Origin of the sequence: Roseibium aggregatum (genome assembly GCF_017309185.1) — a bacterium.
Taxonomy (GTDB): Bacteria; Pseudomonadota; Alphaproteobacteria; order Rhizobiales; family Stappiaceae; genus Roseibium; species Roseibium aggregatum_B.
In genome coordinates this window covers 1,148,321-1,609,693 of sequence record NZ_JAEKJZ010000001.1, presented here as the reverse complement: position 1 = coordinate 1,609,693, position 461,373 = coordinate 1,148,321, and the positions used below count along the sequence as shown (strand labels likewise).

The window sequence follows — 461,373 nt, the reverse complement described above, 5'->3', positions numbered from 1 at the left end:
GCCGTTCCAGGAACGGCCGCGGACGATCGCTTTTAAGAGACTTGCCCCTTCCCGAGAGAGAAGGATTGGTCATGAAATACCGATGGGCATTGAATGGCTCCTCATTCGCCCCCGGAGCAATCCGCTCATGGCTTCCGTCGGGGAGAATCCGCCAGCTCTGCTCATTGTCCTTCAGGTTGGCGACCATGATCTGGTCGAGAACCTGCTCGTGAACGGTCGACGTCAGCAGCGGTGTCAGAACCTCAACGCGCCGGTCGATGTTGCGCGGCATCAGATCGGCGGAACCGATGTAGACGTGGGCCTGTGGCGACGGCAGGCCGTGGCCGTTGCCGAAACAGTAGATCCTGGAATGCTCCAGGAACCGTCCGACGATGGACTTCACCCGGATATTCTCCGAAAGGCCCGGTATTCCGGGCCTCAGGCAGCAGATTCCCCGGATCACGAGATCGATCTGAACGCCTGCCTGGCTGGCGCGGTAAAGAGAGTCGATGATGGCCGGATCGACCAGGGAATTCATCTTCATCCAGATTTGCGCCGGCCGGCCTTCCCGGGCATGTTCGACCTCCGCCTCGGTCAGCTCCAGCATGCGTTTGCGCAAGTTCACCGGCGAGACCAGAAGATGGTTGAGTTCGGCCGGCTCCGCGTATCCGGTGATGTAATTGAACACGCGAGCTGCGTCCTCCGCGATACCGGGATCGTCGGTGAAAAAGGAAAGGTCCTCGTAGATCCGCGCCGTGATCGGGTGGTAGTTGCCCGTGCCGATATGACAGTAGGTCTTGAGCTGGCCGTGTTCGCGCTTGATCACCATGGACAGCTTGGAATGGGTCTTCAGTTCGATGAAGCCGAAGACGACCTGGACGCCGGCGCGTTCAAGATCGCGCGCCCATTTGATGTTCGCCTCCTCGTCGAAACGGGCCTTGAGTTCGACAAGCGCGGTTACCGACTTTCCCGCTTCCGCGGCTTCAGCCAGCGCCTTGACGATCGGCGAGTTGTTGGAGGTGCGGTAAAGCGTCTGCTTGATGGCGACCACGTCCGGATCCCGAGCCGCCTGACGCAGGTATTGCACGACCACGTCAAAGGACTCGTAAGGGTGGTGAACGACGATATCCTTCTGATGGATCGCCGCCAGGCAGTCGCCGCCATGCTCACGGATGCGCTCGGGAAATCTGGCGCTGTAGGGTTCGAACTTCAGGTCCGGCCGTTCCAGATCGACGATCTGCGACAGGTTGTTCAACGCCAGCAGACCGTTCGCCAGAAAAATTTCGCTTTCGCCCACATCCAGCGCATCCGCGACGAACTCCCGCAGTGCCGGTGGGGTGGTTTCCTGAATTTCGAGCCGGATGACCGACCCCCGCCGCCGGCGCCGGAGCGCGCTTTCGAACAGCCGGACCAGATCCTCGGCTTCCTCTTCGATCTCCAGATCGCTGTCCCGGATCACGCGGAAGGCACCCTTGCCGCGGATTTCGTAACCAGGAAACAGTCGTCCGATAAACAGGCTGACAACCTTCTCGATCGCTATGAACCTGGCCCCGCCGGCATCGCTGTCCGGCAGCTTCACGAAGCGCTCCACCTGATTCGGAATCCTGAGAAGGGCGATCATTCCGCTTCCGCCGGAGACGGGCGCAAGTTCAAAGACGATTGAAAAACCGAGGTTCGGAATAAACGGGAACGGATGCGCTGGGTCGATGGCGAGCGGTGTGAGAACGGGGAACACATAGGCCAGAAAATGGTCCTGAAGCCAGGCCCATTCGGCTTCGCTCAACATGTCGCCGTTCAGGATCTCAATTCCCTTTTCGGCGATTTCGCGGTGCAGTTCCCCCCAGATCTTCTGCTGCGAAGCCTGGAGTTTACGGACCGCGTCGCTGATCTTCTGCAGTTGCTCGGTCGGCGTCAGACCGTCGTCGGACAAGTTGGTGACTTCCGCCCGCTGCTGGCCTCTGAGGCCTGCGACGCGAACCATGAAGAACTCGTCGAGATTGTTGGCGGAAATCGACAGGAACCGGACACGTTCGAGCAGCGGATGGTTCTGGTTCAAGGCTTCTTCCAGAACCCGCAAATTGAACTGCAGCCAGGAGAGCTCCCGGTTCATGAAGCGCGCCGGACTATCGGTCAGCGCGCTTTCCGCAGCATTCCCGTCTCCGGACACCTGGACGTCCGGGACCGTTGGAGACGAAGGCAGAATGTCTGAAAGATCCGATGTTTCGTTCATGGCACCTTTCCTTTTCCGATGGACCGACCGGCTCCATCCCGCCAAACGCCGCCGTGACTAGCATGAAGTTCTGAGCGGGCAAATGACAGTTCTACGGCATAGTCCCCGATTACCGGCTTTTATGCACATTTTCCAGAACCCGTCCGGCAAGCGGTTTGGTGATCTTCCCACTGCCTGCCAGCGCTTCCCGGTCGATGGCCTCGACTGCCCGCATGGCAACCTCCAGCGACCGCTCCATACGTACCACGAGATAATCCACGACGCCCTGATCGACCGCAATCTGACGATCGGCGAAAAGCTTCACCAAGACCCGGCGCAATAGATCGTCGTCCGGCTCCAGGATCTCGACCGGCGTCGCGGCACGCAGGCGGGAGATCAGATCGGGCAACGCGATCTTCCAGGCGGCAGGCCAGGTCCGGCTGGTGACGAGAACCGTTTTTCCCGCCTGCCGGGACGCATTGAGCAGATGGAACAAGGCCGTATCGCTGACACCGAGATGGGCGTCTTCCACCGCGACCGCAGGGGCTGCGACGAGCGGTTCGACGGCGGTTTCCGTGAGGTCCGGCGCGGAAACCACTGCCGCGCCGGTTTCGTCCTGAAAGGCGCGGACCAGATGGGTCTTGCCAGAGCCGACCGGCCCCGCAAGGACGACAACGGGCGACGGCCAGTCCGGCCAGCGTTCCAAAAGCTCGAACGCCGCCTTGTTGGACCCGCCGACCAGATAGTCCTCACGGGTCAACGAAGCCTCGTGGGGAAGGTCGAACGGCAGTTGGCGCGGAGGTTCGGCCATGAATTCGCTACTCTGACAGTGTTTCTTCGCTCGCGGACACGGGACCGCGGGTCCCCTTGTAAACCGGACTTGCTAGGTACTGCCTCAGAGCGAAACGCGCAAGAACGCCGATCATGGCGGCCGCCGGAACCGCGACCAGCATACCCACAAATCCAAAGAGATATCCAAAGGCAAACAGCGCGAACATCAGCGTCACAGGATGCAGACCGGTGCTGTCGCCGACGAGCTTCGGCTGCAGGATATTGCCTTCCAGAAACTGCCCGACCGCAAAGATCGCCGCGACTGCCGCGATCCAGGGCCAGTCCGGCCAGAACTGCACAAGCGCCACTCCGACGGAGAGAACCAGCCCGAGACCGGCGCCGACAAAGGGGATAAAGCTGACGAGCCCCGCCGCCATTCCGATCAGAAGCCCGAAGTTGAGGCCGACGACGGCGAGCGAAACCGCATAAAAGGTTCCTAGGATCAGGCACACCGAAACCTGGCCACGGACAAACCCGGCCACGGCCTCGTCCATTTCGCTCGCAAGCGCGCGGATCTCGGCCAGATGGTCCCTGGGCAGCCAACTGTCGATACGCTCGACCATGTGGTCCCAGTCGAGCAACAGGTAGAACGCTACGACAGGCGTGATGACGAACAGCGATACGATCGACAGAAGCGCCTGTCCGCCGCTCCAGATCGACTGGGCCAGTTTGCCGACGAATGACGCGCCCTGCCCGATCAGATCGGCCATGGACGCCTGAAGGTCTTCCGGTGACACACCGGCGAATTTCGCCAGGCTGGCCGGCAAGTTGTCAGACAGGAGGCCCTGCAACTGACGTACGAGGTCCGGCAGCTTTTCCAGGAACAGAAGGAGCTGGTTTCCAAGCACCGGCAGCAGGAGAACGAAAATCAGGACCAGAACGAACAGGAACCCGAGAAGGATCGTGAGCGTCGCCCAAAGCCGGCCCATGCCAAGAGATTCGAGCCGGTCGCACACCGGATCCAGCAGATAAGCAACCGCCATGCCCGCAACAAATGGCAGCAGCACGCCCGAAAAGACGTAGAGAAAAGCACAGAATATGGCCAGGGAAATCAACCAGAACTGGACCTGACGGCGAAGGGTCATGAAATAATCTCTCTTTTGGGACACTTCCGAATTGCCCTGAAAGCCGTTTCACCATTACAGGGGGAGTACCCGCCGGGCCAGCCCAAACATTCGAATTCGTTGCGTCAATGGAGGCGACGGGCCGCCTCTCCTCTTGTCTTCCGCAGCGCCAGACTGTAAGCCGCGTTGGCATATTCTAAAGCACGACAGTTGCGGAGCGCCTCATGAGCCGAACCTCAGGATCCAACGGTCTGACCTACGCGCAAGCCGGCGTCGACATCGATGCCGGGAACGAGCTGGTCAATCGTATCAAGCCCCTGGTCAAGGCAACCTCGCGCCCGGGCGCCGACAGCGACATCGGCGGGTTCGGCGGACTGTTCGACCTCAAGGGTGCGGGCTTTTCCGATCCGGTCCTTGTCGCCGCCAATGACGGTGTCGGCACCAAGCTGAAAATCGCCATCGAAACCGGCCAGCACCGCACCGTCGGCATCGACCTCGTCGCGATGTGCGTCAACGACCTCGTCGTGCAAGGCGCCGAACCGCTGTTTTTCCTGGACTATTTCGCAACCGGCGCGCTGGAAGTCGACATGGCGACCGACGTCGTGGCCGGCATCGCCGACGGCTGCAAGCAAGCCGGCGCGGCGCTGATCGGCGGAGAAACGGCGGAGATGCCGGGCATGTACGCGGCCGGCGACTACGATCTTGCCGGTTTTTCCGTCGGTGCCGTGGAGCGCGGCGAAATCCTGCCGCGCAAGGATGTGACCGAAGGCGACGTGCTTCTGGGGCTCTCCTCCTCCGGCGTTCATTCCAACGGCTATTCCATGGTGCGCAAGATCATCGAGTTGGCAGGGCTCACCTGGTCCGATCCGGCTCCGTTCGCGGAAGGCAAGTCTCTCGGCGAAGCTCTGATGGAGCCGACGAGAATTTATGTGAAGCCTCTGCTCGCCGCGTTGAAGGAAACGTCCGGCATCAAGGCTCTTGCTCATATCACCGGTGGCGGGCTTCCGGAAAACCTGCCGCGCGTTCTGCCTGAAAACACTTCCGCCCGGATAGACCTGTCCCGCATCGCGGCACCGCCGGTCTTCCCCTGGCTCGCCAGGACAGGCGGCGTCGCGGAAAGCGAAATGCTGCGCACGTTCAACTGCGGTGTCGGCATGGTGATCGTCGCAGCCGCCGATGAAGCGGAGGCTGTCGCCCGTGTTCTTGGCGAAGCCGGAGAAACCGTCCACAGGATCGGGCGGATCGAAGCCGCGGGCGATGCCCCGGTCCTCTTTGACGGCACGCTGGGCCTGTCAGCATGAGCCGCAAGCGCACCGCCATCCTGATTTCGGGGCGCGGCTCAAACATGAGCGCATTGATCTCGGCCGCGATGGCTCCGGACTATCCGGCGCAGATCTCGCTCGTCCTGTCCAACCGTCCGGATGCCAAAGGCCTTGAGCGGGCAGCCGAGTTCGGCATTCCGACCGCCGTCGTGGACCACACGGGCTTTGCCGGCGACCGCAAGGCCTTTGAACAGGCCATCGACGCCGTTCTGAACGAGCACCGGATCGAACTGGTCGCCCTTGCCGGTTTCATGCGCATCCTGACGCCATTCCTGGTGAATGAGTGGGCGGGGCGCATGATCAACATCCACCCGGCCCTCCTGCCGGCCTTCAAGGGCCTTGCCACCCATGAACGGGCTTTGGCGGAAGGCGTCAAGCTACATGGCGCGACGGTGCATTACGTTTCTGCGGAAATGGACGACGGCCCGATCATCGTCCAGGGCGCCGTGCCGGTGCGCGACCAGGATACGCCGGATACCCTTGCTGCGCGCGTGCTTCAGGTGGAGCACAAGATATATCCGAAAGCCCTGGCGCTTGTCGCCAACGGAAAGGCCAAGATCAAGGGCACTCAGGTCATCAGCGGCGCGGATGCCGAGGAGACCCGGGAGCTGATCTGGCCCTGACCCGGTAACCTCAGTCCTCAGGCGGCCGAGCGGTCGATGATGATATGGCTCTCTCCGCGCGAGCATTGTTCGATCCGCGCATCCACCCGGTAGATCTCCCGCAGCATTTCCGGCGTGATGACCTGCCTTGAAGGCCCCGCCGACACGAGACGTCCCGAACTGATCACAACCGTGTTGTGACAAAAGCGCAGGGCATGGTTGAGATCGTGCAGCGCGATCAGGACCAGCGTTCCCCGCCTGCGGGCAAGCTCCTGCATGAACGCCAACACCTCGACCTGCCGATACAGGTCGAGCGCGGAAGTCGGTTCGTCCATCAGCAGGACTTCAGGCTTCCTGACGATGGCCTGCGCTATGGAGACCAGCTGCCGCTGGCCGCCGGAGAGTTCTCCCAGATTGCGAAAGGCCAGATCCGCGATCTGAAGCGCTTCCAGGATCTGATCGATTTCGGCCAGTTCCCGGTCGCTGACGCGCCAGCCATGCCCCTGTTTCACCGCGAGAAGCACCGACTCGTAAACCGTCAGAACGGCATTGGCATGGGTGTCCTGCGGCATGTAGCGCAGAGCGTCGCGCGGCTCGTTGCGCGCCCCTTCCAGAACGACCTCTCCCGGCCCCTTCAGAAGACCCGCGACACGTTTGAAGAGCGTTGACTTGCCGGCCGCGTTCGGACCGATCACGGCTGTCAGCTCACCGCCTTTGAAAACCGGCGTCGAAACGTCCTCGACGGCCAAACCGGATCCGTAGCGCGCGCCGAGCCCCTTGAGCTGGAGCGTTACCATACCTGTTTCCTGTCCGCGAAAATGAGAGCGAAGAAGAATGGCACGCCGACGAGCGCGGTAATGACGCCAATGGGTAGAATCGCGCCCGGCAGAATGATCTTGCAGATCACCGAGGTTGCCGAGAGCATAAGGGCGCCGCAAAGGACGGCGGCGGGCAGAAAGAACCGCTGATCCTCGCCAACCAGCATGCGGGCGATGTGCGGGCCGACCAGACCGACAAAACCGATCGTCCCGACAAAGGAGACCGGGATTGCCGCCAGAAGGCTTACTCCCAAGAGCGTTTTCAGCCGGAGGGAGCGAATATTGACGCCAAAACTGGCGGCCTTCACATCCCCCAGTCGCAATGCGGTCAAGGCCCAGGAATGGCGGGCAAAAAACGGAATGCAGACGATAAGAACCGCGAAGGTGATCCAGACCTTGCTCCAAGTCGCCTTTGTCAGGGACCCCATCGTCCAGAACACCACGGCGGCCAGCGCCTGTTCCGACGCAAGGTACTCAAGCAGGGAAAGCAGCGCGTTGAAGGTAAACACCAGCGCGATCCCCAAGAGAACGATTGTCTGAACGGTCACGCCGCGAACGGACGACAATCCATAAATGAACAGCGACGCCGCCATGGCCATGATGAATGCGTTGAACGGCACCATGTACTGGACGGCGGCCGGAAAGATGGCGACACCGGCAACCAGCCCGAGAGCCGCGCCGAAACTCGCTGCCGCAGAGATGCCCAGGGTAAACGGGCTCGCCAGGGGATTGGCCAGGATGGTCTGCATCTGAGCGCCCGCTAGGGACAGGCAGCCCCCCACCGAGATCGCCATCAGAGCGATCGGAAGGCGGATATCCCAGATCACGACCCGTGTCTGAAGATCCGCGCTGGAGGGAAACAGAAGCGCGGAGACGACGTTCGACACGGGGTATCGCGCCGGACCGAGAGCCAGATCGAAGGAAAACGTCGCCAAAAGCAGCAGCAGAAGACCACAGAGCAACAACAGGCGCCGAAAGGCAAGAGCGCGGTAAAGACCGCGCCCCGTCCCTTGCGGGATCACGTTGGAAAGCGTCACATCAGCCTTCCGTTTTCAACGACACGAAATACCCTGGACGATATTCGACGGGCAGGAAGCGGTCGTGCAGTTCCTTGAACGTTGCGTCCGGATCCAGGTCCTGGAACAGGTCCGGATGCAGCCATTTGGCGATCTGCTGGACGGCCACGAACTGGTAGGGACTGTTGTAGAACTGGTGCCAGATTGCATGGACGTTGCTGTCGGACACCGCCTTGATGCCGGTGAAGCCCGGCCGTTTCATCAGGTTGGCCAGTTTCTCCGACGAGACTTCCGGATCGGCGCCACTGCCGACGCCCACCCAGTTGCCACCGGGAACGTAGAGTTCCCAATTCGCACCGGTCACCAGGACATGAGCCGGGTCGGAAGCGATGATCTGTTCCGGGTTCACGGTCCCGAAAGTTCCCGGAATGATGTCGCTTGCCATGTTGATGCCACCGGCCATTTCGACCATCTTGCCGAAATTCTCGTTGCCGAACGACATGCAGCAGTCGTCGGAGTAGCCACCCGCGCGCTCGATGAACACAACGGGACGGGCGAGATCCGTCTCGGCTTTCAGGCGGTCCGTGACCTTGGCGATTTCACGCGCCCGGAACCCGATGAACTCCTCGGCCTTGTCTTCCTTGCCGTAAAGCTTGCCGATGAGCCGCATGGACGGTTCGGTGTTTTCCATCGGCTTTTCGCGAAAGTCGACATAAACAACGGGAATCCCGACCTTGTTCAGCTTTTCTATGTAGCCGCCGTCCTCGGTCGCCGTCTTGGCATCCAGATTGAGGATGATGACGTCCGGTTTCAGGGCAACCGCCTGTTCGATGTCGAACGTGCCGTTCTTCATGCCGCCGAAGGTCGGAAGATCGGCCATTCCCGGGTATTTTTCCAGATACTGGTGATAGCCGTCGTTATCGGCCTTCTCGAAATCGTCCCGCCAGCCGACAACACGCTGGAAAGGATCGTCGCCGTCAAGCGCAGCCGTAAAATAGATCTGGCGCCCTTCCCCGAGAATCACCTTTTCGACGGGAACCTCGACTTCGACGTCACGGCCGGTGATATCGGTGACGGTCACTTTTTCGCCTGCAAACGCCGCAGAGGAAATAAGGGCGCCCGTTAAAAGTGCCGCTGTTGCCAATTTCCGGATCATGTTCTCATTTCCCCCGAGTGTGACAGTGATTTAAAGTTGAGTTTTGAATTCTTGTTTTTACTATTTTTCTTGATATTTTCAGTCAAGTTTTATCTTTTGGAACGGTTCCAAACCGAGGAATGCCTGCCCCCATGACGCATGAACAATCATTGCCGAATTTCGAATTGCGGGACGAAATCAGGGAGTATTGGGGACGGCGCGCGGAAACCTTCGACAGTCAGCCCGGTCACGAAATTTTTTCAGAAGAGGAACGCCTGGCCTGGCTTCGCCTTTTTGAAAAACACCTGGAGTGCGGAAACCAACGCAAGGTTCTCGATCTGGCATCAGGCACCGGCGTGATTTCACACCTTCTGGACGACCTCGGTTTCGACGTGACCGGCATGGACTGGGCCGAACCGATGCTGGCGAAGGCGCGCGCAAAGGCAAAAGCGAGGGCACGGGCCATCCGCTTCCTCCTCGGCGACGCCGAACGCACGCTCGAACCTTCGGATCACTACGATGCAGTCACCTGCCGGCATCTGGTCTGGACGCTTGTGGATCCCGCCACTGCATTCTCCGAATGGCACAGAATTCTGAAACCCGGCGGCCGTCTGCTCATTGTCGACGGCGATTTCGTCAACATGGGACCGATTTCGAAAATCCTGTCGTTGTTTGCCGGATACCGCGGCTCAGACCGGTCAAAAGCACCAAGCGCCAAAGACCCCATGGCGGCAGACATGGCGGCGGTGCACCGGAGCATTCTTCAGAGGGTATATTTTTCGAACGGCGCGCGCGCCGACTCGGTCGCATCCCTGCTCCAGGCAGCCGGGTTTACCGACATCGCGATCGACAGCGACCTGAAATCCATAAACCGGGCTCAACGGCGCCACCTGCCTTTCTTCAAGGGGCTGGAGCGGGCGACGCAGCATCGCTATGCCATCTGTGCGGTCAAGTAACGGAAGCGGAAACGACCACCGGCAAAACCGGCAAGTCACGCTCCCGGGCAAACGCCCGGGAGCATATCTCGGGCTTGATCCTTAGCCGATCAGGCCGTTGTCCTGGTGCTTGATCGCGATCACGGAGGAGCGCGCCAGCGGACCGCCGTCCGGCCAGTTGCTGCCCGGATGCTGGATGCCGACAAACATGGTGCGGTTGTCGGCCGACCAGCACAGGCCGGTGACTTCGCAGCCGTTCGGACCTGTCATGAAGCGTGCGATTTCACCCGTGACGGGATCGCCGGCAAGCATCTGGTTGTTGCCCATGCCGGCAAAGTCGCCCTCGTTGCTGTCGTCACCGTCCGTCTGGATCCAGACGATACCACTGGAATCGAAGGCCATGCCGTCGGGTGAATTGAACAGGTTGCCCTCGTTGACATTTTCCGAACCGGCATAGGCATCCTTGTGAACGGTCGGGTTGCCAGCCATCACGTAGAGATCCCAGTCGAAGGTGGCGGAGGCGTGATCGTGGTCGCGCGGGAACCAGCGGACGATCTGGCCGTATTTGTTGGCTTCGCGCGGGTTCGGACCGCCGACCGGGGTTTCATCGCCGCCGGCATTGGTCTTGATGCCGCGGTTCTTGTTGTTGGTCAGGCAGCAGTAAGCTTCAACCGCATGCGGGTTGGTCGCGACCCATTCCGGGCGGTCCATCGTCGTCGCGCCGACCTTGGAGGCGGCCAAACGCGTGTAGATGAGGATTTCGGCGGGCGACATCTCGGTGGTTTCCGGCGTCAGAGCCAGCCATTCGCCGGTCTGATCGTCATTGAATTTCGCCACATAGAGCGTGCCGTCGTCGAGCAGACCGTCGGTCGGGCCACCGGGAACGTAGATGCTGTTGGAGACGAACTTGTAGAGATATTCGCCGCGCTCGTCGTCCCCGAGATAAACGACCACCCGGCCGTCGCGGGCGAGGACCACTTCGGCGTTCTCATGCTTGAACCGGCCGAGAGCCGTCCGTTTGACCGGCGTGCTTTCGGGATCGGTCGGGTCGATCTCGACGACCCAGCCGAAACGGTGCGGCTCGTTCGGGTTCTTGGAGAAATCGAAACGGGGGTCGAATTTCTCGTAACCGTAACGGCTTTCGTTGGAGATACCATAGCGGTCGTAACCGAAAGGACGCTCGATCGGCTTCTGGTCGACCGATGTTTCGGTCGTACCGAAATAGGTGTTGAAGTTTTCCTCGCAGGTCAGATAGGTGCCCCACGGTGTCTTGCCGGCGCCGCAGTTGTTCATGGTGCCGAGCGACCTGGTGCCGCTCGGATCGGCTTCGGTCTTCAACAGGTCATGACCGGCGGCTGGACCGGAAATCGCCATCGGCGTGTTGTGATGGATGCGGCGGTTGAACGGGCTGTCGAGAACAATGGACCAGCCGTCTTCGTTTTCGGCCACCTCGATGACCGACACGCCCTGAAGGTTCTGGAGTTTCAGGGCGTCTTCGGCGCTTTGGGTCTCGCCACCGGTCTGCGGCAGGTTGACCTTCGGATTGACGTATTCGTGGTTGATGGCCAGAAGCTGGCGCCCGTCGTAGACGAAGCTTTCCATTCCGTCGGTGTTTTCACCGAAAACCTTGTCGGAGGCTTCCAGCGTGACACCGGTCTCGGCATCGAACGCCTCGACACCGGTGAAATACGGATCGCCCCAGCGGGCGAGCAGCTTCCACTCATAACCTTCAGGAACATGGACGGTGCCGTCGGTCTGGGCGGCGATCGGCGTAAAGGCGAAACGCGAGATCTGCTGCGCCAGCGCGGTCGAGGCCTTCAGCAGGCCCGTGCCCATGGCCGCGGCGCCGGAACCGAAGACGAGGGCACCGCTCAAAAAGCCGCGGCGCGAGATAGCCCGCTCGACGACACGGTCGAATTCGTTGTCTTCAGCGCGGGGAAAATTGTGCTCGTCCAGCTCGTCGAACGACAGTTCGGAGAGATCCTTGTGGTGATTCTCGGTCATGGTGGCTCCTTTTGGCTTCCGGGAAAATCATCCATCGCCATGTTCGGACCTGCCAGCAGAGAGAGGGCGACACAGCGGCTCCTCCGAAGTAATGTTATTACACAACACTTCTGTGACTATCGCGGGCTATTTGTCGTTCCCGGTGAAAATGTAATTTTCAATGGCTGCCAAATGCACCCCCAAAAATGCGTTCAATGCTTGCGGATCAAACGACACTGTACATTCACATAGCTTTCCCCTTGCGAAGCCTGGATACCATCCGGGATCGACCAATCGACCGTAAGCGGCAAACATCTTCCGGCAATAACGGTTGCATCCCGTCGCGAATGACTGCATAGAAAAGACGTCGATGGTTCCCGATACGTATCAAGCGTGGTCGGGATAATAGGGAACACGGTGCGGTATCGTTCGAGATACTCATTCCGTGACTGCCCCCGCAACTGTAGGCGGAGAGCGAAGCCGGTATGCCACTGAGCCTGTGCTTGGGAAGGCCGGTCACGCTGAGACCCGCAAGTCAGGAGACCTGCCATCGTCCTACGCAACGCAACCCGGGCGGGGTGTCCCGGAAGGAGCCTAAGATGATGATACCGACAACAGACTTCCTGCGCGAAGTTTTCCTCTCTCGCACGTCAGTACCCCGGAGCAGCGGGTTGCTACCTGTCGTTATGCCAAGGACGCCGCTGTATCGTTCTCGGACAGACGGAAAACCGGCGCTGATCTAGCCGGGGTCCCTGCCCCGGACCGGTCCGTTCGCGCCATATCTGCAGTTCCCCATCCCTGACGGCTCACAACCGGATCTTGCCGCGCTGAGCGGCATTTACACAATCAAATGATATGTTATTACGTTACACATTGTTCCGGTGTGAACTTATGACCCTGACAACCTCATTCCGAGACGGAGTTTCCAGTTGAGCAAACCTATTTCAATGACCCTGGCCGTAGCGCTTACAGGTATCGGCGCCGCAGCACCATTCTTTCTGACCGCCGGTTTCACCTCGGCTTTGGCCGGTGAAAAGACGATGCATATCGCCATGCCATTCGGGCCCAACAGTCCTGTGCCGGACCCCCGAGCACGCCAAAACGGATGGCTCAGCAACCGGGCCGGCGTTTCCGAGACGCTGATCGGTCTAAGCTACGACATGGAACTCATTCCACGGTTGGCGCAGGCATACGAGAATATGTCGCCGACAGAATGGAAGCTCATCCTGCGCGACGGTGTAAAGTTTCACGACGGCACGCCGATGACCGCAGAAAGCGTCAAGGCGTCGTTCGAAAAGCTCGGCGAGGAAGGTCATCCGGCCCACAATCCCAGGCTTTTGAAACTGCTCGCCCTGGAAAGCGTGACGGTTGAAGATGCCCATACGCTCATTTTCAAGACCAGCAAGCCGAATTCCGCTTTCCTCTGGGCCTTGACCGAGCCCTCCGCGGCGGTTCTCAAGGAAGGCACCGACGACCTGCCCATCATTGGCACGGGGCCGTTTGCTTTCGTGTCCGCCGAAACGGAAAAGAAATACGAAACCCGTGGGTTCCAGGACTATTGGGGTGGCGAGCCGAAACTCGACCGTGTCGTCTTTAATGTCATTCCAGACGCCTCCGTCGCCGCCCTGGCGCTGCAGGCCAATGACGTCGACCTTGTCACCAACTATCCCGAACAGGATTTCGCAGCGCTGAAAGAAAAGGGAGAAGGTCAGCTCTTTTCTAATGAGACCGCGCGTCTGTTCTTCTATCAGCTTCGCACAAAGGATGGCCCGCTGGCCAACAAGGCCCTGAGGCAAGCCCTGTCTTTGGGCCTCGACCGGCAGCTTATCGTCGACGCCACCCTGGCTGGCGTCGGGGGCACCCCGGCGAACGGCATTTTCCCGGCCAATATGGCCTCCTGGTACAACACGGACCTGTCCCTGCCCTTCGATCCGGAAAAGGCGAAAACGCTGCTTGACGAGGCCGGCATTACGGATACCGACGGTAACGGCATTCGTGAAATCGACGGCAAGGATCTGACGGTCAGGATTAGAACCTACGAAGGCCGCGCGGCCCTGCGCCCAACCATGGAAATCACCCAGGAACTGCTCAAGCGGATCGGCATCGGCGTGGAAATCTCGATGGGCGAGTACGCCGCGAACAATGACGCGGTGAAGTCCGGTGAAATCCAGATGAATCTGCAGGCCTGGGGAACCGCCCCTCAGGGCGATCCGGATTACTTCCCGAGCACGCTGGTGAAATCCGGCGCAAGCTACAATATCTCAGGCTACGAGAACCCGGAACTCGACGCGCTTCTGGAAAAGGGCCGCTCGGAGTTCGACGACGAGGTGCGCAGACCTTTCTACGAAGAGATCCAGGCCATCATCAACGAAGACCTGCCTCTGATCCCCGTCTTTCACAAGACCCAGGTCTCGGTCGGAAACGGCAAGGTCACAGGCTATCGCATCCATCCGGCGGAAACCTATCTGGCCACCGTGGATCTGGACCTTGAGCAGTAACGGCCACGCGTTGCTGTCGCTTGACGGTTTGTCCGCCGAAATCGGCGGGCAAACCATATTGCGCGACGTAGACCTCGATATAGAGCGCGGGGAATGTGTCGCAGTGGTCGGCGGATCCGGAACGGGGAAGTCGACGCTGCTGCGCTGCCTCATGGGGCTTTACCGCCCGGCCCGGCCCAGTTCAGGCAGGTTGACCTTCGACGGCCGCACCTTCGATCTCACCAGCCGAAAGCGCCAGAAATCGCGGCACGAGGGCTTTGCCTTCGTTCCGCAAAACCCTCAGGTCGGCCTCGACCCGCTCAAGCGCCTGTCCTGGCAATGGTCACAGGCTCTTCGCTGCGCCAGGTTCGAGACGCCGGAGGCGGACGGTCGGGCCGGTGTTCTCAAGGCGCTACGGCTTGACGGGTTCGGCAAACGCTTTCCGCATCAGTGGAGCCAGGGCATGCAGCAACGGTTGTTGCTCGCCTTTGCGCTTATTTCCAAACCGAAGCTTCTGGTCCTGGACGAACCGACCTCCGCGCTGGACCCGATCGTTGCCGCGCGGGCGATCTCCGAAGTCATGACCTATGCCCGCCGGCATCAAGTGTCCGTCCTGATCGTCACCCACGACCTGGCTCTTGCCGCCAAATTCGCCCAGCGCACCGCAGTCATGACAGATGGCCAGGTCGCGGAGTTCGGACCGACGCAACGCCTGCTGGCCGCGCCGCGAACCAAAGCCGGACAATTGCTGGTCACGCACCGGCAGTGGCCTGCCCCGTCGACAGACGGCCCAGTGATATCGGCTGGTCAGAGCCATGTTGGGTAAAAAGGAAGAAACTGACGTGCTCGCCGTTCGCAATCTGGGGGTAGAAGTCGACAACGTGGTGCTCCTGCATGACGTGTCCTTCACCCTGAAAAAGGGCCGGACCCTGTGCGTCGTCGGAGAAAGCGGCTCCGGCAAGACGACCTTGCTGAAAGCGCTTCAAGGCCTCATGCCGATTTGCCGCGGCTCCGTTGAACACGGCTTGGACCGCCCCGGCGCAACGACGCGCCAGAAACCTGGGCCGAGGCCGATCGGTCTTCCGGACACCAAATGGGTCATGCAGAACCCGATCGCGGCCCTGAACCCGTTGCAGAAAGCGGGCGCGGCGATCACCGAAAGCCTCCATCACGCGAAGCTGGACCGGAACGCAAAGCAAGAGGCACTCCTGGCAGCGCTTGGCAATGTGGATCTACTTCCGGAAATGGCTCTGCGCTATCCGGCGCAGCTTTCCCTCGGCCAGGCACAGCGCGTCTGTATCGCGCGGGCACTTATTGCCAAGCCGGAACTGATCCTGTTCGACGAACCGCTCAGTGCGCTCGATGCGGTCGTGCAAAAACAAATCGGAAGGACCATGGAACGGATCAAGCAAACGCATGGTCTCAGTTACATCGTTGTGACCCACGATCTCGGCTATGCGCAGGCCTATGCCGACGACATCCTGCTGCTACGCAATGGTATCGTCGAGGCCTATCAGGCGTCTAACGCCTTCTTCCGGTCACCTGCGAGCGATTACGGCTCGGAGCTGATCGAGGCGGCCCGCGTTCTCGGTTGCCTTCCCGAGGAGGCCGCGGTTCAACCCATGACGTGTGGAGCTGCCCAGTGAACGGACGGAACCGGACCAGCGCTCTGACCGGCATACACGGTATCCTGATCAAACGGCTGGGTGCTCTCGCGGTGGTCCTTTTTGGCGTCAGCGTGCTCACCTTCAGCCTCTATTATCTCTCACCCGGAGACAAGGCGCTCGCCATCGCGCATGCCCGCTATATGGGTGAAGGCAACGCGCCCCCGGAAGTGGTGCAGGCCATCCGTGAAAAATATGCACTCAATGAGCCTTTCCTGACACAGTTCAAGCTTTGGGTCTCGGGCTACCTCAAAGGCGACTTCGGACAATCGCTTGTCTCCGGAGTGCCGGTCTGGGAGATCTTTCTGCCCAATTTGCGCGAAACCCTTGCCCTGGCCTGTTCCGCGCTCCTGATCGGTCTGCCACTCGCCTTTTTCCTCAGTCTGGTCAGCTTGTGGAGGCCCGGCAGTCTTTACGACCGGATCGCGGTCGCTGTCGCCTCCATTGGGGCGGCGGTACCGTCCTACTGGCTCGGCCTGATGCTGATCCTGGTGTTTGCCGCCTGGCTGAACTGGCTTCCGTCCTTCGGAACAGGAACGCCGGCGCACCTCATCCTCCCGGCCGCCACCCTGGCGGTCTGGATCACCGCCTCTCAGACCCGGCTGTTCCGCTCCTTTCTGCTGGAAGCCAGTTCGTCGCCGTTCCTGGAAGCTCTCCGGCTGCGAGGGGTCGGTGAAAAGGAAATTTTCTGGCGCCATATCCTTCGTCACGCCATGGTTCCCGCGATCACGATGATAGGACTGGATCTCGCATATCTCCTGGAAGGGGCGGTCATTGTCGAAGTGATCTTCGCGCGCGGCGGGATCGGGTCTCTCCTCGTCGGCTCGGTCATGTCGAGAGATTACCCGATTGTCCTGTTCCTAGTGATGTTCTCCGCCTTCAGCTACGTCGCCATAAACAGCCTGATCGAGGCGCTCCAGGACTGTCTGGACCCACGAAAGTCCCTGCCCGCGCCTTCTCTCCGAGCACAGCGCCCGATAACCACCGCCTCCGCCACGGACTCTCCCGACAACACTACCGGTGACCGATGACGCTCTCACCCGCCGACGCTCTCCCCGTTCAGACCAAAAACCGCCTGCGCCAGGCCATGGCTCAGGACCGGTTCGTCCAGTTTCTCCTGCTCTCACTCGCTGGCCTGGTCGCCCTCGCGGTCGCGGGGCTTCTCCTTACCCCTTACGACCCGACGGAGGCAGACTTTTTGGACAGACTGGCGCCTCCGTCTCTTTCCCATTGGTTCGGGACCGATCAGCTTGGCCGGGACATCGCCACGCGCATTCTCTACGGTTCCGGCTGGTCCATCGGGCTGGCTCTCATCGTTTCGACCGCCGGTGCGGTCATCGGAACGATTGTCGGATTGATGGCCGGTTACGTGGGCCGGTGGGCCGATCCTCTCCTGATGCGCGTCACCGACAGTTTCTTCGCCTTTCCAGAGCTTATCGCGGCAATCGCGATTTCCGGGATCATCGGGCCGAGCACGAACAACATGGTGATTGCGCTGGTCTCGGTGAGCTGGATGAAATTCGCCCGCCTCACCCGCACCCTGACGCTCTCCATCGGCCACAAGGACTTTGTGGTCCAGGCACGGCTGAACCGGCTGCCGCAATGGTTGATCCTGTGGCGGCATATTCTGCCCAATCTGCGCATGAGCATTCTGGTGCTCTGGACGAGTTCCTGGTCCAAGACCATCCTCGCTATCTCGGGCCTCAGCTTTCTCGGCTTCGGCGTTCAGCCGCCCCAGGCGGAATGGGGTGCGATGCTGCTTGATGGCAAGCCCTACATGCAGACCGCCCCCCATCTGATGATCTTCCCCGGACTGGCCATTCTGGTTACGGTTCTGGCCATCAATCTGACCGGCGACCAGTTGCGCGACCGCCTGCAAGACCCAACCTGATCCTTTTTTGGGCCTGATCCTTTTCGGCCCGTCCCTCTTTGGAAAGACCCCATGACATCCGACTTCACGGGCATATCGCTGCGCATCGGCGCGACCTTCTTCTTCACCGTCATGATCTTGATGATCAAATGGCTTGCGGAGGAAATGCCGGTTGGTCAGACCGTGTTCTTCCGCAGTGCCTTCGCGCTCATACCGCTGGTTCTGTTCCTGACCGTCACCCGGGAGTTTCCGGCGGGTCTGCGCACAAAAAGACCCGGCGCGCATGTCGCCCGCTGCCTGTTCGGCTGCGTTGCCATGTTCGCAAGCTTTGCCTCGCTCAGATACCTGCCGATCGCCCACGCCACGATTATCGGTTACATCGCCCCGATCCTGACGGTACTGCTGGCACGACTGATCCTGGGAGAACAGGTCTCCGGCGCGCGCTGGCTGGGCGTGGTCTTCGGGTTCGCCGGAATGCTGGTGCTGGTCCTGCCTGACCTGACCGGCTTCGAAGCGGACCGGTCCTATCTGATCGGCGTCGCCCTGGGCTTTACCATGGCCGTCTTCACCGCCGGTGCGAAAATCCAGATCCGGAGCCTGGCACAGACAGAAAACGCCGGAGCCATCGCCTTTTACTTCGCCCTGACCTGCGCCGTTGCCGGCCTCGCCACGGCGCCTTTCGGCTGGGCCACCCCGACCTCCTCGCAACTCGCCCTTCTGATCGGATCCGGGTTTGCCGGCGGCGCGGCGCATATCATGATGACGCTCAGCTACCAGTACAGCGAGGCCTCGAAACTGGCGACGTTCGAGTATCTGTCGCTCGCCTTCGCCGTGCTGTCCGACTTCCTCTTTTTCGGCATCGTTCCGGAAGCGAGCTTTTACGTCTCTGCATGCTTCATCGTGTGCGCAACCCTGATCGTGGCCTTCGGCGACAGGAAACCCAAGGCCCAGGCGGCGTGATAAAGGACGCCTGCCTACCTCCTTGCCGCCGTTTCTCTAATCTCCGGCGCCGGTCAAAATCCGCGCAAAGTCGTCCGTCATGGCCAGCGTGGACAGTGCGGTCCGGCCGAATTTGGAAGGTGTCGCCAGAAGCATGCTTTCGCGCGCTGCCGCCATGGCGGCCTTCTTGACGGCGATTTTCGACATGTCGAAATCCATCACGCGGCCGCGTTCATCGATTGCCGAACAGGCGATCAGGGCATAATCGAGCCGGAGACCGTTCAGCATCGCCACGATCTCCTCCCCCACAAGGGACCCGTCCTTGCCGGCCACCCGGCCGCCAAGCACGGTCACGTCGTGGCGTTTGGGGTCGAAGGACAGCGCCGTGCGGAGGCTGTTGGTGAAGACCTTGAGACCGCTGCGCGCGTTGAGCTGCCTCGCGGTGTATTCAATCGTCGTGCCGACATCGAGATAAAGGCTCGCTCCATCGGGGATGAGCGCGCCGGCCTCCCGCGCGACGGCGAGTTTGCCCTCGACCCCCAACCTCTCCTTCTGGCTGTGGTCCAGCCGAAGGGTTTCGGTGTCGCCAATCGCCCCGGCGCCACCGTGGAAACGCTGCAGGCGTCCGGCTTCAGCCAGCGCGATGATGTCCCGACGCACCGTCTGCGCCGAAACGCCGAATTCTTCCGCCAGCCGCTCAATGGTTACGAAACCCTGCTGCTCGGTCAGCGCGATGATCCGGGCCTGCCGGTCGGTGAAGGTCGATGTCGGGGCCAGATTGTTCATGATACTGTCAGATTTCGGTGCCAAGAATGTAAATTATCTTACACAAATTCGCGAAAGACGCAAATGGGCCAGTCAGAGTATTTTTTCCAGAACGGCAGCCTCTACAGTACAGGCGGACGGCTCAACCCGTGGACGTGGACCTGGGAACCAGGCCGCCCTCCGGTCAGCGCACCCCCCGTTCCCCCGCTCACCGCGCTTGAAAAGATCCAGGCCGCCGGAGGCGCCCGGCGGCTTCCCGTCGGCGTCATCGGTCCACGTGAGGCGACGCAGGACCAACTTTACGCCGCCGAGGCGGTCGGGGAGAGGCTCGGTCGTTTGGGTCTGACCATGATCTGTGGTGGAAAGACCGGCGTGATGCAAGCCGCGGCCAAGGGTTGCCACGAATCCGGCGGCCTGACCGTCGGCCTGGTTCCGGATCACGACTGGCGTCTGGCAAATCCCTTTATTGCGCTTCCGATCGCGACGGGACTGAGCGAGGCCCGCAACATGATCATCGCCAAGTCCTGCGAGGTACTCATCGCGGTCGGCGGCTCCTACGGCACCCTTTCGGAAATCGCCTATGGCCTGCACTTCTCCAAACCCGTGATCGGTTTGCTGGACGCGCCCCATGTCGACGGACTGGAACCGGCCGACAGCATCGACGACGCCATTGAAAAAATGGCCGGCCATCTGCTCGCCCGTATCGAACCGTCACAATAATTACATCAGCGGGCGATAAATGTAAGAATACTTACATCAACCGGTCTCTGCTTCATGAATTCCGAAACCGTATTGGAACTGCGGGAAGTCACGCGGCGTTTCGGCACCCAGACGGTGCTCGACGCGATCGATGTCGCGGTTCGCGAAGGCAGTTTCACCGCCCTCCTCGGCGCTTCGGGCTGCGGCAAGTCCACCACGCTCCGGATCATGGCGGGTCTGGACAGACCCACAAAGGGCAAGGTTCTCCTCAATGGAACGGATGTCGCCGATCGGACAGCCCATGAGCGCAATGTGGCCATGGTGTTCCAGTCCTACGCGCTTTATCCGCATCTGACGGTTTTCCAGAATATCGCCCTGCCGCTCACCATGCGGCACCTCGGCGCCTTCGGCCGTCTTCCCTTCGCCGGACGTCTGGCTCCGGGAACGACCGACGCGCGGGACCTCATCCGGCGGAAGGTCGCCGTGACGGCCGAAAGCCTTGGCCTTTCGGACCTCCTGCATCGGAAACCGAACAGCCTGTCAGGGGGCCAGAAACAGCGCGTTGCCCTGGGCCGGGCGCTGGTGCGCGATCCGGTCATGTTTCTGCTCGACGAGCCCTTGTCCAACCTGGACGCCCGGCTGCGCGTGAAGATGCGCGGCGAGCTCATCTCCCTGCACAAGCGCACGGGCCGTGCCTTCGTCTATGTCACCCACGATCAGGCCGAGGCCATGGCGATGGCCGACCAGATCATTGTCATGATCGCCGGCAAGGTGGCGCAGGCCGGCACGCCACGCGATCTCTACGACCGCCCGGCGAGCAGGGACGTTGCCGCGTTTGTCGGAACGAACGCGATCAACTTGATCGCTCCGGAAGACGGACCGTCCTTCTTTGAAGGAAACACCGGCGATGCCGTCATCGGCATTCGCCCGGAACATCTCAGTCCCGCCAATGACGGCGCGTTGGGAGCCCGTCTCGAAACCGCCGAGTTTCTCGGTTCCGAAACCATCCTGGGCCTGCGCACGGATCAAGGCAAGGAGATCGTGGCGATCGCGCCGGGTGACTACTCCGTTCCCGCACCGGGAAGCGAAATCCGTCTTGGTGTGGCCGCAGACCGGCTCCACTTCTTCGACCCGGCATCCGGAAAGCGGCTCGAACGGGAGCATGTGCGATGACGCGGTTTCCCCGTTCCGTTCGAGAAGGCCTGACCGATGCCTGGCTGGTGGGCCCGGCCACGCTCGCGTTGCTGACCTTTATCTTCCTGCCGGTGGTCATCGTCGCCGTGCTTTCGTTCACCGACTATCAGTTCGGCGCAAGGAGTTTCGGCTGGATCGGCCTCGAGAACTACGAAAAGCTGTTCGGCTCCACCCTTGGCCGGCGGGCCCTGAGCAACACGCTGCTTTACGTCGCCATCGTCATTCCCGCCTCCGTCGGTCTCGGCCTCGTGGTGGCAGCCGGTCTTCACCGCCTGGCGGACTGGGCGCCAGCGCTTTCGAACGTGCTGCGCGCGGTCTACTTTCTGCCCGTGGCCGCAACGCTGGTCGCCATGTCGGTCGCCTGGCAAATGATGCTGCATCCGACCCTTGGCGTCGTCAACCAGACGCTGGTTGCCCTTGGAGGCCAACCGCAAAACTGGCTGAGCGACCGGGGCATCGTGCTCTACACGCTGGCGGCGATCGGTATCTGGCAGACCGTCGGCTACAACATGGTGCTGTTTCTCGCCGGCCTCGCCGCGATCCCCGCCGACCTTTATGACGCGGCCGAAGTCGACGGCGCGGGAGGAAACTGGTCGCGTTTCTGGACCGTCACCTGGCCGATGCTCGGACCGACCACGCTGTTCGTTCTGGTGATCACGGCAACCAACGCCTTCCGGGTGTTCGAAACGGTGGCGACCCTGACCAAGGGGGGCCCGGCCTTTGCCTCCGACACCCTGGTCTACGCGCTTTACCGCGAGGGCTTCGTCTATTTCAAGGCCGGCTATGCCAGCGCCATCACCATGGTGTTCTTCGCGGTACTGCTCGCCCTCACCCTGATCCAGTTCCGGATCGTGGAACGAAGGGTGCATTACCGATGAGGCTCGGAACACTCCTCGGCAGATGCCTGTCGCTTGGGCTGCTCGTCCTTGGAGCGCTGGCTGTCCTGTTGCCGTTCCTCTGGATGATCTCGCTCGCTTTCAAGCCGCAGGACGAGATCTTCAGCGCCACGGTTCAGCTTCTCCCCTCCCGGATCGAGTGGGCCAACTTCGTCAAGGCACTGACGGAGACGGACGTGCCGCGTTACCTCTTCAACGGCGCGGTCGTCGTGCTCGGCATTCTGGTGTTCCAGATCCTGTTCGCCGTGCCCTGCGCCTACGCCCTCGCCCAGCGCCGTTTCAAGGGCCGCACGGTGATCTTCGCTCTGACGCTCGCCGCCCTGCTCGTCCCTTTTCACGTCACCGCCATCCCGATTTTCCTCGGCTTCGCGCAGGCCGGCATTCTGAACACCTATTGGGCTTTGATCCTGCCCTTCGTGCCGACCGCCTTCGGGATTTTCCTGTTCCGGCAGTTCCTGGCGCAGGTGCCGTCGGAACTGTTCGACGCCGCCCGGGTGGACGGTTTGAGCGAGACGGAAATCGTCTGGCGGATCGCCTTTCCGCTGGCACTACCCGCCGCCACCGCCTTCGCGATCTTCTCGATCACGGCTCACTGGAACGATCTGTTCTGGCCGCTGATCGCAACCACCGACCCAAATCTCGCGACGCCGCCGCGCGGGATCCTCTATTTCCGGGACGAGGAGTCCGGCGACGATGTCGGCCCGCTTATGGCCGCCGCCGCACTGATCACCGCGCCGCTGGTGATCGCCTTTCTTCTCGCCCAGCGCAAATTCACCCAGGGGCTCGCCACCGGAGGGCTCAAGGGATGACCGCCATAACGCATTCGAACGAGCGCGGAGACAACCGTGCCTGAGATCCGATCCAACCCGAGTTCCCGACGCTCGTTTGAGCGCCGGGAACTCTCAAACTTTAAGAACGATCAACTAATCCGCTTTCACGTGTCGCCACGTGAAAGCGGGTTGATCTTGGAGGTTTCAGAGAAATGAAATCGTTGTTTTACGCAGCCGCCTTTGCCTTCGCCGCGACCGCGGCCCAGGCGGAGCAGACCGAAATCCGCGTCCACTACGCCATTCCGACCATCTGGGCGGACACCCAGGACAAGCTGGCCGCCGCTTTCATGGAAAAGCACCCGGACGTCAAGGTCACCCTCGACGGCCCGGCAGAGACCTATGCCGACGGCGTCCAGCGCCTTCTGCGCGAGGCCGTTGCCGGAACCGCACCGGATGTCGCCTATGTCGGCCTGAACCGCTGGCGCATTCTGGAAGACCGGGGCCTGACGCAACCGCTCGACGCCTTCATCGGCGACAAGGCCGCCGAGATGGGCTTCACGCCGGCACTGCTTTCGCTGGGTTCCTTCGAAGGCAAGCAGCACGCACTCGGCACCTCCGCGTCGACCATGGTCATGTATGTCAATCCGGACCTCGTCGAGAAGGCCGGCGGGTCCATGGAGGACTTCCCGTCCGATTATGACGGCGTCATCGCCCTTGCCGCCGAGATCGACGCGCTCGGCGACACGATCGACGGTGTCTGGGTCGATCCTCACGACTGGCGTTTCCAGTCGCTTCTGGGCGCTCACGGCGGCCGTCCGATGACCGAGGACGAGAGCGACATCACCTTCGACAGTGAAGCCGGCATCGCGGCAGCAGGCCTCTACCAGCGGTTCGCCAAGGAAGCCGGCATGAAGCCCTATGGCTCCAATGAAGCCCGTCAGGCATTCCCGGCCGGCACGCTCGGCATCATGTTCGAAAGTTCCTCGTTGCAGAAACGTTTCGAGGAAGGCGCCGGCGAGACTTTCAAGGTCACCGTCAAGCCGACCCCGATCGTCGCTGAAGACATGGAAAAGGTCTACTTCCCGACCGGCGGCTCCGCCATCGTTCTCCTGAGCGACGACGAAGCCAAGAAGAAGGCCGCCTGGGAGTACATCTCCTTCGTAACCAGCCCGGAAGGCCAGAAGATCATCGTGGAGAACACCGGTTACGCCCCGGCCAACGCCAAGGTGATCGAGGACAAGGCCTATCTCGGCGCGTTCTACGAAGGAAACCCGAACGCGCTCGTCGCCCATACCCAGGTCGCCAATCATGCCGGTCCGTGGTTCGCCTATCCGGGTCCTGAAGGCGTCGCCGTCACCGACCAGATCGCAGCCGCCCTGGTCGAGATCAAGGACGGCGCCGAGCCGGCCTCGACGGTGAAGGACCTCGCCGAGACCCTGCGCGTCCAGCTCGGCATGAAGTAAGGGTTTCGTCCAATTGAAGAAAGACAGCCCCGCGCAAGCGGGGCTGTCCGGTGTTCGAGTACTGAAGAAAACCGCGTTCTTTCCGCCGGAAATTCTCAGGCCCTTTCAGGAACATCCATACCGAGCCATTCGGTGTAGAACGCGTCGATATCCGGTTCGAAATCGTGGATCACCGGATACCAGGGCGTCGGCGCCTCGACATCCAGAAGATCGCCCGACAGCGGGCAGAAATACTCGCGGATCACCTGCCAGTCGGTCGATGGGGCCATCAGGCGGGGGTACAGCTCCTCCATTTCCTCGGCGGTTTCCCGCACCCGGATCCGGGCGTGCAGCTTCCAGTTTTCCGTCCATTCGCAGAATTCGTGACCGGCATGGGATTTGACCACCCATTTCTTGTCGGTCTGCCGCTGGACGATATAGAGCTTCGGCCCCAGGGGAAGAATGATCCGGTCGTCCCAGGGGACCTCCTCCTGCAGAATTTCGAGATACTTCACGAAGCGGTCCGGGTCCTTGGGCGTGAACAGCATCGTGTGAAGGGTGTCGCGGTCGATCTTGCCGTCGACAAGGTCTTTGATCTTGGCTTTCGTGTAGGCCATTTTTGTCTCCTGATAGACTGGCAGGCACCGCCAACCGGCATCGATCGCGGTGCCCAATTTGACTCATTCCTCGACGAACTTGACGGTCTTGACGTCAGGCAGTTCGGAGAGATCCATCGAATACTCGCGGCCATAAGAGGGGATCGGCAGATCCGCCTCGTTGAGCTGCCAGTCGTCGGGGAGATCCCAGAACTCGCGGAAACCTTCGGCCCATTTCGGCCCCAGCTTGAAGCTGGAAGCGTACATCTGCTGTACCTGCAGGCCGGCGTCCTTTGCGAGAATGCGCTCGCGTTCCCTGGCCATCCAGTCCCTGGTCGGCTGAGACTTCGCAAGTCGCTCCTTGCGGATCCCGGCGCGACGCTGCGCGGTCCCGTCCAGGTCGGCCGTAAAGCAACCGTCTGCCTGCTTGTTGAGGACGACACCGTAGACAGAGGTGGCGAAACGCTCGAGCAGATAACCGCCGTTGACGTCCTCCGCCACGGCTCCCGGTTCCCGGTCCAGAGGATCGCCGAACCCCGGTCCGCCACGCATGTAGTTGAGGTAGAGATCGTGGTCCTTGAACATCTCCTCCGTCGTGATGGCCTGCTTGTCGCGCTTGATCCCTTCGGGGTTGACCATGGCGTCGAAGGTCGGGTTCTGCGGATCGGTGTCGCCGCCATGCGGGATCGGTCCACCATTCCTGATGGCCTCCTCAAGCCCCGTATCATGGGCCGCGAAACGATAGCCCGATGCCGCCGGATAGCCACCCATCAGCCCCCAGTCGGAGCTGATATGGCCATTGCCCATGAAAAACATGGTCCAATCCTTGGCATTCCAGACCATGCGCAGGGATTCAAAGCCGCAGCCGCCGCGGAATTTGCCCGCGCCGCCCGACGATGCCTTGATCTGGCGGCCGAGATAGACCAGCGGTTCCGCCAGTTCCCAGATCTCCATGTCGCCCATGTCGCCTTCCGGGTTCCAGATCGCGGCCGCATGGCTGATGCCGTCGGCGATGGCGCTTGCCCCGACGCCGTTGGCTGCGCATTCGAATGAGTTGACCGCATGGATCTCGTCATACTGGTTGAAGCCGCCGCCCTGCAGCCAATTCGAGGTATTGGCGTTGCCTGCGTTGACCTCTTCCAGATAGCCGCGCCCGAAATAGGACCGCGACAGTCCGCGCCACAACGCCGTCCACGAACTGACGAGGAAGTGCCAGCTGTAGGCAAAGGCCACGCGCCGGTCGTCAGGGTTCATCCACGTGCCTTTTGGCAGGCGGAATTCCGTGCCGTAGGCCGCGCCGTCGTTGATCATTTCTGTCGGGATCAGGGTCTGGGTCATCATCACCCAGATGCCCGAAGTGAAGCTGACGGCATGGGCATTGTAGGTGTGCCACCCCCACCTGGAAGATCCCTCGAAGTCCAGCCGCCATGTCCCGTCCGGACGAATGGTCATCTCCGACGGCGTGTGCATGATCGTGTCGACCTTGGCGAAATCGGACGGCACGCGGACATCCTCGTGGCTGTAGGGGACATCGACGAAGCCGACCTGGCGGTATTTACCCGGAATGGTCATCGCCTTGATGCGGTTCTGCAGCCCGATCCGGCCGTGCTCGACGGCTTCGTAGGCGAATTTCCAGTAGGCGTCGATGCCTTCTTCCGCGATCACCTCCTCGACCAGCTTGCGGATCATGTGGCAACCGGCCACCCTTGTACGCTCGTCGAGCATCCAGTAGCGGGTTGTCCGGACAGATCGCTGGGACTCATGCAGCCAGTCGCGGAAAAGCTCGTCGTTTTCTCCCACCTTGCGGCATGTGACGGAATAGCCGTCGCCGAAGCGCTGGACCTGACCGGTGGTCATCGAACCCGGCCCGACCGCGCCGGTGTCGATCACGTGGGTCACGCCCCCGACCCAGCCGATCAGCTCGCCTTCGTGGAAGATCGGCACGATCGTGTGAATGTCGCACGGGTGCACGTTTCCGATCAGCGAGTCGTTGTTGCAGAAGATATCCTTGTCCTTGATGCCGGGATTTCCCTCCCAGTCATTCTCGATCATGTATTTGATCGCCGCCCCCATGGTGCCCACGTGGATGATGATCCCCGTCGAGGTCAGGATGGAGTCGCCGGCCGCGTTGTAGAGGGTGAAGCAGAGTTCGCCCTCCTGCTCGACGATGGGCGAAGCCGCGATCTTCTTGGCGGTTTCCCTTGCGTCCACGACACCGGCCCTGAGGCGCGAGAACAACTTGTTATAGAGGATCGGGCTTTCCTCGTGCAGGCTCCTCCTTGTCAGACCCGCATAGTGGCCGGTCAGTCTTGTCTTATCGAGGACCTCGTCGCGGTGCTGTTTGAGCGTCTGGCCGCCACGGACGATTCCTTTGATTTCCGCATGAACATTCATGATGTTTCTCCTCCCTTGTCCGTTAAATTTCCCTCAGATGGAACAGCCGGTGGCCGTCAAGCCAGGTTTCGAACCCGCCCGGCACGACGAAGGTCGTGGCATCGGACTCGATGATGGCTGGGCCTGCGACCCGGTTGCCGGGAAGAAGGCTTTCCATCTGATAGAGCTGGGCATCGACCCATTTTCCCTTTCGGTAGAATTTCCGGGTGCCGAGTTTCGCCGTCTCGGGCGGGGTCGGGCTGCCTTCCTCTTCCTTGGGGATTTTCGGTTTCGGGATCGGCACGGTGCCACGCATGATCGCGCCGGTGACCGAATAGCCCAGTTCCGGCGAACGCGCGGCAGCCGCATAGACACGTCCGTAGGTCTGGTTGAAGGCCTCAACGAGCTGGTCCCAGTCCCCGGCGGTCTTCGCCACCTTGATCGGGCTCTCGATCTCCAGATCGTTAAGCTGGCCGCGATACTGCATCCGGTAGCCCGGTTGCAGCACGACCTGATCGCGCGCGTAACCGTTCAGCTCGAATTCCTCCAGCACGCGCTCTGCAAGTTCGTGCCAGGCCGCGTTGAGGATGTTCGCCTCGATTTCCTTGGCGTCGTCCGACGCATCCTCGGAAATGTTGACGTCAAGAGACTTGTCGTAGCGATACTCGAAATCCGCCGCGGCACAGCCGAAGGCACTGAAACCTGCCGCCCAGGCCGGCACGATGACATCCTCGAAGCCGAGCCCTTCGGTGTAGCCATAGGTGTGGACCGGACCTGCGCCGCCATAACTGAAGCAGGTGAAGGAGGACGGGCTGTATCCCTTGGAGGAGATCATCGAGCGCAAATAATCGCGCAGATCGCTATCGAGCAATTCGATCACCCCGGCCGCGGCTTCCTCGACCGTGAGGCCCAGCGGATCGGCGATCTGCTCCTTCATCGCGTCATAGGCGCGTTGCCGGTCGAGCTTCACCTGGCCGCCCAGAAAGTTATCCGGATTCAGATAGCCCAGGATGACGTGACAATCCGAAATGGTCACCGTTTCGATGCCACTCTCTGCCCAGCAAACCCCCACGCGGTAACCCGCAGAGTCCGGGCCGAGCTTGATGGCCTTGGTATAGGGATCGAGCCGAATGAAGGACCCTGCACCCGCGCCGACCGAATCCAGCCCGACCAGTGGCAGGGACAGCACCAGGCGTGCCATGTCCGGATCGTTCTGAATGGTCAGTTCGCCCTGGGTGATAAGGGCGACGTCGAAGGAAGTTCCACCGATATCGGAACAGGCGATGTTCTTGTAGCCCAGAACCTCGCCGAGATACTTTGCTCCGATCACACCGCCGATGGGGCCGGACACGATGGTGCGCGCCAGTTCCTTGGCCTTCCACGAGATGGTTCCTCCGTGGGTCGCCATTACCCGGAAATCGAACTTGGAGCCATTTTCCTTGAAGGCTGTCGAGATCTTTTTCAGTGTCTGGCGCGACGGTTCGGCGGCGAAGGCCTCAAGCACGGTCGTGTTGGTACGATGGGTTTCCTTGCGCACCGGGTAATAGTCGGTCGAGGCGAAAACCGGGATCTTCTTGCCCGCCTTTTCGATTTCCTCGATCACGATGTCGCGGACCCGGCGTTCGTGCCCGGGATTCTTGTAACTGTGCAGGAGAGAGATCACGATCCCTTCGACGTTCTTCCCGATCAACTCCCGCGCCGCCACACGCGCGGTCTCTTCGCGCAGCGGGATAACCACATCGCCGAACATGTCGACCCGTTCCATCACGCCGCGGGTCAGCTGACGTGGAACCAGCGGATCGTCGTAGTAATGGGTGTTGAGATGGATCCGGTCCTCATAGGCAAAACCCAGATAGGCCTGGATCGCGCGGCCCATTCGATGGAAATCCTCCATTCCCGCATTGACGATGAGCCCGGTCCTGAGCCCCTTGCGCTGAACCACCCGGTTCAGCATCGCCGTGCCCGAATAGACCCCGGTCTGGATCGACGACAGCGCGTCCTCCAGCTTCAGGCCCCAGTGTTCCAGGCCCTCACGGCTCGATTCGATCAATCCGAGCGCTTCGTTCACCGGCGTCGACTGCGCCTTGCCGACCACGAATTCCCCATCGGCGTCGACGAAGAATGTGTCGGTCATGGTTCCGCCGGCGTCGATGCCCAGCACCTGCACCGAGCGGCTGTTTTCCTTGTCCAATTGCACGAAAAGCTCCTCCCGTTTTCGCCGCCACTCCCGGAACTGGGAGTGGCTGAAACGAAAAGTAAATCCGGATTTCAGGGGGGAGTTGTCCGTTTATCGTTCAGGCTGACGGACATGTTGCGGACGCACATTCAGGAGTGGCGCGTGCGCGGAATTCCGTAACTGTCCAGTTTCAGATAAAGCGTCGAACGGGCAATACCGAGCCGTTGGGCAGCCTTGGAGAGGTTTCCGCCTTCCGCCTCTATGGCGCCAATGATCTCGACCCGCTCTCTGTCGCGGAGCGTTTCCCCTCGATCCGGCCCGGAGGCTTTCCTGAACTCCGGCGGAAGGGTCCGCTCGTCGATCAGTCCGGTAGGCGAAAGAGCGTCGAGCGCGGCAATCAGGTTGGCCATTTCGAGCAGATTGCCAGGCCAGTCGTAAGACCGCAAAGCCGCCATCGCACCGGATGTGAACTTCAGTTCGCGACCCTTCGTTTGTGTCGCATGGCGCAACATCAACTGACGCAAAAGAGGCTCGATCTCGTCCTGACGATCGCGCAAGGGGCGAATTTCGAGGCGGGCGCCGGCAATGCGGTAAAAAAGGTCACCCCGAAAGCCACCGCACTTCATTTCGTCATAGAGCGAGCGTGTGGAAAGCGCGATCACCCGCATTCCCTCGCAGGAAACGTCCTCGACGAGGTTCAAGAGCAGTTTCTGAACGTCGGGAGACGCTGCTCCCGGGTCGTTGAGGCATAGCACTCCGTTGGACGCCCCTATCTTCCGTTGCGCGACATCCTCCCTGAGCCGGATTGCCGACAGGCGAGAGCAGTCAATCATCTCGAACGGGCCGTCTGCCTGCGGACTGGCCCTGTGGACGGCTTGCGCGAGGTAGGTCTTGCCCGTGCCGGTCTCGCCTTCGATCAGCAAGGGAATATTGGTCTGCGCAAGCCGCTGTGCCTGAATGCTCAGGATCGAACTGGCGGACCCCACCGCGCCGATCTTCGCCAGTTGCGCTCCCGGCTCCACGCCACGCAAGCGCGTGCTCCGCAAAAAGATGACAACGCCGATCGCGTCGTCCTGTTCGGCGACGACTTCCATATCTGTCCCGGGAAGGCAGTCGGAGAGTGCTTCGGCGATCGTGTCGGGAGTCTGATCGATCAAATCGGGGATTCTTCCGCGAAGTTCGCTCAAGGCCCGGTCGTCGTCGCAAAAACGTGCAAAGTCCTCAGTCGCAAAAACATCCGCGCCGCTTCTGTCCACGATAAGCATCGGCTCGTTTCCGCGCCTCAAACGGCGAACGTGCAGGCGTTCCATGAGGGTTTCGCGTTCTCGGTCCAGAAGACGGGTCAGTTCGGTCTCGACCTGCATGGCAAGGGCGGCCGACAGAGCGGTCGCGTTGGCTTGCGCGATGCCGCTCGGCCAAGAGATGTCGACCACCCCGAGGAGCTGTCCCGTTGCAGGATCGGCGATCGGCGTAGCGGCGCAGTTCCAGCGCTGGATCTCCTCGCAGAAATGCTCTGCTTCATGCACTTCAACGGGCCGGCCGAGTTGGATCGCCGTTCCGATCGCATTGGTTCCGATCACGTCCTCGGTCCAATGCCCCCCCAGATGAAGATGGTTTTCCTGGCCGCGGGCGAGCGTTGCCTCGTCACCCACGGCGTCGAGAACCACACCGGTCCGGTCACACAAAAGCAGAATGTTGTCGGTTCCGCCGAGCAGCTTCCCTGCCCGGGACAGCGCCGTTCGCGCACCGTTGCGCAGCCGCCTTGCGAGCGCTCTCTGCGTCAGCAGCCCCTCTTCCGTCAAGAGCGGCGCCTGTTTGAGCTTCCCGATCTGCCGGTCCGCGGACCGCCGCCAACTCTGTAGTACTTCCTGGCGAATGTTGGGAGACACACGACCGAACGCCATGAACTCCTCCCAATCGCGCTTCGTAACAACCTGCGCCATATGCTCCTCCCGAACGAATGGCAACCGATATGCCGAACGCAGGGTGGCATCTTTGTTTTGCGACGCCTTGTTCGGCGATCTCGTAAATCGGGGATCGCCGATTGTTTGCCTGGCTGGCCGGAGGATCATAACAAAAGTCAAGTTCCCAGAACGTCCGATTTTCGGACATCTCAACCGGACTGTTTCACGAGTTGAACTCCTCCTCCGAACGCCTTGGTCCTGACGCCCCAAACGAAGCGGCGTTAACGCGGCCTTTCTCACCCAACGTCATGCAGAGACGTCATGGCAGAGCTTTTCCGGATGCCGGAATCCTTTCGCGCGTGTTCCGGGGTTCACCGCGGGCGTGCTTCCGCCGGACAGGCCCGCTCCCGTGAAACATCTCACGCGCGAAGAACGGAGATGAATCGCCGGCACAGGCGATTTCCGGGACGAAAACCTTGCATTCCCGGACCTGCGGTTCCAAAGTCGACCGCCGGGAACCGGGGGAAATTCGTTGAGCTTGAAACTCGAAGGCGCAACCGTTGCGGCGGTCTCCAACACGCTCGCCGTTGCCGTCGCGATCGCCGCCGTCACGCTGCCGCCTCTGGGCGGATTGAGCGCAGGCGCGCAAGCGGCGGCCGGTATCGGGGGTCTCATGGCGGTGCTCTGGGTAACGGAAACAATCCCGCTCGCGGTCACCGCACTCCTGCCCGTCGCCCTGTTTCCGCTCACGGGCGTCGCGTCGCTCGCCGATCTCTCGACATCCTATGCGAACCCGGTGATCTTCCTGTTTCTCGGCGGTTTCATGATCGCCAAAGCCATCGAGAAATGGGGTCTTCATCGGCGGCTGGCGTTTTCCATTCTCGCCCGGACGAAGGGCGAGCCGAAACAGGTGGTCCTGTCGGTGATGGCCGCCACCGCGTTCCTGAGCCTCTGGATAAGCAACACGGCCTCTACAATGGTCGCGGCTCCGATTGCCGCCTCCATAGCCGCGATGCGGACGGAAAAGGACGGCTTCGGAACAGCCTTGATGCTCGGGGTCGCCTATGCTGCGACAATCGGCGGAATGGGGTCCCTGATCGGCACGCCGCCGAACGCGCTCTTTGCCGCCTACATGCAGGACGCTTACGGCATCGTCATCGGTTTCGCGGAATGGATGCTTGTCGGCCTGCCCGTTGTCGTCATTTTGCTGCCCGTTACGTGGATTGTCCTGACGCGGTTCGCCTTCACCATCGGACCGGATCCCATCCATGTCGCCATACCGAAGTCGGAACCGATGTCATCGGGGGAAAAGCGCCTGGCGCTCGTTGCCTCCCTGACGGCCCTGGGATGGATTTTCAGACCGTTGATCTCAAAGGCCTTTCCCGGCCTTGCCCTGAGCGACGGCGGGATCGCCATGACCGGTGCCTTGGCTCTCTTCGTGATCGGCTCCGGAACCCCGTCCCGCGAACGGCTTCTCGACTGGAAAACCGCATCGAGCCTCAGATGGGACGTTCTGATCCTGTTCGGCGGCGGCCTTTCGCTCGCTTCCGCCATCGAGCGCACCGGCCTCGCCGGCTGGATCGGAGATCAGGCACAGGGACTTGAAGGGTTGCCGACGTTCTGGATCCTGCTTTCCATGGCGCTCATCATCGTCTACCTCGGCGAGCTTGCCTCCAACACGGCCATGGCGGCCATCTTCCTGCCCGTAGCCGGTGCCGCGGCGGTCGGTACCGGCGCCGAACCGCTGACCTTCACCCTGCCCGTGGCCATGGCCGCCTCCATCGGCTTCATGCTGCCGGTCGCCACGCCGCCCAACGCCATTGTCTTCTCCAATCCGCTGGTCGACCGCCGCGACATGCTTGTTGCCGGCGCTCCGCTGGATCTTGTCGGCATCGGGATCGCATTGCTGGCGGGTACCGTTTTCGGTCCCCTGGTGTTTTGATGAAGCCGGCAAAAGAATATTGCAGCGCAGCAACCCAGACGTTTAACTAACGCAAGGTCATTTTTTCTTCCGGAGCTCTGGAAAACCCGTTTCGATCATGCAACGATAAAGCGTTTTCACGCCCAGCGGGAGGCCGCAAAATGTCTTTTGTCAGGAATGTCTTAGTATTGGCGATGCTCGGTGTACCGAGCATGTCCTTCGCGCAATCCGAACCGGAAAAACCCAACATTCTCGTGATTTGGGGGGATGACGTCGGACAGTCCAACATCTCGGCCTACACGCTTGGGTTGATGGGGTACAAAACCCCGAACATCGACCGGATCGCCAATGAAGGCATGATGTTCACGGACTATTATGGCGAGCAGTCCTGCACCGCCGGGCGGTCGTCCTTCATCATGGGGCAGTCGGTGTTCCGCACCGGGTTGTCCAAGGTCGGCCTGCCCGGCGCCGAGGAAGGCATGCAGGTCGAGGATCCGACCATTGCCGGCCTGCTCAAGGCCGAAGGCTACGCCACCGGCCAGTTCGGCAAGAACCACTTGGGCGACCGCGACGAGCACCTGCCGACCAATCACGGCTTCGATGAGTTTTTCGGCAACCTATATCACCTGAACGCCGAGGAAGAGCCGGAAAACGAAGACTATCCGAAGTCGCCCGAGTTCCGGGAAAGGTTCGGTCCGCGCGGCGTGATCAAGTCGTCCGCGGACGGCCAGATCGAAGACACGGGACCGCTGACCAAAAAGCGCATGGAAACCGTCGACGACGAGACGGTCGCCGCCGCCATCGACTTCATCAAGCGCAAGGAAGCGGAGGGCGTTCCCTGGTTCGTCTGGTGGTCCGGCACAAGGATGCATTTCCGGACTCACGTCGGCGACGAAATGCGCCAACGGGCCAACGAAATCGCCGGCCGTCAGATGGACGAATATCAGGCGGGCATGATCGAGCACGACCTGCATATCGGAGAATTCCTTGCCGTGCTCGATGAACTCGGCATCGCGGACAAGACCATCGTGTTCTACTCGACGGACAACGGCCCGCACATGAACACATGGCCCGACGCGGCGATGACACCGTTCTGGGGCGAGAAGAACACCCAATGGGAAGGCGGCTGGCGCGTGCCCGCCATGGTCCGCTGGCCCGGGAAGATCGCGGAAGGCGCGGTCTCGAATGAAATCGTGCACCACATGGACTGGTTGCCGACCTTCCTGGCGGCCGCGGGCAATGAAACCGTCAAGGAAGACCTGCTCGACGGCGTCTCCGTTGCGGAAGTCGGCGGTGGCCGCGACTATCGTGTTCACCTGGACGGCTACAACATTCTGCCGCTCCTGACCGGCGAGGCGGAGGAAGGCCCGAGGAACGAGATCTTCTACTTCACCGATGACGGCGATCTTGCCGCGCTGCGTTACCGGGACTGGAAGATCACCTTCCTCGAGCAGAAGGCATGGGGCACCTTGCGCGCCTGGATGGAACCGTTGACACCTCTGCGGGTGCCCTTGGTCTTCAACCTGCGCCGAGACCCGTATGAACGGGCGTATCGGACATCGAACACCTATTACGACTGGATGATCGACCGCGCCTACATGCTGGTGCCCGCGCAGGCTTACGTGGCCCAGTTCCTTGAAACCTTCAAGGACTACCCGCCGCGTCAGGAAGCGGCTTCCTTCAGCCTGGACAAGGTGATGGAAAAACTGAGCGCGCCGGGAGGAGCCCAGTAAGGTCCATGCGGGAGGTGGCGCGGTTGCTCCACCTTCCCGTGTGCCACGCGATTTCCCACGAGGGTCGACCGGCCCATCCAATCCGAGAAGGACAGATATATGGGAGGTTCATAATGCCGAGCCGTTCTTTGACTGTTTTGACCGTTCTTTCGGTCATAACCGCCCACTCCTCCGGCGTCCTGGCTCAACCGGCCTCAGAACCTCCGCGTCTTGTCCTGCAAATTACTGTCGATCAGTTGCGCGGCGATCTGATAAACAGAAATGCCGATCATTTTGGTGAAGGCGGTTTCCGGTATCTTATCGACAACGGGTTGTACTTCACCGATGCCCATCACCGCCATGCCAACACGGAGACAATCGTCGGGCACACTACGCTTGCCACCGGAACCGATCCGGCCGTTCACGGCATGGTGGCCAATGTCTGGTTCGACCGGAAAACCGGACAGCCGAACTACAATGTCCAGGATCCGGAATATGCCCTTCTTGCCCAAAGCGGAATAGACCAGTCGACCGAAATCGATCCTACCCAGCGCGCGGCCACTACCGACGGTCGGTCACCGAGAGCTATCCTGACGTCGACCCTTTCCGACGAGATCGCTATCGGCATCGGCGGCGAACCGAAAATCTTCGGCGTCTCCGTCAAGGACCGGGGGGCTATTTCGATGGCTGGACACTCAGGAAGGGCCTACTGGTTCTCGAAAAGCGAGGGCCGCTTCGTTACGTCAAGCTATTACATGGACGCTTATCCAGATTGGGTGAACGTCTGGAACGGGTCCGGGCAAATCCAGGCCTTTGCAAATACCAACTGGACTCTTACGGATGCAAAGGACACCTATCGTTTCGGCGACGCGGACGACGCGGTTTGGGAGACCGATTTCCCCGGGTTCGGACGCACTTTCCCGCACCCCTATGGCAATGTCGACGGAAAGTACTACACGACCCTTTTGACGCTCAGTCCCGCCGGCGACGAGCTGACAGCAGGGTTTACCAAAACCCTGATCGACAATGAAAACATCGGCTCCGACGCAGCCACCGACTATCTAGCGGTCAGCTTTTCCTCGACGGACTATGTCGGTCACCTCTTCGGACCTTCGAGCCTCGAAGCGGAAGACAATCTGCGTCGGCTCGACCGCACGCTCGCGGACCTTCTTGCCCATGTCGACGAAAAGGTCGGCCTGGACAAGACGCTTATCGTCCTGTCAGCGGATCACGGTGCCGCGGAAGTTCCCGAGTATCTGAAGTCCCTCGGCATTCCGGCCGGATATTTCAGCTTCGACGACATTGACAAGAAAGACGCCTCAGATGCTCTGTTCCGCGAGTTCGGCGGTGCTCAGGAGCTGATCGAGACTTTCTCTCAACCGTATGTCTACCTGAACGATGCCTTTCTCAAGAAAAACGGACTGGACAAGGCTCTCGTCGCCCGCAGACTCGCCGAAGAGCTTCAGAAAATGCCAGGCGTTGCTCACGCAGTTTCAAGCGAGGATCTGCGAGCGGGTGCGGTAGCCAAAACCAATATCACCGATGCAGTCCTGGCCAATTTTCACACGGAACGATCCGGGGATGTCTATGTCGTTTTCGAGCCGCACTGGTTTGTGGGTGATTTCGACGGCCTCCATGTGGCTTCGCATCACGGGTCCCCTTGGAGCTACGACACATTTGTTCCTTTGATCTTTTCCGGTCCCGGAATCCAGCCGGCCAAAATAGGCCGGCGGGTGGAAACAGTCGATGTCGCCCCGACCGTCGCGGCTTATCTCGGCATCAAGCCTCCGAGCGGTTCGCGAGGTCAGGTGCTCACCGAAATCTTGCGCTAATTCCGCTTCCCGCGACTCGATCGGACCTTGCATGACAGATACGCTAGACAGGATTTCACAACTCAAGGCCCGAATGCGGCAGTCCATCATCGGACAGGAAGACGTGATCGACCGGTTGATCATCGGGCTCCTAGCCAATGGCAATCTTCTCGTTGAAGGCCTGCCCGGCCTTGCCAAGACCCGCGCGATCAAGGCCCTTGCCACGAACATGGAGGCGGAGTTCAGCCGCATCCAGTTCACGCCGGACCTGCTTCCCTCCGACGTGACCGGAACGGAAGTTTATTATCAGGCCGGGGAGAAGTCCGAATTCCGCTTCGAACCCGGACCGATCTTCGCCAACATCGTGCTTGCCGACGAGATCAACCGCGCGCCGGCCAAGGTCCAGGCCGCCCTTCTGGAAGCCATGGAGGAACGGCAGGTCACCGTCTCCGGCAAGACCCACACGATGCCACCGCTGTTCATGGTGATGGCGACCCAGAACCCTGTGGAGCAGGAAGGCACCTATCCTCTGCCGGAAGCACAGATGGACCGGTTTCTCATGCATGTCCTGATTTCCTACCCGCCGGTGGAGGACGAGGTCGCGGTAATCCGGCTGGTCAGGGGCGAGGAAAAAGCCGCGGTGGACGCCGCAACCAAGACAAGACATTCCGAAGCGACACTTGAGCCTGTGCCCCAGGATGCGGTTTTTGCAGCACGCCGGGACATCTCTTCCATCCACGTCTCGGAGGCGATGGAACGCTACATGGCGGACCTGGTCAACGCGACACGGCACCGCGAGGCCTATGGAGACAACCTGAAGCGCTGGATCGAGATCGGCGCCTCGCCGAGGGCCTCTCTGGCGCTGGACAAGTGCGGCCGCACCCATGCGTGGTTGGCCGGACGCGACTATGTCGATCCGGAAGACCTGCGCGCGATCGCTCCGGATGTGCTGCGCCACCGGCTCGGTCTGACTTTCGAGGCACAAGGCGAAGGCATCAGCCCAGACAAGGTGGTTGAAGAGTTGCTGACGATGGTCGCACTTCCCTGAGGAGGGTCCTGAATGCGCGACAGAGCCGCGCGAATTCGAGCAGGTTTGACTGGAACGGGGACCGAACCGGGGGTCGCGGATCCCCGCATCCGGGTCGACCTCGCGCATCTGCTGGCACTCGAGGGACAAGCAAAGCGCCTTTCCTTTCTTCCCCGCCAGCCGGCCCGCAGCATCCTGAACGGCCGCCATGCGTCCCGCCTGCGCGGCCGAGGCCTCGCTTTCGAAGAGCTGCGCAACTATCTGCCCTCGGACGATATCCGCACCATTGACTGGAAAGTCACGGCCCGCACGGGCACGCCTCATGTCCGGGTCTTTTCCGAGGAACGGGACAGGCCCGCGCTCATCGTCGTCGACCAGCGCATGTCGATGTTTTTCGGCTCGAGACGGAACATGAAATCGGTCACGGCGGCCGAATGCGCCGCGCTCGCGGCCTTCCGCATCTTCGATCAGGGCGACAGGGTCGGTGGCATTGTCCTTGGCGACGAAGCGATCGCGGAGATCAAGCCGAAGCGCAGCCGGACCGCTCTGACCGCCTTTCTGACGGCCCTGAGTGACGCCAACAGCCTGCTGAACGCCGATGCGCCAGCGGTTCCTGCCATGCCGCTGAACCGGGTGCTCGAAGCCGTTGCCCGGATCGCCCGGCGCGGCCATCTCGTGCTGGTGTTCAGCGATTTTGACGAGATTGACGACACGACGCATCGAATTGTCGCCAGCATTTCCAAACACAACGACCTGATGCTCGGACTGGTTTCGGATCCTTATACGGAAAGCATTCCTCAAGGTACCAGGATCGTTGTCTCCGACGGTGTCCTTCAGGCGGAAATCGACACGGGCGACAAGGGCGTGCACAGCAGGCTGCAGGACTTCGCTCAGGGCCGTCTCGCCGAAGTTCTCGACTGGCAAAGGCGTTACGGGTTTCCGGTGCTGCCGGTCTCCGCAGGCGAGGACAGCGTGACGCAGATGAGCCGCCTATTCGGTCTGCAGGGGCGCCGATGAGTGACAGCGAAACGACTCCCCAGAGTCTCGTCGGACTTCTGAACCGGCTGGCGGAACCCTCCGATCCGCCACCGGTCTCCATGATGCCGGAGACCTGGGGCTGGGCTGTCCTCGGCCTTGCTCTTCTCGCCATTACAGCTGCGGCTTGTCTTGTTCTTTTCCGTCGCTACCGCGCAAACGCCTACCGCCGCCAGGCGCTGCGGGAGCTGAACGAAAGAGCCTCCGACGCAACCGATGTCGCCCGGATCCTGCGCCGGACCGCCCTTGCGGCCTATCCGCGCCACCGGGTCGCGGGCCTGACCGGAGACCGCTGGATCGGTTTCCTGAACGAAACAGCAAACGCGCCTCTCTTCCGGGGCGCGGCGGCGGAAAGCCTCAAGACCTCGCCCTACCGCGATGCCGCTGTGCAAGACGACCTGATTGCAACGGCGCGGCGCTGGATAAGAACGCACCGGCGGGAGGTATCCCCGTCATGATCGCCCTCGCCTTTCCCTGGGTTTTCCTGGCCCTGCCGCTCCCATTTGCCGTCTATTTTCTCGTGCCCGCGCACCGGGAACGGGCACCGGCCCTGCGCTTTCCCTTCTTCCGGCGGATGGCCCATACGGCCGGCAGCAAAACCCACGCCGGGGCCGCGGTCCTGTCGCGCAGCCGGTTTCAGATGATCTCGGCCGTCCTGACCTGGTGCCTGCTCGTCGCCGCGCTTGCCCGGCCGGAATGGATCGGAGACGCCGTCGAAGTGTCTCGTTCGGCCCGGGACGTGGTGCTCGCCATCGACATCTCCGGTTCTATGGATACACGGGATTTCAAGGCGCCGGACGGAAGTCCGAAACAAAGGTTCGCGGCCGTGCGCGATGTCGTGGACGATTTCGTCACCGGCCGCGAAGGCGACCGCATGGCGCTGATCGTTTTCGGTTCCAGGGCCTATGTCCAGTCGCCGCTGACGGAAGATCTCGAAACGATCACCAGCCTGCTTGGCCAGACCGAAGTCGCCATGGCCGGACCTCACACCGCGATCGGCGACGCGATCGGCCTGGCGATCAGAACCTTCGAGGCGAGCGACATCGAGCAGCGCCTCCTGATCCTTCTGTCGGACGGGGCCGACACCAGCAGCCGGATGAGCCCGGTCAACGCCGCGGAGATCGCCGCAAGCAAAGGCATCGAGATCCACACCGTGGGTGTCGGCGATCCGGACGCATCCGGCGAGGACCGGGTCGATCTCGGCGCGCTCCAGGATATCGCCGGGCGCACGGGTGGCGCGTATTTCTTTGCCGAGGACGAGGCAGGGCTCCAGGACATCTACGAGCGGATCGACGCCCTCACCCCGAGGGAAACCGAAACCCTGTCCTACCGGCCCAAGACCAGCCTGGCGTTCCTGCCGCTCGGGGCAGCCGCACTCATTCCCTTCGCAGCCGTTTTGGTTTTGCTCTTCTCCTCCCGCCACCGGAGGGCCGTTGCATGAACGATCTGCTGTTTGCCCTGTCGGAGTTGCATTTCATCCGTCCGGTCTGGCTGGTCCTTCTTCCGGCTGTGGCCGCGCTCTGGTTTGCCGTGCGGCGCGGCGCGGCAGACACCGGACTTGTCGAGGCGGGAATCGCCGCGCATTTGCACGAAGCCCTGACGGTCGGGTCCGGAGGCAAACGGCGGCTCAAGGCGATAGACGGTGTCGCCCTCGGGATCAGCCTGGCGGCAATCGGTGCCGCCGGGCCGACATGGTCGCGCGTACCGGACCCGTTCGTCGCCCAGACCGTGCCGATGGTCGTGGTCCTGAAAGTCACCCCTTCGATGACGGCAAACGATGTCGCGCCGACGCGGCTTGAACGCGCCAAGCAGAAAATCAGCGACCTGCTTGCGCTTCGTGCCGGGGCGAGAACGGCGTTGGTCGCCTACGCCGGCTCGGCTCACCTTGCGGTGCCTTTGACCAACGATCCGACCGTCATGCAACCTTACCTCGAGGGCCTCGCCCCCGACGTGATGCCCAAAGAGGGCGCGAATGCCGCTCAGGCCCTTTCCAAGGCTCGAGAGATCCTGTCGGGGGACGCGGCGAACGGGGCCATCCTTTTCGTGCTCGACAGCCTGGACAGCACGGATCTTGAAGCGCTGAACGCTCCGGGAGACAGCGGCTCCGTACTTGGTACTCTCGTCATGCTTCCGGCCGAGGCCACCGATCCCGGCATCGACGGACTTGGCGCGCTGAAGGTGCGGGTCACGGCGGACAACAGCGATATCCGCAGCCTGGACCGGATGCTGAACGCGGATTACCGCCGCAACCTCAACGAAACCGGCACACAGCCCTGGGACGACCGGGGCTGGCTGCTTGCCTTCCCTGCAGCACTGCTGACCCTGATCTGGTTCCGCCGGGGCTGGACCATGCGGTGGGCGGCGGTGCTGATCGTGGCGGGCTGGTCCGTCTCGGTTCCGGCGCCTGCGGACGCCGGCGTCGCGGACTGGTTCTTCACGCCCGACCAGCAGGGCTGGCTCGCCTACCGCGACAAGAACTACAAGAAGGCTGCCGAACTCTTCACCGACCCCATGTGGAAGGCCCGCGCGCAATACCGGGACGGTCAATACGAGCAGGCCGCCCAGACCTATGACCGTCTCGACACGCCGGAAGCCGCCTTCGCCAAGGGCATGGCGCACATCCGCTCACGCGGGTACCGGGAAGCCATCGCCGCCTTCGAGGAAACCCTTGCGCTCGACCCCGAGTATCCCAATGCGGAGGACAATCTTGAGATCGCCCGGGAGATCCTCGACTATGTCGAAACCGCCCGGGAGCAATCGGACACGGGAGAGGATACCGGGATCGGAGCCGACGACGTCGTCTTCGACAACAAGGATGCCAGAGGCCAGGAAACAACCATCGAGCCCGAAACCGGGGGCGATCAGCTGCTGACCGCCGACCAGTGGATGAAGTTCGTCGATACGCGAACAAGCGACTTCTTGCGGCAACGCTTTGCGATCGAGGCGGCCCAGAAATGAGGACCATCCGCCGGATCCTGCTTGTCGTCCTTTCGGCCGTTTTTCCGGCGACCGCCCTCGCGCAAGACCCGGCACGTCCCATTGTCGAAGTCGAGTTTCCCGAAACCGAAACGATCCCGGGACAAGCGCTCACGCTCAGGCTGACAATCCTTGTGCCGACCTGGATGCCGAAACCGGCTGTGTTTCCATCGATGGACGTGCCGAACCTGCGTATCACCCTGCCAGAGCGCGCCACCTCGCCGACCAGCAAACGGGTCGACGGCGCCGACTGGTCCGGGGTCACGAGGCGCTACCTGATTTCCCCGATGGTTCCGGGCGGGTTCACGATCCCGGAACAGACCATCGAGGTGATCTTTGCCAGGCCGGACGCCCCTTCCGAGCAGGAAAAGGCGGCGGTGACCTTCGGTCCGCTGACGCTGCAAGGTCTTGTGCCGGAGGGGGCCGAAGGCCTCGACCCCTTCATCGCGGCAAGCGAACTGACCCTGACACAGGAGCTTCCGGAGAATACCGAAGGCCTGAGCCCCGGCGACGGTCTGAAGCGCACCGTCACCGCGAAAGTGACGGGGAGCTCCCCCATCATTCTGCCGCCGCTCATGGCGCCACCGAAGATAGAGGGATTTGCCGCCTATGCCGAGGAACCTCTGGTCGAGGAACACCAGAACCGTGGCGTGCTCTCCGGCACGCGCCGGGAGACGGTCACGCTGATGGCCCAGGGCAACGGCCGCGGCGAGCTGCCGGCCATCGAGATCAACTGGTACAATCTTGACAGCAAGGAGGTCGAAACCGCGTCTCTCGACGCCGTCCCCATTTCGGCCACCGGCGCCCCCGCTTCGCCAACGGACCTGCTGACGCCGGAGCGTCGTCGTTCAACCGTCATGGCGCTTGTCGCCCTGATGGCGCTCCTGCTTGCGGGATATCTTGCAGGCCCCACCCTGCAGTCGGCCTACCGGGTCCGTCGCGCCCGGTACCTCTCCAGCAAGGCCTTCGCCAGGAAGTCACTGTTGAAAGCCGTCCGCTCGAAAGATTATCCAGGTGCCGCGAGCGCGCTGCGGACCTGGCTTGACCGCCCCCCGGAAACACACCCGAAAGACAGGGTCTTTGTCGAGGAAACGTTCAGGCTCCTGAGCGCCAGCCGGTTCGGACAAGACACCCAGCCGGAGAACCCGGACCAATGGCAAGCTCTCGAGCAGGCGATCCGGCACTCCCGTGCCAGGAAACCTCAAACCGATCAGGCCCTTCCGGCGCTCAACCCCTGACGGCTGGTTCAACCAGCCCGTCCCAGCGCCTCGCTCAAGGTGGTTCCACCTTCCTGCTTCTTCCTCAGGTCCAGGCCGGAATGCAGGTCGATGATGTGGCTTTTCTGGATGCTTTCCGCAGCGTCCGCGTCCCGCGCCTGAAAGGCCTCCATAAGGGCGTGGTGGGAGTGGCTTTCGCAGGCCGTGTCGGAACGCTTCCAGTAAAGCGCGATGATCAGCGACGACCTTGAAATGAGCGAACGCACCATCCGCGCAAAGACCCGATGGTCGGCAATGTCGGCGATTTCGATGTGAAAGCCGCCGGAAAGCATCAGCGCCTTGCCCATGTCGCCATCTGCCAGCGCCGCGTGCTCGGCTTCCAGATGGGCCTCGAGCCGGGCCAGCTGCTCGTTCGTGATGGCTTCCGCCGCCAGACGCGCCACCGCGGGCTCGATCAGTGCCCGCGCCTGGAATACCTCGTGGGCCTCCCGGATGGTGGGCTTGGCGACAAAGGCGCCTCTGTTCTTCTCGATGGACACAAGACCGGAATGGGCAAGCGCCTGCAAGGCGGCGCGAACCACCGTTCGGCTTGCACCGTAGATTTCGCCAACCTCGTCTTCCACCAGCTTCAGACCCGGTGCCAGCCTGTGTTCCAGAATGGCCGTCTGCAGCCGCAGACAGATATCGAGCGCGCGTCCCGGGGGCAGCGCGAAGATATCGTGCAGACTGCTTTTCTGGCCAACAAGAGTGGCGGTGACTACAGGCTTTGTCATTTTGAACGCCAGCGAGGATTTTTCTTTCCTGCAATCCTACGCCCGGGAGACTGGACCCGGCAATCTCAGATCGTATACAATTTTTAGTCAGATCGTATTTAATTTGCCAATTTATTGTGCACTTTTCTCGAGGCCCGTGCATTGGATCTTTGCCGTCCGCACGCGATTTCCCGGATTTCCGCCGCTTTATCACCTTGGCACGGCGCTTGCTGGCTGGTGCCACGTGAATGGTTATCGGAAGGAGATGCCCTGGCCATGGCGAAGTCCCTGGACCTCGAGCTTGTCGCTGCCACCAAGATGTACGGCGAGACTGTCGCGGTGGATGCGATCGATCACAAATTTGCCGCCGGCTCCTATTCCTGCCTGCTCGGCCCGTCCGGTTGCGGCAAATCCTCAACGCTCAGAATGATCGCCGGTCACGAGAGCGTTTCCACGGGCGACATCCTTCTTGGCGGAACCAACATTACCGACCTGCCGCCCGCACGGCGCGGCACGGCGATGATGTTTCAAAACTACGCCCTCTTTCCGCATCTGAGCGTCATCGACAACGTTGCCTTTTCCCAAAAGATGAAAGGCGTCGAAAAACCGGTCCGTCTGAAAAAGGCCCATCAGCTTCTGGAACTGGTCGACATGGACGCCTACGCCCAGAGACTGCCCGCACAGCTTTCCGGCGGACAGCAGCAGCGCGTGGCCCTGGCCCGCGCGCTGATCACCGAACCATCAGTGCTGCTGCTCGACGAACCGCTCTCCGCGCTCGACCCGTTCCTGCGCATCAAGATGCGCCTTGAGTTGAAAAAGCTGCAGCGCGAACTCGGCATCTCCTTCATTCATGTGACCCACAGCCAGGACGAGGCGCTGGCGCTCGCCGACGACATCATCGTCATGAACGGCGGCAGGATCGAACAGGCGGGAACGCCTCGGGACGTTTTCAACGCACCGACGACGGAATTCGTCGCGCGGTTCATCGGCGGTCACAACGTGCTCAAGGATCAGGGTGCGCCGGTCGCGCTCAGGGCCGACCGGCTGGTCGTCAAGAAGACCGCCGGCGAGGACGGAGCGCATCTGACCGCCTATGTCCGCGACGTCGAATATCTCGGCTCCTCGGTGAACCTTGCCCTGGATGCCGGCGGTGCGGGGGATCTGACAGCAGCGCTTTCCGACGAAACTTTTTTTCAAGATCCGATCGAGATCGGCGCAACCGTCTTCCTGACCTGGAAGCCGGAGGATGCGCACAACCTGGCAGCCTGAGGGCCGCCGTTTAACAGGCCCTGTCGCGACAGGCCGGACAGAAACTCCACACGGGGAACAGGAGTAGATTTTCATGACACAGAAACTGGACAAGAAAGGCATCAGCCGCCGCAGCGTTCTGAAGGGCGGAGCCGCCATTGCGGGTGCAGCCGCCGGTTCCGGCGCGATCACCGGCTTTCCGACCATCTGGGCTCAGAACATCAAGGACGTGACGCTGCGCCAGTTCGGCACGGGCGTTTCCAACCTCAACGAGGTGGCCCAGAAGGTCAAGGAAGACCTCGGCTTCACCCTGGAAATGACCGCGCTCGATTCAGACGCCGTCACCCAGCGCGCCGCCACCCAGCCGGACAGCTTCGACATCGCCGACATCGAATACTGGATCTGCAAGAAGGTCTGGCCGACCGGCAACCTGCAGGCGATGGATACCTCCAAGATCAAGAATTACGACAAGATCGTCGGCATCTTCAAAAGCGGCAAGCTGACGCCTGAGTCCGTGATCGCACAGGGCACCGCGCCGCATACGGTCGGCTTTGTCGACGGGCCGGACGGCAAGACCTTCGCCACGGAAGAAACCGGCTGGATGACGCTGATCCCGACCATCTACAACGCCGACACGCTCGGCATTCGCCCCGACCTGATCGGCCGTCCGATCGGAACCTGGGCGGAGCTGCTCAACCCGGAATTCAAGGGCAAGGCCTCTATCCTGGATATTTCCTCCATCGGTATCATGGATGCGGCCATGGTGTGCGAATCCATGGGCGAGGTCCAGTATGGCGACAAGGGCAACATGACCAAGGAAGAGATCGACAAGACCATGGCGATCTTCACCGAGGCCAAGAAAAACGGCCAGTTCCGTGCCTTCTGGAAGACCTTCGACGAGAGCGTCAACCTGATGGCCTCGGGCGAAGTTGTCATCCAGTCCATGTGGTCGCCGGCGATCACCGCGGTCAAATCGCGCGGCATTCCGTGTGTCTACCAGCCGCTGAAGGAAGGCTACCGCTCCTGGGGCGGCGGCATCGGCCTGTCCAAGAGCCTCTCCGGCCTCGAGCTGGAAGCAGCTTATGAATACATCAACTGGTATCTCGACGGCTGGGTCGGCGGCTTCCTGATGCGCCAGGGGTATTACTCCGCCGTTCCGGAAACCTCCAAGAACTTCATGGACGAGAACGAGTGGGGCTACTGGTTCGAGGGCAAGGAAGCCACCGGCGACATCACCAACCCGTTCGGCGACGTCATGGCCAAGGCCGGCGAGACCCGCGACGGCGGCTCCTTCTACGACCGCATGGGCGCCGTTGCCTGCTGGAACGCCGTCATGGACGAGAACCAGTACATGGTCCGCAAGTGGAACGAGTTCATCGCCGCATAAGGCTGGACCGACAAATGCTCCGGGGGCGAGATCCCCCGGAGCACGAATGCCTTGATGGGGGAAATACCTGTGTTCGACGATGCCGCTCTTGCCCGGTGTGCAAGACTTTCCTGCGGAAGAGCTCTGCGGCCCCTTCCGGCTCGCGTTTCGCAGCAAGGAGCCTTGTCCCCCAGGGCGGGCAGCGCGAGACCCGGGACCTGCTCGTTTCCACAGAGCAGGGACGTCCGGCGAGCGTCTTCGACGAGGCAAGGTTTCTTTCGAAAAGATGCCCTGCGAGTGGGCTCCGGATCTGCGCTTCGCTTGTCCGGGGTGACACTGACAGAAAGCCTTCGCGCACAGCCACGAGAAGCCGCAGCCGCAGTTTCCAAACCTTTATTGCGAACCCAGACCACATGACGGACCAGACGCATCCCCTATCCAATGCGGAAACGACCCGACCGGTGCCGGAAAAGGCGCCCTTCTCGCTGAGCCGCCTGCCCGACGCGGTGACCGGCTGGCTGCTGTCGCTGCCGCTCGTCTTCGTGCTGGCCTTTTTCCTGATCCTGCCGATCATCATGATCGTGGTGGTCAGTTTCTGGGGCGCGACGGAATTCTCGATCTACCCGGCTTTCCAGTTCGACAACTACGAATTCCTGCTGACCTCGCCGGTCACCTATCAGGTGTTTCTCAACACCATCAAATACGCGGTGATCACCTGGGCCTTCACGCTTCTTATCGGCTTCACCATCGCCTATTTCCTGGCGTTCCATGTCAGGAGCCTGACCTGGCAGATCGTGCTGTTTCTGCTCTGCACGATCCCCTTCTGGACCTCCAACATCATCCGCATGATTTCCTGGATCCCGTTCCTGGGGCGCAACGGCATCGCCAACTCGACATTGATCTCCATGGGCGTCATCGACGAGCCGCTGGAATGGCTGCTCTTTTCCGATTTTTCCGTGATCCTGGCCTTCGTCCATCTCTACACGCTGTTCATGGTGGTGCCGATCTTCAACACCATGATGCGCATCGACAAGTCGCTGATCGAGGCGGCCTACGACAATGGCGCCAGCGGCTTCCAGACGCTGACAAACGTCATCATCCCGCTGACCAAGCCCGGCATCATGATCGGCTCGATCTTCGTGGTGACGCTTGTCATGGGAGACTTCATCACCGTGCGCTTCATGTCGGGCAGCCAGAAGGCCAATGTCGGGCGGCTGATCTCCAACGACATCGCACTCCTGCAATACCCGTCCGCGGCCGCGACCGCGGTGATCCTCCTGATCACCGTCCTGATCGTCATCTCGATCCTCCTGCGCTTCGTCGACATCCGGAAAGAGCTGTAGGGATGGCGTTTCCAGTCCGCACTACTCTGGCTCCCGTCTCCCCCCTTGAGGGGGAGATGTCCGCATCGCGGACAGAGGGGGGGGCAGCACCGCGGCAAACACGGCACGCGCGGTTCCTTGCAGACAGGCCGTCCCCCCCCTCTGTCTCCTTGCGGAGACATCTCCCCCTCAGGGGGGGAGAAGGGCGTGAGCCGGCAGCATTGTTGTTGAACGAAGGCTCTTGCAACCAGCAAGATTGCATCATCCGGAAGGAGCTCTAGACCCATGGAAAAACGCTCCCGGTCCTTCTATGTGCTCGCGGCCTTTTTCGCGCTGTTCCTGGTGTTTCTCTACGGCCCGACGATCACCATCGCGATCCTGTCCTTCCAGGGGCCGCAGGGCGGGCTGACCTTTCCCATGCGCGGCGTGTCGCTGCACTGGTTCCACGACCTCTTCCAGCAGCAGGCGGTTGGTGACATCTGGGGCAGTTTCGGCCGCTCTCTGGTGCTTGGTCTCATGGTGATGGCGACGACGGTGGTTGTCTCCGTCATGGGCGGGCTGGCCTTCCGCAAGCGCTTTCCCGGCTCCGGCGTCATCTTCTATCTGATCGTCACCTCGCTGGTGATCCCCTCGATCCTGATCTCGCTCGGGGTCGGGCTGATCTTCTCGCAGTCCGGTTTGACCGTGCACTGGTCGACATCCGGTTTCGGCTCCCAGCTTACCTGGACGCTGCCCTTCGGCTTGCTGATCATGTTCGCCGTCTTCAACCGCTTCGACAAATCCTATGAGGAAGCCGCCCGCGACCAGGGCGCCTCCGCCTGGCAGACGGTTCGCCATGTCGTGCTGCCGATCATCGCGCCGATGCTGATCGGCGTCGCCCTGTTCGGCTTCACCCTGTCCTACGACGAATTCGCCCGCACCCTTCTGACCGCCGGCAGCTACAACACGCTGCCGCTCGAAATCTACGGCATGACCACCAACGTGACCACGCCGGTGATCTTCGCGCTCGGCACGCTGACCACGGCCTTTTCCTTCCTGATCATCGCGATCTTTCTCGGCGTCGTTCTCGTCCTGCGCAAGCGCCAGGCGAAGCTCGGATCGGATGCCGGCCAGGGCATGATGTAGGAACAGGGTCATGCGGGAGTGCCATATCCTCGTCATCAACCCGAATTCAACGGCGTCGATGACGGACAAGATCGCGGCCGCAGCAAGAGCCGCGGCCGGTCCTTCCACCCGGATTACGGCCATCAATCCGAAGGAAGGACCGGCAGCCATTCAAGGGCCGGAAGACGGCGCGGCCGCCCTGCCCGGCCTGCTAAAGCTGTTCGACGAGTGTCTCGAATACGATCCCTCGATCAGCGCGGTGGTGATCGCCTGTTTCGACGATACCGGCCTCTGGGAGCTGAAGGCGAAAGCACGTGTACCCGTGATCGGCATCGGCGAGGCCGCCTATCACGTCGCCTCGGTGGCGGCGGAGAGGTTCTCCGTGGTCACCACGCTGCCCGTCTCCATTCCCGTTCTGGAGGAAAACCTCGTCCGGACGGGCCTTGCGTCCCGCTGCGCGAAAGTCCGCGCCTCGGAGGTGCCCGTTCTGGAGCTGGAAGACCCGGCAAGCGACGCAAGGCACCGGATCGAGGCGGAAATCGAAACGGCGCTGCGGGAAGACGCAATCGGCGCCATCGCACTCGGCTGCGCCGGCATGGCGGACCTGGCCCACGACCTGACAGCGCGGTTCAAGGTTCCAGTGGTCGACGGCGTGGCGTCGGCGGTCAGGCTGGCGGAAGCGATCGTCTAACGATCGCTCGAAGCCTGCGCAGGTGAGCCATAAAAATTCCCGCCGCTCTGCAGGGCGCTTCAAGGTCCACCTTTCCATGGCCCTTGTTTCTATCCTGAACGCCCCTCCCCCCCGCCTCTCAAACGCGCTATATGCTTCACAGGACCGACTGACCCGGATTCGGAGCTGACATGAGCGGATTGCTTGCCCTTCTCGATGACGTTGCCGCCATCGCCAAGATCGCCGCGGCCTCCGCCGACGACGTGATCGGACAGGCCACCAAGGCCGGGGCCAAGGCGGCCGGCGCGGTGATCGACGATGCCGCCGTGACGCCGAAATATGTGGCCGGCTTCTCGCCCGCCCGCGAACTTCCGATCGTGCGGCGCATCGCCTTCGGATCGATCAAGAACAAGCTGATCTTCCTGTTGCCGGCCGGACTTCTTCTGAACGAATTCCTTCCCGGAATTATCGTTCCGCTGTTGATGCTCGGCGGGGCCTATCTCTGTTTCGAGGGCGCGGAGAAGATCTACCACCTTTTTTCGCCCGGCCATCACGATGCCGACGAACCGGAGAACTTCGTCGCCGATCCGCTGCATCTTGAAGAGCAAAGGGTCGCCGGCGCGATCAAGACCGATTTCATCCTGTCGGCGGAAATCATGACCATCGCGCTTTCCGAAATCCCCGACAGCACGATCTGGATGGAGGCGATCACCCTCGCGATCGTGGCCATCGGCATCACCGTGATGGTCTACGGCTCGGTTGCCCTGATCGTGAAAGCTGACGACATCGGCCTTCACCTGTCGAAAGAAGGCAACCTCGGCTTGACCCGTGCGTTCGGCCGAGGCCTGGTGAAAGCCATGCCCGGCTTCATGAAGATTCTGATGACCGTCGGCACGGCAGCCATGCTGTGGGTCGGCGGCTCCATCGTGCTGCACGGTCTCGAGGTTCTCGGATACGGCGCCCCGTATCACTTCATCCATGACATCGCTCACGGCCTCGCGCATTCGGCGGGACCGATGGAGGGATTTGTTGCCTGGGCGGCGACAGCAACCATGGACGGTGTCTTCGGCCTGGCGCTTGGCATGATTCTGATCCCCGTAACCACGAAGATCCTTCTTCCGCTTTGGAAACTGGTGCGCGGGAAATCGGCGGAAGCCGAGGGGCACTAGTTCGTCGGAAAGGAAGTACGTCTGATCTTCACCGCAGCCTCAAGCTTCAGGCGACGAGCAGTCTGTTGCCTCAAGCCTGTGTTTGTCACCCCGGACCGAGCGCAAGCGGAGATTCGGCCTGCTCGCCTCTCCAACCGCTTCAGCAGCAACAGATTTTCTCAAGCTGTTTATCGATTGATTGTTCTGGAAATGATTAGGCACCGGATCGCGCTCCGCTTGCCCGGGATAGTACCGGATGCCAGCCGTAGTTTGTCTGCGACACTCCCCGCCCGCCCTCGCCTGTGATAGGCTTCCGCTACGGCAATGGGAGGACCGGCGATGGCAAATGGGGAGATCAGCCTGCTCATTGGCACCACCAAGGGCGCGTTCCTGATTTGTGGCGGGACGGACAGGACCGGTTGGACAGTGCGCGGACCCTTTTGCGACGGCTGGCCGATCAATCACGTCATCGGAGATGGCGACAGCGGCACGATCTGGGCCGGCGGCGGCGGCGACTGGAACGGGGCCGGCGTCTGGCGCTCCACCGACGGCGGTGAGACCTGGGAAGTCACCAGGCTGACGAAAGGCACGCTGGACGACTGGGCTGCGAACGATCCGGAAACGGCGAAATTTCTGAATTGGGAACCGCAAAACCCTCCCTTCGGTGACATGTTCACGCAGATCTGGTCGCTTGGCTTCGCCCATGGCACGCTCTACGCGGGCACGAAACCGGCGAAATTTCTCGCGAGCCAGGACCGCGGCGTGACTTTCGAACACCTGGACGGCCTCGCCAACCATCCCTCCTCCGACAGTTGGAATCCCGGTGCGGCCGGGCTGGTGCTCCACACCATCGTTTCCGATCCGCAAGACCCGCAAAAGCTCTGGATCGCGATCTCGGCGGCCGGGGTCTTCGCCAGCGAGGACGGCGGAAAAAGCTGGGAACGGCGAAACAGGCTTTCCAACGCGGCACAGTGCGAAGGCCACGATCACCCGGCAGCCCCGCGAGACGGCGAGACCGGACACTGCGTCCACAACATGATGCGCGCGCCGGGAGACGGCGACCTGCTTTATCAGCAGAACCACCACGGCGTGTTCCGTTCCGCCGATGGCGGCCGAAGCTGGGACGATATCACCGGCGGCCTGCCGTCCGCTTTCGGCTTTCCGCTCCGGGTGCATCCACGCCATGCAGAAACGCTCTGGACGGTGCCGCTCAACGGTGACACCAGGGGCCGCTACCCGCCGGACGCAGCCGCAGCCGTGTGGAAATCCAGCGACGGCGGGCGAACCTGGCAGGCCCGGCGGCATGGCCTGCCCCAGACCGCCTGTTTCTTTACCGTGCTGAGACAGGCCATGGCGGGAGACAGTCGCGACCCGGCAGGCTTGTACTTCGGCACCAACACCGGCTCGGTCTTCGCCAGTCTCGACGAAGGCGAGAGCTGGCAGGAAATCGCCCGGCATCTGCCGACAATTCTGTCGGTCGAGGCGATGGACCGGGTGTGAAGGCGGTCTCACGGGAAGTTGACTTTACGCCGGTCACAGTTCCGGTTCTTCCAGCCCGAGCCCCGTTTTTCCACGCAACGCCCGCAAAAGAGCGCCCCTGAAAGAAAAGGTCAATCGCGAACCGAAGGTTTTCTACGGTCGCGAAAAAGGGGGAAGGACAAATTCACGCATGTTCGAACCGGCAGGCGCGGGATATGCAGCCCGCTCCCAATGCATTCGGAAGGCATGATAATGAGCGATCCCCAGACCTGGCCCAAGCTTCCTCCGGTTCAGACCGGTATCAAGGGCCGCTGCCCGCGCTGCGGTGAGGGCAAGCTGTTCAAGGGGTTCCTGACCCTGCAGCCCAAATGCGACAAATGCGGTCTCGACTTCAGCTTCGCGGACCCGGCGGACGGACCGGCCTTCTTCGTCATCTGTTTCGGCTGTGTGCCCGCCGTCGGCTTCGCCATCTGGCTGGAAGTCGCATTTCAGGCGCCCTACTGGGTCCACCTGATTACTACCCTGCCTCTTATTCTCCTGACCTGCATCCCGATCCTCCGGCCCTTGAAGGGCTGGCTGGTGGCAAGCCAGTATTTCTACAAGGCGGAGGAAGGCCGGCTGGAGACCGGCGAGGCTCCAAACTAGCATCCTCTCGATTGATCTGGAGGCAGTAATTCGACTACTCGCCGTCCCGTCCGTGAGCCGATAAGCGCTGAATTTTACCCCTCGGCGTCCCGCCTCCCACGATAGTTTCTTCGGACGGAGCACAGTAGAAATCCAGGGCCGGCGAGCCGAGGTGTCGATCAGACAAGTAAAGTGTTCGCGGCTCTCCGATCCCGGCTCGCGCTTCGCTTGGCCGGGATGACGCCGAGAGGTGCAGGCTCCCGACACCCGGCGGGCAAGGTTCTTACCGGCGCATCCTAAACCGCCCGCAGCCAAACCGCCGTGTCGTGATAGGCGACGCCGCCGTAGGGAGCGACCGGGTCGGCGCCGGTCAGCGTGTTAATGCCCCTGCCGTCTTCGAAAGCCTCGTTCGGCCAGAGGCCTTCGGAGATGACCGTTCCAGGCGCGACCGTTGCGACCAGCCGTGCGTGGAGCGTGACCGCACCGCGCCGGTTGCCCATTCGGACCTTTGCTCCGTCCTCAATGCCGTAGCGCGCCGCCTCCTCGGGCCGCAGCCAGACCTCGGGCCGGCCTTCCTTTTTCCTGGATCCATCCGTCTCGTTGAAGGTCGAGTTCAGGAAAGACCGTGCCGGGGCCGTCACCAGACGGAAGGGGTGCTCCGCATCGGCGCTCTCGATGCTGTCCCACTGGTCCGGCAGTTCCGGCATAGTCCGGGACGAACCGAAGACCACACCGCCCTCCGGCTTGTTCGGCGACGGCGACCGGCCCCAATCCGGTCTGAACCGGAACTTGCCGTCGGCATGCGAGAAGCCGTTCAGGTAATGCGCGGTCTCGAAGTCCGGCTGCAGATCGATCCACTTGCCCGCCTCCAGATCAGCCAGCGTGCCATAGCCGGAGTTCGTCAGCATCCAGTCGATATGCTCGCGCGCGCTCATATCGAAACCAGGATGAGATTTCGCTTCAACTCTTTTCGCAATCTCATTGAGAACGAACAGGTTTTCTCTCGGACCTTCCGGCGGCTCAACCGCCTTGGGCCCCAGCATCAGATACTGATGGCCGCCGCCCTTGTAGATGTCGTCATGCTCCAGGAACTGGGTCGCCGGCAGCACGATATCGGCAAGGGCCGCGGTCTCGGTCATGAACTGCTCGTGCACCACCGTGAACAGATCCTCGCGCGCGAACCCCTGCTTGACCAGTTCCTGCTCCGGGGCGACCGAGGCAGGGTTGGTGTTCTGGATCAGCATGGCCTTGACCGGCGGCCCGCCCAAAAGCGCGGTCTCGTCTCCTTTCAGGATACGGCCGATCAGGCTCTGGTCGAGAATACGCACACCCGGGTCCCTCAAGGAGCCGGCCTCGATCATTTCCTTGTTGAGCTGGTAGATCGCGCCGTTGTTGTGAAAGGCGCCGCCACCTTCATATTGCCAGGCGCCGGTCACCGCCGCAATCGACGCGGCCGCATGCATCCCGACAGCCCCGTTACGCGAGCGGGTGAAACCGTAGCCGAGGCGGAAATAGGTTTTTTTGACCTCGCCGATCAGCCTGGCCAGCTCTTCGATCTGTGCTGCGTGAAGCCCCGTGATCTCAGCCGCCCACACCGGTGTCCTGGTCTTGAGATGCGCCTCAAGGTCCGCGGGACAGTCGGTGTATTTCTCCAGATACGCGCGGTCGGCATGCCCGTCGCGGAAGAGCACATGCATGATCGCACAGGCAAGGGCGGCGTCGGTGCCGGGTTTCAGCACCAGCCCGATATCGGCCTGTTTCATCGTCTCGGTCTCGTAGACATCGACAACGACAATCCTGGCGCCCCGCTTTTTGCGCGCGGCGATCGCGTGGGTCATGACGTTGACCTGTGTCGCGACCGGGTTGGTGCCCCAGATGACGACCTGGTCTGAAACCGCCATCTCGCGCGGATCGGGCCCGGCAAGTTTTCCGGTTCCCGCAACGTAGCCGGTCCAGGCCATGTTGGTGCAGAAGCTGTCGAACTGGCGCGAATACCCCTTGGCGTGGCGCAGGCGGTGAATGCTGTCGCGCTGCACAAGCCCCATTGTTCCCGCGTAATGATAAGGCCAGACGCTTTCGGCGCCGAATTCCGCCTCCGCCGCGAGGAATTTTTCAGCGATCAGGTCAAGCGCGGCCTCCCAGGAGATCTCCTCAAAGCGTCCCTCTCCCTTTTTGCCAGCGCGGCGCAGCGGGTTCAGCAGGCGATCCGGGTGATAAAGCCGCTCCGGATAGCGCGCCACCTTGGCGCAGATGACCCCCTGGGTATAGGCATTGTCCTTTGCCCCGTTTAGCCGGCGTATGTCTCCATGGGGATAGAAATGCACGTCCAGTGCGCAGGTCGAGGGACAGTCGTGCGGACAGGCGGTGAAGGTGCTTTTCGGCGGCTGCTGGGTCATTGGCATCCATCTGGTGGCGTTTGCTCAGATGACTTTAGAGCCTTGCTGCTTGAAAACAAAGAGAGGCGCCACCGGGCGCCTCCCAGCTTCCTGACAATCCTCACGTAGTCATTCCGGCCCGCGCGCCGCGAAGCGGTGTCGCGTGAGCCGGAATCCGGCTGACAAGCGCGAGCGGCAGCGAGCACCTTCTCTCATATCTATATGATGTAATTTGAGTATTGAGCGCCATTGGCGCAGAAGATTTCTGGTTTCCAGATCTGCGCGCAGCTTTGCTGTACTTGTCCGGAATGACCTTCCGAGGGTTTGTCAACAGTCTGAGAGGCGCCGCCGGGCGCCTCTCAATTTGCATGAGCTTGGTCAGGTTCGAGCCGGTCTCGATGGGGCCGGCCCCATCAGACATCGGCGCGGTCAATCAGCCGACGATTTCGGTGCCGGAGAACCAGAAAGCGATTTCTTCGGCCGCCGTTTCCGGTGCATCGGAACCGTGAACGGAGTTTTCGCCGATCGACAGGGCGAATTCCTTGCGGATGGTGCCTTCGGCGGCTTCGGCCGGGTTGGTCGCGCCCATCACTTCACGGTTCTTGACGACAGCGTTTTCGCCTTCGAGAACCTGAACGACGGTCGGGCCAGAGGACATGAATTCGGTCAGCTCGCCGAAAAACGGGCGTTCCTTGTGGACCGCATAAAAAGCTTCAGCTTCGCGCAGGGACATCCATACACGCTTGGAGGCGACCACGCGCAGGCCGGCTTCTTCCAGCTTGGCGGTGATGGCGCCGGTCAGGTTGCGTTTGGTTGCGTCCGGCTTGATCATCGAAAAGGTGCGTTCAATCGCCATGGGTTCGTCTTTCTCGTTTATGAGCGGACCGTTTTTCCGGTCCGGAATGTCGGAAATTTCGCGGCCTTAATAACCGGGGCACCCGCGCCCCGCAAGGGGGGACGGCGATGACAGTTTTATGTCGACGGCCTCAACGTCTTTCGCGATCCCGCTGGAAATACCGGGCTTCAAGGCATATCTTCCCGGCACAGCTTTCAGATCTCAGCCGCCAGCAGCAAAGGCCCGCGCCGGAATGATCCGCCTTTCCGTCTCCTTGAAGAGCCTGCCCGCCTTGCTTTTCTGGTCGTCTCTCGCGCTATGCCTCTGGCTGCCGATCTTTCCGTCGCCAAGCGCCGCCCAAGAAGCCGACGGCGGTTTCAAAGACCTCGAAACCGAGCTGAGCGAACTGGCGCCGCAAGACCTCGAAGAGCTTCTGGTGTTTGTCGCGGGCAATGCGCTGTTCACTGTCTACCATGAAGGCGGGCACATGCTGGTGTCCGAGCTGGAACTTCCCGTGCTCGCTCAGGAGGAAGACGCGGCGGACAACCTGGCGACCGTCTCCATGCTGGCGGACGATACCGGCAACACGGACCTTCTTCTCACCAACGCGATGATCGGCTGGTTTCTGTTCTCCGAGCACGACGACGACTTTCTGACCTTTTACGGCGACCACGACCTGGACAGGCAACGCGGCTACCGGATGCTTTGCCTCATGGTCGGTGCCGACGAAGACGCGTTTCTGGAACTCGCCCTGGATCTCGGATTGCCGCGGGAACGGATCGAGAGCTGCGCTTTCGACTACGAACAGGTGGCCGGCTCCTGGGACTACGCGACAGAGCCTTATCTGCGGCAGGAGGACACGCCTTCCGGAAAAATCACGGTCGCGCACGACCCGCCACCGGAGGGACTGGAGACACTGGCGGTGTTCTTGAAGGAAACCGGAATACTGGAACGGGTCGCCGGCGAGTTGGACACCTTGTACACCCTGCCCCACCCGGTCACCTTCCGGGCGGCGTCCTGTGGCGAGGCAAACGCGTTCTGGGATCCGGACAAGCGCGAAGCCGTTTTCTGCCACGAATTGCTGGCAGGCTTTGCGGCGCTTTATTTCGAAAGCGTTTTGCCGGACGAATGAGCCTGTTTTCGGTATTGCGCGGGCGCAACGCCGAACTGCTTCTGAAACTCCCTGTAAAAATTAGATCGGGTCAGGAAACCGGCCTTCTCCTGAATGGTGGAGACCGATTCGCTTGTCCGTGTGAGCAGTGACGCCGCTTCCTGCAAACGGATCGCGTTGACAAACTGGCTGACGTTGACCCCTTCCACCTGATTGATCGCGCGTGACAGGTCCCTGTCAGACACTCCGGTCCTGCGCGCAAGCCGGGTCAGGGTCAGGTCTGTATCGCGGAACAGTTCCTTGTCCAACAGCAGGCGCCGGGCCGCGCCGGCAATCCGCCTCCAATCGTCTTCCTCCTCTGTGGTCCGTTGACGGCTCTGTCCCGGTGCAGCGGACCGGAAACCGAGGATGGCAAGGGCCACAGCCCCCGCCACGAACGCGAGGCTCGCCGCGGAAATGGTGAACGCCGCCGCTTCTTCCTTCCGGAACGACAGAAAAACCGCGATCAGCGTATCGAGGACCAGAACCGCGAACAAGATCCCGATCGCCCCGGCCAGGACCCGGTGCAGCAGCGGGCCGAGATGGGTCGGCGCCGCGCCGAAGGCGTCCGGCCCGCGGCGCCATAACCGCAGGAGCAGGAACAAATAGACGGCAACGGTCGCTTCGATCAGGAGATCGACGTATCCGACGGACCGCACCGGAAGCAGCATCGCCAGACTGACGGCAAGAGCGGCCCCGGCATTCACCGCGATCCACCGGACGACCTTGCCGGCAGACGCCGTCAGCGCTGCAAAGGACAAAAACAGCAGAGGCGCGCTCCAGACCGGCAAGGTCCGCTGAATGGGCAGGAAGGCCTGCGTCGCCAGGACATAGCGAATGCCGACCAGGCTTGTCTCAAGCGCCAGAACCAGAAAGGTCGCAGCGAAGAGAGCGCGCGGCAGGGTCGGCAGCATGGGGCGGACCGCCATCGAGACGGCCAGTGCGAGGAAAACCACGGACACGAGGAAGGAAACGGGAATGCTGATCATGGCCGATCTGTCACCGGATACTCCTGCATGTCCTGTCCTCAATCGCGATCGAGGACAGGACAACGGCTGCCAGGCGATTGTCAAGTCCAGGTGACACGCCCCAAGTTCGGACGGTCAAAACTCATCCCCCGGAGATCCCATGCAGACATATTCCACAGCCGCCCGTTGCCGGGCCGGACTGGCCGCCGTCGCCCTTTTTCTGACGATCGGCTTGCCTCTCTTGAGCGCCGCGCATGCGCGAGCCGAAGAAGCGTCCCTTCCCTATGGCCCGGGGACCGCCAGGATCGAGATCGCCGACGCCCGGACAGACCGGCCACTGTCCGGCCGCGTCTGGTATCCGACAGCGACGCCGGAAGTCCATCAACCGCTCGGAACCAGCAAGGTCTGGCAAATGCCGGACGCGGACCCGGAAGCGGCTCCGGCCAAGGGTGTCTTTCCCCTGCTTGTCGTCTCGCACGGTACATACGGAAATACCCGCAACCAGGCCTGGCTCGGCTCCGCGCTGTCCCGGCGCGGCTTCATCGTCGCAATGGTCGATCATCCGGGCACCAGCACCTTCCTGCGCGATCCGGACCAGGCCCGGCAGCTTTGGGATCGGCCGGTTGATCTTTCGCGGCTGATAACCTGGCTGCTCGAGGCAAGCGAACTGGGCGACCGCATCGACCGAAAGCGCATTTATGCGGCTGGCCATTCGCTCGGCGGGTTCACGGTCGCGGTGCTTGGCGGCGCGAGATTCGACAGCCGGCGCTATCGCTCGATCTGTTCGGAGGCCGGGCTCAAGAAGGTTTGCGCGGTGTTTTCCGGATGGTCCGTGTCGGAAACCAAAGAGGACAGCGCGGCCATGGAGGTCTCCCGCAAGGATCCCCGGGTTACCCGAATCGTCAGCCTCGATTTGGGCGGCACCGAAGTGCTTTCGCCCAAAAGCCTAGAAGATTTCGATGTGCCCGTTCTGGTGTTCGGCGCCGAACGGGGCGACATGGTGGATCAGAACCTGGAATCGCGCGCGCTCGCGGCGGCACTTCCCGCGTCACGCGTGCGCCATGTCGAACTGGCCGACGGCGGCCACTTCGATTTCATGGGGCGCTGCAAGCCGGAGGGCTATGAGCTCTTGAAGGTTCACGAGCCGGGAGACGAAATGGTCTGCGTCAAGGGAACCGAGGAGCGCGAAGCGCAGCATCGCCGGATACTGGACGAGATGATCGACTTTCTGCAGGACTGATCACTCGTGCACAGGCGTCCGGCGGTAACCGACCGGACGCCTGCCGATGCCGAGCCACGGGACCGCAGAGGCCCTGGCGGCGGTATTATTCCGCGGCGGCTTTCAGGAACTCGGAGACCTTGAGGAGAACAATCTCGTTGTTATCGACCTTCACCGTATCGCGGCCTTTCGAGAACGGGAAGTTGTTGTCGTTGGCCACGATGATGTGATCCTCATCGACCCGGTCGACATTCTCGATCGTGACGAAGGGAAACGTGAACGTGTTGTCGTCACGCTTGCCGAGGCGGGCAATGCCGTCGAAGTCCTGCATTTTCATCAGGTCGATATAACCGATCTTCTTGACCGGCTGTCCGTCCTCCAAGCCTTTCATGTCGATCATGTAGACGCGTTTGAACAGTGCCGGGTTCTTGAAGCAGTTTTCGGTCTCACCGTCCTTGCAGGCCAGTTCCGCGTCGCCCTGACCGCCGTCGCGCTCGATCACGAGGCCACGGGTTTCGTCGATCATGTTGAAATCGCCGATGGCATGGTCGTCGGCTTCCAGACGGTAGAGCACCGACTTGCCGGTCCACGACTGGCTTGCGACATCCCACTCCAGCAGGCGCAGGGCGAAATTGCCGTCGACCCGTTCATAGTCGCCGGCGGCTTCATCCCAGACCGGGCCTTCCAGGAGTGGGTAAAGGGTTTTGCCGTCCATGGAAGCCGCGAAGCCCTCGTATCCGCGAGAGCGCTTGATGTTGGCGCCCGACGCCGGCTTGTCCGGGTTGCCGGCCTTGAGCGCGAAGTGATCGGGAGACATCAGCTTCTGGTCGCCCAGGAACGTTTCGTGAAAGGCTTCGACCACACCGGTCCCGGCGTCGGCAACGATCAGGAACGGGCCGAACTCGTCGCCGATGTAGATTTTGCCGTCGATCACCTGAAAGCCTTCGATGTCCAGGTCGGCACCTGTTAGGTAGCGCGTATCCGAGCCTTCCATGACGATGTTGAACGGAACGACCTTGTTCGGATCGCTCAGGAAGGTTGTCTTCTCAACCGTCACGCTGCCGCTCTTGAAATCCGGCTTGACGACATGGAAGAAAAGCATGGCGTCCGGAGAGTTGGATTTTGAACCGAAGCCGTTGTCGGTCAGGACGTAATAGCGTTCCGCGTCGATCCGGCTGATGCCGGAAAAGCCCTGGACAGGCTGACCGGCGAAAGGCAGCTCGGAACCGTCCTCGGAGGGTGCCGTTGTCAGGCGGGACGGGTTGCCTCTTTCGGTGAATTTACCCGATACCTTGAGGGCCTCAGGCGCATCGGCCGGGGCATCGATGAGCGTCTGCGCGGGCAGGATCGCATGACCGACGAGCTGCGCGGGGAATTCCCGAGCGTCCTGGGCGGAGGCAGCCGCCGTCAACGCCAGCAGACCGGCTGCGGCGAGTGAGATCTTTTTCATGGTGGACTCCAGCAAGCTTGCGCCAGGGGCTTCGGATGAGACCCCTGGTAGCGGTGGGGAAAGAACACGCAATCGATACGATCGGAGATTGACAGGCCGGTGACGACTGGATGGCGGTTTGATAACGATTGCCGGACGCCCTCCGCCTGTCTCGCTCCACAGCCGGCTTGCACGAATGCAACATGCTGCGGGTCGTAAGGGTTTCCGCCGCTCAAGACCCTTGCATCCTCGGCAAGCCTCCGCCAAACATCCGCCTCATGTTACAGATTTCGGACATCACCTACCGGATCGGGCACCGGCTCCTGATCGACAACGCCAGCGTGACGCTGCCTGGCCGGGCCAAGACCGGGCTGGTCGGCCGCAACGGCGCTGGCAAATCGACGCTTTTCAAGATCATCACCGGCGATCTCGGAACCGAAAGCGGGTCGGTGCAGATCCCCAAGCGCGCGCGCATCGGTCAGGTTGCCCAGGAAGCGCCCGGCACCGAAGAGACGCTCATGGAAGTCGTGCTTGCCGCCGACACGGAGCGCGGCCGCCTGCTTGAAGAGGCTGAAACGGAAACGGACCCCGACCGGATCGCCGAGATCCACACGCGGCTGGCCGACATTGGCGCGCATACGGCGGAAGCGCGCGCGGGCGCCATCCTGTCCGGGCTCGGTTTCGACGCGGCCGCCCAGCAGCGCCCCTGCTCGTCCTTTTCCGGCGGCTGGCGCATGCGCGTCGCCCTCGCGGCAGTGCTTTTTTCAGAACCCGACCTGCTGCTCCTCGACGAGCCGACCAACTATCTGGATCTGGAAGGCACGCTCTGGCTGGAAAACTATGTCGCGCGGTATCCCCACCAGGTGCTTCTGATCTCCCACGACCGGGACCTGCTCAACAAGGCGGTGGACAGCATCGTCCATCTGGATCGGGGCAAGCTGACCTACTATTCCGGCGGGTACGACAGTTTCGACCGCCAGCGGCGCGAAGCCATGATCCTCGCCGAAAAGGCGAAGGAAAAGCAGGACGCCCAGCGCAAGCACATGCAGGCCTTCGTCGACCGCTTCCGCTACAAGGCCAGCAAGGCCCGCCAGGCCCAGTCCCGTCTGAAGATGCTGGAAAAACTGCAACCGATCGCAGCGCTGACGGAGGAAAGCAGCCGGCCGATCCAGTTTCCGGATCCCGAAACCCAACTGGCACCTCCGATCCTGAAACTGGAAGGCGTTTCGACCGGTTACGGTGAGACAAAAATCCTGTCGCGGCTGACGCTCAACATCGACAATGACGACCGGATCGCCCTGCTCGGGGCCAACGGCAACGGCAAATCCACCTTCGCCAAACTGATCTCCGGCCGTTTGGGCGCCATGGACGGCGAGATCACCCGTTCGTCCAAACTCAAGATCGCCTTTTTCGCCCAGCATCAGCTTGACGAATTGCGCCCCGCCGAAAACGCCGTCGCTCATGTCAGGACCCTGATGCCCGGCGCGCCGGAGGCCAAGGTTCGGGCGCGTGTCGCCCGGTTCGGACTGCCGACCGACCGGATGGATACGCCAGCGAAGGATCTCTCCGGCGGCGAGAAGGCCCGCCTGCTTTTGGGACTTGCCACCTTCGACGGGCCTCACCTGCTCATCTTGGATGAACCGACAAACCACCTCGATATCGACAGCCGGGAAGCGCTGGTCATGGCGCTGAACGACTTCCAGGGCGCCGTGGTCCTGATCAGCCACGACCGGCATCTGGTCGAGGCCTGCGCGGACCGGTTGTGGCTGGTCGCCGGCGGCAAGGTCGAACCCTACGACGGCGACATGGAGGACTACCGCCGCCTGATCCTTCAGGGACCGGAAGCGGTGGAAAAGGCGCGCGCCAAGGCCGATGAGGAAGCGGAAAAGGCCTCATCCCAGGAAAAACGCCGGGAAGCGGCGCAAAAACGCGAACTCTTGAAACCGCTGAAACAGAAGATCGACGCTGCGGAAAAGGAAATGGCGCGGCTTCAGGAGAAGATCGGCAAACTGGACGAAGCGCTCGCCGATCCGGAGTTCTTCACGCGGGAACCGGAACGCGCGGCGAAATTCGCCAAGGAACGCGCCTATTGCGAGAAGAAGCTGGTCAAGACCGAAGAGGACTGGCTGGAGCTTTCCGCGGAATACGAAGAGGTGGGCTGAGCCTTATTTCTGCGGCATCTCCACCGGTCCGCCCTTCGTCACCCAGTCGCCGAAGCCGTGCGTCAGATGCGCGGCTTCGAACCCCATGTCCTGCAGAGTCGCGACCGTGAGCGCCGAGCGCCAGCCGGCGGCGCAGTGAAAGATGAAGCGTTTGTCCTCGCCGAAAATGTCCTTGAAATAGGGGCTCTCCGGATCGACCCAGAACTCGGCCATGCCGCGCGGACAGTGAAAGCTGCCGGGAATATACCCAGACCTCTGGCGCTCGCGCACATCGCGCAGGTCCACGAAGACAACGTCGGGATCACCAACCAGGGCGATCCCGTCTTCGGTTTCGATTTCCTCAATCCGGGCCTTGGCCGCCTTGATCAGATCTTCCGACGACAGTTTCAGTTTCTTCAAAGTTTCCCCTCCCCCAAAATCAGGCTTTTCTTTCCCAGCCACCGGTCTGCGTCTGCTGCCAGTAGGCAATGTCAAAGCCTTCGTCCTTGGCTTCCTTCCATCTTACGCGGGCTTCCTGGACGGCCTCCTGATCGTTGCCGTCGAACATATAAATCGCCCTCTTGTACTCCCCGAGCGGCGGCGGCGCGGCGCGGTCCACCAGAAAGCGGACATCGGCCGCGTTCGGGTTGTCCGGCTCGGCGGTCAGATAGATCGGTTGATGTTCGGCGAACCCGTCCGCCTTGGTTCCATGTGGAAGGAAGCTGTCATCCGCGAAGGTCCATAGATGAGCGTCGAGCGCGTTACAGCGCTCTTCGGTTCCCGTCTGCACCACGACTTTCCAGTCGCGTTCCAGACATTTCAGCAGCAGTTGCGGCAACGCCGTTTCCAGCGGCTTGTGCAGCAGGTGATAAAAGACAACCTCAACGCTCATTCGTGCCTCTGGCGCAACGCTTCGTTCTTCAAATTCTTTCCCTCGCTCGGCGGGCTTGTCCACCTCGCCACGGTGAAGTGATGCCGATGTGCCACAGCGCGCGTGCCAAATCACACACCGTCAAAACCAGACATAGACACGCCACAGGACTCGTATCATTAACCCTTCGCAAATGTCGATTGGCTAGGGTCCGTTCCCGGGACGATCGTAGGATCATTTTTGTTTGACCGGTGAACGGTTGCCCGAACCGGTCTACATGGGGGTTGATGTATGCTTGCACGTGTTTTTGTATTTTGTGCATTGGTTGCCGTTGTCGCGGGGGCCACTTTGGCAATGGGACTTCTGGTCGAGCCGGCAACCGCCTGCCAGACCTACAAGACCTGCTGAGCGAAACGCACAGAATTCAATAAAAAACCCGCCGGTCTGGCGGGTTTTTCGTTTCTGCGGTTTCGCAGGCTGGCACGAATTATTTCTCGTAATTGTCCGCAACGAGCTGATTCAGCAGACGAACGCCATAGCCCGAGGCCCAGCTCTGGCAGATATCGTCCTTCGGAGCGCCGAATGCGGTGCCCGCGATATCGAGATGCGCCCAGGGAATGTCGTTGCTGAAGCGTTGCAGGAACTGCGCGGCCGTGATCGACCCTGCCGAGCGGCCACCGGTGTTCTTGATGTCCGCGTTAGGCGTCTCGATGAGCTTGTCATATTCCTTGGACAGCGGCAGGCGCCACAGCGGTTCCCCGCTTGCCTTGCCGGCGGCGAGAAGCTTTTCGGCAAGCTCGTCGTCGTTGGCGTAAAGCCCCGCATTGAGGTTGCCGAGCGCGACGATAACGGCCCCTGTGAGTGTTGCCAGATCGATCATGATGGCGGGCTTGTAGGTTTCCTGCGTATACCAGAGCGCATCCGCCAGAACGAGACGGCCTTCCGCATCCGTGTTCAGAATCTCGATGGTGGTTCCCGACATCGCCTTGACGATGTCTCCCGGGCGCTGCGCGTTGCCGTCCGGCATGTTTTCCACAAGCCCGATCACGCCGACCACATTGGCCTTGGCCTTGCGGCCGGCAATTGCATGCATGGCCCCGACGACCGCGGCCGCGCCGCCCATGTCGCCCTTCATCTCCTCCATACCGCCTGCCGGCTTGATGGAAATACCGCCGGTGTCGAACACCACCCCCTTGCCCACAAGAGCGACGGGTGCGACGCCCTTCTTGCTGCCGTTCCAGCGCATGACCGCCAGACGCGGCGGCCGGACCGAGCCTTGAGCGACCCCGAGCAGCGCCGCCATCTTCAGCTTCTTCATTTCCTTTTCGGTGAGGATCTCGATTTCCACGCCAAGTTTTTCAAGCTCTTTCGCCTTTGCCGCGAATTCCACCGGGCCGAGCACGTTGGCCGGCTCGTTCACCAGATCGCGTGCCAGGATAACCCCGTCGGCGATCGCTTCGGCCGCGCTCCAGGCTTTTCTGGCGGCTTTCGGATCGGCAACCGCCAGGGCGAGTTTCAGGTCCTTGGCGTTGTCTTCATCCTTCTTCTTGCTCTTGTAGGCGTCAAACGCATAGGCGCGCAGCTTCGCGCCCATAGCCAACTCCGCAGCGGCTTCGCTCGCGACACCCGCTCCTTCCGGGGCGTCCAGAAGAACGGTTGCCGCCTCGGCCTTCGCTTTCTTGAGTTCCGCGAAGACCGCGCCGCCAAGCGCCCGCCAGTCGTCTTGCGTCAGGTCTTCCGCCTTGCCGATCCCGAAAACGATCAAACGGTCGAGACCGACACCCGCCGGTGCAACGAGATCGAGAGTTGTTTTCTTCTTGCCTGTGAAACCGGCTATCGCCGCTGCGCGCGCCAGTCCGCCGTCAAGCCCGGAAACGGCCTCTCCCGCAACCGGCCCAAGGCCGAGCCCCTCGCCGGCCAGGATCACCGCCAGACCTTTTTTGGGAGCTTCCAGTTTGGCAAAAGAGAGTTTCGCAAGTTTGGTCATTCAGTCGTCCTTATTGATTTTGGGATTGCGCCGAACCAGATGTCCGAGTCTCACGTCCCCTTCCCGAAGGGACGGTTTTCCGGCAAATGATGGCGTTTCAACAGCTTCTCGGCAAGAGTGATAAAAATTAATACAAATTAACCATTCTTCTTCATGGGCCGTTCACCACAATACGTGTTATTCGAAACGAGATAGAAACTTCGTGATTTACCCAAAGGACCCTTTCCGGCCGACATATGAAGACGCTTGAACGTTACATTATCCGCCGGACAGCGTATGCATTCACTCTCACGATTGCGGCGATGACGGGCGTCGTCTGGGCAACCCAGGCACTTCGACAGCTCGATCTGGTGACCTCAAAGGGTCAAACCATCGTGCAGTTCATCGGCATCACCATGCTTGCCCTGCCGTTTCTGATCGTGATCGTTGCTCCCTTCGCCCTGATGATCGCGCTTATTCTGGTGCTCAACGCTCTGTCCGGAGACAGCGAACTGATTGTGATCGACGCCTCCGGCGGCTCGCGCTTTCTCGTTTTGAAGCCGGTGATGATCTTCGCGACGGCCGTGATGCTGCTGACGGCAAGCATGTCTCTATATTTCGCGCCGATGGGGCTGGCGCAGCTGAGAACAGAAATTACCCGCGTGCGTGCCGACCTGGTCGCCAATATCGTCAAGCCGGGCCGGTTCATCACCGTCGAAAACGGGCTGACCTTTCATATCCGCAACCGGTCCGGAAACGGGACCCTGGACGGCCTTCTCCTGCACGACACCAGAGACCAGGATACGGCATTCACCTATCAGGCCGAAACCGGACAGATCGTCGAGACAGGAAACCGAACCCTGCTGGTCATGCAGAACGGGACGATCCAGCGGCGCCCGAAGGAGGAAGGCGATATTTCAATTGTCCGCTTTCAATCCTACGCCTTCGATCTTTCCAATCTGATCCCCGAGGCGGGCGAACCGGTCTTCAAGGCCAGCGAGCGCTCCACGCAGAACCTCATGGCCCCGGGCCGCAACGACGCCTATGCGCTCAAGAACCCGGAAAAACTCACGGCCGAACTGCATGAACGGTTTTCACAGCCGCTCTATTGCCTCTCGTTCGGGCTCATCGTCTTCGCCTTTCTCGGCAAGGCCCGCACCACCCGTCAGAGCCGCGGTCTCGCGGTCGTCGGCGCGATCAGCGCTTGCGTGCTGTTGAGAACGGGCGGCTTCGGCGTGACGGCCATCTCCGGCGGCGCACCGGTGCTCCTCGGCCTTCTTTATGTCGTGCCTGTGGCCGGAGCGGCGCTTGCGCTGATCTCGATCTTCAAGGGACAGGGCGGCGCCCAGGCCAAGTGGATCGGCGATCTTCATCTGGCCATCCAGGACCGTATCGAGGCGTTCAACAGGCGGCGCACCGGAGGCGCGGCATGATGCTGGGACGCACGCTTTCGATTTATTTCTCGAACCGGTTCCTGAAGGCGATTTTGGGCCTGTTCCTGTTTGCGGCCGTGCTGATCTTCCTCTTCGATGTTCTCGAACTGGTGCGCAGGGGTGGCGACCGCGAAGGCTTTTCCATGCTCAGGGTCGCCTTGATTTCCGCCTTGCGCGTGCCGCTTCTCCTCGAGCAGGTCATTCCCTTCACGGTGCTTTTCGGCTCGATTGCCGCCTTCGTGTCCCTGAGCCGCGCGCTGGAGCTGGTGGTCACGCGCGCATCGGGCATATCCGTCTGGCAGTTCTGCATGCCGGCCATTGCCGTCGGGCTTGCCCTCGGCATCTTTTCGATAACGGTCTACAATCCGGCGGCCGTCTGGTTTCAGCACAAGTCGGACGAAGCGGCGACCGGTCTTTTCGGGACCGAAGAGAGCTTTCTCTTGCAGTCCACCAACCGGATCTGGGTGCGGCAGGACGGCCTGGACGGCGAATCCGTCCTGCTTGCCCAAAAGCTGCTCGATGGCGGCACGCGCCTGCTCGGCGTGACGATTTTCACCTTCGACAAGGACGGAACCTTCCGCGAGCGGATCGAGGCGGCCGAAGCCCGGCTGGGCAACGAGATCTGGTATCTGGACGACGCCATCGTCTACACCACCGAACAGGATCCACAGCCTTACGGGCAATATCAGATCAGCACATTCCTGACCGCGACCGAGGTGCGCGAAAGCATCGGCTCCCCCGAATCGATCTCCTTCTGGAATTTGCCCCGCTTCATCGAATTGGCCAGAAATGCGGGATTACCCGCCTATCGCTACAATTTGCAGTATCAAACCCTGCTGGCGCGGCCCCTTCTTTTGGTCGCGATGATTTTGATTGCAGCCGCAGTTTCCCTTAAAGTTTCGAGGTTTGGCGGTTTGGGAAGCATGATTCTGGGTGGAATCCTGTCCGGGTTCGTGCTTTACGTTCTAACCGAGCTTGCCAAGGACTTCGGGGGCGCGGGAATTGTTCCACCTCTCGTCGCCGCGTGGGCGCCTGGAATATTTGGAGTACTTATGGGTTTGACAATTCTCTTGCATCAGGAAGACGGGTAAGGCGATGTCTTTTCCGGTTTTCTTGAATAAAGAGATATTGGCCAGAAAAGGCTGTTTGCTGGCGGCGGTAAGCGCGGTCGCCATAGCGGTCTCTTTGTGCCCGAAATCTGTTGCGCCCGCTTTCGCGCAGGAGGATCTGACGGCCGCCCTGAGCGGTCAGGTCGCTCCGGATGCCGACCTGCTTCTTGAAGCCACGGAAATTACCTATGACTTCGACCGCGACCTGATCGTCGCGACCGGCGACGTGCAGGTCTATTACGACGGAAATACCGTTCAGGCGCATCAGATCGTATTCGACCGCAAGAGCCAGCAACTGAAGGCGGTTGGCAACGTCATTTTCATCGAGAAGAACGGCAATGTCGTGCGAACCGAGGAAATGACCCTGTCGGAAGATTTTTCGGAAGGCTTTGCCCGGGCGCTCCAGATCGACACCACCAAGCGGACGCGTTTCCTGGCCGAAACCGCGCGGCGCGAAGGTGGAAACGTCACGACCATCGAGAACGGCGTCTACACGGTCTATACCAAACCGACCACTCCACCGAACAAGCCGCCGCTGTGGCGGGTCCGGGCTGAAAAAATTATCCACAATCAGCAGGAAAAGGTCATCCGGTTCGAAAACGCCGCCTTCGAGGTGTATGGCAAGCCGATCGCCTATCTGCCCTATTTGTCGATGCCAGATCCGTCGGTAACGCGAAAATCCGGGTTCCTGATGCCCGAAGGTATTGTCAACGACAAGCTCGGCTATGGCGTGACCGTTCCCTACTACTGGGCGCTGAGCCCCTACTACGACGTCACGACGCGGATCACACCCCTTACGAAACAGGGCGTCTTCACCGACCTGGAGTACCGGCACCGTTTCAGCGCCGGTCAGGTCAGTTTTTCAGGTGCGGGATTGCTTCAGGCCCAGCCCGGCGAGTTCTCGACGAACAGAGCGGACGACCGGCTGCGTGGCGCCGTCAATTCCACTGCCTCGTTCAATCTGAGCAAGAACTGGACCCTCGGCTGGGACGTGACCTACAAGAGCGACCGTGCCTTTTTCAAGGACTACTCGTTCACCAGTTTCGGCGGCGGCGACCCCTCGGAAATCTACCTGGAAGGCCGGACCGACCGGAATGCCTTGAGCATCAAGGGCTACGCCTTCCAGATTTCCCAATCGGACTATTCCGACAGCGAATTCAATGCCAACGGCTTCTCGCCGGTCGGCAGCTCGCTTCAGGACAAGCAGCCTTTAGTCCTCCCGGTCATCGACTACGACTATGTGTTCGCGGACCCCATACTGGCGGGCGAACTGTCCCTGACGGCCAATTTCACATCGCTGACCCGCGACGAGACCGACGCGTTTTCCATCAATGGCGGAACAACGGCGAAATTCCGGGGCGTCGACGGCACATTCTCCAGGTTCTCGGCGAAAAGCGAGTGGCGCAAGACATTCATCGATCCGCTCGGACAGTCCTTCACGCCGTTCGCCTATGTCCGTGGCGACCTGTTCTTCCTGGCGTCGCCGGATGCAGACGTCACGGCGCTCACGGGGGAAAGTTTCGTCGGCCGGGCGATGCCCGCGGCGGGGCTCGAGTACCGCTATCCTTTCATCGCAACGTTTGACGGCGGCAATCAGATTCTCGAACCGATCGCCCAGATCGTCGCCCGTCCGGACGAACAGCGGATCGGCGAACTGCCCAATGACGACGCGCAGAGCATCGTTTTCGACACCACCACCTTGTTCGATTACGACAAGTTTTCCGGCTTCGACCGCGCCGAGGGCGGCACGCGGCTGAATGTCGGCCTGAATTACAAGCTCCAGTTCGACAGCGGCTACTACCTCAGCGCCCTCTTCGGCCGATCCTACCATCTGGCCGGCGAGAACTCCTACGCGGTGCCGGACATTCTCGGCGCGACGGAGGATTCCGGTCTGGCCAGCGGGCTGTCCGATTACGTGGGCAGCCTCTACCTGGACACGCAATACGGTATAAAGCTGGGAGCCCAGGCGCGTTTCGACAAAGAGGATTTCGACGTCAACCGTCTTCAGGCACAGGCAAGCGGCATCTACGGGCCGGTGGTCACGTCCCTTGCCTATGCCTTCCTGGACGCGCAGCCGGATGTCGGCATCGACGAGCCGCGCGAAGAACTGCTCGGTTCGACAAGCCTCCGGCTTGAGGAAAACTGGCGGTTGTTCGGCTCGATGCGTTACGACCTTGAAAACAGCGTCGTCGTCCAGAACGGCGTCGGTGTCGGCTACGACGACGAAGGCTTCTCGCTGTCGGTCTCCTATGCTGAAGACCGGAGCCGAAACGATGGCGACGACGTGAACCGGACGCTCTATTTCCGGATCGGTCTGAGAACCATCGGCAATACCCAGGTGTCCAGCGGCGTCTTGAACTGAATTGATGAAATGGCGGAAAATTGAGGACCGCCGGCCATCATAAGGCCATTAAATCCGTCAACATGCGCGGACACTTTGAATTCATCGCCATGATATGCGAAACATTATGGCAATAACACAATTTACTTCGGATTGGCCTCCGGCCAGCACGGATGGTACCGCAATGCGACTTCGTTTCGTCCCGGTTTTTTTCGCCCTTGCCTTCGCACTGGCAATAACCGCCCAGACACCCGCTCATGCCGCGATCAAAGTGATCGTCAATGACGTTCCGATCACCGACTACGATATCAGCCAGCGTGCGCGTTTGATTACGCTGACCCAACGCAAGGGCGCTTCGGTCGCCAAGCGCATGGCGACGGAGCAACTGGTCGACGACCAGATCAAGCTCGGGGAAGCCGCGAGGGTCGGCGTCGAGATCAGCGACAGCCAGGTCACTAACGCGTTCAATCGAATTGCGCGCAACGTCAAGATGTCTCCTTCGCAGCTCTCCAAGGCGCTCAGCAGCGGCGGTGTGAAACCGGACACCTTGAAGAAACAGCTGAAGGTTCAGCTTGCCTGGAACGAAGTCCTGCAGCGCCGGTTCAGCGGCCGGATCGAGGTCGACGAGAGCGATATCATCGCCGCCCTGCAGAAAACGGATGAGGAAGAGCGTCAGAAGTCGATCGAATACGACCTCAAGCGCATCATCGTCGTCGTACCGAAAAATTCCTCCGGCGGCTTCAAGTCCAAGCGCAAAAACGAGAGCGAGAAGATCCGCGCCGCCTTCGACGGCTGCGACAACGCTGGCGCTATCCTCAAGCAGTACAGCGAAGTCGTCGTCCAGACGATCGGCCGCCGCCTGGAAACCGAGTTGCCGGAGAACAAGCGCGAGGAAATCAACGCGCTCAAACCGGGGAAACTGACGAAGGCCGACACAACTCCGGTCGGCTTCGAGATGATCGCGGTTTGCGGAAAGCGCGAGATCGCCTCCGACATCGCCGTGCGGACCGAACTTGAAAACGAACTGCGCGAGAAGGAAGGCGAGAGCCAGTCCCGGCGCTATCTCATGGACGTTCGCCGCCGCGCGACCATCATCTATCGCTGATCCGGCATGTCCGTGCCCGAAACTCCGATTGCCGTCAGCATGGGAGAGCCCGCCGGCATCGGCCCGGATCTGGTGCTGCTGGCCTGGAAGAACCGGCGGGCGCTCGGTTTGCCCGGTTTTTATGTGCGCGGCGACGAAGCCCTGCTAGCGCAAAGAGCCGCGACGCTCGGTCTGAACGTTCCGATGGCGCGTGTTGCCCCCGAGATGGCGGCGTCCCGTTTCTCAAAATGCCTGCCCGTCGTGCAGACCGGCCCGGAGCTGTCCGACCAGCCCGGAGTGGAGCAACAGGAAACCGCGCCGACGGTCGTCGCCTCGATCGAAGGGTGCGTTCAGGATCTCGCGGACAGCCTGGCAAGCGCCCTGGTGACCCTCCCCATCAACAAGGCCGCGCTTTACAAAACCGGCTTTTCCTTCCCCGGCCACACGGAGTTTCTCGGTGCCCTTTCGGAAAAGCACTGGCCGGATCAGAGAGCGAAGCCGGTCATGATGATCGCCGGTCCGGAGTTGATGGTCGTTCCGGTCACGATCCACATTCCCCTGAAGGACGTACCCGAAGCGCTCACCGAGGACCTCATCGTCGAAACGGCGGAGATCACGGCCAACGACCTCAAAACACGTTTCGGCTTCGCAAATCCGCGCCTCGCGCTCTGCGGGCTGAACCCGCATGCAGGCGAAGACGGAGCCATGGGCACCGAGGACCGCGATGTGATCCGGCCCGCTATCGAACGGTTGAAAGCGATGGGGATCGCCGCCAGCGGCCCTTACCCGGCCGACACGCTGTTTCACCCGCCGGCCCGAGAGCACTATGACTGCGTGCTCGGCATGTATCACGATCAGGTCCTGATCCCGGCGAAAACCATTGGCTTCGACGACAGCGTGAATGTGACGCTCGGTCTTCCCTTTGTGCGAACCTCGCCCGATCACGGCACGGCCTACAGTCTGGCAGGCACGGGCGCGGCGCGCATCGACAGCTTCGCCGCCGCCCTGCGCATGGCCGCGGCGCTTGCCCATCCGGACCGAATTTAGGGCGCCGCCGAATGGCTCAGATCGACGACCTCCCCCCCTTGCGCGACGTGATCGCGGCGCATGGGCTCAACGCCAAGAAATCGCTCGGTCAGAACTTCCTGCTCGACCTCAACCTTACCTCCCGAATCGCCCGCTCCACCGGCAGTCTGGAGGACAGCACGGTGCTGGAGATCGGCCCCGGACCGGGTGGCCTGACCCGGGCACTGCTGGCAGCAGGCGCCAAACGCGTGGTGGCGATCGAAAAGGACAGCCGCTGCCTTCCCGCGCTGGCGGAGATCGCGGAACGTTACCCGGGCCGGCTCGAGGTTATCGAGGGCGACGCGCTGCAACTGGATCCGGTCGCCCTGACGGGCGACGGCAAGGTCCGGATAGCCGCCAATCTGCCTTACAATGTCGGCACCCAGCTTCTGATCAACTGGATCGCAACACCCAACTGGCCGCCCTTCTGGTCCTCGCTGACCCTGATGTTCCAGAAGGAAGTCGGCGAACGGATCGTCGCGGAGCCGGGAACCAAGGCCTATGGCCGTCTGGGGGTTCTTTGCGGATGGCGTTGCAAGGGGGGTATTCTGTTCGATATCAGTCCCAAGGCCTTCACGCCACCGCCGAAGGTAACATCGGCCGTGGTACATCTCACTCCGAATGAAGCCCCCCTGCCCTGCGATCTGAAGTCCCTTGAGAAAGTCACGGCTGCCGCCTTCGGTCAGCGCCGAAAAATGCTCCGGGCAAGCCTCAAGGCGCTCTCGCCCGAGGCGGAAACCCTTATCGAACGGGCCGGTCTCGACCCAACGGCGCGCGCCGAGGAAATCGATGTGGTCGGCTTTGTGGCGCTTGCGAACAGCTTTGACAGGCAGCCTTCGGGCGACTGACCGGTCGGCGCACATCGCCGATAACCACCCCGCCGATCCTCGAATGCGATCCCAGCGTAGCGTCCGTGCCCCGCAAATTCCCCCGTTGCGCGCAGGGAAATAATCGGGCTTGATTTTAAAAAGAATATACGTAGTTTTCTCGGTGGACGCTTATTCTTCCGGACCATTGCCGTTTGTAAGCACGGCGAAAAGGAGCCGGACAGACCGAATGATGTAAAAGTTGTCCAAGCCTTTCTCCTTTTATCCAGCCCCTGCCGGGAATGGCAAAGAATGCTGTCGCCTGAGAGAAAAACTCTCATGAGAGACACGCTCACCGATGTGTTCTTGAGCGAACGGCGTTCGTTGATCTGGAGGCTTCTGCAGATCGTTCGCGACCGTCAAACCGCGGAGGATCTCGCCCAGGAGACCTACCTGCGGACGAGCAGAGCTCTCGATACGGGCAAGATTTCCCATCTGGATGCTTTCCTTCATCAAACGGCGCGCAACCTTGCAATCGATTATCTGCGCCAGCGCAAGAACCGTGGTGAAGTGGTTACCGAGGGACTGGATGACACCACGCTCCAAAACGTCCCCAGCAATGCTCTTTCGGCAGAGGAAATCGCAATCGAAAGGGAGCGTTTCGCTGCATTCAGAGCCGCGTTGTCCAGTCTGCCGGAACGCGCGCAACAAGTTGTCGTTCTCAGCCGCATCGAAGGTTGGAGCCAGGCCCGGATCGCCGAGAGACTCGGCGTGACCGAGAGAACCGTCCATTCAGACCTGAAACTGGCGTTGACCCACTGCCGGGACATCCTGGAGAAACTGCAACCTTGACCGTCGCGATATTTGATAGTTCCCGACACTCTGCTAAGAACGTCGTCATCGAACCGGTCTCCTTCGCCATGAAGTGCTCACCGGACGGTTTTTCAAGTCTGCCCATCCCGGCCGCCGCAGTCGCGGCAGTCGGAAGCAACCTGATCTCGGACCTGGCTGGTGAACGAAGACAATTTCGAAACCAAGTTACCCGAAGCTGCAAATACGCCTGGCAACAAAGCGTTTTCGGAGGGTGCCGTGGCGGATGAGGCAATGGACTGGTTTTTACAGCTGCGCGACAAGGGCAATTCGGAGGAACTCCACCAGGGTTTTCGCCGTTGGGCCGACAGCGACAGCCGGCACCTGGAAGAGTACCGGAAGATCGAGCGTCTCTGGTCCTCGGACGCATTCGGCAATGCCGCCGCCAGCCTGCGGTCCGAGCCCGTTGCCTCTGAATCATCCGTAACGCGATTCAGACCCCGCGGCATACTCAGGCGCTCCAGCCGGAATGGCCGCATCGCGGCGGCGTTGGCCGCCGCCGTCCTGATCTTCGTTTCCTATCCCGGCTTTCTCAATCTGCTTCTCTATCTGAGATCGGACTACATGACTTCTGTCGGTGAATTGCTGGAAACGCCTCTCCCGGACGGTTCGCGAATGCTGCTCAACACCGCTTCCGCTGTTTCCATCGACTTCGACGGCGGTCGCCGAAAGGTGCGGATCCTTCAGGGTGAGGCCTATTTCGATGTCGTTCACGACCCTTCAAGGCCTTTCCACGTGGCTGCCGGATATTCCGATTCCGAGGTGAAAGGCACCGCCTTCGCCGTGAGGCGCAAGGCCGATGCCGATCTCGTGGTTCTGGAAAGAGGACGGTTGGAAGTCACCCTGGAAGAGGACCGGTCCGATGCATCGGCAATTCTCCTTCCCGACACCAAACTCCAGGCCCAGAGATCTCGATTGGGACAGGTCGAACCAGCAGACGTGAACGCGCTTCTGTCCTGGCGTTCGGGCCGCCTGAAATTCGAGAACGAGACCTTTGGAGCCATTCTCGAGGAGCTCGACCGGTATCACTCCGGAACGCTCCTTCTGGCGCGCAGGAGCGTCGGAGAGACACGGATTTCCGGGAATTACCAGGTCTCCGATCTGGACGCCGCGGTCCGTACCCTGGCTGACGTCGTCGGCCTCGATCTGGTTCATCTGCCGGGCGGAACAATTATCTTGTATTAAAAATTCAACTTTATTTTCCGGATTCACGCTTCGAGACCGTCCTGTCTAATGGGCCGGCAATTCCAACAACAAAGCAAGGCCCGACGAAATAACAGGGGTTTTGCGCATGTGTGCGTCGCACGTTGGGGTATCGGGGCTGAATACGGCAATTGGACAGGGCCGTCCTAAACACTCATTTCTGACCATTCTTCTCGCAAGCACATTCTTGTGCTGCGGCAGTCCAGGCGCGGTCAATACCGCCCTGGCGCAAGACCCGGCGTCGGCTGGGCAGCCGGAAAGAGTGGTCCGGTTCTCAATCTCCGCGAAGCCGCTCGCAAGCGCTATCGCGGACTTCATCCGCATCACCGGCTGGCAGATCAGCTTTTCCACCGAAGCCGTCCGTGGAAAGACGTCACAGGCCGTTCAGGGAAGCATGACACCGGAAAGCGCGTTGCGTGAACTTCTCAGCGGCACAGGAGTTGTGGCGGTCACCAGGGCTCCCGGCTCCGCTGCTCTGGTGAGCGCCTCGAGATCGGACATCGGCGGCCTGGACGCAGGCGCGGACGTTCTGGATACCGTTTATGTATCCGACGCAGGTGCGGAGGTCGGCTGGGACGGCAAGGAAGACAGCGTCTATAGCACTCCCGGCACGGTGGGCTATATCTCCAGAGAGACAATCGACCACTTCAGGGGCACCACCCCGGGAGACATTCTCGGAAGCGAGGCAGGCGTTTTTTCCGGTTCCAACCGGAACAGCGGCGGTCTCGACGTCAACATCCGCGGCTTGCAGGGCCAGGGCCGCGTGCCGGTCACCGTCGACGGAACGATCAACAGCACCTCGGTCTATCATGGCTATCAGGGCGTCGGGAACCGCAGCTTCATCGACCCGGATTTCATCGGTGGCATCGGCATCGAACAGGGACCGGTCACGGGCGCCGACGGTTCGGGAGCAATCGGCGGTATCGTCAGAATGCGCACGCTCCTGCCGGATGATATCGTCGAACCGGGCAAAAATTTCGGTGTCCGACTGAAGGCGGAACTGGGAACGAACACGACGCCGGTTGTCAGCGAAACCATGAGCAACCAGATTGGTACGGAGCAGCACAAGCGACCGGGTCTCTTCTCCCCCGCATCCGGCTCCGCAAGCGTTGTGCTCGCCACCAAGGGCGACCGGCTCGACCTGCTTGCCGGGTATGCCCGCCGCAAGACCGGAAACTACTTCGCCGGCACGAGCGGAGAGGATGACATGGTCCTGGCCTATGAACCGGGCAAGGAAGTCTACAACACCTCTCAGGACACGAAGTCCGGCCTCCTGAAAGGCATTATCCGGCTTGGCGCCGACGACGATCACAAACTCGAACTCACCTATTCCAAATATGTCAGCGAGTACGGAGAAAACTACCCCTCCACCGTCTACAATCCCGGCGGAAACCTCTATCAGGGCCTTCTGTCAACGTCGGACCTTGATCGCTACTCCGCCCGCTATGCCTGGACTCCAGACAACCCGCTGGTCAATTTCAAGGCGAATGTCTGGCAAACCTATCTGAAGGAAGTGGCGGCTTCGGGAAGTACATCCGTTGGCGACCAGAAGAATACCGACACATTCGGGCTCGACATTGCCAACACGTCCCGTTTCGACGGCGTGTTCGGCGCCTTCGCTGTCCAATATGGCGGCGCCGTCCTGTCCGAGCAGACCGGCCCGGACGAAAGCTGGTCGTCAATTCCTGGACGCCAGGGCAGCCGTTACGAGCAAAGCGTTTTCACACGCGCCGACTACGCGCCAACCGACTGGTTGTCGTTGAACGCCGGTATGCGGTACCAGAAGTTCAAGGTCAAAGGCGACCTCGGTTATCCGTATAATCTCTATTACCCGGCGACATCCAGCAAGATGGACGCCTTCGGCTATTCGGGAGGCCTCACGCTTGAACCGATAGAAGGGTTGCAGTTCTTCGGGTCGTACAAGAAGGCCGCACGCTTGCCATCGCTCATGGAAAGCTCGGCGGGTTTTCTCCTGGTGACCGATCCCGACCTCATGCCCGAGGTCGCCCACACCTGGGAAGCCGGCGTGAACTACGATCGACAGGGGCTGTTTAACACGTCCGACACCCTTGGCCTCAAGCTGAGCTACTTCAACAACCGGGTCTCGGATTACATTGCCAGAAGCTGGAGCACACCGGCCTATCCGTACCGCATGCTTATCCACAATATCGATGAAGCCACGTTCGAGGGCATCAACGCGTCGGCGCAGTATACGTCCGGAAGTTTCAAGGCCTCCCTGTCCGCCGCCTATTACACGCGAGTCGAATATTGCCGGACCTTCGACAACTGCAAGAACTCCTCGCTGGCAAACGACTATTCCACAAACCAGGTCCCTCCGAAGTTTTCCGCTTCTCTCACCCTCTCAAAGGGTTTCCTGAACGATAGGCTGACCCTGGGTGGGCGGCTGACCTATGTGGGAGAAAAAGCGGCCGAGGCGGAAATACCCGATTCAGGGGCCAATCCCTATATCGCGGAGGTTCCCTGGCGCCCTTACACGCTCATCGACGTGTTCAGCTCCTACAAGCTGAACGACTACACGACGCTGGACCTGCGGGTGGAAAATCTGACGGATCAGTACTACGTGGAGCCGCTAAGCCTCGGACTGATACCGGCGCCGGGACGTACAATCTGGTTCGGTCTCACGTCCACCTTCTCACCCGACGGCCCTGCAACGGACGGCGACCCGTCCGCGTTCCAGGACGGATCGCAGACCCGTGCCGGCTACGACTGGAGCGGCGCTCATCTGGGCCTGCACGCAAGCGCAATGGCGGGAACCTCCGGTCTTTACGACCGGATTCTCTCCCAGAACGGCACTCCGGTCGCTTCCAATGATGTCAATCTGGGGACCTTTGACGGCCGCATGGCCGGCGTCCGGGCCGGGTACAATTTCCAATTTAACAATCATCTGGTTGTCGGGGTGGAAGCGGACTACAATTTCACCGACGCCAACTTCAGGTCCAAGCTGTTTACCGGCGATTCCAGCAAGAGCGAGAGCAGTTTGAACTGGCTTGCGACCGCGCGCCTCAAAGCCGGCGTATCTTTCGGGCGTTTTCTGGCGTATGGGACTGGCGGTGTGGCGTATGGGTCGGTGGATCACTCGTTCTCCTACGACAACGCCCCCACCAACTATTCTTTCAAGGACACCGCCGACGCTCCGGGGTTCGTGATCGGTGGCGGCCTGGAGTGGGCATTGACCGACCGGTTCTCCGTGAACGCCGAATATCTCAGCGCCTCCCTGGAATCGCAGCTCCTACGCCCCGCTCAGACTCGCAGCAACGGAAACACATTTGACTTCGAAACCCGCATGGACATGGATCTGGACATCTTGCGGGTTGGACTGAACTTCAACTTCTAGGCTTTCCCCTCCCCGCACCGAACGCGCGGACGAGGGCAACCCCAAGACTTCCTGGAATCGCACAATGACTGAAACAACAATGGCCCTCGATCCGGTTGAACAGCCGGGACGCTCCCGCTCAGAAAGACTGAAGGACGAGACCCGGGAGGTGCACGGACTTTTGGACCGCCGCATCAGCGACGCCGGGGCGTTCGATACGCTGGAGGGATACAAACTCTTTCTGGACATGCAGCACCGGGTTCATCAGGCCGTGGACCCGTATTATCTGGACGATGATCTTGAAGAGCTGATCCCCGGGCTGAAGCAGCGGCGGCGGCTGGAACTCATCGAACGGGATATGGCCGACCTCGACATGAATGCGCCGGCGTCCCTGTCTCCGCTCGTCATGCCTTCGCCGGATCCGGCTTCGGCGTTCGGCTGGCTCTATGTCGTCGAGGGCTCAACCCTCGGCGCGGCAGTCCTTTTGAAGCGTGTCAAACTGCTTGGGCTGAGCGCAGACCGCGGAGCGGCTCATCTGGAGGGACATCCCGACGGCCGCGGCCTGCACTGGCGCCGGTTCAAGTCGGCGCTGGATGCCGCCCCTTTTCAGCGCGAGGACGAAAAGCGGCTGACCGAGGCGGCCTGCACGGCTTTCAAATTCGTTCGCGGCCTGGCCGACGATATTTTTGGCTGAAAGGTCTTCCGACTTTCCGGAAAACAGCTGGTTCGACACCATTCGAAAACAACGGGAACGGGCCTGATGCCTCAGACCTGCTTCAGGTCCTGTCCCCAAGCTCTTTTTCAAGATCTTCGACCATTCCCTGGATAAGCGGGCCGATCTTCGGCGACCGGAACTGCTTCAACCGTTCCGCCCTCAGGATCGCGCGAACATTTTCAAAGGCGCGTTCCAGATCGTCGTTGACGACGACGTAGTCGTATTCCGACCAATGGCGCATTTCGCTCACCGCCGTCTTCATGCGCTTGGCGATCACGTCGTCGGTATCCTCCGCCCGCCGGTGCAGGCGCGATTTCATCTCCGCGATGGAGGGCGGCAGAATGAAGACGGAGACCACATCCGCGCGCATCTTCTCGTAGAGCTGGAACGTGCCCTGGATGTCAATGTCGAATAGGATGTCGCGGCCGTTTTCGATTGCCTCCTCGACCGGACCGCGCGGCGTCGCGTAATAGTTGCCGTGGACTTCCGCCCACTCCAGCAACTCGTCGTGATCGCGCATCTGCTCGAACCGTTTCGGGTCGATGAAATGATAGTGCACACCGTCGACCTCGCTTGACCGGCGCGGCCGGCTGGTCACGGATATCGAGAGTTCGAGATTGTCTTCCTTTTCCAGCAACAGCCGGGCGATGGTCGACTTTCCCGCGCCGGACGGGGAAGAAAGCACCAGCATCAGGCCGCGCCGCTGCTGTTCGGCTTGATCCGCACTGACGGTGGTTCCTACAGGCGCGACGGTCATCGGCTCACTCCAGGTTTTGAATTTGCTCACGCATCTGATCGATGACGGACTTCAGGTCCAGTCCGATGGCCGTGAGATCCACGTCGTTCGATTTCGAGCAGAGGGTATTGGCTTCCCGGTTAAATTCCTGTGCAAGAAAATCGAGCCTGCGGCCAATCGCGCCTCCGGTATCGAGCAGCTCGCGCACGGCGGCAACATGGGCATGCAGGCGGTCTAATTCCTCGCGGATGTCGGCTTTCGTTGCCAGCAGAACGGCTTCCTGATGGAGGCGTTGCGCATCGAACTGACCGTCGCCGGCTTCCAGGAGTTCGGAGATCTGCTTCTTCAACCGGGCTTTTATGGCAGCCGGTTGTCGCGCGGGCAGTGTTTCCGCGGCCTGGGTGAGCTCCGCGATCCGCTCGATCTGATCGTAGATGACCGCACCGATTGCCCTGCCCTCACGATGACGCATGTCAACCAGATCTATCAACGCCGCATCGAGCGTCGTCAGAAGCGCATTGTGGAGCGCATCTTGCTGCTCCGCGTCCTCTTCAGGCTCCTTCAACTCGAAAACGCCCTTTTGAGACAGGATGGCGTCAAGGGAGGGCGGCGCCAGGTCGGGAACACGGTCCTTCAACAGCGCGATGGTGGCAAGCACCGCGTCAAGCGCCGTTTCATTGACCTGAAGCTGCTGTTCCGACTGATCCCGTTGCATGGCAAGACCGATCGTCACGTTGCCCCGCCGCAGCACCCGGCCGCACCGTTCCCGGATCTTGGGCTCGAGGGTCTCAAGGCCGGCGGGTATCCGTATGCGCAAATCCAGCGACTTGCCGTTGACGGACCTGAGTTCCCACGTCCAGCGCAGCGCTTCCGTCTCTCCCAACGCCCGTGCAAAACCCGTCATGCTGGCGAGTGCCATGTGCCCCTCCCGAATTGCTCCGACCTGTCTTCCCGCCGCTCAAGAGCCGAACGGGTTAATTCGATGTCGCCGGTTCTTCCGCCTGATCCTGTTCGGCCTCTGCCTGACGGCGGTCCCGTTCGATCCGGCGCCACTTGCGGACGTTTTCCTGATGCTGCTCGTAGGTTTCCGCGAAGACATGGCCACCCGTGCCGTCGGCAACGAAGTACAGGTCCTGCGTACGCGAGGGGTTGGCGACCGCTTCCATGGCCGCCCGGCCGGGGTTGCCGATCGGTCCCGGCGGGAGACCGTCGATCTGGTAGGTGTTGTATTCGTTCTCCGCCTTCAGCTCGGACTGCTTGATCGCGGAACGGTCCTTCAGCCAGGCTTCGCCGCCGTAGAGACCGTAAAGAATGGTCGGATCGGACTGCAGGCGCATCTTCTTGTTCAACCGGTTCACGAACACACCGGCAACACGGGGACGCTCGTCGGCAAGGGCCGTTTCCTTTTCAACGATGGATGCCAGAATTACCAATTCCTCGGGCGTGCTGACCGGAAGGCCGTCCGTGCGCCGTTCCCAGATCTCGGACAGCAGCTTTTCCTGCCCGGCCTTCATCTGATCGATGATATCCTGCCGCGCCGTGCCGCGGGCGAACGTATAGGTTTGCGGCAGCAATTCGCCCTCTGCGGGGATTTCGCTGATTTCTCCGGTCAGAGTCGGATGTTCGCGCACCCGTTCAATGATCTGGGCGGTTGTCCAGCCTTCGGGGATCGTGACCGAATGTGTCACGGCGTTGCCTTCCACAAGGTCTGTCATGACCTCATGCATCGACGCCCCCGGCGCGAAGGCATATTCACCGGCTTTCAGCTTGGTCGCGTTCTTGTAAAACCGAATTCCCAGATTGAAGATCCACTCGTCGAACAGGCTGTCTTCAATCACGCCCTTGCCGGCCAGGCTATCGGTGATGCCCGACAATCCCGCGCCGGAAGAGATGACCACGGTGGCTTCTTCGGTCAGCGGACCCGCCTGCTCGAATTTCTGTTTGCCGAAATAAAGCGCGCCGCCGATGCCGGCCAGGCCGAAAACCGCCAGGGTAATGACAAGGTTGATCAGGATGACAAGTGGATTGCGCACATGCCGGGAACGTTGCGGAGGAGCCGGAGCGGGCTCCGGCTGCAAGGCTTCACGCGGGCTTTTCGGCTTAATGCGCATTGTGTGTCGCATCCTTAAAAGTGACCCCGAACCAGGGGTCAGGCTCAGGCAAACCAGTTGTCTCAATCGTCATCTCGATGCCGGTTCCTCAAGAATCGGATCCGGCACGAGACATTGAAATGGTTATGCGGCAACTTTGCGGAAGACGAGCGAGGCATTTGTCCCGCCAAAGCCGAAGGAATTCGACAAGGCGACATTGATCTCCATCTTCTTCGCCTCATGAGGTACCAGGTCGATCACGGTTTCGACAGACGGATTGTCGAGGTTAATCGTCGGCGGCGCCATGCCGTCCCGGATCGCCAGTACGGAGAAGATCGCCTCGACCGCGCCGGCTGCCCCGAGCAGGTGGCCAATCGAGGACTTGGTCGACGACATGGTCAGGTTGGCCGCGGAGTCTCCGGCGAGCCGGGTCACCGCTCCCAGCTCGATTTCATCGCCCAGAGGCGTCGACGTGCCGTGCGCGTTGACATAGTCCACATCCGCCGCTGTGATGCCCGCCCGGTTCAAGGCGGCCTCCATGCAACGATAGGCTCCGTCACCGTCGGACGAGGGCGCGGTTATGTGATAGGCATCGCCGGAAAGACCATAGCCGATCACCTCGGCATAGATCGTGGCGCCGCGGCGAACCGCGTGCTCGTATTCCTCGAGAACGACAACCCCGGCCCCCTCGCCCATCACGAAGCCGTCACGGGCGACATCATAGGGACGCGATCCCTTTTCCGGAGCATCGTTGAAGCCGGTCGACAGCGCCCTGCAGGCCGCGAAACCCGCCAGGGCAAGACGGCAGACGGGCGATTCCGCACCGCCGGCAACCATCACATCCGCATCGCCGAAGGCGATCAGACGGGACGCGTCGCCAATCGCATGCGCGCCCGTGGAACAGGCCGTTACCACCGCGTGGTTCGGACCCTTGAGGCCGTGGCGAATGGAGACATAGCCTCCCGCCAGATTGATCAGCCGGCCTGGAATGAAGAAGGGGCTGACGCGACGCGGACCTTTTTCGGCAAGGAGATGCGCGCCCTGCTCGATCCCCTGAAGTCCGCCGATACCCGACCCGATGAGGACGCCGGAACGGACCTGCTGGTCATAGGTTTCCGCCTTGTAGCCGGAATCCGCGATCGCCTGATCGGCGGCAGCCATGGCATAGACGATGAAGTCGTCGACCTTGCGCTGCTCCTTGGGGTCCATCCAATCGTCGGGATTGAAGCCCCCTTCGCCGGAACCCAGCGGAATTTGACAGGCTATTTGGCAAGCCAGATCGTCAACCTTGAAATTCGAGACCTTGTTGGCCCCGCTCTTTCCTTCAAGGATCTTTTTCCAAGTGACATCGACACCGCCACCCAGCGGCGTCACCATGCCCAACCCAGTTACGACAACTCGCCTCATAAACCCGCACTTACGTTTGAAGGGCCGGGCGGAGACCGTTCCCCGCCAGCCCGATATTCATTACGAAATCCAGAAGGCTGTCGCCTTACTTGTTGGCTTCCAGAAACTTGACTGCGTCGCCGACGGTCAGGATGGTTTCTGCAGCGGTATCCGGGATTTCGACGCCGAACTCTTCTTCAAATGCCATGACAAGCTCAACAGTGTCGAGGCTGTCCGCACCCAGATCGTCGATGAAGCTTGCACCTTCCACAACCTTCTCAGCATCGACACCGAGGTGTTCAACGACGATTTTCTTTACCCGATCCGCGATATCGCTCATTTTTCACTTCCTTAGTTTCTTCAACTCATCTTTCGCGAAGGTGCCCGTGCCGGTTTCCGTCCGGAAATACGGCGGTGCGAATTCGCGGTTTCCAAGATGTCAGCGCGCAGACCCGCTGAACATTCAAGCTTGACTGCGCAATTTAGAACAATCGGCGGGTTGGTAACACACTTTGTTGCCCTTTACCAGCCGGTCCGGAGCACCCCTCGAGCGCTCTGGTTTCTTTTCGCCCGAAAGGCGAAATGTCTTTTAAATCATAGCCATGCCGCCATTGACATGCAGCGTCTGCCCGGTGACGTAAGCGGCTTCGTCACTGGCGAGATAAAGAGCCGCCGCAGCAATCTCGCCGGACGTGCCGAGGCGGCCCGCCGGGACGTTTGCCAAAATCGATTCCTTTTGTTTCTCGTTCAGCGCATCCGTCATCGAGGTTTCGATGAAACCCGGAGCAATCGCGTTGACGGTTATGCTGCGACTGGCGACTTCGCGCGCCAGAGACTTGTACATGCCGATCATGCCGGCCTTGGCCGCCGCGTAATTGACCTGTCCCGGGTTCCCGGTCACGCCGACGACCGACGTGATGCCGATAATGCGTCCGGAGCGGCGCTTCATCATACCCTTGATCGCCGCCCGGCAGATGCGGAAACCGGAGGTCAGGTTGACTTCCAGAACCTGATCCCACTCCTCGTCCTTCATCCGCATGAAGATATTGTCGCGGGTGATGCCCGCGTTGTTCACGAGAATATCCACCGAACCCAGCTTTTCTTCCGCCGCCGGCACCAATGCGTCGACCGCATCCCGGTCGGACAGGTTCGCAGGTGCCACGACGGCCCTCTCCCCGAGGTCTGCGGCAAGGGCTTCCAGTTTTTCCACGCGGGTACCGGAGAGTGCCACCGCCGCGCCTTGCGCATGCAGCGCCCTGGCAATCGCTTCGCCGATCCCGCCGGTCGCGCCGGTCACCAGTGCATTCTTGCCTTCCAAACTGAACATCTGGGATCCTTCCCTTGCATTTACTCGGCCCGCTGCGGGCTCTAGCGGTGTTTCTCGAAGCTCAGTTCGCTGGAACGGTTGACCCGAAACTTGCCTGACACGCGCCGCTCCCCTAAAAAACGGGTTTCCGGCTCACCAAACAAAACAGGCTTTCCGTTCGCACTTCTTGAAACCACCTTTACGATACGCGCCTGACGCGCGAGGCCGCGAACGACAGAATTTACCGGTCAGCCGGAGATTTTCGCCATTAGAGTGTCGATGTCGTCCGGCCCGTTCACGGCGATGCCGGTAGACTCCCTGGAGATGCGCTTCACCATTCCAGTAAGGACCTTGCCGGTACCGATCTCGACGAAAGTGTCCACGCCGTTATCCGCAAGCCAGCCAATGCTTTCGCGCCAGCGAACAGTTCCGGTCACCTGCTCGACCAGCCGGACCCGGATGTCTGCCGGGTCGCTGACCGGCGCGGCCAGAACATTGGCGACCAGGGGAACGGCGGGCGTCCCGATTTCCGCATTCGCCAGCGCCTGTTCCATCGCCTCGGCGGCCGGCGCCATCAAGGCGCAGTGAAACGGAGCGCTCACGGGAAGCATTACCGCCCGGCGCGCGCCCTTGGCCTTGGCGATCTCCACGGCCCGCTCAACCGCCGCCAAATGCCCGGAAACGACAACCTGGCCGGGCGCATTGTCGTTTGCGGCCTGACAGACCTCGCCCTGCGCCGCATCCCGGGCGATCTCGACGGCAGCATCGAAATCCAGCCCGAGCAGCGCGGCCATGGCTCCCTGTCCGACCGGCACCGCCGTCTGCATGGCCTCGCCGCGCACGCGCAAGAGCCGCGCAGCCGTGGCAACATCCAGGCTTCCGGCCGCGGCGAGCGCCGAGTATTCGCCGAGCGAATGGCCCGCGACATAGGCAACGGAGGCTTTCAGATCGAGACCCCTGGCCTCCAACACTCGCATGGTGGCAAGGCTGACGGCCATCAGCGCAGGCTGGGCGTTCGCGGTCAGCGTAAGACCGTCTTCAGGGCCGCTCCACATGACGTCCGACAGTTTCTGTCCAAGCGCCTCGTCGACTTCTTCAAAGACGGCCCTTGCTTCCGGATAGGTGTCCGCGAGCGCTTTCCCCATTCCAACAGTCTGACTGCCCTGACCGGGAAATGTAAATGCGATGGTCATCGGGAAAAACGCCTCCATGACGCCTGGAACCTGGATCAGGCTTATCGTTTTCGACTGGCTCTTTGATGTTTTTCTTTTTTCGCTTCTACCCGCGGTGGGTGAGCGGCATGGGGCGAGGCTATGATACGCTCCAGGGCCAACTGTCAAGGCCCTGCGGTCAATGAATTCATAAAAACGTCACCATTTCCCGCAATATCCGCACCGCGATACCCGGCTGCAAAGAGGGAACCCATCTGGCCGGAACTGGGTATGGACTATTCGCCCGGCCTCTTTTCCGGCGCCGCCGATCGCGGCGGCTGCGACGGCAGAAAGTCCGGAGACCGCCACCGCAAGGCGGAAAGCATGGCGCACGCGGATCAGTTTGCACTTGCATTTTCTCCAGATCAGGCTATAGAGCGCGCTTCATCCGGGGTTTGGCCGGGGGCTGAACGGAAGGGCTTATGCCAGGATCCATCAAACGATCCGACTTCCCGTGTTCCCGCTCTCGTTAGAATTCTCGTGCCTTTCCGGGGCTACGAGGAGGCTTTGCGCCAGCCCTGCGTTGTCAACACAAGGAAAGGCTTTTCCATGCCTCTTTACGAGCACGTATTCCTGGCGCGCCAGGACGTTTCGGCCCAGCAGGTCGAACAACTCGTCGAACAGTACAAGGGCCTCATCGAGGGCGCTGGCGGGACTGTCGGCAAGGTGGAAAACTGGGGTCTGCGTTCCCTCGCATACCGTATCAAAAAGAACCGCAAGGCGCATTACACGCTGATGAACCTCGACGCACCGCATGCGGCCGTCGCCGAGATGGAGCGTCAGATGGGCCTGAGCGAAGATATTCTGCGTTTCATGACCTTCAAGGTCGACCAGCTGGAAGAAGAACCGTCCGCGATGATGCAGAAGCGTGATCGCGACGACCGTCGCGGCGGTGGCCGTGGCGACCGTCCCGGTGGCGACCGGGGTGACCGGGGTGACCGTTCTGGCGGCGATCGCCGTCCGCGTCGTGGCGAAGAGGAGTAAGATAAATGGTAGATGTTGCACAGCTCCCGAGCCGCCGTCCGTTCTTCCGCCGCAGGAAGACCTGCCCGTTCTCCGGCTCCAATGCGCCGAAGATCGACTACAAGGACATCCGTCTTTTGCAGCGTTACATTTCGGAACGCGGCAAGATCGTTCCGAGCCGCATCACCGCGGTCTCCGCGAAGAAGCAGCGTGAACTGGCCCGCGCCATCAAGCGCGCGCGCCTGCTCGGCCTGCTGCCCTTCGTCATCAGCTAAGCCTTTCCGCATTCTTGAGGAAAGGCGTTTCTTCCGGTGTTTCCGGAAGACCCGAATTGGGGCCGCGGGCAAACGGCCTCTAACCACCTGAGGGTGGGACAGTAGGAGAAAATTATGCAAATCATTCTTCTTGAGCGCATCGCCAAACTCGGCCAGATGGGCGACACCGTGCGCGTACGCGACGGTTACGCCCGCAACTACCTGCTGCCGCAAGGCAAGGCATTGCGCGCCAACAAGGCGAACCTCGAGCGTTTCGAACGCGAACGCGCTCAGCTCGAAGCCCGCAACCTGGAACGCAAGTCGGAAGCGGAAGCCGTTGCCTCCAAACTCGACGGCGAAACACTTGTGATGATCCGTTCGGCCGGCGAGACCGGTCAGCTTTACGGTTCGGTGTCCACGCGTGACATTGCCGACGGTCTGACCGCTGCCGGCTTCACCGTCGCACGTAACCAGGTTGAGCTGCGCAGCCCGATCAAGACGATCGGCATTCACACGGTTCAGATCCAGCTTCACCCCGAAGTGGAAGTGTCCGTTGCCGTGAACGTCGCGCGTTCCGAAGACGAAGCAACCCGCCAGGCGGCCGGTGAGGATCTCACCACGCCCGAACAGGACGTCTTCGAATTCGAGGAAGACGAAGAAGAGGTCGAAGGCGCCGAAGAGGGCACCGAGGCCGCTGAAGACGCACCGGTGGAAGACGAAGCCTGAGGGCTTTCGCTTAATTCACCGACTAAAGATAAACGGCGCTGTCAGCAGCGCCGTTTTTATTTTGCCGGCAAGCTTTCGGCGCCGATTCCGCACAGGCTTAACCTGCTGATTTCAGAGTTCGACGCAAACTCTTGAAACCTCGACCAGATTCATTTCCGGCTTATTAACCTTTTAAAAAACGTCTTGTTTTCAATGACTAAGAGCTATGCCTCTGAGTCTTCAACAAGCTTTCGAGTCAAGCGGGATTCGATTCTATCCCCGCTGATTTGTGGAAGCCGGTGGGAATCAAAAAGTAACGTTTTTTCAACCTTGAGCAGTTTTCGATCTGCGAGTATTCCGGGTGCACTTTGGTCATCGGGGGACGATATGAAGGGTACGTTACAGAAGGTCGAAACGGAAGAGTCCGTGCAGCGCCTTGCTCCGCACAATGCTGAAGCGGAACGCCAGTTGCTCGGCGCCATTCTGGTTAACAACGAAACCTTCTACAGGGTCTCGGATTTCCTGGAGCCGCATCACTTTTTTGTGCCGTCCCACCAGGACATCTACGAAAAGATCGGACATCTCATCCGGGCCGGCAAGACGGCCTCGCCGATCACGCTGAAGACCTTCTATCCGGCGGATGCGAAAATCGCCGACCTCTCCGCGACCCAATTCCTCCTCAGGCTCGCCGGCGACGCCGCCTCGATCATCAACGCCGAGGATTACGGCCGAACCATCTATGATCTGGCCATCCGCCGCAACCTGATCCGGATCGGCGAGGACATGGTCAATATCGCTTTCGACGCGCCCATCGACGTGCCGCCGGAGCAGCAGATCGACGATGCGGAGCGGCGGCTTTTCGAACTGGCGGAGGTCGGGCGAAGCGAAGGCGGCTTCGTCTCCTTCGGCGACGCGCTGACCGAAACCATTGAAATGGCCCATGCCGCCTATAACCGGGAAGGCGCACTGTCCGGCATTTCCACGGGGCTCAGGGAACTCGACCGGTTGATGGGCGGCCTTCAGCATTCCGACCTGATCGTGCTCGCCGGTCGCCCGGCCATGGGCAAAACCTCGCTCGCCACCAACATCGCCTATAATATCGCTCAGTCCTACAAGTCCGAGGAACTGCAGGACGGAACACTGAAGACCGTCAACGGCGGCGTGGTCGGCTTCTTCTCGCTCGAAATGTCCGCGGAGCAGCTCGCCACCCGTATCATTTCCGAACAGGCTGAGATTTCCTCATCCAAGATCCGGCGCGGGGACATAACCGAAGCCGAATTCGAAAAACTCGCGGCGTGCGCTCAGACGATGCAAAGCGTCCCTTTGCACGTGGACCAGACCGGCGGCATCTCGATCGCCTCGCTCGTGGCCAAGGCCCGGCGCCTGAAGCGTCAGCGCGGACTGGACCTCCTGGTCGTCGACTATATTCAGCTCTTGAGCGGTTCCGCCAAGAACTCCGGAAACCGCGTTCAGGAAATCACCGAAATCACCACGGGCCTGAAGGCGCTGGCCAAGGAGCTTCACGTTCCGATCATCGCCCTCTCCCAGCTCTCACGCCAGGTGGAATCGAGAGACGACAAGCGGCCGATGATGTCGGACCTGCGCGAATCCGGTTCCATCGAGCAGGACGCCGATGTGATCCTGTTCGTTTACCGCGAGGAATACTATCTTTCGAAAACCGAGCCGGAAATCGGTTCGCCGGAGTATGCCGCCTGGGAGGCCAAGCACGAGGCAGCCAAGGGCAAAGCGGAAGTCATAATCGCCAAGCAACGTCACGGTCCGACCGGCACCGCCAACCTGCACTTCCAGGGCGAATTCACCCGCTTTTCGGATCTCGCCGAGGACGATCATCTTCCGGAACGGTACGAATAAAGAAACCAGAGCGCCATACCGGGTCCTTTTCTTGAAATCCAAGGCCGTTGCACCACAGCGCAGCGGCCGATTTTCACAAGGCAGAGAATAAATACAGAAGACCTCTTGCCTTAGGCGCTTTTCTTTATGAAAATTTACTTTATCTGAAAATCTTTCCTTTGGAAAATCAACAACATACCAAACTCCCCTCCCCTTCGGGAAAGAAACTCCGAAGAACGCGATTTTAAACCTTGGTTAATGCATGCATTGTAGTTTTACAGATGCATTTCAACGCATTCACTCAGGATTTTTGACAATGGTGCTTGCGCACAAGCTCCTGGAAGAAGCACGGGACTTTCCGCGGAAACACTGCAGCTGGCCAGGTGTCCTGAAACACGAAGGCGTACATCGACCCTGTGTCGTCGAGGATATCAGTGCCGGGGGCTGCCGCGTCGCCGTCAAGTCCAAGGGCCTGACCTTCAACGACAAGGTCGTCATCGAAGTCGAAAGCCGCAAGTTGCGCTTTCACGGGGAAATCCGCTGGATCCGCCTCGACGAGGCCGGCGTCGAATTCCTTTTCATGGACTGACGCCCGACAAGACAGCGGCAGTCCGGAACGCGATCGAAGCTTCAAACTCACGCTCAAGACACTCAGGTCTTTGCTTCTGGCGCATCCGCGTTGCAATGCGGTAAGGTGTCCGTCGAATCTTCGTTTTGCGTAGCTCTAACAAAAGAACTCTCCAGACCGTGGCGACGTCTACACCTTCCATTCTTTCCTCTGACCTGTTCGGCGGCCGACTGACCATCGATCTCGATGCAATCGCGGCGAACTGGACTTTTTTGAACGGCAAGCTTTCAGGGGCGGCCGAATGTGCCGCCGCGATCAAGGGCGATGGCTACGGCACCGGACAGGACAAGGCCGGTCCCGCTCTTTATGCCGCCGGCTGCAAAACCTTTTTCACGGCGGTTCCAGCCGAGGCGGTCGCCTTGCGGGAGCTGCTGCCGGACGCCGTCATCTATGTTCTCGACGGTCTGTTCCCCGGCGCTGCGGAGTTTTTTCCGCACCACGATCTCCGGCCGGTGCTGGCATCTGTCGAGGAACTGAAGGACTGGTCCGCCTTGTGCAAATCCGCCGGCAGATCCTTCAAGGCGGCTGTTCATGTGGATACGGGAATCAACAGGCTCGGACTGCCGCCGGGAGACTTGTCGGCCGCCCTGGGCGATCCGGATCTCTGCGGTCCCTTCACCCCTTCCTTGATCATCAGCCATCTGGCGTGCGGCTCAACACCCGCGCACGAGATGAACCAACGGCAGCTGAAGCTCTTCCGCGAAGTGACGGAGCCCTTCAGCCATATCCCCAGATCCCTGGCGAATTCGGCGGGCGTTCTCATGGGACCCGAGTTTCATTTCGATCTGGTTCGGCCCGGAATTGCCCTTTACGGCGGACAGGCGATCGACACGGAACCGAACCCGATGAAACCGGTTGCGAAGGTCGAAGCCCGGATCATGCTCGTGCGGGACGTGGCGGAGGGCGACACCATCGGCTATGGCGCGAAGCAAACGGCCAGACGCCCCCTGAAGAACGCGGTCGTGGCGGCCGGCTATGCGGACGGCATGCTGCGTCGGGCAGGGTCCACCGACGAACGTCCCGGCGGCTTCGCCATGATCGGCGGCTTCAAGGCTCCGATCCTCGGGCGGATTTCGATGGACATGATCACCCTGGACGTCACCGACGTCCCCGATCATCTCGTTCAGCGCGGCGCCTTTGTGGAAATGCTCGGACCATCTGTTGCGGCGGCGGAACTTGCCGCTTATGCCGAGACAATCGACTACGAATACCTGACAAGCCTGGGACGGCGGTTCGAGCGCGTCTACGCCCCCCTCACCTGACACGAAGGAAAACCTTCCATGGCCCGCAGGTCCACATCCTTCGTCTGCCAGTCCTGCGGCGCGGTGACCGCGAAATGGGTTGGGCGCTGTGAATCCTGCGGCGAGTGGAACACCATCGTCGAGGAGCAGACCGGCGGAGGCATCGGCGGAGGCCCCGCAAGGGCGAGCCGGAGCAAAGGCCGCGTGGTTCCTCTGGTCGGGCTTTCCGGTGACACCAAGGAAGCGCCACGCATCCAGACCAAGGTTGCGGAACTCGACCGGGTCACGGGTGGCGGGTTCGTGCGCGGCTCCGCGCTGCTTGTCGGCGGCGATCCCGGCATCGGCAAGTCGACGCTCCTGATCCAGGCTGCTGCCCAACTTGCCCGTCTCGGCCACAAGACGGTCTATATTTCCGGTGAGGAGGCCATCGGCCAGGTGCGTCTCAGGGCGGAAAGGCTCGGGCTGTCCGAGGCCCCGGTGGCGCTTGCCGCGGAGACCAGCGTTGAAGACATTCTGGCGACGCTGGAGTCCGACACGCCTCCGGCCCTTCTGATCCTGGATTCGGTCCAGACCCTGTGGACGGATCAGGTCGAGTCGCCACCGGGCACGGTCACCCAGGTGCGCGCGTCCGCCCAGGCCATGGTGCGCTACGCCAAGAAAAACGGGACGACGCTGGTCCTAGTCGGCCACGTCACCAAGGATGGCCAGATCGCCGGACCGCGGGTGGTCGAGCACATGGTCGATGCCGTCCTTTACTTCGAGGGCGACGGCGCGCATCAGTACCGCATTCTGCGTTCGGTCAAGAACAGGTTCGGGGCTACGGACGAAATCGGCGTGTTCGAAATGACCGGCAAGGGCCTCACCGAGGTTTCCAACCCCTCCGCGCTGTTTCTCGGCGACCGGACGACAACCGCTCCAGGAGCCGCGGTCTTCGCCGGCCTGGAAGGCTCCCGGCCCCTGCTGATCGAAATTCAGGCCCTGGTCGCCCAATCGTCGCTCGGGACCCCGAGGCGGGCCGTCATCGGCTGGGACAGCGCCCGGCTTTCCATGATCCTCGCCGTTCTGGAGGCTCGCTGCGGGGTGCGCTTTTCGCAGCACGACGTCTATCTCAATGTCGCGGGCGGCCTGAAAATCAACGAACCCGGCGCGGACCTTGCGGTCGCCGCGGCGCTCATCTCTTCGCTCAGCGGGCTTGCCCTTCCAGCCAATTGCGTCTATTTCGGCGAAGTCAGCCTGTCCGGGGCCGTGCGGCCGGTCGCCCAGGCCCAATCCAGGCTGAAGGAAGCGGAAAAACTCGGCTTCGATCAGGCTTACTGTCCGGAGGGTAATCTCAAGGACAGCACCATGTCCGCCCTGAAGGCGACTGGCGTGCCGGAACTTGGGGACTTTGTTGCCAAACTCTCGGCGGAGGCTAGTGTTTTAAAGGGCGCGGAAGCATGATGAGCGCGGGTACCAACTGAAGTTTGCGGGCTCGTTTTCAGCCCTACAGGTAAGGGATATTTCAGGAAGATGCCGATTACGCTGCTGGACGGACTGCTTTTGGCCATCATGTTCATTTCCGCCGTCCTTGCGATGATCCGCGGCTTTGTCCGGGAAGTTCTCTCGATCGTCTCTTGGGTCGCGGCTGCCGCGGCGGCTTTTCTGCTCTACGAGCGCGTGCTGCCTTACGCCAAACAGTATATCTCGCACGATCTCGTCGCCATTGGCGTCTCCGCCGCCGCCGTCTTTCTGGTCACGCTCATCATCGTGAGCTACATCACGATGCGAATTTCCGATTTCGTTCTCGACAGCCGGATCGGCGCGCTCGACAGAACGCTCGGTTTCGTCTTCGGCGCCGTGCGCGGTCTGCTTCTTCTGGTGGTCGCGATGATGTTCTTCAACTGGTTCGTCCAGCCGGATCAGCAGCCGCAATGGGTTCTGAACGCCAAGTCGCGTCCGATCCTGATATCCATCGGCGAGCGCCTGGTGTCGATCCTGCCGGAAGATCCGGAAAAGGCGATCCTGGAAAAAATCCGCGAAAACAACCTGACGGGCGGCACCAGCAGCGCTCCCGCCGAGGAACCGGCCTACAGCGACTCCGAACGCCAGGGGCTCGATCAACTGACGACGGACAGCAACTGAGCGGACCGCAAACGGTCCATCAGCAACAAGACGGCGGTCCGCTGCCGGCGCGACAAAGTCCCGCGTTCAATTCGACGCGGGCACGACATATATCGACGAGTCTCGCTCGACATTTTGGTTTCCTTCATCATTTAAGGAAAGCATGTCGGGGAAACGATAAAGGCCGGGCTTCCTGCCTCCGGCCAGTTTGAAGGAGTGTTCGCCATGGCTGGCGGGACCGAAACGCACGAGAGCTTGGACATGAACGCGGACACGCTGCGCGAGGAATGCGGCGTATTCGGGATCCTGGGGCACGAGGACGCAAGCGCCCTGACCGCCCTTGGCCTTCACGCGCTGCAGCACCGTGGCCAGGAAGCGGCCGGGATCGTGACCTACGACAAGGACCAATTCCGTTCCGAACGGCATCTCGGACTGGTCGGCGATCATTTTTCCGACGCGGACACCATCGGCAGGCTGACCGGCAAGGCGGCGATCGGCCACGTGCGCTATTCCACGACCGGCGAGACGATCCTGCGCAACGTGCAGCCTCTGTTCGCCGAGCTCGACGGCGGCGGCATCGCCATCTGCCACAACGGCAACTTCACCAACGCGCTGACCCTGCGCCAGCAACTGATCCGGGACGGCGCCATCTGCCAGTCAACGTCGGACTCCGAGGTGGTGCTTCAGCTCGTCGCCCGCTCGCGCAAGGGCAAGATCGTCGAGCGTTTCATCGAGGCCATCACGCAGATGGAAGGCGCATATTCCCTGGTTGCGCTGACGGCCAAGAAACTGATCGGCGCGCGCGACCCGCTCGGTATCCGGCCACTTGTCCTGGGCGATCTCAACGGCGCCCCCATCCTTGCTTCCGAGACCTGTGCGCTTGACATCATCGGTGCAAAGTTCATCCGCGAGGTCGAGAACGGCGAGGTCATCGTTTGCTCGCCGACCGGCATCCAGTCCTTCTTCCCATTCGGCAAGCAGCCGGCCAGGCCCTGCATTTTCGAGTATATATACTTCTCCCGCCCGGACTCGATTGTGGGCGGCCGCAGCGTCTACGACGTGCGGCGGGAAATGGGCAAGCAGCTTGCCCGCGAGACGAATGTCGAGGCCGATGTCATCGTGCCGGTTCCCGACAGCGGCGTTCCGGCGGCAATCGGCTACAGCCAGGAAAGCGGCATTCCGTTTGAGCTCGGCATCATCCGCAACCACTACGTGGGCCGGACCTTCATCGAGCCGACCCAGCACATCCGCGCCCTCGGCGTGAAGATGAAGCACTCGGCCAATCGGTCGCAAATCGAAGGCAAGCGGGTCGTTCTGGTTGACGACAGTCTCGTGCGCGGCACGACTTCCGTCAAGATCGTGCAGATGATCCGAGACGCGGGCGCCAGGGAAGTCCATTTCCGCCTCGCGAGCCCGCCGATCAAATACTCCGACTACTACGGCATCGACACGCCGGTCCGGGAAAAACTTCTGGCCGCCAAATACAGCCTCGAGGAAATGCGGGCCTATATCGGCGCAGACAGCCTCGCCTTCCTCACAGTCGACGGCATCTACCGGGCCATGGGTTTCGACGGTCGCGACAACGACAACCCGCAATTCACAGACCATTGCTTCACCGGCGACTATCCGACCCCCCTGACCGATCTTTCCGAGGACCAGGACCTCGTAAGCCTGCCCCGTCTCGTGGAGGTTGGTTGACCGCGAGATGGAACGGGACTTCGAAGGACGGATCGCGCTGGTAACCGGGGCGTCCCGGGGAATCGGCTATCAATTGGCCAGGCAGCTCGGTCAACGCGGCGCACATGTGATCGCGCTTGCCCGGACGGTCGGCGGACTGGAGGATCTCGACGACGAGATCAAGGCGGCGGGCGGACAAACCACGCTCGTTCCACTCGACCTGACCGACTTCGAGGCGCTCGACAGGCTCGGCGCGGCTATTTACGAGCGCTGGAAGAAGCTCGACATATTTGTCGGCAACGCCGGCATGCTCGGGGTGCTTTCGCCCATCGGTCATATCGGTCCCAAAGACTTCGAAACCGTGATGGCGGTCAATGTGACGGCGAACTGGCGGTTGATCCGGTCTCTCGATCCCCTGCTGCGCCAATCCGACGCTGGGCGGGCCCTGCTCCTCACATCCATTCAGGCCCGGACCTGTTCTGCCTTTTGGGGGTTGCAGTCGATCAGCAAGGCTGCCGTCGAGGCCATGGCGCGAACCTGGGCCAACGAGAGCCTTCAGACAGCCATGAAGATCAATCTGGCGGATCCAGGTCCCACGCGCACGGGCTTGCGCGCCAAGGCAATGCCGGGCGAGGCCCCCGAGAGTCTGCCGTCACCCGCCGAGGTGGCCGAAGACCTGCTGGAGCTCGTCAAGCCGGACGTTCCGGAAACGGGCAGACTCTATGACCGCGTCAGCCGGGAATGGACTCAGCCGTGAAACACGCGTCCCCTCTGCCCTGAATTCCAGAAGACAGCAAACAATCCGGAGCCTCGCATGCACGATGACATCAAGGCGGTTGCGTGGGACTTTGACGGCGTCCTCAACAAGAACGTCGTCGACGGTCGATTTATCTGGGCCGACAGTCTCGAGGCGGATCTGGGCATTCCTGTCGAAACCTTCCAGAAAGGCATTTTCGATGACCTCTTCCCCGAGGTGATTTCCGGCAGGCGGGATCTGGAAGTCCATGTGCGGACCTGGCTCGAGCTGAGCGGACACGAAATCGATGCGAGCTCCCTGCTTGACTACTGGTTCGTCAAGGACGATCTGAAGGATCCCTTCACTTCGGAGCTGCTCGACCGCCTGGCGGAGCGAGATTTCCTTCAAGTCATCGCGACAAACAATGAAAACCGGCGCGCGGCCTATATCGAACGGCAGGCCGGATTCGGAAGCCGTGTCAGTCACATTTTTTCCTCAGGGCGCATCGGGCACGCCAAACCCGCCGAGGGGTTCTTCGCCCATGTCACAGAGACGCTCGGCCTGCTCCCCCGGGAAATCCTTCTGATTGACGACAGTGCCGCCAATGTGCGGGCCGCCGAGGCCCTTGGCTGGAAGGGCTTCCATTTCACGGAAGAAACACGCTCGCGGCTCCCGGCCTATCTCGGCCTCCAGGGTACGGGCTGCCAGCCGTAGTATGTCCCGCCACAAGAGCCGCGCACGGCGTAAGCTGTAAAAGAAAACCCGCCGCCACTCAGCTGATGGACAGCCTCTCGCTGTCAGGCCGCCTGAAGCGGCCCGAAAGAGCTTTCTGCGATTTCCTTCAGGTCCTGGAAGACTCCCGGCGCGCCGACCACGACGCGGGCACCGTGGTGCAGGGCGTGGTTGATGTCCTGCTCCATGACCTCACCGCCCGCTTCGCGGGTCAACAGCATGCCAGCCAGGCAATCCCAGGCGTTCATGTGGGACTCCACGTAACCGATCAGCCGTCCGGAGGCCGCATAGGCGAGCATGAGTCCGCCGGAGGCGTTGCGAAAGAACACGCCGCCCTTGGACACGACAGCACCGACCACATTGACCGCGTCGGTTACGGCGGTGCGGCCGTTGAAGCCGACGCCGACCGATCCGTCGGACAGGCTCTGGCTTTCGGAGGCCCTGATCGGCTTGCCGTTCAAAAAGGCACCTTGCCCCGTCGCGGCCTGAAAGGTCTCCCTGCTGACCGGATCGTGGATGACACCGATAATGACATCACCCTGAAAGACACAGGCAAGGATGACGCACCACTGCGGGATACCGGCGACGAAATTAGCCGTGCCGTCGATCGGATCGATCACCCAGGTGTAACCGGAGGTCCCCTCCTCAACACCGTGTTCCTCGCCGAGGATGCCGTCGTCGGGAAAAACAGCCGCGAGTTCCTCGCGGACGAGCGTTTCGACGTTCCGGTCCGCTTCGGAGACAAGGTCCTGGTGCCCTTTCTTGGTGACCGTCAGCGTTTCCAGTTTCCGGAAATAATCGAGACCGAGTTCTCCTGCCTTTTCAGCCAGGGCGACGGCGAATTCCAGCCTGTCGGTGGTCATGAAACAACTCCTTTTCAAAATACGTCAGCAGCGCGGCAGCGCTTGCGCCAGCCGTGCGGATGTTCTTCCGGTGGAAACGGTGTCAGCCCCGTTTTTTCTTCGGTGCGTAAGGATTATCGCCCTTGCGATATGACAAACGGATGGGCGTGCCTTGAATATTGAAAGTTTCCCGCAGGGAATTCACAAGATAGCGGGTATAGCTTTCCGGCAGTTGCTCTGGGCGCGAGCAAAACACCACGAAATGAGGCGGGCGCGTCTTGGGCTGCGTCATGTAGCGCAAACGCACGCGCCGGCCCGCGACCGCGGGCGGCGGATGATTGGCGGTGACCCGGTCGAGCCAGCGGTTGAGCTTGGAAGTGGAGACACGGGCGTTCCAGGCCTCGTAGGCGGAAAAGACGCTTTCGATCAACCGGTCGATGCCCTGTCCCTGCTGACCCGAAAGCGTTGCGATCTGAACGCCGCGGATCTGGTTGAAATAGCGTTCGTTGGCGTCGCGGATCTTCTTCCATGCGGCCTCACGGTCGTCGATCAGGTCCCATTTGTTGATCGCGATCACCAGCGCCCTGCCTTCGCGGGCGACAAGGTCGATAATCTGAAGGTCCTGCTTTTCAAACGACATGGTGGCGTCAAGTGTCACCACCACCACCTCGGCGAACTTGATGGCGCGCAACGCATCGGCGACCGACAGCTTTTCCAGCTTTTCCTGAACGCGCGCCTTGCGGCGGATACCCGCGGTGTCGAACAGCTTGATGTGCCGGTCGCGCCAGAGCCAGTCCACGGATATGGAGTCGCGCGTGATACCGGCTTCCGGACCGGTCAGCATGCGGTCCTCGCCAAGCATCCTGTTGATCAGCGTGGATTTGCCCGCATTCGGGCGGCCGACGATGGCCACGCGCAACGGCCGTTCGCGGGTGCCGACGGGATCCTCTTCCTCGACGAATTCGCCGTCCTCGTCGACATCGACGTTGGTAACGGCTTCCTCGCGCCTGGCCTCTTCCTCTTCGGTAATCCGGTCGACATGCGGCTTGAGGGCATCGTAGAGGTCGGCCAGCCCCTCTCCGTGTTCGGCGGAGATCGCGATCGGTTCCCCGAGGCCGAGCGAATAGGATTCGTAAAGACCGCTTTCGCCGGCCTTACCTTCCGCCTTGTTGGCAAGAAGGATCACGGGACGTGTCGTCTTGCGGGCGACTTCGGCGAAATGGGCGTCAAGCGGCGTCACGCCGGCGCGGGCATCGATGAGAAACAGAACCGCGTCCGCCTGATCGATCGCTTCCTCGGTCTGGCGGCGCATCCTTCCTTCAAGGGAGTTCCTGTCCGCGTCCTCAAGCCCCGCCGTGTCGACGATGGTAAAGCGCAGGTCGCCGAGACGGGCGTCGCCCGGCCGCCGGTCGCGCGTGACGCCGGGCGTGTCGTCGACCAGCGCCAGACGCTTGCCGACCAGACGGTTGAACAGGGTGGACTTGCCGACATTCGGCCGTCCGATAATCGCGACGGTAGCGCCCACAGCACTTAACTCCTGACAGAAGGGCGCCTTTTTCCGCGCCCTCCCTGAATGTCCGCTTCTACGCGCGGATTGTTTTCCATGCGTCTTTTAGTTGAAGGCGGCGACGCCGTCACTGCCTTCCAGAACAACAATCCGCCCGCCGGCAACGATCGGGGTCACATAGACATCCACATTCGTCCGCTGCGTATTCATGATCTTGCCAGAGGCGGCATCCACCATGGCGATCTGGCCGTCGCTGGAAAACGCGACCAGGGCACCGTTCGCCAGGATCGGGCCGGCCCAGTTGCGGCGGCGCTTCTTCTTCTGAGGACGCGGCAGGGAAGTCGCCCACAGCGTTTCACCGCTCTTCAGGCTGAGCGCCACCATGCGGTCGTCCAGATCGACCATGAAGAGCGCGCTGCCGGAGACGACCGGCGTATGCACGCTGCCCAGGTCCTGCTCCCAGCGGCGTTGACCGGTCTTCGCATCCACAGCCACGGTCCGGCCGGCGACACCTGTCGCATAGACAGAATTGCCGGTGACCACCGGGCTCGCGGAGACATCGGCAAGACCTGAGAGCGCAAGCGTGCGGAAACCACGCGAGACGCCGTCGATCCATGCCGGTTCGCCCGACTTGATGTCAATCGCCATGAGTTCGCCGGAGGAAAACGGAACAATGACCCGGTTGCCGTTGATCGCCGGGTTGGCGGCCGAAAGCAGACCCGCCGTTTCCTCGATACCGGAGTACGTCCAGGCAAGGGTCCCGTCGGACTGCGACAGGGCATAAACGTCGTTAGACTGGGACACGACGAAAACATGTCCGGCGCCCGCCACCGGTGCGCCGCGCGGCGGCGTGTCGACGGACACCCTCCAGATGACGCGGCCGGAGCCGGCCTCGAGCGCCACGACTTCCCGGTAAGTGGTCGCGGCATAGACAACTCCGTCGGCGACGGCTACCCCGCCGCCGGGACCAATATCACGCTCGCCTTCCGGCCTGAGGTTCTGGGTCCAGACCCGTCCACCGGCCGTCGACAGGGCAACAACTTCGCCGTTCGGCTTGTAGACATAGATCCGGCTGCCGTCGCTGACAGGCCGGGCCGAGACCCTGAGCGACGCGGAGGTCAAACCGCGGCCGGACGCCCCGACCTGCGTTCGCCAGGCTCTGCCGCCGGATATCGAAACCGCCACATTGCCCGGATCGTTGGTCAATCCACCACCCGCCGTGGTCCAGACCTGCCCCCCGGTTGCCGGTCCGATCGAGGCTGTTTCCCCAAGGGCCGCGGCTGCCGGATCGGCGCCGTCGAAGACCGGTTCGCGCTCACCCTGGAGGGGTTTTTCTCCTCCGAACGGGTTCAGGTTCCCGGCAAAGTCGGTCACCGAGCCGCATCCCGTCAGCATGAAAGACAGGATGACAGCGCCGACAAGGCCGCGCTTGCTTGTTGAAACGGTCGAAAAATTCACTGATTGTTTCCTTGGCTTTCAGCGTCGGCATTGCCGTTCTGTGCGCGGATGACATCGGCCAGAAGCCCTATCCGGGTGCTTACCTCTCTCGGCGTGGCAGGATCGTCTTCCAACGCGGAAATCCATGCTCTGGCGGCATCTATATCGCCGTTTTTCCATGCACTTAGCGCCAATATCTCACGTGCCCCCGAACGAAAGGACCCGGTGTCTCCGGTCAAAGGCTCCAGGCGATCGGCGACGGCCGTGTAATCTTCCGTGTCCACGGCAAGATAACCGGCCCGCAATGCCGCAACCTCACGCAGGGCCGGCCTGAGGCCGGTGTCTTTGGACAAAGCGTCAAATTGCGCGAGCGCCTCGGCGGTTTGTCCGGCGTTTGCCAGATCGGCCGCGCGGCGGAAACGCGCCAGCGCCGGATAGCCGCCGAGCGCCTCCTCCAATTCGCCGTAAAGTGCCGCGGCCTCTTCGAAATTCTCGGCATCGGAGAGCTTGACCGCTTCAAAGAACGTGTCGCCCGCTTTCTGGGACTGGGCGTCCTGCCAGTAGAGCCAGCCACGATACCCACCGGTAACGACAACGATCAGAACCGCAACGCCAATGATCCAAAGACCGAAGCGGTCCCAAAGCCGACGGTATTTTTCCTGGCGGATATCTTCATCGACTTCCCGAAAAATGTCTGACATGCGTGTCTTGTTCCTGCGTTCACTCTACCGGTCCGGCACATACGCCGGATCGTCGCCCCTGTCGAGTGGCGCACATTATCCATTTGATACGTTTGGGGCAATTCCCCGATGCGGCATTGAAGCATCGGACCCTAAAACCGCTTTCGTGGCGCAAGTGGGGCAAGTTGGGACGAATTGGCAAAAATAAGGGTTTCCAGCCGCAATTTGTGCGGCAGATCAGGCCACCGGCACGCCGATCAGGAGCAGGTGCAGCTTCCAGACGAACAATCCGTAGATGACGAGACCGGCCAGAATCACGACGGCATCGGAATAGCGGCGGCCCTGCTTTGCGATCACCGGCCCCTGTCCGGCGCCCGGACCGCGTCGTTTCACGGAAATGCGGTCGGCAACCGCCCAGACGAAAAAACCGCCGAACAACAGGACCGAGGCCAGATCGCCATTGGCCAGAAGATGGGAAAACGCCCACAGCTTGACCGCTATCAGCATTGGATGCTTCAGAACCGTCTTGATCTTGCAGGGGACGTAAGCCGCAACGAGAAAGATGAAAACCGGCACCATGAACAGCATGGTCACGTGGCGCAGCCAGAACGGAGGATCGTAGACCAGGACAGGTCCTTCGGAACGGGCAACGCCATAGCCGTAAACCGTCAGGATCAGACCGACGACGGAGACCAGCGTAAAAACGCCCTTGTATCCGTTTTCGCCGAATTTCGATGTGATCCGCGCGCGCAGGGCGGGAAACATCGGCAGGACATGGCTCCCAAGGAACAACACCAGACCGGCAATCAAAACAGCCATGCGCGCGCTCCCTCAATCCGCTCACCAGCGGATGGACCATAAGCGGGAGCGCCGCGCGCCGCAACACTCTTGGCTGCTGCGATTACCCTGCCGTCAGGCAGTCTTTGCACTTGCCGCGCAGCTCGATCGTCATCCCGGACAGCTGAAACCCCTGTTTTCCGGTCCAGTCCTTGAGGTGGCCGATGGCTTCCTGCGGCGAGAACTCGATCACATTGCCGCAAGCCTCGCAGATGGCGAATGCCGCCGTTCCGTGATCTCCACAGTCCTTGTGGCTGCAGGCTACAAAGGCGTTGAGGCTTTCCAGCCGGTGAACCATGCCGTATTCGACCAGCTTCTCCAGAGCCCTGTAAACCTGAAGCGGTGCGCGCAGACCGTTGTCCCGCAGCAGATCGAGAATCGCGTAGGCCGTCAGCGGCCCGTCCGCGTCGGACAGGGATCCGAACACCAGAGCCTGGTTTTTCGTCAATTCGGGGTGGACATGCGCGCTCACGGGCGACCTCCTTGGGCTTTTGCCCTTATCCTTCTCACAAGTCGTCCCCCCGGGACAAGGCTTACGCCGAAGAGCACCATGGCTGCGACGACAATCGACGGTCCGGACGGCGTGTCGTAAAAGAGCGAGGCGTACAGCCCGCCGACCACGGACGCCGCCCCGGCCACGGCCGCAAACACCGCCATTTGCTCCGGCGTGGAGGACAGCCGCCGGGCTGCGGCAGCGGGTATGATCAAAAGGGCGGTGATCAACAACGCGCCAATGATTTTCAAGGAAATCGCGATGACGGTCGCCGTCAGGAGCATGAAAACCAGTTCCGCCCTTTCGGGCCTCAGGCCCTCGGCGGCCGCAAGGTCCGGATTGACGGTGGTCGCGAACAGGGGGCGCCAGATCAGGATCAGGCCCCCCAGAACCAGAGCGCCGCCTCCGTAGATCATGGCTATGTCCAACGCGGTGACCGCAAGGATATCTCCAAACAGCAGACCAAGCAGATCCACCCGGACCCAGGTCATGAAGGCGAGACATACCAAGCCAAGAGCGAGCGCGGAATGTGACAGCAGCCCCAGGATCGCATCGGAGGACAGGGAATTCCCCCGCCTCAATCCGAGAAGCAAAAGGGCCAGCACGACCGACGTGATCCCGACGGCGACGATCGTGTTGATGTCCAGGAGAAGCGAGAGCGCGACCCCCAGCAAGGCGGCATGGGACAGCGTGTCTCCGAAATAGGCCATGCGCCGCCAGACGATGAAACAGCCCAGCGGACCGGACACGACTGCGACACCGACCCCGGCGATGAGCGCGCGTGTGAAAAAATCATCCAGCATTGGTCAGACCACCGGTCTCGTGATGCTGATGGCCGTCGTGGCCGTGATGCTCTCCCGGAAAATCCGTGCAAAGCGATCCGTCCATATGGCGGACCCGCCCGTCGGGCAGATGAACATGATCGTGATGATGTTCGTAGACGGCCAGGGCAGTCCCTGTCCGCGCACCGAACAATGCGCGGTAATTGTCGTCCCGGCTGACGTCGGACGGCGTCCCGCGGCAACAGACATGGCCGTTCAGGCAGATCACCTGATCCGACGCGGCCATCACCACGTGCAGATCGTGGGAAATCAGCAAAACGCCGCAGCCGAGAGACGAGCGGATGCTGGAAATCAGGTCGTAGATCGCAATTTCCCCTGCGTAGTCCACCCCTTGCACGGGTTCGTCCAGAACCAGGAGATCGGGATGGCGCGCGATCGCGCGCGCCAGCATGACACGCTGCGTTTCGCCCCCGGAAAGGCTGCGCATGTCGGCATCGATCAGCCGGCCCGCCCCCGTTTCCTCCAGCGCGCCGAGGCATTCATCGTCAGACAGCGGGTTCGTCAGACGCAGGAACCGGCGCACGCTTAACGGCAATGTCCAGTCGATCGCCAATTTCTGCGGGACGTAACCGACCTTCAGCCCCCGCCTGCGCTCGGCGCGGCCTTCAGTCGGCCTCAAGATCCCCAACGACATTTTGGCGGTGGTCGATTTTCCGGACCCGTTCGGGCCGATCAATGTTACGATTTCGCCGGCTGCAACGGATAGGTCCACGCCCCGGACGAGCCACTGCCCGTCCTTGCGCGCACCGGCGCCTTGCAGTTGAACCAATGGGGTTTCGTTTGTTTTCATGCTACTGCAGATCAACTCCACTCGTCACGGCACCGGATTCGGCGTTACAGTGTAACTCAGGTCTGCGTCAAGTTTGCCATTTGCAACTCAAAACGCCGTGTTTAACATTTTCCGGTATTCGCTCGGCCGATCATCGTTGCATGCCTTACCACAGGAACACTACTCAATGATATTTCCCTGTATTTTATCCGGCGGCGTCGGGTCCAGGCTGTGGCCTTTGTCACGCAAGGACCGCCCAAAGCAATTTCTGCCGCTGTTCGGTGGTGAAAGCCTGTTTCAGAAGACGTGCCGCCGTGTCAATCAGCCCGGCTTTGCCGCTCCGATCGTCATCGGCAACAACGACCACCGGTTTCTCATCGGCGAACAGCTTTCGGAACTGGATCTCGAAGCCAACTCGATCCTGCTGGAGCCGGTCGGCCGGAATACGGCTCCTCCCGCCCTGATGGCGGCGATGATCGCGAATGAAGCAAACCCGGACGCGCTGGTGCTTCTGCTGCCGTCCGACCACCTGATCCAGAAAGAAGACCTGTTTCTGGACGCGGTTCAAGCGGCCGAACCGGCCGCCCGCGCCGGGGACATCGTCACCTTCGGCATCACGCCGAGCGAGCCGAACACCGGATACGGCTACATCAAGGTTGCCACCGGCAGCGAGCCGGTCCGGCCGGTCGAGGCTTTTGTCGAGAAGCCGGACCTGGAGCGTGCGGAGACCTTCTTGAAGAATGGCGGCTACGTCTGGAATGCAGGCATTTTCCTTTATTCCTGCAAGACGATGATCGAGGCCTTCAAAACCCATCAACCGGAGCTCTACGAAGACATTGCCGCCGTCATGCGCACCCGGCGCGGCGACCTGGATTTCGTCCGTTTCGATGAGGAAAGCTTCGAAAAACTCGACGATATCTCCATCGATTACGCCATCATGGAAAAAGCGCGCAATGTGGTCTGCGCCCCCGTTTCTCCCGGCTGGGACGATCTCGGGTCCTGGTCGGCCATCTGGAACGTCCTCGAAAAAGACGACAACGGCAACTCCGGTCTCGGAGACGCCCGGTTTCTCGACAGCCGGGACTGCCTGGCCTATGCGGACCGCGGCCTGGTCTCCGTCATCGGGCTTGACGATGTCATGGTGATCGCGACCACCGACAGCGTTCTGGTCGCGCACAAGGACAAGGCCCAGGACGTCAAGAAAGTGGTCGATCAGCTCAAGGCGGAAGGGCGGGACGAGGTCGACAGTCACCCGCGTGTCTACAAGCCCTGGGGCTATACGGAACGCATCAGCGCTGGCGACCGGTTCGCGGTCCAGTCCATGATGATCAAGCCCGGGCGGCGCCTCAGCCATCAAAGCCACCTCCACAGGGCCGAGCACTGGATCGTCGTCTCCGGAACGGTCGAAATCACCATCAACGGGGAAACCCGGCTTCTAACGGAAAACCAGTCGGCCTATGTTCCCTTGGGGGCCCGGCATACCCTGCAGAACCCCGGCAAGATCCCGGTGCGGATGATCGAGGTCCAGTCCGGAACTTATCTGAACGAAGACGATATCGTCCGCCACGCTGACACAGGGTCGCTCTGACGCCGCTTTGCGATCTGTGATTTCGACAGCTTCCGCTCAACCTCTTCGAGACGCTCCGACAGCCGCTCGAACAGGTTTGTGGGCATGCGGAGCGTGGCGACGTAAAGCGATACGGCTTCGTCGACACTCTGCTGCCAGCTGATCCGGTCGATTTCATTGTAAACGGCCTGGCCAAGGTCCTGCAGCTCCACGGCATCCTCGACAAGCGGCCGGATCATGCGGGCCGTTTGTTCAGGCCGTTCCGCAACCCAGACCGCGGCGGCAATGGAAAAACCGGCAAACAAAAAAATATGCAAATTTCGAAAAAGATAACGCATTACAGCCCCTTAGAAACGATTAACAAATCGTTAAACTACCTAAGGTCGTAACGCGAAAGGTGCCTCACCACAATCCGATCGTGCAGTTTTAAGTTGTATTTTAGAGGTTAACGTTAATTCGGAACCCGGCGCGGTACGTATAAAGAACTGTACCGCGGCAAGGCAGTCCCCTCAGGCTGCTGACAAACCCTCAGACGGTCATTCCGGACAAGTGCAGAGAAGTTGCGCGCGGATCCGGATACCAGAAATCTTCTGCGCCAATGGCGCTCAATACTCAAATTACATCAGACAGATATGAGGCTGAAGTTCGCCCTTGTCAGCTGGATTTCGTCTCACGCGACACCGCTTCGCGGCGCGCTGGCCGGAATGCCCTCGTGAGGTTTGCCAGTAATCTGAGGGTACCGCCAGTATGGCAGTACCTTCTTGTTCTATTCGTATCGGAGTGATGTCAGCTTCTTGTGTGATGGGCGTGCCAGTGCCAGGCGATGTCGATGCGCCGGGCCACCCAGACCTCGTCGTGACCGGCGACATAGTCGAGGAACCGGGCCAGTGACGCCGCCCGGCCCGGACGTCCGACCAGCCGGCAGTGCAGACCGAAGTTGAGCATTTTCGGCGCTCCCGCCTGCCCTTCGGCATAGAGGGTGTCGAAGGCGTCTTTCAGATAGGTGAAAAACTGGTCGCCGGAGTTGAACCCCTGCGGGGAGGCGAAGCGCATGTCGTTGGTGTCCAGCGTATAGGGGATCACCAGATGATCGCCGTGAGGACCGTCGACCCAATACGGCAGATCGTCCGCGTAGCTGTCTGAATCGTAGAGGAACCCGCCCTCCTCCATGACCAGTTTCTGCGTCTGCATCGAGCAGCGCCCGGTGTACCAGCCGAGCGGCCGCGCACCCGTGACTTCCTCGTGAAGCCGGACCGCTTTCCGGATCTGCTCTCGTTCCTCCTCTTCCGGCATGTCGGCGTGCTCGATCCACTTGAGGCCGTGCGAAGCGATTTCCCAGTCCGCCTCCTTCATGGCCGCGACCGCTTCCGGATTGCGCATCAGCGCTGTCGCGACACCGTAAACCGTCACCGGCAGTCCGCGCTGGGTGAACATGCGCCACAGGCGCCAGAAGCCTGCCCGGGAACCGTATTCGTAGATGGACTCCATGTTCCAGTGACGTTTTCCGGGCCAGGGCTGCGCGCCGACGATTTCCGACAGGAAGGCCTCGGAGGCCGGGTCGCCGTGGAGTATGTTGTTTTCGCCGCCCTCCTCGTAGTTCAGCACGAACTGAACCGCGATCTTCGCTCCTCCGGGCCACTGAGGATCCGGCGGCGTCCGGCCGTATCCGATCATGTCGCGGGGATAGGAATCGCTCATTTCTGTGTCTCCGGGGTTCGCTGTTCGCCTGCCAAGAGAGCGCATCACAGGGAGCAGTGCAAGCAGGTGACCGGAACTATTGGCCTTTTCGCTTCTTCAGGAGGCCTGTTGAAACACCTCTCATGCCGCACGGCGCGAGACAGACAGGCCTCACCCCGAAACCTTCCCTAGCGGAATGATAAAATTTTAACGGCAAAGTTACACCGCCCTTAGAGGATTCTACTCTAGGTTATATTCGCTGGCAGGGCGTCATGAAGGAAGGAGGCGAAACGATGAAGCTTTCATCGATCGGCTTGCTGTTTCTGCTGGTTGCCGCAGTCATGACCCAGTTCATTGACCGGGCCGCGGAGCCGACCCGGATCGCAGAGGCCGACATCTATCGCAGCCACGGAGCTTATTGACCGCAGGTACCGTCAAAGGACCGGAAAGGGTCCGGTCAGCGATGCAGGTGTTTCAAATGGCCGGCCGTAGCCACGGCGGGCACCGGGCGAAGAGCCGGATTGTTCATCAGCATCTTCTTTCCACCGCGCCTCTTGCCACCGTCCCGGTCGTCTTCGCCGACCAGCATAATGGCGGAGCCCATCACCACCGACCCGAGCGTAATAACCAGACCGAAGGCCAGCATGATCACCGGGAGGATCGGGTTTTCCGCAGACATTACCAGAACCCTGAGGTTACCGATATTGGCCAGGAAAATGCCCCCGAGCACGAGCGCCGCGATGAAGACCCCGGCAACGCCGTTGATCAGGAGCAGACGAAACAGGGGATCCCGAGGCAGTTTCACCGGGCCGATTGACTTGCGCGTCGATGGCATTTACGGGCTCCATTGTTGCGGGTGCGAAGGGTGCCTTGAAGGATATCGCCAGATGTTTGCCGATGGCAAGCTGTCAAAATGCAGCAGGGTGTCCGCGCGCATCCGACTGGCCTGACGGTCCAGTCTTTCGCGCAGCAATTTTTCTGCAACGCACCCTTGATAACTGACCTAACGACATATATTTATCCGATATATCGATCCGGTATATGTGGTTTTACCGATCAACCGGCCCCGAAGCTTCGCCGATCCAGCGGTCGGACAAACAGCCTGAACGGAAAGGCGCTGCCGGACAAGGAGACTTTGATGAGCGTGCGCAATCTGTGCCTTGCAATCCTGTCGTTCGGGGACGCGACCGGATACGAGATCCGCAAGGAATCGACCGAGGGGCGTTTCAGTTATTTCGACGATGCGAGCTTCGGATCCATCTACCCTGCCCTTGCGCGTCTGGAATCCGAGGGGCTCGTTACCGTGCGCGAAGAACCGCAGGCGGGAAAGCCGGCCCGGAAAGTCTACTCAATTACCGACGGCGGCCGCGACGAACTCATCCGCTCCTTGTGCGAGCCGGCCGCTCCGGACAATTTCAAATCCCCCTTTCTTCTGGTTGCCCTCAACGCGGCCCGGTTGCCGCCGGACGTGATCCGGCGCGCGCTCGACCGGCGCAAGGCTCAGGTTCACGAGGAACTCAGGTTGCTGATGGACAACGAGAAGGACAAGGAATGCGGACATACCGGGTCCAAGTGGATCCGGGACTACGGCATTGCCTGCATGAATTCCACCCTCGCCTATCTGGACGAACACGGCGAGGCCCTGATCAAGATTGCCGAAGACGCCGCCAAGCCCGTTGCGGCGGCGGCCGAATAAGCTGAGTTTCGGAGTTTCAAGATGCGCGTGAAGTTTTCCTACATTCTGGCCGCCGGGCTCGCAGCCGGCATTGGCGCGTGGATGTATGGCGGTACGACGGTGATCGGCGGGGTCGGCGACGGTGACGACGCCGCGCCCTCTCCCGCGGAACGGGTCAGCCAGCAAACCAGCGACGTTTTTCGTGTTCAGGTTCAGCGGCTGGTCGCACAGGACCGCAATGCCGTTCTGGAAGTGCGTGGACGCACCGAGGCGGAAGCGAAGGTCGAGGTCCGTTCGGCCACATCCGACAATATCGTCGAGCGTCCGGCGCGCGAAGGCGCCCATGTCAAGGCAGGCGACGTCCTTTGCATTCTGGACAAGGGAACCCGCGAAGCAAGCGTTCTGGAGGCCAAGGCGACCCTCGCCCAGGCCGAACTCGATCACTCCGCCGCCACAAAGTTGAGCACCAAGGGCTTTACCGCACAAACAAGCGTTGCCGCCGCGCAAGCCCAGCTTGACGCCGCGAAGGCTCGGCTGGAAGAGGCTGAGCGCGAATTGCAGCGCACGGTCATCAAGGCACCGATCGGTGGAGTCATCGAGAGCCCGATGGCGGATATCGGAACCCGGATCGAGACCGGAGGCACCTGCGCCACCGTGGTGAATTCCGACCCGATGATCGCGATCGGCCAGGTTTCCGAGCTCAGCATCAACCAGATTTCGCTGGATATGCCTGCGGAGGTCCGGCTTGTGACCGGGGAAACGCTCGACGGCAAGGTGCGCTACATTTCTCCGTCGGCCGACCCGGATACCCGCACATTCCGCATCGAGGTGGAAATGCCCAACCCGGACGGCAAGGCCCGTGACGGCGTAACGGCGGTCACACGGCTGACCCTGCCCGCCCAGAAGGCCCACAAGATCACCCCGGCCATCCTGACTTTGAACGATGTGGGCCAGGTGGGGATCCGCGCCGTCGACGAAAACAACAAGACCGTTTTCCATCCGGTCAAGGTCCTGGGCGGCGAAGAAGACGGCATGTGGATCGGCGGGCTTCCGGAGGAAGTCGTCGCAATCACCGTCGGACAGGAATATGTCGCCGACGGCGAAGTCGTGGAACCGGTCTTTGAAACGGAGACGGCAGAGGTGAGCCAATGATCGATATGCTCGAAGGCGTCCTCCGGCGTCCCAAGACGGTTTTCGTCATGATGCTGGCGCTGCTTGCCGCCGGGGTGGTGACCTATATCTCGATTCCGAAGGAAGCCAGCCCGGACATCGATCTGCCGATCTTTTACATCTCGATTACCCAGCAAGGCATTTCGCCGGAAGACGCCGAGCGGCTTCTGGTTCGACCTATGGAGACCGAGCTGCGCGGTCTCGACGGACTGAAGGAACTGACCGCGGTCGCGGCGGAAAGTCACGCAAGTATCGTTCTGGAATTCGATATTTCGTTCAACAAGGACGAAGCGCTTGCCGACGTGCGCGACAAGGTGGACCAGGCGAAGGCCAATCTGCCCGAAGAAGCCGAGGAGCCGACGATCCACGAGATCAACTTCGCCCTCGAGCCGACCATGGTCATCGCGCTGTCCGGCAATGTTCCCGAACGCACGCTCTATCAGCATGCGCGACGCCTGAAGGACGAGGTCGAGGCGATCGACACGGTGCGATCCGCCGACCTAACGGGCCACAGGGAGGAGTTGCTCGAAGTCCTGATCGACGCGCAGAAGCTGGAATCCTATTCGATCACCCAGCAGGAACTCCTCACCGCGCTGACGCAGAACAACCAGCTCGTCCCGGCCGGCTTCATCGACAGCGGCAAGGGCCGCTTCAACGTCAAGGTGCCCGGCCTCGTCGAGACGGCAAAGGACGTCTACTCGCTGCCTCTGAAGCAGAGCGGCGAAGGGGTCGTGACCCTTGCGGATGTCGCGGAAATCCGCCGAACCTTCAAGGACGCCAGCGGCTATACGCGCGTCAACGGCAGCCCCGCCATATCGCTGAAGGTGGTCAAGCGTATCGGCACCAACATCATCGAGAACAACGCCGCCGTCCGCAAGGTGGTGGAGGAAGCCTCCAAGGACTGGCCGGACACGATCCATGTGGACCTGATGCTGGACCAGTCCTCGAACATTTTCGAGGTTCTGGGCTCGTTGCAATCCTCGATCCTGACGGCGATCTTCCTGGTGATGATCCTGGTGCTCGCGGCCCTCGGTCTTCGCTCCGCGCTGCTCGTCGGCCTGGCGATCCCGACCTCGTTCATGGTCGGCTTCCTGATTCTCGGCGGCGTCGGCTACACGGTCAACAACATGGTCATGTTCGGCCTCGTTCTGACCGTCGGACTGCTCGTCGACGGCGCAATTGTCATGACCGAGTACGCGGACCGCAAAATCCACGAGGGCATGGAGGACCGGGAGGCCTATATCCGAGCGGCGAAGCTGATGTTCTGGCCGATCGTCTCCTCCACGGCAACGACCCTGGTGGCCTTTCTGCCGATGCTTCTGTGGCCCGGCGTGGCGGGCGAGTTTATGAGCTACCTGCCGATCATGGTGATCATCGTCCTGACGGCCTCGCTCTTCACGGCGATGATCTTCCTGCCGGTCACGGGCGGGATCTTCGCGCAGGTGTCGCACTGGATCAGCCGGCACGCCACACTGCTGTTGGCGGGAACGCTCGCGCTTGTCTCCTCCGTAGCGGTCGAGACGGGACCGTTCGTTCCGCTTGTCCTCTCCGGATTGCTGCCGGAGGCCGCGATTTCTCTCGTGACTATCCTGCTGGCCGTCGTCGCTTTCGTTGCCGTAGGCCTCCTGTCCTACAAGGTACTGAGGCCCTTCGTTCGCTGGTCGCAGGCGCGGGCGGAAAAGAGAGCTGAGATGGACCGGGCGGAAGCGGCGATGCTCTCGGGGATGCAGAAGGATGCAGAAGAAACAACAGAAAGCACAGCGAAATACTTCAAATCTCCGACCTTCCTCGTTTTTTTGAGTGAAGTTGTTTCTCTTGCGCTCGGGATTTGGATTGGCGTACTGGTTTATTCAACTTCTCCGGACTGGTTTTTATTTCTCGTAGCAGTTCTCATGATGCCATTCACGTTTTTCGCGGGGCTGATTGGGTCACCACTACCAGAGTTATTGACAACCGTTATTTACGTCTCTCTGCTTTTTGTTCTGGCAATTGGCACAATGATTTGCGCACATGTTCTTCTCAAGCCAGTAGCGTCTATCATCGACCGCCTCCTCGCATGGACCGGACGTAAGATCGCTGTCTTTTTCCGGAAGCTCTTCAAGCTGGCCCCGGATGCTGGCCAAAAAGCCAAAGCAAACGCTTTTGAAGTTGAAAAGGTTCCAGGTGTTACAGGCTTCTACTTGCGTCGCCTGAAACTGTTCGCCGGTAATCCGATCGGAAACATCGCCGCCATCGTGCTGCTGATCGGGAGCTGCTTTGCGATTGTCAGCGCCTTCAGCGCCAATCCGACCGGTGTCGAGTTCTTCATCGAAGAAGAACCGGAACAGGCCGTCGTTCTGGTCTCCGGCCGGGGAAACATGTCCTCCGCCGAAGCGCGGGATCTGGTGGTCAAGGTCGAGAACGAGATCATGAAGATCCGCGGCATCGACAATGTCATCACCAACGCCTTCACGCCGGGCGGCTCCTCCGGAGACACCGGCACGGGAGGCGTGCAGGACAAGCCGGCCGACGTCATGGGCGAGATCAATATCGAGTTCGCCGATTTCTGCTGCAGGCGGGTCGCCAAGGAGATCTTCGCCGATATCCGCGAGGCGACGTCCGATATTCCGGGCATCAAGGTGGAAACCCGCAAGATCGAGGGCGGACCGCCGACCGGCAAGGACGTGCAACTCGAGGTCAAGTCGACCGACTATGACGCCATGGTTGCCGCTGTCGCGCGGATCCGGGATCATATCGACAATGACGAGAACCTGATCGACCAGGAAGACGACCGGCCGCTGCCCGGCATCGAATGGCAGATCTCCATCGACCGGGAACAGGCAGGCCGCTACCAGGCAGGCATCGCCTCCGTCGGCAACATGGTCCAGCTCGTCACCAACGGTGTCCTGATCGGGACCTACCGGCCTGGTGACAGCGAGGACGAGGTCGATATCCGGGTCCGGCTGCCGGAAGCGGAACGCACCATCGACCGGTTCGACCAGTTGCGCCTGCAGACCGACCTCGGGCTCGTTCCCCTGGCCAATTTCGTCAGCCGCGAACCGGCACCGAAAGTCTCCGAGATCACGCGCCGCGACGGGCTCTATTCCATGATGGTCAAGGCAACCGTCAACCCCGCGTCCGGTTCGACGCCGGTGGAACAGGTCGCAGCCCTTCAGACGTGGCTGGACAGCCAGGAATGGCCTTCCAACGTATTCCTGAAGTTCCGCGGCGCCGACGAGGACCAGCAGGAATCCCAGGAGTTTCTCATGAAGGCGATGATTGCGTCGCTGTTCCTGATGTTCCTGATCCTGCTGACCCAGTTCAACTCGTTCTATCAGACGTTCCTGACGCTCTCGACGGTGGTGCTGTCCGTCTTCGGCGTGCTTCTCGGCATGCTGATCACCCAGCAGCCGTTTTCGATCATCATGACGGGAACGGGGGTGGTGGCGCTTGCCGGGATCGTGGTGAACAACGCCATCGTTCTGATCGATACCTATAACCGGTTCCTGCACGACGGGCTGCCGCCGCTGGACGCCATCCTGAAGACGTCCGCGCAGCGTATCCGCCCGATCCTCCTGACCACGATCACAACCATCGCCGGCCTGATACCGATGGCCACCATGATCAATTTCGATTTCTTCAATCAGGTGATCAGCTACGGTGGCATCACGGCGGTCTGGTGGGTGCAGCTGGCGACGGCGGTGATCTCGGGCCTCGCCTTCTCGACGATCCTGACCCTGTTGATGATCCCGGTCATGATCGCGCTGCCGAGCGTGTGGATGGGATCCTTCAACCGTCTGGTGGAGCGGTACAGGAACCGGAAACCGGCGCGGACGGAAGAACCGGCACCGGAAGATGTCGACCAGGAGGCTCAGCGGCCCGCCGCTCAGGTGGTTGCCATGCCCAAGCCGAAGGCACCGGACGTGCCCCAACCCAAGGACCTGCCGCACGCCGCGGAGTAATCTTGCATCGATGAACTGGCACGTGCTCCGGACATCCGGAGCACAGCGGGACCGTAATCCGGCTTGAGCCGGGGGAGGCATGGAACAGCCGGGAAACCGCAGACCGGTTTTCCGGCGTTTCCCCCCTTGTGAGGACGATCCGCCGCTCATATAGTTGCTTTATACAACTACATAGGCCTTACCATGACCGTTCCCTCTTCCGATCTCATCGCCGACGTTCGCGCCGCCTCCCGGCAAATGGTGCGCGAATTCGGTTTTCTCGACAAGACCATCGCCGGCACGGACCTGTCCGCGTCAGCCGCACATGCCGTCCTGGAAATCGGCCTGACCCCCGGAGTGACGGCAAAGGAGCTTGCGGCAAAGCTGAAACTCGAAAAGTCGACGGTCAGCCGCCTGCTCAAATCGCTCCAGGTGCGCGGGGAGATCACCCAGACACGTTCGGAAACCGATGCACGCATGTTCGGCCTTCAGCTGACGGGCTCGGGCTGGAAAACATTCGAAAAAATAGACGGTTTCGGCAACGACCAGGCCATGCGCGCGTTGACCAATATCCAGGGCGGCAATGCGCGGGTCATCGCGGAATCGCTGACGGCTTACGCACGAGCGCTCGCCTCCCCTGCGGAGAAGGCCGCGCAGCAGGCCCCGGTCTTCGACATTGTCGAAGGATATCAGACCGGCATGATCGGTGACGTCGCGGCCATGCATGCCCGTACCCACGGGGTCATCGTCGGAATGGGCCCGGCTTTCGAAAGCGTCGTTTCGAAAGCCATGGCCGAATTCATGCAGCGCATTGCCAACCCGGTCAACAACAGCTGGAGTGTCGTGGAAAACGGCGCCGTGATCGGCTCAATCAGCATTGACGGGGAAGATCTCGGTAACGGACTGGCGCACCTGCGCTGGTTCATCCTGTCTGAGAAGTTACGCGGCAAAGGCCTTGGAAAAAAACTGATTTCCAAGGCTCTTGAGCACTGCGACAACCACGGGTTCGACGAGATCCACCTTTGGACCCTGAAAGGCCTCGACGCAGCCCGGGCACTTTACGAAAGAAACGGCTTCCAACTCGTCGATGAATATATCGGCGATCAATGGGGCAAGGCGGTCACGGAACAGAAATTCGTCTGGAAGAGGCCCTGACCTAAGCGGACCAGAGGGCACGGTCCTGCCAGGGAGACGGAACCCGCAAGGTGCCGCTCTCCTGCGCGGTCCCGGAAGCAAGCTCGAGATATTGCCATGCCGCGGCCCATTCCTTCGGAAGGTCATATGGCGGTGTGATCCTGCTGCCGGGGAGAAAGCCGAAACGGCCGTAATACTTCGGGTCGCCCAGCACCAGAACCTGCGCGGCCTCCCAAGCCCTGACCGCTTCAAGGCCAGCGCGTACCAGGCGGCTGCCGACACCCTGCTTCTGGAAAGCAGGCGCCGCGCAAAGCGGGCCGAGGAGCGCGACCGTGGTCCTACCCGGCTCAACCGCGCATTTCGTGAAGATCACATGGCCGACAGGCTCGTTTTTCGAAACGGCGACAAGGGAAAGAACCCCGTCCGTCTCCTCCAGCAGATGCCTGAGGAGCGGAACGAGATCCTCTTCCGGGAATGCGGCCGCATAGAGTTTTTCCAGGGACGGAAGATCCTCAGCCACGCTTGGGCGCAGGTCCATATCAACAGGCATTGGAGACCCTCCATTCGTTTCAGCCTTTCCTCTATCGCCCCGGCAATACAGCAACGCAAGCCAATTCGCGGCAAACTTTCTATGCCTTGGCGATTGAATTCCCGCCGTCGCAGAGCATGGCCGAGCCGGTGACAAAGGACCCGGCATCGGACAGGAGAAACAGAGCGGCCCGGGCAATCTCCTCGGGTTCCGCCATGCGTTTCAGTGCGTGCAACCCCGCGACATACTGGTGAAACGCGGCATCGTCCCCGGCCATTTCGGTTTTCGTCCCACCCGGCAACAGCGCATTGACCCGGATCCGGTCCGGTCCGTGTTCCACGGCAAGAACCTGGGCAAGCCCGATCAGACCGGCCTTGGAGGCCGCGTAGGCCGCCATGCCCGGAAGGCCGATGGTGTGGCCGACAAAGGATGACGTGAACACGATCGAGCCGCCGCCCGACGCCTTCAAGGCCGGCACCTGATACCTGGCGGCAAGAAAAGCGCTGGTCAGGTTTGTGGCCACAACCGCGTTCCAGTTATCAAGGCTCATTGCAGGAACCGGCCCCATTTCACCGAGTATCCCGGCATTGTTGAACGCCCCGTCCAGGCGTCCGAAGCGTTCCAGAGCCGCGCTGACGGCGGCTTCCGAGAAATCCGGATCGGACACATCTCCCTGAAACAGCGAGATCCTGGCGGAAGCGTCCGGCAGACCCGCCTTGACCTCTTCCAGTTTCTCCAGGCGCCTCGCCGCCAGCAAAAGATTTGCGCCGGCGGCCGCGCACAACTTGGCAGCGCTGGCACCGATCCCGCTGCTCGCACCTGTGATCAAGATCGTCTTTTCAGTCAACATGTCGGGCTCCTCAGATGATTGAGAAGACCTCCTTGAACCGGAAAACAACTTGGGGAAACCCGATTAGCGAGCCGGCCCCAGCACACGGGCTTTAACCGCCGCAGATTGCCTAAAAACCGCAGGGCCGTCATTCCGGACAAGTGCAGCAAAGCTGCGCGCAGATCCGGAATCTAGACATCTTTTGCGCCGCAGGCGCTCAATAATAAAATTACATGAGATAAATTTGAAAAAATGAACTCGCCCAGGCTCGCGCTGTCAGCTGGTTTCCGGCTCACGCGATGCCGCTTCGCGACACGCTGTCCGGAATGACTCTTTTTGGGTGTGTCGGCAATCCGAGGCGGTACCTAACCGCCGTGATCCTTGTCCCGGTCGGCGAGCTTGTCGAGGTCGATGTCGCAGTCGTCGCCGTCGTCGTCCAGCCCGAGCGAGGCATCGGAGAGCACCAGCTTGCGGTGCGCGCGCCAGGAGAACGGGATCGTCAGCAGGTAGAGGACCGTGCCTCCCGCGAGCATGCGGAACGGATAGCTCACGGTCAGGGCGACGATCAGAACCGCGACGACGAACAGCGGCAGCACGTAGTCCCGGCGGACCCGGGTGCCCAGCGTCTTGCCGGAAAAGGTCGGCAGCCGGCTGATCAGGAGAAAGCCGATTGCGACCGTGTAGGCAGCGACGAAAGCCGCATCGGCGAACCAGTGCGGGAAGAGGCCCAGAAAATCCAGATAAAGCGGCAGCAGGACCACCAGCGCGCCGGCGGGGGCCGGCACACCGGTAAAGAACCTGGACGCCCATGCGGGTTTGTCGGGATCGTCCAGGGCGACATTGAAGCGCGCCAGGCGGAGAGCCGCGGAAATAGCGAACACGAGACCCGCGATCCAGCCGAGGTTTCCGGCGCCGTGCAGGATCCAGAGATAGAGCATCAGCGCCGGCGCCACGCCGAAATTGACGAAATCGGAAAGGGAATCCAGTTCCGCGCCGAAGCGCGAGGTGCCTTTCATCAGGCGGGCGACACGGCCGTCGAGCCCATCCAGCACCGCAGCGATCAGAATCGCCCCGACGGCGAACTCCCAGCGTGCCTCGAACGCCATGCGAACGGCCGTCAGTCCGGAACAGAGCGCCAGCAGCGTCACCATGTTGGGCACGATAAGGCGCAGCGGCACCTTGCGGAACCTTGGCGGCCGCTTTGTGTCCTCCACGTTTTTCCGCACAATCCGGGTCACGGAGGCCTCAGCTTACACGGGTCACAGGGTGCGCGGCGGCCTTCGGCGCTTTCAGATCGGCCAGCACGGTTTCGCCTGCGATCATGGTCTGTCCGATTGCGACCTTGGAAGCCGTCTCCGCGGGCAGATAAACGTCAAGACGCGAGCCGAACCGGATCAGCCCGAAACGCTCACCCGCCGGGACGGTTTCGCCCTCGCGCACGAAACAGACGATCCGCCTCGCCACGAGCCCGGCGATCTGCACGACGCCGACCCGCGTTTCGCCCGTGTCGATCACCAGCCCGTTGCGCTCGTTGTCGTCGCTCGCCTTGTCCAGCTCCGCATTCAGAAACTTGCCGGCCCGATAGGCAACCCGCAGGACCTTGCCGCTGACGGGCGCCCGGTTCACGTGGCAATTGAACACGTTCATGAAGATCGATACCCGCATCAGCGGTTCGTCTCCGAGTTCCAGCTCGGCCGGTGGGCGCGCCGGTCCGACCTGACTGACAATGCCGTCCGCCGGCGAGATCACAAGCCCGTCGCCGACCGGTGTCACCCGCTTGGGATCGCGGAAGAAATAGCAGATCCAGCCGGTAAGGAAGAGCCCGATCCAGAACAGTGGATCGATGAACCAGCCGACAACCAGTGTCGCCACGAGGGCAATCGCGATGAAGGGCCACCCCTCCCGGTGGACGGGAACCATGGCCTTGGTGACGGAATCGACTATCGACATTTAATCAACCGCTCTTTGAACCGGCGCTGTGTTTTTAACGGCAGGACGACCCTGAGACCGATATGCACCAGTTGCGCTTCCTCGATCACGCTTCTAGAGGCTTTTGGAGCCGATGAGAACCGGTTTTGAGACAAAGCCGGTCTTTTCGCCCTACTCTCAACAGCTAAGCCGGAGCAACACCGGGGTCCGGCAGCAAGATACTCTTTGCGATACGGTGGGCCTGACAGGGAAACATCCAAGTGTGACCCCTGGCACGGACTGCCTGGCGGACCTCGACTACGGTACGGACCATGAAAAAGGACACCGGTTCTTCAGAAGCTCCCCTGTTTCACCCTTTCAATCCGTCTCCACCGGACGGCCAGACCTGCCTTGAGCAGATCTACGACGCTTTTTCGCAGTATCCTTTCGGTTCCGGCTGGTGCGAGCAGTGTTTCACACCGGAGCAGGAAAACGCGGCGCGCGGACAAGACGTCCGGACCGCCGCTGCGGAAACCTTCGACATGATCTATTTCGAGCATCCGCTGTGTTCGGGAGGGAGCGATACGTTTCTGCACTTCCTGCCGCGCGGCCTGGAACTCTCCTTTTTCGATCTCAGGTTCTACTCCGGTTTTTCCGACTACCTTTTGCGTCTGGGCATTCTTTCCTGGCCGAAGCATGAGCAGTCCGTTTTACGGGACCTCTTTTGCCGGGTCGCCACAAGCTGGTTCGCGGAGGGCCATACGGGCCCGCTGGAAGGACCGACCGACAAGCACAGTTCCTGGATCCTTCAAAGCGACGTTCCGGACCTGATCGTGCAAGCGCTCCTGGTGCTGCGGGTCGAACCGGCCTCCGTCGCGGCCTGGCTTCTGAAAACCGATACCCGCGCCGCCTGGTACGGTATTGCGAAGGCGCTCAAGAACGACCTGATCGTGGAGGCACCTGTCTATTTCGTACTGAACGACGATGTGCCGGAAGAAGACCAACGGGCGGCCTGCGAGGCACTGAACAGACTGAGCCTGGACGGCTTCGGCAAGGCGGTAACCAGCGCAAGGCTCGTAGAGAAGTGGATGGAAACCGCCGAGAGCGATCCGAAGCTCGCCGAGGAGATCGGCCAGGCCGAGCTCTATTTGAACGCACGCCGCACCTTGAGCCCGCAACAGCGGCTGGACAATGAGCGCGCGCTTTGGAACGTCTTGCACGTCACTGCGCGGGAACCTTCGTGACGGCCTGGCGATAGTCGCTTTCCCAGTAGGCGGGCCGGCCGATTTTCGAGATCAGGAAGTCGATGAAGGTCGTCACCTTGGGCGGTGTGTACCGGCTGGGTGGATAGACGGCATATATGTTGCCGGTACGCGCGATGGGATAGTCTTCCAGAACCGCGACCAGCCGCCCATCCCTGAGATCTTCCCACACATGCGCCAGGGATTTCACCGTCAGGCCGAGACCGTAGAGCGCGGCGTCGTAGGCGAAATCGCCGTTGTCGCCGGAGACCACCGGATCCTCGATATGCCAGGCGATTTCCCCGTCGGGGCCGCTGAAATACCAGACCGGCATCGGATCGTAGCCGATGCAGTCGTGATTTCTCAGGTCTTCGGGGGTTTGGGGCGTCCCTTTTTTCACCAGATAGGACGGGCTGGCGCACAAAACCCTGGGATTGCCTCCGAGCTTGCGGGCGATCAGGCTCGAATCCGGCAAGGGCCCGCCTCGGATTCCGATGTCGTAGCCCTCTTCCACGAGGTTGACCATGCGGTCGGTCATGTCGACCTCGATCTTGAGTTCCGGGTAGAGTTCCCGGTACTCCGCCAGATGCGGCAGGACATGCTTCCGGCCGAAAAAGACATTGGTGGAGATCCGCAAGGTTCCGCGCGGTTTGTCCTCCGCGGCCTCGATCAGTTCCTGTGCCCGCTGCAATTCGCTCAACGCGATCGCCGCGTGGCGCAGGTAGAGCTGCCCGGCTTCCGTAAGCGCCGTGCGCCGCGTCGTGCGCGAGACGAGCTGGGTGCCCAGTTCCTTTTCCAGGTTGGTCAGCCGGCTGCTGGAAGCGGACGGAGACAGGCCGAATTCCCGGCCGGCCGCCGACAGGCTGCCAAGCTCCGCCACCCGTTTGAAGAATTTGAGGTCATCCAGACGCATTATGCCAAACTTTCGAAAGATCTGTTCAAGCGTAGCCTAATTCTTCGAAAAAATGAAATGTGGGATAGATCCTCCAGTCAACTCAGGAGGTCACGATGACGCACACAGGCGACGATTACGAACGGCGTGCACGCGCCGCCCGGCACGCGGAATTGCGGGCGCTGATCAAAGCATTTTCAACGTTGCTGGTTTTCGGTGCACGACCACGCAAAACGAAAGCCGCCCCCCAGGCACCCGAACCGGTCTGTGCCAACGACCGAAGCGCGCCTTCCAAGCACGCTGCGTAAGGGGAGCCGCATCAGTCCCGGCCTTGCGCCGGGACGCCGCCCCTATTTCGGCGGCACGTAATCCGCCGGCTGGCCGCGCACGACGACACCGAGTTCGTCGGCTTCCCGGGCGGCGCGCAAACGCTCTTCTGCCTCGTCCGCCTCGCGCTGGCGGGCCCACATGGAGGCATAGAGCCCACCGCCCTCCAGAAGCTCAGAATGCGTTCCCCGTTCGACGATCCTGCCGGCTTCCAGCACGATGATCTGGTCCGCGTTGACCACCGTCGACAGACGGTGGGCGATGACCAGTGTGGTGCGGTTCCTCGACACCTGGTCGAGGGCCGACTGGATTTCCCGCTCCGTGTGCGTGTCGAGCGCGGAGGTGGCCTCGTCCAGGATCAGGATCGGCGGCGCCTTAAGAATCGTGCGGGCAATCGCCACGCGCTGTTTTTCACCACCCGACAGTTTCAGCCCGCGCTCGCCCACTTCCGTTGCGTAGCCCTGGGGCAGCCTTTCGATGAAGTGGTCGATCTGCGCCATGCGGGCCGCTTCCCTCACCTCTTCGTCAGTCGCGTCCGGGCGTCCGTAGCGGATGTTGTAGGCAATGGTGTCGTTGAAGAGCACGGTATCCTGGGGAACCATGCCGATGGCGTGGCGCACGCTCTCCTGGGTCGCCCCGCGCACATCCTGGCCGTCGATCTCGACCGCCCCTCCGGTCACGTCGTAAAAACGGAACAGCAGCCGGGAAATCGTCGACTTGCCCGCGCCTGACGGCCCGACGATCGCAATCGTCCTGCCTGCGGGCACCTCGAAATCGATGCCCTTCAGGATCGGCCTGTCCGGGTCGTAGTGGAAGTGCACGTCCTTGAAGGCGATCTTGCCCTCCACCGCGTGGAACGGTTTCGCGTCGGGCCGGTCCTCGATCTCCGCCGGCACCAGCAAAAGATCGAACATGGCCTCTATGTCGGCGAGGCCCTGGCGGATTTCCCGATAGAGAAAGCCGATGAAGTTCAGCGGAATGGAAATCTGCATCAGGAGCGCGTTGATCAGGACGAAATCGCCGATGTTCTGCTCACCCGCAAGGACGGCACGGGCGGACAGCGCCATGCAGGCGGCCATGCCGAACCCGAGAATGACCGCCTGGCCGAGATTGAGCCAGGCAAGCGACGTCCATGTCCTGGTCGCGGCGGATTCGTACTTGGCCATGGAGACATCGAAGCGATCGGATTCCATCTTTTCGTTGCCGAAATACTTGACGGTTTCGAAGTTCAAAAGACTGTCGATGGCCTTCGAATTGGCCTCGGTATCGCTGTCGTTCATTTCACGGCGGATGTCGATCCGCCAGTTCGAGGTCTTGATCGTGAACCAGACATAGGCCGCGATCATCACGGCGACGATCACGACGTACCAGAACCCGAACTGGTACCAGATCACCGCCGCCATGATGGCGAATTCCAGGATGGTCGGAATGCCGTTCAGGATCGTGAAGCGGACGATGGCCTCGATCCCCTTCACCCCGCGTTCGATCACCCGGCTCAGGCCGCCGGTTCTGCGCGCCAGATGAAAGCGCAAGGACAGCCGGTGCAGATGCTGGAAGGTCAGATTGGCGAGCTGGCGCACGGCATGCTGCCCGACCCGGGCAAACAGCGCATCGCGCAACTGGTTGAAGGCGACCGCCAGGACGCGGGCGGCGTTATAGGCCAGGACGAGCATGACCGGCGCGGCTATAAAAGCCGGAAGATATCCCCCTTCCCCGGTCAAGGCATCGGTCGACCATGCGAAGAAGTAAGGGGACAGCACGGTCACGAACTTGGCGATCACCAGGGCGATGATCGCCAATATCACGCGTTTTTTCAGATCCGGCCTGTCCGAGGGCCAGATGTAGGGCCACAGATTGGCAAGGGTGGTCAGGGTGCTGCCTTCATCGGCGCTGACCGCCTTTCGGAATTGCGGTGGTGTTTGTTGGCTGCCGGCGGCCGCGGGCGATTGCGCGCGCGGCGGGGTAGCTGATCGATGGGGCACGCTTGGTTCTCCGGGCCGCGCAAAGCGGTCGCATTATTATTCAGTCTGTTTCCGGCACGCTGATCCGGTTCGCGCCGGCCGCCTCGCTCCGGACGGAATTGAGCCGGTCCCAGAACTCGCGCGAACACGTTTCCGCCCGCGCAAGTTTTTCCCAGTTCAACAGGTAGTGGCAGTTCCGCCCGCGTTGGTCACACGTCAGGATTTCCGCGTCCTTCAGAACCTGAAGGTGCTGGGACACGGTGGATTGCGCCAAAGGCAGGCGATTGACGATTTCGCCGCAGCAGGCCTCGCGTCGAGAGGCGAGCTGCTTGACGATCGCCAGACGCGCGGGATGCCCGAGCGCCCGGAAGATCGCCGCAAGCTCCTCGCAGCTTTCCAGGCATTCACCGGAAACCGCGCATGTCTCGGCCGGCGGTTTTCCCGTCCCGCTCATGTCGTCCAAACCTCCACACGCAACTGCATCTTATCGGTGATATACGATGGATGCACAAAAAAACAAGAGCAAACCGCAAAAAGCCCGCAGCAACAGGCGTTTCTCCATTGACTTCATGAAAGCAAGCGCCCTAAGTATTCGCGGGGCCTAAGAAGAGATTCTTGAACCGATTTCAATGTATTCTTATCAAGTATTTCTTTTTTCAGAGGCATTTAACAGGGGGTATTTCCGTTGCGTAAATTTTCACTACTCTCCAATACCATTCTCGCGGCCTCAATTTCTTTCCCGAGCGTTGCACATGCCGTTTCAAGCAACTTCACGGTCAATTCTGGCGACGTGACCGTTCAATCGGTCGATCTTTCTTTGATGACCAGTGGCTGGGCACTCGCAGGCACCCCAGGAAGCTACACGTACAGCTACGTCGCCATCAATTTCATGGCGGATACGACAGGCAGCTATACGTTCGGCCAAAGTTCAGCCCCAATCGATACCATCATGGCGGTCTATCTGAACGGGTCCTTCGATATCGATGCCCTGATCAACCCGGACGCTTACAATGACGATTCCAATAGCAGCAATATTTGCTACGGCATCGGCCGATGCCCCGAGGTCACGTCCACGCTGACGGCTGGGCAATCCAATACGCTTATTATCTCCACCTATTCTTCCAGCTCCACTGTATCCCTGCCTCTTGGCTTTTTCGCCAATGGCGTCGGTACGATCAGCTTCACGGTAGCTCCCGTCGCCGGTACCACAACCTTCGAGCCCGTGTCGCAACCAGGCATTTCCAAGGAAATGGCTGCGGTCATGGACACGCTCAACGGCGGCGGTGGAAGCGTATCGACAAGCCTTGGCAACGCTCTGACCTCTTTGGCCGCCATGCCGGACAGCGAGAGAGCGGCAGCACTCTCGCGCATCTCGCCGAATGCCAGCATCGCCTTCTCACAGGCAACATCGCGCAGCCTTCAGCGCAACACCCTGCGGATCGGTGATCGTCTGGTGGCGGTGCGCGGCACTCCTACGGTCAATCAGGTCAGCGCAACAGGATACCAATCGGCGTCGAGCGAGACGTCGCGACGTGTCGCTCAGAGCTTCAACGCCCTTACCGGCAACTCGGAGAACGAGGACGTCGCCGTCGCCACCCATGGCGAGACCGCCGGTGTTGCCACCGGCCTCCGGCCAAACAGTCTCTGGGGCCAGTTTTACGGCTTCAAGACGACCCAGGAGATGGAAGACGGCTATGCCGGCTATGACAGTTTCGGGCACAGCTATCTGGTCGGCTTCGATGTCGTTCCCATGCCGGACCTGATCGTTGGCGTCGCCGGCGGTTATACCAAGACCTATGTCGACATGGCCGATTACCGGGACGGCGACAAATCCATTGTGGACAGTTATCAGGCCTCCCTCTACGGCTCGTACGAGTTTGCCAACAACTGGATCGCGGATGCCATCGTCTCTTACGTCCGGCACCAGTATGACTCGAACCGGGGCACCACGCTCGACACGGCGCACGCGGATTTCAGCGCCAATCAGGTCGGAGCCCGCCTCGACGTCACCAAGGTGCTGGAGACGGGCAATGAAATCGTGTTCAGACCCAAGGCCGGGATCGCCTGGTCCGGCCTTTACCAGGACGGGTATCAGGAAACGGACAGCGCGCTCGCGCAGTATGTCGACTCCAACACGACCTACCGTTTCCAGACCAACGTCTCTCTTGAAGCCAGCAAGCAATTCGCCGTGTCCGAACGGTTTTCCGTCACACCCAGCCTCAGTGCCGGCTGGACGCACGATTTCCTGACCGACGGAACCGATGTTACCGCCCGTTTTGTCGGTGGCGGCGACAGCTTCACCTCAACCGGCCAGGCGCTGGCCGCGGACACGTTCCAGGTGCGTAGCGCACTCGAACTCGTTCGCGACGAGCAACTTCATGTGGATCTCGGCGCCACCGGCGAGTTCGCGACCGGCTATCAGGACTATGGCGGCCAGGTGCGGGTTTCCTGGAAATTCTGATCCCCGGCAGCGGCGACGTTCAATGACTGAGAGACCGCCGAACGGCGGTCCCAGACTGCAGACAAATCTCGCCTAGCATTGCTGCCTGCGCGCCGCGAAGCGGTGTCGCGTGAGCCGGAACCCGGCTGACAAGCGCGAGCGGCAGCGAGCACCTTCTCTCATATCTATCTGATGTAGTTTGAATATTGAGCGCCTTTGGCGCAGAAGATTTCCAGGTTCAGGATCATCTGCGCGCAGCTCCGCTGCACTATTTGTCCGGAATAACCGTCCGAGGGCTTGTCAGCAGCCTGAGACCGCCGAAAGGCGGACCTCCTCGGTGACAATCCCCCTCACCGCCGTGCGACGGTCCAGGTTCTGGACAGCATGGCCCGGTCGGCTGTTTTCTCAACCCGGCTCGTTGGCCTGCGGCTTCCAGTTCAGGTCGCCCTCCGGCGTCAGGAAGACCTGGCCCGGATAGATCAGGTCCGGGTTGCGGATCTGGTCCTGATTGGCCTGGTAGATCGTGGTGTAACGGACACCGTCGCCATAAAGCCGGCGCGAAATACGCCACAGATTGTCGCCCTTGCGGATGATCACAACCGGCAGCGACTTCTTGACCTCGGCTCCCTGAGCATCCTTGCCGGTGCCGGTCCCCGTCGCGACCACCTTCGTGAGAACAACCTGCTTGTCCCGTGCCTTTTCGAAGGTCACCGCCGCGCGCGCGTCCACGGTGTTGCCGTCTTCGCCGATCTGGTCGGCGCGGACTTCCACGTTGCCTTCCGACACGGTCTTGGTGCCCTGGACCAGCCATTTGCCGCTGGCATTGACCTTGGCCTCGCCCTGGAAATCATCGCCGACGTAAACCCTGACCGACGTTCCCGGCGTTCCAGTGCCCGCCACATAGACCTTGTCCGGCTCGGATTCCACCGCTTCGACGGTCACGGAAGGCGCAGGTTCGGCCCCAGACGCGTTTTCGGTCCCGGGCGCCGCGGCCGTTTCGCGACCATTCGTTCCTTGCGGAGCTTCGGTGCTCAAAGCCTCGGCGGTCCCGGCATTGTCCGAAGCCGGCTTTTCATCGGAACCAGCAGCGGCGCCTGCCGCGGCACTGCCTTCACCAGCGGCAAGCGCATCCGCATCCGCATCCGCCGGCGTCTCTTCTTCCGTCAAAGCGGCGATGCGAGTTTCCCCGGCCTCGCCGGAGGACGTGCTGTCCGCGGTCCCGTGAGCCGAGGCGGACCCGCTGGCGGTGGTCTCGTTCCCCGCGGTCTCGTCCAGTTGCGCAACCTGGGTAGACTGTCCCTCCGGGGCCTTGTCCCCGGAAGACGTTTCCGGTGCGGTGGCGGTATCAGCACCTTCCGGAGCCGAAGCGCTCGCGACTTGCGTGCTTTCCTCAGGTTTCTGGAGAACGTTGGACGGCCCGTCCGGCGAATTCAAGACGACAAGCGGCTGCTGCTTGCCGTCTTCAGGCACGGACACGGCCAGGCGCTGTTCAGACTGTTCGATCGATGAGCCGCTTTCGTCGTGGACTTCGAGGCCCACGTCATAATCTCCGGGCTTGAGCGGCTCGTCGAGAATAATGGTCCACTCACCCGCCTGATTGGCGATACTCTTGCCGACCACGTCCCCGTTCGCGGTCAGTGCGACAATGGCTCCGGCTTTGGAACGGCCCGCAACAACGGTTTCACCGGTCGGCTCAACGCCGACGACATCGAAACTCGGACCTTTGAGCGATGTCGCTTCCGCCGTTTTCGCGTCGGGTTCGTCTCCGGCCGCGACCTGTTCTTCAGACGCGGTCTCGCCAGCGGTATTTCCCGCGTTACCCGTCGAGGCCGTTTGCTCCGGCGCCTTGGCGGGAGACGCATCCTGCGCGGTGCCGGTTTCAGCCACGTCCCGGGAGGGCTGAGAGCCGGTATCCCGATAGACATAGCCGGTTACCAGGGCCGCCACTGCGACCGGGACGGCCACGACCATTGTCCAGATCAGTGTCTTCTTGTTCATTGTTTTAATCTGTCAGGTGCGTCAATCCGGTTTCCGGGACGCTCCCGATTCAGTCCTCTGCTGTGTCCTGCGGCGATCGCGATTGTCACAATTCCTTAATCCCGCCATGAATAGCCCGCTTTTGGGGGCGCGGCAAGGAATCGTGCCTGCCCGACAAGGTCCTGCAAACAGAACGCTTGACCTCGTGCCGATCTCAATGCCACATCTTTTCGTCATGAACACCGTTACTCAAAACGAACTCAAGAGCGTCTGCGTCTACTGCGGATCGAATTTCGGCTCCGATTCGTCGCACGAGGCCGCCGCCACCCGCCTCGGCCAGCTGATCGCCGAAGCGGGGCTGCGCCTCGTCTATGGCGGCGGCTCCGTCGGGCTCATGGGGACAGTCGCCAATTCCGCCCTGGAATCCGGAGGCCAGGTCACCGGCATCATCCCGCATTTCCTGGAAAAGCGGGAAGTCATGCTGGAAACGCTCGACGATCTGATCGTCACCCGGGACATGCACGAGCGCAAACTTCTCATGTTCGAGAAATCCGATGCGTTCATCGCGCTGCCGGGCGGTATCGGCACACTTGAGGAAGCGGTCGAAATGATGACCTGGGCACAGCTCGGCCAGCACCGCAAACCCGTCCTCCTGGCCGACATCAACGGCTTCTGGTCGCCTCTCATAGAGTTGTTCGACCATATGCGGGCCCAAGGCTATATTCGTCCGGACAGCGAAGTCCCCTATCTGATCGCCAAGTCGATCGACGAAATTCTGCCGATGCTGCAACACGCCATTTCCGGGGGCACCCTGAAAAGCAATGGCGATCTGGCGTCGGTCAAAGAGCTTTAGGGTACGGTCCCAGACCCCTTGCCCTGGCTCACCGGCGCCGCGGGACGGTAACGGCGCCAGCTGTCGTAGGTGAAAATCACCAGCGCACCCCAGATCATGGCGAAGGTCAGCAGTTTGGTCTGATCCAGCGCCTCGTCCCAGACGAAAACCGCCAGCAGGAAATGCAGGGACGGCGCCAGATATTGCATCAGTCCAAGCATGAACAGCGGCACGCGGCGGGCGGCTGACGAGAACAGGACAAGCGGCAAGGCCGTGACAATGCCCGATCCCGCCAGCGCCGCGAGAACGGGCAGGTCGTTCAGCGAGAGCGCGTCCGCCCCCCAGCTCAGGCTCAACAGCACATAGGCGGCCGCCAGGGGAAACAGGAGCACGGTTTCGACAAAAAGTCCCGGCGTGGCCTTCACCGGGATCACCTTGCGCATGTAGCCGTAGCCGGCGAAGCTGAAGGCCAGAACGAGGGATACCCAGGGCAGACCGCCGGCCAAAACCGCCTGCAGGACGACGGCCGCAGCCGCGATCGCAACCGCGATCCCCTGCCCCTTGGACATGCGCTCGCGCAGGACCGCAAGGCCGACCAGGATGCTCACCAGCGGATTGATGAAGTAGCCGAGCGAAATATCGAGAACGTGATCGCTGGCGATTGCCCACACGAAAACGAGCCAGTTTACCCCGATGAACGACGCGGAAGCACATAGTCCCAAGACCACCTTGGGCTGGGCGAAGACCTCGCGCACTTCCGGCCAGCGGCCCTTCAGATACAGGAACAGGCCGACGAACAGAACCGACCAGAGTATCCTGTGGCTGACGACGAGATCCGCCGGAACCGTGTCGGTGAGTTTGTAATAGGCGGGAAAAAAGCCCCACATGCCATAGGCGCTGAGACCATAGACAAGGCCCTGGCGGAGCTCGGCATTCGCCTCCGCATGAGGCGCCGCTTGCGACATGAAATGTGCCTTTCAGGTTCTCTCGGAAAGACTTCCTGGAGAACGAAATCGCCGGGTCAGGCGAGATTTGCCTTGAGCAGAGCGAAAGTGATGGAATCGACCAAGGCCTGGAAAGAGGCGTCGACGATATTGGAGGAAACACCGATGGTGAACCAGCGCCGGTGTGTCTTGGTATCGTGGCTTTCTATGAGCACCCGCGTGACGGCGCCGGTGCCACCGTTCAGGATGCGCACCTTGTAGTCGATAAGCTCCAGGCCCTCAATGGCCGACTGGTATTTGCCCAGATCCTTGCGCAAGGCCATGTCGAGCGCATTGACCGGCCCGTTGCCTTCCGCCACGGACATGCGGGTCTCGCCATCGATGTCGATCTTGACGACGGCTTCGGAGACCGTGATCAGGTCGCCGATCGCATTGAACCGGCGCTCGACCATGACCTTGAAGGAGTTGACGTCGAAAAAGCGCGGCACTTCGCCGAGCTCCCGCCGGGCGAGCAGCTCGAAGGAGGCGCCAGCCGCCTCGTAGGCGTAACCCTGCGCCTCCCGGTCCTTGACCCGCGCCAGCAGGAAATCGAGACGCGGATCGGCCTTGTCGACCTCGATCCCGACCCGCGCGAGTTCGCCAAGCAGATTGCTTTTACCGGCCTGGTCGGAGACCAGCACCCGGCGAAAGTTCCCGACGCTTTCCGGCGGCACGTGTTCGTAGGTCTGCGGGTCCTTCAGGATCGCGGAAGCGTGAATACCCGCCTTGGTGGCGAAGGCGGTCTCGCCGACATAGGGCGCGTGCCGGTCGGAAGAGCGGTTCAGGATCTCGTCGAATGCATGGGAGATCGCCGTGATGTCCTTGAGCTGGTTGTCGCTGACACCGGTCTCGAACCGGTTCGCGAAGGCCGGCTTCAGCTTCAAGGTCGGAATAAGCGTGATCAGATTGGCGTTGCCGCAGCGCTCGCCCAGACCGTTCAGCGTTCCCTGGATCTGACGCACGCCCGCATCGACGGCGGCCAGCGAATTGGCCACGGCGTGGCCTGTGTCGTCATGAGTATGAATGCCCAGATGCGAGCCCGGCACGACGCTCTGCACCTTGGTGACGATCTCGTAGACCTCGTCGGGCAGCGTTCCGCCGTTGGTGTCGCACAGAACGATCCAGCGGGCTCCGGCCAGATAGGCGACCCGGGCACAGTCGAGCGCATAGTCCGGATTGGCCTTGAAGCCGTCGAAAAAATGCTCGCAGTCGATCATGGCCTCCTTGCCGGCCTCGACCGCCGCGGTCACCGTGTCATGGATACAGTCCAGGTTCTCCTCGTTCGTGCAGCCGAGCGCGACCTTCACATGATAGTCCCAGGCCTTGGCGACGAAGCAGCAGGCATCCGAATGCGCCGACAAGATCTGCTGCAGACCGGGATCGTTGGACGCGGACCGTCCCGCCCTCTTGGTCATGCCGAAAGCGGTAAAAACCGCCTCGCCGGTACGTTTTTCGCTGAAAAACGCCGTATCCGTCGGGTTCGCCCCCGGATAGCCGCCCTCGACGTAGTCGACCCCCAGGCGTTCCAGGAGTTCGGTGACGACGATCTTTTCGTTGACGGAGAAGTCGACGCCGCTGGTCTGCGCACCGTCGCGCAAGGTTGTGTCGAAGAGGTAGAGGCGTTCCTTGGTCATTTTCGGTCCCCACCCGGCCATGCGCCGGTTTTTATTCGTTGTTCGTTTCGCCGGCCCTGCCCGCCGGCCAGTCATCCGTGTCGTGGTCCGGGTGCTGATAGGAGACGATCGACGCCAGGAAGGCCTGGGCCTCGAAGTCTTCTTCCGTCTTGCGCGCGGGGATTTCGGCCATGTGATCGGTGTAGGGCAACTTGCCTTCCACGCCATACTGGATCACCGGCGCAATCGCGCCCGGGTCATCGAAGGCTCCAATCGCAATGCCAACGCCGTCCGGCGCCTCATAGGTCAGCGGTGTCCCGCAACCGGCGCAAAAGCCGCGCTTAACATAATTGGAACTCTGGAACCGTTTCGGCTCCCCCCGCGTCCAGCTCAGATCGCGATCGTTCTCAAGGCCGACGAGCGGCGCGTAGAACCCGCCAAACGCCTTCTGGCACATGCGGCAATGGCAGATCGACGCCTTGCCGAGCTGTCCCTCGACGCGGAACCTGACGGCGCCGCACTGACAGCCGCCGGCGAAAACCGCAGCTTTTTCCGTCATCAGAAGTGCTCCTTGCCGCAGATGTGAAGGATCTTTCGGCAGACACCGTCGAGACCCGTCAACACATCGGTGTTCCAAAAGCGCAGAACCGTCCAGCCGTGGCGTCCCTGGGCCCCGTCGCGCTTCTCGTCGCGCCGCAGCCCTTCGGTCTCTCCATGCTGGGAGCCATCAAGTTCGACGATCAGACGATGAGCGGGCGCGGCGAAATCGACGATGTACCCTGCAATCGGCATCTGCCGCCGAAACGAAATCCCTTCAAGTCGGTGCGCCCTTAGAACCTGCCAAAGCCTCCTCTCCGCTTCGGTCATCTCCGAGCGGAGTTTCCTGGCGTTTTTCCTGAGGTTATCGGGAACTTTCTGGTGGGGCATTGCGCGACCTCTTGCGGGAGGCCGAACCTCAGCATGTGTCGCACTGGTTGTATACCCCCCTCTGTCCCCATCGGGGACATCTCCCCCGCAAGGGGGGAGAAGGGAGTATGCCTCGCAGCCACGACAACCGTGCGGCGCACAGCGGGGGATCCTTGATGCGACCATCGTCGTCTTGTTCAGACGGTGGAAAGGAAGGCGCGAAAGTTCTGTGTTCGCCTTTCTCCCCCCTTGCGGGGGAGATGTCCGCGCGAGCGGACAGAGGGGGGTACCTAGCCTATCCGCCGCGACAAGAGTCACCGCTTGACCTCCCACGACGTCACCCGTTGGCCGGTTTCCGAGTCCTTTGAATCCTTTAGAAGGATTCCCTGAGACGTCAGTTCATCCCGGATCCGGTCCGCCTCGGCCCAGTTCCTGGCGTTCAGGGCCTCGAGCCGGCTGTTGACGGCGACGCGGATGGCGTCCTCGTCGATGCCCGACAGATCGGCCTGCACCGGGTGGACGCCGAGCAATGCGGCGGCGGCCGAATAGGCTCCCAGTTTCGACGGATCCTTGGCCGCCTCGGTCGCCAGGGCGTGCAGGCTTTGAATGGCGGCGGAGGTGTTCAGATCGTCGCAGAGTGCCTCGAGCACCTCCGCAGCCGGCGCCTCATCCGTTTCCACCGGGTCCGGCCATTTGGAAAGCAGGTTTTCCGCCTCTTCCAGCTTGCGCACGGAAAAGTCGATCGGCTCGCGGTAGTTGGTCATGAGCATGGCGAGACGCAGCACCTCGCCCGGCCATTTGCGGCCGCCGAAACCGTCGCCTTCCAGGAGTTCCTTGATGGTGAAGAAGTTCCCCTCGGACTTGGACATCTTCCGGCCTTCCACCTGAAGAAACCCGTTGTGAAGCCAGTAATGCGCCATCGTCCTGGTGCCGTGGGCGCAGCAGGACTGGGCGATCTCGTTTTCATGGTGCGGGAAGATCAGATCGAGGCCGCCGCCGTGAATGTCGAACACCTTGCCGAGATGATGCTCGGACATGACCGAGCACTCCAGGTGCCAGCCCGGACGGCCCCGCCCCCAGGGGCTGTCCCACCCCGGCTCCTCCTCGGAGGACAGTTTCCAGAGAACGAAATCGCCCGGGTTCTTCTTGTGCGCGTCCACGGCAATGCGCGCGCCCGCCTTCTGCTCGTCCAGCTTGCGCCTGGACAGGCCGCCGTAGTCCGGCATGGAGGCCGTGTCGAACAGCACCTCCCCGCCCGCTTCGTAGGCATGCCCCTTTGCGATCAAGGTCGCGACCATCTCGATCATGCCTTCGATGTGCCGGGTCGCGCGCGGTTCGAAGGTCGGCTCCAGGACACCGAGCGCGGCGACGTCCTTGTGGAACTGGTCCGCCGTCTTGCTCGTGACCCTGGCGATGGCCTCGTTCAGGGGAAGCTCCGGATAGTCGCGCAACGCCCGGGCGTTGATCTTGTCGTCAACGTCGGTGATGTTGCGCGCGTAGGTTACGTGATCCGCGCCGTAAAGATGGCGCAGCAGCCGGAACAGCACGTCGAACACGATCACCGGGCGCGCGTTGCCGATATGAGCGAAATCGTAGACGGTCGGACCGCAGACATAAAGGCGCACGTTTCCGTCGTCGATCGCCCGAAACTCCTCCTTGGAGCGGGTCAACGTATTGGTGAGCCTCAAGCCCCGGAACGTACCGGATTTCCCTGTCTCAACGGCGCTCATGTCAAACGGTCTCCTGGCCGGCTGGCCGGGCGGTCCGTCTCAGAGGATTTTTTGCCAAGAGGGAACGGCCACAGCCAGCGGTGTCGCTAGCTGCAAATGGTGATAATCGAAATGATGTTCCGTGTGGCCGTCATCATGGGCCGCTTTATGGACCGGAAAACCGAGCCCGGTCAAGACTGCAATTGCAGCGGGAGCCGCGGCCGCCAAGCACGACATTGGCGCGTGGCGGGAGTTGGACTAAGCTCAATCGACCGGGAATCAATGGGGGAAATTCGAATTGGCACCGTTTCGATCTCGTCAGTTGTCTGCCGCGCGCCTGGTTCTCTGGTGCCTTCTGACGCTGCCCTTTGCGTCAGGCCCTGGCCACGCGCAGCAAACGGAGGCCCCCACGCCAGCCGAGGCTGTGACTGTCTCCCCCGCCCCCGTCATTCTGGAACCGGAAACCCCGATTGCGCAGGCGATACAGGCGGCGATCGCCACCGATATTCCCGACGGGCTTGTGCTTTACTACGGTGAGCGCGCCTTCGCGCCCGTGTGGTTCGACCGCAACGGCCTGACCGAGAACGCTCATCTTGTCATCGCGGCCATGGCGGACGCGAACGCCCACGCGCTCAATCCGAACAACTACGGCCCGCTTGAATTCGCCAAAAGGTCTGAAACGGCGCAAACGCCCGAGGAGTGGGCCCGCTTCGAGCTGGACCTGTCCCTTCAGTTTCTGCGCTACGCGACCCATCTGTCGTCCGGACGGGTTCAACCCAACAAGGTCAACAAGTCGCTCAATCTCTTCCCGCACCGGCCCGATCCGAAGCAACTCTTCGAAAACGCGGAAAGAGCCGTCGAGTTCAGCGCGTTTCTGGACAGTCTGGCGCCCCACTCGGCCAATTACGCGCGCCTGAAGCGCCGTCTTGCCCAATATCGGGAAAAGGCTGCGAATGGCGGGTTCACGGCTGTGCCGGAAGGCGAGGTTCTGAAACCCGGCATGAGCGATCCGCGCGTGGACGCCTTGCGCGCCAGGCTGATCGAGGAGGACATTCCCGGCGCAGCGGATCACACGGGCGAGGTTTACGATGGGGCGCTTGTCGAAGCGGTCGAAGCGTTTCAAGGCTATCACGGCCTTGCGACGGACGGCGTTATCGGCAAGGAAACGCTGGCGCGGCTCAACATTCCCATCAAGGACAAACTCATCCAGATGGAACTCAACATGGAGCGCCGCCGCTGGATGCGCGACGATCTGGGCGACTTTTATGTCTTCACCAATCTGGCGGATCAGAACCTGAAAGTGGTCCGCGACGGCAAGACCGTCCACACCGCGCGGGTGGTTGTCGGCAAACCCTATCACGCGACCCCGGTCTTTTCCGACACGCTGGAATATGTGGAGATCAATCCCTACTGGAACGTGCCCTACTCCATCGCCACCAAGGAATATCTGCCGCAACTGAAGCGGAACCCCACGGCACTGACCAGCAAGAACATCCGCGTCTTCCGGGACGGTGGCGAGGTCGCGCCGACGCAGGTGGCGTGGAACAGCTATTCGGGCGGCAATTTCCCCTTCAGGCTGCGTCAGGACCCCGGGGCCGGCAATGCTCTTGGCCGAATCAAGTTCATGTTCCCCAACCCGTACAGCATCTATATCCACGACACGCCGTCGAAGTCGCTGTTCGATCGCGCGGAACGTGCCTTCAGCCACGGCTGTATCCGAGTCTCCGATCCGTTCACCCTGGCGGATGTTCTTCTTGCCGATACGACGACCGAGACCGGACACTGGGAGAGGGTCAGGGATCAGGGCGACCGCAAGATCGTCAAGCCGGATGTTCCGATCGAAGTCCACATAACCTACCTGACCGCCTGGATGAACAAGGACGGCTCGACCCATTTCCGGAAGGATATCTACGGGCGGGACGAGGTGCTTCTGAAAGCCTTGCGCACGGCGATGACGCAAAACCTCTAGATGATAACTCATTGATTTTTATATTTTTTACAAAACGTTCAGATATCTGAACCGAGGCTGAACGGCACGCTCAGCGCCGGTTCAAAGGCTGTTTCCTATCCTGCAGGCAATCGAGACGGAGTGTCTTCAGGAGGCCCCAATGCTGAACCGGCTTTTCATCATCGTGTTTCTGGCCATTTTCCTGGCCGGTCCGTTCGCGGCCCTCATTGCCATCAGTGGCGGCACCAAGGCGTTCGGCCAAGAGCTGCAGCAAAAAAGCATGTGTTTTCTCTCCGGAACCGGATGTGGCAACGGCAACATTGTGATTACACTTGCATCCCGGATATGATAGCGATCCACACTGAAAATTAAGCTGAAACATATACTCCAGCTTGCAGTTGTCCCGGATGTTTGACAGAGTTGTTCCATGAACTATGAAGCGCTTGAAGACAAAGCGGAATCCGCTGCAGAATTTTTAAAGCTGATGGCCTCCGCGCCACGCCTGCTGTTGATGTGCCTCGTGCTGGAAGAGGAACGCTGCGTCAGCGAACTCGCGGAAAAGACCGGACTGCGCATGCCCACCGTTTCCCAGCAGCTGGCCCTGCTCCGGGCCCAGGGCCTGGTGTCCACTCGCCGCGAGGGAACGACGATCTACTACCGGCTCGCCAGTGAACCGGTCAAAGACATCATGGCGATGCTTTACAAGCACTTCTGCGCCGGCTCCGAACTTCCCGTCGCCAAGCATCTCGAGACGCTGGAAGCGGAGTAGTCCGCGCGGACACCGGTCCGTCCCCTTATCCCTTCACAAAATCCCCACATCGCGGTGGCGGCTGGTCGCCCCAGGGCATCAGCGGAACGGTCGAAGTCGAGTTCTTGGGACTGCCTTCGATGAGCTTGTCGGAATAGACCAGATAGACGAGCACGTTACGCTTTGCGTCGCAGCCTCTTACAATGCGCATCTTCTTGAACATGAAAGAACGCCGCTGACGGAACATTTCCTCGCCCTGTTCGAAGTTCTCCTTGATCGTGACAGGCCCGACCTGGCGACAGGCAAGGGAGACATCAGAAACCTCCTCGGCCACACCGAGCCAGCCTGACACCCCACCCTTTTCCGGAACTGTGAAGTGACACGCCACCCCGTCGACGATCGGGTCGTCGATCGCGTAGGTCGCCAATTTGTGGTCCGGGGTCAGAAACTTCCAGACGGTCGATTTCTTGAAGATGAGATCGGGTTCATCCGCCGAAACCGCAGCCCCCGCTCCTTGAAGCAATAGTCCCACGGCGAGGGCGGCGGCGGTGATGAATCGCATCTGTGTTTCTCCAGTGACTTGAAAAGCGACCTGAAAATCAGGCGGCACCCGCGTCGCTTCAGCTTCCTTGAACGGCCAGAAACGCACAGGTGGCAGCTGCTCGACATGTGGGTATCACGTCCGCGCGATCAAGCAAGGCCTGAAAAAAGAAGCGCGCGCCAAGTCGGCGCGCGCTTCTTTTCCTGGGATGAAACAGGAGCGTCAGGCCCTCGCGTCCGCGAACGCCTTTTCCCTGTCTTCGGCATCTTCCGCCACAGCTTCCTCCTCCGGGACGATATCGTCCGCCGAAAGGTCCAGCGCCTCTTCCTCGGATCCCAGCGCAAGCGAAGCGGCGAAATCGCTGTCGGACACGAGATCGCGCTCATCCGAACCGTCATCCGGCAGGGCATCGGTTTCACCGTCCGTTTCCGGCTGCGCGGCCATCGGGTCTTCCTCCTGAGCGAAGCTCCCGGCGGGCAGCTCCTCGATGGCAACGGATATCGCGTCCTGCAGATCGGCACTGCGCTCAAGGGTCCAGAGCTGGGGCTGATCCAGCCCCAGGGCTTCGTCATAGGCGCGCGCAACGTTGAACGGCAGATGCTCCGCAAACGCTTTTTTTGTCCCGAATTGGGGTTCAAGCGCGTCCTTCACCGCCAGGAAGGTGTCTCTCAGACCCAGGCCCTGATCGACGCAGGCGGCGGCTCCATCGCGCAGGGTCGTGACGAAATCGCGGGTCGTCTCGATCGCGGTGGCGACCGCCGACGAGCCGATGGCAGAGCGCCCCCTCCCCGGCATGAGGGCACTGGGCCGAAACGCCGTTATACGGTCGAGCGCACGCGGCCAGTCCGCCAGATGCGCGTCGCCGCAATAGGGAGCGGCGGACAACTGGACAAGGTCTCCCGCGAAGATGACGCCGTTCGAGGGAACCCAGGCAACAAGATCGCCCATGGTATGCCCACGGCCCAAATGCATGAGCCGAACCTCCAGACCGCCGAGATCGATCGACATGGACGAGGCGATGGTCATCGTCGGAGAAGTAACGACGGTGTTTCCGGGAAGCCCGGCAAACAGATCGGGAAACCGGTTCGAGGCGAGACGGAACTCGTCGTGCCCGCGCGTGTCAATCATGCGCCGTGTCAGGTCGGAGGCAATCACTTCCCCCGGGTCGAAAGCGGATGCTCCGAGCGTACTGTCAGCGTGAAAATGGGTCAGGGCGAGCACCTTGACCGGTTTGTCGGTTTTTTCCCGGATTTTTTCCAGAACGTTTTCCGCCTGCGCGGGCGTTGCCTGCGCATCGACGATCAGCACTCCGCGCTCTCCGACGATCACCCCGGTGTTTGAACATCCGTCAGCGCTATAGGCGTAACAGCCGCGACCGAGCTCCTCAAACCGCGGGTTATCTCCCGGCGCGGTCGAAGAGTTGTTGGAATTGTCTGCCATTGCGGCCTCACTTTCCTGCCAGCTTGTGCTTGCGCTGCGCGGCCCATACCGGTCCGTTTCGCACAATTTTTCCTGTTGACTGTAGCGTCTCAGTTCCGACGGCTGATTCGCAAATTATCGCTCACCAATTCCTTAACTATTCCTTTCTTATCAACAGATAGCTGGTTCATTTGGCATCTCTTTGTCTTCCTGGCAGCAAGCACTCAATCTGCCTTGCTTTCTCGAATGTCACTTTTTCCAAGCAGCAAGGATTAAATTCCGCCGCGTCTTCGACGGCCTATACTTGCTAATAAGAGAAAGTGGCCGCATCGCGGCATTTTTTCCGATCGTCCGGCAGAGGCTCGATCCGAACAGCCGGGTCATTTTCACGAGCCATCCACAAACCGTCTCGTCATTAACCGAACATGAGCGCTTATGTTGTTACGTTTCGGCGTTACGGCGATAGTGAAGCCGGCAGCAAATTACGCTGCGGCGGGATGAAAGCGCTGTGGGGGATGGGTATGCGGCCTTGGAAAAGCGCCAGATCTGTCGGGAGTCTCGTCTTGCTCTGCCTGTTGGCGGCGACGGCTTCGCCGTGGAACGCCGCGCAGGCGGCGAGCTGCTCCAGCTTGAATGCGGAGCTGCGGCGTCTGGAGTCCGCCTCTGCCAGCCCCTCAAAAGCCTCGAACAAATGGTCGACCGCCAGGCGCCAGCAGCAAAAGGCCATCGCGGCGGCGGAGCGTGACGCCAACTATTTCGGCTGTCCGGCGTCCGGTGCGCCGAAATGCAAGGTGCTTTCCGGCAAGATCAAACGCATGAAGGCCAACCTGAGAGCCATCGACCGTCAGCTCCGGAAAACCGGTGGCGGCGGCGGCTCGCGCGACACCAGACGCATCCGGCAGATCCGGACGTCGCTCGAGCGGCAGAACTGCAACGGGCCGGCGAAGGTCCGGGAAGCCCGGACGGAAAACCGGCCGGCCGGTGAGAAACCCCGCAATCTGTTTCAACGCCTGTTCAATCCGGGCGCGATGCTCGAAGCCGAAGCCCCAGACCGGCGCGAGCGGGAAATCGTCCGGGTTCGTTCGCACCAGAAGTCCGAAACCCCGCGTCGGTTGCGCCTGCCGTCCGGCGGTCTGTTCCGGACTTTGTGCGTGCGCACCTGCGACGGATATTTCTTTCCCGTGAGCTATTCGACCGACAAGGGCCAGTTCATCAACGACGCGGCGCGGTGCTCCGAGATCTGTCCGGCATCGGAAACGGAACTTTATGTCTACCGCAATCCCGGCGGCGACCAGTCCGAAATGATGTCGCTCGCCGGAACGCTTTATTCCGATCAGCCCTTCGCCTACCGCTACAGGGACAAACTCGTCAAAAACTGCAGTTGCCGCGCTGCCGGACAATCGAAGACGCGGTCCGCCTGGAGAGAGTTAAACGTCTCCCCCTCCAAACGGGTGTATTTCTCCGACATCAGCGCAGGCGTCCCCGGCTCCTCCCGGCCCTCCGGCCGGAACGGTGCATTCGCGGGAACCGGCGCCGCGAGCTCGCCCCTCTCCCGGACACCGCTGCAAAAGGCGCGGCTGCCGCTTTTTCAGGATCCGGATACGCTGTTCAATCTGGAAAAGGGGTTTGATGTCAGCGCGGATCTGGACCGAGCGGACACCCTGCGCCGGGACGAGAACACGCTGGCCGTGTCCGGCGGGAAGCCCGGCAGCGCGCTGCCTCTGCTTTCGATCCGCGCCCGGACGGACACCGAGGGGGACGACATCGCCACGGTCTCTCCGGTCTTCCGGAACGACGACGACGGTTTTCGCGCCGCCCCGGAAGAAAAGCGTAGCGTCAGGGTAGTCGGTCCAGAATATTTTGTCGCCCAATGAGCGGCAGCATATCCTTCATGTCCGGACCGTGATCCAGCCCGGTCAGCACCCGGCGCAGCGGCATGAACAGGGCCCGCCCCTTGCGGCCGGTTTCGGCTTTCAGCGCGTTTGTCCAGGCCGGCCAGCTTTCCACTGTGATGTCGCCTTCCGGCAGCAGGTCGCGGGCTTTTGACAGGAACTCCCTGTCTTCATCCTCGATCTTCCCCTCGATTGATCCGTCGACGATCTGCCAATAGGCCGCGGCCGCGCAAACGGTCTCACAATTGCCGCGTACCGTGTTCCAGAACGTTTCCGTCGGATCGATCCCGAGACTGGCCAGCCGATCCCTGACCGCTTCGAAAGGCAGGTCGTGAACGAGGCGGGCATTCAGGCTTTTCAGCTCTTCCGGATCGAATTTGGCCGACGATCTTGAAACGTTCGACAGGTCGAATTTCTCGACCAGTTGCTCCATGGCCGGCACGGGCTCGACCGCCTGGCTCGTTCCCGTCAGGACCGCCAGCGACGCGACCGCCATCGGTTCAAGCCCGGCTTCGCGCAGCGAGCCGATGGACAGCGCCCCCTTGCGTTTCGAAAGCCCCTCGCCGTCCCGCGTCGTCAGCAGATTATGGTGGCCGAATACGGGGGCCTTCGCGTCAAGCGCTTCGAAAATCGCGATCTGCACACCGGTGTTGGCCACATGATCCTCGCCCCGGATCACATGGGTCACGCCCATGTCGATGTCGTCGACGATGGATGGCAAGGTGTAAAGGTAGGTTCCGTCCGCGCGGATCAGGACCGGATCGGACAACGAGGCCAGATCGACGGCCTGCTCTCCCCGGCAGAGATCGGTCCAGCTCACGTCGGTCCGCCGCGTCTGAAACGGGTCGCCATCGTGATTGGGCAGCACGAACCGCCAGTGCGGTTTGCGGCCCTCGGCCTCGAAGGCCGCCCGCTCCTCGTCGCTCTGCTTCAGTCCTGCCCGGTCGTAAACAGGCGGTCGGCCGAGCGCGCGCTGGCGCGAGCGGCGGCGTTCCAGTTCGTCCGGGGTCTCGTAGCAGGGATAAAGCAGACCGGCATCCTTGAGTTTTTGCGCGGCCGCGTCGTAGCTTGCGACCCGCTCCGACTGGCGCTCGATCCGGTCCGGCTGAATGCCCAGCCAGCGCAGATCCGTTTCGATCGACTCGGCATATTCGGCCTTGGAGCGCTCGAGATCGGTGTCGTCGAAGCGCAGAATGAACGCTCCCCCGTTCTTCCTTGCGAAGAGCCAGTTGAAGAGCGCGGGACGGCTGTTGCCGATGTGGATGTGGCCGGTCGGAGACGGCGCGAAACGAACGGTAACGGTCATGGCGCCTGAGTTAGCCCGCGCCGCGCCTTGCGGCAAGCCCCAAACTGACCTTGATCTCACGAATATTCAATCGGTCGATAAGCCCGTGCCGCAGCCGCGAGGACGGCGCAAAAGAGAACGCAGTAAAGGCCCATGCCGAAGATCTGGAGATCGAAGGCAACGCCCAGATCGATCAGCCAGCCGACAAGACCCGGCCCCGCAGCCGAGGCGAACACCATGATCGCGAAGGCGACAGAGCGGATCGCGCCCATGTGCCGCGTGCCGTAGACCTCCGGCCACAGGGCGCCGACCATCGTGCTGTTGAAGCCGTTGGAAATCCCGACCAGCGCCATGAAGATGAAGGCTGCCGCGGGAGCGTGAACCAGCCCAAGCACAAAACAGCCGAGCGAGAGCGGCACCAGCGTGAAGGGAAGAAGCTGGCGGGCGGAAAAGCGGTCGATCAGGGGGCCGACCGTCAGCGACGCGACCACGACACCCGCCGCCATGACGAGAAAGGCGCTCGCGAACAGTTCAAGCGTCCAGCCGCGTAACTCGACCAGATAGACCTGATGAAAGAAGATCGCCGTTCCGATGAAGGCCGGCGCGTTCACCCCGCAGGAGACCACCCAGAAACGCGGATCGCGCAGCGCTTCCCGACGGGTCCACTGGCGTCCCTCCGGTCTGGCCGTCGCCACTTCCGCAACACTCGGCACCCTGTCGCGCGCGAGAAGCGTCAAAAGCACGGGCATGGCGAGCAGGAACAGCACGCAGGCGGAGACCGTCCAGGCGCCACGCCAGCCGAACTGGTTGTTCAAGACGACGAAACACAGGGGAAACAGGGCTTCGGCGGTTGGAAACCCCAGCACCGCGATCGAAAGCGCCCGGCCCCGCTGCGCCGAAAACCAACGCCCTGCGGCGGTGAGCGACGTATGGGTCATCATGCCCTGCCCGCACAGGCGCAGACCGTAGAAGGCCAGGGCCACCGACCAGACCGAGAAGCTCGCCGCCATCGCCAGACAGCACAGCGCCAGGCCGGTCATCACCACCGCGGCGATCCTTCGGACGGGAAAGTGGTCCAGGCTCCGGCCGACATAGGGCAGCGTCAACGCGCTGGCGAGCGTCGCCAGCATGTAAAGCAGGCCCAGTTCGCCATGGCTCAGACCGAATTCGGCGCGAATGTCGCCGCCGGACAGAGAAATGAAGAAGGTCTGACCGAAACCGGAAAACACGGCCAGCAGATAGCTCGCCGACAGCCAGCGGGCATTCTCGCGCAAAAAAGCGAGATATCGCCCGTTTCCACTCCCCGTACCGGTTGGAGAGACCTGCCCGGACAAGCTTACGAGCGGTCCCGGAACCGGTTGGTGATCGGGTAGCGCCGGTCCTTGCCGAAATTGCGTTCCGTGATCTTCACGCCGGGAGGCGCCTGCCGGCGCTTGTATTCGGCGATATACAGCAGGTGCTCGATGCGGTGGATCAGCGCCCTGTCGTGGCCGCGTTTTTCGATATCGCCGACGGACATCTCATCCTCGACCAGGCATTCCAGAATGTCGTCGAGCACGTCGTAGGGCGGCAGCGAATCCTGATCCGTCTGGTTTTCCCTGAGTTCCGCCGTCGGCACCTTGTCGATGATGTTGCGCGGGATCACCTCGCCCGCCGGGCCCAGAAGCCCTGCCGGCCTGATCTCGTTGCGCCACGCGGCCAGATGATAGACCTGCGTCTTGTAAAGGTCCTTGATCGGGTTGTAGCCGCCGTTCATGTCGCCGTAGAGGGTCGCGTAGCCGACGGACATTTCCGACTTGTTGCCCGTGGTCATGACCATGTGGCCGAACTTGTTGGAGACCGCCATCAGGATCACGCCACGCGCGCGCGACTGGATGTTTTCCTCGGTGGTGTCCTCTTTCGTGCCCTCAAACAGGCCGCTCAAGGTGGACAGGAAGCCTTCCACCGGTTCGGCGATCGGCACCGTGTCATACCGGATCCCGAGTGCCGCCGCGCACTCCGCGGCATCCTTGATGCTTTCCCCGGAGGTGTAGCGGTAGGGCAGCATGATCGCGTGAACCCGGTCCGCTCCAAGCGCATCGACGGCCATGGCCGCGCAAATGGCGGAATCGATGCCCCCCGACAGGCCGAGCACAACGCCGGGAAAACCGTTCTTGTCGACATAGTCGCCAAGCCCCATGACGCAGGCGCGCCAGTTGGCCTCGTCAAGGTCCGGCAACTTTGCGATCTCGCCGCTCTCGCAGATCCAGCTGTCCCCGTCCCGCTTCCAGTCGCTGATCCCGATTGCCGTCTTAAACTGCGGCATCTGGAACGCCAGCTTGCGGTCGCCCTGAAGCGCGAACGAGCCGCCGTCGAACACCAGTTCGTCCTGACCGCCGAGCTGGTTGCAGTAGACAAGCGGCAGGCCAGTCTGCACGACCCTGGAAACAACGACCTGCAGCCGGTGCTCCGCCCGATTTTCCCAGTAGGGCGAGCCGTTGGGAACGAGAAGCAGCTCGGCCCCCGTTTCCTCGAGGCACTCGCAGACCTCGTCATTCCAGATATCCTCGCAGACAGGCAGGCCAATCCGCACGCCGCGAAAATCGACCGGGCCGGGCAAGGGGCCGGCGGCAAAGACACGTTTTTCGTCGAAGACGCTGTAGTTCGGCAGATCGTATTTGTAGCGGACCGCCTTGACCTCTCCCCGGTCGAGCAGAAGCGCTGCGTTATAGACCTTGCCGTCCTCGCCGCGCCACGGCGAACCGACGACGAGACCGGGGCCGCCGTCCGCCGTCTCCCTTGCCAGCGTTTCGACCGCCTCCATGCAGCTGCTCACAAAGGCTGGTTTCAGCACCAGATCTTCCGGCAGGTAGCCGGCCAGCACAAGCTCGGAGGTCAGGACGAGGTCCGCGCCTTTTTCAGCCGCCTCGCGCCGCGCTTCGCGGACAAGGCCGGTATTGCCGGCAACATCGCCAACAGTGGGGTTCAGTTGCGCTACGGCCAGTCTAAATCGATCGGAAATCATGGAAACGGAGCCAGGAGATGTCATCGTCTCCTGATGTAACGGCAAGTCTTGAGGGTTGCAATCGCCCTGTTCGACAAAGCCGGGCGGTTTGCCGCCTCAACCCCCGTTGTTTAAAGAAGCGCCAATCCGTCCGGTTCGTTCGCCATTGCTCCACCCGACAGGTCGTCCGGGTCGGCGGGTATGTTCAGGCTGCGGGTCCGTTTCGACGATCCGGGCGCCGGAATACCCTTGTTGCGGCCGTGAAGGTATTGCCGGTCGAGGATTTCGCCAATGTGCTGGTAAAGGATCGCGGGTGCGATCGGTTTGGCGACAAAACCGTGCACGCCGATATTGATCGCCTCCAGGATCGTGGCGCGTTTCGCATGAGCGGTCACGACCAGAACCGGAGTGGTGCTGATCACCAGGTCGCGATCCCGCCTGAGAATGCGCAGGAACTCATCGCCGCCGAAGGGGTTCATGACCCAGTCACACAGAACGATGTCAGGTCTTCTGTCCACCAGGAGTTCCAGGGCTTCGGCCCCGTCGCTCGCCTCAAAGACGGAGCGAATGCCGAAACCGGACAGCACCGAGCGCAGGATCGCCCGCATATGCGGGTTGTCTTCCGCAATCAGGCACGAGACCTTGGTCAGATCCCAGTTTTCCCGCAAGGCCTTTCTCCTCGTTCAGCCGTTTCCCTTGAGGAACGTATGCATTATCCGCGTTAAACGAGGCTTACCGATCCTGTTATTTTTCAGGAAATTTTTCAAAAAACAAAAGGGGCGGCCAGAGCCGCCCCTTCGCATATCAAATTCCGGCGCCGTCAGGCGCTTGCGGCCAGGGGCTCGGCCCGGCGGCCGTCGCGTTCCTTCTTGAGGTTTTCCGCGATCAGGAAAGCAAGCTCCAGTGCCTGGTCCGCGTTGAGGCGCGGATCGCAATAGGTGTGGTAACGGTCGCCGAGCTGGTCTTCGCTCAACGCCCGTGCGCCGCCGGTGCACTCGGTCACGTTCTTGCCCGTCATTTCGACGTGAACGCCGCCGGCATGGGTGCCTTCGGCCCGGTGAACGGCAAAGAAGGCTTCCACCTCCTTCAGGATGCGGTCGAACGGACGGGTCTTGTAACCGCCGGCCGTGATCGTGTTGCCGTGCATCGGATCGCAGGACCAGACGACGGACTTGCCCTCGCGTTCCACCGCCCGCACCAGCTGCGGCAGGTGATCGAAGACCTTGTCCGCACCGAACCGGGCAATCAGGGTGAGCCGGCCCGGTTCGTTGTCCGGGTTCAAAATGTCGATCAGCTCAAGGAGCCCGTCCGGGGTCTGCGAGGGACCGCACTTCAGACCGATCGGGTTCTTGATCCCCCGGAAGAATTCCACATGGGCATGGTCGGGCTGCCGTGTGCGGTCGCCGATCCACAGCATGTGGCCCGAAGTTGCGTACCATTCTCCGGAGGTGGAATCGATGCGGGTCAGGGCCTCTTCATAGCCGAGAAGCAATGCCTCGTGACTGGTGAAGAAATCCGTCGAGCGAAGCTGGGGAACGCTGTCGGAATTGACGCCGCAGGCCCGCATGAAGTCGAGCGACTCGGTAATGCGGTCGGCCAGCTCCTTGTAGCGATGCCCCTGGGGACTGTCGGAAATGAAGCCGAGCATCCACTGGTGCACCTGATCCAGGTTTGCGTACCCGCCCTGGGCAAAGGCGCGCAACAGGTTCAGCGTTGCCGCAGACTGGCGGTATCCCATGGCCATTCTGTTGGGGTCCGGGATCCGGCTTTCCGGCGTGAAGTCGATGTCGTTGATGATATCGCCACGATAGCTCGGCAATTCGACATCGCCTTTCTTCTCCACGCTGGAGGAGCGCGGCTTGGCGAATTGGCCGGCGATACGGCCGACCTTGACGACCGGCTGGCTCGCCGCATAGGTCAGAACCACCGCCATCTGCAGGAAGACGCGGAAGAAGTCCCGGATATGATCCGCCTGGTGCTCGGCAAAGCTCTCCGCGCAGTCCCCGCCCTGAAGCAGGAAGCCGTTGCCGGCCGCGACATCCGCGAGCTGGTTTTTCAGCGCGCGCGCTTCACCGGCAAAAACCAGCGGGGGATATGTCGACAGGCGCTGCTCAACCTCCGCCAAAGCCTCTTTATCGGGATAATCCGGCACCTGCACGATCGGTTTAGATCTCCAGCTGTCCGGGCTCCACTTCTCCGCCATTTCCTCAACTCCTGCTGGACCCAAAGGTCTTCGACCCCTTTATCGCTACGCGGTCCTTGATATTTTCATTCGTTTTTGCCTGCCTCATTGAAGCAAACGTGCGGCCTTATACACTCCCCGGGCAACCAATGCCACCGGCCAATCGGCCAAAAAGGTCCCGCTTTTTAGCCGGAAACCGCCGGTCGGGCCTGCGAGGATCTTTTTGACCCGGATCATGGCGTCCGGAGCCCCCCTGGCGCATGATGCCGAAACAAGATGGGAGCCAGCATGTCCAACACAGGTTTGGAACACAGCCACCAACGTAAGGAGATCGCTGACCGGCTCGCGCTCGGGCCCAGCGTCAGCTATCTGCGAGACTGGGTTTACGGAGGGATCGACGGCGCGGTGACGACATTCGCGGTCGTCGCGGGGTCCGTCGGCGCATCGCTTTCCACCAACGTTATCCTGATCCTGGGCATCGCCAATCTGCTTGCCGACGGGTTTTCGATGGCCGCCGCGAATTACACCGGATCGAAATCCGAAAACGAGGACTACGCGCGCCTCAAGGCAGTCGAGGAAAAGCATATCGCCGTGGAACCCGACGGCGAGCGCGAGGAAATCCGTCAGATCTTCAGGAGCAAAGGCTATGAGGGTGAAGACCTGGAAGAGATTGTCCGCCTCGTGACGTCCAACAAGGCGACCTGGATCGAAACCATGATGCAGGGCGAATACGGCCTGTCGGATGCCAGCCGCGCGCCTCTCAAAGCCGCGCTTTATACCTTCGCGGCCTTTGTCCTGTTCGGATCGATCCCGCTGCTTCCTTTCGTTCTGTCCCTTCCCTCCGGGTCGCTCGTTGCCTGCGCCCTCACGGCCAGCGCCTTCTTCGTCATAGGTTCTCTCAGGGCGCGCTGGTCGCAGAGAAGCTGGCTGGCCTGCGGCGTGGAAACCACGGCGATCGGCATGCTCGCCGCCGGGATCGCCTATCTGGCAGGTCACGGCCTGCAGAGCCTCTTTGGCGGCTGACAGCAAAGCACGGCAGATCGAACAATCCGAGGCCGGGCGGGTTCCAGTTTGTTGAGCCCGGTGTCATCCGCCGGGCTGAAGATAGCGCACGCCGAGAGCGGTCAGCTTCTCGTCGAACAGGGCGGCAAGGTCACTGTCGAGGACGATCTTTCTGGGATAGTGCGGCGCCTCCCTGTCCGGAAGCACCGGAACGTGCCAGCCGTCCGTGGTCCGAAGGAAGTGATCGACCCCCTCCTCTCCCCAGACCTTGAAGTAACCGGACAGCACGCAATCCAGATAACTCTGCAAGACCGGATGTTTCTCGCAGCCCCACCGGTAATGGTCCGGCGACGCCCTGAAGAGAAAGAGGTCGGCGGGTCCCGGCCTATCGGCCGCGTCGCATCTGAAGGCCGTTCCGACCCGGCCGACCTTGTCGTAACGCTTCTCGCGTTTTTCCAGCGCATCCAACCGGTGCCACGGCTCCCGTGCCATGACACCCCATATTTCCGTTTCCGCGTGCTGTCGCACCGTCAAGGCGCAACGGCCAACACCGTTCTCGCCGGTACCGCAGACCTTCCATTCCCGGATCCAGCCGCGCAGCTTGCCGGGGGTCACCTCGGTGCCGGAAGGAACAGTGTCAGCATTGACGAGAGAACCATATCCAAAATAAGTGATCGTCATGGGTTTTAAGTTTCAAGCCCCTGGATTTCAGTCGGTCGGGAACGCGGGAGACTACAATGATTGTTCCATCTCTTTCTCAACAGGATGTCGAACTGCTGAGAAAAGATACGCCCGGCGTCTGGCAGTTGATCCATTTCAACAATGCCGGAACCGGTCTTGCGCTGTCGCCCGTCGTGAACGCGGTCAAACAGCATCTCGATCTCGAAGCGCAACTGGGGGGCTACGAGGCGGCAGCGGCGGCTCAGGCCGGGATGGACACTTTTTATACCAGCCTTGCGGCGCTGATCGGCAGCAAACCGCACGAAATCGCCTATATCGAAAACGCAACCCGTGCCTGGGACATGGCCTTTTACGGGATAGATTTCAAGACGGGCGACCGGATCGTAACCGGACGGTCCGAATATGTTTCCAACTACGTCGCCTTTTTGCAGATGAAACGCCGCAAGGGAGTTGAGATCGACATCGTCGAGGACGACGAGACCGGGCAAATCGATCTCAAGGCGCTCAGGGCGGCCATCGGCCCAAGAACCCGTCTGGTGGCTCTGACGCATATTCCGACCTTTTCCGGACTGATCAATCCGGCGGAAGAGGTCGGCGAAATCGCCAGGTCCGCGAACGTCCTCTACCTGCTGGACGCCTGCCAGTCGGCCGGCCATGTGCCTCTCAACGTCAAGGAAATCGGTTGTCACATGCTGTCGGGAACAGGCCGCAAATACCTGCGCGGCCCGCGCGGCACCGGCTTCCTTTACGTCAGCGACAGCGTTCTCGATCAGCTGGAGCCGCCCTTCATCGACCTGCAATCCGCCAACTGGATCGACGAAACATCGTATGAACTGGTTCCCCATGCCCGGCGTTTCGAGACGTGGGAGCGCTATGTGGCCGGGCAGATCGGTCTGGGCGTCGCCGCCAGTTACGCCATAGGCTTCGGAATCGAGCGGCTCAGCAACCGGATTTGCGCGCTTGGTGCCCAACTCAGATCCGAGCTTTCTGGCCTGGCCGACGTCACGCTGCACGACAAGGGCGCCAGAAAGGGCGGCATCGTCACTTTCACGAAGGAAGGCGAAACGCCGGCTGAAATCAAGGAACGGCTTTCGAACGCCCATATCAACGTTTCGGTGAGCCGTGCCAGTTCGGCGCGGATAGACCTTCCGGAACGCGGGCTGGAGGCCGTCGTCCGGGCATCTCTGCATGCCTTCAACACCGAAGATGAAATAGATCGTTTTGTTAAGGCGCTCGGCCGTTTCGATGAGGCGTGAGACCTCAAGCAGACCGCGCTCGAGGAGACCCCATTTGATCGCTCCCGTTTGTTGAACCTGACAGGAGTGCCGAGATGGCCGGAACCCCGCCCGCCCCTGGCAGCTTCATCTCCACCGGATCCTCTTTGTCTGCGGCCGCGCCGCGAATGTCTCGACATTCGACTTCTCGCTCATCGATAGTCTTCCAGCTCACCTGAGCACCTTGCGCCCCTGCCCGGCGACAGGCCTTGCAGACAATCGTCTTTGAATTATTGACGGGTTCGTCTGCTCCAATTTTCAACGTTGCTTAAGATGCGTAATACTTCATTGTGAAAATTGTCATTTACATTTCCTTAAAATATAAACATGTAACTAATCTCCATAATATTGAACTGAAGCCATATATTATTAATATCATCCAGCTAACTTCCCGAACGACAACAGTCATAATTAAACCAGAAGTTTGCAAATACTTGCAGGATTGCAACTTGAACGAAGTCCGGCAAAGATACAGTGACGCTTCCTCGTTTGGTCCGCGGCATCACATTTCGCGGCTCGCATTCCTTCTGGCTGGCGTGCTGATCGCGCTGACATCCGCGTCGCTGGCGTTTGTCGGTTTCGTTTCTTCTCAAGCTTCGGTCCGGCAAGCGATCGCTCACGAGGAGCATCTTTTCAAGAACACGCTTGACCATCGGCTTCGCTCGATTGTCCAGGAACTCGTCAAGGTCGCGACATCGGATCAATCCGTCGCCAGGCTGGTGCGCGACTTCGATCCGGGCTATGTGCGCCAGAGCTTCAACACGCTCTGGGACGACTATGCCCACAGCAAGGTCATGCTTATCTCCGGCGAAGGCCAGGTACTCGCGGAGTCCTTCGGCGACTACACGCATATCGTCCGTCACGAACTGGACAAGGCTTCTGAACTTCTGGCCATCATCGAAATTCTCGGAGAACTCTTTGTCCGCAACCGGGTCCGCGTTCCCGGAGGCTACGGCCACCGCTCCATCAAGGGGGTCGATCCCGCGCAATACGCCTACATGGGTTTCATCCGCATCGACGGGAAACCCGCGCTGGTCGGCGCCATGCCGATCATGCCCGACGATTTCAAGGAGACCCTACCGGACGACCAGCCGACGTTCATCCTGTCGGCCACCTATATCGACGATGCGTTGCTGCGCCAGCTCAGCGATCGGGTCAACTTTCCGTCTCTCCGTTTCGCCGAGGGGCCAACCTCTCCGGAATACGGTCCCTTGCTTTCCATTACCGATACGCTCGGATCGCCTGTGGGAACCTTCAGATGGGACTGGAAAACCGCAGGTGCTTCCATTTGGCCGACGGTCATTCCGGTGATCGCCGTTATCAGCGCGGCCCTTGGCGCCGTGGCCTTTGGCATCGCCTGGCGGATCGGCAAGCTTACCGCGTCCCTGCAGGCCAGCGAAGAGCAGAACCGACGTCTTGCGTTGCACGACACATTGTCCGGTCTGGCAAACCGGCTGCAATTCAACCGCGCGATTGAAAGCGCCGTCCACTCGCTGCCAGATCACCCTCTTGCCGTCATCCACTGCGACCTCGACCAGTTCAAGGAAGTGAACGACACCTTCGGACATTCCGCAGGTGATATTGTCATCAAGACCATGGCCGACCGTCTCGACGCGATTGTCGGCGGCAACGGGCTGGTATGCCGCGTCGGGGGCGATGAATTCGTCGTGATCTATCACGGATCGACCGCGCGGGCTCACCTGCGTCTGCTTAGCGAAGCCTTGCTTGAGTGCGCGCGCACGCCCGTTCCGGTTGGAAACGACCGTTCAGCACAAATCGGCCTCAGCATCGGAATTGCGGTTGCGCCCCTCGACGGCGCGACCGCCGGAGCGCTGGTCGCCGCATCCGACCTGGCGCTTTACCACTCCAAGAAATCGGGTCGAAGCCGCTTCACCTTCTACAGCGAGATCGGGAACGACGGCATCGCCCCCTCCCCGGTCCCGGAATTCAAGGCCACAGCCCGGCGCGCTTAGGGGACGGCCCCCAAGCATTCGGTCTCGCGAAGCGAGTCTCGGACGAAGGCGTATTAGCCGCGAAGCCGTTCCGTCGGCTCTCGCATGGTCACCAGTTCTTCCGCCGCAGTCGGGTGGACGGCGATCGTCCGGTCGAAATCCGCTTTGGTCGCCCCCATTTGCAGCGTGACACCGAGGACCTGCGCCAGTTCGCCCGCGTCCGGTCCAAGAACGTGAACCCCCAGGACCTTCTGCGTGTCGGCGTCGACGATCATCTTCATCAGCATCTTCTCATCCCGTCCGGAGAGCGTGTGCTTCATCGGCCGGAAACTCGACTTGTAGATGTCCAGGTTCGGAGTGCGCTCGTGGGCTTCTTCCTGGGTCAGGCCGACCGTTCCAAGTTCAGGCTGGGAAAAGACGGCAGTGGCAATCAGGCTGTGATCGACGGTCCAGGGATTGTTGCCGAATATCGTGTCGGCAAAGGCGTGGCCTTCGCGGATGGCGACAGGTGTCAGGTTCGCCCGGTTGGTCACATCACCGACAGCGTAGATCGACTCGACCGTTGTGCTTGAATCCGGATTGACCTTGATGGCCCCGATCCTGTCCATTTCGACACCGACCTTCTCGAGCCCCAGATCCCTGGTGTGCGGATTGCGGCCGATCGCGAACATGATCTTGTCGGCCTGCAGTATCTGACCACCTTGCGTGTGTGCCGCTGCTGTACCGTCCGGCAGCCTTTCAATTTTCTCGAAGGAGTCGTTCAGGACGAATTTGACGCCCTTCTTCTCCATTTCCTCCCGGACAGCGGATCTGAAATCGTTGTCGAAGCCGCGCAGGATTTCGTCTCCGCGGTAGATCAGCGTGGTTTCAACCCCGAGCCCGTTGAAAATACCGGCGAATTCAACACCGATGTATCCTCCGCCCGCAATCAGGATCCTGGAGGGCAACTCGGTCAGATGGAACGCCTCGTTGGAGGTGATCGCATGCTCGATACCCGGCAGGCTGTTGTCGAGGTTCGGCGATGCCCCGACTGCGACCAGGATGTACCTGGCCGTCACCTTCGTGCCCGTCGACATGAGGCGAACGGTTTGAGGCCCTTCGATCACCGCGCGGCTGTCATGTATTTCCACATTCGCCCGGTCAAGATTGCGCCGGTAAATGTTTTCAAGTCTCGCGATTTCCTGATCCTTGGCGGCGACCAGCTTTTCCCAGGAAAAACTGCGTTCCCCGACCGACCAGCCGAACCCTTCGGCGTCTTCGAACTCTTCGGCGAACTTGGAGGCATAGACGAACAGTTTTTTCGGCACGCACCCCCTGATCACACAGGTTCCGCCGTAGCGGTGCTCCTCGGCGATTGCGACACGCGCGCCGTGTGTGGCCGCGATCCTTGCCGCGCGGACGCCGCCGGACCCGCCTCCAATAACAAAGAGATCGTAGTCGTAGTCGGTCATATGCGCCTCTTTTCTCTCAAATCGTCTCATTGCCCGGCGGTAACCGGACCTACCTCAGATAAGACCAAGTATTGGAAATCCAACCGGTTCGAACCGACCGATCGAAAAAAGAAACGGGTCGCTCAAACGGCCCGCAGGCCGGACAAAACGCCGGCCTCCGATTGACGTGATGGACGGGACGTAGCGTCCCCCGGGGATTACTGAGCCGCTTCGTTGCGCCGCTTCAGTTCTTCCTGGATCATTGTCACCATTTCCGTGGAGATCTTGTCTTGCCACTCACGCGAAGCCCGAACGGAAAAAGCGGAAATTTTCGGGATGTTTTCGGTGAGCTTCTGGCCCAGATCGGTGCTGTAGAAATCCGCAAGCTGGTTCAGTTCTTCCTCGGTGAAGAGTTGCGCCCAGGCTTGATAAACCACATCGTTCAACTCCGCGCGCTTCGGAGCCAGCTTCAAAGCGACTTCCTGTGTCACTTCGACGATCTCCTCGGCCCGTGCCGGGGTGGCCTGAATGAACGCCGTGCGGGACTGATCCACCATCAGCGGCAGAATTTCGTCGAACGGCTCCAGGGATTTGGTGGTTATCGCAACTTTCTTGGCCGCGGCCAGATGGCTTTCGGAAAAACTCGGTTTCGCGGGAGCCTGCGCGGCGGCGCCGGTTTCCTGCGCGATTGCCCCGGCCGAAAATATGCCTGTGGCAAACAAAGCTGTGCCCAGTGCAGCGGCCCGCGTGAATTTATTGACACGTTTCATATTTTTACTCCTAGGCGGCTTCCATCCATGGCCTGAAAAGAATAACCAACACCAATCAGAGGGGAAAGACGGTCTTTACCCCATCTTCCGCCGCCACGTAAGCCTTTGTTGCAAGTTGAATGAACAGCCCATGGTCGACGACGCCTGGAATCGCGACCAGACGATCCGCGAGGGCTTTCACGTTTTTGATTTCCTGAAGATGCGCATCCAGAATGAAATGGCCGCCATCCGTTTCAAAAGGCTGCGCCGCTCCTCCGCGTAACGTCAGCGTTTGTGGCAGATCCAGGCCGGCGAGGACATTCAGGATCGCAAGCCTGGTCGATTCCAGACCGAACGGTACGACTTCGATCGGCAGCGGAAACCGGCCAAGGACCGGGACCTGCTTGCTGGCGTCCGCGATGACAATCATCTGGCCGGAGGCCGATGCCACGATTTTTTCCCGAAGCAAGGCACCGCCACCGCCTTTTACGAGGGCGAGGTTCGGATCGAGTTCGTCCGCGCCGTCGACCGTCACATCAAGCTGCGGCATCTCATCGAGCGTCGACAGCCGGATACCGAGTTCCATAGCCAGTTTCCGGGTTCGTTCCGATGTCGGCACACCGACGATGTCGAGCCCTTCCCGGACACGCCGGGCAAGCGCCTTTACGAAAAACTCCGCCGTTGAACCGGTGCCGATTCCAAGCCGCATGCCGGATTCGATATCATCCACGGCGCGTTCCGCAGCTTGCCGTTTAAGTTCGTCGCTCATTCTCACTACCTTCAGCCACGCTCCGTCGGGCAGACCGCAGCCAGTCAACTCCCCCTGGCCGCCGGGTGCTTAGCATGGCCGACATCCGCCGGTCCAGTGACATTCCCCATTTCAACAAGGAACGACCAGCAGTCTTTTTCTGATCGCGCTTTCAGAGTCTGCCAGCCCGGGTCGCGTCCCATGCGACCGTCTTTCCAAGGCGTTTTTGCCAGAGGGCGGATCGAAGGTGCCTCGGGGTATTGTCCATGTCACGCACCGCTGCGTCGAACGGCCGAAAGACCGGCTGGATGGGACCCAGTCAACGCGCCTTGGTATTAACAATGATTTTAGATTACACGCCGATACTGTTTCAAATTTTCCTAGAGTTCTGGACAACCATAACGCGATGAACCTCTTTAAACTTAGGACTCGTCAAACTAACAAGAGCGCCTTTCACGAGGTAAATCCTCCTGACCTTGCGGCATCACCTGAAACGGGGTCTGTTGAACCCTCTAAGGAAAACCCACACGATCAAGTGGCGTTTGTTCTGGACAGCCTTGAAGACGACCTGCAAGTCGCGGCCAAGACGATCGACGCGGCGGCGGAAAAGGTTCAGGAACGGCTTGTCAGTCAAATGGGCAAGCTTGAAACCATCCGCGACGACAGCAAGTCGCTGGTGGACCAATCTGCTCTCGCCGGCGAAAACGCCAACGGACTCGCCGCATCCATTCAGGACCTGACCACCTCAAGCAGCGAAATCGGGTCTCAGGTTGCCCTCTCCGGCCAGCTTGCCGGCGAAGCGCGCGATGTCGCCGACCAGGTCAATCAGGGTGTGCTGGAACTGAAAAGAGCCATCGACGATATCGCGAATGTGGTTGGCCTGATCTCGGACATCGCGAAACAGACCAACCTTCTTGCTCTCAACGCGACGATCGAGGCGGCCAGGGCAGGCGAAGCCGGCAAGGGTTTTTCCGTCGTTGCAAGCGAGGTCAAGGCGCTCTCCGTGGAGACCCAATCCGCAACCGAACAGATTGTCGCCAATATCGACCGGCTCAACCAGTCGGCGGAGCACAATCTCGGTTCGGTCAACCGGATCATCGAAGTGATCGGCAGGATCCGGCCGAGCTTCGCCGCGGTCGAGGACGCGGTACAGTCCCAGGTCGAAACCACCGGCAAGATCGGCGAGCAGGCCAACCAGACCGCCGAATTCGTGCAGGAGGTGGTCCGCCGCGTCGAGGGGATCACGGCGTCCGCCCAGGCGGCGGAGGAAGGTGGAATGCTTGCCCGCGAGTCAGGAGCCGAAATGAGCGCGGCCACCAAGGCGCTGCGGGCCCGGTTCTCGATGATGATCCGGCAGACGGAAGCCGGCGACAGGCGTCAGCACGACCGGCTGCCCGTCAAGCTCTCCGGAACGATGACAAACGGATCCATCTCCGCGCCGATCGAGACACATGACCTCTCCGATGGCGGCCTCCTGTTCGTGGTCAAGAACGGCACACCGCCGCGTCCCGGGAGCAGGATCGGTCTCAATATTTCCGGCCTGGGACAGGTGGAAGCACAGGTCACAGCACTTTCCGAACAAGGCTGCCACGGCCGCTTCGTCAACCCGGATGGGTCGTTCCGGAATGCGCTCGACCGGGAAATCGCCGCGACCCACGACAGCTATGCGAAGGAAGTCGAAATCGCGCAGTCTGGCGCAGCCCGCATCACCGAGGCGATGGAAAAGCTGCTTGAAGAAGGCAAATTGACGACCGACGACCTGTTCGACACCAACTACCTGCCGGTCGCGGGAACCGATCCGCAGCAGGTCACGACCCGTGCCCTTGGACAACTGGAAAACATACTTCCGGAAATCCAGGAAGACATTCTGGGCAAGAACCAGGGCATGGCCTTTTGCGCCACCGTCGACCGCAACGGCTATCTGCCGGTGCACAACCTGATCTACTCCAAGCCGCAAAAACCCGGAGATCCCGTCTGGAATGCGGCCAACTGCCGGAACAAGCGGATCTTTGACGACCGGGCAGGCCTGAGCGCGGCGCGCAATACGCGGCCGTTCCTGATCCAGACCTATGCCCGCGATATGGGCGGCGGCAACATTGTCTGGATGAAGGAGATCGACGCCCCGATCGTCGTCCAGGGCCGCCACTGGGGCGGGTTCCGCAGCGCCTACAAATTATAGAAGGGCGTTCCCGGCAAGGTGTGGCTTGCGGACGGGACGATCACCGGCTAGGCAGAGCCGGCAGTTTCAGTTCCGGGGATCACATGTCTGTTCTGGTTTTCGATCTGGATGGCACGCTCGTGTCGTCCATGGAGGATCTCGTCGCCACGCTGAACGCGGTCATGACCGCCGCCGGCCACGCCGCGATACCTCAGGAAGAGGTCGCGCATATGGTGGGTCTGGGCGCGAAGGTCCTGCTCCAACGCGGTCTGGAGTTCAACGGCATCTCCTGGACCGATGAGACCGTCGCTCCGCTCTACCGCCACTTCCTCGAGCATTACGCCGACAATATCGCCGTTCATACCAGACCGTTCGAAGGCGTGGTTGCGGCGTTGGAAACGTTCCGCGGCGATGGCTGGAAACTGGCTGTATGCACCAACAAGGCGGAGCGGCTGACCCTGCCCCTGCTTGCGGAACTGGACCTTGCGAGACATTTCGATGCGGTTGTCGGCGGCGACACGTTTTCCGTTGCCAAGCCTCACCCCGAGCCTGTTCTCGGTGCCATCGAACGCGCCGGGGGCCAGGTCGCGGGCTCGATCATGATCGGCGACAGCGGCACGGATATCTCCGCCGCGCGCAACGCCGGCATTCCCGTCGTCGCCGTCGACTTCGGCTACACGCCGGTCCCTGTCAGCGAACTCAATCCCGACAGGGTGATCTCCCACTTCAATGAACTTGAGGCGGCGGTTGACAGCCTTTCAAGCCGGACCGTCTAGGACGAAAACCCAATGCAGATCGCGTTGCGTCGTCATTGCTTTTCGCAGTCTGAAATCGATGATTTCAGCTAAAAGCGATGCAGCAAAATCCGGTTGAACACGTCGCGCCCTAAAATGCCCGGATCGCGTCTCCAAGGGTCTGGCGTATTTCTGCCTGCCGCGTCTTCAGATCCGAGATATCCGTATCGATCGCCTCGATCCGCGTTTCCGATTCAGACAGTTTGAGAGCGGCGCGCTTGTAAAGATCCGCGCCCGGCTGAAGAGCGGCCAGATTGGCGCGATGCCGCTGCTGGTCGGCCATCTCCTCGTCCTTTCCGGCCTGCAACTGCCGGATCCGCCGCTCGACCCGGGCGATTTCCGATTGCAGTCCGGCCAGTTCCTTCAGTTTTTCCGCTACCTCGGGCTCCGGTGTCCGCGTCGACAGGCTGAGAAGTTCTTCCGCACCGGTCGAAACGAGCCTGTAGGTCTCGTTCAACGTACGTTCTGACAGGGCCGTGACCGTCTCCGTCGCGCCTTCGGCAACCTCGATTTTCAAGCGGTGATGGGTTGCCGTGTCGTCGAGATGCTGCGGCGAGGAAAACTCCCATCCCGGCCGTTTGGGATGTTCGACAACAACGGTTCGGTCGGCGTCCGGCGCGCCCTGGATGACATAGGCAACGGACGCCCGCTGGCGGATGGTGGCGGTCAGAACGCCGTCGGCCACCTTGACCTCGCTGATCCGGTTGTCGGGAAACGCGGTCTGCTTGACGCGAACCTTCTTGTCGGTGGCAAAGCTCGCCAGCCGGCTCTCGCCAGACGGCATGCCGTTGATCTGAGCGTCGCCGACATAGCCTTCCCTTTCATCGTAAACGGTCAGGATGCCCTTGGGCAGGCTGGTGTCCGTCTCGTTCTTGATCAGGATCGCGGCGATCGGATGCTCAAGTCCGCTTTCCGGCTGAAATACGGATACGGTTTCGGCGGAGACGACCCGGTCGACAATCGGTGCGGAGAGCGTTTGACCGCGTTCCAGATCGACAGGCCAGGGCAGCGTGAAGGAAGCGGTCACCGCGCCTTCGCTTGCCTCGCCCACGTTTGCGGACGCGACATTGTAGGCCATGGGAGCCGGCGCGGCTTCGGCCACCGGCGCGGCAAGCCGGGCAAGCCCGGTCGCCCGGTTGCGAACTTCCTCAATGCCGAAGCCGTCCAGGGACGCCTGGGCACCTGAGTCCGCGCGCGGAACGTAACCGGCCGACACATCCACGGGCACCTCCCGCCGCTCCCGCCAGTAAAGATCGTGCAGCCGCTGTTTCAGCGTGACCGGCGCGCCGGAGGAGAGCGTCACGGTGACGTTTTCCCAGTCCTCTCCGCTGGCGTTTTCCAGAACCGCCCAGGCCTGAAGCCTTGCCGTGTCATCGGCCATGGTCACGACCCGGTAGGCGGTTTTCCAGATCGGTGTCGGTACCACATAGGAGACGGCAACCTCGCGCGCACCCTCGCCCGCGACCTTCAGCGCAACATTGCGGGCACCGTCGGCCTTGCCGTTGCCAACCGCCGACAGGGCCTTGGCCACCTGGTTCTGGATATCGGCGTCGAGAAAGGTGATTTCCGTATCGGGCTCCAGTTCGACTCCGACGATCCGTCCCTGGCTCAGGACCGAAACCACGGCAACCTGTCCCTGGTCTCCCCGGTCGCGGACGGAGACGCCCAGCACCAGCCCCTCCACGTCGGACCCTGCCCGGTCCAGCCGGACACCGGTACCCTGGAGCTTCGACAGCAGTTGCGCCGGCGACTGCAGATCCTCCTTGGAAAATGGCAGGTTCTTGAAGGTTTCGGCAAGCGGGCTCGGTCCGGGCAACGTGATGCCTTCCACCACGCCCGCCTCGTCGAAGACGACGATGCTCTTCAGAACGTCGTTCACCTGATCCAGCGGCACCGTCATGTTGATCAGTCCCGAACTGTCGATATCCGCCTTGCGGACGACCTCGGCCAGGCCGCCGGAAGACAACGTGATGCTGGTAATCGGGCCATTTTCTGCGGCAAGGGCGGCAAGCGAGGTTGAAAACAAAAGAAGAGCGGTAGAAGAAACGCGAAAAATCATAAGAAATACTCCGAAAAACGACGGGCATTCAGATGGTTATGCGCCGAATAAGGCGTTTTCGCGGAGGAAGCGGGGATTGAAGTGCCAAAAGAGGGTGGCGAGACCGGCGCTAACGCGAACTCAACCGTCTTGTTCACGATGCCATGCCGCCCCTGGAAAAACCCGCCACTCCGCAGAGTGACGGGCAAGTTCTTTGTAAGCTCGGACTCAGCCGCGGCGGATCTTCAGCTTCATGTCATCGCTGAGAAAGTACCCGCGATCCGGCAGCCAGCTGATTTCGATCCCGTGCGGCTTGAGTTTACGCCGCAAAAGACAGACATGCACAGGGACGTTTCTCACGTCCGGCCCGCCGTCGTCCCTGTCCCAATAGAGTGCCGCGTGCAAACTCTCTTTTTTGCCGGGACGCTTCAGTAGAAAGCGCAGCATTTCCGACTGAATTTGCGACAGGTCCCATTCCTGGGGGAAGCTGACGACCCGATCGGAGACGAGCCCCTCAAGTTCCGCAATTCGAGCGTCCTTGACGTCGAGCAGGTCCCGGAGCCGGGCGTTTTCCTGGTTTAGATCCATCGGACTGCCTACCCGTGCCGACGTTGAACCGCGCGGGTCGGCTTAACGGCCGCTTCAACGGCTTCTGCTTCCGGCCGGTGTGCCGGTATTTTCAGATGAAGAGTGTCGTACATGTTTTCCTTGCTACTGAGCTTGGTGAAAGCCGCTGGGAGAACGAAAGACGACCCAGCGAAACAATACACCTCGGGCGCATTGATCGTTGTTGATTCTGCATTGCCAGCACGTAGGCTTCGTCGCACAACAAGTACACAATCATATGCGTACTTTTATTACTGTTATTTTTTACCCGCTCTACGCCGCATTACCATGACGCCCTGCTCCTTGACGGAAACACACTCACAAACAAGGCTTCGAATGCTTGATTCTCGCGTAGCGGTTGCTGTACCTGGAGTCCTGTAATCGCTGTCACCAAGCTCAACAACATCATTATCGGATTTAGTCACAGAGTTCGCGGTTTGTGGATTAAGGCCCGTGGATTGAGGACCATGAACAGATGCGCAGGTCCAACCTTCGTATTGCTTTTGTGGCCCTCAACCGGCTCGAAAACAGTCATCTTCGTTAAAGGCGTCATCGTCCGGTCAGACGCTTTTTTTAAGTGGTCTCAAAGAGGAACCCCGCATAAAAAGGGCCTTGCCTCGGTGGACGAATTAACGTAGACACCCGCAATCCACGAGCATCAAGGGCGATTAGCTCAGCGGGAGAGCATTCCGTTCACACCGGAAAGGTCACTGGTTCAATCCCAGTATCGCCCACCATTTTTTCAATAACCTAGCGGTATTTTGCGGACTTCTCTTCGGTTCCCGCGAACGATCCTGCGTCCAATTCATCGACCGGCCAGAGCGCTGCGTTGGCCGAAACTAAAGGCCGGATCGCAGAAATCGTGGTGAAGCCTCACCGCATTCAGCAGACATGCGAAACGCTCGCGGTCAAAACCCTGTTCAGACGCTTTTTCGCAAAGAAGGTTTCGGGGCAGGTTCGCAAAAACTTGGCTGAAGACCGCTTGCCCGTATCATCGTTTTCCCACCAACCGACAATACGAGTGTCGGAGCCGAAAACCAGTGACCGAAAACGCGGGAAAGCTGACTAGTTTCGGTCCAGCCCTTCAATAGCGGAGGCAAGCTGCATGAAGTCTGCGGCGTAAAAGCCAGCGGCATTGATGCAGTTCGTTTCAAGGAGTTTCAGGCCCTCCTCGGTTCGGCACACGTCGATAACGTAGGCCGGTGAGTACCCGGGATTGACCTCCACCATGCGACGGGCAAATTCCAACGCATCGTCGTCAATCTCGTGCCGGTAGACAACGCGCCTCCCCTCTTTGTAAAGCGACCACGTGACCACCTGCCCCTCAACGATCCAGAGACGCCATTCCTTGAGGATGTGAACGGGTTTAGTGAGCATGAGCCGCGTGTCATGTCGCAAGGAGCCATTCGGAATTTCAGCTTCGTCCAGCAGAAGCACCTGTTCAGCCAGACGGATTAACTCCGCGCTTGTCTTGACGTTTCCAGGCTCTTCCTTGCTGTCATCGACAGGGCGCACGAACCACTCCCGTTCATCGCCCGCGAGCCTCTCAGGCGCCTCCTGGAGAGTTAGAAAAAGCGCATCCGCCCCGTTGAGAAGGAAAGGATGCCATGCCTGTTCGTGAACGAAGGGACGAAGCCTGAACACGCCCGGATAGTACCCCTTGGAGCCAGCGTATCTCCACAGGGTATATGACCCGAACAAGATCACCTGATCAGGGTTGTCAACGACCGGTTCAGGAACAAGCTCTCCAACGAAGGGGACAACCTTGTTGCCATGAGTACGCAATGCCAAGCCGGTCAAGGGCTTCAGCCAGCTTTCCGGTGTCTTCGAACTTCTGTAGTATCCACTGCATTGGGTCACAAACCAACTTCTCTGAACCACAGAAGAGCAGCTCACCTCATAGGAACGCAGAGACGACCGTCTATCCGTCAGATCAAGGGACGCTCTCCTTGGTGATCCCATCACTACACCAGATTGCGCCGGGTTACATATTCACCTTTGCCAGATCGTCCAAGCTGCATCCACCCCACCTTTCCATACCACGCCGGCGAACATGGGAAATCATGCTTCGACCACAAGCGCGTACAGACCTCTGGCCAGACTGCCGATTGTGACTGAAAAGTTGCCAGACCGCGCTTCCGAACGGACGAATGTTTCGCGTCCTGCTGCTGCAAGTAATTTCAGGGCGTTGCGGTCACTGATTCAATCTCCGTATCGCCCACCACTTCTCCCGGCGTGGTACCCGCCGCGTTTTGATCGAGCGCATTTACAACAACGATAGGATGCGCAAGATAACGGGCACATGGGGTGCGTTCATTTGAAGACCGACTGTCGGGATGCAATCTGCCTTGCGACAGTCACACCGTGTTCCCAGTCACCGGAACGGACAGCATGCAGACCGATCAACGCGAAGCGGACGATGCGCGCAAGGCTGATGCGCCCCCTGCGAAAACCGCTTTGTCGGCGCGCGGACTGACAAAGGTTTACGGCACGGGCGAGCTGGCCGTCTGGGCTCTGCGCGGCGTAGATCTGGATTTACGCGAAGGCGAACTTGTTGTCTTGCTCGGCGCGTCGGGCAGCGGAAAATCGACGCTCTTGAACATAGTGGGCGGGCTCGACCGGCCGACGGAAGGGTCCGTCCATTTCGACGGAGCGGAAATCACACGCTTCAACGATGCCCGGCTGACCCGTTACCGCCGAGATCACGTCGGCTTCGTGTTCCAGTTCTACAATCTCGTGCCGAGCCTGACGGCGGAGGAAAACGTCGCGCTGGTGACCGAAATCGCACCCAATCCGATGAAACCGTCCGAAGCCCTCGGTCTGATCGGTCTCGGCGACCGCCAGACGCATTTTCCGGCCCAGTTGTCCGGCGGCGAACAGCAGCGGGTGGCGATCGCCCGCGCAATCGCGAAGCGGCCGCGCATCCTGTTGTGCGACGAACCGACCGGCGCGCTGGACAGCCAGACCGGGGTCGTGGTGCTGGAAGCGATCGAACGGATCAACAGGGAACTCGGCACCACCACCGCGCTGATCACTCACAATGCCGGGATCTCGGCCATGGCGGACCGGGTGATCCGGCTCGCCGACGGCGCGATCCAGGATGTCAGCATCAACGGGCACAAGATCGCCGCCTCCGAGCTGAGTTGGTAGCCATGCACCCGCTCGACCGCAAACTCTTCCGCGACCTCTGGCACATCAAGGGCCAGGTGCTGGCGATTGCGCTTGTGATCGCCACCGGTGTCGGCGTCATGGTGCAGTCCCTCGGCGCGATCCAGTCGCTGCAGGCGACCGCGGACGCCTATTACGAGCGCTACCACTTCGCCGACGTTTTCGCCCATGTGAAGCGGGCGCCCAAGTCCCTGGCACGCCGGATCGCCGATATCCCCGGCGTGCAGAGCGTGGAGCCGCGAATTGTCGATTACGCGACCCTGGACATCGAAGGCTTCAACGAGCCCGCGACCACGTATCTCTCTTCCCTGCCGGACCTGGGACAGCCGCTGCTCAACCGGCTCGCTCTCGTCAGCGGCCGCTTCGTCGACCATTCCAATCCGGACGAGGTGATCGTCAACAAGCGCTTCGCCGAAGCGCACGGGCTGACAATCGGGGGCACGCTGACAGCGGTCATCAATACCACCAAGCGAAGCCTGCGGATCGTCGGGATCGCCTTGTCGCCGGAACATGTCTATGCGATCGGCCCGGGCGCGCTGATGCCTGACGACAAGCGCTACGCGGTGCTCTGGATGGGCGAAGCCGCCCTTGCCGGTGCGTTCGATCTCGACGGCGCCTTCAACGACGTCACGCTGACGTTGCTGCCGGGCACGGACCCTGAAGGCGTGGTGCAGCGTCTGGACACCTTGCTTGCCCGCTACGGCGGCACCGGAGCCTATGCGCGCAAGGACCAGATTTCGAACTGGTTCCTTATGAGCGAGATCGATCAGCTCAAGACCATGGCCCGTCTGCTTCCGACGATCTTTCTCGCCGTCGCCGCCTTCCTGACCAACATGGTGGTCGATCGGCTGATCGCGACGGAGCGCGGCGTCATCGGCCTCTTCAAGGCCTTCGGCTATTCCGATCTGGAAGTCGGCTGGCACTACATGAAGCTCGTCATGGTCATCTCCCTGATCGGCATTGCCCTGGGCGCGCTTCTGGGAGCCGCGCTCGGCCATTTGACCACGTCCCTCTATGCGGAAATGTACGCCTTTCCGTTTCTCCTGTTCCGGCCGCACCCCGCGAGTTTCGTTGCCGCAGGCGCCTTGAGCCTCGCCGCCGCAACACTCGGCACCGCGACAGCGGTCCGCCGGGCGGTGCGCCTTGCCCCGGCCGAAGCCATGCGACCGCCGGCACCGCAGTCCTTTTCCCGTTCGTTCCTGTCCAGCGGGCGTCTTTCCGGATTTTTCGATCAGCCGACGCGGATGATCTTCCGTCAGGTGTTCCGCTGGCCCGTGCGCTCCGGCCTGACCGTTCTCGGCATCGCCATGTCGGTCGCGGTCCTGATCATGGCGCTCCAGTGGCTCGATTCCATCAATCGGCTCATCGACGTCTATTTCGTCGCCGCCCAGCGCCAGGACGTCACCGTCGGACTGACCGAGGTCCGCCCTCCCTCAGTCCAGGAAGCCTTTAAGAACCTTCCCGGCGTCCAGGCGGTGGAAGGCGAGCGGGACGTGGACGTGCGCGCCCGTTTCGGATCGCGCTCCAAGCGCCTGTCGCTTGCCGGCATGACCGAACGGCAGGGACTTTTCATCGTCTATGACGACGCGGGCGGCGCCATCGACCTGCCGCCCGGCGGACTGGTGATCTCCTCAAAGCTCGCCGAAATCCTCGGCGCTGAACTGGGAAGCCGGATCACGCTGGACGTGCTGGAGGGCCAAAGGCCGGTCGTCGACGTGCCGGTGGTGCGCATCTTCGACACCTATATCGGCTATCCCGCCTACATGCGGCTGGAAGCGGTCAACCGGATGATGCGCGAAACCGAAGTTGTCAACCGGGTCCATCTGCGTGTCGATCCGCGAGAACAGGACGCCTTGTTCCGCAAACTGAAAGACACGCCTTACGTTGCAGCCGTCACCCTGCGACAGGCCTCGATCGATATGTTCAACGAGACCATGGCCCGGACCCTCCTGGTTTTCGTCGGCATCTTTGCTGGTTTCGCCGCCGCCCTTGCCGTCGGCGTCGTCTATAATTCCGCGCGCATCGCGCTGTCGGAACGGGGCCGGGAACTGGCGACGCTGCGGGTAATCGGCTTCACCCGCTTCGAGATATCCTACATTCTGCTGGGCCAGAGCCTGCTGTTGACAGTGCTCGCGCTGCCTGTCGGCTGCTTCATCGGCAACCGGCTTGCGCTTGGCATGGCAAGCTCCTTCAATACCGAACTCTATCGGATCCCGGCTGTGATCGAGCCCTCGTCCTACGGCTATGCGATGCTGCTCACCCTCGGGGCCGCCGTCCTGTCCGCGCTTCTGGTGCGCCGCCGCCTCGACCGTCTCGATCTGATCGCCGTTTTGAAGACACGGGAGTGAGAAAACCAAAATGAGCATACCGCTTCGCCGCCTGACGATCTGGGGCCTTGTGCTGTCGGCCGTGTCGCTCGCCATCGTCTATGCGCTCTGGCCGCGCCCGGTCGCCGTCGATCTGGCGACCGTGGAACGAGGCTCGCTGACCGTGACGATCGACGAGGAAGGAGAAACCCGGATCAAGGACATTTACGAAGTCAGCACACCTCTGACCGGGCGCGTGTTGAGGGTCGAGCGCGAAGTGGGCGACGCAGTCGTGCGCGATCAGACCATCATCGCCCAGTTGCAACCGATCGATCCGGAATTCCTCGATCAGCGGACCGAGGCCGAAATGCGCGCAGCCCTTCAGGCGGCAAAGGCGGCGAAGGACCTTGCGGAAGCGACCGTGCGCCGGGCCAAGGCGGAGCTTTCCTTCGCGGAGCGCGATCGTGCCCGTGTCCGGCAGCTCGCCGACAGGCAAACGGTTTCGGCGAAAACGCTCGACGAGGCCGAACTGGCCTATGACACTCAAAAGGCGGAACTGGCGACGGCGGAGGCGACCCTCGAAATGAAGGTCCATGAACTGGAGCGAGCGCAATCCCAGCTCCTGTCCCCCGCCGAACTGATCGCGAAACGCGATTCCTGCGTCTGTATCCCCATCTACGCACCCGCGGACGGCAAGGTCCTGGAAGTCCAGAAGGAAAGCGAGGGCGTCTTGACTGCCGGCACGGTCATCGCGTCCGTGGGCGACCCGCGCGACCTTGAGATCGTCGCCGACCTCCTGTCGGCCGACGCAGTCAAGGTCAGGCCCGGCATGCGCGTGATCTTGAGCGACTGGGGCGGCGACAACGTCCTGCACGGCAAGGTGGAGCGTATCGAACCGTTCGGTTTCACCAAGGTTTCGGCGCTCGGTATCGAGGAGCAGCGCGTCAATGTGGTGATCGAACTGACCGATTCCCCCGAGACCTATGAGAAACTTGCCCATGGCTTCCGGGTCGAGGCGGGTATCGTCCTGTGGGAGGGAACCGACGTTCTGATCCTGCCCCTGACCGCCATGTTCCGCTCCGGAGGAGACTGGGCGGTCTACGCCGTCCGGAACGGAAGAGTGGAAACCCGCAAGATCGATATCGGCCACGCGAACGGTCTTCAGGTTGAAGTCACGGGCGGGCTGGAAGACGGCGAAACCGTCGTCCTGCATCCCGGAAATCAGGTTCGCGACGGCATTGCGGTTGAGCCGCGTTAGCGAGAGAGCCCAACGCCCGGCGATCCGGGCAATCTCCTTAAAAGACAATTAAACAACCCTCACACCTCATTAACTTTTGTTAACAGCTTATTGCTAGCGTCAGGCATCGGGCTGTCGAATCGTTGGAAATTCCTTTGATCCACGCGGCCGGGAACGCAATCAGTGCCTACAAGCGACGGGAAAGTTTCACCAAATGACGATCATGGCTTTCAAAACCGGACCCGCGCTTGTTGTTGCATCTTTCCTGAGCATGTTCGTCGGAGCGTCTGCAATGGCGGAAGCAGGACCGGAGTTCACCGGCTCCGCCTCCACCTCCCGTCTCCTGGAAGACCTTGAGAAACAGAGGCTGCGCCTTGAACAGGATATCGTGAGGCTCGAGCTCATCCGCCGGGAGAAGTTGCGCTCCCTACAGCGCATGAACCGTCAGCTGGCGGTGGAAGGACAAGGCGGCGAGCGATACACGAGATCGCAATACACACCCGAGCAATACGCGCCGCAGACCCATCAAAGGCAGCAGTACAAGGCTCAGCAATATCAGGGCCAGACTTACAAGCGGCAATAGTGGCCAAGCGTTATCGGCTTCCCTCCCTGAAAGGGTCATGTAACAAAACCAGGCAATCCCCAGGGGATTTGGTCAAAACAGGCCGCAAACCTTCGTTTTGACCGTGTGCCTGCTATTGTTCTCGCAGGTGATTCCCTTCAGGCAGAGACGACATGGCCACACAAACCGCTTTGAAACCCGCGCAAGATCCGATCCGGGAAAAGCTGATCAAGGGCTTGTCCTATCAACAGGCTGGCGAGATCGAAAGAGCGAAGCGGCTCTACAAGCAAGTCCTGAAGAAAGCCCCGAAGAACGCCGACGCGCTTCATCTGCTCGGGGTGAGCTACCGGCAGCAGGGCTATCCGAAGCGCGCGCTGGAATATATCGGCAAGGCCATCGCGGTCGATCCCAACCAGTCTCCCTTTTACGCCAACCTCGCCCGGACCATGCTGGATCTGGGAACGGACGCCGACAGTCTTCTGGCCGTCGTCAACAAGGCTCTGACCCTCAATCCGAAGGAACGCGAGGCGCGCAACATCAAGGGTATTGCGCTGACCAGGAAACAGGAATTCGCGGAGGCGGAATATATCTTCCAGAGCCTTGTCGTCGAATACCCCGATTTCGCGGACGCCTATCAGAATTTCGGCACTCTGCTGATGGATGCGAAGCAGGAAGAGCATGCGATCAACTTCTTCACCAAGGTGCTGATGCTCGATCCCGACAACGTGGACGCCTATATTCAGCGCGCCCGCTGCCGAATGAAGCTCAAGCAATACGAGCCTTCGCAATACGAGCTCTCGGAAGCCCTGGAAAAATTCCCCGGAAACAGCGATATCGAACATGAGGCCGCCCGGCTGCTGTTTTCCATGAACGAAACCAGAAAAGGCGTTGAATACGCGCGCAAATCACTGGCCTCCGATCCGGAGAACTACCACAAGGCAATCACGCTCGGCGTCTGCCTCCTGATGTATGGCGCCGTGGAAGAAGCTCTGGAAACGGTTCTGTTGGCACAGAAGCTCTCACCGCCGGACAATACGACGGTCAAATGGAACCTGTCGCTGGTCTATCTCGCCAACGGGGACCTGAAGAACGGCTGGGCCTATCACAGGGCCCGCTTCGAAGACCCCGCGACCAACGTTCACAAGCGGAAATTCGAGGTTCCCGAATGGCAGGGAGAGGACATCTCCGACAAGACGGTCCTGGTGTGGACCGATCAGGGGCTCGGGGACGCGCTGAAATCGGGCACCATGCTTCCCGAACTGATTTCCAGGGCGGGCAAGGTCATTGTCGAACTGTCCGAAAAGGGCGCCAAGTTCATGCAGTATTCGTTTCCCGAAGCCGTGTTCCGCCGCAGTGCCATGAACGAAGACATGACGGCCAAGAACTCGGACTACGACCTGCACGTCAACATCGGCGATATGGTGGACTTTTTCCGGCAGGACCTCGACGCCTTCAAGAACGCCCCCTGCCCTGTCTACACTTTCGAAAAGGATCGGGCGCGCGCGTATCTGAACCGCCTTCCCGGGCATGAGGCCAAACCGGTGATCGGTTTCTCCTGGCGCTCGAAGAACCTCGCCGCCAACCGGGCGCGGTACTATCTGTCAGCCCCCGGGATTGCCCCCGTTCTGGAATCCCGTGACGCGATTTTCGTGAACCTGCAATATTCGGCGCTCGACAAGGAACTCGATTTCTTCAAGGCGCAGTTCCCGGAAAGGTTCAACGTTCTGGAGGACGTGGATCTCTTCGACGATCTTCTCGGTGCCGCCGCGCTGACGGCCTGTTGCGATTTCGTCGTTTCCGCCAACACCAGCGTTGCGGACATGGCGGGCATCCTCGACGTACCGGCCATTCGTTTCGGCCAGCAGGAACCGGCATTGCTTCTGGGCCAGAAAAACCCGCCCTGGTATCCGTCGATGACCTACATGCACCCGTACGTGGACCGGCCCTGCTCGGACTTCGTTCCCGAGATCATCGCGGAACTGGACAGGCATCTGGAAGACTGGACGCCCGAGCGCCGGAACAAACGCCTGGGGATTTGACCTGTCAGGCAGGATTGCGCGCGATCGCGACCAGCGTATCCGTTGCATCGATCCTGTTGAGAGCCGCTTCATAGGCGTTCGTCAGATCGGCAGTATCCAGCGCGGCAAGCGCGGATTTGTGGCCTCCGGGCCTGGCTGAGGAAAGCCAGGTCAGGTGATTGGACAGCGGATAGCGCTGCACACCTTCAATGGCGATCGCCTCAAACCCGGCAGCGGCCAGAAGACGCCGCAGACTGTCTCGGGTATGCAGAACCAGGTGCTGGCTCCACAGGGTGAAGCCCTTGAAGGCTTCGCAGCTCAAGTCCCGCAGCAGAAAATCGTTGGCGTGCGGCACTTCGATCACCGCTGTGCCTCCGGGCTTCAGGACACGCCGCAAGGCACCGAGTACCGGCAAGGGTTCCGGCAGGTGTTCCAGAACGTGAAAGCTGACCGCCGTGTCCAGGCTCCCATTCTCCAGTGCCTCAAGCGACGTGTGGCAGCGAATGCCATCCCTGTTCAAGGCTTCGACATAGTCCCTCTGAAGTTCCACACCGCACAGGGACAGGGTTTCGTCCTGTACTTTCCTCAGAAAACTGCCGTCTCCACAGCCGAAATCGACGATGGTCCGACCACAGACGAAAGGCCTGTAGGCGGTGGCACGCCGCTCCGCGTCGCGGGCAATTTCGTAATCGCGCGACCCGGATTTCGCCAGGTTTTTCTCGCGGTATCCGCCTTCCTCGTAAACCTCGTCTCCGCCGTAAAACCCGTCGATATAGATCACGCCCGAGCGGCGGTCCCGGTAAACGGTGACATCGTCCCGGTCGCGCGTGCCCTCGGAGTAGACTTCCCTGTCCTCCTCGCGCGCGGCGCCGATCTCATGAAGGGTTTCAAAAATGGTCGTCATGACGGCCTGCCTCGTGTTTCAGTTTGAACCGCCTAGCGGGACACGCCCGGAGGCCTTGGCAAAGGCTTCAAGCGCAATCCAGTCCCGCGGCGTATCGAGATCGATCTCCGTCGCGTCCGCGAGAACGACCGGCACGCTCTTGCCGAAGAAGCGCTGGCCCGCCGCGCGAAAGCCGTCCTTCCGGAGCGCATAGATCGCCCCGGTCTCGCGAAACTGCTCCGGCCGGTCCTGACGGCGCTGGCGTGGCCTGGTCGCGTCGTGGTTGACCCCTACGCCCGTACCGTCGGCGGCGATTTCCCACAGGAAGGCATGAACCTCAACGACCGAAAAGGCGGTATCCGCCTCCAGGTGCTCCCGGGCACGCACCACAAGATCGATTTCGTCCGAGGTCGTCAGGGGCGATGTGCATTGCAGGAAGACGATGGTGTCCGCCGCCCTGCACGCCTCACTGGTTTCGATGGTGTGCAGCAGCGCGGATTCCGAAGACGCCGTGTCACCCGATATCTCCGCCGGCCGCAGCACAGGAATAGCGCCTGCCTGTTCCGCCACGGCGAGGATCTTGGGGTCATCGCTGGTCACGATCACATCGTTTACGCTCTCCGCGGCGAGCGCGGCGCGGATCGTGTGGACGACGAGAGGCTCTCCCAGGAAAGGCTTGATGTTCTTCCCCGGAATGCCCTTGGACCCACCCCGGGCGGGAATGATCGCAACACTGCGTTTCATGAGGCTCTGCCCGGCACCTTCCTAAAGTCCCGGCATGGCGAGCGCCGCCTTCTTGAGATCGTAGATGGCCATCCGGCGCGCGATCTCCGGAGCCAGGACTTCCGGCTTCCAGCCGAGCAACTCCTGCGCCTTGGTGTTGTCGCCACGCAGATAGACCACGTCGGAGGCCCGGAAGTAACGCGGGTCCACATAGGCGACCAGTTTGCCGGTCTTGCGGTCGTAGCACTTTTCCTCGATGCCCTCGCCTTCCGAGACGAGATCGAAGCCGACTTCCGCCGCCGCCATGAACAGGAACTCACGCACGGTATGCTCGGTGTTTGTCGAGATGACGAAGTCATCCGGCTTGTCGTGATCGAGCATGCGGATCATCATGTCCGTGTATTCCGGCGCATAGCCCCAGTCGCGCACGCTGGAGAGATTGCCGAGCGGCATGGCGTCCGCGTCCTGCAGCTTGATGCGCGCCAGCCAGCTGGTGATTTTGCGCGTAACGAACTCATAGCCGCGCAATTCCGATTCATGATTGAAGAGAATGCCGGAGGTGGCAAACATGTCGTACGCCTGACGATAGTTCACCACGATCGAATGCGCCGCCAGCTTGGACACCGCGTAGGGGCTGAGCGGGTTGAACGGTGTCTTTTCCGATTGCGGCTTCTCCAGAACGTCGCCGTACATTTCGGAGGTCGAGGCCTGATAGAGCCTGGCGTCCAGTTTCAAGAGGCGCATGGCCTCCAGAATGTTCAGGACACCCATGTAGTTTACGTCCGAGGTGTAGTGGGGAAACTGGAAGCTGTCGGCCACGAAGCTCTGGGCCGCCAGGTTGAAGATCAGATCCGGGCGGATCTCGTTCAGAACGTTCTGCACATTGGCGAATTCCGTGACTTCCAGGGTACAGAACTTCATCTTCTCCCGGATGCCGAGTTCCTTCAGGCGGCCTGTCTTGGAGGTGCTGCCCCGGCGCATGGCCCCGTAGACCTCGTCGCCGCGCTCAATCAGGGAACGCGCCAGAAATGCCCCATCCTGACCGGAGATCCCCGTAATCAGTACCTTAGCCATTGTTCTCTCCTAATTGCAGGATCGCGTTTTCAAATCCGTCACCCTCGGACAGGTGACCTTGCCAGACTTCCAGAACCTTCCGTCCGGGAGCTTCGATGTAGATGCCCGGGTTTCCGAGATCGCCCTTGCCGAACTCAATGCCCTCGCCGTCGATGCCGGTCGCGTCGGCAATGTGGATGTGGCGCGCCAGCGGCATGAGCCGGTCGCACCAGCCGCGCCAGTCCTGCTTGGCATAATTGGCCGACAGGATCAGATGGGACAGGTCCAGGCAGAGTTCCATGCCGATCTCGTTGACGATGTCGATGTCGTCGGCGCCGCAGAACATGTCGAGCACGTCGGCGCCGCCGAAGTACCAGGCGATCCGCGGCAGCCATTGCGGATAGATCGGGATGCCGCGCTTGTGCCCAGCCTCCTCCAGGACGAACTTGAGGCGTTCGTACGTCTCCCGCTTTCCCTCCGGCAGCAATCTGGAAAAGCTGCCGACGACCGGGACCGCCGCTCCGGTTCTCGCCTGCAGTTCGAGAGCCAGATCCACACAGGTCGCTATCACCAGATCGCTTCCCTCCCGGACCCTGTCGTCGTCCGAAAGCGGATCGATCAGGGTCTTGCTGTCGATATAGTCGGGAATGTGGATGGAGTAGTGACGCGCAAGATCGAGCAGCGAAAGCCCCGCGGCCATGTTGCTCCGGAAGGAAGCCACTTCCTGAAAGGACAGATGCAGTTCGAAATTCCGGATGGGAAAACGCGTCTGCAAGGTCCTGGCATCGTGCAGACGGATCGGGATGGAAAGCTGCTTGTCGTCGCAAAACGACACGAGCTCCGCGCTCAACGGCGGCTTGGGCTCGGTGAAATAGAACTCGGAAATCGCGGTTCCCGCCGCGACCGGGCGCTTGAGCGTTTCAAGCCCGCGCCGTTTGACCTGCGCCCAGGTCAGCCCCTTGCGCGGTGCCTTGACCACCGTGTTGTCTTCGGTGAGCGCTTCGCCGGGTGATATCGCCCGGCTGGCGTAGAGCGACGAACCGAGGTTCTGCATGTTGATCCGTTCGCCCTGGTTCACCTCGCGCCGCCCGTCGCCCTGCACGGCATCATAGGCATTGAGGAGCTTGCACAGGCGCTTGAACTCTTCCGGGTCCGAGCTGGAACTGTCGTCGATCCCCTTGCCGAACTTGTCCATTGTCAGATGCCGCTCGAAAACGGTAGCGCCATTGGCCGCCGCGACCAGGCAGACCTCCCAGTCCTGATCGTGACTGGAATAGCCGACCGGCGATCCGGTTTTTTCCGCCAGCGTCCGGATAAAGCCCATCTGCTGGTTGCCGAGCAGAACCGGGTAGTTGGAGATACAATGAAGGTAGATCACATCCGATAGAGAGCGGGTGGCCTCCACCGCCTGGAAAATCTCCTCCTCGCTATGCCCCCCGGTGCTCAGGATCAGGGGTTTCCCGAGACCGGCCATGGAGACGATCAGTTCCTCGTTGAGCAGTTCCGCCGATGGCACCTTGAAGAAATCGAATTCCGCGATGCGATCACCGAAGTCGGCGGCATCGGCGAACTTGAAGAAGCTGATCCCGGCGGCCATTCCCCTGCCCTTGATCTCTGCGGTCAGCTTGAGAATATCTTCAGAAGAAATGTAACAGTCGTCGATCTCGCGGGAGAGGATTTCATCGCCGATTTCGTGGGTCGCCTGATAGAAACCGTCTTTCGCCCGATACTGAAACTTCGCCCCCCAGGCTCCGGCTTCCGAAGCAACGTCGATCAGCTTTCCGGCGACCTCCAGCGATCCCCGGTGATTGATGCCAAGCTCGGCAATAATTTTCATCTTTTGCAACCCAAACCAAACACGTTCCAAAGAGGTCGGATCCATGCCGTCAACGCCGTTTCGTCAAAGACTATTGCATGCGTTGCGCCGTTGATATCGATCGAACCTTTCGTGTGGCCGACTTCCACAGTTTAGCGATGGAAATTGTCAGCCGGACAGCCAGAAAGTCTTTGCGGCCAGAGGGCCGGCGCAATCCGGGTGTCGACAGCCCGGGTTTGAAAGGCGGGACTGCGCAAAAACAAAAGGCCGGAACGATCCGGCCTTTCGTGATTCTATCGATTTGTCGGAACGTTAACCGACGAACGCGCGCTCAACCACGAATTCGGCGGGCTTGTTGTTTGCCCCCTCGGTGAGGCCAGCCTCTTCCAGAAGCGCCTTCGTGTCGCGAAGCATTTCCATGGAGCCGCAGATCATGCCGCGATCGACGGCGGGATCTAGCGGCGGCACGCCGAGATCCTCGAACAGTTTTCCGGACGTGATCAGATCGGTAATCCTGCCTTTGCGGGGAAACTCCTCACGGGTCACGGAGGTGTAATGGACCAGCTTGTCCTTTGCGAGTTCGCCGATCAGCGGATCGTTGATCGTTTCCTCAACCAGATCCTCGCCGTATTTCAGTTCCGCGACCTGCCGGCAGGTGTGGGTCAGGATGACCTGATCGAATTTCTCATAGGTGTCCGGATCGCGGATCAGGCTGGCGAAAGGCGCAATGCCCGTGCCGGTGGAGAACATGTAGACCCTTTTTCCGGGAACAAGCGCGTCGTTGACCAGGGTACCGGTCGGTTTTTTCTTCATGAGAACCGCGTCCCCCGGCTGGACCTTCTGCAGGTGTGACGTCAGCGGACCGTCGGGCACCTTGATGGAAAAGAACTCCAGCTCCTCATCCCAGGCCGGACTGGCAATGGAATAAGCCCGGTAAAGCGGCTTGCCGTCGATCATCAGACCGATCATGACGAATTCGCCAGACCGAAACCGGAAACTCGCCGGACGGGTCATTCGGAAACGGAAGAGCCGGTCCGTGTAGTGCTGGACGGTCTTGACTTCTTCGACAAAAACACCGGCCGGCGCAACGGCTTCAAGTTCGGAAGGTTTCGCGAGTACGTTCATGTTTGCTTCGGTCCGTCCTGATATCGAATGTGAGATTAGTCTTCATCTACCACCACTCGAGCATTGACTTGAAGCAACTTGGATCCACGAAACCGTCTTTAGACTGAAAAATCGTTCTCAATTCCGGCCCGCCGGCAAAGCGGGGAAGACCTTTTCGGCAATTCAGATCACCCCGATGCCGACCGGTAAGACGGTTCAGCGCCGGAACAACAAGCAAGTCACGGCCTTCAAGTCGCGTCCTTTCACCCCTGCGCGTCCGACGGTTCAGCGTTCTTGGCTGTTCAAAAAGTGTTCGTTCGAACAAGCGCGTTCGAACGCGGTCATCCCCTCCGTTCGATCGGCTGTTTTTTTACTGCCCGCACCGCTACGGCACGCCCGCATAGCGTCGGTTAAAAAGAGGGCATTCCCTCGATGAAAAGTTCTGCAACCGGATGACGGGTTAGGCATGACATCCGCTCAATTGTGTCAATTTAACGAAACCGCTAACAAACCGCGTTTTTTATTTGACAGACAAAGATAATTTGCAAAATCTGTTACTCAATCAAGACAACGCATAATAATTTCTTCCGAAGAGGCCAAGTAAATGTCCGGACGCGCGCACGAAGAAATAGGCCAATCCATAGCATTTGTGCTCCTGGATCGGTTTTCAATGAACGCATTCGCAAGCGTCATTGAACCGTTGCGAATAGCAAATCGCCTGCTGGGCAAGGCTTACTACGAATGGACGACTTATTCCCTTGACGGGAATTCAGTCACTGCGAGCAACGGATGCGAGGTTTCTGTAAAAAAACCTTTACGCGACCTGCTGGACGCCGATGTAACACTGCTGTGTACTGGCATTGACGTAGAGCGGCTGCCCCTGGATCCGGAGCTTGGAAACAAACTGCGCCGCTTGAACGCCATGGGCCGGACGTTCGGGGCGATCTGCACCGGAGCGTATCTGCTTGCGCGTTACAACCTGCTCGACGGACGCCGCTGCACCATTCATTGGGAAAATCTGCGGTCCCTTCGCGAAGAATTCCCGGACGTCGAAGTGACCTCGGACATTTTCGCGATCGACCGCAACTGCATCACCTGCGCCGGCGGCATGGCTTCGCTGGACATGATGCTGCGCCTGATCGCGATCCAGCATGGCGCCTATCTGGCGCATGAAGTCGCCGAGGTGGCCCTTTATCAGAACATGCGTTCCGGAGAATCCGCGCAGCGCCACGATATCGAGGCCCGGACCGGTATCTCCAACGCCAAGATCCTGGATGCGATCCGCATCATGGACCTGCATATCGAGGACCCGTTGAGCTGTCAGCAGCTCGCGATGACGGTCAACCTGTCGCCGCGGCAGCTCGAACGCCTGTTCCGCCGGCATTTCAACTGCACTCCCGGCCAGTACTATCTGCGCCTGCGCCTTGAAACCGCGCGCGATCTCCTGCGGCGCACAAGCCGGCCGGTGCTGGATGTCGCGCTCGCCTGCGGCTTCGCGTCGACGTCGCATTTCACCAAATGTTATCGCGAGCGTTTTCTGTGCACGCCGACAGAGGAGCGCCAGTCCTACCAGTGGGCCAACACCAAACCGGCTTCGGGCGTCGGCACGGCGACCCCGATGCGACTTGTCGCCAAGTAAGGCTACCCTTGAACCTTCGAAGCGAATACGCCGCAGAGATGCGGCGTTTTTCGTTTCAGGCGGAGGAGCTTCAATGCATCAGCCGCCAGAGACCAAGCGGTATGAGGTAGAACCCAAGCGCCAGAATGGATGCCAGGATCAGCCGCCGAAAGGCCGCTTCGGAAACCTGCCGCCGCGTTCTCTGCCCGAACCAGACACCCGACAAGGCAGGCGCCACCAGCAACAGCGAGGCCAGCGTTTCCTGCCAGCCCATCATGCCGAAACCGCTCAAGGATACTGCAAGCGCGATCGTGGAGAGCAGGAAGAGCAGACCCATCGCCTGAATAAGTTCGTCACGCTTCAACCCCAAGGCCTGGAGATACATCACGCCCGGAACCGTGTAGGACCCTGTCAGTCCCGAAAAGATCCCGTTGACCAGGCCGGCGGCAATCCCGGCGAAGGTGCGCGACCTCTCCGGTATCAGAAACTTTACGCCCGCGAGAGAAGGAATGGCATAGCCTGCCATGAGCATGCCGAGCAAAAGGTCGGCCGCCCCTTCGGGCAAGCGTGTCAGAATGAACGTGCCGGCCGCGAGCATGCTGACGGCGGCGACAAGGAACGGCCAGAGCTTCTCTACAAGCACCTTGAAGTGGCCGCCGGAAACACCCTGCCAGAGATTCGTCAGAAAGGCCGGCCAGAGGATCAAGACCATGGCTTTTTCCACGCCCACGAACACCGTCATCAGCCCGAGACTGATGGTTGGCAATCCAAGGCCGACAAGACCTTTGACAAAGCCGGCGCATAAGAACACCAGGACCGAAATCACAATCAGTTCCGGCCTGCTCCAAACCTGTTCCGCCAAGTGTCCCGTTATCCTCAATGTGCCGGCTGACAGGACCGATGTTCAGGTCAGCGATTGATCGCGCGGCCGCACACCGATCCCAATCAGGGCACGGTGTTCAGACCAACCGCAATCCACAGGATCCCGTCTGTCCTGAGCGCCATGAGTTGCTGTCGGCGGCATGTCTTACCTGGCCAGCTTTTTCACCGTATACGCCTCAAGCAAACTTTCGGCCTGTCCCGCGGAAATCAGTTGATCCAGTGTCTCGTTAAAGTCATCCAGGAGTTGAATGCAAGGCGACGCTCTGGAAAACATGAAATGCAAGGTGTTGACAGCCGCCGGCCAGGAAAGAGCTTCCACATGGTCCTGCGCATCCATTGCCTCGATGGTTTCCTGGCCATACCGGCGAGGCATCACCAGATAGTCTGCCTTTCCGTCAATCAGCAATCCCATGTAGGTCTCGAAATCGTCAAAGGGAGGCGCTTCGATTGAAAGGAATTCTGCCGCCAACCTGTCGAACTCCGCGCCATAGGACGCTCCGAAGGGCTTGATTCCGTTCAAACCGGCCAGGTCGGTCAGCGATCCGGGTTTGGCAGTCATGGCCCTTGGAATGAACACCGCGATTTCTTCCGTCATGACGGGAAGACTGAAACCATATTTTTCCTTGCGTTCCTCCGTATGGAACGCGCCTGCAATGACGTCCAACTGCCCATTGTCCATCATGACAAACAAGCGCTTCCAGGGAAACGCCGGACCGACCTCCACCGAAATATCAAAGGCCTTGAAAATCCGCTTTCCCAAGTCGGGAAGCACCCCTTCAAGCCGGCCTGTCTCATCGGCGCGCATGGAAACAGGAAACCAAACGCTGGCACCGTTCATTTTTACAGACGTACAACTACCGCTTTCGGCAATTGCCTGCCGCCCTACGGTCAGGCAAAAGCCAACCGCCAAAAAAAGCGCTAGGTATTTTTTACCATAAGTCTTCATGATTAGCTTTGATGAACCTTGGCAGGAACCGCGTTAACCATCCGAAACAAGTCAATCCATATTTTACCTTAGCGTCAACCAGTAACTTCCGGCTGCACTGCGCAGGCAAACGCAAAACTGAAGGTGAAATCACGCTACGACAATTTTACAATATCAGGTTGCAGAGCGGTTGCATAGCGATTTGCTTCAGGTTTCAACAATGCTAACGTAGGCGGATGAATTCATCTGCCTGTACCAGGGTGCCGAACGCTCAGGCCCGGCGCCTGTTTCTCCAAAAACATGGTCTTTGCGCGGCACCAAAAGGTCCGGGAAAGGGCGAAGACCTGTCCTCCGTCATCGACGGCCTCGGCTTTGTGCAAGTGGACAGCATCAACACGGTCGCCCGCGCTCATCATATGATCCTCGCGGCCCGCCGCCCGGCCTACAAAGAGAAGTTTCTCAAGCATCAGCTGGAACGGGACCGTCTTCTTTTTGAGCACTGGACCCACGACGCATCGGTTGTTCCAATGGCGTTCTTCCCCCATTGGCGGTTGCGGTTCAAGCGTGACCGGGATTGGCTGATCGGGCGCTGGCGCAACTGGCGCCGCAACGGTTTTGAAGAAAAGTTCGAGGCGGTTCGAAAAAAGATCGAGCAGCATGGCCCCGTGACCTCGGCAACGGTCGGCGAGGAGGAGCAGCGCAGCAGTGGGGGCTGGTGGGACTGGCACCCCTCCAAGACCGCGCTGGAGTTCCTCTGGCGCACGGGCGAGCTTGCCGTTTGCGGGCGCAACGGTTTTCAGAAAGTCTACGACCTGACCGAACGGGTCATACCGGCAAGCCATCTCGACGTCCGGTTCGATGCGGAGGAGACGATCGACTGGGCAGCCCGTTCCGCGCTTGAGCGCCTCGGTTTCGCGACATCCGGCGAAATTGCCGCTTTCTGGGATCTCATCACGCCCCAGGAAGCCAAATCCTGGTGCCAGGCCGCGCTTGCGCGCGCGGAGATTGCCGAAGCGGAGATCGAATGCGATGACGGCTCTTTGCGCAAGGTTTTCGCGTTTCCCGCTTCCCTGGAGACGCTGGACACGCTCCCCGATCCTCCAGCCAGGGTCCGGATCCTGTCACCTTTCGACCCGGCCCTGCGAGACCGCAAACGCACGGAACGGCTGTTCGGCTTTTCCTACCGGATCGAGATCTTCGTGCCCGAAGCCAAGCGCCAGTATGGCTACTACGTTTTTCCCGTTCTGGAGAAAGACAGGCTGATCGGCAGGATCGACATGAAGGCTTTGAGGGCGGAGGACCGGCTGCAGGTCCGGGCGTTCTGGCCGGAAAAAGGCGTTCGCATGAGCAAGGGACGGCTCGCGCGTCTGGAGGCTGAACTCGGCCGCATGGCCAGGTTCGCCGGCTGCTCCGATATCGGATACGATGCGGGCTGGCTGCGGGACAAGTGAAAATGCCGCAGCCGGGAAGCCTTCGGCCACGGGAATTTTACTGGCATTCCATGACGAAAAGTCTCATATATTCGCAATCTTGAAACTTATTATCCAGGAGTGTTTCATGACTGTGGAAAGAGCTATTTTGCTTGTGGTCGGCGCCGTTGTTCTCGCGTCGGTTCTGCTGGCCGTTTACGTCAATATCAACTGGCTCTGGCTGACGGGCATCCTCGGGGCACATCTCGTACAGGCGTCTTTCACAGGCCTGTGCCCGGTGGTGATGATCCTGAAAAAGCTGGGTCTGCCGCAGAAATCGGGTTTCGCCTGACCCTCGCCGGTGTCGCGGTGGGGCGGACCTTTCCGCCCTGACGCTCATGACGTCCAGTTCAGGACAACCTTGCCGGCCTCGCCCGACTTCATGGCCGCGAATCCGGCCTGAAAATCGTCAACATCGAAGCGGTGGGTGATAACGTTGCGCACGTCCAGACCGTTTTGCAGCATGGCGATCATCTTGTACCAGGTCTCGAAGATCTCGCGGCCGTAGACACCCTTGATGGTGATCGCCTTGAAGACGATGCGCGACCAGTCGACCGGCGATTTGCCGGGCGGAATGCCGAGGAGCGCGATGCGCCCGCCCATGACCAGATTTTCAACCATCTGATCGAGAGCCACCTGGCTTCCGGACATTTCCAGCCCGACATCGAAGCCTTCCTTCATGCCGAGCCTCTTCTCGATCCCCTTGAGATCCTCCCTGGCGACATTGACCGGAACCACGTCCGCAACCCGTGTCGCCAGATCGAGCCTTGCCTGGTTGATGTCCGTGATCACCACGTTGCGCGCGCCGACGTGACGGGCAACGGCGGCGGCCATGATCCCGATGGGCCCGGCGCCGGTAATCAACACATCCTCGCCGATCAGGTCGAAACTGAGCGCGGTGTGAACCGCGTTTCCGAGAGGATCCAGGATAGCGCCGATTTCGTCGTCGATCTCATCCGGCAGCGGAACGACGTTAAAGGCCGGCAGACACAGATATTCCGCGAAGGCGCCCTGCTCGTTGACGCCGATCCCCCTGGTTTCCGGATCTAGGTGAAACTTGCCCGCCCGCGACTGGCGGGAGTGCTTGCCGATCAGATGCCCCTCGCCCGAGCAGCGCTGGCCGATTTCAAGGTCGGTGACGTTCCTGCCGATCTCGACAATCTCTCCGGCGAATTCGTGTCCCGTGATCAGCGGCACGGGCACCGTTCGGGACGCCCAGTCGTCCCAGTTCCAGATGTGGATATCGGTACCGCAGATCCCGGTCTTGTTGATCCTGATCAGGACGTCGTCCGGACCGATTTCCGGCACCGGGGCACGCACCATCCAGAGGCCTTCCCTGGGCTCCGACTTGCACAGAGCCTTCATCCGGTTGCTGGTCATGTCAGAACTCCCGTCGCCTTGCCGGCCTTTTCAAACGCGGCCAGCGCCCGGTCCAGCTCCGCTCTCGTCAACGCCGCGTTCATCTGGGTGCGGATACGCGCCTCGCCGCGCGGCACGACGGGGAAGAAGAAGCCTGAGACATAAACCCCCTCCTCGAAGAGTTTCGAAGCCATCGCCTGGGCCAGCGTCGCTTCACCCAGCATGACCGGGACGATCGGATGTTCACCGGGCAACAACGTGAAACCGAGTTTCTCAAGACCGGCGCGCCAGTACCGTGTGTTCTCGAACAGGGACCCGCGCAGATCGTCGCCCTCCTCCACCAGCCGGATCGCCTCAAGGCCGCTCATGACCACCGCCGGTGGCAGGGAATTGGAAAAGAGATACGGCCGTGCCCGCTGGCGCAGAAGGTCGATGACCGGCTGAGGCCCCGCGATGTAGCCGCCTATGCCGCCGCCCAGCGCCTTGCCGAGCGTGCCGGTCAGAATATCGACCTCGACCCCGAAATGGGCCGGTGTTCCCTCTCCCTTCGGCCCCATGAAGCCGGTCGCGTGGCAATCGTCGACCATGACCACCGCATCGTATTGCCTGGCCAGGACGGTGATCTCGGGAAGCTTCGCCAGATAGCCGTCCATGGAAAACACGCCGTCGGTCGCGATCATGATGTGACGGGATCCGTCAGCGCGGGCCTGCTTCAGCTTTGCTTCCAGGTCCGCCATGTCGGAGTTGGCGTAGCGGTAGCGCTTCGCCTTGCACAGGCGGATGCCGTCGATGATCGAGGCGTGATTAAGCGCGTCCGATACAATCGCGTCTTCCGGCCCGAGCAGCGGTTCGAACAGGCCGCCATTGGCGTCGAAACAGGCAGCGAAGAGAATGGAATCGTCCTTGCCGAGAAATTTCGCCAGACGCTGCTCCAGCTCCCGGTGAATGTCCTGGGTGCCGCAGATGAAGCGCACGGAGGCCATACCGTAGCCTTTGGGCTTCAGGGCCTTCATGGCCGCCTCTTCCAGCGCCGGATGGTCGGCAAGGCCGAGATAATTGTTGGCGCAGAGATTGATCACCTCCCGGCCGCCGACGGTGATATGCCCGCCTTGCGGCGAGGTGATCAGCCGCTCGCGCTTGTAAAGCCCCTCGGCCTCGATCTCCTTCAGGGTTTCGGCAATATGCGACAGAAAGGCGTCGGCCACGTCGGCTCCTCCGGTTCCATGGATATTTTTCCATTATACCGGAATTTCATTCGAAATAAAAGAAATCGCTGACCCATGACCGAAACGTGATCCTTGAGGCCGCAAACCATGGGGCATTCCCAGGTTAAAACTTGACCACCATCAAGATGGCCCTTGCGGGCCCGTCCAGCGCCTCGATGCAATGCGGCACATCCGCGGCGTAGCGGGCCGTGCCGCCCTTTGAGATTGTTCCCTTGGCGACGCCGGAGGTCACTTCCAGCGCGCCCTCTTCGGCAATCAGCTGTTCGCGCGTGCCGCGCTCGTGCGGCTTGCTTTCCAGCCTGCCACCATCCGCGAAAATCAGTTCGTAGACCTCGAAGCGCCCCGTGTCCTGGGGCGGTGAAAGAATGCGGATCCTGCAGCCGTCGCCAGCCCGGTCCAGTGCCGGGGTCTGGTCCTCGTGCACGATTTCCACGCGGTCTTCGGCTGTCTCTTCCCCCAGGAGGCCGGCGAAATCCACCTTCAGCGCGCGGGTCAGATTGAACAGCGTCGCCACCGTCGGATTGGATTCGCCGCGTTCGATCTGGCTGACCATGGAACGCGACACGCCGGAGAGCCTCTCGACCGCTTCGAGGGAAAGCCCCTGCGCGCGACGCGCCTTTTTCAGCCGCTCTGGAAGGCGGGCTAGAATATCTGCATCTGTCATGACGGAACTAAAATCCGTTCAGACAGATATTGCAACTCCTGTTTCGGCGAACCCGTTCTCCAGCGCTGAACAAACTAGGCCTGCCGGCTGTTGCCGGGCGGTTCGAGCTCAATCCGCGAACGGTACGTGGCTCTTCACGATTTCGGACGGTCCGAGGATGCTCGGCTCCTGATCGAAGCCGAGATCGGCCAGTTCCTTTCGTGTTTCAACGACAAGATCCTCGAAGGAAATCCTCTTTCTTTCGCGAAGGATCTTGGCAATGTTGAACGTGAAGGCGCCGTGACTGGTGACGCCGTGCCTGTATTCGTAGGAGTATTGCTCCGCCCTGCAAGCTTCGATGATGACGGGCAGATAGGCCCCTTCGGCGGCCTCCACGTCCTTCTTTTTCAACGCATCATACTGCTTTTCCGTAAGGCCGCGTATCATGGAGGCGCGTCCGATCCGTTCGGTCGCGCCCTGCGGCCCGAAGTATTTGCCGGCGATTTCCGTGTTCGATGTAAAGTCCTTGTTGATCCGGGTGAACGAGCGCTGCACCCAGGTGTTCGTTTTCATGTCCCATTTCAGTTCACGGTGCCGGATATCGTCCGGCGGGGTAATGCCTTTGATCGCGGGCTTGCCGTTCTTGTGAATGCCGCCCGAGTTGCAGCAATCGAAGATCATGACCAGGCGGCAGTCGTAGGGAAGCTGGCTGTACAAGTCGTAGATCTGCCTGTCGGCGATTGACGTTTCCTCGCTCCAGTCGAAGTCCCACGGCACCAGCGTTTCCACGTAGCGATCAGGCTCCCCGTCCGGCCCGTACTCCGGATATCTCGCGCCATGCCCGCTGTAATAGAAGACCAGTTCGTCGCCGGGGCCCGGATCGTCCAGCAACCAGGCCATGCGCTCCAGAATACCCTTCGCGGTCGCCCTGCTGTCGAGACAGGTTCGGATCGACGAGGCCGGCATGCCCCCACGTTGCAGAACCTCGCTCATGGTGAAAACGTCGTTGACGCATCCGTCCAGCCGGTCGCCTTCATTGGGATAGTCGTTGATCCCGACCAGAAGAGCCTTTTGCACCTTCTGACGCTTTCTGGTCATGCCGCGCACCGACTTCACGGTTCGCCTGTTCGCGCCGAGAAGAGCGGCATAAGGCATCCAGACATCGGCGACGGTCTGCTGATGGCCGAGATATTCGGTGGCGTCGTGGTCGGCGATCCCCTCGATGTCGAACGGCGTCAGCGTCTGGCGGAAATTGTTCGCGCCGGTGTTGACGATCGGCCGGGTAAAGACATCGTCATGCCGATTGAAGAGATGATGCCAGAACTCGACACCGAGTTCGCCGATACGGCCGTTTGTCAGGTTTTTCAGCACGAACGGGTTGTTGAGCTGGGACCCGAACGTCACGTAAACGGCTTTCCTGAGCACCTTCCTGATCGCGTCCGCTTCCGCGTCCTTATGCGCGAAGGCATCATAGGTGAGCAGCGAGCCGAGGCTGTGCGCCAGAATGATATCCGGCTTCTTGTCGGCCACTTCCGAAAGAATAAACTCCCTCGACCGCTTCTTGAAATCGTCATCGGCACACCAGGCGACGACATAACCTGCGGTCCAGCGAATGCGGTCCGTAATACCGGACAACAGGCCGCGCTTTGGCCGGAAAACCGAGGTCAGGCCGCTCCAACCGAGTTTGACCGCGGCCTCCATCGTTTCGAAAAACGACAGATCAACGTCCAGAAAAATATGATCATAATTCAGAAACTCGAACTTGAGCTCATGATCCTCCGGGAGGTGAAACGCCTGCCTGACTGCGATTTCCCAACGCCCTTCCCAGGTTCCATCCGTATGATTGCCCAAGCCGTGGACGCATAGGATTTTAATTTGCTTGACCATCACAACCTCCCCTTACGGAAGATGTAATCATGGATTGTTTTTTAAGACCTAGCAACCCGGCTGAAAGATCGTTCACTTTGACCTCGTCTCTCGACAGGAATACACATCGGTCGGTTACTTTCACCTGCAGGTCGCATTCGCGACATTTGCTGCACCGCCCCCTCCCCTAGCGTCAAAGCATCGACGCCGAACGATCGCGGGAAAACCGTGACATCAAGGGAAACGCTCCGGAGAAACCCAAATGGCCAGTGACATCGAAATTGCCCGTGCCGCCCGTATGAAGCCGATCTCGGAGATCGGTGCGCGGCTGGACATTCCCGAAGGCGCGCTTTTGCCCTACGGCCGCACCAAGGCGAAAATCTCCGCCGATTTCATCGCGCGCCTGAACGGACGCAAGGACGGCAAGCTGATCCTGGTCACCGCGATCAATCCGACACCGGCGGGCGAAGGCAAGACAACCACGACAGTGGGCCTGGGCGACGGGCTCAACCGGATCGGCCGGAATGCCATGATCTGTCTGCGGGAACCTTCCCTCGGCCCCTGTTTCGGCATGAAGGGCGGCGCGGCCGGTGGCGGCCATGCGCAGGTCGTGCCCATGGAAGACATCAACCTGCATTTCACCGGCGACTTCCACGCCATCACGTCCGCCCACAACCTGCTGGCCGCCCTGATCGAAAACCATATCTACTGGGGCAACGACCTCGGCATCGACCAGCGCCGGGTCACCTGGCGGCGCGTCCTCGACATGAACGACCGGGCGCTCCGCTCGATCGTCTGTTCGCTGGGCGGCGTGGCCAACGGCTTTCCGCGCGAGGCCGGTTTCGACATCACGGTCGCCTCGGAAATCATGGCGATCCTCTGCCTTGCCGACAGCCTCGAAGACCTGCAGCAGCGGCTCGGCAATATCATCGTTGCCTATCGCCGCGATCACAGCGCGATCACCGCCCGGGATCTTGAGGCAGACGGCGCCATGACCGTACTGCTGAAGGAGGCCATGCAGCCGAACCTGGTGCAGACGCTGGAAAACAATCCGGCCTTCGTTCATGGCGGCCCTTTCGCCAACATCGCGCACGGCTGCAATTCGGTCATAGCCACCAAGACCGCGCTGAAACTGACCGACTATGTGGTCACGGAGGCCGGTTTCGGGGCGGATCTCGGGGCTGAAAAATTCTTCGACATCAAATGCCGCAAGGCCGGCTTGCATCCGGACGCGGTCGTCATCGTCGCCACAATCCGGGCGTTGAAGATGAATGGTGGTGTCGCCAAGGACGATCTCGGGACAGAAAACGTCGACGCGGTTACCAAGGGCTGCGCCAATCTCGGCAGGCACATCGAGAACGTCAAGCAATTCGGCGTTCCGGCCGTTGTCGCGATCAACCACTTCACGAGCGATACGGAAGCGGAAGTCCGCGCCGTCCAGGCCTATTGCGCGGAGTTGGGCGTCGATGCGATCCTGGCGACCCACTGGGCGGACGGCTCCAAGGGGACGGAGACCCTGGCCATCCGCGTGGCGGAGCTCGCCGACAGCGGTGTTTCTCAATTCGCGCCGCTCTACGAGGACGGCCTGCCGCTGTTTGAAAAGATCGAAACCGTCGCCAAGCGGATCTACCGGGCCAACGAAGTGCTCGCCGACAAGTCCGTGCGCGATCAACTCAGGCGCTGGGAGGCCGACGGCTTCGGCAATCTGCCCGTCTGCATGGCCAAGACCCAGTATTCCTTTTCCACCGACCCGAACCTGCGCGGCGCCCCGACCGGACATAGCGTTCCGGTCCGCGAGGTTCGCCTGTCCGCCGGCGCCGGCTTCGTCGTCGCCATCTGCGGCGAGATCATGACCATGCCCGGCCTGCCCCGCGTGCCCTCCGCCAATCACATAAGGCTGGATGAAAGCGGGCAGATCGAAGGGCTGTTTTGAACATTTCCCGGCCGACGGCTCGAAGCCGGCACCACGTAAACCGCCCAGCCGCTCACTCAGGCCAAGAGGGAAAGAACCTTACCGCGTCCTGAGCCAGCGGCTCTCGATGCGCGGCTCGCCCGACACGCAGGCAATTTGCCCCGAAGGGGCTTGTCTCCTGGTGCTCTTGTAGGCAAGCGCATCTTGTTCCGACGTGCAGACCGGGCGGAAGATAACCGTGTAGCCCTTGCGGGAAAGGCACCGGTTGAATTCCCTGGCTCTCAGGGCGTCGTTCGGATCGTAACTTGTGATCTGGCGCGGATAGGCGTAGCCGCCATAGCCGTAGCAGCCCGGACCGGAACAGAAGCCCGGACCGAAACCACCGTAGTAGCCACCGAACGACCGGATCTTGTAGGATGGCGGCACTTTTTCAAGCGCCGAAACCTGACAGGCATCGATGGCATTGCGACGCTGCTCGGCCGTGGATCCAGTCTTGTGCACCATATGGACCGAGCCGCCAAGCGTCTGGCAGGCGGTCAGGACAAGGGCGGCGGTGAGGAACAGGTGAGCCAGCCGGAAGCTTGCCATTTGAGAAATCCAGTCGTTACGAACGCCCCGATCTAAATGCAGTGTCTTTGCAAATGCAATGGATAGAACCGGAGACGGCCGGTAAGCACTCCCCCCACCCTGTCGCGAAAACGACTTGCCATGTCGTATTGAGACTATCGGCAAAATCAGCTTGAGGCATAAGCTTTTACACTGAAGTGTTGCTTTTCCTGCGCGCCCTGGAGCTGCCATGTCCGACGAAGACGATATCGACCTCGCCTCGCTGTCCGACGACGAACTCGTCGAGCAGATGCATGACGACCTCTATGACGGTCTGCAGGATGAAATTACCGAAGCCGTCAACATCCTCCTGGAACGCGGCTGGGCACCCTATGACATCCTGACCAAGGCACTTGTCGAAGGCATGCGCATCGTCGGCGTCGACTTCCGCGACGGTATCCTGTTCGTGCCGGAAGTGCTGCTATCGGCCAACGCCATGAAGGCGGGAATGGGCATCCTGCGCCCGCTTCTTGCCGAGACCGGCGCGCCGAAGGTCGGCAAGATGGTGATCGGTACCGTCAAGGGCGACATTCACGACATCGGCAAGAACCTCGTCTCCATGATGATGGAAGGCGCCGGGTTCGAGGTGATCGACATCGGCATCAACAACCCGGTCGAAAACTATCTGGCCGCCATCGAGGAACACAAGCCGGACATTCTCGGCATGTCCGCCCTCCTGACCACCACCATGCCCTACATGAAGGTCGTCATCGACGAGATGAAGGAAAAGGGCATCCGGGACGATTATATCGTGCTCGTCGGCGGCGCGCCGCTCAACGAGGAATTCGGCGAGGCCGTGGGGGCGGACGGCTATTGCCGGGATGCGGCGGTCGCCGTCGAAATGGCGAAGGACCTGATCGCCCGGCGCCACAACATGCTCGCCGGAAAAGGCTAGGCCGGTGTTCGAGGAGGCTGCCGACATGCAGGCGGGCGAGCCTCTTTTCCCCATCGAACCGGACGAAAGCACGCAGGCCAAGGTCGGCCGCGTGCTCGTGATCGCCTGTGGCGCGCTCGCCCGCGAAATCGTCGCCCTGCGCGACAAGAACGGCCTCGATCACATCGACCTTACCTGCCTGCCGGCGCAGTTGCACAACACGCCGGACAAGATCCCCGACGCTGTCCGCAAAGCGATCCTCCTGAACAGGGACGTCTATTCCGAAATTCTGGTCGCCTATGGCGACTGCGGCACGGGCGGGCTTCTGGACAAGGTGCTGGAAGAGACCGGAACACGCCGGATCGAAGGGGCACACTGTTACGCGTTCTTCACCGGGCTGGACGCTTTTGACGAGATGGAAGAAGACCAGCTCGGCTCCTTCTATCTGACCGATTTCCTTGCCCGGCACTTCCAGACCATGGTGATCGAACCGCTCGGCCTCGACTGGCACCCGCACCTGAGGGACATGTATTTCGCCCATTACACGCGGGTTCTCTACCTGGCGCAAACCGACGACCCTTCGCTTGAAGACGCCGCGCGGCTGGCGGCGAAACGGCTCGACCTTCCGCTGGAAATCCGGCGGACCGGCTATGGCCTGTTGGCCCCATTTCTGGGGGGCGGCTCCCAAACGTAAGCGCGCGGAAAAACGACTGCGCACAAGTCGGATTTTCACGTTCCCGTGCCGCTATCGAGCGGCCTGAAAAGGCAAGCTTCCGACAATCATGATGTTCAGTGGAAGAGACGCAAATGGCACAGAAGATCATCGTTTACTGGCGGGACATCCCGGCGCAGATCCTGGTGAAGAAAGGGCGGACATCCGCCCGCAGGGAACTGCCGTCCGTGTTCATGGAAGCGATTGACGCCTGCGCCATGCGGGTCGGGGCGAAAGACAGCGACGCCTACATGGCGGAGTGGCGCCGCGCCGACCCGGTTGACGTCTCCGACGACCTGGAAACGGAAGCCGACGCGGCCCTGGACGACCTGGTCGCCGCCTATCCGAGAGAGAGACTGAAAACCCTGCTTGAGAATGGAGGGACGGAATGACCGATCAGCGCCTTCTGGCCAATGGGCGACTTGCCGCCTCGACTGAAATGTCCCCCCGCCAGGTGGTCGAAAAGACCGAGCTTCTGGCCAGCATCCCAGCCGGGACCCAGGTCTATGTCACGGATCTGGGAAATGCGCCGGAAGACATGATCGTCAGCGCCTGCCGCCTCCTGAAGGACAACGGTCTGGTCGCCGTACCACATATGGCTGCGCGCCGCTATCCGTCGGTCGAGGCGTTCGAGCGCCGCATCAGGCGCCTGACCGGCGAAGCCGGTGCGACCGAGGTTCTGGCGATAGCCGGTGAAGCGGAAAAGCCCGGCCCCCTCACCTGCTCGGTCAAGATGATCGAGACGGGCCTGTTCGACAGTCTCGGGATCGCCAGGATCGCGGTGGCCGGTCATCCGGAAGGCGCGCCCGACATCAAGCCGGAAACGATCAGGTCCTTTCTGATGCGCAAGCATGAGCTGGCGGCAAACAGCGATGCGGAGTTCCGGATCGTGACCCAGTTCGGCTTCGATCCGCACCGGGTCAGCCTGTGGCTCGACGAGTTGCGCGCATGGGGCAACGAATTTCCGGTCCATGTCGGCGTTGCCGGCCCGGCCAAGATGACCACGCTCCTGAAATACGCGGCCTTCGCCGGGGTCGAAAACTCGCTCAACTTTTTGAAGAAGCGCGGCGGGGCGGTGGTCTCCATGCTGGCGGGCTACGATCCCGAGACAACGGTCGAGCCGCTTGAAACCCGCGTCACCAGCCAGCCGGCGTCCCAGCTTGCCCAGATCCATGTCTACCCGTTCGGCGGTGTCCAGAAGACAGCCGACTGGCTGCACGGACGCGGGAGCTGGTCCTTTCAAAACCTGACCTCCACCCTGACCGCTAACGAGAGCGCCTAAATGACCCGTACTGTCGTCGCCTCCGCCACCAAGGAAATCATCATCGGATTCGACCAGCCGTTCTGCGTGATCGGCGAGCGGATCAACCCGACCGGCCGCAAGAAGCTGGCGGCCGAGATGGTCGAGGGCAACTTCGAGACCGTGAAGGCCGACGCCCTCGCCCAGGTCGCGGCGGGCGCAACCATGCTCGACGTCAACGCGGGCGTGACCGCGGTCAACCCGAACGAGACAGAGCCCCCGTTGCTCGTCAAGACAATCGAAATTGTTCAAGGACTTACGGACGTTCCTTTATCGATCGATTCATCTGTTACGGCGGCGATCCAGGCAGGTCTGGAAGTCGCCAAGGGCCGGCCGCTGGTCAATTCGGTGACCGGCGAAGAGGAAAAGCTGGAAGCGATCCTGCCCCTGATCAAGAAATACGATGTGCCTGTGGTCGCCATCTCCAACGACGAGACCGGCATATCCGAGGATCCGGACGTGCGCTTCGCGGTCGCCAAGAAGATCGTCGAGCGCGCCGCCGACTACGGCATCCCCGCGCACGATATTGTCGTGGACCCGCTTGTCATGCCCATCGGAGCCATGGGCACCGCGGGCCAGCAAGTGTTCAGGCTGCTGCGCCGTCTGCGCGAGGAACTGAAGGTCAACACCACCTGCGGCCTGTCCAACATCTCCTTCGGCCTGCCCCATCGCCACGGCATCAATGCCGGGTTCATCCCGATGGTGATCGGCGCCGGCATGACATCCGCGATCATGAACCCCTGCCGGCCGCAGGAAATGGAAGCCGTGCGCGCGGCCAACGTTCTCAACGGAACCGATCCGAATTGCCAGAACTGGATCATGACCTATCGGGATCATCAGCCGGCGGCCGCGGGCGCCGCTCCCGCTTCCGGCGAAGCCGCGGCACCTTCCGGCGGCCGCCGCCGGGGCGGACGCGCCGCACGGCGCGGCGCCGTCTGAATGCGGCTGGCGGCCAGGTCGTCATAAAGCGCCAGCACTTCGCCCCCTTGTGCGCAGGGCAATCGCACTTGGCACGGCCAAGCTCCCTCTCTCCTTGGGCGAGGTTCCCTGGAGCAAGTGTCCGCTATTATTGATATTGGGGGTAAAACCCGTCGCCCAAGATGAGTTGAAAGACGCAAACCGCCGAACGCATGACAGAAACCGCCAAACTCGCCAAAGTCGTTTTCCAGCCCAGTGGCCGCCGTGGGACTTTCCCTGTCGGAACGCCGCTGCTCGACGCGGCGCGTTCACTCGGGGTCTATGTGGAATCGGTTTGCGGCGGACGCGGCATCTGTGGGCGCTGCCAGGTGGCTGTCTCCGAAGGCACCTTCGCCAAGGAGAACCTGACCAGTTCCAAGGACCACCTCGACGCGGCGACGGAAGCGGAGGCCCGCTACGCCACGTTGCGCAGCCTGCCCGCCGACCGGCGTCTTTCGTGCCAGGCGAAGATCCTGGGCGACCTGGTGATCGACATTCCGACCGATGCCCAGACCAACCGGCAGGTGGTGCGCAAGCGCGCCGAGGCCCGGCAGATCGACCCGGACAGCGCCATTTCCCTGGTGACGGTGACCATCGCCGAACCGGACATGGAAACCCCGCGCGGCGACATCGACCGGCTCAGAGAAGCCCTGGTCGAAAAAACCGGACTTGCGGACCTGACGACGGACCCGATCCTGCTGCCGCGTGTCCAGACCGTTTTGCGCAAGGGCAACTGGACCGTGACAGCGGCGATCCACCAGGACCGGGAGGCGCCGCCCTCGCTGACCGCCTTGTGGCCGGGCGAGAAAGAGGCCGTTTACGGTCTGGCCGTCGATATCGGCTCCACGACCATCGCGGCCCACCTCTGCAACCTTCAAAACGGCCGCACCGTCTCCTCCGCCGGCACCTCAAATCCGCAGATCCGCTTCGGCGAGGATCTGATGTCGCGGGTCTCCTATGTGCAGATGAACCCGTCGAAGCTGCCTGAGCTGACAAAGGCTGTCCGCGACGCGATCAATTCTCTGATCGGCAAGCTCGTGGGCGATGTCGGCGCCGAGCGCTCTGATGTGCTCGACGCCACCTTCGTCGGCAACCCGGTGATGCATCATCTGTTCCTGGGCATCGATCCGGTGGAACTCGGCGGCGCTCCCTTCGCCCTGGCCGTCTCCGACGCGATGGTGCTGAACGCCCGGGATCTGGACCTCGAGCTGAACCCCGGTGCCCGCGTCTATATGCTGCCCTGCATCGCCGGCCATGTGGGCGCCGATGCCGCCGCGGCGACGCTCGCGGAAAGTCCCTACAAGCTCGACGAGATCACCCTTCTGGTCGATGTCGGCACCAACGCGGAGATCGTGCTCGGCAACAGGGACCGGCTTCTGGCGGCCTCCTCCCCCACCGGCCCGGCCTTCGAGGGTGCTGAAATCTCCTCCGGCCAGCGCGCGGCCCCCGGCGCCATCGAACGGATCCGCATCGACAAGGAGACGCTGGAACCGCGCTTCAAGGTGATCGGTGTCGACGAATGGTCGGACGAGGACGGCTTTGGCGAAAAAATCGACAGCGTCGGCGTCACCGGCATCTGCGGCTCGGGCATCATCGAAGCGGTGGCCGAGATGTATCTGGCCGGCTTGATCACCGAGGATGGCGTTGTCGACGGGGCCATGGCCGCCCGCACACCGCGCATCCGCTCCGAGGGCCGGACGTTTTCCTATCTGATCGCCGACGCGGATGTGGAGATATCCATCCTGCAGACCGATATCCGCGCGATCCAGCTCGCCAAGGGCGCGCTTTATGCGGGCGTCAAGCTTCTGCAGGACAAGCTTGGCACGTCCCGGCTTGACCGCATCCGTCTGGCCGGTGCCTTCGGCAGCTATATCGACCCGAAATACGCGATGGTCCTGGGGCTTCTCCCTGATTGCCCGCTGGAAGGCGTTTCAGGTGTCGGCAACGCCGCCGGCACCGGCGCGCGCATGGCGCTTCTCAACCGGGGCTACCGGCGGGAGATCGAGCAAACCGTTCGGGATATCGAGAAGATCGAAACCGCGCTGGAGCCGAAGTTCCAGGAGCATTTCGTCAACGCCATGGCGCTGCCGAACAAGGTCGATCCCTTCCCGAACCTGAGAGCCGCCGTCGACCTGCCGGAGCGCAAAGACCCGCAGACCGCAATCGGAGACGGCGGCGAAAGGCCCCGGCGCCGGCGCCGGCGAAATTAGGCTACATTGGCTTCAACTGTGGCCGGAGCTGCGGATGGGGGCTTGACGGTATCGAGCGCTCGCAGGCGTCCGCCTACGTTCTCGCCCAGCGCCACACCGTTCCGGCCCACAACGGCGCTCAGGTGGTTGCCCTTGATGTCGACCCATTCAGCGTTCGGCAGATAACGCGGCCAGACGCGTTTCGGATCGCAGTCGATCGGAGAACCGCCCAACGCCCTGTAGAAGACGACCTTGCCGTCATACCGCTTCGGTCTAAAAAGCCCCTTCATCCGCAGGAGTTGCCTGCCGGCACGCGCGTAGTCCGGCGTGTAGTTCCCGACCCATTCAGGAGCGAGTTCGGGATAGATCTTGAAGTCCGGCCTCAGGAACCGGAACACCAGAGGTTTCAGGCGATGGAGAAAGGTTTTCTGTACGTCTCCGCTCCAGACGCCGTCGACCGGTATGCTCTGAGACCCCTGTGATGACCTTCTGGCGGTCAGACGTTTCAACTTGCGGCGTATCCGCTTCGCGACGAAGCCAAGCCAGACCGGTAAAGGCCAGGCATGTTCGTTCTGAGGGGTGTCGATGAGGCCGACGAAACCGACATCGCGACCGGTTTCCCGCAGTTTTCGGGCCAGTTCGAGCGCAAACACTCCACCGAAAGAATAACCGAGAAGATTGACCTGACCGGTAACGCCCCGTCTAGCCAATTCATCGAGGCTCGCCTCGACTTCATCGGCAACGCTTGCAGGCTCGCCGTGCGGACGGTCGAAATCCGTCAGGCACATCCCGTAGATAACCCCGTCGTAGTCAATGCCTTCCAGAACACTTTTGATTTCCAGGAAACAATTGACGCCTCCGGCGTAGACGACGAGCGCCTTCGCAGGATCGCCTTCCTTCAACGTGAGCAGCTTCGGGATTTCCAGCGCGCGGTTTCTTTCGACTGCCTTGGCAAGAGAATGAATGGTCTGCCAGATGTAAAAACTGTTCACGTCGAGCTCGACGCCGACATCGTCATAGAAATACCGGATGAGCAGCAGGAGCTTGTTGACGTTCAAACTGTCCTTTAGGACCTCGCGATCGCCGATCTCTCGGCTTGAACATCTCGATGCATGGGTCAGCAAGCTCTGTTTGGCATCAGGCTTCATGCAATCTCCCTGAAAAAACACGTCTGGCGTCCTTCAGCGCGTCGATACGCAAGGGTACGGACCCAAAGGCACTCTCCTTTGGACCTAGTTTTACAGGTAAATTGTATTTAATTTCTTTCGCCGAATACTTTTCCTCGGCCGAAACTTCCCGGACGATCAGTCGTAATCAGACGCGCTTTCAAATCGGGCCGCTGCGTTTGCCGGCCCCCTCACCTCGGCGTGATCCTTTCGCCGGTCATTGGTTCCAGAAATTCTGCTCCCGCAGTCTCTGCCAGATCTTCTCTCCGACGAGGCAGTCGTAGGGCTCCTCGAAGGTGAACTGTGCCGGAACGAGCTTCGGTTCTTGAGGCGACCAGCCGCCGATTTCGAGGATCAGCTTGCGCCGGACCGCGTCGGGGAACTGCTCCCAGTCGACGACCGGCAGCACGAAGCTTGCCGGGCCGCCGGTCACGCAACGCCGGTAATAGACGTCCAGATCCGGGATATTGAACTGAAATCCGATGCCACCGGTCGTCATCAGCGGCAGACCGTTGATGACAATCCCGCTTTGAAGGGCTGCGTCGCGCGCTTCGGTGACGGGAAGCCCCTGATTGTTCGGCCCGTCGCCGGAGACGTCGATCACCCGCCGGTCGGCCTGAAAGGGAACGTCTTCCAGAAAACCGGTCGCATGCCGTATCGCGCCGGAAATGGAGGTCCGACGCTGACCGAACGTCGTGTCCGACAGGATTTTTTCAGCGAACCCCTCCGCATCGGCCTTGCTCTCGATGATCGTCCATCCGGCGATCTCGCGGGCGTGGCTGTCGTTGGCCCATTCGAACATCATCAAAGCGATGCGGCCATGAACGCCCATGCCGATCGCATTGACCACCTCGGGGCTGGAAACGGCTGCCGCGTAGCCCTTGCGCTGGATCTGGAGTTCTTCGGGAGACATGGACCGCGACACGTCCACCGCCAGGACAAGCGCGACATCGACGGGTTGCGCCGCCTCCGCGCCGACCGGAGGAAGAAGACAAGCCAGCAAGACGGCGGTCCGGAAAGTGAAACGAAACGGCATCCACATGGCAAGAGGATATCCGATCCCGGGCGTTCCGCCAGCCGGATGACAGAAGAAGCGGATAAACGATCCGTGATCGCAGGGCGTGCGACTTCAGTCCGCCTATCGCAGTCAGGCCCGTTTCCGGTATAAGGCACGGAAAACCAGACGAAGAGGACGCGCCACATGTCAGAGACCGCCGCCGTTGACGCCGCCCCGAAACCGATGCTCGCAACCTTTCTGCACGAAGGGGTCTACCGGATCGTGATGCAGCGCCCGGAGCGCATGAACGCCCTGTCCCGGGACATGATGGCCGCCCTTTCCGCCGAGCTCAGGAAAGCCGAAGACGATCCGGACATCCGCGTCGTTCTCCTCGGCGCCGAGGGCAAGGTATTCTGCGCGGGCCACGACCTGAAGGAACTCACGGCCGCGCGCGCGGAAGAAGACGGCGGCAGGGCCACCTACGAAGCGATCATGCACCAATGCTCGAACCTGATGCAGCAGATCGTCCGCCTGCCGAAACCGGTGATTGCCGTCGTGACCGGCGTGGCCACGGCCGCGGGCTGCCAGCTCGTCGCCTCCTGCGACCTGGCGATCGCAACCGATACGGCAACCTTCTGCACTCCCGGCGTGAACATCGGCCTGTTCTGTTCCACGCCCATGGTCGCCCTGTCGCGCAATGTCGCGCCGAAACAGGCGATGGAAATGCTTCTGACCGGCGAGAGCATCGACGCCTCCACTGCCAAGGAGTTCGGACTGATCAACCGGATCGTGCCTGGCGACTATCTGGAACAGGTCGTCCAGAAATATGCCGCTACCATCGCCTCTAAATCCTCCAAGACGGTCAAGATGGGCAAGGAGGCTTTCTACCGCCAGCTTGAGATGCCGCTCTCCGAGGCTTACGACTTCGCTGCCCAGACGATGGTGGAAAACATGATGGCCCGGGACGCGGAGGAAGGCATTTCCGCCTTCCTGCAAAAGCGCAAGCCGGAATGGACCGATAGCTGACCCTACTTTTCGTCAACTTGAAGCAACCGGCTCCCCGGGGGATCTTTCGCGCATGAATCACGACACCTATTCGGACAGATACATCAAGGACATCCTCGACGAGGTCAAAACCGTTGCGATGGTCGGCGCAAGCTCGAACACCGTCCGCCCGTCCTATTTCGTGCTGAAATATCTGTTGTCCAAGGGATACGACGTCTGGCCGATCAACCCGGGCCAGGCGGGCAAGGAGATCCTCGGACAAACCGTTCATGCCTCCCTCGACGCGCTTGCCGAAGTTCCCGACATGATCGACATTTTCCGCAACTCGGAAGCCGCCGGCCAGATCGTCGAGCAGGTGCTGACAAGCGGTCGGCTGCCCAAGGTCATCTGGATGCAGCTCACAGTGCGCCACGACGACGCCGCGAAAAAGGCCGAAGACGCCGGTATCAAGGTCGTCATGGACCGCTGCCCGAAGATCGAATACGGCCGTCTTTCCGGCGAGATCGGCTGGGCCGGCGTCAATTCCAGAACGCTCTCCTCCAAACGTCCTTCGCTGAAATCCGGTTTCCAGCACCGGGGCCTTGCCGGAGACGGCAAGAAATAACAGCAAAGTCCTTTTAAACCGGCCTTGCCACCAGCTTCGCGCAACCCTCGCTTTATACCCGTTAACCGTTTTCAGGAACGGCCGGCGTCCGCCGGAAGTCGCGAGCGAGGGACATGACCCAGGACCCTGTCTTATTCACCAGTTTCGAATGGGTGCTTATGGCGATGGCCGGGCTCGTCTGCCTGCTGCTCTTCGCCCTCGTTCAGCGGGATGAGGCGGACCTGCCCTTTGCCGAACGCGACGAGCGCCGGTCCCGGGACGAACATGCCCCGATCAAGCTGTCGCCCGAGCGCGAGGGAAAAGCCTCGCATCATTAACCCCTTGAGAAATTTATTTTTTCCATTCCCCGGCAATTGCCGAAAAAGCTTCTTTGACCTGCCCCTTCGCATCGGTCACACTGGCCGCCATTTGTAAAAATAGGGAGGCTTCCATATGAGCGAAATTATTCCGGGTTTTTCCACTCTTGCCATTCATGCCGGTGCGGCACCCGATCCGTCAACGGGCGCCAGGGCAACCCCCATCTACCAGACCACGTCCTTCGTGTTCGACGATGTGGATCACGCCGCCTCCCTGTTCGGCCTGCAGGCCTTCGGCAACATCTATACCCGCATCACCAATCCGACGACCGCCGTCCTGGAAGAGCGTGTCGCGGCGCTGGAAGGCGGAACGGCCGCCCTTGCCACGGCCTCCGGCCACTCCGCGCAGCTTCTGTGCTTTCACACCTTGATGCAGCCGGGTGACAACATCGTCGCCGCCAACAAGCTCTACGGCGGGTCGATCAATCAGCTCAATCATTCCTTCAAAAGCTTCGGCTGGGGTGTGAAATGGGCCGACCCGGCCGATCTCGGCTCCTTCGAGGCCGCCATAGACGACAGAACGCGGGCGATCTTCATCGAAAGCCTGGCCAATCCCGGCGGCATCGTCACCGACATGGAAGGCATCGCGGCCATTGCAAAGGCGAAAGGCATCCCGCTCGTGGTCGACAACACCATGGCAACGCCCTACCTGTGCCGCCCGATCGAGCACGGCGCCGACATCGTTCTGCATTCGCTGACCAAATTCATGGGCGGCCATGGCAACTCCATGGGTGGCATCATCGTCGACGGCGGCAGTTTCGACTGGTCGGCCAGCGGCAACTACCCGCTTCTGTCCCAGCCGCGCCCGGAATATCAGGGCATCGTGCTCCACGAGACCTTCGGCAATTTCGCTTTCGCCATCGCCTGCCGGGTGCTCGGTCTGCGCGACCTGGGACCGGCGATCTCCCCGTTCAACTCCTTCATGATCCTGACCGGCATCGAGACCCTGCCCCTGCGCATGCAGCGGCATTCGGACAATGCCAAGAAGGTCGCCCTGCATCTGTCCGGCCACGACAAGGTCAAGTGGGTATCCTACGCGGCCCTTCCGGAAGACCCGCATCACGCGCTGCAACAGAAGTACATGCCCAAGGGCGCGGGGGCGGTGTTCACCTTCGGCGTCGACGGCGGCTACGATGCGGGCGTCGCGCTTGTCTCCAAGGTCGAGCTGTTCTCACACCTTGCCAATATCGGCGACACCCGCAGCCTGATCATTCATCCGGCGTCCACCACCCACCGCCAGCTCACCGACGAGCAGAAAACCGCGGCAGGCGCTGGACCGGATGTGGTGCGCGTATCCGTCGGTATTGAGGATGTGGACGACATCATCGCCGATCTCGACCAGGCGCTTTCCGGGTGAGAAACGTTTGAAAGCCACTCCCAAAACCGATTTACACCGGTAGCTCGGGATTTTCTCCCCGCCGTCCCGGCCTTGAGCCGGGACCTCCTCCACGCATCAAAGGAGCGGCCCCGGATGAAGTCCCATAGCGCTGACTTTGACCCGTTGGATGCCCTCTCCACAGCCTCCCGGACGGAGCGCAGCGGAGATCCGGGGCTGGGGAGCCTGCCATTATTTTCGGTGTCATCCCGGCCGAGCAGAGCGAGAGCCGGGACCCACTCGCCTATCGTTGTGGCAGGGCTTTTTTTGAATTGTTTGGATCTGGAAATGAGTGGGCCTCGGTTCTCCGCTTGGCTCCGTCCGGGGTGACCGCCAAGGGGGAATGCCTTGCCAAAAGGCAAGAGTTTGCGCCTGTTGGACCAAGTCCGGAACGGCACGGAGGAATAAAGGAGGCGACTACCCGCGCACCGGGAAGCTTCCCTTCAGCACCGCCAGATGATCCACGCAGGCCGCAAGGACGACGACCGCGAAGCCCTGGTGAAGGAGAGCGACCGACAGGGGCACGTGCATGACCAGGGTCGCGATGCCGAAAATCGCCTGAAGAACGATGAAGCCGCCGACATGAGCCCCGGCGCGGCGCACTTCTCCCCTCTTGCTCACCCGGAAGGTGGCAAAGGTCAGCACCAGACCGGCGACGACCAGAAGATAGGCGGTCATCCGGTGCTGGAACTGAACGGTCATGACGTTTTCGAAAAAGTTCAGCCACACCGGCTGCATGACCAAAAGTCCGTTCGGGACCAGCCTGCCGTCCATCAACGGCCAGGTGTTGAAGGTCAGGCCCGCGTTCAGCCCGGCGACGAGCCCGCCAAGAAACATCTGGAGGAAGGCCAGGGCCAGAACCAGCCTGCTCAGGCCGCCCAACCGCTTCCGCTCGTGCGCATCGGTGTCCGACAGTGGGGTAAGCCTGCGGGCGATCCAGAAGAGATAGGCGAAAATGAACAGGGCCAGGGTCAGGTGGGTCGCGAGCCGGTACTGGCTCACGTCAACCCGCTCAACCAGGCCCGAAGCGACCATCCACCAGCCGACGAAGCCCTGCAATCCGCCCAGGGCCAGCCCGACGACCAGGCGCGGCTTCAGCCAGGGTTCAATACGCCCGGCTGCCCAGAAAACAACCATGGGCACGAAAAAGGCCACGCCGATGAAGCGGCCGAGAAGCCGATGCGCCCATTCCCACCAGAAGATGAACTTGAACTCGTCCAGGCTCATGCCCTTGTTGATCAGCTGATATTCCGGGATCTGCCGGTATTTTTCGAGCTCTTCTTCCCACTCCGCTTCGCTCAGGGGAGGAATGACGCCATGGATCGGCTTCCACTCGGTGATGGACAGACCGGATTCCGTCAGGCGCGTCGCACCGCCGACAACAACCATGGCCAGGATCAGTGCGCACACGCCGTAAAGCCACCAGCGGATGAGCGTCCTGTTTCTGCGGATCCTTTCCAGTCTGGCCGGGAGTATGGCTCCCTGCCCTTCTTGAACGCCGTATGCGGATATTGACATGAACCGTTTCCAGGTGATTCTCGAAAGCAGGTTTGACCTTTGGCTTGGGGAGATATAGGTGCAAAGAACGAACGGCAAGCGGGGAAGAGCTCTTTGCGGCCCACTTTCGGCTCAAAATCAGCAAATAGGCTCCCGTTAAAGCCTATCCTCAGACAAGGTCAACGGACGCGCCCTGAAAATGGTTCCATCGTTTCGCAAATTTGTCGGCATGGTACTGCTGGTGGTCTTCGTGGTGGTTTACGCGCTCACCGCCATGGTCATCGGCGACATGACATTGCAGCAGTCCTCCCACACGGTCCGCTTCGTCTATTTCGCGATTGCCGGGCTCGTCTGGGTACTGCCGGCCGGGGCAATCATCTGGTGGATGGAAAGAGGCGGGAAACCCCGGCCCTGACACCAAAGCCCGACGTTGCCCAGCGGGCCATGCGATAGAGCGCGAAGGGCGCGCCTGTCAGATATTGATCCACAACCGCGGGATCCTGGAACAGGCCGTTCAGGGAAACCCGTGGCAGCATCATCGGATCGCGTGCGTTGACCGACTGCAGGACGCCCGGCATCGTCGTCACCGAAGAGGCAAAGCCGATGTCCCGGAGGAGGTTCGCATCGCGCAGGCTCACCGCGTGAGACTTGCCATAGGGATAGGCGAAATGCTTCGGACGCCTTCCGAGTTCCCTTTCCAGAAGCTCCATGCCTCTCAGCACATCCTTGCGGGCGGCGCACGACTCAAGCCGGGCCATGGCGAAATGATCGTGCGTATGCGCACCGATCGTCACCAGAGGATCGGACGAGAGCCGCCGGACTTCGTCCCAGCTCATCATAAGTTCGTCCGCCAAGGCCGCCAGATCGAGACCGTAATCTTCCGCCAGCGCGCGAATAACCTTGCGCTGGTCCAACTCGCCCATTTCGAGCGTCAGGTAGTCCGCCAGCTTTTCAAAACAAGCGTATTTCTCCGCAGTGGACCGGCAGGGAATGGCGTCGGGCGCAACCGTCCTTGAAAAGGCAATCTCGTCATTTTCCGCGATGATGCGTTCGAGCGCGACCCACCAGATTTCGCTCTGTCGCTCGACGAGGCCTGTTGCCACGAAGACGGTAAAGGGTGCATCCATCTCCTTCAGGATCGGATAGGCGATTTCCAGATTGTCCCGGTATCCGTCGTCGAAGGTCAGAACCGCGTAGCGATGGTGTCCGTACCCGGACTTGAGTAGATCCACCGCCTTGTCGAGAGAAATGATCTCGTAGCCGTTGGCCCTGATCCTCTCGACGGCCTGACGCAGAAATTCCGGCGTGATTTCCAGATGACCGTTGGGCTGGAACTCGGCGGTCCGGGCCGGACCGACACGATGCAACATGAAAATCGCGCCGCAGCCCCGCGTGAAGGGCGCGAGCACCTTGCCCAGCCCTGTTCCTTGCAAAATCGAGAACGCACGAGAAAACGCTTTTTGCCGCATACCCATCTGGCTCAAATGCTCATTTTTTTACCGGACTGCCAGTAACGCACGGTTTGTTTAACAATTATTGCTAGTTCTAACGAGCGTTCACACGCTTTGTCCGCTCGTTCCCACGGTTGTCTGCCATGTTGATGCAAAATGGTTTATCCGATGTTCACAACACCGTTCAAAGTGTGGACCATCCGCGGCGCGACGGGATGACGGCGACACAGGACTCCTTTCTGGAGGTTATTCTGTGTTCGAGTTTCGACACCTGTTCCCCATTTGAACAAGAGCTTTCCAGCGCGCTTCCGGTCATTCCTTTCGGAACACCTCATTGGCTTGATTCCTGGAGCCGGACGCTCGGCAAGAAATACGGCCTCGACATCGTGATTGCGATCGGCAGCCTCGGTGACGCCACAGTCGTCATCCTGCCTCTTGCGCTGGAGCGGACAGCCGGTATCGCCAGGCTGTCCTTCCTGGGTCACCAGAACGGCAACCAGAACACCGGTGTCTGGGACGCCGAATTCTATGCAAGCGTCACTTCCACCCAGATCAACGCGTTCTTGTCGGAAATCTGCCGTCGCGCCGGCGCCGACCTCGTGACACTGCACAACGTTCCCGAAGTCTGGCAGGGGCGCCCGCACCCTCTGGTCCTCGAAACGGCGACACAGAGCCCAAGTCCGATCTTCGTCCGCTCACTGCCTTCGGACTTTGAGGAGCTGTTCCGCGAAACGCACGGTAAATCCTCGCGCAAGTCCCTCTTGCGCAAGCAGAGACACCTGCAGGCCTTTTCGGAGTACAAGGTGGTCAAGGCAAGCACGGCGGAAGAAATCCGCAACGGTCTTGCGGCCTTTCTGGATCAAAGAGCGAAACGGGCCGCGACCGTGGGCATACCGAACGCCTTCGGCGACCCGGAGGGACAGGAGTTTCTGGAACGCCTGCTCGGCCTGAGGTCGAGCGAGGCTGCGCCCGGGGACCATTCGCTCGACCTCTGGTACCTCGAGACAGGCGGGGCGATCCGTGCCACATACCTGTGCGCCGAACGTTCCGGAACGATCTACACCTATTCCAACAGCATCGCGCATGACGAACTCCTGCAGTACAGTCCGGGTATCGTCCTGGTAAAGGAAATCATCGCATACGCCTGCGCCGCGCCGCACCTCGACACGATCGACCTCGGTCTCGGCGAAGAACGCTACAAGACCGACTGGGCCGAAGCGGTCCGGCTCAATGACAGCCTGTTTGCCGCCACCTGGAAAGGCCGGCTTCTCGGAGACCTCGAGAAGACGAAGATCAGGACAAAGGCGGCGATCCGCAATTCCCAAACGCTCTGGCCTCTGGTCCGCCGCCTCCGGAAATGGCGCGCGGAGGCGGGAAAACGCGCGCAATAGCAGCGGCCCGCCCGGCAGATTTTCTAGGCCGCGTGACCGTCGCCGTTGCGGCGCGGGTCCGGCCCCTGTCCTCCGGAAATGACAACATCGACCCTGGCGCCGGTGTTATAGGAGAGCAGGTTCGCCGCGCTGTGAAGTTCATGGCTGCTGTCGGCGGAATTCGCCGCGATCAGCACCCGGTCGGCGAAGCTCAGCATGCGAGCGCTGGCCAGCGTGCCGTCAATGGCACCGAGATCGACCACGACGGTCTCATAGGTGGATTTGACCGCATCGAGCGCCAGTTTGAAGCGATCGGAATTGACCATCTCGTCCGTGATCGCCACGCGTCCTGCCTCAATGATATGGGCCTTGGAGCCCGCATCCCGGTAGACAACTTTCGCGAACGGAGCCCTGCCGGACACGATATCGGAGAATCCTTCCGCCGCCTTGGGGTTCGACTGTTCGGGAAAGACTTCCAGGATCAGGGCAGATTTGCCGGACCTGGCGGCCCTGCGCACCAGATCGAACGCTAGGTCATGGGAGAGGGCTTCGTCATCGACACTCAAAACGACGATGCGTCCTTCAGCCGCCACGGTATCGGCGCTTGCGGCCTGAAGGCCGGCTCCAGCCTCTTCGTCTTCCGGCTGCGTCTCGTCCGCGGCGGCAGCAGCGGGAGCGGGAACGGCTTCAAAAACCTCTTCGCCAGGTTCCTCCATCCGTGAACCGGCGGAGCCGCGCAGCCAGTCCGGCGCAAAATCGCGGTCGTACCGGGCGGCCCTGATCCTTCCGGCCATGTCTTCTCCATCGCGCGTGTCGCCGGCGTCTTCGGGGGCGAAACGTTCGGTTTGCGCAGGACCGCCGGCCATCGGACTTTCCGGCTCTCGCGGGGTTTCCGGCAGCCCGCCCGGGAAATCGTTTTCCGGTGCGGTCTCCATCCGGTAATTCGAGACGCTCTCGCCATAGCCTCCGCCCCAGCCGAAACTTGCCGAGGAGACCGGCGTTTGCGGGTGAAGCGTTTCTCCAATGCCAGATGGCGGAGCGGTCGGCCCTCGCACATGGTCCGGCGCGCCATAGGCGCGGATCTGCCCGTCTTCGGCAACGCCGGCGCCGTTCAGGCTGTAAAGCGCGTTTCCGGATAAAAACGCGCGCATCAAAACGAAGGTGCAGCCAAGAATAAAGGTTACAAGCCCTGCGATAATGGTGCTTGAGATGACTTTCGGCGCATAGGGCTCGGCCGGAACGCTGGCCTGGGATATGATCCTTGCATCGGCAGGCAGGATCTGCGCTCGCAGCCTTGTGTCCGCCTCCTGATAGCTCTGCAGAAGCTGGTCGAGCTGAACCGCCTTGGCGTTGGCTTCGCGTTCCAATTCGCTCAACCGCGCCTGGTCCGCGTTGGAGCGCGCAGCGGCGGTCTTGAGGTCCTCAAGGCGCTTTTCCAGGGCAAGCGCCTGCTGGTTCGCCACCTTGGCGTCATTTTCCAACCCCTGCAGAATGCGGCGGGCCTCGGTTCTGATCTGCCGGTCATAGTCCCTGAGCTGGGACTGCAGAGCCTTGAGTTGCGGATGGTTCGGCAACAGGGTGATGGACAATTCCGCAATGGTGGACTGAATCTCGACCTGCCGTTCCCGAAGCCGCTGGATCAGCGTCGAGTTCAAGACTTCGCTCGCCGTCTCCAGGGAACCGCCGGAGTTCAGCAATTCGCGGATCAGATCCGCCTTTGCCTGTGCTTCCGCCTTGTCGGCCTGGGCAGCGGAGTAGTCGCTGCTCGTCTCCGTCAGCTGTTGCTGGTTCAAGGTCGTGTTGCCCGAACCGATCAGGAGATCCGACCGGGCGCGGAAATCGGCGACCGCTTGCCTTGCGGCCTGGACTTCCTTGCGCAATTCGACGATCTGAGGCTGCAAGGCCGCGGAAGCCAATTCCGTCGATTGCCGTTTGGAGTCCGACTGCAGCGAGAGATACTCATCGACAATGGTATTGGCGACCTTTGCCGCCAGAACCGGATTTTCCGCCGAATAATCGATGGCAATGACCCTGGACCCCTCGAGACGATAGATGTCCAGGTTCTGGTAGTAGTGCTTGAGGACCCGGTCTTCCGCGCTGCCGCCTTCCGGTTCGCCGCCCAGCCCGACCATCGACAGCAGGCTTCCAAGCAGGGAGGCATCGTCCCTGGCGCCAAACTCGGGGATTGCGGCCAGGTCGAGTTTTCGGGCCACCCGGCGCGCGAGGTCGGAGGACATCAGCAATTGCGCCTGGCTTGCCACGCCCTCACTGTCGAGAAGCGCCCTCTCCTCCTCGACACCCCGGGCTTCACCCGGAAACTTGGTGTCCGTGCTCTGAATAAGGATGCGGGCTTCGCCCTTGTATTTGGGCGGAACGAATTGCAGGCCGATGAAAACGGCGCCCGCGACAAGAAGGGTCAGGGGCAAAAGCCAGGTCAAGGACCGGCCGATCGCCCGCAGCAGGCCGCCAAGGTCCAGCGCCATATCGTCTTCGGAAAGGGCTTGCCGGTCAGATTGCATCGTTTCGAAACTCCAGATTCCGACAAACTATGTCGAATTAGGGTAAGCGATCGGTTAAACTTCCCGAAATTGCGCGGCCCCGTCGATTAACCAAGACATTTCCCCGTTCACGGACCGGATGCCGCCGCGATTGCTCTCTTCACCCTCGATTAACCATAACACGCGATGCTGTCCTGCGAATTGTAGGAGAGTCGTCGATGCGAATGAGAGCACTTCTCGTTCTATGCCTGTGCCTTGGTCTTGCCGCCTGCAGCGGCTACCGGCAGCCCCCAACCGCGTTTCACGAAACGCTGACCCAGCCCTATCGTCTGGATTCCAGCGACAGGCTGCGGATTATCGTATTCGGGCAGGACGACCTATCGAACACCTATATCATTGATCAGGCTGGATATATTTCGTTCCCACTGGTCGGGAGCGTTGCCGCGCGCGGTAAAACGGAGCACGGTCTGGCGAAGGAAATCGCCGCCCGGCTGCGCCAGGGATACATCCGAGATCCGGACGTTTCGGTTGAAGTCGATACCTACCGGCCGATCTTCGTCATGGGTGAAGTGCAAAATGCGGGCCAATACAACTATGTCGCCGGCATGACCGTCCAGAACGCGATCGCGACCGCGGGAGGCTTCAGCTCCCGCGCCCAGCAGCAAACTGTCGACATCACCCGGCAGATCAACGGAGAAATTCTAAACGGCCGTGTTCCCATTTCGGACCCGATCCGCCCCGGTGACACGATTTACGTCCGGGAGCGCTATTTCTAGACCCTCCGTCAATTAACGGAGAACTCACCTCCCTTTGCTAGTGTGCGGTTCCAGTGCCCGACAGGTTCGGTTAAGAAACCTGGGGGCGGAAACAGGGAAACTGCACCATGACATCGACTCCCTTGCGGATCGTGCATTGCGTCCGCTCGCCTATAGGCGGGATCTTTCGCCACATCCGCGATTTGGCGACGTGCCAGGCAGAGGCAGGACACGAGGTCGGCCTTATCTGCGACAGCAGCACCGGCAGCGCATACGACAACCAGCACGTGGACGAGCTGCGTCCGGCCCTCTCGCTCGGCCTGGCGCGCTTTCCGATGCAGCGCCACCTGACCGTTCAGGACCTTTCGGCAACCCTTACCCTGTACCGCCACATCCGGGACCTGAAACCCGACATTCTCCATGGCCATGGCGCGAAAGGCGGCGCCTATGCCCGGCTGATCGGTTCGGCCCTGCGTTTCAGGGGGCAAAAGGTCGACCGTGTCTACTGCCCTCACGGCGGCAGCCTGCACTACGATCCGCACCGCTTCGAGGGCCGCGTCTACCACACCCTGGAAAACCTGCTCGGCAGGATCACGGACGGAATGATCTTCGTGTCCGACTACGAAGCTGCCGCCTATGAGAGCAAGGTCGGCCACCCGCATGCCCTGACCCGGATCGTCTACAACGGGCTGAGGCCGGAAGAGTTCCGCCCGGTGGATGTGGACAGCGACGCCGCGGACTTTCTTTACATCGGCATGCTGCGCGACCTGAAAGGCCCCGACCTGTTCATCGAGGCGCTTTACAATATTCGCCTCAAGACGGGCACCGCGCCCAAGGCCCATATTGTCGGCGAAGGACCGGACGAAGAGCGCTACCGCGCCATGGTCTCAAATCTGGGTCTCGACAGATCCGTCACCTTCCACGGCGCCATGCCTGCAAGAGAGGCCTTCAAGCTGGCGCGAACCGTCGTCGTGCCGTCCAGGGCCGAGGCCATGCCGTATATCATCCTGGAAACGGTTGCCGCGCAGCGCCCGCTGATCGCAACGCGCGTCGGCGGCATACCTGAAATTTTCGGCCGCTACGCGAACCGCTTGGTCGAACCGGGTCATATCGGCAAATTGACGCTTGCCATGGCGGACGCCCTCGACAAGCCCGAGAAAATGGAGGCGAACGCGAAGGAACTGAGCCACTGTCTGGCCGAAACGTTCTCCGTTGACCTTATGAGCGATCGCATAACGGCGCTTTACAAGGAATTGCGGGGCATTGACCCGCAGGACGATCTTGTCCCCTCAGCCTCGAACGGTCGCCAAGCCGCCTCCCGCATTCACACCGCTTACGCCAGATCGAGCAACCGCTAATGAGCACCCCCGCCTACAAGCCAACCGAACCGGCCGACCCGGCCGTCTTCGAGAGAACCGAGTCCGGTCTCGATCAGCGGCTCGCCATGCATCTGCGGCAGTCCGTCCACGGTATCGCCGGGACCCCCAATATCGAGACTTTGAACCAGGCCAATTCCAGCCTGTCCCCGGACGCCCTGGAAATCGCGCGCGGTCTGGGCGGCAAGGGTATTTCCCTGCCGGTTCTGACAGGTCTGGTCCGCCTCAGCGATGTTCTGATCATCGCGACGACCTCGCTCGCCGCCGCGCTCGCGGGTGCCGAGACGCCCGTTTTCAGCCTGATGCATCTCTTTGTCGTCGGCACCGCGATCCTGTTCGCGCTCGCATTCTTTCAGGCCGCCGACGTTTATCAGACGCCGGTCATGCGCCAGGGTCTTTCCCAGCTTGGCAGGGTGGCCGCCGGCTGGACGCTGGTGTTCGCCATGTTCGCTGTGCTCAGGTCGACCACCGGGGTCGGTGCCGGGTTCTCCGAATCCTGGATCGGATCCTGGTATGCCCTCAGTCTGACGGCTCTGTGCCTGTCCCGTCTTGTCCTGTGCGCCCTGGTGCGCGGCTGGATGACCTCCGGACGCCTCGAACGGCGTGCGGTGATCGTCGGCGGAGGCACGGCCGCGCAGGAACTGATCCACGACATTGAGGCCCAGCCCGGCAACGACATCCGGATCTGCGGAATTTTCGACGACCGCTCCAACGACCGGTCGCCGCCGGTTGTCGCCGGCTATCCCAAACTCGGCAATATCTCCGCGCTGGTCGAATTTGCGCGCCTCGCCCGGATCGACATGCTCATCGTCTGCATTCCGCTGCGCGCCGAGCAGCGGGTTCTCCAACTTCTGAAGAAGCTCTGGGTCCTGCCCGTGGATATCCGCCTGTCCGCCCATACCGACAAGGTCCGGTTCCGGGATCGCGGCACCACCTTCATCGGCACCGTGCCATTTGTCGACGTTGTCGAAAAACCCATCGCCGACTGGGACATGCTGGGCAAACGGATTTTCGATCTCGTGTTTGCGACACTCGCGATCGTCGCCCTGTTTCCGGTGATGGTTGCAACAGCGATCGCCATAAAGCTCGACAGCAAGGGGCCTGTTCTCTTCAAACAGAAGCGCTACGGCTTCAACAACGAGATCATCGACGTCCTGAAATTCCGCTCCATGTACACCGAGATGGCCGACCCGGATGCCAAGAAGGTCGTAACCAAGGGCGATCCGCGGGTGACAAGGGTCGGCCGCTTTATCCGCAAGACCTCGATCGACGAACTGCCGCAACTGTTCAACGTGCTTGCGGGGAGCCTGTCGCTGGTCGGACCCCGTCCGCATGCGGTCAACGCGCATACGAACGACCGGACCTGGGACGACGTCGTGGACGGCTATTTCGCCCGCCACAAGGTCAAGCCGGGCGTTACCGGCTGGGCGCAGATCAACGGCTGGCGCGGGGAAGTCGACACGCCGGAAAAGATCCAGAACCGCGTCGAATGCGATGTCTATTACATCGAGAACTGGTCGATCCTGTTCGATCTCAAGATCCTGTTCCTGACGCCGTTCCGGCTGCTCAACACGGAGAACGCCTATTGAACCAGCTGGCGGTCCCATTTGGCAGCGCGCCGATCGCGCGCGTGCCGTATGGCCTGCCGGTCAAACGCCTGGGCGACGGGGCCTTGTGGCTGGCCGCCTTTCTGTCCGGTTTCGTGATCAGAGAGCCGGCGCCCTACGAGCTCTATATGGCCGGACTTTCGGTGGTCTGGCTCGCGTGCGGCCTGAAGCTCCGCCGGGAGTTCGGCCCGCTGATCGTCTGCCTCATGCTCTATATCGCGGGCGGCATCGCCTCGATCCCCATGGCCGAGGTCCAGGGCGACGCGATCATGTATATCGCCGTTTCCGGTTTCCTGGCGATCACGGCCATATTCTACGCCGCGATCCTGGCCGACGATCCGGACCGTTTTCGCATCATCCAGAGCGGCTACACCATCAGCTCGATTTTTGTCGCCGCCATCGGCATTGCCGGCTATTTCCACCTCTTTCCGGGGGCCGACTACTTCACGCTCTACGACCGCGCACGCGGCACGTTTCAGGATCCGAATGTCTTCGGCCCGTTTCTCGTGCTGCCGACGCTGCTCCTGATCCAAACGCTTCTGCGCAACTCGGTACTGAAAAATCTCCATCTGCTGCCACCGATCGCGGTCCTGCTCCTCGCCATTTTCCTGAGTTTCTCGCGCGGAGCGTGGTTCGTTCTCTTCGCCGGAGTGCTTATCGTCTATTTTCTTGCCCTGGTGACGGAGCCGAGCCCCCGCCGCCGCGGGCGGCTGATCCTGCTCGGGATCGGCGGCGTCCTGGCGGCCGCCGGCCTTCTCGCCGCAGCCCTTTCCATCGACTCCGTCGCGGATATGTTCGCGCAGCGCGCCCGGCTGGTTCAGGAGTACGACGGCTCACGACTTGGCCGCTTCGCCCGCTACTCACTCGGCTTTCAGATGGTGATGGACTACCCGCTGGGCCTCGGCGCGCTTGAGTTCAACAAGCATTTTCCGGAAGACGAGCACAACGTCTACCTGAAGGGTTTCACCACATACGGCTGGCTGGGCGGCACCGTCTACATCGGGCTTGCGCTCTGGACGCTGACCGCGCTTGTCCCGCTTCTGTTCAAGTCGCGCCCCTGGACGGCTTTCACTCAGAGCCTCTTCGCCGTCTTCGCCGCGCATCTGATCCTGTCGGTCATCATCGACACGGACCACTGGCGCCACATGTACATGTTCTACGGCCTGGCCTGGGGCCTGATCGCGACCGACAAGATCGAGCGGAAGCGCCTTTTGGCCCGGCGGTTCGCCCTTGGCCTCCCGTCGACCCGTAAGGCGGGACAAAACCACATTGCCCCGCCACAAGCCGCTTGCGCTTGGAATGCGAACACGATAGGTAGGTCCCGTTCGGGCAGTAGCGCAGCCTGGTAGCGCACTTCACTGGGGGTGAAGGGGTCGTCGGTTCAAATCCGGCCTGCCCGACCATTTTCCTGACATTTCGGTTCGATTCCACCCTGTTTCGCATGGCGTTTCAACGGCAAGACTTCGACGTCTCCCGTTGCAACGTGTACCGGGGCATGAGGTCCATGGGACTTCAGGAGATCAGGCAGCTTGCTGGAACCGATCGGAAACATCCCTCCGGCTGAAGCGGAGGAACAATACTACACCATGCTGCATCAAACGGCCGTGGCCGCATAAGTTAAAACAAATGGCCTCCGGCAAATCCGGCGCGGTTCAGTCCGAATGGATCCGCCTTCCCAACACCCTCAGCCGCGGTACCGCAGCGCCTCGATGACCAAACTGAAAGCCTTCGAGTGCTGCCGGCGGCTGGGATAGTAAAGATGGAATCCTGGAAAGAAGTTGCACCAGTCCTCGAGAACGGGAACGACGCGGCCTGCGTCGATCCTATCGCGGACTGTGTCCTCCAGAACCCAGGCCAGACCCAGCCCTCGTTCGACCGCGTCAAGCTGCACCTTCCTGCTGTTGCAAACCAGGCGCCCGTCCACCTTCACACGCAAATCCTCACCATCTTTTTCGAACTCCCAAGGCAGACAGACGCCTGAACTTGGCATGCGGATCTGCAAACATTCATGAGACGTAAGGTCCGAGGGATGCTCGGGCGTTCCGAACCTTTCCAAATAGGTTTTTGATGCGACGACACGCATTCGCACAGTCGGTCCGATGGGCAATGCAATCATGTCTTTCTCAATGGCTTCCCCCAAACGGACGCCCGCGTCGAATCTGTCCGCCACAATATCCGTAAGAGAAGTATCTGAGCTGATCTCGAGCTGCAGTTCGGGGTATTCCGCCAACAGTGGCTCCAGTTTGGGCCAAACAATTGTCTCGGCAGGAAGGGCGCTTGCCGTGATACGAATGATTCCAGAGGGGCGCTGCCCCTGTCCCCTTAAGAGGGCAAGCTCCTCTTCTATCGCCTCAAATCGCCCCGAAATGCTATCCAGGACACTCTGGCCAAGCTCCGTCGCAGACACCCTGCGCGTCGTTCGGGAAAGCAATCGCATTTGCAGTTTCTCTTCCAACGCCTTGATGGTCTGGCTCAGTGCCGACTGCGAAACGCCCAGCTTGCGGGCCGCTTTCGTAAAGCTCTGCTCACGCGCGACGACAATGAATGCGGCAAGATCGTCGAGATATTTTTCTGACATTGATTAGAAACTCTTCTGAACCCTTCCGGGAATTATGATCTAATCAGGTTAATTGAAAGCCCCTTTTTTTTAAGCACACAAATAGTAAGGGCCCTTCAATGATCTCTCGTCGCAGCTTTCTAGCCAGCACTTCTGTCATTGTCGGTGCCGTTGGCCTGACCGGCAACTTTCCTGCCTTTGCAGCGGACCGCCCTCTTGTGAAAGTGACTGGCGGCAACGCACAGGGTGTGGTCGAGAATGGATCGATGGCGTTTCGGGGCCTCCCCTACGCAGCCGACACATCCGGCGCCAACCGCTTCAAGGCGCCACAGCCTGTGACGCCCTGGGAAGGCGCCATCGATGCCAGCGAATATGGCCACATGGTTCCGCAGATAAGATCGACGCTGGGGTTCAACGATCCGATGTTTGAATGGTATTATCAGCCCCAGCAAATGGGCGAGGACGGCCTGGTTCTGAACGTATACACGCCCGATCTGGATCAGAATGCTGGGCGGCCGGTGATGTTTTACATCCATGGCGGTGGCTACATCAATGGATCTGGCGGCGGGACAGGTCTGAACGGCGGTCCCCTGGCGCGCTATGGCGATGTCGTCGTCGTGACGATCAACCACCGCCTCAATGCCTTCGGCTACACCGCATGGTCGCATCTGGATTCCGAAAATTTTGGTGACGCAGTGAATGCCGGTCATCTGGATATCATCGCGGCGCTGGAATGGGTGCGTGACAACATCGCGACGTTTGGCGGCGACCCGAACAACGTCACTCTCTTCGGCCAGTCGGGTGGTGGCTCCAAGATCATGTCTTTGATCGCGATGCCCGGAGCCCAGGGCCTCTTCCACAAGGCCATCAGCATGAGTGGCGCAGCTGGCCTGAACCTCGATCCGCAGGAAGAATTGCAACCATATGCTGACGCCTTCCTCGCTGAACTTGGTCTCACCCCCGATGAGCTCAGCACGGCCCAGCACCTGACCACGGACTTCGTGCTGGATGCGCGTATGCGTGCCGTCCGCGACACGTTTGAAGGTGCCCGTCCCGCTATTGACGGCAAGCATATCCTCTACCAGAGCATGTCACCCGAAGGCATGGCTCTTCACGCCGACGTGCCCCTCATGTTCGGTCATACCAAAACCGAATCCACCCTGTTCATGCGCAGCGACATGCGCAATTTCGACATCACCGAGGAACAGATGCGCAGCCGCCTGAAGGCCGGCTTCGGGATTGACGATTCCAAGGTGGACGAAATTATCGCAGGCTATCACGAGGCCGATGCCGACATGACGCCTTCGGATATTCTCTTCGCCATCACAAGCGACGTGCAATTCCGCCTGCCGCTGACCAATGCGGCCGTGACCAGGTCTTCCACCGACGGGCAAGCCCCTGTCTGGATATATAACTTCGCCTGGGAAATCCCGCGTGACGATGGCGAACTCGGCTCGCCTCATGCTGTCGACATTCCTTTTGCTTTCGGTACGCTCGATGCGGCGGGTGCCATGATCGGAACCGGTGATGCCGCGCATGAGACGGCACTCAACATGATGTCGGCCTTTGTCGCTTTCGCGCGAAACGGCGACCCGAACAATGACCGGCTGCCTGAATGGCTGCCTTACAACGGTGACACCCGGATCTCGATGTTGATGCAGGCCGAGCCAGTGGCCGCAAGCGATTGGCGTGGCGCCGGTCGTGATGCCGTCAGCGACTTGGTCATGGACCCATTTAACCGTGCCTCCCTGTGGCGGTATCAGGAGTAACAAAAAGACAGACTGCGCAGTGTCCTGTTCGCAAAGCTGCGCTCTCCCTCACGCCGCGCTTCTCCCCTCCCTCAAATTCGCCCTTTATCCGGACCGCCGGCTTCCCGTCCCCGCGAGAACCTCCTCCATTCACGGCCAGACGCAATCCCGACACTGTGAAAACCGCCTATACAGCGAATTCCTTTCGTTAATCATTTGTGATCGTTGACATCATAAATTTCGAGCATGTGTTGGACCAACCCGTAAACAGCGCCGATGACCCAGCCTTTTCCGCCGAATGAATCACAGCGCCTCGCCGCACTGAGAGCTCTCAACATCATTGATTCAGAGCGAACGCCCGAGTTTGACGCCGTCGTGAAGTCTGCCGCGTCGATTCTGGATTGCCCGATTGCGCTTCTTCCCCTGGTGGAAAAGACCCGGCAATGGTTCAAGGCAAAGGTTGGTCTGGAAATCGATGCCACCTCGCGCGATGTGTCGTTTTGTCAGCACACCATATTGCACAACGAGATGCTGGTTGTTCGAAATGCATCCAAGGATCCGCGCTTTTGCGAGAACCCACTGGTCACGGGTGAGCCCGGAATACGCTTCTACGCCGGGGTTCCCCTGTCGGTCGACGGTGTTCACAACATCGGCACGCTGTGTGTCATCGACCGCGAACCGCGGGAGCCGACCGAAGAGCAACTGGAGCAACTGCGGTTGCTGGGGACGATTGCAACGGGTCTGTTGAAGGCGCACTGCTATAACGAGATGATCGGCGCCGCCGTCTCGCAACTGGAAGCGCAGCAGCGCAATTCTTTGCGCGACAAGGAGCTGATGCAATCCATTACGGACCTTTCCGGTATCGGGGGCTGGGAACTGGACTGCGTTACGCAGGAAGTCGTCTGGACCGAAAAGACCAAGGAAGTGCACGAGGTACCTTCAGACTACGTTCCAACCTTGGAGAAGGCGCTATCATTCTACCCCGCGGAAGTTCGCAAGCGACTTGAAGATACCATCGAGGATGCCATGCGCGGCGGATCGGAGTGGGATCTGGAAGTTCCATTCATCACTGCAAAGGGCAACAACCGCTGGGTTCGGGCCTTTGGGCGTCCGATCTGCGAAAACGATGAAGTCGTGCGAATTGTCGGTGCCTTTCAGGATGTCACTGCGCGCAAAGACTTCGATCAATTGATCAAGCATTCGGAGATGCGAAACAGAAGTATCCTTGCATCGCTCGATGAGGGTGTTCTCCTGATTGATCCTGACGGAACGATCCGCAGCAGCAATCAACCGGCGGCAGAGTTGCTCAATTGCACCCGGGACGACATGCAGGGACTGAACGCAAAGGACCTGAACGTCACTTTCTGGACCGACGACAGCGAAAAGACGCCGCTCGACAACCTGTTTGCACTCGCCGCGGAGCAACCGGACGAACTGAATCACCGTGTTGTCGGACTGTCGGTTCCTCGGAGGAAATCGGTCAGCTGGGTAAAACTGAATGCGCGGCCCGTTCAAGATGCCGGCGTCGGAGGACTTGGTGGCGTGGTCGTCTCGGTGGTGGATGTAACCGACACGATGTCCCAGGCCAAAACGCTGAAGGCGATCTTCGAGAACTATCCCGGCGGCGTCGCCTATTATAACAGTGAAATGCGGCTGAGCGCTTACAACCCAGAATTCGCTCAACTTACCGACCTTCCCGAGGAATGCCTTGAGGAGGGGCTACACTTCAGTGAATACCTGACATTGCTCGCGGAAAACGGCGAATACGGCAACGGAGACCCGTCTGAACTTGCGCAGCATCGAATGGAAAGCTTCGACCTTTCCAAACGGTACTCCTATGAACGGCGCAAACCCGACGGGACCGTTCTGGAGATCCGGAGGACGCCACTTCCTGAAGGCGGAATGATCAGTACGTTTTATGATGTGACCGAGCGCAAGAGGATTGAAACGCGCTTGATTGAAAGCGAACGGGAAGCACGCGAGAAGTCACTGGAACTTGAAGTTATTCTGGCAAACATGAACCAGGGCGTCAGTGTGTTCGACGGACTGGGCAAGCTTGCACTCTGGAACCAGAAATACATCGAGATTTTCGACAAACCGCTGGGCGAGGTGAAAGTCGGCAAGACGCTTACGGAACTCATACACGCCGAGAAAGAGCGTGATCAGTTCGAGGGGAACGTAGAAAAGCACGTAGCCGACCTGATGCACTCACTCAGCGAAGGTGAGAATGTGCACTCAATGTTCCGCCATGCGAATGGCAAGGTCATATCTTCCGTACACACACCGCTGCCGGGAGGCGGATGGATCGGTACCCATGAAGACGTAACTCTTCGCGAACAGGCCACGGAAAAAATCGCCTACGCAGCGCATCATGATTCCCTTACCCGTTTGGCCAATAGAGCCTTCTTCAACGAGCAACTCGATGAACTCATGTTTCATCTCGACGAGCAAGATTCGGCTCACATATTGATGTTGCTCGATCTGGACGGCTTCAAGCCAGTCAATGACATTCATGGTCACGCCGTCGGCGATGCAGTTCTGAGCAAGGTCGCAAGTCGCCTCAAGGACTGTGTAAGGACCACTGACACGGTTGCTCGCATCGGCGGTGACGAATTTGCGATCATCCTTTCGGGTTTCGGCCGTGGAAACCCACGTCTGGCAGAGCTTGCCGAGCGCATGGTACAGACGATCAGCCAGCCCTACTCCGTCGATGGCGCGACAGTGTCTATTGGTGTCAGTATCGGAATTACCGAAATAAACACTGAAAACAAAGATCCGGTTCAGGTCATGAAGCAGGCGGATGATGCACTCTACGAGATTAAGCGGAACGGCAGAGATGGTTTCCGTGTCTTCAGCCTCGCTTCTTGTGCTTGAGCCGCCTTCCTCAACTCCGTCCGCATCCGGAACGCGAGCGGCCGGATGCTTTGCCAAGCTCCATTTCCCAGGCGCGGAACCTCGAAAGGCTGACGCGGCATTCGCCACGTCGGTGCGGCAGGCAGGCCAGACAACAAGCTCGTCTGTCAATCCATGACGCTTGGTCACTCCGCGTCCCTGGCTCGAAAATTCTTCTACTGGGCTAAAAAAACAACCAGCTTGTCCTTTTCAACACGCACCTATCGTAATATCTTTAAGGCTTCGGTTTTCAGATTCGCATAGTCAATTTGTCATAAACGACCCGGAGCGGGTGAAATATGTTTTTGTCATATATTGTTCTCGTTGGGCTTTACTTTTTCATAGCGTTTTTGTTCTTCGCACTGAGCGCAATGGAACTGGTCGAGACCAACCGAAGCAGCACCGGCCGGTTGGTAGTTGCCTTGGTGACCGCTTGCGGGTGGCCGCTCAGCGTATCACTGGTTTCGATCGTGCTTTTGGTTCTGGCTTCTCAAGGCTCAACAACGAAAAAGATCGAAACCGCAACCTGATGCTGCGTTTCCGGACCCGGCACAAGGCAGTTTGGACCAGGACCGGGGCCAAATGGCGATAGCCGCACCGGGCGCGGTTAAAACCATCGCTTTTACAAGTCGTTTTCGCCCTCTCGTGCTGCTACTTGAATTCACGAAACAGTCATCTGCAACATCCGGGTGGCGAAACGATCGGTTTTTTAAAAATTCTGAAAGGCTTGCCGCCTAAAAACAGCCTCAATATATTGGCTTCTAGCGTTTTAACCCTAATCCCAGTATTAAAAAATCGTTACTCGAACTTCGCCAACACAAGGCGTATTTAACAATGGTTCGTATTTCTAAATTGCAGGAGCATGGATTAATGAGCCTGGCACCTCGTTTCCGCAAGGTCGTCACCCCAATTTTCCTTTCAGTTAGTGTATTGTACCTTGCCGGCTGCAGTTCTTCCGAAGAACGGGCGCAAGCTCACTATGATCGTGGTGTTGAACTTGCGGACCAGGGAGAGTTCGTCAAAGCCGGTCTGGAATTCCGCAACGCGCTGAAACTCGACAAAGACAATGTGGAAGCATTGTACGCCCTTGGAAACGTTGTCGAGCGACAGGGAGAAATCCAGCCGGCCTTCAGAATATACACCTCTGTTGCTGAACAAGATCCCGAACACCTGCCGGTTCGCTTCAAGCTGATTTACATGCTCCTGGCCGCGAACCAGGTTGATGCCGCTCAGAAATACATCGATCAGGTCACCGCGCTCGACAGTGACAATTCTGAAACCCTTGTCGCACAGGCGGCAATCGCTTTGAGAACCGGCAAACGAGAAGAAGCCGAGCGCCTGGCTAAGGACGCGCTCAAATCGGACCCTGAACTTGTCGACGCTCTGGTCGTCCTAGCCACTTCGCGAATGATGGCTTCCGATCCGGCCGGAGCATTGGAATATCTCGCCAAGACCCCCGAAAGGAGCGAGGGAGACATCGGGCTGCAGGTCCTGCGGCTTTCCGCTCTCGACGCTTTGGGAGACGAGCCGGGCATAGAACAGCTTTTCGGCAAACTGGTTGAGCTTTATCCCGAGCAACCTGCCTTCACTCAGGCTTGGGCCAGATGGTATTTGAGCAAGGATCGTAAAGACGACGCGGAACTCATCGTTCGCCAATATGCAACCAATAATCCGGCCAACGATTCTGCACAGCTCCAACTGATCGCCTTCCTCAACACGTACAAGGACATGGATTCCGCGCGTGATGAGCTTGAAAAAATTATCAAGCAACGCGATGAACAAAGCGGTGAAAGCTTGGACTTGCGCATAGCATTGGGTCGTTTGCTGTTCACTTCCGGCGCTCAGACGGAAGCGATCGACCTCATGCAATCGATCTTGACAGATACAAAGGACGACCAAACTCAAAACCGGGTCCGGAATATCCTTGGCGCCATGTTCGTCGACACCGAAGAATTGGATCGGGCAGAGGAGCTGGCGAACGAAGTTCTCGCCAATGACAAGAAGAACGTCGACGCCTTGCGGTTACGTGCCTCCGTCAAGCTTTTGACCAACGACAGCGCCTCTGCTGTCGACGATATTCTGGTCGCTTTGAATGAGGCCCCCGAGAACGCGCAACTGAACGGGATGCTGGCAAGCGCCTATGAGAGAAACGGGTCTTCGGCTTTGGCTGAAGAACAATATGCCAAGGCCTTGGCCCTTACCAAAAATTCACCCACGGCGGGCTTGCCGATGGTGCAATTTCTCCTGAGGCACGGAAAAGTCGAGCAAGCGCATCGCGTCCTGGAAGCAATTCGGGAAAATGCACCGACGAATGTCGAAACCCTCAAGCTTCTGGCCCAGTTGAAACTCGCGACCCAGGACTGGCTCGGCGCTCAACAGGTCGCAGAAACCTTGCGCAAGCTTGAAGAGTCCGGCGAGGCAGGAACGGCAGACAAGATTACTGCCGCAGCACTTGAGGGTCTGGACAGACGCGCCGACAGTCTCAAGGTTCTGGAGGATTCGTTTGCCAGTACTGAGAACCAGCAAGACATTTTGCCTTCTCTGATCAGGGCCTATGTTCAATCCGGACAGCACGAAGCCGCTATCTCACACCTTGAATCGGTATTGGAAACCGAGCCCACAAACATTTTGGCGCAAACCCTGCTTGGCTCGGTTTACACGTCCATGGGTCGGATCGATGAAGCAGAGAAGGCGTTCAAGGCGGCTGCCACAAATGACGAGGGCGCGCTCGGGGACACATCGCTCGCTCAGTTTTATATCTCAACCCGAAATCTCGACGAAGCCGAAAAGGCGGTACGCGACGGCATGAAAAAAGATCCCGGCAGCGCAGCTCTCCGCCTCATGCTGACGTCGATCATGCAACAAACGGAACGTTTCGACGAGGCCATCGCCGAGTACGAAGACATGTTCGCACAGGATCCGCAGTCGACCGTTGTCGCAAACGATCTCGCCAGCCTGCTTTCGGAGCGCCGTGGGGACGAACAGTCGCTGGAGCGTGCGTTTGAGATCGCGCAGCGCTTCCGGAACTCCGAAATCCCGCAATATCTCGATACACTTGGGTGGATCTACTATCTGAGAGGCGAATACTCCTCTGCTCTTCCCCTGCTCCGGTCGGCCGCTCAAAAGCTCCCTGATCTCGGTTTGGCGCAATACCACCTGGGAATGGTTCTCGCGGCTGCGGGCCAAACCGAGCAAGCCATAGAAACTTTTGAGAAGGCATTGGAGCTTAGAACTCTGATGACCGAAGAGGATCTGGCGAATGCGGAAAAACACTTGGATGACCTGAAAAACGCGCCGTCGGCGGTAGAGAATAATTAAACTGTTTCATACTGGCTTCAATATGCGCGGATTGGGCAACAATGGTTAGGATCAATGGAAGATAGCTTTGATCTAAATGGAATTTGGGCGATCGTTCGACGCCGATACCTGTATGTAATTCTTCCTGCGGTGGTCGTTTTCGCAGTAACGGTTGTCGTCGCCTATATGCTGCCGCGCAGTTACGAATCGAAGGCAGTTATTCTGATCGAGTCCCAACGCATCCCGAGCGAGTTGGCGTCTTCCACGGTCACGGCCAGTCCGAGCGAACGCATCAAGGTGATCGAGCAGCGTCTTCTGGCCCGCGAGAACCTGCTCAGTATTGCCGACAAGTTTGCCCTTTATCGAAACGGAGAGGAGGTTCCCTCTCCAACCTCGATTGTGGATGCCATGCGCGCCGCAATCACGATCGACCAAATCGATGTCGCCGCATCGCGCAGAAATACGGAAATAGTCGGTTTCAATGTCTCCTTTCAATATCCGGAGGCAACGACCGTCGCTCGGGTCACGAACGAGCTGGTCTCTTCAATTCTTTCCAGAAACCTGGAAACCCGGCTCGGCCGCGCTGCGGAAACCAGTAACTTTTTCCAACAGCAGCTGCGCACACTGGAAACCAACCTTCTCGCACTTGAGGCCAAGATCGCGTCCTTCAAACGGGAAAACGAAGCAGCACTTCCAGAAACACTGACTGACCGCCGTGTCGAACTTAGCGAAGTCAATGCGCAGATCGCTCAAATCGATCAGGAAATCAGACTCGCGGAACAAATCAGCACGGGTGACGCGGGTAGCGATGAGCTGAGCACTCAACAGCTGGACTTTCGGCTTCAGTCCCAGCAACTCAATTACGACGCTTTTGTGGAACGCCGTGAGCTGCTTACTCCTCTGGCCGAAAAAGGGTATGTGTCCAAGAAGACCATGGCTGACCTTGAGCGGCAGATCGCCCAGGCCGAAATCGAAATCACGGCAATCAAGGCTCAACTGGCGCAGCAGGGCTATACCGCTGATCCCAATACCAGAATGGAACTGCTCAAAGGGCGCCGGAACGAACTTAAAACTAGAGCCGACGATCTGAAGAAAAGCATTTCATCAACGCCGGTGATCGAAGTTGAACTTGCCGCGATGAACCGCGAGTACGAGAACCTGCAACGGGAATACAGCCAGACGAAAGCGAAACTGACCGACGCTCAAATCGGAGAACGACTCGAACAGGACCGGCAGGCCGAGCGTTTCGAAGTGCTCGAACAGGCCACGGTTCCGGAAAAGCCTTCCAAGCCAGACAGGAAACTGATCGTTCTTGCTGGCGGAGCCGGCGGTGTCGCGATTGGCGTGGGGCTCGCTCTTCTTCTGGAGTTTCTGGATAAAAGCATTCGCACTGCGAGCGATCTGGAACGGCGTTTACAACTTCGCCCGATCGCAGTTATTCCTTACATGATGACGGAAGAAGAGCGCCGGGCAAGATTGGTGCGCCGGCTCTCGATAACAGTGATCACTATCGCGGGAATCGCCGCCGTGCTTGCACTTGTGCATGTTTTTGTGCTGCCGCTGGATCTGATTGCAGAACGTGTTCTGGAAAAGATTCAGCCTCTGTTACCAAACCTCAGCCTACCTTGACAGTCCAGAGCACGGGATCACAACTTCAGTTTTAGGGGCGATCGGGAAATGGCTGTGTTCAAGATTCGAAATAGCTGGAGACCGGGAAGGTTTTCGAAATTTTACGGCTTACGAGCCGCATGGTTTCCGGTCGAGCCGAAGGCCGCTGATCCGGCTCTGAAGATTTGGAGCAAAGCCTTTGCATTTTGCGCACCCATTGCTCTGCAGACGATCGCTCACTCTCCTTTGCGGGTTTGACGCAAATCTGAGTTTTTTGGACCGTGCTTTAGACAGCCTGAATCGGAGAATATGAGTGGAACATATCAAAAGCGCTCTGCAAAAAGCCGGCGTGCTGAGTGAAAACCACCAGCCTGCGGAAAAAACGGTCACACCGGTGCAGGTCAAGCCCAGCCCGACCAGCTCTCAGAAGGTGCGGGACACGGCGCCCCCCGCTCTGCGCACAGTGAAAATTGACCCAAAACATCTGGAGAAGAAGCGCATCGTTTCCCAGTCGATGAGCGATCCGAACCATATTGCCTTCAATTTGCTGCGAACCCGTGTCAGGAAGGCAATGTTCGACAACAAATGGAAGACGCTTGCGGTTACCTCGCCGACGCCCGGTTGCGGAAAGACCATGGTATCCCTCAATCTGGCTTTCAGCCTGGCGCGGTCGCCGGGCCTGAAAACGGTTCTGGTCGACCTGGATCTCAAGAGACCTTCCATCGCTCCGACGCTGAATGTCGAGCCCAAGTCCTCCATCGCTCAATTCCTGCTTGGAAGGGCGAAGCCCGAGGACTGTTTCGTTCAGGTGGATGAAAATCTGATCGTCGGTTTGAACAGCGGCCACACGCCGTCGTCATCGGAACTGATTCAGGCTCCCAACATGCTGGACCTTTTCAGTTTCATTCAGACGTCCCTGACGCCCGATGTCGTCGTCTTCGACCTGCCGCCGATGCGGAGCAGCGACGACGCCTTGGCCTTCCTTCCACGTGTAGATACCGCATTACTGGTCGTTGCCGCCGGTACGACGACAACGACCGAAGTGGACGAATGCGAATTGCAGATAAGCGAACTGGACAAGCTTCTCGGCCTGGTTCTGAACAAGTGTGAAAACGCATCGACTGAAGAATACTACTATTGATCGATCCCTTCGGGTGCTTCACAAAAACAGCCTTGCTCCAGCATCGGATCAGATTGACTTGAGTACTGCCTTTCTTGAAAGAAAAACGTCGAGGCAGAAACCCCTCTCCTCGAGTCCCGATCCAAAAGTTGCTGATTTCTAATTGATACCAGCTCGAACAGATTTGAGATTTACTGGCCAATGAACCGAAAGGGAATATCAGCCGGACAAGTCGTTTTCTGCTCCGGCCTAGATCATTGAACGATGAAGCTGCACCCTGTTTCAAAAACTGGTCGCCTGCTGAGTTTCTGCCGCAATCGTCTCTTACCATGATCCTTTAGGCGATGATTAAAACCCGATGACGGCAAATTGTTTTCACTTGAAAAGCCCGGCAAAATTTGCAGCCAGGGAATTTACCATTCCTAGAGTTATTTGTTGAACAATGATTCCAACTCTTGCTTAGTGCAATCAATGGAAAACGCTTGCACTGCAACAAAGTCTGTTTATTAGGTAATATGGTTTGCTGAAAAAAGCCGATGCAAGCAAACTTAAAAATTGAACCTCCACCGACACCGGGGACAATGATGTATGAGCCGTATTACGGTCTCTTGACAAAGCCGTTTGCACTGGTCCCCGATCCACGTTTTATCTATTGGGCGGGGCCACACAGCATGGCATTTGCCATGCTGGAATATGGTATCGTCAATCACGCCGGTTTCACTGTGATCACCGGAGAAGTTGGCGCCGGCAAAACGACTTTGATCCAGCACCTGCTGAGCAAGCTTCCAGGCGACGTTGCAGTCGGTCTACTCGCGAACACGGGTGGTGGTGGCGACCTGCTGGAATGGGTCCTGATGGCTTTCGACCAGGACTTCGAATCCGGCTCGCATGTCGCTCTCTACAAGCGTTTCAAGGATTTTCTACTAGAGCAACACAGTCTTGGGCGGCGAACCGTCCTCATCGTGGACGAAGCGCAAAACCTCGGGGCTGAAACTCTCGAAGAGTTGCGCATGTTGTCGAACTTGAACACCCATGAGCGGGAGTTGCTGCAGATTGTCCTGAGCGGTCAACCCGAGTTGAAGACCCTCCTGGCCGCGCCCAGCCTGAGGCAGTTTGTCCAAAGGGTGTCTTCCGATTTTCACCTTTCCTTTCTGGATCAGCAGGAAGTCAAGGGATACATCGAACACCGTCTGGAAGTGGCCGGAGCGACAAGGCCACTCTTCACCTCCGGAGCCTGCGATCTGGTTTTTTACGCAACGCAGGGCACCCCTCGCCTTATAAACACCTTGTGCGATACCGCACTGCTTTACGGATTTGCGACGGAAAGCGACGAAATCACAGTCGAGATTGTGAAACGGGTGCTGGACGATAAACGGCGCTTCGGTGTCTTCCCGATCCACCCCGGCCCTCAGTATGACTACTCCAAGTAGCCCAATCCGGACTGACCAAATGGCTGAAATAAGCGCACGCTGCCTGCATTGGGCAGTCGAGCAGCCCCGACCCCGGAAACGCATTCGACAACCGCTGAAAAGCTGGACCGACCACCCACCCTTAGCAAGAGGCACATCGCTCGCCTGAGATAATTGACCTCTTGTCACAAACGCAAAGGATTGCCATACTGCGCCGCAAATCGAATGTCTTCGAATTTGCAACCCAGTTAACGTTGAACTATCACTCATTCCAACACAACTTCTTTCATAGATAAGTTGGTGTTCAGTACTGAGTGCGCAAGGCAAAACATAATATGAACAGATCTTCTATATTTGAACAGCTCTCTGATATTTTTTTGGACGTAATGGATTTGGATGACTTTGACTTGCAGGATTCTACAAGCGCGGAAGAAGTCGAAGAATGGGACAGTCTCAGTCACGTTAGGCTTGTGGCCGCTGTCGAACGTAGCTTCAAGATACGCTTCTCCAACGCTGAAATAGAGAAAATGCAGTGCGTGGGTGACCTCGTAGATTCCATTAGTGACAAACTCGGCTAGCGTATTAGCGCCAGAGAATTGACGAAAGAGATCGCGATGAGTGATTTTTCGCTCAAGGGCTTGAGCTGGCTTCCCCCGGCGCCAAACGATTTCAGGAAGCGAGGCAAATCACTCGTTGAAGGCGAGGAAAACGTGCAGCCGAATGATCTCGTTCGCCTCGGTTCCTGCGCGATGAACGTCGATCAGCTCACCGCTTTTTCCAAAACAATCAAAAAGCTGGAAAATTCAGGAAAGTTGGCGGCACTGACAAAAGTCAAGGTCGCTCTTCTATCGGACGGAACGACTGAACACCTCATACCCGCAATCGAAGGAAGTTGTCCGCGCCACGGATTTGTTGCTGAAGTTTATGCGCCCGCGTACGGTCAGGCTGTGCAAGAAGCGTTAGATCCGGAAAGCGGCCTGGCGGCGTTCAATCCTGAGGTCGCGCTGGTGGTTTCCGACTACCGTAGCCTTGGTATGTCTTCCCCTCACTTTTCGGCGGAAAGCGCGAGCGAAACAGTCGCAATTGCCCTGTCAAAAATTCAGGCAATCGTGCGTGCGCTGGCGCACCGGGGAACGACGACAATTCTTCAGACCATGCCCGCGCCGGCTGAACCCTGGTGCGGGAACTACGACCGTCGAATTGACGGATCGATCAGTTCAATGATCGAAGCCTTCAATCGTGCGCTGTTCGAACTTGCCAGCGAAAGTTCGGCGGTTATTCTAGACGTGGCCAATCTCGCGGGTCAGATAGGACGATCCAGCTGGTTCGATCACAGCTACTGGCACCGAGCCAAATTGCCGTTCTCCATGGACTATGTCCCCCTTTATGCAGACCACGTTTCGAGGGTCCTTTCTGCTATACGCGGGAAGTCGCGCAAATGTCTGGTGCTGGATCTCGACAACACATGTTGGGGCGGTGTCATCGGCGATGATGGAGTGGAAGGCATCAGACTGGGGCAAGGCTCCGCGGACGGTGAGGCCTTTCTCGCGATTCAGTCATTTGCGCTCGACCTTAAAAAACGCGGTATTGTCTTGGCTGTCGTTTCCAAGAACGAGGATGCTGCTGCCCGGTTGCCGTTCCGCGAGCACCCGGACATGTTGCTGAAGGAAGATGACATTGCCGTTTTCCTTGCAAACTGGAATGACAAGGCCACAAACATCCAGCACGTCGCCAAAACGCTGAACATAGGAACTGATGCCCTCGCCTTTCTGGACGACAACCCCGCAGAAAGACAAAGGGTAAGGCAGATGCTTCCGGAGGTTGCTGTTCCGGAGCTGCCCGATGACCCCGCGTTCTACCCTTCAGCCTTGGCGCATGCAGGCTACTTTGAAACGGTCGGGCTTTCCGCAGACGATGCAAAGCGCCCCGATCAATACAAAGCCAACGCAGAACGCGCTGTCGCACTGGAGCAAATCGGCAACTACGACGATTACTTGCTTTCTTTGGACATGACGTGTTCGCTTCAACAATTCGACAAAGTCGGCCGAACGAGAATTGCGCAACTGATCAACAAGTCCAATCAGTTCAATCTCACGACGCGCCGCTATACGGAAGCCCAGGTCGCTTCTATGGAAACGGACCCCGACATATTCGATCTTCAAGTTAGGCTGGTCGACAAGTTCGGGGACAACGGCATGATTTCTGTCCTGATATTCAAGAAAGGAAGTCAGGAGTGGATCTGCGACAGCTGGCTCATGAGCTGCAGAGTGTTAGGCCGGCGAGTGGAAGAAGCCGCACTTTCAGTTGTGGCCTCCGCGGCCAAGCAGTCAGGAGCCAAATATCTGGTAGGCGAATATTTGCCTACTGCCAAGAACGCAATGGTGGCCAATCACTTTCAGAAGCTCGGCTTTCAAGCCGATGGGGAAGCAGATCCGGTCGGTACCCTTTGGCGTTTGGACCTTGAAACCTACGAGGTTCCAACCCTGCCGATGAAACTCGTTCTTTTTGACCAACACCCAGAACCGATTTCAGAAACGATATGAACCAAAACGCTAAAACAGCCCAGCTGAATAGTTTTCTCGATCCCTTTCCCGCCACGAAAGAGATTGCCGGCGCGGTGTTGCGCGCCTGGCCCGAGCACAACGACTTTATTTTAAAAAGCATGTCCGAGCGTAGCCCGGAGTTGATGCAGACCACTGAAACTTTAGCCAGCGCGGCATTGTTGCTGGCAGGGTCTAAAATCGACCGTATCGCAACACATTACCGATGGACCTGTGACCGGCTGAGAGACGAAGAACTGTTTTTTCATCGGGAAGGCCGCTACCGTCTCTCAACCTTCGCCGAGGCCAACGAGGAAGTCTATTCAAACGCCGCCTATATGGAAAAATATATGGATGGCCTCTTGTTCAGCCAGGTCCTCTGGTTCAATCACGCAGCCAGTTGCCATTTCTTTTTGACCACAACCCCCAAGATCCTGCCCGCGAAAAGCCGATACCTCGAAATCGGCCCGGGTCATGGGTTGATGATGTATCTGGCCCTGCGGGAATTCGACCTCGATTTTGCAACGGCCTGGGACTTGTCGGCTGTTTCGATAGAGCAGACAAAACACGCACTTTCCCTGTTAGGCTTTGACAATATCAATTTCGGCGTCCGGGACATCATGGAGTTGAGCCCCGGCGAGGCGGAATTTGACCTTATTGTTCTAAGCGAAATTCTGGAACACCTCGAAGATCCAATGATCGCGATGCGACACATTCGCAGCTTAACGACCGAGGGCGCCTACGTTTTTGTCAATGTTCCGATAAATAGCCCGTCTCCGGATCATTTGTATCTCATGCAAACACTTGACGATGCGCGCGCACTGCTGACTGAAACCGGATTCAAGATTGTCGCCGAGGACTTCTACGCGACGAAAGGAACCCCGATCGACAAAGCATTGCGCCGAAAAGTCTCCATTTCCGCCTGCATGCTCGCTACTCCAGCTGTTTAAGTGGGTAGGCACAAAAAACGCTGCGACTTGAGCTGTTTACGCTGCCTCTTTTTGAAAAGTTTTGCAGGCCAGCAAGTTCGCTAAGTAGGCATAGATCAAATGCTGTTCAGCTCCCTTCAGTTTATCTTCCTGTTTCTCCCGTTCACGCTCGCGGGATACTACGGTCTGATTTACTTCGGCAAACGAGACTGGATATTTCTATTTCTCGTTTTCGCGTCCTTGGTCTTCTACAGCGTTTGGAACCCGCCATATGTGTTTCTGCTCATAGGCTCCGTCCTTGGAAACTATGTTTGCGGCAAAATCATCCAAACCCGCGCGGAAAAAAACAAATCCAATGGACTAAGCTTGCTGCTCGGAACCGTCGGCAACCTCGCTATCCTTGGCTGGTTCAAATACGCTAACTTCTTTGTAGACAACGTAAATGCTGTCACATCCACTCAATGGACTCTCGACAACATCATTCTTCCTCTCGCGATTTCGTTCTACACCTTTCAACAAATTGCCTATCTTGTTGACATCGCGCGCGGAGAAGTAAAGGCGGGCGGAATTTGGCGCTACGCCACCTTCGTCATATTTTTTCCTCAGCTCATCGCCGGCCCGATCGTCCACTACAAGGAAATGATGCCGCAGTTCTTCGGGCGGAACCTCGGACGCTTCTGGCGGGCCGATCTCGCTGTGGGTCTCACGATCTTTGCTATTGGGCTGTTTAAGAAAACAGTTATAGCCGATAGCGCCGCCACGTTCGCCTCCCCGGTATTTGACGCAGCCCACGCAGGCCAGCCGATTGATCTTTTGATGGGGTGGAAAGCGGCAAGTTGCTACACCATACAACTTTACTTTGATTTTTCCGGATACTCCGACATGGCAATCGGCCTTGCGAGGATGTTCGGTATCCGGCTCCCGGTAAATTTCCATTCGCCATTGCGTGCAGGATCAATTATTGAATACTGGCGGCGGTGGCACATAACCTTGCAGCACTTTATCGTAAACTACATGTATCAGCCCCTGGTTCTTCCGCTTGCGCGGTTTTCTGTCGATCGGGGATACGGGAAGTGGGGCTCCTTTTTTGTCACGGTCGCCGCGCCGACTGTGCTCGTGTTCATAATAATCGGCTTGTGGCACGGATCGGCCTGGACGTTTGTTCTCTTCGGTCTCATGCACGGCACATACTTGGCCGTAAACGAGTGCTGGCGTCTGCTCATGCGAAAGAAACGCAGACGTGGTGGTGGCCCCGGTCAGTTGACCGTTACAGTCTACTACCTGATCACACTTGCCTGTGTTGTGCTGGCCAACGTCATGTTCCGAGCAGTTACCCCACAGGATGCCTGGACGATCTGGGCGGCAATGTTTCAAATCAACCAAATTACTGGAGCGTGGGAGGCGTTTCCGGGAACCTTGGCTGAGGTTTTCAGCGAACCCTTCCTCTTCGTTTTGTGTTGTGTGTTTATCGTCGCACTGGCACCGAACACTCAGCAACTCCTGAGCCGATATCGTCCAGTTTTGGAATGGGAACGCTGGCGGAAAGTTGCCTTGCCGGTTATTCCGTTGACCTGGCGCCCGACTGCGTTGTGGGCTGTTTGGACCGGTATTGTTCTCTTTCTCGGTATTGCCTTCATTTCACGCGCGCAAACGGAATTCATCTACTTTAATTTCTAGCTCAAGGTGGCTCTTGTCGTGATAGGACGTCCAATATCGCTAGGCTGGTTTGCTCTTGTGGTGACCGCGACCTTCGTTGCCTGCTTTATCATCACCTGCGCCATTCCTCAGGACCCGTATATCCGCTATCAATCCTTTCGCGGCACGATTTTCGAACGCCTGACTTGGGTATATGAACGAATTCATTTTGACGAAAAGCCTATCGATGTCGTGATAATTGGGTCTTCGCGGGCGGGACGAGGCATAGATTCCAGGCTGGTTGAAAAGGATCTTTTGGCCAAGGGCCTGTCCTATAGCGTCGCCAACCTTTCCCTACCCGCATCCGGCCTGGACATTCGCTATACCGAAGCCGAAGAGCTGTTCAGAACTCGCGATGTCAAGCTACTTATCCTGCCAGTGGTCGAAGCCCTGCCGCGTGACGGTCACCAGGCCTTCGGGGATCTTGCGACACCATCCCAAATCCTTACCAGCCCGCCGATTGTAAATCGGAACCTTCCATTGAACTTGATTCAGCTTCCGATGCGGCAAATCAAACTCGGTGTCGCAACTCTGGTGCCGGAAGCATTCGGCTATCGCGCGTCCTTCGATCCCGAGACGTATCAAGGATCCTATCGGCCAGCAGGAAAACCAAATGAAGAAGGGGGCTCAGGACAAGGCGCTCTTACGGACGCAGAGCACAAAGAAGCACTCGAAAAAGAGTCGCGCAGAAGACACAGACAGATCAGGCCCCCCATTTTACCCGACAGTTTGGGATGGGTGGAATTCGGTGTCTCTCGAAGTTATGTGAAGAAAATTCTCGAACTTGCTGAAACCAACGGCACCAAAGTCGCTTTTGTGTTCTTGCCGTTCTACAAAGGCTACAACGAACCTCGTGACTTGGCGTGGCTGGAACAGTTCGGTCCGGTTTTTACTGCGGATTTCATGATGGACGACGCTCGCAATTACTCCGACGCCGCACATGCTTCAGACCGTATACTCCCCCAGATCGCTCAATGGATAGCAGATCGCATCGCCATGACGCTTGCCCCCGAAAATGATCCAAAATCCGTTTCTGCCGACGAGAAGACACAATGAACCCGACGCTCATATCGGAACTTTCTTTAGCCGCTCCCAAAATACATCATGTGGGCATCGTAATGCCCGATATGGAATCTGCGGACCATTTCATGGCGCTCTTTGGCCATAAGGAAGAGTATAGAGGCTTCGTTCCCGAGTTTGAGTGCTGGTGCTTGTTTTGCCATGCACCTGCCGGGCAAGCGGCCGTGGAACTGGTGGTCCCTACCGGTGGGTCTCTCTCGAAATTCAATAAAGGCGCCGGCGGCCTTCATCACTATGCGATCGAAACAGAAAACCTGGTGGAACTACAACGTCAGTTCGCGACGAAAGACATGCCCATGCTGAAACCTGAACCGGTGAAAGGCGCGGGCAACTTTATCTGCAATTTTTTGAGCCCAGTTGTAACTCGGGGAATTCTGATTGAGTTCGTCGAGCTATTAGACCAGCCGAATTCCTAGGTTCAGGCGCCGAAAACTCGGCGATCAGACCCGTCGAACCTACACCGTTCCTCGAACGCCGCCATGATACCCGGCAGTCACCGGCTATAGCGTGCAGGAACAACCAACGTCAGCCTAACGTGCCTCAGCTGCGCCCAGCGGTTTTCGGTGAGCTTGGATGCCGGCTTTGAACCGCAAGGTCCTTAGACCGATAGTCGGCACAAGAACACATCGAGCATGCGAGTTCAGTATGGTGCCACGAGAGCAAATCGCATTAATTGGACACGCTTTTTGCTGCCTGAGATCATAGGCTTCATCGCAAAAAACAACGCACGATTTCTCCAATTAGACGCGGTAGGCTCTAAAGAACCGCAGCACCATCCCGAAACGGTTTCTTACTCTCAGCTATCCAGCTCTGCTCCAGGAAAATACTCGGGCAACTGAGGCACAATATCCTGCAGATACCTTTCCAGCCGGACTTCTGCGTGCTCCACGCTCTCCGCATCTCCAAGCGGCGTCACGACACGGACCAGCCCGCCGTCGGACCGGCCGATACGGACAGTGTCCCACATCGAAGAAAACTTCACCTCGAAATCATTGGTCAACTGGCGCCCACGTTGCTCGAACCAATAGTAGACGAGCTGCCGTTGAAGCCCTCGTTGAATGATCGCGCGGTTTACATTCAGGGTTCTTGGCTTTCCGTCGACATCGATGGTCACCGGTTCCTGACGCCATTTGGAGACTTCCCAGCCCCCACCGGGCAGGCAGATTTCAGGAGAGTGAATGCCAGATCCTTCCGTTTGGGACCGGTAATAGGTCATCAGCAGATTAACCTGCTGACCGTCCCTCTGGTAGTCGGCGAGCAGGTAATCGTCAGCGCCGAGAACCTGCTCAATGTTCGCGTCGAGGATGGAGGCCCTCCCCTGCCAGCCATCGAATTGCATCGGGAAGACGCCCAAGGGAGAGCGGCTGACAGCGGCAGGAACCTGCGATGGTGTCAGTTGCCAGAGACAGCCCGCGAGCAGAATGAACACGGAGGCGGCAATGAACGCCGGCCCGGCCTTCATGGAGGGGAGCTTTTTCAATGGGGTCATAACCCCCTCGAAATCCATCCAGATAACGTAGTCGGGGCGCGGTCTACCGAACAAAAAGAAGCGGGACAGTATCCAGGCCTCGAAATAAAGGATCGCCGTGCAGGAGATAAAAATGACCCAGCCTTCGAAGAAGTGCAGGAAGCCCTCCGCCTGAGAAATTCCGAAGTGATTGACCAGGACACCGATCATCCCGATCCGGAAACTGTTCATGAGAACCGTCACCGGAATGGTGGACAGAAAAATGACGACCCTGTGCCAATTCGGCCCGTTGTAAAGGACGGCGATGAGCCAGCCGAAACTGAAGAGCGGGAATAGATAGCGCAGCCCGCTGCAAGCTTCCGCGACGAGGAGTTTGTATTCTCCAAGGTCGATCACATTGCCGTCGAGAAAAACCGGAATGTTGACGAACTGGATAAAGGAAACACCAAGAACGGAGGATATGCTCTGAAGTTGTGTCGAAACCTGCAGGTAAATGAACTGCGGCAGCGGCAGCATGAAAACCAGATGCAGCCAACCCGGCCAGAACCGAAAGCCTTCGCGGGTACCGGCAAGCAAAAGGATCAGAGCACCGATATAAAGAATGAACCCGTAGGTTATAATATCAGGGATTTCGACCAGATTTCCGACCAGGCCGATGGCGAGAGAAAGCGCGAAGACGATCAGACCGATGGCCCGGCTGCCGTGGTCGGGCTTGACCGGATGCTTGTGGATTTCCCTAAGCGTCATGTAGCCGGTAATGAGCGGCACGAGCGGACCGTAGCTGTATTCGGGTCTCGCCCAGGCGGCCCCGAGGGAAATCAGCCCGTCCCAGAAAAAAGCCGCGGCGCCGGCTGCGGCAACCGCGATCCAGGGAAGCGCCCGGCGCCACCACGAAGTGAGGTCCTTCGGCACATTCAGTCCGGTGTTGCTAATGTCTGCATTCATGAAAGCACAATCCGCAAATTTTGTTTCGGTTGCCCGTAAAAAGCCCTACCCAGCAAGCGCAGGGTAACATATCTAAGATTTGAGTTTTTATGTAATCAATTTGTTGGTAAACACAATAACTCCTTGTTCTGACGAGCGAAACAAGCCAATACCTGAACACCGTGCCGAACTTTTGCAACAGGCGCGCAAACTCTAATTGACCTCACAAACACATTCGAACAATATCGGCCAAAATTTGATTTGGATATTGCGGACTAGGAGTCGAACGGTTGATTGCAGAAAACAATAATCCGCCCGCTGACGTCGGGAAAGTCCTGATCATTGTCGAAAATCTTCCCGTTCCATTCGATCGCAGAGTTTGGCAAGAAGCAACGGCTCTGCGTGACGCAGGGTATCAGGTATCCGTTATCTGTCCCGTTGGCAAGAAACATACGCTGAAAGAGGAAACGCTGGACGGCATAAACATCTACCGTCATAGCCTGCCTCTGGAAGCCTCCGGAGTTCTCGGCTATTTCGCGGAATACGCTGCCGCCCTCTATCATGAGCTCGTTCTGTCGGTGCGAGTACAGCGTAGACATGGCTTCGACATTATTCATGCGTGTAACCCGCCCGATCTGATTTTTCTTGTCGCGCTGTTCCACAAGCTGTTTTTCGGCAAGAAATTCGTTTTTGACCAGCACGACATCAATCCCGAGCTTTACGAGGTGAAGTTCGGAAAAAAAGGCTTCTTTCACAAGCTCCTGACGTTTTTCGAGCGCTGCACCTTCCGCTTGGCGGATGGCAGTATCGCCACGAACGAGACGCTCAAAACGAGAGCCCATGATGTCGGCAAAATGCCGTCCGACAAGGTTTGGGTCGTTCGGAGTTTTCCGGACATCGAGCGGTTCAAGCGAACGGAACCGTGTACCGAAGCAAAGCGCGGCCGTAAGTATCTCGCCGGATATGTCGGCATCATGGCCGAGCAGGATGGCGTGGAATACCTCGTCCGGGCCATGGATCACATCGTCAATGTCGAGGGTCGGGATGACATCGGCTGCATCATCATCGGCAGCGGCCCCGACTATGACCGACTGCGTGCGCTCTCGAGCGAACTCGGGCTGAACGAGCATGTGGAGTTTACCGGATATCTTTCCGGCGCTCCGCTCCTGGAGAAACTGTCTGCCTGTGACATCGGTGTAATCCCGGATCCGCCGAACGTTTGTAACGACAAATTGTCGATGAACAAGGTGTTCGAGTATATGGCGCTCGGAATGCCTTTTGTTCAGTTCGACCTCGAACAGGCTAAGATCGATGCCGGAGAGGCCGCCTGGATTGTGCCGGACAGGACCCCGCAAGGACTTGCGAAAGGCATGACCGATCTGCTTGAGAACCCCGAGAAACGTGATCAGATGTCCGCTTACGCAAGCGAACGGGCTCGCCGGGAATTCCACTGGGAAATCGAAAAACAATCGCTGATCGAGGCGTATCGCACACTCTTGAAATCAGAGCAGATCAGCGATGTGGCAAAATCGGTAAGCGTTTAACGGCGAAGATGGAAAATAAACCAGCTCCGCGCATCAGCGTGATTGTGCCCTATCTGAACCAGCCAGACTTTCTGGAAAAATGCCTTCGATCGCTAGGCGAACAGACCCTGGAGACGACTGATTTCGAGATTATAGTCGTCGACAACGGTTCGAAAGAATTGCCAACGAACATCTGCTCTCGATACAAAAACGTTAAACTCACCGAAGAAGAGACGCCAGGACCGGGCCCTGCCCGCAACAAGGGCGTCGAATGCGCGCGCGCCCCCATCATTGCATGCATCGATTCAGATTGTATGGCTGATGCACGTTGGCTCGAAACAATCGAGGCGTCTTTCAAGAACCCGGAGCTGCAGATCATCGGCGGACATGTGCGTATCGCGCTCAAAAATCCTGCGAAGAAGTCTATGACGGAAGCCTATGAAAGCGTTTTTTCCTTTCGGCAAAAACTCTATATCGAGCGTGATGGATATAGCGCAACTCTGAACCTTGCTTTTCGACGAGACGTTTTCTTGAAAGTCGGAGGCTTTGGCGGAATTACGATCGCGGAGGATCGTGACTGGGGTGAAAGAGCAAACACTCTCGGCTTCTTCACCACGTACGTGCCTGACATGCTTGTCTTTCATCCCGCGCGCGAAAACATGAAGGACATGCTGCGCAAATGGAACCGTATCATCGGACATCAATACACCACTGCCTCAGCTTCTATCCGGTCACACCTCATCTGGGTCCTACGTAGCTTTGCGCTAACATTTTCGATCCCAAAAGAATATATCACTGTCGTTAGATCTGATGAACTGGCAACAATACATGAGAAAATGTTAGCCGCCGCAGCAGTTACTGTGATCCGCCTTTACAGGACATGCACCATGCTGTGGGTGGCCATTCCCTTCACATCAAAGCTTGAAGCAGATTGGCAACGATAGCTCGGGAGCAATCCACTGCCCCGGGCTGGCTTTGCACATGAGCCGCAAGATCGGTATCCGACAATCCGTCAAACACCCTTTAGTAAGTTTGCACGATAGAACAGACCTGAAAGCTTTTCACGGATGAGACCTTGGCACATCCTCAGGTCGTGAGTGAGATCAACGAAGGTCTTCTTCTGCTTTTCGCTCTTTTTCCAAAGACACACAACTGGCACATCATGTCCGCTTGAAGACCGAGCCCGGGCCTCCTGCCGGTTGTTCAGGCCTCCCTTTCAGGCGCATTTGCCAAGAGTAAACTCTCGAGCTCTTCTATTGGGGTCTCCATCCGCCAACTCAGTTTATGCAAGGGAATTACACCGCTCGTCAGGATGGCTCTCATCTCCTTGTCATCCTTACCCGTTGTCAGGTAGTGAAACGCCAAATGTGGGCCTAGGGCACCCATATGCGGTGTGCGTGCCCAAGCCTGCCGCACTGCGCGATTGACAAGTAGCAGCCATTCGAAACTATCGTTATGCCAAAAGTAGTATTTGGCTTTTTTGCGGCCAACCCAATAATTTCGCGTGGTCAAGGCCCAAGCGGAGATCACCGTCCCTGCGGGTTCCGATGCCAGGAACCAATTGCCGATTGTACGTTTCGGGCCGCCCTTGATGAAATCCCGGTCTTTCGGGATCCAGGAAAAGGCGAAGAATCCCGATTGTGCGGTCAGAACTGGCAACCAGTCTTCCAGCGGACGCGAGCAGAAGATTGTCGCGTCCACCCATACTCCTCCGTAACGTTCCAGCAAGCTCACACGGAGAACATCCGCATAGTGACTTAAGGCGATGGTATCGGGAAGTTCTGGCATTTCGATCCAATCGAGATGTGTCTTGGCATCGAGCACTGTCACTTCCCAATCGGGATTCATGTCTCTCCAGGATTGAAGACATCGTTGAACAAGTGGCGGCGCCTCTGCTTCACCCTGGTGCCAGTACATCCAAATCCGCTTCGGGAGCGGGCGCGGCAGGGCATGCACGGAGGGCGTCGGTGCATGCCCCGGAAGTCCGCGGCGGATTCGGCGCAAAACTCTTTTTATAAAAAATATTGCCTGCTTTGTTTTTATATAAGCAGGGACACCAATATGTATTTTGAATATCATGATCCGAAGGCGTTGCTCTTTATTTGAATAACTTCAATTTCATCGCCGAAATTCGTAACCCTTACCTTTTGAGGATGCAAGTCGGTCGTATGGCACAGGTCAAAGAAGCAAAGAAATGTGCAACTCTTTGCATGAGGTGTTTCTTTTGCACATCCGGATTATATGCAACGTCCCATCTGCTTTCGGCTTACAAGCTACTATGAGACTCCACGCGTCTTATCAAAAAATTTCTTCCTGGAGGCTCATGTTCCTGGCTTTCTTTACGGTCATTTGCGCGACGGCAACGATGTCGGCACTCTATCTCAAGGCGCACGGCGTTTTTTCGGCCATAGCAATGTCAGCATCACCGGGCGACCAACCGGTTGCAACCACCCTGCCCAACCGAAACGCGGGTCCACGCGTCGTCCATTTTCTCGGCGCAAGCCTTTTTTCGCGCGGTACGTGGCTTGCCGCGCTCGAAACCGCTCTCAATCAATGCGGCGACCCTGAACACAACGCCTCATCCGGCGCGCTCCCCAAAAACCAAATTTCGGTCACCGCGACACCCGGCGAGAACTCAACCTGGGGAGTTGAGCAACTTGCGGAAATTTTTGCACCTGACCGAAAGGCGCCGGACATCCTGATTGTTGGCTTTTCAGCCAATGATGCCGCGTTACACCGCGGAATTACCTTGAACCAGAGCCGTCGCAATCTGGATGAAATTATTGCACAGGCACAAAAATCGAAAACTCATGTGATGTTGGCAACTCTTGCTCCTGCCTTTGGCCCTCGAAAGTGGGTCAGGCCGGGTCTTTCCGCGTACAAAGCGCTGTATCATGACCTCGCGGACCAATACGATGGTGTGGATGTCATTGACACGTTGCCGGTTTGGCGAACACTTTCCGCTAACCAACTGCGCGATGCTATTCCCGATGGACTTCATCCAACCGACGAAACCATGCGAAGGCTTCTGCTACCGATCCTCAAGGAGGCCATTTCAGGAAAACAGAAGTGCTGACCTGCCTTTCAGTGAAATGAATGCCGCCTTCCGATTTTTTGAAACTCCACCGCCTCCAATTCACCAAAGGAATCAGAGCGTCGCGAGGGCAACCGATCGCAGGAGGGCGGCAAACATCAAATAGCCAGCCTCCGAAACGATCATGCCAATGGACCAAGGATAAATTTTACTCTAGACCAATGAACCGTACGACCTCAATCGGTTCACACCATCAAGGAACTTTCTCATTCAATCAAATCAAGTCCATTCCATGAAGCCGTTTCTGGGACATTAGACAGAAGTTATCGAATTGACCGGCGCATTGCTTCGATCTGAAATTATTCAATTGCGAAAACAGTTTAATATTCATACTTTCTTTGCGCATAGCTTTCGGGATTAAGGATAAATTTGCTCTCGATGATAGAAGGCACAAATTATGGATTCTAATTCTCCTTTACTCGAAAATTTCATGACCAAGACAAATTATAACTACAATTTATTTCCAATAAAAAGTATTTTCGATTCGGGAGCATTGAGTATATAGCATGAGAAAGCCTGTTATAAGAACTCTACTTCCAATGGCCTGTGATGGCGTTGGGCCGAGCTTCACCTGCCTGAATATTTTACGTGGCGCGGTGCGCGCGGGATATGATGTTGAGCTGTTTGTCAATCGCAGGCGTTTGATGTGGCTCGACATTCCAACCCGCACAGCGTTTCCAGGCCCCTTATCCTGGCTCCCATATAAATTCATTGAGGCAAAGGCCACACGCATATCGGAAAAAACGTTCATGGCCGCCGTGCAACCCGGTGACATAGCTTATTTGTGGCCCGCAGTGTCTTTGGAAATGCACAAAGCACTTCACGAGAGACGAGTCCCCGTAGTCCTGGAGGGAATCAACACACGCATGGCGTCCGCCAAGAAAATTCTGGATGAGGCCTATCATGCGGCAGGGCTATTACCCTCCCACGGCATCACGGAAGAACGCATCGCGGAAGAAGAAGAAAAATACAAATACTCTTCCGCGATCTTCGCTCCCAATCGCAATGTGGAGCTCGCGCTCGAAGACGCGCCGGAAAACCTGAAAATCTTGCCGGCGAGTTACGGTGTTAACACCAAAATTCCCGTGCCTGATCGATCGTATGACGACAAAGAAGGTTTGACCTTCATGTTCTGCGGTTACGCTTGCGTGCGCAAAGGGGTCCATCTTTTGCTGGATGCCTGGCGCCACATGCCACCTCCCCACAAACTCCAGTTGGTGGGCAACGTGGAACCCGCCCTAGCGGAAAAGTATAAAGACGTTTTGGAGAGCGGCCGTGTCGAGTTGGTGGGCTTTGTCAAGGACGTGCATCAATGGTTCAAAAAGGCCGATGTCTTTATTTTCCCGTCACTTGAGGAGGGAGGTCCGCAAGTGACCTATGAAGCGGCTTTACATGGCCTACCCATCATTGCCTCACCAATGGGTGCCGGGCGCCTGAGCGAACTGCCGGACACAATGATTGTCGTTGAACCCAGGGATAGTGACGCTCTCTTCGAGGCCATGCAACAAATGCTGTGGACTTCGACGCGCGCGCGATTTGGGCAAAATGCAAAGAAGGAAGCACGCTATTTCGATTGGGATTCAGTTGGTGCGCGGCGCGCTGCGGCACTTTTTGAACAGTTTTGACAGCGGGATGTCCGCGAAGCTTGAACAAGCGAAGTCAGACTTGATCGTAAGCGGGTGATAAAGTCATGTCGACATGCAGTGTTATTATACCGACCTACAATGCGCAAAACTTCATTGCCGAAACGCTTGAAAGCGTTCTCAACCAGGTTGATGTTGCCCCCGATATCGTGGTTGTCGACGACGGCTCCAGCGATGAGACTTGCAAGGTCGTGCAAGAAACAACCAGTGGCACGCTCATTCAACAGGCGAATAGCGGTGACTCGGCTGCCCGGAATGCCGGTCTCAAGGTCGTAAACACAGACTTCGTTCTTTTCCTTGACCATGACGACATCCTTGAACCCGATGCCATCAAGCACCACCTCGCAGCCTTTCAGGCTCATCCGGACGCGGTTATGGTGGTCGGTTCCAACAAAAAGATTGATGAGAATGGAACTCGCATCGGCGAGAATATCCTGCCAGAAAAGAGCTTCACCGGTCGCGATGTCGCAATGGGTTTCACTCCCTCGTTTTCGCAATGCATGTATCGTCGAAGTGCCCTGCAGTCGATCGGCGGTTTTCAGCCGGAAGCCGGCATGGGCGCGGATCACGATTTGAACCTCCGATTGCTCGGAACAGCAGCGAACGGTCACTGCCACGGAAAAGTCGTGATGTCTTACAGGCAACACCAGAACCAACAGACACGCTCCCCGGCAAAGCTCTACAACAAGCATATAGCTATTCTGCGAGAGCACCTTGGTCCCACCGGTTTGATGAAAGACCCGGAGTTTCTGCGTCAAGTAGAGCGGCGATGGAAAACCTACTATGGGCAATTTATTCCGAGTGAAGTTGCCCGGATGATGCTGCAGCGCAATCTTGCGCGTATGTATTTTGCGTTTAAGACATTTCTGACGATGCAGCCCTATGCTAGCTTCGGCGCGATAAAATATTTTTCGAACTACTTTCGCAAGAAACCTTGAATATCCCCACCAACGAGGTCCAACCTCATGCCGAGAAAAACTGCATCTGAAACAGCCTGTCAGGCTTGCAGCACAAATTCGCGGCAAAATGTTCAGTGATTATTTTGATATCCATGTGACTTCAAATCGTTAAACATCCAACACAAGCATATTTCGAGATCAAAAGGGCCGGAACAACACTATGCAACGCGACATGGCGCCACTTTCCGTAATCATAATCAGCTATAATACTGCTGATCTTACCCTGCAGGCGCTTAAGACCCTTTACGATACAACTTTGAACACCGAGTTCTCGGTTATCGTTTTCGATAACAACTCAAACGATGGATCCGCCGACAGGATTGAAGCGGAGTTTCCTCAGGCTACACTGATCAGAAATTCTGAAAACATCGGATTTGCAGCAGGCAACAACGAAGCGATAAAGCACTCAAACTCCGAATGGCTTTTGCTGTTGAACCCTGACACAGAATGCAAAGAGGGCGCCGTCGACAACTTGATGGCATTCGCGAGCGCAAACCCCGGCGCCGGCATATACGGAGGCAGGACCGTGTTCGCAGACGGTTCGTTGAACCCCACCTCTTGCTGGCGTTTTATGTCTCTTTGGTCGCTCTTTACGCAAGCCATTGGCCTATCACGAATTTTCAAGAATTCCGACAAGATCAACTGGGAAGCCTATGGCGGCTGGAAGCGCGACTCCGTGAGAGAAATCGAGATCGTCACCGGTTGTTTCTTTCTCACCAGACGTGACCTTTGGGAGAGCTTGCAGGGTTTCGACACCGATTTCTTCATGTACGCAGAAGAAGCGGACTACTGCTATCGGGCTCGAGAGCAAGGGCTAAAGGGCCTTTTTACGCCAGAGGCAACAATACTTCACTATGGTGGAGCTTCAGAACCCGTGCGGTCTGACAAGATGGTGCGCCTGCTCAAGGCGAAAGTTCACTTCCTAAGAAAACACTGGCCCCGTCATCAAGCAGGCGCCGGCGAATGGCTGTTTCGCCTGCATGTTCTCGTCAGATTTTTCTGCTTTTCGGTTTTGAGTCTCTTTAAACGTTCGCCGAGCACTCAGGCCTCCAGAAAGGTATGGTCAGATATCTGGACACGGCGCCGCGAGTGGCTAACGAACTGAGACTGGCGAGATCTATCAGTTGGTGCCAGCACCTTTCCTCGGCCTTCCAACTTACGACCTGTCCAACTGGACAGCCTTTCGGCCCTATGGCCACATCACCGCACTCTTGGAACAGATCCGGCATTGCGAATGGATGTCGATGAACTGGCATCAAAACCCCTTTTTCGCCGCATGACGTGAATGGCCCGCCATCACAACCAAAAATGCGCTTATTCAGATCTTGTGAGTATGCTTGTCCATCGCTCCCACCGAAACGAAAATGAAACAGAAAGCGTTTCTCAAAGGACGACCATACCCGCTCTTATCGAAGGCTAGAGCCCTTCCCGGTCATCTTGAACCATATGATGGCTTTTGACGGCTCGCTCGGCAAGGCGCGTCGCGAAGTGCGATGCGGTGCATTGTGCAAGCGGCGCAACGCTGCCGACGGGCCGTCAAAAGCCACCCGATTTGGACAAAAGCGAGCGAAAAATCATTCTCTTGGGGCCGGACAAATTGGTCTCAGTCAAATGATCCAATATGACCGGGAAGGGCTCTAACCGCGTCAGAAGTCCCACGATCGTGGAAGCGTACAAGATCTTTGGTTGCCCAGAACCCGGTTGGAATTAATTATTCAACCACACAACTTCATCAATTGAGCGACAGAAAAAAGCTTCAAAAATTATTGACAAACCAATAAAATAGACCCAATAATTTGGGAGCTTCTTTATTACTTATATAACTATTTACCTCCCTCTACGTCGCTCAAGCGATAAGAGCAGGAGGTCAACGACAGTCTCCTGGAGTTTACCGACGGCAGCACAAGGTAATATTATTCTGCAACATTGAACACACTATTCATACCGAAAAGGCTTACTATGATAAAGGTGGCTGCAAAAAGTGTTCTTCAGAATAAAATTGCAAACTATATTGCAAGCTCCCTATTTTTAACAATTGGAAAAAAAGAATTATACTACAGAATACAAAGTGTCGGGAACTTTCTTCCAGATTATGTCGTTGTAAAATTACCTAAGAAACAATTTTCGCGAGACGAATTGACGTTTTACTGCGCTGGCGGGAAAGATCAAATGTCCCGTGCTGCGGCGACCATTGGATGGCATGCTCCCGAGGCACCAATGCCTCTTCTCATGCAATCTCTTTTCAAGCGTGATCAGGTATTTTTCGATGTTGGCGCAAACTCCGGTTATTATTCCCTCTTAGCGCTTGCTTCTCTAAATCGCCCTGACTCTGTCTATTCTTTTGAACCTTCCAAAGATGCCCTAGCATTTTTTAAAATAAATATTGATAAAAACAGTCTTGGAGACAACGGCTTTGAAATAGCTGAGATTGCATTGTCAGATCATAGTGGCTCCGCTGTACTTTATTATCCTGTGGACACTCATAATCTTCTTGAAACAAGTCAAACTCTGGTAAAAAATCACAAGGGTCGAAAGGAATACGAAAAAACAGACTTTGTTGAAATCACAACAATTGACGACTTTGTTCAGAAAAGGTCGCTTACACGCGTCGACTTGATAAAAATTGATGTTGAGGGTCATGAAGAAGCCGTGCTGGAAGGCGGCGTCGCAACACTTCAAAAATTGCGGCCGATCATTTTTTTCGAGGTGTTGCCAGACATAGAGATGCGAAAATTACAGGATATGTTCCAAAAATTTTCATATCTAACCTTCCAGATGGGTCCCAAAAGCATCACACAGGTTAAAAAAATCGTTCACACCAGCGAGAACCGGAATCAAGTCGCGGTGCCGTTGGAAAAAAAGGAGTATTTTCTTCAATCCTGCTCTGACAGCGGATTGTATCATTGCTCCTAAATGAAATTTACAACGTCGAAATATCGGTCTATTGAGCTGATGAGGGCTTTACTTGACCTCTTCTTCCCAATCAGGGACTTCTTGCGGAACACTCCAGCCAAATCCGATCCAATCATTCAGTAGCAAGGTCGGGTTGCGTCGGTTTTCATCTCCAATCTGTCAGATCGAAATGAGCCAAGCCCGCCTTCAAAAAGGTATTGAGTTCAAACGCAATCAATTTTGAGATTTTGTATTTTCAACAGTGCTTTTCATTGCTGCGCCTTTGGAGGCATCCTGTCTTTCAAGCGACCAAAACTCAAGGTCTCGATCCCTTGACGAATTATCTGGGCAGGGTTACCCGCCACCGCACATCCGCTCGGTATATCCTTGGTAACCACACTCCCCGACCCCACGACACATCCGTCGCCGATCGTTACGCCAGGTAAAACGATGCTGCGCGCTCCAATAAAGCAGTTTTTCCCTATGACCGTGTCCAGCCTGAGTGCGCGCGTCATGTCATGCGTCAAAATAGCGGCATCGAATGCGATATAGGAACCTTCCCCGATATGTATTCCTTTCGGGTGGGTCTTATCCAACCTGGCACTCAATGAAAACAAAGCCGTCGGATGTATGTCCATGCCCCAGATCTTTGTGAGGTAATACCGCTTGATTGCGACAAGCGCCCTTTGTATGCGAATAAACTGGTTGAGAGACCTGAGCATCAAATTTACCTTTGAATGTGATAGCTTATTTTCACTAATCAGTTTGCACGTGACCGCAAGACATGCGTTGCTTGTTTTCTTTTCGTCAACGTCGAACTCACCCCAACGCACTTGAACCAAACCAGACGTTTTATCAATGCTTTCCCGATTAATTCTGCTTTTTCTGGCGGCAAATTTTCAGGCGTTTTGTCTAGATCCCGACGCAGCCTCCCCTCCCCCGGACAGGCGCTATGGCGTTTGACCCGGAAGCCCAGCCGCAGCGGAACCGGAAGACTGTCGTGGCCTTGTGTAGCCGATTCTACTACTGCGCCGAGAAACACCTTCATTTGTCGTGGAGGCAGCGTTGCGGGATAAGACAGCCGGATCGTCCGACAAACGTGCCACAAACGCGGCCAGCGCCAGGTAGAACACGAAGAGCGGTTCGGCTTCCCTGAAAAAGTCGACGGTGGCTCCACAGACGCAGAGGGCAATCAGGGTGAAGGCGGCGCCGCGGCGAACTGAGACATAGTCGGGGTTCACGGTTTCATCGCTCCGGGCAAACAGGCCACGAACGATAAAAATAATACACAGGCCAAGCAATATAACGGCAGGTATTCCACCGGTCATGGCGGCAATCAACCAGTAGCTGTCTACCGACCCCCCCATCCAGATCGGTCGCGTCCAGGTGAACGGGTCAAACCCAAATATCGGATGCCGCATAATATCGTCGGTAGTATGTTCCCAGATCAGAATTCTGTTGTACGCGGATCCCATGTTGAAGGACAAAGTTCGTGCCAGGAAATTGATGAAGGGACCTTTCGAGGCAATTTCAAGAAAAATGTAAGAAAAGAGCAGAAAAAACGAGATTTTCCGGCCGCGATTATGGATTCCGCGAGTCAAGCGCTCAACCACGATAATAACGATCTGGATTGCAATTGCAGTCAGAGGACCGGACGATAAAGAAAAGAATGTTGCCGCTAATATCAAAATGACAGAGAAAATCTTCCCGAAATTATTTTTTACAAGATACCACATATACGATAAAATAATCGCACAAAATATACCATGATAAATGGCGTGGCTAAACACGGTTTGCGCTCGAAACAGTCCCATTCTCATATCGTTCCGAAACGCATAATATGACCCGGTTACGCTCGATGCAAAGTTTGGAAGGAACCTGTTCCCCGTGTACGACTCCGGTATAGCGACAACAAAAAGAACGATAACGAGAAAGAAGATAAAAAATATTGTACTTCTTACTTGGTATAAATTTTTATACTGCGTCTGGACCAACGCATACACAGTAATATATGACATATACACAAATATATCGTTGTACACATGCTCAAAACTCGTATTAACTGAAATGCAAATAAAAATCCAAGTAGAATACACAAAGAATAAATAATCGTAATTTTTCTTATTTTGTATTTTTAAAAACTGAACAGCAGTTGGTATACATATTAATACTATTAGAAGCTTTTGAGGGGTAAGCTGTATGCCGCCTACAAAAAAATTACTGGTAACCGGAAACATAAATGAAATAATAAACAGCACTACCAAAAATGGAACAGACTTATTTTCACTATTCTTCATTCTGATATCCATTTTATGATACTCATAACGTTGAACGCCTAATTCTCAAAGTATATAGTTCAGACGCGAAACGAAGGATAGATCGCCTGCCAAATTCGAATGTGTCGGACAGATCAAAGCAGGCTCAAAAGTGTAAAATAATAAATCGAAACGGTATCTTAACAGGGAATTTCTAGAAACTGAGTCAAATGGCGTTCTCCTGAATACGCTCCGTTTTTCAAAAGGTCTCAGCACGACAGAACGTCAAAAAAGACCATATTCTTTATCGTGTACCCTTCCCACTCTCACAATAGTCACAGGTCGCAATGAGCCTTCGTAAATCGTATTTTTTCAGCTTTTCAAGGGTTGGCGGCCAAGGAATAATACAGTTTTTAGCCAATGTCATTCTCGCACGCCTACTAGCGCCGGACGAGGTCGGACTTTTTGTGCTCGCCTTTGCGCTGATTGCGACATTTGCTTCCGTCAGGGATTTTGGCGTTCCGCGCTACATCCTCATGGAGAAGGACCTGACTTATACCAAAATGCAAACGGCGTTCGGCATTGCATTGATTTCTGGCTGGGGATTGGGCTTATGCTTTCTTCTGTCATCGCATTTCGTGGCGGATTTTTATGGTGATGAACGTCTCGTCGGCGTCATGTATGTTTTGTCCGCTACTTTCCTCTTTCTGCCGTTCGGCCAGATCGCCCTTGCCCTTTTGCGGCGCAACGAGGAGCACCGTACCCTTGCCCTGATCACTTTGACGTCATCCTTTGCCGGGACGCTGGTTTCGGTTGCGTTGGCGGCCTGGGGCCTTGGGGCTCTTTCGATGGCTTATGGCAACCTCTGCACCGTAATGGTGATGGTCGCCGGAGCCTTGAAAGCCGTACCTACACACATTGCCATGCGCCCTTCTCTCGTAAACTGGCGGCCCGTTTTCGGTTTCAGCGCCCTAACGATGATTGGGGTCATGGCAGGACAATTTAAGATGTACGCGCCCTCCTTACTGATCGGGCGCGTGGTCGGCCTGTCGGCAACGGGTCTTTATCATCGCGCGTTTTCCGTTCTGCAATTCTTCACCGGCACCATGATTACATCGACCAACTGGGTTACGGGGGCCAACATCGGGAAGCGTTTTCGGGCAGGTGAAGACATTTCCGGAATCTTCACGGCCTCGACAAGCTTTCTGATCGCGGTCGGTTGGCCCGCCTACTTTTTGATCGCTCTCCAGGCCAAGCCAATCATACTTTTACTGTATGGCCCCACCTGGTTGCCTGCCGCCGAGCTGCTCCCACCGCTTTGCCTTGCCAGCGCCACTATGCTTATGCTATCTCAGGCAAGTAGTATTTACGAGGGTATCGGAGCATCAAAAGTCTTCGTTCGAAATAATATTATAATTCTTTTGATAATGGTTTTATCAATTCTTTTCTTCTCACAAGGAGAAATTGTCAGAATAGCCTGGATTGTTTTCTTCACAAACATCGTCGCCGCGATTTTGGACTTGTGGACTGTCAACAAAATCGCACACATCGATTATCTAAGATTTGCCAAGGGTATTTCGAAATCTGTTTTCGTCTCAGTCACCACGGGTTGCCTCGTTTTCGCGATCGATGCCTTTGTGCCTGACGAACTGGAATATTCTATTTTCGCCAATTTTGGTGAAATAATGATATTTGTTACCTCTTATCTAGTCCTGTGCTATGCGGTTAAACATCCGATTCTTGAGGAATTATCGTTCCTGATTAACAAATTGAGGGCTTATTTGGAAATACGTTTGGGGTAAAGTAGGCTCTTGATGGGGAAGCTTTAAGAAAATGCCGTTTGTAAAACATGGGTCGACCTTAATTTTTTATGCGCACATTCCAAAGTGTGGTGGCACTTCAATTGAAACATATCTTCAGGACAGATTTGGGGCCGTAGCCCTGTTGAACCGATCACTTCACGGAAAACCAGAAAATCAGCGCTGGTCAAAAGTGTCGCCACAGCACCTAGACTGGAATTCAGTGAAACAAATTCTGCCCGAGGAAATGATCGACCATGCTTTCGCGGTCGTTCGCCACCCCATAGGTCGGCTCGTCAGCGCATTTCAGTTTCAGCGCGATGTCGAACTGAAAATACCGAAGGATGTGGCGTTCTCCAGTTGGCTTCGTGAGGTCGTACAGGCCCCGGAAGACCTCTGGCTGAAGTATGACAATCACTTTTTGCCACAAACCCGTTTTCTGCCTCCCAAATGTACGATTTTTTACATGGAGCATGGTCTTCAATATCTCGTCCCATACCTGGACGAAATATTGAAGACGTCTGACGGGCCCCGAGTTATTCCTCACGAAAACCGAAGCGCAGCATCAGATTCTCGAGACAAGATTGTACTGAGCGACCAGGATGTCGAACATATCGCCAAGCTCTATAAAACGGATTTCGAAAAGCTCGGCTACGACCCGAACAGCAAAACGCCCCTGACGCCGCCACCGGTCACCGAAGGTGACATTTCGGGCGGCCTGGCTGTCTACTCTGAAAACGAATTGCTGGTTCGAATTAAACGCCGGCTACGCAAGAAGGCACTGGAATGGTTGGAGTGATCGCCCTCCTCCAGTGTGGCTAGGGGGCTGGCCTCCCTGTGGATGTGTTTATTCGTTTTTGAAATCACCCCATACATCGAAGGCAATCTTTCGTGATGAGATGAACGATTGAATTTGGTTAGAGCCTTTCACGGTTAGATTGAAGCATTCTGCCGGAGCAGATTTGGTTCAAGGCCAAGGGCTTTGACGAAGGCCGTGCTGGCTGCACGGTCGAGGCAAAGCCCGACGGCATTGGGCTAAATCGGCCCGGCCCTTCGGGTTCGCGTCCGGCGGCCGCCTGCTTTGTCGCGCCGCTTGCCCATAGCCCGCTATGGGCTTCACGTCCCTCCGCGCAGCTCGACTCGCCGGATGACAAACAGAATGCTTCAATCTAGCCGTGAAAGGCTCTAGTGGCGTGAACCGACGGCTCAGCCACAGCTCTACCTATCAGAAAGTCGCAGAGAGTTGATATCGACTTTGGTCGCCCCTGAAATGCAGTAAGCGCCCGTTGCCGGACGCTTACCTACTTTAATTACAGTCGCCGTCTTAAGATCGCTGGCGCATTTGCCCGTGCTCCGGGAGAAAATCTATCTTCCGGTGAACAAAGTCAAATGCGGATCAAAAGATACTCCCCTCATCTGAGATGTTGATATTCGTGTTTACCAGCAGCTCCAAGCCACTATTGCTGAAGTCGAATATATAATATTCGACACCGTCGACCTCCTGAATTCCTTCGTAAACACCATCTGCCGAGAAGGAAACCCAGTCTGCTGCGTCTCCATCAACGGTCAAGGTGTCGCTGGACGAAGACGTCAAAAGCCGATCCAGATTCACTTGTTGCGCCGTACTGTTTGTCAGATCGATGGCTTCGATTGATGTCACTTTCATACCAGCGAAATCGATCTCTGCGTCGACGTCCTGAACCGTCAAGGTATCGTAGCCGGATTCACCATCAATCAGCTTGTCTTCAGCGTCGAACACGAAGATATCGTTCCCTGCACCGCCATTCAGAACGTCGCGCCCAACTCCGCCATCCAAGTAATCGTCACCGTCTCCGCCTAGCAGACGGTCGATACCAGCGTCGCCAAAGAGTTTGTCATTGCCGCTCTCCCCGCGCAAATCGTCATTGCCAGCACCGCCATAGAGAGTGTCGTTGTCACCATGCCCGATCAACAGGTCATCACCTTCGCCACCGTCGAGAATATCGTTGCCGGCATGCCCGCGCAGATCGTCATTGCCTGCGCCGCCTTCAAGGAAATCGTTTCCGGAATGTCCGCCCAGACGGTCATTCCCATCGCCACCGTGAAGCGCATCGTTATCCCCGCCGCCGAGCAGTTCATCGTCGCCTTCGTCTCCGAAAAGTATATCGTCCCCATCTGCACCTTTCAGGAGGTCTTTGCCCTCTCCTCCAGACAGACTGTCGGATCCATTGTTTCCGTCGATCGTATCATCGCCGTCGCCCCCAAGAAACACGTCGTCATCCGCCCCACCTCGCAGGGTATCATTCCCACTACCCCCATCGACGGCACTGTTCGCTCCCGATCCGACGTACACATCGTCATCAGCAGTGAGAACTTGAACGTTTTCGTCGCTTCCATCGGTAGCTTCGTTGGGCTCCTCCGCTGCGTTAGATGATTGCTCTCCATCGGCATTGCTGTCCGAGGTAAGATCATCTTCAGGATCTGGCGTATTGATCGTCTTGAAGGTGCTCTTCTGGATAACAGAAGACAGCTGCTTGCTTTCACTTAGATCGCTGACCTGTTCAGCCGTCAATGCGTCGGTGAGAAAGTAGATGTCATCCAACGTACCTTCGAAATTTTCACCCCAAGGATTTCCAATAATGAAGCCTTGATTGCTTCCAACCTGAACCATGCCCTCCAAGCCGGACAATTCTCCGACCTGAACGCCATCCAGATACACCAGCAACTGGCCAGTTTCAGTATCGAATGTCATGGCGAATTTGTGGGTCTCGCCGGTATTAAGCAGGTTGCCTGGATCAATCGAGAGCTTGTAAGATTGGTCGTCAAAGTTCGCTGTGATCTGGATTTTGTCCGCGCCTACATAGACCACGAAGCTGCTAGAGAAATGAATGACGCGGTATAGGCCTTGTGCGTCAGGATCCATGGCGAAATCGAACAGCAGTGAGTAGCTGTCATTGTTGATCAGGTTTGCGCTGCTCTTGTACTGCAAGGACCCGTCGTTCAAACGTATAGCACTGTCGCCACCTTTGTCCGCGACTATATCGACGCCGGTTGGATCTAAGCTTAGTTCATTGGAGTAGGCCGAAGTGTCATCCAGACCATTGTCCGCGGAAACCGCGATCGCAATCGGCGATTCAACGGTGGCAACCTTGTCGATGCTCAGCGTTTCGCCGGAAGCAAGTGTTATTTTCGCCGTTACCGTGTAAGTTCCAGCATCCTCATAGGTATGCGAAACTTCAGTGCCTGTTCCTTGTGTTCCATCGCCAAAATCCCAGACGATCGTTGCACCGGTAAGATCAGCCTCTCCGGCGGTGTCGAATATTTGCGTGGCATCGAGACTTACTGTCTGTGATTCAAAGCCTTCGCCGTATGTCAGCGCAACATATCCGTCTATTCCAGAATCCGGCAAACCGAATTGCGACAAGGCGGCTCCATAGCCGTCCGCCAGGCTACCCGGAATAATTCTCAGGTCTTCAAGGCTTGCCGCTCCGTTGGCCAGAGCATTGACAAACAGGTTGTCATAATAGTTATCCAGGTCCGGGTTGGTTCTTTGTACATCCATGTTGTCAGACACGGCCCAATCATCAGAAATGATGGTGATCCCGTGCGAGATGTTGCCGGCGATCTGCACATTGGTTGCATCGGCGACAACCGTGATCCTCGGCTCCGCTCCGCCACCTGTTTCTCCCGTGTCGGTATTTTGCAGGATAGTGTTGTTGCTGATTACCAGACCATCCGTCTCACCAACACCGATGCCGTTGGTGTTGTAGATGACGTTGTTTTCGATCGTGACATTCTGGTAGTACATCTCCTGACCAGCAAGTCCCTTGTCGACCAGCTCATTCCGCATGAAGATGGACTGCGCGAACACGCCATTGCCGGAGTCAAACACGTTTCCAGTGATCTGGATATTTTCAGTAGCTTCAGTCGTATTCGACGTGAAGAACTGAATCATATCCTGGTGTTCATTGGCCCCGAGTGGATTGTATATCGGGTCATGATAATAGTTATTACTAATAACCACATCCTGAACCTGGCTAAATGACGAAAAGTCCTGTCGAATATTATAAATTTCGCACTCATTTTGAGTGTAATTATCGCTATTATTGACCGCAACACCTACGCGCCAATCATAAATCTCGTTGTTGTCGAGTGTAACGCCACTCGTGTTCCGGATCATCAGGGCGATGGCAGTGGGATTACCGTCCTGGGAGGAGTCCGGATTATCGATCAAGTCTCCTGAAATAACAGAATTCGAAATGGTAACATCTTTTGAATTAACAACAATGAAGCCCATATCTGCACGATACGAGTCATTCGGGTCAGATTGGTCCGGAATTTCATAGTCCAGATGAATATTGTCAAAAGTAACGTTTGACACACCATCCAACTTGATCTTGTCAAAAGTCGCCATGTTATCGGAATCAAGAGACTGTATCGTTACAGTTTCTTTTGAATCAAAATCTCTAAGGTTTAGGTAACCATAGTCGCCAGGAGCTAGAAAAATATTGGTCTCACCGCTCTGTATGGCAGAGCTTAATTCTTCGGCAGATTCAACAATGACACCATTTTCAACGTAGTTCATCTTTACGCTCCTAGCGAATTCTGTCTTTCCACTTTCTACAGCGGACGCATAAAGACTTTTTTCATTGCCGGGATTGAATTCGAATAAAGTTAGATGCAAATGACGGACAGTGTCGCGAACATAACTGTTGATATCCCGCAACAGGCGTCGCCCCATTTGCGGGAGCGAACTGCCGTCAGAGCCCTCACTCCTCAGTGAGCGCTCAATATTCGCACCTTTGATGAAGGAAATTTCTGATTTGATGGCTGGGTAGGCTAGCAAGCAAAAACATAAAAACGCTACGGAAAAGTATAATATTAATCTTCTCATCGCACGCCTTTCATCTATTACTTTTTCAAAGCAACAAATCTTTCACCTGCCTAATAATTCAAAACTTAATTTAAGCGATGATTTACACGTTTCACGTCACACAATCAGTATGGACTACATCGGTCGCGGGTGTTGTGGTGCTGCCCTTCACACCTAACCTTGACGCGATTTTTAGGCCTGCGCAACACTTATTGGTTGCCCTTGTTCCTCTAAGACACTCTTTCGTTTTCACACATTTTTTCGGGTCACGCTTGAAAATACGCCTCAAGAAGGATCCGCGTTGGCTTTCCCCAAAGCCGTCTTGATGTAGCCGCCATGCAGACGAGGTGGGTCTGTCGTTTGTTTTCCTGCCAATAAAACACTTAAGGCAGCTGTTTATTCGCCAGAGGCATCGCCTTTGGACGGATAAAATTCAAAAAATTTGACGTGCTCAAAAATTTGGCCGTCTTTCCGGCGGCTTAGAAAGACTTCTCAGAAAATGTGTTCTGAAATCAGATGCCATAAACGAGTTGAGGGCTCGGCTGACAGCCTTCTGCGAACGCCCTCGATCAAGGATAGTGTTTTCCGCGACCAGTTTCCCACGTGATAAGACACGCAAGCACCAACGTGCCGGATGTCTTCGACCCGTTGGCGACATTCCTATTGAAGCATGCGCGGCTGGGGCTGAGAGCTTCCGGGAGCCCTAGTGACGGGCGCCGGTTTCTACCCCATATATTGGAAATGAAGGGCAGCGGCTTGCACCGCCCCTCCCGGAACGTCACACCTGATACTGGTGACTACACCAGCCCCTCAAGATACTTCCCGTATTCCGTCTTACCGAAGACCTTCGCATGTTCCAGCAAACGCTCCCGGTCGATCCAGCCATTTATGTAGGCGATTTCTTCCGGGCAGCCGGACTGCATGCCCTGGCGGACTGAGAGGGTTCTGACAAAATTGCCCGCGTCGAGAAGCGACTGGTGCGTGCCGGTGTCAAGCCAGGCATAGCCGCGGCCCATACGTTCGACGCTGAGCGCTCCTTCCTTTAAGTACATTTCCAGAAGCGTGACGATTTCCAGCTCGCCTCGGGCCGACGGCTTGACCTTCCTGGCGCGGTCCGGAGCGTCGCCGTCCAGGAAATACAGTCCGGTTACCGCATAATTGGACGGAGGAACCTCGGGCTTTTCGATGATTTCCTGCGCAAGGCCAGCCTCATCGAACTTGACCACGCCATAGCGCTCCGGATCGGCAACGTGGTAGCCGAAGACCGTGCCGCCCTGGCTACGCTCGTCGGCTGCCTTCAGCACCTCCGGCAGGCCATGGCCGAAGAAGATGTTGTCGCCAAGCACCATTGTCGACGGCGCGCCGGCCAGGAAATCCTCCGCCAGGATATAGGCTTGGGCCAGACCGTCGGGCGAGGGTTGCACAATATACTCGAACTGCATGCCCCACTGGCTGCCGTCGCCCAGCAGGCGTTTGAACTGGGGCTGATCGTCCGGCGTGGTGATGATCGCGACTTCCCGGATCCCGGTCAGCATCAGGACCGACAGCGGATAATAGATCATCGGCTTGTCATAGATCGGCATAAGCTGTTTCGACACAGCCATTGTCAGCGGGTAAAGCCGGGTGCCGGAGCCACCGGCAAGGATTATTCCCTTGCGTTCTGTCATGAATTCACACCCAGTTCTTGCAACACATCCGCAACGCCTTTCCGCCAGTCCGGGCGCTCCAGGCCGAAGGCCCTGAGGGACCCGCAGTCCAGCCGCGAGTTGGCCGGCCTTGCTGCCGGGGTCGGATAGCCGGACGTCGGAATGTCCTCAACCAGCATGGTCCGCCGCGCCTGCCTGAAAATCTCCCGGGCGAACTCGGCCCAGCTCACATCTGGCGCACCGGAAAAATGATAGGTGCCGGAGAGATCGGGACGCGTCCGAAGGCTCTTTAAAATGGTCACGCACGCTTCGGCGATGGCGGCGGCCGGTGTCGGCCCTCCCACCTGATCGGCAACGACAGTGAGCCGGTCCCGTGTCTCCGAGAGGCGTAGCATTGTTTTCAGAAAATTCGCGCCATGGGCGGAAAACACCCAGCTCGTGCGCAGGATGGCATAATTTGCGCCGGATTTCTCGATCTCCGCCTCGCCTTTCAGCTTCGAACGCCCGTAGGCGCCGAGCGGGCCCGTCGGACTGTCGGGCGAAAAGGCAACGTCCCCTGCCCCATTGAATACGTAGTCGGTCGAGATATGGACAAAGGGCACATTCAGACGTGCGGCCGCTCTGGCCATTTCGCCCGGAGCGACTGCGTTGATCTTCTCCGCGAGCGGCTCTTCTTCCTCCGCCTTGTCGACGGCGGTGTAAGCCGCGGCGTTGATGATGCCGTCCGGACGCAGTTCCTCAATCACATCCCGCAAATCCGTGGGCTCAGCCAGATCGGCGCGCGCGCGTCCAAGAAACACAGCGTCCGGAAGAAGGGCCTTCAGTTCGCTTGCCACCTGCCCGGAGGAGCCGAAAACCAGGATCATTTTCCAGAACCCGCCTTGATGCCGAGCCTTTGGCCGACACCGCTTCGGTCCTGCAGGGCGCGCCACCACGGCTCGTTATCAAGATACCATTGAACCGTGCGCTCGAGACCCTCCTCGACACTGACGCTCGGCCGCCAGCCGAGCTCCTCGCGGATGCGCGTGGCGTCGATCGCGTAGCGCAGGTCGTGGCCCGGTCTGTCGGTCACGAATGAGATCAGCTCGGAATAAGCGCCTTCGGACCGGGGACGTTTCTGATCGAGAACTGCGCAGATCGTTCTCACCAGATCGATGTTCCTGCGCTCGTTGTCGCCGCCGATGTTGTAGCTGCGGCCGGTCTCGCCTTTTTGCAGCACCAAAAGCAGGGCTTCGGCATGATCTTCCACGTAAAGCCAATCGCGGATGTTTTCCCCCTTGCCATAGACCGGGATCGGCTTGCCGGCAAGCGCGTTCAGAATAACGACAGGGATGAGCTTTTCGGGAAAATGGTAAGGGCCGTAGTTGTTGGAGCAATTGGTCAGAACGACAGGCAATCCATAGGTTTCGTGCCAGGCCCGCACCAGATGATCGGACGCCGCCTTGGAAGCGGAATAGGGACTGCGCGGGTCGTAGGCCGTTTCCTCCGTGAACAACCCGGTTTCGCCCAGAGAACCGTATACCTCGTCGGTGGAAATGTGATGGAACCGGAAGCTGTCCGGGCGCCCGCTTTCCTCCCAATACGCGCGCGCGGCCTCCAGCATGTTGAAAGTACCGCCGATATTCGTGTCGATAAAATCCGAAGGACCGTCGATCGAGCGGTCGACATGGCTTTCGGCAGCAAGATGCATGACGGCATCCGGCTTGTGGGCCGCAAAGATTCTCTGCAAGCCGGCCCGGTCCCTTATGTCCGCCTTCTCGAAGGCGTAGTTCGGGTTGCCCGAGACATCGGCAACGTTTTCAAGGCACGCCGCGTAGGTCAGAGCATCGACATTGACAACGCTCAGACCACGGCCGATGGCCATCCTCACGACGGCCGAACCGATGAAGCCTGCGCCACCTGTCACCAGAATTTTCATGGAAATCCCTCAGATTACAAAAGGTGTTTCAAAATCCGCGAAAACCTGCGCGGCTGCATCCTTTTCAGAAAGAATCGGGTCTGGCGAGGACAGGGGCCAATCGATCCCGCAACTGTCCCAGCGGACCGCTCCGTCACACTCAGGCGCATAGAAATCCGAGCACTTGTAGATAATTTCGCTGTTGTCTTCGAGCGTTTGAAATCCGTGAAGGAATCCCGCGGGCACGAAAAGCTGTTTGCCGTTGTCGAAGCTGAGTTCCGCGCCGGTCCATTTGCCATAGGTCGGAGACCCCCGGCGAACATCCACGGCGACATCGAAAATCCGGCCCCTGCCGCATCTGACAAGCTTCGCCTGTTCATGGGGGGGCGACTGGAAATGCAAGCCGCGCACCGTGCCCTTCTGCGCACTTAAGGAATGATTGTCCTGCACAAATTCCACATCAATGCCGAAGCTGGCATAGGTACGTTTGCTCCAGCACTCCGAAAAGAAACCCCTTTCGTCTCCGAACCGCTTCGGCGTAACCAAAAGACATCCAGGCAAACCGGTTTCTTCGACAATCATATTCACCCCAAAATCAAAAACTCGAAATCGGGAGCATCAACAAGGCTCCCCCAATCAAATGAGACGCTCTGTCCTTATCGGGAACACCTACTCTGGCCCGGGTTTCCAGACCAAAGCCGCCGGATACCGGGTCGACGGCGTATAGAAAAACTAATCTCGCCTTCCTTTCAACGCCATGCCTTCGCGCCACTTTGGCGTTGATACAGCTTCACCGGTCGGTTTGCAATTTTAATATTTCTCGTCAATTCTCAGATCATTTCTGAGTATTGTCTCCACCCCATATTTTCTCGACGATTAACTAAACTTATTGATTTCTGTTTACCAAACACGTCAATTGAACATCTCCGCCGAATGACGTTCCGTTTCCCAGTAAGGTTTACTCCATCCGGGGAGCATTACTCTCAAAATCTGAACACATCGCTACCAACCGTTCGCAGGCGATCCACGTCCCCGCGCATGTCATTTTTCAAAAATCGCATGACCGTATTAACTTCATGAACATGACACCAAGATCAGGTAAAATTAAGCGGCTCTGACTAATTGGACAAATTTAGCGCCAATTTATATCGACTGATATCGATGCACAGGGATCCGTAATTCCTGCAGCACCTCGCGCCAAAATTACCAAACCACAGAATAGACACCCCCGAAAAATAAATTTTACTTTGCTCTTTCAATTATTAAACTTAAACAAATTACTTATTTCATGATTTTTCTCTACGTCAGACAATAAGCTCGCGAATGTCAGTACGCATGCTGAACAATTTTTAAGTTGCAATACGCCTTGGAATGACTTAACGTTCTATTAACCTATTTTCGAGCGTTGGCTCTCATCCAGCGCTTTACCTCTGCTCTCAGTTTTTGGGAGAATTCTTGCTTATTAACAGTATTTAACAATCGGGTTCAAATATGACGGATGATACGTTTCCGATTGAGGCCAATGCAACAAATCAAACTGTAAATTACGGAAAGAATTTCAAAAAATCCAAGATTCTGAAACGCGGTTTTGACATGATTGGCGCGAGCGCTGGCCTCGTATTGCTTGCTCCACTCCTGTTTGGCCTGGCGATTTTAATCAAACTCACCAGCAAAGGACCGGTACTGTTCCGACAGGAGCGCCACGGTCTCAACGGTGAAGTCTTTGTCGCCTACAAGTTTCGTTCCATGTACGTGGATCAGTGCGACCATTCGGGTGTCCGGCAAACGGTCAGGGACGACCCTCGGATCACGCCGATCGGCCGGTTTCTACGCCGCAGCAATTTCGACGAACTGCCGCAGTTGCTCAACGTTCTGACCGGTCACATGTCTCTTGTCGGCCCACGTCCGCATGTGCCAGGGATGCTTGCAAATGGCGTTCCCTACGAGACATTCGATTCCCGTTACCATTCCCGCCACCGCGTGAAGCCGGGCATTACCGGCCTGGCTCAGGTCAACGGGTTCCGCGGCGAGACGCGGGATGCTCATGCCGCGCGGATGAGGCTTCACCTGGATCTTGAGTACATCGAAACGCATTCCGTACTCCTTGATGCCAAGATCATCGCCAAAACCGTGGTGATCGAGTTTTTTCAGGGCAAAGGATACTGACAAGCGTGCAATGAAGGCACGCCCTTGGTGTGCAGGCGGTAAGGCAGGATTTTCTCCTAAGCCGCCTGTTCACCTGCCCGCTCGATCCTGCCGATAAAATCTGAAAGCCAGGAAATTTCCTTCAGATAGACCTCCATGCTGAAGGAGGCGAGATCCATGAGCAGGGCCTGCGGGTCCTGACTGTCATGACCGCTTTCGCGCAAAAAAGTCTCGTATTCCTCTCTGAGAGCTTTTGGAACCTGCATTCCCACCCCATCCTCGATTGGTCCGCCATCTCCTCGCCCCGGCCGCAGCCATGCGTTTAGAAATTGTTAAGGATTGGATCGGCCGCGGAACATCGTCAATTCTGCCCTTTCCTCGCTATCCCCAAGGTCATTCAACTCAATCCTTCAAATCCAGGAAACCCGCGGAAAACGGCGATGGCCTCAAAATTCAGCTCTTGCACTTGGCCTATTCGTTCAAATCAGGTTTTATCGGAACTGCTTTTCGCGTTCTGAAATCGGTGATTTCAATGCAAAAAGCGATACAAGACATTCCCGGTTAACGCGACACGCTCCAGGTTCCCGACCCTGCAGGAACTTCGGGGGTGCGTGTCGAATGCGGCAGCAAGAGCCTTCATGAGCCCCTCCCCGGACCTTCGCTTTCAGCCTTTGTCGGAAGCATTCGCAAGAGATCCCTATCCTTTCTACGCGTCACTGCGTGAAAGGGATGGGCTGACCTATTTTCCGGATTTCGACATCTGGCTGGCATCGCGGTTTGACGATGTCTCGGAGATCGTCATGCACGGGCGAATGGTCCGCTCAATGGAACATATCGCGACCCGTGAAGAAATCGCGGCGCAAAAGCGGGCCGGCAATTGGCATGACATGCCCCATCATTCCCGATTCGTTCAGTTTTCCCTGCTCGACAGCGACGGTGAGGTTCACGACAGGCTGCGCAGACAGGTCTTCAAGCTTTTCACGCCGGTGATGGTCAACAGTTTACGCGCATCGATCCAAACCTTCGTCGACGGCCTTGTCGACAGCCTTGCGGACCGCGAAGAGATCGAGTTTATCGAGGACCTTGCCGCGCAGATACCCGGCCATGTTATCGGACAGGTTCTTGGCGTCCCCGCCAGGGATTGCGCACAACTCCGCATCTGGTCTGAGAACATTGTCCAGTTCTTCGATATCGACCGTTCGGACGACCGCAAAGACCTTGCCGAACGCAATACCACGGAATTCTATCGGTACCTGCTTGACCTCAAGGCCGAACGGGAGAAGCAACCCAGGGACGATCTGCTGTCTCTCATGGTCGATGCGGAACGCCAGGGCCACATGACTCATGACGAACTCATCTCCACCGCCATGCTGATTCTGATGGCCGGACACGGATCCACAATCGATGTTCTCGGCAGCGGCCTGCATGCGCTCTTGAAATTTCCGCTTGAAATGAAACGGCTGCGCGACACCCCGGACCTGATGAAAACGGCTGTCCAGGAAATGTTCCGCTACGAATCGCCTTTGCCTTTCTTTCACCGCTATTGCACCGAGGAGGTGGAAATCTGCGGCCGCCGGTTTCCTCGGGGAACGAAATTCGGCGTCCTTTACGGCGCTGCCAACCGGGATCCGAAACAGTTTCCAGAGCCGGACCGGTTCGACGTCGGACGGACACCCAATCGGCACATCGCTTTCGGTCGTGGTGCTCATTTCTGTCTCGGCAACCATCTCGCCCGGCTCGAAATGGATATCGTTTTCTCCACGCTCCTGAAGCGTTTCGGCACCATAGACCTTGCCGAAGACAAACCCGTTTACAAACGCGGACTGTCCGTCAGAGGTCCACAAAGCCTGAAGATTAGCTGGAAAGCGGCTTAACTAAGGCCCGCCTCCCGAAACCCGGCAACGCCACGGAAAACGCCCTTTTGTGAGTGGACGATAATCTCTTCTTCACCCGAACGAGTTAGCTTGAATGTGAACAAGACCGGGGCTCATCGTTGAAGACGCATCCACTCCCATCCGTAGACAGCCAGATTCTCTTTCGCTCCTATCAGCCTTTGAACAGCGAAAGACTGTTTGCTCTTGTCGTCGAGGCGGCCGCCTCTCTGGGCATTCCCGTGGATGACTGCAAACTCTTGAAGACCTCGACGGAGCTGGATCTCCGTGTGCTGTGCCGAAACTTTCATGTGCTTGTAACCCAGACCGTGCCTTTCGAACGCAGCGGGCATCTCGGCGTTGCGCTCGACACCTACACGGTCAAAAGCACCTTCCCGGAAGCCCGGGATACCGTCGAATCCACAACCGCGTTCACCCAGGTTTCGGTTCAAAAAGGCGTGCTGCCGCACGAAGCGATACCACCGGAGATGCTTCGGCTCATCGGGTCTGAAATGACGGCGTTTTGCTCTTCTGAAGAAACCGCCGCGGCCATGGCCATCGTCCGAAAGCTCACCGCTTCGATTGTCGAGATTTCAAACCCGGATGCGGTCTTCTGGGGCCCGAGCGTGTTTTTTCTGAAGCCGCAAACATTCCTGGATCTTGCGGGCGCGACCAATTCGAATGTCCTTTATCTGCATCCCCTTCCCTTCGGCGAAACCGATCCCGCGACCGGAAATCAGATGATTGGTCTCACCGGCATCGGGGCTCCCTGGCTGATCGGCTGCAATCTGGAAATCAAACCGTGTTCTCTGCCAATGAATTATCTGGTTGAGACCATGTACGCGTTCGTCAACTTCACCGTTAAAAGCGGGGCACTCATCGCTGACGGCGATGTTTTCGGCCGGGACGAAAACGAAAAGATACAGATGCTGATCCATCCGGTCGAAGGAAAGGCTCCCGATACGATCGAGCTCAAGGTGGTTCATAAGCCGGAGTTCGGCATCGTGCGTGAAGCGGTTCCCGCGATACAGAGGCGCTATGACGACGACTGCAAGCTGGAGAGCGAGCGCATTTCGGATGTCGACCAGGACGAACTCGATCCAAACGACCCGGTCGATGCTGCGATTCTAGAGCAGTTGGCGGCACAGCGACAAGGCAGCGAACCACAGTTCCTCCCGGACGAAATCAGGAAAACGGTGGCCGCGACTCCCGCCGAAGACGGGCGGCAGGCTGAAGTTGCCGAACCTCAGCGGGACGTCCGGAAGGAAGAGGAAATATCCGGAACTTCTCACCAGCGCCTTTCGATGGCGGAACTCAGGTCCTTTGCCCGGCAGGCCCAGGTCTCGACCGGCACGGATGCGGGCAAGTCCGCGAAAACAGCCGGTTTGTTCGGAAGGTTGTTCGGCAAGAAGCCACACTGACCTTGTGGTCGAGATGTCCGGCCGTCAGAGAACGAGCCGATCTTCAATCCTGTTTTTGGAAGATCGGCCGAGTTCGAAAACGATCCCCTGCCTTAACGTGCCTGGTCCAGAGTGCGTTTGCATTCGAGAAGTTCGAACAAGGTTGCCTGAAGCCGACGGATATCTTCCTTGGAGACCGAGGCCTGCGGTGAAGAACTGTTCGCAGCCGGTTTGTCGCCCCTCAGCCTGCCCAGGATATTCAGCCCGCCAGTGTGACCCTGGGCCACCGGTTCCGCCTGGTTTTCCGCCAGGACACCGTTTGGAAGCGGGTCGCTTGTGACGCTTTGAACGTCATCCGCAACCGAAGCACCTGCCCCGTTTCCCCTGACCGACACCTGAGCGTCCGCTTCTGCCGCGTTTCCGGACATCTGCAAGGGGCTGGCGTCCTCGCGCCAGATCTGCATGACAAACCGGCCGCCCTGCTCTTTCAGAATGCGCTGAACGCCTTTGATGGTGTAGCCTTCACCGTAGAGCAGATGCCGTATACCCTTTAGGAGTTCGACGTCGTCCGGCCTGTAATACCTCCGGCCTCCGCCACGCTTCAGGGGTTTGATCTGGGAAAACCGTGTTTCCCAAAACCGCAATACATGCTGAGGCAAGTCCAGGTCTTCAGCGACTTCGCTGATGGTTCGAAAGGCGTCCGGGCTTTTTTCCTGCGAGCTCATCCGGTCTTGTTATTTGCTGGCCTGTCCCGTAAGCGCATCGTTGATGCGCTGTTTCAATACGTTGGACGGCTTGAATACCATCACTCGGCGCGGTGAAATCGGTACTTCCTCGCCAGTTTTCGGATTGCGCCCGATCCGCTCCCCTTTGGAGCGCACCACAAACGACCCGAAACTCGACAATTTTACCGATTCTCCCGTCACAAGACAGTCAGAAATTTCAGAAAGAACACGTTCGACCAATTCGGACGATTCCGTCCTCGAGAGACCGACCTTTTGATAAACGGCTTCACACAGATCCGCTCGGGTGATAGTCCGACTGCCCATGACCCCTCCACAGCACCGCCAGTGATCTGGCTGATTTTGCACAAGAACTCCAATGCAAGGAGTCACGGTACGGCCTCGCGACGGGCCGGTCAACCGGAACTCCGCATCTTGTTTCGTTTTGTTTCCTGACCGGCAGGCGGCATCTTCAGACGCAGGTTCCGCGATTTTCCGGGAGCGGCTCATCCCCATAGGGTTCGACCGTTCCCGAATCGCAACACCAAGGCGGGCCGGAACCTTTTCCTACCAGCGCAGAAGGACCGATCCCCAGGTGAAGCCACCGCCCATGGCTTCAAGCATCAACAAGTCGTTCCGCCTGACACGGCCGTCCCGCACCGCGGCGTCCAGGGCCAGCGGAATAGAGGCGGCCGAGGTGTTGCCGTGCCACTGAACGGTGGTCACGACCTTTTCCGGCGGGATGTTCAGTTTTCTGGCACTTGCATCGATGATGCGCTTGTTGGCCTGATGGGGAATGAACCAGTCGAGGTCGTCCGAAGTCAGCCCGGTCGCTTCGTAGGCGTCCTCGATGACATCGGTGATCATGCCCACCGCATGCTTGAAGACCTCACGGCCTTCCATGCGCAAATGTCCGACCGTCTGTGTTGCCGACGGGCCGCCATCGACGAAAAGCTTGTCCTTGTGGCGGCCGTCGGACCTGAGGTGCGAGGTCAGGATTCCACGGTCGTCATTGCTCCCCCGGCCTTCGGCCGCTTCCACGACGACAGCCCCCGCCCCGTCGCCGAAGAGGACACAGGTCGTCCTGTCCTGCCAATCCAGAATTCTGGAAAAGGTCTCCGCGCCGATGACAAGGCAGCGTTTGGACATCCCGGAGCGGATGTAGGCGTCGGCGGTCGTCAGGGCGAAAACGAAGCCGGAGCAGACAGCCTGCATGTCGAAGGCCGCGCCATGTGTAATGCCAAGCCCTGCCTGGACGGTTACGGCCGTTGCCGGAAACGTATGGTCCGGCGTCGCCGTCGCAAGGATGATCGTATCGATGTCGCTTGCGTCCCGTCCTGCATGCTCAAGAGCCCTCCTGGCCGCCGCCAGCGCCAGATCCGACGTGACTTCGCCTTCAGCGGCGATATGTCTTTGCTCGATGCCGGTCCGCTGAACGATCCACTCGTCGGAGGTGTCGACAGTCTTCGCAAGTTCGTTGTTGGTCAGGATTTTTTCCGGCAGATAGCTTCCGCAGCCGGCCACGGTCGAACGGATCACGCTCACAAATCACCTTCCGATGTCGGCGCGGCTTCCGCGAAACGGCCGCGATGATAATGCACAAGATCCTGGGCGATCTTGTCAGTCAGTTCGTTCTTGACCATGTCGTAGGCCAGATCGATGGCAGAAGCATAACCTTCCGCGTCCGTGCCGCCATGGCTCTTGATGACGATGCCGTTCAAGCCCAGGAACACGCCGCCATTGACCTTGCGCGGGTCCATTTTCTCGCGCAACAGGTCGAACGCGCCCTTGGCAAAAAGATAGCCGATCTTCGACATGAAGGTGCGCGTCATGGCCGAACGCAGGTAGCTGCCAATCTGCTTGGCCGTGCCTTCGGCCGTCTTCAGGGCGATGTTGCCGGCAAAGCCTTCGGTGACCACGACGTCGACCGTGCCCTTGCCCAGATCGTCGCCTTCGACAAATCCGGCATATTCCAGCGACCTCAGAGGCGTTTCCCTCAGAAGGCGTCCGGCGGTCCGGACTTCCTCGAGGCCCTTGACCTCCTCGACACCGATGTTGAGCAGACCGACGGTTGGCCGCTGCACACCGAAGAGCGCCCTAGCCATGGCGCCGCCCAGAATGGCGAAATCGATCAATTGCTGCGCATCGGCCCCGATCGTCGCGCCCACGTCAAGCACGACGGATTCACCGCGCATCGTCGGCCAGATGGCGGCGATCGCCGGGCGCTCGATATTCGCCATGGTGCGAAGACAGAATTTGGACATCGCCATCAGCGCGCCGGTGTTGCCGGCGGAGACGGCCACGGAGGCCTCCCCGGTCTTCACCGCCTCGATCGAGCGCCACATGCTGGACCGCCAGCGGCCCTGACGCAGGGCCTGGCTAGGCTTGGTGTCCATGGCAATGGAAACATCGCAATGATGCAGGGTCGAGGCGTCGCGCACGCGCGGGTATTCTTCCAGAAGCGGACCGAGAACGTTTTCGTTGCCGTAAAGAATGAAATGGATGTCGGGATGGCGGACGAGCGCGATCTCGGCTCCGGGAATAACAACGTCTGCCCCGTGGTCGCCGCCCATGGCATCCAATGAAATCGGAATCGTTTTCGCCATCTAGAAGATCTTTTGACGTCTCGTTACCAGGTCCGGCACCTGCCGGTGCGCCTGAAAATGTCCCTCCGGTCCGTGAGGTGCACAGACCGGGCGCGAACATAACGGTTTTGACCTGAGTGACAACCGTTTTCCTGACGGACGCCTGAACTCCCGTTGAAAAACGGCAGGAAAGGCAGAATCGTTTCGTTCGCTTGGGGTTCGGATAGTGAAAATTTCAGTTGTCCCGCTGTTCCTTCAGTGCTTTCAGGGCCGCAAATGGAGAAGGTTTCTTGTCTTCCTCAATGTCCGGCTCCGGATCGTCCACGTCCCCGCCGGCGAACTCGGAGCCCGGTTTGCGCGGAAACGGATCGAGCGCCAGCACCAGTTCCTCGCAGATGACGGCTCCGAGATCCAATACGCCGTCCTCGATCACATCCGGCGGGTCAAGCGTTTCCAGATCGATCTCGATCTCGCCATCGTCGTTCAGATCCCGGATTTTGCGCGGTCGGCTTGAATAAGGCTCAAACGTGCGGTCCACATCAAGCGTCACGAGGCTTTCGAACGGTTCGAGAGACACGACGCATGTCTGATCCACCGTGGCTTCGATGGTTCCCACGACACGCAAGCCCGCCTTGCGATACGGCTTCAGGGTGAGATCGGCTTTCAGGGCACGGACCCCGTTCAGGTCATAGGCCTTCGCAATCGCCTTCAGCCCCGCCGCGTCGGGCTCAATGACAACCTTCTGATCCTTGTCGACCACCTTGCCGGCGTTGACTGTGTAGGAATAGGGGAAGTCTCTTGTTGCCATTGTTCTTCTTTCTTGTGACCTCGGCTACGGTCTCACACCGCAAGGCTCTTGAACGCCTCCGGATCCGGCCATTCGATCGATCCCTTCATGAGGATTTCCGCCGGTTGTTCGCTCAACAGACGCGCTGCCTCGATCATGTAGAGGGCTAGCCGTCCCTGAGCGACCGGTTCCGGGTTATCCGGATATATATTCCGCCCGAGCGCCTTCGCAAGCTCGGCGGCATCGCCACTGTCGATTGCCGGTATATAAACATCGGCCCGGCCATAGAAAGCCTCGCCCATCACCTTGACCTTCTTCGGCACCCGGGTATCGCTCACACCCATTTCCCGAAGCGATGCATCCATGTCGAGAAAGAACAGGTCGAAGACGGTCTGCGCGAACCTTGCAACGTCCTTGCCCTCGCTGCGCATGCGCCTGAAATAGAGCACGGCATGAGCGACGATAAGATCGAACCGGCCGTCTATCGTATCGGGCACAAGAAAATCGGTGTAAAAGACCGGCTGCCGCGCTTGAGCCACGATTTGGCAATAAACGCTATGCTCAGCGTTATTAGACCGGCGGCGGAACAGGCCGAACAGCATAACCGTCTCCTTCGAACCGGAGCTTCCTCAAGCAGATGCTCCAAGAGTAACAGATCGATCAACGCACGGGCATCCGTTGATCTAGAGGTTGCCTTGTGCCCTATCCCACGATAGGGATTTTGCCAAGCAACGAAACTTGATAATGGCCAGTCGATCTGGCGAGACGGGACCTGTTAAATGAACTTCAAGGCCAGTGCCCTGATTCTTCCGCTTCTGACCACCCTGCCGCTCGGCGGCTGTTTCACCACAACCTACACCCATGGTCATGTCATCACCGGTGACATGCTTACCCAGGTCCAGGTCGGGTCCAGCCGGGAGCAGGTCGAACTGGTGCTGGGCTCTCCCTCGACGACGTCCAGCCTGAGCGGCGACGCCTATTATTACATCTCGCAAAAAACGGCGACCACGGCGTTTCTGCAGCCGGACATTGTCGAACAACGTGTCGTCGCCGTCTATTTCGATGACGACGGCTTCGTCAAGGACATCGGCAACTACACGCTCGAGGACGGCAAGATCGTCGACATCGTCACCCGCAAGACCCGCACGGGCGGCGCCGATTACGGCTTCCTGACCCAGATCCTGCGCGGGGCCCAGAACCCCGGTCTTGGCCTATAGGGTAACGGGCCCGCAGAGCACCGGGCGACAAGCTTGCGCCGTGCTCTGACCGCAATCCCAATATCGAAAAGCCCCGGAGCGCTCCGGGGCTTTTCCTTTTGGACACCTGTCCAGGTGTCAGTGCGCCATGATCGCCAGCAGCAGCAGTGCCACGATGTTGGTGATCTTGATCATCGGGTTCACGGCGGGTCCCGCGGTGTCCTTGTAAGGATCGCCGACCGTGTCGCCGGTCACCGACGCTTTGTGAGCGTCCCCGCCCTTCTGGTGGGTCACCCCGTCCTTGTCGGTAAAGCCGTCCTCGAACGACTTCTTGGCGTTGTCCCAGGCACCACCGCCGGCGGTCATGGAGATCGCCACAAAGAGGCCGGTCACGATCACCCCGAGAAGCATCGCCCCGAGCGCCGCGAACGCATCCGCCGGCGTCGCGACCGCGCGAACCACGAAGAAGACGACGATCGGCGACAGAACCGGCAGAAGCGAGGGAATGACCATCTCCTTGATCGCGGCCTTGGTCAGCATGTCCACGGCCCGGCCGTAGTCCGGTTTTTCCATGCCTTCCATGATGCCCGGCTTTTCCTTGAACTGGCGGCGGACTTCTTCGACGACCGACCCGGCCGCGCGGCCGACAGCCGTCATGGAGATGCCGCCGAAGAGATAAGGCAGCAACCCGCCGAACAGGAGACCGGCGACGACATAAGGGTTGGACAGCGAGAACAGCGTGCCGACATCGATCCCGTGGAAGATCGACCCTTCCTCGGCCGTGCTGGAGAAATATTTCAAATCCTCCGTGTAGGCAGCGAAGAGCACCAGGGCCCCGAGGCCCGCCGATCCGATGGCATAGCCCTTGGTCACGGCCTTGGTGGTGTTTCCGACAGCGTCGAGGGCGTCCGTGGTGGTGCGCACTTCAGCCGGCAGGTCCGCCATTTCCGCGATGCCGCCGGCGTTGTCGGTGACCGGCCCGAAGGCGTCCAGCGCCACCACCATTCCGGCGAGCGCCAGCATGGTGGTCACCGCGATCGCGATACCGAAGAGCCCCGCGAAACTGTAGGTGACCAGGATACCGGCGATGATGATGATCGCCGGCAGGGCCGTTGCCTCCAGCGACACGGCCAGCCCCTGGATCACGTTGGTCCCGTGCCCGGTGACCGACGCCTGGGCAATCGAGCGGACCGGCCGGTAGTCGGTGCCGGTATAATACTCGGTGACCCAGATGATCAGACCGGTCACGACCAGCCCCACAAGACCGCACACAAACAGGTCAAAGCCGTTGAAGGTCACCCCGCCCGAGGTGGTGTATTCCGTCGATCCTCCAATCCAGAGAAATATGATGATGCCAAGCGCGACGGCAGACAGCACCGCGGTCGCGATGAAGCCCTTGTAAAGCGCTCCCATGATCGAATTGCTTTCGCCGAGCTTGACGAAAAAGGTCCCGATGATGGAGGTCACGACACAGCTCGCGCCGATCAGAAGCGGCAACACCATCAGCTCGACCGCCTGAGCTCCGGTGAAGAAGATCGAGGCCAGAACCATTGTTGCGACCACGGTCACGGCGTAGGTCTCGAACAGGTCGGCGGCCATGCCCGCACAGTCGCCGACATTGTCGCCGACGTTATCGGCAATCGTTGCCGGGTTGCGCGGATCGTCTTCCGGGATACCGGCCTCAACCTTGCCGACAAGGTCGCCGCCGACATCCGCCCCCTTGGTGAAGATCCCGCCACCGAGACGGGCAAAGATCGAGATCAGCGACGCGCCGAAGCCGAGAGCGACCAGCGCGTCGATCACGGTCCGGTCGGTCGAGCCGTAGCCCATGGCGCCGGTCAGGATGGCGTAATAGACGGCAACGCCGAGAAGCGCCAGTCCGGCAACCAGAAGACCGGTGACGGCACCGGACTTGAACGCGATCTCCAATCCGGCTCCAAGGCTCTGACTGGCCGCCTGAGCGGTGCGCACATTCGCACGCACCGATACCATCATGCCGATATAGCCGGCGGTTCCGGAGAGCACCGCACCGATCGCGAAGCCGATCGCGGCGGTCCCGGAGAGTAAAATCCATGCGAGAACGAAAACGACGGCTCCAACCACCGCAATGGTCGTGTACTGCCGGTTGAGATAGGCGCTTGCCCCTTCCTGAATTGCCCCGGCGATTTCCTGCATCCTGGCGTTGCCCGCATCCGCCGCCATGACGGACTGGATTGCCCAGGCGCCGTAAGCGATGGACAAAAGGCCACAAACGATGATGACGACTAACTCGATCATGCTACCTCCCAAAACTACGGCGGCTTGATTTTGTTGTACTTTTGCCACCGGCTACGGCCTGAACAGGACCCGCAGCGTGAAAACGTGCTCACGATAGCAGCAAAGGCGCGCGCCTCGTCAAGCTCTCACATTGTTTAATTCGAAGTTTCCGCTACGTTATTTTTTGGTGCGGTGCGGTATATTTGCTGCGCCTACGAAATAAATATCCTGCCGCTTTTAAACGGTTGTAACTGCTTTTCTTTCCGCCAGCACAAGCCAGCCGATCAGAGCGAGGCACAAGACCACGAACGGGAACACCAGCATATTCACGGTATCCCACCCGAAAAAGTTGAGAAGCGCACCGGAAGAGAACGAGGCTGCCGCCACGAACCCGAACACGAGAAAATCGTTGACCGCCTGGACCAGGTTGCGCTCTTCGGGCCGGTAGGTGTCGGTCAGCATCGCCGTGGCACCGATGAAGCCGAAATTCCAGCCGAGGCCGAGCAGAACCAGAGCCGTCCAGAAGTGGGTCAGCTCCACGCCCATCAGAGCAACGACCGAACAGGCGGCCAGGAGCGCCAACCCGACCGAGACAATCCGTTCCTTGCCGAAACGCCCGATCAGGTTTCCCGTAAAGAAGCTTGGACCGAACATGGCCAGGACGTGCCACTGAATACCGAGCGCGGCATCGGTTTCCGACAACCCGCAGGCAATCATGGCGAGCGGCGTCGCGGTCATGACGAGGCTCATCAAGGCGTAGGAACAGATGCCGCAGGCAACCGCCACGAGAAAGCGGGGCTGGGACATGATCTGGCCAAGCGGCCGCCCGCCGGCCTGGGCATGGCTGATCCGGGGCGGCCTCGGGATCCTTATGAAGGCGACGAGAACGAACGCGATCAGTGCCAGTCCGGCCTGTGCCAGATAGGTTCCGGCAAAAAGGATCGGGTCGAAGAGATCCTTCGTCAGAATCACGGCCTGCGGACCGACGACCCCCGCCAGAACACCGCCCGCGAGGACCCATGAGATCGCCTTGGACTTGAAGGCGTTGCTTGCCGTGTCGGCGGCGGCGAACCGGTACTGCTGAACAAAGGCGCCCGCCAGACCGCTGAGGCAGCATGCCAGTGCAAACAAATAGAACTGATCCTGGAAAACGGAAAACGACGCCAGAAGGCCGGCGAACACCGCCACGAGCGCGGCCCCCATGAACCCCACTCTCCGTCCGAAACGGCGCATGATCATGCCGGCGGGAATCGTCCCGAAGGCCGTGCCCAGAACCATGGTCGAGACCGGCAAGGTCGCGAGAGACTTGTCCGCTTCCAGCATCATGTACCCAACCAGCGGTCCGGTCGCGATGACGATGGAGGCCGAAGCGCCTCCGAGGGCCTGGGCCAGAGCCAGCAACACCGCATTGCGCTTGGCAAGACGGTCGTCGACGAATGATTGAACGTTTTCAGTCATGGGACATTTCTCTAGGGGTTCGGACGAGCGGGTTCGTCCGCAGGAAGAGGCCCTGGGGCAGTGACTTGAAGCCTGCTTCAACTGCTATCATGCTGGACAGGCGTGACAAAGGGGCGAGACGCCACACCGTTTGAGGCCGGACTTCAAGGGCGTTCAAAAATGCCGGAAGCCGCTCCTGACCGCAAGGCTCACAGGCTGCCCGTTATCATGTATCCGGATTTCGCCGCCACCGGCCTCGACCATGCCTATCCGCGTAACCGGACAATCGCGGGAAGAGGCTTTCGCGGAAAAGGTCTCCGCGTCCGTCTCCGGAACGCAGGCCAGGATCTCGAAATCGTCGCCGCCGTTCACACAGTCGATAAACTCATCGGGCGTTCGGGCCCTGATCCGCTTCAAGGCGGACGACAAGGGTATTCGCGACAGGTCGATCCGCAAATCGACACCGGACGCTCCGGCCAGATGAGCGCCATCGGCGACCAGCCCGTCCGATATGTCCATCGCGGCGGATGCAAACTCGGGCAGGAGCGCCGCCAGGCCGGTTCGCGGACGCGGCAGAAGGTAACGGTTGAGAATATGCGCTTCCTCCTGTCGAGTGAGACCGTGCTCACCACAAAAGGCGGGAGCGAGACGCGCCTTCAGTCCGGCGGCGGCATCCCCGATCGTTCCGGAGACGAAGATCGCGTCACCGGGTCTTGCTCCGGCGCGCCGAACCGCCCGCCCTGCCGGAACCTCTCCAATCGCGGTAATCGATACCTGCAGGCCATTGGCGGATCTTATCGTATCGCCGCCCAGGAGCTGCACATCATAGGCGGCCTGGTCGGCGGACAAGCCGTTGGAAAACCGCTGCAGCCATTTCGCCGTCCAGTCTTTCGGAAGCGCCAGTCCCATAAGATAACCAAGCGGCCGGGCTCCTTTCGCGGCGAGATCCGACAGGTTCACCCTGAGTGCCTTGGCGGCAATCGCTTCCGGGGCGTCGTCGGCGAAAAAATGAACGTCCGCGGCAAGCATGTCCTTTGTCAGGACAAGATCGCAGCCGGTGGACGGTTTCAGGACCGCGGCGTCGTCGGCCAGCCCCAGGCTTCCGGGATCGTTCGCCAGAGGCGCGAAATAACGCTTGATGAGTTCAAATTCGCCCGGCCGGTCCCCGTCCATGATCAGGAGGCGCCGTCCGCCTTCTTGGCGTCGAGTTCCGCGTCGCGCAATTCATGAGCCAGACGATCGAGAACACCGTTGACAAGCCCCGGTTCGTCATCCTCGAAAAAGGCCTTGGCGACATCGATATACTCGGAGATGATCACCTTGGGCGGCACGTCCTTGCGGCGCAGGAGTTCAAAAGAGCCCGACCTCAAAATCGCGCGCAACAGACTGTCGATACGCTTCAGCGGCCAGTCTTCCGTCAAGGCCGTATGAATAAACGGGTCCAGGAACTTCTGGTCCTCGACCACGCCGGCGACGATCTGCTTGAACCATTGTTCATCGGCATCCCGGTACTGGGCGCCGTCGATCTCCTTGCCGAGGCGGAAGGCGGTGAATTCGCTGATGACGCTGGCAAGCGGAGCGCCACCCACGTCCATCTGATAAAGGGCCTGCACAGCGGCGAGACGGGCCACGCCGCGCTTGTTCGCAGGACGCACAGTTTTTGCAGCCGGTTTTTCCGGGTCGGCCTTTCCGGTCATTTTTCTTATACTCCGAGGCGTTCACGCAGGGCGATCATGTCGAGGGCCGCCTGGGCCGCCGCTCCACCCTTGTCTTTTTCGTCCACCTTCGCGCGGGCCCATGCCTGGTCGCTGTTTTCAACCGTCAGGATACCATTTCCGACGGCGAGATCCGCATCGACGATCAGATCCATGATAACCCGGTTGGACTCGTTGGCCACCGTGTCGTAGTGGGACGTCTCACCGCGGATCACGGTTCCAAGCAGCACGAAGCCGTCATAAAGAACACCCTCGTTTTCCATGGCGGTCAATGCCATTGACAATGCGGCCGGTATTTCAAGGACGCCCGGTACGGCAATCCGGTCGTAGGTCGCACCGGCCTTTTCAAGAGCCCCGATCGCGCCCTCGGCCAGCGCATCCGCCAAATCCTGGTAGAATCGGGCCTCGATGATCAGAAGTCTGGGTGCAGCGCTCATGAGTCATTCCATCCTTGATAAGGCCGCGACAGGAACCATGTCTGCCCCGGTTTGTCCAGTCTCATTCGGGCGGACCGTCACGACCCGATCGGTAAATTGGCTTCCGGATAGTCACGATCCGGGACAGCAGCTCTTTTTGAGAGGTCGTGCGTCCCCTACCCGGTCTTGGAGAATTCCGCAAGCCGCGCGGCGTAGCGGGCCATCATGTCCACTTCCAGGTTGATCCTGTCGCCCTCCCGGCGCTCCGACCATGTGGTCACCTCGAGCGTATGCGGGATCAAGAACACCGAAAACAGGCAACCGTCCACTTCGTTGACCGTCAGGGATGTGCCGTCGAGCGCGGCAGAGCCTTTTTTAGCGATGAACGGAGCGAATTCCTCCGGAGCCTCGAACTGAAAGTAGACGCTGTCGGGATGATCTTCCCGTTTAACCACTGTTGCGACACCGTCGACATGTCCAAGCACCAGGTGTCCGCCCAGTTCCGCCCCCATGGTGAGCGAACGCTCCAGGTTGAGCTTCTGGGCAACCTTCCAGGCGGACACCGTCGTCAGCGCAAGTGTCTCGGCGGCCGACTCCACTTCAAACCAGTTGCCGTTGGAGCTGTTGGCCTTCGCGGTGACCGTGTGACAAACCCCCGCGCACGCAATCGACGCGCCGATGTCGAAGGTGTCCGTATCATAGGCCGTGCGGATGCGCGTCCTTCTACCCGCCGGAATATCTTCGATCGAGAGGATTTCGCCAAGGTCGGTCACAATACCGGTAAACATGTCAGGCCTCGCGCCGTCTGAGATAAGTATAAAGGTCCTCGCCGAACCGGCCGGCAGCGACACGCTCGAATTTGGGGTCTCGGACGACATCCGCAAGAGCGGTCCCGCGCAAAGCGGGAATACCGCCCTGACCAATCTCGACATTGCCCGTGACGACACACAGATCGTCGACGAGATCCGCCTCTAGGAAAGACGCCGCCATGCGCGACCCGCCTTCCAGCATCAGTCGCGTGACGCCACGTGTCGCAAGCGCGCTCAAGAGAACCGAAGGCTTGATGCAGTCCGCCTCGGCCGGAACCCGGATCACGTTGACGCCGGCGGAGGCGAGCCTCTCGATCTTGTCCGGGTCGGCATCGCTGCCGCAAATAAGCCAGACAGGAACCTCCGCACAGGTGCGCACAAGATGGGATTCCAGAGAGAGTCGGGCGCAGCGGTCAACGATCACGCGCACCGGCGAGCGATCGGCAAGTCCCGGGAGGCGACAGGTCAATTGCGGGTCATCCGCAAGGGCCGTGCCCGAGCCGACCATGATCGCGTCGTATTCGGCGCGGAAACCATGCACCTTGCGCATGGACATCGGGCCGGAAATCTTGATCTGCCCCTCACCCGAGCGACCGATAAAGCCGTCCCGGGAGACCGCCAGCTTCAGGAACACATGCGGCCGCTGCTTGAGCTGACGCAGCATGAAGCCGTGGTAAAGCACCTTCATTGCCTTCTCGCGCAGCCCGACCACGACCTCAATCCCTGCGTCTTCAAGCATCTTGACGCCCCGGCCGGCGACGCGCGGATTTGGATCGAGCATGCCGATCACGACCCGTTTCACCCCGGCATTTATCAAGGCCAGCGAGCACGGCGGTGTCCGCCCGTAGTGGGAACAGGGTTCCAGGGTGACGTAACAGGTGGCGCCTTCCGCCTTCTCGCCTGCCTGGGCAAGCGCGTTCACTTCCGCGTGGGCCAAACCCGGCCGTGAGGTGACGCCACGACCCACAAGAACGGGGCCCTCCCCGTCGTCGCGGACGATCAGGGCAGCAACGGAAGGATTGGGCCAGACACGCCCCAGTCCGCGCCGGGCGAGACGTTCGGCGGCCGCCATGAAGCGCTGATCGAGTTGGGAAATGGAAGACATGAAACCGGTCGTAATGAAATCAGGTGTCTTTCAAGGATTGCGCTTCGGAGTCGCTCAGCTCGTCCAGAAGCGCTTCAAAGTCCTTGGCTTCACGGAAATTCTTGTAGACGGAGGCGAAACGGACATAAGCCACATCGTCGATGCCCTTCAGCCCCTCCATGACGTGATTGCCGATGGTCTCCGCGGTGATTTCGCTTTCGCCGGAACTTTCGAGCTGTCGGACAATGCCGCTGACCATGCGTTCGATCCGCTCCGGATCGACCGGTCGCTTGCGCACGGCGATCTGCACCGAGCGCATCAGCTTTTCGCGATCGAAGGGAACGCGGCGCCCGGAGCGCTTGAGCACCATCAGCTCGCGCAGCTGCACGCGCTCGAATGTCGTGAAACGGCCGCCGCAAGTATTGCAGACCCTGCGGCGGCGAATGGCGGTGTTGTCCTCGGTGGGGCGGGAATCCTTGACCTGGGTCTCATCGCCCCCGCAAAACGGACATCTCATGGTTTTTAAAGCTCCTGAGCGAGCCGGCTGTGTTACCCGTAGATCGGGAACCGGGCTGTCAGTGCTTCTACCTTGGCTTTGACCGCTGCTTCAACTGCCGCATTGCCTTCTTCGCTGTTTGCGGCCTTCAAACCGTCCAACACTTCCGTGATCAGAAGACCAACCTCGCGGAATTCCGCAACCCCGAAACCGCGTGTCGTGGCGGCCGGCGTACCGAGACGGATGCCTGACGTGACGAAGGGTTTTTCCGGATCGAACGGGATGCCGTTCTTGTTGCAGGTGATGTTGGCGCGGCCAAGAGCCTTTTCGGCCGACTTGCCGGTCGCGTTCTTCGGGCGCAGGTCGACCAGCATGAGGTGGTTGTCCGTTCCACCGGAGACGATGTCCAGGCCCTGCTCCTTGAGAGCCTCGGCGAGCGCCTTGGCGTTTTCGGCGACCGCGCGGGCATAGGCCTTGAATTCCGGCTGCAGGGCTTCCTTAAAGGCAACGGCCTTGGCTGCGATCACATGCATCAGCGGACCGCCCTGCAGACCCGGGAACACCGCGGAATTGACCTTCTTGGCGATTGCCTCGTCGTTGGTCAGGATCATGCCGCCACGCGGACCGCGCAGGGATTTGTGCGTTGTGGTGGTGACCACGTGGGCGTGGGGAACCGGTGACGGGTGAACACCGCCGGCGACCAGTCCGGCGATATGGGCCATGTCGACCATCAGGTAGGCGCCGATGCTGTCGGCGATTTCACGGAATTTCTTCCAGTCCCAGATACGGGAGTAGGCGGTGCCGCCGGCCAGGATCAGCTTCGGCTTGTGTTCCTGGGCGAGCCGCTCGACTTCTTCCATGTCGAGGAGGTGATCGTCCGCGCGCACGCCGTAAGAGACCACATTGAACCACTTGCCGGACATGTTGACCGGAGACCCGTGGGTCAGGTGGCCGCCGGAATTCAGGTCAAGCCCCATGAAGGTATCGCCCGGCTGCAGCAACGCCAGGAACACCGCCTGGTTCATCTGGCTGCCGGAGTTCGGCTGGACGTTGGCGAACCCACAGCCGAACAGTTCCTTGGCGCGCTCGATGGCAAGCGTTTCGGCGACATCGGCAAACTGGCAGCCACCGTAGTAGCGCTTGCCCGGATAGCCTTCGGCATATTTGTTCGTGAAAACGGAGCCTTGTGCTTCCAGCACCGCCTTGGAGACGATGTTCTCGGAGGCGATCAGTTCGATTTCGTGGCGCTGGCGGCCGAGTTCGTTCTCAATGGTGCCGAAAATGTCCGGATCGACCTCTGCAAGGCTGCTGGTGAAGAAACCGGATTGCAGGGTTTGACCGGAGTTTTCCATCAAAGACATCGCGCCATCCTTGTATTTTGGGCGTGTAACGTAGGCAAGATACGCTCACGCTGTTTCGCTGTCGTTCCAACTCGAGGCGAGGAATTAGCACAGCGCCCCCGAAGAACCAAGGGCTGGAGCGACCCGGCACGATTGGAAAACGACACCGGTATTCCGCCGCTTCGCAGCCAACCGTCTTGCCGCCGTCACGCACCCGGATCAGTACAGGGTCGGGTCGGGTCGTGACCGGGACGCGGCGCTCACCTGCTCCACTCGCCTCTTGAGCTTACGAACCGCCAGGCGTTTCAGATCTTCCTCGGCCGCCGAAACGGGGCCGAATGTCGAGACCTCGATCCCGGTCGCGGCGTCAATCGCGGTGACCTTGACCTGCTGTCCGACCTGCCGGAATTCAAGATAGATCTCACCGGGCCGCGGCTCGCGACTCATCATGCGTCTCCCAAGTCAGAGAATGTCTCTAGAGCAAATCTCGTTTTATCGGAACGCTTTTCGCTGTCTGAAATCAGAGATTTCAACGCGAATAGCGATACAAGATATTTCCAATTAAACGCGACACGCTCTAGAAGACACGAAACGCCGGCCTTCGCAAGACCGGCGTTTCCAGACGTCGCAAGGGCTCCGGACCTTCCGGGCCTCAGAGGCGCGCCTGCGTTTCGGCGGCGTAGAGATCGTCCCGGTCGTAGATGTCCTCGCGGAAATGGATCACACCATCCGCGTTTGCCCAGGCCGTGATATAGGTGAAGTAGACCGGAATGGAGCTTTTGAGTTTGACGTCTTCCCGCTCGCCGGTCCGGATAACGGAATCGACGCGGCCACGGTCCCAGTCCGGCGTTGTGGACTGCAAAAGCCAGGTCACCAGTTCGCGTACGTTCTGAACGCGCACGCAGCCGGAGGAGTGGAAACGCTTGTCCTCGCCGAAAAGGGTCTTGGACGGCGTGTCATGCATATAGACTTGGTGCTTGTTGTGGAAGTTGATCCGCACCTGTCCGAGTGAATTCTCGGCGCCGGGGTCCTGTGTGAAGCGGTACTGGGTTGCCTCGTCGGTGTTCCAGTCGATCTGCTGCCAGGACAGCTCGTTGCCGTGCCAGTCGAAGATACGGATGTTGTTCCGGGCCAGGTATTCCGGATCTTCCTTCATCTTCGGGATCAGATCCTTTCTGATGATGGACACCGGAACCGTCCAGTAGGGATTGAAATTCAGCTCGTAGATCTTGCTGTTCAGGATCGGCGTCTGACGGTCGATCTTGCCGACGACGGCCGTGTGGCGCGAACGGACCCGGCCGTTTTCGACCGCCTCGATTTCCGCAGCCGGAATATTCACCATGACGTAGCGGTCCCCAAGGAACCCGGACATGGAGCGCATGCGGATCAGGTTGGTTTCAAGCTGGCTCAGACGCACTTGCGCGGAAACATTGAGCGCCCGCACGGTCGATTCGCCCATCACCCCGTCAGGAATGAGCCCGTGGCGGAGCTGGAAGCGGCGCAGGGCGGAATCGACGTAGGAATCGAACGTGTTGGAAAGCCCGGCCTGCTGCTCCAGATCGCCGGAGGCAATCAGGCGCCGGCGCAATTCGACGACACGGGGGTCTTTGGCTCCGATCCGCAGCGCCTTGCCGCCGCCGGTCACGGTCCCCCAGCCACCCGCTTGAACAATGCGTTGATAGCGATCGATGGCGACGGCGATATAGTTGGCGGTCTCCGGCGACAGCGTCGGAGCGGAAGAGTTTACTTCCGTGATGTTTTCCGTCGCGATGTCGAAATTGTCCGCCCATTCCACCTTCTGGCGGTTCTGCTGCAGGGACTGCAGAGCGGTTTGAGCGGAAGCAGCCGGGCCGGCCAGCAGCGGCACGGCCAATCCGATAGCCCAGAGGCCCTTGAGCACATGGCTCCCGCGTCCGGCGAGGCCAGTCACATTGTCGAACGATCCGGATAGAAGCTTCATTACCGATCCCATATTGCCAGCGTCTCTAGCGTTTTCGTCTCATCCCGGCCCTCTCGCGGTCAAATTCCGTGAAAAGAGGATCCGGTCACCTTCAGGGCGCCCACCCTGCCCGCTCCTGGCGATTGCCCGAAAGCAGACCGAGCCGGTGTTCCGGAACGAAAGCTTGCAACGCGCCTTGCCGTTCCTCGACGTCCCACTCTTAACGGAAGGGGGTAAACAAACGCTTGGCTTGGCCACTTGTCTTCTGGAAGAGCGCACAAAGCCATTGCAATGTGACCACAAAATGTCAGCAAGTTTCCGCCGTTGTCCCGGCCCCGACCTTTGGAAGAGTATTTCGAGCAGTTTCGGTAAATTTAAATGCAAAACCGCGTGAGGTCGGAAAAAACATAAAAAAAGGCACCGCCCGGGGGCGATGCCTTTGTCATCCGAATGTGCCGCGAAAAACTTAAAGGCGGTAGAGAATCTGGTCGGTCCAGAACCGCTCGAGACGGCGCAGGGACTTGTTCAAGGCAACGAAGTCCTCGGGACCGATTTCACCGACCTGTTCCACCGACAGGATATGGCGTTCGTACAGATCGTTGACGATCTGTGCCACTTCCTGCCCTTTGTCCGTCAGGCTTACGCGGACCGACCGGCGGTCCATGCGCGAACGCTGATGGTGAATGTAGCCGGTTTCCACCAGTTTCTTCAGATTGTAGGAAACGTTCGAGCCGAGATAATAGCCGCGTGTGCGCAGCTCTCCCGCGGTCAGTTCGCTGTCGCCGATGTTGAACAGCAGCAGTGCCTGCACGCTGTTGACATCGGAACGTCCCATCCGGTCGAACTCGTCCTTGATGACGTCGAGAAGACGACGATGCAGCCGCTCGACGAGCGTTAGGGCTTCAAGATAGAGCGGTTTGATTTCCGCATCTTCCTCTTCGCCCTGAGCAACAGTGTCGACTGCCCTACTTGCGGTGATCATTTGATTGCGCCTCGTATAGTTCCTGTCTTTCGACGGATATTTTCCCGCCTTGATACGCAATCTAACCGAGTGTTTCTAAAATCCGCTTAAGAGACACGCTGAATCATCGGTTAACTTTTGACGAGCTGTTTAGAGGCCTCGTTAGGATCCTGTTTACGTTTGCGACCCACGCAGGAACTTGACGATGCCGGAGAAATCGAGGTCGTTCCCTCCGGAGTTGCAAAACAGCGTGTAAAGGGCGGCCGCCTCCGCGCCAAGCGGCGTCGCGGCTCCCGATGTCCCGGCTGCTTCCTGTGCCAGCTTCAGATCCTTGAGCATCATCGCCGCGGCAAAGCCGGGCTGATAGTCCCTGTTGGCGGGAGAGGCCGGCAAAGGCCCCGGGACCGGACAATAAGATGTCAGCGACCAGCACTGGCCGGACGCGGTCGAGGAGATATCGAACAGCTTCTGCGCTTCCAGGCCGAGTTTTTCCGCTAGAACGAAGGCCTCGCTCACGCCGATCATCGAAATGCCCAGGATCATGTTGTTGCAGATCTTGGCTGCCTGGCCGTTGCCCGCGCCGCCCGCGTGAACGATGGTCTTGCCCATGATGTCGAGATAGGGCCTGGCGGCTTCATACGCCTCGTCGGTACCGCCAACCATGAACGTAAGCGTTCCGCCGGCCGCGCCCGCGACACCACCGGAGACCGGAGCATCGACCATGATCATTTCCATATCCGCCGCGGCCGCGCTCACCGCGCGCGCGCTGTCGACGTCGATGGTGGAGCTGTCGATCAGAAGCGTACCGGCTTTCGCGTTGTCCAGAATGCCGCCCTCGCCCTGATAGATCTGGCGCACATGTTTTCCGGCCGGCAGCATGGTGACGACCACATCGGCGGCGGCAGCCAGTTCCGCCACGCTTGCGGCTTTTTTCCCACCCGCACCCACGAACGCCGCCACGGCGGCTTCGGAGAGATCGAAGCCTAGAACCGTATGGCCCGCCTTGACGAGATTGACCGCCATCGGTCCGCCCATGTTGCCAAGACCGATGAACCCGACTGTGCTTGCCATGATTTCCTCCCAAGAAGTTTTTGCGATGATTTTGAATCTGTTGACCGGTTTTCTTCGTCCGCTTTTGAAGGCCCTTCAAGAACCGGGTGAAAACGTCAGCCCGTATGTGCCCGGTTTTCCCTCTCCATGAGCACAGCCAGCGCCGCGTAGATCGCGATGGTCAGCAGATAAAAGGCGATTTCGTAAGGCCTGCGACCGTAAAGATCCGAAAACGCGGTGTGCATGACGATCTGACAGGCGCAGCGGAACAGCCACATCACCGTTCCCCAGGATACGGTCAGCCATAGTCCGGTTGCCGCGACGAGGTCGAGAACGGCGAAAAACACGATCGCGCCCTGCAGCGCGATAGACATCTCCCAGAACCACTGCCCGCGCCATTCGACAATGCCGATAATTCGAGCCCAGTAGATCACGCCGCCGGCAAACAGAATGACGGAAATCCCCCTGAGATAGAGGATGAGGACATTGCTCCAGGGTGGCCGGGCATCAATCAGGTCCTGAAAGCTTGTGATCATGAGCGGTCCGGTTCCGGGTTGATGGAGTCCGGCCTAAAGCGGAAGGTCTCCGTCTGCCGGCTCCTCGAAATACGACGCCAGATCGGAACTGTCTACTTCACTTATGAGCGAAGGCGACCATTTCGGCGCATGGTCCTTGTCGACAAGGACCGCACGGACGCCCTCGAAGAAATCGTTCCCCTGAAGGATCCGGGAGACGATCCGGTACTCGAGCTTCATGCACTCTTCGAAGCTCAGGGATCCGCCGCGTTGCATCTCTTCGAAGGCTATCAGGACGCTTGTCGGCGACTTGCCATTGATGGCCTTGAGCGTTTCCCCGGCAAAGTCATGCGTGGAGGCTTCCAGCCGTTCCAGAATCGCCGCGACGCTTTCACCTGAAAAGATCTCCTCGATGAGATCCAGATTTTGGGTAATCGGGCCTCGTTCCGGAACGATCAGATGCGGGGCGATCGCCGCGCCGATGTCGTCAGCCGTTTCCAAGGCCTGCTCAATATCGGCCAGCGAATCCGTGCTTACGGCATGGGTGAGCACGCCAGTCGCCAGCGCGTCGCCCTGCTTCAGCCGCCCGGCGCTCAAGGCGCAATAGACGCCGCTCTTCCTCGGCATGCGGGGCAGAAAATAACTGCCGCCGACATCGGGGAAGAAACCGATCCCCGTTTCCGGCATGGCAAACATGGTCTTTTCCGTGCCGATCCGATGGCTGCCGTGGACGGATACGCCGACACCACCGCCCATCACGATACCGTCGATCAGGGAAATATAGGGCTTTGGAAAGGACTTGATCTGGGCGTTCAGGATGTATTCGTCGCCGAAGAACCTGCTCAGACCCTCGGTCCGGCCCTCCATGCGGGCATCGTAGATGCTGCGAATGTCGCCGCCGGCGCAAAAGGCCTTGTCGCCCGCCCCCTTGACCACAACATGCGCGACCGAAGGATCGTCCGCCCATTGGGTCAATCGGCCGGCAAGCGCCTTGACCATTCCGTGGCTCAGGGCATTCAGCGCCTTCGGCCGGTTCAGGATCGCAACCCCGGCCTTGCCGCGCTTTTCAAACAGGATCTCGTCGCTCACGATACCTCACAAAACAAGAGTCATTTCAAAAGTCAGGCCCGGCCGGCTCACTCAATCCTTCAACAGCTGGCGGGCAATGATCAGACGCATGATTTCGTTGGTGCCTTCCAGGATCTGGTGCACGCGGACATCGCGGAAATAGCGCTCGATCGGATAGTCGCGCAGATAGCCGTAACCACCGTGAAGCTGCAGCGCGTCGTTGACCACCTGAAAGCCTGTGTCGGTGGCTAGCCGCTTGGCCATGGCCGCCAGTTTTGTGGCGTCGTGGGCTTTCGCGTCCACGGCGGTTGCCGCCTTGTGGAGCAGCAAACGCGCCGCCTCCAGTTCCGTCGCCATATCCGCCAGGCGGAACTGCAACGCCTGGAACTCCGCGATCGGCCGGCCGAATTGCTTGCGTTCCTGCACATAGGCGAGCGCGTAGTCCAGACAGGCCTGCGCGGCACCGATCGAACAGGCCCCTATGTTCAGGCGTCCGCCGTCGAGCGCGGACATGGCGATCTTGAAGCCCTGTCCTTCCGCGTCGATGAGATTGCTTTTGGGGACCCGGCAATCCTGAAAGTTGACCTGGGCGGTCGGCTGGCTCTTCCAGCCTAGCTTGACCTCGTTGGCGCCGAAACTGAGACCGGGCGTCCCCTTTTCGACCAGAAGACAGGACACGCCGGATGCGCCTTCGTCGCCGGTGCGGACCATGACCGCATAGAGGTCGCTGACCCCACCTCCGGAAATAAAGGCCTTGGAGCCGTTCAGAATGTAATGGTCGCCATCGTCCCTTGCGCTGGTGCGCAGGCTCGCGGCGTCGGAGCCCGAGCCCGGCTCGGTCAGGCAGTAGCTGGTGAATATCTCCATGGCGCAGATCCGCGACAGGTATTTCTGACGCAAGTCCTCCGAACCATAGGTGTCGATGATCCAGGCAACCATGTTGTGAATGGAAATATAGGCGGCCGTGGATGTGCAGCCCCGGGCCAGCTCCTCGAAAATCAGCGTTGCGTCCAGGCGGGTCAGCGCCGAACCGCCGACATCTTCCCTGACATAGATCCCGCCGAACCCGAGTTCCGCCGCCTTGCGCAGGGTGTCGATCGGGAACGTGCTGTCCTCGTCCCAGGCCTTGGCATGGGGCGCCAACTCGTCGCGCGAGAAGGATGCGGCCATATCCTTGAAGGCGCGCTGGTCCTCATTCAGTGCAAAGTCCATCTTGTCCTCCCCTCCTCCGCAGACGTCACGAAGGCCAAGGCTGGTCGCCTTGGATATTTTCCTCAGCACGCACTTAAGCAGATTTGACGCGAACGTCAAACAATCTATTTTTCTTCTTTTTTTTCAGTCGTTTTACAGAGAGTTGGAATGGGTGCATCCGCATGATAGATTGGCGCCGCTTCCCAAAGCGAAACAGATTTCAGTCCTTAGCGAACAGGCTCGTTTCATGACGTCCACCCCACCGCTGCCGCGAATTACCTCCGATCACATGGACTCCATTCTGGCCGGCACCCGCATGCGCCGCAACCGGCGCACCGACTGGTCTCGCCGGCTGGTGCGCGAAAACGTGCTGACCGTGGACGATCTGATCTGGCCGATCTTTCTGACGGACGGAACGAACGCCCGCCAACCGGTCGCCTCCATGCCCGGCGTGTTCCGTCTGTCTGTCGATGAAGCGGTTCGCGAAGCCAACCGGGCCGCGGAGCTCGGCATTCCGGCTCTTGCCCTGTTTCCCTACACCGATCCCGATCTCCGGGACGAGACCGGCTCGGAAGCACTCAACCCGGAAAACCTCACCTGCCGCGCCCTGCAGGCAATCAAGGCGGAAGGACTGAACCTCGGCCTGATGACCGATGTCGCGCTCGATCCCTATACCAGCCACGGCCATGACGGGCTGATGGAGGGGGAAACGATCCTCAACGACGAGACGGTCGATCAGCTTTGCCGGCAGGCGCTGGTCCAGGCGGACGCGGGCTCGGACGTGATCGCGCCCTCCGACATGATGGACGGCCGCATCGCCGCGATTCGCCAATCGCTGGACCTTCACGGTCATCGCGACGTGCAGATCATGGCTTATGCGGCGAAATACGCCTCCGCATTCTACGGGCCTTTCCGCGATGCGGTCGGCTCCTCGGGAACGCTGAAGGGTGACAAGCGCACCTATCAGATGGATCCGGCCAATACGGACGAGGCGCTGCGGGAGACGGAACTCGACATCACAGAAGGCGCGGACATGGTCATGGTCAAGCCCGGCATGCCCTATCTCGACGTCGTCCGGCGCATCAGGGATGAATTCCAGGTACCGACCTACGCCTACCAGGTCTCCGGTGAATACGCGATGATCAAGGCGGCAAGCGCCAACGGCTGGCTCGACGGCGACCGTGCGATGCTGGAAAGCCTTCTGGCCTTCAAGCGCGCCGGCGCCGACGGCATCCTGACCTATTTCGCGCCGATGGTCGCCTCATTCCTGGCCGGCGACAAATGAGGGCCGGCTCGCCTTGCCTTCCGGGGCAAGGCGCAATTTGCCAAATCGTTCACCAGTCCCCACATTGAGGTCATCGCCACGACGGGAGCGGGATGACATGTCGGCAGAATATACTTCAGATTACACACGCCAGGACGTGTTCGATCCGCTGCGCAATCCGGAGCTCTTTTCCGGCGTGCGCAGCCGGCGGATGTTCGCTTTTTGCGTCGACGTGATCGTTATCGCCATCCTGACGTTTCTCGCCGGCATCGTGGTGTTTTTCCTCGGGATCTTCACCCTCGGGCTTGGCTTCATGCTTTACGCCATCCTGCCGACGGCGGTCGCACTCCTTTATGTCGCCTTTACTCTAGGCGGTCCGCAAGCCTCCACCTTCGGCATGCGCTCCATGGGACTCGAAATGCGCCTCTGGTACGGCGCCAGGCCCTATCCGCTGCTGGCCGCGATCCACGCGCTGCTGTTCTGGTTTTCCATTTCCCTCCTGACGCCGCTGGTGCTGCTGGTGTCGCTCTTTTCCGACCGCAAACGCCTGTTGCACGACATCGTTCTCGGCGTTGTCGTGGTCAATTCAGATGCGGTTCGCGGGATGTAGAGACTCACGCCCAATTCGCTGTCAGAAGCGGAACACGAGACCGGCCACCGGTCCCTGCTGGACGACATCGTAGACGAACCCGTCGCTGCTGTAGTCGACGCCGTTGGCGCGGTAGCCGAGGTAGCTGGAAATGCGGCCGTTGAAGTTGTAGCCGGCCCCGCCCATGACATCCCAGACCAGATCCGACTGTCCGGCGCCCGCATAGGCCCAACCGGACATGTAGAATTTCGGAGTGAAATCGAACCTGGCGCGAACCCCCGCCAGACCGTCGGCCCAGGTATCTGAGTCGCTGCGCGTCCTCCCGTTCAGCAGTCCGCCGGAAAAGGCGAGTTCCGTCTCGGCGGAAAGAACCTGCAGCCCGGCGTGAGCGTCGAGGCGGAAGCGGCCGGTATCCACCAGTTCATAGCCGCCGAGCAGAACGCCGCGAATGGACGTGCTGGTCGTCTCGACCGAGTTCGCGAAAATACCGAGCGGCGTATCGGAGCTGGATGAGGTCCTGACATAGCTGAGATCCGTCGAGACGATGAACCGGTCATAGCGGATTTCGGCGACCGCCATCAGACCGACATCGAGCGAGGACAGCACATCGCCGATGGATTCACTCATACTGACGGGCGGCAGCCCGAACTGGCCGACGTCGCCGCCGATCCCCGCCGTCCAGATATAGGGCGCGAAGGTGAACTGCCATCTGGAGGGCGTCGCGGGCGGAGGCGGTGTCGCGACGGTCGGCCCGGCGAGATCCGCGGCATGGCCCGGCGATGCGATCGCGGCGAGCAGTCCGAAGGCGAACAATATCCTGCTGCGTGTCATTGAAAGTCCCAGTACAAATTCAGTCTTGCAAAACCCAAACTGCCCACTCCGGCGCGCAATGACCGGAACCGGCTTTACTCAACGCGCTCCAGGTCGCCCGGCTTCCAGGTCTTGTCGAACCAGGGGTCGAGAGGGCCATAGAGCCTCAGAATGACGGCGTAGCCTTCGCCCGGCATGGTCTGTACCCAGAGGTCTTCCCTGCCCTCCGGCGGCTCCGGGCCGAACCAGACCGTATAGGACCCGTCCTCGTCCGCCGTGACGCCTTCAAGGGTGCTGTCGAGACCGGCCAGACGCTGGTCGGTCTCCAGCATCGAGCGGTGCTGGGTCGAGTAGACGACGAAGGACCAGAAATCTTTCGCCGGCACCGGGCCCGGAAGGGTGACCTTGTAGGTCTTGCCACCGTCGAGGTAGGCGCCGGTCGCGTCGTGCGGCGTGAAGGCATAGACGGAGCCGGTGCCGACCTGCGGCGCCGCCATCGCCGGGGTGATGCCGGTCGCGACATAGTGAAACATCGTCCGATCGTCGAGGCCGAGCGCGCCATTGTCCATGAACTCGTGACTGCCGCCGACAAAGCTCGTGAACCATTGCCGGTCCGGATAATAATAGTAGCGGTCCCGGTCGCGCGGGCGGAAGGCGAGCGCGCGGGCCGTCGCGTTTCCGACGGCGGCCGCGTCGGCGAGAATCTTCTTCATCCGAGCATCCGGCTCGAACGGCACGTCCTTCTTGATGCCGATCGACGCGAATAGGCCGGCGATCTCCGGGTCGAACGCATCGCCCGGCTCATTCTGGACGACCGCGTTCAACTCGTCGAAATAGGTCGCGTCATTGGCATGGATGGTATTCATCTTCCTGCCCGACAAATCCACAAAGACCTGCTCGGGAGGCGACGCGGCTTCCGCAAGAAGATATGCCTTCGTCCCCGCCTTGACGCCGGCAACCGCGGCCTCGAGGCCGGCATCCGTCACGAAGGCCCGGGCAAACAGCCAATGCAGGTTGGTCCGGGTGCGAATGACATAATAGCCAAGCGCGGGAACCGGTCCGTCATAATGCGGCGGCAGGAACAGGTAGCGTCCTCCGCGGCCCTGGTCGGGGCCGGTGACGCCGATATCGGTATCCCAGCGAAAGAAGGCGTCGTCGACAGCACCCAGCAGTCCCGGAGCCACTTCCACGACAACCGGCCCCTGCTTCAGGTCGAGACAGGTCGTGACGTAGACGGTTGTCGAGTTCGCGGTAAGCCAGAGCGAACGCGCATCGAGAAGATCCTCGCTGATACCAACAGCGTGCGCCGGCATGCCGGCATCCTCATAACCGCTGCACAAAGCGTAGACCGAGGCCGCCGGCATGCCACTCAGGAAGGCTTCAACACCGCGCGAAAAGTCCAGATTGTCGTATACCTTCCGGACGGTCTCCTCGTCGGGCAGGCCATCGAAAAATCTGAGCGTGCCGAGCGGTCCGGTCTCGACCGTTTCGGGCGTTCGGACGGACGCAGGCACATCGGCGGCGTATGTCTGGGCCTTGGCGGCGGGTGCGCTCGCAAGAAGGCCGACGGCGACAAGCGGCGCTGCAATCGAAAACGGTGTCATTCTGGAAAATCCCCTTGCCTGCGGGTCATTGGGCCGGAACCGGCTCCGGGAACACCCAGGACCCGTCGAGAATTTCGGCGCGCGGCCGGTACATGCGCACCGCGTAGTTCCATCCCTCCGGCACCGGCAGGCAGTTCACCCGGTCGTCGCCGCAACCGCCGAAATTGACGGTGTAGGAGCCGTCGCCGTTGGGCTTGGCGGTGACGTTGTTGTAGCTGTAGGCGTTCAGCTCGTTGGGCTCCAGAAATCCGTCGGCGTTATAGACCGTGATCGACCAGAAGGCGTCGACCGGAACGTCCTTGACCGTCACCGTGTAAGGGGTGCCGGACGCGTCGCCGACGCCCTTCGCCTCATAATAAGCTTCCGATTTCGGCAAGCCGCCCCAGCCGGCGATTGCACCGACGAGATGATCGACCGGTCTCGTTTCCTCCCGCGAGCCGAAAGCATCCACCGAGGAGAATCCAAGTATCGCGATCTGGTTAATTGCATCGCGCGCGCTCTGAAGCTGCTCCTGATCCCAGTTCGGCGCGACGAAGGGACCCGCCCCGCCGCCAACCGCCTTCATCTCGTCCTGAATGGCGTGAACGGCAGCGATGTCCTTTTCGTCGTTCGGATCGACAAAGGTGCGCACGAGGATCTGGGCGAAGCGGCTGCCGACCTTGTCCTGCGTCAGAACATGCTCGCCCGGCTCCTTCAGGACAAACATGTAATGATCCTGGTTGATGACCTGGAAACTGATATAGCGCCCACCCGCATCAGGGATTGTCACCGTGACGGGCTCGGACAGGTCCAGCAACACTGCGGAGTAGATCGTATCACGGTTCGAGCGGATGACTGTTTGCGCGTCGACCGGCGTCAGCTCGCGGATGTGCAAGAAGGTGTTGAATGCCCCGCCGGCCTGGTCAAGGGTCGTTCGAAAAGCAGTGTCGGTCTCCGCCCTCACGATTGTATCGAGGGTGACGGGTTCAACCGCCGCGGCCGTGGAGGCTGCCAGGGAAAAAACAAAAGTGAGAAAAAACCGCATGACTTCAACTCCAAAACCGCGTTCGGACGTGCGGCGCGAAGAACCGAACCTCCAGGGAGCCCGACCGCTTCGGAAGGGGAAAACAATCAAGCCAATGCACTGATCGGGCAGAGACACCGGACGCCACCCTCGCGCCGTGACCTGTTTGTTCAACTCTCTTCCTCCCAACGCATGCCCGGCTCAGTTGACCGTGGGGAAAATTAGGCCCTATTCAACACGCTCCGGTAATCATTTTGCGACATTTCCCCCAGCCCCCGTATTTCTGCGTATGATCCCGGAGGCAGGCCGGTTTAGCAGAGCGCCGGACAGGATTGCCGCGAGACAGCGCGCGCTCCGCCGCAAGGACGATTGCGGCCGGAAAGCGCAGGCGTCAGCGGGCCGCCAGGGGGATATGGAATTGAGCATGGGAAAACTGTTCAACACGAGGCTGATGGTCGCCCCCGCGCGGATCGTGACAGAGCTGACGAGCCAGGAATTCACCCGTAGCGTCACCCGGTCGGTCGGGCTCCACGACACCTTCTTCGAGGGGCCGCCGGCCTTCGCGCCCTACCAGTTTCAGGCGAAATGGGTCGAGGTGGCCGCACGCAGGCTGGGCGAGCCGCATCTGGGGGCGTTGATCGGCACAAAAATGCGCTACAGGGACCTCGGCATCCATGCGGACTACGTGCTGGAAGCCCCGGACGCCGCCAGCGCCCTGGAGCGGGGAAAACAGGCCCTGTCCATGCTCGTTAGCGGATCGCGTTTCGAGACCGTTCTTTCCGGAGACTACCTTGTCGTGCGCTTTTCAACGGGGATCGAAAGAGCGCTCGGATCGCGCCATATCGAGGAAGCCGTACCGCTCCTCCTGACCGATTTCATGCGTCACTTCGCAGGACCGGCCTGGAAACCCGCATGGATCGAGCATCCCCGGCGTGACGGTCCGCCGGGCGCCGCTCTCCTGGACCACTATTACAGGGGCTACGAGGTCCGTCCCGGTCCCATGACGGGACTGGCCATTTCCCTCGCCGATCTCATGCTGCCGAATCCCGTGCCCGCGGATGCGAGAACCAGCCTGACGCTCGAGGACCTGCCGCGCCTTGAGGGAACGTCCGCGCCGGCCGACTTCACCCAGCTCGTCCGCGATGTCCTGAAACTGCAGCTGCGGGTGAGCCCGGCCATGGAAGAGACCATCGCCTCGCAGCTCGGCCTCGGCGTGCGAACGCTGCAGCGGCGTCTTAGAACCGAAGGACGGACATTCCGTGAACTCCGCCTTCAGGAAACCATGCGCCGCGCCTCGGCGCTCATCGCCGCCGGCACCTTCACCATCGCCGAAATCGCGGCAGCGCTCGGCTACGAGGAAGCGAACAGCTTCCGGCGCGCCTACCGGAACTTTTTCGGTCTGGCGCCGTCTGGGCATGGAGGGGGCGCGTTTCACGGCGCACAGTCGTAGACCGACCACTTGAACCCGGTGCGCCCTGTTCCGGCCAACACGGCAGATGATGCGCATGGGCCCGGACCGATGCTGCGAAGAACACGACCTCGCCCGGTTTCCTCGGCTGTCCCGAAACAGAAAAACCGCCAGCGTGAGCCACGCCGGCGGTTTTGTTTTTCGGTTTAGGATCAGATCAGGCGGTGCGTTTGCGGCGGCGCGCCACGAAACCCAGGACACCCAGTCCTCCGACGAGGAGCGGAAGAGCGGCAGGAACCGGAACGGCCGTCACGTCGATCCTTACGACCATGTCGTCAAAGTCGCTGTCGCCGGCGCCGTCGCCCAGGAATGCGAAAACGGACTTGCCGTTGTTGAACAGCGGGCCAAAGGCCAGCGTCAGCCCGGATGCGATCGAACCGGCGTTTTCCGCGCTTTGTCCGCCGCCACCACTGGTGCTGAAAACGAAATCGAGCAGAAACGGCGTCACACCGCTGTCAAACAACGCGGTGATCGTGTCGCCAAACCCCGAAGCCGCCGCTCCCTTGTTGGCAAAGAAAGCGCCACCGAACTCGTTTGAGGAGAAGGTGTTGGTGTTGCCGGCCTCGAACCCAAGATAGGTGAACGTCACCTCGGATTTCCCGGAAAGAGCAAGCCCTCCGCCGGCACCGTTGGAGCTGTTGAAAACCGACAGGCCAAAAGCCGCCGGCTGACCTGCCGGAAGCACCAGATTGCCGTTGTTGTCCCTGAACAGGGCATCGTTTCGGTCAACGGTGCCATCCGCAGTCCTCAAGGATCCGAAATTACCCGGCAGCGAGGTTTCGGCAATCGGATTGCCGACAATGGAAAGTGTCGCGGCGGATGCAGCCGAAGAAACGGCAATCAACGCCGCAGCCAGGATCGCACTGAGTTTCAAGGTTGTGGTCCTCATCATGTTGCGTTCTTCCCGATACTGCTCACTCGAACGACTGATCGTTTGTGATCCCGAGAAAGACTTTCTTGACCTTCAAGATACCCGGTTTACGGGACATTGGCTAAAGGATTTCAGACTTTCTTAAGCCATGGTTAACCAACGCCTCCCCGCACCTTTCACACCAAACTGGTTCCTCCCCCCTTCCCTTCGCCCAACCGCCTGTTCTAAACTGTGTCTTCGCGTTAAACGGCCAGGCAGGCTTCGGGCGGGTGGATGGATTCAGTTGAAATTGCTATGGCGCTGACCTTCGTGGTGATCGCGTCAACCGTCGTTCTCTACGCCCTTGAGCGCTACGCGATTGAAACGGTCGCTCTCGGCTCGGTCACCGCGTTTATCGTCATTTTTTATGTTTTCCCGGTGGAAACGCCGGATGGCCGGACGATCCAGACCGGGGATTTCCTGGCCGGTTTCGCCAACCCGGCGCTCATTACGGTGATCTGCCTGCTGATCATCGGTCAGGGCCTATTTCAAACCGACGCGCTCGAAGGTCCGGCGAAGTCCATCGTCAGGATGACGCGCGGGCGCTCACACCGGGCCGCGATCCCGATCCTGATCGTTGTCGGGGTCCTGAGCGCGTTCTTGAACAATACGCCGGTGGTGGTGATGTTCCTGCCGATCCTGACAGCGGTGGCGGCAACCGTCGGCCAGTCGCCGGCCCGGTTGCTCATGCCGCTTTCCTTCATTGCCATCCTGGGCGGCATGACCACCCTGATCGGCTCGTCCACGAACCTTCTCGTCGCCAATTACGCCGCTCAGATTTCAGACGTCCGGCTGAGTTTCTTCTCGTTCACGCCCATCGGGCTGATCGTCGCGAGTGTCGGCGCGGTCTATGTGCTGTTTGTCATGCCGCGGCTCCTGAGATCCCGAAAGACCATGGCGGAGGAACTGCAGGTCACCTCCGGCAAGCAGTTCATCGCCCAGATCGAAATCACCTACGGCCATCCGCTGGTCGGCGTCGAATCCGTGTCCGGCATGTTTCCGAAACTCAAGGACATGACCGTGCGTCTCGTCCAGCGCGGTCAGAAGCCGATCCTGCCGCCGTTCGAGAACGTTGTGCTGTCTCCCGGCGACACGGTGATCGTCGCCGCCACGAGGACGGCACTCGCCAACGCGCTCGCCCGGCGCCAGCCGCTGATGGAAACAGAAGGCGACGGGAACGGCTCCGGGCGCGAAACGGCCCCCATTCAGGCGGGATCCATCAGCCTGGCGGAAGTGGTCGTTGCCCCTGCCTCGCGCCTGATGGGCCGAACCCTGCCGCAATCCGGCTTTTACAGCGAAACGGGTTGCCTGGTGATGGGCATCCAGCGCCGCAGCCGCATGCCGCGCATGGCGATGAACGACATCCGCATGGAAGCGGGCGACGTGCTGCTGGTGGCCGGCAGCGAAAGCGAAATCGGCCGTTTGCGCGGCAACCGGGACGTGCTTCTGCTCGACTGGTCGACGGCCGAAGTGCCGCGCAAGCGCTATGCGCCACACGCCCTGGCGATCTTCGCCTGCGTGGTGGCGCTCGCCGCCACCGGCCTCGTTCCCATCGTCGCGACCGCTGTTGCCGGCACCTTTGCCATGATCGTCTCCGGCTGCCTCAACATCCGCCAGGCAATGCGCGCGATCGACAGCCGGATTTTCATGCTGGTCGGCGCATCGCTTGCCGGCGCCGTTGCGCTTGAAGGTACCGGCGGGGCGGCCGCGATCGCTTCGGGCCTTGCTCATGTTCTGAACGGGGCACCGCCTCCGGTGATCCTTTCCGCCTTGTTCTTCATCGTCATGGTTCTGACCAACTTCCTGTCGAACAATGCCGCCGCGGTCCTGTTTACCCCGGTCGCCATCAACCTCGCCAACGAGGTCGGCCAGCGGCCGGACGCCTTTGTCGTCTGCCTGATCATCGCCGCAAACAGCTCCTTCGCGACACCTGTGGGCTATCAGACCAACCTGATCGTCATGGGTCCGGGCCACTACCGGTTCAACGACTTCGTTCTTGCCGGAACCCCGCTGACGCTGATTTTATGGTTGACCTTCTCGCTGGTCGCCCCATGGTATTACGGGTTATAATAAGAAAGCTCGGCAGAGGTTGCGCGGAACGACAAGGTGACACGGCACCCCACAGACCATCCCCAGTTCTATCTGACCGCGCCGGCGCCTTGCCCCTATCTTGAAGGCAAGCAGGAGCGCAAGGTGTTTACCCATCTGGTCGGCCACGGCGCTCCCGCCTTGAACGAGGTCCTGACCCAGGGCGGCTTCCGGCGCAGCCAGAACATCGCCTACCGGCCGGCCTGCGAAGCCTGTCAGGCCTGCGTGTCGGTCCGGGTCCGGGTGGACGACTTCAACTGGACCAAATCGCTCAAACGGGTATGGAAAGCCGGCGCGGAGATCGTCGGCGCCCGGATGCCAGCGAGCCCGTCGTCCGAGCAATACGACCTCTTCCGCACCTATCTCACCACGCGCCACGAAAACGGCGGCATGACGGAAATGAGCGTGCTCGACTACGCCATGATGGTGGAAGACACCCATGTCGAGACCATGGTGATCGAATACCGCCGCCGCGGACCGGACACGTTCCTGACAGGAACGGGCGAAGGTCCCCTCCTCGGCGTGGCCTTGAGCGATCAGCTCTCCGACGGGCTCTCCATGGTCTATTCCTTTTTCGATCCCGATTTCGCGGAGACCACGCTCGGCACTTACATGATCCTCGACCATGTGGAGCGCGCCCGCAAAATGCGCCTGCCCTATGTCTATCTCGGCTATTGGGTCGAGGGCTCGCCCAAAATGGCCTACAAGGCCCGCTTCAAGCCTCAGGAGCATCTGAGCCCGAACGGCTGGGTCGTCGTCGACGCGGATGCCAGCACCCAGGACACGTGACCGCAGAACCGGGATTTTCACACGGAACGGAGATGACGTCACGGCTCAGGCTCGGGCGTTCAGCGGAGCGAGCCTGGGCAATCGTGGCCAAGTATCTTCAGGAAAGATGGGTCTGGATCTTCACGAACACGGAGCGGAACATGTCTTCCGTCAGGCGGCCGGTGTTGGTGTTGTAACGCGAGCAATGGTAGCTGTCGAACAGTGTCAGCCCGCCTGTCCCGAGATTGTGCTGCGCCCCATGCGCGAAAGGGAATGCGGCCCGGCGCAGGTCCAGGGCGGTCAGAAAAGTCTCGTGAGCGATCCGCCCCAGAGCCAGGACGGCGCGGACCGAGGGATTGGCTGCCAGGGTCGCCAGAAGAAAAGGCCGGCAAGCCTTGATTTCCGGGCCGGTCGGCTTGTTCTGCGGCGGCAGGCAGCGCACCGCGTTGGTGATCATGGCGTCCCTGAGCGTCAGTCCGTCATCCGGCGATGCACGGTAGGTCCCTTGCGCGAAACCGAAGTCGAGGAGCGTCTTGTAAAGCAGATCCCCGGCATAGTCCCCGGTGAAGGGCCGGCCGGTGCAGTTCGCGCCTTTCATGCCGGGGGCCAGTCCGATGACAAGGAGACGCGGGGCTTTGGAGGTAAAGGAGGGTACCGGCGCGTTGAACCAGCCGGGATGGGCCTCCTTCATCTCGTTCCGAAAGGCCACGAGACGCGGACAGACCGGACAGTCCAGCGGCGGGTCGACCGGAACACTACCGCCGTTCACAACGGGTAACTCACAACGAGCATCCAAGATCTCAGTAGTCGTCGTCCTCGTCGTCGTCATCCAGATGCGCGGGCGTTTGCGGACGCGCGGGACGCTCGGAGGGGTCGCGGCCGATCTTGTTGGCGAGGCTGGCCAGATCGATGAAATGGTCGGCCTGCCGGCGCAGGTCGTCTGCGATCATCGGCGGTTGCGTCTTCAACGTGGAGACGACGCTGACCTTGCGACCCTTGCGCTGCAGGGCCTCGACCAGCGAACGAAAGTCGCCGTCGCCGGAGAAGAGAACCACATGATCGACGGACTCGACGAGTTGCATCGCGTCGACCGCCAGTTCGATGTCCATGTTGCCCTTGACCTTGCGGCGCCCTGCGCTGTCGACGAATTCCTTCACAGGTTTGGTGATCACCTTGTAGCCGTTGTAATCGAGCCAGTCGATCAACGGCCGGATCGAGGAATACTCCTGATCCTCGATCAAGGCGGTATAATAATACGCGCGCAGCAGATACGCCTGACCCTGGAACTCCTTCAACAACCGTTTGTAGTCAATGTCAAAGCCGATCGCTTTGGCCGTTGAGTACAAGTTGGCTCCATCAATGAACAAAGCGACCTTTTCTCGAGCATCAAACATCTTATTTGAAACCTTTCCGAGTCATATGCATTGACTACTTAGTTGTGGCAAAGAATCCGGCTCCCACCAGCCAAACCCCAGACTGTCCACTGTCCAATCAACGCATATTTATGCTGTGAAGAGCTGTAGCCTGCTCAGCTTCCGCCAGCCTTTTTTGTTTTAGTTTTTCCCAACGGCTTTTTGATTCTCTCTATAGCCGTTTTAGTGGCCTACACTATAATATTGGGACCGATCAACGCAAAAGCGAGAGCTTCATTTAAAAAACGCTCAAAACTTCGGGGAAAAGCGGCCGTCCCCTCATAATTGTGACAGGGGGTTGCTTTTTAGATATGTGAACACTATACGCTGATCTTTCAAGCCCTTTAGCCTATGGAGACGTCGAATGGCGCGCGTGACCGTCGAAGATTGCATCGACAAGGTCGAAAACCGGTTTGAGCTGGTGCTGCTTGCTGCGCATCGCGCTCGCATGATCTCAAGCGGTTCGCCGCTCACGATCGAACGCGACAACGACAAGAACCCCGTTGTCGCCCTGAGAGAGATCGCAGAGCAGACCGTCAGCCCGGAAGACATGAAAGAGGACCTGATCCACTCCCTGCAGAAGTTTGTGGAAGTGGACGAGCCGGAAGCCGAAGCCGTGCCGGTTGTGCCCTCCAGCCAACAGCAGCTTACCCAGGTCAATTCCGTTGACGACAGCGCGGTGGAATTCGACCGCATGTCTGAAGAAGACCTGCTGCGCGGCCTGGAAGGTCTGGTTCCGCCGGAACGGACGGACGACGTCTAAGCGTCTCAGCGTTTTAACCGAAGCACCACCGGTTCGCGGTGGCGCTTCGGGCGGTTTAACTTACCCCGCTGATTTTCTGCCGATCGCAAGCGCGGTGAATTTCAAATTCGAAAATCTCACTAGAAATCTCATCAGCTAGTCACCTTTTTGAAATTGAAGTTCGTTCAGTGTTTGCCGGACAGCGGGACGAACTCCAGGCTCAGGTGACGAGGGTCGGTTGCGGCCATGATGCGTCAATACGAACTCGTTGAACGGGTTACGCGCTACAATCCGGATGCGGATGAAGCCTTGCTCAACAAGGCCTATGTCTACGGCATGCAGAAGCACGGCCCGCAGACGCGCGCATCGGGCGATCCCTATTTCTCTCATCCGCTCGAAGTCGCCGCGATCCTGACGGATCTGCGCCTGGACGATGCGACCATCGCCGTCGCCCTCCTGCACGACACCATCGAGGACACCGACGCCACCCGGGCGGAAATCGACTCCCTGTTCGGCGAGGAAATCGGCAAGCTCGTCGAAGGCCTCACCAAGATCAAGCGGCTCGACCTGGTGTCCCAGAAGGCAAAGCAGGCGGAAAACTTCCGCAAGCTGATCCTGGCCATCGCCGACGATGTCCGGGTGCTTCTGGTCAAGCTCGCCGACCGGCTTCACAACATGCGTACGCTGCATCACATGCCGCAGCACAAGCGCGGCCGGATCGCCGAGGAAACCATGGAGATCTATGCGCCGCTCGCCGGGCGCATGGGCATGCACGACATGCGTGAGGAACTGGAGGATATTTCCTTCAAGACGCTCAACCCGGAAGCCTACGAGACCATCACGGACCGTCTGGCGGACCTGAGGGAGCGCAACCGCGATCTGATCAGGGACATCGAAACCACCTTGACCGAACGCCTGAGCGACCGGGGCATGGCGGCGCTCGTCAAGGGGCGCGAGAAACGGCCCTATTCGATCTTCCGCAAGATGCAGCGCAAGGCCATCGGCTTCGAGCAACTGTCCGATATCTACGGCTTTCGCGTGACCGTCGGCACCGTGGAGGCATGTTATCGCGTGCTCGGCGTGATCCACACCACCTGGCCCACCGTTCCGGGCCGGTTCAAGGACTACATCTCGACGCCGAAACAAAACGACTATCAGTCGCTCCACACCACCATCGTCGGCCCGTCCCGTCAGCGGGTCGAGCTGCAGATCCGTACCATGGCCATGGAGCGTGTCGCGGAATACGGCATCGCCGCGCATGCGCTCTACAAGGACGGCGAACTCGGCGGCCGCAACATCGCCCGCCACTCGGAGGACTGCCGCGCCTTCGAATGGCTCCGGCGCACGACCGAGCTTCTCGCCCAGGGCGACACGCCGGAAGAATTCCTGGAAAACACCAAGCTGGAGCTGTTTCACGACCAGGTCTTCTGCTTCACTCCCAAGGGACGGCTGATCGCCCTGCCCCGGGGCGCGACCCCGATCGACTTCGCCTACGCGGTCCATACCGGCATCGGCAACACCTGTGTGGGCTGCAAGGTCAACGGCAAGATCATGCCGCTCGTCACCGAACTCCACAACGGGGACGAAGTGGAAATCATCCGCTCTCCGGCCCAGACGCCACCGCCGGCCTGGGAGGCGATCGCCACCACCGGCAAGGCTCGCGCGGCCATCCGCCGAGCCACAAGGGAATCCGTGCGCAAGCAGTACGGAGCGCTCGGGGAACACATCCTCAAACGCGCCTTCGCCCGGGCCGAAAAGGTCTATTCGGAGGATCTTCTCGAAGCGGTTCTCGCCAATCACAATCAGACCAGCGTCGCGGATCTGCTTGCGGCGGTAGGCCGGGGCGACCTGAGTGCCCAGACCGTTCTGAAGTCGGCGCACCCGGACTATCAGGACGAGCGAGTGGCCATTTCCGGCCCCCCGATGGAGGAAGGCTGGTTCGGCCTGAAAAAAGGCCACGGCCTCAAGTTCCGCATCCCTCCTGTTGGTGTCGACGGCAGCAAAGCGGACGGCGAACTGCCGGCTGAAGACTTCGAGGGGCCGGCCCTACCGATCCGCGGGCTGTCCGGCGACATTCCGGTCAGTTTCGCTCCGGAAGGCGGCGCTGTGCCGGGAGACCGGATCGTCGGCATCTTGACCCCCTCCGAAGGCCTGACCATCTATCCGATACAGTCACCGGCCCTGAAGGAATTCGACGACCAGACCGAGCGCTGGGTAGATGTGCGCTGGGACATCGATGTCAACAATCCGGAGCGTTTTCCGGCGAGACTGGACGTCTCGGCGGCCAATGAGCCCGGGTCCCTGGCAACCATCGCTCAAGTAATCGGAGAAAACAGCGGCAACATCGACAATCTGAAAATGATGCAGCGGGCTTCCGATTTTCACCAGATGATTATCGATCTGGAAGTCTGGGATCTGAAACACCTGAACCGGATCATCAACCAGCTCCGCACCAAACCAAATGTTTCAAGCGTCAGCCGGGTCAACGGCTGAGACCGGCATGAAACCGGGCGCGACCAATTCGAAAAGGATCTTGTTTCATGACACGCGATGAAGTCCTCGCCGTTTTCCGGGAGGCCGGTGCCATACTGGAGGGACATTTCATATTGACTTCCGGCCTGCGCAGCCCGGTTTTTCTGCAGAAGGCACGGGTTTTCATGTATCCGGACAAAACGGAAAAGCTCTGCAAAGCGCTGGCGGACAAGGTGCGGACCGCCGGGCTTGGACCGATCGACTACATCGTCTCCCCCGCCCTCGGCGGCCTGATCCCCGGCTACGAGACGGCCCGGCATCTCAACGTCCCGGCCATGTGGGTGGAACGGGAAGACGGCGAGTTCCGGCTGCGCCGTTTCGAGCTGCCGAAGGGGTCCCGCGTGATCATTGTCGAAGATATCGTCACGACCGGGCTTTCAAGTCGCGAAACGGTAACCTCGTTGAAAGCTCTTGGTGCTGAAGTCCTCGCGGTTGCCTGCCTGATCGACCGCTCCGGCGGCGAAGCGGATGTTTCCGTGCCACTCGTCGCGCTGGCGGACTACAAGGTCCCCGCCTACGAACCGGACAATCTGCCACCGGACCTGGCGGCCCTGCCCGCGGTCAAACCGGGCAGCCGCGGATTGAGCTGACAAAAGGACACGACTGAGGACCATGCTGTTTCAACGCCGACAAAAGCCGACGCGCATCGAACGATTGCGCGTAGCCGTTTGGCCGCGGAACAGCTGGTCGCGTTCGACCCGGTATTTCGGCAAACGCGTGCTGCGTCTGACGGCAACGCCGCATGCGATCGCGCTCGGCTTCGCGGCGGGAGCCTTTGCCTCCTGCACGCCCCTCGTGGGGTTTCACTTTCTCACCGGTTTCGCCATCGCCTTTCTCGTGCGTGGCAACCTGATCGCTTCCGCGCTCGGAACCTCGGTCGGCAATCCGCTGACCTTTCCGTTCATCTGGGCCTTCACCTTCAAGATCGGCCAATGGATCCTGCACGGGCAGGCCCCGGAGACGGATCCGCATCAGGTCCACAGACAGTTTCAGCATGGCCTTTTCGAAAGTTCCCTGGATGCGGTCTGGCCGATGCTGAAACCCATGTTCGTCGGCGCTGTTCCTTTGGGTCTCGTCGTCGGATCGGTGTCTTACGCGGTCGTCTACAAAAGCGTGGAGATCTATCAACGCCGCCGCAAGCAGTCGCTGGCCACCAAGGGCAATCGGCTGTATCCCGCCCCAGCAACCGCACCGGACGAAGACAGTGGCGCTTGAAACCGCGAACAGGCGGGCGGCCCCGGTGAAAGCGCTTTTCATTGCATTGCGTACCGCCGCGCGAAGGGCTACAAGTCCGGCTGGCGGCCGCGCGCCGGGGTTGGCAGAGACTCAACCGGAATCGTTTGATTCTGCAAAAAAATGGCCGGCCGCAGAACGGTGAGCGTTTTTGTGCGTTCTCTTCAAAGCATGATGCCCGAAAGGCCTGCGGACGAACGTTAAGGGACAAAATGAGCGTGACAGACAACAAGAAAGAAACGGAAAGCGGCCTCTACGAGACAGTCAAGGTCGTCGTTCAGGCGCTTCTGCTCGCCCTTATCGTGCGGACCTTTCTGTTTCAGCCGTTCAACATCCCTTCCGGTTCGATGAAGGACACGCTTCTGATCGGCGATTACCTGTTCGTATCGAAGTACAGCTACGGATATTCACGGTTTTCCTTCCCCTTCGGGCTGGCGCCGTTTTCAGGGCGTTTTTTCGCATCCGAACCGGAACGCGGCGACGTTGCCGTGTTCAAGCTGCCGACGGACACCTCCACGGACTACATCAAACGGGTTATCGGCCTGCCGGGTGACACCATCCAGGTCATTGAAGGTATCGTGCACATCAACGGAAAACCGGTGAAGCGCGAGCGGATCGACGACTACATCGAACAGTCCCCCTCCGGCGCCGTGCGCAGGGTACCGCGCTACCGCGAAACGCTGCCGAACGGCGTTTCCTACGATACGCTGGACCTTACGTCCAACGGCATGCTGGACAATACCCGCGAATACGAGGTTCCCGAGGGCAGTTACTTCATGATGGGTGACAACCGGGACAATTCCGTCGACAGCCGCGTGCTCAACAAGGTCGGCTATGTGCCCTTTGAAAATTTCATGGGACGCGCCGAGATCCTGTTCTTCTCCATCAAGGACGAAACGCCTGCCTGGCAGATCTGGACATGGCCCTGGAGCGTGCGCTGGGAGCGGATCGGACGGACCCTTTGAAGACCGCGTTCCGGGGTCCAGAGCACCGGAAAACGTGACGGCCAAATGACTGAAAAACTGAAACCGAATGCGATTTCGTCGCTGAAAGCCGCCTTGCAGTATGACTTCAGGGATCTGGAGCTTTTGCGCGTCGCCCTCACCCATGCCAGTGCGCTCGCACCTTCGGAGACCGTTTCAGGCAGTTACCAGAGGCTGGAATTTCTGGGCGACCGGGTGCTCGGTCTGGCGATTGCCAGCATGCTTCACCGGCATTTCCCCAAGGCGGACGAAGGCGAGCTGGCGCGCCGGTTCAATCACATGGTCAAGCGCGAGACCTGCGCGGAGATCGCCCAGGAACTCGGTGTCGGAGAGGCCATGCGCATCGGTCTCGCCGAAGCGCAAACCGGCGGGCGCAAGAAGACCGCGCTACTGGCCGATATGTGCGAGGCGGTCATCGCGGCGATCTATCTCGACGGCGGCTATGGCCCTGCCGAGGCTTTTATCGAGCGCCTTTGGGAACCGCGTATGCTATCCTGGTCGGGTCCGCTCAGGGACGCCAAGACCACGCTGCAGGAATGGGCCCAGTCCAAGGGTCTACCTACTCCAAATTATGAGGTCAGCGGCCGGGACGGACCGGACCATGCGCCGAATTTCACCGTTTCGGTGGCCGTTCAGGGTCTCGCGCCCGGCGAAGGACGGGGCGGATCGAAACGGCTGGCGGAACAGAATGCCGCCGAAGCCGTGTTGCGCCGGGAAGGCGTCTGGAAGGAATAAAGACATTTGAGCGACCAAGACGAGACGGCCGGGCCGGAAACCGAAGCGGATGAAGACAATGGCTTCAAGCCGCCGAAAGGCCGGTTCGACATGCCCCTGCCCGATCCCCTGCCGGCCATGCCGGGCGGCACCAAGGCCGGTTTCATCGCGCTGATCGGCGCCCCAAACGCGGGCAAGTCGACATTGATCAATCAGCTCGTGGGCACCAAGGTCTCGATCGTGACCCACAAGGTGCAGACCACGCGCACCATTGTGCGCGGTGTTGCCATGCACGGGGCGGCCCAGCTCGTATTCATCGACACACCGGGAATTTTCAAGCCGAAACGCAGGCTGGACCGGGCCATGGTCGACACCGCCTGGGGCGGCGCCCGCGACGCGGATCTGATTGCGCTCCTGATCGACGCCCGCAAGGGGATCGACGAGGAAGTGGAGAACATCCTCAAGCGGCTCTCGGGCCAGAGCGCCCCCAAGGTTCTGATCCTGAACAAGACGGACATCGCCAAGCGGGAAAAACTGCTGCAGCTGGCGCAGAAGGCCAACGAGTTTCTCGAATTCGAGGAGACCTTCATGGTGTCGGCGCTGACCGGCGACGGGACGGAGGCAATACTCGATCATTTCGCCTCCAGGGTTCCGGAAGGGCCCTGGCTTTACCCCGACGACCAGCCGTCCGACCTGCCCTTGCGCATTCTCGCCGCGGAGATTACCCGGGAGAAACTGTTCGAGCGCCTGCACCAGGAACTGCCCTACATTTCCACGGTGGAGACGGAACGCTGGGAAACCCGCAAGGACGGCTCCGCCCGGATCGAGCAGACCATCTACGTGGAGCGCGACAGCCAGAAGAGCATCGTTCTCGGCAAGCGCGGCCAGACAATCAAGGCCATCTCCCAGGCTGCCCGGGAGGAACTCTCCGACATCATCGAGGCCCCCGTGCATCTGTTCCTGTTCGTGAAGGTGCGCGAGAACTGGGCGGACGATCCGGAGCGCTACCGGGAAATGGGCCTGGAATTTCCGAAGTGATTTGACCAAGCGTCTTTGCCGGGGATCTTAGAGGTGGAATGGAGCGGACGCGGGGTGGTCCTGACCACCCGCAGACACGGCGAGAACGACATCATTCTGGAGGCTATGACGCTGGAGCATGGCCGCCACCTCGGTCTCGTGCGCGGTGGACGCTCAAGACGCCAGCGCCCGATGCTCCAGCCTGGTAACGAGCTCACCCTGACCTGGAAAGCGCGGCTTGCGGATCAGCTCGGACAATTCCAGATCGAGCCGGAAAATCTGCGCGCCGGCGATCTCATGACCGGCACGGTCGGTTTGACGGCCCTGCAGCACCTGGCCTTTCTCGCCCGGCTGTTGCCGGAGCGCCATCCCTATCCGCGTCTCTACCACGCGCTCTGCGTCGTGCTCGATCATCTCGGGACGCCCGACGCGGCGGCCGCCCTTCTGATCCGGTTCGAGCTCGAACTTCTCAAAGACCTGGGTCTGGGGCTGGATCTGACAGCCTGCGCCGCCACCGGCATTACGGAAGACCTGATCTATGTATCGCCGCGTTCAGCGCGTGCCGTCAGCCGCGATGCCGGGAAGCCCTATCATGACAAATTGTTGCCCCTGCCATCCTTTCTCCTGGACGGCCAGCGCCAGGCAGGCAGTGAACTGACCTGGGCCGACGTCACCCAGGGGTTCGGCCTGACCGGGTTCTTTTTGAACCGCTTTCTCGAAGAGCACAACATCCGGAACAGCGGAACCCGGGAGCCGCTGCTGACCGCTTTGGAAAAGGAATATCGGGAAGATTTTCCCTGGAATTTCTGAACCGGGACCGTTCTGGGTGCCGCGGTCAGGAGACGACGGCACGGGTTTCCTCGCACGACGCCGGTTCAATTGTTCGTCCGGAGCGCAGCAGCGAATCCAGATCCTCACCGGCCAACGGTTTCGAATAGAGGTAGCCCTGAACGTACCGGGCACCGAGATTTTTCAATACTTCCAGTTCCGCGTGTGTCTCGACGCCCTCGACAATGCACAAGATCCCCCTGTCCCGGCACAGTGCAAGCATTGACTTCACGATGCCGTAGCCGGTCGTTTCCGGATGGATCCCGCTGACGAAACTTCGGTCGACCTTGAGGCAGTCGAGCGGCAGATTGTGGATATGAGACAGGCTGGAATAGCCGGTCCCGAAATCGTCGAGCGACAGCCGGATACCTGCTTCCTTCAAAGTCCTGATGGTTTTCTGAGCTTCGGTGAAATCCCAAAGGACCGATGTCTCGGTCACTTCGCATGTCAATCTGGCGGGATTGAACCGGTGCTCTTTCAAAAGTTCCAGGAAAGTGACGGCAAACCCTCTCGACGAGAGGTTCGTTGCCGACAGATTGAAGGCGATGCGCAGATCGTCCGGCCAGTTCGCGGCCGCGACAAGAGCCTTGATGAGCAGGTCCAGGGTCAACCTGTTGATCACCCCGGACTGTTCGGCGATGGGAATGAAACTGCCGGGAGGCACGGAGCCGAGTTCCGCATTGTTCCAGCGCGCGAGGCATTCCACGCCGATGATGCGGTTGCTTTCGATTTCGACGATTGGCTGATAGGCAACCGACATTTCGTCCACAATCGCCGGCGACCGCAATGCCTGCGCGATGCGGGTGTTCAGAGACATCTGCTCGCGGTGATCCGCGCCGAACAGGACCACAGGGTCGTTTTTGTTGCGTTTTCCGAGTTGCTGGGCATAGACCGCCTTTTCAAGAAGGACGATCGGCGATGCCACGGCTTCGTGAAGCCGGGCAAGTCCCGCATGGTAGCTCAACCGGACCTGCGTTTCGGGTAAGCTGAAACTCTCGGCAAACAGATCCCGGAAAAAAGCCTTCGCCCAAGGCAGATCGAAGTCTCCGTTATCCGCCAGGATTGCGAACTCGTCTCCCGCGAGACGGGCGCCGAAACTCTCCGAAGACAGTTTTTCGTCCAGCCGCCGGGCGACTTCAAGCAGAACTTCGTCGCCGACCTTGACGCCGTAGATTTCATTGATCGTTCTCAGGCCGCCCAGGTCGAAGATACACAGCACCAGGGGCGTTCCAGCGATCTTTGCCGCCTCGAAGCGTCTATCCAGCTCGGCTAGAAAGCACCGCCTGTTCGGCAATCCCGTGAGACTGTCATGGTTGGCGATGTGATAGTTCTGCTCGCTCAGTTCCCAGGTCTCGACCTGCTTCCGCTCCAGTTCCTCGGCCTGCGCCTTCAGGTCCTTGCTTGTGTGGATGAGCTTCACGAAATCCAGGTACTGCATGTTGAGTACGAGGACCATTCCGCAAGACACGAGAGCAAGGAAAACGGCAACGAACAGAAATTGTTGCTGATTGTAGTTATAAAAATACGCGAGGTAGATGCCGTTCGCCAGGACCGTTGACAAGATCATCATCTTACGCAAGTTCATCAAGGTGAAAATGATGACAAAGAACATCACCGAAATGACGAAGAGCGTCTGCACCTGCAGGTCGGGATCGCCGTAGGGAAAAAACGACAGCATCCAGAGCGTGAACAGACCTGTCGAGACGACCGTCACGAACTTGATCTTCCCGTGCCAGCGCTCGAGCTCCGCCCGGCCGGGCCGCGCGTTCCAGCGCTTGAGGCTGATGAAGATGCGTTGCCCCATGTAGAGCGTCATTGCGGCAGGATAGATCAGGGTTACCCAGATCGGCGCGACGGACCAATGGGTCATCGCCAGCCACCAGCCGCCGAAAAGGGCTATGACATACATAAACGGCGCTTGCCGGGAAATTGAGCGGTATTGCGCGGCCGCGACGTCAAGATCGCTGCTGTCTTCTCTTAAAAAGCCAAAAATATCTTTATTTATTATATTTATAATTCGCCTGAACATGAACACAACTGCACTGATGAAAGCGGCATCGATAACTTAACCTGAAAAGCTTAAACAAAACTAATTTTTCTTTCTTGACGTGCGAGGACAAGTGGGCAGAAGCGCCACGGTGCCGATCATCAATGTCTCGTCGGTTATCCATCTGTTGCTCGAAATCCGTTGAAAATCCGCCCTTCCCGGCCGGAAATCCGACGAACGAATTGCGCCGGCTCACATAAGAAGCTAGCAAGCCATTATGGGAAAAGAGACGACACCGCCTCCCTCCGGCGGCATTGAAGGGATCAACCTCAAGGAAGCGCTGGAAGAGCGCTACCTGGCCTATGCCCTTTCGACCATCATGCACCGGGCCCTGCCGGACGTGCGGGACGGTCTGAAGCCGGTTCACCGGCGGCTGCTTTACGCCATGAGGCTTTTGAAACTCGATCCGGGCGCCGGTTTCAAGAAATGCGCGCGCGTGGTCGGTGACGTCATCGGCAAATACCATCCGCACGGCGACCAGGCGGTCTACGACGCGCTTGTCCGCCTTGCCCAGGACTTCGCGCAACGCTATCCGCTGATCGACGGACAGGGCAATTTCGGCAATGTGGACGGCGATAACGCCGCCGCCATGCGTTACACCGAAGCGCGCATGACCGACACGGCCCGGCGCCTGCTCGACGGTCTCGACGAGAACGCGGTCGACTTCCGCGAAACCTACGACGGCGAGGACAAGGAACCGATCGTTCTGCCCGGCGGTTTTCCCAACCTTCTCGGCAACGGCTCCTCGGGCATCGCGGTCGGCATGGCCACCTCCATCCCGCCACACAACGCCTATGAGCTGTGCATGGCGTGCCAGCACCTGATCCAGAATCCGAAGGCGGAGGTCGACGAACTTCTGGAGCACATCCAGGGTCCGGACTTTCCGACCGGCGGGCTGCTGGTGTCGGACCAGGGGTCCATCCGGGAAGCCTATGCGACGGGCCGTGGCAGTTTTCGCGTCCGCGCCCGCTGGGAGGTTGAGGATCTCGGGCGCGGTCAATGGGCGATCGTCGTCACGGAAATCCCCTATCAGGTGCAGAAGTCGCGGCTGATCGAGAAAATCGCCGAGCTGCTGACCGCCCGCAAGCTGCCGCTTCTGGACGACGTTCGCGACGAATCGGCCGAAGATATCCGGATCGTGCTGGTGCCGCGCTCGCGCAATGTCGACGCCGCCCTCCTGATGGAATCCCTGTTCAAACTAACGGATCTGGAAAACCGGTTCTCCTTGAACATGAACGTGCTCTCCATGGGCCGGGTGCCCATGGTGATGGGTCTCAAGCAGGTGCTGCGCGAGTGGCTCGACCACCGCAAGGTGGTTCTGATCCGACGGTCCGAGCACCGGCTTGCCCAGATCAACCACCGGCTGGAAGTGCTTGAAGGCTATCTGGTCGCCTATCTGAACCTCGACGAGGTCATCCGCATCATCCGCGAAGAGGACGATGCCAAGGGCGAGTTGATGCGGGTGTTCGAACTGACCGACGTCCAGGCGGAAGCGATCCTCAACATGCGCCTGCGCTCCTTGCGCAAGCTGGAAGAACTGGAGATCCGCAAGGAACACGAAAAGCTTACCGACGAAAAGGACCAGTTGACCAAGCTGCTTGGCTCCGACGCCCGCCAGTGGACCAAGATATCCAAGGAAATCGGTGAGATGGCCAAGGTCTACGGACCGGAAACCGACATCGGCAAGAGACGGACCGACAAGGCCGAAGCACCGGAAGCGGATATCGTCGACATCCAGCAGGCCATGATCGAGAAGGAACCGATCACGGTCATCATCTCCGAAAAAGGCTGGATCCGGGCCCTGAAAGGCCATCAGAGCGACCTGTCGAGCCTGTCGTTCAAGCAGGGCGACAAGCTGAAACTTTCCTTCCACGCCGAAACAACCGACAAGATCCTGATCTTTTCCACCGGCGGCAAGTTCTTCACGCTCGGCGCCGATCGCCTGCCCGGCGGTCGTGGTCACGGCGAGCCGATCCGCCTGATAGTGGAAATGGACGAGGCCCAGGATGTGGTCAACGCGTTTGTCTACAAGCCGGGCCGGATGCTTCTGGTTGCCAGCAACGAGGCGCGTGGCTTTGTCGTCGGCGAGGACGACGTGATCGCAAATACCAGAAAAGGCAAGCAGGTGCTTAACCTGACGACGCCTTGCGAAGCCACCTTGTGCGTCGAGGCGACGGGCGATCAGGTGGCCGTGATCGGCGAAAACCGCAAGCTCCTTGTGTTCCCGCTGGCGCAAATACCGCAGATGGGCCGGGGACGGGGTGTGCGCCTGCAACGCTACAGAGACGGCAACCTCTCCGACATCCGTGTTTTCAAGGGCGAGGACGGCCTGACCTGGACCGACAGCTCCGGCCGGAGCTTTACCCGTTCGATGGAAGAGCTCGCCGACTGGCGCGGTGAACGCGGTCAGGCCGGCCGCCTGCCACCAACCGGCTTCCCTAGATCGAACAAGTTCGGGCCGAACGGGCTTTAGAGCGCAGCGGAACGCAGCCGGCGCCAGTGGCCCGGCGACATGCCGAACGCTCGGTTGAAGTGGCGGGTCATGTGGCTTTGATCTGAAAATCCGCTGCTTGTGGCCGCGTCCGCCAAAGAGGCTCCAGCCGCCAGCTCCGTCTTCACCTTGTCCAGTCTGCGCATGATCAGATACCTGTGCGGGCTTGTGCCGAAATAGGACCGGAACTGCCGGGACAACGTGAACCGGTCCATCTGGGCGATGTCTTCCAGCGTCTCGACCGCAATCGGCTCGTCGCAGCACTCCCGCAGGAGATCGCCGCAGGCCTGCAGGGCGGGCCGGTTCAAGAGTTTCTTTTTCGGCGAGGGCGTATCCGAATGCCGCTTCAGGCAAGCCGCAAGGTCGGCCAGCAGACAGTCCCGCTTGAGCGGTCCCATTTCCCGGTCGATATCGACAAGCGCATCGATCAGATCCCTCCGGAATTGCGGCTCTGAAAGCACCGGAGATGTGACAAAGGGCAATCCGCCAGCCTCTTTTGAACCGAGCGCTTCGGAGATCTTTTCCGGCGGAACATAGATCATCCGATAACGGAGGCCGTGTTCGGTTCCGGCCCCACCGTCATGGAGCTCATCGGGGTGAATGACGATGACCTGCCCGGGCATGGAGGCGCGTTCCTCTCCCCGGTATTGAAAGCTCTGAACGCCGCTGAGTGTCAGGCCGATTGCATACGTATCATGCCGGTGCGGTGTGAAACCGTTGCCACGGAACCTGGCCTCTATCCGCTCGATGCCGGCTTCCTCCGGTGCCGCCTTGATTCCGTCCGGTTCCTGGCTGCACAAACGTTCAAGACCGCCTGCCCTGCCGCCCGCTAGATCTCCTGCAGTCTCTTGTCGTTGAAATCCCCGCATGGAGTTGGAGCTCATGTTCGAAACCAAATTCGTTGTGATCGTTCGAGATGATCTGGCAGTCTGGCAGAAACTGAATGTCACCGCGTTCCTGGCAACCGGCGTGGCGGCCGGAAAGCCTGAAATCATAGGAGAGACCTACCTCGACGGAGCCGGAAATGTCTACAATCCGATGAGTATTCAGCCGATCATCGTTCTCAGCGCCGATTCTGCGGCGCTCGCCAAGATACACCAACGGACCCTGGAGCGCGCGGTTCCAGCCAGCCTTTACATCGAGCCAATGTTTACAACCGGCCATGACGCCGCAAATCGGGAAATATTCTCGAAGTTCGTTCCAGAAGAGGCGGAAATCGCGGGAATTGCCTTTCATACGGACAGGAAAGTGGCAGACAAGATCTCCAAAGGAGCGCGAATGCACAGCTAGTATGGGAGTCCAAGAAGGCAAAGTTCGGATCAAGCGGGCAAAAACCTCTCGCTTGAAAAGCGATCTGGCATTCATTTGCCGAACCGGAGTATGCCTGCCCCGCGAAGACCTTCGATCCTTAAAAGGCCAACCGATGAATTCCACCGTCAATCCACAACCTGCCCGTCCCTCACCTTTAAAACGCTCCGATTTCAGGGCTTTTCAACAAATCCCCACGCGGTGGATGGATGTGGACATCTACGGTCACGTCAACAACGTGCAGTATTTGAGCTTTTTCGACACGGCCGTGAACGCCTGGTACGTCGGCAAAGGCCTTCTCGATCCGGTCAAGAGTTCAGAGATCTTTCTCGTGGTCGAGACCGGCTGTCATTACTTTGCCGAGTTAACATTTCCGTCGATGGTTTCCGCCGGTCTCCGGATCGAAAAACTCGGCTCAAGCTCTGTCGTTTTTACGGTCGGCCTGTTTTCCGGCGAACAATCGGATACCGCAGCCTTGGGACGGTTCGTCCATGTCCTTGTCGACCGGGAAACGCGGCGGCCGGTTCCCATTGGCGATGCGAAACGGGAAGTCTTGTCGGGTTTGCTGGCTTAACTCTGCATTCCTTTGACTGCTAAAGTCCTTGTTCCGGCCAACTACAGATTGCGCACAACTTTTCATGTGGACGAAGACTTGTTCCGTCCACAGGCTATCAACAAGCCATGCACAGCTTTTACCCAGCAGGTCCAAGGCTTTTCCACTGACGTTGAAAACGCGGGACCGGCAGGTGTGGACAAGCCCCCTCAGCCGAAGTTCTTCATGACGCGGGACTTTTCACGCTGCCAGTCGCGCTTCTTTTCCGTCTCGCGCTTGTCGTGCAGCTTTTTGCCCCGCGCAAGGGCAAGTTCCAGTTTCGCCCGCCCCTGCTCGTTGAAATAGAGCTTGAGCGGAACGATTGTCTTGCCTTCCTTCTGGACGGCGCCGGCGAGCTTGCCGATTTCGCGCTTGTGCAACAGGAGCTTGCGCGGCCGGCGCGGCTCGTGGTTGAAGCGGTTGGCCTGGAGGTATTCCGGGATATAGACGTTGTAAATCCAGATCTCGCCATTGTGTTCGGCGGCGTAGGATTCGGCAATATTCGCCTTGCCGTTGCGCAGGGATTTCACTTCCGTGCCCTTCAGCTCGATCCCCGCCTCCAGCGTGTCTTCGATCTCATAGTTGAACCGGGCTTTCCGGTTGTCGGAAATGATCTTCCGGCCCGGCGCCTCTCCTTTTTTCGGAGCCATTTTTCGTCCTTAAGGGATCGAGCCCTTTGATTTCCCTGCTCAGTTCAGCAAGCCCGCGTGAGCCATGGCCGAGCGGATTTCCGTTTGTGTGCCTTCAGAGATCGGAACGAGCGGCAACCGCAGTTCTTCCTCGATCTTTCCAAGCACGGACAGAGCGTATTTCGCGCCGGTCGGGTTCGGCTCAAGGAACAGCGCGCGGTGCAACGGCGCCAGCCGGTCCTGATATTCCAGAGCCTTCTTGAAGTCCCCGGCAAGGGTTGCTGCCTGAAACTCCGCGCACATGCGCGGCGCGACATTCGCGGTCACCGATATACATCCGACACCGCCATGGGCATTGAAGGCGAGCGCGGAGATGTCCTCGCCGGACAACTGGATGAAGTCCGGTCCACACAGATGGCGCTGGCGGCTTGTTTTCGCAAGATCCGCCGTCGCATCCTTGACGCCCACGACGTTCTTGCAGCTTTCGAAAAGTTCCGCCATCGTCTCCGGCGTCATGTCGATGACCGACCGGCCGGGAATGTTGTAGATGACGATCGGCAATCCGACCGCATTGTCGATCGCCTTGAAATGCGCCTTCAAGCCAGCCTGGTTTGGCTTGTTGTAGTAGGGGGTAACGACCAGAAGCCCGTTCGCCCCGGCCTTTTCGGCATGTCTGGCGAAGTCGATCGCCTCGACCGTGTTGTTCGATCCCGCCCCCGCGATGACGGGAACCCGGCCGGCGGCGGCTTCCACGCAAAGCTCGATCACGCGCTTATGTTCGTCATGGCTGAGCGTCGGGCTCTCACCGGTGGTGCCGACGGGCACGAGACCGGACGAACCTTCGCTTATCTGCCATTCCACAAAATCCTGAAACCGTTTCTCATCGAGCGCTCCGTCCTTGAACGGTGTAATCAGCGCTGGAATGGAGCCTGTGAACATCTCGGTTTCCTCTCCGATGAATCTTGTGTTTTTGCTTGATCGATTAGGCCGGAGACCGGCGGTGGCGCACCATACTCATCTGCCGTCAAAGGGGCAATGCTCCCACCGTCATTCATGACACTTCATGCGACTTTCACGGAGGATTGCGCCCTTTCGGCGACACTTGTCCAGCCGCAAACCCAATGAACCTGCCTGATGCCCTGGCCCGGCCAGCCTTGAGAGACCGGACCAGATGACGTCAGGACCAGGCGGCGCGAAGCTTCCGTTCGGTCTCGGTCAAAGGATCGAATTAAGCACTCTTCCTATTGCCGTTGAAATCAAAACATCATTATCTATTGGGAAAATAAATAAGGTAGGAAACGCTTTGGGAGAAAACAATGACAGTTGCGCCGAACGAGGCTCAGCAGGCTGCCGCCGATATGCGGCCGGAACAGGTCCGCAGCTTTACCTGGCAAAGCCCCGACGGATTGACGCTATTCGGACGCGAATGGCCTGCGGTGAGCCGCGGGGTGTCGAAAATCCCGGTTCTCTGCCTCACCGGGCTTTCTCGTAACACCCGTGATTTCAACGATATAGCAGAATATCTTCAATCGACTGGCCATCCTGTCTATGCCCTGGACTATCGCGGCCGAGGGAAAAGCGACTGGGACCCGGACTGGCGCAACTATGCGCTTCCGGTTGAAGAAAAAGACATCGACGCCGCCATAACCCAGCTTGGACTTGAGCGGTTCGCCGTTATCGGAACCTCCCGCGGTGGTCTTCATGCGCTGGCCATGGCGCAGCGCTATCCGCCGGAGCGCATGGCGGCCGTGATCTTGAACGATGTCGGACCCCATATCGAGATGCGGGCCATCCATCGGATAGCGGCAAGTCTGGGTCACAAGATGAAGCACCCAACCCTAAATGCGGCCGCGGCCATGCTCCAAGAGAGACTGTCCACCCAGTTTCCGGCTTTCGGACCCGAACACTGGCACAAACTTGCGGGCCAGCTGACTTCCGAGCGAGAGGACGAATATGTTTTTGACTATGATCCGACCCTCGCCCACCAACTCGCGAGCCAGGACGACGGCACACCGGTGCCGGACCTGTGGCATCTGTATGAGAAACTGACGGACAGGCCCGTTCTCATCTTGCGCGGTGAAAACTCGGATCTTCTGAGCGTCGAAACCTGCCAGCGCATGCTCGAGATGCATTCGAACGCGCAGCTGGAAACAATTCCGGACCAGGGTCACGCCCCGGTGCTTTGGGAGAAGGAAACGCAGGAGCGCATCGCCGCTTTTCTGGAAAAACTCTGAGCGGCAGGCCGGTCCCTGTTTTGTCCGGCGCGTTTGATTTTCGAGCCGGAGAACCGGGCGTCTTTGACCGGATGCTGGTATCTGAGTGTCGCCGCCGCACGCCTGCGGCCCGGCCACCTGAAGTGTTTCGCAAGAACCAGGCCCAAATCCACCTCGTCAGGCAGATCGTCCTACTGAAGGGAACAGCCGTTCCAGTCTTCCATTGATCTGGAAGCCGCTTCCTTGCGGCCTCTTTCCGATGGCTGGCTTCCGTACGCCGTGACTGGCAAGACCAGATTTTCAGGAAACACATTTCCCAAGACGTTCACGCATGTCGTAACCGCCCGACAAAAAAGAAAACCCGGCGTTTCCGCCGGGTTTTCCATCAAACCTCGGTAGAGGATTGATTAGAAGGTGCGCTGCATACGAACACCGAAGAGGAGTTCGTCGCCATCTTCGATGTTGCCGTTCGAGAAGCCGAACGCGTCGGTGCTGGAGTAACCAACGTCAACACCCAGTGCGAGACCGGAGACCGGCTCCCACTGAACGGAACCGTCGATTGCCCAACGATCAACTTCGTCAGCAAACAGAACAGCCTGGTTGCCAGCGTCGTTCAGGTGAGCGTAAGAACCGTCGAGAGCAAGGCCGATGGTCGGCGTTGCCTGGTAGTAGATACCAGCGGACAGAGCGTAACCGGAACGCAGGTCGGTGCCGCCGTTGGCGCCGATGCCGTAGTCAGCAGCGTCGAAGCCGAGGTAAGCGGTAGCGCCGTCAGCGTAGAAGCCCTGGAAGAAGATGTTCGAACCGGAGGAGAGCATCGGCAGGTTGAAGTTCACACCTGCGCCGATTGCCCAACCCATTTCGTCATCAGAGTCAACCGGACCGTTGATGGCGTTGATGATGTTGGCGTTCTGGTAGACGTGGTGCAGAGCACCAGACAGCTGAGCACTACCCCAACCCTGGGAGACGGCCAGAGCAGCAACGACGTCCGGCATGCGAGTGCCGCCGTAGAAGTTGGTGATGCTCGTGGTCGCGCCCTGGAACACAACAGGCTCGCTGCCGCCGTCTACGTCGGAACGATCTTCAAGAGCAAGAGTTGCAGAGAAGCCGTTGCCGAAAGCAGCGGTGTAGGAAACCTGGTTGACGGTGTGGTCAGACCAGTTACGGCCGACAACGCCCATGAAGGCCTGACCGGTGTAGATGTCGAAGTTCGAACCTTCACGACCAGCCAGCAGGCCGCCCCACTGAATGAAAGCGTCTTCCAGGAAGATGCCGCTGTTGCCGTTGTCGACCTGCATCGCCATGGAGACGTAGGTTCTCAGCGTGCCGAACTCGGTTGCGGTGCGTGCATCGAGACGAGCGTAACCGCGCGAACGCCAGAAGTAACCGTCTTCGTTACGGACACCCCAGTCGGTTGCGCCGATGTCGTTCTCGTCCAGAACGTTGTTGACGCGGATTTCCGCACGAACACGGCCGCCAACGCGCAGGCAAGTTTCGGTGCCCGGGATGTAGTAGAAACGTGCGCCGTAAGCGTCACAGATACGAACGTAGTCGACCGGCTCCGGAGCAACCGGAAGATCAGCCGCCTGAGCGGTGGTGGCAGCAGCGGCAGCCGCAGCGCCGAGCATCAAGCTCTTGAGTTTCATTTTGACCTCCAATCAGTCATTTCATCCGGTGCTAAAGAAGCACCATTGTCCCCGCGAATTGTTTCTGTGTTTGCTTCCGACCGGAGGTTGGATGTCCGAGGCTGCAAACCAGTGCGGCCCGAAGCCGCTCGCAAGATGACCATACGCATCCCGATTTGCGGTTCAACTACGAATGCGGGTTCAGCCCCCCCCGGGACCTGTTTTCAAAAACCGGTGTTGCGCGAATGTCACAAAATCAGTGCCGTTCTTTAGAAACTGTTAGGAAACAAGGCCTGTTTCCCTGTATTCGGGCTGAGTTTCCCCCGCTGGCTCCGGGCTTTTTCGTCCGTTTTTCAGGCATTCGGAATCAGAACGGCGGTGTGTCGGGCAGGAATGTCACGGGCGAATGGCGTTTCAGGATGCGCGAATCTCATCGATTCTCATTCGAATCTCCGGAAACGGAACCAGGAGCGCACCGGGCGGAGGTCGATGGGTCGTCCCTAGTCGCTTCAAGAGACGGATTCGGCCGACCGGTTTTATTTGAGCTCAATCGCCACGCGGGCTGCGCTGCCACGGGCGTCCAGAACAGTCACATCGGCGAATCCTCTTGCGTCGGGATACCAGATCAACTGGCTGTCGAAACTTCCCGACGTCTGCGGAACGCCGTTGACCAGGAAGACAAAGGGCCTGTTGCCGCCTCTCACCTTCACGACCAGTGGCGTCTCCGCTCTCGCCCCCTCCCGAGACCAGCCGAGATCGAGCACCGCTCCCTCCGGCGGATAGGCGATTTCCAGGGACTTCCCGGGACGGCCCGCCGCCGGGCGCGTTTTCACCCGTGCATAAGACAAGGCCTTCGGCGCGCTCGACGCGGCGGACCGGAAGGCTTCCTGTGGTGCGGGTGGCAAGGGAACGCGATCCGAACCGAGTTTCTGGAACACGTCGAAAAGAATGGGCACCGCCGTTTTGGCACCGGTCTGGCCGGGAACCGGAGATCCGTCCGGACGTCCGACCCACACGGCAACGACATGCCTGCCGTCGTAACCCGCCGCCCAGGAATCTCGGTAGCCGTAGGCCGTGCCGGTCTTGTAGGCCAGACTATGGGACCGCGCGCCCTGGATCTGAGGCATTCCGCTCAAGACGTCGCTCACAAGGTATGCCGCCTTTTCAGAGAGCATCGGCATGGACCGCGGCGGCTCCGCCTCCTGCGCGCAGGGGTTTTTGCATGTCGACAGCGTCACGGGCTTGCCGCCACGGGCCAGAGCCGCATAGGTCTGGGTGAGATCCCGCAAGGAGAGTCCCAATCCCCCGAGACCGATGGCCAGCCCCGGTTCGGTGCCTTTTTCAAGAACCGGGCGGACACCCGCCCTCTTCAACCGGGCGATCAACCGGGCCGGTCCGACAGCTTCGAGCAATTGCACGGCCGGCGTGTTCAGTGAAAGCTGCAGCGCTTCGCGCAGGGTGACCGTTCCCTGATAGGCCTGATCGAAATTCGCCGGCCGGTAACCGCCGATGTCCGTCGGGCGGTCCTCGATGAGGCTTTCAGGCAGTCCGATTCCCTCCTCAAACGCTAATCCGTAGATCAGCGGTTTCAGGGTCGACCCGGGCGAGCGCACCGCGCGTGTCATATCGACATGGCCAAGGCGAACCGTGTCGAGCAGATCCGGCGCACCGACGCTGGCGAGGATTTCGCCGTTCTGGTGATCGGCGACGAGGATCGCCATGGAAATCGGCGGCGGGAACGCAACGACCTTGCGGCGGGCGAGTGCCTCGACAGCTTCCTGCAGATCCCGGTCCAGCGTCAGACGGTAAACCGGTGTGCCCGGATACTCGAAACGCGCTTCCCTGCTCTCGTGTGCGGCCAGAAGCGGCATGCGATGGCGTTCGGCCCGAACAGGCTCCGCGGACGCCGAGGAGACTTCGTCAGCACTCAACACCCCCGCCGCTTCCGCTCTCGCAAGAACCCTGTTGCGCGCGACCCGGGCTGCTTCAGGAGAGCGGTCGGGCCGCCGGGTTTCCGGACTCTGGGGAAGAGCGACCAGCAAGGCCGCTTCCGCAGGCGTCAAACGCCGCGGTTCCTTGCCGAACCAGGTCAGGCTCGCGGCGCGAACGCCTTCCAGGTTCCCCCCGAAAGGCGCCCGGAGCGCGTAGAAGTGCAGGATCTCGTCCTTGGTGAAGGTCCGTTCCAGCCGGACTGCCTTCAAAAGCTGCTCGTACTTGCGCTTCACGGTTCTGGTCGGCGTTTCATCGAGAAGCCGGGCGACCTGCATCGTCAGGGTCGATCCGCCGGAAACGATCCGCCCGGCCCGGACACTTTGGAGCGCCGAACGCAAGAAGGCCCACAGGTCAAACCCGCGATGCCGGTAGAAACGCTTGTCCTCGAAGGCAAGGAGCAGTTTGAAATAAAGCGGATCCACTGCCTCAAGGTCGACAGGCAGACGCCACTTGTCGTCCCGGCTGGTAAAGGCCCGGAGCAATCTGTCCTGCCGGTCGAGAACAACGGCGGACAAAGACAGATCGGCGATCTCGGGAAGTGGCGGAAGACGGTCGTAGTCCCTGAAGACCTGCAGCGCACCGCACAGGCCAAGCGCCAGGGCAGCCACCCCGGCGGCAGCGGTCCACCGCCGGAGTGTTTGCCACGAATGCCTTCGCCTCGCCGCCATGGCGTTCCCTTACCGGGCCGGGCCCAGCACGACGAACCGGCCGGTCGCCGTAATCGCCCTGCGGTCCGGACTGTACATGTCTTCCACCGAAGCCGGGGGATGGACATAGCTTCCAGGGGTTGCGGCGCGGGCGAGATAGGCGAAGCTCAGTTCCTTGTCCTTCTGCCGCGTCTGGTCGAGCGCAACCTCGAAACGATCCCTGTGGAAGGCCGCATGTTCAGGCTGATCGACGGTGGACAGGAAGGACAACCCGCCGAGATCGCCGGAGCGGACGAGACGCGGATTGTCGATGACGAGGCCCGCCGGCACGCGGTCGACAACCATCAGGCGACCCGGGCGGTCCGTCAAAGCCCGGACCGTCACGACGACGGCAAGCCGCGTGTTGACCGGAACCGCTGTGGGGTCAACCGGATTGCCATCGAGGTCGTAAATCGTGCGCTCGATCGCATAGTCCTTGCCGCCGGCAGGTTCCGGAACCAAGGGCTTACCGGCTACCGACACCAGAAGATCGGTTGCCGAGCCGCCGTTGTTGGTGATGCCGGCCGGCTGTCCAACGAGATCTCCGCCACTGAAGGACCAGGCCAGCCGTCCGGGAGTTTCCGCGCCATCCACGGAGATCCGGGCTTCCTCGGCAGACTTGTTCAGCGACTGGGCCGCCAGAAGCAGCCAGGCCATGTCCTGGGTGGAGCGACCGGAAGCTCCCGATTGCGCCTGCTTCAGGAAGCCGAGCGCCTCGGAGACCAGGCTGTCGCCCATCGACGCCGAGACCACGTAATCGGTGACGGCGGCGCTGTCGCGAAGGACGGAGCCATAGTCACTCCGATAGGAGCGGCTTGTTTCCAGCGGCAGGGACACCAACGCCGCCTTGAAGCCGGCCGCCGCGCGTTCCTGCTCTCCGTACAGGGCAAGGCCGGCCGCCAGTTGGGCTTTCGCCAGCGGTGTGGAAAAGGCCTGCAGCTTGGCATCGAGGTAATAGCGCAGATCGCCCATCGATGCCCGGCCGTTGCGGGCCAGGACATAAAGGGCATAAGCGATGTCTTCCCCGCCCTTCTGGAAATCGGAGGCATAGGCCAGCCGGTTCTCAAGATTGTCCAGGGCCGAGGTAAAGGCCAGGTCCGGAACCTGGTAGCCACTTTCCCTGGCGCGTGTGAGGAAGTCCGTGACATAGGCATTCAGCCAGGTGTCGCCACCGCCGTAACTGTTCCAGAGACCGAATTCCCCGGAGGACGACTGATTGGCAAGTATCCGCACAATGGCCTTGGTGACCCGTTCACGGATGGCGCTGTCGGTCCCAAGACCCGCGGCTTCGGCAACTTCACTCAAATAGAGCAACGGCAAGGCCCGGCTTGTGGTCTGTTCCGTGCAGCCGTAGGGATACCGGTCGAGCGCCGCCAGAAGCCCGGCGATGTCGATATTCGCCGCGCCACCAGCCGACAGGGTGACCTCGACCGTGTCCGTCTGCAAGCCGTCGAAACTGTCGGCGGAGAGTGTCAGCTCTCCCCCGGGCGCGAGCGCGAACGTCGACCGGCGCGTGATTTCCGGCTGGGTGTTTCTGATCTCCAGGCCGACGCGCTTGACGTAGGTTTTGCCGTCAGGGCCGGAGAGCGAAGCGACCACCTCGCTCTTGAGCGGCGACGCGCCAGCCGTGAGCGGCAGGAGCACGATGCTCTTCTTGCCCTGATCGATCTCGAGCGTGCGGTTCTGACGGTCAACGCCGTCTGCCAGAAGCAGCCCCTCCGCCGTGGACACTTCCAGCTCGTATGAGCCCGGGGCTCCGTCCACATTGTCGATTTCGAGGGTTATGCGGGACTGATCGCCCGGCGCCAGAAAGGCCGGCGTACTCGCGGTCACGACAACGGGCGCGCGCACTTCCACTTCCTGGTCCGCGTGGCCGACCGCCTCCCTGGTCCAGGCAACCGCCATAAGCTTGACGGCGCCGTTGAAGGCGGGGATCTCGAAGGACACGGTCGCCTTGCCATCCGGACCGACTTCGACCAGACCGGAGAACAGCGCGAGCGGCTCCTCATCCGGCGGTGGGGCATCCAGGCGCAGCCCCATGCCATCGCCTCCGGAGCGAACGCGGCCCATGGTGCCGGCCATCCGGTCGATCAGCTGCCCGTATAGATCGCGGACGTCCGTGCCAAGCCGCCGCTGGCCGAAATACCAGCCATCCGGGTCGGGCGTCTCGAATTTGGTGAGATTCAGGATCCCCACATCGACGGCGGCCACGGTCACATAGGCTTGCTCGCCCTGATCCAGATTGGCAAGCCGGATCGGAACCTCAAGGGTCGTTTCCGGCAGGATCCGTTCAGGCGCGGAGAGTTCGATGTCCAGAACCCGGTCGCCGGGATCCACCTGCAGCCAGGACAGCCCGATCGCGCGCGACGGCATGCGCTTCTGGTCGAGATCCATCGGCCGATAGAGGCTGGCGGTGATGTAGGCACCCGCTCCCCAGTCGTCGCCGACCGGAATATCGATCTCAGTCTCTTCACCGTCCACCTTGACCGTCCGGCTGGAAACGACGCCGCCGGACACCACGTTCACGACCACAGTCCCCGCCGTTTGCGGCTTCAGGCGCAGCTTTGCGGTGTCGCCTGGACGGTATTTGCTCCTGTCCAGGCCGACATCGAGATAATCGGGCGTGTCGGAGGTCGCGTCGGCGGTGTACCAGCCCGCGTTGAAGGTCACGCTGGTCGCGGTCTGCAGGGCACCGCTGCCTTCGACGTCGAGACGGTATTCGCCCCACTCCACGGGTAGCGACAGCTGGCCCGGCTGAGCCGCCTTTAGATCGAGTTCACCGCTGGCAACCCGTTTCGAGGTCGTGATCGGCTCATAGTTCCAGCGGCCGTCGAGGCGGTACCACTGGTAACGGCGGCTCACCCTGGACAGTGTCCAGTTGAGCCCTGTGGCGTCCTGCGCCTCGCCGTCGGTTCCGACCACGATCACCGAGAAATCCGCCGGCCCGCCCTCGTCGACGCCGCCTGAGAATGCCGGCTTGACGCCGATGCGCGGACCGTCCAGCGCCACCGGCAGATCTAGCGTGCGTTCCACGTATCTTCCGCCCGCCTCGACAAGACGCGCCACGAGCTGGCCGTCATAGAGAAGCGTCGTTTCCGGAAGCTGCGGCAGGGTGACATCGAAGGAGAGCCTGCCGTCCTCATCCGTTTTCAAGCCGGAAGGAAGGGAGTTCCGGTCGGAATAGGTGTCCGTGTCCTTGAGGCCGAAGATATAACCCGGATAGGCTTCGAGCTTGCGCACGGGCCGGACGATAATGTCGCCTTCCAGGGTCTGCCCGCTGGCCGGAGAGCCGTAAAGGAACCTGGCTTCAAGGGACACTTTTGTCGGATCGCCCCGCCCAAAGCTTCGGGCGGCGGTTTCCAGGTCGAAATCGACCCGTTCGGGCTGATAATCCTCGACCAGGAAGGTCTTTTCCGCCAGCGCGCTGCCTTTCGGGTCGGTAAAGACCCTCCAGGACCACATGCCCTGCTGCGCCGACGCGCTCAAGGAGAGGTCCTGCAAGTGACCGCCGAGACCGCTGTCGGTCACCGTATAGCGGGCATGTTCGACGCCATCCGGCCTGGAGAACACGAAGGTGAGCGGGAAGTCTTCCTGGGCGACGGCTTTCGCGGTGCGCAAAAGGGCCTGGGCATGGACGGTTTCGCCCGCCTTGTAGATGCCGCGGTCCGTCCAGGCGAAGACATCGAGCGGTCCCGGAGCGGGCCGGCCCTCGACGCCGCGGTCGGAGAGGTCGAAAGCAGGTTTGCGCAAATCGAGGAAGGAATAGTCCCCCTCCCCGGTTTCGGCCACAAGAACGCCCGGCGCCCTGCCGCCACGGCCACGGGTCAATCCGGCGGCGAAGTCCGCGAAGCCCTCGCTATCGGTGACTGCCTCGCCGAGATTCTCGTTGTTGACCGCAAGCAGACGGACATTAACCCCCTCAAGGGCATCCGCCGTCGACAGCGATCGGATGTTCGCCGAAAGACCGTCATCTCCCGAAAACGCCGTCAGGCCGAGATCGGACACAAGGAACCATTGGGTCGCCATATCGCCCCAGCGGTTCTTGAGGTCGAGTTTCGACCGGGCCGTCATCACATAAACACCGGGCTTCAGATCGATGCCCGTCTCTGAAACCGGAATGGCGGTGGTGATGTCCAGGTTGAGGCTGTTTTCCGTTTCCACGATGCCCGACCAGACCTTCTCGCCGAGTTCGTCCTCGATCCGCTCAGCCTGGTAGGAACTCAGCTGGCGCAGGAAACGGTTGTCCCTCAGGATATCGGCGACCGACCGCCCGCCGACACGATAGATCGTGGTTTCCACTTCCGAAGTGTTCACCGAGACGATCGGGATCGTCGGATTGCCGCCGGACGGCAGCACATAGGACCGGCTCAGGAAATGGACCGACGGCGAACGGTCCCGGACGTAGACGGAAAGTTCCGAGGATTTTTCGAGCTTCTCGCCGTCGGCGGCCGGAAGGCCGCTGCGAGCGGTGAGCTGGTAACGGGCGCCATGCTTCAAGCCGTCGGCGCAGATCTGGTTGCCCTCCGCTTCGACCGACAGGGTGCCCTCGCCCTTGACGGTCACATAGGGGCTCATGTCTTCGCCCAGCGGCAGCTTTTGCGAGAAGATCAGGCAGATGCGCGGTGCAACACTGTCGGAATCAACCTCGTGGTCGACAATCCGAAAACCGTGCTTTGCGACGAGTTCGTCATAGTGGCGGCGGATGTTTGGGTTTTCCTGATACGCCAACGACGCCCGCAGCGCCTTGATCGCGGTCTTGTACTCGCTCCTCCGCTCCAGGGCGCGCGCCAGAAGGCCGAGCGTCGCCGCCTGTTCCGGAGCGTCCACTGTCCGCAGATAGGTGTTGATCGCGGCCGACACGGCGTTCTTCTGGTTGTTTTGACGGTCGGTCCATCCATCCGGTTTCTGCATGAGCAAAGCGATCGTGAGCTGCGCCCAGGCCTGATAATCGCCCGGTTCCAGAGCGATCAGCTGCAGAAAGTCCGCTTCGGCGAGCGCGGCCTTCTGGCTTCTGAGCGCCTGTGAGCCGCTCTGGCGCAACTGGTCTGCCGTTCCGCCGCCCGAGCGGGCCGAGTTGGCGATGCTCAAGGAATAGGTTTCGGCGCTTTGCAGTTTCGAGGGCGACAGGAAGGTCAGTTCCCTTTTCCGGTCCGCGCTCAGATCGGCACGCGGCGCCTTGACCTCGACGACGCGGCCCGCGATCGCGCCGGCGAATCGCTGCAGTTCGCCATAGTCGGACTTGAGGAAACACCAGCCCGCGGATGTGTTGAACGTAAAGGCCCGGCACCGGCTGTCCCGAAGACAGGCTGACTTGCAGCCCTCAAGATCCACGTCCTTGACGGTGTTGTAATCGCTGCCGAAGAAATCCGCGTCGTCGATGGTGACAATCCGCCGGTCCTGCGCCGCCACGGGCGTCTGGAAGGCACCTGCCGCGCCGAGAACGAGCAGCGCGAGCGTGGCCGCCTTTGCCGTCGCTTTTCCGTTAGAAGACTTTTTTGTACGGGTGCTTGAAAAAGAAAGAGAAAAAAGGGACATGCCTGTCCTCCCGGACCGAGAATTTCCCCTATCAAGGCACCGGATCGTGACAAGGACAAGGCAAAACTTCGGCCGGGCGCAACTCTGCTGACAGGTCTATCGATCCCGTTAGCCGATCCGGCTCACCAGTTCTTCGATCAGCGACTCGACTTCCTGGGCCGCCTTGCTGGACGGCGCTTCCTCGGTCACGGCGACACCCTTGCCCATTGCGGCTGCGAATACGGTCCGGTTGCCCAGTCTCGAGGCCAACGCATCAAAGCCGGAGGCAAGAATGGCATCGGCCATTTCACCAGTAAGGGAAGCGCGCGGCGGGACCCGGTTCAAGACGAGCATGGCAGGCGTGTCCTCCCTGGCCGCGAGATCGATCGTCTGCGAGGTTGCCCAGAGATCGACCGGCGTCGGCTGGATCGGAACGATGACGAAATCGGCGGCATCGATCGCAGGCTTGGCATCGCTGTCGGTCTTCGGCGGGGTGTCGACGAGGACATATCCGTGGGATTTGGCAAGCGAGCGCGCCTCGCGCCGGGCGCCCCAGCCGGAGGCGGTGCGGAATTCCAGCCCGGTATTGTCCTCGCCAAGCGACTCTTCCCGCGCCTCGTACCAGGTGCCGAGCGAACCTTGCGGGTCCACGTCGAGGATGGCGACCGGTTCGCCCGACCGCTTCGCCAGCGCTACCGCAAGATGGGCCGCCAGGGTCGTCTTGCCAGACCCGCCTTTTTGCTGTGCTATGGTCAAAATCCGACCGGACATGGCAAATCTCCCGAATGACCCTGTTATTTTGCGCCGCAACTTGACGCAGTGCAACAAGCAATCCGCAAGCCGGCGAAATTTCCCACCAGCCCGACCGGGATACCGTCATATCGAGTGTCGTCTACCCCGGCTCCCGGCACAGGTTCGGAACCAGCTGGCGAACCGCGGAGCGGGTGACAGTTTCAGCGTTGGCAACAGAACAGCGAGGCCCCGCGGACCGGCATCAGCGCCCTCCAAGAGCGTAGTAGACATTCCAGGACGGCCGCCCGGTGACCGGCATGCCGTGTTTTTCCTCCGCCTTGCGGATACCGGCGCGGGTCGCCGGTCCAACCTTGCCGTCCGGTTCGCCGACATTGAAGCCGTTCTTGTTCAAGAGCTTTTGCAATTCGAGGCGCTGTGCCCGCGAGAGCCCCGGATTGTTCGTCGGCCAGGGTGTCTTGATCGGGTCGCCCCCGGAGACGAGCTCCGACAGAAGCGCGATCGCCAGACCGTAGGATGTGGAGGCATTATACGATCTCAAAGCGCGGAAATTCCGGGTGACAAGAAATGCGGGACCGCCGGCACCGGCCGGCCGGATCAGGGCCGCCTCCAGCTTGCCGGACAATTTGCCACCGTCGATCTTGGTCACGCCCCGTTGGCCCCAGGTGCTCAGAGACGCGTATTTTTTTCGCCCTTCCGGCCCCTTGTAGCCGGAGGGCACCTTGGCTTCGAAACCCCACGGGCGGCTGTCGCGCCAGCCTGCGTTCTTCAGGAAGTTCGCGGTCGAGGCCAGCGCATCCGGCACGGAATTGACCAGATCCTTGCGGCCGTCGCCGTCGAAATCGACGGACAGCGAATTATAGGTGCTCGGCATGAACTGGGTCTGACCGAAGGCCCCGGCCCAGGACCCGCGGAAATCATTCACCGGCACGTCTCCGCGCGAGGCGATCTGAAGCGTCTTGATCAGTTCGCCGCGGAAGTATTTCTGCCGCCTCTTGCCTGCGCAAACCAGATTCGCCAGGGCGTGTGGCGTGTAGAAATCGCCCTGGAACTGACCGTAGTCGCTCTCGATCCCCCAAACGGCCAGAACCACATGCCGGTCAACCCCGTACCGCTTTTCGATGGAAGCCAGCGTGCGACCATGCTTTTTCAGGTTCGCCTTGCCGTCCTCGATGCGCTCCTTGTCGACCAGAAAAGCCATATAATCCCAGATCGCGGTCTTGTGCTCCGGCTGGGAGGTCGAGAAACGGATGACCTTTTCGTCGTATTTCGCGCCGGACAGCATCCGTTCGGCGATTTCCGGCCGGACACCTGCGGCAACGGCCTGTTTCTTCAGGGAAGCGACGCAGCTTTCGATGGCGTGAGCGGCCTCGAGCGATCCCGCGAACCCGACCCCCGCCCCCAGGACTGCTCCCGTCAGCGTTCTGAAAAAACCTTGCCGCATCGCCCTCTCCGCCTTCTTTGATTCCTTTGGGGAACGCTGCCACGGTAGCGCGACGGAATTGCGGCAAAAAGAGGCATCTCCCGGTTTTCAAGGAGTAAGGTGGGAATCCCGGTGTCCGGCAAGAAGAATAACCGGAGGCATTTGACCTTACTTGCCCTCGATCAACTTGCGCCTCAGCCAGCTGGAGGTCTGGTCCATCAGGATCACCACGACGATGGTCAGGATGATGATGTAACTGGTGTTTTCCCAGTCGCGGGAGGTCTTCATGGTTTCGACCAGAAGAAGGCCGATACCGCCTGCGCCAAGGGCGCCGATGACCGTTGCCGAGCGAGTGTTGGATTCCAGATAGTAGAGCACCTGGGAGACAAAAACCGGAAGGATCTGCGGAATGACCCCGAAACGGTAGCGTTGGATCTGGCTGGCGCCGGTTGCCCGGACCCCTTCGACCTGCTTGTTGTCGATGTTCTCAAGCGCCTCGGAGAAGAGCTTGCCGAGCGAACCGGTATCGGTGAAGGCGATTGCCAGCGCACCGGTAAGCGGTCCCAGACCGAAGGCGCGGATGAAGATCAGCGACCAGATCAGCATGTCGATGCCGCGCAGGAAGTCGAACAGACGCCGCGTGCCGAAGCGCAGGAAGGTGGACGAAGTGAAGTTGCGCGCGGCGAGAAACGCCAGCGGCAGGCCGAAGAGCGCCGCCGTCAGTGTTCCCAGAACCGCCATCATGATGGTCTCGAACAGGGCGACGAAGACATCGCCGTGCTGCCAGTCCGGGTTCGACAGGAACTCGTCAACGATGAACCACAGATTGGACGTCTCCGGATCCATCCGGTCGGAGCTCAGCGCGAGCGCGTAGAGCTGACTGAAGGACATGCCGTAAAGCGGCGAGCGGAACGGGAACCAGAAATTCTCCCAGCCGCCGAAATAGTTATGGACCTCGATCTTGGTCTTGGTCACCTGCAGACGGCGGTCGAGCGTCGGGCGGACATTCAGCTTTCGCGGGTCGACCTTGACCCAATCCGGCGCCGGACCGTTTGGCAGAACCGTGTCGACGCCCTTGTCCGTCGCCGTCCCCTTGATCACTCCATATCCGGGGATCGCGAAAAGCGCCGTCTTGCCGTCGATCTCGACCGAATAACCGTCCCCCAGATCGATGAAGGCCGTGTCGCCGTCCAGGTCGACCCAGTCGGGAAGCTCCGCGTTGTCATAGGTCGCCGTCCGCTCGCCTTCGATGGCAACCTTGAATTCGCCGCGGCGGAAATTCTTCTCCACCTGGACCTTGTAGGCGACGGAGTCGGTCGCCAGGATCACCGCCCTGTCCGGCTGCGATTTCGCCAAAAGCGCCGAAACGTCGAAAGCGAACCAGGTGTAGGTGAGATAGGCGAGGATGGCGATCGGAACGAGCACCGTTATCCTGGCCCTGCGCCGGACAGTCCGCCATACGGTCTCGTGAGTTACGGCCGGTTCCATTGTGTCGGTTGCCATTTCAAGCCCCTCAGTGTGCCCGGCCGGAGCCGACAAGCTTGCCGCGCATGTAGGACGACAACTGATCGATCAGCATGATCGTGACGAACAGAAGCACGAAAATCGCGGCGGTTTCGTCGCCCGCGCCCTTGCCCCAGCCAATGGTGCGCCTGAGTTCCTGACCGATACCGCCGGCTCCGACGAAGCCGAGAATGGCGGAAGCGCGCACATTGATCTCCAGGCGCAGCAGGAAGTAACTCAGGTAGTTGGGCGCGACCTGCGGCAGGACCGCGAAACGGATGCGCTGCAGCCAGCTTGCCCCACAGGCCGACAGGCCCTCGATAGGCTTGCGGTCGATGTTTTCGTTGACCTCGGAAAACAGCTTGCCCAGCGCGCCGGCGGTATGAAAGGCGACCGCGATCATGGCCGGCACCGGGCTGGAGCCGAGCACGAAAATCAAGAACAGCGCGATAATCAACTCCGGAAAGGCCCGCATGACGTCCATCACCCGGCGCACGACCGGAATGAGCGGCCCCCAACTGTCCACATTGCGGGTCGAAGCCATCGCCAGCACCACCGCCGCGGCCCCGCCAAGCAGGGTTGCGACCAGAGCGATGTTGAGCGTCTCCAGCATGGCCGGCGCGAAACTGACGATCAGGCCGAAAAAGGCCGGACCGGCCTCCCAGGCTTCAACGACGATCTCGCCCGGATAGTCGAAGAACTTGGACAGGCCCTGAAGGAAGCCGCCGGAATTCATCGCGTTCGATTTCGAATAGCCGGAGACGAGCACCGCCACGACTAGCAGCAATCCGATGAGAGAATAAAGCTGGCGATGCTTGCGCAACGTCAGGATTTCCTGCTCGAGAGCGGCAACAGCCATGGGGAAAGCCCTTCAGATCGAGGTTTCAAACGTCCGCTCTGGCTTTCCGAAGAAAGGGGCAGAAACCAGACTTTCGACTTGTCATCCCTGCGAAGGCAGGGATCCGGTAATCACCGCGGATGGCCGTGTTGTTCAAATCGGCCGTGGTGGTTACTGGATCCCGGCCTTCAGCTTCGCTTCACCGGGACGACAAAAAAGGAAGCAAAAATTCCAGACAAACGCGGGCCGGAGCCCGACCCGCGTTTTCAAAGCGATGCGATTACTGGCTTTTCGCCTTACGGGCCGCAACGATGGACTCGTAGGCAGCGTGCGTGATCGGCATGAAGCCCTTGGCTTCGCCGGCCATCACGCCGTAGGCGCATTCCTTGTCTTCGTCAGCCAGGTTGGCCATCAGATTGGTCATCTTTTCCTTGACGTCTGCCGGCAGCTTGTTGGACAGGACAACCGGGCCTTCCGGGATCACCGGCGAACGCCAGATTTCCTGGATCTCGGTCATGTCGACCAGGCCAGCGTCGGATGCCTTGCGCAGAGCGCCGGAGTTGAAGCCGTCTTCCCATTCGCCAAGGCCGTCGGCCCAGGTCACGCCGGCGTCGATGTCGCCGTTGAAGACTGCGACGATGGTTTGCTCGTGACCGCCGGTGAAGACGACGTCACCGAAATATTCGCCCGGCTTCATGGAGTAGCCGAGTTTTGGGATTTCGATGGACGGGATCAGGTAACCGGAGGTGGAGTTCGGATCGCCGAAACCGAACTTCTTGCCCTTCATGTCGTCGAGCGAGTTGATCTCGCTGTCAACGCGGGCAAAACCGATGGAATAGTAGCCGTAGCTGCCGTCGACATTGACCTTGACGAGAACCGGCTCAACAGCTTCCGGATCGGTCAGGAAGACTTTGGCGTAGCCGGACGCGCCAAGCCAGGCCATGTCCAGGTTGCCGCCGAGCAGGCCTTCGATCACGCCGTTGTAGTCGGCCGGAGCGAAGAGCTTGACCGGAACGCCGAGCAGGTCGGCGGTTTTTTCTTCCAGGCACTCATAGGCGCGCAGGCGGTCGGACGCGTTTTCACCGCCCAGAATGCCGATACGGAATTCGGTGATTTCCTCGGCGCCGGCGCCGGAGGCGTTCAGAGCGATCATGCTGACAGCAGCAAGGGCCGCAACTTTTGCAAGGGTTTTCATTTGGGACACTCCCCGAAGGTCTGGTTCGTGATGACGATTAAAAGGTGCGCTGGCGGGTCAGCCCGCCGCTGCCGCCGGGGTCATCGCACCGGCGGATTCTTTGCTGCCGGACTGGCCGGCATCGATGGCGGTCGACGTCGCCGCCTCGTTGAAACTCTCGTCCGCGCCGTAAATTTCGCGGGCGGCATCGGTCGTCAGGTCTTCCGGCTTGCCGTCGAACACGAGGAAACCGTCGCGCATGCCGATCACCCGGTCGCAATAGCTGCGCGCGGTATCGAGCGTGTGCAGGTTGCAGATGACGATCTTGTTGTCGCGCTCGTGGATTTCCCTCAGGGCGTCCATGACGATCTTGGCGTTCATCGGATCGAGGGAAGCGATCGGCTCGTCGGCCAGGATCATGTGCGGGTCCTGCATCAGGGCGCGGGCGATGGCCACGCGCTGCTGCTGGCCGCCGGAGAGCTCTTCCGCCCGCTTGGTCGCTTCCTGGGCGATCCCGAGGCGGTCGAGCGCCGCCAGGGCGTCGGCTACGTCGCCTGAGCCGAAGACATTGAACAGGCTCTTCAACGTGCCGTGACCGTTCAGCCTGCCCAGCATGACATTGGTGACCACATCGAGACGCGGCACCAGGTTGAACTGCTGGAACACCATGGCGCAGTCGCGCTGCCACCGGCGCATCATGCCGCCCTTCAGGCTCAGGATGTCGCGCTTCTCGAACAGGATCTGCCCGGAGGAGGCCGGTGTCAGCCTATTGATCATGCGCAGCAAGGTCGATTTGCCGGCGCCGGACCGTCCGATGATGCCGACCATCTGCGGCTTGTCGATATCGAAACTGACCTTGTTGACCGCGGTTCTGGATCCAAAATTCTTGGTGACTTCCTGAAATTGAATCACGCGCCAGCCCTGTCCGTGTTTGTTCGTAGTCTCGGGCGACAAGAGCCATTGGATCATTACAGATTGATGACGCAATTTTGTCTGCAACATCAAAATTTTATTACACTTCAATGACATGCCACGGCGGGCAGCGCCGGGTTACTTTTCCGGCTAACTTAAATTGTGCAACGCACTCAGAACTTTCAAATCGAAGAAATCGCTTCAAAACGGGCCTGCCAGGCGCCCTGGACTTCTCGCCACCCTGCGGGCCGGCGCGTCCAAAAAAACCGTTTCCGGACACTATTCATGCCCGCAAAAAAACATCGCCCGTCATGAGAGTGTCATCTCAACGTCATGAAACCAGTCTTCCGGAGCGCTAAGACCAAGCGCAACGAAATGAAACAAAACGGTGATCCATGTCCGCGCCCACACAAAAACCGGTCCTGAGCGAAGCCCCGAATATTCACCCGGACGCAAGCGTGCTGAACTGCGAACTCGGCGTCTGGACGGAAGTCGGCGCCTTGACGGAAATGCGTGAAAGCCGGATGGACGACTATTCCTATATCGTTCAGGAAGGCGACGTCGTCTGGACCACCATCGGCAAGTTCTGCTCGATTGCCAGACGCGTTCGCATCAATCCGGGCAACCACGCGACCTGGCGGGCCTCCCAGCATCATTTCACCTACCGTGCCGCCGCCTATGATCTGGGAGACGACGACAGCGATTTCTTTCAATGGCGCAAGGACGACTGGGTCACGATCGGGCACGACGTCTGGATCGGGCACAATGTCACGGTGCTGGCCGGCGTGACCATAGGCACGGGAGCCATCGTCGCCGCCGGTGCCGTCGTCTCCAAGGATGTACCGCCCTACACGATTGTCGGCGGTGTACCGGCGAAGCCGATCAAGCGGCGTTTCACCGAGGCCCAGGAAGAAGCGCTTCTGGAGATCGCCTGGTGGGACTGGAACCACGCGCAGCTCAAGGAACGCCTGCCTGATTTCCGCAGCCTGCCGATTGATGCCTTCATCGAAAAATACCGGCGCCCGGAAGCCTGACGGCCGGGCAATCTTCACCCTCCCCTGTTGCGATTTGTTTCGCTACACTCGCGACATGCCGATCCCGACCGCCGTTCTTCCAAACAATATCGGAGCCTCCCTGCGCAGGTGGCGGGTGCTCAACCGCGTCAAGCAACAGGCGCTGGCGCGGGATCTGGGCGTTTCCCAAAGCAGGGTGTCGCGTTGGGAAAGCGGCTCCGCGCAACCGGAGGGACAGACCAGGACGAAAATCCTGCGGCTTCTGGAGGCACGGCCGGCAACCGCCGCGGACCGTGCGCTTCTGGATCTCGTCGCGAATGCGGCGGGTCCCGTTCATCTGGTCTGCGATCTCAGCCACCGTCTCCTCGCCCTCTCGCCGGCAAGGGAAAGAGAATGGCACATTCCCGCGTCCGACTTCATGAACCGCCCTCTTTGGCGTTTCGCGACGGACGGTATCCGAACCATGGAAGGACGGCTGGACGAGCACGGCTGGTTCGAGCCTTTTGGTCCGGACGTCTGCTTTGCGACCGAACGAGCCGAGTTTCCGGAAATGTTCATACCGGAAAGCCGGATCCGGATCACCCGGCTGCCGCTTTCCGATGGCAGCTTCGCCCGGCTGGTGCGGGAAGACGCATAAAATATTCATCGGCTCGATGCCGGCGGTTCCTTCCGCTAGAATACGGGCATGACAGACAGCTCCTCTTCCCTTTCCTTTGACTTCTCACCTGATGGCGACCGGCTGACCGGCATTCTGGAATTCTTTCAGGCTTCCGAGCGGCTCAAGGATACGATCCGTTCCGGGTGCACACGCTCGGGCCGCGCCGAGAGCACCGCGGAACACAGTTGGCGGCTCGCGCTGTTGGTTCTGCTCTTCGAGCGGGAACTGGATGGCGTCGACTTGCTGAAACTGATCAAGCTGTGCCTGGTCCACGACCTTGGCGAGGCGATTTCCGGCGATGTTCCCGCACCTCTTCAAAAGCCGGACGACAACCGCCTGGAACGGGAGAGACAGGATTTTCAAACACTCTGCGCGCCCCTGCCGGAGGACCTGCGCCTCGATTTTCTTGCGCTTTGGGAAGAATACGCAACCGCTCAGACGCCGGAGGCCCGCTTTGCCAAGGCCTTCGACAAGCTGGAAACCATGCTGCAGCATCTCTTGATGCCGCAGCAGGATGCCTCGTTCTACGAATTCAACCTGGACTATGGCCGCAAGCAGACGGACTTCCATCCGCTGACCCGTGAAATCCGGGACCGCATCGACGCCCGGACTCGCGAACGCGCCGGCGTAGCAGCCAACAGATCAAGCTGAACGAGCCCGGCATTGCCGCCGGCTCAAGTCCTCCGGAGGCCTCTCAACCGGGTGCGCAGCCGCCTCGTCGCAAAACGCTGTTATCTGCGCCGACCTCCCCCGCCGCCGCCCCGCCGCTTCGGAGCTCGTTGCGGTTTGGACCGGTTGACATTGCGCTGCCGGTTGACCTGACGGTTGCCGGCATTCCGCGCTCTTTGGTCCCTGCTGATGTGTGACGGAGCCTTGGGCCGGGCCGCGGGTCTCGTAGCGGGCCTTTTTTGCGCCGGTTTCTGCGCGGCGGGCCGTTGCGCCGGGCGCTGCGCACTCGGCTTGTTCGGACGCTGCACATTGGGCTTGGCCGGTCTTTGCGCGGGACGTTGAACGTTTGGCCGCTCGACACTTGGCCGCTGAACGTTCGGGCGCTGGCCCGCCGGCAGGTTCGCGGGGCGCTGGACATTCGGACGCTGGCCCGCGTTGGGCCGGTTCTGCAGCCTGTCCCCGGCCGGGCGGTTCGCCAGCGCCGCGCCGCCACCGATAGCCGCGCCCGCGCCGATCGCCGCGCCGGCACCCAGATCGCCAAGGCGGTTCTGAATGGCATCGCGCGAAGGCGCATCCACATTGCCCCAGCGGCCGCCTTCGAATTTCTGCCACTTCTCGCCGTCCCGGCGGTAGACCGCGCCGTCCCGACCGGCGAAGACATCGCCGCGCCGGTCCAGATTGGCCACGCGTCCAAGATTTCCGTCCTGTTTCCAGCGCTTGACCGCACCGGCCTGCAGGTCGCGGGTCCGGGACCATTGCGGGCCCGACACGACCTTGCCGCCCCAGGAGCCGTAAATGCCCCGTGCGCCGCCGATGGTCACCCGGTTTCCGGTGCGCGGGTTATAAGCGGTGATAAAACCGGCGCTGCCGCGCGGACCGCTGATCGCCGCCCCCCGGATATATCCGCCGGTGCGCGGATTGTAGATACCGCCGCCGGCAATGCCCCGGCGTGGGCCGTATGCGTAGCCGTAACGGCCATATGTCCCGCGAATGGGATTGTAAAACGCTCCGATGCCATAGGTTACCGGGCGCGGGAAGTAGATCGGCCTGAAGCCCGGCCGGTACCAGGGCCGGTAGTAGTAGCCCGAACCGTAGACAAAGACGCCCCAGGCGAGGAAGCCCGTCAGATAGCCCATGGTATAGCCGTACCACACGGCTCCCGGCTCCGTTTCGTAAACGCGCACATAGGTGGTGTTGTAGACCGGAGAGGACGGCGGGATCGTGTAGATCTCGTCCGGGACGGCGGTCGCGACCTCGAACGGCCCTTCCGGGCTGTCGCCCACGAACCAGACCCCGTCCTGAAGCACGTAGTATTTCGCCCCCACCTGAATGACCTGGTCGTTGGTATTCACCGCATAGGACATCGACGTGCCTTCGATCGGTTCGAATTCCGGGTCGCCGGCATAGGCAATGTCCGCGCTGACGGAACCGACTTCCACCCGCGCCGTCGTCGGAATGCTGGCCTTCAGCCGGGCCTGCTCGGCTTCCGACGTACCCGGGATCGAGGAGAGGACGGAATAGTAAGGCGCATCTTCGGGAATGTTCTGGAATTCGGGAGGCAACTGAGGCGTGGTGAATTCCCAGGGCCCCGCATCGAGCGACTGAGACTTGAACCAGCGCCCTGAAACCAGGATGTACCAGGTGGACGTGGTTTTGAGGAAGAACACGTCGCTTTCCGTATTGGACGCCCACTCCAGATCTGTGGTTCCGACCGGCTCCAGTCTCGGCTCGCCCTCAAAGACGATCATTTCCGCCGGTTTGTCGGAGTAGACCACTTTCGGCGGCTTGTTGTCCGGGAACGGCTCACCAGGGATCGCTTCCCTCGTTTCTTTCCAGTTTTCGTCGTCCGGCAACGAGGCGATCAACTCCGGCAGCGCCGCTACCGGTTCCCAACCGGTGGCGACATCCGTGGTTTTCAGCCAGGACTTCTCGTCGCGCAGGTAAAGCTCTTCCGTTTCGTCGACCTTCAGGACATCCCAGTTGGTGTTGACGACAAAGCTCAGGCCCTGGACGCCCTTGACCGGCGCGAAAATCGGTGCGCCATCGGTCTGCACGAGGATCGAGGGTTCTGTCGTCACGAAAATGGGCGGCGCCTCCGAGTTCAGGCCCTCAACGTCGTCCATGCGCTGGTATTCGGCCAGGCCCGCGGTGATCCGGTCTTCTTTCACGGTGATCGTTCCGGTCGGCATGATCTTGCCGACCTGTAGCGTGAGATCCGTCAGCGAGGCGCGGTCGAGCGAGGAGAAGTCCAATTGCGTCACCTGGATGTCGCTGACATCGACTTCGCCGTTTTCAGTGTCCGCCACGGTTTTCCCTGTGACTCCGATCACTCCGAATACCGGCTTTGCGTCTTTATCTTTGATGTACTCGGCGGCAACGAGCGCATCCAGGGTCTTGAAATTGTCCCACTGCGTGAATTGCGGCTGATATAGGACGAGCGTAGCTCCGCCATCGGTCTGGAATGACCGCGGCCAGCCGGTTTTCTCCTCCTGTTCGGTCAGTTCAAGATATCGGCCACTCACGAATCCGTTCTGGCCGTTGTAACTGACAGAACACCAGGCTCCGGTGTCGTCGCAGTTTTCCAGCTCCACCTGGCTGCCGTTCGGGACGGTACCCAGGGAGCCATAGCCGGTACCCGGCCCTTGGCGGAAGTTCACGTTCGCCGTCGTCACCGCGGGGGCAGCAAGCGCCCCGTTCACGAGAACGGTCTGGGAAACCAGAACCACTGAAAGAAGTACGGATAAAGTTTTGCGCATCGGGCCCTCCCGGTTGGCCTGAAATGCTCTAAACGAAGCGTTGCGGACGCAAGGACAGACAGGCCTCCGCAGCGTTCACGGACAATACGCTCCTGAGCGTGTGAGAAGGCTGCACACAAACGGCACAAATGTCCAGCACGACAACCGGAGGTACTGGACCCAACGTAAAGCGTCATTCTCGCCTAAGAATGACAATCTTGAAGAAATATGCCCAAGAAGGGGAAATTAAAGATGCTGAAACGAACGCTAACCATGGCTCTGTTCCTGGCGGTTTCGGGAATGTCCGGCTTCGTGCCAGAGTTGACCTCATCGGAGGCTCGCGCCGAGACTTTCTTCTGCGAGAGCACGCGCACGCCAAACGGCGATGCGAAATACTGCAATTTTCTGCTGTTCGACCAGAAATTCAGACGTCATCAGCAAGTTGTCGTTCCCAAGGGCGGGCGCCGCGACGTCGCGATCAACGGCCGCTACAACGTCTTTTGCGTTCTCGTTCAGAACCACAGGGGCGTGCCCGACAATATCGCGTACCGCAAACAGCAATGCCGGAAGTCCGACACCGGGCGGAATTATCAGGCGCCTATCAAGGACCTCAACATGAGACGCGGACGCGATCCTTTCAGCACCTGGGCCAATTAAAGCCCGCGGCCGAAGGCCTTCCTCTGATCGGGAAAACCGGCCCGTTCCTCGCGATCAACCATACCGCCAGAAGGGCGTTCCGCGAAAGAACGGTTGCAGCGCGGATTGCCGGGCCTCAAATCCCGGTTCCGCCGCACGGTCATCCTGCCGCCGGCCGCCCGCTATTTCAGGCGCTGGACATAATGGGCCTTGCCGGTATCGAACCAGGTGCGTGAAAACTCGATCGGCTCTCGCTTTTCAGTCCAACTGAAACGCTCGACAAATCCGGTTACGGTTCCCGGCGCGACGGGAAAGATGTCCGGCGACCAGTCCGGCACCTTTGCAATCGTTACCCTGTCTTCGGCACGCTTGATCCAGAAACCGAGATGTCTTTGATAGAATCGGTAGAGGGAATCCGACAGAAGATCCCGCCGGACTGTGCCCGCGTCGCCATCGAGCCAGATTTCCTCGACAGCGATCAGGACATCGTTGAGATATCTGAGACGCCTTATGCGCGTCGCATCCGCAGCCGTCCCGAAAGACGGCAGGTCGTCAGTTTTTTTCATGCGGTTGACGCTCAGTATGTCCGCCCGCGGAAGACCTCCACCCGACAGCAGTTCGAGGCGGAACATCGCATAGACGCTCTCATGCGTCGCGCCGTGGCGTATGTAGTTGCCGGAACCCTGCACCCGCTCCAGCAAGCCTTTTTGCGTCAGATCCGCCAACGCCTTGCGCAAGGTGCCAACCGAGATGCCCAGCTCCTCCGCCATGTCCCGTTCCGGCGGCAGCCGCTCTCCCTCCATCAGCCGCCCGGCGGCGATATCCCTGATCAGCAGCTCACTGACCTGGACGTAAAGCGGCAGCGCTTGAGATGCCTGCGAAGTGGCTGGCATGTCGACAAACTTCCCGTTCATGACAAATTGCTATACTATTGATTTACATCAATTCGAATGATATTCAAGAGATGTCCTTACGTAAGCCAACCTACGAACATCGTTCAAACGCTCGAAAGCAGGCGTTCGCCTTCATGCCGCAAGGTTTATCGGCGATCGAAACGCCGGTCAGCTTTTCAACCGGCATGGCGATGTTCAACGGTGTGGATCAGGGAGGCAGTTCATGACCGTTGTCCCGGTGAGCTCTCCCGACCTGGACGCCATAGAAGTGTCCTGGTTCGCGGCCCTTTGCTCAGACGATTATCAATTCCTCGGCGTGCCGGACGGGCATTTGAGGTCTTCCTGGGAGCATTGCAGCGCGATTGTGAAGACCGCCGAGGCCCAGGGTTTCCGAAATGTCCTGTGCCCGTCCTCCTACCAGGTCGGACAGGACACGCTCGCCTTTATCGCCGGCTGCGCGCCAATCACGGACAAGATCAATTTTCTGGCCGCGGTCCGATGCGGCGAATTGCAGCCCATCATGCTGGCGCGCACCATCGCAACGCTCGATCACATGCTGAGGGGCCGGCTGACGGTCAATGTCATTTCCTCCGACTTTCCCGGCGAACAGGCGGACAGCGCCTATCGCTATCGCCGGTCGCGCGAGGTGGTGGAGATCCTGAAGCAGGCCTGGACACGGGACGAAATCGACTTCGAAGGCGAGATCTACGCCTTCAAAGGCCTGACAACCGACCCGGCCAGGCCCTATCAGACCGGCGGCCCGCTGCTTTACTTCGGCGGCTACTCCCCTTCGGCACTGGACCTGTGCGGCCGGCACTGCGACGTTTACCTCATGTGGCCAGAAAAGATCGAACAGCTTGAGGAACGGATGAAGGCGGTCAATGCGGAGGCCGCGCGCCATGACCGGACCCTCGACTACGGCCTGAGGGTCCACATGATCGTGCGCGATACCGAGAAGGAAGCCCAGGAATACGCCGACTACATCGTTTCCAGGCTCGACGACGCCCAGGGAACGGCGATCCGCGAACGGGCCCTGGACGCGCATTCCCTCGGTGTAAGCCATCAGGCCAGAAGCCGCGAACTGGCGGATGAATTCGGCTACATCGAATCCAACCTCTGGACCGGGGTCGGCCGGGCCCGGTCCGGGTGCGGCGCGGCGCTGGTCGGGTCCACGGACCAGGTTCTGTCGAAAATCGAGGCCTACCGGGCCATGGGCATCCGGGCGTTCATTTTCTCCGGCTATCCGCATGAGGAAGAGGCGAAGCACTTCGGATCCCGCGCCTTGCCGAGTCTGAAGACCTGCTCGCTGCCTCATGTCTACGGCCGCGTTCCGGCTGAAACTCCGGCCACACCACTCGGAAATGGAGAAAGACGCTGATGGAACGGGTCAGACTGCAGGGCACCCTGGAATTTTCCCGGCTGATCTACGGAATGTGGCGCCTCGACGACGACCGGGACACGTCACCCGCCCATGTGGAGAAGAAAATCCAGCTCTGTCTCGATCAGGGCATAACCACGTTCGATCAGGCGGACATTTACGGCGGCTACCGGGCGGAGAGCGTTCTTGGCGGTGCGCTGAAGGCCAACCCGTCCTTGCGCAACCGGATGGAAATCGTCACCAAATGCGACATCGTCGCACCCGTCGGACGATATGCCGGTGCGAAGGTGAAACACTACGACACCTCCCGCACCCATATCGAACAGGCGGTCGAAACGTCGCTTTCGGACATGGCGATCGATACAATCGATCTGCTTTTGATCCACCGGCCGGACCCACTGATGGACCACCAGGAGACAGGTGCGGCGCTCGACGGTCTCATCCAAAGCGGCAAGATCCGCGCAGCCGGGGTTTCCAACTTCCGGCCCTGGGACTGGGAGTTGCTTCAGTCCGCCATGACACACCGGCTCGCGACCAACCAGATCGAGATCTCCCTGAAGGAAATCGCGCCATTTACCAATGGAGACCTTGCCTTCCACCAGCGTCTTGGAACGAGCCTCATGGCGTGGTCACCGCTTGGCGGCGGCTCCCTGATGAGCGAGACGGGCAAGCTCGGCACCGTCATGGACGAGATCGCGGGCGACTTCAGTGTCGAGCGCTCCGCCGTCGCGGTCGCCTTCCTGCTGGCGCATCCCGCCAAGCTGCTGCCGGTCATGGGCACCAATAATCTCAACCGGATTTCCAGGCTGTCCGATGCCTTCAAGGTCGTACTGGACCGGGAAAACTGGTTCCGGCTTTACGAGGCAGCGCTGGGACAGGAAGTTCCTTGAGACCTGCGCGGAACCGACGGAAAGCAGTTCCTCCGCGTTGGCCGTGCGGAACTGCCGCTCCTGTACCTACTCCCGGCGAACATTTTTTTCCGGGCAAACCGGAGCAAATCACTTCACAATAGGAACGGAAGATGGGATGACCCATCCCGTTCCAAAAAAACACTATCGGGAGGGCTTCATGGGCATTTTGCTGGCGGTTCTGGCCCCGCTTGCTTTCGTCAACACGCAGCTCCTGCGAAGCGGCCGCGCCATCGGTGTGGTCGCCATTGCCCTGATGGTCGCCGCCATCCTCACCCAAGTGGTGTTCCGCTATGTTTTGAACAATGCCCTGCCCTGGCCGGACGAAGCCGCGCGTTTTTGCATGCTGTGGATGACCGGGCTGATGGCCCCGACCGCTTTTCGCCGGGGCGGGTTCGTCGCCATCGACATGGTCGGACATCTCCTGCCCCGCTTTCTCGGTGCGCTCCTCTCCCTTCTCCTGCTGTTCATGTCCCTAACGGTGCTCCTGATGGCGGTCCGGATCGGCTATCTTGAAGTCACCGGTTTCAGCGGCAAGTTCGCGACCGCCTCGCTTTATCTGCCGGGCAGCCTGACCTTCAGCGACTGGGTCCGGGTCCCGCGAAGCTGGATGATGGCCTCGCTGCTTGTGGGCGCCACGCTTCTGGTGCTGGTGAATGTCGAGCTGATCCTGCGCGGCCTCGTCACCTGCCTCGGCGGCGACGACAGGTTGCCGGCGATACCGGATGCCGATCTGGCAGGGGCCGACTGATGCTGGTCTGGTTTCTTCCCGTCTTCCTCGTCCTTCTGATCATCGGGCTGCCGGTGTTCTTCGGCCTTCTGGCGGCCCCCGGCCTGCTTCTCTGGCTGAACGGTCAGGACCGCGACATCGTCCTTCTTTACCGTAACGTCTATAACGGCATAGACAGTTTTCCTCTTATGGCGATTCCGTTCTTCATGCTTGCCGGAGAGCTGATGAACAAGGGTGGCATCACCTTGCGCCTGGTGGAATTTTCCCAGGCTCTCATGGGCCACCTCAGGGGCGGGCTCGCCCATGTGAACATTCTGTCCTCCATGCTGTTCGCGGGTCTCTCCGGGTCGGCGGTGGCCGACGCCTCGGCCCTAGGGTCCATGCTGATCCCCGCCATGGAGAAACAGGGCTACACCCGACGCTTCGCGGCCGCCGTGACCGCAGCCAGCGCCGTGATCGGACCGATCATTCCGCCGTCGGGCATCATGATCATCTATGCCTATGTCATGGGCGAGAGCGTCGCCGCGCTGTTTCTGGCAGGCATCGTGCCCGGCATCCTGATCGGTCTCGGGCTGATGCTCGTGGTCCGGTTCCTGGCCAGCAAACACGACTTTCCGGTGGCGAGCCGGCGCCATTCCTGGAACGAGCGCGGCCGCGCATCCCTGAAGGCCTTTTTCCCGCTTCTGACACCGGTCATCATCCTGGGAGGCATTCTCGCAGGCATCTTCACACCGACAGAAGCGGCCGCCGTCGCCGTGGCCTACGCGCTCATACTGGGGCTTTTCGTGCTGCGCTCGCTTTCCCTCTCCGACCTGCCTGGCGTTTTCAACCGCGCGGGCATCACCTCAGCCATGGTGCTTCTTCTGGTCGGGGCCGCGATGGCCTTCAAGACCGTCGTCAGCCTGAGCCATGCGCCGGAAGGTCTGGCGGATTTCGTTCTCGGTCTGACGCAGAACCCGCTGATCCTGCTGTTCCTGATCAACCTGCTGCTTCTGGTCGTCGGCATGTTTCTCGACGCCGGGCCGGCAATCATCATTCTCGGGCCGATTCTCGGGCCGGTATTCACCTCCATGGGGGTCGACTCTCTCCACTTCGCCATCATCATGAGCGTGAACCTGACGATCGGGCTTGCCACGCCGCCGATGGGTCTGGTGCTTTTCGTCGCGGCTTCGGTTTCCAGGGAACGGGTTGAAACCATCGCCAAAACGGTCCTACCCTTCCTCGCCGTGGAAATCGCCGTGATCTTCCTGATCACGTATGTTCCGGCCCTTTCCATGACGATCCCGCGCCTGACCAGATTTGCCGACTAAAACGACCACATAAGGGAGGAAATGAAATGCTCAAATCCGTAATGATGGCGGTTGCCGCCGTAGCGGTGCTGTCCAGCGCCGTCACAAGCACGGCGGCCGCCGACTTCACCTTGCGTGCAACCGCCAATTCCAACGAGAATGACGAAGACTACGACGGGCTTGTCGTCTTCAAGAATTACGTCGAGGCCGCCTCCAACGGCGCTGTCGCCGTCGAACTCTTCATCGGGACCCAGCTTTGTTCCAATGGGGCCGAGTGTCTTCAGGGCGTGGCCGACGGATCCATCGACATCTATATCTCCACTTCCGGCGGCGCGGCCGGGATCTTTCCATATGTGCAGGTGCTCGATCTGCCCTACATGATGTCCGACGACCGGATCGCGGAACATGTTCTCTCCGGTACCTTCACCCGGACCCTGCGCGCCATGGCCCTGGAGGACAGCGGCAACGCCATCCGGCTGATGACTGTAGGCAACACCGGCGGCTGGCGCAATTTCGCCAACACGAAGCACCGTGTCGCCGAGCCGGCGGACCTGGAAGGCCTGAAGATCCGCACCGTTGTAGCCGACCTGCCGCAGGAACTGGTCAAGGCGCTCGGCGCCGCGCCAACCCCGATCCCGTGGCCGGAACTGTTCACCTCCTTCCAGACCGGTGTGGTCGAGGGCTCCAAGAACGGCATCACCGACATCATGAACATGAAGTTCCCCGATGCGGGCCTGAAATACGTCACCCTCGACGGCCACGCCTACATGGGCGCGCTGTGGTGGATGAACAACGAGAAGTTCCTCTCCCTGCCGGAAGACCTGCGGCGCGTGGTCGTCGACGGCTTTTATGCCCTGCAACAGGCCACCTTCGCCTCGCCGAAACGCAAGTCCATTCAGGCTTATGAGGACTTCGTCGCGGACGGCGGCGATCTTTACGTGCCGACGCCGGAGCAGAAAGCCGCCTTCAAGGAAGCCGCCACGCCGGTCTATGACTGGTTTCGGGAAAACGTCGCCAGGGGCGGGGAAATCTTCGGCGCTCTGGAAGAGGCCGTCGCGGAAGCGGAAACCGCCGTCAACGCCCAGCGCGACGCGGATCTGAACTGAAACAGACTGGAACTGACATGCTGTCCCGGCCCACGAGCCGGGACTTCTTCTTACTAAACCACACACGCACCGAACCCAGGACATAGAATGGTCAGCGCACTCAAGGACCGGGCCCGGGAGCTGTTTCCGGGCGTCGCCATTGCCGGCCTCGTTGCCATTGCCGCCCAGTTCCTGAACGAGCATTACGGTGCGCCGGCCATGCTGATGGCGATCCTGCTCGGCATGCCGCTCAATTTCCTTTCCGACGAACCGCGAACGACCGAAGGCATCGCCTTTGCCGCGAGAACGTTGCTCCGGATCGGGGTCGCCCTTCTCGGCGTGCGTATCAGCGTGGAACTGGTCCAGACCCTCGGCCTTCCCTTCCTGCTGCTCGTGATCGCCGGCGTGCTGGCGACCATCGGCTTTTCACTGCTGATCGGCCGTTTCTTCGGCAAGGACCGGCTGTTTGCCTTTCTTTCCGGCGGAGCGGTGGCGATCTGCGGCGCATCAGCCGCCATGGCCATCGGTTCGATCCTGCCCAAACGCGAGCACGCGGAACGCGACCTCGCCTTCACCGTGATCACGGTGACGGTGCTCTCCACGCTTGCCATGATCTTCTATCCGATCCTGACGGGCGCTCTCGGTCTTTCCCGGGACGCGACCGGCGTCTTTCTGGGCGGCACGATCCACGACGTGGCGCAGGTGGTCGGCGCCGGGTTCTCGATTTCGGAGGAAACCGGCGACCTCTCCACGCTGGTCAAGCTGATCCGGGTGACGATGCTCGCCCCGATCGTGCTCGCCGCCGCGCTGATCCTGCGCGGTCACACGGAACCGGGCACGGCCCGGCCTCCCCTGATGCCCGGCTTCGTCGTCGCCTTTCTGGTGCTCGCCGCCCTGAATTCCTTCGGACTGATCCCCGAAACGGTCAAGGATCTCGCCGGTCAGGTCTCCCGCTGGGCGCTTCTGGCGGCGATTGCCGCCGTCGGCATGAAGACCTCGATCCCGAAACTGCTGGAGGTCGGCGGACCGGCGATCTGGATGCTGGTCACCCAGACGGCGTTTCTGACGCTGTTCGTTCTTGGCGGGATCTGGGTGATGGGGTGACAGGGCAACATTGAAGCTCCAAACTGTTCCACGGGGCTTTTCTTGAGCCTGTGAGTGTGAAATATAGCTCGCACCGTCTTTGGCGAACGTTGAAGCCCGCCGGGATAAACCGACCTGACTTCCGTTCTCCCGAAACTTCGAAAGCCTTTGGATGAAAAGTTACATCACCACCCCGATCTATTACGTCAACGGTTCTCCGCATATCGGTCACGCCTTTACTTCGATCATGGCCGATATCCTGAAACGCAACCGCCAGGCGCTGGGGTATGAGCTGATGCTGTCCACCGGCGTCGACGAGCACGGCCAGAAAAACCAGGAAGCCGCCGCCGATCTCGGCATGCCGGTCGAGGAGTTCCTCGACATGCGCTGCAAGGAATTCCAGGGCGTCTTCGACCAGCTGGGCGTGGCTTACGACTATTTCGTACGCACCAGCCGCGAGGGCCACAAGACGGCCGTCGCCGGCATGGAACAGTCGATCTTCGACAAGGATCTGATCGTCAAGAAGAACTACACCGGCACCTACTGCAAGGGCTGCGAGGAGTTCAAGAAAGAATCCGATCTCACCGAGGACGGCCAGTGCCCGCTGCACCCGACCATGAAGGTGGAGCAGACGGAAGAGACCAACTACTTCCTGAAGATGGAACCGTTCCGCGAACGGCTCTTGCAGCATATCGCCGACAATCCGGATTTCGTGCAGCCCGAGGCGTTCAGGAACGAGCTGAAACAGATGCTCTCCGAACCGCTGGAGGATCTGTGCATCTCGCGGCCGAAGACCCGCGTGACGCTTGGCGTCGAACTGCCTTTCGACACCGACTTCGTCACCTATGTCTGGTTCGATGCGCTGACCAACTACCTGACCAATATCGGCTGGCCTGAGGACGGCTATGCGGACTGGTGGGCGGAATGTGAACACCTGATCGGCAAGGACATCCTGAAGCCGCACGGCGTCTACTGGCCGATCATGCTGATGGCCGCCGGCCTGCCGCTGCCGAAGAAATTGTCCGTGCACAGTCACTGGGTGGGCGCCGGCGGCGTCAAGATGTCGAAATCCATCGGCAATGTGGTCGACCCGGTCGAGGTCATCGAGAAGCTCGGCGTCGACGCGCTGCGCTGGTATCTCGCCCGGCACATGCGCGCCGACAGCGACAGCCAGATCTCCGTGGACTTCATCACCCAGACCTACAACACGGAGCTGGGCAACAAGATCGGCAACCTGCTGTCGCGGGCCGCGAAGTTCTCCAAGGCGCGCTTTGACGGCAAACTGCCCGCGCCCGGCCCGCTTTCGGCCGAGGACGAGGCCATCCGCAAGGCGGTTCTGGACGCGACCGAAGGCATGGGCAAATGGATCAGCCTTGCCGAGATCCCGGCACGGCTGCAGTCGATCATCACGGTCGCCGACGACATGAACAACTATTTCGCCGAGCAGGCCCCCTGGGACCTCATCAAGAACGAGGAAACGCGGGAACGCTGCCAGACGGTGATCTATGTGACCCTCGATTGCCTGCGCGTCGTCATGGAAGCTCTGACACAGGTCATTCCGGGTTCCGCGCAAAAGGCGCTGAAAATGCTGAACGCGCCGGACGTCGCCTGCCCCTGGAAACCGGAACTCGACAAGCTCCGGGGCGACGGCGACCTCGGCGAGATCGAGACGCTGTTCCCAAGGGTTCAGTAGGCGTTCTGTCAACTCTGAAAACTTTGAAGCGCCCGGTTTGCGGGGCGCTTCGGATTACCGGTAAACACCGTGACGTCATTCCGGACAGCGGGCCGCAAAGCGGCATCGCGTGAGCCGGAACGACGGTCAAAAGGGGTGTTGGCTGTCTGCGCGCCCCGTTTCCGGGGCGCTCTGCCTTGATGAGAACTCAGGCCGCCAGGAACTGGAGGCGGTCGTCGAGACGCGCCGGTTCGATTTCCAGAATGTCGGCGCTCACCACGTTTTCCCGAACGAACGGGTCTTCTCCAACGAAACTCGCCAGCTCCGCGCGCGTGGCGTTATGCGCAAGGATGCCGCCGCCCGCGTTGGGCTGGAGGCTTCCGACCATCAGGAACAGCCCCTTGTCGAAGCCCTTGGCGATCCAGGCCTTGTGGGCCTGCATGAGCTCCGAGGCACGGGCCTTGTTTTCCGAAAAAGTCAGGGTCACAACAAACATTTCCATCTCTCCGTTTTTAAGCTCATGTTTTCGCCGCGCGACCGGGGACCAGCCCGTCCAGCCAGCCGAGGATCTTTTCGACTTCCCGCGTGATGTACTCTTCGTCCTTGAATGCCTGAGCAAGTGTCGCAACACCCTGGCTCCAGCCGAGGACATGAAGGGCGTAGTCTTCCGCGCGGGCTTCGTGTCCGAGGTCAATGAACTGGCGGATGAGCCAGTCGCGAAACAGCGCCATGATCGCATTGGCCTTGTTCTTCGAGGGATGCTCAAGCTTGGCCAGTTCCGCCGTCAGCGTGCCCACCGGACAGCCGTAGGCCATGATCTTCGCCTGGTTGACGATCACGATCCTGATGAAGCAAGCGATGCGCGCGGCCGGGCTATCCGAGGTTTCGTCCCACCTGGCGAGAAGCCATTCGCGGTCCTCCAGCCGTTTTTCGATCACCGCGTCGAGGATCTCGTCCTTGGTCTTGAAATGATAATAGAAGTTGCCGCGTGAAATGTTCACGGCCGCCGCGATGTCCGCGAAGGATGTTTGCGCATACCCATGGCCGTAGAACAGCTCGTCCGCCGCGTCGACGATCTGCTGCCGTGTCGCTCTTGCCGCCATCTTCCCTTCCTCGACGTTTCCAGCCCGCTCGGCGCGCTCGCCTTTAGGACATTTGACCTAATAGAATTAGGACAATCATCCTAATTGCGCAACACCTGATTTTGGCGACGGCGAAATTGTTCAGCCGTCCGCAAATCCCGGAAACAAGGGACCTGTCCTGAACGGTCGGGTCCCTCACGCCAATGTGAAGCTCATCCACTGACAATCCTGACAAGGCGTTGTCAGGAAGGCTTTCCTATTTCTCTCAAGGTGCGGAGGTGGACCGCTACCCTCGCCGAATGCCCCAATCCGCGCGGGAAACCAACGGATTGGGATCTCTTCATCACCTGAGAGCTGAAAATGTCACTTTTCAAAACCGAGCCTGGAACAATCAACACTTCGGGAGCCCCGCCTTTGCCGGTGCGTTTTCGCACGAGCCCGGTGCAATTCCCCGCATTGGAATTTCTCAAACGGTTCTTAAGTCCTGTCCGCACGGCAGCTCACCCTGGCCTTGCCGTGCACGGAATGCCCCCTTCCCGCATGGAGGAAGCGAAATGACAATTGTGAACGAGCGGGCGGCCCCCGTCTCCGCGGTCTCGGACCTTTTCGAGTTGACCAGAGCCCAGACGTTATCCCTGGTCTCCCCCCTCAACGACGAGGACATGGGCCTTCAGTCCATGGAGGACGCCAGCCCGCCCAAGTGGCACCTGGCGCATACCACATGGTTTTTTGAGGAGTTCATTCTCAAACCTTCCCTTCCCGGCTACCAGCCGAAGGACGACCGGTTCGCGGTCCTGTTCAATTCCTACTACGTCCAGGCCGGGCCCCGGCACACCCGCTCCAAACGCGGGCTCCTGTCCCGGCCGACGGTTCAGGAGGTCCTGAGTTACCGCGCCCATGTGGAGGATGCGCTTCGGGAAGGCCTGACCCGCAATGCCTTCACACTGGAAGACACCCGGCTGGAAGAGCTGATAACGCTGGGATGCCACCACGAGATGCAGCACCAGGAGCTTCTGGTCACGGACCTGCTGCATGCCTTTTCCTACAACCCGCTTCTGCCGGTCTACCGCGACCCCAAGCCGGTCGAAGTAGCGAGTACACGGTTCGAGACCTGGACCAGCCACGATGGCGGCCTCGTTGAGATCGGCCATGACGGCGACGGCTTTGCCTATGACTGCGAAGGCCCGCGCCACAAGGTCTGGCTGGATCCCTACAGGCTTTCGGACCGGCCGGTGACCAACGGCGAGTGGCTCGCCTTCATGGAGGACGGCGGCTATGCCTCCCAGACGCTCTGGCTCATGGATGGCTGGGCCGCCAGGGAGAAGAACGGCTGGGACAGCCCGCTCTACTGGTGGCGTCAGGACGACGGCTGGTGGACCTACACCCTGCAGGGACCGCGTCCGGTCGACCCCGCCGCGCCGGTCGTTCATGTCAGCTACTACGAGGCGGAGGCCTTTGCGCGATGGGCCGGTCACAGGCTGCCCACGGAAGCGGAGTGGGAAGCCGCTGCGGAGACAACCGCGATCGAGGGTAATTTTCTGGAAACCGGTGCTCTCATACCGCTCGGCCGGCAGCCCGGTCTCTGGGGCGATGTCTGGCAATGGACCTCGAGCGCCTTCTCGCCCTATCCGGGTTTCACCCCGCCGGAAGGCGCCATCGGCGAGTACAACGGCAAGTTCATGGTCAACCAGATGGTCCTGCGCGGCGGATCCTGTGCCACGCCCAAACGCCAGATGCGCACCTCCTACCGTACCTTCTTCTATCCCCATCAGCGCTGGCAGATGCTCGGCCTCAGACTGGCGGCAGATCAATGAACAAACACGTTTCTTCCTTCTCCAAAGACGACGCCTTCGAAACCGATATCCTGACCGGCCTTAAGGCGCCGCAAAAGACCATCTCGTCCAAGTGGCTCTACGACGACGTCGGCTCGCACCTCTTCGAGGCCATAACCGGGCTGGACGCCTATTATCCGACCCGGACCGAGCTCTCGATCCTGGAGCAAAATGCGAAGAAGTACCTGCGTCTGCCGGGTGCGCACGGGGCGATGGTCGAACTCGGCAGCGGCTCGAGCCGCAAGACAAACGTTCTGCTCAGCGCCTTTCAGGATCTGTCGGTCTATATGCCGGTCGACATCTCCGCCAACCACCTGAAGGAGGCGGCCGAGAAAGTCCGCCGGGCCTATCCGTCTCTCGCCGTGGTGCCGGTCACAGCCGATTTCACCGGGCCGCTGGACCATCTGCCGCTCCTGCCGGAACTGCCGGTCGTTGTTTTCTTTCCGGGTTCGACCATCGGCAATTTCGAGCGCGCCGAGGCAGCGCAGCTCCTGCGCAACATTCGCACCGCGATGCCGGAGGCGACCATGATCGTCGGCGTGGATCAGCCGAAAGACGAGGCGATGCTCATCGAGGCTTACGATGATCCGGCCGGGGTGACCGCCGCGTTCAACCAGAACCTCCTGCAACGGCTCAACCGGGAACTCGGCGCCACCTTCGATCTCGAGACCTTCGCCCACGAAGCGGTCTGGAACACGAAGGAAAGCCGGATCGAAATGCATCTGGTCAGCCTGCGGTCACAGGAAATCACCATCGGCGGAGAAAGGGTCTCATTCCGGGAAGGTGAAACAATCCACACGGAGAACTCCCACAAATACAGCGAAGAGGCCTTTACCGAAATCGCCGGCCAGGGAGGCTGGCGGGTGCTCGACCGGGATACGGACGAGGGCGGACTGTTCTCGGTCTATACGCTGCAGGCGGTTTGACCGCCGAGGAAGCGGCTGTTCCCGGTGATGCCCACCGAAATTCGGAGTTGCCTTGTCCCCTCACCGCTCCGCCACCGCCAGCCGCAGCGCCAGACCGACAAAGACCACACCCGCCAGCCGATTCAGCCAGATCTGCGCCTGGGGTGAGCGTTTCAGGACATCGCCAAGCGCCCCGGCGCTCAGGGCGATGCCGCCGAACACCAGGACGGTCGCCAGGATGAAGAGCCCGCCAAAGAGGAGGATCTGAACCGGGACGGAACCGCGCGCGGGATCGGCGAATTGCGGCAGGAAGGCCAGAAAGAAGAGCGCCACCTTCGGGTTGGTGACGTTCATGACGATGCCGCGCCGGTAAAGGCTTGCAGGCGGAAGCTCCGCGCCCTTTTGCGTGCTCAGGTCACTCTTGCCCGCCCGAAACGCCTGAAAGGCAAGGTAAAGCAGATAGCCCGCGCCGACGATCTTCAGCAAGGTGAAAGCAAGTTCGGACGTCTTGAAGATGGCGGCGACCCCGAGCGCGACCGCGCAACTGTGAACGACGAGCCCCGTACACAGGCCCAGGGTCACGATCAGCCCGGCGCGCCGGCCGTAGAGGGCGGACTGGGTCAGGACGAAAAGATTGTCCGGACCGGGCGCAAGGCCCAGCGCAACGGCAGCGGTGAAAAAGACTGTCAGGATGTCGAATGGAATCAAGGCTTCCTCCCCGGGAGAGATCGACCGTCCGACAACGTGCCGGACGCCGTCAAGTCCTGTTTGCCCCGGCAGACAATCTTGCCCGGCGGCGCGTCCGGCAGGAACAGACCATCTCGCATGCCTGACACTTTAATTTTATGAGGCCGCCCCCTAGCCAATCGGGCAAGCAGGTTCTATCTAATCGTAAGATTGCGATAATATCTATATTTCACGATATAGGAATATTGCCGACCTCGTCCTGCCAGTCCAGTTTCGGAGACCGATCCACATGAGCGAAACGACAACCTACACACCGCCCAAAGTCTGGACCTGGGAGCAGCCCAGCGGCGGCCAGTTTGCCAGCATCAACCGCCCGGTTTCCGGAGCGACCCATGAAAAGGACCTTCCGGTCGGCTCCCATCCGCTGCAGCTCTATTCGCTGGCGACGCCAAACGGCGTCAAGGTCACGGTCATGCTCGAGGAACTCCTGGCGCTTGGCCACGAAGGGGCCGAATACGACGCCTGGCTGATCCGGATCAACGAAGGCGACCAGTTTTCCAGCGGCTTTGTCGGAGCCAATCCCAACTCCAAGATCCCGGCGCTGGTCGATCATTCGACCACGCCGCCGACACGCGTCTTCGAGTCCGGCTCCATACTTCTTTATCTGGCCGAAAAATTCGGCGAGTTCCTGCCAAAGGATCCGGCGCAGCGAACGGAGACCCTGAACTGGCTGTTCTGGCAGATGGGGTCCGCTCCCTATGTCGGAGGCGGCTTCGGCCATTTCTACGCCTATGCACCGGAAAAGTTCCAGTATCCGATCGACCGCTTCACCATGGAGGCCAAGCGTCAGCTCGACGTCTTGGAAAAGACCTTGGAGACGCGCCCCTTTGTGGCCGGCGACACCTATACCATCGCTGACATCGCGATTTTCCCCTGGTACGGCGGGCTGGTCCTCGGGCGGCTTTATGACGCAGCCGAGTTTCTGTCGGTCGACGACTACAAGAACGTCAAGGCCTGGGCGGAAAAGATCGACGCTCGCCCCGCCGTCGCCCGAGGCCGCAAGGTCAACCGGGTCTGGGGCGAGGAAGCCGACCAGCTTGCCGAGCGCCACTCCGCTGCGGACCTGGTGGCATAACCCGTGGAAGATACTGCGGAATAAAGCACAAAAGGCGGCGATCCCTTCCACAAGATCGCCGCCCTTAAATTGTTCAAGTTTATTTTTTAGACAACTTCACCGGATATTTATCCGACGAAAGCCGAAAAGACTAGTTTCGGCACCCTTTGAGTATTTCCCCGCAAAAAGCCCCACGACCAAAGTCGCAAATTCTCAAATCGGGATACCGCCTGCATCCTGAAAACGCACCGGCTTTGACCAATGGCTAGGATATACGGCACAAATTCCTCCTGAAACGATCTTGTCATAAGTAATTTTTTCGTTTCTATAAATACCGACATTTGCAAAGTTCAGGCAAGCTGGCGGCCCCGTCGAAATTTGCCCGGACGCCGCATCGACAGGCCCTTCCCGGTCACCATTCTTGGAGCGACAAATGCCAGAAGCCCTCATAGTCGGCGCACCGAAGGAAACCTTCGCCGGGGAGGCCCGCGTGGCGATGACCCCGGATTCCGCGAAACAGCTACAGAAACTCGGTTACACCTGCCTCATCCAAAGCGGCGCCGGAAAGGCCGCCGGCTTTTCCGACGAGACCTATGAGGCCGCCGGCGTCGAAATCGTCAAGACCGCCCCGAGCCTCTGGAAGAAGGCCGATATCATCACCAAGGTGCGTCCGCCGCAGGACAAGGAACTCGGTTACCTTACCTCAGGCAAGACCCTGATCTCCTTCTTCAACCCGGGCGGCAACGCGGATGGTCTGGAGAAGGCCAAGGCTTCAGGGGCCAATGTCATCGCCATGGAAATGGTGCCGCGCATATCGCGCGCGCAGAAGATGGACGCCCTTAGTTCGATGGCCAATATTTCCGGCTACCGGGCCGTGATCGAGGCCGGCAACAATTTCGGCCGCTTCTTCACCGGCCAGATCACCGCTGCCGGCAAGGTCCCGCCGGCAAAGGTGCTTATTGTCGGCGCCGGTGTGGCCGGACTTGCAGCCATCGGGACGTCGACGTCTCTCGGCGCCATCACCTATGCCTTCGACGTGCGGCCGGAAGTGGCCGAACAGGTCGAATCCATGGGCGCGGAATTCGTCTATCTCGACTTCAAGGAAGAACAACAGGACGGTGCGGCGAGCGGCGGTTACGCCAGCGTCTCCTCGCCCGAGTTCCGCGAGGCCCAGCTTGCCAGGTTCCGGGAACTGGCCCCGGAGATGGATATCGTCATCACCACCGCGCTGATCCCGAACCGCGAGGCCCCGAAGCTCTGGCTGGAGGACATGGTCAAGTCGATGAAGCCGGGATCGGTGATCATCGATCTGGCGGCCGAGCGCGGCGGCAATGTGGAAGGCACGGTCAAGGACGAAAAGGTGGTCACCGAAAACGGCGTCACCATCATCGGCTACACCGACTTCCCCTCGCGCATGGCCACCCAGTCCTCAAACCTCTACGCCACCAATATCCGGCACATGATGACGGATCTGACGCCTGAAAAGGACGGACAGGTCGTCCACAACATGGAAGACGACGTCATCCGCGGCGCAACGGTGGCTTTTGAAGGCGAGATCACCTTCCCGCCGCCACCGCCCAAGGTTCAGGCCATTGCGGCGAAGCCGAAGGAAAAGCCGAAGGAGTTGACACCGGAGGAACGGCGCGCGCAGGAGCACGCCGCCTTCGTGGCGCAGACCAAGCAGCATGTCAGCCTTCTGGCCATCGGCGCCGTCCTGATGATGCTGGTGGGCCTGATCGCCCCGGCCAGCTTCATGCAGCATTTCATTGTCTTCGTGCTTGCGGTCTTCGTCGGCTTCCAGGTGATCTGGAATGTCAGCCACTCGCTGCACACGCCGCTGATGGCGGTGACCAACGCCATTTCGTCGATCATCATCCTCGGAGCCCTGATGCAGATCGGATCCGGGTCCTTCCTGGTGATTCTGCTGGCCGGTCTCTCAGTCTTCATGGCCGGGATCAATATCTTCGGCGGTTTCCTCGTCACCCGGCGCATGCTCGCCATGTTCCAGAAATCCTAAGGAGGCCGAGCGATGGAATTCGGTTTCACAACTGCCGTCTACGTTGTCGCGGCTGTTTTGTTCATCCTCTCGCTGGGCGGCCTTTCGGGGCAGGAAAGCGCGAAACGCGCGGTCTGGTACGGCATTGCCGGCATGGCGCTGGCGGTCGCGGCCACGCTGATCGGGCCCGGCTCGGGCCTGTGGCTCCTGTCGCTCCTTCTGATCGCGGGCGGCGGTGTCATCGGCTACTTCGTCGCCATGCGCGTGCAGATGACCGAAATGCCGCAGCTGGTCGCCGCAATGCACTCGCTCGTCGGACTTGCCGCCGTGTTCGTCGGCTTCAACGCCTATATCGAGCTCGGCCGCGTTCTGGCCATGAGCGAAGAGGAACGCCATGCGCTTGACGGCTTCGCCGCCCTGCTTGCCCACAAGACCCCGGTCGAGCAGTCGATCCTGAAGGTCGAGGTCTTCCTGGGCGTGTTCATCGGCGCGGTCACCTTCACCGGTTCGGTCGTCGCCTTCGGCAAGCTCGCGGGCAAGGTCACCTCCAAGGCCGAGAAACTGCCGGGCGGGCACATGCTGAACGCGAGTGCCGCGATCCTCAGCCTCCTCCTCCTGATCCTGTTCCTCAACGGGGCCGGCATCTGGACGCTGATCCTGATGACGCTTCTGGCCTTCTTCATCGGATATCACCTGATCATGGGCATCGGCGGCGCCGACATGCCCGTGGTGGTGTCGATGCTGAACTCCTATTCGGGCTGGGCGGCGGCCGCCATCGGCTTCTCGCTCGGCAACGATCTCCTGATCGTCGTCGGCGCGCTGGTCGGCTCCTCCGGCGCAATCCTCTCCTACATCATGTGCAAGGCGATGAACCGGTCGTTCATCTCCGTGATCCTCGGCGGCTTCGGCAACACAACCGGCCCGGCGATGGAAGTCGAAGGCGAACAGGTCGCGATCGACGCGGAGGGCGTGGCTTCCGCTCTCAACGAGGCGGACAGCGTCATCATCATTCCGGGCTACGGCATGGCGGTCGCCCAGGCCCAGAACGCGGTGTCCGAACTGACCCGGAAGCTGCGTATGGCCGGCAAGGAAGTCCGTTTCGCCATCCATCCGGTCGCCGGCCGCCTTCCCGGCCACATGAACGTACTCCTGGCAGAAGCCAAGGTGCCCTACGACATCGTCATGGAGATGGACGAGATCAACGACGACTTCCCCGATACGGACGTCGCGATCGTCATCGGCTCCAACGACATCGTCAATCCGGCGGCCCAGGACGACCCGAACTCGCCGATCGCCGGCATGCCGGTGCTCGAAGTCTGGAAGGCAAAGCAGGTCTTCGTCCTGAAACGCGGCCAGGGTACAGGTTATTCCGGCATCGAGAACCCGCTGTTCTTCAAGGAAAACACGCGCATGTACTATGGCGACGCGCGCGGCAGCATCGACGCGCTTCTGTCCATCGTGGATTGACGCAACTGGAAAGCAATCCAGGAAGCCGCCCCGGGCAACCGGGGTGGCTTTTTTGGCACCAAACCGGCCTGACGGCCAATGCAAGCATCGCGCAAAAGACAATGTAAAAATTACCTTGCCTCGCGAGCAATTCCTTTATTTTATTCTATTTTCATTGTCATAAAATACAGTATATTTGCTCAATAAAAGTTTTTTAATAGGTTTACTGGAAAATTTCCCTCATTACGCTAGGTGAGGAAAAGATGTCCAATACGCTTCAAGCCAAATCCGCTCAGCTGGTGGCGGCCTTCGAGAAGCGCCTCGATCACGACAAAAGCGAGTTGCTGACAAGTGCGGAGTTTGCCTCTCAAGGGTACGAGGACTCCGGCTTTGAAATTGTACGCTACATCGCGCACCGCATTGTCGGCAGCGCCCGGCTGTTCGGCTGCCAGGACCTGACCGAACCCGCAAAGCGCGTCGAACTCCTGATCGAGGAAGGGGCGGACATCGGTGCGATCATGCAGGCGGTGAACGCTCTCGTCGACATTATCGACCGCACCCTCGCCGACGGAATTCCCCATCCGGACTGGATCAAGTCCGACCTCCCCTGAGTTCCCGACAGGAAACGGCATGGACGCACTGCGAAAAGAAGTCCGGACCAGCATCCTTCCGGCTCTCCGGATCGGGGAACGGCACGACACCGAAGACGCGTCCGCCAACAAGACGATCCTCGTGGCCGATACCGAAGAAGGGTTCAAGGAGACCAGCAGGCTTCTCGGCGGGCTCGGCTTCAACGTTCTGCGTTTCGAAAAAGGGCGCGACCCGGCGAACTGTATCGTTGCCCTGATCAACCCGGACGTGGACCCGGGCCTTGAAATCTGCCGGGGACTGAGCCGCCGGTGCAAGGTTCTCATGACCACCAACAACCGGGACTTCGAATTCAAGGTCGAAGCCGTGCGCATGGGAGCGCAGGGATTGCTGCCGCGCCCCATGAATGCGGTAGAAGTCTTTTCCAGCCTTGAGGAAACCCGCAAGACCGATCTGCCGGACGCGCGCGTTCTGATCGTGGACGACGACGAATTGTCGGCATCCGTTTATGCCATGGCGTTGGAGGACTGCGGCTTGCGCGTCGCCGCGCTCGCCAACCCGTTGCAGGCCGATTCCGTCATCGCCGAGTTCCGGCCGGACCTGCTGATCATGGACATCGACATGCCCGAAGCAAACGGTCTTGATGTCGCCCGGGCAATCCGGCTCGATCCCGCCTTCACCTCCCTGCCCATTCTGTTCCTGTCTTCCATCAACAAGAAAGACCTGCAGAACGAGGCCCGCGAGATCGGCGGCGACGACTTCATCATGAAGCCGGTGGATGTCGGCTATCTGGTGAAAATGGTGCGCATGCGCGCCGCGCGTGCCGTCGAACTCGGTCAGATCATGGCGCGCGACGGGCTTACCGGCCTCATCAATCACGTGAGTTTCAAGGAAAAACTGACGACGGAACTCCATCGCACGGCCCGGTCGAAGGCCCCCTTCTCCGTCGCGCTTCTCGATCTGGATCACTTCAAGTCCGTAAACGACACTTACGGCCACCAGACGGGAGACAAGGTCATCCAGACCTTCGCAACGCTTCTCAAGAGCTCCTTGCGCAACGTCGATGTCGTCGGCCGCTACGGCGGCGAGGAATTCGGTGTCATTCTGCTGGATGCAACGCCGGAGCAGGCGGCGGCGACGATCGACCGTATCCGGCATGAGTTTCAGAAAGTGGAATTCACCAGCGGCGACGACTGTTTCCATGTCACGTTCAGTTGCGGTCTTGCCGGCTCGGATGATGCCGCCACCGGCGAAGCACTGCTTACGCTCGCCGATTGCGCGCTCTATGAGGCCAAGGCTGAAGGCCGAAACCGCATCGCGCGGCACCTTTCCCTCAAATCGAACAAAGCCGAGGTCTGACACATGGGCGGGTCGGACCCTCTAGGTCGAAAGGAAGAGGTACCGGCGTCGGCAGGACGGCAGACTGCGGAGACCGGCGTTGTGCACCGGGGCAGCCTCAAGAGGCGGATCATGCTCCTGACCGCGTTTTGCGTCGCCCTTTCGACACTTACGATCGGCTCGCTGTCCTTCATGCGGATTCGGACCGAGACCCTGGATCTGGCGGAAGCCAAGCTTGCGGCGGAAGCCCGCCTTCTCTCCCAACGGTTCACGCTCGGTTACCGTCTGATCGCCCGCGACCTCAAAACCGTCAGCAAGAGCCCTCCCATCCAGGGTCTGATCCGTGCGCTGGAGAACGGCGGCATCGATCCCCTGGACGGCTCCACGGACATGCTCTGGCGCGCGCGCCTTGCGACAATCTTCGGAGCGGCTCTTCAGGACCGACCCGAGTACTTCCAGTTCCGCTATATCGGGATCGCGGACCTGGGACGCGAACTCGTCCGGGTGGACCGGTCTCCCGGCGGGTTCATGAGTACGGACCCAAAAAACCTCCAGCAGAAGGCGCTCGAGCCGTATTTTACCCAGGCCCGCGAGGCCGGAACCGGCGAGGTCGTGTTCTCCGAGGTGACCTACAACCGTGAATACGGCCTGCGCGACAAAAGCCAGACACCAACGCTTCGCGGCATGCTGCCGATTGACGGACCGGATGGAACCCGGTTCGGTTTCCTCATCATCAATGTCAACTACGAACAGATGCTGCAGACTGCCTTCGCGGAAATCGATCCCGGCCTGCACACCTTCGTGGTGAACGGCTCGGGCGACTACATGGAGCACGACGTTGCCCAGGACAGGCAAGCGCCCTATCGCCTGCAGTTGCATTCCGACCCGGTTCGGCAAACCCCGGAAATCGTCAAGAGCGCTTTCCGCTTCGAGGCCACGGAAGGGCTTCTCTACACGGCGGACGACGTCGGCTACTACATCCGGGACATGGAGGAGTTTCAGGAGGCGTCCGCCAATCTTGGGGTTATCGTCCAGGTTCCGAAGAACGACTGGTATGCAGCCGCCGTCAAGACGCGCAACGAGGTTCTGACAATTGGCGCGCTGATCATTTTGTTCAGCACAGGCCTGGCCGTGGTGGTGGCCCGCACGATGATGCAGCCATTGGCGGATCTGGCCAGAACGGTCCGCGAGACCGATGCGGGAGACAGCCTGGACAGCCTGCCGGCCGGCCGCAACGACGAAATCGGCGACCTTGCCGAAGCCATTCAGAGCCGGACCAGGGAACTCATCGAAATCCGAAATGCCGAACTGAGCGAGAGCCGGGCGCATGCTTCCGCCATCGTCAACAACGTGATCGACGGCCTGATCCTGATCGATTCCGACGGAACGATCGAACAGTTCAATCCAAGTTGCGAGAGAATGTTCGGTTACAAGGCCAAAGACATCATTGGCCGGAACGTCAAGGTGCTGATGAAACCCGAAGACGCCCGGCATCATGACATGTTTCTTTCCCGGTTCCAGGCCGGACAGGGCGGAAAGTCGATCGACCTCATCCGGGAACTGGAGGCGGTCAACAGGTCCGGCCGCGTTTTCCCGATCGAGTTGGGGACGAGCACCGTCACCGTTGATGGCAAGGCGAAATTCAGCGGTGTCATCCGCGACATCAGTGAAAGGCAGGAGATCGACCGCCTTCGCCGGGAGTTTGTCTCCACGGTCAGCCACGAATTGCGCACACCTCTGACATCGATTCGCGGTTCGCTGACCCTGATCGACTCGCTTGCCACGAACAAGCTGCCGCCGAAAGTAGATAAACTGCTGATCATGGCGCAGAAAAACACCGAGCGCCTGATCCTTCTGGTCAACGATATCCTCGACTTTGAGAAATTGCGCGCCGACAAGGTGCATTTCAACATGCAGCAGCAGAGCCTTGAACGGGAGGTTCGGAAAGCCATCGACCTCAATCAGGGTTTCGCCGAAATTTCCGGGATTGCACTGAAAGCGGACTTCACGCCGGAACCGGTCGAGGCCCTGCTGGATACGGACAAGTTCCAGCAGATCCTGAGCAATCTGATCTCAAACGCGGTCAAGTTCTCCCAATCTGACGGTACCGTGACCGTTCGCACCCGCACCGTCGGGGAACTGGCCCGGATCGAGGTCGAGGACCGGGGAACCGGCATCCCGGAGGATTTCCGCGACCGCATATTCGAGCCCTTTTCGCAAGCCGACGGCAGCTCGAGCCGCAGCAGAAGCGGGACCGGCCTGGGCCTGAACATCACCAAAGGTTACGTAGAAGGAATGGGCGGTGAAATAGGCTTTGAAAGCGAGACCGGCACGGGAACGACCTTCTGGATTCAGTTTCCGAAACTGAAGGAAACCGGTGTCTCTCTGGGGCAACCGAAGCCCGGATACACCCAGGGCCGCCTGCTCGGACTTCATCTGGAAGACGACCCGGATTTCTATGTCGTCCTGGCGAGCGGCATGGATGGCGAACTGGACATGCTGCATGCAAGAACAGTCGCCGAGGCCCGCGAACTGCTAGGGAAATACACTTTCGACATCGTCATCCTCGACCGGATCCTGAAAGACGGTGAAGGTCTGGACGTCATCGAGGACATTCCGGATCCGGAAAACACAAAGATCGTCGTCGTGACATCGGTCGATGAAAACGTCCAGCACATCCACGTCGACGAGACCATCGTGAAAGCGAAGACCCCACCAGGCCGGTTTGTTGAACGGTTCGCATTTCATGTGGACGATCTGAAGGAAAAAAAGATGAAAAAAGCGGGAGCCGCCTGATCGAAATCAATTATAAGGAGCAAAATCCGACTTCACACGTCTTTTGCAGAATCGAGTTTCGATTACTCACAATGAAACCGCATGCAAAACCACGAAACAGAAATTTATATCTATAAATTTTGCACCAATATCGACATTTATTACGATAAATAAAACCAATAAATTTTATTTAACTTTCAATTGATAAGTTTCCATGAATTACTCTTGGTGAGGACAGCATGTCGAGTGTTCCCCCAGCCGCGCGCGCGGCACGAATTGAAACAAGCATCAACGCCACCGTGCCCTGACTGGAAACGGCATGGATTCAAGCGGAGAAAGGCTCAGCACACGGAGGGTGCCGACGCTCCGGATCAAGGAGCAGACCCCGCCTGCGCGTCTGGCCGCCAACAAGACGATCCTTGTCGCCGACACCGGCGAAGGATTCGTGGAGACGAGCCAGCTTCTCGGCGGGTTCGGTTTCAGCGTCCTGTGCCCGGAGGATTGCAGCGACCCTGCCTCCTGCACCGTGGCGTTCGTCAATCCCGACCTCGACGGCGGACTGGATCTCTGCAAATCGCTGAGTGCGGACTGCAAGGTCTTCCTGACCACGAACAACCGGGATTTCGAGTTCAAGATCGAGGCCGTCCGCATGGGCGCGCAAGGCCTGTTGTCGCGCCCCTTGAATGCGGTCGAGGTCTTTTCCAGCCTGGAGGAAACCCGCAAGGACGAGCTTCCCGACGCCCGCGTTCTGATCGTCGACGACGACGACCTGACGGCGACGGTCTATGCCATGGCGCTGGAGGAATGCGGCCTGCGCGTTGCGGTCCTGAACAATCCGCTTCACGCAGAGACGGCGATCGACGAATTCCGTCCGGACCTTCTGATCATGGATATCGAGATGCCGGAAGCCAACGGCCTCGATGTCGCCCGGGCGATCCGCCTCGATCCGGCCCATACCTCCCTGCCGATCCTGTTCCTGTCAGCGGTCATGAAAAAAGGCCTGCAGCAAAAGGCGCGCGAGATCGGTGGCGACGATTTCATCCGGAAACCCGTCGACATCGGCTATCTCGTCAAGATGGTGCGCATGCGCGCCGCGAGGTCGGTCGAGCTGCGCCAGATCATGGTGCGCGACGGTCTGACAGGACTGATCAACCACGTCAGTTTCAAGGAAAAGCTGGCCACCGAAATCAATCGCAGCGCTCGCACCAAGGCCCCCTTCTCCGTCGCCCTGATCGATCTCGATCACTTCAAGTCGATCAATGACACCTATGGCCACCAGACCGGCGACAAGGTCCTTCAGACTTTCGCGACCCTTCTGAAGAGTTCGCTGCGCAACGTCGACATCATCGGCCGCTACGGCGGCGAGGAGTTCGGCGTCATTCTTCTGGATGCCAACCCCGATCAGGCCGCAACGACGATGGATCGCATCCGCCGTGAATTCGAGCGCGTCAATTTCACCCACGCAAACAAACGCTTCCACGTCACATTCAGTTGCGGTCTCGCCGGTTCGGACGATGGCGGAAATTGCGAGATGCTGCTCGCGCTTGCCGATACGGCGCTCTACGAGGCCAAGGCCAGAGGGCGCAACCGGATCACGCGCTTCGACAGCAGTCTCAAGCGCCGATCCGGACAGGAACAGGCAGGTATTTCATGCTGAACCGCGATAAACCGTTCAAAGGCCGCACCAGACAGCCCTCCAAAGGAAGCAGGCATCGGCGCAGTCTGAAAACCCGGATCATGTTCCTGACCGCCTTTTGCGTGGCGCTTTCGACGCTCGCCATCGGCACCTTGTCCTTCGTTCGGATTCGCACGGAGGCCATCGATCTGGCGCAGGCCAGGCTTTCGAGCGAGGCTCATGCTCTCTCCCAACGCTTTGCTCTCGATTACTATCTGATTGCTTATGACCTGGAAACGATCGCCGAAACACCGCCCATCCAGGGTCTGATGCGTGCCGCGCGCAACAATGGCATCGATCCCCAGGACGGTTCGACAGACGCGCTATGGCGCGAGCGACTGGCGACGATTTTCGAAGCGGTGCTGAAACACCGGACGGACTATTTCCAGTTCCGCTACGTGGGGCTTGCCGACTCCGGGCGCGAAATCGTGCGCGTCGACCGTAAGCAGGACACTTTCGTCACCAGCCGCGTCGAAACTCTACAGCAAAAGGATCAGGAACCCTACTTCCGGCAAGCAGCAAAGGCGCCATCCGGCCGCGTCGTGTTTTCCGCTGTGACCTATAACCGGGAGCACGGAAGAAATGAGAGTTCGCTCACGCCGACGCTGCGCGGCATGCTGCCCATCGACGATCCGCAGGGCAACCGCTATGGCTTTCTCGTGATCAACGTCGACTACGAGAAAATGCTGCGAAACGCCTTCAGGGAAATCGATCCGGCGACGCATACCTACGTGGTCAACGGCCTTGGCGACTACATGGAACACTACTCCGGTTCGCGACAGTCCCCCCACCGCCTGGAACTGCATTCCGACCCGACCCGTCCGGCCCCGGAAATCGTGCAACGCGTGAATGCAACGAACGCCGACGAGGACCTGTTTTACCTGGAAGACACCGTGGGTTTTTTCGTCCGGGAGGCAGGCCGTTTCGATCAGGCTGCCGCCAATCTCGGTGTCGCGGTCGAAATCCCAAAATCGGAATGGTACCGGACGAGTGTAAAGACCCGGGACGAATTTCTGGCTGTGGGCCTGCTTATTCTTCTCATCAGCATGGTGCTTGCGATCACTGCGGCACGTTCCATGATGCAGCCGCTATCCGATCTCGCGGACGCGGTTGACCTTTCAGGCTCCAGGGAAACCCTGGATTTTCCAGTCTCTAATCGTAACGATGAAATCAGCAACCTGGCATTGGCAATACAAAACCGGGACGCTGAACTCACCGAAAGCAGAGAGCGCTCCTCGGCAATCGTCAACAATGTGGTCGACGGGCTGATCCTGATCGACGACAAGGGACAGATCGAACAATTCAATCCGAGTTGCGAACGTATTTTCGGATATTCCGCCGAAGAAGCGCTCGGCCGAAACGTGTCGATGCTGATGACGCCCGAGGACGCCCGCCCCCACGACGGATACCTCGAGCGCAACCGGAAAGGCTTGGGCGGCCGCAGTCTCGAGATTACCCGGGAACTGAAAGCCGTCGACAAGTCCGGGCGGGTGTTTCCGATCGAACTCGCCATCAACGCCGTCAGCGTCAATAACGAAAAGAAATTCAGCGGCGTTATCCGGGATATCAGCGAACGCCGCGAAGTCGAACGTCTGCGCGAGGAATTCGTCTCGACGGTCAGTCACGAACTGCGCACGCCGCTCACCTCCATCCGCGGCTCACTGACGCTTTTGGACATGATGAGCAGCGACGGTGGTCTGCAACCGAAGATGCAAAAGCTCGTTTCCGTAGCCCGGAAAAACACCGAGCGCCTTATCCTGCTTGTAAACGACATTCTCGATTTCGAGAAACTGCGTGCCGGCAAGGTACATTACATTCTGGCCCGGACAGATATTACCCGGGAAGTCAAACAGGCCATCGAACTCAACCAGGGTTACGCGGACGATTCTCATATCTCGCTCAACGTCGATCTGGACCCGGAAGCGGGCCTTGTTTCCCTGGACGCCGAAAAATTTCAGCAGGTCATGAGCAATCTGATTTCAAACGCTGTCAAGTTTTCCCGATCGCAAGGGACCGTGACCGTCCGGTCCCGAAAACGGGACGGCAGAGTAAGGATCGAAGTCGAGGATACGGGAACCGGGATACCCGAAGAATTCAAGACGCAGATCTTCGAACCTTTCTCGCAGGCCGACGGCAGCGTAACGCGAAAAAACAGCGGGACGGGTCTGGGCCTGAACCTCTCCAGGAATTACGTGGAAGGCATGCAGGGAGAGATCGGCTTCGAAAGCCTGGAAGGCCGGGGGACGACGTTCTGGATCGCATTTCCCGCAATCGCGGTGGACGAGAACCGCACGCAGGCCGGCCATGTCGTGCCCATACATAAGCCGGGACATCTGCTCGGCCTTCATCTGGAGGACGACACGGATTTTCATGAAGTGTTTGCCAGCGCTGTTGAAACCGACATCGGCCTTGTCCAGGCACGGACGCTCGCCGAGGCGAGACAGCTTCTCAAGGACTGCACCTTCGACATGGTGATCATCGACCGTCTGATCAGCGACGGCGACGGGCTGAGCCTTCTGGACGCCATCCCCGATCCGGACACCACGAAAATTGTCGTGCTGACGGCTGTGGACGACCCCATCCAGGATACGCGTGTCAACGATGCGATCGTGAAATCGAGAAGCCGGCCCGGCGAACTTCCCATGCGTCTCAGGAATCTGCTGGACGAAATGAAGACTGGACGCACGCGGACTTCCGGGGCAGCCTGAGCCGAACGCGTTTTTTTCGGCGGCAGCCCCGGCAACCATCCCAACCGCAACTCATGCCCCTCTCGATGGCGTCCCGTGAGTTGCGGTCGGCAAAAGTCAGGACTGGCCCAGCAAGGACTTGACCTCTGCCGCGAAGGTCGTCGGCTCGAACGGTTTCGAAATCATGCCGCTGGCTCCGAGATCCCTGATCATCGCGATGTCCTCGTCCATCGACTTGGCGGTCACGAAGATCACCGGAATAGCTTGTGTCGTCCCGCTTTCCTTCAAATGGCCGAAGGTCGTCGGCCCGTCCATTTCCGGCATCATGTAGTCAAGCAGGATCACGTCCGGATTCCAGGTTTCGGCTTCCGCAAGCGCTTCCCGCCCCGAAGTCACGGTTCTGGTCTCGAAGGTACCGTCAAGCTCGAGGCACAATTCGACGATTGTTCCGATATCCTCGTCGTCGTCGACATAGAGAGCTTTGAGCATCTGCCTCATCTTGGCCTGATCAGGCCACTCCTGCGATTTCTCGTTTCCAGTAAAAGGCAATTCATGAAACGATGACAACTTAATAAATACAGAGCGATAAAAAACAACCTATTAATCTCCAAAAATAAACCCCAAAATAAATATAAAAACATTTATCCTTGATACTTTTACCCATGCAACAACCAGAGCATCAAACCAGTTTTCTTCTGCCTCGTTCCGGAGAGACCTCGAATGCCGTGACTGATCAAGGTTCCTTCCCGATCGAGGGGGACGGACCCTTGATGATTAGGGTGTCCATCTTGATCGCAGGGCCGTTGGAGGCCTTTGCAACACATCGCAATCCTCCTCAACTCCGTATCGCCGACGGGAAAAACACGCACCTTGCTTTTCGTTTAAGCCGGGAGTGGCATTGCCGGGGTCATGTCGTGGCAATGACTGTGTCGAGGGCGGGGCGGCAACGCCTGCGCTCCAGGGTCTGAAGCGGTTTCCCTCGGAGATTCCGGCGAACGGTCCATGCCCGCCCGCCGGAACCAGCAACCGGGTTCTATTGCAGTTTCTGCTCCCCTCGCGGACGACGGGCACAATTCAGGTTGCCGGTTCGACGGATCTCCCAGCCCTGCAATCTCAAGGCCTGAACGCGGCTCCGGTCCACCTGCTGCCAGCCGCGCGGACATTGCTGCGTCTGTTGCTTCGGTTTCTGTTGCTGTTGAGGCCGGCGGCCGCAGGTTAATTTGCCGACCTGGCGGATCTGCCAGCCCTGGTTCCTCAGGCTCTGAGCCCGGTTCCGGCTCACCTGCTCCCAGCCGCGCGGGCACTGTTCCGCCTGTGGCGGCTGCTGTTGCGGCTTGCGGGCGCAGGTCAGGTTGCCGACCCGACGGATCTGCCAGCCCTGATTCCTCAGGCTCTCGGCCCGGTTCCGGTTCACCTGCTCCCAGCCCCGCGGGCACTGTTCCGCCTGCGGCGGCTGCTGTTGCGGCTTGCGGGCGCAGGTCAGATTGCCGACCCGACGGATCTGCCAGCCCTGGTTTCTCAGGGTCTGGGCCCGGCTCCGGCTCACCTGCTGCCAGCCGCGCGGACACTGCTCCGCCTGCGGCGGCTGCTGTAGCTGACGGGCGCACGTCAGGTTACCGACCCGCCGGATCTCCCAGCCCTGGTTCCTCAAGGTCTGGGCCCGGCTCCTGCTGACTTGCCGCCAGCCGTTCGGGCACCTTGTCGCCTGCGCCTGTGGCCTTGCGCAAAACAGTACCTGGTTGCCCCGCACCCGCCGGATCACCTCGGAATTTTTCGGAATACGGTTCCTGTTCCAGTAGGCGATATAGCCCGGTGGGCAGGTCAAAGGCTGAACCGCCGGTGGCGGCACGATGGGAGGAACGACGACCGGCGGAGGGACGATCGCCGGAGGGATCTCGACCGGCTGGTCGAGCGCGACGGTCACACAGGCATTATCGTTGGCCGCGTTGGCGTCCCCGTTGCCCCAGGAAACGAACAAGCGATCCAGCAAGGCCCCGTCTATCCGTCCGGTCGCCGGCAGGCCCAGGCTTTCCTGATAGGCGCGGACCGCCCGTCGCGTGTTCGGGCCGGCGGCGCCGTCCGCCGGTCCGGCGGGAAAGCCAAGATCGTTCAACGCGCCCTGAACCGCGCGCACCCGATCCGCTTCGCTCCAGTCCAGTCCGGCACAGTTGCGCAGGCTCCCCGCGCCGCTCCGGCCGGGACGCATGTTCAACGTCAGGATCCGGGTTTCGCCCGGCGCAAGCGTCGTCACCGGATGGGTGCAGACAGTCCCCCCGCCTCCGGCGCCACAGCGCCAGGGACCCGGTCCGGACGATCCCAGCCGCGACGGAGGCGCTGTCTGATCGCTCACCCGCAGGCGGCCGGTATAGGCAACCGGTCCGGTGTTAGTAACATTTACCTGGAAGCGGCAGGTCTCCCCTGCCCGGCACAGGTTCTGACCGGCTGATTTGGCGATGGAAAGATCCGCGGCCTGTACCGTGGAAGGAGCCGGAACCACGGGCACCACCGCTTGCGGGAGTTCGTCAGCCGGCTCCTGGACCGGCGGCTCCGGTTCGCCTTGCTGCTGCGGTTCTTCCGGCTGGAGGATCATGATCGTGCTGGTGTGACGGTCGTTTTCCGGCTTCTCGTCCTTCACCGCCAGATCCGGCCAGCTCATTTCCTTCCGGTGGACGATCCGCTTGTGCGGGAAATCCTTCGGGATCTCGAGCACCATTGCGATCTCGGCGACCGCATCGGGTTTCAAGGTCAGGTCATCACTCTGGCACGCGTAAGTACCGGTTCCGGTAACGCTGCACGTCAGGCCCTTTGTCCGGCTGTCGATGCTGGCGATTGTAACCGCCGGATCAAGCGTGCCGACAAGGCCGGCTGCCCCTTTGAAAAGACGCCCGCCCCTGTTCTCGATGCGGACCTCGATCGGGCAGTCGCTGCCGAGTTGGCAGGTGGTCGCGCCCCAAGGCGCCAGGTCGGCGGCCAGGACCGGTGTCGTCACGCAGACGGGACCGTCGGTCGTCGGGTCGTCGTCGCCGGTGAAGGTGGGCGGGAACATGGGGGCTGGAACCGCGCCCCAGTTCATGACCGCGCAGTTTTCCACCGTCGTGCCGATCACCGGATCCGGCAGGCGGACCCTCAGGACGATGTCCTGCGTGAAACCGGCCGGGAACCAGAAGGCCGCCAGATTGCAGGCCACCGTCCCCGGGATGTCCTCCTGACACGCCCAGGCGCCGTCCACGCTTTCCAGCGTTGCTCCGGCCGGAAGCACGTCGTTGAAGGCCACGAAACCTGAGAACGCGCTTGGACCGGTATTGGTGAGACTGACGGTGTATTCGCACACCGCGCCTTCGTAACATTCAGCCGGCCCTGTCTTGTCGAGCGCCAGGTCGAAGCCGTCGTCGACATTGGCGAGGAAGCAGGCGTTATCCGACAGATCCGTTCCCCCGGGAGCCGGACTGTCGTCGGGTGGCATGCCTCCCCATCCCCAGGCGATGTTGACGCAATTCAGGTCCGCGGCTGCCGGTGCCGGCAGCGAGAGCGTCAGCGTCAGACTATGGCTGTCTCCCGGATGAAGCGTATGAATGCCGCCGTCCAGGGTGCAGCCGATCAACGGACCGGGCACGCAGGTCCACCCGGCGCTGCCGCTCACATAGGTGTAGCCCGCCGGCGGCGTGTCCTGAATAACGATGGTGCCTGTATAATCGCCCGGACCGAAATTGGTCACCGTGATCGTGTAATCGCATGTGCCTCCGCTGTCGCAATGCGCCGGTCCGGCCTTGCGAACCAACAGGTCGTGAAAACCCGCGCCATTCGCCACGTTGACGGTGTGGCAGTCCATGTCGGCATGCGGATCGGGCGTGCCGTCATCCGCGCCCATCGCGCCCCAGTTGATCTCGGCGCAATTGTCCACGATCCCGGGGGCGATACCGTCGGGAAGCTGCAGGGCGAGCGCGGTCCCGTAGGCGCCCAGGGGCGGCAGGGTTATGGCGTCGGTTGTCCTGCACTCCACGTCGCTGCCGATCTGAAGGCAGCTCCACCCGATGGTCCCGCCGATCAGGCTTGCGCCCGCGGGCATACGGTCACGAAAGGCGACAATACCGCTGAATTCGCCCGGGCCGTGGTTGGTGATACCTATGGAATAGCTGCAAAGCGCGTTTTCGGCACAGACGGCGGGACCGGTCTTTTCAAGCTCCAGATTGAAGCCGTCGACGATAGGCGTCGATACGCAATCGTCGTCATTGCTGTCCGGACCGTCGTCGGTTCCCATTTCGAACCAGTCGATCTCGGCGCAGTTTTGAACGCTCGGCCCGGGAATATCCGGCGGCAGAAGCAGAACGACCTCGATCGCCGCCGTCGCGCCGGGCGCCAGAAGCGCCGGTGCATTGGTGACGCATCTGAACTCCGCCCCGGCGGGAGCGCAGTTCCAGCCGGGCGACGTCGAGGCCAGGGTCGCGCCCGCGGGCATGGCATCGGAAATGGCAAGCGGACCGGTATAGGGCGCCAGGCCGACATTCCTGATGGTGATCACATAGGTGCAGTTCACGCCCTCCTGACAGTTCGCCGGGCCTTCCTTGCGGATGGCGAGATCCGTGTCGAGTGGCAGCGGAGGTGGCGGGAACCAGCCACCGCCCGGCCCGCCCGGGGGTGGCGGCGGCGCGGGATACCAGCCCTGCGGCGGCAGGCCTTGCGGCCAGGGCACTCCGCTTCCTCCCGCGCCCGGGGCGAGCCCTCCGCCACCGGCGAAATCCGCCGCACCGGTATTCGGCAGCGCTCCATCCGCGGGAAACTCCTGAAACGCCACGACATCGCCCACACGGGAGGCATCGTTCCTGAACCGGTCTTCCTCGATATAGTTTCCGGAAGGGTCAGTGTTCTGGTCGACATCCACCATAAAGGACCTGTCGGGGCCGGATGTCGGCGAGGCCGGACCCGGGGACGGATAGGTCTGAAACGCGGTGACCGGCTCGAAGGCCTCGTAAGGCAGCCCCCCGCGTCCCTGCAGTCCATGCACCTGGGACCCATCGTTGTGCTCGCCGGAACTTGAATCGAAGCACCGGCCGCGTTCGGAACACAATCCGTCGCCGGTCATCCAGACGAAACCGTCCGGTTGCCGAAGATCGACTTCACCATTGACCTGGTATCCCGGCCCGAAGGAGACACCGCCTGCCGACCCGGCTCTCAGATAAGGCGGTCCGGCCTCGGCACGGTCGTAGTAGCCGACATCGTAGCGTCCGGCCGGGCGCCAGAAATCGTCCGGACTCAGTTCGTAGCGCAAAACCCGGGATTCGTAGGGAGAAGCGAAGGCGTCCGCGGCGGCAAGGCCCAGATTACGGACACCGCCGCGCTCCGCCAGCAACATCACGTCCTGCACGCTCGCTGCCGGAAAGGCGATATCGGAAACCGGATGACTGAAGCCGGACCGGGCGATCGCTTCCGGGGAGCGGAAGAAGTCCGGCAGGATAAACTCCCTACGGACCGTCATCGGATCGAACGCACCCTCGCCGTCGAGACCGACCGACCAGAGCGCGTTTTTCCTCGCCTCGACCGGGGCTCCGCCGAAGTCCGGATTGCCGAAGCCCTGGCTGCTCCAGACCGCGTAGTAAAGACGGACCTCCTGCGTTGCCGCATCGCGGCGCACGCCAAGGCCCCAGACACGGCGGCGGAAGTCCGCGAAATTCCAGCAGGACGGCGTCCGGGCGAAGTCGCCGCTTCCGCAATCGTCGACCTGTGCGGTCCGAGCGGGATCGAAAGGCACCGCCGGCAAGGAGTGAAACTGTCCGTCGGAGGTTTCCAGGAAACTGGTCCGGCCGTCGACCCCGTGATCGAAAACGCCGCGTTCCGCGCCGTCCTCCACGGCGAAGCCGTGAATCATGCCCGTTTCGAGATCGGAGACATAAAGCTGCCGGTTCCAGCGGTCGAAGGCGATGTTGCCGAGAGCCGCACCGCTGTTCTGCCGCCCGTCCAGGGTCACCGTCGCGAAGATTTCCGGCTGATACCCGTTGGCACCGTTGAGTTTCCATACCGTGCCCGGGCCACCGCTCTCGCCCCACATGCCGTCCATCCAGCCGCTATTGTCGGCATTCCTGTGCAGGCCGAAAGCGGAGCTCGCCGTCAGATAGATGTTGGGTGGCGTCGCATCGTCGAGCGCGACGCCGAACACCTGTCCGGTTTGCCGCGCCGTGGCGAGGGTTCGCTGAATTTCGTTGAACCAGTGCTCGCCCTGAGGCTGACCGCCCGGCTGGCGCAGATCGAGTGTCCGCGCGACCGCGCCATCGGGATCGATGACCGTGCCGCCGTCCCGCTCGACTGTGCCCGAAAAGCCGGTGACCACCGCCTCGCCGGGCTGCAAAGCCTCCTGCGCGCGTGCCGGCCAGCCCGCAAGCACTCCGACACCGGACACCAAGACCGCGGCGATCAGGAACGTCCTCCGGAAATGGTGGATCTTAACAGCTGGAAACAGCGCGCGAAAAGACATGCTTGGCTCCCGTCTCAACCCAGGATCCATTCTCCCGCCAACGGCGGGACGCGTCCGCTAGAGCTGCCTAAATTGTCGCGAACGCGATCCTGTCCTCCCCCAGTCGCGCTGATGGTACATGAGGCGGGAACAGCCCCCTTTGATGGAGGTCAATCAAGCTGTTTTTCGCTGCTACCGGGCGCCGCCACTCCTGCCCTCGACGGATAGGAAGACCGCTTCGCCGCGAGACTTTCGGGGACTTGCGCCGGGCCCGCGACACTGGCTCGGCACCTTGCCGGAAACAGGCACGCTTCAGATCAGGCCTTTTCCAAGGCTTTGTTCATGAGGTGCAGCAGGCCCTTTACAGAACATGAGAAGGCCTGTTTCCTTTGATTTTCTCGGGTTTTTCGGTTCAGGCAGACGTGTGCCTGGACCGGCGGCGGCGCATGCCGAGCCCCAGAACAGCTAGTCCGGTCAGAGCGAGAGGCAGGCTTTCCGGCACGGGAACCGCCATCGGCGCGGTTTCGTATTCAAGATCGAGCGTGATCGACAGCGTCGAGAAGGAATCGCCATACAAGTAGACGACATAGTCAAGAACGCCGTCGCTCAAATTCGCAAGCACCGTATCCGAAGCGATTCCGCTGGCACTCACGTCTCCGAAATAATTATAGTAGTAGTTGATTGTCGTATCATTCCCGCTCGTTGTCGTCGATTGGGTTGACGGAGTGTATGTCGTATTCGTGCTGACCGACCAGCCATCGCCGGAGAAAATGGCTCTGTCGCTCGTTCTGTCGCCGATATAGTTTTTGGTGACTCTACCAGTGTCTCCCCAACAGACCCCATAGGAGAATGTGCCGCTGCAGGTGGAATAACTGGAGCTGGAAGTGGAGGCATCCTCAACCGAATAGCCTGAAATGCTCAGGCTGGCGGAAAGGATGGTCAGACTGTTCCCGTCCGCGGCGGCGCTGGCGACCAGATTGCTGAAATCGAAACTGTCGGAAAAACTGGACGCGTAGGACGCAGTAGAGCCCACATTGGTGTAGCTGTTGGTGTAGCTGGCCGTCATCGCGGATGCGTTTGTTGTGAGCTGCAACCCCGACAGAAGAGCAACCGAAAGTAGTTTATATCTAAAAAGCGCCATGTTTATCGCATTCCTAGAAGAATTAACGTATTAATTTCCTATAATTTGCTTTTCCAAGATGTGTCAAATTTTAAATATTTCCGGTTATTTCCAAACAATAGAAGAAAATTATCTAAGCTTAATTGACGTCGCGTTTCCCTGGCAAAATCCAAGTTTACCACGAATGAAAATCACGCCCCGCCTGCAACAAAGCAGCAAGCAGGCGCGGCCGTGGGCTCTCGGTGTCCTTATTCACAACACTCATGTCCGATGCATGGACTTGGAGAACGAGACCAGCCCGCCGACATGGCCGTCACCGTCTTGGAAGGCCGAAGAACGGTTCCACGCCAAGATAGCCAGTGCCAGATGACCGGAAGAGGCAATTGGATTTTGAGGGGAAGTGGCGGAGAGGAAGGGATTCGAACCCTCGAGACGGTTGCCCGCCTACTCCCTTAGCAGGGGAGCGCCTTCGACCACTCGGCCACCTCTCCGGTTCGTTCCGTTTAGTTGCCAAGGCCCGCAAGATCAAGGCGTTTTTTTAGTCTGCCGGGCGTTTTCCCCGCCTGGGGTTTCGCCGCCCCGACGCGCGGTCCCTCGCCCCGGCTCCGATCTTTCGCAATGGACTTGCTTTTCTTCGCCTAGATGAAATTGCCATGAGAAGCAAACGGGTGCCATCTCTGGCGATCTTCCGGTGCAATTCGCTTCTTTTATCGAAGTTCCCTGGCGCACCACAAAAGCAACACAGTGCTCCGCGCTAATGTCCACTCCAGGTAGCAGGGCCGTGCGGGGCAGATCATGGAGCATGAGGGGACGGCAGGCATTCATCGGCTGATTGCCCGCAGGTTTCCTTGGATCTGCGCCATTCTCATTCACCTCAGCCTCTACGCCGCGCTGACGGACATGAGCACAACCGATCGCGCTGTCTTGAAAGGGCCCAAACCGATTGCCGTCGACATCATCTTCGAGCATCTGACCCGGGCGGCCGGAGAAAGTCCTGAGGTGAACACCATCCCCGCACCGGCCGCGGAACAGCCATTATCCGCCTCCCCGGACGCCCTGGCCGCCCTCCCCGAGAGCCGGGAGCCGTCTGAAGCCGATCCACCAAGCAAGGGACCGGAAACGAATGCGGCTCCCCCGAAGCGCATCTGGGTGACGGCGACCCGCTTTCATGCCGGTGAGGTTCTGGGCGCCCCCCGCTCCGCGCAGGCGCGCGCAGCGCTTGCAACCCTGTCGGAGGCGGAACGCCGGGAACAGCTTTGCGCGCTTGAGGCCATGGAACAGGTCAGGCGGGCCCATCCCGGTTTCAGGCCAACCCGGCTGGTGCCCCATGCGATCAGAAATTCATTCAGAAAGGAAAATGCGGTTGTCGCGCCCGCGGCCGCGTTCAGGAGCAATCGTCTCTGGTATGAGATCGCCTATCGCTGCCAGCTGGACGAGACCGGCACGGGAGTAACCGGGTTCGAATTCGCACTCGGCGACCCGGTCGAGCGGTCTCTATGGGACGAACTCGGGCTTGCCGCGACACATTGAAGGTCACGGGCGTGTTGTGAAATTCGGTTTCTGGACGCGGCGGCAATGTTCGCCGCCGCGTCAGTTAAAAACGAGGTGCTCAGGTGCCGTGCGGCCGGCAGCCTTTGGACCCGTCAATGGGTGGACAGCCACTCGCGCGCGGAGCGCTGTGCTTCGGCGATCTCGGTCGGGCTCATTTCCCCGGAGATTTCCTTGCGGTAACGCGCTGCGTCCTTGTTGCCCTTCAGGGCGGCGATGTTGAACCACTTGTGCGCGGTGATCAGATCCGTGTCGCCGTGCCGGCCGCTGGCGCTGTCCAGACCCATCTGGAACAGGATATCGGCGCTGACGGGCTTTTCGCCCATGATGGCCATGTCGGCCGAATGCATTTCAAAACGAGCCATGATGCTCCCCTTTCACCTTTTTCAGAACACCGCGCGGTCTATTGAACCGCCGTGCTCTTCCACTCTGCTGTCGATCCCCCTGAGGACGGTCGATCGTTTCCGATTGAACATCCGGCGATCTTGTGACGTCCCCAGAAACGTCCGAGGTCTTTCCCCGCTACGACGCCCTGTTTCCCTTGGGACCGATCTGTTGCCGTACCGGTTTCAGCCGGTCAGCTACTTGATCTAGAAACGCTAGCTTTAGTGAAGCTTTCCCCGCGATTTCTTGACATCTACTTCATCAGCAGCAGTTAAAAGGCTCGTTAAGAGACAGGTTTAACGTAATGCGAACAAAATTTTAAATAAGTCTGAAATTTACGATACAGTAAGCATAGGAAACCGAATTATTCTTTTGGATCAATCATTTCGTAAGAGAATTCACCAAGTCGGATCAAGGTTTCATTCACCATGGATTCTTTTTAAGGGTCGGGCCGAAGATATTTCGCACGGCTGGAGACAAGTTCCAGACTGTCGATGAACGCCGGGCCGTGATCCTGGGCAAATGAGGCGTCAGCCGCCCCTGGATCCGGAAGCCGGACATCGTCCGCGCCGAAGGCGCTCAATACCGAAATCAGTCCTGATGCCTACGGCACCCAGCGCAGATGTCTGGTTCGATCTCACGCGATGCCGCTCTGCGGCACGCTGCCTGCAATGACACTCCGAGGGATCGCCGACATCCTGTCCGAGGCAGAATTCCGGTCTGTGCGTTTACCAAAAACCTGTCGTCCTGACGTTGGGGCACGGCTTTTCAGGTGTCGACCGACCCGCTACATTCCGTTTCCGTAAACGGAATGTAGTCCGTTTTGGGAGGAAAACATGTTGAACTCAAGTCTGGCGGCTGCCTTCGGTGCGGCCGCGTTTACACTACTGTCCGGGACGGTGTCTCTTGCCGCCGATGCCAAGGGGGACTGGGTCCGGCCGAACGGGGCGTCGAAAATCCGGATCGCGGCTTGCGGCAGCGCGCTTTGCGGCAAGCTCATCTGGCTGAAATCCCCGCGCAACGACACCCAGAACCCGGATGCCTCGAAACGCGACCGGCCTCTGCTGGGCGTCCAGATCGTCCGGTCCATGCAGCCAACATCGAAGTCCAACCAGTGGAAGGGCAAGGTCTATAACGCCGAAGACGGCAAGACCTACACCGGCTTCATCGAACTGACCTCAGCCAACAAGCTGAAGCTGGAAGGCTGCGTGCTCGGCGGGCTTGTGTGCAAGGGCGAGACCTGGTCGCGGGACAAATAGCGCGTCCCTTCGCCAGATCCAGTCGTGATTTGGTTTCTCCCACCGTATCCGCTGGCCGTTTGTGTGGCGCAGAGGCCCAGGGTGGAGCGGTGGGAGGTCTTTCGCGGAGCTTGCCTGAATTCCGTCCGGCGGAAAATCAGCGCGCCCTTTGGCCAAAGAGGACGCTCTGCTGATTTTTGTCCTTGTCGAGGGCCATCTTCTGGCGTTCCTCGCGGGCCAAAGCCAATCCCTTTTGCACCGCCTCGCGCGTCTCCAGCCGTTCCTTCCAGGCCTTCACATCGGGAAAGTCCTTCTCCAGGTCCATGCCCTGGCGTTCCCAGCTTTGCGCCCAGCCGAGAATGGCCATGTCGGCGATCGTGTACTCGCCGGCCGCCACATAGTCGCGCCCTTCGAGGCGCTTGTTCAGCACACCGTAGAGCCGGTGGGTTTCGTTCAGGTAGCGCTCCATGGCGTAGGGCAGTTTTTCCGGCGAGTAGATGCGGAAATGGTGATTCTGGCCCAGCATCGGGCCAAAGCCGCCCATCTGCCACATCAGCCATTCCTCCGTTTCCACCCGCTTGCGCTCGTCCTGCGGATAGAACCTGCCGAATTTCCGGCCGAGATACTGAAGGATCGCACCGGATTCGAAGACGCTTATCGGTTCTCCACCCGGCCCTTCCGGATCGATGATGGCGGGCATGCGGTTGTTCGGCGAAAACGACAGAAAATGTGGATCGAACTGATCACCCTGGCCGATATTGACCAGCTTGAGATCGTAGGGAACGCCGAGTTCCTCCAGCATGATGGAGACTTTCCAGCCGTTCGGCGTCGGCCAGTAGTAAAGCTCAATCGGTTTTTCCTGCGTTACAGTCATCTTCGCCTCGCAAATGTCTTGACTTCAAACCAGCATCTTCTTGTAGCCCAGATGGCTCTGGTCGAAACCGAGCCTCCGGTAAAAGGCATGTGATCCCTCCCGCTCCCTGTTGGAGGTAAGCTGGATCAGACAGGCATTGCCCGCACGGGCCAGACCCTCGGCATGATCCATCATCAGACGCCCGACCCCGTTACCGCGCTGGTCCGGCCGGACATGAACGCTTTCCAGTTCGACCCGTGGACGGCCCTGAAACGCAAGGCCTTTCAGGAAATGGATCTGGTATGTCCCAATCACATCACCCGCCTCGGTCAGCGCGACGTAAATGTCGGCCTCAGGGGCCGCGCACAGGGCATCGAAGGCCGGGCGGTAGTCCTGCCAGTCGGTGAATTCCCTGTTCCGGCGCACGCTGGTCGCGCCGGCATTGATAATGGCGACGATCTCGCGGAGATGTTCAGGACGGGCTTTCTCGATACGGATGCGCGGGATCATACGTGTGTGACTCTTCTGATTTTCATCAAGCCGGTAAAGTGCCGGTTGGGAAATACGGAGTTCAAGCAGGGAAGATGGCTGGGCGTTTTGCCTCGATCTCCTGAATAATAATGGAAATCGGGGTTTTTAAGGCCCTCTGGGGCACAAAGAAATTATGAGCAGGGCTGACAATCCACAATGTGTCCTGCCACTGACCGACAGCGACCTGGCTATCCCTCCAATTGACCCGGCCCCGCGAATATTCACTCTCGAAGCTGCAACCTTGATCATCGAATTTTGCGCTAGCCGCCGTCGCCTCAAATGGCTCAAACATGTATTTCCATGTTCTTGATACACAAAGTTTTGATTTCAGCGTACTGACGCCGGCCCCGAGAAAAAGCAGAGCTACAAACGAAATCAGCAATGCCAATTTGGTAAAGCTACCCTCGAAAGTTACCCAATTTTCGAGCAGGTGAACCATGTAGCTGCACAGGAGCCCCAATCCTGCCCATAATACGAACACGATGACGTTATGGCGGAGACTTTCTCGCTTAATTTCAGCTGGATCTGTGCGGCCCACCAAATACCTGGAATAGGTTTCACACAAATACTTGTAGGCTTTCAGGTCAGACGGAAGAAGCTCAAAGTTCGCGGTATAATTCATGATTGCATCTCGGCCTTGCTCAACAATTTTACCGACAAATCGGATCCCCCGGGTCCAGCTCCGCCACACCCCACCAGGTCGTCCGCCAGGCCTCCTCTTTCCAGAGATGGGGCCATGAACCGGTGAGATAGCGGGCGGACAACGGCCGGCCGTGATCTCCGAAGCCACGTTTTTCAAAGCGTTCTTCAGCGGTGCGCTTCGGCTCCCTTTCCCCGTCCTCCCAGACGAAGAAGCATTTGTCCCTGGGGGGCGTCCTCGCCGGAATGGCCTTGGTGACAACCCTTGCGCCGGGGAAGAGCATTCTGAGGTTTCCGCCTGTGTAGCCATTATCGGCGATCAGCGTGGCATCCGCGCCCCCCAATTCCGCAAGTGGCGCTTTCAGATCCGCATAAGGCTTCATGTGCCGGCAGTTGCCGCCGCACCAGAAGCGGTCCGGCGCAAAAAGAGCCGGCACGCGCGCCAGAAAGGCGACTGCCGCAAAGGCCACGACCAGAGCCGCCAGCCAGCGCCATTGGCGCTGGAACGAAAAGCGTTCCAGGTCGGCGAAGAGGAAGATCGGCAGGAGCAGCATCAGGGGATGCATGTGCCGTTCCTTGACATAGGTCGCGCCGGTCACGACGATCATGACCGCCGTCAGCAGGATCATGGCCAGAACCGTGCGTCCGCACAGCCGCGCCGCGTCGCTCAAGCGGGCGGTCCCGGCCTCCTTGCGGCCCAGGTAGCGCGGCCAGAAGAGGAGTGCCAAAAGCGGCACCAGGGGCACGGAAAAGCCGAGGAGACCGAAGGCGAGCCTACCGAGCCCCTCACCCGCCCGCGCCAGATGGGAAGTCTCCGCGCTGACGCCCATGGTCCTGGAGACGGAGGCGAAAAGCGCAAGTCCCTCGGTCAGGATCCAATAGGCATAGGGGCTGTAGACAAGGACAGCGGCGACCGGCACCACAAGCAGTCCGGTGATCCTGATCCGTCCGCGCCAAACGGAATCGCTGAGAGCGGCGGCCAGAAGCGCGACAACGAAGATCGGATAGGAATGCTTGCCGAGTAGCCCGGCGCCGGCAACCAGGCCGAACAGGGCGTAAAAGCCGAGCTTTCCGGTCTCCAGCGCCTTGAGGAATAAGAAGGCGCTCGCCGCGCAGGCCGTGGTCAGCACGACCGTGTGGGTCACGCCTTCATGCAGGTTCCAGCCGAACTGGTAATAGAGCGAATAGGAAAAGACGCAGAGCGCCGCCAGGCGCGGGTCCCGGATCGCCTTGCGTGCAACGAGGAACAGGAATGTCGCTGCCAGGGAGACCAGGCCGTATTTCAGGAAGAGCGCGGCGAAGATCGTCGGCCCGAAAACCTGCTGGGCGGACCACAGCAGCCATTCGTAAAGCGGCGGCTGGCGCAGCATGTAACCCGGCTCCAGGGTCTGCACGAGCACATTCTCGAACATGTCGTCCGTGCCGAGGACCGGCGTATTGAGACCGCGCAAGAGCAGATGCGCCAGCCCCCAGAGCGCGACAATCGCCCAGACACCGAGCGGCGTGGCATACAGGGGCACTCTGACGGGACTGGAATTGGCGGCGGTAGTCATTTGGACCGAAGACTGCTGAAACGTCGCTCAGCCGTTTAGCGCATTCGACGGAAGTTTCATAGGTCAATGGAGTTTCAGCCGAAAACGATTTGAGACCCGGCGAGCCGGAACTCCAGCCAATCATGCCCTTAAAGTTGCCAGCTTGTAGGCTGCGAAGGAGAAGAACACGCCGAGGCCTGCGTCGATCCAGCGCCTGCCACGCCGGTAAAAGCCGATGACCGGCTGCGTCGAAAACGTCACCGCGTACAAGACGTGTCCGAGAATCGAGACTACCGTACAGGCGGCCACGAGCACCGCGCCAGCCCAGGCCGGGGCATCCGCGCCAAGTCCGATTCCGACGATGGCGACCCAGTGGAGCGCCGCCTTCGGGTTCGTCATCTGAATGGCAAATCCCTGGAGCAGAAGGTTATGTCCCTTCGCCGGACGGGCAGAGACATCCGTCCCCGATCTGGCAGCCGAACGGAACGCCCTGACGGCCAACCAAAGCAAATAGAGTGCGCCGAAAACCTTCAGAACCGTGATTGCATGTGCATAGGCGGCGATCAACGCCGTCAGTCCGGAAACGGTCAGAACCGCCCAGACACCGGAGCCGCAGCCGATCCCGAGGGCCAGCTTCACACCTGAGCGACGGCCGCGTTCCATGGATGTGCCGATAATCGACAGGATATTCGGTCCGATGCTGACGAAACCGACGGAGAAGATACCAAGAGCCAGGAGCAGGCTGGCGAGTTCGTCTGACATGTCGGTTTCCTCGCAGTTCCGTCCTGAAAAACGTGAAGGCACCGGAGTCTGGCAGGTTCCGGTCCCTTGCTCTTTCGACGCTTACTCCAGTCCGATCTTCTGCTTGAGCATGTCGCTCACGGCCTGCGGGTTGGCCTTGCCCTGGGACTGTTTCATGACCTGGCCGACGAACCAGCCGAGCAGACCGGGTTTCGCCTTGGCCTGTTCGACCTTCTCCGGATTGGCGCCGATGATCTCATCGACGATGGCCTCGATCGCGCCGAGATCGGTGACCTGCTTCATGCCACGCTCTTCGACGATCTTCGCCGGATCGCCGCCTTCGGTCCAGACGATCTCAAAGAGATCCTTGGCGATCTTGCCGGAGATGACGCCTTCCTTGATCAGGTCGACAATGGCGCCGAGCTGGCCCGCGGAAACCGGGCTGGTCGCCAGATCCTTGCCTTCCTTGTTAAGGCGGCCGAAAAGTTCGTTGATCACCCAGTTGGCGGCCAGCTTGGCATCGCGCCCCCCGGCGACCTCCTCGAAGAAATCGGCAGACGCTTTTTCGGCGACCAGGATGTCCGCATCGTAGGCGGTCAGCCCGTAGTCGCTTATGAAGCGGGCTTTCTTGTCGTCCGGCAATTCCGGCAAGTGCTGAGCCAGATCGTCGACGAAGGCTTGCGTGAACTCCAGCGGCAGCAGGTCCGGATCCGGGAAGTAGCGGTAATCATGCGCCTCTTCCTTGGAGCGCATCGACCGGGTTTCGCCCTTGACGGAATCGAACAGCCGGGTTTCCTGATCGATCGCGCCGCCGTCCTCGAGGATCCCCACCTGGCGGCGGGCCTCATACTCGATGGCCTGGCCGACGAAACGGATCGAGTTGACGTTCTTGATTTCGCAGCGCGTTCCGAATTCCCCACCCGGCCGGCGCACGGAGACGTTGACGTCGGCGCGCATGGAACCCTGGTCCATGTTGCCGTCGCAGGTGCCGAGATAGCGCAGAATGGTCCTGAGCTTGGTCAGATAGGCCTTGGCTTCGTCCGCCGAGCGGAGATCCGGCTTGGAGACGATTTCCATCAGCGCCACCCCGGACCGGTTCAGGTCCACAAACGACATGGTCGGATGCTGGTCGTGAAGCGACTTGCCGGCATCCTGCTCCAGGTGCAGGCGCTCAACACCGATCTCAACCTGTTCTTCCGGCATGTCGAGCAGGATCTTGCCCTCACCGACGACCGGCTGCTTGAACTGGGAAATCTGATAGCCCTGCGGCAGGTCCGGATAGAAATAGTTCTTGCGATCGAACACCGATTTCAGGTTGATCTCCGCCTTGAGGCCGAGCCCGGTGCGGATCGCCTGGCGGACGCATTCTTCGTTGATGACCGGCAGCATGCCGGGCATGGCGGCATCGACGAGGCTGACATTGTCGTTCGGATCCTTGCCGAATTCGGTCGAGGCGCCTGAGAAAAGCTTGGCTTCAGAAGTGACCTGGGCGTGGACTTCCATCCCGATCACGATTTCCCAGTCGCCGGTCGCTCCCTTGATGAATTTCTTCGGATCGGGTGTGCGTACGTCGACAATCGTCATTTTGATCAAGAATCCTGTTGTTTCGGGTGCGCGCGGTCCAGCGAAGGCATACCGGCTGCTCCCGCTGCGGTGCGAATTATCAGCAGAAAGATGACCTAGTCGGGAATTGCCCGGCCTGCAAGGATTTCCTTGCCTCCGCTACCCGCTTTCAAAAGATTGCCGCTCATTCCTTGGGGTGCTGGGCCCGTCCGGTGCGCATGATGAAACCGATCAGCACCGCGACGGCCTGATAAAGTTCCACCGGGATCTCCTGGTCCAGCTCGATCTGCGACAGCGCCTCGGCCATCATCGGGTTCTGCTCGATCGGCACCCCGGCCTCGCGCGCCAGTTTCTCGATCTGCTCGGCCACCGAACCGGCGCCTTTCGCGGTGACGACCGGGCTTGCCTCGTTGTCGTATTTCAGCGCAACGGCCAGCTTCCTGTCCGGCCTGTTTTTGTCGGTCACCGACCCCTCCCCTATGATTGACGGTCGACGAGCGCGCCGTGCCGGGCAGCCGCTTTGGGCGGCAAGCCCCGGATGAGGCGCAGTTCCTGCAGGTCCAGCCCGGCATCGGCAAAGGCGGCCTCCATGGTTTCGCGAACGCCGTTCAGGTTGTCAAAGGTCTCCTTCCGCTCGATCCAGAGACTGGCATAGGTGCCACCGCCGCGCAGGCTGACGGCCGCCTCCAGCGGACCGGTTGCGGTAAGGTCCAGGGCGAAGCGCAGACGCCAGGCAGGCACCGCGTCCTCTTCGTCGTTCCGGTTGCTCCCATCCCGGCCGATCTGCATCTGCAGGACCGCGGTCTCCTGCCCAAGCGCCAGCGGCAGTTCAACCACGAGATCCATCGGCCGCATGGCCGTCTTGACGCCTTCGTCCCCGCTCAATCCGGCGTTCGCCAGTTGGGTCAGGCGCAGCCTGGCCAGGGCCGCGTCGGTTTCCCTGGCCAGGGACTGGAGGTTCTCCGGCACGCTTCCCGCCCAAAAGCCGCTCCCGGCTTGCTGGGCCTGGCCCTGGGGCGATCCGGTGCGCGCCGGGATCGCGGGCTGGTGGGCGGGCCGGGCGACCTCGCCGTCCGCACCGAGATTGCGCAACAGCGCCTTGAAGGACAAGAGCACGGACTTCAAATCCCCGGCCGTTGGCGCACGCACGCCCTGCCCCGCAATCTGCGCTTCGCGGAACTGGCCGGACTGCAGAACGGCGTCCTTGAGCGTGTCTCCGGAAAGGGGGGCGCCCGCATTCAGGCGTAACCCCAGGATCTGCTGCATGGTTTTCACCACCGGGTCGGGAAGGTTTACCTTTCCGCCCGTCTGGGCGCTCATCAGCGTTCCGACCTGCGTAAACAGGCTGCCAAGACCGCTTTGCTGTTCGGCGAGCGGCTGACGCAGCAGTGCGGCGGCTTGTTGCGGGGGGCTTTGCGGGGCGGCGTTCGGCGGCGTGGCGGCGGAGGCGCCTGTGGCAGAAGAGGCCAGAGACGAACCGGTGGCAGGCGCATAGGGCTGGGCAGGGATCGCCCGGCCTTGCGAAGAAACACTTGCGGACTGCGCTCCCGCCTGCGAGACGGCATTGTTCTGAGCCGACGGGAGAGGTCTCGACTGTGCGGTGTTCGGCGGTTGCCCAGTTGTTCCTTGACCTTGTGCAAGCGGTTCGGGCGGGCGGCCCGGCTCGCCTTCCGCCGCATGGGAGGCGTTGCCCTGAGGCTGGACCGCCGCCGGTTGACCCGGCCTCACACCGAGCGGGGTTTGACCGGACTGTGACGGCGCAGCGGTTGGCAGGGAAGCTGGCGCAGCAACGGGCCCAGCAACTGGCGTACCGGGGCCCGCAGACGTCACAGCCGGGCTGCCGGCAGGCGGTACCGCCGTTGTCTGGCCGGCCGGCCCTGTGCCTGCGCCGGGAACCGAAAGCGTCTGTGCCGGTGAACTGCCGGCCGGTGCCGGTGCGCCGGTGGCCGCCGGCGGCACGGTGGCCTGTCCGGCGGCTTGCGGCGCGGTTGCCGGCGCACCGGGTACGGACTGACCGGCGCCCAAGGCTCCCGTTCGCGGCACGTTGGCCGCAGTCGTCACCCTCTGCGAGCCAACCGCCTGAGTTGCGGCCGGTGCGGCTCCGGCGACGGCTTGCCGGGACGGACCGGCGGACCTTTCCGCGGCACCCGGCGGAAGATATCCCGGTGGGCGAGCGGTTCCTTGCTCCGGCGCAGGCGCCGGGCGTTGCAACGCGCCCGGCGTTTGCCCCGGACTCCCCTGTCCCGTTCCGCCCGCGTTCGAGCTGCCCTGAGGATTGGTCGCGCTCTGGACCGTATGCACGGGCGCGCCTCCCCCCTGTCCGGCGGGGAGCGCGGAACCGCTGCGCGGCTGAACGAGATGGGCCAGCGCGGGTGAGGAATGAGCGAGACCTCCCTGCCCACCCGGCTGGACGGCCTGCGCGGACGTGGCGACCGCCTCCGCCGAAGGCCGTGCCGCGGAAAGCGCCGGGGTTTGTGCTGTCTGGCGGACGCTCTGTTCCGCCTGCTCCCCGATGGCGATCTGGATCGTCGGCTGCTGCTTCGACCCTGAGACGGTGACTGAAACTTCCGCTCCGACGGGAAGCGGAGCGGGAACGCGCAGGTCGAGACTTGCCTGTCCCGAAGCGAGCCTGACGACACCTCCGGGCAGGTTGGCCTCGACCTTTGCCTTGAGCTCCGTACCCGGTTCAAGCCCGGGACCGGCCCCCTTACCGGCCAAGCCCTGTAACAGAGGCTGCGCGTTCACCGTTTCGACCATCACGCCGCCTCCAGATCGACGGACCTCTCATCGGACTCGATTGGTTATTTCGAACCGCCGATTCAAGGTTTTCAATTTCCTGCACCCGATCAACGCGGGAGCCTCCTGAAAGACCCGATACACCGCTTGGCCGGAAGAACCTGCCCGGGAAGGAACGGACCGGGCGAATTTGATAAGAGCCTTTGAACACCGAGTATGGCCGGATTCCCAGTATTTGCGAAGTGTTGACTCTGATCAAGGTCACCCCTCAACGAACACCGCATGCTGGCTTTCACACAGGGACCAGACATCTTGCTGCCTGCCGCCGAAATGCATCAAAGGTCACAGGCGGGCGTTGAACTCAATGTCCCGAACAAAGGAGACACGACGTGAATTGGATGGACCGTCTCACCGAACGCGCCGAACTCATGGGGCGCATGCTCGATACAATCGGGGCGATGAACAAGATACCGGCCAGTATCCAGGCCAACATGGAAATGCGGTCAGCGGCTTTGCGTTGCGTCTCTTGCCGCGAGACCGAAGCATGCCGGAAATGGCTGGAAAATCATCAGGGGGGCGCGGACGGTCCATTGGACAAATGCCCGAATGCCGACCTCTTCAAGCAATGGCTGGATAACTGACCCTCGGCGCGTTTCCTCGCCGGACGGGAAACACAGAGACTTCAGGAACGTCCAGTTCTCAACTCGACGTGTTGAGACGGCCAGGCCGCTCGATCCATGTTATCCGGTATCAGAGCAAAACGCGTTTTGGTCAATTCTGCTTTCTGCGCGTGTTCAGCCATAATGCCAGACTGGCGGCGACAAACCCGCCGGCAAACCGGAAGGGGAACATGGCCAGCGCGCCGGCATCCTGGGAAATCGGCTGCGGCAAATGCACCAGACCGACCGCTGTTTCCAGAATGAGTGAAAGCGCTGCCGCCGCGAAACCGGCAATCCAGAGTTTTTGCGGCTGATCGGCCCGCCACCCCAAGTATGCTCCGATAATAAGAGCGAACGGGTTCAGAAGTCCGGACAAGCCGAACAGGTCAATCCAAGTCCCAGAGAGCGTCATCATGGTTCTCTCTTACAGGCTTGGTTTGCAGAAATCGAGAACCGTCTCATACCGCACCGCAAAACAAATAACTTCCCTGTCAAAATTTGCCATGATATCCAGCGTAAATAATTCGCTTTTTTCGGCAGTGTTAAATTTTATTTCTATATATTTCCAGAACATGACTCCTCAATCATGTAATTATTTTGATGTTTACTCTCGGGAGTTTCCTGTTATTATTTTTAATCTCGGCGGTAAGCGCGGACCTTTTTAAGAGGTTCTTAATTTCGATTTCTCAAGAACGTAGATTATGAACATTCATACTTCTCTTGAACCAGACGACCCCACAATCGACAACCTCCTTGAGAGTGATCGAAGGCTTGCCATTCTTTGCGATTCTTGCGGTCGGTTCCGCTACATGAAGTCAAGCCGATATGCGGGCGATCAGAAGGTCTCCGACCTTGGCGCCAAGCTCACATGCAGCGCCTGCTGTTCAAAGAACGTCCGCGCCATCGCTGTCTCCCGTAATGCCGAAAACGGCTATTGGCCTGCCGAGCGCAGCTGACCGGCGCTGCCACCGGCGACAGTCTCAAAAGGCAAACCGACCCGGCGAGTGGCCAGGCCCTCATAAGAATTGCAGTTTGGTAGCGGCTGCCGCCACATGCATTGCGCAATGAAGATGACACTGATTTCGTCTGACTTTTATACAGCCGTTTCGGAACCATGACCGGAAATTGGCAAGCCGATGAACAATGCGGCAGCGCCACTATTGTTGTCTTGCCATCGAGCCAATAGGAAGTTTCGCAGTCCAATCATTGCAGTCAATGACACGAGAACCGCGATAAATGCGCTCGCCTCGGTACCAAAAGCCCAACACACACCTGTCAATCCCACCACCAGCATCATGCGGGAGTACTTGGTTATGGTCTTTTTGGGTAAATCAGGAGCGCCCACAAAGCCGCCTGCCATGAACATGGTTTCCAGGACACCCACAATGCAAACCGTCAACAATACCCCTTTGTGAGCGTGGCTTGCCAAGAAAGACGCAAGCTGCGTGGCACCGGCGTAATCAATGCCAATGATTACGGGTGTTGCAAACAGCAAGTGTAAGTTTACGCCCAAGAGAACCGGATGGCTTTTGCAGTTCAGTAAGTAGAGCGCGGCAAATGCCAATAGAGCTGCAAGTGAGCCTATCCAGCCGGCCAACTCCAATCCAGCCTCATTTCGTAGAAAAATGAGAAAAGCAATTGAAGGTACGCCTTCAAGCAAATCTATCAAAAACGCTTTCTGCCGTATGTTCATGACAATCACGCCCTCTATCCTCCCCTACTAATGCTGCGTTAGCGCATTTTATCAAGATGAAGGCTGCGGAAATTACGACGATGGACCGGAAGTTTCTGGCGTTTTTGTCGCAGCGCAGAGCGCCCCGTCTGAAGCGTATTGGCTTTTCCATCATTTGTTCAATGCCTCCGCCGTGAAGCGGAAATTCGAGGCCCGAACGCCGGTTCGTGTGCTCCCCAAAACACTGGTTTTAACGAAGCTTCCCGAATAGCTCTGCCACGCCTGGGCCGCGCTTCGCTTTCCCCGAGCCCCTGGAGGAAAGGCGACGGTTCCGGCAACCTGCCGGGGTCATCCGGCAGGCTGCAATTGAAATCGGCCAGCACTCAAGAGTACCAGATTCAGTGTCCCGTCAGCACCAGCGTCTTGATCGGGTATTGCAGGGCCTGACTGCGCAAAATGAGCGCATGAACCAGACCAACCGTATCGACAACGTGTAGGAACACGAACTGGGCGGTGGACAGGTTCTCGTCGGAACTCAGCCTTTCGTGATTGCTGGTGTAGGCATTGACGGTACAGGTCGCTCCAGGAGGCAGCTTGTCGAGCCCACCTTCATAGAGAGGCTCCAGGATCGTGGTTATTGTCGCTGTTTTCGAGGCCTCGCTGGCGTCGGCAAGCCGGCTCCCCGGGTTGACTTGGCCGGATGCGATTTCCTCCTGAACATCCGTGATCACAAGAGGAATGATCGTGAAGGGAACCGCCGGACAGAAGGCCTCCGCGATCATGCCCTTTTTAAGAACCTGCGCTTCGACCTGACCGAAGCCCGCCAAAATTCTCTGATGCAGGGAATCCGCCGGAATGATGATGCCAGCGGGCCGCATCAGTGGCGTTACGATCTCTCCGGGCCGCAGAACGAACTGGGCGACCGTTCCATCGACTTTCGCGTAAACGGTCATTTTTTCGAGTTCGACTTCGGCCTCAGCAAGCCTTGCCTCCGCGCTTTTGAGCTTGCTCGGCAAGGCCACGTTGATCTTGGTTTCAGCCAGTTCCTTGTTGGCTTTTGCCGCTTCCAGACCGCCTGTTCTGGAATCGACGGTGTTCTGGAGTTTTTCGATGTCGCGCTCGCTGACCACATTCGCATTGCGGGTAAACAAGTCCTGGCGGGTTTCAAGTTCATCCTGCGCCTGCTTGAGCGACGCCTCGGCCTGGTCAACCTGCGCGGTCGCGACGGCCAGCTCTCCCTTGGCCAGGGCGATTTCGCCCTTGATTTCCTCCACCTGCTGTTTCGCCGTCAGGACATCGGCTTCCTGCCGACTGCTGTCCAGCCTGAAGATCGGCTCTCCCGCCTTGACCTCGGTCGCCAGTTCCAGCGGAACGAAAACCTCTTCGACGCGACCTGTCGCCTCCGGCAGAATTGCGACCGTGCGGAACATGGACACCGCATCGGTGGACGTGGGGTGGAAATAGAAGATGAGCGTGATCAGCGTTATGGTCAGCATGAGGCAGGTAACGATGCCGTAGCGCAACTCGAACCAGACCGAATAGAGGGTTATTTCATGCCCTATACGCTTGCCCTGAACATATCTGCGAAACAGATAATCCGGCAGGATCGTGATCATCGCACTGAAGAGCGTTTCAAACATCAGGTATCCTTCCGCTCTTCAGCCTGCGTGGGGACTTCGGCTGGCATCTTTGGTTCTCGCGCCGTTTCCTGTTCGGAGACTTGGGCGTTTGCCTTCGCGTTTTCGGAACCGGTATCGCTTTCGATTTCCGCCTCGGCCTCTTGCGCCACGTTTTCAGGGGCCTCGCCAGCAGTGTCTCCGAAGGCAATCTTACGCGCCGAACTGGCGATGCTCTCGAGTGGCGCCATGAAATCCGGCAGCTGTATGAAAGCCAGAACGAGCGCGGCGACCCAGAAAATCTGATTGTGTGTAAACAGTGCCAAAAGGCCAAGGACGGCGACGAGCTCGAATTGTATCCGGCCGTGCTTATGCGCCAGGCGTTCGGGCAACGAGTGCAGATAAAGGTAAAAAGTTCCGATGAGGATAATCAGGATGATGAGCGCAATGAGCACATTGCGCATCATCGGGTCGCTGCCATCGGCCAGGGGAATGAAATAAGGCAGATGGTGTGGCGCAAGTTCGTGCATTTTCACAGACATTGCCGCTCCATGACGTAAGGGAGGTAACGGACTTTTCCAGTAACCGACCTTGCATGGAATGGAAAGCGCGGACGTGCAATCTCTCTAAAAAAGTGCGGAGCCAGCCCGCACGCGGCCAAGCCTCTCGATCCACCTGCTTCAGGGTCTTCAGCCAAGCGAAACCAACAGGCTTCCATGTGCCGGCCCGGTCCGGCTTGCCGGTAGGGCGCGCTGCGCCGTCCGGCTGGCCGGAGCGGGCCACAAAAGACTGTGGCTGGCCTTACCTGGGCGCCATGCGGATCGCTCCGTCAAGACGGATGGTCTCTCCGTTCAGCATGTCGTTATCGCAAATGGATTTGACGAGCCGCGCATATTCGTCCGCCTTGCCGAGCCGCGAGGGGAATGGAACCTGCTGGCCGAGAGAATCCTGCACCTCTTGCGACAGACCCAGAAGCATCGGCGTTTCGAAAATTCCAGGGGCGATCGTCATCACCCGGATACCGGACTTGGAAAGATCCCGGGCAACCGGCAAGGTCATGCCTGCAATCCCGGCCTTGGACGCGGCGTAGGCCACCTGGCCGATCTGTCCGTCAAAGGCCGCCACGGACGCCGTGGAAACAATCACGCCCCGGCCACCGTCGCCGGTCACGGGATCCAGCGCCGACATGCCCGTCGCGGCAATCGAAATGCAGCGGAAGGACCCGACAAGGTTCACCGCGATCACCTTTTCAAACATGTCCATGGGGTGCGGTTCGCCGCGCGACGTCGTTTTCGCGACCGGAGCGATCCCCGCGCAATTGACCAGAATGCGTTCCTGGCCATGTGCCGCCCGAGCCTTTTCGAAACCGGCTTCGACGCTTGCCTGGTCGGTCACGTCCACTTCGGCGAAGACACCGCCGATTTCCGAGGCGACCGTCTCCCCCTGAGCCGCGTTCCGGTCGAACAACGTCACTTTCACGCCTTCTGCCGCAAGCATTTTGGCCGTTGCCGCGCCGAGTCCCGACGCTCCGCCGGTCACCACGGCACTCACAGATGAATCGAGTTTCAAAGAAGCCTCCCACAACATGCAATCCATTGAAAATAATGGACTTAATCTTTCTTTTTGACGAATAGGTCAACAGGGTTGTCAAGGTGGCCGAGTTTCCCGCGCCGGTCAAGGATTTTCCCCAGGCTGCAGACGATCTCCCCCCGGCGAAACCACACGTGCAATCAGGCCCGGCCGAGGGTGTGTGGATCCCCGCGGGACGCGGGCGTTCCCGGCCCGGCAGCGGTCAGCAGGCAAAGACCACGAGATCGACCGTGTGGCTGACACCAGCCACTTGAGACCGGGGCCGCAGCTCGATCATCGGGACCGAGCAATCCTGCCGACAGGCAAGATCCCAGGTGGACCTGTCTGTCAACGCGGCGGTTTTCTGGGTCTTGTTGGCGTCTTCCAGCTTGGCCGCCCGGTTGACCGCGTCGCCGATCACGGTGAATTCGAGCCGGTTTTTCGATCCGATCACGCCAACGGTTACCGGCCCGGCCGCCACTGCGGTTCCAATTCTGAGCGGTCCGGGCCAACCGGCGTTCAGAAAACGGCCCTGTTCCGAGGAAACGCCTTCGACCAGCCGGGATGCCGCCCGGAGCGCGTCGGCGGCGTAAGTGGCCGAGGGGTGCACCGCGCCGAAGGTCGCCAGGATGCCGTCGCCGAGAAATTTGTCGATGCGGCCGCCTTCCTGATTGATAATCTCGGAAGCGAGGTTCTGGTATTCGGCCAGTACGGCGAGCACTGTCTCCGGTGGAAGCACCGCGGATGTCGCTGTAAAGGAACGGATGTCGGCGTAGAGGATGGCGGCCTCGCGCTGGCTGCCCTCCCCGGCCTGCAATTCCTGATGCGCTTCCGTGATCGAGGCCGCGACTTCGGGGGCGAAGAACCGCCGCAGGTCGGAAGCCGCCGCGTGGTCCCTGGTGGCTTCGAACAACATCGAGCGCCCCCGATATAGCGCGACGGAAAGAATGACGGTAACCGCGAGGATCACCATGGTCTTGTCCAGTTCCGCGCCGATCAGAATGGTGTTGCCGGTCAGGTATTCGACATAGTTCCGGGTCACCCGCATTTGGTCCATGTCGGCGAACGCGGCATAAAACACCAGACCCAGCCAGCCGGCCACGGCAACAAGACCGGTGGTCAGAACGAAGCGCGGGTCGAATCTGAGCGCTCTCAAGCCGATGAAGATGAACACATACATCAGCGTGGGCGTTTTCAGATAAAAGGTCGGGTGCTGTCCGTACTGAATATGAAAGGAAAAGATCAGGCCCACCAGGAGCGCCATGTCCACGCCGATCGAAACCAGCAGGTACCAACGCGGCAACTCGAACCTGTAAGACAGAACCAGCCGCAGGACCGTGAAGAGAAAGTAGGTTCCAAGCGCGATCGGGACAAAGTTGAACCCGGAAGACCCTTCCGCGCGTGGCGCGATCGCGTATAGCGTCGAGAAAAACAGCACCAGCGCCAGCTGCACCCAGCCGATCAGGCGCTCCGATGTCGCTTCACGGGCCCGTATTTCGCTGCGCACCCGGTCCGGGATGCCACGTTCCGGCGGCCCGCCATTGACGATGTAGCGCAGTTTGTCGCGATAGGTGCTCATGATAACCCGGAAGAAAATGCTGAGCGGAGTTTCGCCGTTCGGTGTCGAATGCGCAACACGGAGCGCGTGAATGTGAGACGACTTGATCCATTGAAACAGGCGTTCTGTCAAAAATGACATTCCAATCATTCATAACAAAAAGCTTCAGGATGGCACTTTTACACGGATATAGTGCAAATGAACCATGCAATTAATGTATACGTCCGATAATCATAACGTGATCGCTCAGTCAGCTTTCTGCGTCACTCAGTTCAAGGCGCGTTCGCTGAATTCCGGATGCGCAATAGGGATTCCCGCATTCCTGCATCAGGCGTACGATAAATTTTTTAGCTATGTTGGTTTTTTCGGCGGTCGTTTAGGCCGCCATTTTTTTAATAGCCGCCCTTTTTCATTGCCACCGGGCATCGCTCAGGGACGCAGGATCATGCCTTCACTGGCAATCAGGGTTCCGGGATAGGCATTCTCGGCTGCAAGACCGATCTCATCGAGTTCATCGTCGGACCGGCGCGGATCGTGATGGAACAGGACCGGCGTCTTGACATTGCCTTCCCTGGCCAGTTGCACCGCCTTTTGCCACGTCGAATGGCCCCAGCCCTTGAAGCCCTGGTATTCCGCGTCGGTGAACATGGCATCGTAGATCATGACATCCGCGCCACGCACGAACTCCGGCAGTGCGGCGTCGACTTCCGGGTCGCCGTGCTCATGGTCCGTGATGATGCAGATCGACTTGCCGCGATAATCGAACCGATAGCCGCAAGCGCCGCCGGGATGGTTCAGACGCGTCGTCCGGATGACCAGATCGTCCGCGCGCGGAATGATATCTCCTGCCGTGAAAGAGCGAAATTCGACGGCCTTGAGGGTCTTGGCGGCAACGGGAAAAATCGGTGGCGACATGATCCGGCTGACGATGTCGACGAGGCTGGTGCCGTCCTGGAAATGGCCGGCCCAGGCCGTCACCGCGAAACGGGGATCGTAGGCGGGCTTGAAAAAGGGAAGCCCGCAGATGTGGTCCAGATGCGTGTGAGTGAACAAGAGATCGAAGGAACGGGGGCCGCTTTTGCACAATTCCGTTCCGAGGTTTCGCGCGCCAGAACCGCAGTCGACCAGAACCAGGGCATCTCCCGCCTGAATTTCAAAACAGGTTGTTTCACCGCCATATCTCAGCGTGCTTGAGCCCGGTGTCGGTGTCGACCCCCGTACTCCCCAGCAACGAAGCGAGAATTCATCTGCCACAAGTTACTCCCCGAACCATCTGGTTTTTCCTGTGAACGCAACTCCGACGGTTTAAGCTTTCGTCAGCGCTCAACCCGCCCTGGTCTGGTCAAATAGAAACACGTCCTGCCATGTGGTTAAGACACGCTCTGGCGCGCATCCGCAAGGTCGCGGGTTGTCCGTTCCAGGCGCGTCGCCAATGTCCGCATGACCTCCAATGAAATATCGGGAAATTCTTTCAAGAGTTTCAAGAAGTCGTCCTTGGAAACCGTCAGAACATCCATGTCGTTGGCCGCAACCAGTGTCGCGGTTCTGGGCACGTCGCACAGAATGGAGATTTCCCCGACGATCGAATTCTCGGCAACCTCGGCAACCTTTTTTTCGCCTTCGTCCGTGTGCACCATAACGTTCGCGGACCCTGACAGAATGATAAAGGCGCTGTCTCCCTCTTCGCCCTGCGAGCAAAGACGCTCACCCTCGCGGTATTCGGTCCGGTCGCTGATGAAGGCAAGAAGGCGCAGCTTGGTTTCATCTATGCCGCGAAACAGCGAAACCTTTCGCAGCGCTTCGACTTCAGTTTCCAGTGCCATGACGGCCTCCAAGCTCTCGCGGCTCCCGGAACGGGTCAATCGTGGCCCTCAAGCAGGTCCCTCCGTCCCGTGGCTTCGCCAATTTCATCGCCATGTTTCTATTCCTTGTCTGAAACACGTCCCTGATCCAAAATAAAACGTTGATCGAACTCGGTGGCAATCTCATTGCTAGAAGTACCGAACAAAAAGGTCTTGTCTTGTAAAATCTGCCTCAGGCCCGCCCGCAGTTCCTTGTCTTCTGCAGAGGTGCTGGTCGCAATGTCGTCCAGGATCGTAATCTTGGCATTCTTCAGCAAACCGCGAACCAGTGCAATCTTGCGCCTTTGTCCCGCCGACAGCCGTGAACCGGACACACCTACGTGATAGTGGAAGCCGGCGAATATGATCGGTTTGCGCAGGCCTGTTTCTTCGACGATCGTTCTGATGACATCATCGATCCTCCGCCGCGCGTCCCGGCGGTCGACGCGCGCGCGGCCGAACAGAAGATTGTCTTCAATTGTCAGCGGCGGCAGATAGACATCCGGATCGAAGGCAACGAAACGGTCGCTGGTCTTGACGACGCTCTCCAGGAAACGCTTTCGGACCTCGATGACCTCGGCTTTCAACTCGTCGGTCATGACACCCAGCCTGTGGCGGGCGGGCACCAGCTTGAAGGCGAGCCCCATCAATTTGGCGCAATCGGCATCGTTCGGTCCCGATTTCTGCTGATCGGATTTCGCAATCCGGACGATCCTCTCGAACTCAGGCAATTCATCCTGATTGATAAACGAATAGGTACCCAGAAGGCCGCTGTCGCCGGACACGTTGGAGAACAGTTCAAGCATGGTCTCGGCAATGCGCAGGCCGATCTGCTTCAGCTTGCCGTCGAATCCCGTTTCGGACAGGAAGGCCTTGACTTCCGGGAGATCCGGAACCTGGTCCATGGTGATCTCGGGGGTAGCCGGGACCGCGAAGAAGACGTTTTCCGCGAGGCTCGCACTGGGGTTGAACCTGTCCGGGTGCCAGAGTTCCACCAGCCCGCTGATCACCGGTTCTTCCGCGATCCTTCCGGCAACCTTCTTCCGGACGTTCAGGATCTTTTCGGCAAAAGCGTCGTTCAACGACGGGTCGAAACGCGACTGAAGACCGAGGCGATAGATGTCCTTGTCGATGTGGACGGCCTCGAGCAGCTCCAGTGCCTTGTTGTCGAGCGCTTCGGTGCTGTCGGCACCGGCGGCTTCAAGGTCGTTCCACTCCGCCGCGAGATCGTAGATCGGATTGCGCGTTTCCTTAGCCTCGGCGATCTGCCGCTTGTATGCCTTGAGGTCCTCGCCCTCCCGCTCGGGAGACGAAAGCGGCCGGTGGCGCAGTCCGTAGTACAGGTTGTCGCGGATCGTTCCGGTCCAGATATGCACCGCCCCGCCGACATAGGTGATTTCCCGGCCGAGCGTCGAATCCGTCAGCTTGTCCAGATCGTGCGTGCCGATGCAGATCTTGCCGCTGGAGGCCGACACCAGTCCCGCTGCAAGCTGCAGCACTTCGGACCGGCCGGAGCCATCCGGCCCGACCATCGCGCAAGACGTTCCCGCCGGAATGGTGAGCGAAACGTCGAGGACTTCCTGTCCGGCGGCTCCACCGGAAAAACTGACGTGCTCGAAGGTCAGGTCGCCGCTCAGTTCGACCTTGTCGTCCGAGGTCAGCCTGGAGACGTCGTGGATGTCCGGCGGATCGAAGTTTTCCACGACCGTCTGGTACTTGACGCTGACGTCCGCGGTCATCTGGTAAAACGACAGGAGTTCCTTCCAGGGGCCCGCCAGATCCTTGTAGGCAGCAATCACGGCAAGCAGCGCACCGATGCTCAGGTTGCCTTCGATCACGAGGTAACCGCCGATCAGATAGAAGAAGAACGGCGTAAGCTGGTTCATGAAGTTGTTCAGGAACTTGATGAAGAACTTCCGATTGAAGATCTCGTAGCGGATCCTGAAATTCTCATAGAGCCGGTCGGCAATATCCGCCGAGTGCCAGGCCGCCGCATCGTTGGAATGGATCTCCGCGACCCCTGTGATGCTCTCCCCGACCTTGTCGGCGACCACGCGGATGTTGCGGACCCGGGCGCGGGACAAAAGAACGACCTTCTTTTGCAGCATCGGGATGACATACCCCTGGATCGGATAGGAGCTGATCGCGGCCAGACCCAGAAGGGGATCCTGCATGAAGATGAAGCCGAGCTGGACCAGAAGCATGCCGCCCTGATAGGCCGGAAGCGCGAAGGCCTCGCCGATATAGCCGCCGACATCTTCCACCTCCGAAGTGATCATCGGGATGATTTCGCCCGAGCTCACCTTCCGGAAATGCGGCAGGCGGAATCGCAGCACCCTTTGGAACAGCTCGAATCGCAGGCGCCGCAGCATCCGTTCGCCCAGCCGGCCCTTGTAGACGTTCAAAAAGAACTTCAGCCCGTTGGAAACCACCACAAGGGTGAGAAAGGTCAGACACAGCAATACCAGGTAGGGGATCTGGTCGAAATCGAGGCCAAGTATTGTGCGTGGAAAATTGTTGCCCTGAACGGCGTCGTTGACGATCAACTTCGGGAGTTCAAGCAGAAAATAGATGACCGGGTAGGTCAGAAGCGTAACGAAGATAATGAATATCTGCTGACGTGCGCTATACCTCCAGATGAAGCGAAACAGGTTTTTTTCCATCGGTTCATCCAAACAGAATTAGATCAATTGTGTTCAAGGCGCTCATATCTGGTATATCTTTGAACTCAAAATCGATAGGCCTGCCAGGCTTGGCAATCGCCAGCTTCGCGTCAAATGGATCACTCGTCCCTTCTACTTGAAAGCCCCGCACCAGTGCAATCGGTACGTGACAAAGACCAATTTATTGAGACATAAGGGGCTTTGGCCCGATTGACAAATTTTAGAGGCAGTATGAGTTCCGATACGCCGAAGATCCTGATCTACAGCCATGACTCCTTCGGATTGGGACATCTCAGAAGATGCCGCGCCATCGCCCAGTCCCTGGTCGGCGACTTCGATACCCTGTCCGTTCTCATTCTGTCGGGCTCGCCCATTATCGGAAGCTACGAATTCCGCTCCCGGGTCGATTTCGTCCGCATTCCAGGCGTCATCAAGTTGCGCAACGGCGAATACACGCCGCTTTCCCTGCATATCAACATCGATCAGACGCTGGCGATACGCTCCTCGATCATCGAGCACACCGCGAAGGTTTTCGAGCCGGATATCTTCATCGTCGACAAGGAGCCGCTCGGCCTGCGCGGCGAAGTGCTCGGCACACTCGAGGCGCTGACCGGAACCGGGACCCGCCTCGTGCTCGGCTTGCGCGACGTCATGGACGATCCAATGGTGCTCAAGGAGGAATGGGACCGCAAAAACGTTTATCCGGCCCTCAAGGACCTCTACGACGAAATCTGGATTTACGGCCCGGAAGGCATCTGCGACCCCCTCGATGGAATCGATGTTCCCGAAGGTATCAGCGACAAGCTGCGTTACACCGGGTATCTGCGCCGCGAGCTGCCCTCAAGCGCAAGGGACCTGCCCGCGCCCGAACCCTTCGGCGAAGAACCCTACATTCTGGTCACACCGGGAGGCGGCGGCGACGGTGTCGAGATGGTGGACTGGGTGATGAGCGCCTATGAAACCCGGCAGCGGCCGCTCTTTCCCGCGCTCATCGTGCTCGGCCCCTTCATGCCGGCGGCGGCCGCCGCACAATTCGCGGAGCGAGCCGAGCACCTGCGCGACGTCGAGATCATCCGCTTCACGCCGCAGATCGAACCCTATCTGGCCAATGCAACGGCGATCGTCGGCATGGGCGGCTACAACACGTTTTGCGAAATCCTGTCCTTCGACAAGCCGACGCTCATGGTGCCCAGGGTGATCCCGCGCCGGGAACAGGCCATTCGTGCCGAACAGGCCAAGCAGAACAGGCTCCTGAAAGTGCTGCCGATCGACCGCTATCCGGATGCCGACCTGATGTCCGAGGCCCTGTCGGTTCTGCCGGAGATGGCGCCGCCGTCGTCCGCGGATGTCGACAACCTGCTCGGCGGACTTGACGTCATATCCGGGAGAGTGAAAGACATACTCGACCAGAAGCACGAAACGACGGAGCGCAGGCTGGTCAATTTCTGATCGTCCGATCTGCCCCAATCTACCCGATTTCAAGGCTCCCGATGTCCCGTATCGCCATTGTGGTCAAAGGCTATCCACGCCTGTCCGAAACTTTCATCGCCCAGGAGATTCTCGGACTGGAACAGCGCGGGATCGGCGTTCTGATCGTGGCTCTGCGCAAGCCCTACGACCCTTACATCCACGACCTTCACCGACGGATTTCCGCGGAGGTGATGTATCTTCCGGAGTACGTCAAGGACAACCCGGCGCGGGTTGCCCGGGCCAAACGCTGGGCGGAAAAACAGCCCACCTACGAAGCAGCCAGAGCCCTGTTCGAGGCCGATCTCGCCAGACAGCCCAATGCGGACCGGCGGCGCCGGTGGGCGCAGGGCTGCGTTTTCGCGCACGAACTGCCTGAAGACATAAGCTGGATCTACACACACTACCTGCATACGCCCTGCTCGGCCGCCCGTTATGCCGCGCATCTCTCCGGCCGTGGCTGGTCGTTTTCCGCCCATGCGAAGGACATCTGGACCAGCCCCGAATGGGATCTGAGGACCAAGATCAACGACGCCGCCTGGGGCGTGACCTGCACGCGCGTGAACGCCGAGTACCTGCAAGGCCTGTCAGACGAACCCGGCAAGGTGGAACTTCTGTACCACGGGCTCGACTTCTCAGGTTTTCCCGCTCCCACCGAAACACCCTCCAGCCGCGACGGCAGCGACGAGCCGGTCCGTCTTCTGTCCGTCGGCCGGGTAGTGGAGAAGAAAGGCTACGACGATCTTCTTTCCGCTCTCGCCCTGTTGCCGGGAGACCTCAACTGGCGCTTCACCCATATCGGCGGCGGCGAACTGTCTGAAAAACTGAAGGCGCTCGCGAACCGGCTCGGTGTCTCGGACAGAATAGACTGGCGGGGCGCCCAGCCGCGCGAGGAGGTGATTGCCGCCTGCAAGCAAGCGGATCTTTTCGTGCTGCCCTCCAAACTCGCCAGGACCGGGGACCGCGACGGCTTGCCGAACGTGCTGATGGAAGCCCAATCGATGGGTCTGTGCTGCCTTTCCACGAAAGTCTCGGCGATTCCGGAACTGATCGAAGACGGCAAGACGGGCGTTCTGGTTGAACCGAACGCGCCCGGTGAGCTGGCCTCGGCGCTCGCCGGCCTGATCAAGGCGCCGAAGCGGCGGCGCGAGCTGGGACTGGCTGCGGCGCAACGCGTTCGCGCGGAGTTTTCGACCGACCCGGGACTTGACCGCCTTGCGGCGAAGTTTCGCAAGCTTGTCTGAGCTTCCAGAGGACCGGACATGAAGAAAATCGCCTTCACAGCCCCGATGAAACCGCTCGATCACCCGATCCCGTCCGGCGACCGAACCATGGGAAGGCTGATCGTCAAGGCATTGGAGAGTGAGGGTCACGCAGTCACGATCGCCAGCACCTTCCGCTCCTGGAGCCGCGAGGGAGGAGAAGACATCCAGAGCGCACTCAAGCGGGAAGCGCTCGCGGAAGCGGAACGGATCGCGAGCGACTGGTCGCGATCCGGCGACGTTCCGGATCTTTTTCTGACCTATCACCTTTATCACAAGGCCCCGGACTGGATCGGCCCGGCTCTCGCCGACAGGTTCGACATTCCCTATGCCGTGATCGAGGCGAGCCGCGCGCCGAAACGCATGACCGGCGACTGGTCCTTCGGGTTCGCCGCCGCCGACCAAGCCCTGAAGCGGGCCGACGCGGTCGCCGCCATGCATAACGCGGACGCGCAATGCCTGAAGGCCGTCGTGCCGCCGAAGCGCCTGACCGTCATTTCCCCCTTTCTCGACACGGCGCCTTTTCAGGCGGCTTCCGAGACCCCGAAGCCACTGGCGGCCGCTCCCCTGAAACTGCTTTCGGTCGGCATGATGCGCGACGACAGCAAGACGACCTCCTATGAGGTCCTGGCCAGGGCGCTTGCCCTTTTGCAGGACCGCGCGTGGCGTCTGACAATCATAGGCGACGGTCCGAACCGGGATCATGTCCTGAGCCTCTTTCCGCCGGAAAGGATCGACTGGCTGGGCGCGCTGCCACCGGAGCGGATGCCGGCGGAATATGCCCGCCACGACCTCGTCGTCTGGCCGGCGATCCGCGAAGCGTTCGGCTTTGTCCTGCTGGAAGCCCAGGCGGCCGGTGTCGGTGTTATCGCGGGCGATACCTTCGGGGTGCCGGACATCGTCCGCGACGGCGAAACCGGCCTACTTTCGCCGGAAGGAGATGTCGAGGCGTTCGCGGCGAACCTCAAAAAAGTCATCGATACGCCCTCCCTCGCCGACCGGCTCGGCCATGCCGCGCGCGCGCACATAACCGAGCGTCACAGTCTGGAAACCGGTTCCGTCCGCCTGTCCGAGTTTCTCTCAAGGGCGCTGGTCAATCATGCCGACCGCCTGTTGCCGGGGGACACATGACCCTCAGAGCCTTTATCCATGTGCAGCACCTTCTGGGCACCGGCCACGTGGTCCGCGCCGCCGCCCTTGGCCGCGCGCTGGCCGCAGAAGGGGTGGAGGTGACGCTTGCCAGCGGCAACGCAATCCCGCCGACCCTGGACACCGGTCCGCTCAAAGTCATAGAGCTTCCCGCCTGCAAAAGTCCGGATGCCGCATTCAAGCGCCTTGTCACTTTGGACAATCAAGATATTGACGATGCTTGGAAATCCGCGCGCGTTAAAGCATCGATTCAAGCCCTTCAAGCAGAGGATTGCGACCTGCTCCTGACGGAGACCTATCCCTTCGGGCGCCGCCAGCTCGATTTCGAGCTCACGGCCCTGCTCGACGCCGCCAAGGCCCGGACCGCCCCTCCCCTGATCGCAACCTCCATCCGCGACATTCTCGTGCGCAAGAAGGAGCTCTGGAAGGAGGAGTGGATGGCCGATCAGGCGCTCAAGTATTACGATCGTATCCTGATCCATTCCGATCCGGATTTCATTCAGCTCGGCGACAGTTTTCCCTTCGCAGACAGGGTCGATCATCTGGTGCGCTATACCGGCTACGTCGGCGGCATGGCCCGTCCGCCGGTCGACGGCAACGATGGCGAAGACGAGGTGATCGTTTCCTGCGGCGGTGGCGCGGTGGCGGAGGCGCTCATTGCCGCCGCCCTCGATGCCCGGCCGCTGTCGCGCCGCGCGGAAGACACGCTCTGGCGCATTCTGATCGGGCACGATATCTCCGAAGAAGCCTTCTCAGGCTACCGGAAGAAGGCGACGGAGGGCGTCGTCGTCGAACGGGCGCGCCGGGACTTTCCGGATTTGCTGAAACGCGCCAGGCTCTCCGTCAGCCAGGCAGGCTACAATACGGTGCTCGACATTCTGGTTGCCGGTGTTCCCGCCGTGCTTGTGCCTTTCGCGCAGCAGAACGAGACAGAGCAGAGCCAGAGGGCTCATGCGCTCGCCCTTCACGGACGGGCGGTGGTCACACCGGAAGCGGGCCTGACGCCGGAGTTGCTGGCTGCGGCCATCGACGACGCGCTGGCCTTGCCCCGCAGCCACCATGACGTCCTGCTCGGCGGCGCTGAAAAAAGCGCGGCGATACTGCTCCAGGATCTGAGGGAGCGCACGGCATGACCCAGGACCGGAAACGGTTTACGAACGAACTGACCGCCCATCTCGACTGGTTCGCCGAACGCGGCCGAAAGGTCCGCTTCTGGTGGCGCGACGACGATGCGATCGAACCGACGCCGGCGCTCAACCGGTTGCTGGAGCTCGCCAACCGGCACGGTGTCGATGTCGCGCTGGCCGTCATCCCGAAGACCGCGACGGAAGCCCTGGCCAAACGTCTGTCGGCAGCCCCCCATGCGCTTGTCCTGCAGCACGGTTTTCAGCACAGGAATTTTCAGCGCAAGGATCTCGGCGAAAAAGCCGCCGAACTCGGCTCGCGCCGCGTGCCCGATGAGCTGATGGCGCAGCTGGCCGAAGGCAAGACGCGGCTTGAGGAGCTCTTCGGCGACAAATTCATCCCCGCGATGGTCCCGCCCTGGAACCGGATCGACCCGGAGATTTCCCGACGCCTCCCCGGCCTCGGGCTGCCGGGTCTCTCGAGCTTTACCTGGCACAATTTCCCGCGCGCCCATCAGATCCAGTCGCATATCGACATCCTGAAATGGAAGAAGCAGGTCCGCTTCATCGGGTGGACAAGCGCCCGTCTGCGCTTCGACCTGCAATTGACACGGCGGCGCAACACGGGGCCGGAACCGCTCGGCATCCTGAGCCACCATCTGGTGCACGACGAAGGGTGCTTCGAATTCCTGGAGGTCTTTCTGGACATTGCCGCCCATCACGAAGGGGCGGAGTGGCCGAACGCGAAGAGCCTGTTTGCAGGAACAGGAGGCCCACTTTGACGGCCGAGACCTTTTTCAATCCTCAGCATCCGGTCACCCTTATTGCCATAGGCGATTCCGGCGAGGCGATGACGCTGCGTTTGATCCTGGAAAGCCTTGGAGCCTTCGTTTCGTTTTACCGCATCGGAACGCCGGGAGATTTCGTATCCGTTCTCTCGAGCGCGAAAGACCCCGGAAACCTGACGGTCATTTCGGCACACGGAAACAACGGAGGCTTTCATTTTGGCGATTACGCCCCGCAAATCGACACCTCCCTGTTGAAGTCCGGCGTATTCGTGCCCTCTTCCGTGCCTGGCATTGGGAAACTGTCCCGCAAGACCTTCCTCAGCACGGCTTGCGAGACGGGCAGTTCAGAGATGCGGTCCGCCTTCCTTGAAGCCGGCGCGGATGCCTATGTAGCGCCCGAGAGGGACCCCGAAGGCCGTGACATCCCCGTATTCGTGCATCTCTTCGCCCATGGTCTGCTTGCAAAGGGCCTTACCGTCTCCGCAGCCTTTGACGCCGCATGTGACGCGGTGAAGGACGCCGGCATGGTGCTGGCACAGTCAGCGTCCTGACGATTTCTCATTCGGCGGCTTCCGCGCGCTGCCGCAGCAACCCGCCATAGCGCTCCTTGAGCAGCTTCAGCTTCGGGTCGATGTAGGTCTTGCAGAACGGCCTTTCCGGGTCGCTGGCGTAGTAATTGCGGAATCGGTCGTCGGAGGCCTTGAACTCGGTCAGGCTCAACACCCGGGTCGCCAGAGGTTCCGGAAACGCCTTTTGCAGCTTGCGCAGGATGCGGCCGACCTTCACGCCGGTCCCGGCGTCGTAAACATAGACAGCGCTGCGGTATTTGCCGCGCATCTTGTGATGGGAGGTGCTGGAATGCGTGCGAAGGTGGATTTCGATCAGAGCTTCCATCGGCAGCAAGACGGGATCGAAGGTGACGATCACCGCCTCCGACCAGCCGTCTTCCGGCGGATCGGAGCGGATGAAGCCCTGCTCCACGCGGGAAATGCCTGCAATTGCCTGAAAGACGGCTTCCGTGCACCAATGGCACCCGCCGCCCAGCCCGATTTTCACCTCAGCCTCCGAAGTCAACTTCAATGCTCCCGAGTGTGCAGGGACGAAAGCCCTTTGAAAAACGCTATGGCGGAGATTCCCCCAGCCGGTTTCTCTCATGTCAATTCAAGGACCTGAGAGCACGCATGAAAAACCGAACCACCCCCCTTGGCGGCGTTGTTTCAGTTGACTAGATTTTTTCGAAACATCCGAGTGAGCCCCATGTCCCACGACCACGATCACAATCATTCCGAACTGAGCGACATCGAACTGCGTGTGCGCGCACTGGAAACCCTGCTGACGGAAAAAGGCTATGTCGACCCTCCCGCGCTCGATGAACTGATCGAGACCTACGAGACCAAGGTCGGCCCGAAGAATGGCGCGCGGGTGGTCGCCAGGGCCTGGGCCGATCCCGATTATCGCGAATGGCTGTTGAAAGATGCCACTGCGGCAATCGCCGAACTCGGTTTCACCGGCCGCCAGGGCGAACACATGGTGGCGGTCGAAAACACCCATGACACCCACAACATGGTCGTCTGCACCCTGTGCTCCTGCTATCCCTGGTCCGTGCTCGGGCTGCCGCCGGTCTGGTACAAATCCGCTCCCTACCGCTCCCGGGCCGTGCGCGATCCCCGCGGCGTGCTCGCCGAATTCGGGGTCACCTTGCCTGAGGACACCAAGATCAGAGTCTGGGATTCCACGGCGGAAGTCCGTTATCTCGTCATTCCCCGCCGGCCAGTCGGCACGGACAGCTGGCCGGAAGAAGACCTTGCGGAGCTGGTCACCCGCGACAGCATGATCGGCACCGGCCTTGCGCGAGACCCGAACAGCGTGGGAGAAACAGCATGAACGGCGCGCAGGACCTCGGCGGCCAAATGGGCTTCGGGCCGATCGAGCTGGAGGACAACGAACCGAATTTCCATGCCGGCTGGGAAGAGCGCGCCTTCGCGATCACACTCGCCATGGGCGCCACCGGCACGTGGACCCTGGACGCCTCGCGCCACGCAAGGGAGACCCTGCATCCGGCCGACTACCTGAGCTCCAGCTACTACGAAATCTGGACCAAGGGGCTTGAGAAGCTTCTTTTGGCGAATGACCTGGTGACTGCGGAAGAGTTCAAGAGCGGGCAGAGCCTGACGCCGCCCAAAACGCTCAAACGCGTGCTCAAGGCGGAGGAGGTCGCGGGCGCTCTCGCCAAGGGTGCGCCGGTCGACCGGCCCCAGCAGCAGCCCGCCCGGTTCAAAGTCGGCGACCGGGTTCACACAAAGCGGATGAACCCGGAGACCCATACCCGCCTGCCCCGCTATGCACGCGATGCCGTCGGCACGATCGAGACCGTGCATGGCGTCCATGTCTTTCCCGACAGCAATGCCCACGGCAAGGGCGAACAGCCGACGTGGCTCTACGGCGTCGTTTTCAAGGGGGCGGACATATGGGGGCCGGACAGCGACCCGGCTCTGACCGTCCATCTCGATCTTTGGGAACCCTATCTTGACCTTGCCCGCTGACATCCTCGAGACACCGCGCCTGCCGCTCGATCAGGATGGCGGACCGGTCTTTTCCGCTCCCTGGGAAGCCCGGGTCTTCGCCATGACCCTCCAGGCCCACCGGGCCGGCGTGTTTTCCTGGGGCGAATGGGCGCAGGCCCTCGGCGTGGAGCTCGCCAAGGATGGCGACGGCAGCGGCGACACCGTCGGCTATTACGACCGCTGGATCGACGCCTTCGAAAAGCTGTTACGCGAAAAAGACGTCGCGGCGTCCGGCGAACTCAAGGCCCTGAAGGCCGCCTGGGACGAGGCGGCGCGGGAGACCCCGCACGGTCAGCCCATCGTTCTCAAGACAACGGATGGCACACCATGCAGTTGAAGGTCCCTCCCGGGATCGTTGTCCTGGCCGCCATTGCCCTGCTTTTCGGCAGCGTCAGGTTGCTGCCGCAGCTTTCGGTCGCTTTTCCAGGACAATCGCTTCTCGCGCTTGTCATCGGCATTGTGGGACTTGTCCCCGGCGTTCAGGGCATTGTCGCGTTCTACCGCAGAAAAACCACCTTCAATCCGATGTCGCCCGGGGAGGCCACGACGCTCGTGACGGAGGGGATCTACCGGCTCAGCCGCAATCCCATGTATCTCGGCCTGCTGTTCCTGCTTCTCGCCCTTTCCGTCTATTGGGGCACACTGGCGGCACTGGTCATCGTGCCGGGGTTTGTCTGGTACATGAACGAGTTCCAGATCAAACCGGAAGAGGCCAGCCTGCGAGACCTCTTCGGCGAAGCCTACGAAGACTACCTGACGCGCGTCCGCCGCTGGATTTGAAGCCTTACGGCTCTGCTCCGATCCCCAGATACAGGCCGCTCCGCGCCTTGAAGGCATCCGCGGCGAAGCGCATGAAGGTTCGGATGCGGGCCACGTTCTTCAGGTCCGGATGGGTCAGGATCCAGATGTCGAAATAGCGATCGGGCTCAAGCCCCGGGACCCGCACCAGATCGGGGTCCGGATCGCCGAGAAAACAGGGAAGCCTGCCGATCCCCATGCCGGAGCGGACCGCCGCCACCATGGCGATCATATCGTCGGTGACGACGCTGACATAAGCCTGGGGGTAGCGCGAACCAATGGCCTTGGGCACGCCCCGCCCCCACCACTTGAAGCTAACGCAGGCAATGGGCGCGCCGTCGTGGCTGACGGACATGGCTTCCCGGTGTTGCCGAGCATATTCCTTCGACACGTAAAAGGCGCGGTTCTGTCCGGTGGCCAGGCGGCCGAAGAGGTTCTCGTCCGGATTGCTGGTGACGCGTACGGCGACATCGGCCTCGCGCCGGTGAAGGCTCAGCTTTTCATTGGCCGCGATCATCTCCAGTTCGATCTGGGGGTGACGCTCAGCGAATTGCCGCATGATTTCCGCGACCTGGACCTGAAACAGCAGTTGCGCCGCCGTTACCCTCAGCGGGCCTTCCAGATCCGCGTCCCGGGCGGTTATGCGCGTATCGAGTTCCAGCACCTCTGTTTCCACGCGCTTGGCGGCCGCGACGGCCTCCTCTCCCGCCCGGGTGGGCGTGAATCCTTCCGGCAAGCGCTCGAACAGGCGCACACCCATGCGCTCTTCCAGAGCGGACAGGCGCCGCGAGACGGTGGAATGGGTCACGCCCAGTCCCCGCGCCGCTTTCGTGATATTGCCCGCTCCCGCGATGGCGAGCACGAATTTCAAGTCGTCCCAATTTTCCATAGCCTGTGCATTTTTGCACATTGGCATTCCGGATTTGAAGAATTTTTCGCATCAACGGTGCGAGCTAATTATGGGCGGTCTGAAACACAGGAGAGACACATGTCCGTTCAAGCACTCGCCATGATTACTGTTACCGACAAGGACACTCTCGGTGCCTACCGCGAAAAAGCGGCCGAAGCCCTTGCCAAACATGGCGGCAGCATCGTCGCCGCCGACCCGGCGCCGGTCGTTCTGGAAGCCGCCGTAGAAGCGCCGACCATCACCGCTCTTCTCGCCTTTCCATCGACCGAGGCCGCGAAAGCCTGGCGGGAAGACCCCGACCTCGCCGACGTCCATGCCCTGCGCAACGGCGGCGGCAAGTCGACCATCGTGGTTCTGCCAGCCTAAGACCGGACACATCGTCGAGGTTTTTTAAAAGGGTAAGGATATCCGCACCGGCCTGTTGCTTTTCAAAGATCAGGCCGGCGCCGCTTTCTTCTCAAGCCTCTGAAAGTTTGAGAAAACTCCGCATTTAATTCGGTTTAGCGCTTTTGCCGGCCCGCTTGGCCCGGGTACGGACCTCTTCCGGCTGACTTTCCTGCGCCGCGAGACGCTCCGCGCGCAGCCGCAAGGTCTTCTCGTTGCGGATATCGGCCTCTGTCTTTGTAATTTCCTGGGAAATTCTCTTTGTCGTTTCCGCTTTCGATTCCGCGGTTTCCCGGCGCGGGCGGATGGATTTGTCGAAAGACATGACGGCTTTCTCTTTCAAGCGTGGCGCACAAAAAAAGGCCGGGATTCTCCCCCGACCTCTTCATGTTTCCCTGCGGTCCTGCCAGTACATCCGTGGTCAGGTACCAGAATGGAAACTTAGACTTCCTGCAGGTTATCCGCAGCGGACTTGCCGGAACGGCGGTCCTGGACAACTTCAAAGCTGATCTTCTGGCCTTCGACCAGCGAACGGATACCCGCGCGTTCCACCGCGGAGATGTGGACGAATACGTCCGAAGAGCCATCTTCCGGCTGAATGAAGCCGAAGCCTTTTGTGGCATTGAAGAATTTTACGGTTCCAATGGTCATAACGATTTCCTTTCAATCGGTCATGAGAATATGAGCATCACGTACACGACGCGATGCTGCGGTTAGGTCGACGTTGATAGGAAGATCGTTCAGGCCGCGGCATCCCGCGCAGTCACAAAGTTCAGCAAGCAATATCGAGATGTCGGTGATTAGACAGAAATAATGTTTTTAACAAGGCAGCCGAAATATTTTATTTTCTCCGTTAGACTTAAATCGCAACTTTCCCAATTGAATTTTCCAAGACTGAACTCCGACACACGTCAAATTTTTTAAGGTTTTCCGCCAACAATCCCACCAACATTACTTAAAGCCACTTCGAAGCCGTGGCCCCACTGGTCCAGATTGTGTTTTTGGCGAAGTGGCTTTCCCTCCACACTCTTCAGGACTGTTAAGTCAAGGAGTGGCGATCCACCACGTCGTTCCCGACGAATCCCGCAGACCAGGCAGGGACTCGCTGAGGGATAGTCCGCAGGTTTCCAGTAGCTCATTTTCGCCTGCCTTCAGTTCGCCTGGCGACACCTGTACCCGGGTCTCGGTCGTGTCGAAAACCGGGTGCAAAATCAGAAAATCGCCTTGCCTTCTGGAATGCACAGGCCGGTGACATCGACAATGGCTCATCAGAATGAGCACATCCGCAATTCAACATTGTGTACTTAAATCTTACTCAACCTTTTCTTCCAACGCACCAGGCAAAAGCAAAGACGTTGAGAGGATCGCCCCTCCTCCAACCCAATTGTGAAACTGCATAATATTCGCTCTTCTGCATAGGAAAAATCGCCTAAGTTTCAATCTACTTGACTAATTTTTACCCAGACAGAAACACTTCACCCCATCGACACTCCAAAATAATGCAGTTTAAAATTTTTTACTTGACGGTCTAATTTTTCCCTCCTTACCATAAAGACTAAGAGCCAGAGATCCGCAATAAATTTTGCCAGGACCTCCAGACAACAAAGATTTGAATTCAGTCCGCACAATTTCGTTGCGCGGAATCGACGTATTTTGCGTCGAATTTGAAATATATGAAGGAGAGAATTCATGAAATTACTTCAGAAGGCTGCCTGGCTTACGGCCCTGAGTGCCCTCGGTCTGACACAGCTGACCGTTGGCGCTTCCGCAGAATTCGCGGCGAAGGGCGATCCGAAGCCTGCGGTCATTCTCTTCGGCGAGTCCAATGACGGCGGCTGGTCCCAGTCGATCGATGAATCCCGCAAGAAGCTCGAAAGCGAGCTGAACTTGCGCATTCCCCAGGCTGAAAAGATCCCCGAGACGGCGACCGCAATCCGTCCGGCCGCGGAACTCTTCATCGATCGCGGCGCGAACATCATCATCGGCTCCGCCTTCGGATATTCCGATACGTTCAAGGAACTCGCCGAACAATATCCGGAGACAGTTTTCATCAATCCCGCCGGGACGACCAACGGCCCCAATCTGAAAAGCATCTACGGCCGCACATACGAAAGCCAGTATCTGTGCGGGATGATCGCGGGCGGCCTGACGAAATCCAACAAGATCGGCTTCGTCGCGGCCAATCCGTTCGGTCTCGTGAACTGGACGGTGAACGCCTATCTCCTCGGCGCGCGCCAGGTGAACCCGGATGCCGAACTTTCGGTCGTCTTCACCGGCGCCTGGGCCGATCCGGTCAAGGAACGGGCCGCGGCCGAAGCCCTCATCGAGCAGGGCGTCGACGTCCTCGGCCAGCATGTCGACACGCCAACGGTTCAGGTGGTTGCCGGTGAGCACGATGTCTACGGCACCGGCCACCACCGCGACCTCTCGGAGTTCAGCAAGGCAACCCAGTGTTCCTCCATCTGGACCTGGGACCGGTTCCTGAAGCCGGAAATCGAAAAAATCGCCGCTGGCGGCTTCGAGAAGGCTCCCTACGGCGCGTTCCTTTCCATCAAGGACGGTCTTATCGATGTCGCGTGCTGCGGCGAGGCCGTCTCCGACGAACTGAAGGAAAAGGTCATGGCCGAGCGGGACGCGATCATCGCGGGCAAGCACGTCTTTGCCGGTCCGCTCTCCGACCGCGAAGGCACGGTCCGGGTGAAGGAAGGCGAAGTCCTTTCGGACGGGGACCTCTGGTCGATGGACTGGTACGTTGACGGGGTGTCCGGTCAGTAACCGGTCAAACGATGATGCCGAACGCACTGAGACTTCGCAACGTTTCGAAAAGCTTTGGGACCTTCAAGGCACTCGACAACGTGGACTTCTCGGTGCGTGCCGGCGAAGTTCACGCCCTCCTTGGCGAAAACGGCGCAGGCAAATCAACGCTCATGAACATTGCCTGCGGGCTCTATGCGCCCGACGAGGGCCATGTCGAGGTCGACGGCGAAGCCGTGTCGATGTCAGACGCCCGCGATGCCGCGAACAAGGGTATCGGCATGGTCCACCAGCACTTCAAGCTGGTTCCCGCCTTCACGGTGCTTGAAAACATTGTCCTGTTCAATCCGGGCCGGCAAGCCGCGGAGATCGCGTCTCAGGCGCAGGACCTCGCCGGCAAGATGGGTTTTGACCTCGACCTTTCCCGGCGCACCGGCTCACTGGGCATCGCCGAGCAACAGCGGCTGGAAATTCTCAAGGTGCTCGTCGCGGGCGCCCGTTTCGTCATTCTGGACGAACCGACCGCGGTGCTCAGCGACCAGGAGGCACGGGCCCTGATGACCATCATCCGCGGTCTCGCCGCATCGGGAAGCGCGGTCATCATGGTCACCCACAAGCTCCATGAAGCGCTTGGCCACAGCGACCGCATCACCGTGATGCGGGGCGGCAAACGGATCGCGGAGACCTCGCCGGGCGAGATGGACGCCGCGAAGCTGACCACGCTAATCGTCGGGGAACAGATCGTCGAAACGCCCGCCCCCTCCGCCGTCATCGGCAAGACGCGCGTTCGCCTCTCCAGCGTGCGCGTTCCCGGCAGGAGCGGCAGAAAAGGCCTGGAGGGTATCGATTTCCGGGTGCGCGGCGGCGAAATCTACGGTGTCGCAGGCGTCGCAGGAAATGGCCAGAACGAGCTTGCGGACGTCCTGATGGGGACCGCCGAGCAAACGGGGGGCAGCATCGAGTTCGAAGGCCATGGCGATATCTCGACCCTCCCGCCGGGTGGCCGCCGCAAGGCCGGGTTCGCCGCCATTCCGGTCGACCGCTACCGGCATGGCCTGGCGGGGCGCCGCAGCGTCGCGGAGAACTATGCCGTCAACGGTGTTCTTTCAGGCTCTTATGGCGGCTGGCTCCGGTTCAACCGGGGGCAAGCGCGCAAGCAAACGCAGAAGGCGATCCAGGCCTTCGACGTCCAGGGCGTGCGTGGCACCGGCATGCGCGCGGGGCTGTTATCCGGCGGCAACGCCCAGAAACTCGTGATCGCCCGCGAGTTCGAGACCATGCCGGAGGTGGTGCTTGCCCACAGCCCCTCGCGCGGTCTCGACGTGCGCGCCGGCGCGGCGGTGCACGAGCGGTTGCGCGCCGCGCGTGACAGTGGCGCGGCCGTGATCCTGATCAGCGAGGATCTGGACGAGATCTTTTTGCTGTCCGACCGTATCGGGGTTCTGTCCGGCGGACGGATGGTCGCCGAGTTCGAAGCGCCGGCCAACCGCAACGATGTCGGAAAGGCCATGATTTCCCATGAGTAGCGGCAACGCCACCGAGCAGATCACACCGCTGGAAGGTGCCGGTATCCGGTCCGAGACCGCGCCGGCGCCGTCCAGACACAAACTGCGGCTGGTCCCTCTTCTGGAGGTTCGGCAAAATGTGCCCGAGACCCAGCGGCTTGCCTGCTATGCAGCCAGTCTGGCAGTTGCCGCGGCTATTTCCTTCGCGCTGCTGGCGCTCTCCGGCGTCGCACCCTCCGATGTGATGCGCGAGATCGCGACCGTCGCCTTCTCCAGCCCGCGCGCGCTCGGATCCGTCCTGGCACAGACCGCGCCACTGGTGATGGCGGGGTTGGCAACGGCAATCGCCTTTCGCTCGAACTTCTGGAACATCGGCCTGGAGGGCCAGATGATCCTTGGAGCGATTTTCGCCTCCGTCGTCGCAATCTACGATGTCGGACCGGAACCGGCGCGCCTCGTGCTCATGGCGGTCGCCGCCATGGCCGGCGGCATGCTCTGGGTGTCCGTCCCGGCCATGCTCAAGCAGCGCCTTGGCGTCAGCGAAGTGATCACGACGCTTCTTCTGAACTATGTCGCCTTCAACCTGCTTCTGCATCTGCTTTACGGACCGTGGAAGGATCCCGTCAGCAGCTTTCCCCATACGGAACAATATGAGGCGTTCGAGCGTCTGCCCCTGCTCGGATGGCTCAACCTGACCTGGACGCTGCCGCTGGCCGCGCTCCTGGCCGGCTTGCTCTGGTGGCTTCTGTCCTACAGCCGGATCGGCTACCTGCTCGACATGACCAGCTCGAACCGCGAGATGGCTAGAGCGGTGGGCGTTCCCGTGGCCGGTCTGACGGTCGCCGCCATCCTGGCGTCAGGCGCCGTCGGCGGACTGACCGGCTTTTCGATCGCGGCCGGCGTGGAATTCCGCATGACGCAGGACTTTTTCGCCGGTTACCTGTTTTCCGGCGTGCTGATCGCGTTTCTGGGACGCAATCATCCGGCCGGCGTGGTGATTGTCGCTTTCTTCATGGCCATCCTGCTCCTGGTCGGGCAGAGCCTGCAGATCTTCTTCCAGGTGCCTTCGGCCCTTGTCCAGCTCGTTCAGGCGATCTTCATCATCTGCGTCGCCGCGTCGGAATTCTTCCTCACCTACCGGATGCACTGGCGGGCCGCGACATGACCGAATTCCTGTTCAACTGGCTGGTCAACGTTCCCGCCTTCGCGGTGCCCTTCGCGCTGGCGGCCCTCGGACTGATCCTCAGCGAACGCGCGGGCGTGCTCAACCTTGGCGCGGAAGGCTTCATGCTGGCCGGCGCGCTGGCCGGGATCGGCGTGACGATCAACGGCGGCCCTCCGCTTGCCGCTCTCGCCGGCGCCATGCTCGCGGGCATGGCCATGGGCCTCGTCTTCGCGTTCCTGACCGCCAGCCTGCGGATCAACCACGTGATCGCCGGCCTCGCCCTGGTGTTCTTCGCCGACGCCCTGACCCGCTACATCGCCTCCTACGCCGGTTGGACCAACCAGGCGATCAAGGGACTGGAACCGATTTTTCTGGGCCAGGACCTCGTCGTCTGGGCAACGCCGCTGATCTGCCTCGGCTGTGTCCTTCTCTTGAACCGGACGCGCTTCGGCCTCGCTCTGCGGGCGGTCGGCGAAAATCCGGCGGCGGCTGACGCGGCCGGCATCGATGTGACCACGATGCGCATCCTGGCCATTCTGCTCGGCACCGCCCTGATCGGGCTTGCCGGCGGCTATCTGACCGTCGCCGTTTCCAAGATCTGGACAGGCTCCGTCGTCGGCGGCCGGGGCTGGATCGCCATTGCCCTGGTCATTTTCGCCCGTTGGCACCCCTGGCGGGCGGTCCTCGGAGCGATCCTGTTCGGCTGCATCGAGGCACTCATACCGCGCATCGCTGCGACGGGCGCGGACGTGCCTCGCTATTTCCTGCAGATGCCCCCCTATCTCGCAACGCTTGCCGTCATGATCTGGAGCGCGACGCGTTCCTCGGGAGGTGGTGCGCAGCCGGCGGCCCTCGGGCTGCATCACATAAGAGAAGACCGCGACTGATCGCGGCCAAAGTCCTCGATCCCAATGGAGAACAGCCAATGATTGTTTATGAACCGCCCCACGCGGCCACCGAAATCCCCGTGATCGACCTGACCGACAGCTTTTCCGACGACCTGGAGAAGCGCAAGAAAGTCGCCTGGGAGATCCACAAGGCCTGTGTCGATACCGGCTTTTTCTATGTCAGCAACCATGGCATTTCGCAGGAGGACATGGACGCGCAGCTTGCGCTCGCGGCCAGGTTCTTCGACCTTCCGTTGGAAGAAAAGGCAAAACTGGATTCCAAAAACGAGGACTCCACCCGCGGCTATGAACCCATGGCGGCGCAAACCCTGGACGAAGGCTCGCCTCCCGACCTGAAGGAAGGGTTCATGGCCAGCGTCGATGCCGACGAGAACCACCGCTACACCAAGCTGAACGTGCCCGGAACGGGACGCAACCAGTGGCCGGAAAGCTTTCCCGAATTCAAGGAAGAGTATGAAGCCTATACGGCCAAGGTCCTGGGTCTCGGCAGGCATCTCGCGCGCGTCGTGGCCCTTTCCCTCGACCTGCCGGAAGATTACTTCGAGCAGAGCCTGGAAGAGCCCCTGCACTATTGCCGCATCCTGAAGTACCCGCCAATGCCGAAGGACGCCGCCCCGAACCAGCTCGGCGCCGGCGCTCATACGGACTGGGGTCTTTTGACGCTTCTGCTGCAGGACGACGTCGGCGGACTCGAAGTGCGCAACGCCGACGGCAAGTGGATCTCGGCTCCGCCGATCAAGGGCACCTACATCATCAACCTGGGCGAAATGCTCCCGGTGATCACCAACGACCTCTACAAGGCGACCATGCACCGGGTGCTGAACAACACCAGCGACAAGATCCGCTACTCCTGCCCGACGTTCTGCGACCCGGAGTATTTCTACAAGGTGGAATGCGCCCCGACGATCCTGGAAAAGGACGGCGAGGCAAAATACCCGCCCATGACGGCCGGCGAACACCTGCGCGCGCAGTTCGAAAAGACCTTTGGAACGGCGGCGTAAGGCGAAACCATGAACCTCTTGATGCAAGTGAGCCTGTTTTCGGAAGACTTTATCGGCCTGTCGGAATTTTACCGCGACCTGTTCGATCTGCCGGAAGTGGAAAGCCTGCGGTCGGACGTCTTCCGGGGCTACATGTCCGGCGACGTCATGATCGGCTTCAGCGCGCCGGCCGCCTACGAGATGCTCGGTCTGGACGAACGCAAACCGGGTGAAGGCGATCAGACCGCCTTCACCCTGAAATTCGACACGAAGGAAGAGCTCGACGCATGCGTCGGCAATGCAATCGCCCGTGGCGCCACGCTCGTGAAGGAACAGTTCATGACCTATTACCACTGGTACATGGCGGTCCTGCGCGATCCTGACGGCAACGCGATCCGGCTGGCTTGCACGACACCTTAACCCCGGCCGCCGGCGGGCCAGCTCCGCCGGCGCCGGATCGAGAGGACACCATCTCATGAAGGCTCTTGTCTATGGCGCGGAACGGGAAATCCCGGACGATCCCTTCCACCAATGGGTTCAGCGTCCGGATACGGCCGTCATCTCGATCGACATGCATCAGGGGCACCTGTCGGAAGATCCGATGTGCCCCTGCCCCGCGCCGCGCGGGCGCGAGATCATCGCCCCGGTCAACGACTTCCACCGCAAGGCCCGGGCTTTCGGCGTTCCCGTGATCCATGTGCGCTCGATCCTGCGCAGAACCGGAGAAGACGACCTCAAGGGGCAGCACCCCGCCGCCTGGCGAACGCTTGTCTCGCTCTACGCCGATCCCATTCCCGGCATCGACGAACATGCCATCGAGGGCTCCAGGTGGACCGAATTCGCTACGGAAGTACTGGAAACGGATCTGATCGTGGAAACAAAGCGGAGGCTTTCGCCGTTTTACCCGACCGACCTGGATTTCCTTCTGCGCTCCATGGGCATCAAGCGCGTCGTTCTCAACGGCGGCATGACCGACTGCTGCGTTCTCAACGCCACTTTCGACGCCTCGAATCTCGGGTACCGCGTGTGCGTTGCCGCCGATCTCGTGCGCGGATCGAACGAAGACATGGAAGACGCGGCCCTGAAAATCGTCTCCCTGCACACCGGGCTGGTCATGCGCTCGGAAGACATCCTCGCGGTCTGGGCCGAAACCTGAAAAATCCTGGCGGATCTCCCGCCCGGGTTTTGGGTCAGATACTCAAAAGGACCGACCCGGCCCGCCGGCCTTCGGCCACGATGTCGTGCGCCTCGGCGCATTGATGGAGCGGAAGCACCTGTGCGATGCGCAAATCAAGCGCCCGGCGCGTCAGAAGCGAGGTCAGGTTTTCGACCGCGCGCCGGCGTTCTTCCTCGTCCAGCAGATAGACCAGCACAAGATCGAGGGTAACCGCCTTGAACATCAACGGATAGAACGGGATCTGCGGCGACATGTCCTTTGCCGAGCCGTAGGCGGCGATCGTGCCCCGCTCCGCGACGATCCTTGCATTGGTCTCCGCGTTGCGGCCGAACTCCACCTCGACGATCCGGTCCATGGGCCTGCCGCCGGTCGCATCGAGGATCCGGTCGGCAAGATCTGCGTCGGTATAATCGAAGACATGCGCCGCTCCCGCGGTTCGGGCGGCCTCGAGTCCTTCTTCGCCTCTTGCTGAGGCCAGCACGGTCGCTCCGGAAGAAGCCGCCACTTGTACGGCAAGCCGGCCCACCGTGCCTGCTCCGCCGCTGACGAACACGGTCTTGCCCTCGACCGATCCGCCGCCGAGCACGGCATGGCAGGCGGTCAGGCCCGGAATGCCGAGCACCGCACCTTCCTCGAACGTCGTCTCATCGGGGAGTCGAACCGCCTGGGCGGAAGGCAGTGCTATATATTCGGCCGCCGTGCCGAAGGCACGCTGCCATTGCCCGTTCCAGATCCAGACCCGTTCGCCGATCCTGTCAGCCGGAACTCCGGCTCCGACGGCCTCGATCACGCCTGCCCCATCGCTGTGCGGGATAATCTTGGGAAACGGCGGTTTCACCACGCCCGGACGGCCGCCCGCCCGCGCGCGGATATCGGACGGATTCACGCCGGACGTCTTCAGCCGTACCAGAACCTCGCCCTCCGCGGGAGACGGCGTGGGCACCTCTTCCAGCGTCAGCACCTCCCCTGCGGAGCCGAAACGATCATAGGTAATGGCGCGCATGACATTCTCCGCTGATGACCGGCTTGCGCAACAAACGTCCGTGAGAGGCCCGATGGACCTGAAAGCCGGATTTTATGGGTCCGAATCCTATTGGACAGGCCTGACCAGCCGCATGCGCCAGGTGACGCCTTTCTTGTCCGAGACGAGGCGGTAGTCGTCGAGGACTTCCCATTTGCTCTCGTCGCCGGTGGCCTCCCAAAGTCTGTCGATCAGCTTGTTGGCGCCCGATTCCGGCCGTTTCGGGGAATACATGGACAGTGCGATGACACCGTTGCTTTTCAGGAACGGGGCGTAACGGCTGACGACGGCCGCCGGATCGTCGGCGAAGTGCAGCACCTCGTTGAATACGATGGCGGAGAAGCTTTCCCCCGGCTCCGGGGTGAACGTGTGCATGTCTCCGGCCCGCAGTGACGCGACCTCCGGGTCGACGTTGGCGATCTGAAGGGACGCCGGGCTCAGGTCGACACCGACATACCGCTTGATGCCCATCGGCTGCAGGCGTTCGTACAAAAGCCCCTCGCCGCAACCGATATCGAGAACCTCGTCCATGGTTTCGGTGAGCGACAGCCACATGCCGATGATGCCGTAACGCCCGCTTTCCGGCAGCGAACGCAGAAAGGCCCAGCGCCCGGCTTCGTATTCCTCGTCCCAGCCTTCGGCGGTGGTGGCGTTTTTCGACATGTCGGTTTCCTAACGGCAAAGACGGGCCAGGACGGCCCGCCGGGTCATTCCAGTGATTGAGACTTCACTTATAGGGATCGGCGGCGTCACGCAAACCGTCGCCGAGAAAATTGAACGCCAGCACCACGATGATGATCGGGATCACGGGCGCCATCAGCCAGGGATAGACGGTGACGACGGAGATGTTCTGAGCCTCGTTCAGGAGAACGCCCCAGGACACGGACGGACGGCGCAGGCCGAGATTGAGGTAGGAAAGCGCCGTCTCCCCCAGGATCATCGACGGGACCGACAGGGTCGCGGAGGCGATGATGTGGCTGGTGAAGCCCGGCAGCAGGTGACGCGTGATCACCCGTCCGGGCTTGGCGCCCATCAGCACGGCCGCCTTGGCGTATTCCTCCTCGCGCAGGGACAGGAGCTTGGAGCGCACCGCGCGCGCCAGCCCCGGCCAGTCGAGCAGGCCCAGGATGATGGTCAGGCCGAAATAGATCCAGACCGGGCTCCAGGTCACGGGCAGCGCGGCCGAGAGCGCCATCCACAGCGGCAGTTCGGGCAGGGAACGGATGATCTCGATCGCCCGCTGGATGATGCTGTCGAGCCAGCCGCCGAAATAGCCGGCAAGCCCGCCGAAGAAGAGCCCGAGCACGATGGAGATCGTCACGCCGATCAGCCCAACGGTCAGCGACAGGCGCGCGCCGTAGACAAGGCCCGAGAACTGGTCCCGTCCCAGCCTGTCCGTGCCGAGCAGGAACAGCGTGCCGCCCTTCGCCGGACAGAATAGATGGAAGGTGCTGTCGATAAGCCCCCAGAACTTGTAAGGCGCGCCGCCACAGAAGAAGCGGACCTTCTGAACCCGGGTCCGGTCCTCCTCGAAGACCCACTGCAGGGTTTCCATGTCGATCTTCGAACTTATGCCGTAAACGAAGGGTCCGACCAACGAGCCTTCGTGAAAGAGGTGCAGCGCCTGGGGGGGAGCATAGAGGTTGTTGCTGTCTCGCGTGTTTGCTCCGTAGGGCGCGATCACTTCGGCGAAGGGTACGCACAGGTAGAAGAGGATCAGCACGACCCCCGACCAGACGGCAATCTTGTGGCGCTTGAACTTCCACCACATGATCTTCCACTGGGACGCCTGGTAGAAGCGTTCCTGCTCCGCCGTCAGTTCCTCGGTTACGGCCGGATTGAACGGCGCGGGATCGACATAATGCTCGACCTCGCGCGGGGACGTGTCCTTCGTCTCCAGGCTCATGACGAGGCCCTCCCGCCGAGGCGAATGCGCGGATCAAGCACGGCCAGAAGCAGATCGGAGATCAGCATGCCGATCAGGGTCAGGATCGCGACGAAGAGCAGGATGAAGCCGGACAGGAACTGGTCCTGGGACTGCAGCGCGGAGACAAGCACCGGTCCGACGGTCGGCAGGCTCATCACGACGGAAACGATGACCGAACCCGACACCAGCGAGGGGATCAGGTTGCCGATATCGGCGATGAACGGGTTGATCGCCATCCGCAACGGATACTTGACGAGCAGACGGCCTTCCTTCAGCCCCTTGGCGCGTCCCGTGGTGACATACTGCCGGTGCAGCTCGTCCAGCAGGTTTGCGCGCAGCCGCCGGATCATCGCCGCCGTTCCGGACGTGCCGATGACAATCGTCGGCACGATCAGGTGCGCCATGACGGACATGGCCTTGTTGAAGCTCCAGGGCTGGTCGATATATTCCGGCGCCATCAAGCCACCGACGGAGAGGCCGAACCATCGGTTGAAAAAATAGAGCAGGATCAGAGCGAGCAGGAAGTTCGGTGTCGCCAGACCGAAATAACCCAGGAAGGTAAAGCCGTAATCGCCCCAGGAATACTGCCTGGTGGCGGAGAAGATCCCGATCGGGAAGGACACCACGTAGACAAACAGGATGGTGGCGAAGTTCAGAACAACGGTCAGCGGCAGGGTCGGACCGATCACCTGCTCCACCGGCTTGTCGTATTCGAAGGACCAGCCCCAGTTGCCCTGAATGAGGCCGTCGAACCCGTGCGGCCCGGGCCAAAGGCCGACCCAGACGAGGTAGCGCTCGAAAAACGGCCTGTCGAGGGAAAACTCCTTGCGCAGAAATTCCAGTTTGGCGACCGACGAAGATTCACCCGAAGACTTGAGCGCGGCGATCTGGTTGGAGATGTAGTCGCCGGTTGGAAGTTCGATAATAAAAAACGTCAGGAAGCTGATCACCAGCAACGTGGGGACCATCATCAAGATACGCCGGACAATGTAATAAAGCACCTAAACTCCCCTCGAGTCCGATCCTTGATGCTGCGACTTTGGCAACTGCGCTAAAGAGCAACTAATCTTTCAATCATATGCTGAAATTGCCACAAGTGTCAGTCCCCGGCCGAAGCGGTCTGAACACCCCGCTCGTCCCTGTCATGAGAAGGGCCGGTCCTGCGGCACAGCATGCCGCCGGCCCGCCTGGACTGCATGTCCCGCGGGCCGGCGGTCCGGTTACTTCGGGTTCGGGAAATAGAATTCGTCCATACGGTGAATGCCGAACTGCGCACCGGGGTCCCAACCGTAGATGCCTTCCAGCGGCACGTTTTCCACGTCCTTGACCACCACGGGCTGCGGTACCCCCGAGACCAGGCCGATATGGATGGTCTCGTCGGCGTGGATCTGGAGGATTTCCTCCCAGATCGCTGTCCGCTCTTCCGGCGTTCTCGACCCGAGCCAGGCGGTGTAGAGCTCCATCAGGCGTTCCGCCGGGGCCCAGTCCGGCTTCTCGCCGCCTTCGCCCTTGGTTTCGTAGTAGTCGCCCCACTTGTGCCAGGAGAAGGCGTCGCCGCGGACCGGCGCATAGTTTTCCGGCGGCATCTCCGAGGTCGGAATGCCGTTTTCAAAACCGCTCCACACGGACATTACGAGGTCGCCGGTGATCGCCCGCTCGCGCATGTTGTCGCGCTGGCTCGGCTTTGCGAAGAGCTCGATGCCGATCTCCCCCCACATTTCCTTGACGAGTTCCAGAGCATCGTCCTGAACCTGATCCTCGCCGGCGGTTTCGACGATGATCTCCAGCGGCCGTCCGTCCGGCATCAGGCGAGTCCCCTCGCCGTTACGCTTCGTCAGCCCGATTTCGTCGAGGAGCGCATTTGCCTGCTCGGGATCGTATTCGGCCCATTTGGTGGCGAATTCGGCCTTGTAGAGCGGACTGGTGGGCAGGACCGTGTCGTTGACCGGCTTGCCGAGACCGAAGAACAGCACCCGGTTGAGCAGATTGCGGTCGATGCCGAGCGACAGGGCATGGCGGAAGCGTGTGTCGCGCAGCAGCTCGCGCCAGACCGGGTCCTTCACGGTCAGGTTCGGCAGGATCGAGATTTCGGACCCCTTGGAGTTGGACCACAGCGCCGTAACGTAACCGTTCTGCTTCTCGCCCTTCTTCAAGACGGTGATATCGGCAAAGCTGAGATTGCGTGCCTGCAGGTTGCTCTCGCCGGCCTGGGTCTTGGCCGGGATCAGCTTGCCATCGGCAACCGTCATGACGACTTCGTCGATATAGGGCAGCTGCTGACCCGCGCTGTCGACCCGGTGATAGTAGGGATTGCGCTCCAGCACGAAGCGCAGATCACTGTCGTCGCGGTTGCGGACCCAGGGCTGGAGCGACGGCATGTCGACGTTCTTGGCGTTGTACATATCGTCTTTCTTGTTGTGCAACGGCGCCCAGTCGCGGGACTTGCCCTTTTTCGCTTCCGCCGCGATAAAGTCCGGATCGCCGTATTTCTCGTGGAAGTTCTTCAGGTAATGGGCCGGCCGGTAGATGAACGGAGCCCTGGCTTTCGCCAGTTCAGGCAGGAACAGCGGGTTCGGTTCGTCCCAGGTGTACCGCACCGTGGTTTCGTCGAGTACCTCGAATTTCGGCCCCTTGCCGTTCACCGTCAGGAAAGGCGGCAGGCCGGAAGGCGTGAGGCTTTCGTTGCTGGCGATTTCCTCAAAGAAATACCGGAAGTCCTCGGCGCCGAAGGGTTCGCCGTTGGACCATTTATGGCCTTCCCGGGTGTGCAGGGTGAAGATGCGGCCGTCCTCCACTTCGACATCCGCCAGAATGTCCGGGACGAGATCCATCTTTTCGTTGTAGCCAACCAGCCGTGCGTAGCCCCAGACGTTGATCAGACGCACATCCTTGGCCCGGCCGATGAGGGTGTCGAGAGATCCCCCCTGTTTGCCGACCTTGCGGCCCGTGGCCTCGAGATCCACGATCAGGGGCTCGGCCGGCAACCGTTCGGCGACCGGCGGTAGCGACGGATCGAGACCCGGCGTTTCCTTGTATTCAAGCGCGGCCAACGGGCCGGCGATCGTGACCGCTGTTATAAACAGACAGGCCCGAACGGAATTCGTAATCGTCATGCTGCAGTCCCCTCAAGCGCTCCGGTATTCTTAAGACCGGGTGCGCAGACAAAATGATCCGGTTCCAACTCGACAAGAGTGGGTTCCATTTCGTCGGTGAGCCGGAAAGGTTCCGGCCAAAGTTGCGGCTCCGACGCCTGGTTGGCGTCGAGGGCGGCAAAATCCAGCGGTGCGGAAAGGTCCGGCTCGGGCACGGCCGACAGCAGCGCTTTCGTGTAAGGATGGAGCGGGTTGCCGGTCACCGTGCGGGTCTCGCCCAGTTCGACCAACCGCCCCCGGCACATCACCGCGATCCGTTCGGCCACATAATCGACCACCGCCAGATTGTGGCTGACGAAGAGATAGGTCAGGTTGAGATCCCGCTTCAGATCCTGAAGCAGGTTCAGAATCTGCGCCTGCACCGACACATCGAGCGCCGAGGTCGGTTCGTCGCACAAGATGAACTCCGGATTGAGCGCCAGCGCGCGGGCAATGCCGATTCGCTGCCTCTGACCACCGGAGAAGGAATGCGGGTAACGGCGCAGGAAACGGGGATCGAGGCCGACAAGGTCCATGAGATTGCGAGCCCGTTCGGCCCGCTCCTGGGGCGTGCCGATACCATGAACCTCAAGCGGTTCCATCAGCGTATCGTTGATCGTCATGCGCGGATTGAGCGAAGAGAACGGATCCTGAAAGATGAGCTGCACCCGGCGCCGGTAGTCCATCAGATCGGCGCCCTTCAAATTGGCGATATCCTCCAGCCCCTTGCCGCGATTGTAGAGAACCTCGCCGCCGTTGAGATCCAGCGCCCGCAGAATCGTTTTGGCGGCGGTGGTTTTTCCCGAACCGGATTCGCCGACAAGACCGAGGCACTCACCACGGCGGATGGTCAGGTTGATCTTGTCGAGCGCCGTCATGGTCTTGGCCTGCCCGCCCAGCAGCGATCCCTTGCGCAGGGTGAAGGTCTTGGTGACGTCGCGCATTTCAACCAGCGGCTCGCCGGGAGCAACCTCGCAATGGGGGCGGTTGCTGGTCAGGTCTTCCGACTTCAGGGTGATCGGCCGGATCGGAACCAGCCGCTCGTCCTTGTCCATGTGAAAGCTTGGCACCGCGTTCAGGAGCGCCTTCAGGTAGTCGTGCTTCGGATCGTTGAAAAGCTGTTTGGCCGTTCCCTTTTCCATGATCCGGCCGTGGTAGATCACGGCGATCTCGTCGGCCATGTTGGCAACCACGCCGAAATCGTGCGTGATCATGAGCACCGACATGCGCAGCTCCGCCTGAACCTCGCGGATCAGCTTCAGGATCTCCGCCTGGATGGTCACGTCGAGCGCCGTGGTCGGCTCATCCGCGATCAGCAGCGACGGATGGCAGATCATCGCCATGGCGATCATCGCGCGCTGTCGCAGACCGCCGGACAATTCGAACGGATAGGTGTCAAGCGCGCGCTGCGGATCGGGAAACCGGACCAGACGCAGCATTTCCTTTGTCAGTTCACGCGCCTCGCTGCCGGAGACGTTTCGGTGCAGAAGCGCCGCTTCACCGATCTGGTCGCCGATCGTATGCAACGGCGACAGGGACGTCATCGGCTCCTGGAAAATAATCGCCACCCGGTTGCCGCGCAGATGGCGCATCTTGGGGCCCTTGCGTTCCAGCGCCGCGATGTCGACGGGAGGCTCCGCGCCTGTCGGATCCGACAGGAGAACCTTACCGGATGCGATCGACGCGGCCTCGGGAAGCAGACCCATTATCGTCTGGGAAATAACCGTTTTGCCGGACCCGGATTCGCCGACAAGCGCGACGGTCCGGTTTTCCGGAACAACGAAGGAAACATCGTCAACCGCGCGGATCTTTCCCTCCGCCGTGTTGAATTCTACCGTCAGCCCCTCGATCGAGAGAACATTCACCGCCGATTTCCTTCCCCAAAAGACTTATCGGTGAGAGGCCTACTAAGCCCTTGTTTCAGGAGAAAGACAATCAAATTCCCCCGCCGATAGCAATGCAGAATTCTCATGCGTTCTCCTGTGATCCAGGTCACATGCATGATTTCACCGCATCTTATCACGGGCGCGGCCCGACAGGCGCAGGCGCACTGCGTCTATTGCGCCGCGGGAACCGTTTCGGTCTTGGCCATCTGGCGGGCGTCTTCAGCTGGAAACGGATCGATCCAGTAGACGTCCATAAGTCCCTTGCGGCCACGCAGATGGTGCGCACCCACAGGCCGCAGACTGGTTTCGCTCGGCAACTGCGCGACCGTGTCCGCGCTTGCCAGGATCGTGACTTCCGGCTCTCCGGGAACTTCCTTGCCCAAAGTCTGCAGGCGCTCCGCGGCATTCACCGTATCGCCGACAACCGTATAGTTCCATCGGTCGAGCGCGCCGACGTTGCCGACAACGGCCTGACCGGTGTGAATACCGATGCGCAGGGCAAGGACCGGTTCGCCGTGTCCGTTGGCCTTGCGGTTCTCCGCGTGCAGGGCGCGTGCGATCTTCCGGGCCGTTCTGACGGCCGCTTCCGCATGATCGGGACGCGCGTCCGGCGCGCCCCAGAAGGCAAGCATGCCGTCGCCCAGAAACTTGTCCACCGTGCCGCCTTCGGACTCGACCGCCTCGACCAGGATCGCGAAATGATCGTTCAGGACCTGAGCGGTTTCCGCCGCGCTCAAGTGCTCCGACCGCGCGGTGAAACTGACGATATCGGTGAACAGGACCGTCAATTCCGCTTCTCGGGCTTCCGCCGCGTCTCCGCCTCCCAGCCGCATCAGCTTTATGAACAGCGAACGGGGAACGTAGGTGTTCATGGCCTTCAGGCCTTCCACCATCGCGTTGAAGGCCTGGGCAACCTGATCGATCTCCGCGATCCGGCTGCGCGGCAAAGGCTCGACATCGTTCAGGGACAGGCTGCCGACACGCTCGGATTGAACCGCAAGATAGCGCAGGGGACGTGCGACGCGCTTGCCCATCCAGAACGCGATCAGAACGGAAATGACGAGAGCGCCGAAACCGACCATCAGGGACCCGGCCAACCGCCTGACCTCGCGGGAAACGGTCGCTCCGAGAAAATACTGGCCGATGATCATGGGCTTGTCGGTGAAACCGGCGAGTTCCTTGTACATCAGCAGATACTCGTCGCCGCCCGCCTCGACGAAGGAAACGTCGATGCCGAGTTCGGCGGCTTTCTTGAACTCGTCCATCCGCTCGCCGTCCCCGAGAGCGGACAGGACAGGGTCGCCGACGCTTCCGCGCGGACCGGGGAGCCGGTCGGCAATGCTTCCCCCGGTCTGCAGGCGGTCGGCATCCGAATGCATGATGACCTGACCGTCGCCTCCAACGATGAACACGGTGTCGTCGGCACCCTCGTCGAGGGACACGATGATCTCGGCCAGGCTGTCAATGGAACTGGCCGCGGTCAGGAGCGCCACGACCTGACCGTCCCGCACCAGAGGCACGGAGACGTTCACGAACAGTCCCGCCTTGTTCAGGATCAGCGCACCCCATACCGGGCCGCTGTCGACACCGTATTTGGAGATGTCTTGAACCGTCATGCCGGGAGCGGGCCTGTCGCTTTCGATCCGCCACAGTTTCCCGGTCCTTGACCGGAAAATGCCGAGTCTCTGGCCGTCCCGGTCGGTCACTCGCAGTGCCGTGATATCGCGATTGGCGTTCAAGGCGACCGACAGGTCTTCCAGGACACGGTCCGGGCTATCGAACCGGAAGCTTCCATCGTCAAAATAGGTCTTCAGGCCGACGACCGCGTTTTCGACCGATTCGAAATGGGTGCGAAGCTGCTGTTCCAGCGCCTGCGTGCTGAGAATCGTCTTGTCGTTGAGAAGCGAGAAAGTGTTGCGGAAATTAGCCGTCACCGACAAGGCGAGCACCAGACCGATGGCGAGCGCCACGAAGGCGCCGAAACTCAGTCCGACCACGGTTGTCAGAGGCAGCTTTATCCGCCGGTCTTTGCGCTTGGCTCGAGCCATGAGCCGGAAACTCCCTCTGAATTTCAAAGCCTACCGCCTCAGTTGCTAGCGTCAAATTCCGGCAAAATTTCATACGTATCTTAGGGCAATTTCAACCGCAATTCACAGGGGCCCGCCTGACCGGCTTTCGAGCCTGCCCGGTCAGGAGCTTGCCGCTGGGCGATACGCGATATCGTCGCGGGTGCACGACGCCGCCCGGCAGGCCCGACCCGGCCCCGGAGAACCGCGTCATCTAGCCCGCATATCGGCTCAGGGCGAGTTCCTGCAAGAGGATGACCGTCTTGGCATCGCAGATTTCTCCAGCCCGTATCATGCGCAGCGCCTCATTGAGCGGAACATGCAGGACCTCGATGTCCTCTCCCTCCTCTTCTGCGCCGCCACCATCGGAAACGCGATCCGCTTGACGATAGGTGCCCTTGAAAAAGGACAGATACTCGGTGACGGATCCCGGGCTCATGTAGATGTCGTACAGGTGTTCCAGGTTTGAGACGTCGAAACCGGTTTCTTCAATCAATTCGGCGCGCATGCGCTCCTCGGCCCCGGCTCCATCCAGCATGCCGGCGGGCGCCTCGATGACGAAGGCCTCCCGCCCGCCCAGCCAGACCGGCAGGCGGAACTGGCGGGTCAGCAGGACACAGTCGGTATCCGGATCGTGGAGGAGGCAGGTCACGCCGTGCCCACGGTCATAGGCTTCGCGCACCTGTTCCTGCCAGATGCCGTCCTTGCGCCTGTAGTTTATCCTGTATTGGGTCAGCGTGCCCCATTCGTCGGCCAGGACAGTGCTGTCCAGGACTTCGAGATAGTCCTTATTCTTCACGTCATGGCCTCCGAAGCCCGATCTTTGGTCCTATGCCTCGGCAATGCCCTGCGGCACGAGGCCGAGTTCCGCGAGAATTTCCTGCGTGTGCTCGCCAAGCGCCGGCGCGGCGCGTTCAATCACGAGTTCACCGTTTCTGAACGCGATCGGCGTGCGGACCGAAGCCACGGAACCGCCCTGGACACCGGTAGCTGGCAGATCGACCTTCATGCCCCTGTGCCGCACCTGCTTGTCGTCGAAGACGTCCGCCACGGTGTTGATCGGCCCTGCCGGCACGCCTTCCAGTTCGAGTGCCGCGAGCAGGTCGTCGCGCTTGCGGGCCGCAGTCTCGGCAGTCAGAATCGGGATCAGTTCGCTGCGCGCGGCGACCCGGGCCGAATTGGTGGCGAACTTCGGCATGCCGGCAAGTTCGGGGAGCCCGAGCACCGCGCAGAAGCGTTTGAACTGCCCGTCGTTGCCGACGGCAACGATAAGATGTCCGTCCGAGGCGGGAAACACCTGATAGGGCACGATGTTCGGATGGGCGTTGCCCAGCCGTCGCGGCGAAACGCCGGAGACAAAATAGTTCAGCGCCTGGTTGGCGAGGACCCCGACTTGCGCGTCGAGCAAGGCCATGTCCACCCATTCGCCCTCCCCCGTCACCTCCCGGCGGCGCAGCGCCGCCAGAATGCCGATAACTCCGTATAGCCCGGTGAAGATGTCGGCAAACGCCACGCCGATCTTCTGCGGGTCGCCTTCCGGGTCGCCGGTCAACTCCATGATCCCGCCCATGCCCTGGATCATGAAGTCGTAGCCGGCCCGGTGCGCGTAGGGGCCGTTCTGGCCAAAGCCGGTGATGGAACAATAGATCATCTTCGGATTGACCGCCTTCAGGCTTTCATAATCGAGCCCGTATTTCTCAAGTCCACCGACCTTGAAATTTTCGATCACGATGTCGGCGTCGGCCACCAGACGCCGGACGATCTCCTTGCCCTCCGGCTTTCGGAAATCCGCGGTAATGGAGCGCTTGCCGCGGTTGCAGGCATGAAAATAGGCCGCATCCCGGTCTTCACCGGCCTCGTCCTTGACGAAAGGCGGTCCCCAGCCGCGGGTATCGTCGCCCTCCGGGCTTTCCACCTTGATGACATCGGCCCCCAGGTCGGCAAGCGTCTGCCCGACCCAGGGTCCGGCGAGAATGCGGGCAAGTTCGATAACCTTGATGCCTTGAAGCGGCGCGGTCATTGGGCAGTCCTCGGAGTTCTGTCAGGAATTCTTGGTTTTGCGGTAGATCTGGTACCGACCGGGATGGATCCCCTCCGGCTTTTCGATTTCCTCGAAATTGGGCAGGTTGAGTTCCAGGGCCGTCAGAATGTAGCCGCCAACGGCCATACGCTCATCGATCAGGGGTTCGAGCCAGTGAACGATCGCCAGATCGTTGGTCGGATCCGCCGAACCGATATCGATGTGGGCGAAAGACGCCCTGGCACCGACCCTTGGCCCGCAGAAAGCCAGCGTGTCGCGAATATCGCCGAGAATCATGTGTTCGGCATCCGGCGCGCAGCTTGGATGGCAGTTCATGGCGAAATCAAAAACGAAAATTTCCTTTTCGGGATAAATTTCGCGCAGATGGTCGTAGGTCCGACCATTGCCAAGCCCAAGCTCCAGCACCGGCCCTTCCACGGCGTTTACCTCGTCGACCAAATGTTCCAGGAGGATTTTCTGCGACGTCATTCGGCGGATGAAGCTGTCCAAGCGGCTCATGAAGACGGTTCCGTTCGAGTTATTGAGACCCTGACATAGACAAAGCCCCGCCCGAGGTCAAAACACGCGTTCCTAGCGGTCGGATTCAAAACCGGAATCCCGGCGAGAGCGTCATGTGGCGAAACAGGACTTTGCCACATTTCACGATCATGCTAACGCGTCAACTCGACGCTCATGCCTCACACCCGACCAGCTTTTTCAGGAGAATTCGATGCGATCAGAGACGGCGCCGGCCATCCGGCTGGAAGATTATCAACCGCCGGCCTACCGCATCGAGAAAGTTCGCCTGAACGTCGACCTGGATCCGGCGGCCACCAGAATCACGGCAACCCTGTCGGTGGAAAAGCAGGCGAACACGGAGACCGGCGCCCCGCTGATCCTCGACGGCGACGAACTGACCCTGACCGGCCTGCTGCTGAACGGCGCGGAACTTCCCGAGAGCGCTTACACATGTACGGCCGACCGGCTGGAAATCCACAATCCGCCGGCAGCCCCCTTCGAGCTTACCGTTTCGACCCGGATCAATCCGGACGCCAATACCAAGCTTATGGGGCTTTATCGTTCTTCCGGCACATTCTGCACCCAATGCGAAGCAGAAGGTTTTCGCCGGATCACGTATTTTCTGGACCGGCCCGACGTTCTTGCGGTCTACACCACCCGTCTGGAAGCCTCCAGGGCGGACTGTCCTGTCCTTCTGGCCAACGGCAACCTCAAAGAAACAGGCGAAGTTGCGGGAACGGACCGGCACTATGCCATCTGGCATGATCCGTTTCCCAAGCCCGCCTATCTCTTCGCGCTTGTCGCCGGCGACCTGGCGCCGGTCTCCGACAGCTTCACCACGGCCTCGGGCAAGAAGGTCGCGCTGAACATCTATGTGGAGCACGGCAAGGAGCCGTTGTGCGGCTGGGCGATGGATTCGCTGAAACGCTCCATGCGCTGGGACGAGGAGACATACGGCCGGGAATACGATCTCGATATCTTCAACATCGTCGCCGTGTCCGATTTCAACATGGGCGCGATGGAGAACAAGGGCCTCAACATCTTCAACGACAAATATGTTCTGGCCGAGCCCGATACCGCGACGGACCAGGACTACGCCAATATCGAAGCCGTCATCGCGCACGAGTATTTTCACAACTGGACCGGAAACCGGATCACCTGCCGGGACTGGTTCCAGCTCTGCCTGAAAGAAGGCCTGACGGTTTTCCGCGACCAGGAATTTTCCTCCGACATGCGGTCGCGCGCGGTCAAGCGCATCGCCGATGTCAGGCTGTTGAAATCCCATCAGTTCCCGGAGGATGCCGGTCCGCTGGCCCATCCCGTCCGCCCCCGGCTCTATCACGAGATCAACAACTTCTACACGGCCACCGTCTACGAGAAGGGTGCGGAAGTCGTCCGCATGCTAAAGACGCTTCTGGGAGACGAAAAGTTCCGTGCCGGGCTCGATCTGTACTTCAAGCGCCACGACGGCGACGCCACGACCATCGAGGCGTTTCTCGACTGTTTCGCGGAAGCTTCCGGAAAGGATCTCGGGCAGTTCGCCTTGTGGTACGAGCAGGCAGGCACGCCGATCGTTACCGTGGAAACGGATTTCAATCCCGACCGGAAGACCTTTTCCATCTCGCTCTCGCAGGAAATCCCGCCGGTCCCCGGACAGAAAGACAGCGAACCGGCTGTCATCCCGCTGCGGTTCGGCCTGATCGGCCCGAACGGCGAAGATCTGGAGCTGCCGGCAACCGGGAACGACGCTGTATCGCAAGATGTCCTCGTGCTCGACCGGCCCGTTCGGGAAGTGACGTTTTCCAACATCGCCGCCCGCCCCGTCCTGTCGCTCCTGCGCGGTTTTTCCGCGCCCGTGCGCCTCAACCAGAAAACGGGCGCGAGCGACCTCCTGTTTCTGGCCGAACAGGACAGCGACCCTTTCAACCGCTGGCAGGCGGTTCAGACGCTCGCCATGCAGGACCTCGTCCGCCTGACGGGAGAGCTCCGTAAAAACGAAAGCGCGCAGCCCTCGAAAAACGTTGTCGGCGTCTTAGCCCGCGTCCTGGAGGACACATCCCTGGACGAGGCGTTCCGCGCGCAGGCGCTGACGCTGCCGAGCGAAGCCGACATCGCGCAGGAAATCGGCAAGAATGTCGATCCGGACGCGGTCCACACGGCGCGCCAGCTTTTGCGCAAGGCGATCGCGCAGGAACACGGCGACGCGTTTCTGCCCTTCGTGAAAGACCTGTCGCCAACGGGCGTCTTCTCGCCCGATGCCGCTGCCGCGGGAAAACGCGCCCTGTCGAACCGCGCCCTCTTCTACTATGCCGTCTCGGGGCGCGAGGACGCCGCGGAAACCGTCTGGGCCAGGTTCGCCTCCGCCGACAACATGACGAACCGCCTGTTCGCGCTGACCCTCCTGGTGCATGACGACCTGCCGAAGAAGGACGAGGCGCTGGAAGCCTATCTCGACCGGCACCGGAAAAGCTCGCTGGCAATGGACAAGTGGTTCATGACCCAGGCAACCGCCCCGGGTGACGGAACGCTCGCCAAGGTGCAGGCCTTGATGAACCACCCTCTCTACGACAGCGGCAATCCGAACCGCGTCCGTTCCCTGCTGCAATCTTTCGCGACAGGCAATCCGACCCAGTTCGCCCGTACCGACGGCGCCGGTTTTCAGATGATCGCCGAATCGGTCCTAGAGATCGACAAGCGCAATCCGCAGATCGCCTCCCGCCTGTTGACGAGTTTCCGCTCGTGGCGTGCGCTGGACCCACAACGTTCTGCCCTTGCTGAATCTGCGCTCATGAGGATTTCGTCAAGCGAAGAACTGTCGAGAGACAGCCGGGACATCGTCGATAGAACACTGCAATAGTGCGCAATACTGGCCAAAGTTAACAAAAGCACAGCAAACCCCGCGTCGCGTTAACCATTTTCTTCTTTGCCGGGGGTGGACAAGGCCGTGCGTTTTGATTCAAATGGAAGTGATTCGGGGCAAGCTCCGAGGCGGCGGTTTTGAGGCACACTTCCCATGGCACGAACTTTGGCCGGCGACGCATCTGCGCGGCGCGGCGAAAATGAGTCGAATTCGGAAAATGGCGCAAGCGACACGAGCTTGCCGCTGCGTTCTCTGCTCACCTCCGTCAGCAATGGCCTGGCCCGCTCGGACGGGCTCATGCGCCGCGCGATCCCCGGCCTCGCCATTCTTTTCATCATCGTGCTCGCGCTTTTTCGCGCCGGCGAACTTGCTTCCAGCTTCACCAAAACCACCGACGCCGCGCAAACCACGTTGAGCCTGATGGCCTCCGTCGTCGCGCAAAAACTTGACGCATCGGAAGGCACCCTGCCGGAAACCGGCTATCGCACCACGCTCAAGCGCCTTCTTGCCGACAGCCTGCCCGTCGGTGCCACCAGCAGAAGCAGGACCTTCCTGGTCGCAGACGCCTCGGGAACGGTTGTGGCCACGGCGCCGGCCCGGCCCGGACTGGAGAACCTGCCCGTCACCGATCTGCTTGGCCCCTCCCAGCCATTGACCGTGTTCGGAGCGCGCGCCGGCGTTCTTTCCGTTGCCGCCGACCTCGGAGGCGGCAAAAGAGACGTAAAGGTGCTGGCCACTGTCCACCACCTGGACGGCCGGCTCGGCATGATCGCTGTTCTGCAGCCCGAAAACGCAATCTACGAGGAATGGCGGAACGATCTCTCCGCGAATGTCACGCTGTTCGTCGGCACATCCCTTGTCCTGCTTGCGGTGATCTACGGCTTTTTCAGCCAGGCGACCCGGGCCGAACACGCGGACGAGATGTATGCGGCGACCCGCGCGCGCATCGACACCGCCCTCACCCACGGGCGTTGCGGCCTGTTCGACTGGGATCTGTCCCGCGGACGGATGTTCTGGTCTTCCTCCCTCTATGAACTCCTCGGACGGGAGCCCAAGGACGACATCCTGAGCTTCGCCGATGTCGCCGACATCACCCACCCGGACGACATCGACCTTCTAGGCCTTGCCGAGCACCTGTTGGAAAGCGGCGAAACGCTCGTCGACGAAACCTTCCGCATGCGCCACGCGGACGGGAGCTGGATCTGGCTGCGCGCCCGCGGCGAAATCCAGACCGAACCGGGAAGCGCAGAGCCGCATCTGATCGGCATCTGCATCGACATTACGGAACAGCACGAGCTTGCCGAACAAAGCCGCATGGCGGACCTTCGCCTGCGCGACGCGATCGAGACCATTTCCGAGGCCTTCGTTCTGTGGAACGCGAAAAACGAGCTGGTGATCTGCAATTCCAACTACCAGTCGCTGCACAATCTTTCCAGCACGGCGATCCGGCCGGGAACACCCTACAAGGACGTGATGGCAGCCGCCTCCAACGCGGAGGTCGCGCCGCATCCGGTCAATGTCGCCCAACGCGGCGGAACCTCCGACGATTCCTACGAAGCCCGGCTCAAGGACGGCCGGTGGCTGCAGATTTCCGAACGCCGCACCAAGGATGGCGGCTTCGTGTCCGTCGGCACGGACATCACCGCGCTCAAGAAACATGAAGAGAAGCTGCTGGATTCCGAAAAGCGCCTGAAGGCGACCGTTTCCGACCTGCAGAAGTCGCGCCAGACGCTGGAATTTCAAGCGCGCCAGCTGGTCGAAATGGCGGACAAGTACCAGGAAGAGAAAACCCGCGCTGAAGCGGCCAACAAGGCCAAGTCGGAGTTTCTCGCCAATATTTCCCATGAGCTGAGAACGCCGCTCAACGCCATTATCGGCTTTTCCGACATCATGACGCAGGAGATGTTCGGCCCTGTCGGCACAGACCGGTATTCCGACTACTGCAAGGACATCTACTCCTCCGGCACCTATCTCCTCAACGTAATCAACGACATTCTCGACATGTCGAAGATCGAAGCGGGCCGGATGACAATAGAGACGGAAGTCCTCAACGCGGCGGAGGCCGCGCACGATGCGAGCCGTATCGTGACCGGGGCGGCGACGGAAAAGAACATCGCGGTGACTGCCGACGTGGCCGAAGACCATTTCGTCCATGCGGACAAGCGGGCACTGAAACAGATCCTGCTCAATCTTCTGGCAAACGCGGTCAAGTTCACGCCCGACAACGGCACGGTGAAGCTTTCGGCGTCAAAACGCGGCGACAAGCTTCGCTTCGAGGTCACCGATACCGGCATCGGCATTTCCGAGCGCGACATCAAGCGGCTCGCCCAGCCCTTCGTTCAGGTCGAGAACCAGTTCACCAAAACCCATCAGGGGTCCGGTCTGGGTCTCGCCATCGCCCGTTCGCTGGTCGAACTTCACGGCGGTTCGCTGACCATCAAGTCGGAAGTGAAGGAAGGTACGACGGTCAGCTTCACCCTGCCGCTGGCGGATCAGGTAGAGACGGCTTGAGACCTTGCCATTCCCGAAGGATGGTGACGCATGGGCTTCTGGACCAAACGTTTCGCCCGTAGGCCTGAAACACAGGCCCTCTTTGGCCGGTGACGGCGACCTCGACCGCGGCAGAGTTTCGATCAGTTCAGGATCGGGTCATTCTGTAATTCAGGATGCTCCGGATCAAGACCGGCCAGGCGGAAAATCTCCTCCACACGCTGTTCGAACTCCAGTTGCTGGCCCATGTTTCGAACCGCATTCATCTGTTGACGCTGCATGCCGGCGATGTCCAGTTGCATGCCGTGCCGGCGGTTTGCCTGGTCGAAGGTTCGCAGATCGATGCCCATTCTGCTCGTATCCGGAGCCGCCATTTCCTCCGGAAACAAGGTTCGTTCCAGCGCAATGAAGATTAGATTTGCGCGGAATTTTCCGAAACTCTGTCGCCCCTCCGCGGCTTCGAACCTGTTGCTGTTCGGCCGTATTGGTTTGAATTGCGGCGGTTCCGCACCGAAACCAATCCCCGTTCCTGCCGGCGCCACGAGTTTCGGAAGCTCCGAGCCGAAGTAGTGCGGGTATTTATTCTGATACTTCTTGACAACCTTGATAACCGCGTCCCGGGTCCGGGCGTTGTCGCAGTAGATCAGCACAGTGTCGGTCTTGACAGCTCCCGGAGCTGCAACCTTCGCGCTGGTTACGCCCGGAAAATCCCAGACTTTCTTGACGATCGTAGCAAAGGCGCCAGCCCGGTACCTCTCCTTGAGGTGCAGGTAAACCCGCTCTTTACACTCGGGCCGGTTTTGCTTCACGACGTGGACGAACGCGCCGACCCATGCGGAAGGTTCCGGAAACCTGTTCAGATTTCCAAGATCGGGCCATCCCTCACTGTACTGAAGCAGGTATGTTGGCGAACCGGTCAGACCTTTGGACAACCACCCGTGTCCCACAAGCTTGTTGCGGAGCGTTGCGGCGAATGCGGTCATCTCCTTGTCCTCGACCCTTCGCCCACGCACCGCGCCGCAGATATAGCCGTAGATCGCGTCGACCGCCCTGTTTTTCTTCGCCATGTGGGTCTGCCCCTTGGGGCGTCCGGTTCTGCGGGCTGCTTCCATCAACGCAACCCTGTTGAGCCAAGTCCAGTCGGCGATAGTCTTGAGATCTTTATGAAGCGCCATTGGTTCACCCCTTGGTGTTCTGTCGGGATTGAACATAGGGGCAGGAACCGGGGCATACCTGTGCCCAGCGTCACGGGTGAAGACGCCACGGGTCACAGTTGCGTGGAAGAAAATCGGGCTGGCTTGATAGGTTACGGCAAGCTCCCCTGGAGGCGCCTCTACGGAAAGGAACTATTCCGCGCCACTCATCTCGCCCACCAGTCTTTCAAACGTTGCCCGGACGCCTTGCTGGCGCTCGGCAAGCTCCGTCTCGAGCCGGGTGAAGGTCGGGCAGCCAGACGCCTGCACAAGCAGATCAAGTACGCCGCCCGGAGCTTCGAGAGGGATGAATTTTCCGGAAAGGGACAGGCGCAGAACCTGTGTAAGGCGATGGTAAAGACGCAGCGCTTCCAGAAGCTGCTCCGCGTCGCCGGGCGACAGAAAACCGGCGTCGCGCAGGTTTTCGAGTGCCTGTTCCGTTCCCTGGGCCAGGATACCGGGATTTTCCTGCGCGTGCGCCAGTTGCAGGAACTGGGCGAGGAACTCGATGTCCACAAGTCCTCCGGCCACCTGTTTCATGTCCCAGATGTCCTTGGTGCCCTTCTCCTTCTCGATACGGGCGCGCATGGAGCGGACATCGGCGGCCAACTTATCCTTGTCGCGCGGCTGGACCAGCGTGCCGCAAATGCTTTTGTAGATCCTGTCCTTGAAATCCGTTGTCGTCGCGGCGATGACGCGTGCCCGCGTCAGCGCCATGTGTTCCCAGGTCCAGGCTTCCTTTTTCTGATAGGCGATGAAACCGTCCAGATTGGTCGCCAGCGGTCCGGCATTGCCTGAAGGCCTCAGGCGGAAGTCGACTTCATAAAGCGACCCTTCCGCGGTCGGCGCCGACAAGGCGGTGACAAGCCGCTGGGTCAGCCGTGTGTAATACTGGGTGATCGCGAGAGGACGCTTGCCGTCGGATTGCTTGACGTCGTCCGGTGCCTCGTAGAGCAGGATCAGATCCAGGTCGGAGGCAGCGGTCATTTCGCGCCCACCCAGCTTGCCCATGGCCAGAACGGCGACATTGCCGCCGGGAACCGCGCCGTGGGTCTCGCCGACATGGGCAATGACCTGCTTCAGGACCCGATCGACGACCACTTCGGCGAGCCGGGCCAGGGCGAAACCCACCCGGTCTGCCGAGAGCGTATCGGAAATCAGCCGGAGTCCGATCAGAAACTGCTGTTCCTGGGTGAAGATCCGGGCCCGGTCGAGCGCTTCCTCGTAGTAGCGAGCCTGCGAGAGGGTCCGGTCGAGGCCCGCGCGGAATTCCTCGACGCTCGGCATCGCGCCGAAAAAAGCCGGATCGAGAACCGCGTCGAGCACATGGACGCGCCTTGAAACGGTATCGGCCATCCGCGGTGCGGCCCCCATGGTCGTGGCAAGCAGGGCCAGCAGATGCGGGTTTGAGCGCAATAGCGAGAACAACTGTACCCCGGCCGGCAGCCTCGAGAGAAAATTGTCGAAGGCGCGAAGGGCCGCATCCGCGTTTTCCGTGGCCGCCAGCGCGCCTATCAGCGACGGATGCATCTCCGTCAACCGTTCGCGCGCCTTTGTCGAGCGGGTGCAGGGATAGCGGCCAAAGTGCCAGGACTTGACGATGCTCGCGGCTTCCGCCGGCTGCTTGTAGCCGAGCCGGCTGAGCGTCTCCAGCGTCTCCGGGTCGTGGTCGTCGCCGGTAAAGACCAGATTGCCGATCTCGGAGGACAGGCCGGGCTCGTCCTCGAACAGCTCAGCATAATGGTGCTGAACCTTGTTGAGGTGGTTCAGGAGCGCCGTCTTGAAAGCCTCAAGTCCCTCGAAGCCCATCAATGCGGCGATCCGCGTCAGACCGCCGTCGTCCTTGGGCAGGAGCTGTGTCTGCTCGTCGTTGAGCATCTGAATGCGGTGCTCGACATTGCGCAGGAAAATATAGGCCGTGCGCAACTCATCCCGCGCCTGAGGCCGGATCCAGTCGAATTCACACAGCTGTGCCAGCATATCGAGCGTGCGGCGCCCCCTGAGAGCCGGATTGCGGCCGCCAGCGATAAGCTGTTGTGTCTGAACGAAAAATTCAACTTCGCGAATGCCGCCACGGCCGAGTTTGACATTGTGGCCGGCAACCGCGACGGTGCCGTGCCCCTTGTGCATGTGGATCTGCCGCTTGATCGACTGGACATCGGCGATGGCGGCGAAGTCGAGGTACTTGCGCCAGATGAACGGCGCGATCTCGTGCAGGAAGGCCTCGCCCGCCGGGATATCGCCCGCGCAGGGGCGCGCCTTGATCAGAGCGGCCCGTTCCCAGTTCTGGCCGAGGGATTCATAGTAGACCAGGGCGGCGGGCACCGACATGGCGAGCGGCGTCGCGCCGGGATCCGGGCGCAGGCGCAGATCGGTGCGGAAGACGTAGCCGTCCGCGTTTCTGTCCTGCATGATCTTGACGATCCGCCGGGTCAGACGGACGAATTCCACCGGCGCTTCGGCATTGCCCGTCATCGGCGCCCTGGCGGGGTCGTAGAGCACGATCAAATCGATGTCAGAGGAATAGTTCAGTTCGTTCGCGCCGTGCTTGCCCATGGCCAGGACGATCAGGCCGCTGTCCACTTCCGGTTTTTCGGGATCGAGCGGAGCGAACTTGTTCAACCGGGCCAGATCGGTCAGGCAGAAGCGGATGGAGGCGGTCAGCGCGGCATCCGCGAACCCCGCGAGCGCGCCGGTGACCCGATCCAGATCGATAGCGCCGGCGATGTCGGCCAGACCCAAAGTCAGGGCCAGATCCTGTTTGAAAAGCCGCAGCGCCCGCATGATGCCCGCTTCGTCTTCCGACCTGGCTTCGCGCGCTTCCTCCAGAAGGCGGTCGATGCGGGTTTCCGGGGCCTCGTTCAACAGGTTCAGCAAGCGCGGCGGGTCGGCGAGCATCAGGTCCCGCAAATAGGCCGAGTTGCCGATAATGCCGCACAGGAACGCTTCGAGGCCGCCATGGGAGCGCATGAGTGCGCCAAGCGTTTCCCCCGTTTCCGGATGATCGAGCAGATCTTTCAGGAAAAGCTGGGCCCGCTCAGGCTCCGGGGCGGCCGGCACGACCGCAATCCGCTCCAGAAGCGGACCGGCACCGGCATCAGCTCCCGTCCGACCGTTCCTCGCCTCCGGTTGTCCCCCCGTCTCCATCGTCGCTCCTGCTGCTGTCCTTGCCGACCGGCGTCAAATCAATCCGGGCAGAGAGGCCCGGCGCTTCATTCATGAAGCGCAATTCTCCGCCATGCAAGCGGGCGACCGCCTTGACGAGGCTCAATCCCAAACCCGTACCGGGTTCGGAGCGGCTTTCCTCCAGCCGCACGAAGCGGTCGGTGACGCGGTCCTGATCCTTTTCCAGAATACCCTGCCCGTTGTCGGTAACGGCCAGCATGACGCGCTCCCCCTCGCGCCATCCGGACAGACGTATGTGGATATCGCCCGTTTCCGGCCGGCCGTACTTGAGCGCGTTCTCGATCAGGTTGACCAGCACCTGGATGATCAGATCCTTGTTGCACTCCGCCTCAAGCTTTTCCGGCAGATCGACTTCCAGGTGACCGCCTTCGTCTTCCACGAGCGGCCCGTAAAGGTCCGATATTTCGGCAATCAGTTCATTGAGACTGGCGGGCTCCATCTCCGTGGCCGGGGCCATGGATTCCACGCGAGCAATGCGCAACAGCGCGTTGAAGATGCGCAGAAGCTGGTCCGTCTCGTCGAGCGTGGCCTGAAGCGCGGCCTTGTAGCCCGCCTCGCCCTTTTCCACGCGCAGAGCGGTTTCGATGCGTGTCTGGAGCCGTGTGAGCGGTGTCTTGAGATCGTGCGCGATGTTGTCGGTAACGTCTTTCATCGACTGCATCAGGATAACGATGCGGTCGAGCATCGCATTCAGGTTGACCGCAAGCCGGTCGAACTCGTCGTCGTTTCCGGCGATCGACAGCCGCTCCGACAGATCGCCGTGCATGATCCTGCGGCTGGTCGCGGAAATCTCGTCGATACGCTTCAGCACCCTGCGGCTGACGAAAATCCAGGTGATGGCGGCCATTGCGATGACGGCGGCCAGCCACAGGCGAAGCGCGTTGCCCAAAAGGTTTGAAAAACGAAGCTGATCGCCGAGGTCCCGGCCGACCAGAAGACGGAACCCGCCCCGCAACTCGAACGTCCGGACCATTGCCTGGCGTTCGGCATCCTCCGTGTCCTGGCCGAACCTTGTGTAGCGCACCCTGCGAAGGTCTCCGTCAGCCTCCTCAAGCACGACCGTCGGAAGCCGGGCAATGTTGCCGACCAGGGCGTTGCCGGCGAAATCTGTGAGCAGATAAAGGCTCGCGTCCGGGTGGCGCGAGCGCCGGTCGATCGTTTCGACCAGTTCGCGAATGCCGCCACGGACGTAGATATCCGCGAGCCCCTTCATCTCCGTGTCGACGGATTGCACCACCTGTTCCGACATCAGGTTGTCGGTACTTCTGGAGATATAGAGCAGCAGGAAGCCGGACATCACGGTGAAGACCGCGATGTAAAGGAGCGACAGCTTGAACGCCGTCGTTCTTGTGAACCTAGTGAGTCGCGTCACGGATGGTGTATCCAGCCCCCCGGATCGTGTGCAGGAGCGGTGTGTCGAACCCCTTGTCGATCTTGCTGCGCAAACGGGAGATGTGGACATCGATCACGTTGGTCTGCGGGTCGAAATGATACTCCCAGACGTTTTCCAGGAGCATGGTACGGGTGACCACCTGCCCGGCATGCTGCATCAGATACTCCAGGAGACGGAATTCACGGGGCTGAAGCGGTATTTCGACATCGCCCCGGCGGCAGGAGTGCGCCATCCGGTCGAGGGTCAGATCGCCCACGGTGTAGGTCGTTTCCACCTGGCTGGCCGATTTGGGACGCCGTGCGAGCGCCTCGACACGCGCCTGCAATTCGGTGAAGGCGTAGGGCTTGGGCAAATAATCGTCGCCTCCCGCCTTCAAGCCCTTCACCCGGTCGTCAACCTGTCCGAGAGCGGAAAGGATGAGCACCGGAGTGTGATTCTGTTCGCGCCGCAATTCCTTTATGACGGAAAGGCCATCCATCTTGGGCAGCATCCGGTCGACGACGAGAATGTCGTAGTCGCTGTCGAACGCCATTTGCAGCCCGTTCTGGCCATCGGCCGCGTGATCGGCCGTGTGTCCGAGTTCGGTAAGCCCCTTGACCAGGTAGCTGGCCGCCTCGGGATCGTCTTCGATTACAAGTATCCGCAACATGAACCCCTTTTATACCAAAGATCGCTGATTGTGACCCATCAGAGGGAAATTGGCTGGCGGCGGCGATGGATGTGAGGCGCCGCCGCCAGTCTGTTCGGGTTTGAGGATCTTTCCCTCAAACCCAAAGACAAGACCGGCCTGTCGGGGTTGGGGGCAGAGGTCCAGGCCGGCCTTGCCGTCAGGTTCCGGCCTTGCGGCCGGTTCCCGATCAGGCGAGTTTCATGGGCAGGGCCACGAAACGTGTGCTGTTGTTGGTCTCGACCCGGAAGAGCACTGCCTTGCGGCCGTTCTTTTCCGCTTTTTCAAGGGCTTTGACGACGTCGGACGGGTTGTTCACCGTGGTTCCGGCGACCTCCAGAATAACGTCACCCTCACTCAGGCCCTTTTCCGCGGCCGGACTGTCAGCCTCAATCTCGGCGATAAACACGCCTTCACCGTCCAGACCTGCTTCAGACTTGCTCATCAAGACCAGACCGAGGTCGTCGAGACTTGTCTTGGTGTCCTCAACCTGCGGATTGGCAGCCGCGGCCTGTTCCTGGTCCTTGAGACGGCCGAGGGTCACGGCGATGTCCTTGGTGTCGCCGTCGCGCCAGACGGTGATGTCCACCTTGGTGTCCGGTTCGTAGGCCGCGATGATCTTGGACAGTTCGCGCGGACCTTTCACTTCCTTGCCGTCGACGGACAGGATGGTGTCGCCCGAGCGCAGGCCAGCCTTCTTCGCCGGGCTGTCTGCCTGCGCTTCCGCGACGATGGCGCCGCGGGCCTCGTCGAGGCCAAGGCTCTCCGCGATATCGTCGGTGACATTTTGGATCTGAACTCCGAGCCAGCCGCGGATGACAGTACCGTCATCCTTGAGTTCCATGATGACGTTCTGCGCGGTCGAGGCCGGAATCGCGAAGGCGATGCCGACGTTGCCCCCGGACGGCGAGAAGATCGCCGCGTTCACACCGATCACTTCGCCATGCATGTTGAAGGCCGGGCCACCGGAGTTGCCACGGTTCACCGGGGCGTCGATCTGAATGAAGTCGTCGTAGGGGCCCGCACCGATATCGCGGCCGCGTGCCGAAACGATACCCGCGGTCACCGAGCCGCCCAGTCCGAAGGGGTTGCCGATCGCAACGGTCCATTCACCGACCTCAGGCGCTTCATCCGCGAATTTCACGTATGTGAAGTCCCGGTCGGCATCGACTTTCAGCAGGGCCAGATCCGTGCGTTTGTCGGCGCCGATCAGCTTGGCGTCATATTCCTCGCCCTTGTCGTCGATGACCGTGAATTCGGTCCCCTTGTCGATGACATGGTGGTTGGTGACAAGATAACCGTCTTCCGAGATGAAGAAGCCCGAGCCCTGCGACATGCCGTACTGGCGTGGCGCACGGCGTTGTGGCTGTCCCTCCTGTCCGCGCCGTTCGCCGAACTCGCGGAAGAAACGCTCAAACGGATGACCGTCCGGAAGACCCTTGAAGAAGTCCTGGAGGCCGTCGCCGCCCTGGAAGTTCATCATCCGCGGCTCGACTTCCTGTTTGACCCGGACGCTGACGACAGCGGGGCTGACAGTGCGCACGACATCGGAAAAGTCTACCGGCGTGGCGCTATCGACACGAACCGCGTCCGCCAACGCATATTGACTTGGAACGAGGGTCTGCGCGGTCATGAGACCGGCCGCGCCAAGCGCGACGACGCCCGCCAGCAATCTCGCACGGCGCGATCGCAAGGGTGAGACTGACCGACTGTTTTGCATGTTTTCTTCCTCTGTGGACTATCTGTTTCAAGGCCGGATACGAAACGCGATCGGGGAATCGCGCCTCAGGTTCGAGGATGAAAATAGGAAACCCCGCCTTACAGATGCCTGTCTGGCGCATTACGATTTCGTAAGGTGGAGAAAATGGCGTCAGCCCGAGCACGGGGCAGCCGGCGTTGGGCACTCCGGATTGAAGCCTTGCTTCAACCCCGGTCCGGGAAGAACACGGGATTGTCTCCCGCTTGCCACTTGCGCCATTTGTGCATGACAGCCTGAAAACGACCGGAGCCTTCGAAAGCCGACAGCCAGGTTTTCACCGCTTCCCAGCCCTGCGCCTCGAACCAGCTCCGGTCCGTGTTGGCGAACTGACGGACAAAGGGCAGGATCGCGAAATCGGCAAGAGAAGCCGTCTCGCCATACAGGCAAGGGCCAGACTTGAGCCTGTCCTCGAGTTTCCAGACAAAGTCCGATGCCGAGGCGCGCTCCTCCTCCCGGTTCGCGTCCGCGTAGCGGGTATCGTACTTGTACCGGTCGAGGTGTTTCTTGAAAGGGCCGTCACAACTTCCGATCAGGTCCAGCATGGTATTCACGTCGCTGTGCGGCGGTGTTAACCAGCCTTCGGGATCCGAACGTTCCAGAGCCCAGAACATGATATCCAGACTTTCGTCGATGACCCGCTCCCCAACCTTCAGGCAGGGGACGGTCGCGGAGGGTGAGACCGCCAGGAACTCGGAGGCCTTGTCCCGCAACACGATTTCCCGCAGCTCCACCGTCTCGCGGCTTGCCGCAACCGCAAGCCGGGCCCGGATCGCATAAGGACATCGGCGGAAGGAATAAAGGACTGGAAAATCGGCCATATTTTCCTCTATCGGCAGAGGCCTCGAACATCAAGCCGAAGCCACGGCACAGGACGCCATGTCTTGAAGACGTCCCAGGACCAACACCAACCGCAATTGCGACCGGAAGACTTCCTATGCGTCGCAATTGATATAGGCATTTATGACAATTAAATATTTTCGACTAAACCTTACCAAGGTGCGGCCTCCGCAAGTTTAACAACAGTTTTCAGAGGCTTTTCGGCCTTGCCAGATACTTTCAACCTCCACGGGACCTTACGCAATCTCGCCTGATCTTCCCCAGTGCCGCCTGCTCACTACTGCGCATATCGGGCAAGTTTTTTCTTTTTTCCGTTTCTCTTAGACACTTGTAAACCGTCTCCGGGGTATTCCAAATGCCAGCAGAACGGATATTCCAGATATGATTGACGACATCATCAGTCTCGCCAAAGAGAGTTCTCCCGAAAAGCGCCATCAGCTGGTCGAGCTGGTCACCACACTTTTCGTCAACGGATCGGACAGCTACCAGACCGAAGAGATCTCACTGTTCAACACCGTTCTGGAAAACATGCTTCCGCAGATGGAAGACGAACAGAAGCAGGTTGTTTCCGAAAGACTGGCACCGATAGACAGCACGTCGAGCAAAGTGGCCAATTCTCTTGCGCGTGAGGCGATCGACATCGCCATGCCGATGCTGACGACGTCCAAGGTTCTGAAGACCGAGGACATTTTGCAGATCGCCAAGACCATGGGCCAGGACCATCTGCTTGCCATTTCGAAGCGCTCCCATCTGGAAGCCAATGTCACCGATGTTCTGCTGGAACGCGGCGAAAAACCGGTTAAACAGTCGGTCGCGCAAAACAACGGCGCGGAGTTTTCGGAATGGGGTTCGCGGCTTTTGATCAAGCTTGCCGAGAGCGACGAAAAGATCCGCAACGCGATGATGGAACGCACGGACATCACCGAGAGCGACTACGACAAGCTGATCGGCCAGATGCCTCAGCAGCAACAGGTCATGGTCCGCAAACTGCGTGAAGAAAACGAGGCGCTTGTCCGCGACCTTTTCCACGAGGCAAGCAAGGTTGTCGCCAGCACCAAGCTCGAACGCAAAGCCTCCAGGATCAACACCAAGGTGACGCTCAAGGAAATCCGCGAGGGCAAACGCTGTCTCAGCAAGGCGATCACCCAGTTGGCGTTGTCCAACAACCTCTTCGACATCTGCTTCCTGATTTCGGAAGTCGCCGGCCTGGGACAGAAATACGTAACCAACGTCATGGTCCGCTACGATGCGACCGGCATCGCGGTTCTGTGCAAGGCGCTCGGCGTGGAAGCAAACGACTACTCGTCCCTGTGCCGTGCCCGGGCCACCAACAACAAGCAGCCGCAGACCACGGTCGACAAATGGATCGCGGACTATCAGCAGCTTTCCGACCGGGATGCGCGCCGGTTGCTGTCCTTCATGAAGATCCGGTTGAGCACGCTTGAGGAACAGGCTGCCTGACGGCCCCGGCCTCGCGCCCTAAACGGAAGAGCCTATCCCCGTCCCTCCCACCGTCAGGGCTGGCCGGTGTCCTCCCGCGTGACGACAGCAGCACCTGCCTCCAGGGTCTTGTGCACGGGGCATTTGTCGGCGATTTCCAACATGCGGGCGCGCGTTTCTCCGTCCAGATCGCCCTCAAGGGAAATCAGCCGCTCGAACCGGTCGATTTTCCCCTTACGGTCTTTCAGATCCTGCGAGCACTCGTCACAATCGGACGCATGCACCTTGCCGTGCAAGACGCGCGTGCCGATCCTGGCAACCGCGAGACCCTTCCGCTCGGCATACATGCGCAGGGTCATGACGGTACAGGCCCCGAGCGCCGCCGACAGATATCCATAAGGCGAGGGTCCGCTGTCCAGACCGCCCACCTCCTCCGGTTCGTCCGCAAGCAATTTGTGTGCGCCGGAGCTTACCATGACCTGATATTTGCCCTGTCCGGTTTCCACCACCTCGACACCGTCTTTGACTTCGTCGGCGGGTTCGGCTTTCAGCGGATCGAGATACCGGCCTGCCCAGCTTGCGATGACCCTGGCCGCATAGGCCGCGTCTTCGCTTTTGCTCAGGAGATGGTCGGCGTCGTCAAGCGACACGAAGCTTTTCGGATGCTTCGCCGCAACGAAGATATCGGTTGCGTTCTCGATACCCACCGTGTCGTCGAGCGGCGCATGCATGACGAGAAGCGCCTTGCCAAGCGTGGCGGTTTTCTCCCTGACCGAATGGGTCTGAAGATCATCGAGAAACTCCTTGCGGATGGTGAACTTGCGTCCGGCAAGATCGACTTCCCCTGCCCCTTGTTCGCGGATCTCCGCGAGTGAACCCTTGAAGTTGTGGATCACATGGTCCGCGTCGGAAGGCGCCCCGATCGTTACGACGGCCCGCGCTTCGGGAATATCTCCGGCCACGGACAGGATCGCGGCACCACCGAGGGAATGACCGATCAGAAGCTGCGGCGCTGCATAGTTCTCTCGAAGAAAATCGGCGGCGCGCCGGAGGTCTTCCACGTTCGAGGAAAAACCGGTCGAGGAAAAGTCACCGCCGCTTCCCCCCAGTCCGGTAAAATCGAAACGCAGGACGGCAATGCCTTCGGCACTCAAGGCGGCGGCGATATGCCGGGCGCCCAGAATATCCTTCGAACAGGTAAAGCAATGGGCAAACAGCGCGAAGGCCCGGATCTCGCTTGCGGGCAGATCGAGTCGCGCAGCCAGTCTGGCCCCGTGGGCCCCGTCGAACTCGAGTTTCAGTGGGCTGTGTGTCATTTCGTTTCTCCTGCAGGCGTTCCCCGGCAGAAGTAAGCACGCAAACGGGTCGTGCAAGTCACGGCACCGTGTAATCTCCGCGAGCCTTTGCCATGCCCCCGGCACAGAAGAGCCGGATCTCCATATATGGACCTTAGGAGCGCAGTATTTTCTTGGTCGAATTCACCGCCCGGGCGATGCGGGTGTAAGGGACTTTCCGGTTCCTGGAATTGCCCGCGGATCTTAGCAGCTTGGTCGCCGTCTCTTCTATGGCGGCAATGGCCTGCTTCTCGGCCTCTTCGAGAGCGTCTATCTTCACCGCCCGGTTATAGGTATGTCCCAGTTTGGCTTTCCTGGTCTTCCGGTCCCTGTTCCGGCGCACGATCCCGTTCAGTGTATTCGAGAGCTTCCGCAATTCGCCGCTGGCATCGGCCAGATCCCGCCGGTTTCCCAGCATCGCCGCCGTTTGCGCGAACACCTGACGCAGGCAGTCAATCCGGTGCACCCTTTTCAGCTGGCCACATCTCGCGGCCCTGCGCTCAAGCTGCTTTAGAACGCTGTTGGTGATTTCCTCGCTGGACGCGAGATTGATGGTGTCGCTGTCCCCGCCGGCATAGCCGGTCTCGCCGCTGCTGCCCGAGCCCAACGACCCACCGTTCGCTGACGAGGAACTTTGACCGGTCGTGCCACCTGTGGTCTGAGCATCCGCAACGGTCCCGATTGCCTGAAACAAAATCAAAACGGTAATTGCAGCCAAAGCCCTGACGTTGACTTTGAACCTCCTTTCGAGATGAAAAAACTTCATCGTTTTCTTTCTCATCCTTTGCGAAAATCAGTGAATGAAACTACGCGACCACTATCCAAAAAGGCACTGCCCCACAGCAAGGGCGGAAGCAGTCGTTAAATATAACGATAAAATGACCACAATCCGGCAATCCGGCGAAAGGGCGGCTCTGCACGGCCGGAGCAAAACCGCCACGGAATGGACTTGAGATAGCCCGGCCCGCTATGATCTCAGTATCTTTTTGGTCGAGTTCACGGCGTTCGCGATGCGCGTGTAGTGAACTTTCCGCTTTTTCGAGTTTCCGGCGGACCTGAGCAACTTCGTCGCCGCTTCCTCGATCGCCTGACTGGCCTGTCTGTTTGCCTGCCGCAGTGCCGTCCGCGCCACCGCCCGGTAGTTTCTGTTGCCCTGTTTGGCCTTGGGAGCGTTCCTGTCGCCATGCTGGCGCAGAATTCCGTTCAAGGCCCGCGACGCCTTTCGAAGCTGAGAGTTCGCAGCAGCATAGTCGGGCCGGTTTCCGGTTGCGCCGGCCGCCTGCTGGTAGACCTGGCGCATGCAGTCGATGCGGTAAATGGGGTCCAGTCGCCCGCATTGGGCAGTTCCCCGCTGCAACTGCCGAACGATTGCGCCGGTGACGTCGTCGGCAAAGGCCAGTTCGAACGGCGCAACCTTCACTTCAGGCCGAGACCCTTCGACCGGCACCTGGCTGCTTCCGAACAGGTCGATTGCAGCTTCCGGTTCGAGAAACGAGCCGACGGTTCCGTCCCAGGCCGCATGGCCGGACCCGGAAAAGGCAAGGACAGACAAGACGGTAGCCAAAACAGCCACACTCTTCGGCAATGATAAAAAACGCATTGATATTCCCCCAATATTCTCTGACATCGACTGCACGGCTAATCCGCTTCCGTTGGACGCGATTCGCTTCAGGTCCTGACAGGCGACCTTATTCGGATATGCCGTAGGCGCGCCGCAATCCGCGCTTTGTCTGAGGCCCGAACTGGCCGTCGATTTCCCCCTCGTAAAACTCTTTCTCTGACAATTTGGCCTGTAACGACCGGCGCGTTCCCTGCTTGAACATTCTCGGGTTCTCGGAAAGCAGGTCCAGAACCTGCTCGTTTCCGGTCCGCAGGGCACGATAAAGAAATTCGGCGGCGTCTTTCTGATCCCGGCCCTCCACGACTCCGTCGTCGATCAGCGCCGCATAGTTGAACATGGCCTCCGGATGCCGCAATTCCGCGGCTTTGCTGAAATAATCGATTGCCTTCTTCTGATCCCTTGGCACCCCCAGTCCCCCCTGAAAATGCAGGAAACCGAGGTCGTTGATCGCGTCGGCAAATTTCTCGTCGGCGGACCGGTGAAACAGCTCGAGCGCTTTTTTCACGTCCTGCTCGACACCGATCCCCTTCTCGTACAGGCGTCCGAGCTCGAACATGGCTTCCGGATCGCCTTCGTCAACCGCGTCCTGAAGCAGTTCCACCGCCTGTTCCGGGTCGTAGCGCTCCTCGTCCGGATTGAGCCGCATGTAGGCGAGCCCCTTGAGAGCCCGCACATCGCCTCTTTGAGCGAGGGTCTGAAGCTGCTTTTCCTGGTCGACTTCAAGCAGGCTCCAGGCGTTCTTGCGTTCTTTCGCTTCCAGCGTATTAACAGTCTGGCGCTGGCCGGCCAGGAAATAAGGCTCGCCCGACAAAGACCCGTAGGTATGGGGTTCCTGATAGTTGTTGGTTGCAATCAGGACAGAATCGCGGATCTGGCGGAAGGCCAGTCCGATTTCCAGATCCTTTTTTTTCAGCGTATCGGAGAGCGCGACTGCGAACGGACTGTTTTTTCCCGCGCCGTCCAACGCGACCGCGCCGGCCTTGGCCGCATAGGCGACCAGCGTGCCACGTTCGGGGGACGGTGGTGCAAGCCCGCTTAACGGCACGGACTGCTTGAGCGTAACGATCTCGACATCATTCGCCTGGGCAAACGGGTCGTTGCGGCAGGAATCCAGGATGACGATCCTCAATTGCCGCGCCTTGTCGACCGCACTGAGGATTTCGTTCAGGGAAATCGAGGTTTGCGCGACATCGCCCCGGGAAGTTGCCGTGGAGTCCGTCGGTATAAGGAAGTTCTGTCCGCCGACTTCCACACCATGTCCGGCGAAATAGACGAGCGCGACATCGGCGGTTTCCGCCTCGAACTCGAACTGGGCCAACAGCGCCTTGAACTCGCGCAGGCCAAGATTGTATTTTTCGATAACATCGAAATTCAGCGTCTTGAGCGTTTCGGCGATCAAAGCGCCGTCATGCACCGTGTTCTCGAGATCCGGAACATTCAGGTAGTCCGACACCCCTACGACCAGGGCAAGTCGCTTTTCCGGAAATTCATCGACACTTGCGAGGGACGCTTGTCCAAAACTCAAAAGAAAACAAAGAACAAGTACAGAATTGGTGCAAAATTCACGGGCGGCTTTTTGCAAAGCCCTCCCAGGGAACAAAGATCCAGACATGACGATCCAGCTAATTTGAAATACGAAATCGAATTTGCAATGCCTTTCGGTTTTCCTCAATGCCTAACCTGAAAAGAAGGCTTTATTCTGATCTGACAATCGCGCTCAATCGCTTTTTTTCGTCTTCGCTCAACGGCTGCTCCGGGGCAGACACGACCGCCGTTCGGCGCTTGCGGAGCGCCCAGACAATGCCAATCAGCCCGGCAAGCAGGGCTGCCGGCCCCGCCGCCCAAAGCACCACCGTGTGCCACGCAAACCTTGGTTTCAAAAGCACGAACTCGCCATAGCGCGACACAAGATAGTCAACGACCTGCGCGTCGCTGTCTCCGGCGACAAGGCGCTCGCGGACCAGAACTCTGAGGTCCTTGGCGAGCGGCGCATCGCTGTCGTCGATGGACTGGTTCTGGCAAACCATGCAGCGCAGTTCCGCCGACAAGGCCCTGGCCCTGGCTTCGAGAGCCGGATCGTCCAGCACCTCGTCGGGTGCGACCGCCAATGCCGGAGCCAGTTGAAGGCAAAGCCCCAGCAGGAGGAAACTTAGAAACCGCCTGATCATTTCGTTACTCCGCGGCTGCGGCAACGGCCGCTTTCCGTCTGGCTGCGGGCTTCGGCGCCCCGATCCGCAGGCGCCGGTCGGCCATGGACAGAGCACCGCCGAAGGCCATGACAACGCAGCCGATCCAGATCAGCGTGATCAACGGCTTGAAATAGATGCGGACGTCGACGGCTCCGTCCCCCCGGCTCTCGCCCATGGACAGGTAAAGCTGCGAGAAGCCGGTGGTGTAGATCCCCGCTTCGGTGGTCGGCATCTGGCGGGCCGTATAGACCCGCTTGGAGGGATCGAGTTCGCTTATCACGACGCCGCCGGTCCGGATCGTGAAATGACCGACTTCCTCCGTGTAGTTCGGTCCCCGGCGCGGGGCCGCGCCGTCGAACGTCACTTCATAGCCGGACAGGTTTACGGTGTCGCCCGGGCGCATCGTTTCGATCCGCTCTTCCTGGAAGGCGGATGCCGTGACGATGCCGAGCACCGTGACGCCGAGACCGAAATGGGCAACCGCCGTGCCCCAGGCGGACCGGGGCAGACCGACGAGGCGGTCGAAACCGCGCTTGGGCCCGACAGAAAGGAACTTTACCCGGGTGACGATTTCCGCGACGGCGCCAGCCATGACCCAGACCGCCAGCCCGACCCCCAGTGGCGCCAGAATTTTCTCCATGCCCCACAGCCAGAAGGTGAAGAGCACCATCGCCAAAGCGAGCGCAAGCGCCGCGTAGAGCCGCTGGGTGGCGGCAAGCAGGTCGCCGCGCTTCCAGGACAGCACAGGCCCGAAAGGAACGGCGATCAGAAGCGGCACCATGAGCGGACCGAATGTGAGGTTGAAGAACGGCGCGCCGACGGAGATTTTTTCGCCCGCGACCGCGTCCAGCACCAGAGGATAGAGCGTGCCGACAAAGACGGCGGCGCAGGCAGCCGTCAGAAAGAGGTTGTTGAGCACCAGCCCGCCTTCCCGGCTGATCGGCGCGAACAGTCCACCCTGTTTCAGCATGGACGCCCGCCAGGCGAAAAGCGACAGCGAGCCGCCGATGAAGAAACACAGGAGGCCAAGGATGAAGACGCCGCGCGCCGGATCGGTCGCGAAGGCGTGAACGGAGGTCAGCACGCCCGAGCGGACCAGGAAGGTGCCGAGCAGGGACAGGGAAAAGGTGAAGATGGCCAGCAGTACGGTCCAGACCTTCAAGGCCTCGCGCTTTTCCATGACGATCGCCGAATGCAGCAGCGCGGTACCGGCCAGCCACGGCATGAAACTGGCGTTTTCGACCGGATCCCAGAACCACCAGCCGCCCCACCCGAGTTCGTAATAGGCCCAGTAGGAGCCCATCGCGATCCCGAGTGTCAGAAAGCACCAGGCAAGCAGGGTCCAGGGCCGGACCCAGCGGGCCCAGGCGGCATCAAGCCGGCCCAGGATCAGTGCGGCGATGGCGAAGGAGAAAGTGATCGAGAAACCGACGTAGCCGATATAGAGCAGCGGCGGGTGGATCGCCAGGCCGATGTCCTGAAGGATCGGATTGAGATCCGCGCCCTCCAGCGGCGGGTTGGTCACCCGGGTGAATGGATTGGACGTCGCCAGCAGGAACAGAATGAACCCGGCAGACACCCACCCCTGCACCGCCAGCGTAACGGCCCGCAAATCGGTGGGCAGATTACCGCCGAAGAGCCCGACAAGTGCTGCGAAGAACACAAGGATGAGCACCCAGAGGAGCATCGAGCCTTCATGGTTCCCCCACACGCCGGAAATCTTGTAGATCAACGGTTTCGCGGAGTGCGAATTCTCAATGACGTTCAGGACCGAAAAATCCGAGCTTATGTAGGCGACGGTAAGCACCAGAAACGCGACCAGCACCAGGAGAAACGTCATGACCGACACAGGCGGTGCGACCGCCATCAGCCGGTCGTCCCTGGACAGGGCGCCCCAAAGCGGAACAGTCGACTGCACAAGCGTCAGCACGAATGCCAGCACCAGCGTAAAATGCCCGAGTTCGACGATCATTTTTAATTTTCGTCCCGTTTCCGTCCGCTACCGGTTTCAGTTAGCGGCGCTTTCCTCTCCCTGCCAGTGACCCTGATCCTTCAGCGCCTCGGCAACTTCCTTGGGAATATAGTTCTCATCGTGCTTCGCCAGAACACTGTCGGCCACAAAAACGCCGTCCGGCCTGATGATCCCCTCGGTCACGACACCCTGCCCCTCCCGGAACAGATCCGGCAATATTCCCTTGTACGTGACGGATACCACATTCGCCATGTCGGTTACCCGGAAGCTCACTTCGGCGTTGTCGGAACGCACAACGGAGCCTTCCTCAACCAATCCGCCAAGACGGATCCGCTGGCCCGTCGGAACCGCCTTTTCCGTAATATCCGTCGGGCTTTGGAAAAAGACAATCTGATCGTTCAAGGCAAACAGGATCAGGGCAAGCGCCACAGCCAGCACCGCCCCCGCCGAACCAATCAGGGTCAACCTTCTTTGTTTGCGAGTCATTTTTTTGCGTCCAGTCTAAGCGCGCACCTCAGCCTTCGGGCAGTGTCACGCAGTCATGATCCTCATAGACCAAGCTGGCTTGCCGCGTCCTTGATCAAGGACAAATCCTCTGGCTTACCCTCGTAAGCCACCTCAGCCTCGGCAAGCGCAGTCTCGGCCTTCTCCCTTTCCCCCAAAACCATATAAGCGCGGATCAGCTGGGTCCATTCCGCGGCACTGCCGCCTTCGGCGCCCAGCCTTCCGGCTAGTCCGGCAACCATGTCCTTGATCATGGCCTGCCTGTCTTCGGCGGCCATGTCCTGCGACGCGGCGACTTCTTCCTGCGTCGGGCCCCGCTGGGGCGCTCCTGCCGGTTGGTTCCCTCTCAAGCCCGCCAGCTGCTGACGGGCGGCTCCGACCCAGGCCGCCGTTTCGTCCGCGTTTTCCAGAAGTGTCTCCCAGGCGGCGATCGCCTCGGCGGTCTTTCCCTCCTGCCCCAGGGCAATCGCCAGGAAGAAGCGTGGTTTGACGGCACTTGCGTCGAGCGCGGCGGCTTTTTCGAAAGCACTGCGGGCATCGGCGGTGACCAGGCCCTGATTGGCAATCGTCAGGGCTTCCCCCATGTCCGTCAGCCAGTCCTGTCTGGGACCGAGGAGACGCAGCGCGTTGGCGTAGGCTTTCGCGGATGCCTGCGCCCTGCCGAGAGACAGATAGACCGGTGCAATGACGGACCATCCCTGTCCGTCCTGCGGATTTTGTTCCAGATGACGTTCGACCCGCGCGACAAGAACCTCCAGCGATTGCTGTTCAGCCGGGGCATTCAGACGTTGGGCCAGCGGCAAGTCCGGTTGTCCCGGAGCTCCAAGCACGAGATAGAGACCGACGGCCGCTACCGGCAGTCCCAACAATGCCAGAACCTGGGCTGTCCTGATCCTGCCGCCCCGGGAGGCCCCGTCCGCCTGCCCTGCGCGCCTGTCATGCGCCGCCAGAAGACGCCGGCCGGTTTCCGTGCGTGCGGCCTCGGCGGCTTCCGCATCGATCAAACCGCGCTCAAACTCGCTTTCGATCGCGCTCAATTGTTCACGATAAACCGCCTCGTCGGCGCTTACCGTTCCCGCGGTCCGCGCACGGTCGCTCCTGGACAAGGGCACGAGAATCGACAGGGCCGCGACGCCCGTCAGAACAGCTATCAGGATCCAGAACAACATTCCCGACTATAGAGCGTCCAATGAAGGCAAATGCAAGTCCGCATGGCTGTGGCCAGCGGTCGCGGTCAACCCTTTGTGGAGATTATCGGGTCGGGAAGTTCCCCAGGGTCCGTCACCTAGGCGGAAGCCGAGCTCCGACCGACCGCATTGGCGACAAGCCGGCGCTCGGGACTGGCCGCGCCCTGCCGAATCGCCCGCTTGGCCTTCATGACGGCAGATTGGCGGCTCCGCCGGAGCTGCGCGGCATAATCCGCGCCAAAATAGATTTCGGAGAGCATGATCGCCACATCGGCGGCGGCCAGTCTGGCTTCGAGATCGCCGTCCCGCGGTTTACCGATATCCGTGATCAGCGACCTGGTGACGATTTCCAGGGTCTGCTCGACCGCCTGACGGGTTCGCTTGCCGATTTCGTTCACGGCGAAGGTTTCCGAGGCGTTGCGCACCAGCGTCAGGACGCTCAATGTGCGCACGGCCTCGTCAATGGCTTCCTGGTCGATCAGCGGCTGGCCTTTTTCGTCCAGTTTCGGAACCTGAAGCGCCCGGCGGATCGCGCCATGGGCGTTGTTCAACTCGCGCGTGACCTCATTGGAAATGCCGCGCTTGGTCTCCGACAGCCTCTTGTGCCACTTGCCGGAAAGGGAAAGATCCATATCCCTTTCAACTCCACGGATCAGTGTGTGAAATTCCGACAGTGCCTGAGAAAACGCCACGGGATCCGGGTTGTTCTTGCGGTGGTCCATCGCGAGAACGTGAAGCCGCTCCGCCTCGCTCATGACAACATCGACAAACGGGGCGAATTGAGACCCGGCGATCACTTTCGGATCCTGGTCTCCCGCAAGCCGGCCGGCAAAGGTGCACAGGGCCGCCGGAACTTCGGTGCGTTCGATCAATGCCGCCGCGACGACCGGGACATGATCCGGAAACCTGTCCGCGCATTTGTCCACGAGGCGCAAGACGTCGAGATCATGCTTCAGGCGATGCTCATTGACCCGTTCGGGGAGATTCTGCAAAAACGGCAACAGCCAGCGTTCGGCGGCGAAAATCTTCTGAATGTCCAGGAGTTCGGCAATCCCGCGCTCCCCGCCCAGTTCAATGGCGATACGGCGGCGCTCCTTGTCCGACAAGTGGCTGCGATGCAGCGCCTCGCCGACCGCGTCCACCGATCGTGTGCGCAGCGCCTGAACAAGAGCGTCGACCCGCTCCCCGCTGACCGCCGCATTGCCGGCCTGCTCCAGAACCATGCGCATATCGGCGGGCATGACATCCCGTCCCAGCCATTTCCAGATCTTGTCGAGCGCGGAGCGGTGAATGCGGCCTTCCTGCCGGTTCGGCAGGGTTTCATTGATCAGAAAGCTCTCCAGCGGCGAGAAAAACATCCGCTGGATCTGGCCGCGTCTCTGTTCGCCGCCCGGCATGTCGGGAGCAACGGGACCCGGCCGGCGCAAGAGGGCGACAGCGGTGGCGAGAACAAGTCTGAGGTGCGGATCGGCGTTTTTCTGGACCGCGGCTTTTTCCAGATTCCGGACCAGAGCCTCAACCGCTTGTGGGCTGAGACTGCTCAAATAGGTCTTTATTTTGGTTTCAAGCTGATCCGTACCGGTCATTCAACGCGTCGACATTGCGAACTTTATCCTTCCAACCATACCCTTGGAAGGCTTAAGCAAGTGTTGAAGATCATGGGGGTTATTTGAACGGTCTCGGAAATAGCCTCCGCTACGTAAGCCCGGAAGCATCCATGCGGCCTCAGTCTTCGGCTCCTTAAAACCAGGATTTCAAGAGAGAGACCGAAGTCTTAACCGATCACCTGCCAGTCGCCGCGCTCGGTTTCGCACGCGGTTCCCCGCGCCCTGAGGGTTCTGCCCCGCAGAACCATCTCATGGGTGAATTCCCGGCAACTCGTTTCATTGACAAAATAGACCGGCCCGGGCCGGACCTGACCGCTGCGTCCGGTCTTTTCGTTCTGCCAGGCAACCGAACTGCCAACACCTCTTGCCCTGAGCGCCCTCGTCTGGGCATTTTCCGCCGCGCGCCGGTCGGACGGCTCAAGCGCGTTTCCCAGCTCATTGTTGACGAGCACGGAATAGGCCGCCTTGGCCTCCGCACCCGTGCCGTTGGCACTCGGATCGCCAAAGAACGACCCCCAGCCACTGGTGTCCCTCGTACCGGATGACAACGAGCATCCAGTCAGAAGGACAAGCAGAGCAATGCTGGAGGTGTAGCGCAAAAGCATACCGGAGAGCTCCTGGGAGACGAAGTGAATCAGCCTTGGCTGCGTCACGACAGTGATATTTTCCATTTGTGGCCGAACTAGGGTTTCAGGGGGCCGGACCGTGCCACTCGTTTATCCGATGATATACACCGCATGTCATCACAACACGTAAACAACCGCGTTATAACCGGACTCATTCGATCATGACCGGCCGAGCGCGGGCAGCGTGAGCCGGGCCCGCAAGCCTCCCAGATCCGATGGACCGAGTTCGAGCCTGCCTCCATAAAGTGCCGCCAGATCCGCCACGATCGACAGGCCGAGACCGGTTCCGGGCACGGTTTCGTCAAGCCGTCGTCCGCGCTTGACCGCCTCTGCCCTTTGTTCGGGCGTGAGGCCAGGGCCATCGTCTTCGACCGTGATTGTCAGCATTTCCCGGTTCGACGCCGGGTCGTCGAAAGGCGCGACCGTGACGGCCACCCTGGACGCCGCCCATTTGTAGGCGTTGTCGATCAGGTTCCCGGTCATTTCCTCCAGATCCTGGCTTTCACCGCGGAAGCGCACCGGAGCGACGTGGTTGAAGCCGCAGACAATGCCCTTGTCACGGTAGATCTTTTCCATTGCGCGGATCAGCCGGTCCAGCACGGGCTCCGTGTCGCAGGAAACGCCGATCACCCGGCGCTGCGCCGCCATGCGTGCGCGTTCCAGATGATGCTGGATCTGGGTCGACATGATCGCGGCCTGGTCGGCGACCTTGTCCGCCAGCGGACCGCTGGAAGCTCTCGCTTCGTTGGAAATGACCGAAAGCGGCGTTTTCAGTCCGTGCGCCAGGTTGCCGACGTGGGTGCGCGCCCGTTCGACGATTTCCCGGTTGGACAGGATCAGGGCATTAAGCTCGGCCGCCAGCGGCACGATCTCCGCGGGCAGGTCCTCGTCGATCCGGTCCGCCTGGCCCTGCCGGACGGCGGTCAGAGACGCCCGCAAACGGGCAAGCGGTCTCAAGCCGACACGGACCTGTAGAAAGATCGCCAGAATCAAGCCGGCACCGGCGATGCAAAGCGTGACCGCGACCATGCGGGCAAATTCGCGGATCTCGGTCCAGAAGCCGGCCGTGGCGCAGGCGATCGCGATGATGTAGGGCGTGTCCTCTATGAAAATGCGTTGCTGAAGCACGCGCACTTCGTCTCCGGCCGGTCCGGTGATGAAGTCCGCCCTCTTGTCCCTATCCGCGATATCGGGGACGTTGAGCGGATCTCCCACGAGCGACTGGGAAGCAAACAGCACGTCCGGGCTGTCGGCGCGTCTGACCGTCCAGTACCATCCGGACAACGGCAGGGAGAACCGGGGGTCCTCCTGGTAGCTCGGCGGCTTGATCGGGAAAGCGGCGGCCGGGTCGTCCGGATCCGCTTCCGTATCCAGCATTTCCGAAATCAACGCCTTGACGTGAACCTCCAGAAGCGCATCGAAGCCCCGCTCGCTCGCCCTCTGGTAAAGACCGACCAGAAACACTCCGGCCAGCGCAAGCGCAACTGTCGACCAGACAGCCGCGACGAAGACCAGCCTGGAGGCAAGCGAGCGTTGCGCTTTCCTCGGCGGTTTTTCCTCGACGGGCTCCATGGGTTCAGTCGTCACCGGCAGCTCCGAGCCTGTAGCCGAGGCCCCGAACGGTTTCGATCAGATCGGAGCCGATCTTCTTGCGCAGACGGCCGACAAACACCTCAACCGTGTTGGAATCCCTATCGAAATCCTGATCGTAGAGATGTTCCGTCAGTTCCGTGCGCGAAATCACCTTGCCCTGATGATGAAGCAGGTAGGAGAGCAGCCTGTATTCGTGAGAGGTCAGCTTGACGGGCGTACCGTCGACCGTCACCCGGCCCGCCCTAAGGTCGAGACGAACGGGACCGCAGGTCAGTTCGTTGGAGGCGTGCCCGGCGGCCCGGCGCACCAGTGCACGCACGCGGGCCAGAACCTCTTCCATGTGGAACGGCTTGGCGACATAGTCGTCCGCGCCGGCATCGATACCGGCCACCTTGTCCGACCAGCGGTCCCGCGCCGTCAGGATCAGGACCGGCATGGTCCGCCCGTCGCGGCGCCAGTTCTCAAGCACCGACAAGCCGTCAAGGGACGGTAGACCCAGATCCAGCACGACCGCGTCGTAGGGTTCGGTGTCGCCCAGGAAATGGCCGTCCTCACCGTCCGCCGCGCTGTCGACCACATAACCCGCCTCTTCCAGAGCCGTGACGAGCTGGCGGTTCAGATCGGTATCGTCTTCAACAACAAGAATGCGCATGTTTTCGGCTTTTCAAAAGGGTCTGGAACGGAAACGGGGAAGGCTGATACCAGGCCGCCTGTCAGCGGCTGGCATTGAGCTTGACGGTTTTCACCTTGCCGCCTTTCAGGACGGAGAGCACATAGACATAACCGCCACCCTGCTTGCAGAGTTTGGCCTTGACGATTTCGCCTCCTGCCCGTCCGGCGACGGCACCAAGCGGCACTGCCTTTCCACTGGCCACGACCTGACGGGCCTGGGACTGCGACAGGCAGGCCGCCTCGGCCGGCAGGATCGCGGCGAAAGACAAGATCAGCAGGACGATTATCTGTTTCACGGTTTCGTTCCGGTTTGCCACACGACGTTTTGGGCAACCTGTAATCAATTTGACCTGAACGCAAGCTGAACCGCTTGTTTAGCAAGTGTTCTCGAAAACCCGATTGGAAACGTTCCGCCGGACGGGCCGACACGCGATGCACCCCGGAGCCGAGGCCTTCGATGGCCGCTGACCGGCGGCCATGATCTCAAAATGCCGGTTCGTCCCCCTGCAGATCGTCATAACGACCCTTGAACTGCTCGAACACCTGCAGGGTGCGGCGCGCGATCCCGGTCCAGCCGAACACCCGGCGGGCGAACCTGGCGCCCTCCACGGTCAGCGTGTCCCGCATCCACGGATATTGCAGCGGCATGTTCAGCATGGCGGCAAACTCCTCCGGCCGCTTGGGATCGGCCACGAGAGCGTGCCGGCCGAACTCGATCTGCTCGAACAGACCGCCGTGAATGGTGACGACTGTCGGCGTGCCGCAGGCCATGGCCTCGACCGCCGTCATGCCGAAGGGTTCGTAGCGCGACGGCAGGGCGAAGATGCCCGGGGCGCGGTAAAAATCCGCGAGATCCTCGTCGGCGACGTACCCGCGCCAGGAAATGGCATCGGCGACGCCAAGATCGGCGGCGACCTGCTTCCATTGGTTCAAGAGCGCGATGTCGCTGTCGGAATTGGCGCCCGCCGCCAGAACGAGACGCGCGTCGGGCTGCAGTTTCAAGAGACTGGGCAGGGCTTCGATGATCAGGTCGTATCCCTTGTTCTCCGCCGCCCGGCCGACGACGTAGATATCGGTTTCGCGAATGTCGTGCTTCCGGCGCGCCGCGGCGACGTTGTCCGGTGTCGCCGGGGTAAACCGGCCCTCGTCGATCCCCGGCGGGATCATGGTGATGTGTTCCTTGGGAAGCTGGTAGTGTTCGACGATCAGATCGGTCTGCTGCTCGGTCGTCGCGATCACGTGATCGCAGTTCCGGTAAAGGACGAATTCCTTCTGGATCCGCTCCTCGAAGCGGTAGCCTTCCATTTCCGCGGCGTCCGCCCCTTCCATATCGTGCTGTTTCCACCAGCCGAGCGAGTGCGGCGTGTGGATATGCGGGACCTGCAACTCCTCTGCGATTTTCTGGCCCGAAACGCCAGCATCCCAATAGTGGCTGTTGATCACGTCGTAATGGAGATTGCGGGACCGGATCATGGCGAGCGCGTTGGTGACGAAGTCGCCGTACCAGTCGTGCATGTCCTCCTTGCGGATGAAATCCTTGCCGCCGAAGGGAATGCGCACCACGCGCAGGTTGTCGTTGATGATGTCTTCGGCCGGCTGGTCCTCGAATTGTCTTGTCATGACATCGACCCTGTAGCCGAGCCGGGCAAAACGTTTGGCAAGCTCCAGAACGAATACCACCTGACCGCCGGTATCCGGCTTTCCGAGTTCCGGAGATCCCGCCACATACCCGTGCAGCGAGATCATCAGGAGCGAACCGATATTTTGCCTTTTCATCCGTACCAACCCTCTTGTCCGACATTCATGCGCCGTCTAGCCCGGCGCATCTCATTTTGTCCCGGTCTGATTATCCCGATGTATCAGGCAGCAGTCCCAACGCGATCAATCCCTCCAGAACCCCCGCGGCGTGGTCGGCCTTGGCCCGATAGGTCTTGTCCTTCGGCATGGCCTCGATCAGTTCCCGTCGCGCGTTCCCGACCGCGATCGCCCTTCCCGCGGCTTCGAACAGCGCCAGGTCGTTGCCTGAGTCGCCGGCCGCCACAGTATGCGGCTGTTCGATCTCCAGATACTGGGCCAAGTGTCTCATGGCCGCATCCTTGCCGGCCGCAGGCGCGAGAATATCGAGATCGCTCGTGCCGGAAAAAATGAACCTGAAGTCGAAACCTTCGTCGCGCAGACGCTCCAGAACCTCGTCCGCGCGGTTCCGACCCGGCACCGCAAAACTGGCCTTGCCCTTCGTCTGGAAAATCTCGTCGTGCGGTTCGTAACCCATTTCCTGCACCAGCTTGCGTATGTCCTCGTCCGGCCAGGCCGCGAATTGCCGCTGCCAGCTCTCCAGCCAATAACGACCAAGCCGGATCTCGGTTCCCAATCCGGTGATGATGGCATCCGCCTGGAAGTCCCCGGGGAAATACTCAGCCAGGGTCCTGTCGACGCTTTCGGCGGGACGGCTTGAGTTCAACGCCAGCTTGAGGCGGCTGCGATGCGGCTTGAAGTGTTGCCAAAGACGGTTCAGATCCTCGCGGTTTCCGGTCAGCGTATCGTCGATGTCGCTGACCAGCAGCCACGCCCGCGAAATGTCCGTCTCACCGCTCACAATCCGTCGGCCTCCTCTTCGGGCGCCATATAGGTGGTCGTGTAAACCCGCTCGGCGGTGTCTTCGCTCACCGGCCGCGTCAGGGTTTCGATCCTCAGGTCCTTGAGGCAGACCGCCGCGCTTTCGGCATAGAAGCCGATACCGCCCTCCGCAAAGCTGTCGTCGACCAGACTGAGCACGACATAGCCATCAATGGAAAACTCGATGTACATGCCGTGGGCCACGGCCTCGATCTGCCACGGGCCGTGATCGTTGCCCCGGAAATGGGCCTCCTGAAGCGGTTCGTAGCGGAAAGCGTATTCGAACTCCGGCGTCGGATTGGCCCCCCAGGCGCGCATTTGGGCGATGCCGTTCACAAGGTCGAGCGACAGATAATACCCGTCGCCTTCCTCGTTCATGCGCAGAACCATGCCGGTCTTGCCCGAGCCTTCCAGCATCAGCTGCGCGCGCAGGCGGAAGTCCTGGTGCTGCCCCGGCAGAATGAAGGCCTCGTAGCCGCTCTTGCATGCCAGATGCAGGCCATCAGGCCGGTCCACGGCGGTGGCATGCGGATTGTTGTAGAGAAACTTGCACTGGTAGGAGGCCGTGACGATTTCGCGATGCGTCACCAGACCGTCAAACTCGTCATAAGATTTCAATTTCAGCCGACCGGCCCGGTCGGTTACCAGTTCCTTGGGCGGCGGCAGGAGTTTCTTGACCACTTCCCGGCCGTAGACATTTTCGGTCTTGGAGAAGAAATTGAACAGGAAGATCCTGTCCCCAACCCGGCAGATCCTTCCCGCGTAGTTGCCGGAAGGCAGAATCACGTTGTCGAAGAAGTTCTCGTAGGGGCCCTCGACGGAATTCGCGTACCAGTAATGGATCTTGATGTCCTCGCGGATCGAACCCATCAGGTAATAGCGGCCGTCCAGCTTGAACAAGTTCGGCACTTCGACGTCGTCGTAAAGGCCCGGCTGGTAGAGCGGCTTTTCGAAACGGAACTTGTCCGGTGCGGTCTCCCTTGCAAATCCGACACATCCCCGGCGAATGATCGGACCGCCCTTCACGCGCGCGGAGCTCAGGAGCAGGCGGTCGCCGGTTTCCGGATCGTGATAGAAAAACGGGTCCCGGAAACTGACCCAATGACGTCCCTCGTCGATGGAGCTTTCGTAGTGAGGCGACGGAATTTCAAGGGGATAGCGTCCATCGTTGCAGCGCTCCCAATGATAAAGGTCTTTCGAGCGGGCCAGCCCGACACGCTGGACCCGGCCGTATTCCAGGCGCGCCAATCCGGTATAGAACATGCGCCATTCTCCGGGACGGTCCGGATCGGGGGTCACATGCATGGTCCACAGCATGTCGTCGTCCCATTCGCCCGGTTCGCCGACGAAAAGCGCGTTTTTCACCCGTCTCCAGGTCATCCCGTCGGAGCTTACGGCGTGGGCGATAAAGTCGTGATTGGGAAGGACCAGATGAAAAAGATGAAACAGGCCGTCGTGATAAACGACATCGACATCGCCGATGTCGGACCTCAGGAATCCATGGGATGCATACATTTGCTAACCTTGCCCCAGTAATCCGGCACCGTTCAAGTCCCGCCGCGAACAAAATTGCACCGCAGCATTCGACACCGAGCCTTGTTTATGTCAGGCGCCTGTTCCCTGGTCCACACCACTGCTATGCTGAGACCATGCTTGACCACAGCCGAGTGACAGACACGCGAAGGAGGCCGAGGCGCAGCTTCGCATTATGGCGGAGGATCGTGCTTTTTCTGGCCGCTGCCGGCCTCCCCGGCAGCCTGGCCTCAACGCCCGCCTTTTCCTGTTCCCTGTCGCTGGTCCTTGCCATGGACGGCTCTGCGAGCGTCAACGCCCGGGAACACACCCTGCAGCTCAACGGGCTGGCGGATGCGCTTCAGGACCCGGAAGTGATCGCCGCGATCGAGGCTGTCGGCGGGATCTGGGTCACGAGTTTCGAATGGAGCGGCCGCTACCAGCAGCTCCGGCAGCTCGGTTGGCGCAATCTGACGGGTCAGGCCAGCGCCAGGGAAGCCGCGGCCCGGCTCCGCCGCGCGCCCAGAGGGTTCACCGAGTTTCCGACGGCCCTCGGCTACGCGCTGGGATATGCCGCCGTCGAGATGAAACAAGCACCGGCTGCTTGCGCGCGCAAGGTCATCGATGTCGCCGGCGACGGCGTCAACAACGAAGGCTTTGGCCCGGACAGCGCCTATAGAGCCTTCGATTTCGAAGGTGTGACGGTCAATGGCCTCGTCATTGCCGGTCCGGACACAGCTCCCGTGGAATACTACCGCCAGAATGTGCTCAAGGGCCCCGGAGCCTTTGTCGAGGTGGCGGCAACCTACGAAGACTATGCCGACGCCATGAAGCGCAAGCTCCTGAGGGAGATCTTCGGCAATGGCTACGCCGCCCTGCCGTGACCGGACGTGCACAGGGGCGCAGGGGCTCACGCTCCGGGACGGCTGTGTCCCTCCTCTTCCATCGAGCGATAAAAATCCTTGAGCGTCTTGCCGGGTTCCTGCCGGAACCGTTCGCCGGTCTCGCGGATTTCCGCGATCCGGTCCAGGCGGAACATGCGGAAATCCTGGCGGAGTTCGCACCAGGCCACCAGCGTCCAGACCTTGCCCCAGAACCACAGTCCCAGGGGCCGGATCACACGGTTGGTGTCTTCACCCTTGTTGTCCGAATAGGCAATCGACAGCCGCTTGCGTGTGTCGGCGGCCGTCTCGAGAAAATCGATATAGCTGCGGACCTGTGGCGTCATTTCCGGTGCGAAGGCATGGATCTCGACCTCGTTTTGCCGCACCTTCAGCTTCTCCGGCAAAACCGCGTCGATCTTGATCATGGCTTCTTCCGCGGCGCGGGCCATTGCCGCTCCGCCCCAGGCGCGGATCAGGCGCGCGCCCGCCAGAAGGGCGACGATTTCTTCGCGAGTGAACATGAGAGGCGGCATCTCGTAACCGTCGCGCATGATGTAACCGACCCCGGCCGCGCCCTCGATGGGAACGCCGGAAGCCTGCAGATCGGCGACGTCGCGATAGATGGTCCGTTCCGAGACTTCCAGCCACTCCGAAAGCTGCCGCGCCCGGACGAGCCGGCCGCCACGCAGATGCTGAACGATCTGGAAAAGGCGGTCGGCGCGTCTCATGTCCGGTGCTCCCAGAGGAGCGGTCTACCGGCGCGCGTCCGGTGAGAAAGTGAACATGCCGACGGAGTTGCCGTCCGGATCGATGCCGTAGGCGAACCGGCCTGCAGGGATCGCCTCAGGGTCGGAAACAACTTCGCCGCCGGCCTTCGCGAAACGCTCCATGGTCTCTTCGAGGCTGTCCGGGCAGGCAAGATGCACTGTCGGACCTGCGCCCCTCTCCGCCGGCGTGCCGGGGTAGAGGTGTCCGGCGACACCGCCCTCGTCCTTTGCCGGGAAGATTGCCAGCGGGTTCGGTCCCATATCGGTGACAAGTTTGAGTTCCGTTTTGAAAACGCCATTGTAGAAGCTGATCGCCTTCTCAAGATCGGTTACCGGGATCTCCACCCACACAGTGAAGTGATCGGGCATGAATGTCATCGGAAGTCTCCATTGCTGCTGTGATGGAGATCACCTTATCAAGGGTCTCCTGACAGCCTTGCGTCAGGAGATGCGCCGGCAGGGTCCCGCTCTTTCTTTGAAATCAGACCGGCCGCACATGAATGCTCCTGACAGGCAGCCACCGTTCTTACGGAAGCGCAGCTCCAGGCAGGCCGGTCTTTTGACCGGGCACTCGCGACACCTACTACAAATATTTCGAGGGTCACCGGCTTCGGCTTTGCGGCAAAAGTTCTGACGGAAAGCCCGAGGCCGTGTAGTCTGGTTTCCCGATCATCTTTCCTGTCCCCGGTGGACCTGTTTCCGGAACGAGCGCATGCCCCTGATCGTGACGTTTTTCCGAATCGGCCGCGTTGGTTGCGCCGGGGTCTTCATCTGTTTTCTTTGCCTTGCGTCCGCCTTCGCGCATTTTTCCGAGGGCACCAAGGTCAGAACCGTTCTTGTCACGAAAGAAAACGGAACCCTGACCGCTTTTGTCCGCGTTCCGGCGCCCCTGGTTTTCTCGGATCTCATCGGAAGGTCACAGGTCGAGCAGGTCCCGCTGGTGTCGCCCTACCTGCGCTTTGAAAGAACTTCCGGCGGCAGCCGTTACGTTGTCGACATGACGGCGATTGCCGCGGACCAGGGCGGATTTGAAGACCGCCTGGTCAACGCGCTGAAGTTTTCCCAAGCCGGGTTGGATCTTGAAGCCGGGATTGCGGGTTTTGCCGTCCATGCACGGCGCCCGGACCACGCACTCACCTCCGTTGAGGCGGCACGGAGCGCCATTTCGAAGGCAGGCGCCCCACAGGACCCCGCATTCGGCGAAGCGGTGATCGACTACGAAGTCCGGCTGACCAGCAACGACTCCTCGGGCATCCTCGGTCTCCGTTCAGGCTACGCGCCCCTTTTACCCGGTCCGGGGATTTCCATCGACAATCACCTGCTCGATGCGAGAACCGAGCCGCCGGTCTCGGCGACGGTGCCCGGGCAGCTCGAAACGAAAGTCTTCATGGACGGCTCGCGCCTGTCGACATTCATCCATTTCGGGCAGCAGGGCGTCCTGCACATTCTCGAAGGCCTCGACCACGTTCTTCTGGTCGTCGCCATGGCGCTCGGCGTCGGATCGATCCGCAAGCTCGTCTGGCTCGTTACCGCCTTCACGGTCGGTCACTCGGTGACGCTGATCCTGACCTTTCTGGGTGCGACCCCGTCCTGGCCCTGGTTCATTCCGGCCGTCGAGGCGGCGATTGCCGCCTCCGTGCTCTATGCGGCGGTCGCGGCCATGGTCAGGCGGTCAGGCTCGATTGTCGTGTTCGGTGCCATCGGGCTTCTGCACGGTCTGGGCTTTTCCTTTGTCCTGGGAGATATTCTGGGCCGCGACGCACCGGATCTCCTTCCTGCGCTTCTGGCGTTCAACATCGGTATCGAAGTCGGTCAGCTTGTCATTCTGACCGCGACACTCTCCCTTGTCCTCGTGCTGAAACGTCTGGCTGAACCCGCCTTGAACCCCATGCGCATGGGCGCCCTCGCCGGTATTTCCATTCTGGCAACCGTCTGGTTTACCGAACGGCTCCAAGGGGTTGCCGCCTCCGTCTGACCTCACCGCCGTCGGCGCTCTATTTCCACGGCTCAACCGGACGGCCTTCCCGCCTGCCTGCGGACAGACCCCGGGTTTCGCCGCGTTCCCGGGCCGACGGACAAAACCCGGTTGCATTCTCCAGCGGTTGATGAAAAAAGCCGTCCCCACAACGCTTTGGGAAAAACACGCGCGCAAATCACGCCGCAATTGATCTTTCTCAAAGTACATCGCGCCGCTAGACGGCAATTTGAGAACCTCAAGAGGAGGAAAAGCATGAGCCACGTGCCGCACGAACTGCATGAAGAATTCCCGGAAGCGACAGAAACGTTGCATCAGCTGAAAACGAATGACGCCCATTTTGCCCGGTTGGCGGACGAATATCACACCGTGAACCGTGAAGTGCATCGTATTGAAACGGACGTGGCACCTGCTTCCGACGAAGTGCTGGAAGACCTGAAAAAGAAACGCCTGCACCTGAAAGACCAGATTGCCGCCCTTCTGGCGGCTGCGGCAAACACCGCGCCCTGAGCCCCTCCTTTTCAGGCCGGTGTGAGA

385 protein-coding genes, 3 tRNA genes, 2 pseudogenes and 1 riboswitch (1 of these 391 running past the window's edge) are annotated in these 461,373 nt (G+C 60.0%); of the genes and pseudogenes, 191 read left to right on the top strand and 199 right to left on the bottom strand.

Annotated elements, in window-relative coordinates:
- From JF539_RS06920 to JF539_RS06910, 3 genes are all read right to left on the bottom strand, one after another.
- A protein-coding gene (locus JF539_RS06920) for an RNA degradosome polyphosphate kinase (protein WP_207139583.1) crosses the window boundary here: on the bottom strand, window positions 1-2,209 show its 5' portion. The gene continues 14 nt to the left of window position 1, outside the view; the window shows 2,209 of its 2,223 coding nt (coding positions 1-2,209); its start codon is at window positions 2,207-2,209; its stop codon lies beyond the left edge, outside the window.
- 109 nt (window positions 2,210-2,318) lie between these two features.
- Entirely contained in the window at window positions 2,319-2,999 is a 681-nt protein-coding gene (locus JF539_RS06915) for a DnaA/Hda family protein (protein ID WP_207139582.1), read from the bottom strand.
- Window positions 3,000-3,006: 7 nt separating this feature from the next.
- The gene (locus tag JF539_RS06910) at window positions 3,007-4,104 is read right to left on the bottom strand and encodes an AI-2E family transporter (protein WP_207139581.1); all 1,098 of its coding nucleotides are present in this window, start codon (window positions 4,102-4,104) and stop codon (window positions 3,007-3,009) included.
- Between the two features lie 203 nt (window positions 4,105-4,307).
- On the opposite strand from JF539_RS06910, the gene purM reads away from it, so the two are divergent.
- Complete coding sequence (gene purM, locus JF539_RS06905) at window positions 4,308-5,384, top strand: phosphoribosylformylglycinamidine cyclo-ligase (protein ID WP_207139580.1); 1,077 nt, start codon at window positions 4,308-4,310, stop codon at window positions 5,382-5,384.
- Window positions 5,381-6,028 carry a phosphoribosylglycinamide formyltransferase gene (gene purN, locus JF539_RS06900; RefSeq protein ID WP_207139579.1) on the top strand — a complete coding sequence of 216 codons (648 nt, stop codon included), beginning with the start codon at window positions 5,381-5,383 and terminating at the stop codon, window positions 6,026-6,028. Before purM ends, purN begins: the two co-directional genes overlap by 4 nt.
- A gap of 17 nt (window positions 6,029-6,045) precedes the next feature.
- Here purN and JF539_RS06895 read toward each other — a convergent pair whose 3' ends face one another.
- Genes JF539_RS06895 through JF539_RS06885 form a run of 3 tightly spaced genes read right to left on the bottom strand, consistent with a single transcriptional unit; the run spans window position 6,046 to window position 8,997 of the window.
- Entirely contained in the window at window positions 6,046-6,804 is a 759-nt protein-coding gene (locus JF539_RS06895; protein WP_207139578.1) for an ABC transporter ATP-binding protein, read from the bottom strand.
- Window positions 6,798-7,862: a FecCD family ABC transporter permease gene (locus JF539_RS06890; RefSeq protein WP_207139577.1), complete on the bottom strand. Its 1,065-nt coding sequence runs from the start codon at window positions 7,860-7,862 to the stop codon at window positions 6,798-6,800. Before JF539_RS06890 ends, JF539_RS06895 begins: the two co-directional genes overlap by 7 nt.
- 1 nt (window position 7,863) lies before the next feature.
- Window positions 7,864-8,997 (bottom strand): ABC transporter substrate-binding protein, encoded by a 1,134-nt coding sequence (locus tag JF539_RS06885; protein ID WP_207139576.1) that lies wholly within the window; start codon window positions 8,995-8,997, stop codon window positions 7,864-7,866.
- A 131-nt stretch (window positions 8,998-9,128) separates the two neighbouring features.
- Here JF539_RS06885 and JF539_RS06880 point away from each other — a divergent pair, with 131 nt between their 5' ends.
- Window positions 9,129-9,932 carry a class I SAM-dependent methyltransferase gene (locus JF539_RS06880; RefSeq protein ID WP_207139575.1) on the top strand — a complete coding sequence of 268 codons (804 nt, stop codon included), beginning with the start codon at window positions 9,129-9,131 and terminating at the stop codon, window positions 9,930-9,932.
- An 81-nt stretch (window positions 9,933-10,013) separates the two neighbouring features.
- Here the strand turns inward: JF539_RS06880 and JF539_RS06875 are convergent, their stop codons facing one another.
- Window positions 10,014-11,915, bottom strand: coding sequence for a PhoX family protein (locus JF539_RS06875; protein WP_207139574.1), 1,902 nt, complete (start codon window positions 11,913-11,915; stop codon window positions 10,014-10,016).
- Window positions 11,916-12,248: 333 nt separating this feature from the next.
- Window positions 12,249-12,461: riboswitch (cobalamin riboswitch) on the top strand.
- 380 nt (window positions 12,462-12,841) lie between these two features.
- On the opposite strand from JF539_RS06875, the gene JF539_RS06870 reads away from it, so the two are divergent.
- From JF539_RS06870 to JF539_RS06845, 6 genes are read left to right on the top strand one after another with little or no spacing between them, the layout of a single operon-like run.
- Window positions 12,842-14,392, top strand: a complete 1,551-nt coding sequence (locus JF539_RS06870; RefSeq protein ID WP_207139573.1) for an ABC transporter substrate-binding protein — start codon at window positions 12,842-12,844, stop codon at window positions 14,390-14,392.
- On the top strand, window positions 14,382-15,197 hold the full coding sequence (locus JF539_RS06865) for a dipeptide/oligopeptide/nickel ABC transporter ATP-binding protein (RefSeq protein WP_209017027.1): 816 nt from the start codon (window positions 14,382-14,384) through the stop codon (window positions 15,195-15,197). The genes JF539_RS06870 and JF539_RS06865 overlap by 11 nt, the downstream gene beginning before the upstream one ends.
- Window positions 15,187-16,017 (top strand): ABC transporter ATP-binding protein, encoded by an 831-nt coding sequence (locus tag JF539_RS06860; protein WP_207139572.1) that lies wholly within the window; start codon window positions 15,187-15,189, stop codon window positions 16,015-16,017. The genes JF539_RS06865 and JF539_RS06860 overlap by 11 nt, the downstream gene beginning before the upstream one ends.
- The gene (locus tag JF539_RS06855; RefSeq protein WP_209017026.1) at window positions 16,014-17,066 is read left to right on the top strand and encodes an ABC transporter permease; all 1,053 of its coding nucleotides are present in this window, start codon (window positions 16,014-16,016) and stop codon (window positions 17,064-17,066) included. The genes JF539_RS06860 and JF539_RS06855 overlap by 4 nt, the downstream gene beginning before the upstream one ends.
- On the top strand, window positions 17,063-17,926 hold the full coding sequence (nikC, locus tag JF539_RS06850; protein WP_209017025.1) for a nickel transporter permease: 864 nt from the start codon (window positions 17,063-17,065) through the stop codon (window positions 17,924-17,926). The genes JF539_RS06855 and nikC overlap by 4 nt, the downstream gene beginning before the upstream one ends.
- 51 nt (window positions 17,927-17,977) lie before the next feature.
- Window positions 17,978-18,865, top strand: a complete 888-nt coding sequence (locus JF539_RS06845) for a DMT family transporter (protein ID WP_207139571.1) — start codon at window positions 17,978-17,980, stop codon at window positions 18,863-18,865.
- A 36-nt stretch (window positions 18,866-18,901) separates the two neighbouring features.
- Here JF539_RS06845 and JF539_RS06840 read toward each other — a convergent pair whose 3' ends face one another.
- Complete coding sequence (locus JF539_RS06840) at window positions 18,902-19,630, bottom strand: DeoR/GlpR family DNA-binding transcription regulator (RefSeq protein WP_207139570.1); 729 nt, start codon at window positions 19,628-19,630, stop codon at window positions 18,902-18,904.
- A 63-nt stretch (window positions 19,631-19,693) separates the two neighbouring features.
- Between JF539_RS06840 and JF539_RS06835 the strand changes: the two genes are divergently transcribed.
- From JF539_RS06835 to JF539_RS06815, 5 genes are all read left to right on the top strand, one after another.
- Entirely contained in the window at window positions 19,694-20,329 is a 636-nt protein-coding gene (locus JF539_RS06835) for a TIGR00725 family protein (RefSeq protein ID WP_207139569.1), read from the top strand.
- A gap of 54 nt (window positions 20,330-20,383) precedes the next feature.
- Window positions 20,384-21,481 (top strand): ABC transporter ATP-binding protein, encoded by a 1,098-nt coding sequence (locus JF539_RS06830; protein ID WP_207139568.1) that lies wholly within the window; start codon window positions 20,384-20,386, stop codon window positions 21,479-21,481.
- On the top strand, window positions 21,478-22,380 hold the full coding sequence (locus JF539_RS06825; RefSeq protein ID WP_207139567.1) for a carbohydrate ABC transporter permease: 903 nt from the start codon (window positions 21,478-21,480) through the stop codon (window positions 22,378-22,380). Before JF539_RS06830 ends, JF539_RS06825 begins: the two co-directional genes overlap by 4 nt.
- A complete protein-coding gene (locus JF539_RS06820; protein WP_207139566.1) occupies window positions 22,377-23,207 on the top strand; it encodes a carbohydrate ABC transporter permease in 831 nt (276 codons plus the stop codon). The genes JF539_RS06825 and JF539_RS06820 overlap by 4 nt, the downstream gene beginning before the upstream one ends.
- Window positions 23,208-23,380: 173 nt before the next feature.
- Window positions 23,381-24,631, top strand: coding sequence for an extracellular solute-binding protein (locus tag JF539_RS06815; protein WP_207139565.1), 1,251 nt, complete (start codon window positions 23,381-23,383; stop codon window positions 24,629-24,631).
- Window positions 24,632-24,726: 95 nt separating this feature from the next.
- On the opposite strand, the gene JF539_RS06810 is transcribed toward JF539_RS06815, so the two are convergent.
- The 4 genes from JF539_RS06810 to JF539_RS06795 form a co-directional block, all read right to left on the bottom strand.
- Window positions 24,727-25,227 carry an acetone carboxylase subunit gamma gene (locus JF539_RS06810; RefSeq protein ID WP_207139564.1) on the bottom strand — a complete coding sequence of 167 codons (501 nt, stop codon included), beginning with the start codon at window positions 25,225-25,227 and terminating at the stop codon, window positions 24,727-24,729.
- A 63-nt stretch (window positions 25,228-25,290) separates the two neighbouring features.
- Entirely contained in the window at window positions 25,291-27,600 is a 2,310-nt protein-coding gene (locus tag JF539_RS06805; protein WP_207139563.1) for a hydantoinase B/oxoprolinase family protein, read from the bottom strand.
- 22 nt (window positions 27,601-27,622) lie between these two features.
- Window positions 27,623-29,776, bottom strand: a complete 2,154-nt coding sequence (locus JF539_RS06800) for a hydantoinase/oxoprolinase family protein (protein WP_328809208.1) — start codon at window positions 29,774-29,776, stop codon at window positions 27,623-27,625.
- A gap of 128 nt (window positions 29,777-29,904) precedes the next feature.
- On the bottom strand, window positions 29,905-31,698 hold the full coding sequence (locus JF539_RS06795) for a sigma-54-dependent Fis family transcriptional regulator (RefSeq protein ID WP_207139562.1): 1,794 nt from the start codon (window positions 31,696-31,698) through the stop codon (window positions 29,905-29,907).
- Between the two features lie 493 nt (window positions 31,699-32,191).
- Between JF539_RS06795 and JF539_RS06790 the strand changes: the two genes are divergently transcribed.
- The 9 genes from JF539_RS06790 to JF539_RS06750 all read left to right on the top strand — a co-directional run bounded on the left by JF539_RS06790 (window position 32,192) and on the right by JF539_RS06750 (window position 43,379).
- Complete coding sequence (locus JF539_RS06790) at window positions 32,192-33,601, top strand: SLC13 family permease (protein ID WP_207139561.1); 1,410 nt, start codon at window positions 32,192-32,194, stop codon at window positions 33,599-33,601.
- Window positions 33,602-33,741: 140 nt separating this feature from the next.
- Complete coding sequence (locus JF539_RS06785) at window positions 33,742-35,313, top strand: arylsulfatase (protein WP_207139560.1); 1,572 nt, start codon at window positions 33,742-33,744, stop codon at window positions 35,311-35,313.
- A gap of 113 nt (window positions 35,314-35,426) precedes the next feature.
- Entirely contained in the window at window positions 35,427-37,124 is a 1,698-nt protein-coding gene (locus JF539_RS06780) for an alkaline phosphatase family protein (RefSeq protein WP_207139559.1), read from the top strand.
- A gap of 31 nt (window positions 37,125-37,155) precedes the next feature.
- On the top strand, window positions 37,156-38,151 hold the full coding sequence (locus JF539_RS06775; RefSeq protein WP_207139558.1) for an AAA family ATPase: 996 nt from the start codon (window positions 37,156-37,158) through the stop codon (window positions 38,149-38,151).
- A gap of 12 nt (window positions 38,152-38,163) precedes the next feature.
- A complete protein-coding gene (locus JF539_RS06770; protein WP_207139557.1) occupies window positions 38,164-39,147 on the top strand; it encodes a DUF58 domain-containing protein in 984 nt (327 codons plus the stop codon).
- Window positions 39,144-39,623, top strand: a complete 480-nt coding sequence (locus JF539_RS06765; RefSeq protein ID WP_207139556.1) for a DUF4381 domain-containing protein — start codon at window positions 39,144-39,146, stop codon at window positions 39,621-39,623. Before JF539_RS06770 ends, JF539_RS06765 begins: the two co-directional genes overlap by 4 nt.
- A complete protein-coding gene (locus JF539_RS06760; RefSeq protein WP_207139555.1) occupies window positions 39,620-40,606 on the top strand; it encodes a VWA domain-containing protein in 987 nt (328 codons plus the stop codon). The genes JF539_RS06765 and JF539_RS06760 overlap by 4 nt, the downstream gene beginning before the upstream one ends.
- On the top strand, window positions 40,603-42,123 hold the full coding sequence (locus JF539_RS06755) for a VWA domain-containing protein (RefSeq protein WP_207139554.1): 1,521 nt from the start codon (window positions 40,603-40,605) through the stop codon (window positions 42,121-42,123). Before JF539_RS06760 ends, JF539_RS06755 begins: the two co-directional genes overlap by 4 nt.
- On the top strand, window positions 42,120-43,379 hold the full coding sequence (locus JF539_RS06750; RefSeq protein ID WP_207139553.1) for a BatD family protein: 1,260 nt from the start codon (window positions 42,120-42,122) through the stop codon (window positions 43,377-43,379). Before JF539_RS06755 ends, JF539_RS06750 begins: the two co-directional genes overlap by 4 nt.
- 8 nt (window positions 43,380-43,387) lie before the next feature.
- On the opposite strand, the gene JF539_RS06745 is transcribed toward JF539_RS06750, so the two are convergent.
- Window positions 43,388-44,131, bottom strand: a complete 744-nt coding sequence (locus JF539_RS06745) for a GntR family transcriptional regulator (protein WP_207139552.1) — start codon at window positions 44,129-44,131, stop codon at window positions 43,388-43,390.
- Between the two features lie 255 nt (window positions 44,132-44,386).
- Here JF539_RS06745 and JF539_RS06740 point away from each other — a divergent pair, with 255 nt between their 5' ends.
- From JF539_RS06740 to JF539_RS06705, 8 genes are all read left to right on the top strand, one after another.
- Window positions 44,387-45,379 carry an ABC transporter ATP-binding protein gene (locus tag JF539_RS06740; protein WP_207139551.1) on the top strand — a complete coding sequence of 331 codons (993 nt, stop codon included), beginning with the start codon at window positions 44,387-44,389 and terminating at the stop codon, window positions 45,377-45,379.
- Window positions 45,380-45,452: 73 nt separating this feature from the next.
- Entirely contained in the window at window positions 45,453-46,745 is a 1,293-nt protein-coding gene (locus JF539_RS06735; RefSeq protein WP_207139550.1) for an ABC transporter substrate-binding protein, read from the top strand.
- 392 nt (window positions 46,746-47,137) lie between these two features.
- Entirely contained in the window at window positions 47,138-48,067 is a 930-nt protein-coding gene (locus JF539_RS06730) for an ABC transporter permease (protein WP_207139549.1), read from the top strand.
- A 264-nt stretch (window positions 48,068-48,331) separates the two neighbouring features.
- A complete protein-coding gene (locus JF539_RS06725; RefSeq protein WP_207139548.1) occupies window positions 48,332-49,171 on the top strand; it encodes an ABC transporter permease in 840 nt (279 codons plus the stop codon).
- A 10-nt stretch (window positions 49,172-49,181) separates the two neighbouring features.
- Window positions 49,182-49,841 carry an aspartate/glutamate racemase family protein gene (locus JF539_RS06720; protein ID WP_207139547.1) on the top strand — a complete coding sequence of 220 codons (660 nt, stop codon included), beginning with the start codon at window positions 49,182-49,184 and terminating at the stop codon, window positions 49,839-49,841.
- Window positions 49,842-50,011: 170 nt separating this feature from the next.
- On the top strand, window positions 50,012-50,989 hold the full coding sequence (locus JF539_RS06715; protein WP_207139546.1) for a DUF808 domain-containing protein: 978 nt from the start codon (window positions 50,012-50,014) through the stop codon (window positions 50,987-50,989).
- A 318-nt stretch (window positions 50,990-51,307) separates the two neighbouring features.
- Window positions 51,308-52,468: a WD40/YVTN/BNR-like repeat-containing protein gene (locus tag JF539_RS06710; protein ID WP_207139545.1), complete on the top strand. Its 1,161-nt coding sequence runs from the start codon at window positions 51,308-51,310 to the stop codon at window positions 52,466-52,468.
- 231 nt (window positions 52,469-52,699) lie between these two features.
- A complete protein-coding gene (locus JF539_RS06705; protein ID WP_207139544.1) occupies window positions 52,700-53,092 on the top strand; it encodes a DUF983 domain-containing protein in 393 nt (130 codons plus the stop codon).
- 275 nt (window positions 53,093-53,367) lie between these two features.
- Here JF539_RS06705 and JF539_RS06700 read toward each other — a convergent pair whose 3' ends face one another.
- Window positions 53,368-55,467, bottom strand: coding sequence for a molybdopterin-containing oxidoreductase family protein (locus tag JF539_RS06700; RefSeq protein ID WP_207139543.1), 2,100 nt, complete (start codon window positions 55,465-55,467; stop codon window positions 53,368-53,370).
- Between the two features lie 412 nt (window positions 55,468-55,879).
- Window positions 55,880-56,302: a nucleoside-diphosphate kinase gene (ndk, locus tag JF539_RS06695; RefSeq protein ID WP_207139542.1), complete on the bottom strand. Its 423-nt coding sequence runs from the start codon at window positions 56,300-56,302 to the stop codon at window positions 55,880-55,882.
- A gap of 232 nt (window positions 56,303-56,534) precedes the next feature.
- On the opposite strand from ndk, the gene JF539_RS06690 reads away from it, so the two are divergent.
- Window positions 56,535-57,413 (top strand): DUF4344 domain-containing metallopeptidase, encoded by an 879-nt coding sequence (locus tag JF539_RS06690; protein ID WP_207139541.1) that lies wholly within the window; start codon window positions 56,535-56,537, stop codon window positions 57,411-57,413.
- Here JF539_RS06690 and JF539_RS06685 read toward each other — a convergent pair.
- Window positions 57,383-58,420 carry a helix-turn-helix transcriptional regulator gene (locus JF539_RS06685; protein ID WP_207139540.1) on the bottom strand — a complete coding sequence of 346 codons (1,038 nt, stop codon included), beginning with the start codon at window positions 58,418-58,420 and terminating at the stop codon, window positions 57,383-57,385. The genes JF539_RS06690 and JF539_RS06685 overlap by 31 nt on opposite strands.
- A 139-nt stretch (window positions 58,421-58,559) precedes the next feature.
- Here JF539_RS06685 and JF539_RS06680 point away from each other — a divergent pair, with 139 nt between their 5' ends.
- Window positions 58,560-59,639, top strand: coding sequence for an alpha/beta hydrolase family protein (locus tag JF539_RS06680; RefSeq protein WP_207139539.1), 1,080 nt, complete (start codon window positions 58,560-58,562; stop codon window positions 59,637-59,639).
- Window positions 59,640-59,724: 85 nt separating this feature from the next.
- On the opposite strand, the gene JF539_RS06675 is transcribed toward JF539_RS06680, so the two are convergent.
- Window positions 59,725-61,068, bottom strand: a complete 1,344-nt coding sequence (locus tag JF539_RS06675) for an esterase-like activity of phytase family protein (RefSeq protein ID WP_207139538.1) — start codon at window positions 61,066-61,068, stop codon at window positions 59,725-59,727.
- A gap of 257 nt (window positions 61,069-61,325) precedes the next feature.
- Between JF539_RS06675 and JF539_RS06670 the strand changes: the two genes are divergently transcribed.
- Complete coding sequence (locus JF539_RS06670; protein ID WP_207139537.1) at window positions 61,326-63,209, top strand: ABC-F family ATP-binding cassette domain-containing protein; 1,884 nt, start codon at window positions 61,326-61,328, stop codon at window positions 63,207-63,209.
- 3 nt (window positions 63,210-63,212) lie between these two features.
- Here the strand turns inward: JF539_RS06670 and JF539_RS06665 are convergent, their stop codons facing one another.
- From JF539_RS06665 to JF539_RS06655, 3 genes are all read right to left on the bottom strand, one after another.
- A complete protein-coding gene (locus JF539_RS06665) occupies window positions 63,213-63,608 on the bottom strand; it encodes a rhodanese-like domain-containing protein (RefSeq protein WP_207139536.1) in 396 nt (131 codons plus the stop codon).
- 19 nt (window positions 63,609-63,627) lie between these two features.
- Window positions 63,628-64,080 (bottom strand): DNA polymerase III subunit chi, encoded by a 453-nt coding sequence (locus JF539_RS06660; RefSeq protein ID WP_207139535.1) that lies wholly within the window; start codon window positions 64,078-64,080, stop codon window positions 63,628-63,630.
- Between the two features lie 466 nt (window positions 64,081-64,546).
- The gene (locus tag JF539_RS06655) at window positions 64,547-66,046 is read right to left on the bottom strand and encodes a leucyl aminopeptidase (protein WP_207139534.1); all 1,500 of its coding nucleotides are present in this window, start codon (window positions 66,044-66,046) and stop codon (window positions 64,547-64,549) included.
- A gap of 236 nt (window positions 66,047-66,282) precedes the next feature.
- Here JF539_RS06655 and lptF point away from each other — a divergent pair, with 236 nt between their 5' ends.
- The 10 genes from lptF (at window position 66,283) to JF539_RS06605 (ending at window position 79,964) form a co-directional block, all read left to right on the top strand.
- Window positions 66,283-67,458: an LPS export ABC transporter permease LptF gene (gene lptF / locus JF539_RS06650; protein ID WP_207139533.1), complete on the top strand. Its 1,176-nt coding sequence runs from the start codon at window positions 66,283-66,285 to the stop codon at window positions 67,456-67,458.
- Entirely contained in the window at window positions 67,455-68,549 is a 1,095-nt protein-coding gene (lptG, locus tag JF539_RS06645; protein ID WP_207139532.1) for an LPS export ABC transporter permease LptG, read from the top strand. The genes lptF and lptG overlap by 4 nt, the downstream gene beginning before the upstream one ends.
- Window positions 68,550-68,604: 55 nt before the next feature.
- Window positions 68,605-70,929, top strand: coding sequence for an LPS-assembly protein LptD (locus tag JF539_RS06640; protein WP_209017024.1), 2,325 nt, complete (start codon window positions 68,605-68,607; stop codon window positions 70,927-70,929).
- Window positions 70,930-71,092: 163 nt separating this feature from the next.
- The gene (locus JF539_RS06635; protein ID WP_209017023.1) at window positions 71,093-72,013 is read left to right on the top strand and encodes a SurA N-terminal domain-containing protein; all 921 of its coding nucleotides are present in this window, start codon (window positions 71,093-71,095) and stop codon (window positions 72,011-72,013) included.
- A 6-nt stretch (window positions 72,014-72,019) separates the two neighbouring features.
- The gene (gene pdxA / locus JF539_RS06630) at window positions 72,020-73,039 is read left to right on the top strand and encodes a 4-hydroxythreonine-4-phosphate dehydrogenase PdxA (protein ID WP_207139529.1); all 1,020 of its coding nucleotides are present in this window, start codon (window positions 72,020-72,022) and stop codon (window positions 73,037-73,039) included.
- Between the two features lie 11 nt (window positions 73,040-73,050).
- Entirely contained in the window at window positions 73,051-73,905 is an 855-nt protein-coding gene (gene rsmA, locus JF539_RS06625) for a 16S rRNA (adenine(1518)-N(6)/adenine(1519)-N(6))-dimethyltransferase RsmA (protein ID WP_207139528.1), read from the top strand.
- A 297-nt stretch (window positions 73,906-74,202) separates the two neighbouring features.
- Window positions 74,203-74,715, top strand: coding sequence for an RNA polymerase sigma factor (locus JF539_RS06620; protein WP_209017022.1), 513 nt, complete (start codon window positions 74,203-74,205; stop codon window positions 74,713-74,715).
- 237 nt (window positions 74,716-74,952) lie between these two features.
- Window positions 74,953-75,918, top strand: a complete 966-nt coding sequence (locus JF539_RS06615; RefSeq protein WP_207139527.1) for a FecR family protein — start codon at window positions 74,953-74,955, stop codon at window positions 75,916-75,918.
- A gap of 280 nt (window positions 75,919-76,198) precedes the next feature.
- On the top strand, window positions 76,199-79,291 hold the full coding sequence (locus JF539_RS06610) for a TonB-dependent receptor domain-containing protein (protein ID WP_207139526.1): 3,093 nt from the start codon (window positions 76,199-76,201) through the stop codon (window positions 79,289-79,291).
- 64 nt (window positions 79,292-79,355) lie between these two features.
- Window positions 79,356-79,964 carry a biliverdin-producing heme oxygenase gene (locus JF539_RS06605; RefSeq protein WP_207139525.1) on the top strand — a complete coding sequence of 203 codons (609 nt, stop codon included), beginning with the start codon at window positions 79,356-79,358 and terminating at the stop codon, window positions 79,962-79,964.
- An 82-nt stretch (window positions 79,965-80,046) separates the two neighbouring features.
- Here the strand turns inward: JF539_RS06605 and gmk are convergent, their stop codons facing one another.
- From gmk to fabD, 7 genes are all read right to left on the bottom strand, one after another.
- Window positions 80,047-80,742 (bottom strand): guanylate kinase, encoded by a 696-nt coding sequence (gene gmk, locus JF539_RS06600; protein WP_207139524.1) that lies wholly within the window; start codon window positions 80,740-80,742, stop codon window positions 80,047-80,049.
- A gap of 4 nt (window positions 80,743-80,746) precedes the next feature.
- Entirely contained in the window at window positions 80,747-81,640 is an 894-nt protein-coding gene (locus tag JF539_RS06595) for a YicC/YloC family endoribonuclease (RefSeq protein ID WP_207139523.1), read from the bottom strand.
- A gap of 55 nt (window positions 81,641-81,695) precedes the next feature.
- Window positions 81,696-82,832: an endolytic transglycosylase MltG gene (mltG, locus tag JF539_RS06590; RefSeq protein WP_207139522.1), complete on the bottom strand. Its 1,137-nt coding sequence runs from the start codon at window positions 82,830-82,832 to the stop codon at window positions 81,696-81,698.
- Window positions 82,833-82,955: 123 nt separating this feature from the next.
- Window positions 82,956-84,218, bottom strand: coding sequence for a beta-ketoacyl-ACP synthase II (fabF, locus tag JF539_RS06585; protein WP_207139521.1), 1,263 nt, complete (start codon window positions 84,216-84,218; stop codon window positions 82,956-82,958).
- An 85-nt stretch (window positions 84,219-84,303) separates the two neighbouring features.
- The gene (locus JF539_RS06580) at window positions 84,304-84,537 is read right to left on the bottom strand and encodes an acyl carrier protein (protein ID WP_008194310.1); all 234 of its coding nucleotides are present in this window, start codon (window positions 84,535-84,537) and stop codon (window positions 84,304-84,306) included.
- 249 nt (window positions 84,538-84,786) lie between these two features.
- A complete protein-coding gene (gene fabG, locus JF539_RS06575) occupies window positions 84,787-85,524 on the bottom strand; it encodes a 3-oxoacyl-[acyl-carrier-protein] reductase (RefSeq protein WP_207139520.1) in 738 nt (245 codons plus the stop codon).
- A gap of 227 nt (window positions 85,525-85,751) precedes the next feature.
- Window positions 85,752-86,696, bottom strand: a complete 945-nt coding sequence (gene fabD, locus JF539_RS06570; RefSeq protein ID WP_207139519.1) for an ACP S-malonyltransferase — start codon at window positions 86,694-86,696, stop codon at window positions 85,752-85,754.
- Between the two features lie 567 nt (window positions 86,697-87,263).
- Here fabD and rpsF point away from each other — a divergent pair.
- The 11 genes from rpsF to JF539_RS06515 all read left to right on the top strand — a co-directional run bounded on the left by rpsF (window position 87,264) and on the right by JF539_RS06515 (window position 97,583).
- A complete protein-coding gene (gene rpsF, locus JF539_RS06565; protein WP_207139518.1) occupies window positions 87,264-87,698 on the top strand; it encodes a 30S ribosomal protein S6 in 435 nt (144 codons plus the stop codon).
- Window positions 87,699-87,703: 5 nt separating this feature from the next.
- Window positions 87,704-87,952, top strand: coding sequence for a 30S ribosomal protein S18 (gene rpsR, locus JF539_RS06560; RefSeq protein WP_207139517.1), 249 nt, complete (start codon window positions 87,704-87,706; stop codon window positions 87,950-87,952).
- 114 nt (window positions 87,953-88,066) lie between these two features.
- Window positions 88,067-88,657 carry a 50S ribosomal protein L9 gene (gene rplI, locus JF539_RS06555; protein WP_207139516.1) on the top strand — a complete coding sequence of 197 codons (591 nt, stop codon included), beginning with the start codon at window positions 88,067-88,069 and terminating at the stop codon, window positions 88,655-88,657.
- A gap of 366 nt (window positions 88,658-89,023) precedes the next feature.
- On the top strand, window positions 89,024-90,508 hold the full coding sequence (locus JF539_RS06550) for a replicative DNA helicase (protein ID WP_207139515.1): 1,485 nt from the start codon (window positions 89,024-89,026) through the stop codon (window positions 90,506-90,508).
- Between the two features lie 295 nt (window positions 90,509-90,803).
- Window positions 90,804-91,076, top strand: coding sequence for a PilZ domain-containing protein (locus JF539_RS06545; RefSeq protein WP_207139514.1), 273 nt, complete (start codon window positions 90,804-90,806; stop codon window positions 91,074-91,076).
- A gap of 158 nt (window positions 91,077-91,234) precedes the next feature.
- A complete protein-coding gene (gene alr / locus JF539_RS06540) occupies window positions 91,235-92,377 on the top strand; it encodes an alanine racemase (RefSeq protein WP_207139513.1) in 1,143 nt (380 codons plus the stop codon).
- 18 nt (window positions 92,378-92,395) lie between these two features.
- A complete protein-coding gene (gene radA / locus JF539_RS06535) occupies window positions 92,396-93,796 on the top strand; it encodes a DNA repair protein RadA (protein ID WP_207139512.1) in 1,401 nt (466 codons plus the stop codon).
- A 69-nt stretch (window positions 93,797-93,865) separates the two neighbouring features.
- The gene (locus tag JF539_RS06530; RefSeq protein ID WP_207139511.1) at window positions 93,866-94,477 is read left to right on the top strand and encodes a CvpA family protein; all 612 of its coding nucleotides are present in this window, start codon (window positions 93,866-93,868) and stop codon (window positions 94,475-94,477) included.
- Between the two features lie 204 nt (window positions 94,478-94,681).
- A complete protein-coding gene (gene purF, locus JF539_RS06525) occupies window positions 94,682-96,154 on the top strand; it encodes an amidophosphoribosyltransferase (protein WP_207139510.1) in 1,473 nt (490 codons plus the stop codon).
- A gap of 7 nt (window positions 96,155-96,161) precedes the next feature.
- On the top strand, window positions 96,162-96,890 hold the full coding sequence (locus tag JF539_RS06520) for an SDR family NAD(P)-dependent oxidoreductase (protein WP_207139509.1): 729 nt from the start codon (window positions 96,162-96,164) through the stop codon (window positions 96,888-96,890).
- 57 nt (window positions 96,891-96,947) lie between these two features.
- Window positions 96,948-97,583, top strand: a complete 636-nt coding sequence (locus JF539_RS06515; RefSeq protein ID WP_207139508.1) for an HAD-IA family hydrolase — start codon at window positions 96,948-96,950, stop codon at window positions 97,581-97,583.
- Between the two features lie 83 nt (window positions 97,584-97,666).
- On the opposite strand, the gene JF539_RS06510 is transcribed toward JF539_RS06515, so the two are convergent.
- From JF539_RS06510 to JF539_RS06475, 8 genes are all read right to left on the bottom strand, one after another.
- Window positions 97,667-98,464 (bottom strand): inositol monophosphatase family protein, encoded by a 798-nt coding sequence (locus JF539_RS06510; protein WP_207139507.1) that lies wholly within the window; start codon window positions 98,462-98,464, stop codon window positions 97,667-97,669.
- Window positions 98,465-98,546: 82 nt separating this feature from the next.
- Window positions 98,547-99,968, bottom strand: coding sequence for a ribosome biogenesis GTPase Der (der, locus tag JF539_RS06505; RefSeq protein WP_207139506.1), 1,422 nt, complete (start codon window positions 99,966-99,968; stop codon window positions 98,547-98,549).
- A gap of 87 nt (window positions 99,969-100,055) precedes the next feature.
- Window positions 100,056-101,408: a PQQ-binding-like beta-propeller repeat protein gene (locus JF539_RS06500; RefSeq protein ID WP_209017021.1), complete on the bottom strand. Its 1,353-nt coding sequence runs from the start codon at window positions 101,406-101,408 to the stop codon at window positions 100,056-100,058.
- The gene (locus tag JF539_RS06495; protein ID WP_207139505.1) at window positions 101,405-102,088 is read right to left on the bottom strand and encodes a tetratricopeptide repeat protein; all 684 of its coding nucleotides are present in this window, start codon (window positions 102,086-102,088) and stop codon (window positions 101,405-101,407) included. Before JF539_RS06495 ends, JF539_RS06500 begins: the two co-directional genes overlap by 4 nt.
- Window positions 102,089-102,304: 216 nt before the next feature.
- Complete coding sequence (locus tag JF539_RS06490; RefSeq protein ID WP_207139504.1) at window positions 102,305-102,886, bottom strand: NnrU family protein; 582 nt, start codon at window positions 102,884-102,886, stop codon at window positions 102,305-102,307.
- An 82-nt stretch (window positions 102,887-102,968) separates the two neighbouring features.
- Complete coding sequence (locus tag JF539_RS06485; RefSeq protein ID WP_207139503.1) at window positions 102,969-103,376, bottom strand: Fur family transcriptional regulator; 408 nt, start codon at window positions 103,374-103,376, stop codon at window positions 102,969-102,971.
- Window positions 103,373-104,200, bottom strand: a complete 828-nt coding sequence (locus JF539_RS06480) for a metal ABC transporter permease (RefSeq protein ID WP_207139502.1) — start codon at window positions 104,198-104,200, stop codon at window positions 103,373-103,375. Before JF539_RS06480 ends, JF539_RS06485 begins: the two co-directional genes overlap by 4 nt.
- Window positions 104,190-105,029: a metal ABC transporter ATP-binding protein gene (locus JF539_RS06475; protein ID WP_328809207.1), complete on the bottom strand. Its 840-nt coding sequence runs from the start codon at window positions 105,027-105,029 to the stop codon at window positions 104,190-104,192. The genes JF539_RS06480 and JF539_RS06475 overlap by 11 nt, the downstream gene beginning before the upstream one ends.
- Before the next feature lie 166 nt (window positions 105,030-105,195).
- Between JF539_RS06475 and JF539_RS06470 the strand changes: the two genes are divergently transcribed.
- Entirely contained in the window at window positions 105,196-106,596 is a 1,401-nt protein-coding gene (locus JF539_RS06470) for a mannose-1-phosphate guanylyltransferase/mannose-6-phosphate isomerase (protein WP_207139500.1), read from the top strand.
- Here the strand turns inward: JF539_RS06470 and JF539_RS06465 are convergent.
- Together JF539_RS06465 and puuE are read right to left on the bottom strand one after the other, a co-directional pair.
- Complete coding sequence (locus JF539_RS06465; protein WP_207139499.1) at window positions 106,545-106,814, bottom strand: hypothetical protein; 270 nt, start codon at window positions 106,812-106,814, stop codon at window positions 106,545-106,547. The two genes, JF539_RS06470 and JF539_RS06465, sit on opposite strands and share 52 nt — an antisense overlap.
- Window positions 106,815-107,361: 547 nt before the next feature.
- Window positions 107,362-108,273: an allantoinase PuuE gene (gene puuE, locus JF539_RS06460; RefSeq protein WP_207139498.1), complete on the bottom strand. Its 912-nt coding sequence runs from the start codon at window positions 108,271-108,273 to the stop codon at window positions 107,362-107,364.
- 272 nt (window positions 108,274-108,545) lie between these two features.
- On the opposite strand from puuE, the gene JF539_RS27840 reads away from it, so the two are divergent.
- Window positions 108,546-108,674 carry a hypothetical protein gene (locus tag JF539_RS27840; RefSeq protein WP_268957521.1) on the top strand — a complete coding sequence of 43 codons (129 nt, stop codon included), beginning with the start codon at window positions 108,546-108,548 and terminating at the stop codon, window positions 108,672-108,674.
- Window positions 108,675-108,709: 35 nt separating this feature from the next.
- Here JF539_RS27840 and JF539_RS06455 read toward each other — a convergent pair whose 3' ends face one another.
- Entirely contained in the window at window positions 108,710-109,087 is a 378-nt protein-coding gene (locus JF539_RS06455; RefSeq protein ID WP_207139497.1) for a hypothetical protein, read from the bottom strand.
- A 303-nt stretch (window positions 109,088-109,390) separates the two neighbouring features.
- On the opposite strand from JF539_RS06455, the gene JF539_RS06450 reads away from it, so the two are divergent.
- The 4 genes from JF539_RS06450 (at window position 109,391) to JF539_RS06435 (ending at window position 116,172) form a co-directional block, all read left to right on the top strand.
- Window positions 109,391-109,948 (top strand): PadR family transcriptional regulator, encoded by a 558-nt coding sequence (locus tag JF539_RS06450; protein ID WP_207139496.1) that lies wholly within the window; start codon window positions 109,391-109,393, stop codon window positions 109,946-109,948.
- Window positions 109,949-109,969: 21 nt separating this feature from the next.
- Window positions 109,970-111,079 carry an efflux RND transporter periplasmic adaptor subunit gene (locus JF539_RS06445; protein ID WP_207139495.1) on the top strand — a complete coding sequence of 370 codons (1,110 nt, stop codon included), beginning with the start codon at window positions 109,970-109,972 and terminating at the stop codon, window positions 111,077-111,079.
- On the top strand, window positions 111,076-115,038 hold the full coding sequence (locus JF539_RS27615; RefSeq protein ID WP_207139494.1) for an efflux RND transporter permease subunit: 3,963 nt from the start codon (window positions 111,076-111,078) through the stop codon (window positions 115,036-115,038). Before JF539_RS06445 ends, JF539_RS27615 begins: the two co-directional genes overlap by 4 nt.
- 183 nt (window positions 115,039-115,221) lie before the next feature.
- Window positions 115,222-116,172, top strand: coding sequence for a helix-turn-helix domain-containing GNAT family N-acetyltransferase (locus JF539_RS06435; protein ID WP_207139493.1), 951 nt, complete (start codon window positions 115,222-115,224; stop codon window positions 116,170-116,172).
- A gap of 1 nt (window position 116,173) precedes the next feature.
- Here JF539_RS06435 and JF539_RS06430 read toward each other — a convergent pair whose 3' ends face one another.
- The 4 genes from JF539_RS06430 to JF539_RS06415 all read right to left on the bottom strand — a co-directional run bounded on the left by JF539_RS06430 (window position 116,174) and on the right by JF539_RS06415 (window position 119,459).
- Window positions 116,174-116,701, bottom strand: a complete 528-nt coding sequence (locus tag JF539_RS06430) for a GNAT family N-acetyltransferase (protein ID WP_207139492.1) — start codon at window positions 116,699-116,701, stop codon at window positions 116,174-116,176.
- A 79-nt stretch (window positions 116,702-116,780) separates the two neighbouring features.
- Window positions 116,781-117,530, bottom strand: coding sequence for an SDR family oxidoreductase (locus tag JF539_RS06425; RefSeq protein WP_207139491.1), 750 nt, complete (start codon window positions 117,528-117,530; stop codon window positions 116,781-116,783).
- Between the two features lie 344 nt (window positions 117,531-117,874).
- Entirely contained in the window at window positions 117,875-118,687 is an 813-nt protein-coding gene (locus JF539_RS06420; protein WP_419247677.1) for a CDP-alcohol phosphatidyltransferase family protein, read from the bottom strand.
- A gap of 67 nt (window positions 118,688-118,754) precedes the next feature.
- Window positions 118,755-119,459: a phosphatidylserine decarboxylase gene (locus JF539_RS06415; protein WP_207139490.1), complete on the bottom strand. Its 705-nt coding sequence runs from the start codon at window positions 119,457-119,459 to the stop codon at window positions 118,755-118,757.
- Window positions 119,460-119,749: 290 nt separating this feature from the next.
- On the opposite strand from JF539_RS06415, the gene JF539_RS06410 reads away from it, so the two are divergent.
- On the top strand, window positions 119,750-120,661 hold the full coding sequence (locus JF539_RS06410) for a hypothetical protein (protein WP_207139489.1): 912 nt from the start codon (window positions 119,750-119,752) through the stop codon (window positions 120,659-120,661).
- Here JF539_RS06410 and JF539_RS06405 read toward each other — a convergent pair.
- The 3 genes from JF539_RS06405 to JF539_RS06395 all read right to left on the bottom strand — a co-directional run bounded on the left by JF539_RS06405 (window position 120,639) and on the right by JF539_RS06395 (window position 124,292).
- On the bottom strand, window positions 120,639-121,571 hold the full coding sequence (locus JF539_RS06405) for a LysR family transcriptional regulator (RefSeq protein WP_207139488.1): 933 nt from the start codon (window positions 121,569-121,571) through the stop codon (window positions 120,639-120,641). The genes JF539_RS06410 and JF539_RS06405 overlap by 23 nt on opposite strands.
- 329 nt (window positions 121,572-121,900) lie before the next feature.
- Window positions 121,901-123,748 (bottom strand): ABCB family ABC transporter ATP-binding protein/permease, encoded by a 1,848-nt coding sequence (locus JF539_RS06400; protein WP_209017191.1) that lies wholly within the window; start codon window positions 123,746-123,748, stop codon window positions 121,901-121,903.
- A gap of 151 nt (window positions 123,749-123,899) precedes the next feature.
- On the bottom strand, window positions 123,900-124,292 hold the full coding sequence (locus tag JF539_RS06395; RefSeq protein ID WP_207139486.1) for an ArsR/SmtB family transcription factor: 393 nt from the start codon (window positions 124,290-124,292) through the stop codon (window positions 123,900-123,902).
- Between the two features lie 366 nt (window positions 124,293-124,658).
- Here JF539_RS06395 and JF539_RS06390 point away from each other — a divergent pair, with 366 nt between their 5' ends.
- Window positions 124,659-126,299, top strand: coding sequence for an autotransporter outer membrane beta-barrel domain-containing protein (locus JF539_RS06390; protein ID WP_207139485.1), 1,641 nt, complete (start codon window positions 124,659-124,661; stop codon window positions 126,297-126,299).
- Window positions 126,300-126,683: 384 nt separating this feature from the next.
- On the opposite strand, the gene JF539_RS06385 is transcribed toward JF539_RS06390, so the two are convergent.
- Entirely contained in the window at window positions 126,684-128,276 is a 1,593-nt protein-coding gene (locus JF539_RS06385; protein ID WP_207139484.1) for a LysM peptidoglycan-binding domain-containing protein, read from the bottom strand.
- Window positions 128,277-128,472: 196 nt separating this feature from the next.
- On the opposite strand from JF539_RS06385, the gene JF539_RS06380 reads away from it, so the two are divergent.
- A complete protein-coding gene (locus JF539_RS06380) occupies window positions 128,473-129,108 on the top strand; it encodes a TIGR00730 family Rossman fold protein (protein WP_236042349.1) in 636 nt (211 codons plus the stop codon).
- On the opposite strand, the gene rarD is transcribed toward JF539_RS06380, so the two are convergent.
- From rarD to cysS, 5 genes are all read right to left on the bottom strand, one after another.
- The gene (gene rarD, locus JF539_RS06375; protein ID WP_207139483.1) at window positions 129,105-130,052 is read right to left on the bottom strand and encodes an EamA family transporter RarD; all 948 of its coding nucleotides are present in this window, start codon (window positions 130,050-130,052) and stop codon (window positions 129,105-129,107) included. The genes JF539_RS06380 and rarD overlap by 4 nt on opposite strands.
- A gap of 56 nt (window positions 130,053-130,108) precedes the next feature.
- Window positions 130,109-131,704: a citramalate synthase gene (cimA, locus tag JF539_RS06370; protein WP_207139482.1), complete on the bottom strand. Its 1,596-nt coding sequence runs from the start codon at window positions 131,702-131,704 to the stop codon at window positions 130,109-130,111.
- 31 nt (window positions 131,705-131,735) lie between these two features.
- Window positions 131,736-132,242, bottom strand: a complete 507-nt coding sequence (locus JF539_RS06365) for a GFA family protein (RefSeq protein WP_209017020.1) — start codon at window positions 132,240-132,242, stop codon at window positions 131,736-131,738.
- Window positions 132,242-132,610, bottom strand: coding sequence for an endonuclease domain-containing protein (locus tag JF539_RS06360; protein WP_207139481.1), 369 nt, complete (start codon window positions 132,608-132,610; stop codon window positions 132,242-132,244). The genes JF539_RS06365 and JF539_RS06360 overlap by 1 nt, the downstream gene beginning before the upstream one ends.
- Before the next feature lie 293 nt (window positions 132,611-132,903).
- On the bottom strand, window positions 132,904-134,319 hold the full coding sequence (gene cysS / locus JF539_RS06355) for a cysteine--tRNA ligase (protein ID WP_207139480.1): 1,416 nt from the start codon (window positions 134,317-134,319) through the stop codon (window positions 132,904-132,906).
- A gap of 403 nt (window positions 134,320-134,722) precedes the next feature.
- Here cysS and JF539_RS06350 point away from each other — a divergent pair, with 403 nt between their 5' ends.
- The 3 genes from JF539_RS06350 (at window position 134,723) to JF539_RS06340 (ending at window position 137,015) form a co-directional block, all read left to right on the top strand.
- A complete protein-coding gene (locus JF539_RS06350; RefSeq protein ID WP_209017019.1) occupies window positions 134,723-136,267 on the top strand; it encodes a L,D-transpeptidase family protein in 1,545 nt (514 codons plus the stop codon).
- Window positions 136,268-136,406: 139 nt separating this feature from the next.
- Window positions 136,407-136,595 (top strand): sugar transporter, encoded by a 189-nt coding sequence (locus tag JF539_RS06345; RefSeq protein WP_207139479.1) that lies wholly within the window; start codon window positions 136,407-136,409, stop codon window positions 136,593-136,595.
- Window positions 136,596-136,673: 78 nt separating this feature from the next.
- Entirely contained in the window at window positions 136,674-137,015 is a 342-nt protein-coding gene (locus JF539_RS06340; protein WP_207139478.1) for an ArsR/SmtB family transcription factor, read from the top strand.
- Window positions 137,016-137,040: 25 nt separating this feature from the next.
- On the opposite strand, the gene JF539_RS06335 is transcribed toward JF539_RS06340, so the two are convergent.
- Both JF539_RS06335 and JF539_RS06330 read right to left on the bottom strand, forming a co-directional pair.
- Window positions 137,041-137,556: a CreA family protein gene (locus JF539_RS06335; protein ID WP_207139477.1), complete on the bottom strand. Its 516-nt coding sequence runs from the start codon at window positions 137,554-137,556 to the stop codon at window positions 137,041-137,043.
- 201 nt (window positions 137,557-137,757) lie between these two features.
- The gene (locus JF539_RS06330) at window positions 137,758-138,975 is read right to left on the bottom strand and encodes an MBL fold metallo-hydrolase (RefSeq protein ID WP_207139476.1); all 1,218 of its coding nucleotides are present in this window, start codon (window positions 138,973-138,975) and stop codon (window positions 137,758-137,760) included.
- A gap of 542 nt (window positions 138,976-139,517) precedes the next feature.
- Here JF539_RS06330 and JF539_RS06325 point away from each other — a divergent pair.
- The gene (locus tag JF539_RS06325; protein WP_209017018.1) at window positions 139,518-140,828 is read left to right on the top strand and encodes a DUF2865 domain-containing protein; all 1,311 of its coding nucleotides are present in this window, start codon (window positions 139,518-139,520) and stop codon (window positions 140,826-140,828) included.
- Here the strand turns inward: JF539_RS06325 and gltX are convergent.
- From gltX to JF539_RS06300, 5 genes are all read right to left on the bottom strand, one after another.
- The gene (gene gltX, locus JF539_RS06320) at window positions 140,791-142,152 is read right to left on the bottom strand and encodes a glutamate--tRNA ligase (RefSeq protein ID WP_207139474.1); all 1,362 of its coding nucleotides are present in this window, start codon (window positions 142,150-142,152) and stop codon (window positions 140,791-140,793) included. The genes JF539_RS06325 and gltX overlap by 38 nt on opposite strands.
- Before the next feature lie 56 nt (window positions 142,153-142,208).
- Complete coding sequence (locus JF539_RS06315) at window positions 142,209-143,405, bottom strand: MFS transporter (protein ID WP_236042348.1); 1,197 nt, start codon at window positions 143,403-143,405, stop codon at window positions 142,209-142,211.
- A 62-nt stretch (window positions 143,406-143,467) separates the two neighbouring features.
- Window positions 143,468-145,135 (bottom strand): NAD+ synthase, encoded by a 1,668-nt coding sequence (locus tag JF539_RS06310; RefSeq protein ID WP_207140863.1) that lies wholly within the window; start codon window positions 145,133-145,135, stop codon window positions 143,468-143,470.
- Window positions 145,136-145,245: 110 nt separating this feature from the next.
- Entirely contained in the window at window positions 145,246-145,782 is a 537-nt protein-coding gene (locus JF539_RS06305) for a response regulator (RefSeq protein ID WP_209017017.1), read from the bottom strand.
- 152 nt (window positions 145,783-145,934) lie between these two features.
- On the bottom strand, window positions 145,935-147,317 hold the full coding sequence (locus JF539_RS06300; RefSeq protein ID WP_207139472.1) for a class II 3-deoxy-7-phosphoheptulonate synthase: 1,383 nt from the start codon (window positions 147,315-147,317) through the stop codon (window positions 145,935-145,937).
- Between the two features lie 267 nt (window positions 147,318-147,584).
- Here JF539_RS06300 and JF539_RS06295 point away from each other — a divergent pair, with 267 nt between their 5' ends.
- Entirely contained in the window at window positions 147,585-148,319 is a 735-nt protein-coding gene (locus tag JF539_RS06295; RefSeq protein ID WP_207139471.1) for a VIT1/CCC1 transporter family protein, read from the top strand.
- 63 nt (window positions 148,320-148,382) lie between these two features.
- Here JF539_RS06295 and JF539_RS06290 read toward each other — a convergent pair whose 3' ends face one another.
- Window positions 148,383-148,979: a gamma-glutamylcyclotransferase family protein gene (locus tag JF539_RS06290; protein ID WP_207139470.1), complete on the bottom strand. Its 597-nt coding sequence runs from the start codon at window positions 148,977-148,979 to the stop codon at window positions 148,383-148,385.
- Between the two features lie 56 nt (window positions 148,980-149,035).
- Between JF539_RS06290 and JF539_RS06285 the strand changes: the two genes are divergently transcribed.
- Both JF539_RS06285 and JF539_RS06280 read left to right on the top strand, forming a co-directional pair.
- Window positions 149,036-150,235 carry an aminotransferase class V-fold PLP-dependent enzyme gene (locus JF539_RS06285; RefSeq protein WP_207139469.1) on the top strand — a complete coding sequence of 400 codons (1,200 nt, stop codon included), beginning with the start codon at window positions 149,036-149,038 and terminating at the stop codon, window positions 150,233-150,235.
- 467 nt (window positions 150,236-150,702) lie between these two features.
- On the top strand, window positions 150,703-152,226 hold the full coding sequence (locus tag JF539_RS06280) for a diguanylate cyclase domain-containing protein (protein ID WP_209017016.1): 1,524 nt from the start codon (window positions 150,703-150,705) through the stop codon (window positions 152,224-152,226).
- A gap of 53 nt (window positions 152,227-152,279) precedes the next feature.
- Here the strand turns inward: JF539_RS06280 and gor are convergent, their stop codons facing one another.
- The 3 genes from gor to rpiA form a co-directional block, all read right to left on the bottom strand.
- Window positions 152,280-153,656: a glutathione-disulfide reductase gene (gene gor, locus JF539_RS06275; protein ID WP_207139468.1), complete on the bottom strand. Its 1,377-nt coding sequence runs from the start codon at window positions 153,654-153,656 to the stop codon at window positions 152,280-152,282.
- Window positions 153,657-153,853: 197 nt separating this feature from the next.
- Window positions 153,854-154,405, bottom strand: a complete 552-nt coding sequence (locus JF539_RS06270; RefSeq protein WP_207139467.1) for a DUF2059 domain-containing protein — start codon at window positions 154,403-154,405, stop codon at window positions 153,854-153,856.
- A gap of 55 nt (window positions 154,406-154,460) precedes the next feature.
- The gene (gene rpiA, locus JF539_RS06265; protein ID WP_207139466.1) at window positions 154,461-155,153 is read right to left on the bottom strand and encodes a ribose-5-phosphate isomerase RpiA; all 693 of its coding nucleotides are present in this window, start codon (window positions 155,151-155,153) and stop codon (window positions 154,461-154,463) included.
- 514 nt (window positions 155,154-155,667) lie between these two features.
- On the opposite strand from rpiA, the gene JF539_RS27970 reads away from it, so the two are divergent.
- Together JF539_RS27970 and gph are read left to right on the top strand one after the other, a co-directional pair.
- On the top strand, window positions 155,668-157,311 hold the full coding sequence (locus JF539_RS27970) for a methyl-accepting chemotaxis protein (protein ID WP_328809205.1): 1,644 nt from the start codon (window positions 155,668-155,670) through the stop codon (window positions 157,309-157,311).
- Window positions 157,312-157,394: 83 nt separating this feature from the next.
- Window positions 157,395-158,066: a phosphoglycolate phosphatase gene (gene gph, locus JF539_RS06255; RefSeq protein WP_207139464.1), complete on the top strand. Its 672-nt coding sequence runs from the start codon at window positions 157,395-157,397 to the stop codon at window positions 158,064-158,066.
- Between the two features lie 109 nt (window positions 158,067-158,175).
- Here the strand turns inward: gph and JF539_RS06250 are convergent, their stop codons facing one another.
- Together JF539_RS06250 and JF539_RS06245 are read right to left on the bottom strand one after the other, a co-directional pair.
- A complete protein-coding gene (locus JF539_RS06250; RefSeq protein ID WP_207139463.1) occupies window positions 158,176-160,143 on the bottom strand; it encodes a DUF4139 domain-containing protein in 1,968 nt (655 codons plus the stop codon).
- Between the two features lie 207 nt (window positions 160,144-160,350).
- Entirely contained in the window at window positions 160,351-160,710 is a 360-nt protein-coding gene (locus JF539_RS06245; protein ID WP_207139462.1) for a helix-turn-helix domain-containing protein, read from the bottom strand.
- A 680-nt stretch (window positions 160,711-161,390) separates the two neighbouring features.
- Here JF539_RS06245 and JF539_RS06240 point away from each other — a divergent pair.
- Window positions 161,391-161,465, top strand: a tRNA-Val gene (locus JF539_RS06240).
- A gap of 328 nt (window positions 161,466-161,793) precedes the next feature.
- Here JF539_RS06240 and JF539_RS06235 read toward each other — a convergent pair.
- A pseudogene (locus JF539_RS06235) lies at window positions 161,794-162,580 on the bottom strand (ATP-grasp domain-containing protein).
- Between the two features lie 539 nt (window positions 162,581-163,119).
- On the opposite strand from JF539_RS06235, the gene JF539_RS06230 reads away from it, so the two are divergent.
- The 5 genes from JF539_RS06230 to JF539_RS06210 all read left to right on the top strand — a co-directional run bounded on the left by JF539_RS06230 (window position 163,120) and on the right by JF539_RS06210 (window position 170,040).
- Complete coding sequence (locus JF539_RS06230) at window positions 163,120-163,878, top strand: ABC transporter ATP-binding protein (RefSeq protein WP_207139461.1); 759 nt, start codon at window positions 163,120-163,122, stop codon at window positions 163,876-163,878.
- A gap of 2 nt (window positions 163,879-163,880) precedes the next feature.
- A complete protein-coding gene (locus tag JF539_RS06225; protein ID WP_207139460.1) occupies window positions 163,881-166,244 on the top strand; it encodes an ABC transporter permease in 2,364 nt (787 codons plus the stop codon).
- A 10-nt stretch (window positions 166,245-166,254) separates the two neighbouring features.
- On the top strand, window positions 166,255-167,460 hold the full coding sequence (locus JF539_RS06220) for an efflux RND transporter periplasmic adaptor subunit (RefSeq protein ID WP_207139459.1): 1,206 nt from the start codon (window positions 166,255-166,257) through the stop codon (window positions 167,458-167,460).
- Window positions 167,461-167,731: 271 nt separating this feature from the next.
- Window positions 167,732-168,022, top strand: coding sequence for a hypothetical protein (locus tag JF539_RS06215; protein WP_207139458.1), 291 nt, complete (start codon window positions 167,732-167,734; stop codon window positions 168,020-168,022).
- Window positions 168,023-168,174: 152 nt separating this feature from the next.
- Window positions 168,175-170,040, top strand: coding sequence for a tetratricopeptide repeat protein (locus JF539_RS06210; protein WP_207139457.1), 1,866 nt, complete (start codon window positions 168,175-168,177; stop codon window positions 170,038-170,040).
- Window positions 170,041-170,044: 4 nt separating this feature from the next.
- Here the strand turns inward: JF539_RS06210 and JF539_RS06205 are convergent, their stop codons facing one another.
- The 5 genes from JF539_RS06205 to JF539_RS06185 form a co-directional block, all read right to left on the bottom strand.
- Window positions 170,045-170,923 (bottom strand): class I SAM-dependent methyltransferase, encoded by an 879-nt coding sequence (locus JF539_RS06205; RefSeq protein WP_207139456.1) that lies wholly within the window; start codon window positions 170,921-170,923, stop codon window positions 170,045-170,047.
- Between the two features lie 18 nt (window positions 170,924-170,941).
- The gene (locus JF539_RS06200) at window positions 170,942-171,646 is read right to left on the bottom strand and encodes a cytidylyltransferase domain-containing protein (protein WP_207139455.1); all 705 of its coding nucleotides are present in this window, start codon (window positions 171,644-171,646) and stop codon (window positions 170,942-170,944) included.
- Window positions 171,647-171,667: 21 nt separating this feature from the next.
- A complete protein-coding gene (locus tag JF539_RS06195; protein WP_207139454.1) occupies window positions 171,668-172,699 on the bottom strand; it encodes a GDP-mannose 4,6-dehydratase in 1,032 nt (343 codons plus the stop codon).
- Window positions 172,692-174,515, bottom strand: a complete 1,824-nt coding sequence (locus JF539_RS06190; protein ID WP_207139453.1) for an N-acetylneuraminate synthase family protein — start codon at window positions 174,513-174,515, stop codon at window positions 172,692-172,694. Before JF539_RS06190 ends, JF539_RS06195 begins: the two co-directional genes overlap by 8 nt.
- A 291-nt stretch (window positions 174,516-174,806) precedes the next feature.
- Complete coding sequence (locus JF539_RS06185; RefSeq protein WP_207139452.1) at window positions 174,807-175,619, bottom strand: ferredoxin--NADP reductase; 813 nt, start codon at window positions 175,617-175,619, stop codon at window positions 174,807-174,809.
- 649 nt (window positions 175,620-176,268) lie between these two features.
- Here JF539_RS06185 and JF539_RS06180 point away from each other — a divergent pair.
- Window positions 176,269-177,237, top strand: a complete 969-nt coding sequence (locus tag JF539_RS06180) for a GlxA family transcriptional regulator (RefSeq protein ID WP_209017015.1) — start codon at window positions 176,269-176,271, stop codon at window positions 177,235-177,237.
- A gap of 70 nt (window positions 177,238-177,307) precedes the next feature.
- Here JF539_RS06180 and JF539_RS06175 read toward each other — a convergent pair whose 3' ends face one another.
- Together JF539_RS06175 and JF539_RS06170 are read right to left on the bottom strand one after the other, a co-directional pair.
- A complete protein-coding gene (locus JF539_RS06175) occupies window positions 177,308-178,078 on the bottom strand; it encodes a sulfite exporter TauE/SafE family protein (protein WP_207139450.1) in 771 nt (256 codons plus the stop codon).
- Between the two features lie 165 nt (window positions 178,079-178,243).
- Window positions 178,244-178,936, bottom strand: a complete 693-nt coding sequence (locus JF539_RS06170; RefSeq protein ID WP_328809204.1) for a substrate-binding periplasmic protein — start codon at window positions 178,934-178,936, stop codon at window positions 178,244-178,246.
- A 323-nt stretch (window positions 178,937-179,259) separates the two neighbouring features.
- Between JF539_RS06170 and JF539_RS06165 the strand changes: the two genes are divergently transcribed.
- On the top strand, window positions 179,260-180,474 hold the full coding sequence (locus JF539_RS06165; protein WP_207139448.1) for a winged helix-turn-helix domain-containing protein: 1,215 nt from the start codon (window positions 179,260-179,262) through the stop codon (window positions 180,472-180,474).
- A 106-nt stretch (window positions 180,475-180,580) separates the two neighbouring features.
- Window positions 180,581-180,784: a YgaP family membrane protein gene (locus JF539_RS06160; protein ID WP_207139447.1), complete on the top strand. Its 204-nt coding sequence runs from the start codon at window positions 180,581-180,583 to the stop codon at window positions 180,782-180,784.
- 44 nt (window positions 180,785-180,828) lie between these two features.
- On the opposite strand, the gene tdh is transcribed toward JF539_RS06160, so the two are convergent.
- From tdh to JF539_RS06140, 4 genes are all read right to left on the bottom strand, one after another.
- Window positions 180,829-181,872 carry an L-threonine 3-dehydrogenase gene (gene tdh, locus JF539_RS06155; RefSeq protein WP_207139446.1) on the bottom strand — a complete coding sequence of 348 codons (1,044 nt, stop codon included), beginning with the start codon at window positions 181,870-181,872 and terminating at the stop codon, window positions 180,829-180,831.
- On the bottom strand, window positions 181,869-183,056 hold the full coding sequence (locus tag JF539_RS06150; protein WP_207139445.1) for a glycine C-acetyltransferase: 1,188 nt from the start codon (window positions 183,054-183,056) through the stop codon (window positions 181,869-181,871). The genes tdh and JF539_RS06150 overlap by 4 nt, the downstream gene beginning before the upstream one ends.
- Before the next feature lie 124 nt (window positions 183,057-183,180).
- Complete coding sequence (locus JF539_RS06145; protein ID WP_207139444.1) at window positions 183,181-183,741, bottom strand: helix-turn-helix domain-containing protein; 561 nt, start codon at window positions 183,739-183,741, stop codon at window positions 183,181-183,183.
- Between the two features lie 108 nt (window positions 183,742-183,849).
- Entirely contained in the window at window positions 183,850-185,607 is a 1,758-nt protein-coding gene (locus JF539_RS06140; protein WP_207139443.1) for a caspase family protein, read from the bottom strand.
- 241 nt (window positions 185,608-185,848) lie between these two features.
- On the opposite strand from JF539_RS06140, the gene JF539_RS06135 reads away from it, so the two are divergent.
- Complete coding sequence (locus JF539_RS06135; protein WP_207139442.1) at window positions 185,849-187,519, top strand: formate--tetrahydrofolate ligase; 1,671 nt, start codon at window positions 185,849-185,851, stop codon at window positions 187,517-187,519.
- Between the two features lie 78 nt (window positions 187,520-187,597).
- Here the strand turns inward: JF539_RS06135 and JF539_RS06130 are convergent, their stop codons facing one another.
- Window positions 187,598-188,086, bottom strand: a complete 489-nt coding sequence (locus JF539_RS06130; RefSeq protein WP_207139441.1) for a hypothetical protein — start codon at window positions 188,084-188,086, stop codon at window positions 187,598-187,600.
- Between the two features lie 208 nt (window positions 188,087-188,294).
- Here JF539_RS06130 and JF539_RS06125 point away from each other — a divergent pair, with 208 nt between their 5' ends.
- The 6 genes from JF539_RS06125 (at window position 188,295) to JF539_RS06100 (ending at window position 194,157) form a co-directional block, all read left to right on the top strand.
- Window positions 188,295-188,999: a corrinoid protein gene (locus JF539_RS06125; RefSeq protein ID WP_207139440.1), complete on the top strand. Its 705-nt coding sequence runs from the start codon at window positions 188,295-188,297 to the stop codon at window positions 188,997-188,999.
- A gap of 4 nt (window positions 189,000-189,003) precedes the next feature.
- Window positions 189,004-189,672 carry a DUF1638 domain-containing protein gene (locus JF539_RS06120; RefSeq protein ID WP_328809203.1) on the top strand — a complete coding sequence of 223 codons (669 nt, stop codon included), beginning with the start codon at window positions 189,004-189,006 and terminating at the stop codon, window positions 189,670-189,672.
- Between the two features lie 113 nt (window positions 189,673-189,785).
- A complete protein-coding gene (locus JF539_RS06115) occupies window positions 189,786-190,082 on the top strand; it encodes a virulence factor (protein WP_207139439.1) in 297 nt (98 codons plus the stop codon).
- Window positions 190,079-190,972, top strand: coding sequence for a methylenetetrahydrofolate reductase (locus JF539_RS06110; protein ID WP_207139438.1), 894 nt, complete (start codon window positions 190,079-190,081; stop codon window positions 190,970-190,972). Before JF539_RS06115 ends, JF539_RS06110 begins: the two co-directional genes overlap by 4 nt.
- Window positions 190,973-191,929: a methyltetrahydrofolate cobalamin methyltransferase gene (locus JF539_RS06105; protein ID WP_207139437.1), complete on the top strand. Its 957-nt coding sequence runs from the start codon at window positions 190,973-190,975 to the stop codon at window positions 191,927-191,929. It abuts the gene before it with no gap.
- Between the two features lie 191 nt (window positions 191,930-192,120).
- On the top strand, window positions 192,121-194,157 hold the full coding sequence (locus JF539_RS06100) for an ASKHA domain-containing protein (protein WP_207139436.1): 2,037 nt from the start codon (window positions 192,121-192,123) through the stop codon (window positions 194,155-194,157).
- On the opposite strand, the gene JF539_RS06095 is transcribed toward JF539_RS06100, so the two are convergent.
- The gene (locus tag JF539_RS06095; RefSeq protein WP_207139435.1) at window positions 194,154-195,284 is read right to left on the bottom strand and encodes a thioesterase domain-containing protein; all 1,131 of its coding nucleotides are present in this window, start codon (window positions 195,282-195,284) and stop codon (window positions 194,154-194,156) included. The genes JF539_RS06100 and JF539_RS06095 overlap by 4 nt on opposite strands.
- A gap of 235 nt (window positions 195,285-195,519) precedes the next feature.
- Window positions 195,520-196,344, bottom strand: a complete 825-nt coding sequence (locus JF539_RS06090; protein ID WP_207139434.1) for a DUF1194 domain-containing protein — start codon at window positions 196,342-196,344, stop codon at window positions 195,520-195,522.
- Window positions 196,345-196,503: 159 nt separating this feature from the next.
- Here JF539_RS06090 and JF539_RS06085 point away from each other — a divergent pair, with 159 nt between their 5' ends.
- The 4 genes from JF539_RS06085 (at window position 196,504) to JF539_RS06070 (ending at window position 199,621) form a co-directional block, all read left to right on the top strand.
- Window positions 196,504-197,325, top strand: coding sequence for an enoyl-CoA hydratase (locus JF539_RS06085; protein WP_207139433.1), 822 nt, complete (start codon window positions 196,504-196,506; stop codon window positions 197,323-197,325).
- A 52-nt stretch (window positions 197,326-197,377) separates the two neighbouring features.
- Window positions 197,378-197,908, top strand: coding sequence for a CoA-binding protein (locus JF539_RS06080; RefSeq protein WP_207139432.1), 531 nt, complete (start codon window positions 197,378-197,380; stop codon window positions 197,906-197,908).
- 113 nt (window positions 197,909-198,021) lie between these two features.
- Window positions 198,022-198,225 carry a hypothetical protein gene (locus tag JF539_RS06075; protein WP_207139431.1) on the top strand — a complete coding sequence of 68 codons (204 nt, stop codon included), beginning with the start codon at window positions 198,022-198,024 and terminating at the stop codon, window positions 198,223-198,225.
- Window positions 198,226-198,340: 115 nt separating this feature from the next.
- Window positions 198,341-199,621, top strand: coding sequence for an O-acetylhomoserine aminocarboxypropyltransferase (locus JF539_RS06070; RefSeq protein WP_207139430.1), 1,281 nt, complete (start codon window positions 198,341-198,343; stop codon window positions 199,619-199,621).
- Window positions 199,622-200,056: 435 nt separating this feature from the next.
- Here the strand turns inward: JF539_RS06070 and JF539_RS06065 are convergent, their stop codons facing one another.
- Window positions 200,057-201,157, bottom strand: a complete 1,101-nt coding sequence (locus JF539_RS06065) for a COX15/CtaA family protein (protein ID WP_207139429.1) — start codon at window positions 201,155-201,157, stop codon at window positions 200,057-200,059.
- Window positions 201,158-201,335: 178 nt separating this feature from the next.
- On the opposite strand from JF539_RS06065, the gene JF539_RS06060 reads away from it, so the two are divergent.
- Window positions 201,336-201,551 carry a DUF2842 domain-containing protein gene (locus JF539_RS06060; RefSeq protein WP_207139428.1) on the top strand — a complete coding sequence of 72 codons (216 nt, stop codon included), beginning with the start codon at window positions 201,336-201,338 and terminating at the stop codon, window positions 201,549-201,551.
- Here JF539_RS06060 and JF539_RS06055 read toward each other — a convergent pair.
- On the bottom strand, window positions 201,511-202,506 hold the full coding sequence (locus tag JF539_RS06055) for a polysaccharide deacetylase family protein (protein ID WP_209017014.1): 996 nt from the start codon (window positions 202,504-202,506) through the stop codon (window positions 201,511-201,513). The genes JF539_RS06060 and JF539_RS06055 overlap by 41 nt on opposite strands.
- Window positions 202,507-202,802: 296 nt before the next feature.
- On the opposite strand from JF539_RS06055, the gene JF539_RS06050 reads away from it, so the two are divergent.
- Window positions 202,803-203,978 (top strand): GNAT family N-acetyltransferase, encoded by a 1,176-nt coding sequence (locus tag JF539_RS06050; protein WP_207139426.1) that lies wholly within the window; start codon window positions 202,803-202,805, stop codon window positions 203,976-203,978.
- A gap of 23 nt (window positions 203,979-204,001) precedes the next feature.
- Here the strand turns inward: JF539_RS06050 and JF539_RS06045 are convergent, their stop codons facing one another.
- Window positions 204,002-206,476 carry an exopolysaccharide transport family protein gene (locus JF539_RS06045; RefSeq protein WP_207139425.1) on the bottom strand — a complete coding sequence of 825 codons (2,475 nt, stop codon included), beginning with the start codon at window positions 206,474-206,476 and terminating at the stop codon, window positions 204,002-204,004.
- 197 nt (window positions 206,477-206,673) lie between these two features.
- Between JF539_RS06045 and JF539_RS06040 the strand changes: the two genes are divergently transcribed.
- The 5 genes from JF539_RS06040 (at window position 206,674) to JF539_RS06020 (ending at window position 211,596) form a co-directional block, all read left to right on the top strand.
- Window positions 206,674-207,231, top strand: coding sequence for a polysaccharide biosynthesis/export family protein (locus tag JF539_RS06040; RefSeq protein WP_207139424.1), 558 nt, complete (start codon window positions 206,674-206,676; stop codon window positions 207,229-207,231).
- Window positions 207,232-207,338: 107 nt separating this feature from the next.
- Entirely contained in the window at window positions 207,339-208,568 is a 1,230-nt protein-coding gene (locus tag JF539_RS06035) for a glycosyltransferase family 4 protein (RefSeq protein WP_207139423.1), read from the top strand.
- Window positions 208,568-210,175: an undecaprenyl-phosphate glucose phosphotransferase gene (locus JF539_RS06030; RefSeq protein WP_207139422.1), complete on the top strand. Its 1,608-nt coding sequence runs from the start codon at window positions 208,568-208,570 to the stop codon at window positions 210,173-210,175. The genes JF539_RS06035 and JF539_RS06030 overlap by 1 nt, the downstream gene beginning before the upstream one ends.
- Window positions 210,172-211,542: an O-antigen ligase family protein gene (locus tag JF539_RS06025; RefSeq protein ID WP_209017013.1), complete on the top strand. Its 1,371-nt coding sequence runs from the start codon at window positions 210,172-210,174 to the stop codon at window positions 211,540-211,542. Before JF539_RS06030 ends, JF539_RS06025 begins: the two co-directional genes overlap by 4 nt.
- A tRNA-Pro gene (locus tag JF539_RS06020) sits at window positions 211,520-211,596 on the top strand. Before JF539_RS06025 ends, JF539_RS06020 begins: the two co-directional genes overlap by 23 nt.
- Before the next feature lie 281 nt (window positions 211,597-211,877).
- Here JF539_RS06020 and JF539_RS06015 read toward each other — a convergent pair.
- Complete coding sequence (locus tag JF539_RS06015; RefSeq protein WP_207139420.1) at window positions 211,878-212,771, bottom strand: LysR family transcriptional regulator; 894 nt, start codon at window positions 212,769-212,771, stop codon at window positions 211,878-211,880.
- 98 nt (window positions 212,772-212,869) lie between these two features.
- On the opposite strand from JF539_RS06015, the gene JF539_RS06010 reads away from it, so the two are divergent.
- The 12 genes from JF539_RS06010 to JF539_RS05955 all read left to right on the top strand — a co-directional run bounded on the left by JF539_RS06010 (window position 212,870) and on the right by JF539_RS05955 (window position 231,484).
- Entirely contained in the window at window positions 212,870-214,519 is a 1,650-nt protein-coding gene (locus JF539_RS06010; protein WP_207139419.1) for a carboxylesterase/lipase family protein, read from the top strand.
- A gap of 255 nt (window positions 214,520-214,774) precedes the next feature.
- Window positions 214,775-217,372, top strand: a complete 2,598-nt coding sequence (locus tag JF539_RS06005; RefSeq protein ID WP_207139418.1) for a PAS-domain containing protein — start codon at window positions 214,775-214,777, stop codon at window positions 217,370-217,372.
- Window positions 217,373-218,260: 888 nt separating this feature from the next.
- Window positions 218,261-220,708 (top strand): tetratricopeptide repeat protein, encoded by a 2,448-nt coding sequence (locus tag JF539_RS06000; RefSeq protein ID WP_207139417.1) that lies wholly within the window; start codon window positions 218,261-218,263, stop codon window positions 220,706-220,708.
- Window positions 220,709-220,762: 54 nt separating this feature from the next.
- Window positions 220,763-222,316 (top strand): GumC family protein, encoded by a 1,554-nt coding sequence (locus JF539_RS05995; protein WP_207139416.1) that lies wholly within the window; start codon window positions 220,763-220,765, stop codon window positions 222,314-222,316.
- A gap of 292 nt (window positions 222,317-222,608) precedes the next feature.
- Window positions 222,609-223,436: a CpsD/CapB family tyrosine-protein kinase gene (locus JF539_RS27600; protein WP_207139415.1), complete on the top strand. Its 828-nt coding sequence runs from the start codon at window positions 222,609-222,611 to the stop codon at window positions 223,434-223,436.
- A 650-nt stretch (window positions 223,437-224,086) separates the two neighbouring features.
- Entirely contained in the window at window positions 224,087-224,845 is a 759-nt protein-coding gene (locus JF539_RS05985) for an ExeA family protein (protein WP_207139414.1), read from the top strand.
- A 314-nt stretch (window positions 224,846-225,159) separates the two neighbouring features.
- Window positions 225,160-225,402 (top strand): acyl carrier protein, encoded by a 243-nt coding sequence (locus JF539_RS28095; protein WP_207139413.1) that lies wholly within the window; start codon window positions 225,160-225,162, stop codon window positions 225,400-225,402.
- A 36-nt stretch (window positions 225,403-225,438) separates the two neighbouring features.
- Window positions 225,439-227,367, top strand: a complete 1,929-nt coding sequence (locus JF539_RS05975; RefSeq protein ID WP_207139412.1) for an HAD-IIIC family phosphatase — start codon at window positions 225,439-225,441, stop codon at window positions 227,365-227,367.
- Complete coding sequence (locus JF539_RS05970) at window positions 227,364-228,314, top strand: class I SAM-dependent methyltransferase (RefSeq protein WP_207139411.1); 951 nt, start codon at window positions 227,364-227,366, stop codon at window positions 228,312-228,314. The genes JF539_RS05975 and JF539_RS05970 overlap by 4 nt, the downstream gene beginning before the upstream one ends.
- A gap of 99 nt (window positions 228,315-228,413) precedes the next feature.
- The gene (locus JF539_RS05965; protein WP_207139410.1) at window positions 228,414-229,970 is read left to right on the top strand and encodes an MBOAT family O-acyltransferase; all 1,557 of its coding nucleotides are present in this window, start codon (window positions 228,414-228,416) and stop codon (window positions 229,968-229,970) included.
- 60 nt (window positions 229,971-230,030) lie between these two features.
- Window positions 230,031-231,044, top strand: a complete 1,014-nt coding sequence (locus JF539_RS05960; protein ID WP_207139409.1) for a hypothetical protein — start codon at window positions 230,031-230,033, stop codon at window positions 231,042-231,044.
- On the top strand, window positions 231,041-231,484 hold the full coding sequence (locus tag JF539_RS05955) for a VOC family protein (RefSeq protein ID WP_207139408.1): 444 nt from the start codon (window positions 231,041-231,043) through the stop codon (window positions 231,482-231,484). Before JF539_RS05960 ends, JF539_RS05955 begins: the two co-directional genes overlap by 4 nt.
- 380 nt (window positions 231,485-231,864) lie before the next feature.
- Here JF539_RS05955 and xrtD read toward each other — a convergent pair whose 3' ends face one another.
- Window positions 231,865-233,481, bottom strand: a complete 1,617-nt coding sequence (gene xrtD / locus JF539_RS05950; RefSeq protein WP_207139407.1) for a VPLPA-CTERM-specific exosortase XrtD — start codon at window positions 233,479-233,481, stop codon at window positions 231,865-231,867.
- Between the two features lie 269 nt (window positions 233,482-233,750).
- On the opposite strand from xrtD, the pseudogene JF539_RS27595 reads away from it, so the two are divergent.
- The 3 genes and pseudogenes from JF539_RS27595 to JF539_RS05940 form a co-directional block, all read left to right on the top strand.
- Window positions 233,751-234,305 (top strand): annotated as a pseudogene (locus JF539_RS27595) (glycosyltransferase); the annotation flags it as partial.
- A 9-nt stretch (window positions 234,306-234,314) separates the two neighbouring features.
- A complete protein-coding gene (locus JF539_RS27590) occupies window positions 234,315-235,004 on the top strand; it encodes a glycosyltransferase (protein ID WP_236042420.1) in 690 nt (229 codons plus the stop codon).
- Window positions 235,005-235,012: 8 nt separating this feature from the next.
- The gene (locus tag JF539_RS05940) at window positions 235,013-235,927 is read left to right on the top strand and encodes a glycosyltransferase (RefSeq protein ID WP_207139405.1); all 915 of its coding nucleotides are present in this window, start codon (window positions 235,013-235,015) and stop codon (window positions 235,925-235,927) included.
- 259 nt (window positions 235,928-236,186) lie between these two features.
- On the opposite strand, the gene JF539_RS05935 is transcribed toward JF539_RS05940, so the two are convergent.
- Window positions 236,187-236,900 (bottom strand): capsular polysaccharide synthesis protein, encoded by a 714-nt coding sequence (locus JF539_RS05935; protein ID WP_236042419.1) that lies wholly within the window; start codon window positions 236,898-236,900, stop codon window positions 236,187-236,189.
- 406 nt (window positions 236,901-237,306) lie between these two features.
- Between JF539_RS05935 and JF539_RS05930 the strand changes: the two genes are divergently transcribed.
- The 5 genes from JF539_RS05930 (at window position 237,307) to JF539_RS05910 (ending at window position 243,592) form a co-directional block, all read left to right on the top strand.
- Complete coding sequence (locus JF539_RS05930; protein ID WP_207139403.1) at window positions 237,307-238,059, top strand: SGNH/GDSL hydrolase family protein; 753 nt, start codon at window positions 237,307-237,309, stop codon at window positions 238,057-238,059.
- Window positions 238,060-238,616: 557 nt separating this feature from the next.
- Window positions 238,617-239,702 carry a glycosyltransferase family 4 protein gene (locus tag JF539_RS05925; protein WP_207139402.1) on the top strand — a complete coding sequence of 362 codons (1,086 nt, stop codon included), beginning with the start codon at window positions 238,617-238,619 and terminating at the stop codon, window positions 239,700-239,702.
- Between the two features lie 65 nt (window positions 239,703-239,767).
- Entirely contained in the window at window positions 239,768-240,658 is an 891-nt protein-coding gene (locus JF539_RS05920) for a glycosyltransferase family 2 protein (RefSeq protein ID WP_207139401.1), read from the top strand.
- Window positions 240,659-240,839: 181 nt separating this feature from the next.
- A complete protein-coding gene (locus JF539_RS05915; protein ID WP_207139400.1) occupies window positions 240,840-241,784 on the top strand; it encodes a glycosyltransferase family 2 protein in 945 nt (314 codons plus the stop codon).
- An 854-nt stretch (window positions 241,785-242,638) separates the two neighbouring features.
- Entirely contained in the window at window positions 242,639-243,592 is a 954-nt protein-coding gene (locus JF539_RS05910) for an FkbM family methyltransferase (RefSeq protein WP_207139399.1), read from the top strand.
- Window positions 243,593-243,840: 248 nt separating this feature from the next.
- Here the strand turns inward: JF539_RS05910 and JF539_RS05905 are convergent, their stop codons facing one another.
- Complete coding sequence (locus JF539_RS05905; protein ID WP_207139398.1) at window positions 243,841-244,293, bottom strand: DapH/DapD/GlmU-related protein; 453 nt, start codon at window positions 244,291-244,293, stop codon at window positions 243,841-243,843.
- 228 nt (window positions 244,294-244,521) lie between these two features.
- Window positions 244,522-245,868 (bottom strand): O-antigen ligase family protein, encoded by a 1,347-nt coding sequence (locus JF539_RS05900; RefSeq protein WP_207139397.1) that lies wholly within the window; start codon window positions 245,866-245,868, stop codon window positions 244,522-244,524.
- Window positions 245,869-246,173: 305 nt separating this feature from the next.
- On the opposite strand from JF539_RS05900, the gene JF539_RS05895 reads away from it, so the two are divergent.
- The gene (locus JF539_RS05895; RefSeq protein ID WP_207139396.1) at window positions 246,174-247,628 is read left to right on the top strand and encodes an oligosaccharide flippase family protein; all 1,455 of its coding nucleotides are present in this window, start codon (window positions 246,174-246,176) and stop codon (window positions 247,626-247,628) included.
- A 31-nt stretch (window positions 247,629-247,659) separates the two neighbouring features.
- Window positions 247,660-248,424 carry a sulfotransferase family 2 domain-containing protein gene (locus JF539_RS05890; RefSeq protein ID WP_207139395.1) on the top strand — a complete coding sequence of 255 codons (765 nt, stop codon included), beginning with the start codon at window positions 247,660-247,662 and terminating at the stop codon, window positions 248,422-248,424.
- A gap of 597 nt (window positions 248,425-249,021) precedes the next feature.
- Here JF539_RS05890 and JF539_RS05885 read toward each other — a convergent pair.
- The 5 genes from JF539_RS05885 to rfbC all read right to left on the bottom strand — a co-directional run bounded on the left by JF539_RS05885 (window position 249,022) and on the right by rfbC (window position 256,602).
- Window positions 249,022-252,189 carry a LamG-like jellyroll fold domain-containing protein gene (locus JF539_RS05885; RefSeq protein ID WP_207139394.1) on the bottom strand — a complete coding sequence of 1,056 codons (3,168 nt, stop codon included), beginning with the start codon at window positions 252,187-252,189 and terminating at the stop codon, window positions 249,022-249,024.
- 1,085 nt (window positions 252,190-253,274) lie between these two features.
- On the bottom strand, window positions 253,275-254,144 hold the full coding sequence (rfbA, locus tag JF539_RS05880; protein WP_207139393.1) for a glucose-1-phosphate thymidylyltransferase RfbA: 870 nt from the start codon (window positions 254,142-254,144) through the stop codon (window positions 253,275-253,277).
- Window positions 254,141-254,989, bottom strand: coding sequence for a dTDP-4-dehydrorhamnose reductase (rfbD, locus tag JF539_RS05875; RefSeq protein WP_207139392.1), 849 nt, complete (start codon window positions 254,987-254,989; stop codon window positions 254,141-254,143). Before rfbD ends, rfbA begins: the two co-directional genes overlap by 4 nt.
- On the bottom strand, window positions 254,986-256,041 hold the full coding sequence (gene rfbB, locus JF539_RS05870) for a dTDP-glucose 4,6-dehydratase (RefSeq protein WP_207139391.1): 1,056 nt from the start codon (window positions 256,039-256,041) through the stop codon (window positions 254,986-254,988). The genes rfbD and rfbB overlap by 4 nt, the downstream gene beginning before the upstream one ends.
- A 9-nt stretch (window positions 256,042-256,050) precedes the next feature.
- Window positions 256,051-256,602 carry a dTDP-4-dehydrorhamnose 3,5-epimerase gene (gene rfbC, locus JF539_RS05865; protein WP_207139390.1) on the bottom strand — a complete coding sequence of 184 codons (552 nt, stop codon included), beginning with the start codon at window positions 256,600-256,602 and terminating at the stop codon, window positions 256,051-256,053.
- 909 nt (window positions 256,603-257,511) lie between these two features.
- On the opposite strand from rfbC, the gene JF539_RS05860 reads away from it, so the two are divergent.
- A complete protein-coding gene (locus JF539_RS05860) occupies window positions 257,512-258,186 on the top strand; it encodes a sugar transferase (protein ID WP_207139389.1) in 675 nt (224 codons plus the stop codon).
- A 56-nt stretch (window positions 258,187-258,242) separates the two neighbouring features.
- On the opposite strand, the gene JF539_RS05855 is transcribed toward JF539_RS05860, so the two are convergent.
- Window positions 258,243-258,431 carry a hypothetical protein gene (locus JF539_RS05855; RefSeq protein ID WP_207139388.1) on the bottom strand — a complete coding sequence of 63 codons (189 nt, stop codon included), beginning with the start codon at window positions 258,429-258,431 and terminating at the stop codon, window positions 258,243-258,245.
- Window positions 258,432-258,803: 372 nt separating this feature from the next.
- On the opposite strand from JF539_RS05855, the gene JF539_RS05850 reads away from it, so the two are divergent.
- Both JF539_RS05850 and JF539_RS05845 read left to right on the top strand, forming a co-directional pair.
- The gene (locus JF539_RS05850; RefSeq protein ID WP_207139387.1) at window positions 258,804-260,039 is read left to right on the top strand and encodes a cytochrome P450; all 1,236 of its coding nucleotides are present in this window, start codon (window positions 258,804-258,806) and stop codon (window positions 260,037-260,039) included.
- Window positions 260,040-260,158: 119 nt separating this feature from the next.
- A complete protein-coding gene (locus JF539_RS05845; RefSeq protein WP_207139386.1) occupies window positions 260,159-261,457 on the top strand; it encodes a hypothetical protein in 1,299 nt (432 codons plus the stop codon).
- A gap of 92 nt (window positions 261,458-261,549) precedes the next feature.
- Here the strand turns inward: JF539_RS05845 and JF539_RS05840 are convergent, their stop codons facing one another.
- The 6 genes from JF539_RS05840 to JF539_RS05815 all read right to left on the bottom strand — a co-directional run bounded on the left by JF539_RS05840 (window position 261,550) and on the right by JF539_RS05815 (window position 266,132).
- Window positions 261,550-262,161 carry a MerR family transcriptional regulator gene (locus tag JF539_RS05840; RefSeq protein WP_207139385.1) on the bottom strand — a complete coding sequence of 204 codons (612 nt, stop codon included), beginning with the start codon at window positions 262,159-262,161 and terminating at the stop codon, window positions 261,550-261,552.
- Between the two features lie 9 nt (window positions 262,162-262,170).
- A complete protein-coding gene (locus tag JF539_RS05835; RefSeq protein ID WP_207139384.1) occupies window positions 262,171-262,485 on the bottom strand; it encodes an integration host factor subunit alpha in 315 nt (104 codons plus the stop codon).
- Window positions 262,486-262,725: 240 nt separating this feature from the next.
- Window positions 262,726-263,703 (bottom strand): beta-ketoacyl-ACP synthase III, encoded by a 978-nt coding sequence (locus JF539_RS05830; protein WP_207139383.1) that lies wholly within the window; start codon window positions 263,701-263,703, stop codon window positions 262,726-262,728.
- Window positions 263,700-264,764, bottom strand: coding sequence for a phosphate acyltransferase PlsX (plsX, locus tag JF539_RS05825; RefSeq protein WP_207139382.1), 1,065 nt, complete (start codon window positions 264,762-264,764; stop codon window positions 263,700-263,702). Before plsX ends, JF539_RS05830 begins: the two co-directional genes overlap by 4 nt.
- Before the next feature lie 214 nt (window positions 264,765-264,978).
- On the bottom strand, window positions 264,979-265,551 hold the full coding sequence (locus JF539_RS05820) for a YceD family protein (RefSeq protein WP_207139381.1): 573 nt from the start codon (window positions 265,549-265,551) through the stop codon (window positions 264,979-264,981).
- Between the two features lie 32 nt (window positions 265,552-265,583).
- Window positions 265,584-266,132, bottom strand: a complete 549-nt coding sequence (locus JF539_RS05815) for a ubiquinol-cytochrome C chaperone family protein (protein ID WP_207139380.1) — start codon at window positions 266,130-266,132, stop codon at window positions 265,584-265,586.
- A gap of 177 nt (window positions 266,133-266,309) precedes the next feature.
- Between JF539_RS05815 and JF539_RS05810 the strand changes: the two genes are divergently transcribed.
- Window positions 266,310-266,747 (top strand): outer membrane protein assembly factor BamE, encoded by a 438-nt coding sequence (locus JF539_RS05810; RefSeq protein WP_207139379.1) that lies wholly within the window; start codon window positions 266,310-266,312, stop codon window positions 266,745-266,747.
- A gap of 117 nt (window positions 266,748-266,864) precedes the next feature.
- On the opposite strand, the gene JF539_RS05805 is transcribed toward JF539_RS05810, so the two are convergent.
- The 16 genes from JF539_RS05805 to JF539_RS05730 all read right to left on the bottom strand — a co-directional run bounded on the left by JF539_RS05805 (window position 266,865) and on the right by JF539_RS05730 (window position 283,024).
- A complete protein-coding gene (locus tag JF539_RS05805) occupies window positions 266,865-269,003 on the bottom strand; it encodes a sodium-translocating pyrophosphatase (protein ID WP_207139378.1) in 2,139 nt (712 codons plus the stop codon).
- A gap of 216 nt (window positions 269,004-269,219) precedes the next feature.
- Window positions 269,220-270,440 (bottom strand): MFS transporter, encoded by a 1,221-nt coding sequence (locus JF539_RS05800; protein WP_207139377.1) that lies wholly within the window; start codon window positions 270,438-270,440, stop codon window positions 269,220-269,222.
- Window positions 270,441-270,593: 153 nt separating this feature from the next.
- On the bottom strand, window positions 270,594-271,592 hold the full coding sequence (gene thiL / locus JF539_RS05795) for a thiamine-phosphate kinase (RefSeq protein WP_207139376.1): 999 nt from the start codon (window positions 271,590-271,592) through the stop codon (window positions 270,594-270,596).
- A gap of 2 nt (window positions 271,593-271,594) precedes the next feature.
- A complete protein-coding gene (nusB, locus tag JF539_RS05790) occupies window positions 271,595-272,116 on the bottom strand; it encodes a transcription antitermination factor NusB (protein ID WP_207139375.1) in 522 nt (173 codons plus the stop codon).
- 5 nt (window positions 272,117-272,121) lie between these two features.
- A complete protein-coding gene (ribH, locus tag JF539_RS05785) occupies window positions 272,122-272,571 on the bottom strand; it encodes a 6,7-dimethyl-8-ribityllumazine synthase (RefSeq protein ID WP_207139374.1) in 450 nt (149 codons plus the stop codon).
- 155 nt (window positions 272,572-272,726) lie between these two features.
- The gene (locus tag JF539_RS05780; protein WP_207139373.1) at window positions 272,727-273,338 is read right to left on the bottom strand and encodes a riboflavin synthase; all 612 of its coding nucleotides are present in this window, start codon (window positions 273,336-273,338) and stop codon (window positions 272,727-272,729) included.
- A gap of 1 nt (window position 273,339) precedes the next feature.
- Complete coding sequence (gene ribD, locus JF539_RS05775; protein WP_207139372.1) at window positions 273,340-274,464, bottom strand: bifunctional diaminohydroxyphosphoribosylaminopyrimidine deaminase/5-amino-6-(5-phosphoribosylamino)uracil reductase RibD; 1,125 nt, start codon at window positions 274,462-274,464, stop codon at window positions 273,340-273,342.
- Between the two features lie 19 nt (window positions 274,465-274,483).
- Window positions 274,484-274,960, bottom strand: coding sequence for a transcriptional regulator NrdR (gene nrdR, locus JF539_RS05770; RefSeq protein ID WP_207139371.1), 477 nt, complete (start codon window positions 274,958-274,960; stop codon window positions 274,484-274,486).
- A gap of 32 nt (window positions 274,961-274,992) precedes the next feature.
- Window positions 274,993-276,291 carry a serine hydroxymethyltransferase gene (gene glyA / locus JF539_RS05765; protein WP_209017184.1) on the bottom strand — a complete coding sequence of 433 codons (1,299 nt, stop codon included), beginning with the start codon at window positions 276,289-276,291 and terminating at the stop codon, window positions 274,993-274,995.
- A gap of 207 nt (window positions 276,292-276,498) precedes the next feature.
- Window positions 276,499-276,726, bottom strand: a complete 228-nt coding sequence (locus JF539_RS05760) for a DUF6898 family protein (protein WP_207139369.1) — start codon at window positions 276,724-276,726, stop codon at window positions 276,499-276,501.
- 205 nt (window positions 276,727-276,931) lie between these two features.
- Window positions 276,932-278,239, bottom strand: coding sequence for a L,D-transpeptidase family protein (locus tag JF539_RS05755; RefSeq protein WP_207139368.1), 1,308 nt, complete (start codon window positions 278,237-278,239; stop codon window positions 276,932-276,934).
- Between the two features lie 445 nt (window positions 278,240-278,684).
- Complete coding sequence (gene ldtR, locus JF539_RS05750) at window positions 278,685-279,200, bottom strand: transcriptional regulator LdtR (protein ID WP_207139367.1); 516 nt, start codon at window positions 279,198-279,200, stop codon at window positions 278,685-278,687.
- 153 nt (window positions 279,201-279,353) lie between these two features.
- Window positions 279,354-280,250 carry a 3-hydroxyisobutyrate dehydrogenase gene (gene mmsB, locus JF539_RS05745; RefSeq protein ID WP_207139366.1) on the bottom strand — a complete coding sequence of 299 codons (897 nt, stop codon included), beginning with the start codon at window positions 280,248-280,250 and terminating at the stop codon, window positions 279,354-279,356.
- Between the two features lie 95 nt (window positions 280,251-280,345).
- Window positions 280,346-280,765, bottom strand: a complete 420-nt coding sequence (locus JF539_RS05740; RefSeq protein ID WP_207139365.1) for a DUF6163 family protein — start codon at window positions 280,763-280,765, stop codon at window positions 280,346-280,348.
- Window positions 280,766-280,798: 33 nt separating this feature from the next.
- Window positions 280,799-281,833: an enoyl-CoA hydratase/isomerase family protein gene (locus JF539_RS05735; RefSeq protein ID WP_207139364.1), complete on the bottom strand. Its 1,035-nt coding sequence runs from the start codon at window positions 281,831-281,833 to the stop codon at window positions 280,799-280,801.
- A gap of 51 nt (window positions 281,834-281,884) precedes the next feature.
- Window positions 281,885-283,024: an acyl-CoA dehydrogenase family protein gene (locus tag JF539_RS05730; protein ID WP_207139363.1), complete on the bottom strand. Its 1,140-nt coding sequence runs from the start codon at window positions 283,022-283,024 to the stop codon at window positions 281,885-281,887.
- 226 nt (window positions 283,025-283,250) lie between these two features.
- Between JF539_RS05730 and hemB the strand changes: the two genes are divergently transcribed.
- Both hemB and JF539_RS05720 read left to right on the top strand, forming a co-directional pair.
- On the top strand, window positions 283,251-284,288 hold the full coding sequence (gene hemB, locus JF539_RS05725) for a porphobilinogen synthase (protein ID WP_207139362.1): 1,038 nt from the start codon (window positions 283,251-283,253) through the stop codon (window positions 284,286-284,288).
- Between the two features lie 97 nt (window positions 284,289-284,385).
- Window positions 284,386-284,877, top strand: a complete 492-nt coding sequence (locus tag JF539_RS05720) for an RDD family protein (protein ID WP_207139361.1) — start codon at window positions 284,386-284,388, stop codon at window positions 284,875-284,877.
- A gap of 21 nt (window positions 284,878-284,898) precedes the next feature.
- Here the strand turns inward: JF539_RS05720 and JF539_RS05715 are convergent, their stop codons facing one another.
- The 3 genes from JF539_RS05715 to JF539_RS05705 all read right to left on the bottom strand — a co-directional run bounded on the left by JF539_RS05715 (window position 284,899) and on the right by JF539_RS05705 (window position 288,294).
- Entirely contained in the window at window positions 284,899-285,687 is a 789-nt protein-coding gene (locus tag JF539_RS05715) for a hypothetical protein (RefSeq protein ID WP_207139360.1), read from the bottom strand.
- 74 nt (window positions 285,688-285,761) lie between these two features.
- Window positions 285,762-287,270, bottom strand: coding sequence for a DUF1254 domain-containing protein (locus tag JF539_RS05710; RefSeq protein WP_207139359.1), 1,509 nt, complete (start codon window positions 287,268-287,270; stop codon window positions 285,762-285,764).
- 25 nt (window positions 287,271-287,295) lie between these two features.
- Entirely contained in the window at window positions 287,296-288,294 is a 999-nt protein-coding gene (locus JF539_RS05705; RefSeq protein WP_207139358.1) for a DUF1214 domain-containing protein, read from the bottom strand.
- Window positions 288,295-288,697: 403 nt separating this feature from the next.
- On the opposite strand from JF539_RS05705, the gene JF539_RS05700 reads away from it, so the two are divergent.
- Entirely contained in the window at window positions 288,698-289,723 is a 1,026-nt protein-coding gene (locus JF539_RS05700) for a helix-turn-helix transcriptional regulator (protein WP_207139357.1), read from the top strand.
- A 175-nt stretch (window positions 289,724-289,898) separates the two neighbouring features.
- On the opposite strand, the gene JF539_RS27475 is transcribed toward JF539_RS05700, so the two are convergent.
- Window positions 289,899-290,633 carry a VPLPA-CTERM sorting domain-containing protein gene (locus tag JF539_RS27475; protein WP_209017012.1) on the bottom strand — a complete coding sequence of 245 codons (735 nt, stop codon included), beginning with the start codon at window positions 290,631-290,633 and terminating at the stop codon, window positions 289,899-289,901.
- Between the two features lie 252 nt (window positions 290,634-290,885).
- Between JF539_RS27475 and JF539_RS05690 the strand changes: the two genes are divergently transcribed.
- Both JF539_RS05690 and JF539_RS05685 read left to right on the top strand, forming a co-directional pair.
- Complete coding sequence (locus JF539_RS05690) at window positions 290,886-292,721, top strand: SLC13 family permease (RefSeq protein ID WP_207139356.1); 1,836 nt, start codon at window positions 290,886-290,888, stop codon at window positions 292,719-292,721.
- A gap of 36 nt (window positions 292,722-292,757) precedes the next feature.
- Window positions 292,758-293,528 carry an arginyltransferase gene (locus tag JF539_RS05685; RefSeq protein WP_207139355.1) on the top strand — a complete coding sequence of 257 codons (771 nt, stop codon included), beginning with the start codon at window positions 292,758-292,760 and terminating at the stop codon, window positions 293,526-293,528.
- Window positions 293,529-293,625: 97 nt separating this feature from the next.
- Here JF539_RS05685 and JF539_RS05680 read toward each other — a convergent pair whose 3' ends face one another.
- Complete coding sequence (locus JF539_RS05680; protein ID WP_207139354.1) at window positions 293,626-294,336, bottom strand: uracil-DNA glycosylase; 711 nt, start codon at window positions 294,334-294,336, stop codon at window positions 293,626-293,628.
- On the bottom strand, window positions 294,308-294,901 hold the full coding sequence (locus tag JF539_RS05675; RefSeq protein WP_207139353.1) for an NYN domain-containing protein: 594 nt from the start codon (window positions 294,899-294,901) through the stop codon (window positions 294,308-294,310). Before JF539_RS05675 ends, JF539_RS05680 begins: the two co-directional genes overlap by 29 nt.
- Window positions 294,902-295,283: 382 nt before the next feature.
- Here JF539_RS05675 and rpoZ point away from each other — a divergent pair, with 382 nt between their 5' ends.
- The 8 genes from rpoZ (at window position 295,284) to recO (ending at window position 302,950) form a co-directional block, all read left to right on the top strand.
- Entirely contained in the window at window positions 295,284-295,682 is a 399-nt protein-coding gene (gene rpoZ / locus JF539_RS05670; RefSeq protein ID WP_207139352.1) for a DNA-directed RNA polymerase subunit omega, read from the top strand.
- A 225-nt stretch (window positions 295,683-295,907) separates the two neighbouring features.
- Entirely contained in the window at window positions 295,908-298,154 is a 2,247-nt protein-coding gene (locus JF539_RS05665) for a RelA/SpoT family protein (RefSeq protein WP_207139351.1), read from the top strand.
- A 47-nt stretch (window positions 298,155-298,201) separates the two neighbouring features.
- Window positions 298,202-298,783: an orotate phosphoribosyltransferase gene (gene pyrE / locus JF539_RS05660; RefSeq protein WP_207139350.1), complete on the top strand. Its 582-nt coding sequence runs from the start codon at window positions 298,202-298,204 to the stop codon at window positions 298,781-298,783.
- Between the two features lie 22 nt (window positions 298,784-298,805).
- Window positions 298,806-299,408 carry a DUF2062 domain-containing protein gene (locus JF539_RS05655; protein ID WP_207139349.1) on the top strand — a complete coding sequence of 201 codons (603 nt, stop codon included), beginning with the start codon at window positions 298,806-298,808 and terminating at the stop codon, window positions 299,406-299,408.
- A gap of 230 nt (window positions 299,409-299,638) precedes the next feature.
- Entirely contained in the window at window positions 299,639-300,391 is a 753-nt protein-coding gene (gene lepB / locus JF539_RS05650) for a signal peptidase I (RefSeq protein WP_207139348.1), read from the top strand.
- 45 nt (window positions 300,392-300,436) lie between these two features.
- Window positions 300,437-301,144 (top strand): ribonuclease III, encoded by a 708-nt coding sequence (gene rnc, locus JF539_RS05645; protein ID WP_207139347.1) that lies wholly within the window; start codon window positions 300,437-300,439, stop codon window positions 301,142-301,144.
- 90 nt (window positions 301,145-301,234) lie between these two features.
- Entirely contained in the window at window positions 301,235-302,161 is a 927-nt protein-coding gene (gene era, locus JF539_RS05640; protein WP_207140858.1) for a GTPase Era, read from the top strand.
- A gap of 33 nt (window positions 302,162-302,194) precedes the next feature.
- A complete protein-coding gene (recO, locus tag JF539_RS05635; RefSeq protein ID WP_207139346.1) occupies window positions 302,195-302,950 on the top strand; it encodes a DNA repair protein RecO in 756 nt (251 codons plus the stop codon).
- Window positions 302,951-302,975: 25 nt separating this feature from the next.
- Here the strand turns inward: recO and JF539_RS05630 are convergent, their stop codons facing one another.
- Entirely contained in the window at window positions 302,976-304,877 is a 1,902-nt protein-coding gene (locus tag JF539_RS05630) for a putative bifunctional diguanylate cyclase/phosphodiesterase (RefSeq protein ID WP_207139345.1), read from the bottom strand.
- A 355-nt stretch (window positions 304,878-305,232) separates the two neighbouring features.
- Here JF539_RS05630 and parC point away from each other — a divergent pair, with 355 nt between their 5' ends.
- A complete protein-coding gene (gene parC / locus JF539_RS05625) occupies window positions 305,233-307,488 on the top strand; it encodes a DNA topoisomerase IV subunit A (RefSeq protein WP_207139344.1) in 2,256 nt (751 codons plus the stop codon).
- Here the strand turns inward: parC and JF539_RS05620 are convergent.
- Entirely contained in the window at window positions 307,485-308,306 is an 822-nt protein-coding gene (locus tag JF539_RS05620) for an AraC family transcriptional regulator (protein WP_328809201.1), read from the bottom strand. The genes parC and JF539_RS05620 overlap by 4 nt on opposite strands.
- Window positions 308,307-308,388: 82 nt before the next feature.
- Between JF539_RS05620 and JF539_RS05615 the strand changes: the two genes are divergently transcribed.
- Window positions 308,389-308,796, top strand: a complete 408-nt coding sequence (locus tag JF539_RS05615; RefSeq protein ID WP_207139342.1) for a DUF2000 family protein — start codon at window positions 308,389-308,391, stop codon at window positions 308,794-308,796.
- A gap of 133 nt (window positions 308,797-308,929) precedes the next feature.
- On the top strand, window positions 308,930-309,388 hold the full coding sequence (locus JF539_RS05610; RefSeq protein ID WP_207140857.1) for an acyl-CoA thioesterase: 459 nt from the start codon (window positions 308,930-308,932) through the stop codon (window positions 309,386-309,388).
- Window positions 309,389-309,576: 188 nt separating this feature from the next.
- Here the strand turns inward: JF539_RS05610 and smpB are convergent, their stop codons facing one another.
- Together smpB and dapA are read right to left on the bottom strand one after the other, a co-directional pair.
- A complete protein-coding gene (gene smpB / locus JF539_RS05605; RefSeq protein WP_207139341.1) occupies window positions 309,577-310,056 on the bottom strand; it encodes an SsrA-binding protein SmpB in 480 nt (159 codons plus the stop codon).
- 39 nt (window positions 310,057-310,095) lie between these two features.
- Entirely contained in the window at window positions 310,096-310,974 is an 879-nt protein-coding gene (gene dapA, locus JF539_RS05600) for a 4-hydroxy-tetrahydrodipicolinate synthase (protein ID WP_207139340.1), read from the bottom strand.
- A gap of 377 nt (window positions 310,975-311,351) precedes the next feature.
- Between dapA and JF539_RS05595 the strand changes: the two genes are divergently transcribed.
- Window positions 311,352-312,269, top strand: coding sequence for an alpha/beta fold hydrolase (locus JF539_RS05595; RefSeq protein ID WP_207139339.1), 918 nt, complete (start codon window positions 311,352-311,354; stop codon window positions 312,267-312,269).
- A 386-nt stretch (window positions 312,270-312,655) separates the two neighbouring features.
- Here the strand turns inward: JF539_RS05595 and JF539_RS05590 are convergent, their stop codons facing one another.
- From JF539_RS05590 to phnC, 9 genes are all read right to left on the bottom strand, one after another.
- On the bottom strand, window positions 312,656-313,894 hold the full coding sequence (locus tag JF539_RS05590) for a porin (RefSeq protein ID WP_207139338.1): 1,239 nt from the start codon (window positions 313,892-313,894) through the stop codon (window positions 312,656-312,658).
- A 515-nt stretch (window positions 313,895-314,409) separates the two neighbouring features.
- Window positions 314,410-316,533 carry a penicillin-binding protein 1C gene (gene pbpC, locus JF539_RS05585; RefSeq protein WP_207139337.1) on the bottom strand — a complete coding sequence of 708 codons (2,124 nt, stop codon included), beginning with the start codon at window positions 316,531-316,533 and terminating at the stop codon, window positions 314,410-314,412.
- Window positions 316,534-316,542: 9 nt separating this feature from the next.
- On the bottom strand, window positions 316,543-322,086 hold the full coding sequence (locus JF539_RS05580) for an alpha-2-macroglobulin family protein (RefSeq protein ID WP_207139336.1): 5,544 nt from the start codon (window positions 322,084-322,086) through the stop codon (window positions 316,543-316,545).
- Window positions 322,087-322,194: 108 nt separating this feature from the next.
- On the bottom strand, window positions 322,195-322,836 hold the full coding sequence (parA, locus tag JF539_RS05575; RefSeq protein ID WP_207139335.1) for a ParA family partition ATPase: 642 nt from the start codon (window positions 322,834-322,836) through the stop codon (window positions 322,195-322,197).
- Between the two features lie 223 nt (window positions 322,837-323,059).
- Window positions 323,060-324,259 carry a lytic murein transglycosylase gene (locus tag JF539_RS05570; RefSeq protein ID WP_207139334.1) on the bottom strand — a complete coding sequence of 400 codons (1,200 nt, stop codon included), beginning with the start codon at window positions 324,257-324,259 and terminating at the stop codon, window positions 323,060-323,062.
- A 147-nt stretch (window positions 324,260-324,406) separates the two neighbouring features.
- The gene (phnE, locus tag JF539_RS05565) at window positions 324,407-325,741 is read right to left on the bottom strand and encodes a phosphonate ABC transporter, permease protein PhnE (protein WP_207139333.1); all 1,335 of its coding nucleotides are present in this window, start codon (window positions 325,739-325,741) and stop codon (window positions 324,407-324,409) included.
- Between the two features lie 10 nt (window positions 325,742-325,751).
- Entirely contained in the window at window positions 325,752-326,600 is an 849-nt protein-coding gene (gene phnE, locus JF539_RS05560) for a phosphonate ABC transporter, permease protein PhnE (protein ID WP_207139332.1), read from the bottom strand.
- A 259-nt stretch (window positions 326,601-326,859) separates the two neighbouring features.
- A complete protein-coding gene (phnD, locus tag JF539_RS05555) occupies window positions 326,860-327,774 on the bottom strand; it encodes a phosphonate ABC transporter substrate-binding protein (RefSeq protein ID WP_207139331.1) in 915 nt (304 codons plus the stop codon).
- Window positions 327,775-327,831: 57 nt separating this feature from the next.
- Window positions 327,832-328,665 carry a phosphonate ABC transporter ATP-binding protein gene (gene phnC / locus JF539_RS05550; protein WP_207139330.1) on the bottom strand — a complete coding sequence of 278 codons (834 nt, stop codon included), beginning with the start codon at window positions 328,663-328,665 and terminating at the stop codon, window positions 327,832-327,834.
- Window positions 328,666-329,060: 395 nt separating this feature from the next.
- Between phnC and JF539_RS05545 the strand changes: the two genes are divergently transcribed.
- From JF539_RS05545 to JF539_RS05535, 3 genes are read left to right on the top strand one after another with little or no spacing between them, the layout of a single operon-like run.
- Window positions 329,061-329,699: a DapH/DapD/GlmU-related protein gene (locus tag JF539_RS05545; protein WP_207139329.1), complete on the top strand. Its 639-nt coding sequence runs from the start codon at window positions 329,061-329,063 to the stop codon at window positions 329,697-329,699.
- A 55-nt stretch (window positions 329,700-329,754) separates the two neighbouring features.
- Window positions 329,755-330,315 (top strand): helix-turn-helix domain-containing protein, encoded by a 561-nt coding sequence (locus JF539_RS05540; protein WP_207139328.1) that lies wholly within the window; start codon window positions 329,755-329,757, stop codon window positions 330,313-330,315.
- Between the two features lie 48 nt (window positions 330,316-330,363).
- The gene (locus tag JF539_RS05535; RefSeq protein ID WP_207139327.1) at window positions 330,364-330,987 is read left to right on the top strand and encodes an HD domain-containing protein; all 624 of its coding nucleotides are present in this window, start codon (window positions 330,364-330,366) and stop codon (window positions 330,985-330,987) included.
- A gap of 80 nt (window positions 330,988-331,067) precedes the next feature.
- On the opposite strand, the gene JF539_RS05530 is transcribed toward JF539_RS05535, so the two are convergent.
- Window positions 331,068-333,761: an SH3 domain-containing protein gene (locus tag JF539_RS05530; protein WP_207139326.1), complete on the bottom strand. Its 2,694-nt coding sequence runs from the start codon at window positions 333,759-333,761 to the stop codon at window positions 331,068-331,070.
- 231 nt (window positions 333,762-333,992) lie between these two features.
- On the opposite strand from JF539_RS05530, the gene JF539_RS05525 reads away from it, so the two are divergent.
- A complete protein-coding gene (locus JF539_RS05525) occupies window positions 333,993-334,397 on the top strand; it encodes a hypothetical protein (RefSeq protein WP_207139325.1) in 405 nt (134 codons plus the stop codon).
- A gap of 161 nt (window positions 334,398-334,558) precedes the next feature.
- On the opposite strand, the gene JF539_RS05520 is transcribed toward JF539_RS05525, so the two are convergent.
- Window positions 334,559-335,269, bottom strand: a complete 711-nt coding sequence (locus JF539_RS05520) for a GntR family transcriptional regulator (protein WP_207139324.1) — start codon at window positions 335,267-335,269, stop codon at window positions 334,559-334,561.
- Between the two features lie 223 nt (window positions 335,270-335,492).
- Here JF539_RS05520 and JF539_RS05515 point away from each other — a divergent pair, with 223 nt between their 5' ends.
- The 7 genes from JF539_RS05515 to metG all read left to right on the top strand — a co-directional run bounded on the left by JF539_RS05515 (window position 335,493) and on the right by metG (window position 343,435).
- Window positions 335,493-336,647, top strand: a complete 1,155-nt coding sequence (locus tag JF539_RS05515; protein ID WP_207139323.1) for an LLM class flavin-dependent oxidoreductase — start codon at window positions 335,493-335,495, stop codon at window positions 336,645-336,647.
- Window positions 336,647-337,537, top strand: a complete 891-nt coding sequence (locus JF539_RS05510; RefSeq protein ID WP_207139322.1) for an aldo/keto reductase — start codon at window positions 336,647-336,649, stop codon at window positions 337,535-337,537. The genes JF539_RS05515 and JF539_RS05510 overlap by 1 nt, the downstream gene beginning before the upstream one ends.
- Window positions 337,538-337,715: 178 nt before the next feature.
- The gene (locus tag JF539_RS05505; protein ID WP_207139321.1) at window positions 337,716-338,306 is read left to right on the top strand and encodes a TRAP transporter small permease; all 591 of its coding nucleotides are present in this window, start codon (window positions 337,716-337,718) and stop codon (window positions 338,304-338,306) included.
- Window positions 338,306-339,595 carry a TRAP transporter large permease gene (locus JF539_RS05500; RefSeq protein ID WP_207139320.1) on the top strand — a complete coding sequence of 430 codons (1,290 nt, stop codon included), beginning with the start codon at window positions 338,306-338,308 and terminating at the stop codon, window positions 339,593-339,595. The genes JF539_RS05505 and JF539_RS05500 overlap by 1 nt, the downstream gene beginning before the upstream one ends.
- A gap of 44 nt (window positions 339,596-339,639) precedes the next feature.
- Window positions 339,640-340,680: a TRAP transporter substrate-binding protein DctP gene (gene dctP / locus JF539_RS05495; protein WP_419247676.1), complete on the top strand. Its 1,041-nt coding sequence runs from the start codon at window positions 339,640-339,642 to the stop codon at window positions 340,678-340,680.
- 87 nt (window positions 340,681-340,767) lie between these two features.
- Complete coding sequence (locus JF539_RS05490) at window positions 340,768-341,763, top strand: YeiH family protein (RefSeq protein WP_207139318.1); 996 nt, start codon at window positions 340,768-340,770, stop codon at window positions 341,761-341,763.
- 151 nt (window positions 341,764-341,914) lie between these two features.
- Window positions 341,915-343,435: a methionine--tRNA ligase gene (gene metG, locus JF539_RS05485; RefSeq protein WP_207139317.1), complete on the top strand. Its 1,521-nt coding sequence runs from the start codon at window positions 341,915-341,917 to the stop codon at window positions 343,433-343,435.
- Between the two features lie 187 nt (window positions 343,436-343,622).
- Here metG and JF539_RS05480 read toward each other — a convergent pair whose 3' ends face one another.
- Both JF539_RS05480 and JF539_RS05475 read right to left on the bottom strand, forming a co-directional pair.
- Window positions 343,623-343,910, bottom strand: coding sequence for a YciI family protein (locus tag JF539_RS05480; RefSeq protein WP_207139316.1), 288 nt, complete (start codon window positions 343,908-343,910; stop codon window positions 343,623-343,625).
- A gap of 22 nt (window positions 343,911-343,932) precedes the next feature.
- A complete protein-coding gene (locus tag JF539_RS05475; RefSeq protein ID WP_207139315.1) occupies window positions 343,933-344,517 on the bottom strand; it encodes a TetR/AcrR family transcriptional regulator in 585 nt (194 codons plus the stop codon).
- Window positions 344,518-345,050: 533 nt separating this feature from the next.
- Between JF539_RS05475 and egtB the strand changes: the two genes are divergently transcribed.
- The gene (gene egtB / locus JF539_RS05470) at window positions 345,051-346,310 is read left to right on the top strand and encodes an ergothioneine biosynthesis protein EgtB (RefSeq protein ID WP_207139314.1); all 1,260 of its coding nucleotides are present in this window, start codon (window positions 345,051-345,053) and stop codon (window positions 346,308-346,310) included.
- A complete protein-coding gene (gene egtD, locus JF539_RS05465) occupies window positions 346,307-347,254 on the top strand; it encodes an L-histidine N(alpha)-methyltransferase (RefSeq protein ID WP_207139313.1) in 948 nt (315 codons plus the stop codon). Before egtB ends, egtD begins: the two co-directional genes overlap by 4 nt.
- A 60-nt stretch (window positions 347,255-347,314) precedes the next feature.
- On the opposite strand, the gene JF539_RS05460 is transcribed toward egtD, so the two are convergent.
- The gene (locus JF539_RS05460; RefSeq protein WP_207139312.1) at window positions 347,315-347,941 is read right to left on the bottom strand and encodes a LysE family translocator; all 627 of its coding nucleotides are present in this window, start codon (window positions 347,939-347,941) and stop codon (window positions 347,315-347,317) included.
- A 268-nt stretch (window positions 347,942-348,209) separates the two neighbouring features.
- Between JF539_RS05460 and yghU the strand changes: the two genes are divergently transcribed.
- From yghU to JF539_RS05420, 8 genes are all read left to right on the top strand, one after another.
- Window positions 348,210-349,055, top strand: a complete 846-nt coding sequence (yghU, locus tag JF539_RS05455; protein ID WP_207139311.1) for a glutathione-dependent disulfide-bond oxidoreductase — start codon at window positions 348,210-348,212, stop codon at window positions 349,053-349,055.
- Window positions 349,056-349,467: 412 nt separating this feature from the next.
- Window positions 349,468-351,051: a Re/Si-specific NAD(P)(+) transhydrogenase subunit alpha gene (locus JF539_RS05450; protein ID WP_207139310.1), complete on the top strand. Its 1,584-nt coding sequence runs from the start codon at window positions 349,468-349,470 to the stop codon at window positions 351,049-351,051.
- Between the two features lie 12 nt (window positions 351,052-351,063).
- Window positions 351,064-352,497 (top strand): NAD(P)(+) transhydrogenase (Re/Si-specific) subunit beta, encoded by a 1,434-nt coding sequence (locus tag JF539_RS05445; RefSeq protein WP_207139309.1) that lies wholly within the window; start codon window positions 351,064-351,066, stop codon window positions 352,495-352,497.
- A 242-nt stretch (window positions 352,498-352,739) separates the two neighbouring features.
- On the top strand, window positions 352,740-353,087 hold the full coding sequence (locus JF539_RS05440; RefSeq protein WP_207139308.1) for an Hpt domain-containing protein: 348 nt from the start codon (window positions 352,740-352,742) through the stop codon (window positions 353,085-353,087).
- Window positions 353,088-353,106: 19 nt separating this feature from the next.
- Entirely contained in the window at window positions 353,107-354,423 is a 1,317-nt protein-coding gene (locus JF539_RS05435) for a diguanylate cyclase (protein WP_207139307.1), read from the top strand.
- Between the two features lie 111 nt (window positions 354,424-354,534).
- Window positions 354,535-357,198, top strand: a complete 2,664-nt coding sequence (locus JF539_RS05430) for an ATP-binding protein (RefSeq protein WP_207139306.1) — start codon at window positions 354,535-354,537, stop codon at window positions 357,196-357,198.
- Window positions 357,199-357,496: 298 nt separating this feature from the next.
- A complete protein-coding gene (locus JF539_RS05425; RefSeq protein WP_207139305.1) occupies window positions 357,497-358,834 on the top strand; it encodes a diguanylate cyclase in 1,338 nt (445 codons plus the stop codon).
- Window positions 358,828-361,560, top strand: a complete 2,733-nt coding sequence (locus JF539_RS05420; protein WP_207139304.1) for an ATP-binding protein — start codon at window positions 358,828-358,830, stop codon at window positions 361,558-361,560. The genes JF539_RS05425 and JF539_RS05420 overlap by 7 nt, the downstream gene beginning before the upstream one ends.
- Before the next feature lie 96 nt (window positions 361,561-361,656).
- Here the strand turns inward: JF539_RS05420 and JF539_RS05415 are convergent, their stop codons facing one another.
- The 4 genes from JF539_RS05415 to JF539_RS05400 form a co-directional block, all read right to left on the bottom strand.
- Complete coding sequence (locus JF539_RS05415; protein ID WP_207139303.1) at window positions 361,657-362,028, bottom strand: response regulator; 372 nt, start codon at window positions 362,026-362,028, stop codon at window positions 361,657-361,659.
- Window positions 362,029-362,572: 544 nt separating this feature from the next.
- Complete coding sequence (locus JF539_RS05410; protein WP_207139302.1) at window positions 362,573-368,005, bottom strand: peptidoglycan-binding protein; 5,433 nt, start codon at window positions 368,003-368,005, stop codon at window positions 362,573-362,575.
- Window positions 368,006-368,396: 391 nt separating this feature from the next.
- Window positions 368,397-369,125, bottom strand: coding sequence for a VPLPA-CTERM sorting domain-containing protein (locus JF539_RS05405; protein WP_207139301.1), 729 nt, complete (start codon window positions 369,123-369,125; stop codon window positions 368,397-368,399).
- Window positions 369,126-369,505: 380 nt separating this feature from the next.
- A tRNA-Ser gene (locus tag JF539_RS05400) sits at window positions 369,506-369,595 on the bottom strand.
- A gap of 304 nt (window positions 369,596-369,899) precedes the next feature.
- Between JF539_RS05400 and JF539_RS05395 the strand changes: the two genes are divergently transcribed.
- Window positions 369,900-370,634 (top strand): DUF930 domain-containing protein, encoded by a 735-nt coding sequence (locus JF539_RS05395; protein ID WP_207139300.1) that lies wholly within the window; start codon window positions 369,900-369,902, stop codon window positions 370,632-370,634.
- A 113-nt stretch (window positions 370,635-370,747) separates the two neighbouring features.
- Here JF539_RS05395 and JF539_RS05390 read toward each other — a convergent pair whose 3' ends face one another.
- Complete coding sequence (locus JF539_RS05390; protein ID WP_209017010.1) at window positions 370,748-371,017, bottom strand: sel1 repeat family protein; 270 nt, start codon at window positions 371,015-371,017, stop codon at window positions 370,748-370,750.
- An 855-nt stretch (window positions 371,018-371,872) separates the two neighbouring features.
- Between JF539_RS05390 and JF539_RS05385 the strand changes: the two genes are divergently transcribed.
- Window positions 371,873-372,295 (top strand): DUF2147 domain-containing protein, encoded by a 423-nt coding sequence (locus JF539_RS05385; RefSeq protein WP_207139299.1) that lies wholly within the window; start codon window positions 371,873-371,875, stop codon window positions 372,293-372,295.
- Between the two features lie 136 nt (window positions 372,296-372,431).
- On the opposite strand, the gene JF539_RS05380 is transcribed toward JF539_RS05385, so the two are convergent.
- From JF539_RS05380 to JF539_RS05345, 8 genes are all read right to left on the bottom strand, one after another.
- A complete protein-coding gene (locus JF539_RS05380) occupies window positions 372,432-373,148 on the bottom strand; it encodes a glutathione S-transferase N-terminal domain-containing protein (protein WP_207139298.1) in 717 nt (238 codons plus the stop codon).
- A 24-nt stretch (window positions 373,149-373,172) separates the two neighbouring features.
- Entirely contained in the window at window positions 373,173-373,637 is a 465-nt protein-coding gene (locus JF539_RS05375; RefSeq protein WP_207139297.1) for a GNAT family N-acetyltransferase, read from the bottom strand.
- 61 nt (window positions 373,638-373,698) lie between these two features.
- Window positions 373,699-374,280, bottom strand: a complete 582-nt coding sequence (locus JF539_RS05370; protein WP_207139296.1) for a hypothetical protein — start codon at window positions 374,278-374,280, stop codon at window positions 373,699-373,701.
- A 28-nt stretch (window positions 374,281-374,308) separates the two neighbouring features.
- A complete protein-coding gene (locus JF539_RS05365) occupies window positions 374,309-375,850 on the bottom strand; it encodes an ArnT family glycosyltransferase (protein WP_207139295.1) in 1,542 nt (513 codons plus the stop codon).
- A gap of 120 nt (window positions 375,851-375,970) precedes the next feature.
- A complete protein-coding gene (locus JF539_RS05360) occupies window positions 375,971-376,591 on the bottom strand; it encodes a LysE family translocator (protein WP_207139294.1) in 621 nt (206 codons plus the stop codon).
- Between the two features lie 81 nt (window positions 376,592-376,672).
- Window positions 376,673-378,154: an Asp-tRNA(Asn)/Glu-tRNA(Gln) amidotransferase subunit GatB gene (gatB, locus tag JF539_RS05355; RefSeq protein WP_207139293.1), complete on the bottom strand. Its 1,482-nt coding sequence runs from the start codon at window positions 378,152-378,154 to the stop codon at window positions 376,673-376,675.
- 163 nt (window positions 378,155-378,317) lie between these two features.
- Window positions 378,318-378,599, bottom strand: a complete 282-nt coding sequence (locus JF539_RS05350; protein ID WP_207139292.1) for an EscU/YscU/HrcU family type III secretion system export apparatus switch protein — start codon at window positions 378,597-378,599, stop codon at window positions 378,318-378,320.
- Window positions 378,600-378,610: 11 nt separating this feature from the next.
- Window positions 378,611-380,890, bottom strand: coding sequence for a flagellar hook-length control protein FliK (locus JF539_RS05345; protein ID WP_207139291.1), 2,280 nt, complete (start codon window positions 380,888-380,890; stop codon window positions 378,611-378,613).
- 377 nt (window positions 380,891-381,267) lie between these two features.
- Between JF539_RS05345 and JF539_RS05340 the strand changes: the two genes are divergently transcribed.
- Window positions 381,268-381,510, top strand: a complete 243-nt coding sequence (locus JF539_RS05340; protein ID WP_207140855.1) for a DUF6455 family protein — start codon at window positions 381,268-381,270, stop codon at window positions 381,508-381,510.
- A gap of 130 nt (window positions 381,511-381,640) precedes the next feature.
- Here the strand turns inward: JF539_RS05340 and JF539_RS05335 are convergent, their stop codons facing one another.
- From JF539_RS05335 to JF539_RS05295, 9 genes are all read right to left on the bottom strand, one after another.
- Window positions 381,641-381,943 carry a phosphatidylglycerophosphatase gene (locus tag JF539_RS05335; RefSeq protein WP_207139290.1) on the bottom strand — a complete coding sequence of 101 codons (303 nt, stop codon included), beginning with the start codon at window positions 381,941-381,943 and terminating at the stop codon, window positions 381,641-381,643.
- A 678-nt stretch (window positions 381,944-382,621) separates the two neighbouring features.
- A complete protein-coding gene (locus JF539_RS05330; RefSeq protein ID WP_207139289.1) occupies window positions 382,622-383,230 on the bottom strand; it encodes a hypothetical protein in 609 nt (202 codons plus the stop codon).
- A 368-nt stretch (window positions 383,231-383,598) separates the two neighbouring features.
- Window positions 383,599-384,840 (bottom strand): HlyD family secretion protein, encoded by a 1,242-nt coding sequence (locus tag JF539_RS05325; RefSeq protein ID WP_207139288.1) that lies wholly within the window; start codon window positions 384,838-384,840, stop codon window positions 383,599-383,601.
- Window positions 384,840-385,358: a hypothetical protein gene (locus JF539_RS05320; RefSeq protein WP_207139287.1), complete on the bottom strand. Its 519-nt coding sequence runs from the start codon at window positions 385,356-385,358 to the stop codon at window positions 384,840-384,842. The genes JF539_RS05325 and JF539_RS05320 overlap by 1 nt, the downstream gene beginning before the upstream one ends.
- A 259-nt stretch (window positions 385,359-385,617) precedes the next feature.
- Window positions 385,618-386,385: an SDR family NAD(P)-dependent oxidoreductase gene (locus JF539_RS05315; protein WP_207139286.1), complete on the bottom strand. Its 768-nt coding sequence runs from the start codon at window positions 386,383-386,385 to the stop codon at window positions 385,618-385,620.
- 223 nt (window positions 386,386-386,608) lie between these two features.
- Window positions 386,609-388,084, bottom strand: coding sequence for an adenylate/guanylate cyclase domain-containing protein (locus JF539_RS05310; RefSeq protein WP_209017008.1), 1,476 nt, complete (start codon window positions 388,082-388,084; stop codon window positions 386,609-386,611).
- A gap of 288 nt (window positions 388,085-388,372) precedes the next feature.
- Window positions 388,373-389,197, bottom strand: a complete 825-nt coding sequence (locus JF539_RS05305) for an MBL fold metallo-hydrolase (protein ID WP_207139285.1) — start codon at window positions 389,195-389,197, stop codon at window positions 388,373-388,375.
- Between the two features lie 116 nt (window positions 389,198-389,313).
- The gene (locus JF539_RS05300) at window positions 389,314-389,766 is read right to left on the bottom strand and encodes a Crp/Fnr family transcriptional regulator (RefSeq protein ID WP_207139284.1); all 453 of its coding nucleotides are present in this window, start codon (window positions 389,764-389,766) and stop codon (window positions 389,314-389,316) included.
- Window positions 389,767-389,864: 98 nt separating this feature from the next.
- The gene (locus JF539_RS05295; RefSeq protein WP_207139283.1) at window positions 389,865-392,447 is read right to left on the bottom strand and encodes an ABC transporter ATP-binding protein; all 2,583 of its coding nucleotides are present in this window, start codon (window positions 392,445-392,447) and stop codon (window positions 389,865-389,867) included.
- 231 nt (window positions 392,448-392,678) lie between these two features.
- Here JF539_RS05295 and JF539_RS05290 point away from each other — a divergent pair, with 231 nt between their 5' ends.
- The 6 genes from JF539_RS05290 to JF539_RS05265 are packed head-to-tail and all read left to right on the top strand — an operon-like array spanning window position 392,679 to window position 398,788.
- On the top strand, window positions 392,679-393,896 hold the full coding sequence (locus JF539_RS05290; protein WP_207139282.1) for a glycosyltransferase family protein: 1,218 nt from the start codon (window positions 392,679-392,681) through the stop codon (window positions 393,894-393,896).
- A gap of 41 nt (window positions 393,897-393,937) precedes the next feature.
- Window positions 393,938-395,158 (top strand): glycosyltransferase family 4 protein, encoded by a 1,221-nt coding sequence (locus JF539_RS05285; RefSeq protein ID WP_207139281.1) that lies wholly within the window; start codon window positions 393,938-393,940, stop codon window positions 395,156-395,158.
- An 18-nt stretch (window positions 395,159-395,176) separates the two neighbouring features.
- On the top strand, window positions 395,177-396,307 hold the full coding sequence (locus tag JF539_RS05280; protein WP_209017007.1) for a glycosyltransferase family 4 protein: 1,131 nt from the start codon (window positions 395,177-395,179) through the stop codon (window positions 396,305-396,307).
- Window positions 396,304-397,458, top strand: a complete 1,155-nt coding sequence (locus tag JF539_RS05275; protein WP_207139280.1) for a glycosyltransferase family protein — start codon at window positions 396,304-396,306, stop codon at window positions 397,456-397,458. The genes JF539_RS05280 and JF539_RS05275 overlap by 4 nt, the downstream gene beginning before the upstream one ends.
- On the top strand, window positions 397,455-398,231 hold the full coding sequence (locus JF539_RS05270) for a polysaccharide deacetylase family protein (RefSeq protein WP_207139279.1): 777 nt from the start codon (window positions 397,455-397,457) through the stop codon (window positions 398,229-398,231). Before JF539_RS05275 ends, JF539_RS05270 begins: the two co-directional genes overlap by 4 nt.
- Window positions 398,228-398,788, top strand: a complete 561-nt coding sequence (locus tag JF539_RS05265; protein ID WP_207139278.1) for a hypothetical protein — start codon at window positions 398,228-398,230, stop codon at window positions 398,786-398,788. The genes JF539_RS05270 and JF539_RS05265 overlap by 4 nt, the downstream gene beginning before the upstream one ends.
- Window positions 398,789-398,795: 7 nt before the next feature.
- Here the strand turns inward: JF539_RS05265 and JF539_RS05260 are convergent, their stop codons facing one another.
- Window positions 398,796-399,293 carry a peptide-methionine (S)-S-oxide reductase gene (locus JF539_RS05260; protein ID WP_209017006.1) on the bottom strand — a complete coding sequence of 166 codons (498 nt, stop codon included), beginning with the start codon at window positions 399,291-399,293 and terminating at the stop codon, window positions 398,796-398,798.
- A gap of 201 nt (window positions 399,294-399,494) precedes the next feature.
- Between JF539_RS05260 and nthA the strand changes: the two genes are divergently transcribed.
- The 4 genes from nthA to JF539_RS05240 are packed head-to-tail and all read left to right on the top strand — an operon-like array spanning window position 399,495 to window position 401,581.
- Window positions 399,495-400,121, top strand: coding sequence for a nitrile hydratase subunit alpha (gene nthA / locus JF539_RS05255; RefSeq protein WP_207139276.1), 627 nt, complete (start codon window positions 399,495-399,497; stop codon window positions 400,119-400,121).
- On the top strand, window positions 400,118-400,780 hold the full coding sequence (gene nthB / locus JF539_RS05250; RefSeq protein WP_207139275.1) for a nitrile hydratase subunit beta: 663 nt from the start codon (window positions 400,118-400,120) through the stop codon (window positions 400,778-400,780). Before nthA ends, nthB begins: the two co-directional genes overlap by 4 nt.
- On the top strand, window positions 400,764-401,138 hold the full coding sequence (locus JF539_RS05245; RefSeq protein WP_328809200.1) for a nitrile hydratase accessory protein: 375 nt from the start codon (window positions 400,764-400,766) through the stop codon (window positions 401,136-401,138). Before nthB ends, JF539_RS05245 begins: the two co-directional genes overlap by 17 nt.
- Window positions 401,129-401,581 carry a methyltransferase family protein gene (locus JF539_RS05240; protein ID WP_207139274.1) on the top strand — a complete coding sequence of 151 codons (453 nt, stop codon included), beginning with the start codon at window positions 401,129-401,131 and terminating at the stop codon, window positions 401,579-401,581. Before JF539_RS05245 ends, JF539_RS05240 begins: the two co-directional genes overlap by 10 nt.
- 4 nt (window positions 401,582-401,585) lie before the next feature.
- Here JF539_RS05240 and JF539_RS05235 read toward each other — a convergent pair whose 3' ends face one another.
- A complete protein-coding gene (locus JF539_RS05235) occupies window positions 401,586-402,509 on the bottom strand; it encodes a LysR family transcriptional regulator (protein ID WP_209017005.1) in 924 nt (307 codons plus the stop codon).
- A 78-nt stretch (window positions 402,510-402,587) separates the two neighbouring features.
- Between JF539_RS05235 and JF539_RS05230 the strand changes: the two genes are divergently transcribed.
- Window positions 402,588-402,875, top strand: a complete 288-nt coding sequence (locus JF539_RS05230) for a DUF1330 domain-containing protein (protein ID WP_207139273.1) — start codon at window positions 402,588-402,590, stop codon at window positions 402,873-402,875.
- Window positions 402,876-402,999: 124 nt separating this feature from the next.
- On the opposite strand, the gene JF539_RS05225 is transcribed toward JF539_RS05230, so the two are convergent.
- Entirely contained in the window at window positions 403,000-403,218 is a 219-nt protein-coding gene (locus JF539_RS05225; protein WP_207139272.1) for a hypothetical protein, read from the bottom strand.
- A gap of 116 nt (window positions 403,219-403,334) precedes the next feature.
- Window positions 403,335-403,544, bottom strand: coding sequence for a cold-shock protein (locus tag JF539_RS05220; protein ID WP_207139271.1), 210 nt, complete (start codon window positions 403,542-403,544; stop codon window positions 403,335-403,337).
- 1,038 nt (window positions 403,545-404,582) lie between these two features.
- Here JF539_RS05220 and JF539_RS05215 point away from each other — a divergent pair.
- From JF539_RS05215 to JF539_RS05185, 7 genes are read left to right on the top strand one after another with little or no spacing between them, the layout of a single operon-like run.
- Complete coding sequence (locus JF539_RS05215) at window positions 404,583-405,668, top strand: BMP family ABC transporter substrate-binding protein (RefSeq protein ID WP_207139270.1); 1,086 nt, start codon at window positions 404,583-404,585, stop codon at window positions 405,666-405,668.
- Window positions 405,669-405,679: 11 nt separating this feature from the next.
- A complete protein-coding gene (locus tag JF539_RS05210; protein ID WP_207139269.1) occupies window positions 405,680-407,173 on the top strand; it encodes an ABC transporter ATP-binding protein in 1,494 nt (497 codons plus the stop codon).
- Window positions 407,166-408,317: an ABC transporter permease gene (locus JF539_RS05205; protein ID WP_207139268.1), complete on the top strand. Its 1,152-nt coding sequence runs from the start codon at window positions 407,166-407,168 to the stop codon at window positions 408,315-408,317. The genes JF539_RS05210 and JF539_RS05205 overlap by 8 nt, the downstream gene beginning before the upstream one ends.
- Entirely contained in the window at window positions 408,314-409,204 is an 891-nt protein-coding gene (locus JF539_RS05200) for an ABC transporter permease (RefSeq protein ID WP_207139267.1), read from the top strand. The genes JF539_RS05205 and JF539_RS05200 overlap by 4 nt, the downstream gene beginning before the upstream one ends.
- A 38-nt stretch (window positions 409,205-409,242) precedes the next feature.
- Window positions 409,243-410,226, top strand: coding sequence for an isopenicillin N synthase family dioxygenase (locus JF539_RS05195; protein WP_207139266.1), 984 nt, complete (start codon window positions 409,243-409,245; stop codon window positions 410,224-410,226).
- A 9-nt stretch (window positions 410,227-410,235) separates the two neighbouring features.
- Window positions 410,236-410,625, top strand: coding sequence for a VOC family protein (locus tag JF539_RS05190; RefSeq protein ID WP_207139265.1), 390 nt, complete (start codon window positions 410,236-410,238; stop codon window positions 410,623-410,625).
- Between the two features lie 55 nt (window positions 410,626-410,680).
- Window positions 410,681-411,361 carry a cysteine hydrolase family protein gene (locus JF539_RS05185; RefSeq protein WP_207139264.1) on the top strand — a complete coding sequence of 227 codons (681 nt, stop codon included), beginning with the start codon at window positions 410,681-410,683 and terminating at the stop codon, window positions 411,359-411,361.
- A gap of 34 nt (window positions 411,362-411,395) precedes the next feature.
- On the opposite strand, the gene JF539_RS05180 is transcribed toward JF539_RS05185, so the two are convergent.
- The 10 genes from JF539_RS05180 to JF539_RS05135 form a co-directional block, all read right to left on the bottom strand.
- Entirely contained in the window at window positions 411,396-412,385 is a 990-nt protein-coding gene (locus JF539_RS05180) for an NADPH:quinone reductase (protein ID WP_207139263.1), read from the bottom strand.
- 87 nt (window positions 412,386-412,472) lie between these two features.
- Window positions 412,473-413,066 (bottom strand): class I SAM-dependent methyltransferase, encoded by a 594-nt coding sequence (locus tag JF539_RS05175; protein ID WP_207139262.1) that lies wholly within the window; start codon window positions 413,064-413,066, stop codon window positions 412,473-412,475.
- 64 nt (window positions 413,067-413,130) lie between these two features.
- Window positions 413,131-414,309, bottom strand: coding sequence for an ABC transporter permease (locus JF539_RS05170; RefSeq protein WP_207139261.1), 1,179 nt, complete (start codon window positions 414,307-414,309; stop codon window positions 413,131-413,133).
- Window positions 414,306-415,331, bottom strand: coding sequence for an ABC transporter permease (locus JF539_RS05165; RefSeq protein ID WP_207139260.1), 1,026 nt, complete (start codon window positions 415,329-415,331; stop codon window positions 414,306-414,308). Before JF539_RS05165 ends, JF539_RS05170 begins: the two co-directional genes overlap by 4 nt.
- Before the next feature lie 219 nt (window positions 415,332-415,550).
- Window positions 415,551-417,443, bottom strand: a complete 1,893-nt coding sequence (locus tag JF539_RS05160) for an ABC transporter substrate-binding protein (protein ID WP_207139259.1) — start codon at window positions 417,441-417,443, stop codon at window positions 415,551-415,553.
- Window positions 417,440-419,326, bottom strand: coding sequence for an ABC transporter ATP-binding protein (locus JF539_RS05155; RefSeq protein ID WP_207139258.1), 1,887 nt, complete (start codon window positions 419,324-419,326; stop codon window positions 417,440-417,442). The genes JF539_RS05160 and JF539_RS05155 overlap by 4 nt, the downstream gene beginning before the upstream one ends.
- A gap of 191 nt (window positions 419,327-419,517) precedes the next feature.
- Window positions 419,518-421,395, bottom strand: coding sequence for an adenylate/guanylate cyclase domain-containing protein (locus JF539_RS05150; RefSeq protein ID WP_207139257.1), 1,878 nt, complete (start codon window positions 421,393-421,395; stop codon window positions 419,518-419,520).
- A 232-nt stretch (window positions 421,396-421,627) separates the two neighbouring features.
- Window positions 421,628-422,212 (bottom strand): NUDIX domain-containing protein, encoded by a 585-nt coding sequence (locus JF539_RS05145; protein ID WP_207139256.1) that lies wholly within the window; start codon window positions 422,210-422,212, stop codon window positions 421,628-421,630.
- Window positions 422,213-422,242: 30 nt separating this feature from the next.
- Window positions 422,243-423,433 (bottom strand): CaiB/BaiF CoA transferase family protein, encoded by a 1,191-nt coding sequence (locus JF539_RS05140; protein WP_207139255.1) that lies wholly within the window; start codon window positions 423,431-423,433, stop codon window positions 422,243-422,245.
- A 21-nt stretch (window positions 423,434-423,454) separates the two neighbouring features.
- Window positions 423,455-423,952, bottom strand: coding sequence for a class I SAM-dependent methyltransferase (locus tag JF539_RS05135; RefSeq protein ID WP_207139254.1), 498 nt, complete (start codon window positions 423,950-423,952; stop codon window positions 423,455-423,457).
- A gap of 211 nt (window positions 423,953-424,163) precedes the next feature.
- On the opposite strand from JF539_RS05135, the gene pepN reads away from it, so the two are divergent.
- Complete coding sequence (pepN, locus tag JF539_RS05130) at window positions 424,164-426,809, top strand: aminopeptidase N (RefSeq protein WP_207139253.1); 2,646 nt, start codon at window positions 424,164-424,166, stop codon at window positions 426,807-426,809.
- Between the two features lie 156 nt (window positions 426,810-426,965).
- Complete coding sequence (locus JF539_RS05125; RefSeq protein WP_207139252.1) at window positions 426,966-429,323, top strand: PAS domain-containing sensor histidine kinase; 2,358 nt, start codon at window positions 426,966-426,968, stop codon at window positions 429,321-429,323.
- A 122-nt stretch (window positions 429,324-429,445) separates the two neighbouring features.
- On the opposite strand, the gene JF539_RS05120 is transcribed toward JF539_RS05125, so the two are convergent.
- From JF539_RS05120 to JF539_RS05095, 6 genes are all read right to left on the bottom strand, one after another.
- A complete protein-coding gene (locus JF539_RS05120; RefSeq protein WP_207139251.1) occupies window positions 429,446-430,513 on the bottom strand; it encodes a T3SS effector HopA1 family protein in 1,068 nt (355 codons plus the stop codon).
- Between the two features lie 135 nt (window positions 430,514-430,648).
- Entirely contained in the window at window positions 430,649-433,642 is a 2,994-nt protein-coding gene (locus tag JF539_RS05115; protein ID WP_207139250.1) for a bifunctional [glutamine synthetase] adenylyltransferase/[glutamine synthetase]-adenylyl-L-tyrosine phosphorylase, read from the bottom strand.
- A complete protein-coding gene (locus JF539_RS05110) occupies window positions 433,593-435,053 on the bottom strand; it encodes a sensor histidine kinase (protein ID WP_207139249.1) in 1,461 nt (486 codons plus the stop codon). The genes JF539_RS05115 and JF539_RS05110 overlap by 50 nt, the downstream gene beginning before the upstream one ends.
- The gene (locus JF539_RS05105; RefSeq protein WP_328809199.1) at window positions 435,037-435,723 is read right to left on the bottom strand and encodes a response regulator transcription factor; all 687 of its coding nucleotides are present in this window, start codon (window positions 435,721-435,723) and stop codon (window positions 435,037-435,039) included. Before JF539_RS05105 ends, JF539_RS05110 begins: the two co-directional genes overlap by 17 nt.
- A gap of 208 nt (window positions 435,724-435,931) precedes the next feature.
- Window positions 435,932-437,461 carry a Do family serine endopeptidase gene (locus tag JF539_RS05100; RefSeq protein WP_207139248.1) on the bottom strand — a complete coding sequence of 510 codons (1,530 nt, stop codon included), beginning with the start codon at window positions 437,459-437,461 and terminating at the stop codon, window positions 435,932-435,934.
- Window positions 437,462-437,664: 203 nt separating this feature from the next.
- Window positions 437,665-438,318, bottom strand: coding sequence for a glutathione S-transferase (locus JF539_RS05095; protein WP_207139247.1), 654 nt, complete (start codon window positions 438,316-438,318; stop codon window positions 437,665-437,667).
- 400 nt (window positions 438,319-438,718) lie between these two features.
- Between JF539_RS05095 and JF539_RS05090 the strand changes: the two genes are divergently transcribed.
- Entirely contained in the window at window positions 438,719-439,798 is a 1,080-nt protein-coding gene (locus JF539_RS05090) for a DUF2336 domain-containing protein (RefSeq protein ID WP_207139246.1), read from the top strand.
- A 53-nt stretch (window positions 439,799-439,851) separates the two neighbouring features.
- Here JF539_RS05090 and JF539_RS05085 read toward each other — a convergent pair whose 3' ends face one another.
- The 16 genes from JF539_RS05085 to JF539_RS05010 form a co-directional block, all read right to left on the bottom strand.
- Complete coding sequence (locus tag JF539_RS05085) at window positions 439,852-441,093, bottom strand: bifunctional alpha/beta hydrolase/OsmC family protein (RefSeq protein ID WP_207139245.1); 1,242 nt, start codon at window positions 441,091-441,093, stop codon at window positions 439,852-439,854.
- A 133-nt stretch (window positions 441,094-441,226) separates the two neighbouring features.
- Window positions 441,227-441,877: a hypothetical protein gene (locus JF539_RS05080; protein ID WP_207139244.1), complete on the bottom strand. Its 651-nt coding sequence runs from the start codon at window positions 441,875-441,877 to the stop codon at window positions 441,227-441,229.
- A gap of 201 nt (window positions 441,878-442,078) precedes the next feature.
- Window positions 442,079-442,675 (bottom strand): hypothetical protein, encoded by a 597-nt coding sequence (locus tag JF539_RS05075; protein WP_207139243.1) that lies wholly within the window; start codon window positions 442,673-442,675, stop codon window positions 442,079-442,081.
- Window positions 442,676-442,799: 124 nt separating this feature from the next.
- Window positions 442,800-444,344, bottom strand: coding sequence for a caspase family protein (locus JF539_RS05070; protein WP_207139242.1), 1,545 nt, complete (start codon window positions 444,342-444,344; stop codon window positions 442,800-442,802).
- A gap of 82 nt (window positions 444,345-444,426) precedes the next feature.
- Complete coding sequence (locus JF539_RS05065; protein WP_207139241.1) at window positions 444,427-444,900, bottom strand: cytochrome c-type biogenesis protein; 474 nt, start codon at window positions 444,898-444,900, stop codon at window positions 444,427-444,429.
- A 4-nt stretch (window positions 444,901-444,904) separates the two neighbouring features.
- On the bottom strand, window positions 444,905-446,893 hold the full coding sequence (locus JF539_RS05060) for a heme lyase CcmF/NrfE family subunit (RefSeq protein WP_207139240.1): 1,989 nt from the start codon (window positions 446,891-446,893) through the stop codon (window positions 444,905-444,907).
- Window positions 446,894-446,929: 36 nt separating this feature from the next.
- Window positions 446,930-447,379 carry a cytochrome c maturation protein CcmE gene (gene ccmE / locus JF539_RS05055; protein ID WP_207139239.1) on the bottom strand — a complete coding sequence of 150 codons (450 nt, stop codon included), beginning with the start codon at window positions 447,377-447,379 and terminating at the stop codon, window positions 446,930-446,932.
- A gap of 62 nt (window positions 447,380-447,441) precedes the next feature.
- Window positions 447,442-448,566, bottom strand: a complete 1,125-nt coding sequence (ccmI, locus tag JF539_RS05050) for a c-type cytochrome biogenesis protein CcmI (RefSeq protein ID WP_207139238.1) — start codon at window positions 448,564-448,566, stop codon at window positions 447,442-447,444.
- Between the two features lie 116 nt (window positions 448,567-448,682).
- Complete coding sequence (locus JF539_RS05045) at window positions 448,683-450,170, bottom strand: hypothetical protein (RefSeq protein ID WP_207139237.1); 1,488 nt, start codon at window positions 450,168-450,170, stop codon at window positions 448,683-448,685.
- 188 nt (window positions 450,171-450,358) lie between these two features.
- On the bottom strand, window positions 450,359-450,844 hold the full coding sequence (locus JF539_RS05040) for an RT0821/Lpp0805 family surface protein (RefSeq protein WP_209017003.1): 486 nt from the start codon (window positions 450,842-450,844) through the stop codon (window positions 450,359-450,361).
- A gap of 132 nt (window positions 450,845-450,976) precedes the next feature.
- Window positions 450,977-452,404: an ATP-binding protein gene (locus JF539_RS05035; RefSeq protein WP_328809198.1), complete on the bottom strand. Its 1,428-nt coding sequence runs from the start codon at window positions 452,402-452,404 to the stop codon at window positions 450,977-450,979.
- Window positions 452,394-453,062 (bottom strand): response regulator transcription factor, encoded by a 669-nt coding sequence (locus JF539_RS05030; protein WP_207139236.1) that lies wholly within the window; start codon window positions 453,060-453,062, stop codon window positions 452,394-452,396. The genes JF539_RS05035 and JF539_RS05030 overlap by 11 nt, the downstream gene beginning before the upstream one ends.
- A gap of 61 nt (window positions 453,063-453,123) precedes the next feature.
- On the bottom strand, window positions 453,124-453,378 hold the full coding sequence (locus JF539_RS05025) for a PepSY domain-containing protein (RefSeq protein WP_209017002.1): 255 nt from the start codon (window positions 453,376-453,378) through the stop codon (window positions 453,124-453,126).
- 187 nt (window positions 453,379-453,565) lie between these two features.
- On the bottom strand, window positions 453,566-454,858 hold the full coding sequence (locus tag JF539_RS05020) for a glycosyltransferase (RefSeq protein ID WP_207139235.1): 1,293 nt from the start codon (window positions 454,856-454,858) through the stop codon (window positions 453,566-453,568).
- Between the two features lie 70 nt (window positions 454,859-454,928).
- Complete coding sequence (locus JF539_RS05015; protein WP_207139234.1) at window positions 454,929-455,678, bottom strand: HAD-IIB family hydrolase; 750 nt, start codon at window positions 455,676-455,678, stop codon at window positions 454,929-454,931.
- Entirely contained in the window at window positions 455,675-457,213 is a 1,539-nt protein-coding gene (locus JF539_RS05010) for a glycosyl hydrolase (protein WP_207139233.1), read from the bottom strand. The genes JF539_RS05015 and JF539_RS05010 overlap by 4 nt, the downstream gene beginning before the upstream one ends.
- Before the next feature lie 206 nt (window positions 457,214-457,419).
- On the opposite strand from JF539_RS05010, the gene JF539_RS05005 reads away from it, so the two are divergent.
- On the top strand, window positions 457,420-458,094 hold the full coding sequence (locus tag JF539_RS05005; protein WP_209017001.1) for a DUF1194 domain-containing protein: 675 nt from the start codon (window positions 457,420-457,422) through the stop codon (window positions 458,092-458,094).
- Between the two features lie 26 nt (window positions 458,095-458,120).
- Here JF539_RS05005 and JF539_RS05000 read toward each other — a convergent pair whose 3' ends face one another.
- Both JF539_RS05000 and JF539_RS04995 read right to left on the bottom strand, forming a co-directional pair.
- Window positions 458,121-458,822: a helix-turn-helix transcriptional regulator gene (locus JF539_RS05000; RefSeq protein WP_207139231.1), complete on the bottom strand. Its 702-nt coding sequence runs from the start codon at window positions 458,820-458,822 to the stop codon at window positions 458,121-458,123.
- 24 nt (window positions 458,823-458,846) lie between these two features.
- On the bottom strand, window positions 458,847-459,239 hold the full coding sequence (locus tag JF539_RS04995) for a VOC family protein (protein WP_207139230.1): 393 nt from the start codon (window positions 459,237-459,239) through the stop codon (window positions 458,847-458,849).
- A gap of 334 nt (window positions 459,240-459,573) precedes the next feature.
- Between JF539_RS04995 and JF539_RS04990 the strand changes: the two genes are divergently transcribed.
- Entirely contained in the window at window positions 459,574-460,836 is a 1,263-nt protein-coding gene (locus JF539_RS04990) for a HupE/UreJ family protein (protein WP_207139229.1), read from the top strand.
- A 255-nt stretch (window positions 460,837-461,091) separates the two neighbouring features.
- The gene (locus tag JF539_RS04985; RefSeq protein ID WP_207139228.1) at window positions 461,092-461,346 is read left to right on the top strand and encodes a YdcH family protein; all 255 of its coding nucleotides are present in this window, start codon (window positions 461,092-461,094) and stop codon (window positions 461,344-461,346) included.
- The last annotated feature ends 27 nt before the right edge of the window (window positions 461,347-461,373 follow it).

Bases quoted from the DNA above. Each gene is read 5' to 3' on its own strand.
- JF539_RS05270 (WP_207139279.1), top strand. From the start codon at position 397,455: ATGACCCAGGACCGGAAACGGTTTACGAACGAACTGACCGCCCATCTC.
- purM (WP_207139580.1), top strand. From the start codon at position 4,308: ATGAGCCGAACCTCAGGATCCAACGGTCTGACCTACGCGCAAGCCGGC.
- JF539_RS05700 (WP_207139357.1), top strand. From the start codon at position 288,698: ATGGGAAAACTGTTCAACACGAGGCTGATGGTCGCCCCCGCGCGGATC.
- gltX (WP_207139474.1), bottom strand. From the start codon at position 142,152: ATGACCGTTACCGTTCGTTTCGCGCCGTCTCCGACCGGCCACATCCAC.
- puuE (WP_207139498.1), bottom strand. From the start codon at position 108,273: ATGAGCGATTCCTATCCCCGCGACATGATCGGATACGGCCGGACGCCG.
- JF539_RS06875 (WP_207139574.1), bottom strand. From the start codon at position 11,915: ATGACCGAGAATCACCACAAGGATCTCTCCGAACTGTCGTTCGACGAG.
- JF539_RS05545 (WP_207139329.1), top strand. From the start codon at position 329,061: ATGTCCGCGCCCACACAAAAACCGGTCCTGAGCGAAGCCCCGAATATT.
- JF539_RS06470 (WP_207139500.1), top strand. From the start codon at position 105,196: ATGATATTTCCCTGTATTTTATCCGGCGGCGTCGGGTCCAGGCTGTGG.
- JF539_RS06330 (WP_207139476.1), bottom strand. From the start codon at position 138,975: ATGGCAGACAATTCCAACAACTCTTCGACCGCGCCGGGAGATAACCCG.
- rfbD (WP_207139392.1), bottom strand. From the start codon at position 254,989: ATGATCCTGGTTTTCGGCTCCTCCGGGCAGGTGGCAAGCGAACTGAAG.
- JF539_RS06490 (WP_207139504.1), bottom strand. From the start codon at position 102,886: ATGGCTGTTTTGATTGCCGGTCTGGTGTTGTTCCTTGGGAGCCATGTC.
- JF539_RS05030 (WP_207139236.1), bottom strand. From the start codon at position 453,062: ATGCGCATTCTTGTTGTTGAAGACGATACCGATCTGAACCGCCAGCTC.
- JF539_RS06725 (WP_207139548.1), top strand. From the start codon at position 48,332: ATGGAAAAACGCTCCCGGTCCTTCTATGTGCTCGCGGCCTTTTTCGCG.
- fabF (WP_207139521.1), bottom strand. From the start codon at position 84,218: ATGAGGCGAGTTGTCGTAACTGGGTTGGGCATGGTGACGCCGCTGGGT.
- JF539_RS06550 (WP_207139515.1), top strand. From the start codon at position 89,024: ATGAAGGGTACGTTACAGAAGGTCGAAACGGAAGAGTCCGTGCAGCGC.
- JF539_RS05365 (WP_207139295.1), bottom strand. From the start codon at position 375,850: ATGACTACCGCCGCCAATTCCAGTCCCGTCAGAGTGCCCCTGTATGCC.
- JF539_RS05860 (WP_207139389.1), top strand. From the start codon at position 257,512: ATGACGGATGATACGTTTCCGATTGAGGCCAATGCAACAAATCAAACT.
- JF539_RS05280 (WP_209017007.1), top strand. From the start codon at position 395,177: ATGAAGAAAATCGCCTTCACAGCCCCGATGAAACCGCTCGATCACCCG.
- yghU (WP_207139311.1), top strand. From the start codon at position 348,210: ATGAGCGAAACGACAACCTACACACCGCCCAAAGTCTGGACCTGGGAG.
- JF539_RS05490 (WP_207139318.1), top strand. From the start codon at position 340,768: ATGGTCAGCGCACTCAAGGACCGGGCCCGGGAGCTGTTTCCGGGCGTC.
- JF539_RS06595 (WP_207139523.1), bottom strand. From the start codon at position 81,640: ATGGCACTCGCCAGCATGACGGGTTTTGCACGGGCGTTGGGAGAGACG.
- JF539_RS06395 (WP_207139486.1), bottom strand. From the start codon at position 124,292: ATGAGCGGGACGGGAAAACCGCCGGCCGAGACATGCGCGGTTTCCGGT.
- JF539_RS06885 (WP_207139576.1), bottom strand. From the start codon at position 8,997: ATGATCCGGAAATTGGCAACAGCGGCACTTTTAACGGGCGCCCTTATT.
- JF539_RS28095 (WP_207139413.1), top strand. From the start codon at position 225,160: ATGAACAGATCTTCTATATTTGAACAGCTCTCTGATATTTTTTTGGAC.
- JF539_RS05225 (WP_207139272.1), bottom strand. From the start codon at position 403,218: ATGTCTTTCGACAAATCCATCCGCCCGCGCCGGGAAACCGCGGAATCG.
- JF539_RS05405 (WP_207139301.1), bottom strand. From the start codon at position 369,125: ATGGCGCTTTTTAGATATAAACTACTTTCGGTTGCTCTTCTGTCGGGG.
- JF539_RS05965 (WP_207139410.1), top strand. From the start codon at position 228,414: ATGCTGTTCAGCTCCCTTCAGTTTATCTTCCTGTTTCTCCCGTTCACG.
- JF539_RS05190 (WP_207139265.1), top strand. From the start codon at position 410,236: ATGAACCTCTTGATGCAAGTGAGCCTGTTTTCGGAAGACTTTATCGGC.
- pdxA (WP_207139529.1), top strand. From the start codon at position 72,020: ATGTCCGTGCCCGAAACTCCGATTGCCGTCAGCATGGGAGAGCCCGCC.
- JF539_RS06830 (WP_207139568.1), top strand. From the start codon at position 20,384: ATGAATTCCGAAACCGTATTGGAACTGCGGGAAGTCACGCGGCGTTTC.
- JF539_RS05615 (WP_207139342.1), top strand. From the start codon at position 308,389: ATGTTCGAAACCAAATTCGTTGTGATCGTTCGAGATGATCTGGCAGTC.
- JF539_RS05805 (WP_207139378.1), bottom strand. From the start codon at position 269,003: ATGATCGAGTTAGTCGTCATCATCGTTTGTGGCCTTTTGTCCATCGCT.
- JF539_RS05175 (WP_207139262.1), bottom strand. From the start codon at position 413,066: ATGTCGAAAAACGCCACCACCGCCGAAGGCTGGGACGAGGAATACGAA.
- JF539_RS05060 (WP_207139240.1), bottom strand. From the start codon at position 446,893: ATGATCGTCGAACTCGGGCATTTTACGCTGGTGCTGGCATTCGTGCTG.
- JF539_RS05890 (WP_207139395.1), top strand. From the start codon at position 247,660: ATGCCGTTTGTAAAACATGGGTCGACCTTAATTTTTTATGCGCACATT.
- rfbA (WP_207139393.1), bottom strand. From the start codon at position 254,144: ATGACAGAACGCAAGGGAATAATCCTTGCCGGTGGCTCCGGCACCCGG.
- era (WP_207140858.1), top strand. From the start codon at position 301,235: ATGCCCCTGCCCGATCCCCTGCCGGCCATGCCGGGCGGCACCAAGGCC.
- JF539_RS06750 (WP_207139553.1), top strand. From the start codon at position 42,120: ATGAGGACCATCCGCCGGATCCTGCTTGTCGTCCTTTCGGCCGTTTTT.
- fabD (WP_207139519.1), bottom strand. From the start codon at position 86,696: ATGACCATCGCATTTACATTTCCCGGTCAGGGCAGTCAGACTGTTGGA.
- JF539_RS06450 (WP_207139496.1), top strand. From the start codon at position 109,391: ATGAGCGTGCGCAATCTGTGCCTTGCAATCCTGTCGTTCGGGGACGCG.
- dapA (WP_207139340.1), bottom strand. From the start codon at position 310,974: ATGTTCACAGGCTCCATTCCAGCGCTGATTACACCGTTCAAGGACGGA.
- JF539_RS06510 (WP_207139507.1), bottom strand. From the start codon at position 98,464: ATGACCACCGACAGGCTGGAATTCGCCGTCGCCCTGGCTGAAAAGGCA.
- gmk (WP_207139524.1), bottom strand. From the start codon at position 80,742: ATGACCGTCGCGCCTGTAGGAACCACCGTCAGTGCGGATCAAGCCGAA.
- JF539_RS05095 (WP_207139247.1), bottom strand. From the start codon at position 438,318: ATGGCCGATTTTCCAGTCCTTTATTCCTTCCGCCGATGTCCTTATGCG.
- JF539_RS06340 (WP_207139478.1), top strand. From the start codon at position 136,674: ATGAACTATGAAGCGCTTGAAGACAAAGCGGAATCCGCTGCAGAATTT.
- JF539_RS06410 (WP_207139489.1), top strand. From the start codon at position 119,750: ATGAAAAAGGACACCGGTTCTTCAGAAGCTCCCCTGTTTCACCCTTTC.
- JF539_RS05410 (WP_207139302.1), bottom strand. From the start codon at position 368,005: ATGTCTTTTCGCGCGCTGTTTCCAGCTGTTAAGATCCACCATTTCCGG.
- JF539_RS05170 (WP_207139261.1), bottom strand. From the start codon at position 414,309: ATGAGCCTGGAGACGAAGGACACGTCCCCGCGCGAGGTCGAGCATTAT.
- JF539_RS06860 (WP_207139572.1), top strand. From the start codon at position 15,187: ATGTTGGGTAAAAAGGAAGAAACTGACGTGCTCGCCGTTCGCAATCTG.
- JF539_RS05915 (WP_207139400.1), top strand. From the start codon at position 240,840: ATGCAACGCGACATGGCGCCACTTTCCGTAATCATAATCAGCTATAAT.
- JF539_RS05595 (WP_207139339.1), top strand. From the start codon at position 311,352: ATGACAGTTGCGCCGAACGAGGCTCAGCAGGCTGCCGCCGATATGCGG.
- radA (WP_207139512.1), top strand. From the start codon at position 92,396: ATGGCCCGCAGGTCCACATCCTTCGTCTGCCAGTCCTGCGGCGCGGTG.
- JF539_RS05780 (WP_207139373.1), bottom strand. From the start codon at position 273,338: ATGTTTACCGGTATTGTGACCGACCTTGGCGAAATCCTCTCGATCGAA.
- JF539_RS06030 (WP_207139422.1), top strand. From the start codon at position 208,568: ATGAGCACCCCCGCCTACAAGCCAACCGAACCGGCCGACCCGGCCGTC.
- JF539_RS06415 (WP_207139490.1), bottom strand. From the start codon at position 119,459: ATGTCGATAGTCGATTCCGTCACCAAGGCCATGGTTCCCGTCCACCGG.
- rpsR (WP_207139517.1), top strand. From the start codon at position 87,704: ATGGTAGATGTTGCACAGCTCCCGAGCCGCCGTCCGTTCTTCCGCCGC.
- JF539_RS27615 (WP_207139494.1), top strand. From the start codon at position 111,076: ATGATCGATATGCTCGAAGGCGTCCTCCGGCGTCCCAAGACGGTTTTC.
- JF539_RS06085 (WP_207139433.1), top strand. From the start codon at position 196,504: ATGTCAGAGACCGCCGCCGTTGACGCCGCCCCGAAACCGATGCTCGCA.
- JF539_RS06760 (WP_207139555.1), top strand. From the start codon at position 39,620: ATGATCGCCCTCGCCTTTCCCTGGGTTTTCCTGGCCCTGCCGCTCCCA.
- JF539_RS06105 (WP_207139437.1), top strand. From the start codon at position 190,973: ATGACCCGTACTGTCGTCGCCTCCGCCACCAAGGAAATCATCATCGGA.
- JF539_RS05000 (WP_207139231.1), bottom strand. From the start codon at position 458,822: ATGAGACGCGCCGACCGCCTTTTCCAGATCGTTCAGCATCTGCGTGGC.
- JF539_RS06915 (WP_207139582.1), bottom strand. From the start codon at position 2,999: ATGGCCGAACCTCCGCGCCAACTGCCGTTCGACCTTCCCCACGAGGCT.
- purF (WP_207139510.1), top strand. From the start codon at position 94,682: ATGGCTGGCGGGACCGAAACGCACGAGAGCTTGGACATGAACGCGGAC.
- JF539_RS06805 (WP_207139563.1), bottom strand. From the start codon at position 27,600: ATGAATGTTCATGCGGAAATCAAAGGAATCGTCCGTGGCGGCCAGACG.
- pepN (WP_207139253.1), top strand. From the start codon at position 424,164: ATGCGATCAGAGACGGCGCCGGCCATCCGGCTGGAAGATTATCAACCG.
- JF539_RS05310 (WP_209017008.1), bottom strand. From the start codon at position 388,084: ATGTCATTTTTGACAGAACGCCTGTTTCAATGGATCAAGTCGTCTCAC.
- JF539_RS06455 (WP_207139497.1), bottom strand. From the start codon at position 109,087: ATGCCATCGACGCGCAAGTCAATCGGCCCGGTGAAACTGCCTCGGGAT.
- JF539_RS05125 (WP_207139252.1), top strand. From the start codon at position 426,966: ATGGCACGAACTTTGGCCGGCGACGCATCTGCGCGGCGCGGCGAAAAT.
- parC (WP_207139344.1), top strand. From the start codon at position 305,233: ATGGGAAAAGAGACGACACCGCCTCCCTCCGGCGGCATTGAAGGGATC.
- JF539_RS06545 (WP_207139514.1), top strand. From the start codon at position 90,804: ATGGTGCTTGCGCACAAGCTCCTGGAAGAAGCACGGGACTTTCCGCGG.
- JF539_RS06040 (WP_207139424.1), top strand. From the start codon at position 206,674: ATGCGAATGAGAGCACTTCTCGTTCTATGCCTGTGCCTTGGTCTTGCC.
- JF539_RS05655 (WP_207139349.1), top strand. From the start codon at position 298,806: ATGCTGTTTCAACGCCGACAAAAGCCGACGCGCATCGAACGATTGCGC.
- rpsF (WP_207139518.1), top strand. From the start codon at position 87,264: ATGCCTCTTTACGAGCACGTATTCCTGGCGCGCCAGGACGTTTCGGCC.
- JF539_RS06685 (WP_207139540.1), bottom strand. From the start codon at position 58,420: ATGATCAGCATTCCCGTTTCCTTCCTCGTGTCCGTGGTTTTCCTCGCA.
- lepB (WP_207139348.1), top strand. From the start codon at position 299,639: ATGAGCGTGACAGACAACAAGAAAGAAACGGAAAGCGGCCTCTACGAG.
- JF539_RS05135 (WP_207139254.1), bottom strand. From the start codon at position 423,952: ATGAGCCGCTTGGACAGCTTCATCCGCCGAATGACGTCGCAGAAAATC.
- JF539_RS06335 (WP_207139477.1), bottom strand. From the start codon at position 137,556: ATGCGATTCATCACCGCCGCCGCCCTCGCCGTGGGACTATTGCTTCAA.
- JF539_RS06390 (WP_207139485.1), top strand. From the start codon at position 124,659: ATGACCAGTGGCTGGGCACTCGCAGGCACCCCAGGAAGCTACACGTAC.
- JF539_RS06495 (WP_207139505.1), bottom strand. From the start codon at position 102,088: ATGTCAGACATTTTTCGGGAAGTCGATGAAGATATCCGCCAGGAAAAA.
- JF539_RS05370 (WP_207139296.1), bottom strand. From the start codon at position 374,280: ATGAATTATACCGCGAACTTTGAGCTTCTTCCGTCTGACCTGAAAGCC.
- gatB (WP_207139293.1), bottom strand. From the start codon at position 378,154: ATGACGATTGTCGACGTACGCACACCCGATCCGAAGAAATTCATCAAG.
- JF539_RS05505 (WP_207139321.1), top strand. From the start codon at position 337,716: ATGGGCATTTTGCTGGCGGTTCTGGCCCCGCTTGCTTTCGTCAACACG.
- JF539_RS06070 (WP_207139430.1), top strand. From the start codon at position 198,341: ATGAGCGAAATTATTCCGGGTTTTTCCACTCTTGCCATTCATGCCGGT.
- JF539_RS06250 (WP_207139463.1), bottom strand. From the start codon at position 160,143: ATGATTTTTCGCGTTTCTTCTACCGCTCTTCTTTTGTTTTCAACCTCG.
- rpoZ (WP_207139352.1), top strand. From the start codon at position 295,284: ATGGCGCGCGTGACCGTCGAAGATTGCATCGACAAGGTCGAAAACCGG.
- JF539_RS05290 (WP_207139282.1), top strand. From the start codon at position 392,679: ATGAGTTCCGATACGCCGAAGATCCTGATCTACAGCCATGACTCCTTC.
- JF539_RS05930 (WP_207139403.1), top strand. From the start codon at position 237,307: ATGTTCCTGGCTTTCTTTACGGTCATTTGCGCGACGGCAACGATGTCG.
- fabG (WP_207139520.1), bottom strand. From the start codon at position 85,524: ATGTTCAGTTTGGAAGGCAAGAATGCACTGGTGACCGGCGCGACCGGC.
- parA (WP_207139335.1), bottom strand. From the start codon at position 322,836: ATGTCCGGTCGGATTTTGACCATAGCACAGCAAAAAGGCGGGTCTGGC.
- JF539_RS05905 (WP_207139398.1), bottom strand. From the start codon at position 244,293: ATGCTCAGGTCTCTCAACCAGTTTATTCGCATACAAAGGGCGCTTGTC.
- JF539_RS05935 (WP_236042419.1), bottom strand. From the start codon at position 236,900: ATGTACTGGCACCAGGGTGAAGCAGAGGCGCCGCCACTTGTTCAACGA.
- JF539_RS05955 (WP_207139408.1), top strand. From the start codon at position 231,041: ATGAACCCGACGCTCATATCGGAACTTTCTTTAGCCGCTCCCAAAATA.
- JF539_RS05975 (WP_207139412.1), top strand. From the start codon at position 225,439: ATGAGTGATTTTTCGCTCAAGGGCTTGAGCTGGCTTCCCCCGGCGCCA.
- cysS (WP_207139480.1), bottom strand. From the start codon at position 134,319: ATGAGCGCCGTTGAGACAGGGAAATCCGGTACGTTCCGGGGCTTGAGG.
- JF539_RS05325 (WP_207139288.1), bottom strand. From the start codon at position 384,840: ATGTTTGAAACGCTCTTCAGTGCGATGATCACGATCCTGCCGGATTAT.
- JF539_RS06170 (WP_328809204.1), bottom strand. From the start codon at position 178,936: ATGAACGGTGCCAGCGTTTGGTTTCCTGTTTCCATGCGCGCCGATGAG.
- JF539_RS05380 (WP_207139298.1), bottom strand. From the start codon at position 373,148: ATGACTGTAACGCAGGAAAAACCGATTGAGCTTTACTACTGGCCGACG.
- JF539_RS05300 (WP_207139284.1), bottom strand. From the start codon at position 389,766: ATGGCACTGGAAACTGAAGTCGAAGCGCTGCGAAAGGTTTCGCTGTTT.
- JF539_RS06765 (WP_207139556.1), top strand. From the start codon at position 39,144: ATGAGTGACAGCGAAACGACTCCCCAGAGTCTCGTCGGACTTCTGAAC.
- JF539_RS06675 (WP_207139538.1), bottom strand. From the start codon at position 61,068: ATGAAAAAGATCTCACTCGCCGCAGCCGGTCTGCTGGCGTTGACGGCG.
- JF539_RS06870 (WP_207139573.1), top strand. From the start codon at position 12,842: ATGACCCTGGCCGTAGCGCTTACAGGTATCGGCGCCGCAGCACCATTC.
- JF539_RS06815 (WP_207139565.1), top strand. From the start codon at position 23,381: ATGAAATCGTTGTTTTACGCAGCCGCCTTTGCCTTCGCCGCGACCGCG.
- JF539_RS05385 (WP_207139299.1), top strand. From the start codon at position 371,873: ATGTTGAACTCAAGTCTGGCGGCTGCCTTCGGTGCGGCCGCGTTTACA.
- JF539_RS04985 (WP_207139228.1), top strand. From the start codon at position 461,092: ATGAGCCACGTGCCGCACGAACTGCATGAAGAATTCCCGGAAGCGACA.
- nikC (WP_209017025.1), top strand. From the start codon at position 17,063: ATGACGCTCTCACCCGCCGACGCTCTCCCCGTTCAGACCAAAAACCGC.
- JF539_RS06660 (WP_207139535.1), bottom strand. From the start codon at position 64,080: ATGAGCGTTGAGGTTGTCTTTTATCACCTGCTGCACAAGCCGCTGGAA.
- JF539_RS06480 (WP_207139502.1), bottom strand. From the start codon at position 104,200: ATGCTGGATGATTTTTTCACACGCGCGCTCATCGCCGGGGTCGGTGTC.
- rnc (WP_207139347.1), top strand. From the start codon at position 300,437: ATGACTGAAAAACTGAAACCGAATGCGATTTCGTCGCTGAAAGCCGCC.
- JF539_RS06580 (WP_008194310.1), bottom strand. From the start codon at position 84,537: ATGAGCGATATCGCGGATCGGGTAAAGAAAATCGTCGTTGAACACCTC.
- JF539_RS06195 (WP_207139454.1), bottom strand. From the start codon at position 172,699: ATGGCTAAGGTACTGATTACGGGGATCTCCGGTCAGGATGGGGCATTT.
- JF539_RS05570 (WP_207139334.1), bottom strand. From the start codon at position 324,259: ATGCGGCAAGGTTTTTTCAGAACGCTGACGGGAGCAGTCCTGGGGGCG.
- JF539_RS06050 (WP_207139426.1), top strand. From the start codon at position 202,803: ATGACGGCGACACAGGACTCCTTTCTGGAGGTTATTCTGTGTTCGAGT.
- egtD (WP_207139313.1), top strand. From the start codon at position 346,307: ATGAACAAACACGTTTCTTCCTTCTCCAAAGACGACGCCTTCGAAACC.
- JF539_RS06745 (WP_207139552.1), bottom strand. From the start codon at position 44,131: ATGACAAAGCCTGTAGTCACCGCCACTCTTGTTGGCCAGAAAAGCAGT.
- JF539_RS06110 (WP_207139438.1), top strand. From the start codon at position 190,079: ATGACCGATCAGCGCCTTCTGGCCAATGGGCGACTTGCCGCCTCGACT.
- JF539_RS05920 (WP_207139401.1), top strand. From the start codon at position 239,768: ATGTCGACATGCAGTGTTATTATACCGACCTACAATGCGCAAAACTTC.
- JF539_RS06515 (WP_207139508.1), top strand. From the start codon at position 96,948: ATGCACGATGACATCAAGGCGGTTGCGTGGGACTTTGACGGCGTCCTC.
- JF539_RS05835 (WP_207139384.1), bottom strand. From the start codon at position 262,485: ATGGGCAGTCGGACTATCACCCGAGCGGATCTGTGTGAAGCCGTTTAT.
- JF539_RS05450 (WP_207139310.1), top strand. From the start codon at position 349,468: ATGCCAGAAGCCCTCATAGTCGGCGCACCGAAGGAAACCTTCGCCGGG.
- JF539_RS05320 (WP_207139287.1), bottom strand. From the start codon at position 385,358: ATGTCTGTGAAAATGCACGAACTTGCGCCACACCATCTGCCTTATTTC.
- JF539_RS06290 (WP_207139470.1), bottom strand. From the start codon at position 148,979: ATGACGATCACTTATTTTGGATATGGTTCTCTCGTCAATGCTGACACT.
- JF539_RS05285 (WP_207139281.1), top strand. From the start codon at position 393,938: ATGTCCCGTATCGCCATTGTGGTCAAAGGCTATCCACGCCTGTCCGAA.
- JF539_RS06655 (WP_207139534.1), bottom strand. From the start codon at position 66,046: ATGACCAAACTTGCGAAACTCTCTTTTGCCAAACTGGAAGCTCCCAAA.
- JF539_RS06075 (WP_207139431.1), top strand. From the start codon at position 198,022: ATGACCCAGGACCCTGTCTTATTCACCAGTTTCGAATGGGTGCTTATG.
- JF539_RS06705 (WP_207139544.1), top strand. From the start codon at position 52,700: ATGAGCGATCCCCAGACCTGGCCCAAGCTTCCTCCGGTTCAGACCGGT.
- JF539_RS05755 (WP_207139368.1), bottom strand. From the start codon at position 278,239: ATGAAGCTTCTATCCGGATCGTTCGACAATGTGACTGGCCTCGCCGGA.
- JF539_RS05850 (WP_207139387.1), top strand. From the start codon at position 258,804: ATGAGCCCCTCCCCGGACCTTCGCTTTCAGCCTTTGTCGGAAGCATTC.
- JF539_RS06770 (WP_207139557.1), top strand. From the start codon at position 38,164: ATGCGCGACAGAGCCGCGCGAATTCGAGCAGGTTTGACTGGAACGGGG.
- JF539_RS05230 (WP_207139273.1), top strand. From the start codon at position 402,588: ATGTCCGTTCAAGCACTCGCCATGATTACTGTTACCGACAAGGACACT.
- JF539_RS05430 (WP_207139306.1), top strand. From the start codon at position 354,535: ATGCTCCTGACCGCGTTTTGCGTCGCCCTTTCGACACTTACGATCGGC.
- JF539_RS05500 (WP_207139320.1), top strand. From the start codon at position 338,306: ATGCTGGTCTGGTTTCTTCCCGTCTTCCTCGTCCTTCTGATCATCGGG.
- mltG (WP_207139522.1), bottom strand. From the start codon at position 82,832: ATGCGCATTAAGCCGAAAAGCCCGCGTGAAGCCTTGCAGCCGGAGCCC.
- JF539_RS06165 (WP_207139448.1), top strand. From the start codon at position 179,260: ATGAATTCATCTGCCTGTACCAGGGTGCCGAACGCTCAGGCCCGGCGC.
- JF539_RS06060 (WP_207139428.1), top strand. From the start codon at position 201,336: ATGGTTCCATCGTTTCGCAAATTTGTCGGCATGGTACTGCTGGTGGTC.
- JF539_RS06715 (WP_207139546.1), top strand. From the start codon at position 50,012: ATGAGCGGATTGCTTGCCCTTCTCGATGACGTTGCCGCCATCGCCAAG.
- JF539_RS06520 (WP_207139509.1), top strand. From the start codon at position 96,162: ATGGAACGGGACTTCGAAGGACGGATCGCGCTGGTAACCGGGGCGTCC.
- JF539_RS06035 (WP_207139423.1), top strand. From the start codon at position 207,339: ATGACATCGACTCCCTTGCGGATCGTGCATTGCGTCCGCTCGCCTATA.
- JF539_RS05525 (WP_207139325.1), top strand. From the start codon at position 333,993: ATGCTGAAACGAACGCTAACCATGGCTCTGTTCCTGGCGGTTTCGGGA.
- JF539_RS05085 (WP_207139245.1), bottom strand. From the start codon at position 441,093: ATGACACACAGCCCACTGAAACTCGAGTTCGACGGGGCCCACGGGGCC.
- JF539_RS05275 (WP_207139280.1), top strand. From the start codon at position 396,304: ATGACCCTCAGAGCCTTTATCCATGTGCAGCACCTTCTGGGCACCGGC.
- JF539_RS05045 (WP_207139237.1), bottom strand. From the start codon at position 450,170: ATGACCGGTACGGATCAGCTTGAAACCAAAATAAAGACCTATTTGAGC.
- JF539_RS05995 (WP_207139416.1), top strand. From the start codon at position 220,763: ATGGAAGATAGCTTTGATCTAAATGGAATTTGGGCGATCGTTCGACGC.
- JF539_RS06465 (WP_207139499.1), bottom strand. From the start codon at position 106,814: ATGATCCGGCCGCTTGTCGAGGATGCCGTGGAGCTGCAGGACCTTGGC.
- JF539_RS06245 (WP_207139462.1), bottom strand. From the start codon at position 160,710: ATGGATCTAAACCAGGAAAACGCCCGGCTCCGGGACCTGCTCGACGTC.
- ribD (WP_207139372.1), bottom strand. From the start codon at position 274,464: ATGTCTTCCATTTCCCAACTCGATCAGCGCTTCATGGCGGCCGCCGAA.
- JF539_RS05705 (WP_207139358.1), bottom strand. From the start codon at position 288,294: ATGCGGTTTTTTCTCACTTTTGTTTTTTCCCTGGCAGCCTCCACGGCC.
- JF539_RS06475 (WP_328809207.1), bottom strand. From the start codon at position 105,029: ATGAAAACAAACGAAACCCCATTGGTTCAACTGCAAGGCGCCGGTGCG.
- JF539_RS06755 (WP_207139554.1), top strand. From the start codon at position 40,603: ATGAACGATCTGCTGTTTGCCCTGTCGGAGTTGCATTTCATCCGTCCG.
- JF539_RS06810 (WP_207139564.1), bottom strand. From the start codon at position 25,227: ATGGCCTACACGAAAGCCAAGATCAAAGACCTTGTCGACGGCAAGATC.
- JF539_RS06205 (WP_207139456.1), bottom strand. From the start codon at position 170,923: ATGACGACCATTTTTGAAACCCTTCATGAGATCGGCGCCGCGCGCGAG.
- JF539_RS06530 (WP_207139511.1), top strand. From the start codon at position 93,866: ATGCCGATTACGCTGCTGGACGGACTGCTTTTGGCCATCATGTTCATT.
- JF539_RS06670 (WP_207139537.1), top strand. From the start codon at position 61,326: ATGTTACAGATTTCGGACATCACCTACCGGATCGGGCACCGGCTCCTG.
- JF539_RS05910 (WP_207139399.1), top strand. From the start codon at position 242,639: ATGATAAAGGTGGCTGCAAAAAGTGTTCTTCAGAATAAAATTGCAAAC.
- JF539_RS04990 (WP_207139229.1), top strand. From the start codon at position 459,574: ATGCCCCTGATCGTGACGTTTTTCCGAATCGGCCGCGTTGGTTGCGCC.
- JF539_RS06720 (WP_207139547.1), top strand. From the start codon at position 49,182: ATGCGGGAGTGCCATATCCTCGTCATCAACCCGAATTCAACGGCGTCG.
- JF539_RS06000 (WP_207139417.1), top strand. From the start codon at position 218,261: ATGAGCCTGGCACCTCGTTTCCGCAAGGTCGTCACCCCAATTTTCCTT.
- JF539_RS05360 (WP_207139294.1), bottom strand. From the start codon at position 376,591: ATGTCAGACGAACTCGCCAGCCTGCTCCTGGCTCTTGGTATCTTCTCC.
- JF539_RS05540 (WP_207139328.1), top strand. From the start codon at position 329,755: ATGCCGATCCCGACCGCCGTTCTTCCAAACAATATCGGAGCCTCCCTG.
- JF539_RS06730 (WP_207139549.1), top strand. From the start codon at position 47,138: ATGACGGACCAGACGCATCCCCTATCCAATGCGGAAACGACCCGACCG.
- metG (WP_207139317.1), top strand. From the start codon at position 341,915: ATGAAAAGTTACATCACCACCCCGATCTATTACGTCAACGGTTCTCCG.
- JF539_RS05120 (WP_207139251.1), bottom strand. From the start codon at position 430,513: ATGTTCAATCCCGACAGAACACCAAGGGGTGAACCAATGGCGCTTCAT.
- JF539_RS06835 (WP_207139569.1), top strand. From the start codon at position 19,694: ATGGGCCAGTCAGAGTATTTTTTCCAGAACGGCAGCCTCTACAGTACA.
- JF539_RS06845 (WP_207139571.1), top strand. From the start codon at position 17,978: ATGACATCCGACTTCACGGGCATATCGCTGCGCATCGGCGCGACCTTC.
- cimA (WP_207139482.1), bottom strand. From the start codon at position 131,704: ATGACCAAGGAACGCCTCTACCTCTTCGACACAACCTTGCGCGACGGT.
- JF539_RS06125 (WP_207139440.1), top strand. From the start codon at position 188,295: ATGTCCGACGAAGACGATATCGACCTCGCCTCGCTGTCCGACGACGAA.
- JF539_RS05195 (WP_207139266.1), top strand. From the start codon at position 409,243: ATGATTGTTTATGAACCGCCCCACGCGGCCACCGAAATCCCCGTGATC.
- JF539_RS05680 (WP_207139354.1), bottom strand. From the start codon at position 294,336: ATGACGACGACGAGGACGACGACTACTGAGATCTTGGATGCTCGTTGT.
- JF539_RS06300 (WP_207139472.1), bottom strand. From the start codon at position 147,317: ATGGCGGAGAAGTGGAGCCCGGACAGCTGGAGATCTAAACCGATCGTG.
- JF539_RS05510 (WP_207139322.1), top strand. From the start codon at position 336,647: ATGGAACGGGTCAGACTGCAGGGCACCCTGGAATTTTCCCGGCTGATC.
- JF539_RS06295 (WP_207139471.1), top strand. From the start codon at position 147,585: ATGTCCAACACAGGTTTGGAACACAGCCACCAACGTAAGGAGATCGCT.
- JF539_RS05235 (WP_209017005.1), bottom strand. From the start codon at position 402,509: ATGTGCAAAAATGCACAGGCTATGGAAAATTGGGACGACTTGAAATTC.
- JF539_RS06345 (WP_207139479.1), top strand. From the start codon at position 136,407: ATGCTGAACCGGCTTTTCATCATCGTGTTTCTGGCCATTTTCCTGGCC.
- JF539_RS06010 (WP_207139419.1), top strand. From the start codon at position 212,870: ATGATCTCTCGTCGCAGCTTTCTAGCCAGCACTTCTGTCATTGTCGGT.
- JF539_RS06385 (WP_207139484.1), bottom strand. From the start codon at position 128,276: ATGAACAAGAAGACACTGATCTGGACAATGGTCGTGGCCGTCCCGGTC.
- JF539_RS05530 (WP_207139326.1), bottom strand. From the start codon at position 333,761: ATGCGCAAAACTTTATCCGTACTTCTTTCAGTGGTTCTGGTTTCCCAG.
- JF539_RS05105 (WP_328809199.1), bottom strand. From the start codon at position 435,723: ATGTTGCGGATACTTGTAATCGAAGACGATCCCGAGGCGGCCAGCTAC.
- JF539_RS05345 (WP_207139291.1), bottom strand. From the start codon at position 380,890: ATGGTCGAAACGGTGAACGCGCAGCCTCTGTTACAGGGCTTGGCCGGT.
- ldtR (WP_207139367.1), bottom strand. From the start codon at position 279,200: ATGATCACCGCAAGTAGGGCAGTCGACACTGTTGCTCAGGGCGAAGAG.
- JF539_RS06430 (WP_207139492.1), bottom strand. From the start codon at position 116,701: ATGCCTGTTGATATGGACCTGCGCCCAAGCGTGGCTGAGGATCTTCCG.
- JF539_RS05020 (WP_207139235.1), bottom strand. From the start codon at position 454,858: ATGAAAAGGCAAAATATCGGTTCGCTCCTGATGATCTCGCTGCACGGG.
- JF539_RS06095 (WP_207139435.1), bottom strand. From the start codon at position 195,284: ATGAAGCCTGATGCCAAACAGAGCTTGCTGACCCATGCATCGAGATGT.
- JF539_RS05115 (WP_207139250.1), bottom strand. From the start codon at position 433,642: ATGGAGACGGGGGGACAACCGGAGGCGAGGAACGGTCGGACGGGAGCT.
- JF539_RS06220 (WP_207139459.1), top strand. From the start codon at position 166,255: ATGAGCATACCGCTTCGCCGCCTGACGATCTGGGGCCTTGTGCTGTCG.
- JF539_RS05710 (WP_207139359.1), bottom strand. From the start codon at position 287,270: ATGACACCGTTTTCGATTGCAGCGCCGCTTGTCGCCGTCGGCCTTCTT.
- JF539_RS05590 (WP_207139338.1), bottom strand. From the start codon at position 313,894: ATGAAACTCAAGAGCTTGATGCTCGGCGCTGCGGCTGCCGCTGCTGCC.
- JF539_RS06130 (WP_207139441.1), bottom strand. From the start codon at position 188,086: ATGGCAAGCTTCCGGCTGGCTCACCTGTTCCTCACCGCCGCCCTTGTC.
- rsmA (WP_207139528.1), top strand. From the start codon at position 73,051: ATGGCTCAGATCGACGACCTCCCCCCCTTGCGCGACGTGATCGCGGCG.
- JF539_RS05675 (WP_207139353.1), bottom strand. From the start codon at position 294,901: ATGTTTGATGCTCGAGAAAAGGTCGCTTTGTTCATTGATGGAGCCAAC.
- JF539_RS05140 (WP_207139255.1), bottom strand. From the start codon at position 423,433: ATGACCGCGCCGCTTCAAGGCATCAAGGTTATCGAACTTGCCCGCATT.
- JF539_RS05070 (WP_207139242.1), bottom strand. From the start codon at position 444,344: ATGTCTGGATCTTTGTTCCCTGGGAGGGCTTTGCAAAAAGCCGCCCGT.
- JF539_RS06795 (WP_207139562.1), bottom strand. From the start codon at position 31,698: ATGGCGCAGGTTGTTACGAAGCGCGATTGGGAGGAGTTCATGGCGTTC.
- JF539_RS06405 (WP_207139488.1), bottom strand. From the start codon at position 121,571: ATGCGTCTGGATGACCTCAAATTCTTCAAACGGGTGGCGGAGCTTGGC.
- smpB (WP_207139341.1), bottom strand. From the start codon at position 310,056: ATGGCTCCGAAAAAAGGAGAGGCGCCGGGCCGGAAGATCATTTCCGAC.
- JF539_RS06700 (WP_207139543.1), bottom strand. From the start codon at position 55,467: ATGACCCAGCAGCCGCCGAAAAGCACCTTCACCGCCTGTCCGCACGAC.
- JF539_RS06080 (WP_207139432.1), top strand. From the start codon at position 197,378: ATGAATCACGACACCTATTCGGACAGATACATCAAGGACATCCTCGAC.
- JF539_RS06735 (WP_207139550.1), top strand. From the start codon at position 45,453: ATGACACAGAAACTGGACAAGAAAGGCATCAGCCGCCGCAGCGTTCTG.
- ccmE (WP_207139239.1), bottom strand. From the start codon at position 447,379: ATGACTCGCAAACAAAGAAGGTTGACCCTGATTGGTTCGGCGGGGGCG.
- JF539_RS06215 (WP_207139458.1), top strand. From the start codon at position 167,732: ATGGCGGAAGCAGGACCGGAGTTCACCGGCTCCGCCTCCACCTCCCGT.
- JF539_RS05240 (WP_207139274.1), top strand. From the start codon at position 401,129: ATGCAGTTGAAGGTCCCTCCCGGGATCGTTGTCCTGGCCGCCATTGCC.
- thiL (WP_207139376.1), bottom strand. From the start codon at position 271,592: ATGGACGGGGACCGGCCGGGCGAATTTGAACTCATCAAGCGTTATTTC.
- purN (WP_207139579.1), top strand. From the start codon at position 5,381: ATGAGCCGCAAGCGCACCGCCATCCTGATTTCGGGGCGCGGCTCAAAC.
- JF539_RS06015 (WP_207139420.1), bottom strand. From the start codon at position 212,771: ATGTCAGAAAAATATCTCGACGATCTTGCCGCATTCATTGTCGTCGCG.
- JF539_RS05420 (WP_207139304.1), top strand. From the start codon at position 358,828: ATGCTGAACCGCGATAAACCGTTCAAAGGCCGCACCAGACAGCCCTCC.
- JF539_RS05340 (WP_207140855.1), top strand. From the start codon at position 381,268: ATGGACCGTCTCACCGAACGCGCCGAACTCATGGGGCGCATGCTCGAT.
- gor (WP_207139468.1), bottom strand. From the start codon at position 153,656: ATGACCGACTACGACTACGATCTCTTTGTTATTGGAGGCGGGTCCGGC.
- gph (WP_207139464.1), top strand. From the start codon at position 157,395: ATGTCTGTTCTGGTTTTCGATCTGGATGGCACGCTCGTGTCGTCCATG.
- rpiA (WP_207139466.1), bottom strand. From the start codon at position 155,153: ATGAGCGACGAACTTAAACGGCAAGCTGCGGAACGCGCCGTGGATGAT.
- JF539_RS27840 (WP_268957521.1), top strand. From the start codon at position 108,546: ATGAAGCTTTCATCGATCGGCTTGCTGTTTCTGCTGGTTGCCGCAGTC.
- JF539_RS05480 (WP_207139316.1), bottom strand. From the start codon at position 343,910: ATGTTTGTTGTGACCCTGACTTTTTCGGAAAACAAGGCCCGTGCCTCG.
- JF539_RS05885 (WP_207139394.1), bottom strand. From the start codon at position 252,189: ATGAACTACGTTGAAAATGGTGTCATTGTTGAATCTGCCGAAGAATTA.
- JF539_RS05295 (WP_207139283.1), bottom strand. From the start codon at position 392,447: ATGGAAAAAAACCTGTTTCGCTTCATCTGGAGGTATAGCGCACGTCAG.
- JF539_RS05200 (WP_207139267.1), top strand. From the start codon at position 408,314: ATGACCGAATTCCTGTTCAACTGGCTGGTCAACGTTCCCGCCTTCGCG.
- plsX (WP_207139382.1), bottom strand. From the start codon at position 264,764: ATGGCGAAAACGATTCCGATTTCATTGGATGCCATGGGCGGCGACCAC.
- JF539_RS06185 (WP_207139452.1), bottom strand. From the start codon at position 175,619: ATGAACGTACTCGCGAAACCTTCCGAACTTGAAGCCGTTGCGCCGGCC.
- JF539_RS05665 (WP_207139351.1), top strand. From the start codon at position 295,908: ATGATGCGTCAATACGAACTCGTTGAACGGGTTACGCGCTACAATCCG.
- JF539_RS05220 (WP_207139271.1), bottom strand. From the start codon at position 403,544: ATGACCATTGGAACCGTAAAATTCTTCAATGCCACAAAAGGCTTCGGC.
- JF539_RS06100 (WP_207139436.1), top strand. From the start codon at position 192,121: ATGACAGAAACCGCCAAACTCGCCAAAGTCGTTTTCCAGCCCAGTGGC.
- nusB (WP_207139375.1), bottom strand. From the start codon at position 272,116: ATGACCGGAAAGGCCGACCCGGAAAAACCGGCTGCAAAAACTGTGCGT.
- JF539_RS05390 (WP_209017010.1), bottom strand. From the start codon at position 371,017: ATGGCTCGTTTTGAAATGCATTCGGCCGACATGGCCATCATGGGCGAA.
- JF539_RS05580 (WP_207139336.1), bottom strand. From the start codon at position 322,086: ATGTCCCTTTTTTCTCTTTCTTTTTCAAGCACCCGTACAAAAAAGTCT.
- JF539_RS06310 (WP_207140863.1), bottom strand. From the start codon at position 145,135: ATGATTTCCGATCGATTTAGACTGGCCGTAGCGCAACTGAACCCCACT.
- JF539_RS06180 (WP_209017015.1), top strand. From the start codon at position 176,269: ATGAACGCATTCGCAAGCGTCATTGAACCGTTGCGAATAGCAAATCGC.
- ccmI (WP_207139238.1), bottom strand. From the start codon at position 448,566: ATGTTGTTCTGGATCCTGATAGCTGTTCTGACGGGCGTCGCGGCCCTG.
- rplI (WP_207139516.1), top strand. From the start codon at position 88,067: ATGCAAATCATTCTTCTTGAGCGCATCGCCAAACTCGGCCAGATGGGC.
- JF539_RS06285 (WP_207139469.1), top strand. From the start codon at position 149,036: ATGATTGTTCCATCTCTTTCTCAACAGGATGTCGAACTGCTGAGAAAA.
- JF539_RS06620 (WP_209017022.1), top strand. From the start codon at position 74,203: ATGAGAGACACGCTCACCGATGTGTTCTTGAGCGAACGGCGTTCGTTG.
- rfbC (WP_207139390.1), bottom strand. From the start codon at position 256,602: ATGATTGTCGAAGAAACCGGTTTGCCTGGATGTCTTTTGGTTACGCCG.
- rarD (WP_207139483.1), bottom strand. From the start codon at position 130,052: ATGTCGCAAGCGGCGCCTCATGCGGAGGCGAATGCCGAGCTCCGCCAG.
- JF539_RS06690 (WP_207139541.1), top strand. From the start codon at position 56,535: ATGATCCGCCTTTCCGTCTCCTTGAAGAGCCTGCCCGCCTTGCTTTTC.
- JF539_RS06785 (WP_207139560.1), top strand. From the start codon at position 33,742: ATGTCTTTTGTCAGGAATGTCTTAGTATTGGCGATGCTCGGTGTACCG.
- JF539_RS05760 (WP_207139369.1), bottom strand. From the start codon at position 276,726: ATGAGTCGCGAGCCGCGGCCCGGTGAGATCTATCTTGAATTCCGGCAG.
- JF539_RS05985 (WP_207139414.1), top strand. From the start codon at position 224,087: ATGGCATTTGCCATGCTGGAATATGGTATCGTCAATCACGCCGGTTTC.
- JF539_RS05150 (WP_207139257.1), bottom strand. From the start codon at position 421,395: ATGGCTCGAGCCAAGCGCAAAGACCGGCGGATAAAGCTGCCTCTGACA.
- lptF (WP_207139533.1), top strand. From the start codon at position 66,283: ATGAAGACGCTTGAACGTTACATTATCCGCCGGACAGCGTATGCATTC.
- hemB (WP_207139362.1), top strand. From the start codon at position 283,251: ATGACGTCCACCCCACCGCTGCCGCGAATTACCTCCGATCACATGGAC.
- pyrE (WP_207139350.1), top strand. From the start codon at position 298,202: ATGACACGCGATGAAGTCCTCGCCGTTTTCCGGGAGGCCGGTGCCATA.
- JF539_RS06055 (WP_209017014.1), bottom strand. From the start codon at position 202,506: ATGTTGCATCGTGTCGGTCCGGCCCGGACCGCCGAGTTCCAGCCCAAC.
- ndk (WP_207139542.1), bottom strand. From the start codon at position 56,302: ATGGCGATTGAACGCACCTTTTCGATGATCAAGCCGGACGCAACCAAA.
- JF539_RS05900 (WP_207139397.1), bottom strand. From the start codon at position 245,868: ATGAAGAATAGTGAAAATAAGTCTGTTCCATTTTTGGTAGTGCTGTTT.
- JF539_RS05535 (WP_207139327.1), top strand. From the start codon at position 330,364: ATGACAGACAGCTCCTCTTCCCTTTCCTTTGACTTCTCACCTGATGGC.
- JF539_RS06635 (WP_209017023.1), top strand. From the start codon at position 71,093: ATGCGACTTCGTTTCGTCCCGGTTTTTTTCGCCCTTGCCTTCGCACTG.
- JF539_RS06200 (WP_207139455.1), bottom strand. From the start codon at position 171,646: ATGAAACGCAGTGTTGCGATCATTCCCGCCCGGGGTGGGTCCAAGGGC.
- lptG (WP_207139532.1), top strand. From the start codon at position 67,455: ATGATGCTGGGACGCACGCTTTCGATTTATTTCTCGAACCGGTTCCTG.
- JF539_RS05690 (WP_207139356.1), top strand. From the start codon at position 290,886: ATGGATTCAGTTGAAATTGCTATGGCGCTGACCTTCGTGGTGATCGCG.
- JF539_RS06360 (WP_207139481.1), bottom strand. From the start codon at position 132,610: ATGCCCCACCAGAAAGTTCCCGATAACCTCAGGAAAAACGCCAGGAAA.
- JF539_RS05715 (WP_207139360.1), bottom strand. From the start codon at position 285,687: ATGACACGCAGCAGGATATTGTTCGCCTTCGGACTGCTCGCCGCGATC.
- JF539_RS04995 (WP_207139230.1), bottom strand. From the start codon at position 459,239: ATGACATTCATGCCCGATCACTTCACTGTGTGGGTGGAGATCCCGGTA.
- JF539_RS05185 (WP_207139264.1), top strand. From the start codon at position 410,681: ATGAAGGCTCTTGTCTATGGCGCGGAACGGGAAATCCCGGACGATCCC.
- egtB (WP_207139314.1), top strand. From the start codon at position 345,051: ATGACAATTGTGAACGAGCGGGCGGCCCCCGTCTCCGCGGTCTCGGAC.
- JF539_RS05815 (WP_207139380.1), bottom strand. From the start codon at position 266,132: ATGCTGTTCGGCCTGTTCCGCCGCCGGTCTAATAACGCTGAGCATAGC.
- JF539_RS06910 (WP_207139581.1), bottom strand. From the start codon at position 4,104: ATGACCCTTCGCCGTCAGGTCCAGTTCTGGTTGATTTCCCTGGCCATA.
- JF539_RS05610 (WP_207140857.1), top strand. From the start codon at position 308,930: ATGAATTCCACCGTCAATCCACAACCTGCCCGTCCCTCACCTTTAAAA.
- JF539_RS05940 (WP_207139405.1), top strand. From the start codon at position 235,013: ATGGAAAATAAACCAGCTCCGCGCATCAGCGTGATTGTGCCCTATCTG.
- JF539_RS05840 (WP_207139385.1), bottom strand. From the start codon at position 262,161: ATGAGCTCGCAGGAAAAAAGCCCGGACGCCTTTCGAACCATCAGCGAA.
- JF539_RS05375 (WP_207139297.1), bottom strand. From the start codon at position 373,637: ATGATCCCGCGCATCCGTATCGAGAAAGCCCGTCCTGAACATCTCCGC.
- JF539_RS06190 (WP_207139453.1), bottom strand. From the start codon at position 174,515: ATGAAAATTATTGCCGAGCTTGGCATCAATCACCGGGGATCGCTGGAG.
- JF539_RS06045 (WP_207139425.1), bottom strand. From the start codon at position 206,476: ATGCAATCTGACCGGCAAGCCCTTTCCGAAGACGATATGGCGCTGGAC.
- JF539_RS05210 (WP_207139269.1), top strand. From the start codon at position 405,680: ATGATGCCGAACGCACTGAGACTTCGCAACGTTTCGAAAAGCTTTGGG.
- JF539_RS06840 (WP_207139570.1), bottom strand. From the start codon at position 19,630: ATGAACAATCTGGCCCCGACATCGACCTTCACCGACCGGCAGGCCCGG.
- pbpC (WP_207139337.1), bottom strand. From the start codon at position 316,533: ATGGCGGCGAGGCGAAGGCATTCGTGGCAAACACTCCGGCGGTGGACC.
- JF539_RS05100 (WP_207139248.1), bottom strand. From the start codon at position 437,461: ATGCAAAACAGTCGGTCAGTCTCACCCTTGCGATCGCGCCGTGCGAGA.
- JF539_RS05180 (WP_207139263.1), bottom strand. From the start codon at position 412,385: ATGCGCGCCATTACCTATGATCGTTTCGGCTCCGCAGGGGAGGTGCTG.
- JF539_RS05160 (WP_207139259.1), bottom strand. From the start codon at position 417,443: ATGACGATTACGAATTCCGTTCGGGCCTGTCTGTTTATAACAGCGGTC.
- JF539_RS05925 (WP_207139402.1), top strand. From the start codon at position 238,617: ATGGCCTGTGATGGCGTTGGGCCGAGCTTCACCTGCCTGAATATTTTA.
- JF539_RS06775 (WP_207139558.1), top strand. From the start codon at position 37,156: ATGACAGATACGCTAGACAGGATTTCACAACTCAAGGCCCGAATGCGG.
- JF539_RS06065 (WP_207139429.1), bottom strand. From the start codon at position 201,157: ATGTCAATATCCGCATACGGCGTTCAAGAAGGGCAGGGAGCCATACTC.
- JF539_RS06160 (WP_207139447.1), top strand. From the start codon at position 180,581: ATGACTGTGGAAAGAGCTATTTTGCTTGTGGTCGGCGCCGTTGTTCTC.
- JF539_RS05855 (WP_207139388.1), bottom strand. From the start codon at position 258,431: ATGCAGGTTCCAAAAGCTCTCAGAGAGGAATACGAGACTTTTTTGCGC.
- nthA (WP_207139276.1), top strand. From the start codon at position 399,495: ATGTCCCACGACCACGATCACAATCATTCCGAACTGAGCGACATCGAA.
- JF539_RS05970 (WP_207139411.1), top strand. From the start codon at position 227,364: ATGAACCAAAACGCTAAAACAGCCCAGCTGAATAGTTTTCTCGATCCC.
- JF539_RS05435 (WP_207139307.1), top strand. From the start codon at position 353,107: ATGGACGCACTGCGAAAAGAAGTCCGGACCAGCATCCTTCCGGCTCTC.
- JF539_RS27590 (WP_236042420.1), top strand. From the start codon at position 234,315: ATGCCGTCCGACAAGGTTTGGGTCGTTCGGAGTTTTCCGGACATCGAG.
- nthB (WP_207139275.1), top strand. From the start codon at position 400,118: ATGAACGGCGCGCAGGACCTCGGCGGCCAAATGGGCTTCGGGCCGATC.
- JF539_RS05630 (WP_207139345.1), bottom strand. From the start codon at position 304,877: ATGTATGTCATAGCCCTTTTCGGCGGCTGGTGGCTGGCGATGACCCAT.
- xrtD (WP_207139407.1), bottom strand. From the start codon at position 233,481: ATGAATGCAGACATTAGCAACACCGGACTGAATGTGCCGAAGGACCTC.
- JF539_RS05820 (WP_207139381.1), bottom strand. From the start codon at position 265,551: ATGGCAACAAGAGACTTCCCCTATTCCTACACAGTCAACGCCGGCAAG.
- JF539_RS06365 (WP_209017020.1), bottom strand. From the start codon at position 132,242: ATGACGGAAAAAGCTGCGGTTTTCGCCGGCGGCTGTCAGTGCGGCGCC.
- JF539_RS05425 (WP_207139305.1), top strand. From the start codon at position 357,497: ATGGATTCAAGCGGAGAAAGGCTCAGCACACGGAGGGTGCCGACGCTC.
- phnD (WP_207139331.1), bottom strand. From the start codon at position 327,774: ATGAAAACCCTTGCAAAAGTTGCGGCCCTTGCTGCTGTCAGCATGATC.
- JF539_RS05895 (WP_207139396.1), top strand. From the start codon at position 246,174: ATGAGCCTTCGTAAATCGTATTTTTTCAGCTTTTCAAGGGTTGGCGGC.
- JF539_RS06895 (WP_207139578.1), bottom strand. From the start codon at position 6,804: ATGGTAACGCTCCAGCTCAAGGGGCTCGGCGCGCGCTACGGATCCGGT.
- JF539_RS06225 (WP_207139460.1), top strand. From the start codon at position 163,881: ATGCACCCGCTCGACCGCAAACTCTTCCGCGACCTCTGGCACATCAAG.
- JF539_RS06145 (WP_207139444.1), bottom strand. From the start codon at position 183,741: ATGACAGATGCAGATATTCTAGCCCGCCTTCCAGAGCGGCTGAAAAAG.
- JF539_RS06380 (WP_236042349.1), top strand. From the start codon at position 128,473: ATGCCACATCTTTTCGTCATGAACACCGTTACTCAAAACGAACTCAAG.
- JF539_RS06740 (WP_207139551.1), top strand. From the start codon at position 44,387: ATGGCGAAGTCCCTGGACCTCGAGCTTGTCGCTGCCACCAAGATGTAC.
- phnE (WP_207139333.1), bottom strand. From the start codon at position 325,741: ATGGCAACCGACACAATGGAACCGGCCGTAACTCACGAGACCGTATGG.
- JF539_RS06780 (WP_207139559.1), top strand. From the start codon at position 35,427: ATGCCGAGCCGTTCTTTGACTGTTTTGACCGTTCTTTCGGTCATAACC.
- JF539_RS06680 (WP_207139539.1), top strand. From the start codon at position 58,560: ATGCAGACATATTCCACAGCCGCCCGTTGCCGGGCCGGACTGGCCGCC.
- JF539_RS05800 (WP_207139377.1), bottom strand. From the start codon at position 270,440: ATGACTGAAAACGTTCAATCATTCGTCGACGACCGTCTTGCCAAGCGC.
- JF539_RS06825 (WP_207139567.1), top strand. From the start codon at position 21,478: ATGACGCGGTTTCCCCGTTCCGTTCGAGAAGGCCTGACCGATGCCTGG.
- JF539_RS05080 (WP_207139244.1), bottom strand. From the start codon at position 441,877: ATGAAGTTTTTTCATCTCGAAAGGAGGTTCAAAGTCAACGTCAGGGCT.
- JF539_RS05440 (WP_207139308.1), top strand. From the start codon at position 352,740: ATGTCCAATACGCTTCAAGCCAAATCCGCTCAGCTGGTGGCGGCCTTC.
- JF539_RS05395 (WP_207139300.1), top strand. From the start codon at position 369,900: ATGGAGCATGAGGGGACGGCAGGCATTCATCGGCTGATTGCCCGCAGG.
- JF539_RS05720 (WP_207139361.1), top strand. From the start codon at position 284,386: ATGTCGGCAGAATATACTTCAGATTACACACGCCAGGACGTGTTCGAT.
- JF539_RS05335 (WP_207139290.1), bottom strand. From the start codon at position 381,943: ATGATGACGCTCTCTGGGACTTGGATTGACCTGTTCGGCTTGTCCGGA.
- JF539_RS05520 (WP_207139324.1), bottom strand. From the start codon at position 335,269: ATGCCAGCCACTTCGCAGGCATCTCAAGCGCTGCCGCTTTACGTCCAG.
- JF539_RS06270 (WP_207139467.1), bottom strand. From the start codon at position 154,405: ATGAAACGTGTCAATAAATTCACGCGGGCCGCTGCACTGGGCACAGCT.
- JF539_RS06710 (WP_207139545.1), top strand. From the start codon at position 51,308: ATGGCAAATGGGGAGATCAGCCTGCTCATTGGCACCACCAAGGGCGCG.
- nrdR (WP_207139371.1), bottom strand. From the start codon at position 274,960: ATGAGATGTCCGTTTTGCGGGGGCGATGAGACCCAGGTCAAGGATTCC.
- JF539_RS06605 (WP_207139525.1), top strand. From the start codon at position 79,356: ATGACTGAAACAACAATGGCCCTCGATCCGGTTGAACAGCCGGGACGC.
- JF539_RS05730 (WP_207139363.1), bottom strand. From the start codon at position 283,024: ATGGACTTTGCACTGAATGAGGACCAGCGCGCCTTCAAGGATATGGCC.
- tdh (WP_207139446.1), bottom strand. From the start codon at position 181,872: ATGACCAGCAACCGGATGAAGGCTCTGTGCAAGTCGGAGCCCAGGGAA.
- JF539_RS05010 (WP_207139233.1), bottom strand. From the start codon at position 457,213: ATGTATGCATCCCATGGATTCCTGAGGTCCGACATCGGCGATGTCGAT.
- JF539_RS06880 (WP_207139575.1), top strand. From the start codon at position 9,129: ATGACGCATGAACAATCATTGCCGAATTTCGAATTGCGGGACGAAATC.
- JF539_RS06005 (WP_207139418.1), top strand. From the start codon at position 214,775: ATGACCCAGCCTTTTCCGCCGAATGAATCACAGCGCCTCGCCGCACTG.
- JF539_RS05415 (WP_207139303.1), bottom strand. From the start codon at position 362,028: ATGCTCAAAGCTCTCTATGTCGACGACGACGAGGATATCGGAACAATC.
- JF539_RS06115 (WP_207139439.1), top strand. From the start codon at position 189,786: ATGGCACAGAAGATCATCGTTTACTGGCGGGACATCCCGGCGCAGATC.
- JF539_RS06425 (WP_207139491.1), bottom strand. From the start codon at position 117,530: ATGTTGACTGAAAAGACGATCTTGATCACAGGTGCGAGCAGCGGGATC.
- JF539_RS06820 (WP_207139566.1), top strand. From the start codon at position 22,377: ATGAGGCTCGGAACACTCCTCGGCAGATGCCTGTCGCTTGGGCTGCTC.
- JF539_RS27475 (WP_209017012.1), bottom strand. From the start codon at position 290,633: ATGATGAGGACCACAACCTTGAAACTCAGTGCGATCCTGGCTGCGGCG.
- dctP (WP_419247676.1), top strand. From the start codon at position 339,640: ATGGCGGTTGCCGCCGTAGCGGTGCTGTCCAGCGCCGTCACAAGCACG.
- JF539_RS06230 (WP_207139461.1), top strand. From the start codon at position 163,120: ATGCAGACCGATCAACGCGAAGCGGACGATGCGCGCAAGGCTGATGCG.
- JF539_RS05205 (WP_207139268.1), top strand. From the start codon at position 407,166: ATGAGTAGCGGCAACGCCACCGAGCAGATCACACCGCTGGAAGGTGCC.
- JF539_RS06210 (WP_207139457.1), top strand. From the start codon at position 168,175: ATGGCCACACAAACCGCTTTGAAACCCGCGCAAGATCCGATCCGGGAA.
- glyA (WP_209017184.1), bottom strand. From the start codon at position 276,291: ATGGAAAACTCCGGTCAAACCCTGCAATCCGGTTTCTTCACCAGCAGC.
- JF539_RS05740 (WP_207139365.1), bottom strand. From the start codon at position 280,765: ATGATCACAAGCTTTCAGGACCTGATTGATGCCCGGCCACCCTGGAGC.
- JF539_RS06090 (WP_207139434.1), bottom strand. From the start codon at position 196,344: ATGTGGATGCCGTTTCGTTTCACTTTCCGGACCGCCGTCTTGCTGGCT.
- ribH (WP_207139374.1), bottom strand. From the start codon at position 272,571: ATGAGCGCTGCACCCAGACTTCTGATCATCGAGGCCCGATTCTACCAG.
- rfbB (WP_207139391.1), bottom strand. From the start codon at position 256,041: ATGAAAATTCTGGTGACAGGTGGCGCAGGCTTCATCGGTTCGGCCGTC.
- JF539_RS05065 (WP_207139241.1), bottom strand. From the start codon at position 444,900: ATGATCAGGCGGTTTCTAAGTTTCCTCCTGCTGGGGCTTTGCCTTCAA.
- JF539_RS05445 (WP_207139309.1), top strand. From the start codon at position 351,064: ATGGAATTCGGTTTCACAACTGCCGTCTACGTTGTCGCGGCTGTTTTG.
- JF539_RS06135 (WP_207139442.1), top strand. From the start codon at position 185,849: ATGGCCAGTGACATCGAAATTGCCCGTGCCGCCCGTATGAAGCCGATC.
- JF539_RS05515 (WP_207139323.1), top strand. From the start codon at position 335,493: ATGACCGTTGTCCCGGTGAGCTCTCCCGACCTGGACGCCATAGAAGTG.
- phnE (WP_207139332.1), bottom strand. From the start codon at position 326,600: ATGGCTGTTGCCGCTCTCGAGCAGGAAATCCTGACGTTGCGCAAGCAT.
- JF539_RS06445 (WP_207139495.1), top strand. From the start codon at position 109,970: ATGCGCGTGAAGTTTTCCTACATTCTGGCCGCCGGGCTCGCAGCCGGC.
- mmsB (WP_207139366.1), bottom strand. From the start codon at position 280,250: ATGGCAAGCACAGTCGGGTTCATCGGTCTTGGCAACATGGGCGGACCG.
- JF539_RS05810 (WP_207139379.1), top strand. From the start codon at position 266,310: ATGAACTTCAAGGCCAGTGCCCTGATTCTTCCGCTTCTGACCACCCTG.
- JF539_RS06435 (WP_207139493.1), top strand. From the start codon at position 115,222: ATGACCGTTCCCTCTTCCGATCTCATCGCCGACGTTCGCGCCGCCTCC.
- JF539_RS06140 (WP_207139443.1), bottom strand. From the start codon at position 185,607: ATGGTCAAGCAAATTAAAATCCTATGCGTCCACGGCTTGGGCAATCAT.
- JF539_RS05475 (WP_207139315.1), bottom strand. From the start codon at position 344,517: ATGGCGGCAAGAGCGACACGGCAGCAGATCGTCGACGCGGCGGACGAG.
- JF539_RS05215 (WP_207139270.1), top strand. From the start codon at position 404,583: ATGAAATTACTTCAGAAGGCTGCCTGGCTTACGGCCCTGAGTGCCCTC.
- JF539_RS05090 (WP_207139246.1), top strand. From the start codon at position 438,719: ATGATTGACGACATCATCAGTCTCGCCAAAGAGAGTTCTCCCGAAAAG.